This window comes from Streptomyces chartreusis (assembly GCF_008704715.1).
GTDB classification, from domain to species: Bacteria; Actinomycetota; Actinomycetes; order Streptomycetales; family Streptomycetaceae; genus Streptomyces; species Streptomyces chartreusis.
In genome coordinates, this window is the sequence record NZ_CP023689.1 from 1 (window position 1) to 461,373 (window position 461,373).

The window sequence follows — 461,373 nt, forward strand, 5'->3', positions numbered from 1 at the left end:
CGCCCCAACACCACCTAAACAGCGCCCAGAACCCAGCCGCCGGCCCGACACCACACCCTGGATACCCACCCCAACTCCGCCCAGCCATACACAAGCACCCGCGGAACGGGCCGGCATCTGGCGGACAGCCGCGCGCCACCCGGCTCAGACACCGGAACCGCGGATCTGACGCACGAGACGTACACGGGCGCAGCAGCCGCCGCGCATCCCTTGCAGCCCTTCAAGACCAGCCACATTGACCAGCATCGGGTGCCCTGACCTGCGGATGCGGCGCCGCGGCCGGGCAGCTCAACGGCGCGAGTGACCTTCCCCAGGCGGTAGCAGCCGACGACACACCGCACCAGCCACGCCTCACGACCCCCACAACCGAACGGCCCCAGCGATACGCCCCTGAGTGACGCGCTGAGGTGCCGGATGCCAAGGGCGGGCAGGAGTTGAGTCAACGGTCAACCAGCCGTGGGCGCGGGGCTTCACCGGTGGATTCCGCGTCGGTGTCGTCGGTGCCGACCGGGCCGCGGGGAAGCGTCCGGTCCAGCCACTTCGGCAGCCACCAGTTGGTCCGGCCGAGGAGTGTCATGGTCGCCGGTACCAGCACCATGCGTACCACTGTGGCGTCGATGAAGATCGCGGTGGCCAGGCCGAGTCCCAACATTTTGGTGGAGGGGTCGTCGGCGACGGCGAAGGACAGGAAGACCGCCACCATGATGAGGGCGGCCGAGGTGATGATCCGGGCGGTGCGCGAGACGCCCTCGACGATCGCCGTGCCGTTGTCGCCGGTGCGCAGGTACTCCTCGCGTACGCGGGAGAGGAGGAACACCTCGTAGTCCATCGACAGGCCGAACAGGATGGCGAAGAGGAACATCGGGATGAACGACACGATCGGAACCGTCGCTTCCAGCCCGATGAGTGCGCCTCCCCAGCCCCACTGGAAGACCGCGACCATGATGCCGTAGGCCGCGCCGATGCTCAGCAGATTCAGCAGTACCGCCTTGAGCGGTACGAGTATCGAGCGGAAGACCAGCATCAGCAGCAGGAACGACATCGCCAGCACGGTGGCGACGAGCACGGGCAGGCGCCTGCTGGTGCGTTGGCCCACATCGGACAGGCTCGCGGCGGCGCCGCCGACGTGGGCCCTGGCCGGGCCCTGCCCGATCGCCGTGGGCAGCACGTCGGTGCGCAGCCTGGCGATGGTGTCGGCCGTGGCCTTGTCCTGAGGGCTGGTCGTCGGGAACACCACGAGGGTCGCGATGCCGGTGGCCCGATCGATGTGCGTCGGCGCGACGGATGCGATGCCCGGATCCGCCGCGACCGCCCCGACGAGTCGGTCCACCACTCCCCGATCGCCGGAGGGGTCCGCGGCAATGACGAGGGGACCGTTGGTGCCCGGGCCGAATCCCTCGGCGACGAGGTCGTAGGCCCGGCGCTCGGTACGGCTCTGCGGCAGTGAGCCGTCGTCGGGCAGGCCGACGCGCAGGCCGAGCACGGGCAGCGTCGCCGTCAGCAGCAGCCCCGCCGCGCCGAGCGCGTACGGCACCGGGTGCCGGCTGACGTGCCCGATCCAGCGACGCCACCCGGTGGCGCCTGCCGCCGGGTCCCGCCGTCGTGCGAGTCGGCCCGGCTTCCTGGTCTGCAGAGCCCGGCCGATCCGGCCGGCCCGGGCCAGACGCGGGCCCGCCGCACCGAGGAAGGCCGGCAGCAGCGTCACCGACGCGACCACCATGATCAGGACGACGATCGACACGGCAACCCCGCCCACCGTCATGAACGGCACGTTCGCGACCGCCAGGCCGAGGATCGACACGACGACGGTGCCGCCGGCGAAAACCACCGGCCGCCCCGCCGTTGCCACCGCTCGTCCGGCAGCCGCCTGCGGATCGAGCCCGCGCGCGAGGTACTCCCGGTGCCTGGCGAGCACGAACAGCGCGTAGTCGATGCCCACTCCGAGCCCGACCATGCTGCCCAGGACCGGTGCGAAGGTGGGGACCTCAGTCACCCCCGCCAGTACCGTCATCGTGGCGACTCCGATGGTCAGCCCGAAGACCGCCATGCCGATCGGCAGCGCGGCGGCGACGAGCGAACCGAACGCCAGGAACAGGATCGCGGCCGCGGCGAGGAGGCCGATCAGCTCGCTCACGCCGCCGTCGGGGTCGGAGAAGGCGTAGAAGAGGTTCCCGCCCATCTCGATGCGCAGGGGCAGTTCGGCGCGCAGCCGGTCGCCGAGATCGACGAGGGCGTCGAGGTCTTCGGCCGACAGCCGGCTCTGGTCGGGGTACTGCACCCGGATGACCGCGATCCGCCCGTCGGCCGAGACGAGGCCGCCGCGCACGGCGGTGTCCCGGCCTGTGTCGAGTGCCCCCGCCGGGTCGCTCGTGCCGAGCACGTGCGGCAGCCGCTTCACCTCGGCCCGCAGCCGCGTGAGAGCGGTGCGCGCGCCGTCGTCGTCGAAGAACGTCGCTGCGCCGTCGAGGGGGGTGACGACCACTTGGGCGGTCATTCCCTCCTGGCCGGTGCCTGCCCGCTCGATCAGTTCCGCGGCCCGCTGGGAGTCCAGTCCGGGAGCGGTCATCGAGTCCGCGGTACGCCCGCCGAAGGCGACGGCGGCCAGGACGGCGAGCGTGGTGGCGATCAGCCATGCCGCGATCACCCGCCAGGGATGGCGGGCGGCGCCCCTGCCCAGGCGCAACAGGGCTTTCGAAAGCATCGGGTCCTCCAACCACGTCGTCGGCCGTCCTTGTACGGCCGCCGATGCCGAGGCTCGCCGCCACGGCGTTCCGCGGCATCGGCCCGCGGGCCGCGGATCCGTCGGCCTCAGGGCGGAGTGACGACCCGTCCTTTCGGCCGATGCGCGGCACGCCGTGGTCCCTAGGCTGAGAACCGTGCTGCGAGACGACCTGCGAACCCTGTGGACCGAACCCCGGCCGCCCGACGTGCCCGCCCGGGTGCGGCGGGACTGGGCGCTGCTCGCGGCGGGCCTTGCCGGTGTGGCGCTGGAGGCCACCCTGCGCGAGAACGTCGTGTGGCGGCCGGTGGCGGTGGTGTTCGCCGTATGGCTGTGGCTGCTGCCCCTGTGGCGCCGGACCCGCCCGCTGGCGATGGTGACGCTGGCGTTCGGCTCGGTGGTCCTGCTTACGGTGGCCTCGCTCGTCGCCGCGGCGCGCGAGCCCGTCGGCCTCTACACCGGCGCGGTCGTGCTCGTGCTGGTGTACGCGCTGCCCCGGTGGGGATCAGGACGCGAGATCGTGCTGGGCGGCGCGCTGATCCTCGCGACCGGCACGCTGTGCGTCGTCGCGGACGAGACACCGGTCGTCGAGAAGGTCGTGGGCCTCGTCTTCCTGCTGCTGCCCGGCGTGGTCGGGGCTGCCGTGCGGTTCTGGGTGACCGCTCGCGAGCGGCAGTTGGAGCAGGTGCGCTCCCGCGAGCGCGAGCAGCTCGCACGGGAACTGCACGACACGGTGGCCCACCACGTGTCGGCCATGGTGATCATCGCCCAGGCGGGCGGCGTGCTCGCGGGCACCGACCCTTCCGCCGCCGTCAAGGCGCTGGAGGGGGTCGAGGAGGAAGGGGCGCGCACGCTGGAGGAGATGCGCGCCATGGTCGCCGCGCTGCGCGACCGCGGGGTCGGCGCCGAGCTGGCGCCTCCTGCCGGAGTCGCGGATCTGGAGCGCCTGGTGCGCACCCCGGGTGGCCGGCTCAGGGTCGACCTGGGGCTCGACGGCGAACTGGACGCGCTGCCCCCGGCCGTGGACGCGGCCGTCTACCGGATCGTGCAGGAGTCGGTGACCAACGCGCTGCGCCATGCGGTGGACGCGACCGAGCTCGTCGTCCGGGTCGCCGCGGAACGGCACACGGTACGGGTGAGCGTGCGCGACAATGGCCGGCGCACCGGGCGGGGCCGCGACGGATACGGACTTACCGGACTGCGCGAGCGCGCGACCCTGCTCGGCGGCACACTACGAGCCGGCCCGGGTACCGACCGGGGCTGGCACGTCGAAGCCGAACTGCCGGGAGCGAGGAGCGAGAGCCGTGTCCATTCGCGTCCTCGTCGCTGACGACCAGACGATCATCCGCACCGGGTTGCGGATCATGCTGAACGCCCAGCCCGGCATCGAGGTGGTCGGCGAGGCCGCCGACGGGCGGGAAGCGGTACGTCTGGCCCGCGAACTACGCCCCGACGTCTGCCTGTTCGACATCCGCATGCCTGTCCTCGACGGGCTCGAGGCCACCCGGCTGGTCGCCGGTCCGGGCGTCGCCGACCCGCTGGCCGTGGTCGTCATCACTACGTTCGACCTCGACGAGTACGTCTACGGCTCACTGCGTGCCGGCGCCCGCGGATTCCTCCTCAAGGACACGGGACCGGACCTGCTGGCGCAGGCCGTACGGTCGGCGTCCGACGGTGAGGCGCTCATCGCGCCCAGCGTCACCGTCCGTCTGCTCCAGGCATTCGCGGACCTGCCCGCCGGCCGGCCCGTGGCCCAGCCGGTCTCCCCCGTCACCGCCCGCGAGGAGCAGGTGCTCCTGGCCGTCGCTCGCGGGTTGACCAACACCGAGATCGCCGACGCACTGCACATCAGCCTCAGTACGGTGAAGACGCATCTGGCCAGCCTGATGGCCAAACTCGGCGCCCGCAATCGGGTCGAGATCGCGATGTGGGCCTACGAAACGCGCCGTATCCTCCCCGGAACCTGAGCCGGGTACCGGGCGGCCATGTCCCTTGAGTCCCCGCCCGGACATCGGTGCACCGGTCGGCTCATGTCCACGTACCTCACCCGCCCCAAAGCGTGACGTATCAGGCGCGGGAACTGGGGGTGTCTCGGTGGCGCTACCCGGAGCCGGGCCGGAGTGGTCGTGTCGGAAGGGGGTGGCACACGGAGCGCGCGGCGGCGCTCATCGCGGCTGCTGCCCTCTGACGAGCGCGGTGGGCAGTGACGCGTCGAGGATCAGGTCACGCGGCAGCGCCAGTTCGAAGCGCTGCTCAAGAACGGCGAGAGAGGCGCGGTGTGCCGTGTCCCTCTCCTTCTCCTCCGGGATTCCGGCCGCGACGATGTCGGCGCGGACGAGGTCGGCGCCCGGGCCGGTGATCTCCTGCGACCAGGTGCTCATGTACATGTCGAAGCCGCACACGTAACTGTCGTCGTGGAAGTAGGCGAAGGCGGGCGGCGGGACCTTCGGGTTCTGCTTCTCGTAGTACAGCTCGAAGACGTGGGCGCCGTTGCGGGATGTCCCGTCGTGGTACGCGGGCCCGAGGACGGACGGCCAGTGCCCGTAGGCCACCGCGAAGCCCAGGCCGGCGTGGTCGCCGTAGCGGACGACGATGCTGTCGCTGTCACCGCGCTCCGCGTCGAGCTCGTCGATGAGCTCCTCGGCCCGCGGCCCCGTGGTGGCCTCGACCGGTACGGGGCCGCCGCTCGCGGCGAGGCGGGCGGTGAGCTCTTCGCCGGTCAGGCCCCGAGCCAGCTTGATGCAGTAGCCGAGCCAGGAGATGTCCTCGTCGGCAATCCATGTGATCCCGCCGGAACTCACTGCGTGTCTCCGTTCTCCGATGTGGCGCGGCCCGGGGTCGGCCCTGTGACCGGCCCCGGGCCACACCTGTGGTGTGCGTCAGTCCGGTGCTAGCGGATGTCGCACTTGATCGTCGGTTTCGAGGCGTCGCACTTGTCGAAGCCCGGCGTCCTGACGAAATACGCGTCCTGATCGATCAGCCGGAGCTCCTTGGCGAACGTGGGGAAGCGGCTCATCGAGGTGGAGTTGACCCACCCGGACATCGCGGACCGGCCGCACACTTCGGACCACGTCGGCGCTGCAGTGCGCTCGTCATCGTACAGTCGCCAAGTGGCGTCCGACAGCTTGGTCGCGTAGGTCTGCGCACACCTGTCGCCCGAGCTGACCTGGTTCGTTCCGCCCATGTCGGAGGGCATCCCGCCGCTGTTGTAACTCGCCGCGAAGGTGAACTCGTCACAGGACGACTTGTCGCCGGCGGAGATGTCCGTCACCGGTGTGGTGTCCGGGTGGCCGGACTTGGCGGCCCAGCCGTCCGGGCAGATGACCCTGCGGTTGGCGTCGGGGTCGCGGCCGTACTTGTTGCGCTCACCGTGCTCGCCCGTGTCGCCCCTGCGGTCGGGGAGGTAGGTCAGCGGCGCGCCCTTGCGGATCTTCGCCTGGATCAGCCAGGCGTGCGCGGCGGCCGCCGGGGTCTTGGCGGTGTTGAACACGTAGCCGGGCATGTAGTCCCGGAACACGCAGCCCGCCGGGGAGTACACCATGTCGCAGCGCGCATAGACCGGATTGCCGATGAAACCCTGGCTGTTGTCCGTGGGGAAGGTCTCCGGCACCGAGGTGGAGAAGGTCGCGTACGGTGCGAACGCCAGCGCCTGGGAGAGGTCGGAGTCCTTCTTGCCGGACTCGTCCGGCACACCGCCGGACCACTGCACGGTGGCCGTCGCGGTCTCCTCGTGCGGGTCGATGTCGTAGGAGCCGCCCCATATCAGGTTGCCGTCCCAGGCGTAGGAAGGCTTGTCGGCGCACCCGGCGGAGCACTGCGGGGAGATGGTCAGCTTGATCGCCCCGGGCTGCGCGGGGAACGGCAGGTGTCCGGCGGGCATCGGCAGCGGTGTGACACGGGCCCACAGTTTCAGCTCCGTGCCGGTCAGCGCCGTGCTCATGTGGGAGGAGTACAAGAACTCCTGATAGCCCTTCTCGTCCTGGCCCGTCTGATCGGTGACCTGGACGGAGAACTTCCCGTACATGCACGCCTTGTCGCGGGTGAAGACCGACAGGTACGTGCCCTGCGCGGCGCCCACTTCGCAGGAGTCATGCAGCGGCGGGTTCGCGGCCCGCGTGGACTTCAGCTTCGCCCTGGCTGCGCGGGCGGCTTCCAAGTCCGCCTTCGTGGCGGGCTTCCAGGCGATGCACAGCCGGTCACCCCGCGCGGTCGCCTCACAGTGCTGTTCACCCGCGGCGTCCCTGGTCTGCACCGAACCCCAGCCGGGGACCGGCTGCCAGGAGGTGTCGAACGCCGGGTCCGTCGCGTCCCTCTTGGGTGCCGGGAGGGTGATGTCGACCTGCCGGCCCCGGGTCTTGAACGTCGCGTAGGGCGACCAGTCCGTCTCGTAGAGGGAGCCGTCGTAGGCGGAGGTACGGAACGCGTAGGTGGTGGCGGGCTTGAGGTTGCCGTGCGGGACGGTGACCGTGGCCTTCGAGCCCGAGGCCACCATCTTGGACACGATGACGCCGTACTCGGCGGACACGTCGCCCTCGTTGGCCGGGTCAGCGTTCTGGCCCGTGAGCTTCACCTTGGCCTTCGGCTTCCCGGCCGCGTCGACGGTCCACACCTCGAAGGTGAGGTTCGCCTTGTCCCCGTCAGGGTCCGTGACCGAGTTGCGCAGTTGAGCCACGGTGCGGTCGACCTGCCACACGGTGCCGCTCTGCTTCCATGTGGGTCCGGCTTCCGGCTTGCTTCCCGACGCCGGGCGGCCACCGGCTCGGGTGCCCTTCTCCGGCCCGGCGGCCGGACGCGACGACGGAGCGTAGTTTCCGTTCGCAATGGGATCCGGGCTGTCGGCGGCAGACGCCACGCCGGTGCCGAGTAACAGGGCCGCGGTGGTGACGCCGATGGTTATTCGGGACAGGCAGCGATTTCTTTTCCTCGTTCCAGACACGCTGGATCGTCCTTTCAGGCCCGGCCCCGCGAGCTTATAACTGAGCAAGTCCCCCGGGGCGCAGGCTGGTTGGTGGTCTGAGTCGCGCCGGGAACCTTCCTACAGGCCACCGTGTCGCCGCCCCAAGGTCATCAACTGGGGCGTTCGACCCGAAACGTAGGTAGTGGACGTGATGAGGCCGACGTTTGGAGAGGGTTGCAGCGCGAATCCTCCAAACCCTGGGAAGCGGTCGCTGTGGGTGCCCTCCAACTCGCCAGTAGGGAACAGGCGTCAGGGTTGAGGGTGTCGTCTCCGGGCGGTGGCCACCAGCTGCGTCACCTCCGCACCGCTGAGAACGACGTGATCGTGGAGGCCACACCGCCGGATCCCCCCGGCGAGCTGGACTGGCCCAGCACCTGGACCGACCGGGACAGCCGTGACCGCACCCCCAGCGTGCGCAGCCGCGAGCTGTCCGGCGTGGCTACCGAGCTCGGCTACGGCACCACCGGTCTGACCATCGGGCAGCGCTGGTTCGGTCTGAATCACTGCAACCGAGACGGCTGGCCCCCTTCACCCTTGGTGCGCTGCTGAACCAACTGGGAGCGGCAGCCCGCCGCCGGCAGCTTGGCTCGTGGGCGGGGCCGTCGAGGGCAGCGGCCGACGGTTTGCCGGAGGCCACCTTTTCTCAAGGACCACATGTGCTTAAGGACCACATGGCCCACCAACTGCCGGTGGGGTGAAGCGGGTTGCGCTTCGGTCCCCCGCTGCCCAGCCTCGCTCCCGGCCCCGCACTCACCGCACCGCATCGCCCTCGTTCTCTACGACCGAGCTCGTTCAGTCGCACAGTGCGGGATCCCGGAACACGTCGACGAGGGCAGCAACGTCCTCCATGCACCCACACCCACGACCTCCGGCCCACTACCGTTCCATTCGGACTCGCACGGCCTCGATGGACCAGTTGAACGCCGGCACCAGGCTCTCCGGAGCGGGCCAGCCGTTGATCACTGCGAGCAGCTGGAGGTGCCGGTCCCAGCGTGGGTCGCTCACACTCTCCAGCCGGGCCAGCAGCAGGCGGCGCAGCTCGGCGTCGTCGGGGCGGCCGAGCGCGTGTGCACAGTGAGCCGCAAGCGTCGCAACGATCGAATCGGCATGGTGCGAAGCCGGGGTGATGCCCGCCGCCAGGGCGGGGCCGACCCGGTCACGGACGACTGCGCCGAGGTTGCGGCGCGGGCCCGTGGTGTCGCCTTGTGCCTGCTCGGCCGCATGGTCGTCGGCCATTCGCCGCACGCCGGCGCGGAAATCCGGGTCTGCGGCCAGTTCGGCCCACTCCGCCCATGCCCGGATCTGCTCCGCCTCGGGGGTGTCGGGTATCTCGGGGGTCATCGAGCGCCTGATCCCCGCCAACGCGGGGTGGGTGTCGAGACTGCCGAAGGCGGCATCGAGGAAGTCCCCGATCAGACGTCGGCGTTCGTCCTCGGAGAGCTGGGCCAGTTTGTGCATGAGATCCGTCTCTTCAGCAGTGAGCCCCCGCTCGGCCACCGCTGCCAGCACCGCATGCCGCTGACGCAGGACGCGGATCTGCACGGCCAGGGCTTCGGCGTGCGTTGCGGCGACCTCCGGAAGCGAGAGTTCCCGGTTCACGACCCTGCGGATCGTGGGCAGGTCCACCCCCAGGTCTCGCAGGGTCCGCACAAGGTCCAGGCGCGCGACAGCGTGGATGTCGTAGAGGCGGTAGCCGGCCGGGCTGCGGTCCGTCGGCGCCACGATCCCGCGATCGGAGTAGAACCGAATGGTCTTGACCGTCAGGCCGGTCCGCCGGGCCAGTTCGCCGATCGAGTAGAGCGTGTCGCCGTCCATGCCCCCACCTTGCCGTCTCCCCCTACGGGAGACTCAAGCCCATCAACCTGCCGACGGCCGATCGCTCCACAGGCGTTGACAACGCCTCGAGGGAATCCGGGGGTAGCGTGGCCGGCTGCCGTCGTTGCCGACTCCGGGCCACCCCAGGCCCGGGTGCGGCCCCTCCCGCCTCCGCGACGAACGACCGACCTGGCGTACAACCCTTCATGAACCTCAGGTGTCTTCCCGGTTGAGTGCCGCACTGCCCGGCACTCAGAGCTATCGGACCGGTCTGTCTCTGTTTCGGCGTCACGCCGATGAAGTGATCTCGCACCTCTGCCGACCACCCCCACGCACCCCACCGCGGCCGAGCGGCACGCCGTAGGACATCTAGGGACCAAGGAGTTCCTCCTGTGCGTCACATCAGAAGCGCGGTCCTCGCGGCCGCAGCACTCCTCACCTTCGGTGGCGGCGCCGTGTTCGCGGCTCCCGCCGCACAGGCCGCGGTGCCCTTCCCGTCGATCGGCTGGCAGCAGCGCAACTGCGACTACGACGGCAACGGTTTCGACGACGTGCTGACCGGCGCCCCGGGGGCCACGGTGAGCGGCGCCACGGGCGCCGGCTACGTCACCGTCCAGTACAGCTCGTCCAGCGGTCTCAGCACCACCAGGAAGAGCGTGCTGCACCAGAACACCTCGGGTGTCCCGGGCGGTGCCGAGGCCGGCGACGGTTTCGGGCGTGCCGTGGCTTCCGGTGACCTGGACAACGACGGTTACGACGACGCCATCGTCGGCATCCCCGGCGAGGACCTGGCTGGGCTGTCCGACGCGGGCGGCGCCACGATCTTCTGGGGGTCGCCGACCGGGCTGCACGGGTCCGACAGCACCTGGCTGGAGAACACCGCCGCGCCGCGGGCCGGTGCGAACTTCGGCCGGGCGATCGAAGCGGCCCGCTACTTCGCCCCGGACCCGGCGGACCCCAACGCCGACCCGCGTGACTCGATCGCCGTCCTGGAGGACGACGCCCTGCTGTTCTTCGCCGCCCAGCCCGGCGGGGCGGGACAACAGGTCAACATGTCGCAGGGCAGCCTGCGGGCGCGGGACTTCGCGCCGGCGGACAGCGGCTTCGAGTTCCGCAGTCTCAGCCACGGCAACTACAACGAGGACTCCTTCGCCGACCTGGCCGTCTCAGGCGTCACCACCGGCGACCAGCCCGGCATCGGCACGGTGCACGTGCTGCACGGTGCTCCGGACATCAGTGAGCTCGGCGACGGCGGTACCTTCCCCGGCGGCCCGGCGATCGTCTCCGGCGACTGGGACGGCACCGGTCAGGACGACCTCGTCATCGGCGACACCGGCGCGGGCTCACCGCGGGGCGGCGGGATCAGCCTCTACGCGGGCCGCGGCGACCTGTCCGGTCTGGAACCGGAGCCGGTGCAGTACTGGACCCAGGACTCCAGCGGAATCCCCGGCGTCGCCGAGACGGGCGACCAGTGGGGCGCGGAGCTGTCGGCCGGCGACACCGACGGCGACGGCCACCCGGACCTCGCCATCGGCGCACCCGGCGAGGACATCGGCAATGTCTCCAACGCGGGCGCGGTGTGGGTGCTGCGCGGCGACCGGACCGGCTTCACCAACGTCGGCGCGAAGAGTTTCGACCAGCAGCTCGCCGACATCCCCGGCACGGCCGAGACCTCGGACCGCTGGGGCGGCCACGTCCGGCTGATCGACGCAAACAAGGACGGCCGCTTCGGCCTGCTCGCGGCGGCACCGGGCGAGAACACCAACGACGGATTCGTATGGGTCATCCCCGCCTCGCCGTCGGGACTGGTCGCCCAGGGCACCTGGAACTACGGCGGAGCCCGGCTCGGGGCACCCGCGGCCAACGCGCAGTTCGGGGCAGCGATCGACGAGTAACGCCCCCGGCGACGGGCCCCCGGCCAGAGCGTCCGTTTGTACCCCAGCCGGATGTGTCCGACCTCGGCCCGGGCATCCTGGCTTCGGAAACCGCACCCCGGCCGTCAACTCGCCTCCTGATAGGCGCTGTCCAGGGCGGCCAAGGCATCGTCGACGGTCGTCGTAGTGGCGGCGAAGAGACCTCGGATCCGTGCGAAGTGAGTCACAGCGTCCAGCATCTGGGCGAGGACTGCTTCCAACCGGCTCAAGGGCTTCTGCGGCATCGCCACCAGATACGAGAGGACCGCCACCTCATACGAGGCAGCGGTCACACTCGCGCGATGTCTGCTCCGGGCAGGATCCGTTCGAAGACGGGCCTTAGTACCAGGCGGTCTCAGCCAGACGCTGGTTGTCGCAGAAGAGCACCGCCTTGCTCAGCCGGCCGTCGAGGTTGTTGATCACCTTGGTGTAGGCGTAGTCGATCCCCGGGTCGACTGTTTCGAGCACCCACACGGTGCTGGTGTCCGTGAGGCGGTTGCTGTGTGCGGCGCAGCCCTCCGGCGCGTTCTCGATGCGGGCGAACGAGCCGCACCCGGGGCTGTAGAAGTACTTCAGGGTGATGGTGCGCCCTGCGTAGACCGCCGTCTTCGTCGCCCCGCCGGGCACGTTGGGCTGGTAGTAGCTTCCCGAGCAGGAGGTCTGTTCGGGGTAGAGGCCCTCGTTGGGAAGGTTGCCGTAGCTGGCGCTCTCCATGGGAGCCGCCTGAGCCTGTAACGGCGTCATCGCTGCCAGACCGAACGCGAAGGCGACACCGAGCAGCGCACGCCAGCCCTGGCGGCCGGTTTCTCTCTTCCGCTTCAAGATCACGTCCTTCGTCCTCCTCAGGTTGAATCCCGCGACGTCACGCTGGACCGTTCTCCAGGCGCAAGACTAGAAACCCGCAGACAGGAAGGGACCCTGACAAATGTCAGGGTCCCCCAGACCACACCCGACACCTCGCGGACCGAACACTGGCGGGCCGCCAGCTCGTGAGGGTGAGCGTGGCGAGCGGTATGTTCTCGTCCGGGGCGTGTCCCCGGATGAGGCGGTCGGGGATCGTGGCGCAGGTGTCCGCCACGCGGGACGACCAGGAGGAAAAGGCACCGACGCCGCGGACTAGCAGATGCCCATGCGGGGCACCCCGCTACTTCACCAGCTGTACCACCGAACTCGCCTTGCCTACATGCCTGGTCGTCGGGCGCCGAGCGTCGGCGAAGCCAGGCAGGCAGGCAGGCAGGCAGGCAGGCAATCCGTACCAGCACACGGCGAATCACAACATGACACTGCCGACCAGCAGTTCGGCGAGCAGGTTCGGCACGACGACGTGGAGGAGAAGCAGCAGCGTGCCACCGATCGTCGGCGCGAGCAGCACCATCCCGAACACCATCAGCCTGCCCGCGACTCTGACGATGTGGTCCTTCATGCGCTGCCCGGACAGCACCGGTGTATGGAGAGCGGTGCAATCAGCGCAGTCCGGCGAAGAGATCGTTCTCCGGTAGGGCGGCCCCGGTGGCGTCCTGGACGCGCACGAAGGTTTCCATGCCCATCAACTCGCTGAACCTCTCCTTGCCCATCCTGAGGAAGAAGATGTTCTCGCCCTGGCTGGCGTGCGCGGCGAGTGCGTCGAACTTCTGACCGCTGAACTCGGTGGTGTCCACCCACGTGGTGATCTCATCGTCGGGGAGGCCGATCTCGGCCAGCGCGGCGGCCTCGGCGGGATCCGGCTCCGGCATGTCCTCACCGAACTCGCGCATGATCTCACCGAAGCGCTGCATTCCCGAGCGGGGCATCGTGGTCCAGTACACCTTCGGGGTCAGCGCGGTCATCTCCAGCGCCGCCATTGTGATGCGGTGGGCTTGGATGTGGTCGGGGTGGCCGTAGAAGCCGTTCTCGTCGTAGGTGACGACGACATCAGGTCGGTAGTGCCGCATGAGTTCCGCGAGTCGGGCAGCGCCTTCCTCCACAGGGGTCCGCCAGAAGGATCCGGGGGCGTCGTTGCTCGGCCAGCCCATCATCCCGGAGTCGGCGTAGTCCAACATCTCCAGATCGCTGACCTTCAGGACGCCACAGCTCGCCTCGAGTTCCTGACGGCGTATCAGGGCGACCGCCGCCGGATCGTGCCCGGTGGCGCCCGGCTTGACGCCCCCCGGCCCGTCACCGCAACCGCCGTCGGTACACGTCACGAGAACCGTACGGATGCCTTCCGCCGCGTACCTCGCGAGGACCCCTCCGGTTCCGGTGGCCTCGTCGTCGGGGTGGGCGTGTACTGCCATGAGCGTCAAGGGCCGGTCGGTCATGAAAAAGTCCTCCTGCATAAATACGTCTTGGTCCGACTGCGCGGCGGGCGTACCGCTCCTGAGGTCCGGATCCTGGTGGGGCGACGACCTCTCGTCGCCGAGTTCCCCGCCCGGGCGACGCCGGTCTCTCGGTCGATGCAACCGTGCCGGCAGGACGGCTGTTCCCGGCGCGGCCGCATGGCCTTCCAGGTGCCGGCGTTTCAGTGCGAACGAGATAAGGGCGTGACCTGCATTGCCCTGGCGCACTGCGTCTGGCGTGTGGTGCCCAGCCGCACAGTCTCACGGTGGATCCGCCCCGCCATCGCCGCCACAGGGCCCGGCGCCGCACCCCGCCACACGCGTGCGGGAACGGCCGGTCACGTCAGGCTGGACGGGACGATCCCGTAGCGGCGCATCTTGCGGTACATGGTGGCGCGGGAGATCCCGAGGTCCTGCGCGGTCCTCTGGACATTGGAGTTGCGGTCCATCAGCCCGCGCAGGATGGCGTCGCGTTCGAGCGCCTCGATGGTGGTCAGGACCTTGTTCGACGACACGCGGCATTCCGGCGGCAGGTCGTCGGCGTGGATCACCGGGCCCGAGGCGCGCCGTGCCAGCCCCCGGATCACCGACTCCAGTTGCCGGACGTTCTCGGGCCAGGGGCAGCGCTGCAGCATGGTCAGCGCGTCCGTGGAGAACCTGCTGTCTCCGCTCGGCCGGTACTTGCGCAGGAAGAACCGTGCCAGGTGTTCGGTGTCCCCGTAGCGATGGCGCAGCGCCGGTACCTCCCCCGAGGCGCGGCAGACCCGGTCGAGCTCGTCGTCGGCGCTGACCATCGACGGCTGGCTGGTCATGACCACCTGCGCGGTCGCGCTGCCGTCCCTCCGCGCCAGCACGTTCGTCAGCCGCTGCCGCAGTTCGTCGCCCAGCAGGTGCACATCACTCAGCAGGAGAACGTTGGACGGCACACCGAGCAGCTCACCGATGTCGTGCAGCCAGCGCTCGATGACGGCGGGCGCATCCGAGGGCGGTGCTTCCCGCACCTCCAGCCGACGCCCGGCGCCATGGACCCGGTGCAGAGCCTCGACCAGAGTCTTCTTGCCGACGCCGGCCTCGCCCGTGAGATGCAGCCATGTCCCGGCGACGAACGCTGTTTCGCTGTCGGCGACCGCGCGCAGCCAGGGCGGGGACGAGCCCACCAGTCCCAGGCTGGAGCGGGCGGGCGGGGCGGAGACTGCGGGTGTGGGCTGGGCCCGTCCGATCAGCCGGACCCGGAAGACGGCGCCGGCGTCGCTGTCCTCGCGCCGGCAGCGACTGACCCTGAGCTCGGCGACCCGCCCCGAGGGCAGGGCGATGCTGCGGGTCCCCTCCAGCCGGTGGTGTTCGGCGATCTCACGGGCGTGGTCGAGCAGCGCGTACTGATCGGGCCCGGTCACGGCGGCACTGAGCTGATCGTTCATCATCACGACATCACGGTTGAGCGCCAGCACGGGTCCCGGGCGCGCCGAGGAGCACGCCTCCATGTAGTCATGGAAGAGCGCGCGCTCGCGCCGCGAGGTGATCGCCGCGATCTCGGCCTCGATCTGCGCCGCAACCGAGCGGGCGAAGGCCATCAGCATGCCGTCGGAGCCCTGACGGATGGTGGTGAGGTTGAACGCTCCCAGCAAGGTGCTCCGGGTGGGATGCAGGATCGGCACCGCCGCGCAGTGGAACTCCCGCAGCTCCTCGACGTAGTGCTGCCTTCCGGCGATCACCACCGGGCGGCCGCTGGCGAGCGCGGTCCCGATGCCGTTCGTGCCGACGTAGCGCTCGGCGAAGACGTGGCCCGGGGCCAGACGCACGCGGTTGAGGTGCGTCGTCAGACCCTCGTGAGACACCTTCCGCGACAGCACCACGCCGTTGCGGTCCGTGATGATCGTGGAGACCGGGTCGTCGGCGAGCTGCTCGTGCAGCCTGTTGAGGATGGGCAGCGCCGCCCTGGCCAGGGGGCTGTCCAGATTGGGGTTGTCCAGGTAGGGAGCGTCAAGGCTGCCGGACTTCACCTTGTACTCGATCGAGCGTTGCCACGAGGCAACCACCAGTGGCCGGGCGCTCGGGTCGTTGGTGGCCTCCAGGTAGAGCTCTCTGGCTGCTTTCAGTGAGTTCCCGGGTTGGTGTCGGGGCATTTAACTCTCCCGTGCGGCGCGCGTCACATTCCTCGGTGCAGTGATTGGAGCAGCCCGGGGGCATCGCGCCTACGGCGTGTATCACATTGAGACATTCGCGGACGGATTCTGAGACATCGACCTGCGAACGACGGCCTGTGTAATCGGCGCACCCCCCAAACGCCGACTCGCAGGGAGCCGCCTTGAAAGCCGTGCAGGTCATCGAATACGACGAGCCGCCCGTGCTCGTGGATGTGCCGGATCCGCAGATCACCGGCCCGCTGGATGTGATCGTGAAGATCGGGGGCGCCGGAGTCTGCCGGACCGATCTGCACATCCTCGAAGGACAGTGGAAGGAGAAGAGCGGGGTCGCCCTTCCGTACACGATCGGTCACGAGAACGCCGGCTGGGTCGCGGAGGTCGGGGAGGCCGTCACCAACGTCGACGTGGGTGACCCCGTCATCCTGCACCCGCTGGTGACCTGCGGACTGTGCCGCGCCTGCCGGGCCGGAGACGACGTGCACTGCATGAACTCGGCCTTCCCCGGCATCGACGCTGCAGGTGGCTACGCCGAGTACCTCAGGACCAGCGCCCGCTCGGTCGTGCCTCTCGCCCCGTCCCTGGAGCCGGCCTCTGTGGCAGCCCTGGCCGACGCCGGGCTCACCGCATACCACGCCGCCGCCAAGGCTGCCCGGGCACTGTGGCCTGGTGACAAGGCCGTCGTCATCGGCGCCGGCGGACTCGGGCACATCGGAATCCAGGTGCTGCGAGCCCTGTCGCCGGTCGAGATGATCGTCATCGACCGCAGCCCCGAGGCTCTCGCGCTGGCCAAGGAACTCGGCGCCGACCACACGCTCCTCGCGGACGGCAGCGAGGCCGACCGCGTACGGGACCTCACGGCGGGGCACGGGGCGGAGGCCGTTCTTGACTTCGTCGGTGAGGGCGGCGCCGTCGAGACGGGCGTGGCCTGCCTGCGCCGCAACGGCAACTACTACGTCATCGGCTACGGCGGCCACCTCCACGTGCCGACGATCGACGTCATCTCCACGGAGATCAACTTCATCGGCAATCTCGTGGGGTCCTACAACGACCTGTCCGAGCTGATGGTCCTGGCGGCCCACGGCAAGGTCACCCTCCACACCCAGCGCTACCCCCTCGCCTCCTTCCGGCAGGCCCTCGACGACCTGCACGCCGGCGCCGTCCGCGGCCGAGCGATCTTGATTCCCTGACACCGCAGGAGAAGCCCCATGCGCAGCAGACCGTACAAGGGCCTGGTCGCCGTAGCGGCCGCAGCGGCTCTGACCGCCACCGCGTGTACCGCCCAGGACGAGGCACAGCAAAAGCCCAAGGAGAAGACCGCGCTCTTCAAGTCCGGCTCGGACATCAGCTACCAGAAGTACGGCAAGAACTACCCGACGACGAAGGTCAAGGACGTCCCCGGCTCCTGCAGCTACGAGTCGATCAGCCGCAAGGACTACTCGGGGCAGACACTGAAGATCATCAGCCATGCCGTCCCGGTCATCGGTGAGCCGACGCAACTGCATGCCAAGCAGTTCGAGGAGATCACCGGCGGGAAGGTCGAGGTGGTCAACGTCCCCTTCGGCGAGCTGCACCAGAAGATCCTCACGCCCCTTCAGGCGGGCCAGCCGGCGTACGACGTCATGTTCTACCCGTCCCTGTGGATCGGCGACATGGCCCCGTACCTGGCACCGGTCCCGGAGAAGTACCTCAACACCACCGGCATGCAGGACGTCACCGCGGCCTACATGGACGTGGCGACCTGGGACGGCAAGGTCATGCAGTACCCGGTGGACGGCGACCGGCACTACCTCAAGATCCGCGCCGATGTGCTGCAGGACCCCAAGTGGCAGGCACAGTACAAGAAGGCGACGGGCAAGGACCTGAAGGTCCCCACCACCTGGACCGAATACCAGGACATAGCCGAGGCCTTCAGCGGCAAGGACTTCGACGGCGACGGCAAGAAGAACTACGGCAGCGCCGAGGTCACCAAGCGCGATGACCTGACGTTCTCCGCGTTCATCAGCCGGGCGGCGCCCTACGTGAAGAATCCGGACGTCAAGGGCGGTGTCTTCTTCGACGAAGAGACCATGAAGCCGCTCATCAACACGCCCGGCTTCGTCCGCGCCCTGCAAGACATGGTCAAGGCGAAGTCCACCTGGGCACCCGGCGGCTCCAACTTCGGCCTGGGAGACGAGATCTTCTCCTTCGGAGGCGGCCAGACCCTGATGTCCTACTCCTGGGACGACGCCTTCATCCAGGCCCAGCAGCCGGACAGCAAAATCCGCAACACGGTTCAGGCGGCGCCGCTACCGGGCTCCACCGAGGTCTACAACCGCACCACGAAGGCGTGGGACAAGAAGGCGAACCAGGCGGCCTACTTCACCTGGGGATGGACCTCCGCGGTGGCCAAGGCCTCCAGCCACCAGGAGATGGCCTTCGACTACCTGTGCTTCTTCAGCAACGAGGCCAACACCGCTCTCGACCTGACCATCGGACGTTTCGGCGTCAACCCCTACCGCATCTCCCACTTCGCACCCGAGTTCTGGGAGAAGCAGGGCTGGGACAAGGACGTCGCCAAGGCGTACGTGGACACGCTCTCCGGCATGGAGGAGAACCCCAACCGGGTCTTCGACCTGCGTGTCCCCGGCGTCAACCAGTACATGTCCGCGCTGGCCAACGGAGTCGCCGCGGCGCTGGCGGGCCAGGAGTCCCCGCAGCGGGCGCTGGACGGCGTGGCCAGGGAATGGGCCAAGATCACCGACCAGATCGGCAAGGACAAGGTCCAGAGCGCCTATCGCAACGTGGTCGCGCTCGAGGACGAGTCCTGATCCGAACGCAGGGCATCCCGGGTGGCCGGACCGCACCGGCCGGCCATCCGGGGGATCCCGCTTCCTTCCGCAAGGAGACCCATGGACGGCCTGCGCCGGCACAAGAGCATGTTCCTCCTGCCGGGACTGCTCACGCTCTTCCTGATCATCATCTTCCCCCTTCTGTTCACCATCCGCGTCAGCTTCTCCGGCTGGAACGTCAGCAACCCTCAGATGGACTTCATCGGAGGCGCCAACTACACCGCGATGCTGGACGACAGTCGATTCTGGACCTCCATCACCCGGCTGATCCTGCTCGCGGGCGGCACAGTCCTGATCCAGTACCTCATCGGCTTCGGCATGGCCCTCCTGGTCTGGCGCGAGGCACGCGGCCGCAGATTCTGGCGGGTGCTCTTCCTCGTCCCCATGATGACCACCCCCGTGGTGATGGCCGCCATCTGGCAGACGATCTTCCATGAGTCGCTGGGGCCGATGAACGACCTCCTGGGGATGCTGGGCCTGCCGAGGATTCCCTGGCTCACCGAGTCCGGACCGGCCCTGTTCGCGCTGATGACCGTCGAGGTCTGGCAGTGGACCCCCTTCATGTTCCTGTTGCTGCTGGCCGGCCTGCTCAGCCTTCCCAAGGAACCGTTCATGGCCGCCGCGATCGACGGCGCCGGCACCTGGCGCACCTTCTGGAAGGTGACCTTCCCGCTGATGGCACCGGTCTCGGTGGCGGCGGTCATCATCCGGCTGATCGAGGCGTCCAAGCTCTCCGACAGCGTCTACGTCCTGACGTCCGGCGGACCGGGGTCCTCCACCGAGACCCCGGGCTACTACCTCTACATCCAGGGCCTCCGCGATCAGCAGACCGGCTACAGCGGGGCGATGTCCCTGACCTACCTCGTCCTGATGATCGTCACGCTCACGATCGTCGCCGCCCTTCTCACCAGGGCCCTCAAGCTGAAGGGGGATTCATGAGGTCGCGCCTTTATCCCGTGTTCAAGTACACCGTGATCGCCCTGTGGGCGTGCTTCGTCGCGGGACCGTTCTTCTGGGCCATGACGACCAGCTTCAAGAACGCCAACGCCGTCCAGGGCGGTCCCACCTACGTCCCCTGGGCCCAGTACGAGCCCACCCTCACCGGCTGGCGCAACATCTTCGGCGGAGCCGGCGGCGTCGACGTGATCGATCCCTTCATCAACAGTGCCATCGTCACGATCGCCGCGTCCGCCATCAGCCTGGCCCTCGGGTCACTGGCCGCCTACGCGCTCTCCCGGTACCGGTTCAGGCTGGGCTTCATCAAGAACAGCGACATCGTCTTCTTCTTCGTCTCCCAACGGATCATGCCGCCCGTCGTCCTGGTGATCCCCTTCTTCTACCTCCTGCAGTGGGGCGGCCTCCTGGACACCATCCCGGGCCTGGTCATCGTGACGGTCGCGCTCCTTCTACCCATCGCGGTCTGGGTAATGGTGGACTTCTTCAACGGCATCCCCCGCGAGATCGACGAGATGGCGATGCTGGACGGCTGCCCCCCGTTCCAGACCTTCGTACGGGCCATCCTGCCGAACTCCCTGCCAGGGCTGACCGTCGCGGCGATGTTCTGCGCCGTGTTCGGCTGGAACGACTTCTTCTTCGCCTTCCGGCTGACCTTCACCGAGGTCCAGACCCTGCCTCAGGCGGTCGTCGCTCTCAACTCCTCCATTCCACCGTGGTGGACGCTGTCCGCCGCCGCGCTCTTCGGCGTGGCACCGCTGATCCTGCTCGCCCTCTGGGTCGAGCGCCTCCTGTCCAAGGGGAACCTCTCGGGAGCGGTCCGATGAACCTCAGCACCACCGATCTGTGCCTGACCGTCGACGGCGTCGACCACCTCAAGAACGTGACCGCCACCTTCCGGCCGGGACGGCTCCACACCATCATCGGCCGGACGATGGCGGGGAAGACAACGCTGCTGCGAGCCCTGGCCGGCCTGCAAAAGGTGGACTCCGGCTCGCTGACCCGGGCGGGAGCCGACTTCCTGAAGACGCCGGTATGGCGGCGCGACACCGCCATGGTCTACCAGCAGTTCATCAACTACCCGCACCTCAACGTGTACGACAACGTGGCCTTCCCGCTGAAGCGGGCCGGGCTGTCACGGGACGAGGTCAAGCAGCGAGTCCGGCAGAGTCTGGCGAGCGTGGGGCTGGCGGACTTCGAGAAGCGCAAGCCCTCCCAGCTCTCCGGCGGCCAGCAGCAGCGCGTCGCGATGGCTCGCGCGCTGGCCCGTGGCACCGGCATCCTCCTGCTCGACGAGCCGCTGGCGAACCTGGACTACAAGTTGCGTGAACAGCTGCGCGACGAGTTCAAGGCCCTCTTCTCGGACCGGGGCGACGCGATCGTCATTTACACGACCACCGAACCCGCCGAGGCGATGATGCTCGGGGACGTGGTCCTTGTCATGCACGAGGGCCAAATCCTCCAGAGCGGCACCCCGCAGGAGGTCTTCGAACGCCCGGCGACCACCACGGTGGCGTCCATCATCAACGACCCGCCCATGAACATCTTCGCGGGCCGACTCGAGGGCGGCCAGGTCACGGTGGCCGGCTTCCAAGCCACGCACGTCTCCGCGCACCTGGCCGACCTGCCCGACGGCGCCTACCAGTTCGGCCTGCGCGCCACTGACGTCAGCCTGGCTTCCAGCGGTGTCGAAGGCGAGGTCACGTTCGTCGAGATCTCCGGATCCGAGACCTTCGTCCACGTGGTCGTCGGCGAGACCCCCTTCGTCGTACAGATCGAGGGCATCCACGACGTCGCCCTCGGCGACCTGGTCAGGCTCCGGCTCCGTCCCGACCGGCTGTTCGCCTTCGACGAGCGGGGGGCGCTCGTGCAGACACCTTCGTACGATCTCGCTTCAGTGGAAGGCCGTTGATATGGCGCAGTTGGACATCGTCGACGTCGGGCACGCGTACGCGCCGGGTGCCGAGGAGGATCGGTGGGCTCTCAAGCCGCTGAAGCTGACCTTCGAGTCCGGCAAGACCTATGCCCTGGTCGGGCCCTCGGGCTGCGGCAAGACAACCCTGCTGAACATCCTGTCCGGCCTGGTCAGACCATCCCAAGGGCGGGTGCTGTTCGACGGCGTCGACGTCACCGCCCTGCCCACCAAGGCGCGCAACATCGCCCAGGTCTTCCAGTTCCCCGTCATCTACAAGTCGATGACGGTCTACGACAACCTCGCCTTCCCGCTGCAGTGCCGACGCTGGGACAAGGCGAGGACCGACGCCAAGGTCCGCCAGGTTGCCGAGGCCCTGGACCTGCACGACCGGTTGAAGCAGCCCGCTCGCGGGCTCACCGCCGACGACAAGCAGCTGATCTCACTCGGCCGCGGCCTGGTCCGTGACGACGTGGCGGCCGTCCTGATGGACGAGCCGCTCACCGTGATCGACCCGCAGCTGAAGCACTCGCTGCGGCGCAAGATCCGAGAGATCACCGAGCAGTTCCGGCCCACGGTGATCTATGTGACGCACGACCAGTACGAGGCGATGAGCTTCGCGCAGGAACTGCTCGTCATGAAGGACGGCCGCGCCGTCCAGCAAGGCACCCCTGAGCAGTTGTTCGAGGCGCCCTCTTCCACATACGTCGGCTACTTCATCGGCTCACCGGCGATGAACTTCCTGACCGTGGACCGCAACGACGGCCCCTTCGCGCTGGGCGGCAGGCCCCTGTCGGTCGCCTGGGACGTCCCCGGCAATACGACCGAGGTCCAAGTTGGCGTCCGGCCCGAGTACGTCAAGGTCGTCACGGAACCCGGCGCCAACACCTTCCCCGGCCGGCTGCGCCGTATCAGCGACCACGGCGCGCAACGCGTGCTCGAAGTCGAGGTCGGCGGGCAACTCGTCAGGGCCAAGACACCGCGCGAGGAGGGAACTCCGACGGGCGAGGAGGTCCTCGTACACCTCCCCCGCGCCAAGGTCCTTCCCTACGTGGACGGTCAGCTGGTCCTCCGGTCGTGACGACCACTCGGGTGGCCATCCACGATGTCGCCTTCCGAACTCGTACGATCGTGTCGCGGTACGTCCTGGCAGCACGGCCGGAATGCACGCCCGGCCCCACCCGCCCATGGATGAGCCCGCACCGCCCCCGCCGTACGCGACACGACCGCTTCCCCCCTCCGCCCCGCCACGCGGCGGAGGCGCTGCAACCGATATCAGCGAAGGAATCCCATGATCTTCATCACCGCCAAGTTTCGTGTCCGCCCCGAGCACGCCGACCGCTGGCCCGAGATCAGCGCCGAGTTCACCCGGGCGACGCGCGCCGAGCCCGGATGCCTGTGGTTCGACTGGTCGCGCAGCGTGGAGGAGCCCACGGAGTACGTCTTGGTCGAGGCCTTCCGCGACGAAGAGGCTGGGGCCGCGCATGTGCAGTCCGCGCACTTCAAGGCCGCGCAGCAGACGCTGCCGCCTCATCTGGTCAAGACGCCGCGCATCGTTAACATGACCGTTCCGCAGGACGACTGGTCCCTACTTGGAGAAATGGCGGTCCCCGGAGAGGACTAGTTGTCGCTGGCCATGAGTTTGGTGACGCCTCACGCTGACGTTGACCTTCGAGTTGGTTGAAGTTCAATGAGTTTCTTCGAGTTGGCCACCGATCAGGTGACGGCCGCGAAGCGCAACGAGCGAGGCCCCCGGGCTGTTGATCGAGATGTCTGACGTCTCGATCACGTTGCTAGGGGGCCTCGTTGGTCATCTATCTGCGCGAGCACACCACCCTGGCGAAGATCGCTGCCGGGTTCGGGGTCAGCGAGTCCACCGCCCACGCCTACACCAGCGCCGTCATCAACCTGCTTGCCGACCGTGCCCCGGGTCTGCTGAAGGTCCTGCGCGAGGCCGATGCGGGCTTCGTCCTGCTGGACGGCACGCTCGCCGAATGCGACCGGGTCGGGCGACGGACACGCCGACTACTCCCACAAGCACCGCTGGCACGGCGTGAACGTGCAGGTGGTCACCGATCCGGACGGCCGGCTGCTGTGGCTCTCACCCGCGTTGCCGGGACGAACTCACGACCTGACTGCGGCCCGCACCCACCGGATCATCCGCATCTGCGAGCGTCAGGGCGTCCCCGTCCTGGCCGACCTCGCCTACCAGGGCGGCGGCCCTGGGTGACCACGGGCATCAAACCAGGCCCCTGCAGGAACTGAGCCTCATCGAGAAGACTCGGAATCGGGCCTTGGCCGCGGCACGGGCGCCGGTCGAACGCGGCGTCGCGCGCCTGAAGTCCTGGCGGATCTTCCGCAGATCCCGATGCAGCTCAAACCGCATGACGTCAATCGCGAAAGCTGTCCTCACCCTGGAGCGGCAACGCTGAAGAAGCTCATTGATGCTGGTGGTTACTCGTCGGCGCAGGTCCGCCCACGAAGTGGCCCGGCGTGCCGCCCCGTAAGCAGGCGCTGAAGCTGCAACCGCTCAGAGGTTGTCCAGATGGCCGTCGAGTGCTGCCTGCCAGGAGCGTGACGCCGCGGCTTCGGGGTCGATCTCGCGTGCCCAGGCTTTCAGGCTGAGGCGGGCGTCCCATGCTTCGTCGCTTCGGGCGGGGAAATCGCTCTGGAGCAGCAGGCGGTACAGGCCGATGAGGGTCATGAACTGAGGCAGGCTGCCGCCGAGGTGTTCGGTTCCGGCGGCGGAGGGGAGCAGGACGCGGCCGGTGCGGCCGTCCAGGATCACGGGCTGGGTGAGCCAGTGTCCGATGAGGTAGGCGCGCTCAGGAGAGTCGTAGGGTTCGAGGCCGGTCCGGTCGAGGGCGATCGTGGTCAGGAACGCCGGAGCGGTTCCGTCCAGGGCGGGGAAGCCGGTTTCGGCGAGGGTCGCTCGGGCCCGTGGGTCGGTGAGGCCGGCTGGTAGGCCGGTGAGGGCAAGGCGGCGCAGTGCCTGGTCGCCGAACGTGGTGGTGAACCATGCGTCGAGCGCCCGGCCTTGTTCGGCGACGGGAGCGGGCAAGGGCCACAGGGAGGTTGACGGGGGCGAGGGGACGAGGGGCCGTTGCCAGAACCCGGGACCGGCGATCAGGTCCTCGGGGTGCAGGACGTCGAAGGCGTAGATGCCTCTTGAGCCGTACGCTACCCACCGACCCTCGCTTGCCTGCTCCGCTCCGCTGCGTGCGATCAGCAGCCCCGGCCAGTCGGGACCGCCGGCTCCGGGCGAGCCGGCGTATCGACGGCTGTCCAGGGCACTGCCGACCGTCCGCTCCACGTTCCCCTCGTCGGTGATGAACTGGTGGACCACTCTGGGCTCCAGCAACTCCTGACCGTCGGACAACCGCCACACGCGTTCGCGTACCTGGTCGTCGCCCCAGTCATCACGGGGGTCGGGCAGCGCCGCCTCGATTTCCTGCCGACTGAAGACGCCGGCGTACTCACCGGCGACGACGAGCCTCCCCGCGTACGTACCGATGTCGATGCCACGAGTGGGACCGGGCAGCGCGTGCAGGGGGCCCATCACACCGTAGGGACGCCACTTCGACCATACGGTGCGCCAGGCCAGCGGCACGGGAGCGGCGCTTTCGAGCCGGTCGGCCCAGTCACGGCGTCCCCGGTTGACCGCCGCCCAGTGCAGCCAGGCCAGCCACTCGCTCTGGGTGTCGGGAGTGACGCCGTCGCGGTCCAAGTAGTGGGCGTCCGCGGCGACGCCGCCCGGCGGAGGGCCGCCGGGCCAGGCAAGCCTGATCGCTTGCTGGAGCGAGGCGCGATCGGCGTTCGCCACGAGTGCGGGCTGTTCGTCGAGGAGTCGGGGCAGTGTGCCGGAGAGGGCGGCGTGGATGGCGAGCGCGCGGCGGGCGTAGGCCGCAATCCGCACATCGGCCACGCCTTCGGCGGTCGCGGACGCCTCGGAGAGGAGAGCGTCGGTGATGGCCCGTTGCTCCGCGGCGGTCATCGGATCCGCCTTGCGGAGCCGGTGTCGGAGTGCGTCCGAGGCCAGCCGGACGATCGGGGCGCCCGTGTTGTCGACGTCGAGACGCAGTACGTCGGGCAGCTGTCGCACGATGTGGCGCAGGGCGCCCTCGGTGTCCGTATCGCCCAACGCAGTAGCGATGAACTCCCATACGGAGAGCGGGATTTCGCGCAGCTCATTCCAGGCAAGCGCGCGGACCGCGGGATGCTCGGCGAGCAGCGTCGTGGGATCGAGCTCCTCAGGCCGGCCTTCCAGCAGGATCTCGTTGGGGCGATCGGCATCGGCCCGGTCGTCCGGCTCACCGAGCTCCAGGACCGGAAGCACACGACCGCGACCCCGGCTGCTGAACTCCCCGACCAGACGGTCGATGAGACGCGACTCCGTCGACGAGCAAAGGGGCCCCGCCCACTGCACATTGGCGAGAAACACGATCCCGCCCCGGCGCAGCCCCGCCAATGTGTCCCGCAGCGGGTCGCCCAAGGGACGACGGACGGCCTCGAGACGGAAGTACGCCAGGAGCCGGCGCAGTACCTGGTCCGCGGTCAGCCCACGGCAGTCCAGGAAGAACGAGCCGGGAATCTGCCTATGCAGCCCTGCCAGAACAGCCGTCTTCCCCACGCCCGGTGCACCGCGCAGCACGAGCCTCGGCGTATGCCTCGGCGGATCGGCCAACCAACCGACGATCTCGTCGTCCGCCTCTTCGCTAAGCACAGTGCATCACTCCGATCAGACCGACCGATCAGGGTACGTCAGCGCTCGCGGCAAGCTTCACTGAGCGGGATCGCACCGGGCCAACACCCGCACGGAAGACGATCTCCCCCTTTCCGGAATGTTGCTGGAACCCAGGAGGCCCGTCGCGGTGTCCCGATGCACATGAACGATGCACTTCTCGACGCACTGCCTGGCGGAGAACCTCAAGAGCGCCCAGACCCTCGACCGGTTACCCCACGCTGCTGGGGCGCCGACAACGGTCACCGTGGCACCCCTTCACCTCGCCGAAGCTGAGCCCCGTATCCAGTGGAAGGCCGCTGTACGCCTGTTTGCCCCCGATCACACCGGACGGCAGTGGTTGTCTGCACGTCGGACTGGTCGTCGACGCACGCGGGTATCGGGTCGAGTGGCTCATCGTCGCGGGTGACGTTGCGGAGCGGTCCGGAGCGGGCTCTGAGATCTGCAGCGTCCACGTGGTTGTCGAGCACTGCGTCGATCTCCTCCAGTTGCTGCCCCGCGCGGGATGACGGTTTGCAAGTACGCCGTCGAGTTACTGAATGACGTCAATGGATGAGGCACCAGGCCGGCGGACCGCCAGCAGCGCGGCGCCGATGTCCGCCGCCGCTCGCGGATCGGACAGTGAGCGGCCCGTCAGCTCCTCGACGCGGCGCAGTCGGTAGCGGACGGTGTTGGGGTGGACGAAGAGGCTCCGTGCTGCGTCCGTGGCGGAGCCTGCGGCGGCGTACCAGTGCTCCAGGGTGTCGAGGAGACGGGCACGCTCCGCGGCCGGGCTATCGAGCAGTGGCCGGAGGACCACCTCCACGAGGTGCGCCGCCTCGGCCGGGGCGGCGGCGACGACCATGGCCAGCGGGTTGTCGTCGAACCGTGCGACGCCGGGGCCTGCGCCCTGGAGGCCGGCCAGGGCCAGACGGGCGAAGCGTAGAGCCTGGGGGGTGTCTCGCAGCGAGTCGAAGCACGGGCTGACACCTACGCGGGCGCCCGCCCGGCGCAGGATGTTCAGACAGGCGCGCTCCGCCGTCGCCGTGGGCAGGGCGGCCAGACCGATCTGCTGGTCGGGCAGCAGCCGCCAGGCGAAGGGGATCTGGGCCTGGCGCAGTGCCGCTTCCGTTCCCGCCAGCGGCTCCTCGCCGGGGGCGTCGGCCGCCGCGGCGGCGACCAGGTAGGGTCCGCGGTCGGGCAGGCCCAGCTCGCGGGCGGTCTCCCACAGCGTGCGGTCGGCGATTGTGCCGGAGAACAAGGCTTCCACCATTGCCGAGCGGCGTGCCTGACGTCGGGAGGTCAGCTCGGCGGTCGTCTCCCGGTAGGCCGCCGCCACCGCCTCCGCGTATCGGCCGAACAGGGCCCAGATCTCCGCGGACTGGGACACCAGTTGGGCGTCGGTGACCTCGGGACGGTTGCGTGCCTCGGCGAGGATGTCCGTCCACAGGAGCTCGAAGCCGATCCGGTACGCGTGCAGGGTGTCCGCCAGCGGCACTCCCTGCTCGGCGCGCAGTCGTCCGGTCTCCCGGGCCGGGCTCGGGGCCCGCGCACCCGCACGGCCGAGCTGGTCCAGGAGCAGGTCCGCGTTGGCGGTGCACGAGCGACGCAGCGACTCGAAGGGGATCAGCGACTCGTCCTTGTAGGCGTCGACGTCCGAGCGGATGCGCTGCGCCATCCGCTCGCCCAGTTCCGGCAGCCTCGCCTGAAGTGCCGAGACCACACCTGAGAGGTTCATTCTCGCAGCGTAACGCCCCTGTTTTGTCCCCAGGAACAATCCAGGAGGCCGGACGCTGTCCTGGCCCATATAGGCCGTCGCCACGGACATCTGCACGATGTCGTCAGCGTGAACAGCGGATTTCGACGGTGACATTCGTGGAGGCGGTCATGGCCAATCTGGCTCAGTTCCTGGTGGAGACGGCACGGCGGCAGCCGGAACGCCCCGCGCTGCGGCTGGGAGGCCAGGTCACCAGCTACGCGGAACTCGACGAGGGCAGCGCTCGCGCCGCCGCGCTGCTGCGGGCAGAGGGCGTACGACCGGGAGACCGGGTCGCTCTGATGCTGCCCAACGTTCCCGAGTTCGTCGTCCTGTACTACGGCGTGCTGCGCGCCGGAGGGGTCGTCGTACCGATGAATCCGCTGCTGAAGACCCGGGAGACCGAGTACCACCTGCGCGACTCGGGCGCGGAGATGCTCTTCGAGTGGCACCAGGCGCCCGGCGAGGGCGCGCAGGGCGCGGCCGCCGCCGGAGTGCGGCACATGGCTGTCGAGCCCGTCGCCTTCGCGGGCCTGCTGGCGGGTCACGAGCCGCTGTCGGAGGTGAGCGACCCGGACGGCGAGGACGTGGCCGTACTGCTGTACACCTCTGGCACCACCGGCCGGCCGAAGGGCGCCACCCTCACCCACACCGGGCTCCGGCACAACACCGAGGTCAACACGGTGCATGTGCAGCAGATGACGGCGGACGACGTGGTCGTGGGCTGTCTGCCGCTGTTCCACATCTTCGGGCAGATCTGCACGATGAGCGTGACTGTCCGCGCCGGCGCCTCGCTCACCCTGATCCCGCGCTTCGACCCGCAGACCGTGCTGGACGCCGTCGCCCGCGACCGGGCGACGATCTTCGAGGGCGTACCGACCATGTACGCGGCGCTGCTCCAGCACCCGTCCGAGGCGGACGTGTCCACGCTGCGGATGTGCGTGTCCGGCGGAGCCTCGCTGCCGGTGGAGGTCCTGCACGGCTTCGAGAGTCGCTTCGGCTGCGTGGTGCTGGAGGGCTTCGGCATGTCCGAGACGAGTCCGGTGGTCACCTTCAATCACCCCGACCGGCCGCGCAAGGCCGGCTCCATCGGCACCCCGATCAAGGACGTGGAGGTGCGGCTTCTCGACGACAAGGGCCAGGAGGTGGCTCCCGGCGAGATCGGTGAACTGACCGTGCGCGGGCCGAACGTGATGAAGGGGTACTGGAACCGCCCGGAGGAGACTGCGGCCACCATCCCGGACGGCTGGCTGCGCAGCGGCGACCTCGCACGCCAGGACGAAGACGGCTACCTGTACATCGTCGACCGCAAGAAGGACATGATCATCCGCGGCGGCTACAACGTCTACCCGCGCGAGATCGAGGAGGTGCTCCACGAGCACCCGGCCGTCGCACTGGCCGCGGTGGTGGGCGTGGCCGACGCACATCTGGGCGAGGAGATCGCGGCCGCGGTGGTGCTGCGCCCGGGCGCCGCGGCCACGCCCGACGAGCTCCGACTGTTCGTCAAGGAGCGGGTGGCGGCGTACAAGTACCCGCGCGAGGTGTGGCTCGTGGACACCCTGCCGACCGGCCCCAGCGGCAAGATCCTCAAGAGGGAGATCAGCGCGCCGGCGGGGTGAGGTCGACGTGGTCGTCGCAGCCGGGGACCGACGAGTGGCGGCGCCGACGCGTTCTCTGCCTCTCGACGCTTCCCCGGCCGACGACGGACGGTGACACCGGGCACCTGGACAGAGCGGTTACGCCTGTTCGGGTGCTTTCGCCTTTCCCTGGATCGTGAGACTTTGCGAGCGAGTTACAACGGCTAACACAATGAAGTAGCAGAGGATGCCGCCCGCAGCTGCCGAACCAACCAGGTGGTCTTCTGACTGGTGAGGTCGTCGGCGTTGATTGTGCTGGATGCGAGGAGATCCGCCTGCCTCTGCGCTGTACCGTCTTCGGAGACGATCACAGGGTGGGGTGCGATGACCAGTGGTCTCCAGTTCAGCTGGGAATTGAGTGGCAGCGGGTGGGCGACGTGTCTGATCAAGGACAGCTCTTCGGAGCGGAAGGACATCGTCAGCTAATGCATGGACGCTCTTGCCGACTTGCTTCGCGGTGTGGCGGGTCTGTACGGCCCCATACCTGTCCAGCGCTTTTCTTTTGACCTTGAACCGGCTGAAGTGAGGTGGGTGCTGCGAAGCAGGGGTTCGGACGTTGGCCTGGCGATCTACCGCTTCCCTGACATGTCCGCGAGCTTCGATGCGCCTGACCAGGAAGGCACGCTCGTCTGGAGCTCCACGCAGTCGCGAGGCCTTCTTGGTCATGTCGTCATGGAGGCCGCTCAGTCAGTACTGCAGGTTCACGGCGAGGACGGCTATCGGGCGAAGTGGGTTCAGCACTCCTTTCCCATCGCTGTACTGCAAGACCTCCGCCGACTGCACCTCCAGCAGGACAAGTGTGAACTGCAGCATGGTGTTGCCGTCTCATAGGACGCCGGATGCTTCCCAGGGCAGATCTCGATGCCGCGGGCGCGGACGGTCGCGGTAGATGTCGTGGCCGTAGCCCCGGTCGGCGAACAGCGAGTCCGGCTTGCGGCGGGGCCGACCGACCCGGCCGCGGACGGGCGGGATCCAGTCGGCGCACAGGTCTTTCCGCTTCAGCCACCGCCCGGCTCTTCGACGTACGGCACCCGCGCCCGCGCGCATCAGCGCGGAAACACGACCGTGAGCAGGCGGAAGAGCTCGGCGCGCTCTTCGTCGGACAGCTTGTCCAGGCCGGTCTGCGTCTGCTCCATCTGCTGACGGATCGTGTCGATGGCCTTCTGACCCGTCTCGGTGAGGGCGACGTTCTTCACGCGGCGGTCGGTGGCGCTGACCTCTCTGTGGACCAGGTCACGCCTTTCGAGCCGGTCGATGATCCCCGTCATGTTCGACGCGTCACAGGCGAGGGTGGTCGCGAGCGAGCGCATCGAGGCGGGCGCGCGGCGCAGTACAGAGAGGGTCTTCGCCTGACTGGAGGTGAGGCCCAAGTCGGCGGCTGCGGCCGTGAAGTCGGCGTAGTGCGTGCTGACCGAATGAGCGAGCAGCTCCATGAGCTGCTCCTTGGACGGGATGGCTGGCATGCGTTGAGGGTACCGCGTAAAGCTTGAGCACCTCAACTTTTGACATCTACCGGCTTCCCATTGTTTGATGTCCTCAAGCATCGAGTACCTCAATGGTTTGGCACCTCGACCAATCTTCGAATGCTTCGCCCTTCGGGCAACCACAACCTTCCACCGGAAAGAAGACCGTGACGTCCTCCCTCGCCGCCGCGCCGGAACGCCGCACCGGCAGCCTCAGCCTCGTCCTGGTGCTGGGCCTCGCCGCCATGGTCGTGTCGATGATGCAGACCCTGGTCATCCCGATCCTCGGCATCATCCAGAACGACCTCGGCGCCACCACGGCCCAGGTCAGCTGGGTCACCACCGCCACCCTGCTGTCGGCTGCGGTCTTCACGCCGCTGCTGGGCCGCCTCGGCGACCAGCGCGGCACGAAGCCGACGCTGCTCGGCGTGCTGGTGGTGATGGTCGCCGGATCGGTGCTCGCCGCGACCACGAGTTCGATGCTGTGGCTCATCGTGGCCCGCGTGATGCAGGGCGCCGCCACCGCGATCTTCCCGCTCGCGCTGTCCGTGCTGCGCCAGGAGGTCGCTCCCGCACGGCTGCCCGGCGCCATGGCCCTGGTCAGCGGGACCCTCGGGTTCGGCAGCGGCCTAGCCCTGGTGAGCGCCGGCCTGCTCACCACCGGCGCCGCCCCCGACTATCACCAGGTCTTCTGGCTGGCCGCCGCGCTCGCCGTCGTCGCCCTGATCGCGGTCGCGGTCGTCGTCCCCGCGCCGCGCACCAGGACGGGCGGGCGCACCGACTGGCTGGGGGCCGCAGGCCTCGCCCTGCTGCTCGTGCTGATCCTGCTGCCCATCTCGCAGGGGCACACCTGGGGCTGGACCTCGGTCCGCACGCTCGCTCTGTTCGCCGGCGCCGTCGTCACGGCGGCCCTCTGGGTCGTTGTCGAACGCAGGGTCCGCGACCCCCTGGTCGACATGAAGATGTTCGTCCACCGGCCGGTGCTGTTCACCAACATCGCCGGACTGCTCGTCGGATTCGCCATGTTCGCGCAGTTCATAGGCGTCTCCTACCTCGTCCAGACGCCTTCCGAGATCGCCGGTTACGGCTTCGGGGCCTCCGTCCTGCGCGCCTCCGTCGTCTACCTCCTGCCCTCTGCCCTCATCTCGCTGGTCGCCGCGCAGTTCGGAGGCGTGCTGGTACGCCGCATCGGTGCGCGTCTCACCCTGGCCGCCGGTGCCGCCTTCGGCGTCGTCGGATTCGCCTGGCTCACCCTCGCCCACGACACCACCGCGTCGGTGATCCTGGCCGGCATGGTCGTCGGCGTCGCCATCAGCTTCGGCTACGCCGCGATGCCCGCCCTGATCGTCGCCGGTGTTCCCCACCACCAGACCGGCATCGCCAACGGCATCAACTCCATCTCCCGCTCCACCGGCAGTGCGATCGGCAGCGCGGTCGTCACCTCGCTGCTCGCCTCCAAGACGCTCGACAGCCTGCCCGCCGGGGTCCCCGCCCTGCCCGCCGAAAGCCAGTACACCCTGAGCTTCGCCCTCGCCGGTATGGCCTTCGTGCTGGTGATCGCTGTAGCCATGGTCGGCCTTGCGATCCGCCGCAGGTCCCCGTCGTCCGCCATCGGAACGCCCGTCGCGTCGAGCGACGACGAACCCAGGCCCGCCCAGTCGAGCGACGGCGAGACCACTCCCGAGCGCACGGCCGCCACTGCCGCCACTGCCGCCACTGCCGCCACGTCCTGACTACACCACCGGCCCGGCCACGACGCTCCTTCCCTTGGAAGCCGACTGGCTCTCTTCCGGTGCCGAACAGCTTCCCCTCCGATCCGAACAAGACAGGACAGGACTGTGATTGACACCAAGGCAGCCTTCACGCCCGATGACACCTTCACCACCGCCGAAGCCTCCGCGCTGGTCGACCGGCTGCGCGCCACCTTCCGCACCGGCCGCACCAAGCCCCTGGCATGGCGCCGACAGCAGCTGATCCGCCTGCGCGACCTGCTCACCGACAACCGCGCGGCGATAGCCGACGCCCTCTACGCCGACCTGCGCAAGAACCGCGCCGAGGTCGATGCCATGGAGATCGGCACCACGATCGTCGAGATCGACGACTACCTGGAGCACCTGGAGGAGTGGACCGCTCCGCAGCCCGCCCCCGTGACGGTGCCCGGCGTTCCGGGCAGCAGCGCCCGCACCCAGTTCGACCCCCTGGGTCTCGCCCTCGTCATCTCCGCGTGGAACTACCCGATCAATCTGCTGCTGGTGCCCGTCGCGGGCGCGCTCGCCGCCGGAAACGCGGTCGTCATCAAGCCCGCCGAGTACGCCGCCCACACCTCGGCATTGCTGGCCGAGCTGCTGCCCGCGTATCTCGACACCGACGCGACCGCGGTCGTCGAGGGCGGCGCTCCGGAGACCACGGTGCTGCTGGAGCAGCATTTCGACCACATCTTCTACACGGGCAACGGCACCGTCGGCCGCATCGTGATGGCCGCCGCCGCGAGGAACCTCACCCCCGTCGCCCTTGAACTCGGCGGCAAGTCACCGGTGTTCGTGGACCGGGACGCCGACGTCACCACGGTCGCACAGCGCCTGGCGCAGACGAAGTTCGCCAACGCCGGACAGACCTGCGTCGCCCCCGACTACGTCCTGACCGACCCGGACACCGCGGCCGAACTGCAAGCGGCTCTGGCCGTCGCGATCAAGGGGCTGTTCGGCGGGGACCCGCAGAGCTCCGACGCCTACGGGCGGATCGTCAACGAGCGGCACTTCGACCGGCTGTCCGCGCTGCTGGGTTCCGGCCGCACGGTCACCGGCGGGCAGAGCGACCGCGCGGACAAGTACATCGCACCGACCGTGCTGGCCGACGTCCGGCCCGACGAGCCGGTGATGCGGGAGGAGATCTTCGGCCCCATCCTGCCGATCCTGCCCGTCGCGGACCTGGACGAGGCCATCGCGTTCATCAACGACCGCGACAAACCCCTCGCCCTGTACGCCTTCACCGAGAACAACACCACCAAGCGCCGACTCGCCGCCGAGACCTCCTCCGGCGGCCTCAACTTCGGCCTGCCGATGCACCACCTCGCCGTGCCGACGCTTCCCTTCGGCGGCGTCGGCGAGAGCGGCATGGGCAACTACCACGGCCGCTACTCCATCGAGACGTTCAGCCACCGCAAGGCCGTCCTCGACGTGCCGCTGAGCTGAAACCCCATCGAAGAACGCCTTCCCATGCACGAAGTGACGTCGCTACGCCCCCGGTGGCCGACGACCCCGAACTCAACAGCAAGGAGCAGAAACGCGCCGTGCACGACACGCTGTTGGAACAGCTCGGCGCCGGCAAGTACAGGCTGATCACCAGCTACCGCAAGAACGGCACCCCGGTCTCCACCCCGGTGTGGGTGGAACGCGACGGAGACCCTCTGGGCATACGGACCCCGACCGACTCCTGGAAGGTCAAGCGGATCCGGGGCCGCGGCGACATCCTCGTCGGCCCCTGCGACCTGCGCGGCAATCCAACGGGCGACCCGGTCCCGGCCACCGCCGAGGTCACCGGCGCCCGCTACCGCTCACTCATCGCCCCCAAATACGGCATCGTCGACCTCCTCATGATCCTCGACAGATGGCTGCGGGGAGCGAACCGTACGCTGGGCATCCGCGTACGGCTCACTCCGCACCATGGACATGCTGGGGCGTGCAGGAAGGCATCCATGTCAGGTGACGGATACCAGGCAGCGGTGCAGGCTCCGGCGAGGGACCGGATTTCCGCCCCGGCGGGAGGCCCGGTGTCCCTGCTGCGTGCCGCACGGAGGGTCCGTTGCCCTCATCTCTGTCGTATCGGTCCATGAGCCGTCCGCTCCCAGCAGTAGACGCCTGCGAGGAAGAGCCGCTACGCGGTCCGCTCTGGAGTGGAGGGAACCGTCGACGAGTTCGCCCACGGACACGGCATGCGACGCTGCCGATACCGAGGCCCACTCAAATGCCCACATCCAGCACGTCCTGACAGCCATCGCAGTCAGCATCTAGCGCCTCGGCCGGCTGTCGCCGACCGAAGAAGCACCCACGGCCCGTCGGCCTACTGCCTTCCAGGACAACCTCGGCCGGGGCGAGATGACCGAAGCCCTGGCTAGCCCCGGGCACCTGACCTAGGCACCTCCAAGATCCCCAACGGAGCCAAGCTCACGAGTTGGCGCATGATGACGGGTGAGGCGTGTCTTGCCCGGACTACCGGCCCGGTGAGGCATGGTCTTGACCATTGTGGTCTCGTCGCGCCGGCCAGTGGAGAAGGAGCCGAGGGTCTTGGTCGGAGCCCAGCGTTGGAGTCGTTGGCTGGACGCCGTCACCGCGTCGGGATAGCGGCCCCATATCGATGCGCCGCAGTGTGACTGTGTCGGCTGCCGAGGGGGGTGGCGTGGTCCTGCCAACATTGACGGAAGGCAATGTTGGCATGTCGGCTTGCATGGACGGCGCGAGGTCCGGGGCCTGACTCGCCGGCGGCGGCTGTTGCCGCATGCCTGCGAACGGATTGCGCCAGAACTGCGAACGTGGGGTTCGCCAGCTGTAACGCAGCGCCAGGAGTCGCAGCACGAAGGCGAACAGTGAGGCACCAATGGCGGTACCAACGTTCAGCAGCGCCGAGTTATACAGCATCGCCACCGAGGTCGCGCCGACGAACGCAGGCAGTGCGTACAGATCACGGTTCCAGCGGAGCAGCGTCGGCTGTTCGAAAGCGAGAAGATAGGCGAGGACGCCACCACCGACGGCGCTGGCACTGCCGAGCGTAACGGCAGCGGGACTATTGAGGCCGTGGGAGAGCGCCTTGATCGTGCCGGTGACGCTGAAGAGTCCCAGCGCCGCCGCGTCGGAGATGTCGAATGGCTTGCCCTCGTACACCTTTTCGTCATGGCGGAGCCGGTAGCCAAAGTAAACGATCAGCGCAGCGACGCAGGGCGTGAAGAAGTAGCCGAGGTCAGTGAAAGCGACCGGGGTGATCCCGAGCACTAGGTCACGGAAAAGACCGCCGCCAAGGCCCGCCGCCTCACTGAGGATGACCGTCCCGAAGATATCGAAGTCCTTGCGTACCGCGAGGAACGCCCCAGAGAGAGCGAAGGCGAAGATACCTATGAGATCCATCACGTACTGAACAGCACCGCTCAGTTCCTCGATCGGCATAGGCCAGCTCTCCCTGAAGGCTGGTAAGAGTGCGAACCGTTGAAGGCCGCGACGTCTTGAACTGCTCCGGCGAAGACGGCGCGGGTTATCGGCATACGCCCGACCATTATGTTCACGTTGTGGTACCTGCAATGGCTACATTCATTCTGCGCTCTTAGTCGAAGGGTCATCCGGCGGTGACTGCGGCAAGCAAATCGCCGCGCACAGGCCCGGGATAGTGATATCGAGAAGCCCCGGCGCTCAATGCGGCTATCCGCTCTTTGATACTGGGCCTTGCCAACACCTCCGGCCCCGCGAGGAGGCCGCTGATGTCGGCGGCAGCACGCAGGACATCGGGGTCTTTCGCGCGTGCCGCTTCGAGTGCTACGCGCTTCTGCCAGAAAGGATCGTCCGTCGTGTAGCGCCGACCCATCATCTCGTGATCCACCTCGGCCAGACGGTGCCGGTCCCAGTCGTTGAAACCACGCCAGAGTGGCAGCAGGTGACGCTCTGTCGCGGCAGCGAACGTCATCGAAAATGCCGAGGCGTCCCTCGTGTCAACAAGGCGCATTGTGTCCCGGAGCAGTGCAGCATGCCGGAATGCCGTGGTCATGCCAGCACCGAAGAACGGGTTGGTGGAGGCCCATGCGTCTCCCACCGCCACGATCCCGGTGACCACAGGCTCTCCAGCTACGACGAGGCAACGGTGCGCGCTGCGTAGACCACCGGTGGCGATCACATCCGTGACGGGCTTCCCTTCGGCCCAATGTGCTTCGGTGGGGTAGAGCTGTATCGCTCGGTGCCAGGCATCGCGGTTGCTCAGACCCCGGAGCTCCTGATCGCGGTCGGACGTCACGAACGTCACCGACCAGGTTCCGGAGTCACCGGGCAGGACAAGGATGCTGACGCTGTCGTGCTGAAACCCCGCCCATGGCGGCAGTCGGGAGGCCAAGTATTCGGAACGGAAGAACCGCGTGTAGTAGCGGAAACCCGCCTCCGCCCGCTGCTCGTACGGTGCGAGTCCCACATCCCTGAGCATTGCTGCCCCGCTCGCGCCCCGGCCGGAGGCATCAACGACCAATTCGGCGTCGATCTCCTCGCCCCCCTCACAGGCCACCCCTCTGACACGCCGACAATGGCCTGCGCGGGGCTCCTCCGTCTTCAGCCGATTGACCCGGAGGCCACGTCGCACGGTAATTCCGGGGTGCCCCTCCGCCACGGCAAGCAAAGAGGCCTCAAGTACAGGACGCCGTACGGCCACTGTCTCGAACCGGCCGTCATCCTCGCGCGGGCCGTCTATCGCCCCGACATGCCATGCTCCTGCGATGATGTTGTGGCTGACGGCGCCCAGATCGAGCATGCGGTCCACCGACTCGGGAGACTCCTTGGCCAGTAGGCGGAATCCTCCTGGCAATAGGAGGTGCGCCTGTGAAAACTGACGCACGCCGAGGCGCTTCCAACCCGCATACAGGTCGTCTCCCTTGCCCTTGGGGGCGGTGGATCGCGGTCGACGAGGGTGACCTGCCTGCCTTCTGCCGCCAGCAAGATTGCAGTCATCAACCCTGCCGGGCCGCTGCCCAGGATCAATGCGTCAGACACGGCTGCTTTCATCCCTTCTGTGTCCGATGAAGTCTGGCGGTAGAACCACGCCAGAGCTGGATCGGCGCTACTGGGCGCCGAGAGGTACTCACGAGTCCATGCCCACGGTCTTCCAGAACCGCAGCAAGGCAGCGGCACCCTCTTCGGGAGCGCTCAGCATCCACCAGTGACTTTGGGCCGGCAGGCATTCCACATGCGCTCCGAGACGCTCGGCAACCTTCTGGGAGTTGATCTGGTCGTCGTAGGGGTCGCTCAGAGGCTGGATCACTAAGCCAGGGGCTGCTGTTCGAGTCAGGTCCCCACCCCAATGAGCGTATGGGTTGGGCGTCGCGGAGCGGTAAAGGTCCAGGATGCAGCCAGCCATAGTGGCGTCGAATTGTGCACCCATGTCTGAGGCATCCTCAGCGGGAACACCTGCGGCCGTAAGCGCGGCGGTGGCGACGGTCGTATTCCCCCGCATGGTCTGCGCCCACTGTTCTCCTGCCCCTGAGGTCTGCCACAGTTGGGCCTGATCGTGCCAGACATACTCGGGGTGAAGGATGGACGCGACGTCCATCGCCCAGCTGCGCAGCGTCAGAAAGTCCAGCATGGCGACGCGTGCCACAAGAAGTGCGCCCCAGTCGTGCCCAACCAGGTCGACAGGTCCCGAGATGCCCCTCAACTCGCCTGACAGCCAGCGGACGTAGTCATCCATCGTCGCGCCGAACCCGGCTGGCCGGGGCGTCGAAAAGCCTGGCAGGTTCAGGGCGAGAGAATCAACTTTGAGGTGGCGCCGGAGGGGGTCCCAAAGACGCCCGGTCTCGGGTACTCCGTGAACGAAAACAGCGGTCATTATTTCCCCGAAGTATGAATGGTCAGCTTCGATATCTGGCTCTCGTGAGGCTCGTGTGCGCAGCTCATGGGGTGCGCTCCATGACCTCAACTCCTCTGCTGCTCTTTGGGCTCCCCACGGACTGTTCGCTGCCAGGGGTGTGCAAGACCGGCCGTAATATGGCCGGTCGATGTGGACATAGAGGATGTGCTTCTCGAGCCACTTGTGGTCCTTGGGATCTTCACCCCATGACTCAGACGTCCCGTCACTTCCCCTTGTCGTACTCGACTGGATTCCCGCCCACTCAGCTGCCTGCTGGAGAGGCGGCCTCATTGGCCCTCCGACAGTGACCTCTGCAAGGAGATGTCACAAGACCATCAGGGCTGGAATAAAGCCGCCGACTCCCGGAATAAATCGCGCTTCCCTGTCCCAGGCCTGTCGTCTCAGGAACGGCCCAGGACATCTTCAACTCCGCGTCGCACCGGCTCCTGGTCAAGTGACGATCGTGAAGTAGGCGCCACAGCGCGGGGCCACCCGGTGCAGTACGAGAGGCGAGCAGCGCCCGAACCCGGGGGGCGAGACAGCCCTCACACACCTGGCGGTCAGCGCGCTGGCTCGCCTCGGTGAGAGCCTGGTGGGCCGTCACGGACAGCAGTGGCAGCGCCTCGGTCACGGTCGGAGCCGTGGGGTCGGCGAGTATGTCGGCCAGATTCTGCGCCGTCAGCCGCCCGGGCGGGCTTGCTGAGGTGTGGACGGCACGCCGGACGCGGGTCATTGCCCGGTGAGGTGACGCAAGTTGACGAACTTCAAGGCCGTGTGCGGGGAAGGGCGTGGTCGAAACGGCCAGTGCGCTCATCGCTCCCGGCTCGTCGGCGGGCAGCGCAGGCAGGGCGAGCGTGGCCAGGTCGGCGGCGGCCCGCTCTGGCACGACAGCGGATCCACTGCGCACCCCAACGGCGAGTAGCCGACGCTGAACCGCTGGTCGGCACCTTCCTCGCAGCGGCTGCCACTGGCTGGGCGTGAAGTCGTTGTCCCCGGACTACACGTGGATCGCTCTTTGGGGTGCCGCCTCGAGATGAGACGTGCTCTGCAGGGTCGAGATCACGAGCGTTGAGGTTGTGGTCGTCGTGAAGCGAACGACGAGTCGGTTGAGGCGTTCGCGCGCTTGTTGCCTCAGCTTTCGAGCACAGCCGGCCCGCCGGATCGCGAGGCAGTGCAGCGCTTGCTCGCCAGCGATGCGAACACGGTGTTGGTGGCGCGGGTCGACGGTGAAGTAGTCGCGATGCTGACGTTGGTCATGTTTCCCTGGCCCTCCGGTCTGCGAGCTCGCATCGAGGACGTGGACGAGGCCGCGCGGGAATATGGCGTTGGGAGTGCTCTGACCGAGGAGGCTCCGCGCCTCGCGGAGGTGGCAGGTCCTCGGACCGTGGACCTCACGTCGCGTCCGTCGGACATCGCACCGATCTGGAGTTCGGTGAGCCTTTCGATCTTCACGGTTCGGTGTTCTCCGCTCGCACCATCAGGTTCGGAGGATCTGACCCGGGTCCTGGGCCGCCGCATGGGCGTACTCCCAGAAATCGAGGTGTCCGATGGCCAGGTTCACGTGCATCTCATTGACCAGCGCAGGCAGCAGCCGGAACACACAGCCCAGTTCGTCATCGCCCTCGTCCAGTTCCTCATCCCTGGTCGAGACCGCGAGCAGGGCGTACTCACCCCTCATCGAAGCGGCATCGGCGAGGAACACGACCTCCAGACGCGGATCACCCAGCAGAGTGGACACCACCACCTCCTCCGGACTCGCCCCGTCGAAGGCCCGGTCATCCACCACGTGGGTGTCCCTCTCGTACTCGGCGCAGCCCTCGGCGAGCTGGTCGACGACCACCCGCCAGGCTCCATCGTCCGAGAAATCCGTGCGCACAACGAGGGCCTCGGTTTCGAAGTCATGACCCGCTCGGTCGATCAGAGGTCGCATGCGCTCACCGTAGCCTTCGAAACGGCCGCCATTCGGCACACGCGGACGGACTTCCCAGGGCAAGGCAACAACTGTCGTTGACCGAGCAATTTCTGACCGAAGTCACTGGTCGCTGCCGGATAGGTTCACCGACAAGTCACGATGAAAGACGGAGAGTTGGTACGTCACATGCGAAAGATCCGCATTCTCGCCCTGCCGCTCGCGCTGCCGGCCGTGCTCCTGGTCGGCGGACAGGGCTGAGCCTCCACGATGCCGCCGTCGGGCGCCGACATCGGCGGGTCCGCGACTGCGGTGCAGAAAAGGGGTGTGAGTGCCTGGAAGTTCGACGGTGTCACTAGGGCTCTCTCCGACGCGAGGGTCGGCTGGTTCTACACCTGATCCTCCGGCCGGGGCGGGATCAAGGCTCCGGCCGGAGTGGAGTTCGAGCCGATGATGCACGACGCAGGATCGGTGACCGCTGCGGAGCTGCACCGGGCCAGGGAGCAGGGCAGAATCCTGCTCGGCTTCAACGAGCCCGACCGCTCGGACCAGGCACACATGGCTGTGAAGGAGGCACTCGGCCTTTGGCCCCGGCTGGAGTCGACCGGAATGCGGCTCAGCGCTCCAGCGGTCGCGACCGGTGGTGATGTCGCCGGTGGCTGGCTCGACCGGTTCATGAAGGGTGCCACTGCCCGTGACTACAAGGTCGATTTCATCCCCTTGCACTGGTATGGCGCGGACTTTGACGCCACACGCGCGACAGCACAGTTGCGCAGTTACCTCCAGGCCGTGCACCAGCGCCACAAGAAGCCGATCTGGCTCACCGAATACGCGCTCATCGACTTCACGAACGGCACCCCGCGTTATCCGACCAAGGCTCAACAGGCGACTTTTGTAAAGAAGTCGACAGCAATGCTGCAGTGCTCTGTGTCCCCACCCGCACAAAACCTGGGGTCGACTCTGGGTCTCTGGCCCATTGAGCATTTTCAGCGTGACCACCTGTCAGGTGACAGCTCCGGTGCTCTGGCGTCAAGGACTTGCCGGGGAGCCAGTCAGTTGAAAGCGTCGGTCATGCAGTCCGCCCGGCAGTCGGCAGCCTCATAGCGCTGGCGGAGGGCGGCGGCTGCTTCTTCGCGCTTCACGAAGAGGTACCCGTAGTGCTGGCGCGCCACCCTGGTCACGTCTCCGACCGTGACGATGGCCGGTTCGCCGTGTGCGGCCCGTCGACGCGCTCCGACGATTGCCATGTCCGCAGAGCGCAGCAGGTTTCTGGAACGATCCCGGATCGCGGCTGCCTGGGCGCGTTTCGCCGAGAGGGGACGCAGGACACGTCCCCTCCAGATGTAGCCGGCGGCGACAAGGATGAGACCGAGCGCTACGAACAGGAGTCCGCCTGGGGCGTGAGGTCGCATCTATCCAGTCTTCACCACTGGCGTGGTGATCGTCATGCCCGCATCGGCGGCCGATTGTCGGAGCGACTTGGTGTCAGTGAGCCCTTGCGCAACGCCGAGGCTCCCGTGCCGTTGAGGGAGGTGTTCGAAGTCTCAACCCACAGGCACAGGAGCCGCGTTAGCTTCGTATTCTGCCGCACTCGACCTGCCTCACGCCCTGGTCGAGTGGGTCACCATGCTCCTCATCACCCGCGAGGGTGACCGCCGCTGCAAGCTCCCACCGCACCAGCGTGCCCTGGTCGGCCTGGTGTGCCTGCGCCGGCACGACACCCCCGCCCAGCGGGTTCGGTATCTCCGTCGGCACAGCCCACACCTACCACGAGCGCCGTCGTCGACCTGCTCGCCGACCGGGCTCCCGGCCTGCTGCGTGCTGTGCGCGAGACGGACCCGGACTACGTCCTGCTCGACGGCACCCTTGCCGAGTGCGAACGGGTCGGCAACAGCCGGGCCGACTACTCCCACAAGCACCGCCGACACGGGGTGAACGTGCAGGAGGTGACCGGCCCCGGCGGGCGGCTGCTGTGGATCACGCCGACGATGCCCGGCCGCGCACGATCTCACTGCGGCCGCGCCCACCGGATCATCCGGATCTGTGAACGCCAGGGCGTCCCGATCCTCACCGACCGCACCTACATGGGAGTCGGCCCATGGGTGACAACACCCCCCAGACGCCTGCGGGGCCGTGACCTCACCCCGAACCAGCAAACCATCAGCCGAGCGCCGGCCGCGGCACGGGCACCGGTCGAACGCGGCGTCGCACGACTGAAGTCCTGGCGCATCTTCCACAAGTCCCGGTGCAGTCCGAACCGAATGTCTTCAATCTCCGCGGCCGTGCTCACTCTGAAGCGGCAACGCTGAAAGGCCTCTGTGCCACAAAGAAGGCCCTGGTCGAGATGGGCCGCAAGCACGGCCGGGCCGTGCACCTGGTCCAACCCCGCGCACACCACCATGGACTGCGCGCAATGCGGAGCAAGAACCAAACACGCACTCCCTCTTTCCGAACGAACTTATGCCTGCACCGCGTGCGGAGCTGTATCGCCCCGTGATAAGAACTCCGCCCGCGTGATGCTGGTCCGGGCTGGCCACATCCCGACTCGTGTTGATCTTGTGAGCCCAGCCACCTTCTAGCTGTCAGGCGAGGTGAGCCAGGAATGCCCCTTCAGGAGCGGGAGGAGTCAATTCGCTGCTGTCCGGCCACCGATCGAGGTTCGATCGCTGCCGCGCCTCGTGTCGCAAGGGTTGCGATGTCGTCAGCGAATCCGTCCACGTCTTCGGGCCAGCTCTCGGGCGGCTGGAAGATGAGCAGGGCGACGGCGCCGTGCAAGGCGGCTGCGATGGCTCTGGTGAGGGCTGTCGCGTCGCCGCGGAGCGCGCCTGCCTCCACACACTGCTGGACCGTTCCACGCAGGAAGCGGAAACAGGACGAGGCTACTTGCCCGCTGGCGGCGGTGGTGGGGCCGGTCATCACGAGACGGTAGCGGACCGGATGAGCCAGCCCGAACCGCACATAGGCGACCGAACGTTGGTGGAGGGCATTGAGCGGGTCGTGCGAGGCGGCGTCGGCATCGCCCATCCAGTCGCCCAGCTCGCCCCAAACGCGTAGGCACACGGTGTGTAGCAGCTCGAGACGACTACCGAAGTGCAGGTAGACCGCCGGAAGGCTGACCCCCACCGCCTGTGCCACGGCCCGGATGGTGACCGCGTCCTCACCAGCTTTGTCAAGCAGGAGCTCGGCCGCCTCGACAAGTTCGTCGCGCAATCGCGCACCGTCCCCGCGCTGCGCCCGGCGCCGCCGCGGCGCTGCAACGGCGGGAGTGGATGACTCGGAGTCGAGCTGGTCCATCGTCAACACCTGCCCTGCGAGGCGGAAGAGTCGGCCGCCTCGGAGCCGATGCCGCGAGAGGTAGTGGATGTCATCACGTCACTCGTCTCCGTGTTGTGGACCAGGGCCGCCGCATGTAACTTGTCGGCGTTAACTTAACTCTACATACCAAGGGTAGTTGATGACTGTCACCGCTGAGGAGATCTACGCCCTCGCACCGTTCGCGGAAACGCTCGGCGTGCACTTTGTCGCCATCAGTGCGCCGGAGGTTCGCGCCCGGCTCGACTACGCATCGGCTTTGTCCACGTTGGGCGGCGGCCTGCACGGCGGCGCGCTGATGGGACTGGCCGACGTGGCGGCCGCGGTGTGTGCCGCAGTGAACGGGCCAGAGGGCGCCCTGCCTGCGACCATGCAGTCCAACACGCTGTTCCTAAGGCCGGTGCGCGGCGCAGGCGCATTCGCGGTGGCACGGCCCTTGCACGTCGGCCGGAACACGGTCACCGTCGAGGTCGACATCAACGACGAGCAGGACGTCCTGTGTGCCCGCATCACACAGGTCGTCGCGCTCCGTACACCCCCCAGCCGAGCTTGATCACCCAACTGCCTCCGCGATCACTGTGCGTTCTTCACGTCCGACGGATACGGGCGCACCCGATCGGGATGATGGGCCGCGTAGCGGTACACGTGCCGCGAGGCGATCGAACGACACAGCTCTACCTTCTCGCGCCAGAAGCGACGGACTGACCACCGCCGTTCTATATCTAGCGGTACCGAAGTCTCACGACCGATGGCCACCGTGCGGCCCCTGCCTTGTCAGCACCACCAACCATCGTCCGGCCATGACCATGGCACTCGAAGCAGGCGACCGGGCCGGATGGATCGGCCTCTGCTCTGGCCGGAGTTCGGGGTGGGCAACCTAGGGATTTCCCGGAAGTACTGGCACACCGTGGCGCCTTACCTTCGTGAGGAGGCCGTACGCCCGGGGGAAGCGGCGGGGCCCGGCGCCAGGGGGTGATCGCGGTGGGTGGTACCGATGTCGTCGGGGATGTGTCGGAGCTTCTGGTCCGGGTGCTGACCGAAGCCGTGAAGGATCCCGACTCGGCGCCCGTGGTCGAGCTGGTCGATCTCGTCGCGGGGCAGTCCGGCGGCGGGCAGGTGGGCCTCCAGCTCTTTCTGTACGAGGTGACCGAGGACCCCAGTGCACGCAATCGGGGGCCCCGGCAGACGCTGGTCGAGGATCCGGTCACCGGGGCGGTCCACCAGGAGACCCGGCGGGCCGACATGGCGCTCTTGCTGCGGTATCTGCTGATTCCCGTGGGCGGCGGGCCCGCCGCCCAGCAGCATGTGCTCGGCCGGGCCATGCGGGCGCTGTACGACGACGCGATCCTGCGAGCCGCGGGGATGTCGTTCCAGGCGGGCGAGTCGCTGAAACTGCGGCTGGCGCCGCTGACGCTGGACGAGCGCGCCAAGGTGTGGTGGGCGATCTCGCAGCCGTACCGGCTCTCCCTCAACTACGAGGTACGGGTGGTCAATCTGGGCTCCCGCGATGTGTCTGTCACCGCGCCGGTCTCCGAGGCCGCGGTCGGTCTCGGCACCGCTGGGGCCGAGTCGTGACGGCGGACCGCGCGGTGCCGACGGACACCGTACGGGTGACTCCCGGCCCGGTCTGTCTGATGCCGCGGGACACCTTCACCGGACGGCCGCCCGCGCTGCCCGTGACGGCAGTCGTGGAACGGCGGGACGACGACGGTCGGTGGTCGCCGGAGAAGAGCGCGAGAGTGGTCACGACACCGACCGGTGCCCGTCTCATGCCGTCGCTGGCGGTGCCCGCCGGGCGTCCGCCGGGTGGGGAGCACGGCGTGTGCCGGATGCGCGTCCGGCTGGTCTCGCCGTACCTGCTGGATGCCGAGCATCCGGACGGAGTGGAGTTCGACGCTCCGGCGTCCGGAGTGCCGGCGGTGACCCCGGTCCTGCTGCTGCCGCTGCCGGCATATCCGTTCCCGCCCGAGACCCGGCTGCTCGGCGGACGGGTGGTGGCGCGCCGCCCCGTCATGCCCAGATCGGCCGTCGGACCGCCGCCCGGGTCGCCGGTGGTCGGCGCCCTGGTGACCGCCGGGGCCCGGGACGATCCGGGGCACATCCCACCTGTCGGCGAGGCGTGGACAGACTTCGCCGCGACCGCGCGGGACGGCGCGTTCCGACTGCCGCTGCGGGGCCCGGGCAGCCGGGTTGCCGCCGGGGCGGTGGCGGACGCGGACACCGAGTGGTTCACGGTGACGGTGACGGGCCCGCCCGGCCGGGGCGGTCCGCCGGTGACGGTCCATCTGCCGGCCCAGGACATCACCGCGACCGGATTCGTCATCGAAGTGCCGTAGCGACCGGCATCCGTGAAGCCCGACGCACTCACAAGGGACTCCCGCAACAACCGACTCCCATGGCTGCCGAATCGCGCAGCGACTCTGAAGCGACCGACCTCGGTGGGCCGGAGTCCGTGGCGGTCGACATTCCGCAGCAACCGAAATGCCGTAGCGATCGACATCCCGTAGCGGAGGAAGCCGCGATGCCCGAATACCTCAGCCCCGGCGTCTACGTCGAAGAGATCTCCACCGGCCCACGCCCCATCGCGGGGGTGGCCACCAGCATCGCGGGCATGGTCGGGGTGACCGCGCGCGGCCCGGAGTCGGGAAAGCCCCGGCTCGTCACGAGCATGCTGGACTTCCACCGCCTGTTCGGCGGTTTCCTCACCCCGCCGGACAAGGCCGGCACGGACGCCGCCGACGACCGCGGCATCCGCTGGTGGCTGCTGCCGCTCGCGGTGAAGGGCTTTTTCGACAACGGCGGCCAGAAGCTGTTCATCAAGCGGGTCGTGCCCGCGCCGGCGGACGCGCAGGCGGCGGCATGGGCCCTGAAACCGGCCGCCGAGCAGAAACCGGCGCCCGGCGCGACGGACTTCGAGCTGCTCGTCGAGGCCACGCAGCCCGGGGCCGGCGGAAACGACCTGCGGTTCGACGTACGGGCCGTGGAGGCGGGCCGGTTCCCGCTGGTGGTCGCCGATCCGCCGGATCCCGCGCCGGACGCCCCGCCGCCGGACCCCGCCAAGGTGGTCGTCGCGCAGAAGGGCGGGCTCAAGACAGGGGTCTGGGTCGTGCTGATCCGGGCCACCGGAGTCGGCGACCCCACCTTCCACCTGCTGGCCGACGACGGCTCACCGGCCGCACAAGGCGGATTCGAGTTCACCCTCGCTCCTGCCGCGCCGGCGCCTGCGGTCGCCAAGGGGGACACCCTCGTCCAGGTCGACTTCGAGGCCGCCGTGCGCGAGGTGTCCGCCGGGACACCGCCCGTCACGGAGACCTTCCGCGCCGCGAACCTCAAGGCCCTTGCCAAAGAGGTCGTGGACCGCTCGAACTACGTCACGGTGACCACCGGGGCTCCGGCGAGGCTCAAGGCGGCGGTGCCGGCCGCCCTCCCGCCGGCGAAGCTCTTCAAACCCTTCATCGGCCTCACCCTGACCAAGGGCTCCGCCGGGGAGAGCGGACTCACCGCCGCCGACTACGTCGGACTGGACGGCGGCAGCGGCCGACGTACCGGCATCCAGGCGCTGGAGGACATCGACGAGGTGGCGATGTGCGCCGTGCCCGGCGTGTGGAACGGCACGGTGCTGGACGGTCTGATCACGCACTGCACGGCCCTCGGCGACCGTTTCGCGGTGCTCGACGGGCCTCCGAACGCGGACCTGGAAGGCATCCGGGACTTCCGGGCCGCCCTGTCCACCGACCGGGCCGCCCTGTACTACCCGTGGCTGCGCGTGCCCGACCCCGGCGGCGCGGCGGCCCCGGCCGCCGCTCCCCCGTCCGGACACCTCATCGGCGTGTATGCCCGTACCGACGTGGAGCGCGGGGTGCACAAGGCGCCCGCCAACACGGTGCTGCGCGGAGTGATCCCCGGGACGGGCCTGGCGGCCGACATCACCCGGCGCGAGCAGGATCTGCTCAACCCGCGCGGGATCAACGCGCTCCGCGCCTTCCCGAATCTGGGGCAGCGGGTGTGGGGCGCGCGGACGCTGTCGGACGACACCCGCTGGCAGTACGTCAACGTCCGGCGGTTGTTCCTCTTCATCGAGGAGTCGATCGACGAGGGCCTGCAGTGGGTCGTCTTCGAGCCCAACGCCGAACAGCTGTGGGCGTCGGTACGGCAGAGCATCACCGCCTTCCTCACCACGGTGTGGCACAGCGGCGCGCTCGCCGGCACCACCCCGGAGGAGGCGTTCCACGTGGCCTGCGACCGGACCACGATGACCGAGGACGATCTCGCCCAGGGGCGGCTGATCTGCGAGGTCGCCGTGGCCCCGGTCTTCCCCGCCGAGTTCGTGATCGTGCGGATCCAGCAGGCGACCCGTGAATCCCTGACGGCCTGACGCAGGCTCCGACCCAGCACACAAGCAGGAGAAGGCGATGCCACCGATCAAACGTAGCGATCCGTACGGCGCGTACAACTTCCTCGTCCAGGTGACCGGAGTCGCACCGGGCGGCCAGGATGTGCAGGCCTCCTTCACCGAGGTCTCCGGACTCACCGTCGATGTGCAGCCGATCGACTACCGCAACGGCAGCGAGGACATCCGGGTGCGCAAGATCCCGGGGCTGAAGAAGTTCTCGAACCTGACGCTGAAGCGCGGTGTCACCGGCCACGTCGAGTTCTGGAACTGGATCAAGAAGTCGATGAACGGCCAGACCCTGCGCGCGGCCGGGACGATCGTGCTGCTCGACGAGAACCGGCAGGAAGTCATGCGCTGGAACTTCGACCGGGCATGGCCGGTGAAGTACACCGGGCCGTCCCTCGGCGCGACCAAGAACGAGGTCGCCATGGAGACGGTGGAACTCGCCGTCGAAGACCTCCAGATCGACGTCTGACGGGGCCTCCGCCATGACCGAACCGCTACCCGCACCCGTCCCCGCCCAAGGGCCTCCCTCGGGGGTCTCGCCGCTGCCCGGCCTGAGGGCCGTCGCGGTTGCTTCCGCCGAGCCCGGACGTCCGCTGCGCACCGACGTGGCGTGCTTCGCGGGGCGCACCCGGCGCGGGCCGGTGGGGGTCGCCGTGCGCGTCACGGACTGGGCGGGGTTCGCGGCGGTCTTCGGCGACCTGGATCCGCGGCTCGTCCTGCCCGCTTCGGTGCGCGGGTTCTTCAGCAACGGCGGCACGGCCCTGTGGGTGGTGCGCGCGGAGGCCGCAGGAGCCGTCACCGCCGGGGCGGCCTGGCCGGCCGCGGCACCCGGGCCGTTCGCCCCGGCCACGGGCTGCCGGGTCGACGCCGCGTCGCCCGGCGGCTGGGCGGACGGCACCCGGCTGACGATCCGTCACCGCGCGACGGGGCCCGCGGACCGTACCGGGGTGCTGGTCCGGGTGGAGGCGCCCGGGGAGCCGGTCGAGTCGTTCGGCTGGCTGCCCGCCGAACGGTTGCCCGGCGAGATCGCGGCCGCGTCCCGGCTGGTCCGGCTCGTGCCCGACGGCCCGCCGCCAGGGCCGGTGGCCCGCTCCGGCACGAACATGGTCGCGCTCGCCGGTGGCGGGCCCGCGCCCGGCGGCACGGCGCCGAGCGACGGGGAGCGGCTGGCCGAGGCGTACGCCGCCGCGGTACGGACAATGGTGGAGCTGCCGGAACCGGCGCTGCTGGCGCTGCCCGACCTGGACGTTTCGGGGGTCGGCCCCGGACGGCGGGAGGCGCTGGCCGACCTCCTGGTCGAAGGGTGCGCGGACGCGATGGACCGGCTCGCGCTCCTCGATCCGCCGCTCCCTGCTTCCGGCGGACCGGCCGGCGGCCCGGCCGAGGCGCTCGACGCGGTCGTGGACTGGGTGCGGGACCTGCGTGCGCGTCACGACACGGCACGGTCACAGGCGTGCGCGGTGTACTGGCCGCCGCTGCGGGTGCCCGATCCGGTGGCCACCGGACTGCCCGCGCTGCGTACGGTGCCGGCCTCCGGCCATGTGGCCGGCGTCGTGGCGCGGCTGGACCGGGAGCGGGGGGCGTTCGCCACACCGGCCAACGCGTCCCTGGAGGACGTGGTGGACCTGACCCATGTGCTGACGCCCGAGCAGGAGGTGGCGGTGTTCGCCTCGGGCGCCAACCTGCTGCGGTGTCCGCCGGGCCGGGGCCCGTTGGTGTGGGGCGGGCGGACGACGGTACGGCCGGAGAACGCCGAGGGAGTGGGCTCGGGGTGGTTCGTCGCCCACCGCAGACTGGTCCACCAACTGGTGCGGGCCGCCCGCGAGGTGGCCGAGCCGCTGCTGTTCGAGCCGCACTCCCCCGGCCTGCGGCTGCTGCTGGTGCAGGGGCTCACCGAGCTGCTGCTGGGGTTGTACGAGGCCGGCGCTCTCGCCGGGGACCGCCCGGCGCAGGCGTTCCGAGTGCGGTGCGACAACGCTCTCAATCCGCCGGAGCAGGTCGGTGCCGGCGTGCTGGTCTGCCAGGTCGAGGTGGCGCCCGCGGCACCGATGGAGTTCATCACGGTCCGGCTGGTGCTGGGCCGGCGGGACCGGCTGGAGGTGGTGGAGGGATGACCGAACAGGCGCTGGAGTTCTTCACGCAACCACTGCCCAAGTACCGGTTTCTGGTGGTGCTCGGACCGGCTGCCGCCCATCTGCCGCCCGAGCAGACCGCGTTGCTGCCGCTGACCGCGCAGGGCGCGTTCCAGCAGGTGACCGGGCTCGGGGCGCAGCTGGAGGTGACCGCGTACCCGGAGGGCGGGGTGAACGACCGGGTGCGGCAGTTCCCGGTGCGGCACTCGTGGAACCGGATCGTGCTCCACGGGGGCGTGGCCAGGGGCCCTGGGCTGTGGGCCTGGTACCGGGCCGGCCTTGCCAACCCCCTCGGCGCACGGCGCAGCGGGGCGGTACTGCTGCTGGACGCCGCCGGGGTGCCCGGCTCCGTATGGGCGTTCCGAGGCGGCCTGGCGTCGAAGTGGACCGGCCCGGACCTGCATGCGGAGCGCAGTGAAGTGGCGGTCGAGCAACTGGAGATCGCGCACGAGGGCCTGGTCGCCGTCGACCAGGGGCTGGGGCCTTGATGGCCGGGGGTCCGGGCGGGCCGGCGACTGCGGCGCGCGCCCGCGGTGGGGTGGGAACAGGAGAGGGACCATGCTGACGATTCATCACCTTTCCGTCGACTTCGAGGTCGGCGGTGACGACACGGCGGTCTTCGCCCGGCTGTTCTCGGAGCACATCAAGGAGTGGGCGAGGCGGCAGGAGAACGAGCGGGCCCGCAGCCGGCTGCTGGCCGGTGAGGCGGCCATGGCGGGCGAGGACGCCGGGCACGATCCGGCGAGCGGGCATGCGCCGGCGCCGGGCTGCTGCGGTGGTGCCTGATGGCTCCGCCCGCAGCCTCCGCGCCGGCGCTCGGCCCGGTCCTGGACGGGGCCGCGCCGACGCGCGCGACCCTGACCGTACGGCCGCCGCAGGGCAGCCCGCTGCACGCCGCCGGGGAGCCGGAACTGGTGTTCCCGCTGAATCCGACGGAGTACTCCGTGTCGAAGTCGGTGAGCTTCGCCGAGATCGCCGTTCCGGGCCTTGACTCCCCGACGCTCCAGTTCGTCCGCGGCGGGGCGCGGGTGCTGAAGCTCGACGCGCTGGTGGACGCGGCCGAGGAGCCGGTGCCGGCCAGCAGGGATGTGCAGAAACGGTGGCTGGACGCGCTGGAGAGCATGACGCTGCGCCGTTCCGCCACGCACGCGCCGCCGGTGATGGTCTTCCGGTGGGGTGCCAATCCGTCGTTCACGGGGGTGCTGGAGAGCCTGTCGTCCACCTATGTGCTCTTCGACCGCGACGGCACGCCGACCCGGGCGAAGGTGTCGCTGTCCCTCAAGGAGTTCCTGACCGCGGAGGAGCAGCAGTACGCCTCGGCGCTCGGCTCGCCGACCGTCGAGAAGGTGTGGACGGTCCGGCGCGGTGACACCCTCGCCTCGATCGCCGCGGCCGTGTACCGGGACCCGGGGCGCTGGCGGGTGTTGGCGGCGGCGAACGCGCTGGCGGATCCTCGGGCGCTGGTGCCGGGGACGGCGCTGACCGTCCCGGCGCTGATCGGCGGTGCGGGACGGTGACGGTCATCGGCGAGCGGGGCGGGCCGGGTGCGTCGGGCACGACCGCACTGCCGTCCGACACGTACGCCCCCGCCTTCCTGATCACCGTCGAGCGTGCCCCGGGACTCTCCGACCAGTTGCCCGGCTGCCTGCTGGACATTCAGGTCGTCAGGGAGCTCGACAAGTCGGGGACCTTCTCGCTGACGTTGAGCAACTGGCACGAGGAGCGGCGCGAGCTGCGCTTCGACGATCCCGGTCACTTCTCCCCCGGGCAGCTGCTCCAAGTGCGGCTGGGCTACGCGGGCGAGGGTCGCCTTCCGGTGGTGGCGAAGGGTCAGGTCATGACCGTGCAGCCGGACTTCCCTGCCGCCGGGCCGCCGACGGTGCAGATCTCCTGTCAGGACCGCACCGCGCAGATGAAGTCCCGCAAGCCGCGGCCGAACGAGCAGAAGCAGTTCGAGAAGGTCATGGACTGGGAGGTCGCGAAGGTGATCGCCCAGCGTCACGACCTGCCCCTGGTGGCCGAGGAGGAGGGCGTCCAGCACCCGCTCGTGGTGCAGAAGAACCAGGACGACATCGCCTTCCTGCTGGACCGGGCCAAGGGCATCGACCGGGAGGTCTTCGTCGCGCCGGATCCGTCGACCGGCCAGGAGAAGCTGTACTTCGTCCGGCCGGCCGACGGCAGGCCGGGGCCGCGGGCGCGCACGACCAACACCTTCGACCTGTGGTACGCGGGCAGTTACACGCAGGGCCCCGGGCCGGGCCGGGCTCCCGTGCCCAACCTGATCTCCTTCCGCCCCACCCTCACCCTGTCCGGCCAGGTGGCCGCCGTGACGGTGCGGGGCTGGGACCCGGTGCGCAAGCAGGCGATCGTGGGCCGCGCCACCCAGCAGGACCTGCGCGCCGAGCGCGACGCCGGACGGAGCGGCCCCGAGGCGGCGGCCGAGGAGATGGGCGATCGCGAGGAGGTCATCGTGGACCGTCCGGTGAGCAGTCAGCAGGAGGCCAGGGCGCTCGCGGAGAGCGTGCTGCGCGCCAGGTCGTACGCGTTCGTCCGATGCGCGGGCCAGCTGGTGGGCGTACCGGCGCTGGCGCCCGGCGACACCCTGCGGATCGGCGGGGTCGGCGCCAGGTTCGGCGGCACCTACTACACGACGAAGGTGGCGCACTCCTTCAACTCGTCCGGGTTCCTGACCTCGTTCGAGGCCCGGCGTACTTCGGAAGGGCGGTGAGGTGGCGGTGCTCGGAATGCCGGGAACGGCCGTGGACAAGCGGTACTACGGGGTGGCCACCGGGACGGTGGAGCAGGTCGAGGGCGATCCGGAGAAGGAGTGCCGGGTGCGGCTGCGGCTGCCGTGGTTCGACGACTCCACCATCACCGACTGGTGCCGCGTCACCCAGCCGTACGCGGGCCGGGGCTACGGGGTGTGCTTCGTACCGGAGGTGGGCGACGAGGTGCTGATCGCCTTCTTCCAGGGCGACATGCGCTATCCGATCGTCGTCGGCTCGCTCTACAACGGCAAGGACAAGCCGCCGACGCATCGCGAGACCGACCGCGACGAGAAGCTGGTGCGCACGAAGCACGGCCACACCCTGACCCTGGACGACAGCCCGGGGCGGGAGTCGGTACGGCTGGCCTCGGCGGCCGGCCACCGGATCGAACTGGACGACGCCGGCAGGGCGGTGACGGTGCGCACCGCCTCCGGCGGCAAGGTCACGGTCACGGCCGACGGCTCGGTGGAGATCAGCGCCGGCAGCGGGCCGGTCACGGTCAGGGCAGCGTCGGTGACGGTGGACGCGGCGCAGGTGAACCTGGGTACCGGCGCGTCGCTGAGCCCGGTGGTGTGGGAGAAGCTCGGGTCCTGGCTTTCCGCGCATGTGCACCCGTCGGCCGCCGGCCCCACGGGCCCGCCGACGCCGCCGCTGCCCGGGCCCCCGGTCTCCTCGTCCGTCCGGTTGGCGCCGTGAACGGCGGCGCGCCGGGCGGCGCGGACGCCTTCCTGGGGCAGGGCTGGCGGTTCCCGCTGCTGCCGGACGCGGGCGGCCGGATCGGCTACGCGGCCGGGGAGGAGAGCGTGCGGGACTGCCTGCTGGTGCTCGTACGCACGGCGCTGGGCGAGCGCGTGATGCGCCCGGAGCTGGGGACGCGGGCGCCGGAGCTGGTGTTCGCGCCGGGCAGTACGCGGGCCCTGCGGGAACTGGAGGAGTCGGTGCGGGTCGCGATCCGCGACTTCGAGGTGCGGGCCGCCACGGACTTCGTGCGGGCCGAGGCTCAGCCCGGCGAGGAGTGGAAGGTGACGGTGACCGTCGGCTACCGGATCCGGGCGACGGGGCGGCGGGAGACGCTGGTCTTTCCGTACTACCTGGACGGCGGGGCCGGGCTGATGGACGGCGCCGGTGCCTTCGGTGCCGACGTCCCGGGCTCGGGGGGTGCGCCGTGACGCTGCCGCCGCTGAGTCTGGACGACCTGACCTGGCAGGAGTTGACGGACGCCGTTCGGTCCCGGATTCCCGCCGAGTCGGGGGGCCGCTGGACGCTGCACTCGCCGTTGGACCCGGGTGTGACGCTGCTGGAACTCCAGGCGTACGTGCTGGAGCAGCAGGTGTTCCGGCTCGACCAGGTGCCCGACGCGGTCGTGCACGCGGTGCTGCGGCTGCTCGGGGTGCCGGGCCCGGCACCGGCGACGGCCGCCGTGACGGTGCTTCAGGTGGTGCCGAGCCGTCCCGGCGCCCGGCTGCGGGTGCGGGCCGGCGCGTCGTTCAGCCGGGACCCCCGGCCGGGGGCGGACTTCTTCGTGGAACGGGCTCTGGATGTGCTGCCGTTGCGCGTCACGGGCCTGGCGGTCCGGGCCGGGCAGGAGCTGGAGCGGGACCGCACGGCCGACCTCGTGGCCGGCCGGCCGGTGCCGCTGGCCGGGCCGTTCGGCGCCCCGGCGCGGGTGCGGCTACGGCTGTCGGTGGACGGTTCGGGCTTCCCGGACGGCGGGGAGCTGGCGCTGCTGGTCGAGTTGGAGCGGCCGGCGGGGCCGTGGAACGCGGACGGCCCGGCCGGCGACGTTCCCGCCGACGGCTGGTCGGCGAAGGCGGACGCGGAAGCTGCCACGAGGGCGGGACAGGGAGCCGGCGCGGAGGCCGAAGTCCCGGCTCCGACCCGGCTCGTCTGGTCCTACGGGCCCGCGGGCGCCGCCCGTCCGCTGCCGGAAGGCGCGGTGACCGACGGCACCGGTGGGCTGCGGCGCTCCGGGCTGGTCCGGCTCCGCCTGCCGGGAACGGCGGGCGGCACGGAGGCGGAAGTCGTGCTGGACACCCTGTCGGCGACGTTCGGCGCGCCTCCTCGGCTGAGGCGGCTGACCCCGAACGCCGCCATCGCGCACCACGCGCGGCGGGTGGAGCTGACGGAGGACGCGACCGGGGAGACCGTCGCGCTGCTGTCCCGCCGACCCGCGCTGCCGGGCCTGGTCCTGCCGCTGCCGGGCAGGGCCGCGGGGCGGCTGATCGACGTGGAACGGTTCGCCCTGCGCGAGCCGGACGGCGGCGAGCGGGAGTGGTCGGCGGTGCCGGACCTCGCGTTCAGCGGGCCCCGCGATCGGGTGTTCACCGTGGACCGGGCGTTCGGCGTGCTGCGGTTCGGCGACGGCCGCACCGGACGGATCCCCCGGCCCGGCATCCAGGGGACCGGGCCGGTACTGCGGGCCGCGTACCGACTGGGCGGCGGGCCGTCCGGCAACGGCGGGGCCGACCCGGTGCCCGCGGCGACGGGTACGGCGACGGCGCTGTCCGCGTTCGTCTCGCTGGCCGGCCTCGCCGCGAACCTCCCTGACGCCCCGCCCGGGAACTGGGTGTTCACGGGCGCGCCGGGCGACCTCCATCCCGCCGACCCGGGATGCACGGCCCGGGCGCCGGTCCCGGCGGAAGGCGGTGCGGAACCGGAGACCCCGGCCGCCGCCCGCCGCCGGGCGGCCCACGCCCTCGCCGAGGTCACGCGTGCGGTCACCGCGGCCGATCACGAGGAACTCGCGCTCGGCACTCCGGGTGTCGCCCTGGCCCGCGCCCATGCCCTGGTCGGCGCCCGCCCCGGCCATCCGTGCCGCCGGGTGCCCGGAGCGGTGACCGTCCTGGTGCTCCCCCGGGCCCCGCGCGGCGCCGGCGACGCGCAGGCCGAGGACGCGGTGCCGCTGCCGCGGCCGGACCCGGGGACCCTCGCCGCCGTACGCTCGCGGCTGGTGGCGGCCCGCCTGATCGGCGCCACCGTGTACGTCACCGGGCCCCGCTACCGGCCGGTCCGGGTCCGTGTCACCCTCCCCGCGTCGGCCCTCCCTGCACCCTGCGGGCAGGTCACCGCTCAGGGCGCCGCCCGCCGCGCCACTGTCACCGCGGCGCTCCACCGCTTCCTCGACCCGCTCGTCGGCGGTGACGACGCCTCCGGCTGGCCCTTCGGCGGAACGCTGCGCCCATCGGCGCTGCTGCGCGCGGCCGAACGAGCCCTTGCCGCGGCAGGAGACCGCACACCGGTCCTGGGGGTCGGCATCGCCGTCGACGACGCCGCGTACGAGGACTGCGCCGACGTCCCGCTGCGGCCGGGCGAACTGCCCGGTCCCGTCGACATCACCGTCTGCGCCACGAACCGCCCGCCGGGGGAGGCCGCCCGATGAACTCCGAACACGACAAGGACCCCGCCGACCGGGCCGCTCCCGGGGTGGACGAACCCTGGTGGACGCTGTCCGCCGGGCGCGGCCGAGGCGCTGTGCTGGACGCCGACGCGGCGCCGGTGCTGCTCGGCGCCGGGCGCGACGCACTGCTCGCGGCGCTACGGGCACGCGTGCCGGGATTCACGCCGGAGTGGACCGGCACCGGGCCGGACGACGCCGGTGAGGCGCTGCTGCGCCTGTACGCGCTGATGGCCGAGGCGGTGGCGGCGCGCGTCGACCGGCTGCCGCGCAAGCTGCTGACGGAGCATCTGCGCATCGCCGGGATCTCGCCGTTGCCCGCGACGCCGGCGCGTGTGCTGCTGCGGCTGACGGCCACGGCGACGGCCGGCCCAGGTGTCCAGGTGCCTTCCGGGTTCCAGGCGGCGGCCTCGGGGCCGAACGGTACGGAGATCGTCCTGGAGACAGCGGACGACATGTGGGTGTCCCCTGCCGAGCTGACCACCGTGGCCACGGGGCGGCCGGGACAAGGCATCCTGCCGGGCCCCGTCGACGAAGTGACGCCCGGTCAAGGACCGTACGCCGACGGGTTCGCGCCGTTCGGTGCGGACGCCGCGCCCGGGTCGGCGCTGTGGCTGGGGTTCACCGCACCCGAGGCCCCGGCCGGCGGGGTGTCACTGGGGTTCGTCGCCGCGCCGCGGCCCGGCGGTCCCGCCTCCGTGGCGTGGGGCGCCGCCGTTCCGGCCCTGCCGCCGCTGCCCGACCTGCGCTGGTCGGTGCTGGACGGGACGACGTTGCGGCCCGCGGAGGTGGTCTCCGACGGCACCGGCGGGCTCACGGCCACCGGTACCGTGCATCTGGGGCTCGGCGCCGGGGACTGGCGGCCGGGGCGGCCGCCCGGCGGTGCGCATCTGCCCGAAGCCCGTTGGCTGCGGGTACGGATCGCGTCCGGCAGGTACGCCGAACCGCCGCTGCTCGCCGATGTGTGGCCGCACGCGGTGTCGGCCGATGCCGCGTGGACCGTACGGGACGAGGTGCTGACGCCCGCCCCTGAACTCCCCGGGGAGTCGGACGGCGGCGCCGGGGTGCGACTGCGGGTCGCCGAGACGCCGGTCGTGCCGGGTTCGCTCACCGTGACAGTGGCGGACGACGCGTCCGCCCCGCTCTTCCCGCCGACGCCCTCGGCACGCTCGTCCACCGGGTCCGCCGCGCCCGCCGTGTGGCGGGAAGTGCCGGACCTGGCCGACGCCGGTCCCGCCGACCGGGTCTTCACCCTCGATCCGGCGACCGGTGTACTGACCTTCGGCGACGGTGTGCACGGCGTGGCCGTGCCGCCGGGCATCGGGAACGTACGGGCCCTCCGCTACCGCACCGGCGGCGGCCGGGCCGGCGCGGTGCCCGCCGAGACGGCGACGACCCTGCGTACGGCGGTCGCCGGGGTCGCGTCGGTGACCAACCCCCTGCCGGGGACCGGGGGCACCGACGCCGAGGCGTTCGATGCGACCGTCGGGCGCGGCGCGGCGGAGATCCGCACGGCGGGACGCGCGGTCACCCCGGCCGACCACGCGCTGCTGGCGCTGCGTGCGCCAGGGGCCCGGATCGCCCGCGCGCACGCCGTACCCGGGCACCACCCGGACCATCCCGGCACGCGGCTTCCCGGCGTGGTCGGCATCTACCTCGTGCCGCCCGACGAGAACCCGGCGACGCCCGGCGCGCCCGTCCCGGAGGCGGGCGATCTGGCGGCGGTCGCCGCACACCTCGGCGACCGTCTAGCCCCGACCGGTCCGACGGTGGTCACTGCCGCGCCGCGTTATGTGCGGGTGGACGCCCGGGTGATGCTGGTACCGGTCGTCCACGCCGACCGGTCCGCGGTACCGCGCCGCGCCGAGGAGTCGCTGCGGCGGTACCTGCATCCGCTGAACGGCGGTGCGGACGGCGCCGGCTGGCCGTTCGGCGGAGCTCTCACCCACACCGCACTGCTGCGGCACCTGCTCGCCGACGACGACGTGTCGGCTGTGGCGTTGCTGGCCCTGACCGTGGACGGCCTGCCGACGGCGCCCTGCGCCGATGTGCGGCTGCCCGCTCATTCCCTGGTCAGGGCCGGCCGGATCACCGTCTCCGTCCTGGCCCCGGCCGCGCACGCGGTCGGCGCCGGAGCGGGAGGTGCCGCATGACCGCGGCCACCGTCGGCTCGACCCACCTGCTGCTGGACTCCGTCTCCGGCTGGCGGCCAGAGCCGGGCCCTTCGCCGTTCCCCACCCCTGTCGTGGACGGCGACGCCCTGGTCCTCCCGGCAGGCGTCGACGAGGCAGTACTGGTCACCGAGCCGCTGGACAGCGGTGTCTCGCGGTGCCGCTGGCACCGGGTGCGCGTCGACGCCGATGTGCCGGTCGGCGCCGCGCTGGTGGTGCAGGTGACCACGATCGGGGACGACCCTCGTTCGCTGCCCGGCGACGGCGACTGGCAGACCGTGTCGGCCGCCGCCGACGGGCGGGTGGACTTCCTGGTCGACCAGCCTCCGGGGCGGTATCTCGTGGCGCGGCTGCTGCTCGGGCGTTCCGTCGCCGCGTCGGCGGGCCCGTCCGTCCGTCAGACGCGGCTGGACGTCGTACGGGCCACTTCCGCCGAGCTGCTGCCTGCGGTGTACCGGGAGGACCCGACCGCCGACGACTTCACGGAACGGTTCCTCGCGCTGTTCGACTCGGTGGCCGAGTCGCTGGAGCGAGCCGCCGAGCGCTCCCCCGCCCTGCTCGACCCGGACGGCGTTCCCGACGGCGTACTGCCGTGGCTCGCCGGGCTGTTGGGGCTCGACCTGGACTTCGGGGCCGGTCAGGACGCTGGTCGCGGGGCCGCGGTCCCGACATGCGGGGCCGGATCCGGTGCGGCTCCCGAGGGCGTGTCGGGTGCGGTACTGCGCCGCCTGATCGTCGCCGCCCCGCTGCTGCGGCGGCGGCGCGGTACTCCGGCGGGCCTGGCGCTGGCGCTTGAGATCGTGCTCGGCGCGCGCCCGGCCATCGTCGAGCCGTCCGCTCCGCCCTGGGGCGCGCTGGACTCCGACGCCCGGCTGGGCGCGGTGCGGCTGTTCGGGCGCGCCACCGCGCGAGCCCGGCTCGGCGGGACCGCGGTGCGCGGGACCCGGCTGGGCGGCCCGTGCGGCCGGGCGGTCGCGGGCGGCGCGCCGCTGCGGTCGTTCGGCGACCCGGACGACGATCCGGTGACCGGCGTGGCCTTCCGGTTCCGGGTGCTGCTGCCGCCACCCCCGCCCGGCACCCCCGCGAGCCGGCACGGTGCGACCGCGCGGGCCCTGGTGGAACGGCTCGCCCCGGCGCACACCGCGGCCTCGGTGACGGTCGGCGGCGGCGGATTCATCGCCGGCGAGCGGAGCAGGGTGGGCGTCGACACGCTGCTCGTCGGCCCCGACCCGGCGCCGCCCGGCCACTCCGCGCTGGGCTCGGGCACCGTACTGCGGCCGGACCGCTGTGGGCACCGCGGCATCCGGCTCGACGGGAGAGCGGCGACGGGCCTGCGCACGGTGGCCCTCGACGGCCCCGGACATCCCCGCGACAACGACAGCGACAGCGACACGGACAGGGACTGCGAGGAAGGCAGGACACCATGACGGCTCCTACGCGTACTACGGGGCGCGACAGCGCCCCCCTGGGCGGCCGGCGGCGGCTGACGTACTTCCACGGTCAGTTGCTGTCCGCCCAGGACCTCCGTCAGGAACAGACGTACTTCCGGGCGCGGCACCGCCTGCACAATCTCGCACTGCACGGCCACGGCGTGGCGTACGGGCTGTGGACCCGGCCCGTACCGACACCCTCGGGGCACTGCCCGGACCCGGAACGTGCCGCCCCCTGGCTGGAGGTGACCGACGGCCTGGCGCTGGACCGCGTCGGAGACGAGGTGATCGTGGCCCGCGGTGCGCGACCGAGGTTCGACCTGTGGTCGCTGCTGGACGACCACGAGCGGATCCGCGCGGAGGAAGACATCCGACGCGGCGCCGAGGGCGTCACCGTCTATCTGACGATCCATCACTGCGAGGAACCGGTCGACAACGTGCGCGCCGTCCATACCGAGGGCTGTGAGGGCGTCCCGCACCTGGCGTACGCGCACATCAGGGAGGGTTTCGCGCTGCGTGCGACCACCTGTGAGCCGGATCCGGAACCGTGCGACCCGCCGCATCCGGACACGCCGGGTTGCGGCGACGACCGCGGGTACGAGAGTTCCGCGCACTGCGGCGACGGCCGGGTGCTCGGGCCTGGGCTGCTGCTGGCGCGGGTGGAGCGGGTGCGTCCGGACCGCCCCCTGCACTCGCGCCAGGTCCATCCCGAGGTCCGTCGGCCGCTGTCGCGGCGGCCGGCCACCGTCATCACCTCCATCGGCTGGCCGCACGGCGGTCGGCTGACCACCCGTCAGGCCCGGCGGTTGCTGGGCACGGACGGCGTACGCATCCGCTTCTCGCGCCGGGTACGCACCGACACGCTCCGCGACCCGGGCGTCGCCGACCTGTTCCAGATCACCGGCGGACACGGGGTGCACGGCACCGTGCTGCGGCTGGAGACCCGGATCGACGTCGGCGGATCGGGTGCAACGACGGGGACGGTGGAGGGGACGGACGACGGGGGCCACGAGACCACCGACGTGATCACCATCCGGCAGACCGACAGCGAGTACCTCAACGACGGAGACCGGATCCTGCTGGTGCTGCGCACCCCGTTCGTGCTGGACGTGTGCGGCGATCCGGTCGACGGTACCCACGTCGGCGGGCTCGTCCCTCGCCCCGGTGGGCCGATCGCCCACCGGACGGGGCTGTTGCCGCCGGACGGCTCCGGGCCCCGTACGTCCGGGACCGGGCAGGGCGGCGCGGGGGTCTTCGAGAGCTGGATCTTCATCGACAACAAGCGGCCGCGCCCGCCGGACGAAGACGCACGCGACACCGCGGGCAACGACGCGGGCGACGCCGATGACGGCGAGGGCGACGGCTACGACGGCGACACGCCCGGCAGTGACGGGGAAGGACGGACATGAACACGTCGCAGAGCCACACCACCACTCCGGCCACCCGCCGCACCGGCCAGGACCACGACTGCGGTTGCGGTTGCGGCGGAAGCGGCGCGGACGGCACCGCCGGATCACGTCCGGCTCCGAGCGGCTTCCGGGCGGGCGGGCAGGTACGCCCGGTGTTCTTCGCCGGGCAACTGCTGACCGAGGACGACCTGGACCGGCTGATCGGCTGGACGGCGGCCCGGTTCCGCGCGCACAACCGGCTCCGGTACGTCTCCGGCGACGGCCTCGGCGCCGTGCTGTGCGGACTGGCCGTCAGCTGCGGCTGCGACCGGGGCACGGTCCGAATCGGCGTCGGGCACGCAGTCGACGGCTCCGGCAACGACATCCCCGTCAGCTGCCCGGAGACCGTCGACGTCGTCGCCCTGGCCCGGGAGTTCCGCGCGGCCGGCGGCGGCTGCCCCGATCCGTGCCCGCCCGGACCGGAGCGTACGTACGGCCTGTACCTGCGCTACGACGAGGAGTTCACCGAGCCCACGGCCCCCTACGACCCCGGCGACGGCTGCACCCCGGTGACGTGTGTGCCCACCCGGGTCCGGGAGGGACACCGCTTCGCGGTGGGCCTGCTGCCCGACCCGGGTTCCGCACCCGGCGGCGTCTGCGACCTGCTGCGCCGTCGACTGGGCGAGGACCGGGCCATGCTGGAGTCCCTGCGGGACGGCGCCGAACAGCCGCCCTCCGCCGACGACATGCTCGGCTGGCTGCTCCCCAGGCTCGACACCAACGGCGACCTGTGCGACCGCACGATCACGGAGGGCCTGCGGAATCTGCCGCCCCGCTCCGACGGCAACCGTGTACGGGAGAACACGGCCCGGTGGGAGGCGATGTACGCGCTCGTGACCGCCTATCTGCGCGGCGTCCTTCGTTCGCTGCTCGTCGTGGAGTGCCCCTCCGGGTGCGTGCCGGAAGTACTGATCGCGCAAGTGACGCTGGACGGCTGCGACGTCGTACGGGCGGTGCCCGCCGGGCGGCGCGCGGCGCATCTGCCCGATCCGGTGGAGCAGCAGTGGCGCACCCGGCTGGCCGGGCTGTACGCGAACGGCGAGGGCCCGCCCGATCCGCTGGCCTTCCTGCTGGAACTGCTGGATCTGACCGGTTGCCGGCTCGGCCCGGCCGAAGGAGCGTGAGGTCATGCCGGCACCCCTGCGGCCGGAGTTCCACGAGGGCCAGTACCTCGCCGCCGACGATGTGTCGGCGATCGTCCGGTACGGGCGCGACGCGGCAGCCCGCCACCATCGGCACCTGCACACCTGGGGCATCTCCTCGGGCCTCGATGTGTCGCAGCAGCCACGCGAGGACGCGCCCGAGTACCGGAGGATCGTGGTTGCCCCGGGGACCCTCGTCGACCCGTCCGGTCGGGAAATCGTGGTGCCCGCCCCGCTGGCGCTGTCCACCGCCGCACAGGCGGGCGGGATCACCGACCCCGACGACCCGTCGCCGCGCCCGCTGATCCTGATGTGGAACGACGTGCCCTCCGGGGTCTCCCCGTCCTCCGGGGCGTGCGGTGGCCCGGCCGAGGGGGCGGCGCCGCGCGCCGAGGAGGGGTTCGCGCTGCTGGTCGGCGCCCCCGGCGACGAACTCGACCTCGCCGACCAGCAGCCGCCCGCGCCCGACGCCGGTCCCGACCGGCTGGGCGACGGCGGGCGGGGCCGGGTGCTCGTCGGCTTCGTGACCTGGGGCGGCGGAGTCGGCGGCGGCTTCACCGGGGTGCTGGCCGAGGCCAACGGGATCGGCCGCCGGTACGCGGGAGTCCTCGCGGACCGGGTGTCCGCCCGCGGTGGCACCCTCGAACTCGCCGCCGAGCCCCGGCCGGTGGCCGGCCGGGTCGGGGTGCGGATCGGCGGCACCGACGGCAGCCTGGACGTCGGCCGGTTCAGCGCCACCGGGGCCATCTCCCCCAGCCTGCGGGTGCTCTCGGACGGGAGCACCAGCCTGAAGGGGAACGTGACGATCGACGGCGGTCTCACCGTGACCGGCGCCGTGGACAGCCCCCTGGTCAGCGGCAGCGTTCTGGCCCAGTCGGGCAGCGCCACCCACGGTGTGCTGCTGCCGCTGCCGCAGGGGGTGACGCAGGACCAGGTCGCGTCGGGGGACGTGGTGCTGCACATCCAGGTCACCCCTGTGGCGCAGGCCTCGGACGCGCCCGTGCGCGGTGGCGGCTCCGCGTGGAACAGGGGCGGCGCGCTACCGGTGGTGCTGCGCTGTGAGGTGGACGCCGCGCGCAGGCTCGTCTGCCTGATCGCCTGGTACGGCATCTCCGGCCCCGCGGCCGCCGGATTCGGGAGCCCTGTGGTGCTTCCCGGGCGGGCCCGATACCTGGTGCTGGCGGCCGCGGCCCGCGAGCCGTCCTGAGGGGCAATTGCACGCCCCGGTCGCGTCGGCGGGCGGCGCCGACGCGCGAACGTACCGGACGCATGGAGTGCGCAGACAGGGAGAGCAGTGTCATGGCGAACGCCGAGGAAGTTCCGTCGGCCCGGGTCACCGTGGTCCGGCTGCCGCAGACGGGCCATGTGGTTGCGGCCCTCACCCGTGCCGCGCCCGGCGCTGCGCCGAGTGTCCGGGCCCTGGTCGGCGATGCCCTGCGGCTCGCCGTCCCGGGCTTGTCCGGGCAGATCCTGGTACCGGCGGAGCTGCTCACGGCGGAGGAGATCACCGCGCCCGCGGGCGTGTTGGCGGCGCCCTGGCTGTGGTCGGTGGAGGTGACCGAGACCGGCGTGGGAGCCGTCCCGCTGACGGGCGCCCCACCGGCGGCGAACTGGTCGGACGCCGCGGGCGGTTCGCTGAAGGTGACGACCAGTCCCCCTGCCGCCTCGGGCACCGCCGTACTGGCCCTCGTCCACCCGGCCCCTTCGTGGGACCCGGGCGTCGCGCCCAAGGCCGTCCTGACGGGCGCGCCCGACGGCGATGGCGTCGCCTGGCTCGGCACCGGCGAGGTGGCGCCCATCGACCACGCCCTCGTCTTCGTCCAGGGACGCCCGGCGGGTGTGTACGTGCCGAGCGTCGTGCATCTGGCGGCGGGAACGGTGACGTGACGGCATGTCGGACCGATACGACCCGGATGTCGCCGAGGGAGAGCGGTTCATCACCGCGATGGGCGGTTGCACGGTGCTCGACTGCCGGGTGCGGGTCGTCCGGGGCACCGGATGGAGCTGGGGCCCGGACCCGGCGGAACTGGCCCGGGGCGCCGTTGCGTTGCTGCCGCGCGCCGTGCACAGGTACCTCGTCCCGGCGCTGGCCGGCGCGGGCGTACCCGGCCCGCCGTCCTGGCCGGCGGCGTCCGGCGAGGCCGAGGACCCGGCCAGACTGGAGGTGACGGTGCCCGTACGCATCAGGGTCCGCGTGACGCTGCGGGAACTGACGGACGCCGGCCGGACGGCGAGCGACTCCCAGACCGCCGCGGTGCGGTGGCCGGACGACCCGTCCGCCCCGCGACCCGGCGTGCCGACGCCCCGGGCGGGACGGACCTCGGACCCGGAGCCGTACACCGTGCCGGTCGATGCGCTCGCGTCGGCCGGGCCCGGCGAGGAGGCGCGTTCCGGAGCGGCGTCGCGCCATGAACGGGATCGGGTGCTGGTCTCCCTGCTGTCGGAGGCTTGGGACTGCGGGGTGTTCGACGCGGTGCTCGCCCGACTGCCGCGCCCCTCGCTGCTGTTGCTGCTGCGCGCTCTGGAATCGGCGGGAGCGGGCGCCGGACCCGTGCCCGACGCCCTGTGGCCGGTGAGCCGCGACGACGGCCTCGCGGCCGATGGGCCCGTCCACCCGGCGGACGGGCCCGTCGTCACCGCCGATGACCTCACCTCCGCCCTGCTCGCGATGCTCGACGCGGCGGAGTCCGCCGAAGCGCCGGAGTCGGGCACCGCCGACAGCCACCTGGAAGCGGGGGCCGGGCCGGGCGAAGGGTCCCGGCCCGGCGAGGGTCTCCTTCCCGGGCCGCAGGGAGACGCGGCGGCGCCCGGCGGCCCGCCACGGGCCACCGCACAGGGCTGCGCTCCGTACCGTTCCCGGCCCACGCCGCCCGGCGACGACCCGTACACCTGGCACCGGCGCGGTCCAGCCCCGGGGACGGTCACCGAGATCGACTGCGCCCTGCCGTTCCTGCTGCTGCCGGCGCTCGACAGCTGGGGGTATCTGACGGCGCTGTCCGCCGTGCTGGCCGGCGGCGAGGCGCCCGGCCCCGACGGCGCCGCCTTCGCCACGGCGCTCGCGCACAAGGTGCTGCCGCCGCCGGGACGCGGCTGGCTGCGGTCACCGCAGGATGCCCACTCGGCTTCGGTGTTCGCCGGGCTCGTGCCCTCCCCGTGGGGTCCGCCGGCTTCCGCCGGTCGCGCGGAACCGGGGTCCGGGCCGGAAGCCGCTTCGTCGCCGGACGACCTCGAACACCGCCTCGGCTCGCTGCTCGCGCTGCTCGACGTCCGGCTCGGCGTCCAGTCGGCCCGGGGACACGACCCCGGCCGGCCGCTGCTGCTGACCGCCGGCGGCCCCGAACGGTTGCTGCTCCTGGACGTCGACGGCTTGTACCCGGTGTGGGACGCGGCCCGGCCGGAGGAACTGCGGCGGCCGTGGGAACTGGCCGGCCGACCGCTCGTGCTCCTGCCCCGCCTCCCGTCGGACACTGTCGCCCCAGCCGTTGCACCCGGCCTGCTGGTGGCATTGGACGCGTCAGGCATCGGCTACGTCACCGATCTGCCGCCGGCGCGCGGCGAAGCGATGCGTCGGGTGCCCGGCCGCCTGCGCTGCTGGACCAACGCGGGCGCCGGTCCGCGCGCCCCCGAGGTCCCGTCCGACGCACTGATCGGCGGCGCGCGAAGGCTGGCCCACGAGGCCGCGCGCGCCGTCCGGTTCACGGACACCCTGATCTCCCGGCGTCCGTGCGCCCGCCCCGGCCAGGCACCCGCGCTGGACCGTACGGTCACCCTGGCCGCCGCCTCCGCCCTGGCGGACCTCGCCTGGACGCTGTGGGCGGACCAGGAGGCCCCTCACCCGGCGACCGCCCTCGACCGGTTCGCCGACCTCGGGGCGAGGGTGCTGTTCCACGACGGCACCGTGGAGGTCCGGCTGCCGCTGGGCGCCCGGCACGCCGACCTGCACCGCCACCGGCTGCTCGCCGACGTCCCCGCCGTGCCCTGGCTCGGGGAACGCCGCGTCACTTTCACGGGAGGATGAGATGCCGACCCAGGAGCGGGGCGCTGCCCTGACCCGAGGGCCAGTTCCCGCGACGGCCCATCTGACGCTCCGGTACGCGGCGGTGCACCGGGCGCTCCGTGCCGCCGCGGCCCGCCGCGCCGAGCACTCGAAGCTGCTCGCGGACTGCGAGTTGTCCCCGTACTGCGTCACCGACGCGCAGGCCGAGCTGTTGCTCGATCTGACGGACCCTGCCGCCGCGCACGTCCGCGTCCCCGCCCACGACCACGCCCTCGCCCCGGTCGCCGTCTCGGCGGAGGAGGACCTGCGACGCCGGGCGGCCCGCGCCGAAGCCGTGCTCCCGCTCGACGCCCTGTCCCGCGCGGCAGGGTTGGACGCCTTCGAGATCGACGCCCTCCTGCTGTGCCTGGCACCCGTGCTCGCGCCGGAACACGCCCTGCTGTTCGGGTACCTCCTGGACGACCTCGACCAGCGCCGGCCCAACGCCGAGCTCGTCCTGACCGTCCTGGCCCCCTCCCTCGACGGGCGGCTGGCCCGCCTGCCCTGCCTGGGTCCGTACGGACCGCTGCGCCGCTTCGGCCTGCTCGTGCCGGAGGGACAGGGCGGCTCGGACGGCTCGGGCAACGACCTGCTGCGCACCCTGAACGTCCCGCCCGGACTGGCCTCGTATCTGCTGGACGGACGGGGCGACCTCGCGCTGCTCGCCCACGATCCCGGCGAGCTGTCGCCGCCCCGCCCGGCGTTGCTGGGCGGCCCGGCGCTGGCCGCGGCCACCCGGCTCGGAGACCGGCTGCGCGCCCGACGGGACGGTGTGGCCGCCCTCTGGGGGCTGCCGGAGGGCGGCCAGCTCGACGCGGCCTGGGCGGTGGCCGAGGCGGCCGGGCTCACCCTGCGGCGGGCGCCCGATGTGCGGAGCTCTCCCGCGCCGGAGGACGCACGGGCAGAGGCGGCACGGGCATTGGCAACGGCGGGTGCCCTCGGCACCGCGCTGTGGCTTCCAACCGACGCGCTCCACGAGGCCGGCGCGGCCACGACCCAGGTCCTCGCCGACGTACTGGCCAGCGCCCACGTCCCCGTCGTCCTGACCGGCCGAGCTCCGTGGCGGCCACTCGGCCTGCTGGCCGACGGCCGCTACGCGGAGGAGACCGTGCCGGAACCCGACTACCCGCAGCGACGCGCCCTGTGGGCCGCGCTCGGCGGACCCGCCTCTGCCTCTACCTCCGCCGAGGAGGACGCACCGGAGGTGTTCGGCGCGGGCGGGTTCGACGGGCTGGCCGCACGGTTCAGGCTGACACCCGAGCAGATGCGGGCGACGGCCGGCCTCGCCGGGGCCGAGGGCGTGCCGATGGCGAACGCCGTGACCCGAGTCCTCGCCACCATGCCGGCACCGCTCACCGAACAGCGCACTCCCGTACACGGCATGGCGGACCTCGTGCTCCCGGCCGAGCAGGCCCGTCAGGTCGAGGAGATCGCCTCGGCGTTCCGGGCCTGGCCCCGGGTGTCGCAGGAGTGGGGCTTCGGTGGCGGCCACGGCGGGCCCGGCCTGAAGGCCCTGTTCACCGGGGAACCGGGAACGGGCAAGACACTCGCCGCCGAGGTGATCGCCGGCTCGCTCGGAGTGGACCTGCTGCGGGTCGATCTCGCCCGGACCGTGTCCAAATGGGTCGGGGAGACGGAGAAGAACCTGGACAAGGCGTTCCGGCAGGCGGAGGCCGCGCACGCGCTGCTGCTCTTCGATGAGGCCGACTCGCTGTTCGGCAAGCGCGGCACCGTGGACCGGGGCAGCGACCGGTACGCCAACCTCGAAGTCGGCTTTCTGCTCCAACGCCTGGAGCGAAGCCCCGCACTGGTCGTCCTGACCACCAATCTGCACGGCAATCTGGACTCGGCGTTCACTCGCCGCTTCCAGTTCGTCGTACGTTTCTCGCGCCCTGGCGACCGGGAGCGGTACCGCCTCTGGCGGCTGGCGTTCCCGGCGCGTGCGCCACTCGCCCCCGACCTGCGCCTGGACGGCCTGGCCCGGCTCGACCTGACGGGCGCCGCGATCATGGCCGCCGCGCGCACCGCCGCGCTGCTGGCCGCCCGCTCCGGGAGCACCGCCATCGGCCGGGAGCACCTGGTCGAAGCGATCGCACGGCAGTTCCGCCAGGAGTCGAGGCTGCCACGCGCCGGCGAATTGGAACTCGCCCTCGGCCAGGCCGGCGACGCCGCCTCCGCAGGGAGCACGTGGTGAGCCCGGGGCGCGCACGATTCGCCCCCGGCCTGCGAGTGAAGGGCCCGCCCCGACTCGACCCGGCCGGCGCCACGCTGTCGGCCGCGCGGTCTGGGGCCGCCGCCATGGGACGCGGCCGGCAAGTCGAGGCCATCGCCGGGCAGTTCCGACGTCCACTCGACGGGAGACGCGTTGTCATCCCGGCATGTGCCCCCCGCGCCCTACAGCGGTGCGGTTCACGCCGGGCACCGTTCCTGGCGCGCGCGCCGCTCGCCCCCGGCCTGCGCCCGGAGGGACTTGTCCAGCTCGACCTGACGGGCGCGGCGATCATGGCGACCGCCCGGTCCGGGGACACCTGCGCAACGGGGAGCACGTGGTGAGCCCGGCCGCGGTCGGGAAGGCGCCGGTCGCTCCACCGCCTGCCGTGACGGGAGTCGGGGGCAGGTCGTGGCGGCCGGTGCCCGGACGGTCGAAGGCGGTTCGTGGACGGCCACGACCGGCGCCCGTGCCGGCCCCGGTGCCAACCCAACCCGCACGGGGCGACCGGCCGGCGGTGCGGCGTACGGCGGGCAACGCGGCCGCCTCGGCGCTGGCCGCCCGTCCGGGCGCGGCCCCGGCCGCGGGCCCGCCGGCTGTCGGCGGCCCGCTCTCCACGCCGACACGGAAGGCGAACGGCACAGCCACCGCCCTTGCCGCACGGTCCGCGCCAGCCACCGCCCCTGCCGCATCGCCCACGCCGGCGAGCGCCGACTCCCCCGCCGTCGCTTCCCGCACGACGAAGCAGACGCCCGCCGACTCCGCTTCCACCGCCTCCCGTACGCCCAAGCAGACGCCCGTCGTCGGGCCGCCCGCCGCGTCACCCGCGGTGGGCAACGGGGCCGCGGCGGCTGTCGCCGCCCGGGGTCCGGCCGGTTCGCGGCGTCGCGCGGCGGCTGCGCCTGGTCCGCGGCGAATCGCGGTGGACGTCGCGGCGAAGAAGCGCGTCCTGACCCGGCACCCGGCACCCGCCGCCGAAGCGGTCCAGGCCCAGCGGGCCGCCGTCCAGACCGACCGGGAGCGGGCGGGACTGGCCGGGCGGGAGCAGACCGAGGCCATGGCCGAGGCGCCGGTGAAGCAGTTCGACCGGGCCGCGTTCATCGCGAAGTTCGAGGCACGCATCGCGGCCCAGGAGCCGAAGACCGCCGACGCGGCGAAGAAGCTGGCCGACCCCGAGACGCCGGACGCCCTCACCCCGCAGCTCACCGGCGAGGCGCAGTCGGCCGCCGGCTCTGCGGCAAGCGACGTCAAAGCCGCGGCGGCGACCGCCCCCGACCCCGGTCAGGTGCCTCGTCCGCCCACCGCGCCGCTGACCCCCGACCGACCGCCGGCCGCTCCCGCGGCGCCGCGAGCGGCCGACGCCGTTCCGCCGCCGCTGCCCGGCGCGGCGGTGGACCTGTCCGCGGGCGGCGACCGGACCCGCGCCGCGTTGGACGGCGCCGGAATCGGCGACGAGACCCTGCGCAATGCAAACGAGCCTTCGTTCTCCGCCGCCCTGAAGGCGAAACGGACCGCCGAGAAACACACCGACGCCGGGCCCGCCGACGTCCGCGCCCGCGAGGCCGAGATTCGCACCACGGCCCTGCAGCGGGCGGCAGGGGCCGGAAAGGCCGCCATGGCGGGCATGGCCGGCCTGCGCGTGACCGCCGGCGCCGCCGTCCACGGCGGCAAGGAGCAGGCCAGGGACCGTACGCAGGCACGCCGCGCGGAGATCGCCGACCGGCTCTCCGCCGTCTACGAGGAGACCAAGAAGAGCGTCGAGGACACCCTTGCCGGGCTCGACGAGACCGTACGCAAGCTCTTCGAGGAGCGGGCCGCGGCGGCCCGCAAGAGCTTCGTCGAGGCCTGCACGAAGAGCTGGTGGCAGTTCTGGAAGGACGAGCCGAACTGCAAGGCGCACGCTGATGAGTACGCCAGGCAGGTCAGGGCGGCCGTCGACGAGGTCGCAACCGTCGTGGAACGGACCGTCACGGCAGCCCAGCAGCAGGCGACCGACGGCCGCCGACGCATGACCGAGTACGTCAGCGGCCTGGAACCCGAGATGAAGGAGTTCGGCAACCGTACGGCGGCCGGCTTCGCGGAGCGGTTCGACCAACTGGACGCGTCCATCGGCGAGCGCGCAGACGCGGTGGTGGACGTGCTGGCGGAGTGCTATGCCAGCGCGCAGCAGGAGATCGACCAGGCGATGGCCGAGGTCAAGGAGGCGAACAAGAGCCTGTGGGAGCAGGCTCGCGACGCCGTGGTCGGAGTGGTGAAGGTCCTGCTCGACCTGAAGAACCTGCTGGTGAGCGTGGTCCGGCGGGCGGCCGGTGTCGCGGAGCGCATCATTCGCGACCCGATGGGCTTCCTGCGCAATCTCGCCGCCTCCGTCAAGGGCGGGCTGACGCTGTTCGTCACGAAGCTCCCCGGTCATCTCAAGGCAGCGTTGCAGGACTGGCTCTTCGGCAATCTGGCCGCGGCGGGGATCGAACTCCCCGAGAAGTGGGACCTGCGCGGCGTCATCAAGCTGGTCCTCTCGGTGTTCGGCATCAGTTGGTCCTTCATCCGCGGCGAACTGCTCAAGCACATGCCGCCGGCCATGCTGAACACGGTGATCGGCGCGGTGCGCGTGATCGGACTCATCAAGGACAAGGGAATCGGTGCCCTCTGGGAGGAGCTGAAGGAGCAGGCCGCCGAGCTCAAGGACCAGGCCTTCGAGATGATCAAGTCGTTCGTGATCGAGACGGTCGTCAAGGCGGGCGTCACCTGGCTGCTGTCCCTGATCACCCCCGCCGGGGCCCTCGTCAAGGCCGTCATGGCGGTCTACGACTTCCTCACCTTCCTGGTCGAAAAGGCCCGCGCGCTGGCGGAGTTCGTGAACGGCATCCTCGACACCCTGGAGGAGATCTGCGGGGGCGTGTCGCAGAAGGTCGTCGCCAAGATCGACGCCTCCCTCGCCCGCGTCCTGCCGCTGGCCATCGACCTCTTCGCCCGTGTGCTGAAGCTCGGGGCCATCCCCGCCAAGGTCAAGAGCGTCCTGGAGAAGGTCGGCGCCCCGGTGCGCGGCTTCATCGCCCGCCTGATCACCAAGGCGGCGGCCTTCGCCAAGCGGCTCCTCGCGGGCGGCGCGAAGGCGCTGGGCAAGCTCGCGGGCAAGGCCGACCGGCGTACGGAGGACGAGAAGAAGCGCGACGTCAGGGCCGGTGTCGAGGCAGGCGCCGCCGTGGTCGACCGGCTCCACGGGACCTTCGTCGGAGAGCGGCTCATCAAGGGCGTCCTGCTCGCCATCCGCGTCCGCTACGGCCTGAAGTACCTCAAGCCGGTGCTGGACGGCGACCGGTGGACCGTCGAGGGCGGCATCAACCCGACGCACCGCAAGGCGACGCGCAAGAAGCCCCCGCTCAAGGGCGAGAAGGAGGCCACCCCCGACCAGGAGAAGAGCGCCGGCGCGCTGGTCGCGGCGTCGGTGGCCGGCTTCCTCAAGGCGCTGGCCATCTGGAACACCGTCTACCGTGCGGGCAAGGCGGACACCGGCAAGGTGGTCGCGACCAGCACCACGAAGGCGCCCGAGGCGTACTCCGACGCTGCTCTCGAAGCCGACCCGTCTCTCGCCCGCGACCCGGACCACGACATCCCCGGCCGGGACGTCAGGATGCCGGGCCGGGACCCCGGCGAGTCACGGGAGATCGCCGAGCGGATCGAGGCGGAAGCCATCGCCGCGCTGCCCGACGAGTGGACGGTGGCGCCCACCCCGGAGGGCAGGGCAGCACGGATCAAGGCGGGGCGGAAGGTCCACCCCCGCTACCTGGACCCCGCGCTGAGGACCACGCCGAAACTGCGCCGCGAAATGGCTCTCGAAGGCAAGTATATCGCCAGAAGCGGCCTCAAGGAGAAATCCAACATGCCGACCACCGCGCACGCGGAGAAGAAGTACTACGAGCGGCACGGCGGATCGGTGCGGGCCATCGGCGTCGCCGGCATCCCCGCGTGCGAGGACTGCAAGAACTTCTTCATCACCAAGGCGCTGAAGGCGGAAAACCACATCGTCATCACGGGCTTCCGGGAGCGGTTCAAGACCCGTAAGAAAGCGGTGCTGCCTACGAATCAGATGACGCACATCTTCCTGCGCGAGGGAGGCATCGGCAATGTCGCCGACGCCCTGAAGCAGGACAAAAAGGCCAAGGAGAAGGGCAAGAAGTCCGCCCGGTGAACAAGTGACGTGCCTCGGTGCCACTCCTGGTGTCACGCCTGGGCCGGCCGGAAGGACCGGGCTAGTTGGCTGCGCGATCGCACCCCGAGCTTGCGGTAGACGTTGCCCAGGTGGAACTCGACGGTCTTGGGGCTGAGGAAGAGCGCTGCGGCGGCCTCCTTGTTGGTGGCGCCCTCCGCGACCAGGCCGGCGATCCGGCGTTCCTGTTCCGTGAGCCGCTCCCTCGCCGGTTCCCCGGTCGTGCCGCCGCCGCGTCGCGGTTTGCGCATGCCGGTGGCCCGCAGCTCGCTGTGGGCCGCCTTCGACCAGGGCGCGGCGCCCAGGTCGGTGAAGACGGTCAGCGCGCGGGACAGCGACCGGCGGGCTTCCGCGCTGCGTCCCTCGCGGCGCAGCCACTGGCCGTGACAGAGCAGGGTGCGGGCGTGTTCGAAGACGACCCGGCCGCGGGCGTGATTCTCGAACGCCTCCTGGAAGGCGGCCTCGACGGCGCCGTGCCCGAACCGTCCGGTCTCCAGCAGCAGCGCCCGGCAGCGGGCTCCGCGTGCCGCCGCCCAGCTGAGCCCGGAGCGGCGTACTCCGTCTTCGTGGCGGGCCAGTTCGCTTTCGGCCTCGGCGGTGCGCCCGGTGCGCAGGTACGCCTCGATGAGGTTGGCGGCCCACGGTGCCACCGACGGGTGCTCGATCCCGGCGCCGTCGGCCAGGGAGCGAGCCCGTTCGTAGCAGGTCACAGCCTTCTCGTAGCTGCCCCCTCCCATGGCCAGCAGCCCTTCGGTCGCCGCGACCTGGCCGAGTACGAGGTCCAGTCCGTGGTCCCGTGCCACCCGGGTGGCACGGGCCAGGGCGATCCCGCACTCGACGCTTCGGCCCTGGGCGGCCTCCAGACGGCCGAGCAGCACCAGACTCTGGGCGAGCGGGCTCACGGCCCGGGCTCGTCCGGCGCACCCGGCGGCCTCGGTGACGTCCGCCCTCGCGCCGGGCCAGTCGCCGGTCCACATGCGGATCCAGGCGCGACTGCCGAGCGCCGCCGCGCGCAGCGGCGCGTCCGCACGGACCCGGTCCTGGGGCCGGCCGTCGAGCAGGCGGGAGAGCAGGGTGAGGGCCGCCTCGTACTCCTCCAGCCAGCCGAGTACTTCGGCCCTGGCGACGATCGTCACGGCGGAGGCGCCGGCCGGCGGCAGCAACAGCAGTTCGCGGGCCTGGACGCTCTGGCCCCGCAGTGCCAGCACCCGTGCGAGCTGCACGGCGGCCGACTCGGCGAGGTCGCCGCCGCGCGGCCGGGTGAGGCGGTATGCCTGCCAGGCGCTGCCCAGCGCGGCCCGACTGTCCGCGGCGCGGACGGCGCATTCGGCGGCCTCCAGGAGGAGTTCGGCGGCTCGGGACGGCTGGTCGGCGCTGAGGCGTACAGCGGTGGCGCGCAGCAGCCGGTGGGTGGCGAGCGGGCTCACGGCCCTGCCCTGGTGCCGGGCGAGGAGGATCAGCAGCTCGCAGCGGAGTTCCGGGGTATGGGCGAGGGCCAGCGCCCGGTCCAGGAGCGCCGGTACGTGATCGGGGGTGCCGGCTTGCTGCCGGGACGCGGCGGCGAGTCCGAGGAGTCGCGCGGCGTCCTCGTCGTTCGGGGTGAACGACGCGGCGCGCTCGTACAGTTCGGCGCTGTCGCCGGGGTCGACCCCGGCGACAGCGCGCGCGGCTGCTTCCAGTGCGTCGGCCACGGCAGGGCCGGGTCCCGGGGCGACGGCCGCCAGGTGTCGAGCCGCCGCGGGGCCGCTGAGCGTGCAGACGAGTGCTTGGTGGACAACGTGCCGGCGGGCCGCTCCGGCTGCGTGATGGACGACCAGCCGCAGCCGTTCGTCGCGGAACACGACCCGCCCCTGCTGTTCGGCAAGGACGCCGTGTTCCTCGGCGGGGACCAGTGCGTCCGGTGCGTGGCCCAGCCGTTTCAGCGCGCAGGCCAACTCTGCCGCGGGGATCTGCCCCGCCACGGCCGGCACGAGCAGGGCGGCACGGGCCGTCGCGGGCAGCGGATCCAGTTCCGGCAGGAGGCGCAGGCGCAGCCGGTCGGTGGGAACGGGCGGGTCGCCGAGCGGCTGCCGGCCGTCGCACTGGGCGGCGGTGAGGGGGACGGGCAGTTCCGTGAGCGCGAGCGGATTGCCCTCGGCGACGGCGAGCAGGCGTTCGGCGACGTGCCGGCGCAGTGGGTGGGGTGCCGAACTCCGCAGGAGGGTGCGGGCGTCGGTGGGGTCGAGGGGGCCAAGGCGCAGTTCCGGGACGCCGCTCACGGCAGGCCATCCGCGGAAGGTCTCGCTGGTGTGCCTCCGGATCGCGGTGAGGAGCAGCGCGATGGGCTCGCTCGCGATCCGGCGGCCCACGAAGAGCAGGGCGTCCAGGGACGGCGGGTCGAGAAGATGCGCGTCGTCGACGGCAAGCAGGAGGGGGCGACAGGCCGCGGCGACGCCCAGCAGACCGAGCATCGCCGCCGCCGGCGGCTGGTCGGCGCCGTCCGGGCCGAGGCGGCCGGTGGCGAGGAGCCGCTCCAGCGGATCCCGCTGCGCCGCGGGCACGCGCGGCAGCTGGTCCCGTAACGCCTGGACCACCTGATGCAGCCCCGCGCCAGGCAGTCGGCTCTCCGTCACGCTGCCGGTGACGAGGACGGCTCGCGCCACCGCATCCAGGGTGAGGGCCTTGTGGAGCAGGTGCGTACGGCCGATGCCCGGTTCTCCGACGACGAGGACTCCGCCGCCGCGGCCGGCCGCCGTCTCCTGAAGCAGCCGTACCAGCACGGAGATTTCAGCGATTCTCCCCAGCATCCCGCGCGCGTTACCCCAGTGATCCGACGCGGCGCCCCACGTCTCTGAGGACGCTTCCCCCCTGATTGAGTGTGGCACGCAGTTGTTTGCCCCCACACCTATTCCTCTGCGTCCGCCCACGGGGTTCACCCGAATCAGCGAGCCCGGGCAAGCCCTCCCCCTACCTCGGCCGCCCGGCGGCGTCGCTTGTCCGTGAGGGGCAAACCCGATCTCCCAGCTCGGTTCGGTGCCGAACTCGCCCTCGCAGCACGGGAAAAGAACGCCGCATTGGGTAAGTATCGCACTATGGGAGTCTTTATGATCACAGGCGGCGGTTCCGGTATCGGAGCAGCCCTGGCCGCTCATTTCGCCGCGCAGGGGCACGAGTTGTGGCTTCTGGCTCGGGACGAGTCCCGGGCCAGGACGCTCCAGGCCCGCTTCCCCCAGAGCCGGACCCTGGTCGCGGACCTGGCCGCGCCAGGTGCGTTGCGCGGCTCGCTGGAGTCGCGGGTGCTGCCCCAGCGGCTGGACCTCCTCCTGCACGTGGCCGGTGTGGCCGAATCGGGGCGGGTCGTCGACGTAGGAGCTGAGGTCTGGGAGCACACGCTTGCGGTGAACCTGGTTGCTCCGGCGGAGCTCACTCGGCTGATGCTGCCCGCGCTGCGGGAGGCCCGCGGGCAGGTCGTCTTCATGAACTCGGGCGCCGGGCTGCACGCGCCGCCGCGTCTGGGTGCCTACGCGGCGTCCAAGTTCGGCCTGAAGGCGCTGGCCGAGACGTTGCGAGCGGAGGAACACCGGCACGGGATCAGGGTCACGACCGTCTACCCGGGCGAGACCGATACGCCGATGCAGGTCCGGCTGCACGAGCAGTTCGGGCTGCCGTACGAGCCGGCGGCCCATATGAGCCCGGCCTCCGTGGCTGCCGCCGTGGGCACGGCGCTCAGTCTGCCGAGGGACGCGACGGTGAGCGATCTGATGCTGCGCCCGGGTAGCTGACCCGGCCCACGCCGGCGTCGCGTTCATCCGGGCCGTCCGCCGTGCCGCCGGGTCCGTCTCCGTCGGGCCCGGTGGTACCGGTGTTCCAGATGCCCACCAGGTCCGCGTAGAGGGGGATCTCCGCCAGAAGGGTGTCGTGCGTGCCGATCCATGCGCGCTGTCCGTCCAGGAGGAGCACCTTGTCCGCGCGGCGGGCCGGCGCGATCCGGTGGGCGATGGCGACGACGGTGCCGGGCCTGCGCCGGAACGCCTCCTCGACGCGCTGTTCGGCCTCGGCATCGAGGTGCCGCGTCGCCTCGTCGAGGATGACGAGGGTGGCGGAGGAGAGGTGGACCCGGGCGAGAGCGACGAGTTGGCGCTCGCCCGAGGACAGCGCGGAAGGGTCCACCTGGCCGTCGAGGCCGCCCAGCCGTCGTACGACACGGCCCAGTCCGAGTTCCTCCACGGTGCTGTCGATGACGTCGTCCGCAGTGCCGGGAGCGAGCACGCTGAGGTTCTCCCGCAGCGTTCCGGCGAACACGTAGGGGTTCTGCGGGAGAAGGGCCCGGGCACTGCTCAGGTCATCCCGGGCGATCCGGCCGAGGGGCACGCCTCCGAGGAGGATCCGCCCTTGGTCGGGCTGGAGGATGCCGGCCAGGATGTCGGCCGTCGTGGACTTGCCCACGCCGGAGGGGCCGACCACGGCCAGCTGTTCCCCGTGGGTGAGGGTGAGTTCGAGGCCGTCGAGGATGGGGGCCGAGTCCCTGCCGTAGGCGAAAGTGACGCCCGATATGAAGACCGAGCCGTCGGCCGGCTCGAGTGGGTGCGCGGGACTCTCGGGGGTCGCTGGGCTGCGGGCTGCCCCGGCGAGCCGCTGCGCCGCCACGGACAGCCGGAGCCAGGAGGCGCCGACTCCCTGGACGAGCAGCCGGACGGCTGGTTCGAGGGTGGAGAGCACATAAGTGAGCACACCGACCACGTCGCCCGGGGTCATGCCGTGGTCCGTGAGGTATGGCGCGGCGAGGACGACCAGCAGCAGTGGGCTGTGCGCGCCGAGCCCCACGATCAGCCGGCGCACCGCCGCGACGGTGGCCAGTTTCCGGGAAGCCAGCAGATGCGCCCGCACGGCTTCGAGCACCTCTTGTTCTGCTCGGTCATGGGTGCCGGTGGCGACGATGTCGCGCAGTGCGCCCACGGTTGTCACGGCTCGGTGCGCGAGGACCTCTTCGGCCTGGAACGCCGAGTGCTGCCGGCGGAGGGTGGCCGGTGCCAGCACGGCGAACACTCCGAGCGCCAGCAGCAGCGGAACCGCGACGACCGGCATGGCCGCCGGGGCGATGACGGCGGTGCCCACGATGACGGCTCCCGTCGTCAGGACGAACTGCCAGACGAGCATGAGCTGTCCCGCGAGCGCGTCGCGGACCACCTCCACCTGCCGGGTGAGCTGGGCCACGACGACCGCGTCAGCACCGTCGCACCGAGTGCCTGGCACAACCGCCCGCCGCAACGTGCCTCGGACGACGTCGCCGAGGATCCGGTCCCGCAGCGGCTCCACGATCTCGGCAAGTGCGGGGTAGGTCTGCCGGCTTGCCCAGGCTCCGCACAGGGCGCACAGGGCGAACACCGCCAGGTACAGCGCCGCTGTTGCGGGGCGGTGCGCAAGGAAACCCTCGTCGACGGCCAGGGCCAGGGCTTTCCCCGAGACGAGTGCGGGGGCGGCCGACACCAGCGTCCACCAGCCCAGCCGGAACGCCGCGGCACGGCTGCGGTTGAGGCTGCCGCGGACCAGGTGCAGCGCCGAGGCGCCGGCCGTGCGTGGGGGCGAGGCCGGCGGGTTCGGGTCCGGGCATATGTCCGCTTCCCGACTTGAGTCGGCTGAAGGGTCCCGGTCCGGCTGTGAGCGGGGGGCATCGGCAGTGCCGTGGGCCATGGCGTGGCTGTCCTTTCGTCCGTGGTCCGCCGTCCGGTCGTGCGGGCTCAGCCCTCGGTGCCCCCTGACTCCGCGGGATCCCCTGTGCCGGTGAAGATGCGGCGGTAGTCCGGCATGCGCCACAGCTCCCGGTGGGGAGCCAGGGCGCGGATGCGTCCTTCGTCGAGCCACGCGACCGCATCCGCCCGGGCTGCGGTGGACGTCCGGTGGGTCACGATCAGCCGCGTGCGGTCCCCGTGGGAGAGGTCCATCGCGTGCAGGACGCGGGCTTCGGTGGCGGTGTCGAGACTGGATGTGGCGTCGTCGAGGATGAGCAGCCGGCACTCGCGGGCCAGGGCCCGCGCGAGTCCCAGCCGCTGGCGCTGGCCGCCGGACAGAGGCACGTCGGCCAGGGGGGTGTCGTACCCGGCGGGGAGCCGTCGGACGAACAGGTCCGCCTGCGCCGCGCGCGCGGCCTGGCGGGCTTCGGCAGCGGGGACGGGCTGTGCGGCGGCCCTGATGGCGTCGAGAACGGTGGCCCCGGTCAGCGCGGGATCCGCGAAGGCGCACGAGACGGCCGTCCTCAGCTCGACAGGGCGGATCTCGTCCACCGGCACGCCGTCCAGCAGCACGAGGCCCTCCTCCGGGATCAACAGTCCGCCGGCGACCGCGGCGAGTACGGATCTGCCCGACCCCGAACTCCCCACCAGGGCGATGCAGTTCCCGGCGGGCAGGACAAGGTTCAGCCGGTCGAGGACGGCCCGTCCGGACCGCCGTACCGTGACCTCGCGAATCTCCACGCGTCCGGGTCCCGGCGGCAGGCCGCGCTGCCCCTCGGGCGCCCGGGGAGAGCCGAGGATCTCCGACACCCGGGCCTGTCCCGCCCGGGCCCGGGCGAGGTCCAGGAGACTCTGCGCTGCGCCGAAACCGCCGAGCCCGAGCGCGGTGTAGCCGAGCGCGGCGATCAGCTCGCCCGTGCTGAGCGCCCCCGCGGACATCTGGTGTCCGGCGACGGCGAGCACGGCGATCTGGGTGACGGGGGCGAGCAGTCCGGTGGACCAGGCGACGCGGCGCTGGCTGTCCCACAACGCGCGTCCATGCAGGGAGAGTTCGGGCACGGGTCGCAGCACGCGCTCGATCTCTTGCTCGACGGTTCCAGCGGCTGCGATGGTGCGGCTGCCCGCCAGGGCGTCGAGCAGCCGGGCGGCCACATCGGCCTGGGCGCTCTGGTAGCCCGTGCCGCGGCGGACGGTGCGCCGCAGCTGCCGGCGCAGCAGCAGCCAGCCGGCCGGTGCGGTGACGACGAAGGCCGCGGCCAGTAAGGGGGCGAGCAGTCCGAGGGCCACCACGGCCCCGGCCGCCATGGCGAGTTGGGCCACCGCGTAGACCATCGCCTGGCCGGCCAGGCCCGCTTCCGCGGCGCCGGCGGTGAGCCGGGCGATCAGGTCGCCCGTCGCCGGTCGCCGTACGGGATGGGGACCTCCGGCCATGGTGTGCCGCACCAGGGCGGCGCGCAGTCGGGCCGTCGTCTCGGCCGTGGCGCGTGGTCCCGCGTACTGCGCGGCGGCCTCCGCTGCCGTGAGCAGCCCGACGACCGCGGCGAGGGGAACGATCCCCGCGGTGCCGCCGCCCGACAGGGCCCGGTCCACGGCCCGTGCCACGGCGGTGGGCAGGAGCAGCGCGGCCAGTGAGGCGGCGGCCACGGACAGGGCGAGAGCGGTGGGCCACCGCAGTCGGAGTACGGTGGTAATCAGGCTGTGCCGCGGCGGCGTTCTCGTCGCCCGCGCGGTGGCGGAGAAACCGGTGCGTTCGTGAACCCCGCCCCGTAGCGGCTGTTCTTGGCGGTCCTGTCCCATGCGGGGCTCCTGCGGGGAGTTGGGCGGACGGTCCGAGCGGCTGGCACATGAGCGCCGGCCCGGGCTCTATCTCAGCCCGGGCCGGCTCTGTTCACCCCGGAGTCAGGTCACCCTGCCGTCCGGGGGGTGGAGCGCACTGACGCCCCGAGGGTGCCTGCTAGAGGCACAGCAGGGTGCTGACGGTGCTGTTGGTGCAGTTCACCGCGGAGAGGGAGCTGATCACCGACATGTACTCGGTGGTCTCCTCGGGGGTCTCCAGGGCCTGCAGGCTGAGAATGGACATAGTGCACTCCTGTCACTTCGGTTGGTGCTTCTGCTTCCCGGCGGTCGCCGGAAACTTTGGACTGCGAAGGGTGCTTCGCAGAAGGAGCGGCGCAGCGGTTCAGGCCGCGGGAAGGGGCGTGGGCGCCGCGTCCCGGGAGGCGGGCCAGAACGGCAGGGCCGGGGTGCCGGCCAGGACCGAGCCCAGCGCGAGCAGGATGCCGGCGGAACCGGTGGCCAGGTCCATGGACAGCCGCAGGAGCTGCTCCCCGGGGAAGGCCACGTGCCCCTGATGGGGGATGAGATGCCACACCAGGCGTCGGATGTGACGCCGGATCACCGGATCGTGCACCCCTGTGTCCCCTTGCAGCAGGTGCAGCAGCCAGACCAGGCCCGCCCGCCCGTTGAACAGGCCGGGCTGGACGATGAACTCGGGCTCGGCGGCGGCGCGGATGCGGTCCAGGCTCTGCCGCAGTTCCGGATCGGGCCGATGGCTCAGATAGGTGTGGAGGACTGCGGCGATGCCCGCACTGCCGGACTCCAGGTAGGGCAGGACTCTGCTGCCGTCGTCGACCTGGAGGGTGCCGTCGTCGGCCAGGACACAGCGGTCCAGGTCGCGGCGGAGCGCCAGTTCCGCCAAGTCGAGCAGATCGCGGTCGCCGGTGCTGTCGTACAGACGCAGAAAGAGCAGTGCGGATCCGGTGCTGCCGTGCAGCAGTCCGCTGCGTGGGGCCGACGGTGCCCCGCCCTCGCCGGCAGGTGCCCGCAGCCGGTCGGCGAGCCGGTCGGCGGTATCCGCCGCGGCGGTGTGGAGCGTGGAGTCGCCCGTGACCGCGGCGAAGTGCAGCAAGGTCAGTCCCGTGCCGGGCAGTCCCCCGGCCAGGTCGCTGCCCTGCGGGTCCAGCGGGTCCTTCAGGAGATGGTCCAGGAGGTTGTGCGCCTGCCTCCGGCGGCCCAGGCGGTCCAGTGCCAGCGCGACTCCGTGCGATCCGGTGTAGAGGCCGGGGCGGCAGGGTTCACGGGCGACGGCGTCCAGCAGCCACTGGACATGCTCCGGATCGACATCGACGCCCGTGCAGTGCAGGGCCCACAGGACTCCCGCGGCACCGTAGGCGAGCCCGAGTCCGTCATGGGTGAACTGGTTGGGGTCGCCCGGGAAGAGGCGATCGGTGCGCTCCGGAGTCGCACTCGCCGTGATCGCCGCCGCCATCGAGTCGCGCAGGGCGGGCCAGTCGGCGCGATCCCCGCTGAACAGAGCGCCCAGTGTGTCGTGTTCGTGGGGTGGATCCGTGGGTGGCGGGCCCGATAACCCGAAGCGTGCTGCCGCCGCGCCGGCCAGCTGCTGACGTTTGCCCGGGTCCAGGGACGTCAGCTGCATCAGCGGCATGAAGATCCACAGACGCAGCGCGTCGAGGGCGTACCGGTCGATCGCGAAGCCGTGCAGGTCGGCGGGGGCCGCGAAGCCTGCGGCGCCGAGGCCGGGTCTGACGAACGCGTCGACGGGAGAGGCGAGTTCGAAGTCGATGAAGCACACCCGCCCGTCCGGCCGGACGATCAGATTGCGCGGATGGAGGTCTCCGAAGACCACTCCGCGGTCATGGATGGAGCGAAGGCCTTCCTCGATGCTCTCCAGGACCGCCAGCGCCTCCACCCTGTAGCGGTCGATGACCTCCTGGTCCGGATCGGGATGGACCAGGGGATAGCGCCGTCCGAACCACCGGTTGAGCGGCTCGCCCTCCACGTATTCCTGGACCAGGAAGTGGTGTTCCCAGGCCGTGAAGTAGTCGAGCACAGCGGGTACGGCGGACACCCCGTCCAGCCGGTGCAAGATGTCGCGTTCCTTGCCGAGCCGCAGGACCGCGTCGTCCCCGCGCTGGTCAAGACCGGCATGAGGGCGGGCCTCCTTGAGCACCACCTCCCCGCCGCCGTCGGCGGCCCGGGCTATGTAGATGCCCCCTCCGTTGGAGAAGTGCAGGGCCCGTTCCACGGAGTAGCGGAGCTCGGCCGTACCGGATCTGGCCCGGTCGGCCAGCGCCTGAGCGAGCACTCGCGGAACGGGGGCCCAGTCGGGCACCTCGAACACCGCCCGCCGCACGTCCGGCCGCAGCCGGCCCGACGGTTCCCGCAGCGCCAGAACGAGCTCACCGGTCTCCGACCGGCAGAACTGCTCGGTGAACCCGCCGTAGCGCAGGAACAATGGCCCCTCGCGCCAGCGCAGATCGCTCAGGATGTACGGCCCCTGCTGCCCCGCGAGCGCCGCGCCCAGGTCCTCGAGACATCGCTCCAACGCCGGCTCGTCAGCCGGGTACAGCGTCATGAACTTCCCGCTCGAACCTCGCGAGGCGTACTTCGCGTTCTGGGTCTGCACCAGCGCCAGGCTCCGCAGGAACTTGAACGCGACGCCGTTCTCGTAGCAGTAGTCGGCGACCACGGACAGAATGTGCTGCGCATTGTCCATGCACGCGGACACATGGATCTTCCAGCCCTGGTCGGGCAGCTCCACCCCGGCAAGCTGCCGACCCACCCAGACATCTCTCGCGTTGCCGATCCAGCCGGCGGGTAAGGAAGCGCCGGCTGCGTCGAACTCCTCCACCGTGGCCCAGCGCACAGGCGAGTCGTAGAACACCGGATCGGCATACGAAAACGCCTCGTAACGCATGTCCATAAGGCCCCCCATCACGGTGAATCACCATTCCTGTACGGACGCCTTCCACAACGCAGGACCGTTTCACCACCGAAATCGGTGTTACCCTGCCCCGCTTGCGTCCACGAAGTGAAGGTAGCCCACGCCGGACTTCCACATGCAGGGCGCATTCAGCGCTTCTACCGAGCGCCCGAAGCCCGCCTCCTGTTAAATGCGCAACCACTTGCACCCATACACGAGTTCGACCTGATGCCGGCATGAGGACACGCCAGGTCACGCCTCACGGGCACTGCGATGGGACGATCGAATTCAGCGTCTCCCTGCTCACCATTCTCATCGTGGGCGTCGTCAGCAACTTCCGCATCTTCCGCCCGGCATCCCCCAATCCGTCAACCAATGACTTCGGGACTTGGATTCACCGGCGCACGGGCACCCAAAGATGGCAACTGACAGCGCAAATCAGCGGCGTTCCCGTCAGCATTAGCCGCCTTGCACGAATCCCGCTTCGCTCAAATGACCGAACCGATACGCGTCTTGGGAAAGCGGACGTATGTGGCGCAGGGCGCCGGCGGCCAGGGGGACGTGCCCTGTCGGGTGTCCGCGTACTGTGCGAGTTCAGTCGCGGTCGCGTTGGTAGGCAGCGAGAAGGAACAGCCAGATCTCGCTCACAGTCGGGAAACAGGCGACGGCGTGCCGCAGCCGCTTGAGGGGGACTTCGCCTGCGACTGCCACGGTGGCGGAGTGCAGGAGTTCGCTGACTCCGGGGCCCACGAAGGTCACACCGAGCAGAAGGTCCCGGTCGACGTCGACGACGAGACGGGCGTGGCCCGGGTAGTTGTCGGCGTGGAGGTTGGCGCCCTGGGCGGCGTTGAAGTCGAGGTCGACGATCTTGGTGCGGTGCCCGGCGCGTTCGGCCTGCTCCGCGGTCAGTCCCACGGAGGCCGCCTCGGGGTCGGTGAAGAAGACCTGTGGCACGGCGTGCTGGTCGGCGGTCGTGGCGTGGTCGCCCCATGCGTCGTCGTCCAGTGGATGGCCGGCGGCCCGGGCTCCGATGGCGTCCCCGGCGGTCCGTGCCTGGTACTTGCCCTGGTGAGTGAGGAGAGCGCGATGGTTGACGTCGCCGAGGCCGTACAGCCACCCTCCCTCAACGTCCTTGACCAGGCAGGTGGTGTCCACGTCCAGCCACGATCCGGGGGTGAGCCCGACCGTGTCCAGGCCGATGTCGCCGGTGCGCGGGGCACGGCCCGTGGCGAACATGACCTCGTCGACTTCCAGCTCACTACCGTCGTCGAGGGTGAGAGTGACCGGCCCGTTCGGGTCGGCACGGCGCAGTGCGGTCACCCGTACTCCGATCCGCACGTCCGCGCCCGCTTCGGTGAGGCCTTGCGCGACCAGCTCACCGGCGAAGGGTTCCATGCGCGGAATCAGACGTCGGCGGGCGAGCAGGGTGACCCGGGATCCCAGCCCCTGCCAGAGGGTGGCCATCTCGACGCCCACTCCCCCTCCCCCGATCACGGCCAGGCGACCGGGCACGGTGCTGGAGTCGGTGCCGTGCCTGTTCGTCCAGGGCCTGGCCTCCTCGATGCCCGGGAGGTCGGGCAGCACAGGATCGCTGCCGGTCGCGACTGCCACCGCGTGCCGGGCGGTGAGCGTCTGGGATACGCCGTCGTCCCGGGTGACCGTGACGCGGCGGGGACCGTCGATCCGGCCGTGGCCGCGGAAGAGGTCGGCGCCGATGGACTTGACCCACAGGGCCTGTCCGCTGTCGTCCCAGTCGGTGACGTAGCGGTTGCGGCGTGCGAAGACCCGGTCGGTGTCGATGCGCCCGGACACCGCCTCCCGAGCGCCGTCCACGCGGCGGGCGTCGGCGACCGCGATGACCGGCCGCAGGAGCGCCTTGCTGGGGACGCAGGCCCAGTACGAGCATTCGCCGCCGACGAGTTCGTGTTCCACGACGGCTACGGAAAGACCGGCGGCGCGGGCCCGGTCGGCAACGTTCTGGCCGACCGGGCCCGCGCCCAGCACGATCACGTCGTAGGTGGCGGTACCCGGGGTTTGCTGCGGCTCGCTCATGGTGTCCCTCGCCTCACGATCGGTTCTGTCTCGGGCTTGGCCCAAGTCGCCGGACGGCGCTCGCCCCGACCAGGCATGTAACCGCACGGCACCCGCCGCCCACCGCATCCCGCCCATACGGCTCACCAAGAGCGGCCATAAGCGTCGCCTGTGGCCCGCTCACACTCCCTGACCAGCGCATCGGCAATACGGCGTGCACAACCACGTACGGCATGCCCGGCCCTTATGGCCGGCGTCGTATCCGGCTATGGCCGGGCCGGAATCCCCGGAAGGACGGCTCGGCTTGAACGCTCGTCACCTCAGGGACGAGGTGCCGGGGCAGCGAACGCGGCACGACCGCACACCGTCGGCCCCTGACTCTCGATGCGAAGGACGACTCTCATGAGTTCTGTTGATCTGGCCGGACGCGTGGCACTGGTGACCGGCGCGACCAGCGGTATCGGTGCCGCAACCGCCGTACTGTTCGCCGACCGGGGCGCGCATGTACTGGTCGCTGGTCGCGATGGCGTCCGTGGCGAGAACGTGGTCGCAGACATCAGGTCGCGCGGCGGCAAGGCGGACTTCGTCGCGGCCGACCTGCGCAGCGCGGCCCGGGTACGGCAGCTTGCGCGGGAGGCCGCCGAGCTGGGCGGTGGCCGGGTGGACATCCTCGTCAACAACGCGGGCATCTTCCCGTTCGGGCCGACGGACGCGACGGCCGAGGGCGATGTGGACACGGTCTACGACCTGAATGTGAAGGCGCCGTTCTACCTGGTCGCGGAGTTGGCACCGGGCATGGCCGAGCGCGGGAACGGGGCGATCGTGAATGTCACCACCCAGGTCGCCTACTACGGAGCGGCGGGCATGGCTCTGTACGGATCCAGCAAGGCGGCGCTGCACCAGCTCAGCCAGGCTTGGGTCGCCGAGTACGGTCCGCGCGGTGTGCGAGTCAACACCGTCTCCCCCGGCCCTACCCGCACCCGGGGCACCGCCGCCATGGGCAACGCTCTGGAGGCCCTGGCAGCCGAGGCACCGGCGGGCCGCCCCGCCGAGGCGGAAGAGATCGCCGAGGCCATCGCCTACCTCGTCGGCGACTCGGCGAGCTTTGTCCAGGGCGCCCTCCTGGCCGTGGACGGCGGTCGCACCGCCGTCTGACCCACGGCCCGATGCTGTGTCCTCGGCCGGCTCAGCGGTCGGCCGAACGATCGAGCGCGGCGATGAACCGGCCGAGGTCACGTCGGGTGGCATCTGCCGGCCACACTGCCCAAGTGCGCCGCACGAGGGGATGCCCGACCAGCGGCAACCACGTCACCTGGTCGGGCAGCGGCTGCTGCCAGCCGGAAGGGGCGAGGGTGAAGGCCCGCCCGTCCCTGACTCCCGCCAGCTTCACATCGGCGATCAGAGCCTGCCCCTCCGGCGCGTCGGGCCCCAGATCCAGACCGTGTCCGCGCAGGATCGCGGTCAACTCGTCGAACCACACCGGGCTCCCGGATCGCGGGAAGCCCACCCACCGCAGCCCGACGAGGGCGTCGAGCGCTACCCCCTCCGGCCCTGCGAGCTCGGCGGCCTGCTCCGTGGCCAGCAGGACACCCAGGTTCTCGCGTACGACGAGCAGCGCATCGAACTCCGGGCCGACCGGGCGCTCCCGCAGGAACCCGACGTCCAGCTCACCCGCGCGCAGGGCGGCTAGCTGATCCGCGGTGGACAGGTGCCGAGGCTGCACCCGGGTATCGGGGTGAGCCTCCGCCAGTTCCGCCAGCGCCGCGTCGAGAAGCCCGGCCGGCAGCTCCAAAGGGATCCCGATGCGCAACGCGCCGCCGCCAGGGCCGACGTACCGGGCCATCACCCGCAGCGCCTGATCATGCCGGGCAAGCACCGCGCGCGCCTCTGTGAGCAGGGCCGTTCCCGCCTCCGTGGCCCGTACCCCGGTACTGCTGCGCACCAGCAGCTTCACCCCGAGCTGCCGCTCCAGCCCACTGATCGTCTGGGACAGCGCCGGCTGGCTCATGTGCAACCGCCGCGCCGCCGCCGACAGCCCGCCTTCCTCCACCACCGCCACGAACGCCCGCAGCTCCCGCAACTCCATGACCCCATTGTCACCACGCTCGCCGCCCACGCCCCTCTGCCCCGCACATGGTCCAGCCGAAGCGGACGTCTACACACTCAAACCGTGGCGCCGCGTCATCGACCCCGAAGGCCCAGCTGCCGGGGCACGAATCTGCACGCGGCTTCCGAACTCGCCGTACCTCATGCCTGGTCGTCGCGCGCGGAGCGTCGGCGAAGCCAGGCAGGCAATCCGTACCAGCACACGGCGAACCACAACATGACACCGCCGACCAGCAGTTCGGCGAGCAGGCTCGGCACGACGACGTGGAGGAGAAGCAGCAGCGTGCCACCGATCGTCAACGCGAGAAGCACCATCCCGAACACCATCAGCCTGCCCGCGACTCTGACGATGTGGTCTTTCATGCGCTGCCCGGACAGCAGCCGGTGTATGGAGACCGGTGCGATCAACGCTCCGGTCGCGGAGGCCCCGAGTATCACGGTGATCACGTAGACCACGTGATCGAAGGTCTCCAGCCTGTGGAAATGCGCGGTGAACGCCACGCTCAGCAGGAAGCCGAAAAGGATCTGCACGCCCGTCTGCGCGACCCGCGTCTCTTGCAGGATCTCGTTCCATTTGCGATTCAGCCGTTCCCGTTCCGGTTCCTCCGGTTCGGGCGTTCTGTGCTCTCCCGCCGTGCAGCAACGGGGGCAGCCGGTCTGCGGGGCGTCAGACGCCGCCTCGTCGGTCATGCTCATGGCATCCTCTTTCGCAGGGAATACCCGCATGCCCGCCATCGGCGATTTCACGTCCCAAGACGGCACGTTTCATCTGCGCCATGCGCCGCGAGGAGACCACCGCACAGAGACGTCTCCTGCAGAAGATCCACGAGCCCATCAGCTGCGCGACCACGCCACCCTCCTTCTCCCGTACGGGCATCCCACCTGGCCGGCTCCGCCCGAGGAGACGGGCGGGCAAACAGAGGTTTTCTCGTTACTCCACAGCGCGGCCGATGAGTTTGTGGCTCCTGGCCGGTCCAAGCTCGTGGCACCCCAGGAAAGGACACCGCCATGTCGGAACTTCTCGTCGACTTCATCACCTCCCTCGACGGCTACGCGTCGGGAGAGGGCTGGCCCGGGTTCTGGGGCCTCGAGGGCCCGGAGTACCTCGCATGGCTGGGCGAGCAGCCCAAGGCCGCCTATCTGATGGGAGCGAATACCTACCGCCTGATGTCGGGCTTCGCCGCGGGCGAGGTCCCGGCTGGCCAAGACGAGTTCAGGCCCGAAGAAGAGGCGTCCGTCGACGAACTCACACAAGCGACGAAGGTGGTGTTCTCCTCCTCACTCGAGGAGCCGCTGACGTGGGCCAACGCCACGCTCGTGCGCGACGACGCCGTCGAGGCGGTCCGCAAGATGAAGTCGAGTGGTTCGGGGCTCCTCAGCACGATCGGCAGCCTCAGTCTGTGCCGGTCCCTGCTACGAGCCGGACTCGTCGACCGCTTCCGCGTCGTGATGTTCCCGGTGATCACCGGGGCCACGGGCCAGGAACGCATCTACGACGGCTATCCGGACGTCGCCCTCGAAATGATCGAGCACCGCACCTTCGACGGCCGCATTCAGCTGGTCGAGTACAAGCCCCGCGTGCTTGAGCACCCGCCGCTCGGCGTCCCTGAGTGACATCACCCCGTGCGCCGGTCTGGACGGCCGCCAGACCGGCGCCGGTGGTCGCGGAGCAAAACCTAATAAGGGGCGAACGGCCAACGAAAGGAGATCGGCGAGCTCCAGGTAGTCACTGCGGAAGCGCGTCTCGCCATCCACTGCATCCCACAGGGGAATAGTGTCCGCTCGTTCACGTGATCCACCGCTGCCCGACGCCAACGGAACCTCGAAATTGGGCTGGCACCACTTCACCGGCCGGCACAACATCAAGAAGCGCTCCTCCCTGGATGCAGCCTTACGAGACCGGGTGGACCGGTACGACCACCACGGCCACACGGCCACCACCATGCCGGTCGCGGTCAGAAGATCGGCGTCATCACGGCGTACTGCCACAACCAACCGGGGAACAAGTGTCCGGCATGGGCCAAGATGTGAATTCTCCCGGCGCAGGCACCGAGCAGGCAGCCACGGGTCGTCTACTCGATATCGTGCGCTCCTTCGTCACCCCGCACGTGTCGTGGAAGCCTCTGTTCATCGGCGGGATCATCACCGGCGACGACCTCATGCGCCTCTACTTCCGTTCACCTGAGCGGGACCGCACATACGGTGTCGACGTGCTGATCAGCCAGGTGGGCCCCGGCCTGCTCGGCTCACTGGTTTCCCCGGCGTTCCTGGCGAACGAGCATCTGCATCAGCCTTCCGACGATCCACACTGCGATGTGCTCGTGGATCTCACCATCTACTGACGCAAGAGGGAGAGGCCCTCAACCGTTAGCTGGCACAGATGGCCGCGGGTAGCCGCGTGTAGATCATCGCGTCCGAGCAGCGGTCTACGCCAGCCACCCAGCCGGTCCCTCACTCCAGACGCACCTCGCCCGTGCCGTCCTGAACATTCGCAAGGCGTTGGACTGTGGGTGGGTAATGAGGCAGTGGCGAGGCCGAGGGAGGTTTCGTGTATTTCGTCGCGTCGTTTCCAGCGGATGCGTAGGCGTCGGAAGCCGTGCAGCCAGGCGATGGTGCGTTGCGACGAACCAACGGTGGACACCCAGCCCGGAGCCGTGCGGGACGCCGCATCGTGATCACCGGTTGATGCCCTGAGCCCAGATGAACGGCGATATTTGTCGTGGCCGTAGCCCCGGTCGGCCAGCAGCATGTCGGGTCGCATCCTCGGTCGGCCGACCAGGACCTCTACGGATGAGATCTTCGCACGTAGAGATGAGGGATGGGGTCGTGAAGATGCATGGTGAGCGGGAGTGTTGGGAACTGCTGCCTGGGCTCGGTGTTGGGCCGCTGCGGTTCGGGATGAGTCAGGCTGACGTCGCAGAGGCTCTCCAGGCCTCCGGGTCGCTCCAGCGGGTGGATGGCCCATACGCGCAGAAAGACTTCGCCGACGGAGTGAAGGTCTTCTACGACGGGGGCAAGGTGGCATGCGTGGCGCTAGACGCTGTCACGGGCCCGCAGGTTCTCCTGGCTGGCTTCGCCTTGGCAGGTAGTGATCCCGAGGTGGCGTATCCGTACCTCCTCGCCCACGCTGTCCGAGCACGGCAACTGTCTGGCATACACCCCCGATGAGTCCCTGGCCCTGACTGATCTGGGGCTGCTTCTCCGGGTCCAGCAGATCGGAGACGTGCTGCTATCACGCCCAATCTTCGTGATGGAAGACTGGTTGGAGTCCGAGTACTACTGCGCCCGCGGCCACCTGCCGCTCGAAGGAACCCCGGTTGCAGTCCTGAGGCTAACGTGAACGGGTGAATCAGCTCTGGGCGTCGTTGATCGGTGTCGTACTCGGCGGAGGCATGTCTTATCTGGCCCAGTTCACCACCGCCCGCCAGGCAGCCCGAACCGAGGACAAGCGCCAGGCCACTCAACTGGCTGAGGCGCGCCGTGCCGAACGCCTCGACGTGATAAGAGAGTTCATCCAGCTCACGCAGGAAGGCATACGCCTCGCCGAGGACCGTTACGAGGCACCGGACTGGGCCTCCGGCTGCACGCCTGAGTGGCTCACCTCCGCGCGGGCCCTCATCGAACGCCTCTGGATCTGCGAGCGGATGATCCTGGTCCTCGTCGGCCCGGAGCTCCACCAACTCGCCTGGAACTACGCGGGCGCGGTGAACCACGTCTTGTGGGAAGAACTCGGCGGGCCGGAAGCCGCGTGGGACCACGTGCGCGAGCCCATGAACAGCTTCCTCAATGCGGCCCACGGGCAGCTGGGCTGACCCAGCCCCGTGGCCATACCTGCCTCCACCGCTACTTCAGCAGCACCAGCAGCCGCTCGCCCAGGACCGCGGCCTATGCCGGGTTCTGTCCAGTGAGGCGGTGTTCCCGTCGCGGTGTCGAGAACGGCTCGGCGGCTCCGTCCCAGGGGCATGAGCGGCCGCGAAGGGCCGCACGGCAGAGGAGGAAGACCACCATGGACCCCAGGCAGATCGAGCAGGAACTAGCCGACGCACACGAGCTGTTGGACCAGGCGTCCATGGCGCGGCTCGCATACAACGGACTCGACGGGTTGCCGCGTGTGATTCCCATCGGCATCTTCTGGACCGGTGAGGAGATCGTCATGTCCACCGCGGCCACAGCGCCCAAGGTAAAGGCGCTGTCCGCCCGTCCCGACGTCGCTCTGACCATCGACGCCGGCGACAGCCCGGGCTCGGCCAAGACGCTGTCGGTGCGCGGCGTGGTGCACCTGACCATCGTCGACGGGGTCGTGCCGGAATACCTCGCGGCCGCTCGGAAGAGTTTCGACGCCGATTACGCGGCCGAGTTCGAGCGGAACTGCCGGGCCTTGTACGACCAGATGGCGCGTATCGCGCTTAAGCCGCAGTGGGCGCGGTTCTACGACTTCGGTGCCGGCCGTGTGCCGGAGTTCCTCGCCGCACTTGCCAAGAAGTCGAGCTGACCATCTCGCCTTGGTATGGCGCGTGGTCTCGGTCCACACCGCCTCTGCCTCCGGTGTCGATGTCTCCAGCCCTGCAGGTAAGTGGCCCACTGGACGTGGGTGCAATTGGCCCAGATATCTGGGCTGCTTTCCTTCTAATGTCGGAAGCATGATCAAGACAGCACCTGTCGGCCGTGCTGTTTCCGCGGCCATGTGCGGCAGCGGGGCGTACGGGCGCTGGGACTGGTCATGGCGCGCGGCCCGCTTCTACGCGCCGACGCCTGCGCCTCCCAGGCGCGATCCCGCTACGTGCACGTCCCCCGACGCAGAGGAACCCCTCATGCAAGCCATCACCGTCAAAAGCCGTGACGCCGGTGTCAGCGGCCTGACCCTCACCGAACTCCCCCACCCGCACGCCGCCGAGAACGACGTGATCGTGGAGGTCCACGCCGCCGGATTCACCCCCGGTGAGCTGGACTGGCCCAGCACCTGGACCGACCGGGCCGGTCACGACCGTACCCCGTCCGTGCCCGGCCACGAGCTGTCCGGTGTGGTCACCGAGCTCGGCTACGGCACCACCGGCCTGACCATCGGGCAGCGCGTGTTCGGACTGACCGACTGGACCCGCAACGGCACGCTCGCCCAGTACACCGCGGTCGAGGCCCGCAACCTCGCCCCGCTGCCGGCCGACGTCGACCACGTCACGGCCGCCGCATTGCCGATCTCCGGACTCACCGCCTGGCAGGCCCTGTTCGACCACGCCCACCTCACCACCGGCCAGAGCGTGCTCATCCACGGCGCCGCAGGCGGCGTCGGCTCCATCGCCGTACAACTGGCCCGCGAAGCCGGCGCCCGGGTGATCGCCACCGGCCGGGCCGCCGACCGCGACACCGCCCTCGGCCTGGGCGCGGACGCCTTCATCGACCTCCAGGCCGAGAAACTGGAGGGCATCGGCGAGGTCGACGTGGTGTTCGACGTGATCGGCGGCGAGATCCTCGAACGCTCCACCGCACTGGTCCGCCCCGGCGGCACCCTGGTCACCATCGCCGAGCCGGTGACCGTCCAGCCCCACGCCGGACGCGCGATCTTCTTCGTCGTCGAACCCGACCGGGCCCGCCTGACCGACCTCGCCGAGCGGCTGCGGGACGGCCGCGTGAAGCCGATCATCGGCGCCGTCCGCACTCTCGCCGAAGCCGCCTCCGCGTTCACACCGGACAAGCGCACCCCCGGCAAGACAATCATCCGCGTCACAGAAGACTGAGCAGGCAGGGGCCGTTAGGGGCGGCGCAGGATCAGGCAGTGTGCTCTTCATGTGCCGCTCGGTCGGACCGAGCCCGATGGGACAGCCCGGCGATGGCGCCTCGCCCACGCACGAACATGCGCTCCCAAGTGCGAGGGAACAGATCAGGCTTCGAAAGCTCGGTCCTCGTCGTTGCCGGTGGTTGCGGCTTGCGTGCGGTCCGTGCGCAGGGCGCTGGGGGTCAGGCCTAGGTGGCGGCGCATCGTACGGGTGAGGTGGCTCTGATCGGCGAAGCCGCAGGCGTCGGCGATGTCCGCGATTGCGGTGTCGGCCCGGTCAGCAGGTGGCTGGCCACGGGGCCGTGGTCGCCGTAGCCCTCATACGGCAGTCCGACCAGCCCGCTCTCCCGGAACCGGCCGATCAGCTCCTTGGGGAAGACTCCCTCGGCCCAGTGCTCAGCCACCAAGGGCGCGACCTGGTCCCGCATGAACTCCCGCGTCTTGACGAGAACCTTTCGCACCTCAGGCGAAAGGGCGCCTTCGAAGTCGTAGAAATCGGCGGCGTTCTGCGAATCCGTATGCGTAGTCATGGACCCCGTCTTCCACGCTTACGCCGTGTAATGCGTGCGCCGGGAGTGAGTCCTGTCGCCTGGCAAGGCGTGCTGGGTTGCAGCGCGCAGCGAATTCAGGGCCTCAGGTCTCGTCTGGTGGAAGCCGGTCCGGCCGAGCGCTCTTGTCCGCTGACGAAGTCGCCGGAGCGCGCTACATCGACTGAGGCAGGACGACCTGGTCTGTCTTGAGGGCAACATGCGGGTTACTCGCATCGCCACACGCACCCGAACTAGGGCCGCCAAACCAGGGCCACGACTTCGCCGGCCTCGCTCGGAGGGACGCTGGTGTTCTCCGCGCGGACTTTCAGATACGCCTCGATGGCCCGCTCGTTGCGCTGGAGCACGTCGATGCGGCGCTTGATGGCGGTGAGATGACGACGCAGCCCGTCCAGCTCCGTCACGTCGATGTCCGGGCAGGTCAGGTTCTCCCTCTCGTCCTTCTGGGCATCGAGACAGGGCAGGACCTCGCGGATCATGTCCGTCGTCAAGCCGGCTTCCAGCAGTTCGCGGATCTGCAGGACCCGGTCGATGGCGGGCTCGCCGTAGCTGCGGTATCCGTTAGGTGCCCGCCACGGGGTCAGGATGCCGACCTCTTCGTAGTAGCGAAGCAGCCGTGGCGCCACTCCGGTCTTCGCAGCCAGCTCGCCGATCTTCATAGCGTTCTCCCTCGCCAGGTGGTCGCGAGGCCGCCGTTCCGTCGTCCCGAGGGGTACTGGTCCGCCGTAGGTCAACCTTGACATCAGTGTAAAGGTTGAGATCGGGCTTGACGTTCACACTAATGTCAATCTTTAGCTTCGGTTGCGTAGCTGAAAGACAGCTCAGCAGCGCATAAGGAGCTATCACCATGTCCAGCATCCCCACCTTGACCAAGGCTCTGACAGGACGCACGGTGCTCGTGACCGGAGGGTCGCGGGGTATCGGTGCGGAGATCGCCCGTGAATGCGCACGCGAGGGTGCGCACGTCGTGATCACCTACCAGAAGTCGCGCGAGCGGGCCGAGGCCGTTGTCGCCGAGTTGTCCGGCCTTGGGGCGAAGGCGCTCGCCGTGCAGGCGGATCAGGCCGTTCCGCACGAGGCGTCGACCGCTGTGGAGAAGGCCGCCGAATTCTTCGGGGGCCAGATCGACGTACTGGTGAACTCGGCGGGCATCGCCGTCATGGGCACCGTGGACCAGCTGGATCTCGAACTCCAGGCAGGAGTAGAGCGGATGATGGCGACCAACGTGATGGGAACCATCGTCACCACGCACTCCGCATCGCGTTTTCTGACCGACGGCGGGCGCGTCATCCTGGTGGGAAGCACCGTCGCCCACCATGTCCCCGTCCTTGGTGTCGCCGAATACGCGGCGAGCAAGGCCGCGATCAATCAGCTGGGGCGGGGGTGGGCACGCGACTTCGGCTCACGGGGCATCACCGTCAACGTCGTGCAGCCTGGCGCCACCGACACGGACATGAATCCCGCAGACGGACCGAATGCGGCTCCCCAGGCTGCCATGACGGCACTCGGACGCATGGGCACGCCCGGCGACGTCGCGAAGGCGGTCGTGTTTCTCGCCAGTGAGAAGGCCGCCTACATCACCGGCGCGCTGCTGACGGTGGACGGCGGATCCAGTATCTGAACCGGATTCGGTAGTCCGTGACATGCGAGTCTCCGGTGCGTCGACGCCATGTGACGGCACCGGAGGCTCGCGGCCGAAAGGCCGAACCGCCGGAACGCCGGAACGCCTTTCGCGCTCCCGCCCTGCCCTCCCCCCCCGGCCGGGTCTCACTCCGGTGTAAGGAATCCGCGGTGAATTCTCTGCGGGTCGCCGTGGGCCGAACTGGAGAAGTCCTCGTAATCCATGTTCGCGATAGCCAGATTGCCGACCATTTCGGCCACGGCGGTGGGCACAATCCGGAACCGGCTCGTGAACCCGAGCCCGGGGATCTCGTGGTCCTCGTCCCGCATGTCAGGGTCGGTACTCACGGCCAGCAGGGGGTTCTGCTCGCCGTACATCGTGTCCGCATCGGCCAGGAACACGACGTCGTGCAGGTCGGACACGCGGTCGGGCAGCGCGGCCAGGACCTCGTCGGCGTCCGCCCCCGCCCACCCGGCGCCCTCGACCACATGCCACGAGGACTCGGCCCCCTCAGCCCACGGCTGCCGCAAGCCCGCGGCGACCTTCTGCCACGCGCCGTCATCGGAGTAGTCGGTACGGATCACGACCGCGTCCCACTCCGTGACCTGTTCCAGATCGACGGCCGGACGCCGTCCGTGCAAACTCGCCATGCCCATGGATCACGCAGCGGCATAGCCGGCGGTTCCCCTTCAGCCGAATTCAGTTCGCACTGCAGTGCGCAACTTCATATGATCTCGACGCGAGGCGGTGCCGAAGGGGCCGAGTGCCCGCCCAAGGACCTCGGAGAATCCCAATGCGCCGTCCTCTCGTGCTCGTAGTTGCCGCTGCCCTGTTGTGCGCGGGCTGCTCCTCGGCCGACGCCGGAAACCACGACAAGGCCGCGGCCGCCTCACCGTCCTCCACATCGTCATCCGATTCCCTCTCCGCCGTACGAGCGGCCGTCGCGGCTCTGCGCGAGGCCAGCGCCGGGTTCCGCCAGGAGATCGAACTGGAGGGTGAGGACCAGGTCTACGGCCTCACCGTCGCCGGCGGCTTCGACTTCGCCGCGGACAGGGGCCACTTGGCGGTCGACCTGCCCGGCGGCGCGATCGACCACAGCGACCAGGTCTTCGCGGACGGCAAGATCTACATCAGCGGCGTCCAGGGGGTCGGCAAGGATGCCTGGGGGGTGCTGCCCCGGGACAAGGCACAGGCCCACTACCTGCTGCGGGCCCCGCTCAACGACCCGGAGCACGTCCTGCAACAGATCGCCGCCATGCGTGAGATCTCCCGGGAGGGCGAGGAGACCGTCCGTGGGGTGCGCGCCGTGCGCTACCGCGGCATCCTCGACCACCGGACCGTCACTCTGCGCATGGCCCCTGATGTCCGCAAGAAGACGGACCAGGCCCGCGACATCCTGGGCAGCGACCTCCCGGTCTTCGCGGACGCGTGGGTCGACGATCGGGGCCGCTTGCTGCAGACCCGCATGAGCGTCAACCTGTCGGGTGCTCAGGTGACGTTGACCATGGCCCTGTCGGACATCGGCGAGCCGGTCCACGTGACGGTCCCGAAGGCCGCGGACACGATCCCCGTGAACGAGGTCAGCGGCATTCTGAACGGTTGAGCCGGACGGCCGCCTGGAGCCCTGCGGCCAGCCTGCCGGGGCTCGTTCGGAGCTGCCCCGGGGAGGGTGCGTTCCTCTCAGCCGCCGGCTACGGGACACCGAGTTCGAACAAGGCGTAGCCCGCGTACGAGCCGGAAGCCAGGGCCAGGACGCCGAGCAGCATGAACTGGTGGGTGAGGCTGAGGCGGCGCAGGGCGACGGCGAGTGGGAGGAAGAGCGGGAAGGCGGGGAGCAGATAGCGGGAGACGTTGCTGAATATCTGCTGGCTGCCCAGGATGAGGGCGAGGGTCAGGACGGTGTAGACCAGCAGTACTGCTGGGGGACGCAGCCGGATCAGCAAGGGAAGCAACGCGAAGGCCAGCAGGACGACACCGACGCCGATCAGGTCCGCGAATGGCCACGCGAACAGGTAGTCGCGCTGGCCGACCGGGACGGAAGTGAGGACGTCCAGGGTCTGCCGGCCGTAGTCCCATTCGTGGGCCCAGGCACCGGACTGGAGCTTGAAGTAGCCGGTGTAGTCACCCATCCGATGCCCCACCCAGCCCAGGTAGGCCAGCAGACCGATCGGAGCTACGGCCAGCGCAGCCATCGGGCGGAGGACGCCGTCCTGTCGCCGGTAGAGCGTGAGTACGGCCGCTACGGCGACCGCCGCGAACAGGGCTACTGCGGTGGGCCGGTTGAGCCCGGCGGCGCAGGCGAGCAGACCGGCGGTCAGCCAGCGACGGTTGATGACGGCGTGGCAGGTCCAGGCGGCCAGGGCCACGTAGAGGGAGTCGGAGTAGACCGCCCACTCCACGCCGGAACCGGGCCATACGGCCCACAGCCCGGCTGCGGCCAGGCCGGCCCGTCGGCCCGCGAGGTGGTCGGCGATTGCGTAGATGCCGAGGGCGGCGGCGAAGGAGGCGATGACGGAGACGAGCAGGCCGGCGCCGTACAGGCCAAGGCCGGTGGCCTCGGAGGTCAGCCGCATCAGCGCCGGGTAGAGCGGGAAGAACGCCGCCGAGTTCCCTTCGAGAGTGATCAGGCCCGTGGCGCCACGCACCGGGACCAGCTCGGGGTGGTACCCGTGCGCGGCGATCTGCTGGTACCACCATCCATCCCACGAGGCCAGGACGTCCCAGGGATGCTCGCCTCCCCCGAATCGCGGGTTCTTCGTCCGGTACTTTCCCGCGGAGTGCAGCAGGCACATGAAGGAGGTGAAGCCGATCAGCTTCAGCGTGCCGTACATGGCCAGGACGGGGCCAAAGCGTTTCGCCGTGTGCGCCAACTGCCGCCGCCGGTCGGGGCTTTGGCGGGTGGGGTGGTCGTGGAGCCGCGCGTTCCAGCTGCTCGTGTCGGTGGCAGTCGTAGTCATGCGCGGAACACCCATGCGCGGAGGAGGAGAAAGCGCAGCAGCGTCGCGAGCAAGTTGGCGACGAGCAGGGCGATGAGTTCGGTGCTGTGCGCCGCCGACGGGGCCGCGTGGTGCAAGGCGGCGAGTGATCCGCTGGTGAGTATCAGTCCGATCAGAAAGACCATCAGGCCCCTGATCTGATGGCGCAACACCCCGCCACTGCCGCGGAGCCCGAAGGTGAAGCGTCTGTTCGCGGCCGTGTTGGCGACGGCGCACACCAGTAGCGCGATGGCGTTGGCGACCTGGCCTCCCGCCGCCGGGCGCAGCGCCGCGTAGAGCAGCAGGTGTCCGAGGGTGCTCACCGCTCCTACTGCGGCGAAGCGCGCGAGCTGGGTGGTCAGCCCCGGGGGCCCGGCGCTGTCGGTACGCCGTAGTCCGGCGTGCGGCAGGGTGCCGCGCACCAGTGCTCCACCGATCCTCGCGATGCCGCGCAGGTCGGCCAGCGCTGTGGCCAGGAGGTCGACCCGGCTGTCCGGGTCGTCCACCCAGTCGACCGGCACTTCGTGGATGCGCAGGCCGGCACGCTCGGCGATCACCAGGAGTTCGGTGTCGAAGAACCACCCGTTGTCCTGCACCAGGGGCAGCAGTCGCGCGGCTACGTCACGCCGTATCGCCTTGAATCCGCATTGGGCGTCGGAGAAGCCGACGGCGAGGGTGGATCGTAGGAGGGCGTTGTAGCAGCGTGAGGTGATCTCGCGTTTCGGTCCGCGCACCACGCGGGAACCGGGGGCGAGGCGGGTGCCGATGGCTATGTCGGAGTGCCCGGAGATGAGTGGGGCGACGAGCGGTAGCAGGGCGGTCAGTTCTGTCGAGAGGTCGACGTCCACGTATACGAGCACGGGGGCCGGTGAGAGCGACCAGGCGGCGCGCAGGGCGCGGCCGCGGCCCTTCTCGGACAGTCGCAGCCACTCCGCTTCTTGCAGTTCGGCGGCCAGTCGGGCAGCGATCTGCGGGGTCCGGTCGGTGCTGGCGTTGTCGGCGATGGTGATGCGGAACGGGTAGGGAAGGGTCTCGCGCAGATGTGTGTGGAGTCGGCGCACGCTCGGCTCCAGATCCGCCTCCTCGTTGAATACAGGGACGACCACGTCCAGAACCGGCTCCGAGTGGTGGGCTCGTACCGGTACGCGTTGCGGCAGCCCGTTCAAGTCCTCCAGCTCGACCGGATGTCGATTCCTCACAGTTGTCCTTCTTTGTGCTTTGGCGCAGGGCGTGCCTGGGTGCCCGGAGCAGCGGTGTGCTCCGGGGTTACGGCACTTTGGATTAGAGGGTTTGGACTAGGGGGTGCGGTCTACGAGCGGGCTTGTGGCTCCAGAGGGCCCATCACCCGTAGTCCGGGGACATGGTGGACGTGGGTACTGACGTGGCATCCGTCGTCGGATCGCCTTGCGTGTTCTCCGTGCTCGATGGCGGGGGCGACGTCGTCGTCGTGGGCGGCGGCGCAGAGGTCGTGCCCCCCGTCGCCCCTGGGGGGCTACTCGTTCCCTCCGTGCCGGTGGCCGAAGAAGTCGGCGTCGAGGAGGGGGACACTGCCGGCGCTGTCGGGCTCGTCGCAGGCTCGGGGCGGGGACTGCTGGGCTCCACGCTGTGTGGCCTACCGGGCAGCAGGAACAGCGCGACACCGAGGCCGGTGATGGCCAACGCGAAACCGCCGGCCTGCTGCAGGGCCCGGGTGCGACGGCGGGTCCGCACGCCGGCCCGGAGGCGTTCCCGGTGCCGCGGTTCGAAGGGCGCGTGCTCATGGGTGCTGTGCATCAGCTGCGCCAGCTGCCGCTCGAAATGATCCATGGCGTCCTCCTTCACTGCACTGGCTCGATGACGTCGGCCAGGATCTGCCGCAGCCGCGCCACTCCGCGGGCAGCGTGGGCACGAGCCGTGCCCACCGGGCACCCGAGCGTCGCCGCCACCTGCCCCTCGGGCAGGTCCTGGTAGTAGCGCAGCACCACCGCCACTCGCTGCTTCGAGGTCAGCTGGGCGAGGGCTGCCTCCAGTCGCGAACGCTCCGCCACGTCGGACGACACATCGCCGACCGCTGCCGCCTCGGGCAGCTGTTCGACGGGGCGTTCGCCCCACCAGCGCCGCTGGCCGGAGCGTGCCGCCGCACGCACCATCACCTTGCGGACGTACGCCTCGGGCGCTTCCTCTCCGACCCTGGACCAGGCGAACCAGAGCTTGACCAAGGACTCCTGCAACAGGTCCTCCGCCCTATGCCGGTCACCTCCCACGAGCAGACGAGCGAGGTGGAGCAACACCGACCAGCGAGCCGCCACGAACTCGTCGAACTCACCTGCCCGGGCCTGCCCCATCCGCGCTGTCCTTGCTCTCGCCACTTGCCTACACAAGGGAAAAGGCACCGGCAGGCACCTCACGCTGCACTCGAAGCCCGTGATCTGGGCCACACACGCATACGACGACGTGTCGGACGGGCAGGGCCTGGTCAAGACCGCGGCGTTGAGGTGGTCCCCGCGCGAGCAGGGGTGCGTCGTCGGTGACCCGGAGCATGCGTGCCGGTGGGTGTGGCGTGGTCTTCGCGCGGGCGAGTCGAACGGGGACAGCAGCGCGGTAACGTCGTGGCGGTTGCCAACGGTCAGGTGATGGCGAGCGGGGTGCCGCCTAGGCCCTGTCTCCTTGACCGTCCACAGGCTGGGGCGCTTGCGGGTGGTACATGGTGGTGCCGTCAGGATTCCGCCCGAAGGCGGCCTCTAGAACGTCGGGGAGGTCTTCCTCGGAGACCGTGGTGCGCACGTCCGCCAGAACCCGGGGAAAGTCGTCATCGTCGATGACACCCATGTGCTCCTGGCGGAGTTGGTGGATGATCTCGACGAGCTCCGGTCTCAGCCGCATCCAGGCACGGGAGGTGCGGATCTCTTCATCGACCTGGTGCATGAACCAGCGCATGACCTCGTACGGGACGTCAGTATGCCCTGCGTGCGGGTTGAAGCACACCGTGGGTTCCCGTGCCGGATCCTCGTCGGGGACGATTGCGGTCACGAGATTCCGTTGCCCGGCCACCAGATCCAGTTCCAGATACCAGGCGTCGTCGGGTACGGAGTACATCGTGGTGATCGCGTAGTCGCCGTCGGGGTGTCGCAAGGCCATTGCCGCATGCTGTCACGCTGGACTGCTCCTCTTCGTCTGAGGCCGCCTCACGCTCAGCGACCTCAGGACCGAGGGCGACCGGCAGGTGTTGGAGCAGCTGATCGCCTGGGAGCCCGAGGAGTAGCCGGTCAACACCATCGTCCGGTGATTGCTGCAGGTCCCCAATCCTCTCCGAAGGACGGATCCCCCATCGAAGCCGAGCGGCCCCTCCCCGGCCCGGCCATTCGAACGGCCTATGCGGAATCGTGCGGAGTTCGCCCTCTGCCCATGATGGATGGGATCCGACCGGCAAGGCGTGAGGGATGGCGATGCTGCGAGACGACCACGGCCGTGGACTTCGAGCCGTCGTGGCCACATTTGGCTTGGCCGTTTCTGCCGTTTTCCTGACCGCGTGCGGAGACGGGGACACGGACTCCTCGCCTGCACCGACGACCAGTAGCCCGAATACTGCGTCGTTCTCAGGGTTGCCACCGTCCGCGCTGGCTTCCCAGGCGGCTTCCGCGATCGCTTCCGCTCATGCTTCGGCTTCGGCAGCGGCTTCCTCGGCATCTGCGCGCGCATCCGAGTTCGAGGCGTCCGTCGAAGCCGAGGCTGCCCGTGCCAGTGCCGCAGCGGAAAAGGAACTCAAGGATGTCCAGGGGCGCGGCAACGCGGTGTCCGAAGTCGGCATGAAGGGCCTGCCCCGAAGCGAGACAAGCGGTCTGCTCGCCGTCCTGGTCACGATCACCAACAAGACGAGTGACACGGCCTCGTATGCCGTTCAGATCGATTTCGAGGATTCGTCGGGGAAAGTCGTGGAGACGAGATTCGTCGGCGCGGAAGACCTCGATCCGGGCGAGAAAGAGCAACCGATCGCCTTCAGTCGGCAGCCCGCGGACGCCAATCTCACCCCCCGTCTCGCCAAGGCACAGCGCTATTGACGCCATGGGTGATCGACTAAGAAAGGCCCAGCGGGTCGGTGGGGAGACGGTGGGTTCACCCAACCCCGGCGGCGCGCACGCTCAACAGTTGTCAGGCGCGTGCGTGGCGCGCGCTGGTGGCTCCATGTGCGACCGGTCGGTCCTTGCGTTCCGTTCCCGCGACCGGCCCCATGCGCCGCAGCCACCGGCTGGACAGCGCCAACAGGCCGGTGAAGACCGCCAGTAGCAGGACGGACGTCCACATGGGACTGCTGCCTGGGGACGACAACGCCGTCACGATGCTCGACGCCGCCCACAGCAGCACACCCGCGGCGTACAACGCACGCATCCGACGCAGCTGCCGTACGACCGGCCAGGACCCCAGGGACTCGCTCTGTGCAGCCATGGGACGCCGAGTACCCGTTCACTCCCTTTCACACCTGGAAGCAGAGTTCCGCTCGGCAGCCGAGGCGACCCGTGAAGAAGCATGAAAACGCGGCATGGCCTGGGCGTAGGCTTCGGTCGGTAGGGGACATGGGGGGCGGAGTGCATGAAATCTGAAGCTGCAGCGGAGTGGGCGTCATCGCTCGACGCGGTCGTGGTGTACGCGCAGGGTGCGCTCTGCACCCGGGTAGCCACGGGAACCGTCCCGGCGGATGGCCGAGTGCGGGTGACGGGGCTGCCCCGCTCGATGGACGCCGGCTCACTGCGGGCGAAGGTCGTGGGCGATCGCGGCGTACGCGTCACCGAGGTGCGGGTGGAGGTCGAGGCCGAACCGTCCGGCACCGACGCGGTCGACACCCTGCGGCAGGAGATGGAGAGGCTGCGCAACGTGTGTGCCGCGGCGCAGGGGCGGCGTGACCGGCAGGTGAATCTGATCGCGGAGGTGGCGACGCTTCGTCCGGTTCCGCCGGCCCGCAAGCGGGAGGATCCGCCGCGGCGTACGGCTGCCGATGCCTGGCTGCGGCTTGCCGAGTTCGTCGACGACCGGCTTCGAGGGCTCCACTACCGGCTCGTCGAGCTGGAGGAGGAGCTCCGCCGGGTCCAGCACGAGTTCTCGGTTGCCACCGACCGCTGGATGCGTGCTTCCACCGACGTTCCGTCCGAGCGTGTCGCGACCACCGTCGTCGCACTCCTGACGCTCGACGGAATCGGGAGTGGGACCGCGGAAGTGGAGCTTGAGTACGGTGTGCCGGGCGCCGTCTGGGTACCGGCCTATCGCCTGACCCACCGTCAGGGCGACGACAGCGGCACTCTGGTGTTGCGTGCTTCGGTCGCCCAGCGCACCGGCGAGGACTGGAACGGGGTGCGCATCGCCCTCGCCACCGCGGACCTGCGGCGCCGCACCGATCTGCCGAGGCTGCGTTCCATCCGGGTCGGACGTCGGCAGCCCGCCCCCGCGCCCTCCGGCTGGCGCGAGCCCCCCACAGGGCTCTCCGACCTCTTCTCCGGCTACGACGCGGCGGGCCCGCGTCCCGCTCCGGCCGTCATGCCGGTCCCCGTGGGTGCGCCTGCGCCTGGCCCCGTCCCCCCGTTGCCGCCGCCCGCACTTCACGGGTACGGCATGCCCAGCCCGGAGTCGACCGGCGTCGTCAGCGCTCCCCCGGCGGCCTTCGGCGCCGTACCGCCACCGCCGCCGCCCGCGCCGCAGGGGTACGGCATGCCGCCCGCCGCGTTCCCAGAGCCGTCCGGTCCCGCCGCTGCTCCGTCGGCGGTCTTCGACACCGCCGTGCCCCGCCCGGCACCGCCGGCCCGCTCGGGAAGGCCGAGTGCCGGGGCCGGCCGCGTCGCCGGTCCTCCCCCGATTGCCCCGGCTGCCCCTCCTCCCCCGCCGTCAGCGCCGGTTCCGTCCGGTCCGCCACGGCCGAGCGGTGCGGAGCTCGACTACGCCGGGCTCGTACTGTCCGGCGCTGATGAGCCCGGCGGCCGAAGAGGCAAGCTCTTCCCCCGCGCTCCCCACGACCCGGTGGCGGACCAACACCGCCGTCGCGCCGAGGCGGTGGCCGCGCTGCCGTTGCCCGGCCATGCCGTGCGGCCCCGCGAGTCGGCGGGCTCCTTCGATCACCGTTACGACGCCGTCGCCCGCGCCGACATCCCTTCCGACGGAACCTGGCACACCGTCACCGTGACCGAGATTGCCGTCGGGTTGCGCACCGAGTACCTCTGTGTGCCCTCAGTGGAGCAGACGGTCTACGCCACCCTCGTGCTCGCCAACGCCACCGACCAGGCCCTGCTCGCCGGGCCGGTGGAGGTCACCAGCGACGACGACTTCCTGACGACCGCCGCCCTGCCCACGCTCGCCCCCGGCGGCGTCCGCCGGATGGGCTTGGGCCCCGCCGAGGGCATCCGGGTCACCCGCCGCACGAACCTGCGCGAGTCGACCTCGGGGCTGCGCAACAACACCACCGTGCTCGCCCACCAGATCCATGTGGAACTCTCGAACCGGCTCGCCCAGGCCGTCACCGTCGAGGTCCACGAACAGGTTCCCGTCACCTCCGAACCGGACGTGCGGATCGATGAACACGCCGACTGGACGACGCCCGAGCAGGACGGCGGACCCGACCGGCATGCCCCGGGCACCCGAGTCTGGCGAGTGGACCTGCCCGCCGGCGGCAGCGCCTCCCTCGACGGCGGCTACGACATCCGCGTCCCGGCCGCCAAGGCCCTGGTCGGCGGCAACCGCAGGAGCTGACACGATGCCCACGGACACCCAGCCGATCCCCCTGCCCGTCACAGCGGTCACCTGCCTGGAGGACCGCGCCCACATCGAGCGGACCGCCGAACTCGACCTGCGCGCCGGCGTCCAGCGCCTGCGCCTCGGGCCGGTCAGCGCACTCGCGGTCGACCGCACCCTCCACGCGGAACTGTCGGGCGAGCACTCCGCGACCGTCCTCGACGTACGGATCGTCCGCACCTGGACGCCGCGCGGGCCGCTGCCCGCCGACGACGATTCCGCCCTGCGTGCGCGGATCCGCGTCCTGGAAGAGGAACAGATCACCGTCGGCCACTCGCGCGACCGGCTGCGCACCCGACTCGACCTCCTCGGCCGCCTCGCCACCGATCTGCTGCGGGACGTCTCCGAAGGGACGGGTCAAGGCGAGACGGACGAGGCCCGCTGGACCCGCGAGCTGGACCGGGTCGACGCCGAGCGCGATGCGTACGGCGAGCAACTCCGCGCCGAGGAGGCACGGTTGACGGATGTCGCCGGCGAGCTCGTGCAGGCCCGGCAGGCCATCCACCTCGCCGAGGAGCGGCCCGCCGAGCTGATCGGACATGTCGAGCTGACCGTACGGACCGAGGTCGCCGAGCAGGTCCGGCTGCGGCTGACCCATCTCACTTCGTGCGCATTGTGGCGCCCCGCCTACCGGGCCGTACTGGACGGGGACTCGGTGACGTTGGAGACCGACGCGATGGTCTGGCAGCGCACCGGCGAGGACTGGTCGGACGTACGACTCACCCTGTCGACGGCCCGCTCGGCGCTGACCACCGATCCGCCGCGGCTGACCGAGGACCGTCTCACCCTCAAGGACCGCTCCGCCGCGGAGCGCCGCACGGTCGATGTGGAGCTCCGGGAGGAGGAGATCGCGGAGCTGGGTCCGGCCCCGGTGCTCGGCCTGCCCGGGGTCGATGACGGCGGCCAGACACGTGTGCTGCACGCGCCCGCTGCCGTTTCCGTACCTTCGGACGGCCGCGCCCACCGGGTGCCGCTCACCGCGGTCACCACAGTTGCGAGCAGTGAGCACTCTTCCTCGCCCGAACTGTCGCCACTGGTCACGCAGGTTGTGCGGTTCGACAACACCTCCGGCCACGCGCTGCTCACCGGGCCCGTGGACCTGGTGCGCGGCAGCGGCTTCACCGGCCGTGGGACGCTGAGTTTCACCGCGCCGGGCGCCCCGGTCGAGCTGGCCTATGGCAGCGACGACGACTACCGGGTGATCCGGCACACCGAGGAGTCCCGCGACACCGCGACGCTGACGCAGCGCACCGTGATCACCCACACGGTCCGCCTCAATGTGTCGCGCTTCTCGGCGCCGGGCGAGCGTGGTGAGCAGATCGTCACGCTTCGGGAGCGCATTCCCGTATCCGAGGTCTCGGCGGTCGAGGTACGCCTGCGCAAGGATGCCTGCGCACCGGAGCCCGACGAGGTCGACGCCGACGGCATCGCCCGCTGGGACCTCCCCCTGGCGCCCGGCGGACACGGCACCGTCACCCTGGTCTACGAGATCTCCGCGAGCGGCAAGGTCAGCGGCCTGTGAACCGTCACTTGGCGGGGGCGGCCGCCCGAGGCCGCCGCCCCCGCCAGGGCGGTCACATGGCTCCCTCTTCGACCACCTCCGTCTTCATGCTCTCCTCTGGCGAGGCCTTCGCGGGGGCCCATTGGAGGCGGGTCGTGCACAGGGAGACGATGACGGCTGAGGCTGCCACGACGGCCATGCCCCAGGTCAGGTCGGTGGCTTGGGCGATGAAGCCGATCAGCGCGGGGCCGACGAGGAGGCCGGTGGTGCCCGTGGCGGCGACCAGGGAGAGGGCGTCCGGGCCTTCGGCCGCGGCGGCGACGTAGAGGCACGGCGTCACGGCGGCCACGCCCAGTCCCACGCACGCGAAGCCGAGGAGGGCGGGCACGACGCCTCCGGCCAGCAGTGCCAGGGCCAGTCCGATGCCGGCCACGGCACTGCCGACGCGGACGACGAGGGCGTCGCCCCAACGGCTGCGCCAGCCGTCGCCGAAGAGGCGCGCGAGGACCATCACGACCGAGATGACCGCGATGCCGAGCGGCGCGACCTGGGCCGAGGCGCCGGCGACGTCCTTCAGGTAGAGCGCTGACCAGTCGTTCATGGAGCCTTCGACCACCTCGGCGAACACCATGGTGCAGCCGAGCCAGAGCATCACCCGCGTCGGCCTGGCCATCCTGCGGCGGCGCTTGCCCTCCCCCCGCTCGGCCGTCGGCTCGGCCGGCTCCTTCGCGGGGGCGTCGTCGGGGAGCAGGCGCGGGCGCGCGCAGGCGAGGAGCAGCAGGAGTACGGCTGAGGCGGCGGCGAAGTGGGTGACGATGCCGGAGGTCAGCGCGGTCATGCCGGACGACACCAGGGCGGCGAGGAACGAACCGGCGCTGAAGGTGGCGTGCAGCTGCGTCATCGCCGTACGTCCGTGGGCCGCCTCGAGGGCGGCGCCCTGGGCGTTCATCGCCACGTTCAGACAGCCGACCGCAACGCCGTCCGCGCAGAGGATCACCAGTGTCACGGGGTAGTTGGGGGCGACGGACAGCGCCAGGAGGATCGCCACCAGGCCCAGCCCGGAGAGCAGGGCGAGGCGGCGCGCGCCGAGGCGCTTCATCAGGTACGTGACGAGCGGGAAGGAGGCCGCCGCGCCCGCCCCGGTGACCATGAGCAGCAGGCCCACTTCGCCGGCGCTCAGGTCGAGGCGCGTCTTGAGGGCGGGGATACGGGAAATCCAGGTGGCGTACTGGAACCCGAGGAAACAGAACAGCGCCGCGATCGCCAACTGCGTGCGTCTGAAGTCGTCTAGGACACGGGGCACGGGAACCGGGCCACCTCCTTCGAAGGGCTGGTACCGCTGCCGGGCACCGCGATGGACATGTACACGGCGTTGTCGCCGTAGCTCTCCGGGAGCCGGACCCTCGGGTGGGTCCGGTAGCCGTGCGCGGCCCAGAAGGAGGCCATACCGTCGACGGCGACGAGCGAGATGTGCTCGAACCTCGGTCGCGCGGCGGCCGTCAGCCGGGCCAGCAGACCGCCGCCCCAGCCCCTGCCCCGCTGTTCCCGTGCGACGACGATGTCGTGCAGGTGGAGGTTGCGCGAGTCGTGTGCCGGCTCGTCGGAACGGGCCAGCGCCGGGTAGCGGAACATCGGGTACGGCAGCGAGAGCAGGTATCCCGCCACGTGTCCGTCGATGTCGAGCACGAAGCAGGTGTCCGGCGAGGCGCGGCCCTTCGACTCCAGGGCCGCGCGGCCCTCGGTCAGGGAACTGCCCGCGTAGGCCGCCGCCTCCAGGGCGGCTACCCCCGGCCAGTCACCGTCGCGCACAGGACGGATGCGCGCGTCGACGCCTGCCGCTCCCCCGCTCACGCCGCCGCCCCCGCACTCCCGATCCCGTCACGTACCGTCGTGTGCGGAAGCGGTCCGAAGCCGTTGAAGCCTTGTGTCATGTAGCTGGTGGCGTAGGCGCCGGCGGACAGGACCCAGACCGGGTCGCCGGACGCCAGCGCCTTGGGTACGAGGCGGTGCGCGGTCCCGTAGGCGTCGTCGCTGTCGCACGTGGGACCGGCCACGACGGCGGCGACGTACTCCCCGTCCCGGTGGCCCGGGAAGACGAGCCGGTGGCAGAGCTCGTCCATCTCGTAGAGTCCGTTGAACTTTCCGCAGCTCAGGTACAGCCAGTGCACGAGTTCGCCGTCGGGCTGGCGTCGTTCGGTGAGCCGGTAGACGTGCGCACGGATCGCGCCGTGATCGGCGACCAGGTGGCGTCCGGGCTCCATGACGAAGTCGAGGGGCGCGGCATTGAGGTGCCGGAGCTCGTCCATGCCCTCGCGGAGAACGGCGAACATCTTGTCCAGCGGCGGCTCCAGCCGGCGGCCGTGCCGGTCGAGGTAGCCGAGCGCGGGCAGTCCGCCGCCGAGGTTCACGTGGTCGAGCACGATGCCCTGCTCGCGCAACGCCACCATGGTGTCGGCCAGTTGGTCGACGGCCTGGCGCCATGCCTCGTACGTCATCTGCTGCGAGCCGACGTGCACCGAGAGCCCGGCCGGGGTCAGGCCTGCGGCGCGGGCCGCCGTCAGCACGCGGACGGCGTCGTCCTGCGAGCAGCCGAACTTGCGGCTCAGTCCCCACAGGGCGCCGTCGCCGCTGGTGGCGAGGCGGCAGTACACGCGGGCGCCGGGGGCGTGCGCGGCGACGGCCGCCACGTCCTGCACGCTGTCCGTGGCGAAGGTCCGCACGCCGAACCGGTGGGCCTCGGCGATGCTCGCGTCGGACTTCACGGTGTTGCCGTAGTGGATGCGGTCGACGGGTACGCCGAGCCGCAGCGCCTGCTCGATCTCCGCGGGGCTGGCCGCGTCGAAGCCGGCGCCCCGGTCGGCGAGGCAGGTCAACACCTCGTCGACCGGGCACGCCTTCATCGCGAACCGGACGATGACGCCGGGCAGTTCGCGCACCAGGTGGTCGTACTGGTTCCCGACTCCGGCCAGATCGAAGACGACGCAGTCCGACGACGCGGCGGCCAGGGCGGAGGCCAGTCGCGTGCCCAGGTCCACGCTCACGCGTCCGCACTCCCGAGGCCGGTCTCCCGGGCGGCGCGCACCAGCGCGGGCCAGGCGTCGATCAGCAGCGCGAAGTCCTCCGTGTCCCGCCGTGCCTCGTCCAGCAGCTGGTCCCGGCGAGCGTCCATCCGGTCGGCGAACGTGGCGTAGCGGCCGCCCAGTTTGCGGTACGAGGTGCTGACGCGGTCCAGGCGCCAGATGTTCTCCGTGCGGTCCAGAGCGGCGCTGTCGCGGAGGAAGCCGGAGATGACGTCGCCGCGGACGTGCTCGCGCTCGTCCAGCAGTGCGGCACCGGCCGCGCCCATCCGCTCGTAGACGTCGTTGAAGTAGAGCATCGACAGCAGGAACTTCACGAACCGCATCTGGTAGGAGCGAAAGCCCGCGTCGGTGCGCCTAAAGGGCGTGTAGAAGTTCTCGATGTGGCGGTTGTGCAGCACGCCGGGCAGCGCGGCGTCGTGCACGAGGTGGATGAGGAAGTAGTCGCTGCCGATGGTGTCGGTCGCCGGTGGCAGCGGCACTCGCTCGTACACGTCGTGGTCGAAGGCGATATTGCTCATGTCGACCCGCATGGGGTCGACGAGCGTCAGGGTGGAGTGGTCCGCGGTGAAGGGGGTGGTTCCGGCGCCCTTGAAGGACTCCTCGACCAGCTGTTCCTTCTGTTCGTCCGACCAGTCGGTGGGCGCCCACAGGCTGACGACGTCGTGGTAGACGCCCGGGTCGAGCTGCTCGATCTCGGCGATGTCCACGGACGGTTCGCCGATGAAGGAGGCCCCGACCATGGACACCGGACGGTGGTCCTGGCCGGCGGCGAGGACGGTCTCGGTGACGGCGGGCGACGCCTCGGCGGCGGGCTTGCCGAGCGAGGACAGCTCGTGGTGGATGGGGAAGACCTGTTCGCCGTCCAGCACTTGGTAGGTGCAGTCCGAGTCCCTGCGGTGCACGGACCGGCAGCCGAGGGCACTGGCGATCAGGAAGGCGCGGTTGGTGCAGGCGCCGTAGGAGAGTGCGGCCGGCAGCATGAGGCCGAGCAGCCGCTTGGGTACGGCGACGTCGGAGCGCTGGATCGCGCGGCGCAGGAAATCCCGCTGGCGTGCCTCGTCGAGGAGGTGGACGATCACGTTCGGGGTGGCGGGCAGGCCGGCCACGACGCGGGCGTGCTCGGCCCGCGTGGTCTCGTCGCAGGAGTCGAGGATGAGCAGGTGCACTTCGGTGCCGAAGGTGCGGGCGGCGTAGGCGGCCTCCTCGCCGAGGCCCACGATGGCGTCCGTGCACGCCCTGTTGGTGGGCAGGGCCAGGCAGATCGGGTCGGTGCTGGTCTGTCGGTTCACTTGGTGCTCTCTCGTTCGCTCCAGGAGTCGAGTCCCAGGAGTTTCCTGCCGAGGTCGTCGAGCGTGGCGGGGCCGTACCGGAGCGACTCGTGGCGGTCGGCGTCCCCCAGCAGCGTGCCGTTCCAGTCGGGCGTGCTGAGCGTGCGCCACGATTCGACGCGGGAGCGGCGCAGGTCCTCGTGCTCCTCCAGCGCCGGCATCATCGACAGGTACTGCACGGCGCGGACGCCGTGGTCGGAGGTGTTGGGCGCGACTCCGTGTGCCAGGAGTCCGTTGAAGATCAGCAGGTCGCCGGCCTGCAGGTCGGGCCGTACGACGGGGAACTCGGCGCGGTCGATCGCGGGCCTGATCGGGTCCCGGCCGGCCGGCTGCGCGATCCGCCACTCCTCGAACTGCCGGAACAGCTCGGGTGCGCACTGGAATCCGCCGAGTTCGGGCTGGGTGTCGTTGAGGGCCAGGATGCCCTGCACCCGCTGCGGCAGTACGCCCAGCGTGGTGTCGACGTCCCAGTGCAGCTCGATGTCGAAGCCCTCGTCGGTCGGCGCGATGAGGGAACGCGAACGGCTGCCGCGGTTGGGCGGGTTGAGGTTCAGCCGGTCGAGGGTCACCCACAGCTCGTCGCAGTCCCAGACGTCGGCGAAGGCGTCGTAGACGCGCTGTGTCTGCCGGTTGTCCCACATCAGCTGGTGGTGGTACGCCTCGACGAAGCCGTAGACGTGCAGGTCGCGGTCGAGGTCCGAGCGGAACTCGCGTTCCTCGTACCAGGTTTGGGGCCGGTCGGGGTCGAGTCCCTGGAACTCCCAGGCGAACTCGTACAGGCTCTTCGCCTCGCCCGGCGAAATGGCGTTGCGCACCACGACGTATCCGTACGTCTGCCAGAAGGCGAGGTCCTGTTCGGACAGTACGCGCAGCGGCTGCGACTTCTCGATCTCTCTGAGCTGCGTCTGCGCGAGGTAGGTCTCGCCGTCGGCGCTGAAGTAGGGGCGCCGGGTCGGGGCGCGGTACAGGTAGGGGTCGGATGTCGGCATGCGATCACTCCAAGGCTCGAGTCCTCAGTGGCCGAGGGGAACTCCAGGCCGTCACTGATCGAACTGAGGTTCCTTCAAAGTGGACTGGACCAATTCACGGTGTCAATCGCATCCCGGCGAAGTTGCCGCGAACTGCCTGCCAGTTGCCTGTTGCCGACCGCTCCGCAGACTCGGGCCGCTCTGGGCGTGGCAACTCGCGGATACTTCGACGGTTCCGGGGATTGGTCTAGACTTTTCAGTGCGCCAGGGCGGCCCCCAAGGCCACTCCGGCCGCTCCCGGGAGGTCGCGGAACCGCCTCCACTCCGCGACACGCCGTCACCCAGTTGGACTAGACCAAGGGCGGGTTGGGGGCTATAACGAATCACCTGCGAGTGCGCCCGGAAGGCAGGTCATGACCACCGACGTGAGCATCGTCCCCTACGACACCGCTATGCCCGGTGTCGTCGCACGGGTGCCGAAGTACTACCGCGTGAAGCAGCGGGTCCTCGAGATCGCGGAGTCGCTGACGCCGGGTTCACGCATGCCCGCCGAGCGATTACTCGCTGTTCAGCTCGACACTTCGCGCACCACCGTCCGGCTGGCGCTGCAGGAGCTCGTCGGTGAAGGCCGGCTGGACCGGATCCAGGGAAAAGGCACGTTCATTGCACGACCGAAGCTCTACCACGTCCTCCAACTCACCTCCCACACCGAGGACATGCAGGCCCAGGGACTCGAACCCGCCTCGCGCATCCTGGACATGCGCCACATCGAGGCCGACGAGCAGCTGTCGCGTCTGCTCGACATCGATGTCGGGGAGCGGGTGGTGCGTATCGAGCGGCTGCGGCTGGCCGGTGGCGAGCCCATGGCCATCGAGACGACCCACCTCTCCGCACGGCGCTTCCCCGACCTGCGTGAGGCGCTGGCCAGGTACAGATCCCTCTACACGGCCCTCGCCGAGGTGTACGGCGTGCACCTGTCGGAGGCCGAGGAGGGCATCGAGACCAAGCTCGCGACCCCGTACGAGGCCAGGCTGCTCGCGACGGACGTGGGGCTTCCGATGATGCTGCTGTCCCGCCACTCGCACGACACCGAGGGCAGACCGGTGGAGTGGGTCCGCTCCGTTTACCGCGGCTCCCGCTACAAGTTCGTGGTGACCTTGATGCCCATGGCGGACCGTACGTCCGACTGAGTCCCGTCCGGTTCCGACCGTTCCACCTCGTTGCTCGCGCCCCCCACGTTCACGGCGACCCTGCACGCTGCCGCCCCCTGATCGCGCGACCGCCCCGACACGGCCCGCCCCGGTTTGCCGCGGCCGTGACTGCATGCAGCGCTGAGCCTCCAGGCCGGCCCCCACGACCGAGCCCCCGAGGACCAGTCCCGCCCCGCCAACCCTGGGAAAGTCGTGACACGACAGGGTGTTCTCACCAGCCGAACCGAAGCCGTCCCGACAGCGGCAGAGGCCGACCGACCACCAGCCGCCGGCAATCCGGAAGGGGCACACCCCCGGATCCCCGGCCACGCACCGGCTGCCGCACGGACGTCGGCCGAAGCCGCCGGCACGCCGGAGGGCCGCGCCTGGATGCCCAGCCGTTCGCCCGCCGCCACCCCGCGAACGGAGGCCCGCCTCCCGTGAAACAGACATCGTTGCCGACGACACTCGCGGACGCACTGGTCACCGCACGTGAGGCGGCCTGCCTGACCCAGGAGGACCTGGCGGAACGGTCCGGGGTGAGCGTGCGGGCCATCCGCAACCTCGAGACCGGCCACACCTCCCGCCCCCGCAAGCAGTCGCTGCTGCTGATCGCCAAGGCCCTCGGACTGCCTCCGGAGGAGATCGGTCGGCTGATGCGCAGACCGGGCACCGAGAGGCAGCAGCCACCGCCCGGTCTCGTACCCGCCGAACTCCCGGCTGCCCCCCGCCACAACCTCGTCGGCCGGAAGGCGCACGTCGACTCGCTGCGGGCGCACCTGTCCGGCACGGAGCACGGCGACACCGGGCGGCCCGCAGTCGTCGTCGGACCACCCGGTGCGGGCAAGACCGCGCTGGTCCTCGAGGCGGCGCACGGCGTACGCGACCGGTTCCCGGACGGACAGGTCTTCGTGGACCTCCACCCAGGGGTGTCCTCCACTCCGCTGACGCCGGAGGAGATCGTCCCCCGCGTACTGCGCTCCCTCGGTGTCGGGCCGGCGGCGGGCCATCCGGAGGAAGCGGCTGCCCGGCTGCGGGACGCGCTGAGCAGGAGGCGCGTCCTCGTCGTCCTGGACAACGCCGACAGCGAGGCCCAGGTTCGGCCGCTGCTGGTGGACGGCTCGCGCAGCGCCGTACTGGTGGCCGCGCGCCGTGAACTCCCCGCCCTCACCGCCCAGTTCCGCCGGAACATCGGCGTCCTCGGTGACGGGGACGCCCTCCAGGTGCTGGAGGACCTGCTCGGACCCGCGCGCACGGGCGCGGAGCGGTCGGCAGCGTCGCTTGTACTGCGGTTCTGCGGGCGGCTGCCGCTGGCCCTGCACATCGCCGGGCTGTGGCTGTCGGCACGACCGCATCGGTCGCTGCGTGATCTGGCGGACCGGCTGACGAACGAGCAGGACAGGCTCCGCTTCCTGCACATCGGCGATCTGTCGCTGGAGGCCAGCGTGGCGGCCTGCCACAGCTCGCTGCCCGCCCCGGTCAGGGGCGCGTTACAGCGGTTGAGGACGGTGAACGGCGACTTCGACGTCGACGACATGGTGACCCATGTGACCCCGTCGCGAGGACTGGCCGCCGATCTCCTCGACGAGCTCATCGATCGTCAGATGGTGCACGCGGTCGGACCGACCGCCGACGGCCGACTCCTGTACCGACTCCACGACGCGGTGCGCCAGTACGTGGCGTACGGCCCGGTCGGCTCCTGGCACCCGGACCGCGTGACGGGTCAGATCTGGCTCCCGCGGCAGGCTGTGGACAGCGTCAGACGGGAGGCATGAGCCTCCCCGCAGCCATCGCCTTTGGCCACCCGCCGGTGAGTGCGTTGTCGTGCCTTCGACCGGAGTCAAGTCGCCCGGCACTCCGCGGTCCCCGGCCGGGTGGCCGTTTCTCACCGCCGCTTCCGGATGCCGGGCACTTGTCCGGCGCTGCGTGATCGACGCCGCCCACACTTTGTCTCCGCCGTGGAAAAAGTTCCGAGATCTTGTGCGAAAGGGGTTCCGGCTGCGAACCGAGCCCGCTAACTTCCCGGAACTGAAGCAGTCATGAGCTCCGACAGAGCCCACGGGCCTGTGCTTGACGGCGCGACGGCGCGCGCCCGTACTTCCCCCACGCTGGCGGGCCCTTCGGGGCCTGCCGCCACTCCACCTCTCTTGGAGAACTCCGTGCGCACGAGACTGCCCGGACACAGACGTGTCCGCACGTTGCTCACGGCCATGGCATGCGCCATGGCCCTGGCGCTCCCCCTGAGCCCCGCCGTCGCGGCCCCCGCCTCACCCGATCACGAAGCCCGCGCCGCGGCGGCCGAGGACTTCCAACAGGTCACCCTCGCCAAGGGTGTGGCCGAGACCGGCGAACCCATGACCATGACGGTCCTGCCGGACCGCTCCGTGCTGCACACGTCCCGGGACGGCACACTGCGCCGCACCGATGCGGCCGGCACCACCGGCGTGGCGGGCAAACTCGATGTCTACAGCCACGACGAGGAGGGCCTCCAGGGCGTCGCGGCCGACCCCGGCTTCTCCGCCAACCGTTTCGTCTACCTGTACTACGCGCCGAAGTTGAGCACTCCGGGCGGCGATGCCCCCTCCGACGGTGCGGCGTCCGACTTCACCCCCTTCGACGGGGTCAACCGCCTCTCCAGGTTCGTCCTGAAGAGCGACAACACCCTGGACCTGGCCAGCGAGAAGAAGATCCTCGACGTACCCGCCTCGCGCGGCCTGTGCTGCCACGTCGGCGGAGACATCGACTTCGACGCCGCGGGCAACCTGTACCTGTCGACCGGCGACGACACCAACCCCTTCGCCTCGGACGGCTTCACGCCGATCGACGAACGCGCCTCGCGCAACCCGGCGTACGACGCCCAGCGTTCCTCCGGCAACACCAACGACCTGCGCGGCAAGATCCTGCGCATCAAGGTCAACGCCGACGGTTCGTACTCGATCCCGTCCGGGAACCTCTTCCCGTCCGGCACCGCCAGGACCCGGCCGGAGATCTACGCGATGGGGTTCCGCAACCCCTTCCGCATGAGTGTCGACAAGGCCACCGGCATCGTCTACATGGGTGACTACGGCCCCGACTCCGGCACCGCGAGCTCCACTCGCGGCCCTGCGGGACAGGTCGAGTTCAACCGCATCACCAAGGCCGGAAACTTCGGCTGGCCGTACTGCACCGGCAAGAACGACGCCTACGTCGACTTCGACTTCGCGACCGGTGGCTCGGGATCGCGGTTCAACTGCTCGGCGCCGAAGAACACTTCGCCGCGCAACACCGGCCTCACCGACCTGCCCGCCGCCGAGCCCGCCTGGATCCCCTACGACGGCGGCTCAGTACCGGAGTTCGGCAACGGATCCGAGTCCCCCATGGGCGGCCCGGTCTACCGCTACGACGCGGCCTCCACCTCGGACGTGAAGTTCCCGCAGGAGTACGACGGTGACTTCTTCGCCGGCGAGTTCGGCCGCCGCTGGATCAAGCGCATCGAGACCGGCGGCGACGGCACCGTGCAGTCCATCAACGCCTTCCCCTGGAGCGGCACCCAGGTGATGGACATGGCCTTCGGCCCGGACGGCGCCCTCTACGTCCTCGACTACGGCACCGGCTACTTCAGCGGCGACGCCAACTCCGCCCTGTACCGCATCGAGCATGTGACCGGCGGACGCGCGCCGCTTGCCCAGGCGAAGGCGAACGTCACATCCGGCACAACTCCCCTGGCTGTCTCCTTCTCCTCGGCCGGCAGCTCCGACCCCGACGGTGGCACGCTCTCCTACGCATGGACCTTCGGCGACGGCGCCACTTCCACCGCAGCCAACCCGTCCCACACCTACACCGCCAACGGCCAGTACACGGCGACGCTGAAGGTCACCGACCCCACCGGCAAGTCGGCCACCGCCTCCGTGCAGATCACCGTCGGCAACACCGCACCGACGGTGCGGATCGACGCACCCGCCGACGGTCAGATCTACGACTTCGGCGCCGCCATCCCCTTCAAGGTGACGGTGACCGACCCGGAGGACGGCACGATCGACTGCTCCAGGGTGAAGGTCAACTTCATCGTCGGCCACGACAGCCACGGGCACCCGCAGACCTCGGCCACCGGCTGCACCGGCACTCTGCAGACGCTGGCGGACGGCGAGCACGACCCCAACGCCAACATATTCGGCGTCATCGACGCCGAATACACCGACAAGGGCGGTAACGGTCAACCGGCGCTCACCACGCACGACCAGCGCATCATCCAGCCCAGCCACCGGCAGGCCGAGCACTACGGCGACTCGTCCGGCGTCCAGATCGTCGACCACACGCCCGCGCACGGCGGCAAGACGGTCGGCCTGATCGAGAACGGCGACTGGATCTCCTTCAAGCCGTACAACCTCGCCAACGCCCGCTCCTTCACCGCACGGGTCTCCTCGGCGGGAGCCGGCGGCACCATCGAGGTACGCACCGGCTCCCCGACCGGCACCCTGCTCGGCACCGTCACCGCGCCGGTCACCGGCGGCTGGGAGACCTTCCAGGACGTCACGGCATCGCTGAGCAACCAGCCGACCGCCTCGACCCCGCTCTACCTCGTTTTCAAGGGCGGTAGCGGCGCTCTGTTCGACGTGGACGAATTCTCCTTCAGCACGACCACTGGCGGCGGCAGCCGCTCGGGTGCGGTGAAGGGCGTCAACGGCAAGTGCCTCGACATCGACAACGCCGGCACCGCCGACGGGACCAAGATCCAGATCTGGACCTGCAACAACAGCGGCGCACAGCACTGGACCGTCGGCACCGACAACACCCTCAAGGCACTCGGCAAGTGCCTCGACATCTCCGAGGGAGCCAACGCCGACGGCACCAAGGTCCAGCTCTGGACGTGCAACACCACCGGGGCACAGAAGTGGACGGCCCAAGCCGACGGCACCCTCCGCAACCCCCAGTCAGGCAAATGCCTCGACGCCTCCGGCAGCACCTGGAACGACGGAACCCCCGTCCACCTGTGGACCTGCCACACCGGCCCCAACCAGAAATGGACCCTGCCGTAGGAAGGAGGCAACTGCCATGCGTACCCAACTCAAGTCGATCATCGGCCTGTTGGCCGGGGCCGTGCTCTGCCTGGCTCCCCAGGCGGTGGCGCTGCCCAGCACCGCACCGACCGCGCTCACCGCCGCCCGCGAGGCGGCACCGGCCGCCGACCCGGCGTACAAGGTGCTCGTCTTCTCCCGGACGGCGGGCTTCCGCCACTCCTCTATCGATGAGGGCATCACGGCACTGCGTGACCTCGGCGCGGCGAACAACTTCACCGTCGACGCGACCGAGGACCCTCAGACCTTCACCACGGCCAACCTGGCCAAGTACCGGGCCGTCGTCTTCCTTTCGACCACGGGCGACGTCCTCGGCAACACCCAGCAGACGGCCTTCGAGCAGTACCTCGGCTCGGGCGGCGGATACGTCGGCATCCACGCCGCCGCCGACACCGAGTACGACTGGCCCTTCTACGAGGGACTGGCCGGCGCCCTTTTCCAGTCCCACCCCGCCATCCAGCCCGCCACGGTCAAGGTCGAGGACCGGGCGCACGACTCCACCGCGCACCTGGGCCGTACCTGGCAGCGCACCGACGAGTGGTACAACTACCGCACCAACCCCCGCAGCACCGCTCATGTGCTGGCCTCCTTGGACGAGTCCAGCTATTCCGGCGGCACCATGTCCGGTGACCATCCGATCGCCTGGTGCAAGAACTACGCCGGTGGCCGGGCCTTCTACACGGGCGGCGGCCACACGGAGGAGTCCTACGCCGACACCGCCTTCCGTCGGCACCTCCTCGGAGGCGTCCGCTGGGCCGCCGGCCTCACTCAGGCCGACTGCCGTGCGGAGACCGGCTATACGTCGCTGTTCGACGGCACCAGCACGACCGGCTGGAAGCAGGCGGGACCCGGCGGCTTCACCCTGGCCGACGGCACCCTCACCTCCCAGGGCGGACTGGGCATGCTCTGGTACAACGCCCGGGAGTTCACCGGTGACTACTCCCTCAAGCTGGACTGGAAGGCGAGCGGCGACGACAACTCCGGTGTCTTCGTGGGCTTCCCGGCCTCCGACGACCCATGGTCGGCGGTCAACAACGGCTACGAGATCCAGATCGACGCCACCGACTCCGTCGACCGCACCACGGGAGCGGTGTACGGGTTCCAGTCCGCCGACATCGCAGCCCGGGATGCCGCCCTCAATCCGCCGGGCAGCTGGAACACGTACGAGCTCCGGGTCACCGGGGAGCGTCTGGAGATCTTCCTCAACGGCCGGAAGATCAACGACTTCACCAACACCGACCCGGTGCGCAGCCTGAAGCAGGGCCACATCGGCCTTCAGAACCACGGCGACGGGGATGAGGTGGCCTTCCGCAACATCCGGATCAAGCAGACCGGCAGCGAGCCGCCGGGTCCGCGTTCCGGTGAGGTGCGGGGCGTCAACGGCAAGTGTCTGGACGTCGACAACGCGGGCACCGCCGACGGCACCAAGGTCCAGATCTACACCTGCAACACCACCGCCGCGCAACGATGGACGGTCGCCGACGACGGCACGCTCAAGGCGCTCGGCAAGTGCCTCGACGTCTCTGAGGGCGCCAACGCCGACGGCACCAAGATCCAGCTGTGGACCTGCAACAACACCGGCGCCCAGAAGTGGGCGGCCGGGGCCGACGGCACCGTCCGCAACCCCCAGTCAGGCAAATGCCTCGACGCATCCGGCGGCACCTGGAACGACGGGACTCCCGTCCACCTGTGGACCTGCCACACCGGCCCCAACCAGAGGTGGACTCTGCCGTAGCGACCGGCCGTGACCGGCGCTGTTCTCCCGCTCACCTGGTGTGAGCGGGAGAACAGCACTCGGGCCCGGTGGCATTGTGCCGATCAGCGGGCTTCTCAGTGCTCGCAGAGCGAGAACTCCCGCTCGTAGAGCTGCTCGTTGTGTTCGTCGACGAAGAACTTGCGTTCCTGCATGAGTTGCTCGCGGAAGCTCTTGGCCTGTTCAAGCGTCATGGTCGAGGTAGGGGACCAGGGCTGTTGCGGTGGCACGTCGGATGTCGAGACGATCTGTTCCGACGGGTCGACCAGGAAGAACGCGAGAATTTTGCGATACCCCGGGCGGGTGGGGTCGGCCAGGCGGAATGAGCCGACCCGGTGTTGCAGGATGTTCGGGAACGCCAGACAGCGGCCTGCCGGGGTCGACACCGATCCCAGCATTTGGTTCAGGGCGTCTTCGTCCTCCAGGCCGTAGACCTCACGCACACCGTTGTCGTCGCTCTGCTCATAGTCCGGGTCGTCCAGTGCCGCCCTGAAACTCAGCCGGCTTTCGGTGATGTTCTCGCTGTCCCAGTAGTAGATGCCGGTCGAGACGATCCGCTCGTTCAACATCCCCTCCACGTGCCAGGTTCCCCCCTGGTACTCGGGCTTTTCCGGGGTGAGTTGAATGGTCGCGAGTTTGACGATGACCTGGAGCCTGCGGCCGCGCAGGTCGACTCGGGCGGAGGCGTCGGGCGACTCGGGCGGAGTGAAGGCCGGCGCATCCGGGACGACCGGGCTGCGGTTCTCCCACCAGTCGTCCTGCGCCTCTGCCCAAGCACGGACGGCTTCCGCGTACGCCTGCTCATCACCGTAGGACGCTTTGTCGGGATGCTCCGGCTCCGAGTCGTACCACCCGTAGGGATCGGCCTCGATCCTCAGGGGCCGCGGGTGGCGCAGATCGGTGAGCACGTTCTCCAGCAGCGGGCGCAGGCGGGCGAACAGGTCCGGCAGGACGCAGGCCAGGTCGCGATGCTCGTCGGGGTGGACGTTGTTGACGTACGAACGGAAGACGACTTCGCCGTCGTCCGTGACGTCGACGTCAGTGGGCAGCCATTGGAATCTCTCCGAGAATTCGTACCTGGAATAGCGGTCCGTAGGGTTCTGCCAAGCCCGCTCGGGCGCCCCGCTCGCCTCTCGCACCAGGCAGAAGAGTGAGGGATGGACCAGGTCCAGTACCTGGCCGTCGGATCCTGGATGCCAGTCCTGTTCCGCTGCGGGGACCTGCTCCAGAACCCGCACCGCCTCGCGCAGCCGGGATCTGAGCCCGTCGTCGACCAGGGTGTCCGAGTGCCACACCCCGTCGACGGCGGAGACCTCGACCCCGCTGCGTTCGTCTCGCAGTGCGGCGTAATGGGCGAGTTCGGCGAGCACGTACCGGACCTGCGCTTCGCTGAGGCCCTGTTCGACCGCTTCCCGGGTCCATCTGGCGACGATGCCGGCGTCGTTCATCTTGTCGAACCACCCTGGCTTCGCCCGAATGTGGGCGCTGCACTGCATCATCTGAAGTTCCCTCAGCGTTCGGGGGGTCGCGAACGATATGGAACGTGATGCGTGAAAGGGCAGCGGGAAAGCAGGCATGCCAGTCAATTCTCTGGTCCTCGCAGTCGGTGTACGGCAGCGGGAACACTACGTCAGGGGACTGACACCGCTTGTGGCAGATACGTCCGCAGAGCCGTTCACCGGCGCGGGCAGGAGCAGTTCGGGCTCCAGGACGCGGGCGAGAGCCACCCGGGAGCGCACTCCTAGCTGCGGAAGATGTTGCGCAGGTGGTACTCGACAGTGCGGATGCTGATCGACAACTGACGTGCCACTTCACGGTTGGTGGCGCCCAGGGCCACCGTGCGGGCGATGCGCAGTTGCTGCGAGGTGAGCAGCGTCAGCGGGCCCGTCCCGGCTTCGGAGGCGGACACGGCGGTGGGGGCCTCGCCGGCCGCTCTGAGCTCGACGTCCGCCTGCCGGGTTCCTACGTCGGCACCGCATTGGTCGAACCCCATGACGGCACGGCGCAGTTGAGCGCGTGCCTCCACGGGACGGCGTCGGCGCCGCAGCCACATTCCGTACGCGAGGTGGGTCCGGGCGTGTTCGTAGGGACTGTCGACCTTCTCGTGTTGTGCCAGGGCCGCTTTGAAGAGGTCCTCGCTGCGCTCGTGGTCCGCCACCAGGGCTCGGCATCGCAGTACGACTGCCGGGCCCTGCGGATCCGCGCCCAGCGAAGCCCAATGGGCAATATTGCTCGATCAGGTGTTCCACCTCCGCGTCCGCTTCTTCGCCGGCGAGGACTGTGGCCTCTATGTAGCAGGGGACCGCCATCATCCACAGCCCGAAATGGCCCTACCGCGGGCCCGCGTGGACGAGGGGGGCTAGTCGCGCGGCGGCGTGTTCTGGGTTGCCGTGGCCAAGGTCCGCGCGGGCCCGGGCCCACTCTGCGAGCGTTCTCGTCTGGCTGAGTCCGTGAGCGTGGGCGATGTGCAGAGCCGACTCGGCGTGCATGGTGACCACGGCCCGGTCGCCCGCGATCGAAGCGGTCAGCGCAAGGACCGCGGACATGCCGGCCTTCACATTGCGTTGCGATCGCACCTTCCGAAGTTTTCCGTGACAGCAGTCCCGGCTGCCGCAACCAGAGCCTGCGCGACGGTGGCCGCATGGCCGTTGGACGATGGCGACCCCGGCCTGTGCAGGGGGCGGGCGCCGGACCCGCGCCACGTTATCGCGAGCGGTCACGCCCTATCACGCGCCGGTCGACTCCAGCCGCGAGGTGTCCGACGCGGCCTCGACAGGCCCTCCCGAACGCGGCACGTCGACGACTGTCAGGACCTCCCGCGAAACGGCCGCGCGGTCGGCGCAGTAGCGCTGCAACAGCGCATCTGCCGCGACCAGAGCCTCCTCGATGCTACGGGAGGAGGTCATCACACAGAGCGTGTACGTGGCGTCCTCCAGAACGCGGCTCGTACCACCAGTTGGGCGCACGTCGTGATCGATGCGCGCGGAAGCGAACCGGGCCAGCGCAGCGCGCAGCTCTCTCTCAGCCGGAAGGATCATGAGATTCCTCTTTCCCGAAGCGCAGCTCGTACCCCGGCGGGTGCGACCGCGAGGAACAGGCTGCAAGCAGAATTCCCACGCCGCTGCTGACTGCCGAACAACGACGAGCAGACCTCCAAGTGCCCCAAGTCGCCTGGTCTACGCCTGTGCTCGACTGTGATCACCGGTACGTGTCGAAGAGGCGAACGTCGGATACGTGGCATCACCCATTTGCAGACCGTCGGTGTGCACGCGCCGCAGTCGGGGAACAGGTTCGGCCGGGCCGTGCGAGAGGACTACACGTGACAGCGGCGGCGTCAGCGGCGGGCGACCAAGGCCCCGATGGCCGGGAGGACGAGTACCAGCCGGATCCGCGCCGGTGGCGGGCGCTCTGGGTCACTCTGGTGGCGGGCTTCATGAGCCTGCTGGACGTCACGATCGTGGCGGTCGCGCTGCCCACCGTCCAGCACAACCTGCACGCCTCCCCCGCCCAGGTGCAGTGGATCGTGTCCGGCTACACCCTCACCTTCGCCCTCGCACTCGTCACCGCCGGACGGCTGGGCGACGCCCTGGACCGACGCCGCATCTTCCTGATGGCACTGTGCGGTTTCGTCGTCTTCAGCGCCGCCTGTGGTGCCGCTCCCAACATCACCCTGCTGGTCGTGGCCCGCCTCGCCCAGGGACTGGCGGCCGGCTTCATGGCGCCTCAGAACTCGGCGTTCATCCAGCAGTTGTTCCGCGGGGCCGAACGCGGGCGTGCCTTCGGCTACTTCGGCGCGACGGTGGGCATCTCCTCCGCGTCCGGCCCTCTCCTCGGCGGCACGATCCTCGCCCTGGCCGACGGTCAGCAAGGGTGGCGTTGGATCTTCTACGTCAACGTCCCCATCGGCATCTTCGCCGTCCTGCTCGGACGCCGACTGCTGCCCCGGAGCCGGCCGTCCGGAAGGAGGCACGTGGACGTACCCGGCGTGCTGCTTCTCGGACTCGGCGTTCTCGCCCTCATGTATCCGCTGGTCCAGGCGGAGGCCGGCGGGTTGACTCGCCTGTGGTGGATGTTCCCCGTCGGCGCCTCGATCCTCACCGTCTTCGTCCGCTGGCAGTATCGTCTCGTCGCCAGGGGGACCAGACCGTTGCTGGACCCGCGGCTGTTCACCACGGTGCGCGGCTACGCCGTAGGAGCCGGCGTCGGCACGCTGTATTTCATCGGCTTCAGCGGCGTATGGCTCGTCTTCGCCCTCTTCTACCAGAACGGCCTGGCCTTCTCCCCCTTGCGGTCCGGCCTCGCCGTCACTCCGTTCGCCCTCGGCTCGGCGGGCGCCGCCGTGGTCGCAGGCCGACTGGTGGAGCGGTACGGACGCCTGCTCACAGTCTGCGGCCTCGCCGGGGTGATCTGTGGTCTGGGCGGAGCCGCGCTGCTCCTGCGCTTCGCGCCCCTGGGTATCGCTCCGTGGATCGCCGCTCCTGTCCTGTTCCTCGGCGGCATCGGAGGAGGCTTCGTGGTCTCCCCGAACATCACCATGACCCTCCGGGACGTACCCGTGGACATGGCCGGCGCGGCGGGGGGCGCCCTGCAGACGGGACAGCGGCTCGGCGCCGCGGTGGGCACCGCTGCCCTGCCCGGCCTCTTCTACATGGTCCTCGGCAACGGCGACGACTATCAAGGCGCCCTCGTCATCGCACTGGGCACCGCCATCGCCGGGATGGTGACGTCCCTGGCCCTGGCTGTCTTCGACTGGCGACGCGACCGGCGCCTACGCGGGATGCACGGGAAGTGCACGCAGGAGGTCGCCAACAGTCCGATGCACTCCCGGCAGAGCTGACTCCCGGAGCGGGGGCGAAGTCGTGCGCGTGGGCCGCGCAACACCTTCTCTCCGCCAGAGCGAAACCGGGAGGATCTTGTTCACCCGGCCGCGCTTCAGGTTCGCCGGTTCCCGCCGGCTCAGCTGACGACCGAGATCGCGAACGGCGCGAATCCGCGAGCCCGGATGACGTGGGGCACGAACAGGACGGCCGCCTCGGTGGCGCGTGCGGTCTCCACCCCGCCGAGGTCCGTGATCCACTCCTCGCGCCAACCGAGGTCGACGAGCAGCCCTCGAACGATCGCCTTGGCCGCCCGGTCCTCCCCGGAGAGGAAGACGGTGGCCGGCTGGGACAGCGTGGCGGGCGCGGTCATCACCGAGTAGAGCATCGTGTTCAGGGTCTTCACGACGAGCGTGTCGGGCAACGCGCGCTGGAGCTGTTCCGCGAGGCTCGAGCCCTGGTGGAGGAGGTCGACGGGCAACCCGTCCGGTCCGTCGACGGTGGCGTTGGAGACATCGACGAGGATCTTGCCCCGGAGCTCTTCGCGCAGTGCGACGAGCCGCTCCAAAGAGCCCTCGCCCGGGGTGGCGTTGATGATGACGCTCGCCGACCGCGCGGCATCGGCGGCAGCGCCCGGTGAACGGTCCGCCACGGTCACGTCGTGCCCGGCGCGGTTGAGGGCTGCCGCGAGGCCGCCGCCGACTCGGCCGTTGCCCAGAATGCTGATCTTGGTCATGGTGATCCTGTCCTTCATGTGCTGGTGGTGAGGGTCAACGGGAGAGCGTGGCCACGGCCTCGGCGTGGACGCCGGGCGCGGCAGCCAGGAAGCTCCCGCTCTGCGGGGTCCAGTGGCGGCCCTCGGCATCGGAGACGCGCCCTCCCGCCTCCGCGACCAGCAGCGCCCCGGGGAGCAGGTCCGCGCGTGCCCCGGCGAACTGCCAGACGGCGTCGATCCGGCCGGCCGCCAGGTTCAGCAGGTGCAGGGTGGCGGGCACGGAAGTCCGTACCACGAGGGCGTCGAAGAGCATCGCGGTGATCGATGAGCCGACCCGGCGCACCACTTCCTCGGCCTCGTCCGGCCTGGCCTGGCTCGTGGCCACGATGCTCAGGCCGAGGTCCGTGGTGGGGGCCACGCGCAGGGGCCGGCCGTCGAGGTGGGCGCCCCCGCCGGCGAGCGCGGTGTAGGTCTCGCCGGTCAGTGGCAGGTGGACCGCGGTGAGCACGGGCTGGTTGTCCCGTACGAGCGTCGCGGTCACCGCCCAGTCCGGCAGGGCGTGCAGGTGGTTGACGTTCCCTTCGGCCGGGTCCACGACCCACCATTCCCCGGGAGGCAGGGCGCCGCCCTCGAGTTCCTCCTCCACCCAGCGGGCGTTCGGGCGCAGCTCCGTGAGGTGAGGACGGAGGATGCCGAGAGCCACGTCGTCATTGGCCGCTAGCGCACGCATCAGCTCCTCGCGCGTCTCGTAGCGGACCACGTCGCCGTAGCGCTCGATCAGCGCGGAGCCCGCCGCGCGTACGGCGGCCGCGGTCGGCTCGAGCAGTTGGGCGTCGTGGGCCGAGGCCGTGAATGCCGAAGTACCGGCTTCCTGAAGCGATTTGGGCATGGCAGTGCTCCTGTCCGAACAGGGGTGACGTTGTCTGCGGAGGTGGCGGGATCCGAGGTGTTCCGCGCCCGCATCTCGAAGGTAGGAGGGCACGTCATTAACTGCAAGTGCATGTAAAGCACGGCTAGGATGACTCCCATGCAATTGGATCTGAACCTGCTCACCGCGCTGGACGCCCTCCTGGAGGAAGGCAGCGTGGCCGGGGCAGCCGAGCGACTGCATGTCACCGCCCCCGCGATGAGCCGGAGCCTCGGCCGGATCCGGCGTGCCACGGGTGATCAGATCCTGGTGCGCACGGGACGCACGATGACTCCGACGCCGTACGCGATCGCTGTCCGGGAGCAGGTGCACGACCTGGTTCAGCAGGCACGCGGCGTGCTGGCACCTAACCGTGAAATCGACCTCGCGACGCTGGAACGCACCTTCACCCTCCGCTGGCACGATGCGCTGGTCGCGCTCAGCGGCCCTGCGCTGCTCGCCGCCGTGCGCCGACAGGCACCAGGCGTGCGACTGCGCTTCATCGCGGAATCGAGCATCGACACACCTGAGTTGCGCCGCGGCGAGGTCGACCTGGCCGCGGACGCCGATCCGCCCACCGCACCCGAGATCCACGCCGACCGGGTGGCCGATACCCGGCACGTCGTCGTCGTGCGGTGCGACCACCCGCTGACCCGCGACAGGACGCTCACCGCCGCGCGGTATGCCGCCGCCGACCACATCACCGTCTCGCGGCGGGGCCGTCTCGGCAACGTCCTCGACGCCGAACTCGCGCGGCTCGGCCTCACGCGACACGTGGTGGCGAGCGCGCCCACCGAAGCGGCAGCCCTCGCGTTCGTGCGCGACTCCGACCTCCTGGTCACCGCGCCGGAGTCCACTACGCGTTCACCGGCCACTCGGCTCGAACTCGCCCTGCTCCCCCTGCCGTTCGACCTGCCGCCGGCCCCGGTGTACCTGTCCTGGCATCAGCGCTACGACACCGACCCCGCCCACATCTGGCTGCGCGATCTCGCACGCACGGCACTCGCCGACGCGGCGGACGGGCGGGACGGAGCGACGGACGCGAGGGAGGTCGGCACGGTGAGGTCGATGATGTAGAGGGCGATGGCGCTGACGCTGTCTATCCCCGTGCGCTCGGGCTGACCGTCCGGGGTGCCGACGCCCTCGCGTACGGGCAGTCCGCGACCCGCCTTGCTGAGCACCTACGAGTCGGATCAGCCAGACCACGGCGATCGCATCGCGGCGGGAGCCGGCCGGGCGACGGGCCAGGTTGAGTGCGTGATGGGTGCCCACGAAGGCTCGCCCTGGTTGCCATGCCTTGCAGGCCGGACTCAGCGCATGAGGTTCGGGTCACTGCGGAGGATGGGAACGCTGGGCGTCGGTGGTGTAGGCGTCCCAGTCGGCGCGCCCTCCCGCGCCCATCACTCCGAGGTCTACGGCGAGTTCGTCGGAGGTCATTCGGCGCAGCTCTCGGCGGGCCACGCGGGTGACCACGATGGGGAACAAGGGACGCAGGGGCTGGCACCAACGTAGCCAGGGCGGAGCGTAGATGTGGAGGGCTCGGTGGGTGATGCCGACGGTGAGCCATTCGGCCACCTGGTCGGGGCTGTGCACGCGGCGGGCGAACCACGGCTGGTGGGCCCGCAGGGCACGCAGTACCGGGTGCTCGTCCATTCCGCTGATCATGTCGGTGCCCGTCCAGTGGACGTAGGCGATGCCGACGGCGACACCGTCGGGCTCGACCTCACCGCGCAGGGCACGTGCGAAGGATTCCGCACCGGCTTTGGAGGCGCAGTATGCGCTCATCATGGGTGCCGAGCCGAAGGCGGCGGTCGAGGCGATCTGCAAGTAGTAGCCGCGCGTGCGGGACAGCTGAGGCAGGAAGGCGCGGGCGGTGTTGGCCACGCCGATCAGGTTGACGTCGATCACGCGCCGCCAGAGATCGCCATCCGTGTGACGGAACGGGCCGCCTGCCGCCACTCCGGCGTTTGCCACGACGACGGCCGCGTCTCCCAGCCGGCCCGCGACCTGCTCTGCCGCGCGGTCGAGTGCGTCCTGGTCGGTGACGTCAGCCTCGATACAGAGAGTCGAGTTGGGAAGTGAGGCTGCCGCGTCTTGAAGGGACTGCGCCTCGCGGCCGAGCAGGGCGACGCGCATGCCTGCCCCGGACAACCGCCGCGCGAGGGCCTCGCCGATGCCACGGGCGGCCCCGGTGACGACAGCGACCCGCCCCCGTAGTGGCGAGTCGTGGACAGCGTCCTTGTGCATACGGTTCATGCTCTCCACTACTGCGACGTGTCGGCGCATTCTGCGTGTGCCCTCCTGGCACGAGTCCGTCCGGGCTCCTTCGGTCGAAGGCTCACCACCTATTCGCCTGGCGAGCTGCAGACGGATGCATGCGTCGACCGTCTGCCGGCCAGGGGCGCCTCGTGGCCGGCCACACTCCGCCGACACAGCGGAGCTGAGCCGCATCCGAACAACACCTCCGCAAGGAAGTGACTGACAAGACGTCCGCCCGAGTGGGCGGCCTGGAACGCCGCCGTTCGGGCATGGCCGACCACGCGGCGTCCACGCGCAAGTGCCGAAACCACCGGCGCCGAGGACGGGAGCGATCACCATGGCGAAGCAGACGAAGAAGGCAAGGGAGACGAGCGGCCGGGGCAAGGACCGCCGTCTCACCCAGGGTGACGAGGTCGCCTGGAACAGTCACGGCAGCACCACGGAAGGCACGGTCGAGCGGAAGATCACCCGCCGTACCGAGGCCGCAGGTCGTACCGTCGACGCCTCGCCCGAGGACCCGCAGTACGAGGTGCGCAGCGACCGCTCCGGTAGGTCCGCGATCCACAAGCCTTCCGCGCTGCGCAAGAAGTGAGCGGGTGACCGATGCAGACGTTCCTGCCCCACCCCGACTTCCGGCAGACCGCCCTGCTCCTCGACCGGCGCCGACTGGGCAAGCAGCGGGTCGAGGCACTTCAGGTCCTGCGCGGACTGACCGTTCCCGGCTACGGGTGGCGCCGGCACCCGGCGGTACGGATGTGGACGGGGTACGAGGAGGCACTCGTGCGCTACGGCCTGGAGATCTGCCGAGTCTGGCGGGAGCAGGGACACCAGGACAGTTGCGCCGCCTCCCTGGTCGCAGACTTCGCCGCGCACGAGCCGGGCACCGCGGTGCGCGAGCAGCAGGAGTTGGCAGCCGCCGGCGAGCTGCCGCCCTGGCTCGGCGAGGAACCCTTCCACGAGAGCCACCGCTCGGCGCTCGTCCGCAAGGACCACGACGTCTACGCCCCTCTGTTCCCCGGCGTCCCCGACGACCTGCCTTACGTGTGGCCGGCCTCCGACCGCGAAGCACACCGCACGCCCACCGGCACCTGAACGTGCCGGCATGCCCGGAACCCGGCGGACATCGCGCACACTGGGCAACAGCAGAGGGGAGGGCGACCATGCTCACCGCAGTGCGTGACCAGCTGGGCCAGGCCCTGTTCCACCGGGTCGCGGGCCCCGACGGGCCTGCGACACGGGCCCGCATCCACCACACCCCCGGCCCACGCTGGTTCGGACCCGACCGCCCGATCCGCACCGTCCACGGCGACGCCTCCATGTTCATCGGCGGGCTGAGCGCACTGCTGCTGCAGTCCCTGCATCCGCTCGCCATGGCCGCGGTGGCGGGCCACTCCGGCTACCGCGGGGATCCCTGGGGCCGCCTGCAACGCACCAGCACCTACCTGGCCGTGACCACGTTCGGCACCGCCGAGGACGCTCAGCACGCGGTCGACCGCGTCAGGGCCATCCACGAACGGATCCGCGGGACAACCACCGACGGCATCCCCTACCACGCGGCGGATCCGCAGTTGCTCGCCTGGGTCCACGCCGCCGAGACGGACAGCTTCCTGCGCGCCCACGAACGCTACGGGGCTCACCCCCTGGATGCTGCCGGCTACGACGCGTACGTCGCCGACACCGCACGCGTCGCCGATGCGCTGGGGGTGATCGACCCACCGCGAGACCGGCGCGAGCTGACCGAACGCCTCGACGCCTACCGGCCTGAACTACGGGCCACCTCCGAGGCCCGCGCCGCCGCTCGCTTCCTGCTGTTCCAGCCGCCTCTGCCGCTGGCGGTACGGCCGTTCTACGGCGCCCTGGCCGCGAACGCCGTAGCTCTGCTCCCGCCCTGGGCGCGCGGCATGCTCTGGCTGCCCCGCGTCCCCCTCGTCGAGGACATCGCCGTACGCCCCACCGGCCAGGCACTGACCCGGACCATCCGCTGGGCCATGACGCGACCACACCCAGTCCCACCCGACGTGAACGCCGAGGCCCCGGGCCCGAACGACGACCGGTAGTCCCCCGAGCAGGCTGACCTTGTCCGGTGGGCTGCTTCGCGGCCACGGGCTGTTCGCCGCCAGTCATCCAGCGCGGGGTCGAACACGTCCGGCGGGATGTGGAGTTCGTTGGCTCGTGGGCGCCGAACCGAAGGATGAGGGCGGTCAGGTAGGGCGAAAACCGGGCCAGATCCTAAAGCTCGGGAAAGCGTTCCGCGAGTGCGCCGCCATTGAGGCCCAGATTGGCCCTCAATCCATGTGAAGCCCTTGGATGGAACTGTGGTTTGCGAATTTCCGTCGGTTGGGCCCGGCCTGCGCAGATGCGGGATCAGAGCGAGTTTTCCCGTACCAGCGCCGACTGGGCCCAGAACCGACAGTGACTTTCCGGCAGGCTTTAGAAGGCGCTGTTGTTGCAGCCCATGGTCGAGCCCAGGTGCGTCTTCTGCGCACCAGCGTCGCCTTCGCCGTTGAGCGCGCTGCCCAGCAGGCCGTTGAGCAGGCCGACCTGGCCGAGGATGTCGAGGTTCAGGTCGTGGGACTTGCAGTTGCTGCTCTGCAGCACGCTGTAGCTGTTTCCGCCCTTGTCGCCGTGGCCGTCGAGGCCCTGGGCGGTGGCCGTGCCGGCGCTCAGGAGTCCGACGCTGCCGAGGGCGACGACCATGAGGGCAGCCTTGCGAAGCTTGTGCATGTCATCTCCGATGAGAACGAGGCGATCTCTGAGAGATCGGCTTCATACGATCACGAGGATTAAAATAGGAATCCTCGAATATCTCTCAGTGACACACCGAAGGTGCCGCTCTCGGGCAGGCGCTATCAGGCGAACGGCCGGATTTGGTTCCTGCGGAAACTACCTTCCGGCGTTGCCTCTGAATCTCCCCCGAATCAGCCTCGCGGACGGTGCCGAACCACCACCCACGTGCCACGTGCTGTACCGCGGGAAAGGTCGTGGCGAGAAGGGACGCACTCGCATGACGCCATTGACCTACAGCACGCTCGTGCAAGACGGCATCCAGCGGGCCGGCGACCAGCGTTTGCCCAGCGGTGACCCGCTGGTCTCCTCTCCCCTGACCAGCACCCTGATCATGGGGGACGCCACGGCGGTCCTGGTGGACCCACCCCTGACCCAGGAGCAGACACGCAAGGTCGGGGACTGGATCGAGCATTCCGGTAAGCGGCTGGCGCACATCTACATCACACACGGCCACGGCGACCACTGGTTCGGCACCGGCGAGCTGCTGCGGCGCTTCCCCACCGCTCAGGCCTGGGCGTCGCCCGACGCGATCGCGATGATGCACTACCAGGCCACGACCGGCCGCGCCTTGCGATGGGACAAGGACTTTCCCGGCCTCCTCGGTGACACCCCTGTCGTAGCCCGTCCCGTACCCGAGGAGGGTCTGCTCCTGGAGGGCCACGTACTGAAACCCGTGCCCACCGACCACACCGACACCGACCACACCAGCGTGCTGCACGTTCCCGACCTGGGCCTCGTGGTGGCCGGAGACGCCGTCTACAACAACGTCCACCTCTACCTCTCGGAGGGCGCCAACGGTGGCTTCACCGCCTGGCTGCGAGCACTGGACACCGTCGAGGACCTGCGCCCGGTCGCGGTGGTCGCGGGCCATCAGGACCGCAGACGACCCGACACGCCGGACACCATCACGCAGACCCGTGCCTACCTCAACGACGTCGAGCACCTCCTCGCCCAGCGCCCGCCTCCGACGGCCTTCTACGAGGAGATGCTCGCCCGCCATCCGGACCGACTCAACCCGTCGCCGTTGTGGTACGGCGCGCAGACCCTTCTCGGATGAATCGGGACATGGCCCCAGATCGGTTGATCACCGCCGCGAACTGTCGCCCAAAAGCCCACAGCCCATCCAACTCGACCAGCATCACGCTCTCACCTTTCCCGTCAGCCGGGTCGGCCCCGCGTCCAGGCCGACGGCAAGTCCCGTGGCAGTGACATCGAGTGTGGTGGCCTTCAGTCCCAGGGGGTAGTCCACACCGTTCCGGCTTGTCAGCCTGTCCTGGATCCGGTCCACCAGCCGGGGTGGCGCAGGGCTGCCCAGTATCTCGACGTCGGCCAGGCGCAGGGCGACCCGTCCGTCCTGGAGACGGGGCTGGAGGGTGGCCTGCCCGAGCCCGCCCTGGCCGAGGTCGAGGGTCACCGTGTCGGCCTGATCGTCCAGACGTACGGCGGTGACGGGGAGCCCGCCGTCGGACGTGCCGGCCATGCGTTGCAGCGAGGCGGCGGGCACCGTGACGTCGGCGTGGGTGCGGGCGACCGTGCCGGCACGGTCGGCGGTCAGCCGTAGGTCCTCCAGACGGGCATGGACGGAGACGCCGCTGATCCGGCCGAGGGCGGCGTGATCGTTGCTGATGGTCACGGCGTCGATGTGCCGGTCGAACAGAGCGAGCAACGCCGGACCGCCCTCGATGTCGACGGTGGTTCCCTTGCCGAGGGCTCTGTCGGCGACAGCGGTCATACGGCTGTGCAGCAAGGTTCGGGCAACGAGTTCCGTGGTGGTGGCGATGAGCAGGACCACCGCGAGGGCGGTGGAGGAAAGCGCAGCGGCGCGGTGCCGCCTGAACACGGAGCGGATCATCGGCTGTCCCCCGAAGCGGCCTGGGCAGGGAACACCGCGTCCACATCCACGTGCGGCGGCAGGGGGGCGGTCGGCGTCGGGCCTTCGGGATCCAGGTGCGGCAGGAGCCTGTCCAACCACCGAGGCAGCCACCAGTTGGCGCGGCCGAGCAGGTACATGGTGGAGGGGACCAGGATGAGTCTGACGACGGTGGCGTCGATGACGACGCTGACTCCCAGACCGAGGGCGAGCATCTTGATGACCACGTTGCTGGAGAGCAGGAACGCCAGGAAGACGCTGGTCATGATGAGAGCGGCGCAGGTGATGACACGGGCGGTGCCGGCCAGGCCGGTGGCCACGCTGAGGTGGTTGTCCTTCGTGTGGAGCCACGCCTCGCGGATCCGTGAGAGCAGGAAGACCTCGTAGTCCATGGACAGCCCGAAGACGATCGCGAACATCATCATCGGCACGTACGACTCCACCGGTACGGGTTCGTCGACGCCGAACAGGCTGCTTCCCCAGCCCCATTGGAAGACCGCGACGACTACGCCGTACGCAGCGGCGATGGACAGCAGATTGAGCAGGGCCGCCTTGAGGGCGACGAGGAGGCTGCGGAAGACGGTGAGCAGGAGCAGGAAGGACGCCGCGCCGACCACCGTGACGATGACCGGCAGGCGGTCCACGACCACGTCCCGGAAGGCGAGTTGGGCGGCCGTGACGCCGGTGACATAGCCCTGCGCGCCCGAGTCGGAGAGTACGTCGGGGAGCGTCTCGTTCTCCAGACGGTGCATGAGGTCCGAGGTGGCTTCCTCCTGTGGCCCGGTGTCGGGTGTCACGGTGGCGATGAGGAGGGCGCCGTCTTTGCTGGTGACGGGCGTGGTGACGTGGGCGATCCCGGGAGTCGCCGCCAGGGCGTCGTGCAGCGGTCCGGAGAGTGCGACGGGGTCGGTGTGGGTGTCGGCCAGGTTCGCCACGATCGTGAACTGACCGTTGGTGCCGGGTCCGAAGCCGTCGGCGATCAGGTCGTAGGCGCGGCGGTCGGTGTAGTCCGTGGGGTTGGCGCCGCTGTCGACGTGGCCCAGGCGCATGGCGGCGGCGGGGATGGCGAGCACCGCCAGGACCAGGGTGCCGACGGCGAGGAAGAGCCAAGGCCGGCGGCCCACCGTGGCGGCCCAGCGGTGCCAGGTGTCGGCCGTGCCGTTGGGCTCGTCGGCCGGGGGCCGCACCCGCCAGCGGTCGATGCGGCGGCCGATGACGCCCAGGAGGGCCGGGGCCAGGGTGAGGGCGGCAGCGGCGGCGACCAGGACGGTCAGGCCCGCGGCGACGCCGAGTGTGCCGATGAACGTCACGCCGGATGCGTACAGCCCGCCCAGGGCGAGCGCGACCGTGGCCGCCGCGACGATCACCGCGCGGCCGCTGGTGGCCATCGCCCGCCCAGCGGCTTCGGCGGGGTCGTCGACGTCGCGCAGCAGTCGGCGGTGACGGGTGATCAGGAAGAGCGCGTAGTCGATGCCGACGCCCAGGCCCATCATCGTGGCCAGTGTCGGGGCCGCGTTGCCGAAGGTGAAGGTGGCGGCCAGGAGTCCGAGCAGCGCCATGCCCGACAGAAGTCCGACGACGGCCGTCAGCAGCGGCAGCCCGGCGGCGGCAAGGCTGCCGAACCCGGCCAGCAGCACGACGACGGCGGTGGCGAGCCCGATCACCTCGGACAGCCGGTCCTCGGCCTTCGGGCGGGCCAACTGGCCCAGTGGGCCGCCGTATTCGACGTCCACACCGTCGGCTCGCAGGCCATGCACGGCGTCGTCGACACCGTCCAGGTAGGAGGTCTCGAAGCGGGCCGGGTTCTCGATGAAGCGGACCGTCACGATGCCGGTGGTGCCGTCGGCGGAGACCGCGCCGGGTGTGTTCAGCGGATCGGCCACCGAGACCACCTCGGGCAGCTCCTTCAGCTCGGCCACCGCGGTGCCGACGGCGTCCCGGTGCGCGTCGAGGGAACCGGTGTCCGCGTGCAGCACGATCTGGGAGGCCGTGCCGCGCACTTGGTCGGATCCGTGGGCGTCGAGCAGGTCGGCCCCGGTCTGTACGGCGGTTCCGGGAAGGGCGAAGTCGTCGTCGTAGGTGCCGCCCCAGGCTCGGTCGGCGCCGAGGGCCGTCAGCAGGACCAGCAGCCAGGCGGTGATCACCCACCATGGCCGTCGGGCGCACCAGCGGCCGAGCCGGTGCAGTCGGCCGACACCTGCGGGTGCTTCGCGGTGGTGGGGTTCCGGGGATGTTTGCGGTGCGTCGGTCATGCCGTCGTTCCTGGTCGGGCCCACGTCGGACAGGGCGGTGCGGTGAGCGGGACTCATGCGAGGTCGTTCCTGGGCGGGCCCTCGTCGAGCAGGGCGAGGTCGGTGATGCGGTGAGCGGGAGTCATGCGTGGTGGCACTCAGTCCTGCCGCCAGAAGTCGGCGCGCCGCTCCGCCCAACGCTGCACCTGGCGGCCGTACTCGCCGGAGAGCGCCTTGTCGCGGATCTCCGTCCGCTGCTCGGTCCGCTCCTCCCCGCTGAGCCCCCGCAGCTCCTCGATGTCGTCCTGGAGCTGTCCGGGCAGCGCCCGGAAACGCCGCTGTGCCGCCTCGGCCCGCAGCTCCACCCGGGTGCCGTAGCGGCCGTCCAGTGCGTCCTGCCAGATCTTCGCCGCCGCCTCCTGTCGTGGCGCGGGCTCAAGGGTGCGCAGATCGGCGCGGAGTGCCTCGGGCAGGCGGCCGGGCGCTCGGAGATCCTCGGACAAGCGACCGGGCAAGGGCCGCGGATCGTCGGCGACGAGTCGGTCGCCGGCGACGAGGCCGATGGTGTCGGCGTCCGCCAGGCCGACTGCCGAGGCGGTCGGTGCCGTCGAGGGTCCGGACGACGATGTCGTCCACACGAGTCCGGTGACGGCGGCGGCCGTGACGGCCATTGCCGCGGTCACGGCCCGACCGGACACAGCTCTGCGTATGCGGTTCACAAGGTCCTCCCCTTGCTCGATCTCGGGCCTCAGCCTCGCCACCGCATGCGAGCCGGAGGTTCGGCGAATGTTCGGGGCGTGTAAGGGCTGGTGGTGAGGGCGCTCGCGTGGGCCGGAGCTGGCTAGCATCGGGGACTGAGCTGCGAGAAGAGGGCACATGGCGGAGAGCAAGGGGCTCGTTCTGGTCGTGGAGGACGAGCGGAACATCGCCGACCTCCAGCGCCGGTATCTGAGTCGCGAGGGTTTCGGTGTGCATGTCGAGACCACCGGTGACGCCGCCCTGGCCGCCGTCCGCCGCATGCGCCCGGCCGCGATCGTGCTGGACATCGCGCTGCCCGGTATGGACGGCATGGAGGTCTGCCGTCGGTTGCGCGAGGAGGGCGACTGGACTCCCGTGCTGTTCGTGACCGCGCGGGACGAGGTGACCGACCGTGTTCTGGGGCTGGAGTTGGGCGGCGACGACTATCTGACGAAGCCGTTCTCGCCGCAGGAGCTGGTCGCCCGGGTCAAGAGCCTGCTGCGACGCGCCGCCGGCCCGCGGCACGACCCGGTGCGCAGGATCGGACGCCTGGCGCTCGACACCGGCCGCCGTACCCTGCACGTCGACGACCGGGAAGTGGAGCTGACGACCACGGAGTTCAACCTGCTCGCCTTCCTGATGCACCATCCCGGCCAGGTGTTCACGCGCGAGCAACTGCTCGGCCAGGTCTGGGGGTACGCCGGCTACCGCGACACGCGCGTGATGGACGTGTACGTCTCCCAGCTGCGCGCCAAGCTCGGCGACGCCAGCCCTCTGCGCACGGTCCGCGGGGTCGGTTACAGCGTCGCCGACGCCGGCCGATGAGCACCGTGGACGGCCGTGGCTCGCTGACCAGGAGCATCGTCCTGCTCACCAGCGCCGTGGCCGCGGTCGCCGTACTGCTGACCGGACTGTTCGCCTGGCGGACGATCCGCACCAACGCGGAGGCACAGGAACGCGACCAGCTCTCCCGGCAGGCGGAAGTACTCGCCCGCACTCCTCCCCTGGCCTCCTGGATGCTCGACCGGCAGCAGCGCATCGCGGGCCCCGAAGACATCAAGCTCGCCATCGTCCGGCCCTCCGGCGAGATCGACGGTCCGGCGGCCGTCGCCGTCGACGCCGCGAGCCGTGAAGCGCTGCTCACCGGGGACAGCGTGTCCACGACCGCTCGCCTCGACGGCGACGACGTACTGCTGGAGGGAGCGCCGACGCTTGTCGGCGGCGGACTCGTGCTCACCCAGCCGATGGGGGCTGTCGATCAGGCCACGAACCGCATGCGCGGCAGCCTCGTCCTGCCCCTGATCCTGGGCCTGACCGGCGCCGCCCTCGCCGGTGCTCTGCTGGCCCGGCGCCTGGCGCGCCCGCTCGTCACGGCCGCAAGAACCGCGCACCTGCTGTCCGAGGGCGCCCGCGGAGTGACGGTTCCCGCAGAAGGTCCTGCGGAGGTGGCGGAACTGGCCGGTGCGCTCAACACCCTCGACACAGCGCTGACCCATAGCGAGAACCGTCAACGCGACTTCCTGCTCTCCGTCTCCCACGAGATCCGCACCCCGTTGACGACGGCACGCGGATACGCCGAGGCCCTTGCGGACGAAGTGATCACCGGCGAGGAGGTGCCCGAGGCCGGCCGCATCCTGCGCACCGAGATCGAGCGCCTCGAACACTTCGTCGGCGATCTGCTCGCTCTGGCGCGACTGGAGGCGGACGACTTCCGCCTCGACATCGTCGACGTCGACCTCGACGCTCTGGTGGCGGAGACCGCGACCGCCTGGTCGGCCCGCTGCGCCCGGCACGAGGTCGACTTCCGCGTCGAGCGCCCGGAACGCCCTGTGCTGATCACCACCGACGGCTTTCGCGTACGTCAACTCCTCGACGGCCTCGCTGAGAACGCCTTGCGCGTCACGCCGGCCGGACAACCCGTCGTCCTCGCCCTGCGAGCAGACGGTCCCGGAGCCCTGCTGGAGGTCCGTGACGGCGGCCCCGGACTCACTGACGACGACATCGAGGTCGCCTTCGTACGCGGCGCCCTCACGGACCGCTACCGAGGCGTCCGCCCCGTCGGCAGCGGCCTCGGGCTGGCCATCGCCCACCGCTTGGCCGGCCGGCTCGGTGGCACCATCACAGCGCGGGGAGGCGCGCCCGAGGGCGGCGCCTGGTTCACCGTCCGGCTGCCGCCGTACCCCGGCGCTCCTTACACGCCCCTAACAGACTCCTGACGGAGCCGTTGCCGCGCCCAGTCAAGCTCCTGCCCCAAAGCCGTGCGGAGGAGGAGCAAGATGAACTGGCTGTTCGGCAAAGGGCTACGACGTCGTGTCGCCGCCGCCGAGGCACGAAGCATGCCGCAACGCCTACGCCAGGACCTCGACCAGGCCCTGGCCCTGAGGGACGACGCGGACCGGCGAGCGGCCGTCGACCGAGTCGTCCAGGAAATCACCAAAGGCACCTACGGGGCGGCCTTCCAACGGCAGGCGGAGAACGCGGCCATGCGCGGTCGTTCCTCGTCCTGACATCACCCATGGCGCTGCCACCATCCACCCCATTTGCATTCGATGGCTGGGATCGGGCGTCACCCTTCGGTCGCAGCCTGCACGATGGCATGCGCCAGGGCATCGAGGTTCTCTCGGTAGAAACCGAGGCGGATGTGAAACGGCTCCTGCAAGAAGGCGCCGTCGCGAACGAGGAACATGGTGGGCGCCGCAGTCAGCGCACTGTGCACCATGTGGAGTTCCTGCGTGGCGAACCGGAAATCGCGGGACTCCGTGTGCGGTCCGACCAGGCGTTCCAAGACTGCGTCGACCGCATCCCGGCGCGCACCGACCAACAGGGTCAGCGCCGTGTCATCGCAGTCCCGATGACGGAGATAGCTCAGCGCCTCGTACATCGCCGAGACTTGGGAGGGTGCAAGCCGGGCGATAAACGCATCACCGTCGCGGGTCAGCTTCAACCGCGTTCTCAACCTTCTCTCCTTCACGGGTCAATTGCTCTTGAGACCAACCCATGATCCGATACCCGCAGTTGGACCCAGCCTGGAACGTCGCCCTCGATGACCAAGACGAGACGACTCGCCCGCAGCCGCGTGCGGCGTCGCTCTTCCGGGAGCAGCACCGGGCGTTGAAGGCCGATGTCCTCAGCGGTCGATCGACGGCACCCCGTCCAGGCCCGTCTCGCGCATGATGCGGTCCACAGTCTCACGCAGGCTGCTGGTGGCATCGATGACGGTTTCGATCTCGCCCGGCAGCAGGTCCCGCTCGCGGTACCAGTCCCGCAGGTGCTGGTCGGTGACCTGGGCCAGCAGCTCCGGGTCGGGCTTCGTCAAATGCCGCGCGAGGGTTTCCTGCAGCGGGATGTCCAGGTAGTAGCAGCGAGTCGTGCCCTGGTGGTCGCGGACGAGGTCCTCGAGCATCGCGCCGTAGCGGTCGGCGTACAGGATTCCCTCGACGACCGTATGGAATCCGGCGGACAGCGCGTAGCGGGCTGTCATGTCGATCAGTCCGATGTTGGCCGCGCCGGGCCGGTCGCGCTCGCGCAGCACAACGCGGCGTAGGTTGTCCTGGCCGACCAGGGCCAGGTTGCGGCCGACCCGATCCCGCAGCCCACGCGCGATCGACGACTTGCCCGAGGCACTGTTGCCGCGCAGTACGACCAGCCGGGTCTCCGGACTTCCCGCCATCATGCCGACACGTTAACGTCCGCGCGAGGCCGAAACCGTCCAGGACGGCACGGCGTCGCTCGCCGACGCCGTCGGCACTCTCCCGACCCCCGGCAGTTGCCGTGCTCACCTCCACGCCCCTGGGTCGAGACCGGCCAACTCGGTGGCGCGGTGGGGGCGTTCCGCAGCCCGGCAGCCGACCTCCCCAGCCCTCATCATCAAGGGCCGAAGACATAACGGACTTCATCACCCGTCAACTACCGGGCGCGTTCAATCCATTGACACGTGCATTACAGAGGCTTTACGTTCCGGCCATCTGAGAGCGCTCTCAGACTCCCCTCCAGTGAAGACTTGAGGTCCCGCATGCCATCCCCACGCAGACCGGCAGTCATACTGCTTCTGGCCTCCGCGCTCGCCGCCGCAGGCCTGGTCCCGGCCGCCTCACCGGCGGCCGCGGCCACCGTTCCAGTAGGTTCCGGCAGCTACTCCGACACTCGCCCCGCCGGTACGTCGGGCCCCACCAGCAACACCGGAACACCCGTCACACCCAAGCTGACGACCGCCGCCCGGAACCGGCCGGTGCCCACCAACGACTGGTGGTCCTCCCTCGCCTTCCAGCGCTACGGCGACAACCCATGGTCGACCCCCATGTACGGGCACCCCCTCACCTACCAGGCCACGTCCGGCGGTCTCGACGTCGGCTACCCGACCTCACCTGCGATCGTCGGTGACGGCCGGCAGTACGAGTACGCCCACAAGCGCGACCTCACCATCGGACTCACCGGCCTCAACTCCCCCGACACCAAGGCCGACGACTGGTCCGACTGGACGGTCACTCCCCTGTGGTCCGACGGTGCCCGCACCCTGCGCACGACCATCGGGCACGGCTCCCCGTTCGTATACGCGAAGGGTTCCGGCGGCAACGCCCAGATCACCACCGCCGCGGCCCCCACCGTCTTCGCAGACCAGACCAACGTCCTCGGCATCACCGTCGGCGGACACCACTACGCCCTCTTCGCGCCGACCGGCAGCGACTGGAACGTCTCCGGCTCCACCATCACCGCGGGCCTGGGCTCCAAGGACTACTTCTCCGTCGCCGTACTGCCGAACACCGACGCGCTCGCGACCTTCAAGAAGTACGCCTACAGCTTCGTCACCGACTCCAAGGTGGCGTGGAGCTACACCGGTGGCACCGTGAAAGCCACCTACACCCTCACCACGGAGGCCAAGGAAGGCACCGAACGCGGCACACTCCAGGCGCTCTACCGCCACCAGTGGCTGAACACCACCGACGCCCTCACCTCCTACACCTACGTCTCGCCGCGCGGCACCATGAAGGTCCGCGAGTCGACCTCGTTCACCACGACCCAGAAGGCCTCGGCGGTACTGCCCGCCCTGCCGAAGTCGGACGGTGTGGACACCGCCCGGCTACGCGGGTACCTGAACGAGGTCGCCAATGCCTCCGACCCCTTCTCCGGGGCCACGGACACCTACTGGACCGGCAAAGCCCTCGGCCGCCTCGCCCAACTCGTGCCGGTGGCGGAGCAGATCGGTGAGACCGGCATCCGCGACAAGCTCCTCGGCCTGATCAAGGGCAAGCTCCAGGAGTGGTTCACGGCCGGCGGCGCCAACGAGTTCAGCTACGACCAGGACTGGAAGACCCTCACCGGCTACCCCGCGTCCTACGGCAGCGACACCGAACTCAACGACCACCACTTCCACTACAGCTACTACGTCTACGCGGCGGCGATCGTCGCCCAGTACGACCAGGGATGGGCCGCCGACTCCGCGTGGGGCGGCATGGTCAAGACCCTCGTGCGGGACACCGCCAACCCCAGCCGCACCGACGGCTCCTTCCCCTTCCTGCGCGGCTTCGACGTCTACGCGGGCCACAGCTGGGCCTCCGGCCACCAGGGCTTCGCGGCCGGCAACAACCAGGAGTCCTCCTCCGAGTCCACCAACCTCAGCGCGGCCCTCGTCCTGTGGGGCTCCGCCACCGGCGACACCTCGCTGCGTGACCTCGGCACCTACCTGCTGACCACCGAGTCGGAGTCGATAGCCCAGTACTGGTTCGACGCCGACGAGCAGGTCTTCCCCTCCTCGTTCGGACACGACACGGCCGGCATGGTCTGGGGCAGCGGCGCCGCCTACGCCACCTGGTGGACCGCCAACCCCGAGGAGATCCACGGCATCAACGTCCTGCCCGTCACCGGCGGATCACTCCATCTCGGTGGTGAGAAGGCCGCCATACGCCGCAACATCGCGGAGATGGAGCGGGAGAACGGCGGTCCGGCCGTCGAATGGCGCGACATCCTCTGGGAGTTCCAGTCCATGGCCGACCCGGCCACGGCCAAGGCGAAGTGGGACGCTGGCAACGCCGGCTACACCCCGGAACAGGGAGAGTCCAAGGCGCACACCTACCACTGGATCAACACCCTCGACGCGCTCGGCGCCCCGGACGCCACGGTGACCGGCGACATCCCCACCTCCGCCGTCCTCACCAAGGGCACGACCCGCACCTACGTCGCCCACAACTACGGCTCGTCGGCCCGTACCGTCACCTTCTCGGACGGCAAGACCCTTTCCGTACCGGCTCGTTCAACCGCGACCGGCACCGGATCCGGGTCGGACCCCGACCCCGACCCTGACCCCGATCCGCCGACCGGGAACACCTTCCAGCTGCGCAGCGGCGGCGTGCTGACCACGGCGACCGGTGGCACCCTGAGCAGCGACACGATCGCCTCCGCGGGCGGCACCAACCACGACGGCACCCCCTACCAGCCCCTCGTCTACGAGGTCCGCGGAGTCAACGGCACGCTCACCTCGGGTGCCGGCACCACGTTCCGCCTCCAGCTGGACGCCGACACTTCCGTCGGTCTCGGCCAACAGGCCCGTATCAGCTACGACCTCACCGGTGACGGCACCTTCGACCGGACCGAGACGTACAACTACTTCGCCACCGACCCGGTCGCCGGGTGGGAGGAGTACACGCAGACACGCGGCCTCAAGGCGTCCACGGGCACCTTGGGCAACCTCAACGGCGGCACCGTACGCCTCGAGGTCTGGAGCGCCATCGGCAACGGCGCCTCCAAGCTCCAGACGGGCACGGACAAGTCCGTGGTGGTGATCCCCTTCAGCTGATCCGGCGAGAACCGGTGCGGCGTGCAACGGCGCAAGTCCGTTGTCCGCCGCACCGACATGGGTCAGGGCCAGGACGACAGCGTATGGACTGCCAGCAAGAGGCAGACCGTCAGCTGCACCGCTCCGATGACCTGGTGTCCGATCCGCAGCAGGACGACGGCAGTCACGCCCACCGCCAGGGCCAGTGAGCCGAAGCCCAGCACAGGCGCCCAGTCCAGGGGTGGCGCGCTGGTCGCCGTCCGTCCCGCGCCGGCGTCCATCCGGCCCAGTCCCCGGACGGCGAGCACGATGACGACCAACAGCCCGGCCGCCACGTCCGCCACCAGTACGAGAAACAGGAGACAACCTGCTGTGAGGGCACCCTCTCCGCCGGAGGGCTGCTTGTCGGCAAGTTCGGGCATGGCTCAACGATCGCCCGGAACCCACCCATCCGAACGGTCCGTCGCCGACTCGCAACCCAGGCGTCCTTCGGTCTTGATGACAGGCTCGACCGCCGGCTCTCCAGTCGTACTTCAGGAACCGGTCCGCTCAGCGATGAGTCGCTGGTAGTTCGGACACCGAGTGACCTCCTCGTGCTCGCAGTTCAGGCCGCCTTCGATGAGTGCCAGTGAGGCCTGGGCCGCTGCGATTCTCGACCGGAGTTCTTCGGCCGCGGGACGGAGGATCTCCTGCCGGGTGGCGCGGTCGACGGTGGTGGACAGGCTTCCGATGGTGCTGAGGCCGAGGCCGGCCTCCTTGAGGACGAGGATCGTCGCCACACGGGTGAGATCGTCCGGACCGTAGCGTCGGCGCCCGCCGGCATCCCGGCCCGGGTGCAGCAGACCCATCGCCTCCCAGTGCCGCAGCACATGGGTGGCCAGGCCGAACCGTGCCGCGAGGGCGCCGATACTCAACGTGCCGACGCCGTTGTGCTGGCTTGACTTCATGCCGACATTAAGTCGCAGCATGACGTCCATGTCCAAGGAACAGGAAGTGGTGGAAGAGCGCCGCGACACCGAAGACCTGTTGGCCGTCCTCGACGCCGCGGACCGGATCCCGAGTGCCACTCGGCTGCGGGCCCGCTCCTACGAACTGCTGTCCCTCGTGCCGGGCTCGACCGTCGTGGACGTCGGCTGCGGCGCCGGGCGAGCCGTCGCCGAGATGGCCGAGCGAGGGGTCCACGCGGTGGGCGTGGACCCCAGCCCATGGATGCTGGCCGCGGCCCGGGAGCGGTGGCCGGAGGCCGAGTTCCGGGAGGCGGGAGCGGAGGATCTGCCCTTCGCCGACCGAAGTGTGCGCGGCTACCGTGCCGACAAGGTCTTCCACGTGCTTGAGGAGCCGGGGCGGGCGGTGGCGGAGGCACGACGGGTCCTGTGTCCGGGCGGCAGGATCGTTCTGGTCGGCCAGGACTGGGACGCCATCATGATCGACTCGGATGACGCGGCGCTCACCCGCACGATCGTGCACGCCCGCGCCGACCTCCTGGGATCGCCCCGCGCCGGACGTCAGTACCGCAGCCTGCTCCTGGCCGGCGGCTTCGCCGGTGTCACGGTCGAGGTGCACACCAGCGTGTTCACCACGCCAGCCATGCTGTCGTTGGTCGCAAGGCTCGCGGAGTCGGCCTGCGCCGACGGAGCTGTCGACCGTGACCAGGCAGATCAGTGGTTGGCCGAACAGCGCCGACGCGCCGAGGCCGGCCGTTTCCTCGTCGCCATTCCGTTCTTCGTGGCCTCCGCCTCCGCGTGAGGACGCCAACTGCAAGGATCAGCAGAGTAGTTGCAGCACCCCGACTGGCGTTCTGCTCTGGCCATCGATCGCAGGAGGCAGCACATGGCCGACGTGGTGGAAATAGTCTGCTACCCCATCAAGGGATGTGCGGGCACGTCGATGAGCGATGCGCTCCTCACGCCGGCCGGACTCACGCACGACCGCGGTTTCATGGTGATCAGCGAAGACGGGGTCTACCGCACCCAGCGCCGCCATCCGCGCCTCGCCCTGATCCGGCCCACAGTCAGCGCCGACAGCAGTCGGCTCACGCTCGACGCAACCGACGCGACGGGCCGATACGGCACAGTGCACCTCAGCATCACCACGTCCGCACCGCGACGCGATGTCGACCTGTTCGGCGCCACCTTCCAGGGGATCGACCAGGGTGACGAAGCCGCTGCCTGGCTCTCGGAGGTCCTCAGCACCCCCAGCCGCCTGGTCCGCGTACCCCCGGAACACGACCGTGTCGCCGACGGCTTGACTCCCGGCCCCTCCGGCTACGCCGACAGCAGTGCCGTACACCTGCTGTCCCGGTCTTCCCTCGCTCTCCTCAACCGGCGGATGGCCGAACGCGGTTCCCCTCCCCTGCCGATGAACCGCTTCCGCCCGAACATCGTCGTCGACAGCAGCCCCGGGCAGGACCTTGACCGTGACTGCGGCGACTGGGCGGCCGTACCGCACGCCGAGGACCGCGCGCGGCGCATCAGGATCGGCGGCGCCGAACTGGGCTATGCCAAGCTCGCCGTGCGCTGCGCGGTCACCCTGGTCGACCAGGAGGCCGGGGCGCGGCAGGGGCCAGAGCCGCTGCGCACGCTGGCAAGCTACCGGCGCGCGGCGAGCGGAGGTGTGGTGTTCGGCGCGAAGTTCTCCGTGGTGCGGCCGGGCAAGCTGTCCGTCGGCGACGAGGTGGTCGTCCAGGAATGGGGCGTGGCCGAACTGTAAGAAGCCCTACAGCGCCGAGTTCGGCAGCCGGCGGGAGTTGCCTTCATCCGGTGGGGGCCAGAACGGCCAAGGCCATAACCCCCACGCGCCTTCTGCGCGTGCTCACTTGGCGCCCCCCGAGAGCGCTCCGTGCAGAAAGACCTCCACCAGCTCCTGCGGGGTCAGGTCGGGCTCGTCCTCGGACCGTGGCTGGGTGAAGAGCAGGCCGAAGAAGAGGGCCGCGATCTGCTCGGGCGGTCGGCGCAGGGTGGCTTTGTCGGGCTCCAGCAGCTCCGCGAGGGCCGCGCGGATTCGGGCCGTCGACTCCTGGCGGCCCGCGCCGCGCACCGTGCCGGGGTGCTTGCCCCCGCCATGCCCCAGGGAGCCGAGGATCGCGCCCATCCTGGACATGTGCGCCTGGAGCGCCTCGCCCGCTTCCGCGAGCCGGACGGGCAGCGGCTGGGAGATGTCGATCGCGTCGAGTTCGCGGATCGCGTGCTCCGGGGAGAGCGCCTCGGCCACGCAGGCTTGCAGCAGCTCGTCCTTGTCAGCGAAGACCCGGAAGATCGTGCCCTCGCCGATGCCCGCGGCGCGGGCGATCTTCGCTGTCGTCACCGCGGCGCCGTATTCGGCGATCAGCGGGATCGCGGTCTGGATGATCATTTCGCGGCGCTGCTCCGGCGACATGGCGGGGGCGCGGCGGCGGGTGGTCTGGCTTTCCCTGGGTGTCTCCATGACGAAGAGACTACGGAGTGAGCACTCACTCCGTCAATGAGTGAGTGCTCACTCCGAGCCCCTTTCAGGATGCGCCCGCCTCCGGCGGTCCCTACGGTGTGATGCGCAGGGCGTCCACCATCCCCACCGAGGTGCTTCGGTTGACGATGCGGATGGTGTGCGTGCCCTGAGTCAGTCCGGTGCGCTGCCATACCGTTTGCTGCACCTGTCTCGCACCGGACACCCGTAGATCCACGGTCGCCTGGAAGGCGTTGTCGAGATATACGTCGACCGTTCCCATGTCCCCGTTGCGTTCGGACAGGTAGGCAACTCCCGTGCCGGTGAAGGTGTATTGGGCCACGGCGTTCAGCGTCGTGCTGTGATGGGTGTCGTCGTTGTAGTCGCCGTAGCCGCGCCCGCTGGTGGCGTGCCAGTTGCCGTCGTAGGTCAGCTGCGTGTTGTTCACCATGGGGTTGGGGGTGCGGGCCATGCCGAGGGTTGAGGTGGTGCCGCCCAGGGTCTTCTCACCCTCGTTCGCGGACCCGGTGAGTCGTACGGGCGCGTAGGTGGACAGCGGCTTGGCGGTGCGTTCCACCACGTACACCTTTCCGGCAGACGTGGGAAGGTCGAACTCGGCGGCGCTCGTGGTCAGTACGGTGGCACCACCGGCGACGTCACGGACCCTCAGCTGCTGACTCCCCCACGGGTTCACGACCCGCGTGGCGTTGCCGTACAGACTCTTGATGCCGACGTACTTCACCTCGCCGGCCTCACGCTCCGAACTGACCGTGAAGCCGCCCTTGGCGAGCAGGGTGAACCGTCCCACGAAGGAGGAGTCGCTCGGAGCCGCGGGGAAGACACGGATCTTGTCGTTGTAGGACTGGAGCAGCGACTCATTGAGAGCAGCGAGGTGCACTCCGAGGTATTCGAAGACGCCGTTGGTGTTGTCGGTCATCCCGTTGGGATAGGTCTGGTACTTGCGCAGCATCGTCTTCATGCCCTGGTAGGCCTGGTCGCCCAGTCCCAACCGGGCTGCCTGCACGGCGTCGTTGGCCCACACGTTGCCGTACGGGAAGGGGCGTGCGTTGAAGGTGTTCACGGCCTTCTGGTGGTCCGGGAAGCCGATGCCGGTGCGGTCGTAGGGCCAGATGATCTCGGCCGCCACGTTCTCTCCGTTGCGGGTCTGCGCGAGCGGTGGCGTGTGCGGCAGGTAGACGTCCGCGGTGGACGGATAGGTGATCAGGTTGTCCACGATCCGCTGCCACTGCGGGCGCAGTTCGGCGTCCAGGCCGAGTGACTCGGCAGCGCGGATCGTGAGCGGGAACAGGGTGCGTACCGCCGCGAGGTCGGTGATGGCGTTCGGTACGTTCCAGTACGTCTCGTGCGCGTGCGAACTGGCCACGTGGTACTTGCCGGACGCGGAGTCGTAGGACAGCTTCGCGGCGTAGAACTTCACCACGTCCCGCATAAAGGGGTAGGCGGTGTTCCGCAGGTAGGCGGAGTCATTGGTGTACGCGTACTGGAGGTACATGTTGTACGCGGCCTCGGTGCCCGTCGACCAGATGTTGTTGGTGAAGTCGCTGTTGACCGTGCCCCGCGCGTTGCCGTCCCAGCCCATGGTCTCCGGCACCCAGAGCCCGTCGACGTTGTAGCGGGTGCGGGTGTACGACTTCAGCGCCGCCGAGTTGCGGCTGTAGAGGCGGTTGAAGCCGGCCAGCAGGTCGACGTGGTTGGAGGCGAGGAAGGAGTTGTAGACGTCGCGTTGGTTCCAGAACCAGTAGGCGTTGCTCCATTTGGTCTGGTCACGGGTGGCCCGGAAGACGCCGTTGATGAAGTGGAACGGATTGGTCCCGTATCCGCCGGCGGCGATCATGTACGTGCTCAGGTAGTAGACGTTCTCCAGGTAGTCCGCGTCTCCCGACAACCCTGAGTACTGCACGAACGACTTGCCCCAGAAGTCGTGCCACCAGGACCGGAAGTCGTTGAGCGTCGCGCTGTAGCCGCGGCTCTTGGCCGCCGCCAGAGCGCGCTTCGCCTCGGCCACCGAGTCGTGGGAGGGCGCGTTGAGCCTGCTGCTGGCGGTGAACCAAATGGTGTAGCTGCGGGAGGGAGTGATCGAGAGCCGGACGGTTCGGCCGTCGACGACCCGTGCGTTGTACGCCGCGCCCTCGACCGTGGCCGCCAGGGTGTACCCGAAGTTCTGCGGGTCGGACTGGCCGCGGCTGAGTCCGGCGCCCGTGGAGTCGGCGTACGTCGAGACCGTCTTCCAGGTGTCGAGGTTGGGCACGTCACCGCTGTTGCCCAGCTGGGATGTGTCCCACAGGCCCAGGTCGAGGTTGACCGCGGAGACCCCGGAGCGCGAGTCCTCGACGTGCACGCCCATGACCTCGGAGTTCGGCACGCCCATCACCGTCACCGTGCGGTTGGCGTCGTACTTGGTGGTCAGGGTGCCGTCGTAGAGCGACAAGCGTTGCTGGTAGGTGCTGTACCCGCTCTCCAGTGGCGGTGTGGTGGACAGGTTGAGCAGTCCCGCGCCGAACGCGGTCTGCTGCGAGGTGTCCACGCCGGACACCTGCATGGTCAGCCCGTTGGCCTGCCAGGCCATCGCGCCTGTACGGCCGTTGCCGACGGTCAGCCCGTGCAGCGGGTTGGTGGCGGGCCGGTTGTAGACGAGGTCGTGTTTGGACAGGTAGGCGGCGCGATCCACGTTCAGGGCTCCGGTGGCGGAGTCGAACGCGGCGTCCGTCGGTGCCGCCGTGGCCGGAGCCGTGAGGCCTACGGCGGTCGCGGTCATGATGCAGACGGCTGCGAGCGCGGCTCGCACGAGTCTGCGCAGTCTCATCGAATGCCCTCCCTGCTGGTCATGAGGTGACGACCGGTACCGGACAGCGCCGGGGGCTGAACACGACCGATCGACACCGAACTTGATTAACCCGATGACTCGGTCGGACCACTTCGTCAGTGCGCTCGTTTCCCAGTACCGAACGAGGGCACGGAGAGGCAGTCCTCCGATCGGGGAACGGAAAGAACAACCAGAACAAGGCACGCGAGGTTGGTCACTCTCGAAGTGCCTGCGATGAGCGGAGGTACGGCGTGCGGGTACACCAAGATGTCGGCATGGTCATGCCATAGCAAAGTAGACATCGGATGTATTGATCGGTCAACACTCAGCGCAAACATCGGCCGACGAGGCGGACCAGATACTCAACGGCCTACGCAGAGACGTACGACGCTCAGCTGCCGCTCCCCGGCACAAGTTCACGCACGGCCCGGTGCAGAGGGGTCGAAGCACGGCCGAGTACGTGGCCGAGGTCGCCGGTCTGCCGCTCCAGGGCTCCGGACCGTACCTGGTGTTCGAGCCAGCCCTGTATGCCGGCGGTGGGTTCGGATCGTTGCCGGCACCGCACCGGTTTGCCGGACACCTGGGTCAGGACCTCCGCAAGCTCGGGGTAGGTCCACCGGGCCCCTGTGAAGTCGTAGGCACGGTCGAGGTGCCCGTCTTCGGTGAGCACGCGGGCCGCCGCCTCGGCGAGGTCGGCGCGGGAGGCGGTGTTGATCCCTCTGCCATCGGTGCCATCCCACAACTCTCCGCCTGCAATGGCCGTGTTGAGCCCGGCATTGAGGAACGCCTCGCTGTAGAAGGGGTTGCGCAGCAGTGTGTGGCCGAGGCCGCTGTCGCGGAGGGCCTGTTCGGTGACGTGGTGTGCTGCGGTGACGCCGTCTGCCTTCGTGTCGGCATCCAGGAAGCTGGTGTACACGACCGCGCCGACCCCGACCCTGCGGGCCGCGTCCACGGCGGCCTTGTGGTGGCTGGTTCGGCGGATGGGGTCGAGTTCCGGGGAGGAGATCAGCAACAGCCGGTCGGCGCCCTCGAAGGCCGCGGGGAGCGTGCCCGGTACGTCGTAGTCACCCCGCCGGATCTGGACGCCCCGGGCGGCGAAGCCTGGCACGCTCTCGGGGGATCGCACCGCGACGGCGATGTCCTTCGCCGGGATTCGGATCAGCAACTGCTCCACGACCAGCCGTCCGAGTGCTCCCGATGCCGCGGACACGACGATCATCCAAGTCCCCCTCATGCGGGCTTAGTTGTTGAGGCGTCACGGGGTCCGTCGGCCGGACCATGCATGGGTGACGGGCACACCTTGGTCGAATCGCGCTACTGCCGTCAAAGGCATATACGGAACACGAAGTCGCGCGGGCGTTAGCCGCCGACGGTTCGGCCGACGAGTGTCACGACACCCACATCCGAGCAGTGTCTGACCACTTTCACCGGCAGCCAGGTCTGCCGTGCCACGGCCCCGCTGCTCCACGTGGGCCGCGACGCATCGTCCATATGAAGAGTCCGGGACCAGGGCCAATGCCTGCGTGGAGTCGCCGCGTCCGGGCACGAGGAATGACAGGAACGGAACCGGGTGAGAGGCGGATCGGCATGAGCAGCCCGTTGGCGGAGGTGGAGCGCAGGCATGGCCCTGCCGTGCGCCGGCTGAGCACCGAGTCGATCCGCACGTCCCATGTCCGCTGAGGCAAACGCCGCCCCCGTCGGCCGGACACGACCGCACGCGGCCTGGTGGCCGGCGCTGCGGCGCACGCCGGTGTCCTTGTGGAACGACGACGTCTCGGACTACGCGGCGGCGCTGACGTACTACTCGATCCTGGCCGTGCTCCCGGCGCTGCCGGCCACCGTCCTTGTGTTCGGCATGATCAGCCCCGGCACCGCCGAGGAATTCGTCACCCAAGTCACCACATACGCACCGGCCCAGTCCGGTGCCGAGCTGCACGCCGTCCTCGCCCGGGCCCTGAGCAGGGGCGGCGCAGCCTGGTCCCTGATCGCGGTCGGCGCGGCCAGCGCGCTGTGGTCGGCCGCCAGTTATCTGGCCGTGTTCCGCCGCGCCCTGCACAGCATGCACCGCGTCGAGGACCACCGCTCACCCTGGCGCACGGCGCACCGGATTGTGCTCACGGCGCTCGCGCTGGTCGGACTGCTCCTGGTCGGCACGCTGACCTTGCTGCTGAGCGGCCCGCTCGCGCAGGCCGTGAGCCGCCCGCTCGGCGTAGGTGCCACCGCGGCCTGGGCGTGGGGTCTGCTGCGCTGGCCCCTCCTGGTGTGTCTCGTCGCCCTACTGGTCGTGGTGGTCTTCCACACCGGCCCGCCGTCGGCCCGCCGCCGCGCACACAGCCTGCCCGGTGGGGTGCTGGCCGCCGTGCTGTGGCTGGCCGTGTCCGCCGGCTTCTCCCTGTACGCCTCGACGCTCGCCGCCTACAACCGGCTGTACGGCTCACTCGCGGGCGTGGTCGTCTTCCTGGTCTGGCTGTGGCTGTCGAACCTTGCCCTGCTGACGGGGGCACAGTTCGCCGCGGAGCTTGCGAGGTCTCGGGGGCAGAGCACGGGGAAGTCCCCGGTGTCGTAGCAGTTTGCGGCAGCGGGTCGGGAGCATCGTTCGGGGCCGATCAGATGGGCGACGCCGGCCGCCGCTCCTAGCGATGCCGAGAGCGGTGTCGTCACGCTGGGTCCCGGCGGGAGTGCCGGGCCGGCGGAAGCTGCGGTGATCGTGGAGTCTGCGGTGACGGGGTGACAGGGCGAGGCCCTTCGCCGCGCGACCGTCATGGCGCCTGGCGTTCGGCGCGACAACATGATGCTGTGAACAGGAGCCGCGCCGACGCGAGGCCCGCCAACGCCCGGCAGCCCAGACCTGTTGGGTGCCCGACGAATGTGAGGCCCCTTGCCCCGCAGCCCGGTCGGCGCCCGAGCCGCGCGGCCTCGCCCTGGCACGGAGAACGAGGAGGAGCACGATGACCCTTCGCCCTCGGGACGGACGGCTCGACACCATTGTGGTGGGTGCGGGGCTCGCCGGACTCGCGTGCGCTCTGGACCTCTGCCGTGCCGGGCAGCGGGTGGCCCTCCTGGAGGCTTCGGACGGCGTCGGCGGACGCATGAGAACGGATGCGCGGGACGGCTTCCTGCTCGATCGCGGGTTCCAGGTCTTCAACACGGCCTACCCGCAGGTGAAGCGCCGTGTCGATCTTCGAAGTCTGCGGCTGCGTCCCTTCACTCCTGGTTTCGTCGTGCACACTCCGGCCGGGCCGGTACGACTCACCGACCCGACCCGTGACCGGAAGGCCGCGGCGTCGCTCCTGAAGCAGCGCGCCTTGCCACCCCGCGATCTGGCAGCACTGACGGCGATCACGGCCGGGGACACGCTGCTGCCGACGAAGCTGGTCAAGCGCCGGACCGACATGACTGTGGCGGACTCCCTCACGCGAGCGGGGCTGTCGGAGGCCACGGTCCAGGTCCTGTTGAGGCCCTTCCTGTCCGGGGTGTTCCTGGAGGACCGGCTGGAGACGTCGGCCCGCTTCTTTCACCTGGTCTGGCGGAGCATGGTCCGCGGAACCCTGTGCCTTCCGGCCAAGGGGATCGGTGCCGTACCCGCCCAGCTCGCCCGGAGCCTGCCCCCCGGTGTCCTGCGGTTGGAGACGTCCGTGGCGGACGTGACCTCGTCGTCCGTTCTGCTCGCGGACGGGGAGGAACTCCCGGCCCAGGCCGTCGTGGTCGCCACTGACGCGGCCACAGCCGCCCGCCTGTTGCCGGGGCTGCCCGTGCCCGACGGGCGGACGGTCACCACCTACTACCACGCGGCCGACACCAGGCCGCTGACGGAACCGACCCTCCTGGTGGACAGCACCGGCTCGGTACTGAACACGTGCGTCCTCACCGAGGTGTCCAGTTCCTACGCGCCGCCCGGAACCTCGCTGGTCTCGACCTCCGTGCTGTCCGCGGACGAACCGGGCACGCACGATGCCGTGCTGCGGCGACTCGCCGAGATGTACGACGCCGATACGAGCGTCTGGAGCCACGTAGGCACGTGCACCGTCCCGTCGGCGCTGCCCGCCATGCCGCCGCCGTGGCCCCTGAGCCGCCCGACCCGTTTCGGCGCGGGCCGGTACGTGTGCGGTGATCACCGGGCGACCGGGTCGGTGCAGGGCGCGCTGGCCTCGGGGACCCGCGCCGCCAGGGAAGTAAGGGCTGATTCAGCAGGCCGCTGACGCCGCATCAGCCCGCGCTGAAGCTCGCCGCCCTGCATCCGTCTCGCGGCTCCTGTGCCGTACGGCAACGCATTACGGCACCCCTGGCGCACCCAGAACATCCAGGCCATTTCGCACCCCGGGCGCCTCAGCCACATCCACCACCCGCAGATTGCGCGAAGAGCTGCTCACCTCCTCAGCCTTGGAGACGGCCCGGTCAATCAAGCCACTGCTTCAATGGGCAATTTCATCCGAATTACAGCGATGGGAGTGGTTCATTTTTGTCCGCACTGAAATGGAGGCATTAGGACGGGTACTTCGAAGCCTTCAGCAACGCAAGGAGAGAGGAGACACACCATGCGACCGATGGCACGCTGGGCAATGTCAGGAGCTTTGCTCACCGCAGCCGTGGCGGGACCCTTGAGCACTCCCGCCCACAGCGCCCCCGCATCGATGTACGCCCCCTCGGCCCTGGTCCTCACCACGGGCCACGGCGAGCGGGCCGTCACCACGACGCCGGAGCGGGCGGTGACGCTGAACTGTGCGTACATCACTTCGGGGACGCACCCCGACTCGCGGCAGGCCTGTGCGGAAATGGACCGCGTGAACGGGGACCTCGGACGCCTGGCCACCCTCCGCGGAACCGACGCGGGACGGCCCTGCACGAAGGAGTACCGGCCCGTGGTCGTCACCATCCAGGGCGTATGGCGGGGGACGCGAGTGAACTACGAGCACACGTTCGCCAATTCATGCGTCAAGGAAACCCAGGGCGCATCGGCATTCGCCTTCTGAGCATCACAGCTCAGTAGGCCTCCAAATGGAACCTGCGGTCACGCCCGCGTATCAGCGGGCGTGACCGCGGCATTCGGCGGCTGGGACACGGCAGCGCACAGGCGCCCCTCCGACTCAGAGTTCGGCCACGAAGACATGTGCGGCGGCCGACGCGGGGAGTGCAGCGGTCGCCCGGTCGCCGCCGACCGTCACGCCGTCGGGCGACGACGTGACGCTGACCACCGCGCCGGGCCGCACCCCGGCGTGCCGCAGCGCGCCCAGCAGCCGGGAGTCCGCCTGGACCGACTCCCCGATGCGGCGGACGACCGCGCTGACACCGTCCGGCCCGGTCGCCAGATCGCCGAGGCCGACCGCGCTGCCGTGGTCGAACGGATCAGCGGCTCCCTCCTCGTCGAGTTCCGAGAGGCCCGGGATCCGGTTGCCGTACGGCGAGTGGGTCGGGTGCCGCAGCAGTTCCAGGACGCGGCGTTCGGCGGCCTCGCTCATCACGTGCTCCCAGCGGCAGGCTTCGGCGTGGGCCTGCTCCCATTCCAGCCCGAGTACATCGACGAGGAGACACTCCGCGAGCCGGTGCTTGCGCATGACTCGCGTGGCCAGTCGGCGGCCCTCGTCGCTCAGCTCGAGATGACGGTCGCCGGCTACGCGCAGCAGGCCGTTGCGCTCCATTCGGGCAACGGTCTGACTGACCGTCGGGCCGCTCTGATCCAGGCGCTCGGCAATGCGGGCGCGCAGCGGGACCACGCCGTCCTCCTCAAGCTCCAGGAGGGTGCGGAGGTACATCTCCGTGGTGTCGATGAGTCGGGTCATGCCGGTTGTCAGGCGGGTGTTTCGGCGGTGACGGTGAGGACCGCGCGGCCGAGAGTGTGGCCGGCCATGGTGAAGCCGAGGACGGCGGGGGTGGCGTCGGCGGGAACGCCGACGGAGGGGACGTCGAGGGCGTGCACCACGACGAAGTAGCGGTGCGGGCCGTGCCCGGCCGGTGGAGCGGCGCCGATGTAGCGGGACAGGCGGGCGTCGTTGGGCAGTTGGAAGGCGCCTTCCGGCAGGCCCGAGCCCGTGTCGTCGCCGACGCCCTCGGGCAGCGCGGTGACCGTGGCGGGGATGTCGGCGACCGCCCAGTGCCAGAAGCCGGACCCGGTGGGGGCGTCGGGGTCGTAGACGGTGACGGCGTAGCTCTCGGTGCCTTCCGGTGCGCCGCTCCAGGAGAGCTGCGGGGAGATGTCCTTCCCGCCGGGAAGCCCGGAGGCGCGCTGCTCCTGCGGCCAGGCTGCACCGTCGGTGACGGTGGTGCTGGTGACGGTGAACGAGGCTGCCTCGGGGAGGCGGGCGAAGGGGTCGTTGGCGTGTAGCACGTCGTTTCCTCTCGGAGCTGTGCGCTTGGGGGCGCGATGGCGCCGGCGGTGTGGCCCATCGGGCCCTAAGGGCAACGGAAGAGCGCATGTCGGCGCCCAGCCGCGCCATCCGTAAATCGACAGTAACACAGATAATCGATTATCTGCGGGATCGTCTATGCTGCGCACATGGCTAAGGCGCACACCTCGATCCCCGCCGGGAAGCAGATGCTCTCCGAGCAGGTCTACGCACATCTGCGGGACGCGATCCTGCGAGGTGACCACGCTCCAGGCGACCCGCTGAAGCCGCAGGACCTCGCCAAGGAACAAGGCGTGAGTCTGGCCGTCGTACGCGAGGCGCTCGTCCGAGTGGTCGGCGAGGGCCTCGCCGACCGGCTGCCCAACCGTGGCTTCGCCGTCCCGGCCGTCACCGACCGCCGCTGGCAGGAGATCGCGGAGGCCCGCAGAACCGTCGAACCCGTGGTGCTGCGGATGTCCATCGAGCGCGGGGACGTCGACTGGGAGGCGCGCGTGCGTGCCGCCCACCACCGCCTGGCCCGCACTCCCGCGTACCTGCCGGAGGAAGGCGAGTACTACACGAGCGCGTGGTCCGAGGCCCACAGGGTCTTCCACCGCACCCTGCTGGAGGGGTGCGGCAACCCCGTCCTGTTGGAGACCTTCGACCGGATGTGGACCGCGAGCGAGCTGGCACGTCGCTGGTCGGCGCAGCGAACCCCCGGCCGGGACGGGGCCCTTGAGCATCGGCGGCTGGAGGAGGCAGCGCTGGCCCGCGACGCGGACACGGCGGCCGAGGTCCTCATCCAGCACCTCACCCAAACCGCGGACGCACTGGCCGACCCCGCTGCTTCGAGCCCGTGAGCCCTGTTCCCGTCAACACCGACAGACCTCAAGCCCGTCTCGGCGCCATACGGACGAGTCACCTACTTCAGCTCGGCTCCGGGCCGATCCGTGCAAGTTCCACGGAGCGCAGTCGATCACGCAACGCCCGGCCACCAGCGCCGCCCTGCGCGAATCCGCCAAAGGTCCACAGGCATGGCAAACCATCCCGATACAACTTGGTCGGCGGCGCCGAAAGGATCATCCCACCGGCGACGCAGGAGTTCATGGCCCTGCGATCTGGCGTGAAGACCCAGATAGTCGAGGGTGCTTCGCACATGGTGTTCGTCTCCCGGCCAGGCGCGACGGTGGCTCCGTCGGGCCCAGGGACCAAGCCCTCGAATGAGCGTCGCCGGTGATCGGGCGTTGAGCGCGACACCTGCCCGGAGAGGGTGCCGAACGCGAGCTCGGCAACTGCCGGCAGGCCTCTCACCTGGCGACTAGCCGGCCATCGAGGAGGCCAGCGCTTCCTCGACAGCACGCACCGTTGCCGGAGAGATCCTGGATCGGGCGGCGTCGTCGCTGTGCAGTGCTTCGATGATGCGCGCGGTGGCCATATAGATTTCCCCGAGCTGGTCTATGCGCGCATCGCGCGTGCGGTCGCCGCCGATGTCGAGGTCATCGATGACGGTGTTGAGCCGGCGCAGCCACAGGCGGTCCTCTTCCTCGCCGTTGCTGCCCATCGCCTCGAATTGCTTGTATCCGATGACTTCGAACTGGCGCTGGCCCGTCTGGGCGTCACGCAGCACCAGGTCGCCGATCGCGGCCTGCCAGTCACGGTAGATCCATGCCTCGCGGACCGCCAGACATGAAATCGCCCGGTGCCGCGTCTCCTCGACGATGCCGTCGGCGATACGCGGACATTCGATCACGTCTGCCAGCATGTCGGCCACGGTTTGGCATAACCGCAGTTGGTCGTCGTCGGACAACTGGTTGGCGCCAGCCACCTGCGCCTCGTGAAGGAACCTTCTCTGCTCGCGGTCGATCCGGATCCCCGCCTGCGTGACCACCTCGGTCGAGGGGCTCGCACTGATGCTCCACAGGCTCATCAACGAAGCGACCCTCCTCACCTCCACGTGCCCTCCCTCGGCAAATGCCGAAGTGAAAGCATGCAGCGCATCGTCAAGCCGTTTGAGCGTCTTCTTGCTGGCCCCTGGAAGGAAGAACAACTCGCGCCGCAGGGCGCGAATCCAGCCGAGCACGACCGCGAGTCGATAGAGCGTGCTGAGGGCCTTGTAGTGCTCGAACTTGGTGCGATGGACCTGGCCTTGCAGGTAGAAGCCCGCGCCGGATGTATCGAAGACCTCGCGGAGGCGCCAGAAGAGATCCATCGAACTCAGCGCGAGCGGCTCGGTGTACTTCTGGTAAGTGGCCTGGATGCCCTGCTTCTTCTCCTGGCGGGCGCGCTGCCGGAGGAAGAGCTCACCGAGGACGAGGATCAGAGTCGACACGCCGGCGCTGATCAGGCCGGCTTGTAACTGCACGGACACGAAGGAGGGCCTCCTGGCTCAGTGCGAAGGCGTGAAGCCGACCGACTGGTCGAGGTGAAACGCCGAGCCCGGATCCTTCGGGGTCCAACCCCCGCGCAGGGCAACTCGTATAGACGCGGGAATACCTGACGGCAGCACAGGCCCGGCCAAACGGCCCGATGCGATTGCTTGGAACGGCTGATCCGCTGTGACGACGAGCGCCACGCCCCGGGTGTCCGCATGCTCAACGGCGAACGTGCACGACGACCGTCGTGATCCTTTGCGGACCAATGCCATGGCTTCCCCCCAACAGCAGAGATGCTAGCGGTCCCGGCCCCACTGTCCGTCCCAGTTTCCGTCTCATTCAGCGCCGTTCACGGCCGCACGGGCGAGACGGACGCCCGGATCCGGTCCCACGGCCGTACACCCGTAAATGCCGGCGAACGACTCAAGCCGGCTCCAGCTGCCTACGCGTCCTGCCTTGCCGCCGGAACAGTTGCTGCGCGGCGGGCCACCAAGTAGCCCGCACTGCGCGGTCAGGGCACTGCCCGCCCCTACGGTCTGCCGTCGAAGAAGCCGGACTTCAGGTCGCCGACGATGGAGTCGAGTGGATGCCCGCTCACGATGAACGGCCCACTCCAGGAGCCGCTGAGTGCAAGGAGCAGCGCCAGGCTCAGCCCCACCACACTCGCGACGCCAGCGACGAGAAGCGATGTTCGCAGGCTGGTGCGGAAGACCAGTGCGCCGGCGTTCACGACCAGGGCCAATCCGCTGACCACGAGCGTGACGACGTAGAGCACGGGAACGTCGTGCGAGGCAGCCGCGACGCGGGCTCGACGGCTACTGGTGACACCGTCCAGGGAAGCCACCAGCTCTGTGCCTGTCGTGGTTCCCACCTCGGGCCGGGCCGCCTCAGCGCGAACGCTGCGCTCCAGCCGTGCGATCGCGCGTGCGGTTGCCGGGTCGTCACCGGACGCCGCTGCCGCGCCCTCCCATTCCCTGGCACGCGTGGTCTGCAAGTAGTCCAGCAGCGCCGCTTGGATCGGCTCCGACTGGACTCGGGGACTCGTCGACGCCCATGCCAGGCGGGAGGCCGCGGCCGCCTCGTCGCTCACCAATGCCTCCGCGGCGCGCAGGTAGCCGGCCTCGCTGGACAGTGAGAGTGCCGCAAAGATCGCGAAGGCGGCACCGAGTGACGACATCAGGGGCATGGCGATCTGCGCTACCTGGTCCTGTTCGCCGATCGGCACAAGCGCCCGGACACCGACCCGCGCGGCGGCCGTGATCAGTAAGGCGAGCAAGAGCCCGCCCACAACCAGCACCACGGCCGGCAGCGAGGTCAACCCGTTCACCACATCACCTACAGCAGATTCCCGCGAGGGCCCCGCAGCGGCGGCACCTCGGCCCCTGCGACCCGGAGTTCCTCGCCGGCCACTTTCACTGGACGCCTCATGGTCACAGGCGAAGGGCCTCTGCCGTTCCCGACGCCCCGGCACGGCATCCAGCTTCGTGGAACGAACAGCCGAATGCGGCCCAGCACGAGGCTGCACCGACCATGACTACCGCCACTCTGCACATGCCCGCGAAGCGATCACGCATCGCTTGCCCCCTGCCGCCCACGACACCGTGCTCCATCCAGGATCAGGTGCCGTCGCTCTCTCCCCCACGCCCGGCAAGGCCTTAGGCAGTGTCTTGTCGATCACCGGACCGTTGGATGGTCGGGAGGGATGCGTCTGAGATTCTGATGCCGCGTGGACGGTGATCGCGCCGTCCGCTCCGGCGTGCTCTGGCGGGACCTGCCCGAGTGGTTCGGCCCCGGCAGACCGTGCACAGCCGCTTCGCCCGCTGGGCCGCCGAGGGCCGGCACCTCGACCGTCTCCTGGCCGCGGCCCAGAGCACCGCCGCGTTGGACTGGCTGGTCGCCGTCGGCTGCGCCCATCAGCACACCGCCGCCAAAGGGGGCTCGACGAAGGCGGACTCGGACACTTCCGCGGCGGGTTGACCACAAAGATCCACCTCGCCTGCGACGGACGGGGCGGCCCCTGGCATTCCTGGTAACCGCAGGTACCCTCAACGACTGCGGCCAGGCCGAAGCCGTCATATACCGGATCCGCATCGCTGGACGCGGGCCCGGGCGTCCGCGGGTGCGGCCGGCGCGAGTCGTGGCCGACAACCCGCCATCCGGCCCCGCTGACCGAGGCGACCGTCTCAAGGCCGAGCAGGTCGTCGCCGGAGGGTCGATAGCGGACCAGGTCGATGCTCACGTACCGCGTGCACGTCGCGATTCACCGAACGCGCCAACGCCCTGCTGGGGGTCACCTTCGCAGTCACTGACCCGCGCAAAGGAGGCGCACAAAACCTCCCTTAGGGTGACCTGTGGGGAAACAGAGATCGACACAGGTGAGAGATCACCATTGGGGGGACGAGAACGTGGCGCGACTGGTGGGCAGATCGGCGGAGCTCGGACGGCTGGATGCCATCCTCGCGGGCCTGGGTCGTTCCGAGCTGCCGGAGGTCGTCGACATCGTCGGTGAACCCGGCATCGGTAAAAGCAGGTTGCTCGACGAGGTGTGCGCGCGGGCCCGGAGGGCCGGGTTCACCGTACTGCGCGGACGGGCCACCGAATATGAACAGCAGGTTCCCTTTCATCTGTTCACGGACGCGTTCGCCGATGCCGATCCAGGCGCACAGGCCGCTCTCGCCGACCCCGCCTTCGCCGAGGTGCACTCGGCGCTGTACGGCATCCGGCAGGCCCCGGGCGACGGTTCCGTCGAGAGCGCCGCCGCCCGGTTCGGGCTGCATCGTGCGATCGCAGCGTTCCTGACGCAGCTGGGTGAGCACGGTCTGGTGCTGGCCCTGGACGACGTGCACTGGGCGGATCCCGCGTCACGCGAGCTTGTGGACCATCTGATCCGGCACCCCGCGCGCGGACGCGTCCTGCTGGTGGTGGCCCGGCGGGTCCGGCAGACGCCGACATCTCTGACCGCGGCGCTGACGCGCGGCGCGGACAGCGGGACCGTGCTCCACCTCCCCCTGGAGCCGCTCTCCGAGCAGGAGTCCGTCCTCGCGCTGGCTCCCGACATTGCCGAGGACCAGGCCAAGCGGCTGCACGCCGCCAGCGAGGGCAACCCCTTGTATCTGCTGGCGTTGGGGCACGCCCACCGCACCGGGGCGTCTCTGCCTCGCCTCACCCCGGACACCCACGCCGATGCCACGGAGTCCGGGTACGTGGCGGGCCTGCCCGGCGGGCTCGCGGCGCTGCTGCTGGACGAGTTGGGGACGCTCACCGAGTCGCAGCGCCGGCTCGTGGGAGCGGTCGCGGCGCTCGGCGACCACGCCTCGTCCGCCCTGCTGGCCGTGGTGAGCGAGCTGTCCGTCCGGGACGTGGAGCAGGAGACCACAGCCCTGGTGGCACGCGATCTGCTGCGCGCCGGGCCGGGTGGCCGGTGGATGCTGCGCCACCCCCTGGTCCGGGCCCTGGTCTACGAGAGGACCGCGCCGGGGCGGCGTGCCGAATTCCACCGCCGCGCCGCGCGGGAACTCGCCCGCCGCGGCGCTCCCGCCACCGAGCGCGCCCACCACGTCGCACGGTCGTTGACCGACTGGGATCCCCAGGCCGCGGAGGTGCTCACCGAGGCTGCCGCACGGTTCGCGTCGAGCGCGCCGGCCATCGCCGGCCAGCTGCTGGATGTCGTCCTGACCCATATGCCGGACACTCCCGACCGCTTCGCCCAACGCGGCGAACTGGTCCTGGCGCGCGCCCGCGCGCTCGGCGTCAGCGGGAACCTCCGGGAGAGCCGGGACCTGCTGCACTCCCTGATCGAGACCGCCGGAAAGGACCATCCAGAACTGCGGACGCGGGCCGTCGCCCAGTGCGCCGTGATGGAGCGGCACCTCGGCCACTCCCCCGAGGCCACCGCCCTGCTGCGCCGGGAGCTGTCCCGCGATCCCGGCCCGTCCCCCGCCCAGGCGGTCTCCCTGCGCCTGGCCCTCGGCATGTCCGCCCTACTCACCGCGTCCTATCCGCAGGCACGCGCGGACGTCGCGCAGGCCGTCGCCGTCGCCCGCGCCGACGACGATCCCACCGGGGAGGCGGCGGCGCTCGCGCTTGCCGCCCTGGGCGAGGCGTACGAGGGCGAGACGGAGGCGGCTGCCGGGTTCGCCGACTCCGCCGCGGCACTCGCCGACGCGCTGACCGATCCCGGCCTCGCCGGTCTGTGCGAGGCGCTGGTCTGGCTGGCCTGGGCGGAAACCCTGCTGGAGCGCTACGCCGATGCCGAGCGGCACATCACCCGGGGGCTGGGCATCGCCCGCCGCACCGGACAACTCCACGTCCTGCCCCACCTGTTGACGAGCCGGGCGTTCGTCCACCTCACCACCTGCCGTCTGCCGTCCGCGCTGGAGGCCGCCGAGGAGGCGGAGTCCATTGCCCGGGCCGCGGGCAGCGACGACCTTCTGGGCTTCACCCTCGCCATCAAGACGCTGGTGCTGTTGCTGGCCCGACCGCTGGGCGACGGAAGCGCCCTGGCCACCGGTGAGGAGGCCACCGCCGCGGCCGGTCGCAGCAGGGGCTGGTGGTCGTCGCTGGCCTGGTGCATGCTCGGGCACGCGGCCTTCGTCAGCGGTGACCCTCATCGCGCACAGGAGGCCATCACGACGGCAGGCGGCGGCCCCGAACTGCCCCTGCTGCAGCCGTCGATCCGTCCGGGCCAGCTCGACACCCTCGCGGCCGCGGCCCTCACCGCCGGGGACGTCGAGGCGGCCGAGCGCTGGGCCGCACAGGCCACCCACGAGGCCGACCGGCTCGGCCTCGACGGTCAGCGCGCGGCCGCCCTGCGCGCCCAGGCCACACTGGCCGAGCACCACGGCGAGACGGACAAGGCCGTACGGCTCCTCGACGCGGCGGCACAGGAATACGTCCGCTGCGGCCAGACCCTGTGGGAGGCGTATTCCTTGCTGCGGGCGGCGCCCTTGGTGCAGCGCACCGGGCAGGGAGCACGCGCCGCAGCGATGTGGCACCGAGCACACCGCATCGCCGTCGGCGGCGGCGCACGCCTGCTGGTGGACCTCGCCGAACTGATCCGCCCCCAGGTGATGGCGGAGACACCGGAGCTCCCGGCGCAGCTCGCGGAACTGACCGCGCGTGAGCTTGAGGTGGCCGAACTGGTGGCGCAGGGGCTGAGCAACCAGGACATCGCCGCCCGGCTCCACCTCAGCCGACGCACCGTCGAGACCCACCTGTCCTCGATCTACCGCAAGGCGTCGGTGCCGTCCCGCGCCGCCCTGGCCGGACTCATGACTCGCGTCGGACTGGGAGCCGGGTCGTGAGCGATGCCGGTGGGTCAGTTGTGGGCGCTGGTCTCAGCCGTCTGCAGCTGCGGCTGCATCACCTCGGTGTGACGGCAACGTGGGGACCGGCACATCCGTGAAACCACGTACTCCACGCCACCTCCGCACCGAACACCCTGCGACATGGCGAAACCCGTAGTCCATTACGTGTTTCCACTGAGGCCGCCGTCCCCGCCGCCGTCTACGTTCGACCAGTCGGACAACGCTAGCGGTGCAGAGGGGAATGCGTGAGAGGCAACGCCCATGGCGTACGGGGTGGTTGGGTGACGCTCCTGGTGACGGGGAGTCTGCTGGCCGGGTGTTCGGCCCAGGGGGCGGCGGACAGCGGGTCCACGCGGCGGACCGCCTCGCCGCAAGCCACGGCGCCTCCGTCGGGCGGGGCGACCGCCACCCCCGTCTTCACACCCGACGCGTCCCTCGTCCCCAGAACCTCGAAGGACGGACAGAGGCTGGTGGAGTCGGTGGTGTTCGCTCCGGGTGACTGGGGGCGGGACTTTGTCGCCCAGGATCTCGCCGTGAGCCGGCCGGGCACCTGGGCCGTGCTGGACAACGGCTGCCGCTGGGAGCGGGAGAAGGCCCCTCGGGGAGTGCTGGCCAGCCTGTCCCGCTACAGTCTGCTGCCCGCCGCCGGCTCCAAGGGTGCCGTCAAAGTGACCGCCGTGGCCACCGCACACTCCTCCGCCCTCGGCGCCGACGAACAACTGAGCACCACCCTGGAGGAAGTCCTGCGCTGCCCGGAGCAGCACCCCCGGGCCGACTCGCGCATCACGGGCCTGAACTCGCTCGGCACCCCCTTCGGCGCCCGCGAGCAGGAGTACGCCGATGACTCCGTGCTGGAGGCCGGACAGTACGTCGACAAGGACGGTGCCGCACAGCCGTACCGGTGGATGGTCGCCCGGCTGGGCACCGTCGTCGTGGCCGTCTCCGTGACGGGCGCGAAGGGGCACACCGAGCAGGAACTCCAACAACTGGGCGCCGACGCCCTGGGGCAGATGCTGGTGCGCGTCCAGCAGCGGTTGAAGGGGAAGTGATGGAGCCGTTGCGTACTTCCGATCCGTCCAGGCTGGCGGGTCATCGGCTGCTCGGGCGGCTCGGCGCGGGCGGGATGGGTGTGGTCTACCTGGCCCGCTCGGCGGGTGGTTCGCTGGTCGCGCTGAAGGTGATCCAGGCCGAGTACGCCGAGGACGCCGGCTTCCGGGAACGGTTCCGCAGGGAGGCGGAGACCGCCCGCCGGATGACCAGTCCTTGGGTGGCGCCCCTTATCGACGCGGACCCGGATGCGGCGCAGCCCTGGCTGTCCACCGTATTCGTGCCGGGACCTTCGCTCGGTGAGGCCGTCGCGGCCCATGGGCCGTTGCCCGTACGGGGCCTGCGCGTATTGGGGACGCGGCTCGCCCAGGCGTTGGGGGATCTGCACGGCGTCGGCCTCGTGCACCGGGACGTCAAGCCGGGCAATGTGCTGCTGGCGCTCGACGGGCCCCGGCTGATCGATTTCGGTGTGGCCCGCGATCCGCAGGACACCTCGCTCACCTCGACCGGTGTGGTGGTCGGCACCCCCGGCTTCCTGCCACCCGAACAGGCCCAGGGCACTGGGGAGTTGGGTACGCCCGGCGACATCTTCTCGCTCGGTTGTGTGCTGGCCTTCGCGGCCACCGGCCGTCCTCCGTTCGGCACCGGTTCGCTGGACGCGCTGCTGTACCGCACGGTGCACGACGCCCCGGACCTGGAGGGCGTACCTGGGCCGCTCGCCGAGGTGGTGCGCGGCTGCCTGGAGAAGGACCCGCAGCTGCGGCCTACAGCGGAGGCTCTGGCGGAGACGCTCACGGTCACCGCGTCCGAAACGCCACCCGACCCACGGGAGGCACTGCGGGCGGCCCGTCTCACGACCCCGCAGGACACCGACACGCCGGATGCGGTCGCCGACGGCGAGACCGAGCAGGCGGCCGACGGCCAGTTCCCCGCGGACGAAGCCTGGTTGCCCGAGCCGTTGGTCCGGCTGATCGCGGAACGCTCGGCGGCCGGGCTCGCCCTGCCCGCCATCGACGAGACCGAGGTCGACCCCGCGTCCGCCGGCACCGCCCCGCCGGACACCGCGGCCTCGCAGCCGCCGGCCCGTGCCGTCGGCAGACGCCGGTTCCTGCTCCTGACGGCAGGTGCGGCGGTCGTCGCGGCCGGGGGCGGACTGGCGGCGTGGGCGGGGCTCGACCGTGACGGCGGCGGCGAGGACGACGCCACGCCGACGGCCACCGGTCCGGTGTACACCCTCGGCCTGCACGCCGACCTGACAGGTGACCAGAAAGCGGCCGGCAGGGCTCAGGAACGAGGCCTGCGGCTCGCGGTCCACGAGTTCAACTCCCGTGCGGACAAGCCCTTCACGCTCGCCGTGAAAACGGTGGACGACGGTGGCGATCCGGCCCGGGCACCCAAGGCGGCCGAGGAACTCGTCACCGACCGTTCCGTGCTGGCGGTGATCGGTCCCACCACGGACGACACCGCGCTGGCCTCGCTGGCGACGTACGACGCCGCGTCGCTGCCGCTCATCGCGGTGACGCCCGGCGCCACCGTGCTGCAGGTGATGGGCAGCCGGTCCTTCCTCCACGCCCGGGTGACGGACACGCTCCTGCCCCTCTATCTCGACGCGTACCTGCGCGGTACGGCGAAGTCACGCACGGTCGGGATAGTCGACGACCGGGCGGCGGACGCCTACGCCTGGGAGATCAGCAGCACCCTCGCCGATGTCCTGCGCAAGGTCCCGCTGCCGGCCGTGCCCAAGGTGGTCAGCGCGCTGCGCACCGACCTCGGGCCGACCCTGGACGCCCTGCTGGACGGGGGCGCCGACTCGGTGGTCTTCGCCGGTTACCACGACCGGGCCGCGCTGCTGGCCCAGGAACTGCGCCGCCGGGACTTCCCGGGAGCCAAGGCCGCCGCCCAAGGGGTGCTCGACGCCCGGTTCCTGTCCGCCGCGGGGGACGCGGCCGACGGCTGGGTGATCGTGGCCCCGGCCATGGACGCGACCGTGGCGCCTGAGGCGAAGGCGTTCAGGGCCGCCCACCGGGCGCTCTTCGGAGCGGAGCCGGAGCGGTACGCCGTGGAGACGTACGACGTGGCGCAGTTCGCTGTGAAGACGCTCCGGTCGCTGAGCGTGGTGCGCCGCACCCGGCAGACTCTGGCGACGGCACTGCGATCGGGATCGCACAAGGGCATCGCCCGGAACCTCGCATTCTCCAAGGAGACCGGGGCGCTGGTGGCCGACGGCAGCGGGGTCTACTTGTGGAAGGTCGAGGGCGGCAGATTCGCGTACCAGGGCCCGGCGCCGTTCCAGGTGGCCGGCTGATGAGGCCAGGTGCTCGGCTGATGGAGCCGTTGCGCGAAGCCGACCCGGCCAGGATCGCGGGTTACCGGCTGTTCCGACGCCTCGGCGCGGGCGGCATGGGCGTGGTCTACCTGGCCCGCTCCGGTGGGGGTTCGCTCGCCGCGGTGAAGGTCATCCGCGCCGCGTCCGGGAGATCGGGCCGGGCAGCGACGTCTTCTCGCTCGGCTGTCTGCTGGCGTACGCGGTGACGGGCGAGCGCCCGTTCGGGTGGGGCTCGGCGGCCGAGGCGCTGGTGCGTACGGTCCACGACGAGCCCGACCTGGACGCCGTACCGGCGCCGTTGCTGCCGCTGCTGCGGACCTGCCTGGCGAAGGAGCCCGGCGCCCGCCCCACCGTGCCCGAGGTCCGGGCGGCTCTGGACCTCGGGCACGGTGGAGAGGGCGAGGCCGGGGGCTGGTTGCCGGAGTCGCTCACCCGGCTGATCGCACGCCGTTCGGCCGCCGTCCTCGCTCTGCCCGCGGTCGAGGCGACCGAGGTGTCCGGCGCCCCGGCAGGCGCCGACACGATGCCGGGCGGGCAGGAATGGTCGAAGGGCACCACGCGGCGCCGCCTGCTGATGCTGGGCTCGTCCGCCGGGGTCGTGGCGGCGGGCGCCACTGCCACCTGGTGGACCGCGGGTCGCCCCCGCCGCGCGCCGGCACAAGGGGGCGGCACACGGCTTCCGGAGCAGGTGGTCGCCCTGCACGCCGATCTGACGGGAGACCAGAAGACGGCCGGCCTGGCGCAGCAGAACGGTGTCCGGCTCGCCGTCGACCGCTTCAACTCCCGTGCCGACCGCGCCTTCGACCTCGCCCTCCAGGCGCACGACGACGCGGGCAGCATCACCCGGGCACAGCAGATCGCGCTGCAACTGTCGGCCGACGACCGGGTCCGCGCGGTGATCGGGCCGACCACCGACGCCTGCGCCAAGGCCGTCCTTGAGCAGTACCGGAAGGCGCTGCTGCCCATGGTCTGCGTGTCGGTCGGGCTCGACGGAGTGTCCGCCGCGAGGTACCGGACGTACGCGGCCACTCGGCCCCCCGACCGCAACTTGGCGGCACCTCTGGTCGCCCACCTCGTCCGCACCGTCCGAACGCGCAGAACGGTGCTGATCGACGACGCGGCCCAGGGCGACTTCAGCTGGCAGCTCTGCGCGGACGTCGAACAGGCGCTGCGATCCGGACAGCGCACCACGACCCGGCACACTCTCGCTGCCGAGGACGACACGGCCGACGACTTCCGTGCCCTCGCCGAGACGGTGACCGACTGGAAGGCGGACGCAGTGCTGTTCGCCGGAGGATTCGAACGCGCGGCGAAACTGGCGCGAGCGCTGCGCGCCGCCGGCTACTCCGGCGCCCGGTTGGCCACCCAACGCGCCCTCGACACCCGCTTCTTCACCGTGGCCGCGGACGCCGCCGAGGGCTGGGTCTTCGCCACCGCCTTCCTCGATCCGACCCGTGTGACGGCAGCGAAGTCCTTCGTCGCCGACTACCGCCACCGCTTCGGCACCGCCCCGCCCTGGTACTCCGCGGAGGCCTACGACGCGACACTCTTCGTGGCCCGCGCGCTGACGACGCTGCGCGCGTCCCTCACTGAACGGGGACCGCTCGTGGCGCGGCTGCGGGAGACCGACTACCAAGGAATCACCAAGCGGCTGCGCTACACAAGCTCAAGCACCGGCTACACCACGAAGGCGCTGTACCTCTTCCAGGCGTCCGGTGGCCACTTCCGCTTTCTGGGCCAGTTCGAGGACGCCACGACCTGAGCCGCGTCGGATGCCAATCGTGTCACTGCCCCCGCCGTTCTCCCAGGTACCGGGCGCGCCACTGCGGCAGGCAGTCGTGCAGGTACAACGCGAAAGGGACCCACCAGATCAGATCGTTGGTCAGGAGGATGACACCGGAGGCCAAAGGCCACTCGCCGGTGACCGCCAGCCACAGCCACCCGAGCGGTCCGAGGATCTTGCCGGCCAGGCCGACCGCCGCGATGGGGACGCCTTCGGCTGGGCGCAGGGCCACGTCCAGGTAGAGCAGCCCGTACAGGCCGAGCACCATGCCCAGTGTCATGAAGATCTGCGGGTGGTTCTGCGGGGGCATGTCGGCGACCCGGAACAGCCATTGCGGGTCGACGGCCGCGTAGCAGCCCCAGACGACGTTGTAGACGCCGGCCGCGACGAAGACCCGTCGGTGCAGCCGCTCACGGGGAATGGGAGAAGCCTCACGTGATGTGAACACGACCGTATTGTCGGGTGCGGCGGCCAGTAGCATGCCACCGCATGGGGGAATCGAACATCGTTGTGGTCGGGGGCAGCGGCTTCTACGGCCGCTACGTCGTGGCCGATCTGCTGCGCCGACCCGACGTCCGCGTCACCGTCGTCTCCCGCAGCGCGCCTCGTCCCGCTTTCGCGTCCGACCGGGTCCGCTGGGCCGCCGGCGACCGTGACGCCTCCGAGCGACTGGCCGAACTCCTGGGTGACGCGGCCGCCGTCGTGCACTGCGCAGGCCCCTTCCAGGCCCTCGACGGCCCCGGCAGCCACCCGCTCGGGCCGCTGCGGGCGGCGGTATCCGCGGGAGTGCCGTACGTCGACATCGGCGAGGACCGGGCCTTTGTGCGCGCGGCGAGCACGCTGGCCCGCTCGGCGACGGCTCCCGTGCTCACGGGGGCGTCCGTCGTGCCGGGCCTGCAGGCACTGATCGTCCACGACCTCGCACATGGCATGGACCGAGTCGACACGGTGCTGTGCTGCGCCGCCCCCGACACCCGGCGGCACCGCGGCCCGGCGATGTTCGAGGCGATGATGCACGGCGCCGGACTGCCCTTCACCGCTCCTCGCGGGGGCGTGCCCACCATGGTGCACGGCTGGTCCGAACCCGAGTGGACACTGTTCGCCCCACCGGTCGGCAGGCGCCTGGTGCACCAGGTGTACGAGATGGCCGACCTCGACGTCCTGGCCGAACTGTGCGGTGCCGGAACCATCACCTTCAAGGCGGGGACCGAATTCCCCTCCGTCAACCGTGCGTTGGGGCTCTTCGCCGCCCTGCGGGCCCGCACCGGCCGCCCCCGGGCCACCCGGCACTGGACCCCCCTGGTGCGCGCGGTGTCGTGGCTCGTCGGCCGGGTCGGCGACGAGGCAGGCGGCTTCACCGTCACCGTGAGCGGTGAGCGCGGCGGGCGGCCCATCACGCGGCGGCTGGGGATGACGGCCCGGCAGGAGGGCGGGCGCATTCCCTCCCTGCTGGCCGGTATCGCCGTGGACCACCTGCTGTCGGGCCGGCTCCACACCGCAGGCCTCGTCCCGCTCCACTCCTGGCTGGCGCCGCACGAACTGCGTACGGCGCTGCGCGAGCGCGGAATCAGCCTGTGGCGCAGGGACGACTAGGACGAGTGGCGGCCCTGGCAGGAGTGACGAGCCGTCACCGTCCACGCCCACGTGGGTCCACACGACTACGTGTTCCACTACGTGGTTCCCCGGATGCCGGAGCCATGTCGCCGCTGCGATGATCGCTCCTCCAGCGGTACAGGAAAGGCAACGCATGAACCCGGGTCAGCAGATGGAATTCCATGCCTCCTGCGGGCATTTGATCTCGGCTCCGGCCGACCGGGCGGGGCAGGACGCCCGTTGCCCCCACTGTCACCAAGTGGTCCGGGTCCCGCAGAGCGATGTTCCCTATGCCTCGCCCGTGCCCGTGCCCGTGCCGGCCGGTGCCACCGAGCCGATCGGGCTGACCGCCCTCTACGTGACCGCGCTGATCGGCGGCCTCATGGGGGCCGGACTCATCTACATGGTCATGTTCAACGAGTTCTCGGAGTCCGAGCTGGTCACGATCACACCACTGTGGTTCTTCCCGATCGTCTTCGGACTGTACGGCTTCGTCTCGCAGCGGCTCCTGCGCCGTATCGCCTCCGGGCGCGCAGGAACCCTGGGCGAGGCCGCCCGCATCACCATCGACGTGGCAGGACATTGGGCGGCCCTCGTGCTGTTCCCGTTCCTGGTACTGAAGTGGCGCAGCTCCCTGCTCGTATCACTGGCAGCGGCGCTCTTCTGGGCCGTCCTGCTGTGGCTGTTCTTCACGGCCGTCTTCCCCAGCCTCTGAGCCCGGTCACCCGGGACCTCCTCTTCTTCGATCAGCCCGACGGTCCGCTCCTGCCCGAAGGACACCGCCGACGGGATATGTCCACCGTCGCCACACTCAGCAAACGACACGTCCGGGACAACCGGCCCCTTCCTCCGAGATCCGCCGGTGATTGGACAGTCGCCAGGCCCCGTGAGGATGTTCAGCGCTCCGGGGCGCTGTCCCCGGCGAGCGCGAGGAGGTGCGGAAGCATCCCGGCCAGTTCCTCCAGCAGCCTGTCCATGTCCACCACGTCCGGCAGCGGGTGGTGGACGAAGCAGACCCCGTCCTTCGTCACCGAGACCGCCGGTCCGGCAAGCTCGACCAGGCGCTCGGGCAACTCCGAGGCATGGAACCTCTCGGTCGTCCCCGCGTGGTCGTCGCTCATCGGCAGGTACGGCGCATCCTTGTGGAAGCTGAGTCCGAGCTCCGCCGCACTCCAATGCCGCTCCAGACGCATGTTCGGTCCGCTGCCCTGCACGTCGAACACGACGACCAGCCAGTGGGCGTCGACCCTGCTCGTCAGGTTCTCAACGAGCCTGGCGACGGTGACCCGGTGCTCACCGAGCGGGCCGGTCACGGTGGTCCCGTGCTGCGCGCGCAGCAGCCAGGGAAAGTGGATCGCATAACCGGACCACTGCGCCCCGTCCTTGTCGCGCTTGAGCTGCTCCCAGTCAGGACGAGCAGCAAGCGCACGCATCGCCCGGTCCGCCTTGCCGACCCGGCGGGCGGTACGGACCGCGAAGGTCAAGCCGATCAAGGACGGGGCCAAAATGACGGCGAGAAAGATGATCCAGCCCAACACGTGGTCCTTTCGCTCCGGCCAGGGAAACCCGGGGGCCCGTATCTTCGCGTCCCGGGTCACTGCGGGGCATCCAGGAAACTACGTAGAGAACTACCGAATCCGGCGCCATCGTGCCGCGAAGCCTCAGGCCGAGCGCACTCAGCAGCGCCATCAAGGGCTGACCTGTGTTCCCCGCCGACTCGCGCTGAGGGCCCTGCTGCCCGCCCCCCGTCAGCTCGTGAATCGCCACGTCCCGTGCGGCACCCGGTAGATGGCGAACCCGCCGTCCGTACGCAGATGCCGGGCACCGTCAGGTGCCGTCACCTCCTCGCGGCTCGCCGCGGGAACGTGGACCTCCGCGATCGCGCCCACCGGCACCCGCACCTCCATCGAGAAGCCGCTCGCCGTCTGTGACCAGGCGACGCCCGCGGTTCCCCGGACGGTGCGCATGGACGTACGGGCCCAGTCCACGCCGGTCCGGGCGTCGGGTCGTACGGTGAACGTCGCGTAGCCGGCGTCACCGGGCCGCAGGCCTGCCACGTTCTCGTAGAGCCACTGGGCCGCGGTGCCCTGGAAGTAGTGGTCGCGGGAGCGGGAGTCGAGCGGCCACATCTCCCACATGGTGTCCGCCCCGTTGTCGTGCCAGTAGCCCCAACCGGGGTAGGTGCGCTGCGTCGCCACGGCGTGGGCCAGGTCCGGCCTTCCGTGCGCGCACAGCACCCGCAGCAGCACGCTCGTGCCCAGCGCGCCGGTGTTGAGGTGGTTGCCGCGGCGTTCGACGTCCCGCACCAGGCTGGCGAAGACGGAGTCGCGGGCGTTGTCCGGTACGAGGCCGAAGGCGAGCGGAATCGCGTTGGAGGTCTGGCGGTAGTCGGGGTCCTTGGCGGTCCGGTAGTGGCCGTCCGCGCCCAGGAACGCCGCGTTGAGGGCTGTCTTCAGTTGCTCGGCGGCCTTCCGGTAGCGCGTCACCACGTCGTCGGCGCCGAGCACCTCCCCCATCTCGGCGGTGTCCAGCAGCGCCCGGTAGAGGTAGGCGGTAGCGGTCAGCCGGGTGTCCTCCGGGGGATTGCCGCCGTAGCCGGGGGCGAGGTAGTCGCCCAGTGCCGTGACGGCGAGGCCGTCGCGCAACCGGGACAGCTCCCAGTCCAGGTACCGGGTGAGTGTCGTCCAGTGCTCGCGCGCCGCATGCTCGTCGCCGTACACCCGGTAGAACTCCCGGATGAGGAACGGGTACACGGTCGTCCACTCGGGCGAGGGCCCGAGGTCGCCGTAGCCCCAGCCGCCGCTCGGCACGATGACCGGTAGTTGGCCGTCGTCCGTCTGGCTGTCGGCGAGGTCGCCCAGCCATTTGGAGAGCATGCGGTGCATGGCGAACGCGTAGGTCATCACCGGTGTGCCGAGTTGGGCGTCGCCGGTCCAGCCGTTCTTCTCGTACATCGGGGTGTCGGTCGGAATGCCGTGCATGTTGTTCAGCACGGTCCGCCGCATGGCCCGGTCGAGCCATTCGTAGAAGGGCTCCGAGCAGGCGAAGGAGCTGACCTCTTCCAGTGGGGTGTGCACCTGGCGGCCGAGGATCCGCCACGCGTCGTCGGACGTCTCGGGCAGGCCGCTGACCTGGACGTACCGGAAGCCCTTGTAGGAGAAGGCGGGCTCCCAGGTCTCCTCCTCTCGGCCGGCGCAGATGTACTCGTCGCGCTGGAAACGGCCCGGGACGTGTGACGTCTCGGCCGACACGCTTCCGTCGGGCTTCAGCTTCTCCCCGTAGGTGAGTTGGAGGCTGGTGCCCTCGGGGAGGTTGCGCACCGTGATCCGGGCCCAGCCGGCCATCGTGCGGCCCATGTCCACCAGGTGCACCCCGGGAGCGAGCCGGGTGGTCCTCTCGGGGTTGAAGGAGTCGATGACCTCGATTCCGTCGTGAGGTTGCGCGCGCAGGCTTCCCTTCGGAGCGCTCTGTACCGTGGCCGTGCGCCAGGTGGAGTCGTCGAAGCCGGGGCTGGTCCACGGTCCCGGTTCGCGGCGGGCGTCGTATGTCTCGCCTGCGTAGAGGGAGTTGGAGAGTGTGGGCCCCTCGGTGATCCGCCACTCGTCATCGGTGACGAGTGCCGTGCGGGAGCCGTCTGGGTGCTCGATCTCCAGGCGGGCGATGAGGCGCGGTTCGGAGTGCCACGGCGGCCGGTGCCAGTTCCAGACGTTCGGGGTCGTCATGCCGAAGAACCCGCGGCCCAGGCTCACCCCGATGGCGTTGGCGCCGCGGCGCAGGAGTTCCGTGACGTCGTGCACGGTGTACAGCACGGTCTCGTCGTAGTCGGTGAAGCCGGGGTCGAGCACCTGTCGTCCCACGCGTCGGCCGTTGATCCGCGCCTCGTAGTAGGCCAGGCCGCTGATGTAGAGCCTGGCTCGGCTCACCCGGCCCGGTACCTCGAACTCCCTGCGCAGGAGCGGGGACGGCTGCTCCGGCACGGCGACACTCACGCCCGTACCCCAGGGGCCTTGGCCGTACGGGGCGAGCACGACCGCCGGATGCCACGCGGAGTCGTCGAACTCCGGCTCTTGCCAGCCCTGTTGCTCCGTGTCCGTCACTCGCCATCCGGCGTCGCTGAGGAGTTCGTACGTCCGTCCCGTCGACGTCTCCACCCGCAGTCGGACCAGCAGCCCCGCGGGGTTGACCGAGGCGCCGGCACGGTTGGTGGCGCTGACGGCGAGGACGACACCCGCGGCCTCCTTCACCTCACCTGTCACGTCGGCGGTCCGGCCGCTCCTCCAACCGTCCTGCTGTTGCGGAGCCCGCACCGCCTCCCGGCCGTTGAGGTACAGGGTGAAGTCGTCGTCCGCGGTGGCCACCACGGTGGCCTTGAGCACCTCGCCGTCCCCTGGCAGGTCCAGGTGGGACCGGAACCATCTGGTGCCCACAGGGGCGTTCTCCACGCTCGCCCCGGTCGCCCAGATCCACGACGCGCCCGTGAAGTCGAGGGGCTCGGGGTTGTCCACGCCGATCCAACTGGCGCCCCACTCCTCGGGGGACAACGTTGTCTCCCACCAACGGGGCGCACTCCAGGCCGACGCCTTCCCCTGCCCGTCCCACACCTTGACCCGCCAGGTGTACCGAGTGCGGGGCTTCAGCGCCGGGCCGCCGTAGGCCACGCCGACGCTGTTCGCGGACGTCACGTTGCCCGAGTCCCACACCAGCGATCCGGCCCACCCCGCCCCGCCGGCCCTGACCTGTATGCGATAGGCGGTCTGCCGCGCACCATGTCCCGAGGACGCCAACTCCCAGGCGAGTCGGGGGTGAGCCACGTCGGTTCCTAGGACGTTCTCCGCGTGCTCCACGGTCGTGCGCGTGATGCGAAGCCCGCGGGTCCCGTCCGCCTTCGAGGCTTGGGGCCCGAGAGCCGGCACCGCCGATGCGGGCGTCGCGGCCGAGAGGGCGGGAATTCCGGTGCCAACCGTTCCCGCGGTGGCGCGTAGAAAGGTCCTGCGGTCCCATTTTCCGGGCATGTCCACTCCCCTGCTCACTGGGTCGCACTTCGGAATGAAACGATTCAACGAGCCTTCATTCGGATCCTATGAGCGAGCCATGTCCGCCCACAAGACTCCGGAAGCTTCATGGCGATGATCCGGCGGTAGTTCTCGACTTCGAAGGTGCCGACAGGTCGGCCCCCGTGGCCGCTTGGGCCGGCGCAGCCCCCGCCGGACTCCTGCCAGAACCATTGACAACGATGTCAGGAGCGTGATCTAGTCCGCTTCCGTCCAGCCATGTGCCGCTGATTGCGCTGTGAAGGGGCCCACCACGATGACCTGCACAGCGCCTGCCTTCGTCGGCACGTACAGCCGAGCCAACTCCCCCGCTGCGTCCGTCACTTGCCGATCACTTCTCATGCCGTACAGCGCATGACGGGTGAGGAACAGGAGACCGCCTCCATGCACAGACCCCTGCACCGACTACGCAACCGCGCGTCAACCGTGCTTGCCGCACTGCTCGTCGCCGGCGGTGCCCTGAGCCCGGCGCCGGCCGTCGCCCAGGGCACCGAGGCGGCGGCCGGTCAACTCACCTCCCTGGTCAACCCGTTCATCGGCACCCAGAACTTCGGCAACACCTTCCCCGGCGCGAGTGCCCCCTTCGGCATGGTTCAGGTCAGTCCGGACACCGGCGGCCAGGGAGGCTACGACTACCAGCAGGACAAGATCCTCGGGTTCAGCCAGACCCACCTCTCCGGCGTCGGCTGTTCCGTCATGGGCGAGCTGCCGCTGATGCCGACGACCGGAGCCGTCGACAGCGTCGACCCCGATGTCTACCGCTCCGCGTACTCCCACGACGACGAGGACGCCGAACCCGGCTACTACCGCGTCGGGTTGAAGAAGTACGGGATCGACGCCGAGCTGACCGCCACACCCCGCACGGGATGGCAGCGCTACACCTTTCCCTCGACCGACCGCGCCAACGTCCTGTTCAACACGGGCAGGGCCAACCAGAAGGTGTACGGCTCGGAGGTCCACGTCGTCGGCGACCGTACCGTCGAGGGCCGCGTGGAGGCGGGCAACTTCTGCGCGGGCAAGGACCGGCACACCGTCTACTTCACGGCGACGTTCGACAGGCCGTTCGCCTCGCACGGCACCTGGCGCGGAACCACTCCCTCCCCCGGTGAGCGGGACGCGGCCGGCGAGGGCGGCAACGGCGCCTGGCTGACCTTCGACGCCGCCGCCGACCGCGACGTCGTCGTCAAGGTGGGGCTCTCCTACACGGGTGTCGAAGGCGCCCGGCAGAACCTCAAGGCCGAGACGGACGACTCGTACGACTTCGACGCGACTCGCACGGCCCTGCACGAGACCTGGGAACGGCAGCTCGACGCCGTCCGGATCGGCGGCGGGTCGGAGGAGCGGCAACGCGCCTTCTACACGGCGCTCTACCACTCGCAGCTGCACCCGAACCTCGCCGGGGACGTCGACGGCCGCTATGCGGGCTTCGACGGGAAGACGCATCTCGCCACGGGATTCACGCCGTATCAGAACCTGTCGCTGTGGGACACCCACCGGCCGCAGAACCAGTTGCTGCAGATGCTGCAGCCGAAGGTCGCCCGTGATGTCGCCTTGTCGGTCGTCGCGATCGGACGGGACGGTGGCTGGCTGCCTCGTTGGTCGCTCGCCAACAGCGAGACCAACATCATGACCGGCGACCCGGTCACTCCGTTCCTGGTCGAGGCATGGTCCAAGGGCCTGCTCACGGGGTACGAGAAGGAGGCGTACGCGCTCCTGCGGAAGAACGCTCTGAGCACGCCGCCGGACGATTCCCCCTACAACGGCCGTGCGGGGGTGGCCGCGTACAGCGAGCGCGGCTACCTGCCCAGCGGGCTCGAACTGGGGAAGGACTGTGCCGACAAGGGCGGCGACAACGACTGCCGGCACCCCGCCTCGGCAACCCTGGAGTACGCGGCGGCGGACGCGTCGCTGGCCCTGATGGCCAAGGGACTGGGGCACACCGCGGACGCCCGCCTGTTCGCGGCACGCGGCCAGTGGTACCGCAATCTGTGGGATTCCTCCATCAAGCAGTTCCGGCCGCGCACGGTCGACGGCACCTGGCTGACGCCCTACGACCCTGTCGAAGCAGGCCATCAGTTCCATGAGGGCGGCGCCTACCAGTACCAGTGGCTGGTGCCCCAGGACCCGGCCGGGCTCGTCTCGCTGATGGGCGGCAAGCGGGAGACCGAGAAGCGGCTCGACGCCTTCTTCGCCTACGACAAGCTCCTCGCCGACCCCGCCAAGACCGCTCGCGAGGACTGGATCGCGGCACCGTACGACTACTACGGCAAGCCGACCTACAACCCCAACAACGAGCCCGATCTGCACTCCCCGTACATGTACCTGTGGGCCGGCGCACCCGCCAAGACCGCCACCGTGGTCCGTGCCGCGATGACGCTCTTCACGGACGGGCCCGACGGCATGACCGGCAATGACGACCTCGGCACCATGTCCGCCTGGTACGTCTTCTCCTCCCTGGGCCTGTACCCGACGACCAACGGCGGCGACTTCCTCGCCGTCTCCAGTCCGCAGTTCCCCTCGGCGGTCATCCGCATCGGCGACTACGGGAAACAGCAGGGCGGCACGCTCACCGTCAAGGCCCCGGGTACGAGCGACACACAACGCTACGTGCGACAGGCCAAGTTCGGCGGGACGAACCTCAGCGCCACCTGGCTGGACTGGGACGCGGTCGCCAAGGGAGGAAAGCTCTCCTTCGAGATGGCCGACCGGCCGTCGACATGGGGTACGGGCAAGGGCGCCGAACCGCCGTCCGTGAACCGCGCGCCAGCCGATGGGCGCCGCCACCTCGACGCCTCGCTGCGCACGTCTTCCGATGTCCTGCCGACGGCCGACAGGGCTCAGAATGTCCGTCTCCAGATGGACGTGCTGGGCCAGTCCCCCGGCACCCTGCGGGTGGACGTGGCGGCGAAGGCTCCCAGTGGCTGGACCGCGAAGTCGCCCGCGTCCTTGTCGCTCACGTCCGATCGGCTTCCCGTCCAGCGGACGGCAGCGGTCGACGTGAGTGTGCCGGCCAACACCGCGCCGGGTACGTACACCGTGCGGATCACGGCGAGCGCGAAGGGTGTGAAACCCGTGGAACGCCTCGCGACCATCGAGATACGCGCGGCGGCCCGCTGCGCGGAAGGAGTTGGTGAGGTGTGCGCCGTCGATCTCCGCAAGGAGGTGAACCACGACGGTACGGCGACTGTCGCGGCGTCCGACGAGGGCGACTTCGACGGAGGGGGCTGGAGCTTCGACGGTGATCTGCTGCCTGCGGCGGGTCCGGTCGACTGGGGCGGCGTTACGTACGACGCTCCCGACCCGTCCGGGACGGCCCTGAACTTCGTCGAGGCTCGCGGTCAGTCCATGCTGCTCCCGGCCGGGTCGTACGGCGCGCTGCGCCTGGTCGCCGTGGCCCACCACGGTCCGGCGACGACTGCGCTCACCGTCCGCTACACCGACGGCAGCACCGCCGAGGTGCCCGTGACCGTGGGCGACTGGGCGGGATCGACACCGCAGGGCAGCTCGGTGGTGCTGGAGATGCCGCACCGGATCAAGCGCGGGCAGGGTGTGGACGGTCCGCCGGTGCGGCTGTTCGGTGCGTCCGCCGACCTTGATGCCTCGAAGACGGTGCGCTCTGTCGGCCTGCCGAACGATGCCCGAGTGCAGATCTACGCCGTCACTCTCAAGTAGCACGCCGCACGGGACGGCGCTTCGGTGACCTGAAGGGCTACGCCGTCACCCGCAGGTAGCACTCCGCGCGGGACGGCGCTTCAACGACGTGGTGGGCGGGGCTGGGACCGCCAAGTGGCGAACAGCCCCGCCCCCACGCCACTCACGGCGGTCAGGGCCGCTGGCCCGGCCCATACGTACACGGCGGCCGACAGCCCCAGGAGGACGAGCAGCGCGGCCAGTTCGACGATCCGTGTCTCGTGCTTCTCTTCATCGCTCATGCCGACCAGTCCAGCGGCCGGCCCCGCGGCGAGCGAGCGCACCGGAAGGACCCGGCACCGATCGTCCGAAGCCGGAGCGGACCGGAAGGGATCGGAAGGTCTGGGAAGGGACCGGCAGGGTGGGAGCGAGTGGGGCGAATGCCCCGCGAAAGCCGTCGACCTGGTCCTAGCATGGGGCCCGAGCTGCGGCAGGGGGATGTGTGAACGGTGCGTACGAAGACGAACTCGCGGCCTTCGCGGAGCAGTTGAGCGACCTTCACATAGCGGCGGGCCGTCCGAGTCACTCGGAGATCAGCAAACGCGCGGTGTCCGTCACTCTGCCGAAATCCACCGTGAATGACGCGCTGCATGGAAAACGCCTGCCGAAACGCGAGTTCCTGATCGCTCTGGTCCGCGTCCTGGTCGCCTGCGGAGACAACAAGGAAACGGTCCGGATCAGCCACGACGACCCTCGCCTCGCCGATTGGGCCGAGAGGTGGAACCGCCTGGCCCGCCTGGAGAAACAGCGAAGGCAGGTCCAGCAGGAACAGCCGGCGTCGTATTCGCTCCCCGCCAGCCCGAGCATCGAGTACGAACGTCCGCCCCGCGACGCCTCCAGCCACCAGTTGGAGGCCGCGAAGGAGGGGCTCCAGGAGATCCTGGCCGACCTCAAGACGTACGAAGACAGGGCGCGCGACGAGTTCCGCGAACTCCTCGACGAGAAGGCGCAGGTCGAAGCGGAGCTGCGCGAGCTGGAGAGAGAACTCGGACAGCAGCGCGCCGACCACGCCGAACTGAAACGGAAGATCGGAAAGCTGGAGCGGGATCGTCTCCGGCTGGACCGGCAGGTGCGGGAACTGCGTCAGCGGCTCAACGAGATCCCGACCGAAAGGCTGGCCCTGGTCGAGGAGCAGAACGAGATCCTCACCTGGCAGCACAGCAACACATACGAATGGGGCCGCTACGAGACCCTGACCCGGGAGCGGATCGAGGCAGAGATGGAAGCGGTCCGCGGCACCCTGTCGAAGGAGATCACCCGGCTCACCGATGAACTGGCGGACAGTGCACGGAAGCTGGCGGCAGCCGATCTACTCATCCGGGACCTCAAGAACCGCTGAGGCGCGCCGCGGCTTCATTACCCTTCTGGCCTCCGAGAATTTCATGCCGTAAAGCGGACTGGTCGAGCACTTGCCGGGCCCTTCTAACTCACCCTCGGACATGGCGGCGCTTTCCGTTCCGCCACGCTGGTGAAGCGACCGATCGCATGCGGGCAAGTACGGCCGTTGAAGAGCCAGTAGGCGTCAGGCGAGGGCGGCTGCGACCGGGATGCGCTGGGATGGCGCGATTCGCTGCATTCCGTGCAATCCGTCAGGCAGTTGGGGCCGCTATGAGCAACGTAATCGCGTCGGCGTCAAGCGACGGCGCTGGTACCACCGAGCGGTCGAACGGTCGACGCGACGTCGCGCCCGGTGCGGACCAACCCGGGACGGCCGAGGACCGGTTCCGGAGCCTGCTGGAGGCGGCTCCGGACGCGATGGTGATCGTCGATGACACCGGAATCATCAAACTCGTCAACGCCCAGACCGAAGTCCTCTTCGGCTACCGACGCGACGAACTCCTCGAACACCCCGTGGAAATGCTGATTCCCGGAAGGTTCCGCGCCCAGCACGCCGCCCACCGCGACGGGTACGCCGCCACCCGGCAGGTACGCCCCATGGGCGCCGGACACGAACTCCACGGACTGCGCAGGGACGGCAGCGAGTTCCCGGTCGAGATCAGCCTCAGCCCGCTCGAGACTCCCGACGGACTTCTCGTCTCCGCCGCCGTCCGCGACGTCAGCGAACGCAAGGCCGCCGAGGAACGGTTCCGCGGCCTGCTGGAGTCGGCCCCGGACGCGATGGTGATCGTCGACGACACCGGAATCATCAAACTCGTCAACGCCCAGACCGAAGTCCTCTTCGGCTACCGACGCGACGAACTCCTCGAACATCCCGTGGAGTTGCTCATCCCGTACCGCTTCCACGCCCACCACACCCAGCACCGCGAGGGGTACGCCGCCACCCGGCAGGTCCGCCCCATGGGCGCCGGACTCGAACTCCACGGGCTGCGCAAGGACGGCAGCGAGTTCCCCGTCGAGATCAGTCTCAGTCCGCTGGAGACCGCGGACGGTCTCCTCGTCTCCGCCGCGGTCCGCGACGTCAGCGAACGCAAGGCCGCCGAGGCGCGGATCAACGAGCTCGCCGCGCTCGTGGAGTCCTCCCAGGACGCCATCCTCGCCAAGACCCTCGACGGCCGCATCACCTACTGGAACGTCGCCGCCCAGCAGCTGTACGGCTATTCGGCCGAGGAAGCCATCGGCCGGCACGTGTCCATGCTGGCGCCGCCCGAGCGCAAGGACGAGATCACCCTGCTGCTGGAGCGGCTGCGCAAGGGCGAGAAAATAGAGCACTTCGAAACGCTCCGTCTCACCAGTACCGGCGCCGCGCTCGACGTGGACGTCACCCTGTGGCCCACGTACAGCCCCGACCGTAGGGTCATCGGTGCCTGCGCCATCATCCGCGACATCAGCGACCGCAAGCGGGCCGAGGCCGAACTCACCGCCCTGTACGAGCAGCAGAAGCACATCGCCCTCACCCTTCAGCGCAGTCTGATGGGCACCCCGCCCGCCATCCCCGGCCTGGAGGCCGCGAGCCGCTACCGGCCCGCCACCCAGGGGCCGGGCGTGGGCGGCGACTGGTTCGACCTGATCCCGCTCGGCGCCGGCCGGGTGGGCATCCTGATCGGCGACGTCATGGGCCGAGGCCTGGAAGCGGCCTCCGTCATGGGCCAGTTGCGTTCCGCCGCCCATGCTTTGGCCAAGACCGGCATGCAGCCTCGCCAGCTCATGCAGGCTCTGGACGCGGTCGTCGCCGACCTCGATGTCCCCGACCAGCTCGTCACCTGCTGCTACCTGGTCATCGCCCCGGACTCCGGATCCGTGACAGTCTGCTCGGCCGGCCACCTGCCCGCCCTCGTCGCGACTCCTGGCGACGGTGTCCACCGGCTCCTCTCCCCCGTGAACGCGCCTCTCGGTGTCGGCGACATCCTCTACCAGCAAACCGACGCGGCCATCCCGCCCGGAGCCACTCTCGTGCTGTACACCGACGGCCTGGTCGAGACGCCCGGCAGCGACATCGAGGACGAGATCGACAAGCTCAGCACGACCCTCGCCAGCGCCTTCACCCGCACGCGCCGCCTCGAGGCCACCGCCGACCACGTACTCGCCGCCCTGCTGCCGGACCCGGAGGGCCATGACGACGACGTCACCCTGCTCCTGGCCCAGCTCCCCGCCGCGCCGCTGGCCGCAGCCTCCGTGGAGCTGCCGGCCGAGGCCTCCTCGGTACCCGCGGGTCGCTCGTTCGTCGTCGACAACCTCACCGCGTGGGAGTGCGCGTCCGCGGCCGACGACGCGAGGCTGCTGGTCTCCGAGATCCTCACCAACGCGGTCCAGCATGCCGAGGGCCCGCTCGTCCTCCACCTACGCCGCACCACCACCGAACTCGCCATCGAGATCAGCGACCTCAGCCCCCACCTCCCCCAGCCGCGGCTCGCCGCCCAGGACGACGAATCCGGGCGCGGCCTGATCCTCGTAGACGCAGTCGCCGACAGCTGGGGAGTCCGCCCGGACGAACGAGGCAAGACCACCTGGTTCACCCTCCGGTTGTGACCGGCCGGCAGCATCCCCAGGTGGCGGACGGAGACGGTGTGGGCCGGGGGTATCCGTCCCTCGCGCTGCGTGGTCGGTGGCGACGAGGAAGCTCCCACCTGGGCGTGTCGCTGCAGCACCCTGGTTGCGTTGGTGCACCGTCGTTGTCATGACGACGACGGCCCAGGGCCCATCCTCGGCGCTGCCCCGGAGTATGGGGCGGCTTCCCGGTGGCTCCTTCCTGACGGGATCCGAGAATGTCTGTCCGGCGGAGCATTCGGTGCCCCCAGTGACGCTCGCCCTGACACCCGGGAACGGCTGATCCGATGGCCCTCGACCTGGTCGTCATAGGTACGGCCATCACCCTGGGGCCTCTGCACAACAGCGCCTTCATCCTGCTGCTCTCCTCGCGGCACGGCGTTCGCCTGGGCCTGGCGTTCTTGTTGTCGTGGCTGGCCAACCTGATCGTCGTGATTGCCTGTGTGTTGCTGCTGACCGGTGGTGAGCCCCCCGCTCGTCACAGCGCGCCCTCGACTGCGGCGACCGCTGCGAAGCTCACCATCGGCCTGGCGCTGGTGCTGTACAGCGCATACCGCTACCGCCGACCACCGCGCCCGCACAGCCCGCCACGCTGGACCGCCCGGATCGACGACATCTCCACGGTCACGGCAGGCGGCCTGGCATGGGTGTTCCAACCCTGGGCACTGGTCGGCGCCGGCGCCGCGACCGCCGTCGACGCCGACCTCTCCACCCTCGCCGACTGGCTCGCCCTGACCGGCTACTGCCTGCTGGCCACGCTCAGCCTGATCGCCATGGAGCTGTACGTGGTCTGGGCGCCCGCAGTCGCGAACGCCCGCTTGAACGCCCTGCGGACCTGGTTGGAACAGCACCAGGAACAACTGATCGTCACTCTCGCCCTGCTCTTCGGCCTGTGGCTGGCAGCCCGAAGCATCGCCGAACTGGTCGCCTGACTCTGACGGCCCGGTGTCCCCCGACACGCGTCTGCGGTGATGCTGACTCCCGGAGCATCTCCCAAAATCCCCGGCAGCTAGAAGAAGTCAGCCGTTCCGTCCTGGGGAAGGCTCTCAAGAATCGTGCGGAGCCACGGACTGCGAACGGCTCGAAGCCTCACCAGGGTGTGCTGGAACGTTCCCCAATCGGCCCGGAACAGGTAGTTGGGGCGCGGCGCCAGTGGCTCGTCGCGGAGGACGTCGTCGGGCAGCCTTCCCGTCGCGGGAACCGGCAAGTACGGCTGAGCAGAGACCAGCCAAAGCCACACGCCCAGCGGCAGCGGCACCCGGTATGCGGATGTTGCCGTGCCGTCGGGCGCCCAGGTTCGGCCTGTCTGTGGATGGACCGGTACGAGGAGGATGTCGACGCCCGCGTCAGGGGTGGGCCGTCCGGGTCCAGCCAGGACGGCGCGTCGCTTCGCCGGGCCAACGGGCAGCAGGGCGTCGAGCGCTCGTTGGAACACGTCCGCGGTAAGACCCGTGGGGACTGTCACCGGCTGTCCTTCGGAGGCCGCCAGCAGGTGGGCGAGCGCATGGCCGGCCGCCGCCTCCCATTGCGGACTCCACGACCAGTAGTGGCTCGTGCCGAACCGTCCTCCCCACGTGGAAATCGGCTCGAACGGTGGCGTGCTCGCCCCCTGCTCGGTCAGCTCCGTCCAGGAAAGCGGAGGAGGGTGGGCACCTTCCACGCGGACGCGGCGCACCGCGTCTGGGCTGAGCCGCACTGCCCGCCAGAGGGAGCAGTCGTCGATCCTGGTCGCCACCGGCAGGTCGCACGTCTCGCAGGCCATGTTGGGCCCGTCGGCCCCGTCGAGGCCGCAGCAGGCGCCACCGCGCATCTCGGGGATCATCCGGGTTCCGCGGACATCGCCGGGCGCGATGACAAACGCCCCTGGCGCACTGTCGGACAGGGCGTGGACCGGCGCGTAGATGCCGCGGGCCTCCGCCTCGCCCGGTTCGAGCTCGTCCCACATCCGCCACGGCCCTCCCCATGGATCGGGATCCACGGCAAACGTGCCTGACTTCATGAGCACCGGAAGCTGGGCCCCGTCCCCGTACGTCTGACGTGCATGGGCCGGAAGGGCGACTTGAGACAAGGGGACGGTCAGCGCGGCATCACACTCTGCGCAGGCGAAAACGAACAACGGCCCCCTCCACATGAGAAATCAGCTGCATCGTCGCAGCTCGGCGGCGGCCGGCCAACGCGTTTTCCCATCGACCAAATCCTGCCCTACACCCTTGGGGAATTGGCGGATCAGAGGCTCGCCCTCGCTCAACCAATAGGGTGCGCCGAGTGAAGAACGAACCAAGTAACCCCGACGTCTTCCGCCTCATCGTCACCGGAGGAGGCACCGGCGGTCACACGTACCCGGCGCTCACTGCGGTCCGCACGTTGCAGAACCGGCTCGCGGCGGAGGGCAAGGCCCTCGATGTGCTGTGGATCGGCACGGCCGAGGGCTTGGAAGCACGCATTGCGCCGGCCGAGGGAATCGCGTTCGCCACAGTGGCCACGGGCAAGATCCGCCGTTCGAGCAACCCGCTGAAGATGATGTCGGCAGCGAACGTGCGGGATATGGCACGCGTGCCGCTCGGCGTGGCTCAGGCAAGGAAGATCATCTCCCGCTTCGAGCCGGACGTGGTCCTCGCCACGGGCGGCTACGTCGCCGTTCCCGCGGGACTGGCCGCGCGTATGTGCCGGCGTCCGCTGGTCCTGCACGAACAGACCGTGCGCCTCGGCCTCGCCAACCGAAAACTGGCCGGTTCGGCGACCCGGATCGCAGTGTCCTCCGAGTCGACCCTGCCTCTCCTACCGCAGGAGGTACGCGGCGCCGCGGTAGTCACCGGCAACCCGATCCGGCCGGAGGTGCTGACCGGCCAGGCGGACAAGGCGGTGCAGGCTCTGGGGCTTCACGGCTTCGACCGTCGGCTGCCGACGGTCTACGTCACGGGCGGCGCGCAGGGGTCTCAGCAGATCAACGGCGTCGTACGGGATGCCCTGCCCTGGCTGCTGGAGAGGGCGAACGTGATCCACCAGTGCGGTCCGGACAACGCCGGGGAGCTGCGGCAGTACGCGGCGACCCTGCCAGCGGGGTCGGCCGGCCGGTACCACCTCGCCGGGTTCGTGGGCCCGGAGCTGCCCGATGTACTCGCTCTCGCGGACGTCCTCGTGTCCAGGAGTGGGGCCGGAACCCTGGCCGAGCTGACCGCACTGGGCAAACCGGCCGTGTTCATCCCGCTCGCCTCCTCAGCGGGCAACGAACAGGCGCACAACGCACGCCACTTGGAGGAGTCCGGTGCCGCCATCGCTCTCCTGGGCGACGTCACCGGAGACCATCTGCGAGACGCGGTGGGCCCACTCCTCGCCGATCCCGCGCGGCGGGAAGAGATGGCGCGGCGGGCCCGGGCGCACGGGAGGCCGGATGCGGCGGACAGGCTCGTGGACGTGATCCTTTCCGCCGCATCCGGCTGACCAGCCTGCGGCTACAGGGGGTAACAGCCGCACGATCACACTGGTTGCGCAGCGCTCCTGCCGGTGATTGCTACGCCGGGTCGACCCGGAAGACGCTGCCGCCAATGGCGAGCACATACAGTTCGCCGTTGCCGGCCTGGGCGAAGGAGATGACCTCGCCGCCGTTGGCTCCGAGGTCGTTCACGGCGGTCACCTTGCCGTGCTTCATCTGCAGGGAGCGTACGGTGCCGTCGCAGTAGTCACTGAACACGTACTGACCCTTGAGGGACGGGATCGCCTTGCCCCGGTAGACGTAGCCGCCGATCACCGAACATGCGAAGTTGGCGCGGTCGTACTCGTGGACCGGCGGCACATGGTTCGCCGGTTCCGTGCCGCCCCGGAAGGGATGGGTTCCCTCCATCTGGCCCCAGCCGTAGTTCTCGCCGCCCTTGCTGCTCGCCGGCGCCCAGTCGACCTCCTCCCAGTCGTTCTGGCCGACGTCGCCGATGAAGAGGTCACCGGTGCCGGCGTCGAAGGAGAACCGCCATGGGTTGCGCAGCCCGTATGCCCAGATCTCGTCCTTCGCCTTCGGGTCGTTCACGAAGGGGTTGTCCGGCGGGATGGCGTACGGCTTGCCGCCCCTCGGGTCGATCCGCAGGAGCTTGCCGAGCAGTGTGTCGAGGTTCTGGCCGTTGCCGTGCGGGTCTCCGCCCGAGCCGCCGTCCCCGAGTGCGATGTAGAGGTAGCCGTCGGGGCCGATCTTGATGTCGCCGCCGTTGTGGTTCGGGTACGGCTGGGTCTGGGTGATGACCGTACGCCGGGTCTGCGGCTGGATCTTGCCGTTGCGCACGGCGAACTCGTCGACGGTGCTGGTGCCTTCGAGGTTCGTGAACGAGATGTAGAAGTGCGCGAACTTCTTGTCGAACGCGATGCCCAGCAGTCCTCGTTCGCCGTCGGTGGTGGTCTCGGCGGATATGTCGAGGACAGGCTTGCTGAGCCCCTTGCTGTCCAATGTCCTTACGGTGCCCGGGCGTTCGGCGATCCAGAGCTTCCCTCCGGGACCGGCGACGCCTGCCGTCGGGTTCTGTGCCGTGGCCACGTTCTTGAGAGTGACCTTGGACGCCTGACGTGCGGCGGACGGCTCATCGGCTGACGCCGCGGTGAGCGCGAGGGAAGCGATGAGACAGACCGTGCCGATGATCGCCGTGCTTCTGGTGCGAACTCTCACCGTGTTCCTCCTGGAGGCGGTGAATCAGGTCGCGCTGCTGCCGAGGCTCGTCGCGCGGTGCCGCTGGCGCCAACACGCAACCTGGTGCGGGTGGGGGGAGAGAGATCGGTGTGCTGTGGGTCGTCTACGCATGAGGATACTGGGACGCGACGACTTGGTATAGACCAGCTTTCGAGAAGTGCAAGCGCCCGGCGGTGACAACCACTTGCGTTGATCGGAGCCGGCCAAGCCTCCATGGCCGGCGAACGCCCCGCCACCTAAACGCGCTTCGTCGGCCGCCCTCGCTCCCGCACGCCCTCGGCGGATCGAGGTGCCGCCACCGACAGCAGGGCGAATGCCACGGCGAAGCCGAGCATGGTGAACACACCCCTCGGCCAGAAGATGTGGCTGTCGACGAACGACCAGCAGGAGACGAGCAGCACTGCGGCGCCGGGCAACACCCTCACACCGCACCGCCGCCACAGCGCCCTGCAGGTCGCCAGCGAGGCCACGGCCAGTCCGTACGCGCCGGCCCTGCCCAACTCATCGCCGACGACGAACAGTCGGCCGGCCGCCCCATGCACACCATGGTCCACCACGACTCCTGCGGATATGCCCGCCACTGCGTCGAGACCCGAGTAATACGCGGCGAAGCAGAGACATCCGCCCCAGCAGAGCACCGTCAGCACTCCCTCCGCATCCGGGCGCGGCCTGCCCCACAAGGGCACGAGCAGTCCGAGCACAAGGAGCGGGAAGACCGGCAGGAGGGCGATGTGCAGCGCGGCCCAGTGGCCCGCCGTCGTCGCCGTCAGATGTCGCGGGTGCATCAAGCCGGCTCCTGCCAACAGCAGCGGAGCAGCGGTCACCAAGAGCATCACGCGCAAGGTACGGAGGGATCGCATCGGCTCAAGCTAGGCGGCCGCCCAGGGGCGCTCGGCGCCCGTCGGCCACATGTAAGACATCCGTAAGGAGAGACCGACTTCGTCCAGCTCGAACCCACCACTTTCTTACGTAGGCATGACATGACACCCAACGCCCCGCCCTCACACTCACCCCACCCGTAACTCTGAGCACCCCAGGCCGCCGAGACACCTGACGGCCGACCACCTCAGAGGAATCCCATGCGACACAACACTCGCAAGCGGTCGAAGACAACACAGCGCGCCATCGCCGCCACGGCAGGTCTGGCCCTTGGAGCGGGAGCGCTGATCGCGGTCAACGTGTATGCCTCAGCCCACGAGAGCGCGAACGGCAACTCCACGAAACGTGCGACCCAGGGCCCGGCCGATCCGGCAGGCGGGGCCACCACCATCAGCTGCCCTGATGTCGGGGCCAAACTGACCTCGGTCCCCGAGCGGGCCAGGACGCAGGTCGACAGGGAACTCGCGCTGCTCGACAAGCAGGTGTCCGAGGCGTACCAGAAGCTTCGAAGTTCGGCCAAGGCCATCCAGCAGGACCGCAGCTTCGCCAACAACGCGATCATGGCTCCGCTGAAGGACAGGCGCACCGCGACCATCGACCGGATCGCGATCGCCATAGGTCGCTCGGGCACCAGGCCACAGGGCCTCGAAGCCCTCGCCGCATGCACGCTGCGCGCCACCGACGCCCAGCAGGAACAGGGGCCGGGCCAGGAGCAGGGCGACACCGCCGTCCAAGGCAACGGCCCGGTGGCCGCCGACTTCGTGGACATCACCACGGTCCGGCCCAATGTGAAGAGCCCTCGCAAGCAGCGCGGCGCTTCCGCGGGCAGGTTCACCACCCAGTGCGGCGTCAACGAGAACAAGCTCTACAACTCCGACAACATCATCGTCGCCCCCGGCGTCGACAACGGCGCGCACCATACCCACGACTACGTCGGCAATCAGGACAACGACGCGTTCACCACCAACGAGGAGTTCGCCGCCGCCGCGACGAGCTGCCGCAACCAGGGCGACAAGTCGACGTACTACTGGCCGGTTCTCCGTCTGCAGGACGGCAAGCAGGAGTTCGACGCCCAGGAACTCGGCGGCGGCGCCGAGGGCAACACCGGCACGATTCTGACCGCCTCGAAGGTCACCCTGAACTTCGTCGGCAGCCCGCGCGGCAAGGTCGTGGCGATGCCCAAGTTCCTGCGGATCATCACCGGTGACGCCAAGGCATTCACCAACGGCACCGCGAACGCGAATGCCTCCTGGAGCTGCACCGGCTTCGAGAACCGCCAGTTGACGGACAAGTACCCGATCTGCCCGCAGGGCAGCAGCCTGGTCCGTACGTCCAAGTTCCAGAGCTGCTGGGACGGTCGGAGCACCGACAGTGCCAACCATCGCTCGCACGTGGCGTTCGCGGACCCGAGGACCGGTGCCTGCCCGAGCGGAATGAGGGCCATCCCGCAGCTGGTCCAGCGTCTGGTCTACGACGTGGACGCACCCAGCCTCGACGACAACGGGCAGTCCAACCCCTTCTACGCGGTGGACGGTTTCCCCGAGCAGATGCACAAGCCGATCACGGACCACGGCGACTTCATCAACGTCTTCGACGAGCGCCTGATGAACCGCATGGTCCAGTGCATCAACACCGGTCGCGCGTGCCGGTGACCTTCTGGCCGGCCCTGGGCGTCACTGGGACCGGCCGCCCTCCCCCGCCGGCTGAAGGGGCACCGCCGGCACTCCGTGCGTCGACCCGTTAGTGCGGTGCCGGCATCGGATCCAGGGCGTTGGCGATGGAGCAACCGCCCTCTCCTGGCATCCGCTGGATCCGGGACGGCACCCACACCTGGTTGGCGCCGGGGGCCACGCGGGCAAGTAGGCAGTCCTGCGGGTCGAAGCCATTGCCCTTCACCGACAGGAGAACGCCGACCCGGCCGCCGTCCGCCTTGACCTCGGTACGGATTGCCGGATCCAGGTCCAGGGCGGCGAGCGTACGGCGCACCTCGGCCTCGTCGACCCGGCCGCCCTCCGGCACCCGGGGAAGCTTCGCGCGAAGTTCCTCATAGGGCAACTGGGGCGGTTCGGGTGGCGGGGCGAAGGTCAGCGGAGGGCCCTGCGGGCAGTCCGCGTCGCGGGGATCCTCACGCCACTCCGACTTGGGCGACACCCGCACGGCGAAACAGCGCCGCACGGTGACTTCTTGGGGGTCGCTCCATTCGTTGTACGCCGAGCCGGAGGTGCGGACGATCACGTCGATGCCGTCCCCGTCGTGAGTCGAGGTACCCGTCACCCGCATCACCTCCACCCCGTCGATGCCGGAAGCGGAGCGCCCGACTTCCTCCGCCGTGCGCGGACGCTGGCCGTAGAGCACTTCGCCCGCGTGCCTGGCCGCCTCGCGTGCGGCGTCCGTCGCCTCGTCCTCGGAGGACGGCACCACCCCGCAGCTGACGGTGAACAGCAACAGCGGGGCGAGCAGCAGCAGTCGGCGCATAGGTCCACCCTTCCGGCGCCGCGCGGGGCGGGCTACCGCTCGCGTACTCAGACCGGAGTAGGTGATCGTACTCAGCCGCTGCAGCGCTCAGACGCGGGAGCCCACCTCCGTGCGGTACCGACGGCAGGCGTACACCTCGCCGAAGCGGGCCCGGCAGCTTGACCGGCGTAGGACCTGATGCGTCGGTCGGTCAACACCGATGCAGTAGGGCGGCAGCGACGTCGAACGCGGCCTTGCGGCCAGTACGAAGTCGCTGCCGCCCTACTGGGTCGGCATGCTCGCCTGTGCTGCGGATGAGGCAGCCCCGCGTGTCAGATCCGGCCACCGGTCATACGGGTGATCGGACCCAAGGTGCGCCGACCGGAACGCCGACCCGCCGCGTACGACATCGCACTCAGCGCGGTCAGCCCTGCGCCCACGCCCGCGGCGAGGATCTTGCGGTTGGCGATGAGCGTCCAGGTCGACTTGGCGAACGCGGCAGCCTGCCCCGAGGCGGAGACGACTGCCATGCGACCGGCCTCGACGCGCTGGGCTGCCGTATGAGCGACCGAAGTGGTTGCCTTGGCAGTCCGTTCGGCGGCGCCGGCGGCGGCTGATGCCGCGTCACCGGCCTTGTCGGCAGCCTTGTCCGCCGCCTTCGACGCCGGAGCAGTCGCCCGCGACGTGGTGCGACGGGCCTTGGACGCGGCCGCCTTCGCGGATACGGAATCTTGACTGGTGTCGTTGTTCGAAGGGCTCATGGACATCGCGTTGCCACTCCCTTCGGCAGCAAACATGTTCGACCAAGACCACCTACGCCACGGCGTCAAGCGCCGCGCACCGACAGAAGCGTCTATCGGCCACGGCAGCCCGTCGAGTCTGCCCCCTCCTCGAGGTCGGGCGGGGTGGTCCAGAGCAGGCGCGTCCGTTTGGTTGTCGTGTACATTTTAAAGTGAGCTGTCGTCGCGCTCCACGGGGGAAGCGCGTGCCGACGGCCGAGGGAGAATCATGAGCGAGCCCGTCGACCCGAGGTTGGCGTACGCGACCGTGGCAGAGCCCTCTCCGGGGCCCACGCCCGGCCCCACTCCGGCTCCCCCACCGTCCGACCCGGGATCGGACGGCGACGGGGGCCCGAGCCCGGAGCCGTCGCCCTCGCCGAACCCCAGCCCCACCCCGCCGGCGCCGTGGGGTACCGATCCCGACGTCGGCGTGACCTCCTCGTTCCTGCGCAGGCGGGCCGACGACTGCGAGACGGCGTCCGAGGTCATCCGCAAGACGCGGGGCGTGGCCGAGGACGCGAACAGCGACCTGGCCCGTGCGGCCGGCGGGTGGCAGTTCACCAGCAGTCTCGACGAGTTGCAGGGCCGCTGGGAGGCGCTCAACAACGTCGTTGTGCAGCGGCTCGACCAGGCTGCGGCCAACTTCCGCCTCAGCGCGGACGCCTACGACGCCAACGAGACGCGCACCGCCTCACAGTTCTCGTGAGCCTGAGGACCACCGACCGCACCGGAACACGGGGACAGGACATGCCCGGCTTCTACGCACTGCTGCAACTCGACGTCGCCGGACTGGAGACATTCGCCGACGAGTGGGTGACAGTTCACCGAAAGCTCACGGAGGCAAGGACGGGCTTCCATGACGACGTGGTGAAGCCTCTCCATGAGGACCACTGGCGCGGCGAGGGCGGCCGCGCCGCGCAGGACTACTGCGACCGCGTCCAGATGGATATCGACGCGCTGGACAAGGAGGTCAGGGCCCTGCGGAACTTCCTTGACACGGAGGCCGACGGTGCGACGGGCCGCGGCGGCGTGAAGGGCCTCGCGGGCCTGAAGCTGCGCGCCGAGAACCTCCAGCGGGAGGCGCTGACCGAGGGAATGAACATCACGGACTCCGGCACGGTCGAGTGGGAGGTCATGTACGACCCGAACGACCCGGAGACCCCGAAGATGCTCGACGAGCGCAGGAACACCGCCGACTCGCTGCAGACGCGGGTCCGCACTCTGCTCGATGACGCCGCCGAGGACGACGAGTGGCTGGCGAAGAGCCTCAAGGTGATCTTCGGTACGGTCGGCAACTTCGAATCCGAGAACCGCAGGTTCGGCATCGTGGAGCCCACCGCCAAGGACCGCCAGGTCTACAACCAGCTCAACAACGTCGCCGCCTACTTCGCCGTCATGAAGGGCTGGCCGACGGCCGCCGGCCTGGTCCAGCACTATCTCGACGGCAGCGGAAAGCCCGTCGAGGTCGAGCCGCAGCAGATGATGAACGACATTCCGGCCTTCCGGAAGGACGTGGATGGCACGCTGCAGAACGACGTGCGCAAGCGCGGAGACGGGCCGTTCACCACCGAGTGGTCCTCCACCGCCCCCAACCCGGCGGACGGCGACCGCAGCATGGAGTGGTACTACGCGCTCAACCACTTCCAGTACCGCCTCGTCGGGGAGAAGCAGGGAGACGAGATCAAGTACCACGTCGAGGTCCAGAAGCGTTACGACTGGGGCATCCCCAGCGAGCACCGCGCCACGGTGTCCGGCGGCGGTCCCGGTCCGATGGGCATGGACCTGGAACAGGCCGACATCGCCCACCTCCACACCTCCGGCATGGCCCAGGACTTCGACGTGTCCGGCTCGTCCGACGAGATGACGGCCCGCTCGTGAAGGGCCGTCACACTCCAGCCGGACCGCCGCGCCCCAAGCCGGACAGCACCACTCGGGACGACGCGGGCCGCGGTGGCCTCCTCAAGAAGGTGGCCCTGTGGACCGGACTCGCCCTCTGCATCGCCTTCATCGTCTGGGTGGCATGGGGGTTCCTCCAGTTCGACCACGACATCGACAATCCCCGTGAGGGCGGCTTCTCCGGCTGGCAGTGCGATGCCGGCCGCGACTGCGGGTCTTGACGACACCTTTCCCCGTCACTTCGGCGCACCCTCTGAATCGAAGAGCCCGATGGAGGGCTAGCTCGTGCCAGCAGGCGGGTCCGCGTAGATGCCGTGCAGCATTCCTGTGGCTTGGCCGACTTCGATGAGATAGCCGTCCGGGTCGCGCAAGTAGCACCGCAGCTCGGCTCCGCGGTCGATCGGCGGCGTGAGGAATTCGGCCCCCTTCGCGGTCCACTCCCGGTGGGTGGTCTCGATGTCGGCGACGCGGAGGTTGAGGAAGCTGCTGACCGTGCTCGGGTCGGTGGGCGGGCGCAGCGTGACGTCCGGCTTGTCGGGGGTCGGACCACCTCCCGGGTTCATGATGATCCATCCGTTGGCGAGCCTGACGGTGCAGGGGTTCTCCTCAAGCACCACCTCGCCGCCGAGGACGTCGGTGTAGAAGGCGCGAGAACGGGCCACGTCAGCCACCGTCAGAAAGTGAGTGAGCAGCAGTCCGGAATCCGGCGCGGGGAACCCCTCAGCTTGCATGCGAGCCCTCCAGGTACATGGGATCTTTCATTCCATATTGGTGGATGAGCCTCCGCTATCGCCGATCAACACGACCGGGGTAAGCCGGCTCGCGCAGCATCACATCCGGGATTTCAGTACGTCGACCTCGCAGCCCGGCGCGGTCGGGTCGAAGCCGTGCTCGGTCAGCCAGCGGATCGCCAGCAGGCTGCGGAGGGACCACCATGCGCGGATCACGTCGAGGTCGACGTCGGTGCCGTAGCCCGCGACGACGTCGTCGAGGTGCTCCTCGTGTCCGAGTGTCAGCGTGGCGAGGTCGTACAGGGGGTCACCCGGGCCCGCCTCGGACCAGTCGATGATGCCCGAGACCTCGTCGCCGTCGACGAACACGTGGACGATCTGGAGGTCCCCGTGAGTGAAGGCCGGAGTCCACGGCCTGAGTGCGGCCTCGGCGACCTCGCGGTTGCGGGTGACCAGGTCGGCCGGCAGGACGCCGTTCGTCACGAGCAACTCGCACTCGACGTCGAGCTCCGCCATCAGCTCGTCGAGCCCCCGGGCCCGGCCGAGTCGTGGTGGCAACGGCGTGTCGTGCAGCTTGCGGACGGCCGCGCCCACCGCGGCCCACACCGCCGGAGACGCGGTCGACGGCTCACCGAGTCGGCCCAGCACCGTCCCGGGGACCGCGGCGATCGCCAGGACGGGCGGCTTGCGCCACAGGACCTCAGGAGTCGGCACCGGCACCAGGGCCATCGCCTCGACCTCGGCATCGATGCGCGCCTGATCGGCGTCCACCTTCAGGAACACGTCGCCGACGCGCAGGGTCGCGCGCTCGGAATGGGCGACGACGACTTCGACCTCATCCATGGGCGACCAGTGTCCCGGGGACGGTCGTCGATGTCGCCGGGTTTTGTCGCGACGCGTTGCGTGGCCCATCACGTCGCGCTGGTCGGCGGCCTCGTACACAGCAGCGGTGCCGCCAGGTCGAGCCACCAGGCGCGGGGCAACGCCCAACTTGCCTTCGCGTCGGCCCACCCGGCGCATCAATCCCCAGGTCAGCCATCCGCGCCGTACCACTAGCCCACCCGGGTCCTCTGGGCCGCCCGCACGCAACCCCGGCGGTGCGTCCCGCGGCCGTCGACCATCCCATGGGCCATGTTGCTGAAACGTCGAACCGATCAATCGGTCCCGGCCGGACGCGAAGGAGGCCCCGCGGTGGGTGAGCTCTACATCGACGGTGAGTGGACGCAGGCTGCGGGCGGTGCCCGGCGGGAGGTGGTGAATCCCTACGACGCGTCCGTCGTGACCACCGTCGACGAGGCCGACGCCACCGACGTGGACCGTGCCGTACGCGCTGCTCGGCGAGCCTTCGACAAGGGTGACTGGGCGAACGCCCCCACGCGTCACCGGGCCGACCTCCTGCTGCGCGTCCGTGATCTGCTGCTGCGGGACAAGGAGGACATCGCCCGCACCGAGACGCTCGACACCGGAAAGACGCTGACCGAGGGTCGGATCGATGTGGAGGACGTGGCGAACGCCTTCCGGTACTTCGCCGAGCTCGCGGGCAAGGACGGCGGCAGGGTCGTGGACGTGGGCCCGGACGTCCTCAGTCGGGTCGTCTACCAGCCGGTCGGGGTGTGCGCGCTCATCGCCCCCTGGAACTACCCGCTGCTCCAGGCCTCCTGGAAGGTGGCCCCGGCCCTGGCCGCCGGCAACTCCTTCGTCCTCAAACCGAGCGAGATCACTCCGCTCACCACGATCGCCATGATGCGCCTCATCGAGGAGGCCGGTGCGCCACCCGGCGTCGCCAACCTGGTGCTCGGTTCCGGAGCCACCGTAGGGGCCGCCCTCACCAGCCACCCCGAGGTCGACCTGGTGTCCTTCACCGGCGGTCTGTCCACCGGACGGTCCATCATGGCCAGCGCGGCGCAGGGGCCGAGGAACATCGCGCTGGAGCTGGGCGGCAAGAATCCCAACATCGTGTTCGCGGACGCCGACTTCGACGCCGCCGTGGACTACGCGCTGGACGCCGCCTTCCTGCACGCCGGACAGGTCTGCTCGGCCGGTTCGCGTCTGATGGTCGAGGACTCGCTGCACGACCGCTTCGTCGAGGCGTACGCCGACCGCGCGCGGGCGATCCGGCTCGGCAACGGCCTGGAGGACGGCACCGAGAGCGGTCCGCTCAGCTCCGCCGCGCACCGCGAGAAGGTCGAGAGCTACATCGCCGTCGGCCGGGAGGAGGGCGCTCGGCTCGTCACCGGCGGCACCCGCCCCGACGACCCCGCCCTGAGCCGCGGCTTCTTCCTGCTGCCGACGATCTTCGCCGACTGCGACCGATCCATGCGCATCGTCCAGGAGGAAGTCTTCGGGCCTGTGGTGACCGTGGAGCGCTTCCGCACCGAGGACGAGGCGGTCGAGCTGGCCAACGACACGCGCTACGGCCTGGCGGGCGGTGTGTGGACCTCCGACGCGAGCCGTGCCCAGCGCGTCGCGCAGCGGCTGCGGCACGGCACCGTGTGGATCAACGACTTCCATCCTTACCTGCCGCAGGCCGAGTGGGGCGGTTTCGGCCGCTCCGGCGTCGGGCGCGAACTGGGGCCGACAGGGCTTCGCGAGTACCAGGAGGCCAAGCACATCTACCAGAACCTCGCCCCGGCTCGCTCGGGCTGGTTCAAGGGCTGACCTCCGGGCCACTCAGCGCCCGTCCACGACGCGACGACCACGACAGACCGGCAGTGCGCCCCTTTGCGCGACAGCCGACGAAGAAGGGCACCGCATGGCCCCCACCACCCCGCACGGCGCCGAGTCCGCCTACGACTACGTCATCGTCGGCGGCGGCACCGCCGGCTGCGTGCTCGCCGCCCGCCTGAGCGAGGACCCCGACTGCCGCGTCTGCGTCATCGAGGGGGGCCCCAGCGACGTCGGCGACGAACGCATCCTGCGCCTGCGCAACTGGATCAACCTGCTCGGCTCGGAATTCGACTACGGCTACACGACCGTCGAGCAGCCGCGCGGCAACTCCCACATCCTGCACTCACGTGCCCGTGTCCTCGGCGGTTGTTCCTCGCACAACACGTTGATCAGCTTCCTGCCGCTGCCGCAGGACCTCGACGACTGGGTGAGCCGGGGCTGTGCCGGGTGGGACCCGGCGACGATCCTCCCGTACCGGGAGCGGCTGTTGACCGAGATCGTCCCGGTGGCGGAGGCCGACCGCAATCCCATCGCCAAGGACTTCGTCACCGCGGCCGCCCGCGCCCTCGGCGTCCCCGTCGTCGACGACTTCAACGCCGAACCCTTCGCAGACGGCGCCGGTTTCTTCTCGCTGGCCTACCAGCCGGAGGGCAACCTGCGCTCCTCCGCCTCCGTCACCTACCTCCACCCCGTCCTGGACCGGCCCAACCTCACACTCCTGCTGGAGACCTGGGCCCACCGGCTCCTCACCGACGAGTCGGGGCGGACGACCCGTGTCGCCGTGCGCGGCGCCGACGGCGAGCCGGGCACCGTGCGTGCCGAGCGTGAACTCCTGCTGTGCGCCGGAGCCATCGACACCCCGCGCCTGCTGATGCTGTCCGGTATCGGCCCGGCCGACGACCTGCGCGCCCTGGGCATCCCCGTACACGCCGACCTGCCCGGCGTAGGGGAAAACCTGCTGGACCACCCCGAGTCGGTGATCCTCTGGGAGACCGCCGGCCCGTTGCCGCCCAATTCCGCGATGGACTCCGACGCCGGGCTGTTCCTGCGCCGCGACAAGAACCAGCCGCGCCCCGACCTGATGTTCCACTTCTACCAGGTGCCGTTCACCGTCAACACCGAGCGCCTGGGCTACCCCGTGCCGCAGTACGGAGTGTGCATGACGCCGAACGTGCCGCGTGCCCGCTCGACCGGCCGCATGTGGCTGCGCAGCGCCAATCCCGCCGAGCATCCCGCCCTGGACTTCCGGTACTTCACCGACCCGGAGGGCCACGACGAGCGCACCATCGTGGACGGGCTGAGGGTCGCCCGCGAGGTCGCCGCCACCGACCCGTTGCGCGACTGGCTCGTCCGCGAGGTGGCGCCCGGCCCGGACGTCGTCTCCGACGCCGACCTGTCGGAGTACGGCCGCCGTGCGGCGCACACCGTCTACCACCCGGCAGGCACCTGCCGCATGGGCGCCCCGGACGACCCGATGGCCGTCTGCGACCCGGAGTTGAGGGTGCGCGGCGTCGAGGGCCTGCGGATCGTCGACGCGTCGGTGTTCCCGACGATGCCCACCATCAACCCGATGGTGACCGTCCTGCTCGCCGCCGAACGCGCGGCCGATCTGATCGCCAAGGAACAGGGGGCACGGCCATGACCGCTACGCCATCTCCCGCGTCCGGCGTCCCGACCGGGGAGCCCGGCTCGGAGTTCCGCAAGGACATGAGCCCATGGGCCAACTTCGCCCTCGGCTTCACCTACCTCTCCCCGGTGGTGGGCACCTACACCCTCTTCGGCATCGCGATCGCCGACGGCGGACCGCCGATGATCTGGGCGTTCCTGGTCGCCGGCTGCGGCCAGTTCCTCGTCGCGCTGATCTTCGGCGAGGTCGTCGCCCAGTACCCCATCGCGGGCGGCGTCTACCCGTGGGCCCGGCGGCTGTGGGGCAAGCGCTGGGCGTGGATGACCGGCTGGGTGTACATGTGGGCGCTGCTGGTGACCATCACCTCCGTCGCGTACGGCGCCGGCCCCTACATCGCCATCCTCTTCGGCTTCAGAGCCACCGTGCACACCACCGTGCTGTGCACCGCCGTGCTCATCGTCGTCGCCATCCTCGTCAACTACATGGGCACCAAGGCACTGTCGACGGCGGCGCTCATCGGTTTCTCCGGCGAGCTCATCGGCGCCCTCGTCGTCGGCGTCTACCTGCTGTCCACCCACCGCCACCAGGGCCTCGGCGTCATCTTCGACACCTACGGTGTCGAGGGAGACGGCTCCTACCTGCCGGCGTTCCTGGCAGCCGGCATCATCGGCCTCTACCAGTACTACGGCTTCGAGGCGTGCGGCGACACTGCCGAGGAGGTCGCTCACCCGGGCCGGGTCATCCCCCGCGCGATGCGCCGCACCATCTACATCGGCGGCTCGGCGGCCACGTTCACCTGCATGTCGCTGCTGCTGTCGGTCACGGACTTCAACGCGATCATCTCGGGCGAGCAGACCGACCCGGTGGTGGACGTGCTGTTCGACGCGATGGGCGAGGCCGGGGCGCGGACGGTGATGGCCGTGGTGCTGATCTCCTTCCTGTCCTGCACGATCAGCCTCCAGGCCGCGGCCGGGCGGCTCATCTACTCCTACGCCCGTGACGAGATGATCGTCGGGCATCGGCTGCTGCGGCGGTTCGTCCACGCCCGTGCGGTGCCGAGCTGGGCGCTGTTCGTGTCCGCGGCGATCCCGCTGCTCATCGCCTTCGCCTCACTGCTCTCCGAGGACGCCCTCACCAACATCGTGTCGTTCGCCATCCTCGGCATCTACGGCTCGTTCCAGATGGTCGTCCTGGCCGCGCTCCGAGCCCGGCTCAAGGGCTGGCGCCCGGCCGGGGAGTTCACCCTCGGGCGGTGGGGCCTCGCGGTGAACGTCGCCGCGCTGGTCTACGGCATCCTCGCCATCATCAACATCTCCTGGGCCCGGTCCCCGGAGAAGTCCTGGTGGGAGAACTGGATCGTCCTGCTGTGCGGCGGGGTCGTCGTGGGCACCGGCCTGCTCTACATGTTCACCACCCATCACTACGGCCGCGGGGACGCCCCCGCCGGCGACGCTGTACCGGAGAAGCAAGGTCTGCCCGCCGACTGACCTGGGGGCATCAAGGCGTTGGTTCCGCTGTGGCCGCGAGCAGGGCGGTGTCGTCGTCGACGCGGTCGGGGGTGTTCAGCAGTTCCAGGGCTCGTTCGGTGATCCGCTGGGGGTCGGTGCGGGCGGCGGCGGGCAGCGTGGCGCAGATCTGGCGCAGGGCCGCGAGGCAGCCGTCCAGGGACAGGGCCCGGTTCTCCACCAGGCCGTCGGTGTACAGCAGGAGGCTGGTGCCGGGCGGGAACGCCACCTCGTGGTCGACCGGGGTGCTGCCCAGTCCCAGCGGTAGCGCCGGCGGCAGCTCCAGATAGGAGACGTCGGTGGCTATCAGCAGGGGCGGCAGGTGCCCGCTGGCGGCGTAGCGCAGGCGATGACGGTGCGGGTCGTAGACGGCGTAGAGGCAGGTGGCGAAGCGTTCGGTGGCGATCGACTGCAGGTAGGCGTCGAGCCTGGCCAGCACCTCTGCCGGGCCGGCGCCCTCCATCGCGAGGCTGTGCAGGGCGGAGCGGAGCTGGCCCATCACGATGGCAGCGTCCACGTCGTGGCCCATGACGTCGCCGATGGCGAATCCGACCCCGCCGTCGGGCAGTGCGAGCACGTCGTACCAGTCGCCGCCGACCTCGGCGCCGCGGTTGCTGGCCCCGTAGTGGGTGGCCAGGCGTACCCCGGGCACGTGGGGCAGGCTGTGGGGCAGCAGGGCGCGTTGCAGGGTCAGGGCGAGGCGGCGCTCGTTGTGGTACCGGGTGGCGTTGTCGTAGGCCAGGGCCAGGCGGTGGGCGAGGTTCTCCAGATATTTGTGCTCGACCGCGTCGTAGTCGGCCTGCCGGACCAGTACCAGGGCCCCCAGTGTGCGGTCGTGAGCGTGGAGCCGCAGGGCCAGCACGGAAGCGGGTGACGAGTGCGGGCCTGATCGGGTCGGGGCGGTGCCGTTGATCGCTTGGGTGGCGGCGGTGGCCAGGGCCTCCCGGGCGAGAAGGGGGGTGCCTTCGATGTATGCAGGGGGCGACTGGGCCGGAGTGGTTCTCGCGTCGGTGAGGTGGATGCTGATCTGGTCGGCGAAGTCGGGCAGCAGGATCTCGCCGGCGGTCCGGAGGATCTGGTCCGGGTCGAGGGTGGCGGACAGCCGCAGGCCCGCGTCGGCCAGGGAGGCCAGTACGGCGAGCTGGTCGCGGGTCTCGGTCAGGGCCCGTTCGCGCAGCTGCGACAGCTCCAACCCGGTGCGGACGCGCGCCAGCAACTGGCGCGCGGAGAAGGGTTTGGCCAGGTAGTCGTCGGCGCCGGCCTGCCGGCCCTGCACGGATTCCTCCTCACCGGCGCGGGCGGTGAGCAGGACGATGGGCAGGCGGGAGGTGCGCGGGTCGGCGCGCAGCGCCCTGACCAGCTCGAAGCCGTCCATGCGGGGCATCATCACGTCGCTGAGCACCAACTCCACCGGCTCTGCCAGGGCCATCTCCAGGGCAGCCCGGCCGTCGGCGGCGGGCAGCACTTCGTAGTCGGTCTGGAGGAGCTGAGTGAGGTAGGCGCGCATGTCGGCGTTGTCGTCGACGACCAGGAGGCGGGGCCGGTGGGGGCGGTCGGTTTCCTCAGGGCTGGAGTCGTGGGTCGCGGGTGCTTGCAGGGTGTGCGAGGCGGGGTCAGGTGTCAGCCAGCCCAGTGCCTCGTCCACATAGGCCGCGGCGCGGCCCGGTCGGCCGGACTTCCTGGAGGCTTCCCCGGGGGATGCGGTGACGGTCGGGGCCGGGCGGGTCCGGTGGGCGTCGGCGAAAGGGAGGTCCACGGTGACGGTGGTGCCCTGCCCGAGCAGGCTGTCCACGCCGACGATGCCGTCGTGTGCCTCCACCAGGTCCTTCACCAGCACCAGGCCGAGGCCGCTGCCCTCGTGGGAGCGGGAGCGGGCGCCGCGGACCCGGTAGAAGCGCTCGAACAGGCGCGGCAGCTCGCTCGCGGGGATGCCGGTGCCGGTGTCGGTCACGGTCAGCCGGGCCCGGTCCCCGGCCGAAGCCACCTGGACCCGGACGCCGCCGGTGAAGGTGAACTTCAGGGCGTTGCTGAGCAGGTTGAGGACGATCTTTTCCCACATCTCCCGGTCCAGGGAGACCGGGTCGGGCAGCGGCGGGCAGTCCACGTCCAGCGTCAGCCCGGCCGCCTCGAAGGCGGAGCGGAACACCCCGGCCAGCTCGGCCGTGACACCGGCGAGGTCGACCGGCTCAAGGGTCGGGCGTATCTGCCCGGCCCCGGCCTTGGCGACGTCCAGGAGGGTGTTGACCTGCTTCAGCAGGCGCAGGGCACCGCGCTCGGCCAGCTCAAGCTGTTCGCGTCGCTCGGGCCGGGCCTCGTCCGCCAGGGCCTGCTGGAGAGGGCCCAGGAGCAGGGTGAGCGGGGTGCGCAGTTCATGGCTGACGTTGGCGAAGAAGGTGGTCTTGGCTCGGTCCAGCTCGGCCAGTGCTTCCGCCCTCCGGCGCTGCTCGTCATGGGCGAGCGCGGCCGTCAGCGCCCCGGCGACGGCGGCGGCGAGCACCTCCAGGAAGTCCCGGTAGGTCCCAGCCGGCGGGAAGCAGGGATTGACGCCCACGACCAGGACTCCGCCCACCTGCCCCGCACAGTCCAGTGGCAGGGCCAGCACCTCCTCGACGGGGAGCCAGGCGGCGGCGGTGTGCTGCCCGGCCGTGTTGGTGAGTGAGGCGGCGGGCAGCGTGGCAGGGGCACCTTCGGCGGCCACCTGCGCCAGCCGGGCCACGATCTCTGACGCGTCCGCCGTACTCCCCGAGACCTCCCCAGCTCCTGGCTGGAGCCCGGCGGAGGCGGCCAGTCGTAGCTTCCCCGCCTCGGCGGCCAGATACAGGCCCATGAACGGGATCTCCTCGGGATACGAGCCCAGCACTTCCGCTACGACGCGGGCGACCTCGTCGGGAGTGAGCAGCCCGGCGGTGCGGGCGCCGGTCTCGCTCAGCAGGCGCAGCCGGCGCTCGCCCAGTACCCGGCCGGTGGTCTCGGTGATGATCTGGAGCACGCCGCCGGCGGTGCCGTCGTCCAGCAGTACGGGCTGGAAGGAGGAGTCGAAGTAGCACTGCTCCGGGAAGCCGTGGCGCTCCATGATGAGCGGCTCGTCGGGGATCAGCAGGGACTTGCGAGTGTCGACCACATAGTGGAAGTGGGAGCTCACGGGGTGGGCCCAGACCTCGGGGAACACGTCCTTGTAGGGCCTGCCGAGTGCCCAGGGGTGTTTGGCGCCGACGATGGGTGAGGAGCCCAGGTTGTACAGCGTGGCGAACTCGGTGCCCCAGTAGAGGGCCATGCCGTGCTCGGAGGTGAGCATGAGGCGCAGGGTGTCCACCAGGGGTCCCGGCCAGGACTCGGGGGGTCCGAGCGGGGTCGCCGCCCACTCGATCCCGGACAGAAGCTCGCCGAACTCACCGGCCTCGGCGAACATCCGGGCCGCCGCGGTGCGCGGGTCGTCGGGCCGGGTCATCGAGAAATCTTCCTCCTGGCGCCTGGTGATCCGCCTGCGCCCTCCCAAGGCTGCCGACGCTCACTCGCTGCGAGCCTTGCGGGCAGATCGGACGCCGGATCCGATGGTTCTGGCGACACTCCTGCGAGAATTACAACATTAAAGAGGCCTAAAATGCGATTTTCTGGTCACGACTCCGGCCCCGCTCGGCAGAGACCCTGACGGCAGCCCGCTGCGTACCCTGGCGGCATGCGCATGCGCCCCACTCTCACCTGGGCCCCGGCCCAGGACTGGCCGTCGGCCACCACTGATCTTCAGCCGGTCACCGATGCGCTGGACACCGGCGGCGTGCTGGTGCTCAGCGGGGCGGGCATCTCCACGGAGTCGGGTATCCCGGACTACCGAGGCGAGGGCGGGAGCCTGAGCCGGCACACGCCGATGACCTACCAGGAGTTCACCGCCGCCGAGCAGGCCCGACGTCGATACTGGGCGCGCAGCCACCTCGGCTGGCGCACCTTCGGTCGCGCCCTCCCCAATGCCGGGCACCGGGCGGTGGCCGCATTCGGGCAGCACGGTCTGCTCACCGGCGTGATCACTCAGAACGTCGACGGCCTGCACCAGACCGCGGGCAGCGAGAGTGTCGTGGAGCTCCATGGAAGCCTGGAGCGGGTCGTCTGCCTCTCCTGCGACACCTTCAGCCCGCGCCGTGAGCTGGCAGAACGCCTGGAGGAGGCCAACGCGGGTTTCGATCCGGTGGCCGCGGCGATCAACCCGGACGGCGACGCCGACCTCACCGACGAACAGGTCGGAGACTTCCGAGTCCTGCCCTGCGCGCTCTGCGGCGGCATCCTCAAGCCTGACGTGGTGTTCTTCGGTGAGAACGTCCCCCCGCAACGGGTCGAACAGTGCCGGACGCTGGTCCGTGAGGCGACCTCGCTGCTGGTCCTGGGCTCCTCACTGACGGTGATGTCCGGGCTTCGGTTCGTCCGGCTGGCGGTCGAGACCGGCAAACCGGTACTGATCATCAACCGGGACCCGACGCGGGGCGACCGCCACGCCGTCACCCGCGTAGGCCTCCCACTGGGAGCAGCCCTCACCACCGTCGCCGAACGACTCGGCGTGCCGATGGAGGGGTAGGCGGGCGCCCCCGAACCAGGGCGCGGTCGTACGGGGGCGGCCCGAGCCTTGTCGTCCTGTCACCGAGCAAGGCACCACGACGCTATCGCTCAGCGGCGGTTCTCGCGCCCCGTGCTGGATCGGCCGGGTGACCTTCAGCCGAGCTCCTCGGCGAGTCCGACGACGATGTCCTCGGGGCCGCGGACGTAGCAGAGCCGGTACACGTTCTCGTACTGCACGATCTCGCCGACGAGTTCGGCGCCGTGGACCCTCACGCGGGCAACGACGTCGTCGATGTCGTCGACGGCGAACATGACGCGCCGAATACCTAGGGTGTTCGCCGGCGCGTGCTTCGGCTCCGGGGTGATGGCCTTCGGCCGGTGGAACTTCGCCAGCTCCACCCGGCCATTACCGTCCGGGACCCGCAGCATGGCGACGTCCTGCCGGACGTCATCGAGGCCGATCACACGCTCCGCTCCCCGCCAGTCGAGCGGCCCCTTGCCCTCGAGCTCCATGCCGAGTTCGACGAAGAACGCGATGACCGCGTCAAGGTCGTCGACAACGATGAGGACGTTGTCCATCCGCTGGATCGTCATGCCGGCCCTCCTCAGGAACGCACGGCCACGGTAGCCGCCGTTTCCCTGGAGACGTAGCTGACAAGCCGCCTTCGACATCCCCACGGAGGAAGCGGTGGCCGCGCTCCGAAGAGCGGCTAACTCTTAATTTAGTAATTAATATTGACGCGCACCGATGACCGCTGCAAGATCCTGGCAACCACCCCGTAGGCGAGCGGGCGTTGACTGGTCCGAAGAACGACCGCCGTACCTTCCCCTGGGCTGCGGTACCTCAGACTCACGACCGGGACTGTTCGGCACGCCTGATCGGACAGCGAAGGATCCGATGTGAAACGAAGACTCACCGTCCTCCTGGCTCTCCTGGCCGGCTTGCTGGTCGTCCCGACATCCGCCCGGGCCGTCCCCCCGGCCGCCAGTGTCGCCGCCTCCGCGTCGGCGTCTCAGCAAGTGCTGAGCCCGACGCCGTACATGGGCTGGAACACCTACTACGCGCTCGGCGGCGATCCGACCGAGGCGGAGGTCAAGTCGATAGCCGACTTCCTGGTGAGCAGCGGTCTGCGCGACGCCGGCTACCAGTACGTGTGGATCGACGGCAACTGGGCGGCACCGACCCCGCGAAGCTCGGCCGGCGACCTGGTGCCCAACCCCGACCAGTTCCCGAACGGGCTGAAGCCGCTGGTCGACTACATCCACTCCAAGGGCCTCAAGGCGGGCATCTACACCGACGCCGGCCCGTACATCCCGGGCAAGTGCGGGCTCGGCAGCCACGGCTACTACCAGCGCGACGCGAACCAGTTCGCCGCCTGGAAGTTCGACGCGGTCAAGGTGGACTACCTCTGCGGCATCGCCGCGGACCTCGACCCGAAGACCGTCTACACCGAGTTCGCGCAGGCGTTGCGGAACAACGCCAGCGGGCGCCCCATGATCTTCAACCTCTGCAACCCGGTGACCTCGCCGGACTGGGGCAACTACCCGGAGGAGCAGCAGTCGACGTACTCCTGGTCCTACGCGCCGGCGATCGCGCAGTCCTGGCGGACGTACACGGATGTCGGTTTCGTCGGTGAGATCAAGTTCAAGGACGTGCTGCGGAACTACGACGCGAACGCGCGGCACCCCGAGGCCGCCGGGCCGGGGCACTTCAACGACCCGGACTACCTCGGACCCGAACTCGGCATGAACGACGAGGAGTTCCGTACGCAGATGACGCTCTGGTCGGCGGCGGCCGCGCCGCTGGTGATCGGCAGCGACGTCCGCAAGCTCAGCAAGACCTCGCTCGGCATCCTCTCGGACCGCGATGTCCTCGCGATCAACCAGGACTCCGCAGGCGTCCAGGCCGTCCGGGTCGGCCCCGCCGGGACGAAGGAGACCTGGGTGAAGCGGCTGGCCAACGGTGACCGTGCCGTGGTGCTGCTGAACCGCGGCGACAGCCCGGCGACCCTGACCACGAAGGCGTCGTCGGTCGGGCTGTCCGGGGATCGGTTCACCCTGAAGAACGCCTGGACCAACCAGGTCACCGAGAGCGCCGGCACCATCAGTGCCGCCGTCCCGGCCCACGGCGCGGCTCTGTTCCGGGTCAGTCGGGCGACGGGCCGGCCGGGTGTTCCGCACGTCGTCGCCGGCCTTCCGCAGGTGACGAAGGTCGGTGGCGACGCGGTGCCCGCAGGGGTCGCCCCGGTGGTCGCCGGCGGTGACGAGGCCCGGGTCGAGGTCACCGTCCGCAACGACGGTGCGCGGCCGGTCTTTTCGCCGCGGGTCGAACTCGCCGTGCCCACCGGCTGGACAGCCCGTCCGGTCGGTAAGGCGCCGAAGCTGCTGACGCCCGACAGCTCCGCGACCCTGGCCTTCACGGTGACCCTGCCGGCCACGGCAACGCCGGGCAGCAGCACCCTGACCGCCACCACCTCGTACGAGGTGACCGGCAAGGGACGGCTGCGGCAGGAGACGGCCACGCCGCTGGTCGTGGCACCGGCGCCGCCGGACGGCGGCGTCGTCCTGTCGCACCACGACTGGATCAGCGCCACCAGCGGGTGGATGAGCCCGACGGTCGACCGGAGCGTGGGCGGCTGGACGCCGATCAGCATGCTCGGCCAGGAGTACCCGACCGGCCTCGGGGTCGCCTCGCCCTCCACGGTCCGGTACTACCTCGGCGACCGGTGCACCCGGCTGACCACGACCGTCGGCATCGACGACGCGGTACGCAACGTCGGCCCGGAGGGCGGCACTTCCACCTTCCAGGTGATCGGTGACGGCCGGGTGCTGTTCGACAGCGGTGTGCTGGGCCGCGACGACGTCCGGCAGGCCGACATCGACCTGTCCGGCGTCCGGGTGCTCGACCTGGTGGTCGGCGACGGCGGTGACGGCGGCTACAACGACCGCGCCAACTGGGCCGGCCTGAACGCCACCTGCTGATCCGAATCGGCCGCACCCACGTGTGATGTCACACGTGGGTGCGGCCGATTCCGTAATGGCTACAGATCCCTCCCCGGCGACCGAGCGCATCCCCCCGCGCCCTGCTGGTCGCCCGTCAGGGACCCTTCGCCGCCTGACTTCAGGACGGCGTTGTCATGGTCACCCAGACAACGTTGCCACCCGTGAGCTTCGACCGGTCGACACCCCAGCTGCCGGCGATGGCCTGCACGAGTAACAGTCCGCGGCCGCTCTCGTCCTCGGGGCCCGGCTCGCACGTGGGCAGGCTCCGGGCGACGTGGCCATGATCGTGGACCTCCAGCCGCAGACAGGTGGCCGCGACGAGCCCTATGCCGCACAGGATCCGTGCGCTGTGTGTGTGACGTACGGCGTTGGTGACCAGCTCGGACACCAGCAGTACGGCGTCGGCGGCCAGGTCGACGGGCAGCCGCCAGGCGGTCAGGCCCTTGCCCGCGAAGCCTCGGGCGACTCTCACACTGGAGCGATGGGCCGGGAGTTCGAGCCAGCGGGTGCGCTCCGGGTCGGCGACGTCCAGGAGCTGAGGGGGGTGCATCGTGTGGGGGGACACGGTGGTTCGCCTTCCATCGGTGAGCGTGCGCAGTCAGATGACGGGAAGGTGAGCAACGGGCCCGCCGGAAAGGGGTGTTCCGGACCGTGCCCCGAGACTCGGACGCCCTTGGCCAGCCAACTCACATGCGTGCAGCGCCTGTTGGCCCTACAGCGTGGACGTTCGCCAGGGTCGTTCACTCAACTCACTATGCTCCCAGTGGAGTTCATGCTGCAAGCCACTGCCTGATAATTTCAGCGAGCCGGTATCGGTCTGGTGGCATCACCAAGTACCTGTCAGACTGCTGCTGATGACAGTCCTTCAGGAGGTCCGGGTGTGAGTGAGGTCCGTTCGAGCGCGGGCGCCAGTGCACCCACCGTGCTGCGCATGATCCTCGGCCGACGGCTGCTCGACATGCGTGAGGACGCGGGCATGTCACTGGACGACGCGGCGAAGGCGCTGCGTGTGACGCCGTTGACGATCCGCCGTCTGGAGAAGGCGGAGGTCAGCCTCAAGCCTCTCTACGTCGAGAAGCTGCTGCAGACCTACGGGGCCGAGCAGCAGGAGGTCGACGAGTTCGTCGACCTCGCCGAGCAGGCCAACGAACCGGGCTGGTGGCACGCGTACCGCGATGTCGTGCCTTCCTGGTTCAGCGCGTACGTCAGCCTGGAGACCGGCGCCAAGACACTGCGCACCTACGAGCCGCACTACGTCACGGGGTTACTCCAGACCCACGGGTACGCCCGTGCGGTCCTGCAGGGCGGCTTCCCCAATGACGATCCGGAGGACCTGGAGCGCAGGGTGGATCTGCGTCTGCGTCGCCAGAGCCTGCTGGACAAGCCCGACGCCCCCACGCTGTGGGTGGTCATGGAGGAAGCGGTGCTGCACCGGACGGTGGGCGGCGCCCAGGTGATGCGTGAGCAGATCGATCGGCTCCTGGAGGTATCGGAGCTGAGCCATGTGAGCGTGGACATCGTGCCGTTCACCGCGGGCGCCCATGTAGGGGCATGTGCGCCGTTCACGTACTTCCGTTTCGAGGAGCCGGAGCTGCCCGACGTCGTCTACAGCGAGATCCTGTCCGCCTCGATGTACCTGGACCAGCGGTCCGATGTCGTCGCACATCTCGAGGCGCACAACCGGATGTCGCTGCTCACCTCGTCGGCGGACAGCAGGGGCCTCTTGAATCGCATGCGCAAGGAGTATTCATGACCGTCACCGACGAACCGTTCTCCTTCTACAACGGCATGCCCGCCTCGGATCTGGGCGACCAGGGCTGGGAGAGCCCGTGGAGCGGTCCCAACGGGGGCCAGTGCGTCCAGACGAAGCAGCTCGCGGACGGCCGTATCGCGTTGCGGCAGTCGACGGACCCCACCGGCCCCGCGCTGATCTACACCCCGCAGGAGATGGCGGCGTTCGTCGCCGGCGTCAAGAAGGGGATGGCCGATCATCTGACGGCCTGCTGAGCCAGGATCCGAGTGGGAAGGCCGCCGGCAGACCCTGGCCGTGACCCGCCCGGCATGACACGGACACCATTGAAGGGAACAGAATGAGCACCCCCCACGCCGCTCGGGACATCGACACCAGCAGGCCGCACTCCGCTCGGATGTACGACTACTACCTGGGCGGCAAGGACCACTTCGAGATCGACCGGAAGGCGGCCGAGACCGTCGCCGACGCCTATCCCGGCATCTTCGTGTGTGCCCGGGAGAACCGGGCCTTCATGCACCGGGCCACCAGGGTCCTCGCCACCGAGCACGGCATCCGGCAGTGGCTCGACATCGGCACCGGCATTCCCACCGAGCCGAACCTGCACCAGGTCGCGCAGACCGTGGTTCCCGACGCCCGCGTGGTCTACGCCGACAATGACCCCCTCGTCCTCAAGTACGCCGAGCGCCTCATGCGCAGTACGCCCCAGGGGCGCACCACCTACATCGAGGCGGACGTCAACGACCCGCAGGCTCTCGTCAACGCCCCCGAGCTGGCCGAGGTCCTGGACCTGACCAAGCCGGTCGCGCTGTCCCTCAACGCCCTGATGCACTTCGTCACGGACTCCCAGGACCCGTACGGCATCGTCGGCAACCTGCTCGACGTCCTCCCCTCGGGCAGCGCACTGGCCCTGAGCCACTGCACACCGGACTTCGATCCGGAGACCTGGCAGAAGGTCACCGACATCTACAACGGAGCCGGTACGCCGGTGCAGTTCCGTTCCCAGAAGGACGTGGCCCGCTTCTTCGACGGGCTCGACCTGCTGGAGCCCGGCGTCACCGTCGGCCACCGCTGGCGCCCCGAGGCCGCGCCCCAGGGGGCCGCCAGGACGGAGTCCGTGACGGACGCCCAGGTCAGCCTGTGGACCGGGGTGGGCATCAAGCCGTGACGGAGGCCGGGGCTCACGCCCCGGCCGACGAGGTACCGGCAGCGATCCGGCCGACGACGGCTGAGGCCAGGCGCGGGTCCTCAGCCAGCCACGCGATCAGTTGGTCCCGGACGGCCGCCGCGACGGATTCGCGGACCTCGGCATTGCCCAGGAAGTCGCGTGTGGCGCCTTCGAACTCGGGGCGGTCGAGTTTCACCGAGACGACGGCGGTCAGGCCGTCGAACAGCCGGTCCGGTCCGAGATCGGTGTCGGTCTTCGTCAGCAATCGCCGCTCCCGCGCGAAGGCGTTGATCGCTGCCGCCACTCCGTCGCGGAGGCCCACCATGTGCGATCCGCCGCAGCGGGTGGGCATGCTGTTCGCGAAGCCGTGGACGCCACCTGCGAGGGTGTCGCTCCACATCATGGCGACCTCGACACACCCGGCGATCTGCGGGTCCTCGTACTCGAAGCCGAAGACGTCCGTCCCATCGATTGGCCCCGTCCGGGCCGCGATGGCGGCGACGAAGTCCCTGGCACCGCCCGGGAAAACGAACCGTTCCGACCGTGACCCGCTTGACGGGCGCCTGTCGGTCAGGGAGATGGCGAGGCCACGGTTCAGGAAGGCCAGTGTTCTGAAACGCTCGGCCAGCGCGTCGAACGAGCACTGTGCCGTGCCGAAGATGTCGGCGTCGGGCCGGAACGCGATGACGGTTCCGGTTTCCGTCGTGGGCCCCTGGGGCGAGGGCGGGCCGACCGCGGCACCACGGTCGTAGCGCTGTACCCAGCGCACCCCTTCGCGCCGGACCTCTCCCGTCAGATGGCTCGACAGGGCGTTGGTGACGAAGGGTCCCATGCCGAAAAGGCCTACCCCCACGAAGTCGCGGCTGTCGCCCCGCGGTCCGGCGTGCATCCGAGTCAGCAGTTCTTCCAGACTTGGGTCGCCGGTATGCCCGGCGGCCTCGACAGGAATCCCTGGTCCGTCGATGGCGACCCGCACGCTGCCGTCGGATTCCAGCGTGACGTCGACGTGTTCGGCGCGACCGGCCAGGACCTCGTTGACCGCCCAGTCGGACACCTCGAACACGGTGTTGTGCAGACCGGGCTCACGGGTCGAGCCCACGTACATCCCCGGCCGTTTCCGGATGGCCTCCCGCCCCTCCAGCACCTGAATGTGGGCGGCGGTGTACTGGCTCGCGGCGTCACTCATGAGGCCCCCTCCAATGGGTGTCCGGCAGACCCCCAGCTTAGGCCGATGAGCGCAAAACACCAGGTCAGAGCTATCGAGCCGAGGGCATGGACGGCCGAGTGGCGGCCTGCCGGGAGTCGGGCGGTCCGGGGACCGCGAATGCCGGTCGGAGGATGTCGGGGGTCCCGTCAAGCGCGCCCCCGAGCCCATTTCCGGCCGCCTTGAGGGCTCCGATTCAGGCTCAAGAGCCCGACAGCCGCCGTGTCACGACGGTGCTGAGGGTGCGTATGCCGTGCGTCGAGGCCGGGTCGATACCGGTGAGTTCAGCGACCCGGCGCAGGCGGTAGTCCAGGGTGCGCGGGTGGACGTTGAGGGCCGCCGCTGCCGCGCCGCGGTTCATGTCGTGGCGGTAGTAGGCATCGAGCGTGGTCACTAGGTCCGGGCCCGGTTCGAGGTTCCGGGCCACCGTGTGGAGCCAGGCGTCGATGAACGGCACGTCGGCGACCGCGAGTTCGACGAACACGTCCGCCACGGTGTACGGCCGTAATCGGCGGGAGGGCTTCCCCAGCGGGGCCGACTTGCTGATCCGGCGGGCACGTTCGAGGGCGGCAGGGAGTTCGTCGAGGGGTGCGGTGGCGGTGCCGGCAGCGCAAGGGCGGCCGATCGCCTCGGCGAAGTCACCGACGAGGTCCGCTACGGCTTCGGGTGCGGAGGGCAGCCGTAGGGCCTCGTCGGCACAGGGAACGACGGCGATCAGCTCACCGCCCCTCGTGCCGTTCTCCGGGTACCAGACGGCGGGCACCCGGTGTGTCTTCACGAGCGCCTCGATCTCGACGTCGAGATCACGGTCGCCCAGGGGACGGTCCGGTACGCGGATCACCGTGACGGCGCAGAATTCGGGGAGTTGAAGGTCGAGCGCCTCGGCGAGGTCCGCGGCCATGGGGTCGCCGGTGAGCAGTGACCTGGCGAGCAGGGCGACCTGCTCGACGTAGGGCAGACGGCGGCGCAGCACTGTCACGAATCCCTGTCGGTAGGCGACGATTCCGCGGTCGCCCTGCGGGGCGAACCAGGTCATCACCTGCATGAGTTCCTCGACTTCGCCGCCGCGCAGGTTCTCGGCCGCCTCGTGGATGTCGCGCAGCATGAGCGTGGTGTGCAGCTGGAGTACCTGTTGTCGTGAATCCGAGGACATTCCGGCATCGGCCCGTACCTCGCCGATGGCGGCGATGTAGCAGAGGTCGTCGTCGGTCAGTTCGCTGTTGTCCGGAGACAGTTCGATCGTGCGGCGCCGCAGCCACACCGAGTATTCCATCGTCTCGGCCTTGGCCCGGGGCTTCGTTTCCCACGACCGGAACTCCGGAATCTCGCGCAGATACGTCTCGACCTCCCGGCAGGCGTTGGTCGGCGCCTGCCGGGCCAGTTCGGCGAAGAGGCTCCCCATGGGCGGGAGCCTGCCATCGCAGGTGAGCGGGTCGACAGACGAAATCCGGACTCGATTTATCACTTCGCGTGAATCGACACTCTTTGCGCCACCCGAGTATTTGTCATGATGCGCAAAGTTCTCGGATCAAGACGGTGTTGTACCCAGATCCGGTTGTGGAGCTGCGGTGAAGGCGGCTAAATAGGAGTCACCAATGCGCCGAAATTCGCATTCGCAGAGATCCTCATCGCGTGTGCAATTTCCTTCGATGGCATTCGATCGAACGGGAGGGGAACACTGATGAAAGCAGGAATCAGAAAGAGACTCGCGGCGGCGGCCGCGGTCCTGTCCGTCTCCGCGGCACTGCTGGTGAGCGCACCCGGCAACGGTTCGGCAGCCTCCGCCACACCCAGCCTGCGTGCCTTCGGGATCACCGGCGACGGCACCCTGATGGCCACCTTCACCACCGACCGGCCGAACGTGCTCGACTGGGTCAGGGTCGTCACCGGCCTCAGCGGCGACACCAAGCTCCTCGCCCTCGACCACCGCGTCCAGAACGGCCTACTGTACGGCCTCGGCGACAAGGGCGGCATCTACACGATCAAGACGCCGCCGCAGACCTCCGACGTGGTGGTCACCAAGGTCTCCCAGCTCCAAGTCGCTCTGTACGGAACCAACTTCGGCTTCGACTTCAACCCGGCGGCCGACCGGATCCGGGTCGTCAGCGACAACGGGCAGAACCTGCGGCACAACCTCAATGACCACACCACGGTCGAGGACACCACCCTGACCACCCCGCCGCTGACCGGGCCGACGCGGGGCGTCACGGCGTCCGGCTACACGAACAACGACCTCGTCGCGTCGACCGGAACGCTCCTGTACGGCATCGACACGACCACGGACAACCTCGTCCTCCAGGCGCCGGCCAACAACGGCACACTGACGACGGTCGGATCCCTCGGCTTCGACGCTCAGCCCAACGCGGGCCTGGACATCTTCAGCTACCTGACCAACGGCAAGACGACGTCGGTCGCCGCGTTCGCCTCGCTCACCCCGTACGGCGCGAGCAGCCCGACGCTGTACAGCATCAACCTCGTCACCGGTGAACCGACCCCGATTCTCCAATTCCCGCTCAACATCACGTCTTTGGCGATCACCCTCACCGGAAGCTGACCCTCACGGACTCGCGCAGCAGCGGCCCGCCGGACATCCGATGCCCGGCGGGCCGCACGTCGTCGTTCTCCTGAACGGCTTCAGGGCCCGCGGGTGCCGCTCGGCCAGGCCATGGCTCCCCCACGGGGCATTCGATCCCTCCCCGCCGTGCGCTCGGGAAATGAACTGATATGAATGCATCGCGTGCAGTACAGGACCGCGTGCATCACGGCGGTGTAGGTCGCCCGCAGCCACGGTGTACCGCCCCTGCGGTCCGAGCAGCGCCCGGAGAGGTTCATGAGACGTCTGGATCCCACCGATCCGCCGGCCATCGGCGGCTACCCCCTGTTGGCGAGACTGGGCGCCGGCGGCATGGGGCAGGTGTTCCTCTCCCGCACGGCATCGGGTCGTCCACTGGCGCTCAAGACCGTGCGCACCGAGTTCGGCCTGGACCCCGGGTTCGAGCAGCGGTTCGCCCGCGAGATCGCCAGCAGCGACCAGGTGCGCTCGCCGTGGACGGTGTCGGTCGTCGACTTCAGCCCGGCCGGGCAGCGGCCGCAATGGCTGGCCACGGAGTACGTGGCCGCCCCCTCCCTCGCCGACTGGGTGGCGTCCGACGGCCCGCTGCCCGAGGCCGCCGTCCGGGCGCTCGCGGTGGAACTCGCCGAGGGGCTGCGGGACGTGCACCGGGCGGGGCTCGCGCATCGGGACGTGAAGCCGTCCAACGTGCTGCTCGCCCGCCGCCGTCCGCTCCTCATCGACTTCGGAATCGCCCGAGCCGCGGACGACACCCGCCACACGAGCACCGGCGGCGTCATCGGCTCCCCCGGTTACATGGCGCCCGAGCAGGTCACCGGCGGGATATCGGCCGAGCCCGGCGACATCTTCGCGCTGGGCGCGGTCCTGGTGTACGCCGCCACGGGGAGCGGGCCCTTCCTCCACCCGGGTGAGGATCCGTCCGCCGCGCAACTGCTCTATCGCATCGCGCACGAGAAGCCCGTGCTCGACGGCGTTCCGGAGGCACTCGCGCCGCTGCTGGCGGCTTGCCTGGAGAAGTCACCGGAAGCCCGTCCCACCGCGGGGGCGCTGCTGGAGAGGCTTGAGGCGGGGCACGGCATATGGGCCTCGGCGCGGCCGGCGCGTCTGGAGGCGGACATCGCCGTACGGGAAGCCGAGTTGGCGGAGCTGCTGGAGCGCTCGGCGCCGCTCCAGTCTGAGCCACCATCAGCGCCGAGCCCGGCACCGGAGAGTGGGTTCGGGCCGGCGGCCGGATCTGGGCCGGCGGCTGGGTTCGGTCCTCCGACCGCGTACGGCTCGCCGATCGCGTACGGTCCTCCTCCCGCCCTGGCGCCGGGTCCCGTCCCCGGCTCTGTGCCCCTCGCCACGTCCGGGGCCGGTTCCGCGACCGGCTGGCCATCGGCGCGCGTATGGGCTGCCGCCGTGGTCGCGGGCGCCGTGATAGCCGGGGCGGTCGTAGCGGCGCTGGCATGGTCCGACGGCACGAAAGACGAGGCGGACGGGAACGGTCGTACCTCACCGCCCGCCTCGACGTCTCCCTCCCCCACCGCTGCCGGGAATGCCCTGCCCGGGACCTGGGTGGGCACTTGGAAGGGAACCGGCCCCGGGAGCCCCGCCGGCGACGGAATCGTCAACGCGCGCACGTCCAAGGTGACCGTGACCGTCACCCTTCACGCCGCGGACCGGGGCGAGATCGTGGGCAGGCAGGTCAGTCACGTGACCGAGGACGGCACGGGCCGGGACCTCGGGTGCACCGAGACGCTGAGTCTGCGTGAGACACACGGAACTTCCATGGTCTTCGAGGCGGTCTCGAGCGCGCCAACGGACCCTTCCGCAGGCGTGGTGTGCGTACGAGGCAACCTCTACACCTTGGCGAAGACCGGCGCCGACACCTTGACGCTGGGCAACGAGGGCAGCCAGACGAACGGATCGCCCTCCCGGCTGACCCGCTCCTCCTGACATCTGCGCTCAGCCGCAGGTACGTCACAGCCGCCGGATGGCGTGGTGGGTCCCGTCAGGTCTCGCTGCGGACGACGGTCACCGAGCAGTGTGCGTGGTGCAGCAGGGCCTGACTCACCGAGCCCAGGAGCAGCCCGGCGAAGCCGCCGCGCCCCCTGGCTCCGACGACCATGAGCTGGGCACTCCTGCTCGCCTCGATCAGCGTCTCGCGAGGTTCGCCGCTCAGCACCTGCTGTCTGACCACCACGTCCGGATACTTCTCCGCGTGCCCGGCCAGGGCCTGGGCCAGCAGCCGCTCGGCGCTCTCGACACCCGTGCCGGCCGGGGCGTAGTCCGGCAGCCATGCGTGTACGGCAAGAATCTCCGCTTTGCGCAACGCCGCTTCGGCGAAAGCGAACTCCACCGCTCTCTCGCCCTTGGGCGAGCCGTCGACAGCCACTACGACAGGCCCCGCGTCGGCCGACTCCCCGCGAATCACCATCACCGGACATCTGGTGTGGGCGGCCAGTGACACAGCCGTCGAGCCCAGAAGCATCTCGACGACACCGCCGGCTCCCCGTGCACCGACGACGACCAGGTCCGCGGCTCGCGACTCGGCGCCGAGCACGGCCACCGCGCTGCCCGGCACGACCGCCTCGGTGACCTCCGCCTCGGGCGCCACGGCACGGGCGTGATCCGCCGCCTCACGAACCAGATCATCGAGCGGTGCCGGATCCGGATGCGAGTACATCGGCCTGCCCGACCGGCTGAAGGCATGCACCACGCGTAGTCCCGCGCCACGCCACCGTGCCTCCCGGGCGGCCGCCTCCACCGCGGCCTGGCACGACGACGAGCCGTCCACCCCAACGACGACGAGCTTCCCCACCGGACCTCCTCCATCACCGGAACCCAACCCTCACGCCGGTCCCAGCCTCACCCCGGCGACACGTTGCTGCCACTTGGCCATTCCCCCACGTGCTGATCCGCCGCAGGTCAGCCGGTGTATCGCTGTCCGGTCGGTCGCAGCGAGGCGGCCCTGGTCCGGCACCCCGGGCACTGGGACCCACCGCGCGGGCAGCCGTAAATTCGTTTGCCGTTGTCCCCGGTGAACGCTGCACTGTGCCCGGACACCACAAGTCGTGGTGCCGGTACGTCGAGGAGGCAGCAGCGGCAATGGAGATTCGTTCCACGACCGACGAGGACCGTGACGTCTTCGTCGATACGGTCCATGCCGCGTTCGGGCGCTTTGCGGAAACCCCGATCGAGGGCGGTGGGCTGTGGTGGTCGGCGCTCGAGTTCGACCGCTGTCTGCTCGCCCTGGCGGCGGACGGTCGGCCCGTCGGAACCGCTGCCGCGCACTCCTTCGAACTCACCCTGCCCGGTGGGAGGCTCGTTCCGGCCGCCGGGGTGACCGCCGTCGGCGTCCTGCCGTCCCATCGGCGCCAGGGCGTGCTCAGCGCGATGATGCGGCATCAGCTCGCTGAGCTGCGGGCCCGCGGCGAGATCCTGTCCGTGCTGTTGGCCTCCGAGGCTCCGATCTACGGCCGGTTCGGCTACGGACCGGCGACCTACACGGCGCGGCTGACGGTGCCGCGCCACCAGGCCGCCCTCGCCGTCCCCCGGGCTCGCCAGGCGTCCGACGCGGCGGTGAGCGGCTCGGACGACGGCTCGGTCGAGGTGCTGCGGCGCGCCGAGTGCGGCGAGACTCTGGAAGCGGTCTACGACCGGTACCGCCGTGCCCAGCCAGGCGCACTGTCCCGACCGCATCGCTGGTGGGCCCTGCGGGCGGGCCAGCCCCCGATATCGCCGGCGCCGCGCTATGTCGCCGTTCACCGCGACGCCCACGGCGTCCCGGACGGGTACGCCAGCTACTCGATCGGCGAGGGCAACGCCTTGACGGTCGACGAGACCATCGCCGCCGACGACGCCGGCTTCGCGGCCCTGGCACGGTTCGCGCTCGGTCATGACCTGGTCTCCCGGGTCGTGTTCAAGCACGTCCCGGCCGAGCACCCGCTTCGTTGGCAGCTCGCGGACTTCCGCGCCGGCGAGGTGAGCGGCGACACCGACTGGCTCTGGGTGCGGCTGCTGGACGTCCCGCGTGCCCTGACCGCGCGCGGATGGTTCACGGACGGCGAGCTCGTCCTCGACGTCGAGGATCCGTTCCTCGGCGAGCGGAACCGCTACCTGTTGATGGTCCGGGACGGAAAGGCGGACTGCGTCCCGACGGACCGAGAGCCCGACCTGTCCCTCGACATGCGCGACCTGGGCTCGATCTACCTCGGTGGCACCGCCCCGAGCACGCTCGTGCGCGCCGGACACATCCAGGCCCACCGTCCTGACGGCGCCACCCTCGCGGACACCTTCTTCCGCGCCGAGCGGTCCCCACATTGCCTGCACTGGTTCTGACCGCCGCGCTCAGCACCGTGATCACGTGGGCTCGCGGCGGATCGTCTCCGTGAAGGCGTTGTCAGTGGCTTCTGCCAACATGCGCGCATGGCCTCAACTGACGACCTGATGCCCCTCCCTGACGACCAGTCGCGTTCCCATCTTCTTGATCTGGTCGGTGCCATCGAGCCGTGGGACGAGCTGGAGCGCACGCATCTGGACACCGCCACTCGGTGGATCGCCGGCGGAGCCCCGATCTACCGGGTGCGCAAGCCTGATGTTCCGGCCATGCATTTGGTGAGCTACTTCGTCGTCCTCGACGGAACGCACGGCCGGCTGCTGCTCGTCGCCCACCGCAAGGCGGGTCTGTGGCTGCCGGCCGGAGGACACGTCGAGCCCGATGAGGATCCATGGGCCGCCGTGGTCCGCGAATGCCAGGAGGAGCTGGGCATCGAGGCCGTGGCGTCGCCGATCGCCGGTGAGCGCCCCTTCTTCCTCACGGTCACCCGAACCCGGGGGCATGGCACGCACACCGACGTCTCGCTCTGGTACGTCATCGACGCCGACGCCCGCGCCATCACCTCGTACGACCGACGCGAGTTCGATGCAATCCGGTGGATGACCGACGACCAGGTCCTCGACGAGTCGGCCGAGGTGCTCGACCCCCACATGCACCGCTTCACTCACAAGCTGCGGCACGCGCGAGCCAAGGCGCAGTAGGGGTAGCCCGCGTGCCAGGGCGCTCTGGTTGTCCGACCGGTCAACCAGAGCGCCCAAAGGAAGGAGCCGGGGCGGGGTACCGCCCCCACGCCCGATCAGCGGGTGGCGAGGAACTCCAGCGTGTCGATCACCCGGTTCGAGAAGCCCCACTCGTTGTCGTACCACGCGACCACCTTGACGTGGCGGCCGTCGACGCGGGTGAGGGCCGAGTCGAAGATCGACGAGGCGGGATTGCCCACGATGTCGGAGGAGACCAGCGGGTCGTCCGAGTACTCGAGGACACCGGCGAGCGGCCCCTCCGCCGCGGCGCGGTATGCCGCCAGCACGTCGTCGAGCGTCACGTCACGGGCGACGGTCGTGTTGAGTTCGACGATCGAGCCCACCGGCACCGGTACGCGGATCGAGTCGCCGGACAGCTTGCCGTCGAGGTTGGGCAGCACCAGGCCGATCGCCTTGGCGGCGCCGGTCGTGGTCGGCACGATGTTGACGCCGGCGGCCCGGGCGCGACGGGCGTCGCGGTGCGGACCGTCCTGGAGGTTCTGCTCCTGCGTGTAGGCGTGCACCGTCGTCATGAAGCCGTGCTCGATGCCGGCGAGGTCGTCGAGGACCTTGGCCAGCGGCGCGAGGGCGTTGGTGGTGCAGGAGGCGTTCGAGACGATCGTGTGCAGGTCCGCGTCGTAGGCGTCGGTGTTGACCCCGAAGGCGAGCGTGACGTCGGCGCCGTCGGAGGGCGCGCTGACGAGTACCTTCTTCGCGCCCGCGTCGAGGTGGGCGCGGGCGGCCTTCGCCGAGGTGAAGCGGCCCGTGGCTTCGAGGACGATGTCGACGCCGAGTTCGGCCCACGGCAGCTGCGCCGGCTCACGCTCGGCCAGGACCTTGATGCGCCGGCCATCGACGACGAGGGTGTCCCCGTCAACGGTCACCGGGCGCCCGAGGCGGCCTGCCGTGCTGTCGTAGGCGAGCAGCCGGGCGAGCGTGTCGGGCTCCGTGAGGTCGTTTACGGCGACGATCTCCAGGGCGCTGTCGCGTTCGAGCAGTGCGCGCAGCACGTTGCGTCCGATGCGGCCGAATCCGTTGATGGCGATGCGAGTCATGTGTGGTGTCCCTTCCCTTCACCACCAGGTTCGTCCGCGGCGGACGCCGCTGACAGTGGCGACATCGCCATGGTTCAAAAGGATCCCGCCACAGGGGGCCGGAAGGGGTTACTCGCCGCGGGTGAAGGTGCGCCGGTACTCGCTCGGTGTGGTGCCGAGGATGCGCTGGAAGTGCAGGCGCAGGTTCGCGCCGGTGCCGAGCCCGACGTCGGCGGCGATCTGTTCCACGCTGCGCTCCGACCGCTCCAGCAGTTCGCGGGCCAGGTCGATGCGGGCGCGCATCACCCACTGCATCGGCGTGTAGCCGGTCTCATCCACGAAGCGCCGGGAGAACGTGCGCGGCGAGACCCCCGCCTGCCGCGCCAGCGAGTCGAGGGTGAGGGGCTCGCCGAGGCGGTGCAACGCCCACTCGCGGGTGTCGGCGAACCGCTCGCCGAGCGGCTCGGGGACGCTGCGCGGCACGTACTGGGCCTGGCCGCCGCTGCGGTAGGGGGCCGCGACCAGACGCCGGGCCGCGTGGTTGGAGGCGGCCACTCCGAGGTCGCCGCGCAGGATGTGCAGGCACAGGTCGATCCCGGAGGCGGCGCCTGCCGAGGTGAGCACGCTGCCCTCGTCGACGAACAGCACGTTCTCGTCGACCTGGACGAGCGGGTGCCTGGCCACGAGTGCCCGCGTGTAGTGCCAGTGCGTCGTGGCGCGCCTGCCGTCGAGCAGGCCGGTGGCGGCGAGCGCGAAGGCGCCGGTCGAGATGGCGGCGAGCCGCGCGCCCCGGTCGTGTGCTGCGATCAGTGCGTCGATGACGGCCCGCGGCGGGTCGTCACAGTCCGGGTGCCGGTAGCCGGGGACGAAGACGATGTCGGCCCACGCGAGCGCGTCGAGGCCGTGGTCGACGTAGTACGCCAGGCCGTCGCCGCCCGTCACAAGGCCGGGAGCCGCCCCGCACACCCGCACTTCGTACGGCATGCTCGCGCGGGTCGTGAAAACCTGCGCCGGAATTCCGACATCCAAGGGCTTGGCACCATCGAGCACGAGGACGGCGACGCGATGCAGGCGGGAGGCTGACACAGGAAGAGATTACGTGGGGCGTTACTTCGCAACGCCCTCTCACATCTCCGTCATTGCTATTGGTGGGGCGTCGCCTGACCCGCGGCGGGCCCCCGAGCCGTGTGACGTCCCAAGGGACCGCGTCCGCGAGAGCCCGACGAGGCGTCCGGTGCGCTCCAGCTGGCGAGGAGTGCCAGGGTCTGGGCGGAGGGGGAACCGGGCTCGGCCGTGTACAGGCAGAGGGTCTGGTCCGGGTCGGTGGCGAAGGTCAGCGCTTCGTGGTGCAGGGTCAGATCGCCGACCACGGCGTGATGGAACAGCTGGGCTCCGTTGCTGCAGTCGTCGAGACGGTGGCTTGCCCACCACGCGTTGAACTCCGGCACCTTGACGCATGCCTCGCCGATCAGCTCGTTGAGGCGGGCGTCGTCGGGGTGGCGCCCTGATGACAGGCGGAGGTTGGCCACGATGATCTGCGCGATCGACGCCCAGTTTCCGTACAGCTCCTTCGCGGCAGGGGCGAACAGAACGAAGCGGGCGAAGTTGCGCTCCCGAGCCGCCATGGCATCAAAGTCGGTAATGAGAGACCGGGCCAGATAATTCGAGGCCAGTACGTCCAGCCGGTGATTGACGATAAAGGCCGGTGAGACGCTGCCCAATACCTCCAGCATCTGATGCACTTCGGGGCGCACGCGTTGGGGTCGCATGTTCCCCCGCGGAGGATTGGCGCCTCGCGGGCGGGCGATGTGAAAGAGGTAGTCCCGTTCGACCGGGCCCAGACGCAATGCCCGGGCCACGGCATCCAGCACGCTCTCGGAGACCTTGGGATGCCGCCCCTGTTCCAAGCGGGCGTAGTAGTCGGCGCTCACGCCAGCCAGGTGCGCAACTTCCTCGCGGCGCAGACCCGGCACCCGGCGGGCACCACCGTTCGACGCCATACCGACCGACTCGGGAGTCAGGCGGGCACGGTGAGAGCGGAGGAAGTCTCCCAGCTCGGCGTTCTGGTCCATGCCTCCATTGTGTGCCCGCGGCGGCCGCGATCCGGCGATGAGGGTGGCCCAGCTGGACCTAGGTTCCGGTGGGCTCACGCCGTCGCCCCACCGCGTCACTCTGCGTGCCAGGCTCGATGGAACCCGGCCCGAACACGCCGTCCACCCCGACCACAACCAGGTCAAGGACGGTAAGCGGCGCAATGAGGCCGTTGATGCGCGCCGTACTGGCCGCCCCCTGTAAATGATGAGAAACCGGAGAAACGCATGACCACCTCAACGTCGAAGATCGTCTTGGTGACCGGAGCAAGCAGCGGAATCGGTGCGGCCACGGCCAGGGCCCTTGCGGGCACAGGACATCACGTCGTGCTGGGCGCCCGTCGGGTCGACCGCCTCGCCGAGGTCGTCGACCGCATCAAGGCTGCCGGCGGTTCCGCCGAGTACAGCGAGCTCGACGTGACGAGCCTCGACAGCATGAAGGCCTTCGTGAGCACCGCACACGAGCGGCACGGACGGATCGACGTCCTGGTCAACAACGCCGGTGTCATGCCGCTGTCGCCGCTGATCATGGAGCGGACCGAGGAATGGGACCGGATGATCGACGTCAACGTGCGCGGCGTCCTGCACGGAATCGCGGCGGCGCTTCCGCTGATGAAGGCTCAGGGTTCCGGCCACTTCATCAACATCGCCTCCACGCTCGGTCACGAGGTGGTCCCCACGGCCGCCGTGTACAGCGCGACGAAGTACGCCGTGCGCGCCATTTCGGAGGGTATTCGCAAGGAGAACAGCGATATCCGCGTGAGCATTGTGAGCCCGTCGTTCGTGGAGTCGGAATTGATCCAGGGAGGCGACCCCGGCACCATGGCGTGGGTTCAGGGACTGGCCGACAAGCTCGCGCTTCCCACGACCGCCGTCTCGGACGCCATCGTGTACGCCGTGAACCAGCCCGATCACGTGGACGTCAATGAGCTTGTGATCCGCTCAGTCCTCGACGCCGCCGCCTGATAGGAGCAGCAGGGGCAGCAGCTGGTTACGACGTGGCGGTTGCCACCGGTCAGCGTGATGGCAAGCGGGTTGCCTGCTGCATCGGTGATGACGTTGACGGCCTGGAATATGGGGTGCGGTCGGTTGAGCTGGGGTGATAGGCAAACCATGTGACAGAGAGTCTTGAGTTTTCCGCGCTGCTGCAACTGATCGACGAGCGGTCGGCCGCGTTCCGGAGTGCGGTTGCCGCCGCGCCCGGCCTTGACGCGCCGGTGCCGTCCTGCCCCGAGTGGACGCTTTTCGATCTGGTGCAGCACCTCGGTACGGGCCAGCGCTGGTGGGCCGCCATCGTCGCCGGAGGCCCGGCCGAGGCTCCGCCGGCCAAGGATGCCGCGCAGGCGCCGCGTGAGCTCGCGGCGCTGCTGGCCTGGTACGCCGAGTCGAACGAACTGCTGCTGAGCGCGCTGCGCGAGGCCGGCCCGGAGCGCGAGTGCTGGACGTGGTGGAGCGCCGGTGTGTCGCCGGCGAACGCCCGGGGCGTTGCCCGGCGCCGGGTGCACGAGGTGCTGGTGCACACCTACGACGCCCAGCTCGCCGCAGGCGCCGTACAGCCGATGCCGGCGGACGTCGCGATCGACGGCGTGGCCGAGTTCCTCGACACCTGCAACTCCACCCCGGCGGCCTGGCCGCACGAGGCCGCCACCATCCACTACCACGCCACCGAGGGCCGCTCCTGGCTCCTCACGCTGGACGACACCGGAGCCTGGCCCGCACCCCTCACGGCCGACGCCGCACCCGCCTCCGCTTCGGCCACGGGCACAGCCGAGCAGCTGCTCCTCTTCGTCTGGGGCCGCCTCACACTGAGCGACCTCAAGACCGAGGGCGACCAGCAGGTCTTCGAGCAGCTGATCGCCTGGGAGCCCGAGGAGTAGCCAGTCGAAACGACCCGCGGACGGCCTCGATGACGTCCGCATCGGTGAACCTCGCGAACCGCTCCGCATCCGCGCAGCTGACGACCAGTACGGCCGAGCCGACCGCGCGACCCGCCGTATCCCGTTGCAACGTCGGCTCGACGCCTGGTGCGGTAGGCCAGTGGTGCGGCACCTGCTACGCCGACTCGCGCAGCCGGAGTTCCGCCCTGATCACCAGTTCGTCCCGGCTGAGCGGGCTACTCGTGTTCAGCAGCCTCGCCGTCTGTTCCACTGCGAGCGCGCCGAGCCCGCGCGTGTCCAGGGCGACCGTGGACAGCGGCGGCTCGATGAGTGCTCCGAGCCGGAGGCCGTCGAAGCCGATCACCGCGAGGTCGTCAGGGACCTGCCGTCCCATTCGCCTTGCGCCGCGCAGTGCTCCGATGGCGATGATGTCGTTGAACGTGAACACGGCGGTCACTTCGGGGTGCCGGGCGAGAAGGTCCTTCAGCGCGCCCTCTCCGCCCTCGACACTCTGGTCCGCCCGGCTGACGGATCCGGCGTCCAGTCCGCACGCGGACATCGCGCTCACGAACCACTCGTGGCGGATGCTCGGCTCGGACCGGCCCGCGTGATCGAGCATTCCGATGTGCTGGTGGCCCGACTCGACCAGATGCCGGATCGCGGCGTGGACGCCTCCCTCTCCGTCGACCCGGATCGAGCTGAACCGTTCGGTGCGGTGCTCCCGGTCGATGAGCACCACGGGGAGCCCCCGCGTCAGCTTGTCGATCTCGTCCTCGGGCTGGCTCAGGTACCCCACTACGGCGTCCACCTGGGAGGCGATCACCTCGAGCGTGCCCCGCTCCTCCTCGATGCGGTCCCCGGTGTCGTACACGACGACGTGCCAGCCGCGCGCCCGTGCCGCGTCCAACGCGGCCGCGGCCACCTCGGTGAAGAAGGGGTTGAGGAGATCGGGGATCACGAGCCCGACGCTGATCGCGTCCTGGCGGACGAGCCCTCGGGCGAACCGGCTCGGCCGATAACCGAGCTCCAGGGCCGCGTCAAGAACGCGCTGCTTGGTGGCAGCGCCGATCTCGCCCTTGTCGTTGAGCGCACGCGACACGGTCTGCCGGGACACGCCGGCGATCCGCGCCACGTCATCGATCGTCACCCTGCGAGAGCCGGTTTCCGACGACGCCATCAATTACCTCCGTGTAGTGGTCGGGACGGCCTCGGTCGCAGGCGCACCGAGTATGCCGGGGCAGGAGCCACGGTGCGACCCTCGGGCGAGGCGCTCGACGCGGGCGCCCCGTGTGCGAGTCGGGAGCCTTGACACTCGACCGAACCGAAGCGCACACTCCGAATCACTTCACAACACTACTACCGTGAGCGCTCCCGGTACCGCTCTCGTTATCGCTCCCGTGAGCGCTCACGTTACCGCTCACGGTACTGAGTTCCAACCAGGAGACCTCCGCCTGAGGTGTCAACGTCGACCCCGCCTAGCACCCGCAGCTAGTCGTTCTCTGGAACGGACAACATGAGCAACACAGTCATGCGCACCAGCCTCGCAGCCGCCGCAGCTCTCAGTCTCACGCTCCTCGCCAGCTGTTCGTCGCCCGCCGACTCGGACACGGCATCCGCAGGCTCCTGCACCCCCGCGAAGGGCAAGGTGACCCTCCAGTACTGGAACACCGTTCCGGGCATGGACAAGGTTGTCGCCCTGTGGAACAAGAACAACCCGGACATCCAGGTTCAGACGAAGAACATATCCAACGACCAGTACGGCACCCTCGGCAACGCACTGAAGGCGGGGAAGGCCCCTGACCTGGCGCAGGTCGGCTACGACCAACTCCCCAGCCTGCGCACACAGAACGCCTTCGTGGACGCCTCCGCCTGCTCGGCCGCAGGCGCCGCCAAGTCGAAGTTCGTGCCGTGGACCTGGTCGCAGACCAGCTTCGGCGACACCGGCGTGTTCGCCTTCCCGCAGGACACCGGCCCGATGGCGCTCTATGTGCGCAGCGACCTCTTCAAGAAGTACGGCCTTCCGATCCCCAGGACCTGGGACGAGTACGCGGCCGCCGCGAAGAAGCTGCACAAGGCGGACCCGGACATCAGCATCACGTTCTTCGACCCCAACAACGCCGAGTGGTTCAACGGTCTCCTCTGGCAGAACAGCGCCAAGATGTACAGCTACTCCGGAGACAAGTGGCACGTCTCCGTCGCGTCGGACCAGAGCAAGCAGGTCACGGAGTACTGGCAGAAGCTGGTCTCCGACAACCTCGTGCGCACCGATCTGGCCCATGGGTCGACGCAGATGTACGCCGCGTACCAGAAGAACCAGATCGCCAGCTACGTCGGTGCCTCCTGGGGCTACAGCATGTTCCGCGACAACCTGCCCCAGCAGGCCGGCAAATGGTCGATCGTCCCCATGCCGACGTGGAGCGCGGATGGCGCGTCCGGTGACTGGGGCGGATCGACGGTGGCCTTCATGAAGGGCAACAGCCACCTGTACGAGTCCGTCAAGTTCAACACCTGGCTCAACACCGACCCTGAAGCGCTCGCGCTGGAGAACAAGCTGGGCGGCCTCTATCCGGCGGCCAACGCCGGGCTGCAACTCCCTGCGCTGTCAGAAGGCGTCCCCTACTACAACAACGAGAAGATCTTCGACGTCTTCGCGGAGTCGTCCAAGAAGATCGACACCACTTTCGCGTGGGGTCCCACCCAGAAGACCGTGAACCTGGCCCTCCAGGACGCGATGGCCAAGGCCACGGCCGGTGACGGCACGCTCACCGACGCACTCGAGGCCGCTCAGGCCGCCGCGTTGAAGTCGATGAAGGACCAGGCGATCCCGGCCACGGCAGGTAAGTGACCGCAGCATGACCGACATCTCAACCCGCGTGCCCCACGTGATGTCGTCGCCCGGGCGCCGCCGCCGAAGCGGCGGCCCCCGGGCGGGCACCGTCGCCGCGTTCGTGACCCCCTTCTTCCTCCCGTTCCTGCTGTTCTACGTGGTGCCCGTCGGCTACGCGCTCTGGCAGAGCTTCCGCGTGGTGCGCCGCACCGGCGGCCAGTACGGCACCTCGTACACGGCCTTCGGCGGACTCGACCAGTACGCGCAGGTGTTCCAGAACACCGAGTTCTGGTCCAGCATCGGCCGCATCGGGCTATTCGGCATCGTGCAGGTGCCCGTGATGCTGTTCGTCGCGCTGGTCATGGCCCTGCTGCTGGACACTCCACTGCTGCGGGTCAAGGCGTTCTTCCGCATCACCGCGTTCATGCCGTACGCCGTGCCCGGTGTCATCGCAGCCATCATGTGGTCGTACCTGTACTCACCGCAGCTCAGCCCGGTCGTCGATCTGCTGACGAGCGTCGGCTGGCAGCCCGACTTCCTCGGCCCGGGGGCGGTGTTGTGGTCGGCGGCCAACGTCTCCACCTGGCTGTGGACCGGCTACAACATGCTGATCATGTACGCGGCACTCCAGGCGATCCCGCAGGAGCTCTACGAGGCCGCGAAGATCGACGGTGCGAGCCAATGGACCATCGCCTGGCGCATCAAGGTGCCGATCATCGCCCCGTCGATCGTCCTGACCACCGTCTTCTCGATCATCGGCACCCTTCAGCTCTATGCCGAGCCGGCGGTGCTGCGGCAGATCTCCTCGAACATCTCGAGCACGTTCACCCCGAACATGCTCGCGTACGCGGTGGCCTCCGGGAACAACTACCAGCAGGCCGCGGCGATCTCCGTGGTCATCGCCCTCATCACTTTCGTCTTGAGCTTCGGGTTCATGCGACTGACCTCGAAAAGGGCCGGGCTGTGAGCAACCCATCCGTGACCCGTGAAAGCCGCGTCAGCCGGACCGCCGTAACGGCCCTGATGCTGTTGCTGACCGTCTACTTCCTGCTGCCGATCTACTTCCTCATCGTCGCGGCGACAAAGCCGCAAGGGGACCTCGCGTCCACCAACGGGCTGGTCTTCTCCCACTTCAACCTGTTCGACAACATCCGCGTCCTGTTCACCCGCAGCGACGGCATCTTCGGCCGGTGGGCCGTCAACACCGTCATCTACGCGGTCCTGGGCGCGGCCGTGGGAACTTTGGTCTCCGCGCTGTGCGGCTACGCGTTGGCCAAGTTCTCCTTCCGTGGCCGCGAGTTCCTGTTCTCCGTCATCCTCGGCGGCGTCCTCGTGCCCACCACCGCACTCGCCCTGCCGCTCTTCCTGCTGTTCTCGGCGACCGGCATCGTCAACACCTACCTCGCGGTGTTCCTGCCGAGCATCGTCAGCCCGTTCGGTGTCTATCTCGCGCGCATCTTCGCGAACGCCGCCGTCCCACAGGAATTGATCGAATCGGCGCGCCTGGACGGGGCGGGCGAGTTCCGCACGTTCTTCTCCGTGGCGTTCAGGCTGATGACACCGGCCCTGGTCACCATCTTCCTGTTCCAGTTCGTGGCCATCTGGAACAACTTCTTCCTGCCGATGGTGATGCTGCAGAAGGAGTCGCTGTTCCCGATCACGCTCGGCCTGTACCAGTGGAACGGCCAGACCGCCCGAGCCCCGCTCCTGCAGCAGTCCGTGATCACCGGATCGCTGGTGTCCATCGTGCCCGTGATCATCGTGTTCATCCTGCTCCAGCGGTTCTGGCGCACCGGGCTCGCCGCCGGCTCCCTCAAGTGACCGCCGGCCCCGCCCTGCCTGCCCCCCACCCGTCAGCACAGAAGAGTCAGAGGGTCTCTCTCCCCATGCGCAACAACTCCGCCGTCTTCGTGCCCCATTTCCACTGGGACCGCGAGTGGTACGAGCCGTTCCAGGTGTTCCGCCACCGGCTGGTCACCGCTCTGGACACCGTGCTGGAGACGGCCGAAGCCGACCCGGCCTTCCGGTTCACCGTCGACGGGCAGATGGCCGCGATCGAGGACTACCTGGAGATGCGGCCGGAAAACCGTGAGCGCCTCGTCGCTCTCGTCCGCGAAGGCCGGATCGCCATCGGCCCGTGGCTCATCCTCCTCGACGAGTTCCTCTGCTCCGGCGAGACGATCGTGCGCAACCTGCAAATGGGCTGGGCAGCCGCGGCGGAACTGGGCGGCGCGATGTCCATCGGCTATCTCCCGGACATGTTCGGCCACATCGCGCAGATGCCGCAGATCCTGGCGCGTGCCGGGATCGAGCATGCGGCGCTGTGGCGCGGTGTCCCCGGTTCCGTCGACGGCCACGCCTTCCGCTGGCGCGCGCCCGACGGCTCCGAAGTGCGCACCGAGTTCCTCTTCGACGGCTACGACAACGGTCTCGATGTCCTGCTGGTGCCCGACCGGATTCGCCACGCCCTCGGCGAGTACGCCGAGATGACCGCCGAACGATGGGGCGGGGATCCGGTGCTGGCCATGGCCGGCACCGACCACAACGCGCCCGACCCGCAGTTGGCGTCCTGGTTGCGGCACGCATCCAGCACGGAACGCGCCATCACCGTCGCGACGCTCGATGAGTACATCCGCAAGCATGTACGCGATGAGGTGACCGCAGTCGTCACCGGCGAGCTGCGCAGCCATGTGCGCGGCAACATCCTGCCGGGCGTGCTGTCGGTGCGGCTCGGGCTCAAGCAGCGGATGGCCGTGGCCGAGCGCACCATCGACCATGCGGAGCGGATGAACGCGCTGTGGTCCGGTCGCGACGACTCGCCGTTCCTCGCCCTCGCGTGGCACAAGATCATCGAGTCGACCGCGCATGATTCAGTGGTCGGATCGGGCACCGACGAGACCTGCGACCAGGTCGCGGCGCGGCTCGCCGAAGCAGCACAGGCCGCTCGTGCCGTTCGGGACGCGGCCCTCGCCGAGCCCGCGGCCGAAGTGCCGGGCGACGGCTACCTGGTGGCCAATCCCCTGCCCTGGGAGCGAACTGCTCTGGTCGAGGTCGATGTCAGGGTCCCCACGGAGGATTCCGCGCTGGTCTCGACCGCCCCCGACGGATCGTCACATCCCGTACAGCTGATCTCCCAGGCGCCGACCGTCCTCAGCGACGAACGACTTGATGCCTCGCAGCTCGAGCGGGTGCTGCGCCGTATCCACCGCCGCGAGCTGTTCGGCCGCCTGATCGACCATTACGACCTCACCCCCGGCTCACTCGTCTTCCACCTCACCGAGGCCCCCACCGGGCCGTTCGACCTGCTGATCCTGCGCCGCGAGATCGCCGCAGCCGCTGCCGCGCATCCGGGTGAGTGGCGTGTACGGACGCTTGTGGAGGCCAGGGCAACCGCACTGGTCCCTGTACAGGTCCCTGCCGGCGGACTGACCAGTTTCCGGGTCACGGCCGACGACCGGCCCACCGTCCCGGCAACTCCTCCTGCGCCTGCGACGGCCGGGGACGACACGCTGGCCAACGGGCTGGTCAAGGTCGTGGTGGCCGCCGACGGCACCCTGGAATTGACCGGGATGGACGGCACCGTACTGTCCGGGGTCGGCCGCCTCGTCGACGGCGGCGACCGCGGTGACAGCTACAACTACGCTCCCCCGGCCCGGGACGCCCTCGTGTCGGAGCCGATCCAGATCACCGTCCAGGTCATCGAGAGCGGCCCACTGCGGTGCCGGATGCGTGTCACCCGCGTCTACGAGTGGCCCGTCGCGCTCTCCTCCGACCGCGATCAGCGCAACGACCACACCGTCAGGACCCCGGTGGACATGCTGGTGGAAGTACGCGCGGGCGAGCCGTTCGTCCGTCTCTCGACCTCGTTCCTGAACCAGAGCGCCGACCATCGGCTGCGCCTGCACGTGCCGCTCCCCCAGCCTGTGTCCATGTCCGCGTCCGCCGGGCAGTTCGCCGTCACCGAGCGCGGGCTCACCGCCGAGGGCGGTTGGGGCGAGTTCCCGCTCCCGACGTTCCCGGCCGGCTCCTTCGTCTCGGCCGGCCCCGCCACCGTCCTGCTCGACCACACCGGCGAGTACGAACTCGTCGACGACGGCAGCGAACTCGCCATCACCCTGCTACGCGCCATCGGCTCGATCAGCGTCAACATCCACCCTCTGCGCGACGAACCCGCGGCAAGCGAAATTCCCGTTCCGGGGGCGCAGGACCTCGGCATGCGGATCGAGAACCGCTTCGCCATCGTGCCCTCGGCAGCAGGCTGGCAGGGGGCGAACGCGGTCGCCCTGGCCGAGGAGTTCCGCAACGACGTACTCGTCACCCGCGGGACCGCACCCAGCTCCAGCCCGCTGCCGCCCAGCGCCGACGGCCTACAGGTCGACGGCCGCGACGTGCACGTCTCGTCGATCCGCCGCGTCACCGACGACACGCGCACTACCGGAACCGAGGTGCGCTTGGCCGCGATGAGCGACACGGCGTCGGCCGTCCGCGTGACCGGTGCGTTCACCGAGGCCACCACGGTGGACCTGCTCGGCAGGCCGATCTCCGAGCCGGTGCCCGCGCCCGGCACGCTCGAACTCGACCTCGGGCCCTGGGAAATCCGAACCGTCGTGCTCAGGTGACCAACGAAAGTCGTGCTCAGGTGACCAACCGAAATCGGCAGCGCCCGCGCCTGATCCCCCACGCTCTCAAGAAAGTTGTGACCTCTTGACTTCCGAGCTTTCCGCGTTCGTTTCGGACATTGCCCCTGGGCGCGGCGCACTGCGCCCGGCACGCTCGTGGCTGCACTCCGACGCCCCGTCTCTCTCCCTGAACGGGTCCTGGCGCTTTCGTCTGTCCCCCACGGCATCGGTGGCACAGGACTTCGCCGCCGAGGGCTTCGACGACCAGCAGTGGGACAGCATCCCGGTGCCGTCCCACTGGGTGCTCCAGGGTGACGGAGCGTACGGTCGGCCGATCTACACGAATATCCAGTTCCCGTTTCCGATCGACCCTCCCCATGTTCCGGACGAGAATCCCACCGGCGACTACCGCCGCCATTTCCATGTGCCTGCGGAATGGTCGGCGGCCGATCGGATCGTGCTGCGGTTCGACGGGGTCGAATCGCTCTTCAGGGTGTGGGTGAACGGTGAGGAGATCGGCAGCGCCAGCGGCAGCCGACTCGCCCACGAATTCGACGTGACCTCCGCCGTCCGCCCGGGCGACAACGTCGTAGCGGTACGAGTGCACCAGTGGTCCGCGGCCAGCTATGTCGAGGACCAGGACCAGTGGTGGCTCCCCGGCATCTTCCGCGACGTCACCCTCCTCGTCCGGCCGGTCGGAGGCATCGAGGACGTCTGGCTGCGCACCGGTTTCGACGAGGGGCAGGGGCGTCTCGACCCCGAAGTCGTCGCCGACTCGGCGGCATTCCCCCTGACCCTGCACATTCCCGAACTCGGCATCGAGCAGGTGTGGAGTTCCGCAGCCGACGTAAAACCCCTCTCCGTTGGCGGCGTGCAGCCATGGTCGGCCGAGCAGCCCCGCCTGTATGACGCGACGGTGTCTTCGGCCTCCGAACGCATCGCGCTTCGCGTGGGCTTCCGCACGGTCGAGATCCGCGGGGATCAGTTCCTGGTCAACGGCCACCGTGTCGTGTTCCACGGTGTGAACCGCCATGAGGCTCATCCCGAGCGCGGCCGTGTCTTCGACGAGGAACACGCCCGCGAGGACCTGGCTCGCATGAAGCGGTTCAACGTAAACGCGATACGCACCAGCCACTACCCACCGCATCCCCGACTTCTCGACCTCGCCGACGAACTCGGATTCTGGGTCATCCTCGAATGCGACCTGGAGACGCACGGCTTCGACAAGGTCGGCTGGGCCGGCAATCCGAGCGACGACCCCGCCTGGCGCGAGGCCCTTCTTGACCGCATCCAGCGAACCGTCGAACGCGACAAGAACCATCCCAGCATCGTGATCTGGTCGCTCGGCAACGAGGCAGGCACGGGCGGCAACCTCGCAGCCATGTCGGCTTGGGTGCACGCACGCGACGCCGAACGCCCAGTGCACTACGAGGGCGACTACACCGGTGACTACACCGACATCTACTCGCGCATGTACACATCAGTGGCGGAGACCGAGGAGATCGGCGCCGAGGGAGCCCGGACGACCCTGTTCAACTGCACCCCGTCCCAGAGCCTCCGCCAGCGCACCAAGCCGTTCCTGCTGTGCGAGTACGCACACGCCATGGGCAACGGGCCGGGCGCCCTCGACGAGTACGAAGCACTCGTGCACCGGCATCCCCGACTGCACGGCGGCTTCGTATGGGAGTGGCGCGATCACGGCATCCTGGCCGCAACCCCGGACGGGACGCCGTACTACGCCTACGGCGGTGACTTCGCGGAAGTCGTGCACGACGGGAACTTCGTCATGGACGGCATGCTGCTGAGCAACGACGTCCCCACACCCAGCCTCCACGAGTACAAGGCGGTCACCCAGCCGATCCGCTTCACCTTCGACGCCGACAAAGTCGCGATCTCCAATCTGCGGCACTCGGCCGACACGTCCGACCTGCGCTTCCGCTGGCGCGTCGAACACGACGGAACTCCGGTGGCTTCCGGCGACTTGGATGTCCCCGTCGTCACAGCGGGCGGGTCAGGGTGGGCCCGGCTGCCGCACGTCGCGGTGTCGCCCGACGCCGAGACATGGCTCACGATCGACACGGTGCTGGCAGCCGCAACCGCCTGGGCACCCGAGGGCCACCTGGTCGCAACGGCCCAACTCGACTACTCGGTACGCCGTCCCGCCCCCGCTGTCCGGCCGCGGAAGGACTGGCATTCGGGCAACGGAACGCTCACGCTCGGCATCGCGGAGTTCCGCAACGGATCCCTGGCCGGGCTCGCGGGCCGCGCCGTGACGGGCCCACGGCTGGAGCTGTTCCGTGCGCCGACCGACAACGACGAAAGCGCCTCCGACGGCGTCGCGGGCAGCGACGCCAGCATTCCCGAGGTCTCCCATGCCGAGTTGTGGCGGAGCGAGGGACTCGACCGCCTGACCAGCCGCCGTCTGTCGGTGTCACACGCCGCGGATGCCCTGCGCACCCTCGACAAGGTCTCCGCGGCGAACTCCGCAGCGTTCGTCATGGTCGAGTCCGTCTGGTCACTCGAAGAAGGCGAACTGGAACTGCGTGTGGAGATCGAGCCGTCCAGCGGCTGGCGCACCGTGTGGCCGCGGATCGGGATCCGCTTCGACCTGCCCGACGGCAACGCCCCCATCGACGGCGCCGAGTGGTTCGGTCTGGGCCCGCTCGAGTCCTACCCCGACAGTCTGCGCGCGGCACGCACGGGCCGGTTCGCCTCCACCATCGAGGACCTCACGGTCGACTACGCCCGTCCTCAGGAGAGCGGGCACCGCTCCCGACTGCGCCGGCTGACCCTGTCGAGTGGCGACGCCGAGGTACTGCGCCTGGAGGCATTGCCCGACCTGAACGGGCACCTCCCGGGCTACACCTTGAGCCGCCATACGCCCCAACAGATCGCGAAGGCCCGCCACGCCTTCGAGCTTCCCGAATCGACGACGAGTCACTTGACCATCGACGCGGCCCAGCACGGCCTCGGCTCACGCGCCTGCGGACCCGACGTCCAGCCCGAGTTCGCACTCCGCCCACAGGCACGCACGATCAGGCTCCGGTTCGGAGGCTCCGGTCGGTGATACCGGCCTCGTCAGGCGGTCGTCACCGACAGTCCGTCCGGTGCTGAGACGTTCACCGACCCGTCCGCCGTCAATGTGACGTCCAGCCGGTCCCCGGTGACCTGGAGTCCGTTGAGGGTCAGCGGGCCGTAGTTCCGGGCGAACGTGGGGGCCACGGTGAGCGTGCCGGCCGGGACGTCGGCGTCCAGGCCCAGGGCCGCCCGGAGAACGAGGACCGAGGATGCGGCCGCCCATGCCTGGGGCCGGCAGGACGCCGGGTAGGGGGCGGGCGCCGTACCCGCGCCGGTGCCGTGGCCAGCGAAGAGTTCGGGAAGGCGGGCATCGAATGCCGCCGACGCCGCCAGCAGACCGTCCGCCAGGGATGCGGCGGCGTCAGGGAAGCCCGCCCGGACGAGGCCGTGGACGGCGATCGCGGTGTCGTGCGGCCAGATCGAGCCGACGTGGTAGCCGTAGGGGTTGTAGCCCACCGCGTCGCTGCTCAGCGTGCGCAGGCCCTGTCCCGCGTCGAGGTCGGGGCCGGTGAGACGGGCGGCCAGCAACGCGCTCTCCTCCGCGTTGAGCAGCCCGGTGCCGAGCAGGTGGCCGAAGCCGGAGGTGACGGAGTCGACCGGCCTGCCGTCGCCGTCCAGCGCGACCGCCGGGAAGGGGCCCCTCTCATCCCGTACCCAGAAGCGCTCGCGGAAGCGGACGGCGAGCTGGTCCGCCCAGTCCTCCCAGGCGTCCGCGCCCGGCCTCCCGAACGCGCTCAGCAGCGCGGCCCCGGCCCGGGCGGCCTCGTAGGCGTACGCCTGCACCTCGCACAGGGCGATCGGCGCGTGGGCGCGACCGCCGTCGCGGTAGCGGATGGAGTCGTCGGAGTCCTTCCAGCCCTGGTTGGACAGCCCGTGACCGGTCTGGTCGACGTACTTGAGGAAGCCGTCGCCTCCTACGTCCGCCGCATCGCGCATCCACGCCAGCGCCGCCTCGGCGTGCGGCAGCAGCTCCTCCACCTCGACCGGGGCGAGGCCCCAGCGCCAGGCGTCGTGGAGCAGGGTGATCCACAGCGGGGTGGCGTCCACTGTGCCGTAGTACACCGGCGGGAGGGACAGCCGGTCCGCCAGCTGGAGGGTGTCGCGGCGCACCTCGTGGAGGATCTTGCCCGGCTGCTCCTCCGTGGCCGGGTCCGTGACGGCGCCCTGACGGCGGGCCAGCGTACGCAGCGTGCCGGCGGCGAGATCGCTGCCGAGCGGGAGGAGCATGCGGGCGGCCCAGATCGCGTCGCGGCCGAAGAGGGTGAGGAACCAGGGCGCGCCGGCGGCCAGGAACTGGTCCGGCCGGTCGGGTGCGGGCGACTGGCGGTCCGTCAGGCGCAGTCGGTCCAGGTCGGCGAGGGACTGTTGCAGCCACTGGTCGAGGCGGCGGTCCGCGCTGCGCAGGGCCGGGACACGCCAGGGCAGTTGGTCCTGGAGGGGCGCCGGGAACTGGTCGCCGTCCACGTACCCCGCCGTGCAGTTGAGCGTCACGCTCCAGGAGGTGGCGGGCTTGAGGTCGATGTCGTACGACAGCTCGCCCGACGGCACCTGGATTGCATCCGGCGCGGGCTCGGCGGCCAGGCGTACTTCGAAGTCGTCCGCGGACCAGGAGAGGGCGATGGTCTCGCCGGCCGGGACCTCGGGCGGCGCCTCCTCGACCTCCTGCCCCGACTTGACCTGCTCCATGGTGGCGAGGTCCGTGCCGGCTCGCACCGTCAGCCGGAAGCGGACCTGCTCACTGCCCGAGTTGGTGACTTCGAAGACCTCCTCCAGGCGGCCGTCGGCCGTGGCACGGCGGCGGTGCAGGGCAACGGCCGGGTCCGCGGTCACCTCACCGAGCCCGCGCAGGATCGTCCGGAACCCGGCGCGGTCCGCGCCCTGCAGCCCGCCGTGGACCGGCGCCAGGGCGATGCCCTCGGCCATGACGGTCAGTCGGGACAGCGCCCTTCGGTCACCGTGGTAGAAGCCGTCCGCACCTGCGCTGAGCTGCCCGTCCGCACGCGAGATCACGAGACTGGGCGCGTGCAGCGTGACGACCGTGTCATGCAGGAACGGCTGCAGGCCGCCGGTCGCGGAGGGGGAGACCGTGACGGCGCCGTTCGTGTCCTGGGGCTTGACAGTGGAGTCCAAGGGAGTAGAACCTCTCAGCGTTGGATCGTTAAAACGACAGTAAGCCAGTCGTCAGAGCCAGCACAACGCATATTGGAACGCTAAAACGAAGTCCGTATCTCTTCTGCAAGTCGGAGAGTCGCATGCCCCGCTCCAGCAGCAGTTCCTCGGCCAAGGGTGGCCCGGTGACCCTTGCGATGGTCGCCCGCCGGGCCGGGGTCTCGTCGCAAACCGTGTCGAACGCGATCAACTCGCCAGACATGCTGCGACCCGAGACCCTGGAGCGGGTCCGCCGCGTGATCGACGAGATGGGCTACCGGCCCAGCCGCGCGGCACAGACGCTGCGTACCCGCTCCAGCAAGCTGATCGGGTACGGCATCCAGCCCACTCCGGCCAGTTCACCGGTACTGGACCGGTTCCTGCACGCCTTGTCGCAGGCCGCAGACGACGCGGGTTACCGGATCCTGCTGTTCGCCTCCCCGCCCGGCGGTCCGACCCTCGCGGGGTACGAGGAACTCCTCGACCAGCACGAGGTCGACGGCTTCGTCCTCAGCGGCACCGAGCGCGGCGACCCGCGCCAGGCGTGGCTCGCCAGGCGCGGCGTGCCGTTCGTCGGCTTCGGCCGCATGTGGTCGGGACGGCAGATCGGCGACTGGGTCGACGTCGACGGCGCCGCGGGCACGGACGCCGCGGTGGAGCACCTGGTCTCCCTCGGGCATCGCAAGATCGCCTTCCTGGGCTGGGAACGCGGCTCTTCCGGCGCCGGTGACGACCGTGCCGAGGGCTGGCAGCGGGCGATGCACCGGCACGGGCTGGCGACTCGCGGGCGACGCGCGCAGAGCGTGAACGACATCGACGCCGCCCGCACGGCCGTGAAACCGCTCCTGGACGCGGGCGTGACCGCCGTGATCGCAGCCAGCGACATGCTGGCGCTCGGCTGCTATCAGACGCTGCGTGAGCGCGGTGCCTCCCCCGGCCTGGACGTCTCCGTCGTCGGCTTCGACGACTCACCGACGGCCGGGATCCTTTTCCCCGCGCTGGCCTCCGTCGCACAGCCGCTGGAGGAGGTCGGCCGGCAGTGCGTACGGCTGCTCCTGGCGCGCATCGCCACTCGCGACGCGGTGCCGGAGCGCCTGCTGCTGGAGCCGTCGCTGATCGTGCGCGACAGCGTTCGTGCGCCAGGCGGCGGTGACGCGGCAGAGGCCGACTTAGCCAACTAGCAACCGCCCCAGTCCAGTTGCGGCCGCTTCCGCCAAACAGCCGCAATCCTCCCTTGCCGGGCCGAGCGGAAGCCGGTGGCTCTCCCTCGTGCACGACCTCGCCTTCGAGGTCTCGAAGGCCATCTTCTTTACTCCTCCCCCATCCCGGATCCGCGCCCGCGCGCCGACCGGTGGAGCCGCACGCCAGACCCCTACCCTCGGAGGATTTCCATGGTCAACCGTACGGCCGCCGCCGCCCTCGTCACCTGCGCGGCACTGCTGGCCGCCACAGGCTGCTCGTCGGGCTTCGACAGCGGCAAGAAGACAGAGCAGGACTCCAGCACCAAGCAGCATCTGACCGTGCTGATAGCCAGCTCCGGCGACGCGGAGACCAAGGCCGTCAAGGACGCGGCTGCGGCGTACTCGAAGGAGTCCGGGAACTCGGTGACCGTGGACGTCGCCAAGGACATCAACCAGCAGCTTGCCCAGTCCTTCGCCGGGCACAAGCCGCCGGACGCCTTCTACGTCAACTCCGACCAGTTCGCCAACTACGCCAAGGGCGGCTCTCTGCACGCCTACGGCGACCAGGTCGAGGACGTCGACGACTTCTCCGAACAGCTGCGCGCCTCCTTCACGTACGACGGGAAGTTGGTGTGCCTGCCCAAGGACACCTCCACTCTCGCCCTCGCGATCAACACGGACCTCTGGAAGGGCGCCGGGCTGACCGCCAGGGACTATCCGACGACCTGGGCCCAGTTGAAGGCGGTCGCCGCGAAACTGACCTCCGGCAAGGTCACCGGGCTGGTCACCAACGGCGAGTACGCGCGGGTCGGCGTCTTCATGAAGGAGGCAGGCGGCTGGATAACCGACGCCGACCAGACGAAGATGACCGCCGACTCCGCGCAGAACGCCGAAGCGCTCGCGTACGTGCGGTCCCTGCTCAAGTCCGGCTCCATGAAGTACGCCAACCAGGTCGACGCCAACTGGGGCGGCGAGGCCCTCGGCAAGGGCAAGGCCGCGATGACCATCGAGGGCAACTGGCTCACCGGCGGCATGAAGGCCGACTACCCCGACGTGAAGTACACGGTGGTCCCGCTGCCCGCCGGCCCGTCCGGCAAGGGCACGCTCGCCTTCAGTCAGTGCTGGGGCGTGGCCAAGGACAGCGCCCACCAGGCAGCGGCCGTCGACCTGGTCAAGTACCTCACCACCAGCGCGCAGCAGGTGAAGAACGCCGACGCCTTCGGGGTGATGCCCTCGCGCACCAGCGCGCAGGCCGAGTACGCCAAGCAGAATCCTTCCGCCAAGGCGTGGGTCGACGCCAGTGCCTACGCGCAGGGCCCGGTGACCATCGCCGGATTCGACAAGGTTCTCACCCAGTTCAACACCGACCTCGCCGCGCTGAACACCGCCGACCCGAAGAAGATCCTCGCCGACCTCCAGCGCAACGGCGAACAGGCCCTCACGAAGGGCGAATGAGCCGCCATGTCTCCCCGTGACACCAGTCCCACGGTGACCGGCGGCAGCTTCCGGACGGCCGACTCGCCGGGCGCACCTGACGCGCCCGGCGGGCCCGGCCCGGCCGCGGCGCCCCGCACCGGGCCCGCCCCGCGCGTGGGGCGCCGTACCGAAGGAGCCTGGGGCTGGTTGTTCGTCAGCCCCATGGTGATCGTCCTCGGTCTGTTCCTGGTCCTGCCGACCCTGATGGCACTGTGGGTGAGCCTGCTCCACTGGAACGGCCAGTCCAACCCGTTCAGCGGGCAGGCCGAGTTCGTCGGCCTCGACAACTACCAGGCCCTGCTCACCCGGGACGGCCTCGACCGCACCCTCTTCGCGACCTCGCTGCGCAACAACTTCTACTACGTCCTGCTGACCGTGCCGCTGCAGACCGTCCTCGCGCTGGCACTCGCCCTCATCGTCAACCAGCGGATGCTGCGCGGGCGCGGAGCCCTGCGCACCACGTTCTTCTTCCCCTCGGTGACCAGCTCGATCGCGGTCTCCACCATCTTCCTGTTCCTGTTCCAGGGCAGTGGCGCCGTCAACACCCTGCTGTCGTGGATCGGGGTGAAGGGCCCGAACTGGTTCACCGACCCGCGCGGAATCCTCTCCCTCCTGCTCGGCGGACTGGGCGTCGTCCACCCCGACCGCCCTTCGGGGATCCTGGCCGGTCACTCCTTCATGGGGCTGTCCTGGTTCGAGTGGCTGTCCGGGCCGTCCGTCGCCATGTGCACCATCATCGTGCTCAGCGTGTGGACGACCTCCGGCACCTTCATGCTGATCTTCCTCGCCGCTCTCCAGGGCATCCCCCGGGAACTGGAGGAATCGGCCGCCATCGAGGGCGCCAACCGCTCCCAGATGCTGCGCCACGTGACACTGCCCGCCTTGCGCCCCGTCCTCTTCCTGGTGCTCACCCTGGGCCTGATCGGCACATGGCAGGTCTTCGACCAGGTGTACGTCATGAGTCAGGGCGCCCCCGGCAACACCACCCTCACCCCCGCCTTCCTGTCCTACTCGACCGCGTTCGGCGACGCCGACTTCGGGCAGGGCGCGGCCATCGCCTTCCTCCTGCTCGCACTGATCCTCACCATGACCGGCCTGCAGCGATACGCGCTGCGAGAGCGCACCGCCCGCCCCGGGAGGAAGCAATGACCTCCAAGTCCGTGACCGCCAAGTCCCTGCCGTCTGTACGGTCGCGGGGACCGGCCGTGCTCGGCCGTCTCCCGGTGCCGCTGCGGATCCTCGGATACGCCGGGGTGGCCGCGGTCGGGCTGCTGTACCTCATGCCATTCGTGATCCAGCTGGTGACCGGCTTCAAGACCGACCCCGACGCCGCCGCACACCCCCTCGGCCTGATCCCCATCACCCCTACCACCGCCGCCTACCAGCGCCTGTTCGGACTGAGCCAGGCCGGCGACGGGGTGCCCTTCCTGCGCTGGCTGGGCAACTCGGCTTTCATCGCTGTCGTCGTCACCGCCGGACGGGTGCTGTTCGACTCGATGGCCGGCTACGCCCTGGCGCGGCTGCGCTTCCCCGGCCGTGCCCTGCTGTTCGGCTTCATCCTCGCCGTGATGGCGGTACCGGGCATCGCCCTGCTGATCCCGCGCTTCCTGGTCCTCAACACCTTCGGCATCTTCGACACCTACACCGGCATGATCCTGCCGCTGCTGGTGGACGCGGCGGGCATCTTCATCATGAAGCAGTTCTTCGAGTCGATCCCGCGCGAGGTGGAGGAGGCCGCACGCGTCGACGGCGCCGGCGTCTTCCGCATCTTCTGGTCGGTGGTCCTGCCGATGGCCCGTCCCGCCGTGATCACTCTCACGATCCTCTCCTTCCAGGGCTCGTGGAACGAGTTCACCCACTTCCTCGTGGCCACCCAGTCCAGCCAGTACGAAACCCTCACCACCGGCCTCGCCCGGCTCGTGTCCGGTGGCCTCGGCGGCGGCACCCAGTACCCACTGAAACTCGCGGCCGCTCTGCTCTCCACCCTGCCCGTGGCAGTCCTCTTCTTCTGCTTCCAGCGGTACTTCGTGCAGGACGCCAACGCCGGAGCCGTCAAGTAGTAGCGACTACTCGTTGCGGCTTCGAGAACCGTTGTACTGCGCGTCGGTGACGGGCTCGGCCCACTGGGTCTCGGGGGAACCGTCACCGGTGCCTTCCCACATGGCGAGGTGTTCCATGAAGCGGTCGGGGGCGGCACCGTGCCAGTGCTCCTCGCCGGGCGGGCAGCTGACGGTCTCACCGGGGTGGCCTTCGAGGACGGTGCCGTCACGAGTGCCGATCAGGGCGATGCCGGACACCACGTGCAGGGTCTGGCCCACGGCGTGCGCGTGCCAGTGGGTACGGGAGCCGGGAGCGAACCGGACGAGGTTCGCCCGCATTCTGGAGGGTTCCCGGCCGGCGACGATGACGTCCCACCACACATCTCCGGTGAACCACTCTGCCGGTGCCTTGCTGGTGGGCTGGGACTTGATGAATTCCATGGGTCTTCCTGTCGGCTCGTTCGTCGAGATCACGGCTTGAGGAGGGCCTTGATCGCTCGGCGCTCATCCATGGCCTTGTAGCCCTCGGCCACTTGGTCCAGGGGCAGGGTCAGGTCGAAGACCTTGCCGGGGTCGATGCCTCCGGTCAGGACGCGGCCGATCAAGTCGGGCAAGTAGCGGCGCACCGGTGCGGGGCCGCCGCGCAGCCCGACGTGGGAGAAGAAGAGCTCCTGTCCGTCGACTGCGACCTCGTGCGGCACGCCCACGAAGCCGACGTTGCCGCCGGGCCTCGCCGAGTGCAGTGCCTGCCGCATGGCCTGCGCCGTGCCGACGCACTCCAGGACGCTGTCGGCGCCGACGCCGCCTGTGAGGTCCTTGATCCGGGCGACGCCCTCGTCGCCGCGCTCGGTGACGATGTCGGTGGCGCCGAACTCCAGGGCGAGCTTCTGCCGGGACTCGTGGCGCGACATGGCGATGATCCGCTCCGCGCCCAGTTCCTTGGCCGCGAGCACCGCGCACAGGCCGACCGCGCCGTCGCCGACGACGACGGCGGTGGAGCCGGGCTTCACCTCGGCGGCGTCCGCGGCCCACCAGCCGGTGCCCATCACGTCGGAGACCGCCAGCAGCCCGGGCCAGAACTGCTCGTCCGGAACCTCATCGGTGGCGACGAGCGTGCCCTGGGCGTTCGGGATGCGCACGTACTCGGCCTGGCAGGTACTCATGAACTCACGGTTCAGACAGCTGGACTGGAATCCGTTGCGGCAGTTCGCGCAGGTGTTGTCGGAGGTCGCGAAGGATCCGACGACGAACTGGCCCGGCCGTACCGCGGTGACCTCGGATCCGACCTCCTCCACGAAGCCGACGTACTCGTGCCCCATGGGGTGGGCGTGCTCGATCGGTTCCGCGCCGCGGTACGGCCACAGGTCCGAGCCGCACACGCAGGTCACGGCCGTCCGGATGACCGCGTCGGTCGGCTTGAGGATCTTCGTGTCGTCCACGGTCTCGAAACGCACGTCGCCTGGGGCGTGGATCACTGCTCCGCGCATGAAAGGGTTCCTTACGTACTGTGGCGGCCGGTGCACGGATCGTCGTGCCGGTAGCCGCCGAATGGCATAGCGGACTCGGTGTGTGCGACGCGAAGCGCGCCGCGTTACCGGGCCGAGCGCCCTGTCCGCCTTCCGGAGCGGACGCCGAGCGCCACGTCATCCAGGAAACCGCCATGTCTCGCGGTCAGCGAGTCACCGGTGAGAGGTGTACCGGCAGTACATCGCTCCGCCCGCCTGCGGGCCGTACCGTCGAGGTATGGACAACCGTGATGAGGTCCGCGAGTTCCTGACCTCGCGTCGCGCCAGGATCAGCCCCGAGCGGGCCGGGCTGCCCGCGGGCTCGCGCCGCCGTGTACCGGGCCTGCGACGCAGCGAGGTCGCGGCCCTGGCCGACATGAGCGTCGAGTACTACGCCAAACTCGAACGCGGCAATCTCGCCGGTGTCTCGCCCGCAGTCCTGGAGGCCGTTGCCCGGGTGCTGCAGCTGGATGACGCCGAACGCGCCCATCTGCTGAATCTGGCGCAGGCGGCCGACGGCTCCGACGCCCTCACCCGACCGAGGCTGCGGCGCGCCAGGGGCCAGTGGAAGGCCCACCGCAGCCTGCAGTGGACTCTGGACGCCATCACCGCGGGACCGGCCTTCGTGCGCAACGGCCGCTTGGACATCCTCGCGACGAACCAGCTCGCCCGCGCCTTCTACCGCGACATCTACGCGACCCCCGGCAACCAGGCGAATCTGGCTCGGTTCCAGTTCCTCGACCCCGCCTCCCGGCGCTTCTACCCCGACTGGGACCGGTTCGCCGACGTGGCCGTCGCCATCCTGCGTACCGAAGCGGGCCGCAACCCGTACGACAAGGACCTCCATGACCTGGTCGGCGAACTGTCCACCCGCAGCGAGGAGTTCCGCACCCGGTGGGGCGCCCACAACGTCCGCCACCACGGAACGGGAACGAAGCGCTTCCGCCACGAGATCGTCGGGGAGATCACCCTCGCCTTCGAGGGCCTGGAGCTGGCGGCCGAGCCCGGCCTGACCCTGACCATCTACGCCGCCGAGCCCGGCTCGGCGTCCGAAGAGGACCTGCGCCTGCTCGCGTCCTGGGCGGCAACGCATGAGGCCCCGACGCCGGCGCAGCAATCGTGAGTCGGATCCTGGTGACGGGCTCTGCGGACGGGCTTGGGCGGGCCGCGGCGGACGAACTGCTGTCCGCCGGCCATGACGTCGTGGTGCACGCCCGCAACGAGGAGCGCGCGGCCGGTGTCCGGGACCTGGTCGACCGCGGGGCCGACATCGTCCTGGGTGATTTCACGGACCGTGACTCGGTGCGGCGCATCGCCACCGAACTGGGCGATGCTGCGCCCCTGGACGCCGTGATCCACAACGCGGGGGTGTGGAGCGGGCCCGCGGTCATGCCGGTCAACATCATCGCCCCGTACCTGCTCACGTCCCTGCTGCACGGACCGCACCGACTGGTCTACCTGAGCAGCGGCTCGCACTACCAGGGGCGGCCCCTCCTCGACGGCACCGACTGGCGGGGACACAAACCCGGCTCGTACGCCGACAGCAAGCTGTTCGTCACGACGCTCGCGGCGGCGGTGGCGCGCCTGCGACCCGGAACAGTGAGCAATGCCGTGGACCCCGGATGGGTGCCCACCAGGATGGGCGGCCCCGGCGCGCCGGACGACCTGGAACTCGGTCACCGGACACAGACATGGCTCGCCACGAGCGATGCCGCGCAGGCATTGAGCAGCGGCGGCTACTGGTACCACCAACAGCGTCAACAGCCGCACGCCTCCGTGTACGACGAGGAGTTCCAGGACCGCCTCCTGCACACGCTGGGCGAAGAGACGGGCGTCCCCTTCACCGCGCAGTAGCTCCACGACCACGCCGCCGCACGGGTCCCTGAGGTCCCGAGCGGCGGCGCTGTGCTGCGGATGTGTCAGAGGGTCACGGCGTCAGCGTCCAGCGGGCGATGTAGCCCACGTCGATGTTCGCCCGGTCCTGCACGCGCAGTTTCCACGTGCCGTTGAGGGGCTGTGCGGAGGCGTCGATCGTGAAGGTCTGGTCGACGTTGTCGGCGGAGCCGCCGCTGCGGTTGAGGAGGGAGTAGACGGTGCCGTTCGGGCCGACGAGGTCGACGGTCAGGTCACCGCGGTAGGTGTGGACGATGTTGACGTAGACCGAGGTGGTCGCCGAGGCGTTGCCGTCGCGGCCGGTGATGGTCACCGGGGACTCGACGGCGGCCCCGTTGTCGGGGATGTCCACCCGGGTGGAGTTGGCGTAGACGTAGGCGATCTGCCAGCTGAAGGTGTCCGAGACGGTCGCCCCGGTGCTGTCGGTCACCTTGATGGTGACGTCGCTGGTGCCCAGGGTGGTCGGGGTGCCGCTGATCAGGCCGCTCTGGCTGATACTCAGGCCGTCGGGCAGTCCGGTGGCCTCGTAGGTGAGGGAGGCTCCGGTGTTGGTGGTGTACGCGTCCAGCTGGAGGCTGACCTCCTGGTTGACGCCGCTGATCTGGTCGGCGACCGGGGCGAGGTTGACGCCGAGAGCGATGCGGTTGCCGACGTTGATCGCGGCCCAGGAGTCGGCGACGGCCAGGTAGGTCGGGCTGTAGGCACCGAACAGGTCCGCGGCCGCAGACAGGGTGGCGGTGCGGGCACCCGCGTAGTTGGTCGTGGAGGTCATGTACGTCGTCAGCGCGCGGTACCAGATCGCGGCGGCGTTCTGGATGCCGATGCCGGTGACGGACTGACCGTCGTACGTCGGGCTGTCGTAGGACACGCCGTTGACGGTCTTGGCGCCGCTGCCCTCGGAGAGCAGGTAGAAGAAGTGGTTCGCGGGCCCCGAGGAGTAGTGGACGTCGATGCCGCCCAGGGTGGAGCTCCAGTTGTCCCTGGAGGCGCCGTCCTTGGAGGGCTTGTCCATGTAGCGCAGCGGGGTGCCGTTGCCGTTGATGTCGATCTTCTCGCCGACGAGATAGTCCGCGGGGTCGGCGGGCAGGTCCTCGTAGAACTCGACGGCGGCGGCGAAGATGTCGGAGGTGGCCTCGTTGAGCCCGCCGGACTCACCGGAGTACACCAGGCCCGCGGTGGCGGCGGTGACGCCGTGGCTCATCTCGTGGGCGGCCACGTCGAGTGCGGTCAGCGGGTGGGTGTTGCCCGAGCCGTCGCCGTACGTCATGCAGAAGCAGGAGTCCTGCCAGAAGGCGTTGACGTAGTTGTTGCCGTAGTGGGCGCGGCTGTAGGCGGCGACACCGTCGTTGCGGATGCCGTTGCGGCCGTGGGCCTCCTTGTAGTAGTCCCAGGTGGCCGCCGCACCGAAGGCGACGTCGACGCCGGCGGTCTGACGGTTGGACGGCAGGCCGTCGCCCCAGACATCGTTGTCGTCCGTGAACAGGGTCCCGGTGCCCGAGGTGCCCTGGTTGAGGTCGTACGTCTTCTGCCCGGCGCGGTCCGGGTCGACGAGCTGGTACGTCGATCCGGTCAGGGTGGTACCGAGCTGGACCTCGCCGGCGTACTGGCCCGTGCCGGAGCCGGTGTGCACCTTCTCGGCGGCCAGGAGCTGCTTGCCGGTGGCGGCGTCGGTGACGACCTGGAGCTCGCTGGGCGTGCCGTCCTCCTGCGCGCCCTCGACGACGGTCTCCCAGGCCAGCACGGGCTTGCCGGAACCGGCCCACACCACGAGCCGCGGCGCCCGCTCCGTCTCGGAACCCTTGACCTCGGCCTTCCTCGACACGTCAAGTGCCTTGCCGGCGGCCCCGGCAGCCGAGATCTTCGGGCTGAGGGTGGCCGGCGCGAGGTCGGCCTTGTTCGCCTTGGTGACGGTCGTACGGCCGCTCTTGTCGTGGACGACGAGGTCGCCGCCGAGGACGGGCAACCCGGAGTAGGTGCGCTCGTAGCGGGTGTGCGTGGTGCCGTCGGCGTCCTTGATGACGTCCTTGACGACCAGCTTCTCCTTGCCGCCGAGGCCGATCCGCTCCGCCGTGCCGGCCGCCTTGGACTGGGCGGTCTTGATCAGGGCGGTGCGGCGGGCGGGCGTCAGGGACGTCTGGTCGGCGCCGGCCCGAGGTGTGGCGGTGATCTTCGCAGGGCCGCCCGGGTCGGCCGGGGCCGCGGTGGCGAGATTGGGGGCGGCCAGGGCCAGCAGGGCCCCGACTGCGGTGAGGGCGACGGCGGAGGCGCGTCTGCGCCGGATGAGCGTGCGGTGTCGCAGGGACAACGGGTTCTCCTTCAGTACGGCGGTCGGCCCGTGGTGAGGACCGTGGACGAGATGGAGCGGCGGGGTACGCCGGTCCGAAGCGCTGCACGGCATGCGGGTGGAAGGAGGTGGGGGGTGGAGAAAACGTGATGCACCATGTGGTGAACACGTCAAGAAACAGTGAACTTCCGCAGAAGAGTGACACCGCACGCACAGGGTTGTCATGGGAATGCCAAGGTGACGGCTCAAATTGACCATGCAAGTCAGGCAAATTGACCCGGAGAGCGGAGATTTTCGGCCTCAGCCGGACAGGGCGAGTGGGTCGTCGCCGGCGCTGATCCGCGAGCCGAACTGGGCCTCTCCGCAAGGCACTTGAGCCTCGCCCCCTTCCCCGACGCGCTCGTTCCGACGCGGAACCGTTTCACCGGGCGCCCGTGTCCTCCAACTCGGAAGGTGGTTCCAGTCCGCGGAGCCGCCTGTGAAGGGGGATGGCCATGGGGCAAGTACGCGAGGGGGCACGGTTAGGGGCTTGGGCCGTCGTCGGGGTCATCGGCCTGGCGGTGCTGTACGTGATCGGGGCGTTCGCCTTCGGTGGTGCGGGGTGGATCACGGCCCCGTTCCGTGGTGAGGCGGAGAAGCGCGAGAACACGGTCGGGTCGGGCGAGTTCCGTCAGACGACCTACGAGCAGTTCTTCGATCTGTGCGAGGCCGTGCAGAACGCCGAGGGGACGATCCAGGCGCTCCAGGACGAGCGGAAGGGCGCCTCGGAAACTCGAAAGACGCAGATCGACCAGTCGATCACCGCGCTGAAGGCCACGCGGATCGAGTCGGTCAACGAGTACAACTCAAAGGCGCGCCAGGAGCACCGCGCGCCCTTCCGTGACAAGGATCTGCCGTATCGGCTGGATGCCGGTGCCGAGCGGACGACGTGCACCAACTGAACCCCATCTCACCCCGGGAAGAGGGCAGCACCGCATGAAGAAGTTCGCACGCATGGCCCTGGCCACCGTCGTCGCACTCGTCGTGGGCCTGGCCCTCACGTCCTGCACCGACTCCAGCCAGGACAAGGAGAACAAGGCGAAGCAGGAGAACTACGACCACCTCGTGGCCCAGCAGCCGGCGGGCCGCATGGAGTACTCGCCGACCCGAGAAGCGATCAACCAGTGGATCAAGACGTGGGGAAAGCGGGGCAAACTCTCGTACGTCTACATCCAGAACGCCAATGGCGAGTACGGGTACTTCATCATGAAGGGCCTGCCGGTGCCGCGCTGCAAGATGCTCACTCCGACGGAGAAGGTGGAGTCCACCAACAACGGCGTCGCGGTTCTCGCGCAGCCCGGCATGGACGGGACGTACACCTCGGGTTCCACCTGCAACGCCTACTACGGATTCGACGCCACGACGGGTGCGTACATGGAGTTCACGGTCGGCACGAACCAGTCGTTCTTCCTGTTCGACAAGCCGATGACGATGCCGGAGTACGCCAGCGCGAGGCAGTTGGGGCCGACGTCGGTGAAGGACGTCGAGAAGCAGCGTTGATCGGCCTGTCTCAGTCACGCCGGCGGGCGGTGAGGATCGCGACGTCGTCCTCGAACGCACCGTTCGCCAGGCGGGCCAGGGCCGTGTCGAGCATGTCATCGAGGGGGCCGTGCACGGGGAGTGCGGAGATAGCCTCGGGCGCTGCCATCGTCCGAAGGGGAGGGGCAGGACCATGCAAAGGCATGACTGGGTCGAAAGTGCGGGAGAGCTGTTCGAAGCGGCGATGTTCGGCGGGGACGCGTCCGCGCTGGACCAGTCCGATGCCCTGCTGGACGCGGTCGAGGCGCCGCTTTCCATGTCGCGGGGCAAGGTGCTGCATGTCCGTTTCCTGAACGACCGCGAGGAGAACAGCCAGGAACTGGTGCTGTTCGAGCGCGCGGCCGAGTTGTACGAGCGATTGGGGGACGCGTCGGGTGAAGCGGACGCGTTGTTCTGGATCGGCTGCTGGCACCAGGTGGTCAAGGGTGACGGCGTCACCGGCGAACCGTACTTCGAGCGGTCGTACGCTCTGGCGAAGTCCGTGGACGACCGGATGACGATGTCCTATGCCATTCGGCATCTTGGCTTCGCGGACAAGGACGCAGGCCATTTCGATCGGGCCCGCGAGCGATTGACCGAGTCGGTGATGCTGCGCCGGGAGATCGGCTTCAGGCCCGGGGAAGCGGCCGGCCTGGTGGCACTGGCCTACCTCGCGGCCGAAACCGGCGACCCGTCGGCGGCGTTCCGACACCTCGACGAGGCGCAGTCGGTCGCCGAGAGCTGCGGCGCCAAGGCCGTGTCGGGGTGGATCGAGCAGGCCCGGACGCTCATACGACCCTAGGCGCCGGCCGGGGCCCCCATTTTCAGTGCTGCCCAAGTGGAGCGATGTCAGCAAAGGCAGGACTCTCTCCACAATTTGTGGCCACTCTGGAGAGGTGATCGAGACGAGCCGCAGGGACCGCGCCTCCGCCATCAGCCTTTCCAAGGTGCAGGAGCGAGCGCCCGACCTGGTCAGCCTCTACAAGACGGCGGGGACCAGCATCCGTAACCACGGGCTGGAAGGGGTGCGGGCCGCGGTGTACCTCGTACTGGACCGCTCAGGCTCCATGCGGCCCTACTACGCGAACGGCACGATGCAGCACCTCGCGGAGCAGGTACTGACGCTGTCCGCCCACCTCGACGACGACGGCACCGTCCCCGTGGTCTTCTTCTCCACCGACGTGGACGGAACCACCGACCTCAACCTCGGCGGGCACCGCGGCCGCATCAACAAACTGCACGAGAACCTCGGGCACATGGGGCGCACGAACTACCACTGGGCGATGGACGAGGTCATCGACCACTACCTCGACTCCGCGAGCGAGGCGCCCGCCCTGGTGATCTTCCAGACGGACGGAGGGCCCACCAGCAGGCCCGCCGCCGAGCGCTACCTGTGCAAGGCCGCCCGTCTGCCCCTGTTCTGGCAGTTCATCGGCTTCGGCGACCCCGCCGACAACGAGTTCGCGTTCCTGCGCAAGCTCGACACCCTCGCCGTACCCGACCGCCGAGTCGTCGACAACGCCGGCTTCTTCCACGCCGGACGCACGCCAAGGAACGTAAGCGACGGCCTCCTTTTCGATCGGCTGCTCGGGGAGTTTCCGGATTGGCTCGCCGCCGCGCGCAGCGCAGGTGTCGTGTAGCAACGCCCCCAGCCCTCGGGCGACTTACGAACCCTTGTGCGAACCCGGTCCGGCCTGCTGTGTAATCTCGCTTCCCTCATCACAGGGGAGGGATAATGCGAGGTAGAACGGCCAGAGCGGCCTGGATCCTGGCGAGTGGGGCGGCGGCATTGACGCTGCTGTCCGCGACGGGGGCCCACGCGGAGGGCAGAGGGGACATCCGCGTCACCAAGACGGTCGTCAATGGGGGGAACAACGTCATCATCGGCACCTCGGCGCGCGTCAACTATCCGATCGCCATCACGATCCGGGACAACTCCGGTGTGAAGGGGCTGTCGCACGTCAGCGTGTTCAACAAGACGAACGGCTGGGGCTTCAGCGACTGGGTGGACACCCGTTGCGAGAAGAAGAGTTCCACCACGTCGGTGTGCACCGCCTCGATGATGATCGCCCCGGCGTGGCTCCCGGACAGTGTGCCCGGGGACGTGAACAGCACCGCGGGGGTCTGGCAGGTCAACGCGACCGTCAAGGCCAAGGACGGGGACTACTGGATCTCGGACCACATCGCCGAGTTCAAGATGAAGCGCGCTTCCAAGCTCACGACGGACGCCGCACCTGAGCCCGTGGCCAAGGGCGCCACGCTCACCGTCACCGGCAAGCTCTCCCGGGCCAACTGGGAGGACCTGAAGTACCACGGCTACGCCAGGCAGGACGTGAAGCTCCAGTTCAAGAAGGCCGGCGCCGCCAGTTACAGCACGGTCAAGACAGTGAAGACGGGTGACACCGGACAGCTGAGCACCAAGGTCACAGCGACCTCGGCGGGAAGCTGGCGCTGGTACTTCCCCGGCACGACGACGACCGCACGCGTCGTGTCGACCGGAGACGCCGTAGCCCTGAAGTAGCAACAGGTCGGGCGGAGTTCCAAGTCCGGGTCACGACGTACTCCGACGTGACCCGGGCGTCGGGCCCAGCCGGTCCAGTTCGCTGAGGATCGCTTCCCGCAGGGCATCGTGCCGGGGGCCGAGCCTGAACCGCTCGTCGCTCCACCGGTCGGGGGGATACAGCCAGACCGGCTTGCCGACCAGTTCGGCCGGCTCCCACTCGTACCGCGGCCAGACGTGAGCGTGCAGAAAAGGGTCCGTGTTGCCGAGAATCTCCAGGTTGACCCGCCGGAAGCCGGGGTCCAGACGCAGGCAGGCCCGCTCGACGGCCTCCCCCAGTCGGTCCATGTCCGACAGGAACGACAGTCGCTTGCCCCTCGGCAGGTCGGACAGCCGTTGGACGCCGGGATCGTCCACGAGGAGCACCGAATAGCCGGGCAGGAACTGAACGTCGCCGATCACCGCGAAGCCGGACTCAAGTCGCCGCAGCACGGTCGGGTTCTCGCCCCGCAGAGCGGCCCCGATCCGATCCGTCCGCCAGTCGCCGGTCATGAACCGACCCTACCCTTACGTGATCATGAACCGGCCCCGGGATCAGGGCGGCGGTGTCTGTCCCTCGACCTCGCGCCAGAATGCGCGAACCCGTGTGTTGAAATCCTCCGGTGACTCCTGGAAGGGCTGATGGGCCTCCCCCTCGATGATCTCGAAGTGGGCGCCGGGGACGAGGTCGGCCACGACCCGTCCGAGTCGTGGCGGTGTGGTGATGTCCTGTTCGCCGGCCAGGACGAGGGTCGGTGCGGTGATCGCGGGCAGCCGATCCAGCGTGTCGTGCCGCATGAACGAGTCCAGCTGGCGCTGGAAGGCCTCAGTGGACTGCGGGTGGGGGAAGGCGAGCGTCTCGTCGATGAAGCGCCGCACCGTGCCGTCGACGTGCGCGCGCTGCGTGTAGATCCACAGGAAGAACGCCTCCAGCGCGGCACGCTCGTCGGGCGCGGCCGTGACCAGCCAGTGCCAGGCACGGCCCATTGCGGCGAAATAGGCGTCGCCCCGTGCCCACGTACTGGTCAGGACGAGACTGCGCACGGACGCGGGGTGACGGAGCGCCAGCTCCTGCGCGATCGCGCTGCCGCCCGAGAAGCCGGCAATGTGCGCCCTGTCGATTCCCAGCGCCCGGAGCACATCCGCCGCGTCGTCGGCCATCGAAGCCACGGACAAGGGTCCGTCCGGCAACGCAGTGCGCCCAGTTCCTCGGTTGTCGAAGGCGATGACCCGGTACTGGTCCGACAGCCCTGCAAGCTGCGCCTCCCACGCCTCCACGGGATCGCCCAGCCCCGCGACCAGCAGGACATCGGGACCATGCCCCCGACTCTCCGTCCAGATCCTGGTACCGCCGGCTTCGACGTACTCGCCCATGAACACACCTCCCGCGCCATCGTCGCCCTCACCGTCCATCGATCAGCCAGCGCCGCGCCGCACCGATCCCCGACATGGCTGACCGAGCGCGCGACCAGCAGCGGCCACGACTCCCGAGGGGCTGTGTTCACAGCACCGAAGCATTCTGTTGATGGTGCGCCCGGCACCCCGTGTGGTTACCTGAATCCATGACCGTGCTCGTGACCCGCCGCCACGTTGACTACGTGCGTGTCACCACCACGGCTTGTTCCGCCGTGAGCTGACTCCGCCCTCCGGCGTTCGACCGGCCTTGTCCACCGCAACGCGCTGACTGTTCATCGCGGCCCCCTGACTTGGGCGTGGGCTGTGAGTCGGCGGCGCCCGCGGCATCTTCCCCCCCTCCCCGCTCCGCAACCACGCATCGCCGTACCCGCACCCAGGGAGAACCATGAGCCAGCCCATCGACTCCGTCACCGCAGGCCACACCCCCGAGGACGAGCCCGCCGGGCCCGACACCTCTGCGTGGTCCTTCGAGACCAAGCAGGTCCACGCCGGTGCGGCGCCGGATCCGACGACCGGCGCCCGGGCGACGCCGATCTACCAGACGACGTCGTTCGTGTTCCGGGACACCCAGCACGCGGCCGACCTGTTCTCGCTGGCCGAGCCCGGAAACATCTACACCCGGATCCACAACCCCACCCAGGACGTCTTCGAGCAGCGCGTCGCCGCGCTGGAGGGTGGTGTGGCAGCCGTGGCGCTGTCCTCCGGGCAGGCCGCGGAGACGCTGGCGATCCTGACGCTGGCGAGTTCAGGGGACCACATCGTCTCCAGCGCGTCACTGTACGGCGGCACGTACAACCTGTTCCGCCACACGCTGCCGAAGCTCGGCATCGAGGTGTCCTTCGTCGACGATCCCGACGACTTCGAGGCCTGGCGGGCGGCGATCCGGCCGAACACCAAGGCACTGTTCGCGGAGACGCTGGGCAATCCCCGCGGCAACGTGCTGGACGTACGGGCGGTCGCGGACGTCGCCCATGAGGCCGGGGTGCCGCTGATCGTGGACAACACGGTCCCGACTCCCTTCCTGCTACGGCCCATCGAGCACGGCGCGGACATCGTCGTGCACTCGGCGACCAAGTTCCTGGGCGGGCACGGCACCGCCATCGCGGGTGTCGTCGTCGACGGCGGCACCTTCGACTTCGGCGCCCATGCCGAGCGGTTCCCCGACTTCACCGAGCCCGACCCCAGCTACCACGGCCTCCAGTACTGGCCCGCGCTCGGCCCGGGCGCCTTCGCGATCAAGCTCCGGGTCCAGCTGCTGCGCGACCTCGGCCCCGCCCTTTCCCCGCACTCGGCGTTCCTGCTCCTCCAGGGCGTGGAGACGCTCAGCCTGCGCATCGAACGGCACTCAGCGAACGCCCAGGCCCTGGCCGAGTGGCTGGAGCAGCGCGACGAGGTCGCCGCCGTCCATTACCCGGGGCTGGAGTCCAGCCGCTGGTACGAGGCGGGGCGGAGGTTTCTGCCGCGCGGGGCCGGTGCGGTGCTGGCCTTCGAGCTGCGGGACGGCGTCGAGGCGGGCAAGCGGTTCGTGGACGCCGTCGAGCTGTTCAGCCATCTCGCCAACATCGGTGACGTACGCAGCCTCATCATCCACCCGGCGTCCACCACCCACAGCCAGCTGGACGCCGAGCAGCTCGCGGCCACCGGCACCTCCCCCGGCCTGGTGCGTCTGTCGGTCGGCATCGAGAGCCTCGCCGACCTCAAGGCGGACCTGGAGGCCGGGTTCCGGGCGGCGAAGGGCGCGTCCTGAACACCGTACTGACGCCGTCTCAGGTGCCCCTCCCCCCGGCCTCCGGGGCCTGGCGGGAGGGGGACCCGCCCGGGCGACGCCAGTGGTACGTCCGCCAGCATCCGCTGACCCTGGAGGCCGGAGGTGAACTCGGCCGTGTCCGGCTGGCGTTCGAGACGTGGGGGCGCCTCGCGGCGGACCGGCGCAACGCGGTGCTGGTGCTGCACGCCCTCACCGGCGACAGCCATGCGGCGGGCGTCGCCGAGCCCGGTCACCCCACGCCCGGCTGGTGGGACGGGCTCATCGGTCCCGGACGCGCCCTGGACACGGACCGCTTCTTCGTCGTCGCGCCGAACGTGCTCGGCGGCTGTCAGGGCAGTACCGGCCCGTCCTCGCCCGGCCCGTCCGGGAAGCCCTGGGGCGGCGACTTCCCTTTTCTGACTCAGCGTGACCAGGTCGCGGCCGAGGTCGGTCTGGCCGATGCGCTGGGCATCGAGCGCTGGGCCCTCGTGGTGGGCGGGTCGATGGGCGGGATGCGGGCGCTGGAGTGGGCGGTGTCGTACCCGGAACGGGTGGAGGCTCTTCTGCTGCTTGCCACGACCGCCGCGGCGAGTGCCGAGCAGATCGCCTGGGCCGACATCCAGCTGCACGCCATCCGCTCCGATCCGCACTGGCACGGCGGGCACTACCACCACACCGGCTCGGGACCCCATGCCGGTCTCGGCCAGGCCCGGCGGATCGCCCACGTGACGTACCGCAGCGAGCCTGAACTCCACCTCCGCTTCGGCCGTTTGCCTCAGGGCGCGGAGGATCCCTGGCACGGTGGGCGGTACCAGGTCGGCTCCTACCTCGACCATCACTCGGACAAGCTCGTGCGGCGCTTCGACGCGGGCAGCTACGTCGTGCTGTCCGAGGCCATGAACAGCCACGACATCGGCCGAGGGCGTGGAGGTGTAGGTGCGGCGCTAAGCCGGGTGAACGCGAGGACGCTCGTGGCCGCGGTCGACTCCGATCGCCTCTACCCGCCCTCTCAGCAGGCGGAGTTGGCGGCCGGCATCGCCTCCGCAGACGGCCTGCGGGTGATCGAATCTCCTTACGGCCACGACGGGTTCCTCATCGAGACGGAGCAGGTCGGCGCGCTCGTACGCGAACTTATCAGGGCCGGTCCCGCGCTGCGGCTGTCCAAAGAGGCACCCCCGATCCATTTCCTCGACCTACCGACATCGCACCACGCAGGAGCAGACATGACCGTCCAGGACTCCCCCACCGACATCGACGCCTTCGCCGCCGAATGGGAGGCATGGCACCGACAGAAGGACGCCTCCCTCGCCCATGAGCACGGGTTTCTCGCCGTCACCGGTCTGCACTGGCTGGCCGGCGATCCGCAGCGGTTCCCCGACGCGCCCGGCACCTGGTCGACGGGCGACGACGGCGTCACCGTCGAGCTCAGGGAGGGAGAGGAACTCGTCGTCGACGGGGTGCCCGCGCGCGGACGGCACGGCTTCGGTGTCATCCCGGAACGCGGCGGAGTCAACGCCGTATGGGGCGATGCGGTGATCGAGGTCGCCAAGCGCGGCGGGCAGGACGTCATCCGGCCGCGGCACCCCGACCACGCGCTGCGCGCGGACTTCGCCGGGACGCCGGCGTACGCACCGCATCCGCGCTGGGTCGTCGCCGGCCGGTACTTCCCCTTCGCCGAGCCGCGACCGACCACCGTGGGTGCCTCGGTCGAAGGGCTGCAACATGTCTACGACGCGCCTGGGGAGGTCCGTTTCGAGGTCGACGGCCGGGAGCTGAGCCTGACCGCGTTCAACGGGCACGCGCCCGGCAGCCTGCTGGTGCTGTTCACCGACGCGACCTCCGGCGTGACCACGTACGCGGCCAACCGCGCCCTCAACATCGACGCGCCCGGCCCCGACGGCACGGTGGTGCTCGACTTCAACCGCGCCACCAACCTGCCCTGCGCCTACACCGACTTCGCGACCTGCCCGCTGCCGCCCGCCGAGAACCGGCTCCCGGTCGCCGTCGAGGCCGGCGAGAAGATCCCGTACGAGCGGAAGCCCGCCGGGCAGTGAGTGAGGTCGCCGCCACCGGGATCAGCTCGCTCTCGTTCCTGACACCGGGCAACTTCGCGGAGGACGACCCGTATGCGGGTCTGGACGACACGCTGCGGTTGTTCGAGATCGGCGAGCGCCTGGGGTTCGACGGTGCCTGGATACGGCAGCGGCATCTGGAGCGCGGGGTGTCCTCGGCGGCGGTGTTCCTCGCCGCCGCGAGCCAGCGCACCCGGCGCATCGAGCTGGGCACCGCGGTGATCCCGATCGGCTACGAGAATCCGTTCCGGCTCGCCGGGGACCTCGCGCTCGCGGACGCGCTCTCCCGTGGCCGCCTCCAGGTGGGGTTCAGCACCGGAATGCCGCACGCGGATCTGATGGGGCATCTGGTGCACGAGGGCGACTGACGTGCCCTCGACCTGTCGTACGGCCGTATCGCCCGGGTACGCCACCATCTGCTCGGGCACCCCTTGGGCGACGCGGACACCGTCATCCAGACGCCCGCCGGTGCCCAGCGGCCGCGGCTTCAGCCGCACAGCCCCGGCCTGGTCGACCGCACCTGGTACGGGGCCGCCAGTCTGCGGTCTGCGCGCTGGGCCGGCGAACAGGGGCTGAGCATCCTCAGCGGGAACATCGTTGCCGGGGAGGGCACCGACGACTTCGCTTCCGCGCAGCGGGCACTGATCCGCGAGTACCGCGGCCTTGTCGCACCGGAGCGGCCTGCGCGGGTGGCGATCGGCCGGGTGATCGTGCCCTTCGACAGCGCGGACGCGGCGACCCGGCGGCGCTACCGCGCCTACGCGGCGAGCCGTCACGCGCGGACCCTCGCACCGCAGGGCGCCAAGCGCACCCTGTTCGCCCCCGACGTGGTGGGGACGTCCGAGGAGATCCTTGAGCGACTCGGCGCCGACCCCGTCCTCGCGGACGTGGCCGAGTTGCGCCTGGAGCTGCCGTACGAGTTCGATTTCGGCGACTACGAGCAGATCCTCCACGATGTACGCCACTACATCGCGCCGCGTCTCGGCTGGCAGCCGGCGACGGTCGCGGAGGCCGTGGCGAACTGACCGGTGTCCGCCCGGTGCACCGGCGTCCGCCGTCGGTGCACCGGGCGCGGACTCAGCCGGTGGCCAGTTCTCCGAGCAGCTTCCAGGTGCGGTGCCGGTCGGCCTCGGTCCCGAGGTCGGTCGCCGTGAACACCACCTCCGTCGCCCCCGCCTCCCGGTATCGGCGTACTCCCGCGGCGACGGTCTCCTCGTCGCCGATCAGCGCGAGGTCGGCGGCGCGGGTGGCGCCGGAGAGTTCGATGACGCGCTGGTAGGAGGGGAACCGCTCGTAGAACGCGAGCGAATCGGTCGCGGTCCGGCGCACCGCGTCGGCGTCGGCGGTGACCACGCCCGGTACGAAGGCCACGATGCGCGGTGCCGGCCGACCCGCTGCCTCGGCCGCCGCGTTGACCGCCGGGACGATGTGTTCGGCGAGGGCGCGAGGGCCTGCCAGGTAGGGCAGGATGCCGTCCGCGAGTTCGCCGGATACGCGCAGTGCCTGTGGTCCCATGGCGGCGACCAGGACCGGCACAGGCGGTTCGGCGCCCGGCACCGCGGCGGGGAGCGGTGTGCCCGCGCTCAGCAGCTCTCCGCGGAAGTCGGTGCTGCCCGTTTCGAGGAGGGGGCGCAGGGCGATGAGGAATTCACGGAGCAGGCGGATGGGTCGGTCGTACGGGATGCCGAATCCGGCTTCCGTCAACTGCCTGGTCCCGAGGGCGAGTCCGAGGTGATAGCGGCCCGCAGTCGCCGCCTGTGCGGTCTGGGCCTGGCTGGAGACGATGAGTGGATGGCGGCCGAAGACGGGTATCGCCGCGGTGCCGACATGCAGGCCGGGCACCTCGCGACCGACGATCGCGGCCAGCGAGGGCGAGTCGTAGGTGAAGGTCTGGCCGAACCATGCGGATCGCAGTCCGGCCTCATGAGCTTCACGCGCGAGCTGCACGGTGGCGTCGATCCCGTTGTCGAGAGGTAACGCTGCTCCAATGGTCATAGCTGGGGCAACTGGCGTGCCGGCGACCGGCATTCCGAGTGCCGTATGACAAGTTTGTGGCCGCGGCGAGCAGCGGTGGGGCCCGCCGTTCGGAAGCCGAGTGTTCGGTGGAAGGCGATCGACCCCTCGTTGGTGACGGAGGTGATCGCATTGGGCGACCAGACAGGTCGCGCCGAATTCCCTTACCAGCACCGGCTGGTGAAGGCCACGCAGAGGCAGGAGGGCCTGCGCCGAGCTGTCGGTCGGTTCGCTGCGACGCGTTCCAGAAAGTGGACGCGTGTTGGCCCTGAGCTGCGGCTGCTGTAGAAATGGGCCTCATGAATTCCGAGCTCTTGGTGCGACGCCTGGTCATCGACCTGTGCCGACGCCCGGGCTCGTGTTGTTGCTGATCTGACTTCTCCTTTCTGACGCGCCCTGCCGTGCGGTGATCTCACCCGCATCGGGGCGGCGGTTCACGTGTCCTCGCGCAGGGCGCGCTCCCCCTTCTTCGTTCGCCATCACCCTCGCTCGGGGCCCGGCCGTCGTTGTTGGTCGACAGCGGCTGCTCGCATCCCGGCGTCCACGGAGGACCCCTCGTGTCCACAACCCCGCCTGTTTCCAGGGCTCATGACGTCACGTCAGCCGACACGCCCCGTCGATCTCGTACGTCGGCCGGCAGTGCCTGGGTGCGCCTGCGCCATGTCGCACTGCCCGTCGGGTCGCTCCTGCTCTTCCTCGTGCTGTGGCAGCTGCTGGCGGCGAGCGGGACGTGGAGCGAGACGCTGGTTCCGTCGCCCGCGAAGGTGTGGGACGCGTTCGTCGACGTCTCGACCACGCATGACGGCGTACGCGGATACAACGGCACCACGCTCGTCGAGCACCTCGGCATCAGCCTGCGTCGCATCGCGCTCGGCGCGGGTATCGGCATCGCTGCCGGGGTGATCTTCGGGCTGCTCATGGGCACCGTCGGCTGGGTGCGGTCGCTGTTCGAACCCTGGATCACGTTCCTGCGGACGCTGCCGCCGCTGGCGTACTTCTCACTGCTCATCATCTGGCTGGGCATCAACGAGGAACCCAAGGTCACACTGCTGGCCGTGGCCGCGTTCCCGCCGGTGGCGGTGTCGACCACCGCCGCCGTGGCTGCCGTGCCCAAGTCTCTGATCGAGGCTGCCCGTGCCCTCGGCGCCTCCCGGTGGGATGTCGTCCGTGACGTCGTCGTCCCGTCCGCGCTGCCCGAGACACTCACCGGCGTCCGGCTCGCCGTGGGAGTGGCCTACTCCTCCCTCGTCGCCGCCGAGTTGGTGAACGGCCTTCCCGGCATCGGCGGCATGGTCAAGGACGCCGCCAACTACAACAACACCCCCGTGGTCGTCGTCGGCATCATCGCCATCGGCGTCTCCGGCCTGATCATCGACGGCCTGCTGCTGCGGCTGGAGCGCACGGTCGTGCCCTGGCGCGCACGCACATAGCCCCCGCCTCCCTCCGCACCGACACCCCCTTCACACAGAAACGGCTCCCCCATGTCCCGTGACCCCCGAGGTCCCTCCCGACGTCTCCTCCTCGCCGGCGCGCTGGCCGCCGTGTCCGCCGCCGTCACGGGCTGCTCCTCGGACAGCGCGGCGTCCTCGTCCGGCGGCGCCAAGCGCCTGCGGATCGGCTACTTCGCCTTCCCCAGCGGCGACTTGCTGGTGAAGAACAGAAAACTGCTGGAGAAGGCGCTCCCGGACTACGACATCTCCTGGATCAAGTTCGACTCCGGCGCCAGCGTCAACCAGGCCTTCATCGGCAAGTCCCTCGACATCGCCGCGCTCGGCTCCAGCCCGTTCGCCCGCGGGGTGTCCGGCAGCTCGCCCATCCCCTACAAGGTCGCCTGGATCCTCGATGTCGCCGGCCAGAACGAGAGCCTCGTGGCGCGCAAAGCCAGCGGCATCACCGACGTCGCCGGGCTCAAGGGCAAGAAGATAGCCACGCCCTTCGCCTCCACCTCGCACTACAGCCTGCTGGCGGCGCTGGAGGCGGCCGGTCTCACGGCCTCCGACGTCCAGCTCATCGACCTTCAGCCACAGCCGATCCTCGCCGCCTGGCAGCGCGGCGACATCGATGCCGCCTACGTCTGGCTGCCGACCCTCGACGAGCTGCGCACGACCGGCACCCAGCTCACCAGCAGCAAGGAGATCGGCGCGGCGGGCAAGCCGACCCTCGACCTGGCCGTGGTGTCGGACGACCTCATCGCCCGGGATCCCGAGGCGATCGACGCCTGGCGCAAGGCGGAGGCCGAGGCGTTGCGCCTGCTCAAGTCCGATCCGGACGGGGCGGTCAAGGCCGTCGCGGCGGAGCTCAACATCAGTGCGGCGGATGCCGAGGCGCAGCTTTCGCAGGGCGTGTTCCTCACGCCGGAGCAAGTGGTCTCCGCCGACTGGCTGGGCACCGACGACAAGCCGGGCAAGCTGCTCACGTACGTCACGGACACCGGCCGGTTCCTGGCCGAGCAGAAGCAGATCGACGCCGCGCCGTCCCAAGACGTCGTCCGCAAGGCGTTCTACCTCGAAGGGCTGGCCGATGTCGTCACGTGAGATCACGGCGGCCAAGGAGGCCGTGGACGAGGTGGACACCGCCTCCGCCGGCGCAGTCCGTCTGGACCGGGTCACCCACCGGTACGGCCGAGGCGGCGAGGCCTTCACCGCCGTCGGGCCGGTCGACCTGACCGTGCCGTCCGGGGAGTTCCTCGTCCTGGTGGGTGCCTCCGGCTGCGGCAAGAGCACGCTGCTGCGGCTGATCGCCGGCTTCGAGCGGCCGACGCAGGGCTCGGTGCGGGTGTCCGGCACCGAGCCTCGGCCCGGGGACACGGCAGGCGTGGTGTTCCAGACGCCGCGGCTGTTCCCGTGGCGGACCGTGCGGGGCAATCTCGACCTGGCCCTGCGGTACGCGGGCGTCGATCGTGCCCAATGGCCCTCGCGGCGGGCGGAGTTGCTGGCGCGCGTCGGCCTGGAGGGCACCGAGAAGCGGCGTATCTGGGAGATCTCCGGCGGTCAGCAGCAGCGCGTCGCCATCGCCCGTGCTCTCGCCGCCGAGAACCCGCTCATCCTGCTCGACGAACCGTTCGCCGCGCTGGACGCGCTGACCCGGGAACGGCTCCAGGAGGACGTCCGCCTGGTGACCGAGCGGACCGGCCGGACCACGGTGTTCGTGACGCACTCGGCAGAGGAGGCCGTGTTCCTCGGCTCCCGCATCGTGGTGCTGACCAAGAGCCCTGGGACCGTGGCCCTGGATCTGCCGATCACGCTGCCACGCGGCGACATCGAAGCCGAGGAGCTGCGTAATTCCCGCGAGTTCGCCGAGCTGCGCGCGCAGGTCTCCCACGCCGTCAAGTCCGCCGCGGCGGCCTGAGTCCCGGCTCCCAGGATCACGACCTACAGACTGGACACACTCATGAGCATCATCAGCGAGCGGCCGCCCACCACGCCGACACTTCCGGTCGTCGAGCTCGGCCCTCATTTCGGTGCCGAGATCCACGGCATCGACCTCGCCCGCGTCGACGACGACCAGGTCCTGGCGCTGCGCGAGGCACTCGTGGCGTACAAGGTGCTGTTCGTGCGCGGTCAGCACGGACTCGACGACGCGGCGCAGATCGAGTTCGGCAGACGCCTGGGCGAGGTCACCGTCGGGCATCCGGTCCACGACTCCGGTGACGTGGCGCCCGAGGTGTACTCGCTGGACAGCCAGGACAACGGATTCGCCGACGTGTGGCACACCGATGTGACGTTCGTCGAGCGGCCGCCGGCGATCTCCGTCCTGCGGGCCGTGGTGCTGCCGCCCAACGGCGGCGACACCAACTGGGCCGACAGCCAGCTCGCCTACGAGTCGCTGTCGCCGGGCCTGCGGGACTACGTCGACACGCTCACCGCGGTCCACGACGGCTCCCGCGAGTTCGGCTACTACCTCGCCCAGCGCAGGAAGGGCCGCGGCAATCTGTGGGAGGGCGAGGTGGTCACCCACCTGACCCCGGTGGAGCACCCGGTGGTGCGCGTGCACCCCGAGAGCGGTCGCAAGGGCCTGTTCGTGAATCCTGGCTTCACCTCGCACATCGTGGGTGTCTCGGAGCACGAGAGCCGGGGCATCCTCGACATCCTGTACGCCCATCTCACCAAGCCCGAGCACGTCGTACGGCATCGCTGGCAGCCGGGGGACGTCGCCCTGTGGGACAACCGCAGCACCGCCCACTACGCCAACCGCGACTACGGCGACCGGCGTCGCGTGATGCACCGCATCACCCTGAGGGGCGACACTCCGGTCGGCCCGGCCACCACGGCGCCCCGCTGACTGATCCGGGGCCCGGCATCGGCCGTACGCCGGGCCCCGGATCAGTCAGCCCCGTCCAGCCCCTGGCCTGCACTGTCCGGAGGCTCGAATGCGCGGAGCACGCCCGGCGCGATGTCGTCGTCGGCAACGCGCACGCTGATCAGGGCAATGCCGCCGTCGGCGGTCACCAGCCGCGCCTTCTCCAGCGCTGTCGCGAGCTCTCCGCGTGTGGCCGGGCCGGCGGTCCAGCCACCGAGGCTCTCGACGACTCGGCCGACGTGGGACGGCGTCGCGAACCGGGTCAATGAGTCATCGCTGTCGGAGTGGGAGCGTACGAATCTGGGCCATCCGAACCCTCGGTTGTCGAGCATGAGCACGGTGATGCCGCAGTTCTGCTCGGCGGCGGTGGGAAGCGCGGCCAGGCTCATTTCGGCGGCGCCGTCGCCGCAGATGACGACGGTGGGTCGGGAACGGTCGGTCACCGCGGCGCCCAGGGCGGCTCCGAGCCCGAAGCCCACCATGGTCTGCTCGCCGGGCGAGATCACCGTGGACCGGTCGCTGACCGAGACCACCGGGTAGTAGTAGCCCCACATGTCATGCAGACCGTTCTCCGGTACGAGGATCAGGTCGCGCCCGAATGCGTCGATCGTGGCCGTGATGGCGTCGGGGGCCGACAACGCCATGTCTTCGGCACCCGGAGCGGGGCGAGGTTCGTGCTGGACCTGTCCGATCCGCCGGCGCCAGGCACTGTCGGTCGCATCGAGGTCCCGGGCGCCCAGGACGCCGAGCAGGCGTCGCAGCGTCAGCGTCGCATCGCCGAGGAGGTTCACGTCGGCTTCCGCGACCAAGGAGAAGGCCGCTGGGTCGCTGTCCAGCTGGATCAGCCGACCGGTACTTGGGCTGAACCAGCCCATTCGCGCGGTCTCCTCGAGCCGGGAGCCGATGACGAACACCAAGTCCGCGTCGTCGAGCAGTGGTTGAGCCGCGGGACTGGTGTAGAGCCCGATCAGGCCCTGGGCGAGCGGGTGGTTCTCGTCGATCACGCCCCTGCCGGACGCTGTCGTGAACAGTGGTGCGTCGAGTCGTTCCGCCAGGCCCAGCAGTACTTCGCCCGCTCCGGCCGCTTTTGCTCCGCCGCCCGCCACGACCACGGCTCGCTGGGCGTGCCGCAGCAGCCGCGCCGCCTCCTCGACGGCTTCGTCGGAGGCGACGGCACCAAGTCTGCGGACCGAGCCCATGGGCTCAGCCACAGTGAGGTTCGACTCCAGCACCTCGTGTGCGATCTCCAGCACGACCACACCGGGTGCCCCGTTCACGGCCATGTGGAGTGCACGTCGTAACGCCCAGACCAGTTGGTCCGCTTGCTCGACGAGAAAGGACCACCTGGCCAGAGGTGCTGCCATCGCGAGTTGGTCGAGCTGCTGGAAACCGCCACGGCCGAGTTCCGATGCCGGGATCCGGGTGGTGATCACCACGGTGGAGCAGCCCAGTGATGACGCTTCCAGCAGGCCCGTCAGCGCGTTGACGAAGCTCGGTCCTGAGTTCAGGGCCAGCACTGCGGGGCGCCCGGAGACGGCCGTATGCCCGATGGCGGCGCAGGCGCCGACGCGCTGGTCGCGTACGCCGAGTGCCTCCAGGTCGGGATGACGGTCGGCGGCGTCGAGCAAGCCGGGTTCGTCGGAAGGGAGTCCGACGACCAGTCGGCACCCCGCGTCGGCGATGGTCCGGGCGATCAGGTCCCAGGCGGACATCAGCGGCGTACCTCCGCCGACAGCAGTACCGGCCGGGCCGTCCTCGTGCCGCGGTGGCGCACGCTGCTGGCGGATGCGCCGTAGCCGCCGAACGGCCGGTTCCCGTCCTCGATGTCGAAGGTGGTGCATTCGCGCGTCACGACCGATGTGGCCACTCGCTCACGGTCGAGTGCGGGCTCTCCGTACACCGAGACATACATCCCGCGCTCGGACTCGCATGGCGATGCCATCCAGGCCTCTATGTCCGAAGGGCTGCTGTATTCCATGACGGTGACGATCGGTGAGAAGAGCTCGGGTGGATGAAAGTCCGGATTCCACGGAAGCGACACGAGGGTGGGCTGAACGAACCCGTCGGCGTCCACGGCTCCGCCGCTCACCACGTTTTCCCTGTGCCGGTCGATGAATTCGGACGCTCCGGCGACAGCGTCCTGATAGACGAGCGGGGCGACCTGGACTCCTGGTGAATGACGTTCCCCGATGACCACCCGGGTCAGGAGATCTTCGAGCCTCTCGACGACCTCTTTCGTCACCGATTCGTGTACGAAGACGATGTCGGGGCAGAGACAGTCCTGGCCCGAGTTGTACACGCGGGCTTCGACAATGTCCCGGCAGGCTCGTGCCAGTTCTGCTTCCGGTCCGACCACGATCGGATTGGGCCCGGAACCGAGGGCCAGCATGAGCGTGTCGGTGCCGAGCTTCGCCGCGACCGCGTCGGCGTTTCGGGGTTGGCCTGTGAAGACGACCGCGTCCGCCGTCAAGCAGGTGGTCATGAACTCGCGCTGGGACACGGGTGTCAGGTCGAGTCCGCATCCGAGCCCTCTGAGCGCCGGTCCGACGACGGCGTCCAGAGCCATCGCCGTGTCGGTCACTCGGGCGGAGGGCCGCATGCACAGGCGGTCCGCGTAGAGAGAGGGGATGACACCGAAAAGTACGTATGAATAGAGGAGGTTGTTGGACGGGAGGAACGATGCCACCTTGCGTAAAGCGCCGGGCGAATTTCGCTGGATCTCCCATCCGGCACCCGACAGGGCACGTAAGGACCTGAATAACTCGTCCTCGGCGCTCCGCAAGGTGGCAACACCCGTCAGCACCTCCATAAGATCATCACGGGCGTCGAGGAAAATCCTCACCAGCCCGGCCCCGATTTCCCCCCATGATTCGTGACGGTCATCGCCCTTCCGTCGCAGATGACAAGCAGAACCATGACGCACATCGATCACGTCATTCACCCCCACCCCACGAACATCGTCTGCCGGATTTCCCATTCACAGGATGCGGGACTCCGGCACGGCAATAGGAGGATGCCACAGGCCATTCACCGTAAACAGGTGGCCTACGGATGAGCGGGGCCGCCCGTCGAGGGTGGCCCCGCTCCGTGTGGAACCGGTGGGAGTTACTCGATGTTGATCCTGAAGGTGGTCGTCCTGTTGCGGATGTCCTCGGCGTTGCCGCTCATCCGCAGGTTGCGGAAGACGGCCTCACCGACGGCCGGGCCCTGACCGGGCTCGGGCAGTTCGTTGGCCCAGATACCGAACCCGGACTTCGCGTCGAAGGCATCCCCGCTCTTCTTGGAGTTGGTGATGGAGATGTCGGTGAAGATCGTGTCCTTGACCGGGAACTGCGGCTGGCCGCCTACGTAGTTGGTCTGGAACATGACGCCTCCGTAGGTGGAGTCGTCGATGTCGACGTTGTTCACCCTGATTCCCTGGAAGACCTTCGAGGCGGAGAACGCCCAGATGGCCGGGAAGACCTGCGAGCCCCAGAAGTGACCGCCGGTCCGTTCCAGGGACACGTTCTCGATCGTCGTCGGCTCGGTCCCGAAGCCGTTCATCGGGTAGCCGAAGTCCAGCGAGGAGATGGTGATACCGGAGTAGACCAGGGTATCGGCGACCCGGATGTTGCGGAAGGTGTTGTCGTAGCCGCCGTAGACGGCGATTCCGGCCGCACGCCAGGTCAGCGTCGACGTCAGGTTCTCGTAGAGGTTGTTCTTCTCGTCGGCGCCGCCCGCGTCGATCGCCGAGAACAGCGCGAAGCTGTCGTCGCCGGTGGCCCGGGCGTCGTTGTTGACGACATGGTTGTCCGTGGAGCCGTTCGTCATGTTGATTCCGTCGGCGAACATGTCACGGATGCGGGAGTTCTTGATGGTCATGTTGTCGGTGTTGGCGCCCCAGTAGAGGCACACCATGTGCTCGACCCAGATGTCGTCGATGGTGATGTCGGAGACGTTGGAGAAGTCGAAGACCTTGCCCGGGCCGTCGATGCGGGACGTGTAGTTGCCGAAGTAGGTGAAGCCGGCGAATGCCGAGCCCTTGGCACTCGCTTCGGCCCGGAAGCCGACGTCGGTGTTCTCCTGTGAGGCGGGGGCGTGGAAGCGGGTGAACCACGGTCCGGCTCCGACGACCTTGACCGCCTTGCCGTAGACCTGGAACTTGCTGGAGGTCTCATAGTCACCGGCGGGCAGGTAGACGCCGACGAGCTTGCCCGTGGTGTCCATGCGGACCTTGTCGAGGGCGTTCTGCACGTCCTGGTGGGAGAAGCCGGTCGGGACCGCGTAGGCGGCCGGGTCCGGGTTCGGGGCGGCCGTCGCCTGTTCGGTGTTGATGAAGTCGACGGCGTAGGTGGAGGTGTTGGCCGCGTCCTTCTGGAGCCGGATCTTGGAGCCCGCCGGGACGGTCCTGCCGAGCAGCAGGTTCGCCTCGTCGTAGATGTGGCGCGGGGCTCCGGAGCCGGGCGAGTTGCCGGGCGCGGTCTCGTTGCCGTACAGCCAGGCGTACTTGGAGGTGAGGTCGATCGGCTTCAGGAACTGGCCGTCGACGTAGACGTTGAGCGTGGTGTTGGTGCCGTCCGGGATGGAGAAGCGAGTGACCAGGGTGTTGGTCGCCGCGCGGGTCGTCCACTCGACGTACTGGCCGTTCCCGCTCAGCGTCACCGCCTTGCGGCCGCTGGCCTCGCCCGCGATGTCGCCGATGGTGCGGTTCGGGCCGACGACCTTGGCGCCGCCGCCGACGGTGCCGTCCTCGGCCTCGTACATGTCGTACGGCATGTCCGCGCCGCGGCCGACGAACAGGGGCTGCGTGGTGGTGTTGTTGGCGCGCTTGACCGGCAGTTCGTTGGCGTCGTCGGCGATGACCGTCTTGACGGTGTACTTGCCGTTTGCGGCCGTCCATGAGCCGAGGGCGACCGGTGCCGTCGTCTGGCCTGGGGCGATGGCGCCGCTGTGGGAGCCGGTGAGCGTCTTGACGGTGGCGCCCTTCGAGTCCTGGATCGTCAGCGTGACGTCGTGGGCACCGGACGCCGAGGCGACGGTCCCCTGGTTCTTGATCGCGACGGTGAACTTGACCTCGTCACCGGCCGAGGCGCTGGACGGGGTCCAGGAGACCGGGGCGGCGAGCAGGTCGGAGCTGGATACGGGCTTGACGACGAGGGCGTCGGAGCGGGTGTAGGTGTTGTTGGCCTCGTTCTGCTCGATGACCTTGTTGGACGGGTCGACCTCGGCGCCGACCGGGTAACTGCCCGCGTCCCGGCTGCCGATGCTCGCGGTGACCGTCTTCGACTCGCCGGCCGCGAGGGCAGGGACGTCGGCCGTGCCGGCCTTGGTGCCGCCGAGCGTGAAGTTCAGGTCGGTGGCCTTGGACGCCCTGCTGCCGCTGTTGGTGACGGTCGCCGTCAGGCTGATGGTGTCGGACTCGACCGGAGCCGCGGGCGAGTTGGTGATGCCGGTGACCTTGAGGTCCGGGTTGGCTGCCGGGGTGCCGATCACCTGGAGCTCGGCGACCTGCGCGCCCGGGGCGCCGGTGTTGGAGGCGAACTTGAGCTGGATGTCGGCGGCCGCGCCGGAGACCGGGATGGTGACCGTGTTGCCGCTCGCCGGATTGAAGGTGTAGTCCTTGGCCGCGGCCAGGCTGGTGAAGGCCGTCGCGTCCTGGTCACGGCCGAGCACCTGGATGTTCTGCGTGCGCGTGGACCAGGCGGCGTCCGGGTTGAGCTTGACGACGACCTGGCTGAGGTCGGCGTTGGCACCCAGCTTCGTGGTGAGGGTGGCCGGGTAGGCGCCGCCCGCGCTCTCCCAATAGGTGCTGGTCTGACCGTCGTTGGCGTTGGCGGCGACGTAGGTGAAGACGTACGAGGATGCCTCGATGGGCTTGCCCTGGGCGAGGTCGGAGCCGGAACCGGTCGAGCCGGTGCGGGTGACGCTGTTGCTCGCCGCCGACGCGTTGCCGGCCGCGTCCTTCGCCTTCACGTAGTAGGTGACGGTGGCCGTCGCCGACGGGGAGTCGGTGTACGTCGTCACGTCGCCCGCCACGGTCCTGACGAGCTGGTCGTTGGCGTAGACGTCGTACCCGGTGACCTTGACGTTGTCGCTCGACGCCTGCCAGGTCAGCTTCACATCGCTGCCGGACTGCGTGTAGGCGAGGTTGCCGGGTGCCGTCGGTGCCTGCGTGTCGCCGCCCGAACCCTTGCGGGTGACGCTGTTGCTGTTGGCCGACACGTTGCCCGCTGCGTCCTTGGCCCGCACGAAGTACGTGATGTCGCTGCCGGCCGGCTGGGTGTCGGTGTAGGTGAGGACGTTGCCTGCGACGCTGGCCCTCAACTGGCCGTTGGCGTAGATGTCGTAGCCGCTCACGGCCGTGTCGTCGGTGGCCGCGTTCCAGGTCAGTTTGATCTGCCCGGTGCCCGGTTCGGTGTAGCTCAGATTGGACGGGGCGGAGGGCGCCTGCGTGTCTCCGGTCGCGGGTCCGTAGACCTCCAGCTCGGACACCTGCCCGGCGGGCCAGCCGGTGTTCGCGGTGATCAGGACGCGTACATACCGCGTGGTGGTCGCGTCGAAGCTGATGGTCGTGGACTGGTCGTTGGAGCTGTCGAAGGTGTACGCCTTCGACGCGGTCAGGTCGGTGAAGTTCTGGTTGTCGGTCGAGCCCTGGACCTTGAGGGTCTGGCTGCGGCTCGGCCAGCCGCTGGGCAGCCGCAGCGTCACCTGGTTGACCTTGACCGAGGAGCCGAGGTCGACCTGGAGCCACTGCGGGAAGGCGTTGTTCTTGCTCTCCCAGTAGGTGTTGCGGTTGCCGTCACCGGCGTTTGCGGCGCCGTAGACGTCGGCGTGGCCACTCTCGCTGAAGGGTTTGCCCTGGGCGAGGTTGGGGGTGGCGGCGGCGGTCGTACGGACCTGCATCTCGGCCAGTTGGGCGGTGGCGGCGGCCGAGTTGGCGCTGAAGTCGGCCCGTACGTATCGGGCGAGGGTGGCCGGCAGGGAGATCTTCACCGTGTTGCCGTTGCCGGGGCTGAAGACGTACGGCGCCGACGACTTGAGTGTGGCGAACGTCTTGCCGTCGGCGCTGCCCTGGAGTGCCAGCGTCTGCTTGCGGGTCTGCCAGTGCTCGGGGAGCCGAAGTACGACCTGGCGGACTCGCTGGGTGCGGCCGAGGTCGGTCTGCACCCACTGGGCCGACTTCTTCCCGGCCTGCCAGTAGGTGTCGGTGTCGCCGTCGGTGATGTGGGCGGCCTGATGACCGGCGCGGGCGCTGCCCGCCGTGGTCGCGGCGCCGGCGGCGTCCCTGGGGACGTCGGCCGCGTGCGCGCCGACGGCGGGCAGGCCCAGAACCATGACGGCCACGGCGAGCACGGTGGTCGCCGCGCGCCGTCGTGGGGGTCTCGGCTGGTGTCGAGTCATACGGGGTCACTTCCTACGGAGGCTCGCGCGCCGGATGGGGGCGGCGAGGGCGGCTCGTTCCTGACGGAGTGGGGCTGAGCAGGTTGAGCGCGCTCGGGACGGCGCCCGTGGAGCGAGGGGGCGGCGCCGCCCCGGCGGAGGTGCACGGTTCTCGGAACTGACTCACAAGCAGGATTTTGCGTTGATTCATCGAAATATTGCAGAGGCAGGAAGGATGGTCTACAGCTGAGACAACACAAGTTTCACCAGAAGCGCTCACGGTGCGGATGCGGCGGCGATGCCTGTGTCTCGGATGGGCTGCAGGGGTCAACGGGCCGAGCTTGCGCAGGGTTTGCATGGACAGACTTATGCTGGCCTGCGGCTCGGTCGGCGGGTTGCGGAGACTTGCGTCCACTGGACGCAAGCGAACGCAAGCAGCGCAATTTCTTGCGCGCGCGGTCACGGTGAGACTCAGACTCCCGCGGTCATTCCATGGGCGATGAGGCTCTCGGCCGTGTCGGCGATGGTGTCCTCGACAGGGCGAGGGGTCCAGCCGAGGAGGCGCTGCGCCTTGGCGCTGGTGGCGTCGAAGTCCTGGCCGAGTTGGGGCCGTATCGCGCGCAGTTGCGGGCTGACCCGACTGAGGGCGCGTGCGAGCATCAGGGGCAGTTCGCGCGTCGGCGCCTTTGCCGCGCGGTCGCCGAGCCTCTCGTGCAGGATGCGGGCGACCTCGACGCTGCGCAGGCTGGGTCCGGCGGAGGCGAGCCAGCGTTCACCGGCTGCCGCCGGGTCCGTCATGGCACGCAGGTGCAGGTCCGCGACGTCACGGACATCGACCCAACTCGATCCGAACGGCGGGCAGACAGTGACTTCACCGTTGAGCATCCCGCGGATGAGCCGCAACGAGGGCGGGTCGTCGGGTCCCAGGACGGGCCCGATGACACCGACGGGGTGCACGGCGGTGAGTTCGAGTCCGTCGCCCTCGCCCTGGACGAACTGCCAGGCCGCGCGCTCCGCGAGCGTCTTCGACCGCTGGTACGGCGCGATGTCGGCGTCCACGTTCGTCCAGTCCTCTTCCGTGAACGGCGTCGAACGGGGCGGGTGGCCATAGCCGATGGCGCCGAACGCGCTGGTCAGCACGACTCTGCGGACGCGGGCGGCGCGGGCTGCCCGAAGCACCCTCAGGACACCGTCCCGAGCGGCGCTGACCATCGCCTCTTCGCTGCCCGGGGTGTTCCGCAGGGTCGGGGAGGCCACGTGGAGGACGTATTCGCAGCCCGCGACGGCCTCCTCCCACCCGTCGTCGCTCTGCAGATCAGCGCGGACGAACGTCAGCCGCGCGTCGTCGAACCCGGTCGCGGCGTGCAACTGGGCACGAAGGGCGGGCTCCCGCCCCAGGTCGCGGACCGTGGTGCGCACATCGTGCCCGGCCTCCAGCAGCCGCAATACGCACCAGCTGCCGATGAACCCTGATCCTCCGGTGACCAATACCTGTGTCATTGCCTCTCCTCAGCTCGCCAGTGCCATTCCGGGGATGCGCTTGCGGATGGCGTCCAGCTCCGCTTCGTCGGAGACGCCCTGCCAGTCGTATCGCGGTGTGTAGGGGGCCTGGAGATCGCGCACGTCGTCGTCGGTGAGCTCGATGTCCAGGGAGGCGACGGCGTCGTCGATCTGCTGGATCGAGCCGGCCCCGACCAGCGGTGCGGTGACGACCGGCCGGCGTCGCAGCCAGGCGAGCGCGATCTGCGCGCGGCCGGCGCCATGGGCGTCCGCGATCCGTCCGACCGCCTCGATGATCGCGCGGTTGGACGCCTCCTCGGCGGGCGAGTAGAGCGTGTCGGCGTAGGCGCCGTCGGTGGTGGAGCGGCTCGTCGACCTCGTGTCGTCCCAGGCGCGGGCGAGGCGGCCGCGGGCCAGCGGCGACCAGATGAGGGTGCCGACGCTCTCGTCCAGGCAGAGCGGGATCATCTCGCGCTCCTCCTCGCGGGCGAGCAGGTTGTAGTGGTTCTGCATGGTCACGAACCGTGCCCAGCCGTTCTGCTGCTGCAGGTGCAGGGCCTTCGCGAACTCCCATGCGTGCATCGACGAGGCACCGAGGTAGCGCACCTTGCCGGCCTTCACGAGGTCGCTCAGCGCTTCGAGGGTCTCCTCGAGCGGCGTGGCGTGGTCGATGCGGTGCACCTGGTACAGGTCGATGTAGTCGGTCCCGAGCCGGCGCAGGGAGTGGTCGACCTCGGTCATGATGGCCTTCCGCGAGAGCCCCCGGCCGTTCGGCCCCGGGCGCATCGGGTGGCGCAGCTTGGTGGCGATCACCACCTCGTCGCGGTCGGCGAAGTCCTTGAGCGCCCGGCCGAGGATCTCCTCGCTGGACCCGTTCGAGTACATGTTCGCGGTGTCGAAGAAGTTGATCCCCTTCTCCAACGCGTGCCTGATGAGCGGACGCGCCTCTTCCTCGCCCTTCGACCAGACGGGATGCCCGCGATCGGGCTCGCCGTACGTCATCGCGCCGATCGCGATCGGGGACACGTCCATGCCGGTCGTGCCGAGTTTGGTGTACTGCATGATGCTCCTCCGATAGGATGTGGAGACCTCTCCAGATAACGTAGTGGAGAGTTCTCCACTTAGCAAGGTGAGGCTCCAGTGGTCCGTTCAGACGCACGTGAGAACAGGGCACGCATCCTCGCGGCAGCCCGCGAGCAGTTCGCCGAGAACGGCAACACGTCGATGAACCAGATCGCGCAGCGCGCAGGCGTCGGCGCCGGCACTCTGTACCGGAACTTTCCGACGCGCGAGGCGCTGATTCTGGCGATCTACCAGGAAGAGGTCGAGCGCCTGGTCGGAACCGCGCCCGGCCTGCTGGCGGAGATGCCGCCGCTCGAAGCGCTTCGGGACTGGACCACCAGCCTTGTCGAGGCCATGCGGAGAAAGCACGGCCTCGGCGACGCCCTCAGCTCCGGCGCGCATCAGACGATCACCGAGCAGAGCTACGGCCCGGTCATCGCCGCGATCAGCCAACTCCTGGACGCCGGAAAGCAGGACGGCAGCATTCGCGAGGACGCCGACCCCGGCGACTTCCTCCAGCTCACGGGCGCGCTGTGGCGCGCGGCGTCGGGACCCGAGGACCGGTCGCCGCGCATGCTGGCCCTCATCCTCGACGGTCTTCGCGCCCGACCGTAGACGCTCAGTCCAGGCAGAACTCGTTGCCCTCGATGTCCTGCATCACGATGCACGAATCGGTGCCGTCGTACAGCAGGCGCACACGCACCGCGCCGAGCGCGAGGAGCCGCTCGCACTCGGCCTCGAGCGTGGCGAGGCGCTCTTCGCCGACCAGCCCAGTGCCGACCCTGACGTCGAGATGCACCCGGTTCTTGACGACCTTGCCCTCGGGAACGCGCTGGAAGAACAACCGTGGACCCACACCTGAGGGATCACTGCAGGCGAACCACGAACCCCGATCCTCAGGAGACCGGGAGCGGTCGAACTCCTCCCAAGTGGCGAACCCCTTCGGCGGCGGCGATACGACGTACCCCAACACCTCGCACCAGAAGCGAGCGACACGTTCGGGTTCGGCGCAGTCAAAAGTGACCTGGAACTGCTTGATCGTCGACATCGGCGCACCCTAACAGGGGGCTCTGCCGCTCATCTCCCGGTGCTGGTGCGGCACTTGCTCAATCACGGCCATCGGGGCGCTGGAGCAGCGGGCGCAGCGTCTCGATGACGCTCGGATCGTCCACCGTGGACGGGATCGGTTCGTCGTGGCCGTCGGCGATACCGCGCATCGTCTTGCGCAGGATCTTCCCCGAGCGCGTCTTGGGCAGGGCGGCCACGACGGCGACCTCCTTGAGGGAGGCGACGGCACCGATGCGCTCGCGCACGAGCCGGACCAGTTCCGCCTCGACCTCCTTCGGGTCGCGGTCGGTGCCCGCCTTCAGGACGACGAAGCCGCGCGGCACCTGCCCCTTGAGGGCGTCCGCGACGCCGATCACGGCGCATTCGGCGACGTCGGGGTGCGCGGCCAGGGCCTCCTCCATGCTGCCGGTGGACAGCCGGTGTCCGGCGACGTTGATGACGTCGTCGGTGCGGCCCATGACATAGACGTATCCGTCCTCGTCGATGTGCCCGCTGTCGCCGGTGAGGTAGTAGCCGTCGTAGGCGGAGAGGTACGAGGCGACGTAGCGGTCGTCGTCGTTCCAGAGGGTGGGCAGGGAACCGGGTGGCAGGGGGAGCTTCACGACGATCGCGCCGTCGACGCCCGCCTCCACGGGCTGCCCCGCCGGGTCGAGGACGCGGACGTCCCAGCCTGGCAGGGGGCGGGTGGGCGAGCCCGGTTTCACGGGGGCGGCCTCGATGCCGACCGGGTTGGCGACGATCGGCCAGCCCGTCTCGGTCTGCCACCAGTGGTCGATCACCGGGATGTCCAGGAGGGTGGCGGCCCAGTGGTACGTCTCGGGGTCGAGGCGCTCACCGGCGAGGAAGAGATAGCGCAGCCCGGAGAGGTCGTACTCGGCGGTGAGGGTGCCCTTCGGGTCCTCCTTCCTGATGGCGCGGAAGGCCGTGGGCGCCGTGAACATGGTCTTGACGCCGTGCTCGGCGGCGACCCGCCAGTACTGGCCCGCGTCCGGGGTGCCGACCGGCTTGCCCTCGTAGAGCACGGTCGTGGCGCCGGCCAGCAGCGGCCCGTAGACGATGTACGAGTGCCCGACGACCCAGCCGACGTCGGAGCCGGTGAACATCGTCTCGCCCGGGCCGATGTCGTACACCGCACCCATCGACCAGTGCAGAGCCACGGCACAACCGCCGCAGTCGCGGACAACTCCCTTGGGCTTCCCGGTCGTTCCGGACGTGTAGAGGATGTAGAGCGGATCGGTCGCGGCCACCGGCACACAGTCGGCCGGCGACGCGTCGGCGACCAGGTCGGACCAGTCGAGGTCGTCCGGCCCCAACTCGGCCCGTTCCTGCGGCCGTTGCAGGATCACCTGCTTGTACGGCTTGTGCCCGGCGAGTTCGATCGCCCGGTCCAGCAGCGGCTTGTACGGGATGACACGCTTGCCCTCGATGCCGCAGGAGGCGGAGACGACCACCTTGGGGGTGGCGTCGTCGATACGGACCGCGAGTTCGGGCGGCGCGAACCCGCCGAAGACGACCGAGTGGACGGCGCCGATGCGTGCGCAGGCCAGCATCGCGATGGCGGCCTCGGGGACCATCGGCATGTAGATGACCACACGGTCGCCCTGCCCCACACCGAGCCCGGTGAGCGCCCCGGCGAAGGCCGCCACCTCGTCCCGCAGGCCGGCGTAGGTGTAGGTGCGCCGGGTGCCGGTCACCGGTGAGTCGTAGATGAGCGCGGCCTGTTCGCCCCGGCCGGCCTCGACATGCCGGTCCACCGCGTTGAAGCAGACGTTGAGGCGGCCGTCCGGGAACCAGCGGTAAAAGGGCGCGGCCGAGGAGTCCAGGGCACGGGACGGCGCCACCTCCCAGTCGACGCCCTCCGCCGCCCGCAGCCAGAACCTCTCCGGGTCTTCGAGGCTGGTCCGAAAGACGTCCTCGTACATTCCCATCGCGCTCTCCTTGACCCGAGTCGTGGTGGCCCGCCTGCCACCATGTCACACGTTGATCATGTGATCGCCAAGTCATGAGCGACCTTCTTGACCGCGTCACCCGGGGTGCGGGTACGCCCGACAGCCGCCCGGCCTGGTGAGTGCCGATTCTCACGAGCGGTCATTGGGGATCCCGCCGGCTGCGCGGGTCGCGTCCTCGACCTCACACCGGCTCCCTCTTGTCCCGGGCGGCATGCCACCCGTACGCTCACTCTCCGTACCGACCAGCCGGTATGACACGCGGATGAGCCGGTAGGTGACGCCGGCCGCCGGGTGAACGCGTAATGCGACCGTCGAAGGAGCCGCCGGAGATGAGCAGGATCAACCGCCAGGTGCGCCTGGCCGCGCGTCCCGTGGGAGAGCCTCGGCCCACCGACTGGGAGCACGTCGAGGAGCCGGTCGGGCAGCCCGGCGACGGTGAGTTCCTGGTGCAGGTGCTCTGCCTGTCGATCGACCCGGCGATGCGCGGCTGGATGAACGCGGGCAGGTCCTACATCCGCCCGGTGGAGCTGGGCGAGGTGATGCGCGCCGGAGCGGTGGGGCGGGTGATCGAGTCCCGGCACTCCGGGTTCGCGGTCGGCGACCATGTGTCGGGCTCGTTCGGCGTGCAGGAGTACTGCGTTTCGAACGGTCGCGACGTGACCAAGGTCGACCCGGCGGCGGCCCCCTTGCCGACGTATCTCGGCACGCTGGGCATGTCGGGCCTGACGGCGTACTTCGGCCTGATCGACGTCGGGCGCCCCCAGCCCGGCCAGACCGTCGTGGTCTCGGGAGCGGCAGGGGCCGTCGGCAGCATCGTCGGGCAGGTCGCCAAGAACCTTGGCTGCCGTGTCATCGGCATCGCCGGCGGCGAGGCCAAGTGCCGGCTGGTGGTGGACGAGTTCGGGTTCGACGCCGCGATCGACTACCAGAAGGAGGACATCCGCAAGGCGCTGCGCGAGCACGCCCCCGACGGGGTCGACGTGTACTTCGACAACGTCGGCGGCGACATTCTGGACGCCGTACTGCTCCGGCTCGCCCGCGGTGCCCGCATCGTCGTCTGCGGCGCGATCTCCCAGTACAACAGCACACAGCCGCAAGGCCCCGCCAACTACCTGTCGCTGCTGGTGAACCGTGCCTCCATGACGGGCATCGTGGTGTTCGACTACGCCGACCGGTACGGCGAGGGCATCGCGCAACTGGCCAAGTGGCGGGCGGAGGGCCGGCTGACGTCCCTGGAGGACGTCGTGTCCGGGTCGGTCGCGGAGTTCCCCGAAACCCTGATGCGCCTGTTCCGTGGTGACAACCGCGGCAAGTTGGTGCTGAAGATCGCGGACTGAGCGGACCGAAGAGGGGAGGGAGAGATCCGATGAAGGCACTGACCTACCACGGCCGCCATGACATCCGGTACGGCGATGTCCCCGACGCGGCCGTAACCAACCCCACCGACGCGGTGGTGCGGGTGACCTCGGCCGGCATCTGCGGCAGCGACCTGCACATCTACGGCGGCCACCCGTTCAGCCCGGAGCTGGGCTACACACCGGGACATGAATGCGTCGGCGTGGTCGTCGAGACCGGCGGCCAGGTCACCCGCTTCAAGCCCGGCGACCGGGTCCTGGTGCCCGCCTCCGTCGGCTGTGCGCAGTGCCGGTCGTGCGCGGCCGGGTTCACGGCCCGGTGCGAGCGCGCGAAGTCGAGCATGGAGCTCTGCTACGGCGTGAGCCCGCAGCTCCAGGGCAGCCAGGCCCAGGCGCTGGCGGTGCCCTGCGCCGACGTCAATCTGGTGCGACTGCCCGAGAGCATCTCCGACGAGGCCGCCCTCGTCCTGACGGACAACGCGCCCACCGCCTGGTACGGCTGTCGGCGCGCCCGCATCCAGCCCGGCGAGACGGTCCTGGTCGTCGGCCTCGGTCCGGTCGGTCTCATGGCGGCGCAGTCCGCCTTCGCGATGGGCGCCGCGCGGGTGCTGGGCACGGACCTGGTCGCGGAGCGCCGTGCCTTCGCCGCGACCCTGGGTGTCGAGCCTGTCGAGGGCGAGGACGTGCGGGCGGCGATACGGGAGATGACCGGCGGACGCGGGCCGGACGCCGTGGTCGAGGCTGTGGGCTCGGACGCGACCATCGAGCTGGCCCTCAAGGCCGTACGACAGGCCGGCCGGGTGAGTGTCATCGGTGTCAGCCAGAACAAGGCGTTCCCCTTCCACATGGGACTGGCGCAGATCAAGGAACTCGAGTTCGCGATCGGGCTGTGTTCGGTGCATTACGAACTCCCTCCCCTGATCGCCCTCACCCAGGCCGGCAGGATCAAGCCCGAGGCCGTGGTCTCCCACCACTTCGCGCTGTCCGAGGGCCCGGCGGCGTACGAACTGTTCGCGGGGCGGGCCGACGGCGTCCGCAAGATCGTTCTCGATCCGACCCGCTGACGATTCTTCGCGGGCCGCCTCGGTGTTGTCGGGGCGGCCCGTTGCCGTGTCCTGGGGTCAAGCAGCCACACTCCGGGCCCAAGCAGTCGTGCCCTGGTGCCGCGGCAGCCTCATTCGGCCATTCCCCGCCCGTCCGTGGACACCGGACACTCTGAATGGAACGCTCGCTCCAGACCGCGGGCAGTACCCAGATGGCGCCCCGGCCGCGCCGACGCCGTTCCCGTTCCCCGCACGAGCCGCGCACCCGCTCATCAGCACGAAGTCCTCGCAGCCGCAGAGTCCTGGTACGCCCGGAATGCTCGCCGAGAGGGGTTCACCTCATGAAGTCCATGGCCGCCACGGCCGCAACTGCCGTCGTGCTTCTGTCCATTGCGGCGCATCCCGCCGCCCTCGCCGCCGCTCCCCCGGCCTCCGCGCCCGCCCCCACGGAGTTCACCGTCGACACCACGTCCGACGCGATCGACGCCGATGGCTCGGACGGCCGGTGTCTGACCGCTTCGGGCGCGTGCAGTCTGCGTGCCGCGGTGATGGCCGCCAACGCCCGCCCCGGCAGCACGATCACGCTGCCTCCCGGCCACTACCGGCTGACGATCCCGCCCGACCCGCGGCTGATCATCGGCGACAACCCCGACCCCACCACGGGCGACCTCAACGTCGCTGCCCAGACGACGATCAAGGGTGCCGGCGCACGGACCACGGTCATCGACGCCAACCACCTGGACCGCGCCTTCCGCATGCAGGCGGACAGTCGGCTGTCCGATCTGACGATCACCGGTGGAGTGACCAGGCAACGCGAACTGCCCATCACCGACACCGGCGGCGGGGCGATCGCCAACGGACATCACATGACGCTGCGACGGGTCACGGTGACCGGGAATTCCGCCGGCTACGGCGGGGGCATCTTCAACGTCCCCGGCTCCCACCTCGATCTGATCGACAGCACCGTCAGCAGGAATGTCGCGGGCGAGGCCGGCGGCATCCGGTTCGACGACACCGGCACCGTGACCAACTCGACGATCGCGGACAACCGGGTGACGAACCCCGGGGACCGCCCGGGCAGCCTCGCCGGTTACGGCGGGGGCATCGACATCCGCGGGAGGGGACCCGTGGAGATCCTCAACTCGACCATCACCGGGAACCGTTCGAGCGACGGCGGGGGCGGCATCAACTTCGCCCCCGCCTACCTCGACAGCCTGCCCTCACCGATCCCCGACGTCATCGATCTGCCTCTGGGGCGTATGACGCTGCGCAACTCCATCATCGCGGGCAACACGGTCAACGGCGCGCCGGCCGACTGCAAGAAGGCCTTCGCCACCATCGCGTCGCTGAGCAACAACCTGGACAGTGACGGCAGTTGCCGACTCACGGCACCCGGCGATCTGCCCAGCCGCACCCCGCGGATCGGCCCGCTCGCGGACAACGGCGGCCCCACCGACACGGTCGCGCTGCTGCCCGGCAGCCCGGCTCTGGACGCGGCTGACGGCTGCCCGGCCACGGATCAGCGTGGCGTCGCGCGCCCGCAGGGCGCGCCCTGCGACATCGGCGCCTACGAGCACACGTCATGACCCCGGGCCCGTCCCCGAAAGGGATGAGAGCGCCGCGCCCTGCTCTGGCCCGAGCCACAGCCGTCTTCGCGGCCCTACTCCTGACACTGACCGTCCCCCCGGCCTCTGCTCACTCCCGGACCAGCCCCGACTCTCTGGTCGTACGCACGGACCGGGGTCTGGTGCGCGGCACGGCAGCCCGCGACGGCGGGCGAGTCTTCCAGGGCGTCCCGTTCGCCGCCCCACCGACCGGCGAGCTGCGCTGGCGTCCGCCGCGACCCGCCGCACGCTGGTCCGGCACACGGGACGCCACCGCACCGGCCCACCCTTGCCCCCAGTTACCGCTGACGCTGCTCCCCGACGGTGGCCCGGTCCTGCCCGGCGAGTCCAACCGGACCGGCAGCACGGTGGAGGACTGCCTGTACCTCAATGTCCGTACACCCGCCCGCACCAGCGGCCGGCCTCTCCCGGTACTGGTGTGGCTGCACGGCGGTGCCAACGCGTACGGCGCCGGCAGCGACTACGACGGCGCCGCGCTGGCCGCACGAGGCTTGGTCGTGGTGACGGTCAACTACCGCCTCGGAGCGCTGGGGTTCCTGGCGCACCCCGCCCTGTCGGCCGAGAGCGCCGACCGTGCCTCCGGCGACTACGGCCTGATGGACCAGCAGGCCGCGCTGCGGTGGGTACGGCGCAACGTCGGCGCCTTCGGCGGCGACCGGAACCGGGTGACGCTCGGCGGCCAGTCCGCCGGATCGGCGGACACCTGTCTCCACATCGCCTCGCCGACGGCGAGGGGCCTGTTCCACCGGGCGATCCAGCAGAGCGGAGCGTGCGCCGCGGACGGCGGTCTGACACCCCTCACACTCGACGCGGCCGAGCGAAAGGGAAGCGACTTCGCGGCCTCGGTCGGCTGCACCGAGCCGACGATTGCGGCGGCCTGCCTGCGTGCGGTACCCACCACCGAGCTGATCCGCGCCACCGGAACAGGAACCGCCTCCCTGTGGGCCCCGAACACCGGTCCCCACATCCTCCCCCGCACTCCGCGGACGGCGTGGGCCGAGGGACGAGTGAACGCGGTCCCGACGCTGAGCGGCAACACCCATGACGAATACCGCTACTTCACCGCCCTGTACGTGGATCTCCTCGGCGGCGGCCCACTGACTCCCGACTCGTACGCCGCCCTCATCAGGCTCCAGTACGGAGACCGGGCGGCCACGGTCCTGGACGCATACCCGGCCTCGGCGTATCCGTCCCCCAACCTGGCGTACTCCGCTGTCGGCACCGACCAGCGGTTCGCCTGCCCGACACGGGAGGACAGCCGTCTGTACGGCAGCCGAGTGCCTGTCTACGCCTACGAGTTCCACGACGCGCAGGCACCGCCGTTCATCCCGGCACCACACACGCCGCAGGGCGCCTTCCATGCCTCCGAACTGGCCTATCTCTTCCCCACGGACGCGCTGGCGCCCCTGACGCCCGCCCAGCGGCGGCTGTCCGCCACGATGACCGCGTACTGGGCCCGATTCGCGGCCACCGGCAACCCCAACGCACCCGGCACTCCGCCCTGGCCGCGCTACACCGTCACTGGAGACCGCATCCAGGTACTGGCACCGGACCGGGTCGGAACCACCACCGGTTTCGCAGCCGACCACCAGTGCCCGTTCTGGCAGCCCTCCCCATTCCCGGGGTGAGTTGACGTCGGCACTCCGATCCCTCCGCTACCGGGTCGTCATTCCCCGGTCGTGATGTGCCCGGAAGGGGCGTCCTCGCCAGGGACGTCCCCGACGGGAACCCCGTGATGGTCCGCCAGAGCCAGCAGCGCCACACGCAGCGGCCCAGTGTCCAGGACCGTGTCCGGCTCGAACCAGCGGGCCACGGCGGTCCCGCTCGCCATCCTCAGCGTGAAGCGCGCCAACTCGTCCGCCACCTCGGGCCGGTCCCGCAGCCCGAACACGGAGCTGACCGCATCCCGGGTCCATGCCAGCAGCGCGTCGCGGTACTGATGCACCTCGGCTGCCGCGGCCGCACTGGCGTCCTGCTGCACCATGCCCAGCCCCAACAGCAGCTTCACACCTCGCGGATGACGCTGGAACGCGTCCTCGACTTCCCTCAGAAAGGTACCCAGACGCTCCGCGACGTCGGTGCCCGGCACTTCGCTCGACGGCAGGGCCTCCAACAACGCGATCCTTGCACGCTCCAGTACGGCGACGTAGATCCCGTCCTTGCTGCGGAAATGCCAGTAGATGGAACTGGTCGGCAGACCGGACGCGGCGGAGATCATCGAGATCGACGTGGCGGCGTACCCATGGCGCGACATCAACTCACCACCGGTGTCGAGTATCGCGTCCCGCGACCGCGCGCCTCGGTCCATTGCCGGTGCCTCCGTCATAGCGCCGACTTTAGAGGAGCCTTCTACAGAATGGCCTGCTCGATCGCGGATCCGAGGAAGGCGAGGGTCAGTTCTGCTGGTAGTCGCCGCCGACGAGCGACCCGTGCGCCCACACGGAAACCAGCGGCACGACCGGCCGGAGGGCTTCGACGAAGCGCTCGATGAGGCCGAGGTCAGGCGCCGCGTCGTACGCGGGCCGCCTTGCGGGCCTCCGCGAGCTTGGCGGCCTCGCTGGTCTTGCGGGACGAACGGGACGCCCCTCCGCCGGAAGCGCGCTTCGTGTCCTTGGTGCTGCCGAGGCCGCGGAACGGGGTGTTGTGGTTCTTGGGGCGCTGTGCGGTCGGCCCGCCGTCGAGAGGTACGCCGGAGGGGGCCTTGGCGCCGGTGATCCGGGTCAACTCGGCCTCGCCGGAGCGCACTTTGGTGACCTTGGGGGCGACGCCGGCGTCCGTCATGACCTGGCTCGTCTCGCGGCGCTGTCCCGACATGGCGAGTGTCACGACGGTGCCCGAGCGGCCGGCCCGGGCCGTGCGGCCCGCGCGGTGCAGGTAGTCCTTCGGGTCGGTGGCCGGGTCGACGTTGACCACGAGGTCGAGGTCGTCGACGTGCAGGCCCCGTGCGGCGACGTTCGTCGCCACCAGCGCGGTGACCTGCCCGTTCTTGAACTGGGCCAGGGTCTTGGTGCGCTGCGGCTGCGACTTCCCGCTGTGCAGGGCGGCGGCGGGCACGCCGCTGGCCCGCAGATGCCGCGTGAGCTGGTCGACGCCGTGCTTGGTGTCCAGGAACAGCAGGACGCGGCCGTCCCGGGCGGCGATCTCCGTGGTCACGGCGTACCGGTCCGGGCCGTGCACGACGAAGACGTGGTGCTCGATCGTGGAGACCGCGCTGGAGGACGGGTCCACGGAGTGCACGACGGGGTCTCGGAGGTAGTTCTGCACCAGCTGATCGACGTCGCGATCGAGCGTGGCGGAGAACAGCATCCGCTGGCCGTCGGGACGCACCTGGTCCAGGATCTCGGTGACCTGCGGCAGGAACCCCATGTCGCACATCTGATCGGCCTCGTCCAGGACCGTGATGCGCACCCGTCCCAGTCGGCAGCCCTTGCGCTCGATGAGGTCGTGCAACCGACCGGGCGTGGCTACGACGATCTCGGCGCCGTCCCGCAGCGCGGCGGCCTGCCGGCCGATGGACACCCCGCCCACCACGGTCGCGAGCCGCAGCCGCAGTGCCTCGGCGTACGGGGTGAGCGCCTCGCCGACCTGCTGCGCCAGTTCCCTGGTGGGGACCAGGACGAGCGCCAGCGGTTCCTTGGGCTGTGCGCGCCGCCCGGCCGTCCGGGCGAGCATCCCCAGGCCGAAGGCGAGCGTCTTGCCGGAGCCCGTGCGGCCCCGGCCCAGGACGTCCCGTCCCGCGAGCGCGTTCGGCAGCGTCGCCGCCTGGATGGGGAAGGGCACGGTCACGTCGCGCTCGTCGAGCGCCCGCAGGATCTGGGCCGGCAGCCCCAGCTCCGCGAAGGACACCGCCGAAACGGCGCCCGCCGGCTCGGCCACGTCGTCCTGCTGCCCGGCATCGGGACGTGCTGATTCGCTCACAGAGAGCCTTCCTCCGAAGGGACCGTACCGAGGAAGGCGCGGCGGGGACGCGGCCACCGGCCGGGGAGACCGTATGGGCCACCGACACAGCCACGCCGCAAACGGAGAAGGTTAGCACGGGGCATGCTCGCCGAGCCGCCTGGACGTGTACACGCCCGCCCGGACGACGGCCGTCCGCGGCACCGGTCATGGCAACGACCAGAACTGTTCCGTGACGAGGTAGAAGACGACGGCCCAGAAGGCGATCGCCACCGCGACGACACCCAGGCCACGGAGGAGACTCCGCGTCGCCCGTTCCTCCGGCGGTGGCCGCAGCCATCGCCCGAGCAGCGGGTTCACGTAGTAGGGCATGGTCAGGAAGCTCATGATGAAGCTCGACAGCAGATTGCCGACGAGCAGGCCGATCCAGAGCGGCATGTGCAGCGGGAACAGGGCGAGCGTCAGCAGCACGACGGTCGGATACAGGCCGACCCAGACCGCGAGGGAGGTCCTGGTCTCGGAGGGCGGCGGCGCCTCCTCCTTGCCGTTGCCCTCGAAGGCGAACCAACTGCCGAACGAGTTGTCGATCGTGTGCAGCTTGAAGTCGCTGAACTTCTTCCCCTCGGCCAGGACCTTCCGCCGCTCGGACGACGTGAGCCAGGCGTCGAGGTGCTCGGCACTGTCGTAGCGGTACAGCGTGGTCCATTCCTCCTGGAGCCCCTCGATGGGGCGGAAGAGCTCGGTCCCGCGAAACCCCTCGAACCTGCTCTCCTCCTGGACCATCTGGTTCTGCCAGTCGAGGAAGTCGTCGACCTGGTTCGGGTGTACACGGTGGGTGACGACCACGGTGACCAGCGGATCCAGTGACTGGGTGCCGCTGCTGACCACCTGCTGGGTCGCCGGACCGTCGAAGTACTTGGAGCCGACGTCGAGATACGTCTGCCTGGTCCCGCTGTTGATCCACGCCTGCAGATGCGCCACCGAGTCGAACCGGTAGACGACGACCCAGTCGGGTTGCAGCGGTGTCGGCGGGGAGATCTCGGCACCGAGGAAGCCGGGATAGTAGGCGGCCGCGGCGTTGAGGTCCCCCTGCCACGACTCGTAATCCTCTTCCATCCCGGGCAGGACCTTCTGGCCGATGATCGCCGTCGCCGCGGCGGCCAGGTTCTTTTCGGCGTTCATGGTGGCTCAACCTGTCGAAACCGACTGCTCCGCGGGGAGCCGGCCGTAGATGCGTTCCGGAGTCAGCGGCAGCGCCCGGTAGCGGACGCCCGTCGCGTCGTGCACCGCGTTCGCGAGCGCGGGGGCGACCGGGTTGATGCAGCACTCGGCCATCCCTTTCGCCCTCATGGGCCCGACCGAGTCCGCCGAGCCCACCAGGAGGACCTCGGTGCGGGGAATGTCGGCGTAGGTGGGGATGCGGTAGTTCCGGAGGTTCGGGTTGACCACGACGCCGTGGTCGTCGACGTGGAGGTTCTCGGTCAGCGCGAAGCCGATTCCCTGGGCGACCCCGCCCTCCACCTGTCCGCGAACCTGCGCGGGGTTGATGATCACCCCGGCGTCCGCCGCGTGCACGCTGTGGAGGATCCGTATCTCGCCCGTCACCCGGTGCACGGCGACCCGGAACCCCTGTGTGTTGGAGGTGACGCTGCGAGGTGAGCCGTATGCCTTGCGTGCGGCGGTGAAACGGATCCCGCGCGTCCGGGCCAGCGCGACGACTTCGGCGAGCGAGACCCGCCGGTCCCCGCATACGACTCCGTCGTCGTCCAGTGTGCACATCACGACGTGGACGCCCGTGTGCGCCGCGGCGAAGTGCAGGATGCGGTCGCGCACGGCGTTGGCCGCGCGCAGGACCGCGTTGCCCGCCACGAAGAGGCCCGCGCTCGCGAAGGCACCGGTGTCGAATCCCGTGCGGTCGGTGTCGGACTGCACCAGACGGATCCGCGACGGCGTCGTGCCCAGCTGATTGGCCGCGATCTGGACGTGGGCCGTGGAGGTCCCCTCCCCGAATTCGACGGTACCGACGGCCAGTTCGTAGATGAGATCGTCGCCCAGCGTGACCCAGGCCTCGGACAGGTGTTCCGTCGGGGGCGCGGTCTCGTGCAGGGAACTCGCCACGCCGGCTCCGACGAGCCAGTGGGGGCCGGGCGGCGGGCGGGCGGCCGAACGGGCCAGGGCGTCGCCCACCAGGTCGATGCATCCGGCGAGGCCGTCCTCGGTGAAGACCACGTCGTCGGGGCCGTCGTGCAGGGCGACCAGGGGCTCACCCGGCCGCACGACGTTGCGTCGGCGCAGTTCCAGCGGGTCCATGTGGAGGGCGCGGGCCAGTTCGTCCATCGCGGACTCCACGGCGAACGCCGGTTGTGTCATCCCGTAGCCGCGCAGCGCCCCGCTCGGCACGGTGTTCGTGTACACGGAGTACGCGTCGTACTTCTTGTTGGGGCAGCGGTAGAGCATGACCGCGGCTCCGCCCGCGTACACCGTCTCGCCGCCGTGGTTGCCGTAGGCGCCCGTGTTGGACACGTTGCGTACCTGGAGGGCGGTGAGGGTTCCGTCGGCCCTGGCGCCGAGTTTGACCGTCAGGGTCATCGGATGCCTCGGCGAGGCCGTCGTGAACTCCTCCTCGCGGGTGTACTCGAGACAGGCGGGCCGCCCGGTGTCCAGGGTGGCGAGCGCGACCAGGTCCTCCGCGATCACCTCCTGCTTGCCGCCGAATCCGCCGCCGACGCGCTTGCAGAACACCCTCACCCGGTCGGGGCGCAGCGCGAACAGGTACTCCAGTTTGACCTTGGCGATCGACGGCGACTGCGAACTCGTGCGGACGTTCAGCCGGCCGTCCTCCATCCAGGCGATCGCACCGTGGGTCTCGAGATGCGCGTGCTGCACCCTTGGTGAGAAGTACGTCCCTTCCTGGATCGTGTCGGCCGCGGCGAATCCGGCGTCGACGTCGCCGATGTGCGAGTGGAGTTCGAGCAGGATGTTGTGGGCGGGGTCGCGGACGAACGGATCGTCGGAGCCGTGCAGTTGGGGTGCGCCGTCGGCCATCGCCGCCTCGGGGTCGAACACCGCCGGCAGCACCTCGTACTCGACCGCGAGCCGCCGGCAGCCCTCCTCGGCGGCGCCGACCGTGTCGGCCAGGACCGCGGCGACGCGCTGGCCGGCGAAGCGGACCGTGTCGTCGAGGATGTACGTGTCGTCCGGGTCGACGAGGTGGTCGGTGTGGATCGCCGTGGTGAAGCGTCTGCGGGGTACGTCCTGCCAGGTGTAGACCCGGTGCACGCCGGGCACGGCGAGGGCGGCGCTCTTGTCGATCGAGAGGATCCGGGCGTGTGCGTGGGGTGAGTGCAGCACCTTGAGGTGCAGCAGGCCGTCGATATGCGTGTCCATGGTGAATTCGGCGTGCCCCGTCACCACGTCGTGGCCCGCGGGCGCGCCGACGCTCGTCCCGACGGCCTTTCCCGGTGCCGCCGTCTCCACCGCGCCGACGCCCTTCACGGCGTCCTCGATCGCCCGGTATCCGGTGCAGCGGCAGAGGTTTCCCTTCAACGCCCGCGGCAGGTCCGCCTTCTGGTCCTCGCTGAAGGTGGCCGACGTCATGATCATGCCTGCGGTGCAGAAGCCGCACTGGAACCCCGGGGCGTCCTCGAACTGCCGTTGCATGGGATGCGGCGCGCCGGGCCGTCCAAGGCCTTCGATGGTGGTCACCTCGTGGCCGTCCGCGCGGAAGGCGGGGGTGATGCAGCTGTGCACGGGTGTGCCGTCCAGCCACACCGTGCAGGCGCCGCAGTCGCCCGCGTCGCACCCCTTCTTGACGCCGAAGTGGCCGAGTTCGCGCAGGAACGTGCGCAGGCACTGGCCGGGGGCCGGTTCCCTGTCGAAGTCCTTGCCGTTCACGAGGTAGCTCATGGCAGGTCCCCGTCCATGAGTTCGCGGCGGATCTCTTCGGCGAAGTGCCGTGTCAGATGGCGACGGTGCTCGGGGGTTCCGTTGGGATCGGCGTACCAGACGTCCGCCGGCACGGCGTCGATGCTCTCCCGCAGGGCTCGGTCGTCGGGCAGGGCGTCGAAGGCGATGCGGATCGGCCGCATGGTGCCGGCGGTGAGGGTGAGCAACAGGTTCTTCACCCCCGGCCGTTGGGTGCCGACGAGGAACACCGTCGAACGGCCGAGCCGGGTCAGTGTGAAGCGACGGTGCGAGGTGCGTTGGCGCAGCGCACGCTCCGGAACGGTGATGCGCCTGAGGATCTCCCCGGGGGCGAGAACGTTGCGGTGGTCCCCTGTGACGAAGTCGAGGGCGTCGACGAAGCGCACGGAACCGTCGGGAGCCCACAGTTCGTACCGAGCCTCCAGCGCGACCGTCGCCGTGATCATCGGGCCGGCGGGCAGGGACATGCAGATGTTTCCGCCGACGGTCGCCGAGTTCCAGACCTTGAACGAGGACAGGAATGCCTCACAGCTCGCCCGGAAGAGCGGTCCGGCGGTCCAGCGCTGCGGCCACGGGAAGGCGTACAGGTCGCGGATGGTGCAGGTGGCGCCGATCTCCAGGCCCTCGTCCGTCGGGACAAGCGGGTCCCAGCGCAATGCCGTCAGGTCGATCAGCCGCCGCAGGTCCGGCTGCTCGGTGGAGTAGAGCCAGGTTCCGCCCGCGAGCCACGCGTCGCCCTCGTGCCAGTCCCTGCCCGGCCGCTCGGACGGTCGCCGGATGACTTCGGTGATGGTGTTGAGGTCCATGAAGACCGACCTACGGGAGAGCTGGCCTACGGAAGACAACTGTCCCGTGGCACTGCCGGAGTTGCTCTCCCGCCGACCGGGCAGACGATGGCCGCCGTGCCGCACCGCTGAGGACGACGCCTGGCCGTGAGGGAACGGCACGCATACTTTCGTCCCAGTTTATCGCAGCATGGGAAGGACGGCTCGAGGACGAAAGCGGCTGAAAGTAGCCGACGCGCCCCGGACAGTCACTGAGGTTCGGTGCCGGGCACCGTTCGTGCCCGGCACCGAAACCATCCGTGCTCCCCGCAGACATCCTCAACGACCGCGTCCCGTCGTCGCATTGCCGGTTTCCGGCAGTGTTCGTGAGGGATTGGATTCCGGTTGGCAGCTCAGTGCTGCCGCCCGGCCTCACCCGACGCCCCTGTTCGCCGCGCGCACGCCGTTTCCTGGGCTGCCATCACCTCGTCGCCGTGTTCGAAGGCCCAGGCGCCGACGGCGTCGATGGGTGTGAGCAAGGTCCGGCCCAGAGGCGTGAGTTCGTATTCGACCCGTGCGGGTGCGTCGGGGTGGGCGTGCCGGTCGATCAGGCCGTTGAACTGCAGGCGGCGCAACGTTTCGGTGAGGACCTTGGAGCTGATTCCTCCGATCCGCTCCCGTAGTTCGACCGGGCGCCTCGGACCGTCGCGCAGTGCCCAGAGCACCACGGCGTTCCAGGTGTTGGACAGCAGGTCGAAGGCGAGGCGGGCGCGGCAGTCGGCGAGGAAGGGGTCGTTGGTCACGTACCAAATGGTGCCCGCATGCGTCCCTAACGTCTCTGTGAACGGTCGACGCGGACACGGAGAGGGAACGTGCGATGAGGATCGGTGTACTGGGGACGGGCAATATGGCTGATGCGCTGGCCACCCACTGGGTGCGCGCCGGGCATCAAGTGACCATCGGGGGGCGGGACCAACGCAAGGCGGAGCTGCTCGCTGCCCGCATCGGCGGCGGCGCCGGGTCCGGTGGTCTGCGTGCGGCGGCCGAGTCCGGTCAGGACGTGGTGCTGGCCGCGCTGCCTTTCGGGGCGGGGGCCGAGGTGGCTCGGGAGCTGCGTGCCGCCCTGGAGGGCAAGGTGCTGCTCGACTGCTCCAACCCCGTCGGGCCGGGCTTTCGGCTGCTGACGCAGCAAGGCGATTCAGCCGCGCGGCAGCTGGCCGCGGCGGCACCGGGGGCTCACGTGGTGAAGGCCTTCAATCTGTGTCACGAGGATGTGTGGCGGATGCGGCCGCCCGTCTTCGGCGGCCGGCCTCTTGCCGTGCCGGTGTGCGGGGACGACGACACCGCCCTCGCGCGCGTCCGCGAATTGGTGACGGACTTGGGCTGCACACCCGTTGCCGGTGGTGGTCTCGAACGGGCGGGGCTGCTGGAGGCGACGGCCGCGCTGTTCATCTCCCTGTGGGTCGGGCAGGGAGCGGACGTGCAGGCCATCGCGCCTCCCCTGGCGTACGCGACGGGCCCGAGCCAGACGGCAACGGAAGGCGGCACGGGGGTCTGAAAGCAGAGCCCTGGCACGACCCGTCAAGGCTGGATGTCGAGCACCTCCGACACCGGGCGGCGCGGGGTTCCGGGGCCCTTTGGGCCGTATCCGAGTCGCAGCATCATCTGTGGGTGGCCGGTCCCCGTCACCGGGTCCCGCAGTGGCCAGCGCAGGTCGTTCCACTCCAGGGGCTGGCTGACGAAGGAGGCGGCCAGGCCCTGGAGTGTGGCCAGCAGCAGGACGCGCTGCATGGCCTGGCCCGCGCGGAGCCAGTCCTCCGGGCGGTCGTGAGGTGTGCTGAGCAGGGCCAGTTGTGGGTTCCGTTCGAAGTCCGCGGCGTCGCGGTCCGCCACCTGCCGGTGGCCGGCGAAGTCGCGCATGGGCGCCTTGCCGCCGCGCTTGCGCGGTCCGAATGCGTACTGCGGGACTCCCTCGACCGGTGCGTCCGCCGGCGAGGCGGCGATCCGGGTCCACCGTTCCAGGTCCTGCTCGCTGCCGGGGTCGGTGATGTTGCGGGCCTCCGCCTCCTGGATCGTCTCCAGTACGCCCTCCAGGTGCCAGGAGATGGGGAAGGACAGGACGACTCCCTCTTGGCGTGCGGCCTCGGCGAGAGCATCTTGGACGGTTCGCGGGATCTCCGTCTCCTCGAAGGGGGCGCGGCTGCTGTGCCGCTGGTGGATCGCCGGGTACAGCGCGGCGAGGGCGCTGGTGTCGGGGGCGAGGTCGGTGAGTCGTACGGTCGCGAGGAGTTCGCGGTCTGCGGCGTCGGGCAGAAGTCGGGTCTCCGGATGCCGGCCCTCGTACGCCACTGCCACCCGCAGGTTCAGCAGGGCGGCGGCGCAGCCGAGGTGGAGGCTGCGGCCGGCGGGGTCGGAGTGCGGCATGGCCCGCTCGAAGTCGGCGCGCACCTCGAAGGTGTGCCGGCTCCGGTGGTAACGGAACTGCCAGGGCTGGGCGTTGTGCATCGACGGGGCGGCCGTGGCGTCGTGGATCAGCGCCGCGACACGCTCGTCGGATGGTGTTCGGAGGGTCATCACTGCCTCCCCTCAAGAGGGCCCTCGGCACTTCTCAATGCCCCGTGCTTGCCTGGCCATCGGCCGGAGTGATGCGGCGGCCCGTGAGGCGTACGGGGCGGATCGCCACCCACATCTCCCGCTTCCCGCCGGCCCATGGTGCGGTGTGAGCGTGCTGGACGAGTCGGCGTACGGCGGGGGTGTCGGTCACGGCGCTCGCGGGGCCGACCGCCAGGACGCTCCACCCCTGGCTCGAAGCGTCGTCCATGTGGTCGACCTCGAAGGCGGCATCCGTTCCGGCGGCGGCCGCGGCGGCGGAGCCGGGCGCGGTCCGGAAGACGATGTCGTCGTCGACGATCTCGTAGTTGACCGGGATGATCGCCGGGCGTCCGTCGGGGGTCGTCACGGCGATGCGCCCGACGCCGTGCGTCGACAGCAGGGCGCGGCACTCCTCCGGGGTGAGATCCCGCAGGTGGGGATGGAGCAGTGCGTGGCCCTGGCCGGGTGGGGTGTCGACGCCCGCACCGCGCAGCGCGGTGACGGTGGTGCCCAGTGCGTCGGCCAGGCGGATGAGCGTCGCCACGGTCGGGTCCGCCGGGTGTTCCTCCAGGTAGGCCAGGTAGTCCGGGGACATGCGGGCTCGGCGGGCCGCCTCGCCGCGGCTGAGCCCGTGTCGGCGGCGTTCGACTGCGACGCGTCGTCCGACGCCGCCGGGGTTCGGTGCGCCTGCCTGCGGTGCGGCCTCGGGCACGGGCACCGGCTCTGCCTCGCTCGTGTCGATGCCGGGCGGGCCGTGATCGGGGTGGCGGACATGTGCGTCGGGGCCGGGGAAGACGAGCGTCACCTCGTCCGTGTCCGACCAGCACACGTCGTACGGGGGTGTCCCGTCCTCGTGGTGCAGTCCGACTATCTCGCCGTCGCGCCGTGCGGCACCGGTGGCGGGGCTTTCGATGACGAGCTGGTCGCCGAGGTGAGCTCGCATGGTCGTCGCCCTTCCTCGCAGTGGTCCTGCCTCCAACGTGCCGCCCCGGGCCCTCCGCGGCTTGAGTCGATCGGCCCGTGTTGCAGGCCGCCGTATGGGTCGACCGGCCCTTGTTCGTACGCGGGCACCGATTCCACGGCATGCGAAATTGCAAAATTTCGCAACTGCCTAGATGCTGTAGAAGCTGTGCCCGCACAATCCGGTAGCCGCGGGCACAGCATCTGTCTCCGCGCCGAGGTGGGGCGCCGTAGGGGAAGCCGAGGGGTTGTGTCCGTTCCGCTGTACCAGGCCAAGGCCGAGTTCTTCCGGATGCTGGGGCATCCCGTGCGGATCCGGGTGCTGGAGCTGTTGCAGAACGGACCGATGCCCGTGCGGGACCTGCTGCTCGCCATCGACGTGGAGCCGTCGGCCCTGTCGCAGCAGCTGGCGGTGCTGCGCCGGTCGGGGATCGTCACCGCCTCCCGGGAGGGCTCGACGGTCGTCTACGCGCCGGCGGGCGGAGACGTCGCGGATCTGATGCAGGCCGCGCGGCGGATCCTCACCGAGGTGCTCTCCGGGCAGGGCGCCCTGCTGGCCGAGCTGCGGGACGTCGAGGTCGCCGCGCGATGACTTCGCTGATCAGCCGGGCAGGGGCCCGGTTCGGCGCGCTGCTGCCAGCCCGTGCCGATCTGACGGACATGCGGCGCGACCCCCGGCGGGACCTGCTCGCCGGTCTGACCGTGGCGATCGTGGCTCTGCCGCTCGCCCTCGGCTTCGGTGTCTCCTCCGGTCTCGGCGCCGAGGCGGGTCTGGCGACGGCCGTGGTGGCCGGCGCGCTCGCCGCGCTCTTCGGCGGTTCCAACCTCCAGGTGTCGGGGCCGACGGGGGCCATGACCGTCGTTCTGGTGCCGATCGTCGGCGCGTACGGGCCGGCCGGCGTGCTGACCGTCGGGCTGATGGCGGGCGTCATGCTCGTGGTACTGGCCGCGCTGCGGGCGGGGAAGTACATGCAGTACGTTCCCGCTCCCGTGGTGGAGGGCTTCACGCTCGGGATCGCCTGCGTGATCGGACTGCAGCAGGTCCCGAGCGCGCTCGGTGTGCCGAAGCCCGAGGGCGATCGGGTGCTGGTGGTGACCTGGAGGGCCGTCGAGGAGTTCGCGCGGCATCCGAACTGGACGGCGGTCGGCCTCGCGGCCGCGGTGGCGGCGGTCATGCTGGTCGGCGCTCGCCTGCGGCCGACCGTGCCGTTCTCCATCCTCGCCGTGATCGCGGCCACCGTCGTCGCCCGGCTGGCAGGTCTGGACGCGGCCGAGCCGATCGGCGACCTGCCCTCCGGGCTCCCGGCACCCTCGCTCGGCTTCCTGGAACTCGATTCGCCCGGCACTCTGCTCGCCCCGGCCGTCGCCGTGGCGGCGCTCGCGGCCCTGGAGTCGCTGCTGTCCGCGTCGGTGGCGGACGGCATGACGGTCGGCCAGCGGCACGACCCCGATCGCGAACTGTTCGGCCAGGGGCTGGCCAACATCGCGGCCCCGCTGTTCGGTGGAGTCCCGGCGACCGGCGCGATCGCCCGGACCGCGGTCAACGTCCGCACGGGTGCCGGCTCCCGGCTGGCCGCCCTCGTCCACGCCGCGATCCTCGCGGTGATCGTCTTCGCCGCGGCACCTCTGGTGTCGAGGATCCCGCTCGCGGCCCTCGCCGGCGTGCTGCTGGCCACGGCGGTCCGCATGGTCGAGGTCGGCTCGCTCAGGGCGATGGCCGGGGCCACCCGCGCGGATGCGCTGATCCTCGTACTCACCGCGATCGCGACCCTCGCCCTGGACCTCGTGTACGCGGTGATCATCGGGTTGGCCGTGGCGGGGGTGCTCGCCCTGCGTGCCGTGGCCGGGCAGGCCCGCTTCGACCAGGTGCCCCTCGACCGGGGCGATCACAGCGTGGAGGAGCACGCCCTGCTGGCCGAGCACATCGTCGCCTACCGGATCGACGGGCCGCTGTTCTTCGCCGCCGCGCATCGCTTCCTGCTGGAGCTGACCGAGGTGGCCGACGTCCGGGTCGTCATCCTTCGTATGTCCCGGGTGTCGACGATGGACGCCACCGGCGCCCTCGTGGTGAAGGACGCGGTGGAGAAGCTGACGCGGCGCGGCATCCACGTCCTGGCCTCCGGCATCCGTCCCGGGCAGCACCAAGTCCTGGACTCCGTCGGGGCGTTGGACCTGCTGCGGCCCGACGGCCGGGACTACGCCACCACTCCGGAAGCCATCCGGGGCGCTCGCGACCACCTCGAACGGGCCGGAGTCCTGCCCGCGGGTGCCGCCCGCCAGGAGCAGCAGGCAGTTCCGAATCCCGCAGATTCCCCCGAGTTCCGTGAGGAGCCCGCGCCATGAGCCTTCCTCCCGCGGCCCTGCGCATGGCCGAGCTCTCCGGTGCGGAAGCACTGTGGCTGGTGGAGGGCAGCAGCCTCGGGCGGCTGGTGTATCCGCAGCGGGGGCAGTCCGCTATACGGCCGGCCCGCCACGTGTGGGAGTACGGACGTCTCATCGTCAGGGCTCCCCTCCGGGCGGCCGCCCTGCCCGGGACGGTGACCTACCAGGTGGACGAGATCCGCGTCGTGGGCGGCACCGGCTGGACGGTCACCCTGTCCGGCCCCGCCGAGGTGATCGGCGACCCCGACGAGGCGGCCCACTACCGGCGCACCCTGACCGGCTGGACGCACGGCCCGCACGACACCGTTCTGTGCCTGCGTCCCAGGACTGTGAGCGGCTTCCGCCTGCTCCGAGCGGAGGTGTGACAGCCGTGCGACTTGCAGCCCTCCCCCACCGCCACGTCCTCACCCTGCCGAACCAGCCGGCCGCAGTGCGCCTGGCCCGCGAGACGGCCGAGCAGGCCCTGGCGGAATGGGGTATCGGCCCGCGGCATCCGGCCGTGGACCCCGCCCTGCTGATCCTCGGCGAGCTGGTGACCAATAGCGTCCGCCACGCCGCGGCCCGCTCGCCGCAGGTGACGGTGATCTACACGGCCGGCCGGGACTGTCTGGCCTTCGCCGTCCACGACCGCCATCCCCACCAGCCCCCTCTCATCGGCGCGAGCAGCGGCGGACTGGCGACCGTCATGGAGCTCACCCATGAACTGGGCGGCACGGCGGTCGTCCGCGCGGACGCCGACCAGCAGGGCAAGAGCATCTGGATCACCCTGCCCCTCTGACCCCGACGGGGCGCACTCCCAAGGAAGTTCACGGCATGACCATCGACTGGCGCTACACCGACGAGCGGGACCTCGGCATCCTCTCCGTCGCCGGATACCTGGGTCCGCACGCGGTCCATCGCTTCGCCGGCGCGGTCGGCTGGGCCGTCGCCCGCGGCACCGGCGTGATCATCCTCGATCTCGGCGAACTGCGCGGCTGGTCCACCGAGGGCCAAGTGGCGATCAGGGAAGCCGCACGCCGGCTGGCCGGCGCGGGCCGGCGGCTGGAACTGGCCGCCATACCTGCCGACGGCTCCCTGGTCCCGACCGGCAACTGCCCCGACATCCCCGTCCACCCCGACCTCGCCACCGCACTGTCCGCCCACAACCGGCGCCTTTCGTCCCCCGAGGACGACCGACAGGCGTGACCGACCGACGACCGCCCGATCCGCTCACCGACCGAAAGACACGTACGTCATGAACGACAGCCTTCCTCCCTGCCCCCAGTGCTCCGGCACCTACACCTACGAGGTGGGTGCACTTCTGACATGCCCCGAGTGCGGTCATGAGTGGTCACCGTCCGAGGAGTCCGCGAACCCGGTCTCCGGCGGCAGGGTGATCAAGGACTCGGTCGGCAACGTGCTCGCCGACGGTGACACCGTGACCGTGGTCAGGACCCTGAAGGTCAAGGGCAGCCCGACCGGGATCAAGGCGGGCACCAAGGTGCGCAACATCCGCCTGGTCGACGGAGTGGACGGCCACGACATCGACTGCAAGGTCGGCGGGTTCGGCGCCATGCAGCTGAAGTCCGCCGTGGTGAAGAAGGCCTGACCCGGCCCCCGGTCGCTTCGTTCCTCACGGGCAGGTTCGGCGCAGGCCGTGCCACAGGCGAGGATGGACCGCATGTTCTTGATGAGTGCGTGGACGCGATGCACCGGATTCCGGCCGGTGGGGCTGTGCTGTTGTGTCGGGGAGGGGACGACACGATGAGTACGCCGCTGTACCAACTGAAGGCCGAGTTCTTCAAGACACTCGGGCATCCGGCCCGGATCCGGGTCCTGGAGCTGCTGAGCGAGCGCGAGCACGCGGTCGCTGAGATGCTGCCCGAGGTCGGTATCGAACCCGCGCATCTGTCCCAGCAACTGGCCGTGCTGCGACGGGCGAACCTGGTCAAGACCCGCAAGGAGGGCTCGACCGTGTACTACTCGCTGACCAGTCCGAAGGTCGCGGAGCTCCTGCGGGTCGCGCGGACCATCCTGTCCGGTGTGCTGGCCGGACAGGCCGAGCTGCTGGCCGATCTGAAGGCCGCCCAGGACGAGGGGCAACCGCCGTCGTAGCGGCTGCCTCGAACGGCGATCGTCTCCCGCGAGTGCCCGTCTCAGGCGATGCGGGAGACGGCCGCCGTCGCCGCGAACTTCAGCCTCTGCGGGAGGCGCCGTCGGGCCACAGCACTTCCACGTCCACGCCGCTGCTGCGGGCGAAGGCCACGAGGTGGGCGGTCGCGTCCCGGCCGTCGGACGGGGAGCCGTCCCACACCGCCAGCACCCGGGCGCATGACCGCATCAGGTTCTCGTCCGCCCCCACACAGGCGCCACGGTCAGCGGGGTCGTACTCCATCAGCCGCACCTGCTCCGAGAGCAGCAGCAGCTCCCCGGCCGCCCTGCGGTCGCTCGACTCCGGCACGTCGGGCACACCGTTCTTGGTGGGCAGGACGGTCACCAACGCGAGCCCCGCGGCTCGGGCGGCCCTGCCGAAGGCGACGGGCAGTCCCTGCCCGGCCCGCACAAGGCCGGCCTTGCCGGCCAGGGCGAACTCGGCCAGCCGCCGGCGCAACTCCTCCTCCACCATCTTCAGTGTCGGCGCGGTGAGGTCGGGGTGTCCCACGACAGCGATCACTTCACACGGTCCTTTCTCGCCACCTGAAGGAGACAACGTGCTCCCGTACCGCCGTCAGGGAAGCGAAGGCAGTCCGCGAGCAGGTTTGATCATCCCCAAGAGCGAGGGTGGTTCATAGAACCGACAAGGCCGGGGAGGGGGGCCGACAGGCCCTGCCGGACGGCCGTCGACGTACCTGATGAGGTGTTGCCGGCCACGAGACATTCGTCGCCCGCCGTCACCGCGGTGCTTGCGTCCGGCGGAGCTCATCGAGCAGGTCCTGCCGGCCGGCCAGCAGCACGGACAGGATCCTGCGGGCCGCGGCCAGCAGTTCCACGACGTCCCCGCCGGCGAGTTCGTACGTCACGGTCGTGCCGGTACGGGTGGCGGTGACGATGCCGGAGCGACGCAGTACGGCCAGCTGCTGGGACAGGTTCGAGGGCTCGACCTCGATCGCCGCGAGCAGCTCACGCACCGGCTTCGGCCCGTCCTGCAGCAGCTCAAGAACCCGTATGCGCACCGGGTGGCCGAGCATCCGGAAGAAGTCCGCCTTGGCCTCGTACAGCGGCATGGGCATCGGCGATCACCCCTCGAGCATCCCCGTGGCACCAACGTCGAGCCCGTGCCGCTTCGCCAGCCGCACCGCGTCGTCGAGCTCGTCCTGGGCCACGGCGACGGCGTACACGTCCTCGGCCTTCAGGGCCGCCGCCAGATCGGCGTGGGCCGCGCGTACCCGCGCCAGCAGCGCATCGGCGACTTCGCTCATTCCGACCTCCGGATCGTGGACCACCTAGGAAGCACAGCAACTAACCAATTGAAGAACTCTTCAAGAGTAACGGTGGGCAGGTGCCGAGCGGTCCAATCAGCGGGGGTCGGACGGCGTCCGGTCGTCATCCGGCCATCGGTACCAGCACCACCGGGCAGTGGGAGCTGCGCAGCAGGGTGTGCGCGACCGGGCCGAGCTGTGGTCCGAGCCGACTCGTCCTGCGGTGTGCGCCGATGACGACGACCGCCGCTTCGCGGGTGTCGTCGAGCAGGGCCCGGGCCGCTCCCCTGCGGACCGTATGGGTCTCGACGCCGACCTCGGGGTGCTCGTCCCGCAGACGGGCCAGGTCGAAGCGGGGTACGGCGTCCTCGGCCAGGTCGTTCTGGGCGCGTCGGCGCTGGCCAGGACTCGTTCCGGGGATCAGGGAGGGCAGTTCGGGGGTCACGTGGCGGTGGGTCGAGTGCACGACACGCAGCCTGGCACCTCGCCGCTCCGCCTCGCCGAAGGCGTAGGAGGCGGCGTCTGCGTCGGAGTCGTCCTCCAGACCGAGCAGGACGGTGCGCTCGCCGTCGCACGCGTGGTCCCCGCGCACGACGAGCAGGGGGCCGTGCACATGCGCGGCCAGGCGCAGACTCACCGAGCCGGCCAGCAGCGCGGCGACACCGCCGAGGCCGCGTGTGCCGACCACGGTCAGCTCCGAGCCCTCGCTCTCGCGCAGCAGCGCCCGTACGGTGCCGCCCTCCATGGCCTTGACCTCGACGGACAGGTCCGGATGGCGCTCCCTGACGCGTGCGGCGGCCGAGGCGAGGACGGGTTCCGCCTCGTCGCGGTCCGGCACGGCGTGCACGACACGCAGCGCGGCACCACGGCGTGCGGCCTCGTCGGAGGCCCAGTCCAGCGCTCGTACGGCGTTCAGGGAACCGTCGACGCCGACGACCACATGATGGGGAGTCATCTCCCTCTCCCTTCTGCTCCGTGCTCCCGATGCCGCCATACGGCCCCGTCCCTCGCCCTTGCCGCTCATGAGGGGACGTGCAGCCCGTACCGGCTGCGCCCGCCGACGAGTTCACGGCCGGTCACCAGCTCGGGTTCGATGCGGATGAAGACCTCGCTGGGCGACGGCACCCAGGAACGCGGGCCGGTGCGGACCAGTCGCTCGTGCTCGGCCGCGTCGGTGATCACCGTGGCGGAGCCGGTGACGACGACGCTCCAGCCCGAGTGCGCGGCGGCGTCGACCCGGTCGGCCTCGAAGGCGACCACGGAGCCGTCGACCGCGTGGGCCAGTTCGGAGTCGGCGGCGGTGCGCAGCAGCACGGCGCTGTCGTCGTCCAGGCAGAAGTTCACGGGAAGCACCGCGGGCAGGGCCTGACGCGTGTGTACGATCCGGCCGACGGGGACTTCGGCGAGCAGGCGTAGGCACTCCTGTCGTGCGAGTTCGCGGAATCCGTCATTGCGGTACATGAGCCGGCCACTCCTTTCGCCTGTCGCGGCGGTATGCGGTATCCCTCCATCGTTCGCCGTGCAACGACCCACGCCCAGGGCCATCAGGCCCGGTCGCGCCGGACATCAGTCCCTCTTCCTGCCGTGAGCCACCGCGGCCCGACCCGCCTCCAGTCGGGCCGCCGGGATGCGGAACGGCGAGCAGGAGACGTAGTCCAGTCCGGCCCGGTGGAAGAAGTGGATGGAGTCGGGGTCGCCGCCGTGCTCACCGCACACCCCTGTCTCGAGGTGGGGGTTGACCGTGCGTCCCGCCTCCACGGCCAGTTCCACGAGCCTTCCGACGCCCTCCTGGTCGATCGACTCGAACGGGGACACTCCGAAGACTCCCTTCTCCAGATAGAGCGGGAAGAAGGAGGCCTCGGCGTCGTCGCGGGACAGGCCCCAGGTCGTCTGGGTGAGGTCGTTGGTGCCGAAGGAGAAGAAGTCGGCGGCCTCGGCGATGCGTCCGGCGGTGAGGGCGGCGCGGGGCAGTTCGATCATCGTGCCGATCGGGCAGTCGAGGTGTGTGCCGGTCTCCGCCGTGACCTCGGCGAGCACGCGCTCCGCCTCGGCGCGGGCCAGCCGCAGTTCCTCGACCGTGCCGACGAGCGGGATCATGATCTCGGCGTACGGCCGGCCTCCCGCACGCAGGCGGTTCGTGACGGCTTCGGCGACGGCCCGTACCTGCATGGCCATCAGGCCCGGCACGGCAAGACCCAGGCGCACACCGCGCAGGCCGAGCATCGGGTTCTCCTCGTGCATGCGCTCCACGGCACGCAGGACCTGGCGGTCGTGCGGGTCCGGGTGGACCGCTGCGGCCACGCGTACGGCGAGTTCGGTGCGGTCGGGCAGGAACTCGTGCAGCGGCGGGTCCAGCAGCCGGATCGTCACCGGCAGGCCGTCCATCGCCGCCAGCATGCCGATGAAGTCCTCGCGTTGCAGCGGCAGCAGAGCCGCCAGGGCCTCCTCCCGCGCGGCGTCGTCGCGGGCCAGGATCATCGACTCGACAAGCGCCCTGCGTTCGCCGAGGAACATGTGCTCGGTGCGGCACAGGCCGATGCCCTGGGCGCCGAGGGCACGCGCGCGTACCGCGTCCGCGGGGGTGTCGGCGTTCGCCCGCACCTCGAGGCGGCGTACGGAGTCGGCGTGGGCCAGCGCCCCGAGGACGGCTTCGGTGACCGGTCCGGTGCCGGTGCCCGTCTCCAGGGCGCGGCCGACGTCGGAGGCGGTCAGCGGGAGCGCTCCGCGGTGGACGGTGCCCGCGGTGCCGTCGACGGAGACGATGTCGCCCTCGTGCACGACCACGCCCGCTGAAGTGGTGAAGCGGCGGGCGACAGGGTCGACGGTGAGGGCCTCGGCGCCGCACACGCACACCTTGCCCATGCCGCGGGCGACGACCGCCGCGTGGCTGGTCTTGCCGCCGCGGCTGGTGAGCACCGCCTGCGCGGCGATCATGCCGGGCAGGTCGTCCGGGGTGGTCTCCCGGCGGACGAGGACCACGTCATCGCCGGCCGCCGCGCGACGTGCGGCCTCCGTGGAGTCGAAGACGACCGCGCCGACCGCCGCGCCCGGCGAGGCGGGCACGCCGTGGGCGAGGGGCACATCGGCCGGGGTGGTGTCGAAGCGGGGGAACATCAGCCGGGTCAGTTCGGCGCCGTCGACGCGTACCAGGGCCTCGTCCCGGCTGATCGTGCCGTCCGCGCGGAGGTCGTGGGCGATGCGGAAGGCGGCTTCGGCGGTGCGCTTGCCGACGCGGGTCTGGAGGATCCAGAGTTTGCCGCGCTCGACGGTGAACTCGACGTCGCACAGGTCGCGGTAGTGGTCCTCCAGGGTGCGCAGGTGGTCGCCGAGTTCGGCGTAGGTGCGCGGGGCGATGATCGCGAGCTCGCTCAGCGGCAGCGCGTCCCGGACGCCCGCGACGACGTCCTCGCCCTGGGCGTCGGGCAGGTAGTCGCCGTACACGCCGCTCTCGCCGGTGGCGGGATCGCGGGTGAAGGCGACGCCGGTGCCGGAGTCAGGACCGCGGTTGCCGAAGACCATCGCCTGGATGTTGACGGCGGTGCCGAGGTCCTCGGGGATGTGTTCGCGTTGGCGGTAGATGTGGGCGCGTTCGCCGTTCCAGGAGTCGAAGACGGCGCGGATGGCGCGGGCGAGTTGTTCCGCGGGGTCCTGCGGGAAGTCCTCGCCGGTCTCCTCGCGGATGACGTCCTTGAACTCGTCGGTGAGTGCGACGAGTTCACCGGTGTCGAGCTCGTGGTCGCCGACGACCGCCCGTCGCTCCTTGTGGTCGGTGATGGCCTGTTCGAACAGGTCGCCGTCGACGCCCATCACGGTGCGGCCGAACATCTGGATCAGCCTGCGGTAGGAGTCCCAGGCGAAGCGCTCCTGCCCCGAGGCCTTGGCGAGCCCGCCGACCGACATGTCGTTGAGGCCGATGTCGAGGATCGTCTCCATCATGCCCGGCATGGAGAAGCGGGCTCCGGAGCGCACGGAGACCAGCAGGGGGTCGTCGGGCGCCCCGAGCGTACGGCCCATGGCGCGTTCCAGGCCGGCCAGCGAGTGTGCGGCCTCGACGCCGAGCTCGTCCGGTTCCTCGCCCGTTGCCAGGTAGACCTTGCAGGCCTCGGTGGTGACGGTGAAGCCCGGCGGGACGGGCAGGCCGAGCCGGGTCATCTCGGCGAGGCCCGCTCCCTTGCCGCCGAGGAGATCGGCCATGTCACGACTGCCTTCGGCGAATTCGTACACGTACTTGGTGGGCGGGCTCATGCGGTCTGCTCCTCTCACTCGTGAGGGACGACGGCCACGGGGCATCCGACGTGCTGGACGGCGGCGTGGGTGACGGGTCCGGTGCGGGGGCCGGCCGGGCGCTCGGACGTCCGCCGGCCGACGACGAGCAGGCTCGCCCCGGTGGCGGCCCGGACCAGCACGGACCGGGCGCGGCCCTCGGCCACGGTCTCCACCACCTCGACCTCGGGGTATTTGTCCCTCCACACCTTGATAACCGCGTCGAGGAAACCGAGCCATTCGTCGGCCTGCTCGGGGCCGTTCACCAGGCCGATCTCACCCGGTCCGAGCCCCAGGGGCGACGGCTCCTGCCAGGCGTGCACGACGTGCAGCCGGGCGCCGCGCAGCCGGGCCGCCTCGAAGGCGAACTCGATCACCTCGTCGCAGGGGTCGCCGAGGTCGAGGCCCAGGACGACGTCCTGGTAGCCGGTTCGGGTGGAGGGGCTGCCGTCGTCGGCCGGGAGATGCTCGTCCGAGGCCTCCTCCCCCTCGCGGACGAGGACGACCGGCAGCGTGGCCCGTGCGACCACGCCCAGCGCGACCGACCCGACCACGAATCCCGTGAAGCCGCTGAGGCCACGTGACCCGAGCACGAGCAGCTCACCCTGCTCGGCGGCATGCAGAAGGGCGCCGGCCGCGGGTCCCTCGACCTGTTCCGCGTCGACTTCGGCGCCGGGGCACGTACGACGAATACGGTCCTCGGCCTGACGCAGCACACGCCGCTGGGCTGCGGCAGCGGACGGGCCGGCGTCCTTGCGGGGCTGCCGCTGCCAGGCGTGCACGAGACGCAGGGGCCGGTCCCGGCGCGCCGCCTCGCGGGCGGCCCACTCGGCGGCGGCGAGACTCTCGGCGGATCCGTCGACTCCGGCCATGACGGGCGGAAGCATGGCGCGCACCTCCTGTGGTCGGTCTGCTCCTCGGTGCCAGCGTCGTCCTGCGGCTCACCGGCCGATATGGGCCGCCAGGGCTCCGATCCGGGTCCGTCAGGCCCCTGCGTGCGGGCCGGGACGGCGGTGACGCTGGGCTCGCCCGAGCCCCTGGTTCCCCTCTGCGGAAGGCGGAAGGTCATGGAACGAGTGATCATCACCGGCGTCGACCGGTCGGCACACAGCCGCGCCTCGGCCACCGAAGTCGGCGGACCATAGGATCTTGGCTGCTGGGACGACCCCGTTGGGCACATGTGTTCGCCTTCCGGCCGGGCTGCTCAGGCATGATGGTTGAGGTGCCAGTGGCGCCTTTCCGGAGGGAGCGGAAATGGCAGAGGGTCCGGCAGCGGGTCGCAAAGACGTCCCGGCGGCGCCCCAGTTGCGCCTGGACGAACTGCTGGAGGGCCTCCAGGCACAGGTGGCCCAGGTCCGCGCGACCCGGGACCGGGTGCACACGCTCCTGGACGCGGTCCTCGCCATCGGCTCCGATCTCGACCTCGACGTGGTGCTCCGGCGGATCACCGAGTCCGCGGTGGCCCTGGTGGACGCCGAGTACGGCGCCCTGGGAGTGCTCGGCGAGGAAGGGCGCATCAAGCAGTTCATCACCGTCGGCGTGGACGAGGAGACGATCAAGAGGATCGGCCACTACCCCGAGGGCCGGGGCATCCTGGGCCTGCTGATCAGGGAGCCGGAGCCGGTACGCCTCGCCGACCTGGGCACGCACCCCGAATCGGTCGGCTTCCCCGAGGGGCATCCCCCGATGACCACGTTCCTGGGGACACCGGTGCGTGTGCGCGACCGGGTCTTCGGAAACCTGTACCTGACCGACAAGCGGGGTGGGGCGCAGTTCGACGACGAGGACGAGGCGGTGCTGCGGACCCTCGCCGCCGCGGCCGGCGTCGCCATCGACAACGCCCGCCTGTACGAGGACACGCGCCGCAGGGAGCAGTGGCTGGCGGCGAGCAGCGAGCTGACCCGCAGCCTTCTGTCGGGTACCGATCCGAACCGGGTGCTGCATCAGGTGGCCGTCACGGTCCGGGCCCTGGCCGGGGCGGACCTGGTGACGGTGGCGGTGCCGTTGGACAGCGGCGACGAGCTGGTGATCGAGGCCGCCGACGGGGAGGACTCCGAGCAGGTACGCGGGCTGGTGCTGCCGGCCGCCACGCTGGCCGCGAAGGTGTACCACTCGAACGAACGGATCACCAGCGCCGCCCTGTCCCGGGAGCCGCAGGACGGCTGCGGCTCGGCAGGTCAGATCGACCTCGGGCCCGGATTCCTGCTCCCGCTGGGCGGCACCGAGCACGCGCGCGGTGTCCTTCAGGTCGCCAACCTGCCCGGCCGACCGGAGTTCTCCGACGCCACCATGACCCTGATCAGCGGATTCGCCGACCAGGCCGCGCTCGCCCTGGAGATCGCCGAGCACCGGCGCGAGGCCGAGCAGCTGATGGTCCTCTCCGATCGCGACCGTATCGCCCGCGATCTGCACGACCTGGCCATCCAACGGCTGTTCGCCTCCGGGCTGACCTTGAACTCGGTGCTGGGCCGGATCGCCGACCGGCCCGACGCGGCCGAGCGCGTCCAGCGGGTCGTCGACGACCTCGACGACACCATCAAGACCGTACGAGGCACGATCTACGCGCTGCGTGAGCGCGATCGTGACGGGGCGCGGGGCGGGCTGCGGGCCAAGCTGCTGGCGGAGACCGACCAGGCCGCCGAGGCGCTCGGCTTCACCCCCGCCCTGCGGATGACCGGCCTGCTGGACACGGACGTCCCTTCCGAATATGCCGATCACCTCGTGGCCGTTCTGCGCGAGACGCTCTCGAACGCCGCCCGGCACGCACATGCCACCCAGCTGGAGGTCACGGCCGAGACCGACAGCCGCCGGCTCCGGTTGCGGGTCGCTGACAACGGGACGGGCATCGACCCCGCCGTCACCCGGCGCAGCGGCCTCGACAACCTCCGACGCCGCGCGACCGATCTCGGCGGCAGCTTCACCGTCCGGCCGAACGAGCCCAGCGGCACCGTCGCCGAGTGGACGGTGCCGCTGCCGGTGCAGCCGGGGGCCTGAGCCGGGTCACCGGGACAAGGCCCCGCCGACCGCGGCACGCGCGGCCTCGACGGCTTCCCACTCCTCGGTGCCGAGGTTGGCGAGTGCGGCCGGGAAGACGCCGTCCTGTTCCTTGAGGATGTGGTCCCGCAGCAGGGCCATCGCCTCCATCAGGCGATCCGGCCAGGTCGGGTCCGCAGGCGTCGTACCGCCGGCCGCCTCCGCCAGCACCGCCTCGATGCGGCGGTGCTCGGCCTCCAGCGCGGCGATCTGGTCGGGGAAGTCCCCGGCCAGGGCGGGGAACAGGCCGTGCTCCTCGACGTGGGTGTGCGGACCCAGCACCCGCGCGATCTCCTGGGCGACCTCCGCCATCCGCGCCACCCCGTCCTGCTGACGGGCGCGACGGAGATGGCTGATCAGACGGACCACCTCGTCGTGCTCGTGTGTCAGCTCGTCGATCGTCTCCAGGGCCTGGCAGCCGCAGTACTCGCACACAGCTCGTCTCCTTCCTCGCGTTACCGCTCGTCCTTACGCGCCGGTCCGCGCGGTGCGGTGCTCCCTCCGGCGTCCGCTGGGCTGCTTGCGTTCGGCGCCCTCGGTCGCGGCCCGGACTCCGGTGAGGGTGTGGGCCAGCGCGGCGGCGGCCACGATCGCGAGCAGGGCCAGCCCGGCCGCGTACGTCCCGTACCGGCCGTACAGCGAGCCCATCACCAGCGGCGGCAGGAAGCCGCCCAGGCCGCCCGCGGCACCGACCACGCCGGTGACCGAGCCGACCTTGTCGGCCGGGGCCAGCAGCGCCACCAGGGCGAAGGTCGCCCCGCTGCCGGCGCCGAGCGCGGCGGCCATGGCGAGGAACGCGATGGTGCCCACCGGCGCCAGGGCGGGCGTGAACGACTGCACGATCGCCCCGGTCACGACCACGGCCAGTACGGCGGCCAGCACGCGGACCGGGCCCACGCGGTCGGAGAGCCAGCCGCCGACCGGGCGCATCGCCACCGCGAGCAGCACGAACCCGGCCATGCGGTTCGCGGCGTCGGCCTGGGTTAGGCCGTAGCCGGTCTTCAGGTAGGTGGGCAGGTAGACCGAGAAGGCGACGTAGCCGCCGAACGCGACCGCGTACAAGGCGGACGCCTGCCAGGTGATGGGGAGCCGGACGGTGGCGGCCAGGCGGCGGGTGAGCGGCTCGGTCGGCACGGTGCGGCCGGGTGCGTCACGCAGCAGCAGCGCGGCGGTGACGGCGTACACGGCCAGGACGCCGGCCGTGATCAGGAACGGGGTGGACATGCTGTTCGCGTCGACCAGCTTCACCGTGGTCAGGGCGCTGAGGGCGGTGCCGCCCATGCCTGCGCCGAAGACGCCGATGGCGAGACCGCGGCGCTCCGGCGGGAACCAGGCGTTGACCAGCGGCACGCCGACGGCGAACGCGGTGCCGCCGATGCCGAGGAAGAAGCCGCCGACCAGCAGCGCGGCGAGCGAGGAGTGTCCGGCGAGGCCGAGGTAGAGCACCGGCACGATGGTGCCCGCCGAGACGATCGGGAACATGACCCGGCCGCCGAACCGGTCGGTCAGGGCACCGACCGGGATGCGGCCCAGGGAGCCGACCACGACGGGCACCGCGACCAGCAGCGACTGCTCCAACGAGGAAAGGTCGAGGTTGTCCTTGAAGCGCGGCCCGAGGGGGCTGAGCAGCGCCCAGGCCCAGAAGTTCACGGCGAACCCGACCGTGGCCAGGGCCAGCATCCGCCAGGCCTGCCCGGAGACCGGTGCGCCTGACGGCGATCTGCCGTTATGCGACTTCGACTGCTGGACCATGTTGTCCGTCCCCTCCGCTTCGAGGTGGCACTGCGCCACGGGGAGGGTCCGCACGCCGTGGCCCTCGGGGCCGCGGAGCGGCGGAACGCCGTCCCAGAACCACCCTCCGCGTCTGGGCTCACCACGCGCAGGGGCCGTCTGCCCTCTGCCGACGGCCGGACGGTCCCGGGGAGCGGACCCAACCGTCCCTCCTCCCCGTCCCCGGTGCCGCACGGCCGGACCGGTCCGCGCCGATCAAGGGCCGTGATCAGCGGCCCGCACGTCCCGACCGGGTAGGGCCTGTCGGCCCTACCCCGTCACCGCGCCCCCGGGGACCATGGACTGATGTTCCAGAACGACGCCTTTCGCGCACTCGGCCGGCAGGAGTGCCTGCGCCTGCTCGCCGAAGTGCCGGTCGGCCGCGTGGTCTACACCCGGCACGCGCTGCCCGCGGTCCTCCCGATCAACTTCTCCCTGGACACGGACGCCTCCGTGCTGCTGCGCACCTCGCCGGACTCGGACCTCGTGCGCGCCATCGACGGCGTCGTGGTCGCCTTCGAGGCGGACGAGTTCGATGCGGCGACCCGGTCCGGCTGGAGCGTGGTCGTGACCGGAAGGGCGACCGTGGTGACCGATCCCGTCGAACACGAGCGTCTGCTGCACACGGGCCCGACGTCCTGGATGCCGCTGCGGGACGCCGTATTCGTACGGATCGAGTCGGAGATGGCGACCGGACGTGAACTCTCGGACAGGCGAGGTATCACCCGCCCGTAGAGAGCGGCAGGCCCGTAGGGAGCGGCGGGCCGAACCGGTGGTTGGTGCGCTGATGTTCTCAGCCGACGAGCCCGGTCGCCCATACGCCCGTAGATTGGGGAATGCAGGCAGCCGCGCTCGTGGGCCTCTTCTGAGAGCGCGTAATGGCAGCGGACATTGATTTCACCGCGTTCTTCGACGCCACACCAAGCCCGTACCTGGTGCTGGATACGGACCTGGTGATCCGCTACGTCAACCAGGCATACCTGCAGACCACGGGGAGGGCTCGGAACGAGCTGATCGGGTCGTACTTCTTCGACGCGCTGCCGGAAAACCCCCATGCGCCCGACGACACACAGCGCAACCTGTATCGGTCACTGCGCCGGGTGGTGGAGTCCGGGAGACCGGACACCCTGGTGCTGCAGCGATACGACATCCCCGCCCACCAGCATCCGGGAGAGTTCGAAGAGCGCTGGTGGTCCGTGGTCCACACCCCGATTCTCGGGCCCGACGGCACGGTGAAGCGGATCGTGCAGCGGGCCGAGGACGTGACCGGCTTCATCCGCTCGCAGTGGGCAGGCCAGCTCACGGAGGAATTCACCGAGCGGGAGAAGGGCCTGGCGGCCGAGCTGTACGCCCGGGCCCGCGAGCTGCACCACCTCAATGAGGAACTCCGACGGGCCCACGCCCGCGAACGGCAGGTCGCCGTCACGCTGCAAGAAGCCATGCTCTCCGCCCCCGACCTCGACCGCCACACGGACTCGATCGCCGTGCGCTACCAGCCGGCGACCACCTCACTGAACGTCTGCGGTGACTGGTACGACGTCGTGGACCTGCCCCCCGACCGCTACGCCGCGGCGGTCGGAGACGTCGTCGGCCACGGCCTGCATGCCGCGGCCGTCATGGGGATGCTCCGCAGCGCCCTCAGCGCGGCCATCCGCACCACCCCCAGCCCCGCCCAAGCCCTGGAAGTCCTCGGCCTGTACGCCCGCTCCCTGGAGGGCGCCACGGCCGCGACCGCGGTCAAGGTACTCATCGACACCCGCAGCCGAGTGATCATCTACAGCAACGCCGGGCACCCACCGCCCGTCCTGCTCCACCGCGACGGAACCTGCGAACTGCTTGACCAGGCAACCGATCCACCGCTCGGCGCCCGTGTGCACCACGTCCCCCGCCCTCAGGCCGGCCTCCCCTACACCCCCGGGGACACCCTCGTTCTGTACACCGACGGCCTCATCGAGCGCCGCGAAGAAGACATCGACGCCAGCCTGGCCCGCCTGACCACGACCCTGGCCCAAGTCGGCAACTACACCCCCGAACAACTCGCCGACACCCTGCTGAGCCGCCTCGACGTGGCCGACGGCGCCCCTGACGACATCGCCCTCATCGTCATCCGCCTCTAGGCGGGTCCCCTTGCCGCACCTCAGGCCATGAGACGGCCCGTGTGCGAGAGGCGGCGGGCCGCGGCCAGCAGGGCGTGGATCTGCGGACCGACGTGATCGATGTGGCGCACCGGCTTGTTGAAGGGCAGTCGGACGTCCCGGTGGGAGCGGGCGCGTTCCAGGCGCAGGGTCAGGCCGTAGCGGTCGATCCCGACGGGGAGAGCGCGCCTCACACCACTGGCCGGGTACGGGCGGACCAGGCGCAGGAGCAGGGGGACGAGTTCGGGGTGGTCGTCGACGAGGTGCGTCAGCATGCCCGCCTCGCTCGTCGCCAGCGGGTCGAGCTCGGTCGCCTCCAGTTCCTGGAGGGTCACATAGGCGCGTCCGGTGTCGTCCTCCAGCACACACTGCCCGAACTCCATGCAGCTGCTCTCGGTGGACCGCGGGTCGTACGGCGCGGCCAGCAGCCCGGTCAGCGTGACTCGGGCGCGCAGCCGGTCACGTACGGGTGTGGGCGCGATGTCGGTGAGTTCCACCCGGATCGGCACCCGCCCGTCAGGTGGGGAGCCAGGTCCTTCGAACGCCGCGTGCAGATGGACGTGGCCCATGACTCCGGCGCCGTCGAGACGCCGGACTTCGCTGTGCCGCCCGTCGGTCACCACGGTCATCGAGTGGGCGACGGCCAGAATCGAGCGAGCACGCTCGGCGGCTGACGGCGCGGCGGCGCGCAGGCGAATACGGCGCATCCGGATCCTCCCGGAGGTCCAGGTAGTTGACTTAGGTTAGCCTAACCTAAACCCGCACCCGATGGATCACTACGCGCCGACCGCGGCCTCCCAGTGATCGGTACCGCAACAGGGCGGCGACGCGGGCGACCGTGGACTTGGCGCAACCACGGATGTCCTCCGACAGGTACGGCTGCGCAGGGCCGTCGCCCGGCAAGTGCCGGACGGCCGGCTGGAGAAGCGTGGGCCGAAGAGAGCCAGGACGCAGGACACGCACCGGCGCCGCCCCCTCGCTCTCCGGCGGGGTGGGCCCAGGCATGCCTGACGTTGACACCTATCGGCTCGGGACGTTGACTTGCGGGACGGCGCAGGGCCGGGAAGGGCGAGGTCGACCGGGTCGCCGGAAGCCTGCGGCAGGCCGTCGAGAAGGCGAACGGCGTCTTCGGGCGGTGCCCCACCCTCATGGAAGCGGTGCACACGACGATGTACGACCAGACACGCGCCCAGCAGCCCGCGGACCGGCCCTCGGGCCCCGCCGGACGCCGTACCACGGGCCCGGAGCCGCTGCTCCCCTCCGACGAACGGGAGGAAATCGTGCGCTGCCTCGGACATGCCGTCAACATCTTCCCGGACAGCCCGCGCGAGGCTCTGGAAGAGGCAGAGGGCGCGTTCGACGAAGCCACGGCCCAGCTCGCGAACGCCCTTGCCGAGCGACGGCGGGCCCTCCGCGCGGGCTGGGCGGAGCTGGCTCCCGAGACACAGTCCACCGAACTCCGGCTCGCACTGCGGGAGTACCGGGAGCTCACCGGACGACTGCTGCGCGCGTAGGCGCCGGACGGTAAACCGCGCATCAAACAAGAAGACAGTTGTGGTTGCCAAAAGGGTTCCTTTTCCGGCGGGTTGATCATCACGGCGGCGCCGCCGTGTTCGCCCACTACTCGAAACATCGCCGGCCCGGGACCTCCGCGAGTTCGAGGGATGCCACGTCCGGCCGCGAAGTGCGGCCGGACGTGTGACCGGACCGGGCGCCGCGCGCCGTACGCGCTGTGCCTGCCGCTGGCGGGGACGGGGGAGTTGTCCGCCCGGCAGGCACGGAAATGCGGTCGTGCGGATGGGCATCTGCGGTTCGATCGACACCCAGCATGCAGCGGAGCAAGCACGCGGCCACCGGCCGACCGGGTCCCACCACCGGGACCATTGGGCCCTATCGGGACCGGCGAAGTTGGGCCGGAAGGTCGTACGGCAAGGACCGCAGGCCCCAGGTGCGGCCGAGGGCGTGACCCCTAGCTTTCTGGCCATGGAGAACGATCAGAAGGCACCGCGTCGGGCGCCGCGCGCCGGGGAAGACTGGCCGCTGGCCGCCCGCAGGCTCCTCACCCGCGGCGAGGTGTCCGCGGACGGTCGCGCCGTGTTCGGCACGGGCGACCCGCGGTGGGAGGGCTTCTACCGCGACCGGTGGGCCCACGACAAGGTCGTGCGGTCCACGCACGGCGTGAACTGCACGGGCTCGTGCTCGTGGATGGTGTACGTCAAGGACGGCATCATCACCTGGGAGCACCAGGCCACCGACTACCCGTCGATCGGCGCGGACTGCCCCGAGTACGAGCCCCGGGGATGCCCGCGCGGTGCGTCGTTCTCCTGGTACACCTACTCCCCCGGCCGGGTCCGCTACCCGTACGTCCGCGGCACCCTGCTGAAGCTGTGGCGCGAGGCCCGCCGGCGCCTCGGCGACCCGGTGGCGGCCTGGGCCGAGATCACCGGCGACCCGGCGAAGGCCCGCGCCTACAAGCGGGCCCGCGGCAAGGGCGGCCTGGTGCGCGCGGACTGGGACGAGGTGTCCGAGCTGGTCGCCGCCGCCCATGTGCACACCATCAAGGCGTACGGCCCCGACCGCGTCGCCGGTTTCTCCCCGATCCCGGCGATGTCGATGGCGTCGTTCGCGGCGGGCGCCCGCTTCATGTCGCTGATCGGCGGGACGCTGCTGTCGTTCTACGACTGGTACGCCGACCTGCCCGTCGCCTCGCCGCAGGTCTTCGGCGACCAGACGGACGTCCCCGAGGCCGCCGACTGGTGGAACGCGGGCTATCTGATCATGTGGGGTTCGAACATCCCCGTCACCCGCACCCCGGACGCCCACTTCCTCACCGAGACCCGCTACAACGGCACCAAGGTGGTCGCGGTCAGCCCCGACTACGCCGACAACGTCAAGCACGCCGACGAGTGGATGTCCCCGCACCCGGGCACCGACGGCGCGCTGGCGATGGCCATGGGCCATGTGATCCTGCGCGAGTTCCTGGTCGACCGCGAAGTGCCGTACTTCCGGGACTATCTGCGCAAGTTCACCGACGCTCCGTTCCTGGTCGCCCTGCGCGAGAACGACCACGGACTCGTCCCCGACGGGTTCCTGACCGCGGCGGACCTGGGGCGCGACACGGAGCACGCCGAGTCCAAGACGGTGCTCCTCGACGCGGCCACCGGGCAACCGGTCGTGCCGAACGGCTCGCTCGGCTTCCGCTGGGGGGAAGCGGAGCCGGGCCGCTGGAACCTCGATCTGGGCAGCACCGTCCCCGAGTTGAGCCTGCTGGAGAGCGCGGAGGAGACGGTGGCCGTGGCCCTGCCCCGCTTCGACGAGGGCGGCACGGAGGGCGGCTCGGTCATGGTGCGCGGGGTGCCGGTGCGGAGGGTCGCCGGGCGCCTGGTCACCACGGTCTTCGATCTGATGCTGGCGCAATACGGTGTTCGGCGGCCTGGTCTGCCGGGCAACTGGCCGACGTCGTACGAGGACGCGGCCGAGCCGTACACCCCGGCCTGGCAGGAGACGATCACCTCGGTCCCGGCCGAGCAGGCCGCGCGGATCGCGCGGGAGTTCGCCCGCAACGCCGAGCGGACCAAGGGGCGGTCGATGATCGCCCTCGGGGCGGGCACCAACCACTGGTTCCACTCGGACACCATCTACCGCGCGTTCCTGGCCCTGCTCACCATGACCGGCTGCCAGGGCGTCAACGGCGGCGGCTGGGCGCACTACGTCGGCCAGGAGAAGATCCGCCCGGTCACCGGGCTCCAGCACCTCGCCTTCGCCTTCGACTGGCAGCGCCCCACGCGGCACATGGCGGGCACCTCGTACTGGTACCTGAACTCCGACCAGTGGCGCTACGAGGCGTTCGGTCCGGAGGAGCTGGCCTCCCCGCTCGGTGCGGGGCGGTTCGAGGGTAAGGGCTTCGCGGACTGTCTGGCGCAGGCGATACGTCTGGGCTGGACACCCGGCCACCCCGGGTTCAACCGCAACCCGCTCGACCTGACGGACGAGGCGAAGGCGGCGGGCCGGCCGGTCGCCGAGCACATCGTCGACGAACTGAGGTCGGGGCGGCTGAAGTTCGCCGCCGAGGATCCCGACGACCCGGCGAACTTCCCTCGTGTCCTGACCGTGTGGCGGGCGAACCTGCTCGGTTCCTCGGGCAAGGGCAACGAGTACTTCCTGCGGCACCTGCTGGGCACGGACGCGGCGGTCCGCTCCGAGGAGACCCCTCCCGAGGGGCGTCCGAAGGACGTGGTGTGGCGGGAGGAGGCGCCCGAGGGCAAGCTCGATCTGCTGGTCGACGTGGACTTCCGGATGACCTCGACCGGTCTGCTCTCCGACGTGGTCCTGCCGGCCGCGACCTGGTACGAGAAGGACGACCTGTCCAGCACGGACATGCACCCCTTCGTGCACGCCTTCACGCCGGCCATCGCCCCGCCCTGGCAGGCCCGCACGGACTACGACACGTTCCTGACCCTCGCCGACCGGTTCAGCGAGCTCGCCGCCGAGCACCTCGGCACCCGCACCGACGTCCTCGCCGTGCCCCTGCTGCACGACACGCCGGACGAACTCGCCCAGCCGGGCGGTGTCGTACGGGACTGGAGGACCGGTGAGTGCGAGCCGGTGCCCGGCAAGAACATGCCGAAGCTGGTCGTCATCGAGCGGGACTACGGCGCGACCGCGCAGAAGATGCGCGCCGTCGGACCGCTGCTGGACACCCTGGGGACCACCACGAAGGGCGTCACCGTCCACCCGGCCCAGGAGCTGGACGAGCTGCGGCGGCGCTGCGGCACCGTCCGCGACGGCATCGCCGCGGGCCGCCCGTCCCTGGCCACCGCCAACGACATGTGCGAGGCGATCCTGGCACTGTCCGGCACCACCAACGGCCGTCTGGCCATGGAGGGTTTCCGCGAGCTGGAGCGGCAGACCGGCAGCGAGGGCCTGGTGGAGCTGGCGTCCGAGCGGGAGGCGGAGCGGATCACGTTCGCCGACACGCGCACCCAGCCGCGCGCCGTGATGACGTCGTACGAGTGGTCGGGCAGCGAGACGGGTGGCCGCCGCTACTCGCCGTTCGTCATCAACACCGAGCACCTCAAGCCCTGGCACACCCTCACCGGCCGCCAGCACTTCTTCGTCCAGCACGACTGGATGACGGAACTCGGCGAGCAACTTCCCGTCTACCGGCCCCCGTTGAACACGCCCAGGCACTACGGCGACGAGCACCTGCACGAGGACGGCCGGGCGGAGGTCACGGTCCGCTACCTCACCCCGCACTCCAAGTGGTCCATCCACTCGAACTACCAGGACAACAAGTTCATGCTCGATCTGTCCCGCGGCGGCCCGACGATCTGGATGTCGACCGTCGACGCCGAGAAGATCGGCGTGAGGGACAACGAGTGGATCGAGGCGTACAACCGGAACGGCGTCGTCGCCGCCCGCGCGGTGGTCACGCACCGGATGCCCGAGGGCACGGTGTACATGTACCACGCCCAGGACCGCAACGTGAACGTCCCGAGGACCGAGGTCAGCGGCAGGCGCGGCGGCATCCACAACTCGCTGACGAGGCTGCTGCTCAAGCCCACCCATCTCGCGGGCGGCTACGCCCAGTTCACCTACGCCTTCAACTACTACGGCCCGACCGGCAACCAGCGCGACGAGGTCACCGTCATCCGCCGCCGCAGCCAGCAAGTGGAGTACTGAGATGCCCCGTGGCGAAGCCACCATCGGACGCGTGATGGCCCAGATCGCGATGGTGATGAATCTCGACAAGTGCATCGGCTGCCACACCTGCTCGGTCACCTGCAAGCAGACGTGGACCAACCGCACCGGTGTCGAGTACGCCTGGTTCAACAACGTCGAGACCAAGCCCGGCGTCGGCTATCCGCGCCGCTACGAGGACCAGGAGCAGTGGAAGGGCGGCTGGATGCTCGACAGGCGCGGCCGGCTGGTGCTGCGCTCCGGTGGCCGGGTCAAGCGGCTGCTGTCCCTCTTCTCCAACCCCGACCTGCCGGGCATCGAGGACTACTACGAGCCGGTCACCTACGACTACGACAACCTGGTCAGCGCCCCCGCGGGCCCGGACATGCCGGTCGCCCGCCCCCGCTCCGTCCTCACCGGCAGGCCGACCGCCATCACATGGGGCGCCAACTGGGAGGACGGCCTCGGCGGCGCCGCGGAGAACGCGGGCGCCGATCCCAACCTGAGCGGTGCGTGGGCGGAGAAGGTCAGGTTCGAGTTCGAGCAGACCTTCCTCTTCCATCTGCCGCGGCTGTGCGAGCACTGCCTCAACCCGGCCTGTGTGTCGGCGTGTCCGTCGGGTGCGATGTACAAGCGCGTCGAGGACGGCATCGTCCTGGTCGACCAGGACAAGTGCCGCGGCTGGCGGATGTGCGTGACGGCGTGCCCGTACAAGAAGGTGTACGTCAACCACGCCACCGGCAAGGCGGAGAAGTGCACCTTCTGCTTCCCGCGCATCGAGGCCGGACAGCCCACGGTCTGCTCCGAGACCTGTGTGGGCCGGCTGCGCTATCTGGGCCTGCTGCTGTACGACGCCGACCGCGTCGGCGAGGCGGCGGCCACCCCGGACGAGCAGGATCTGCTGGACGCCCAGCGCGGCGTGCTCCTCGACCCGCACGACCCCGAAGTGGCCGCGGCCGCACGGGAGTCGGGCATTCCCGAGGACTGGCTCGCGGCGGCCCGGCGTTCCCCGGTGTACGACCTGGTCTCCCGGTTCAAGGTGGCCCTGCCGCTGCACCCGGAGTACCGCACCCTGCCGATGGTCTGGTACGTGCCGCCGCTCTCCCCCGTCCTGGACGCCGTCGACGCCGCGGGCGGCGACCAGGACGACCCCGACCATGTCTTCGCCGCCGTCACCCGGCTGCGCATCCCGCTGGAGTACCTCGCGGAACTGTTCACGGCCGGGGACACCGAGGTGGTAGCCGGAGTGCTGATGAAGCTGACCGCGCTGCGTTCGTTCATGCGCGAACGCACCCTCGGCGAGGACGGCGACGAGGCCGCGCTGAAGGCCGTGGGGCTCACGGCGCGCGAGGCGGAGGATCTGCACCGGCTGCTCGCCGTCGCCAAGTACGAGGACCGGTACGTCGTCCCCGCCGCCCACAAGGAGGACGCCGCCGCGCTGACCGCGATGGAGAACCGCTGCCCGGTCGAGTCCACCGGTGACCCCACGGACGCCGCAGGCCGTCGGGTGATGCTCGGCCTCCCCACCCTGCGCCGCAACAACGCCGGAGGCCGCTCGTGACCCTGCTGCCCTTCCCCGGCCGTCCGGAGGGACCCTCGTCGATCCCCCCGCTCGTGCGCACCCGTGTCCGCGCGGCGGTACGCCGCCCGGCTCGCCTCACCCGCGAGGAAGCCGGGGCACGCGCCCTGCTGCTGCGGCTCTGCTCTCTGCTGGTGCAGTACCCGGACCTCGAACTCACCGCCGCCCGCCCGGTGCTCGCCGCTTCCGTCGAGGCGCTGCCGGCCTCGCCCGCCGCCGAGCACCTGGCCGCCTTCACCGCCTGGTTCGCCGGCCAGCAACCCGACGCGCTGGAGCGGCACTACGTCGAGACGTTCGACCTGCGCCGCAGGAGCAGCCTCTACCTCACCTACTACCTGCACGGCGACACCCGCCGCCGCGGCATGGCCCTGCTCACCCTCGCCCAGCGGTACCGGGCCGCCGGCTGGGACACCGACGGCAGCGAACTGCCCGACCATCTGCCGGTCGTGCTGGAGTTCGCCGCGCTGGCCGGGCCGGGTGGCGGCGAGGCACCGCTTCGTCAGCACCGGCGCGGGCTGGAGCTGATCCACCGGGCGCTGACCGACGCCGACTCGCCGTACCGGCATGTCCTGGCCGCGCCGCTCACCCTGCTGCCGCCGGCCACCGAGGCCGACCTCGCCGAGGTGGCCCGGCTCGCCGCCGAGGGTCCGCCGAACGAGGAGGTCGGTCTCGATCCCTACGGCACCTACGGGGACGGGGAGTTCGCGCCTCCGGGCACCTTCGTGCCGCCGGTGTCCGCTCCGCCGACCCGAGTTCCGCCCGCCCCTACGAACCGTACGGAAGGCTCTCGATGAACGCCGCGCTCCCCCCTTCGGCCGCCGCCTCGGCGAGCGGTGCGGATCTCCTCCTGTGGGTGGCCGTCCCCTACATCTGCCTCGCCGTGTTCGTGGTGGGGCACGTCTGGCGCTACCGGCAGGACCAGTTCGGCTGGACCTCCCGCACCAGCCAGCTTCTCGAACACCGCTGGCTGCGCTTCGGCAGCCCGCTGTTCCATCTCGGCGCGTTCATGGTGATCGCCGGGCATGTCGTGGGCCTCGCGGTCCCCGACTCGTGGACCGAGGCAGTCGGCATCACCGAGCACGCCTACCACACCACGGCCGTCTGGGCGGGCTCGGTGGCGGGCATCACGATGCTCGCGGGGCTGGGCATGCTGTGCGCCCGGCGCCTGCTGAACCGCAGCATCCGCCTGGGCACCGACCGCAGCGACAAGCTGCTCTTCCCGCTGCTGTCCGCGACCGTCGTGCTGGGCATCACCGCCACCTTCGCCCACAACGTGTTCGGCGCGGGCTACGACTACCGCTCCACCGTCTCCGTGTGGTTCCGCGGCCTGTTCGTCCTCCAGCCCCGGCCGGATGCCGTCGCCGGCGCCCCGCTGCTGTTCCAGCTGCACGCCCTCACCGCCTGCCTGCTCTTCGCGGCGTGGCCGTTCACCCGGCTGGTACATGTCTGGAGCGCCCCGATCGGCTACCTGGTCCGGCCGTATCTGGTCTACCGCCGCCGGGCCACGACGGCCGCGGCCACGCCACCACCGGGCCGGCCCCGGTCGGGGCCCGGCTCCCGCCGAGCCGCCTGAGCCAGGGACTCACGCCGGCGTGGGCGGGAGCCGGCGTACGTCCCGGAATCACCCAGCGCTACCTTTCATCACTTTCCGTGCGCACTGTGTGATCTGCTGATGTAGGCGAAGCAGCCCGGGGTGTTATTGAATGAAGTGTGCGGTCAGGAATCTCGGGACCCTGTCGCCGGGGTTCCGTTACGGCCCCGGCGCTGTGCCGGGGTTGGCGAGCGAGCTGAGAGAGCCGCATGGACTCCACCCCCTCCCCCTCGTCTGCCTCGCCATTCGACATGGTCAGCAGTGCTCTGGGGCAATACATCCCGCGCGGCGCGGCGGCAGCGGCCGCCGACTCTGCCGACACGCAGGGGGACAACGGCGCCCACCAGCACACGCCCCCGAAGCCGACGCCCGGCCGCCAGGAGCAGATCCTCGGCGCGGTCAACCTGGACCGGGATCTGAAAATCACCCGCCGCAATCTCGACCCCGCCGTTTTCGCGGGGGTGGAGGCCGTGATCGGGAGCCCTTTCGTCGATCTTCTGCCTCCCTGGGACGTACCGACGGTCACCAGGCGTCTGCGGCAGGTGCTGGAGACGGGTGAGCCGCACGTCGCCCGGGTGCAGCGCCTGCGGCGCAGTGACGGGTCGGAGCTGGTCGTCTCGATGAGCATCCTGGCGGCCGCGGCGCCGCAGGAGGGCCTTACCGTCACGGTGATCGCCATGGCCAGGCGGCTGCACCTGTATGCCGCCGAGACCGCGATCGGCACGTCGCTGGACATCGGCGAGACCGCACAGTCGCTGGCGGAGTCCCTCCTGGCCTGGGGAGACGTGGCCGCCATCGACCTAGACCTCGCCGTGTGGACGGGCGAGGTGGTCACCGAGCAGCCGCAGCGGCGCATCCGGCTGCGGCGAGCGGCCCTGGTACCGGACCGGGCCTGGCCCGACGGCTACGTGACCCCGGGCGACGATCTTCCCAGCGACGCGAGTCGTCTGCTGTCGCAGGCGATCCGGCGTGACGATGCCGCGCAGGCCATCGTCCTGCCCGACCGGGCGTCGATCGAGCGGGTGCTCGGCAGTGAGCGGCTGATACATTCCCTGGTCCCCAGTGACCGCGCGGCGGGTGTGGCGTACGTACCGCTGGTCCTGAACGGTGCGCCGCCGGTCGTGCTGGGTGTGGCGGAGGTCTGGCGGCGGGCGGGGCGCCCCTTCGACGACAGTGAGCTGCTCGACCTGCAAGAACTGGTGGCCAGGACCTCTCATCACGTGGACCTGGCCCGTCAGCACCAGCGCGAGCACACACAGGTCCTGGCACTGCAGCGCCGGCTGCTGCCGCGGTCCAGCGGCGACACCATCGAGACCGCGAGCATCTACCAGCCCGCCACCCCGGACAGCGCGGGCGTCGGCGGTGACTGGGTGAACAGCTTTCCGCTGCCGGACGGCCGTACGGCACTGGTGGTCGGTGACGTCGTCGGGCACGGTCTGGGAGCCGCGGCGACCATGGGGCAGCTCAGCATGGAGGCCCGCGCGCTGCTGTCCGCCGGGCTGGCGCCGGACGAGGTCCTTGAGCACCTGGACGAGACCGTGTCACTGCTGGACGACGCGGAGTCCGGGCTGGCCGCGGGTTACAGCGCCCTCGGGTCGACCTGCTGCATCGCCGTCTACGACCCGGTCAGCCATCGCGTGACGCTGTCCAGCGCCGGTCACCTTCCCCCGGTGCTGATGCTCCCGGACGGGCTCGGCGGTCCGGTCGCGGCACGGCCCCATCCCGGGCTCGGCGCCGAGTTCGCCCTGCGGGAGCCGTTCGACGTGCATGCCTTCGCCGCACCCCCGGGCTCGCTGCTGGCCCTCTACACCGACGGCCTGGTGGAGGATCCCGCCCTGTCGATCGACGAGGGCATCGGCAGGCTGGCGGACGCCGTGTCCGAGGTGCACCCCTGGGACGCCCTGCCGGATGCGGCGCGGCGCGTGGTCTCCGCGCTGGCGCCCGCGAACAGGCGCGACGACGTGACCCTGCTCCTCGCGCGCATGATCGGCTACCGCAAGGAGGACACCGCGACCTGGCGGCTGCCCGCCCGCGGTGACATCGCGGCCCGGGCCCGCGTACTGGTCTCCGGGCTGCTGGGGCAGTGGTGCACCAGGGAGGACACCCGGGACAGCGTGCTGCTGGTGGTCAGCGAACTGGTCGCCAACGCGGTCCGCTTCGCCCAGGGACCCATCACCCTGCGGATGATCAGGACGGGCAGCGGACTGCTGTGCGAGGTGGGTGACACCGGCAACGGCAGGCCCCGGCTCGGCCGCAACGAGCTGCTCGACGACGCCGGTCGCGGCCTGCACGTCGTGCATGGACTCACCACCCGGTGGGGCGTGCGGTGGACCGACACCGGCAAGGTGGTCTGGGCCTCTATCGCCAAGTGACGCGGCTACGGGTGGGACGGTCGGGGCCCCTTCGTGCGGGGCGCGCGAGCCCGCCCTACAGCCACTGCCCTTCCAGCGCGGTCGCCGTGAGGCCCGGGGCCGCCGCGTACAGGACGGCGCGGCTGCCCGGCTTCTGCCCGGCGTCGTGCGCCCTGCGCATGATGTCGAACACGGCGGCGCCCCCGCGGTTGCCGGTGGTGTAGCTGTCCCGGCTGTAGTCCAGCAGTCCCGAGGGCCAGCCGTCGGGCATCGTCTGCTCCATGTACTCCAGCACCCGCGTCCCGCCGGGGTGCGCGAGCAGTACGTCGGGGTGCCAGGCGTCGGGGTCGTCCTGGTACCGGGCGCCCAGCCAGTCCCACATGGCGGTGACCGTCTCCTGCACGGCGCGCGGCCCGCGCCGGTCCATCACGAAGTGCGTGCCGTCCTCCCGGGTGTCCAGGCGGTGCAGGTCCTGGGTGCCGGGCAGGGTGTGGCTCCAGGAGGCGTCCAGTCGCAGCACCGACTCGGCCCGCCGACGGCCCGTGACGACGGCGGCGACCGCGGTGTCCGCGAACAGCAGCCGGACGATCAAGGACTCGAGGGTGTCGTCCGCGGGCTGGTAGGTGGTGCTCAGCGCTTCCGAGATCACGACCAGGACCACCCGGTCGGGGTCGGCGGCCACGAGATCCGCGGCCAGCGCCAGGGATCGGGTGCCGGCGATGCAGGCCCACTGCGTGGCCGGCAGCAGCATCACGTCGCTGCGCAGCCCGAGCCTGTTGGCCAGGGCGACGTCCAGCCCCGGCAGCGCGGGGGTGGTGGAGTTGCTGGTGATCACGCAGTCGACGTCCGCGGCGTCGAGCCCGGCGATCTGGAGGGCCCCGCGTGCGGCGCGCTCCCCGTAGGACTGCACGGCCTCCCAGGCCGGCGCGGTGCGTTCCTGGACGGTCTGCGGCGCCGGTATCGATTCGAGGGCGGCGATCACACGATCCACGTCCTGCTCGGTGAAACCGTCGCCGGCCAGCGCCTCTCGGGTCGGTCCGACGCCGGCGGCGGGCAGGCCGTTGCCCTTGCCGGGTGCGACGGCGGTCTCCAGCGGCAGCATCCAGCCACGGGTTTCGATGCCGGTGCTCGCGGCGATGCCGTCGATGCGCGGCGCCCATGCCGCGTCGGGGTGCCGGCCGTGCACCTCCGCCACGATCTGGCTGGTCTTCACGGTGTGCTCGCCGTGTATCACGGCAGGCGGGCAGAGGTAAGCGGCCATGGCTTGCACCTTTCTACGGGGAGCGAGGCAGAACGTCACGACCGCTGTGTCATGTATCACTTCGGCACGATGCATCCAAGTCGATGCCTGTGCGCTCTACTTCGGGCTGCTGAGTCCGTTTCGAGCATGGACGCTAAATGGACATTTGCGCTGTGACCTGGGCAACTTGGATCACTTTTGACATGCGTGACACGGCGCACAGTGCCGCATGAAGGCGCGACGTGCTGCCATACCTGCCTGACGCACCGTCAGTCCGTGGCTCAGAGGCGGATGCGAGCCACTCCCGCGTAGATGCCGCCGTCCTCCGGCTCCGTGGCCGGGGTGGAGGTGAACCAGTGCGTCGCCGTCACCAGGCCGGGTGGCACGAGGTCCAGGCCGTCGAAGAAGCGCTCCACTTCTCCGCGGGGGCGGAAGGCGAGCTGGATACCGCCCTTGGCGTACTGGGCGACGACCAGTTCGGCGAGTTCCGGGAACAGGTCGGACGCGGCGTGCGACAGGATCAGATAACTGCCCGGGGGCAGCGTGCCGACCAGGGCACGGACGATGCCGTGGGCGTCCTGTTCGTCGGTGATGAAGTGCATCAGCGCGATGAGCGACAGCGCGATGGGGCGGTCGAAGTCCAGGACGTGCCGGGCATGCCGGACGATCGCTTCCGGGTCGCGCACATCGGCCTGGATGTAGTCGGTCACTCCCCCGGGACGGCTGACCAGCAGCGCCTCGGCGTGCCGCAGGACGATCGGGTCGTTGTCGGCGTAGACCACCTTGGCCGACGGCACTATGTCCTGCACGATCTGATGGAGATTCGGCTCGGTCGGGATTCCGGTCCCTATGTCCAGGAACTGATCGACGCCCTGCGTGGCGAGCCACGCGGCCGCCCGGTGCATGAACTGACGGTTCTGCCGGGCTGCGTCCCTGGCCTCGGGCGGCAGCATCTCACCGACGGCCTCGTCGACCGGGTAGTTGTCCTTGCCGCCGAGCAGCCAGTCGTAGACCCGCGCGGGGTGCGCCTTGCTGGTGTCGACCGGCCGGGACGGCTGTGAGTTGGTCGTCATGGCGGCTCCATCGCGCGGTGGGGAGGTGCGGACCGAGTTCACCATGATCATACTCATGCGGGCCCGTCTTCCTTGTGGGCGGGCCGACTTGACCGGCTCAGCGCGGTCGCCGGCGGTCCTGGATCCGCCCTTTCCGGTCGCCGGACCGCTCAGCGCGACCCGGCTGAGATCTCGTTGATCAGCAAGCCCTGCCGCAGCCATCGCACGAACGCGAAGGCCCAGGTGGCGAAGAGGACGAGCAGCAGGGCGAGCGCGAGGAGCCAGGGGGCGGGGCGGGACCAGCCGACGAGGAGGGCGACGACCGCTGCGATGACGAGCACGGTCTGCACGGACTTGTAGGCGGCGGGGTAGCGGTCGTAGTCCGCCAGGGTGGGCAGCAGCACCACGGTGGTGATCAGCATGACGGCCACGGACCCGCTCATCAGCCAGCTCACGGCGACCGGTGCCCGGTCGTCGGTGGCGTGCTCCACCAGCCCGACCATGCCCGCGCCGGCCGCCGCCACGGCCATGGTCAGCGGCAGGTGCATGAAGATCCAGGTCGCCAGTGAGTGCCCGCTCTCCCGCGGCAGTCGTCGGGACACCAGGTCGGCGTAGTTCCACCAGAAGCCGAAGCCGACGGCGAGCCCGAGCAGGCCCGTGGTCGTGACGAGTGCGCTGCGTTCGGTGTCGGTGAGGCCGTTCACGACACCGATGACGACTTCGCCGAGCACGATGATGATGAACAGTCCGAAGCGCTCGACCATGGTCTCGGTCACGACGTCGTAACTCGGTGTTCTGCGCCAGAAGATGAGGATGACGCACTCCACGCCGCACCATCCGACTACGAACGCCGCCCACACGGCGAGGCGGGCGTCGGCCGACAGCGGTACCGAGGCCGCGATCACGAGGATGCCTACGACCATGACGATCAGATAGCGCCGGGGCGTCTTGCGCAACTCCGGCCGGTCCTGCCGGTACACGGAGTACCACTGGTAGCTCAGCAGGGCCAGCAGCAGTGCGTAGAGCGCTGCCAGGGTGCGGCCGTCGTCGCCGTCGGCGTGGCCGACGTATACGGCCATCAGGGACAGCAGCAGCATCTGAACGAAGATCAGCGAGCGGGTGTGGCCGTCCTCGCGGCCGTGCAGTTCGTAGAAGAGTGTGCCGTTCAGCCAGGCGATCCAGATCAGTCCGAAGACCACCGCGAAGGTCGCCGTGCCCCGCCAGGAGACGTCCTCGGCGAGGGTGTGGGCCGCCTGGCCGATCAGGACGACGTAGACGAGGTCGTAGAAGAGCTCCAGGAAGCTCACGCTGCGACCGGTGTCGACCTCGCCGTGGCGGCGCGGCGGGCGGAAGAGCCAGCGGCGGGTGCCGGTGCCCAACGGGACTGCCTCTGCGCTGACGGGACGGGGCTCGGGGGCACTGTCGGACATATGAGGCTCCTGTGTGGCGCGGCCGAACGTGTGGCGAAGTGATGGTGACGGCTGCTCTCCCGCGGCAGACGCGGGCACGCCGCAGTATGTCGAACAGCTGTCGGTGATTCGGCAAGGCGGAGCAGTGAGGTTCGTGTCCAGGAGCCGACACGAGCCGCTGGTCCCCGGTCGGGTACGTCCGGGGACCAGCGGCTTCTGAGTTCACCGCAGCCAGGGGTTGCGGCTCACGAACGGCAGGCGGGCCCACGCCCGGCCCAACCCCCAGACCGCTCCGGCGCCTACGGCCGCGAGGGCGATCAGGACGACGGCGTAGACGACGTGGTAGTCGGCGAACGGGTTGGTCGACATGCTGGGCGAGCCGTCGGACAGGTGCTTGGCGGGCGGCCACTCGGCGACCCACATAAAAGCCATCATCAACGTGCCCGCGATGGCGGCCAGTCGCAGCCCGATGCCGAGGATCAGCGCCACACCGACGCCCAGCAGGCCGAACATGAACAGCCAGTCCGCCCACGTGGCGCCGGCCCAGTCGTGGAAGGTCGACTCCATCGGCCCCGCCGCGACCCCGCTGAGGAAGCCCTTGGTGGGCGAGCCGCCGTCGATCCAGCCCTTGCCGGACGGGGTGGCGTAGCCGAAGCCGAAGGTCTTGTCGAGGAACGCCCACAGGAAGACGAACCCGGTGAGCAGGCGCAGGGATGCCGGCGCGTAGGCCGCCACCGTGGCGGTCATCGCGACTTCCTGGGCGGTGCCGTCGGCCGAGTCGGCGCGGGTCCTGCGGAACAACGGCAATTGGAACCCCGCGCGCCGGTGAGGATGCTCGTGCACGGCCATGATGTTGTTCCCTTCGCAGCGGATTCCGTTGTTGACGCAATCACTGTCGCGGCTTCGGGCATGGCACGGTCCGATGCCGATGGTCCGCGTCCGTAGGGCTGAACGGCCCCATTCCCGGGCCCTGTTGGGCCGTCGGCGCGGCTGCGGTCACAGGGGTCTTCCGGGCCAGTCGAGCAGGCGGGCGCCGATGACCGCGGTCTGCAGGGTGTATCGGTGCGCGGGGTCGGCGGGGTTCGTGCCGGTGAGGGTGTGGATGCGGTCCAGGCGGTAGGTGAGGGCGCGCACGCTCAGCGCCAGTCGGCGGGCGGTCTCGGCGGCCACGCATCCCGTGTCGAAGTACGTGGTCAGGGTGTCGAGGAGCGGCTGGGCTCCGCCGCGGGCCTGTTCGAGCGGGCTGAGGGTGCTGCGTACGAGGTCGACGAGGGCCTGCCGGTCGCGGGCCAGGACGGGAAAGACCAGCAGGTCGGCGGCGCGCAGGAGCGGGTCGCCGAAGCCCATGCGCTGGGCTACGTCGAGGGCGTTGAGGGCTTCTTCGTAGCTGTGCCCGATCCCTACGGCGCCGGGCCGGGGCCGGCCGATGGCGACCTGGCCGCCCTCGGTGGCGGCGTGCGCCTGCTTGGCGAAGTGGGTCAGGACTTCGCCCTGGTCACCGGGTGCGATGCACACCATTCGGCCGTCCTTGGTGGTGAACAGGATCCGGCGGTTCTCGAACCGGCCGAACAGCGCGTCCTCGACCCGGCGTGGCACGGGGTCGGTCTCGTCGTACTTGGCGGGGCCCTCGGCGACGGCCACGGCGTGGACGCGTGACAGGCGCAGCCCGAACCGTTCGGCCCGTGCGGCGAGGTGGCCGGAGTCGCCTCGTCCATGGAGCAGGTCGTCGATGAACTCGCGTCTGGCCGCCTCCTCCTGGCGTACGACGAGGCGCTGGGCGCGCTCGTATCCGTCGGCGAAGGCGTCCATGGCCTGCTCGATGACGGTCAGGACGCTGTCCGGGTCCGCCATGGCCGGCCGGGCGGCGCGGCCGGCCACGAGGTGCTCGCGGACCAGGACGCGCCATCCGTAACCCGATGCGGCGGCTCGGGCGCCGAGCTCGCGGCGGGAGTCGAGTTCGTCGCGGGTGAGGCGGCGGCCGGTGGGAGCGGCGTCCGCCAGGATCTCGGCGTAGCCGTCGAGGAACTGTCCGGGGTTGTCGTAGGTCGTCACTTGCGGCTCCCGCCTGCGCGCGGCTCGTTCGGGTCTCGGGTCCTGGGGCCGGTGCCGGGTCAGGCGTCCGCGGGTACGGGCTCCGCTCGCTCCGCCTCCACGGGGGCGGCCTGAGTGCGGGCGGTGGACCGGCGGGTGAGACGCCGGGCCAGCGGCTCGGTGTAGCGGGCGGTGAGCGGGCCGACGACGACGAGGATCAGGACGTAGGCGGTGGCGAGGGGGCCGATGCGGGGCTCGACCGCGACGGCGAGTCCGGCGATGACGATGGAGAACTCGCCGCGGGCGACGAGGGTGCCGCCCGCCCGCCAGCGGCCCGCGCCGTGGATCCCGGCACGGCGTGCGGCGTACCAGCCGGTGGCGATCTTCGTGAGGGCGGTGACGACGGCCAGGAGGAGGGCGGGGACGAGGACGGGCGGGATATCGGCGGGGTCGGTGGACAGGCCGAAGAAGACGAAGAAGACGGCGGCGAACAGGTCCCGCAGGGGCATGAGGAGGTTGCCGGCTCCTTCGGCGACCTCGCCGGACAGGGCGATGCCGACGAGGAAGGCGCCGACGGCCGCGGAGACCTGGAGTTCCTGGGCGAGTCCTGCGATGAGGAGGGTGAGGCCGAGGACGACCAGCAGGAGCATCTCCGCGCTGTCGGAGGAGACCGCACGGCTGATCAGCCGGCCGTGGCGCAGGGCGACGTAGAGGACGGCGCCGACCGTGCTCAGGGAGATCAGCAGGGTGACCGTGCCTCCGGCCAGGCCGGCGCCCGCAAGCAGGGCGGTGAGGATCGGCAGATAGACGGCCATGGCGAGGTCTTCGATGACGAGGACGCCGAGCACGACCGGGGTTTCGCGGTTGCCGAGCCTGCGTAGGTCGCCGAGCACCTTGGCGATGACGCCCGAGGAGGAGATCCAGGTGACGCCGGCCAGCGCGACCGCGGCCACCGGGCCCCAGCCCAGGATCAGGGCGGCGAGTGCGCCGGGCACCGCGTTGAGGACGAAGTCGGCCGCGCCGGAGGGGTATTGGGTCTTCAGGTTGGTGACGAGTTCGGAGGCGCTGTACTCCAGGCCGAGCAGAAGCAGCAGCAGGATGACGCCGATCTCGGCGCCGGTGGCGGTGAACTCCTCGCTGGCCTGCAACGGCAGCAGTCCGCCATGGCCGAAGGCGAGTCCGGCCAGCAGGTAGAGGGGTATGGGCGAGAAGCCCATCCGTCCGGCGAGGCGGCCGAGCAGGCCCAGGGCGAGGATGATGGCCCCGAGTTCGATGAGCATGGCGGCGGTGTTGTGCACGGGCGTCTGTCCCTCCGGTGCGGATCGGTGACGGCGTCTGTGCCTTGTCGGCGGCGGGCAGCGAGCAAGCGCTGTCCGTGACGTGCTGAGGCGTGCTGGGGCGGTGGGTGGCGGTACCTGGCGCGGCATCGGGCGGCATGACGGGCGGGCGTACGCCCTCGGCTGGACGGTCATGCGTCGGCCCGGTGGTCGGACACGGCCGGAGGGCACCCGTGGCAGGTGTCCGACCGGGAGTCAGGCGCTGTGAGCGGTGCTGCCCGAATCGGGCACGCTGTCGCGCGCCGTGTTGTCGATGCGCGCGGTCCTGACCGTCGCCGCACGCATACGGCAGCCGGCCGTGACGGGAGGCAGGGCAGGGGTGCGGACAGCTCGGTCCATCTCTACGTCCCCCCGTCCCCTGAGATGCGGAATCGCCACACAGCGAGTCCACAGAATGAGCAGCAAATCGCTCAATAGAGCGAGTGGCTGGGTGTTGGAGTTTAGCGCACGACTAATAACCCATAGCTCGCTTTTGACTACCTGTCAGGAGGAAAGGAATCGATCAGCTCACCGGCCATGCCGGCCAGAACCAGGCCGGTGGCAATGAGGAGTCCGTGGGCCAGGACGAGCCCGGCGCTCACTACCGCCAGGCCGACGGCGAGCAGCAGCCACGCCGGGGTGCGGCGGTACTCGCGGGGGCGGCAGGGCAGCGGAGTGCGGGCGGGGTACAGGGGTGCCGAGCTCCTCGGGGATCTACACCCGCGGCCTGACCAGCGCTCTGAGCTCCCTCGCGGTCGAGTTCACGGGCCCCGCCCTGTCCGTGCGCCGGCACGTCGCGTCCGACCCGCCGTCCCTGGGCGAGAACACCGAGCTCGTCCTCTATCGCGTCGCGCAGGAGAGCCTCACCAACACCGCCCGCCATGCCGGCGCCACCCGCGTCGACCTCACCCTGGAGCACACACCGGATGCCGTGGAGCTGCGCGTGCGCGACAACGGCCGCGGCATCGACGGCACCACCGAGGGTTCCGGCATCCAGGGCATGCGCGAACGCGCCCTGCTCATCGGCGCCTCTCGCACCCTCGGCCCCTCAGCCGACGGCGGCACCCAGGTCCGCCTGACCGTCCCTACGCGCCACCGGCATCTACCCCGGCGCGGTCAACGCCCTCATCCGCAAGATCGCGGACTTCCTCGTCATCAGCCCGAAGACCGTGGAGAGCCACCGCGCCAACCTGCTGCAGAAACTCGGCCTCAAGGACCGCCTGGAACTCACCCGCTACGCGATCCGCGACGGACTGATCGAACCGTGACACCGGCCGGAATGGAAAGGGCGCGAAGATTGCCGGAACACGGCAATGCGTCCCCCGGCCGCCCCGTGTGAACATCCCGTCAGGCGAAGACCGGCGGCAGGCGGGAGGGGGACGGTACGCATGGGGCGAGAAGCAGCGCCGCGGCGCTCTGGCCGAGGCCGGCGCCATCGAAGGGCTCAAGCAGGGTGAGGCCGAGCGGTCCCGGCGTGCGGCGATCGCGGAGGCGGTACGGCTGGAGGGCGAGGCCGAGGCGGCGGCGATCGCGGCGACCGGCGCCGCGGAGGCGGAGGCGATGTGCAAGAAGGCCGACGCGTTCGGGCAGTACGGTGACGCGGCCGTTCTCCAGATGCTCGTCGAGGTGCTGCCGCAGGTCGTCGCCAAGGCGTCCGAACCGCTCAGTGCCATCGACAAGATGACCGTGATCTCGACCGACGGCGCGGGCCGGATCCCCCGGGCCGTGGCCGACAACGTGGCGCAGGGTCTCGAACTCCTCGGCTCCACCACGGGAGTCGACCTGGCGGAGCTCCTCAAGGGCATCACGCGGCGGTCGGACGCCGGGCGTCCCGAGCCCGCCGCGGCGAACGGAAAGGTCGAGATCACCGGCTGAGTCGGGGCCGACTGTCCACCACTTGGCGGATCACGGCACGGGAACCCCGAACAGCCCCTCCTTTCGGCGTGGGAACGCGACGGTGATGTCGAGGCCGCCCGCCGGGCCCTGTTCGGTGACGATCCGGGCCCGGTGGGCGCTGGCGACGGCCGCGACGATCGACAGCCCGAGGCCGTGCCCGTCGTGGCGTGCGGAGCGGTGGCCGAGCCGTTGGAAGGGCTGGTACAGGGACGGGATGGCGTCGCGCGGGACGACCGGGCCGCTGTTCACGACGCGCACCGTGGGCACGCCGCCCTGAAGGTTCGTGGTCACCCGGATCCAGCCGCCGGGGTTGGTGTACCGCTGTGCGTTGCCGACGAGGTTGGTCACCAGCCGCTCCACCAGGCTGCTGTTGCCCTCGGTCGCGGCGGCGTCGAGCGAGACCTCCAGGGTGACGTCCTCGGGCTGGGTGGGCGTGAGGGTGTCGAGGACGTCGGTGACGACCTCGGCAAGGTCCAGCGGCTCGGTCCGGAAGACCCCGCTCTGGCTGCTCGCCAGGGTCAGCAGCGCCTCGATCAGCCGTTCCTGGTCCTCGCCTATGCTCAGGGCCCGCTCGCACACCCCTCGCAGGGCCTTCACGTCCGGGTCCGGTTTGCTGAGCGCGACCTCGATCACCGTGCGTTGCAGGGTCAGCGGGGTGCGCAGTTCGTGCGAGGCGTTGGCGACGAAGCGTCTCTGTGCGTCGAACGCGGCGTCCAGTCGGCCGAGCAGCCCGTCGAAGGTGTCGCCGAGGTTCTTCAGCTCGTCGTCTGCGGGGCCGGGCATCGCGAGGCGCTCGTGCAGATTGTGCGCCGAGATGCGCCGGGCCCGTTCCGTCATCACCCGTACGGGCCGCAGCACCCGCCCGGCCACCAGCCAGCCCAGTCCGCCGGAGACGCCGGTCATGACGCCGAGCGCGATCCCGGAGCGGGTGAGCAGCGTGCGCTGTGCCTCCTGGCGCTGGCGGTCGGCGACGTACGAGATCTGGGCCGTCACCTCCTGCACCGCCGGATTGCGCGAGGCGTTGCCGGTGGTGATCTTGGTGCCTTTGGAGGCGGGGCTCTGCACGACCAGGAGGTAGGTGACGGCGAGCAGGGTGGCGCCCGAGACGAGGAACAGCGTGCCGTAGAGGAGGGTGAGCCGGAGCCGGGCCGACCAGCGGATGCGGAACCGGCCGGCCGGGTCAGATGCGGTAGCCGACATGCGGCACCGTCTCGATCACGGGCGGGTCCCCGAGCTTGCGGCGCAGCCGGCTGATGGTCACCTTCACGGTGTTGGTGAACGGGTCGGTGGCTTCGTCCCAGGCCCGTTCGAGCAGTTCCTCCGCGGACACCACCGCCCCGCGTGCGGCCAGCAGGAGTTCCAGTACGGCCATCTCCTTGGGGGACAGATCCAGTTGGCGTCCGCCGCGCCAGGCGGTGTGCTCGGCGGGCGACAGCGACAGGTCGCCGTGGGTGAGCACCGGGGGCACGGCGGGGTGCGCGCGCCGGGCGAGGGCGCGGATCCGTGCGACCAACTCGGCGAAGGCGAACGGCTTGGTCAGATAGTCGTCGGCGCCCAGGCTCAGTCCGTCGACCCGGTCGGCGATGGTGGAGGAGGCCGTGAGCATGAGGATGCGGGCCCGGCAGCCGTGCTTGATCAGCGCACGGCAGACCTCGTCGCCGTGCATCAGCGGGAGGTCCCGGTCGAGCACGATGACGTGGTAGTCGTACACGGTCGCCTGCTCCAGCGCCTGCCGGCCGTCCAGTGCCAGGTCGATGGCCATGCCTTCCTGCCGCAGACCTGCGGCGATCGTCTCGGCGAGTTCGAGGTGGTCGTCGACAATCAGCACTCTCATGCCGGCCAGGATGCCCTGCGGCCCATAACAGCGGAATAACGCGTGGAGAGGGTCAAAGAGGCAGGCACGACTGTTCCCCGGGTGTAACCGCACCCGGCGTACAACTCCGTTCATGTTCTCCACACAACGACGTGCCCTGATCGGGCGCACACTTCTTCCCGTATCCCTGCTCCTCACAGGCGCGCTGATCAGCGGCTGTTCCGGAGAGTCCAAGGCGGCCTCCGACGGCGGCACGTCCTCGGACTCCTCCGGGTCGGCGAACGGCGCGTTCGACCAGGCTCTGGAATTCGCCGAGTGCATGCGTGCAGAGGGCGTACCCGAATTCCCCGATCCGCAGCAGGCCGACGGCGGTATCCGTATGGACGCGGGTGGCGTCGACACCAATTCCGCCGAGTTCCAGGGCGCCATGGAGGCGTGCCGCGACAAGGCCCCGCAGGCCGAGGGCCAGGCCCAGGGCGGCGAGCCGCTCGATCCGACGAAGGTCGCCGCCTGGGCGGAGTGCATCCGTGAGAACGGCGTGCCGAAGTTCCCGGACCCGGAGATCAACGGCGGTCAGATGGCCCTCGACTTCGCCGGCGCCGGTCTCAGCATGGCCGACCCCGCCTTCCAGAAGGCCCGTTCCGCGTGCCAGGACAAGTGGCCCGGCGGCGGGATGATGATCCAGGGCGGCGGAGGCCGGTGACCACGCAGGAGGAGGCGGAACACCTCCCTGCCGTCGTGGAGCCCGACGGGGCGCCCGCGGTCCCGGACGACGACGCGGAACGGGCACCGGCCGTCGCCGAGGAGGCGGCACAGCCGGCGGCGGCCGAGGACACCGACCGGCCGACTGCCGACCGGCGCAAACGCCGTATCCGCCGTACGGCCGTCCTCGTGGTGATCGCGATCGCCGTGGCCGCCGCCGCGGGGCTCGCCGCCACCGGCGCGTTCAGCGGTGACGACGGGCCCGCGACGGCGGCCGCCCCTGCGGGGCCCGCCGCGACGACCAAGGTCCAGCGGATGACGCTGACGAGCACCGAGACCGTGGACGGCACGCTCGGCCACGGCAAGCCGACCGCCGTCACCAACGGCTCCGCCGCCTCCGCGTCCGGGCAGAGCGGGGGCGGACAGGCCGCTGCCGACAGCGAGTTCATCACGTGGGTGCCCGGCGAGGGCGACACGCTCAAGCGTGGCGACACGGTCTACCGGGTCAACGAGCGCAAGGTGCCCCTGCTGTACGGGTCCGTGCCGCTCTACCGCACGCTGGAGCCGGGCAGCGAGGGCTCCGACGTGCGGATGCTGGAGCGCAACCTCGCCGATCTGGGCTACGACGGCTTCGACGTGGACGACGAGTACACCTCCGGCACGGCCCAGGCGGTCGAGGAGTGGCAGGACGACCTCAACGCCGAGGAGACCGGGACCGTACGCCCCGGGGACGCGGTGGTCGCCTCCGGTGCCCGGCGGGTCGCGGAGCTGAAGACCTCTCCCGGCGCGGTCGCCGGCGGCGAGGTGCTGACCTGGACGGGTACCGAGCGGATCGTCTCCATGGACCTGGACCCGCAGCACGAGGACCTGGTGAAGGAGGGCTCCAAGGCCACGGTCCGGCTGCCGGACGGCAGCAACGTGGTGGGCAAGGTCACCGACATCGGCACGCCGGCCAATGACGCCGCCGCTTCCGGCGGCGGTGCGGGCGGCGACGGCCAGGGCGCCGACGAAGCCACTCTTCCGGTCCAGCTCGAGATCGACGACCAGAAGAAGCTGGGCCGCTATCAGGCCGCGTCGGTCGACGTGATCCTGGAGGCCGACAGCCGTCGGGACGTGCTGGCGGTGCCGGTGAACGCGCTGATGGCGCGGCCGGGCGGCGGCTATGCGCTGGAGGTCCCGAAGGCCGACGGCAGCAGCGACATGGTGCCGGTGGAGCTGGGCATGTTCGCGAGCGGCCTGGTCGAGGTGAAGGGCTCGGGCATCAAAGAGGGCATGAGTGTGGGGGTGCCCAAGTGACGCCTCATGTGGTCGAGTTGACGGGGGTGTCCCAGCGGTACGGGGACGTCGTCGCGCTCGCCGACACGAATCTGGTGATCGGGCGCGGTGAACTGGTCGCGATCGTCGGGCCGTCCGGGTCCGGGAAGTCGACCATGCTCAACATCATGGGCACGCTCAGCCGCCCGACCTCCGGGCACGTCCGGGTCGACGGTCATGCGGTCGAGGAGCTGAGCGACCGTGAACTGTCCGCGCTGCGCGCCGGCACGATCGGGTTCGTGTTCCAGCAGTTCCATCTCACCGCGGGCATACCGGTGCTGGACAGCGTCGCCGACGGGCTGCTCTACAGCGGCACCCCGCGCGCCAAGCGGCGCCGGCTCGCCGAGACGGCACTGCGCCGGGTGGGGCTCGGGCACCGGCTGTACCACGAGCCGCACCAGCTCTCCGGCGGAGAGAAGCAGCGGGTCGCCATCGCCCGCGCGGTGCTGGGCGATCCTCCGCTGCTGCTGGCCGACGAGCCGACCGGCGCGCTCGACTCCCGCTCCGGCGCGACCGTGCTGGAACTGCTGCACGAGCTGAACGAGGCCGGCACCACGGTCGTAGTCATCACGCACGACCGGGATGTCGCCGGCTCCCTGCCGCGCGAGGTGCGGCTCAAGGACGGGCGGATCGAGCACGACTCCGCCGCCGGCCGGATCGAGCGCGACTCCACCGCCGCCCGGGAGCTGGCGGCCACTGCCTCCGGGGCGAAGCGGTGACGGGGTCCGAGGGGCGGGCGGCCGGTGCGCGGCCCCGTCCGGCCCGGATGAGCCCCGCCGACGTGCTGCGGGTGGGCGGGTACGGGCTCCGGGCCCGGCCCATGCGGGTGTTCCTGTCGGCGCTGGGCATCGCCATCGGCATCGCGGCGATGGTGGGCGTGGTGGGCATCTCGACGTCCAGCACCGAGGACCTGGACCGGCGGCTGAGCGCGCTCGGCACCAATCTGCTGTCCGTCACACCGGGGCCGTCGCTCAGCGGTGACGCGTCCCATCTGCCCAGCGAGTCGGTGCAGATGGTGGGCAACATACCGGACGTGGAATCGGTGACCGCGCTCGGCAAGGTCGACGCCAAGGTCTACCGCAACGACCACATACCCGCGGCCGAGACCAGCGGTATCGCCGTCTACGCGGCGAAGACCAACCTGCCCGAGACGACCGGCGCGAAGCTGACCGACGGGCGCTGGCTGAACGCCGCCAACGACCGCTATCCGTCCGTCGTGCTCGGGCCCCGCGCCGCCGAACAGCTCGGGGTGCACCGGGCCGGCTCCGACGTCCAGGTGTGGCTCGGCGACCGCTGGTTCACCGTGATCGGACTGCTCGCGCCCAACGAGCTGACGCCGGAGCTGGACACCCAGGCGCTGGTCGGCTGGCCCTACGCGGAGGAGAAACTCGGCTTCGACGGCTACCCGTCGGTGATCCACGTACGGGCCGTGGAGGAGCGCGTCTCCCAGGTGCAGGGCATCCTCGGGGCGACCACCAACCCGGAGAAGCCCGACGAGGTGGCCGTCTCCCGGCCGTCCGACGCGCTCGCCGCGAAGGAGGCCACGGACGACACCCTCAGCGGACTGCTCCTCGGACTCGGCGCGGTGGCTCTGCTGGTCGGCGGTGTCGGGGTGGCCAACACCATGGTCATCTCCGTGCTGGAGCGCCGATCCGAGATCGGGCTGCGCCGCTCGCTGGGGGCCACCCGGGGCCAGATCCGCAATCAGTTCCTGTGCGAGTCACAGCTGTTGTCCGCGCTCGGCGGCGTCGGCGGGGTATCCCTCGGGATCGCGGTGACCATCGGCTACGCCTCCTACCAGGGCTGGCCGTCGGTCGTGCCGGCCTGGGCCATGGCGGGCGGCGTCGGCTCGACGCTGATCATCGGAGCGCTGGCGGGCTTCTACCCGGCGGTGCGCGCGGCCCGGCTGCCGCCGACGGAGGCACTGGCGACACCCTGACCGACAGCGTCGTACGGCGACGGCCGTCGCGCCCCGATCGCCGGTGCCCCTCGAAAATCCCCCGCAAGGGGCACCGGGCCCGTACCCTCCCCAGCCAGTGGGCCGGGGAGGGTGCCGGTGCGCCACGGCCTTCAGCCTGGAGCCCCGACGAGAGCAGGTCCGGTCTCGTCCCGTACGTCGTCCTCGTGCACCACGTCCCAGCCGGCGGCGGCCAGTTTCTCCGCCAGGGTCTCCGCCTCGGCCGCGGCGAGTTCGAACCGGATGACCAGTGGTCCGTCCCCGCCGTGCGGGGCGACCGGCGCGGCGACGGTGTCCGCGCCGGCGCCGTATCCGGCCGCGGTGTCCAGGAGCCGGGCGAGTTCGCCGGGACGGGCGGTGATGGTGACGTCGACATGGGCGGTGTCGGCGGCGAGCGGGGCGGGCAGCGCCTCCAGCGCTGCGATCCCGCGCTCCAGCAGACCGGTGAGGTTCCGCCGGCTCCGCGCCCGGTTCCGCGGGTCCCGGACCGACAGGTCCTGTACCGCGGTGAGCAGTTCGGTGAGGTCGGTCTGGAGTGCGGTGAGGACTCCGGCGACCTCGGCGGCGTTGGTCTCGATGATGTCGGTCCACAGCCGTGCCTCGCCGCGTGCGATCCGGGTGGCGTCCCGGAAACCCTGGCCGACGAGGAGTGCGCTGACGGGTGACCGGCCGCCGAGGCGTGCTGCGACCAGGCTGGCCATGAGGTGCGGGGCGTGCGAGGTGAGCGCCACGGTCTCGTCGTGGGCCCCGCTCTGCATGACCGTGGGGACGCCGCCGCACAGGCCGATCAGGTCCAGGGCCCGGTCGAAGGCGGGCTTGGAGGTGAGCCGGGAGGGGGTGAGCACCCACACCCGGTCCTGGAAGAGGTCTGGCCGTGCGGCGAGCGGCCCCGAGCGCTCGCGGCCCGCCAGCGGGTGTCCGCCGACGAAGTGCGTGGGGCGCGGGGCGCGGGCCAGTACGTCGCGCTCCGGGCCGGCCTTGACGCTGGCCACGTCCGTGTAGCTGCGCGCGAGGCCCCGTGCCTGCTGTTCCGAGAGCACGTCGGCGACCTTGCTCGGGGGAACGGCGAGCACCGCGAGGTCGACCGGTTCCTCGGGTGGCCCAGCGGTTCCGGCGCCGAGCAGTTCGGCGGTGCGGACCGCGGACGCGCTCGCGTCGAGGAGGTGGACGGTGACGCCGCGCCGGGCGGCGGCGAGCGCCACGGAGGTACCGATCAGTCCGGTGCCGACGACGGCGAGGGAGCGGATCACGACACCGCCCCGGCCGTCGCGTCTGCCGTGCCGGCGCCGGGCAGGCGTGAGGTGACGGCGGCGGCCAGCCGGTCGAGCCCCTCTTCGATCCGCTCCGGGGTCAAGGTGCTGATCGACAGCCGGAGTTGGCGGGACTCGGTGCCCGCGCCGAAGAAGTGATGCATGGGCGTGAACAGCACGCCGTGCTCGCGCGCCGCCTGCTCCAGGAAGGCGTCGTCCACCGTGAACGGCACGGTGACGACGACGAAGAACCCGCCGTCGGGTTCGTTCCAGGTCACCCCGGCGTCGTCCCGGAACCGCTTGGCGAGCCCTTGCAGAACCTGCGTCAGGTTGCTCTGGTACACGGCGGTTTCCCTGGCGTTGGCGGCCACCAGGCTGAAGTCGTTGGCGATCAGCTTGCCGCCGATGACGGCCTGGGCGATCGGCGAGGTGTTCACCGTCAGCATGCTCTTGATCTTCGACAGTTCGTCGGCGAGCAGTCCGCCGCGCACCGGCTGGTCGGCCACCGCGAAGCCGACCCGCGCGCCCGCGACGCCGCTCTTGGCGAAGGAACCGAGGTAGACGACCCGGCCCTCGGTGTCGAGCGACTTCAGCGTCGGCGGGCGTCGGTCCGGGGTGCGGTGGAAGAGCCCGTAGGGGTTGTCCTCCAGCAGGAGCAGGCCCTCCGCCGCGGCGATCTCCAGCAACCGGTGCCGGTCGTCGACGGTCATGCTGACGCCGACGGGGTTGGCGAAGTCGGGCGTGACGTAGCAGGCACGCACACGGTGGCCGGCGTCTCGCGCGGCGTGCAATCGGCGGACCAACTCCCCAAGGTCCAGGCCGTGTTCACCGGACGGCACCGGCAGCACCGGCAGATCGGTGAGCAGGGCGGCGCCGGTGAGGCCGACATAGGTCGGGGCCGGGGCCAGCAGTGCGTCGCGGTCGTCGGCGCGCAGGGTGCGCAGCACCAGGAACAGTGCCTCCTGGAAGCCGACGGTGACCACGACGCCGCGCGGGTCGACGTGGATGTCCTCGTCGACGGCGAGGTTCCGCGCGATCAACTCGGCGATGACGCCCTTGGTGTCGCCGTACTGCAGAAGGGTGCGCGACACCTGCTGTTCCGTCATGTGCCGCTCACTTCGCAGATAGCCCGCGAACACCCTTAGATATTCATGGATCTGGTCCGTGTCGAAGAATCCCTCGTAGGGCCGGCCGGCCGCGAACGATATTGCCTCGGGATAGTTTCCGGCAATATTGTTGAGCAGATTCATCGACTCCATGGAAGCAGCGGCGAGCGAGGCGTGCAGCGGTTCCGAACTCAATTCCGCAAGATTTTTCGGGATCTGCATGGGGGCCAGTATCACGCACTGCGCCAACTGCGACAACGCCTCTTCTTTGACACCCTCGAAACGGCCCTGACCAGTGCCTTCGGGTGCCCGACTTTGACAAGTTCGGTATTCGCCAATCGAGTTGTACGGTTGTGCCGCAAATCCCGATCCTTCTTCGACCCAGGGACCGTCATGAATGATCGAGCGAGCGTGAATCAACCCATCAGTCACTACACGATCGACTACGTCGAGTTGTATGTGAAGGACCTGGAGGTGGCGGCCCGGGTCTGGCAGGACGCATACGGTTTCTCCGTGGCCGGCGAGAGTAATTCCGCCGACCACCACGGCGTCGCGCTCCGGCACGGCGGGATCACCCTTGTCCTGACGACCCCGCTGAGCGATCGTCATCCCGCGTCGGCGTATCTCCCGGCCCACGGCGACGGGGTCGCCGACATCGCGCTGCGCACCCATGACGCGGGTGCCGCGTTCACCGCCGCCGTGGCCGGCGGGGCCCGTGCGTTGCGCAAGCCGGAGCGGCACTCCGGGGACGGGCCGCGCGCGACCGCGCTCATCGGCGGCTTCGGGGACGTCGTCCACACGCTGGTGGAGCGCGAACCCGGTGCGTCCGGTGGCCTCCCGGCGGGGTTCACACCTGTCGCGAACGAAGAGCCGCAGTGGGCCGGCGAGGTGGGGCTGCTGGACATCGACCACTTCGCGGTCTGCCTGCCCGCGGGCGATCTGGAGACGACCGTGCGGTTCTACCGCAACGCCCTCGGCTTCAGCGAGATCTTCGAGGAGCGGATCGTCGTCGGCGCGCAGGCGATGGAGTCGAAGGTGGTGCAGAGCCCGAACGGCGTGGTGACCCTCACCCTCATCGAGCCCGACACCAAGGCCGAGCCCGGGCAGATCGACGACTTCCTCAAGAACCACGACGGGGCCGGCGTCCAGCACATCGCCTTCTCCAGCGACGACGCCGTGCGCTCGGTCCGTGCGCTGCGCGAACGCGACGTCCGCTTCCTGAAGACGCCGGACGCCTACTACGACCTGCTCGACGGCCGCATCGAGCTCGCGACGCACTCCATCGGCACGCTGCGCGAGACACAGCTGCTCGCGGACGAGGACCACGGCGGTCAGCTGTTCCAGATATTCACGGCCTCCACCCACCCCAAGCGCACCCTCTTCTTCGAGATCATCGAGCGGCAGGGCGCGGGCACCTTCGGCAGCGCCAACATCAAGGCGCTGTACGAGGCGGTGGAACTGGAGAAGGCCGGACAGCATGGCCTGCGATGACTCCGGCGGGGGAACGGCGGCGGTCTGGCTCGACATGGACGACGTCGAGCGGGCCGCCGCCGCGGCGCTGCCGCCCGACGTGTGGGACTTCATCGCCGGGGGCAGCGGCCGGGAGCTGTCACTCGCGGCCAACCGGGCGGCGTTCGACGCCGTGTTCGTGCGCCCCCGGATCCTCCGGGACGTGTCCGGGTGTGGCGCGGAGTCGACGCTGCTCGGGCGGGCGGTCCGGATGCCGGTGGCGATCGGGCCGGTGGCGTATCACCGGCTGGTGTGTCCCGAGGGCGAGTTGGCGACCGCGCGGGCCGCGAAGGCGGCGGGGGTGCCCTTCACGCTGGCGACGCTGAGCAGTGTGCCGGTGGAGGAGGTCACGGCGGTCGGCGGCTCGGTGTGGTTCCAGCTGTACTGGCTGCGTGACACCGGCCGGACTCTGGATCTGGTCCACAGGGCGGAGGAGGCGGGCTGTGAGGCGATCGTGCTCACTGTCGACGTGCCGTGGATGGGCCGCCGGCTGCGTGACGTCCGCAACGGATTCGCCCTGCCGGATCACGTCCGCGCGGTCCATCTGGGCGGTGGCGCCTCGACGGCACACCGCGGCGGCGACGGTGCGTCGGCGGTGGCCGTGCACACCGCGGAGACCTTCTCCCGGTCCCTGACCTGGTTGAACGTGGAGCAGTTGCGCGAGTGCACGCGGCTGCCGATCGTGCTCAAGGGCGTGCTGGCTCCCGAGGACGCGCGGCGCGCGGTGGAGCACGGCGTCGACGCCGTGGTGGTCTCCAACCACGGTGGCCGCCAGCTCGACGGCGCGCTGACCGCCGTGGACGCTTTGCCCGCGGTGGTGGAGGCCGTCGGCGGCGCCTGCGAGATCCTCCTGGACGGCGGTGTGCGCAGCGGCACGGACGTCCTCAAGGCCCTCGCCCTCGGTGCGTCGGGCGTGCTGCTGGGCCGCGCCCCGGTCTGGGGCCTCGCGGCCGGCGGCGAGGACGGCGTCCGGCAGGTGCTGGAGCTCCTGGCCGCCGAAGTGACGGACGCGCTGGGGCTGGCGGGATGCGCGGGAGTCGCGGAGGCGCGGGAGCTGGACGCGGTGGTGGCGCGGGGCCGCAGGTAGCGGAAACCGCTGGTGCCCGGCATCGAGAAGATGCCGGGCACCAGTGACGTGACGCGAGGGCCCCTCAGCGAGGTCCTCCCCGCTCCGCCTCCCGCTCATGGACCGAGATAGCGTGTCCCGGGCAACGCCAGACGACCGACCGTACGGCCGCGGCGAGTTCCTCGGCCGGTGCGGAGTTGTCGACGACGCCCATTCCTTCGTCGTCCTGGTCGAACACCTGGGGCGCGAACATCGCGCAGACGCCGCCGCTCACGCACTTGTCGCGGTCGATCCGGATCTCCATGGGTCTGTCGTCTCCCTTCGGTCTGCCGTCTCCATTCCGTCGGTCACCAGGCGACCGGCAGGCGGTGGACTCCGTGGGCGAGCGCGCGGTTGTAGAAGCGCACTTCCTCGGCGGGCACGGCGAGCCGGAGTTCCGGGAAGCGCCGCCACAGGGCCTTGTAGGCGATGCGCAGCTCGGTGCGGGCCAGCGCGGCGCCCAGGCAGTGGTGGACGCCGTGCCCGAACGCGACATGGGCGACCGGCTCACGGGCGAGGTCGAGCCGGTCAGGGCCGTCGGTGAGGGCCGGGTCGCGGTTGGCCATGGTGAGCGAGCAGATGACGGTCTCGCCCGCCTTGATCAGCTGGTCGCCGATCCGCACGTCGTTCACGGCGGTGCGCGGGGTGGGCGCGTTCGCCACCGACATGTAGCGGATCAGCTCGTCGAGGGCGCGGTCGGAGGCGAGCCGGCCGCCGTCCCCCTTGCCCGCACCCGGACCGCCCGTGCCGTCGCGTTCGCCGAGCAGGAGCGGGAGCTGGTCCGGGTTCTCCAGCATCGCGAGGACCCCGAGGCCGATCATGCCCTCGATGTTGTCGATGCCGGCGAGGATCAGCAGCACGCACACGCCGCGCATCTCCTCGTCGGTGAAGTCGTCGCCGTGCTCGCGCACCAGCGCGCCGATGAACCCGTCGTCGGGGTCCTTCCGCTGCCGCGCCACCATGGAGACCAGATAGCGGGAGAACGCGGCGCCGTCCGCCGCCCGCACCTTGCGGCTGCGGGAGAAGTCCAGGTGCCGGTGGCAGTGGCGCAGGAACTCCGGCCGGTCGTCGCGCGGCACACCGATGAGCTCGCACAGCACCTCGCCCGGCACCGGCTGCGCGAACAGCGGCATCAGGTCGGCGCCCGGTCCCGTCGCCTGGACGGTGTCCAGGTGCTCCTCGATGATCGCCGTGATGTCCGGTTCCAGCCGGCGCAGCCGCCGTACGGTGAACTCGGGGGTGAGCATCTGGCGGAGCCGGGTGTGCTCCGGCGGGTCGTAGTCCATCAGATGGCCGACCAGCTCCGGCGGGCGCCAGTTCGGTCCTTCGGCGCCCCACCGGCGGCGGGTGCTGAAGTTGGTGTGGTCGCCCAGGATCCGGCGGACCTCGGTGTAGCCGGTGGCGAGCCAGACCCATTCGTCGGATTCGTTGGGACCGATGACGTACCTGCTCAGGGGCGGCGCGGCACGCAGGTCGTCCGCCGGGTCGAAGCGGGTGCGCCGGGTGTAGAGCAGTTCGGGGTACGCCTGTTGTGCCCGCGGTTGCTGCTGCGGGGCCTGTCGCTGGGCTTGCTGCGGCATGAACGTCGTCCTCCTACCAGGCCACCGGCAGCGCGTCCACGGAGTAGACCCGTGAGGACGGCATCCGGAACCTGATCTCCTCGTGCGGGACGGCGAGCCGCAGTTCCGGGAAGCGCCGCCACAACGCCTGGTAGGCGGTGCGCAGTTGCATCCGGGCCAACGGAGCGCCGAGGCAGTGGTGCACGCCGTGTCCGAACGCCATGTGCGGGGCCGGTTCACGGGTGATGTCGAAGCCGTCCTTGTGATCGTCACCCGGGGTGGCGATCCGGTTCGCCGCGAAGGCGGAGCAGATGACGCGCTCCCCCTTCGGCACGACGTGCCCGCCGAGCGGCACGTCCTCCAGCGCGGTGCGGGGCGAGAGGGTCGGGATGACCGAGACGTGGCGCAGCAGTTCCTCCACCGCGCGATCGATCAGTTCGGGTTTCGCCCGCAACTCGGCGAGCTGGTCCGGGTGTTCGAGGAGGACGAGGGTGCCGAGCCCGAGCATGCTGGCGACGTTCTCGATGCCGGCGGAGGTCAGCGACGCGGCCAGGCCCTCCAGTTCCTCGTCGGTGATCTCGTCGCCGTACTCGCGCACCAGCATGCCGAGCAGATCGTCGCCGGGGTCCCGGCGCTGCCGTGCGGTGAGCTGGTGGAAGTAGGCGCGGTAGGCCCGGCCGGCCGCCATCTGGCGGGCCCGGCCGCGGCCGTCGTCGCGGGTGATGTCGAGGTGCCGGGACAGCTCGGCCCGGTCGTCGCGGGGCACGCCCAGCAGTTCGCAGGCCGTGTGGCCCGGTATCTGCCAGGCGAAGTGCTGCATCAGGTCGGCCGGTGCCCCGGCCTGCTCCATCGCGTCGAGGCACTCCTCGACGACGGCGTCGATGCGCGGCTGGAGCCTGCGCAGGCGCCGCATGGTGAACTCGGGGTTGAGCATCCTGCGCAGCCGGGTGTGCTCCGGCGGGTCGTAGTGCAGGGGGTTGCCGATGTTCTGGAGCCGCCGGGACTGCGCCTCGGTGTCGGCGGGCGGGAGCATGGTGAACCGGTGCTGGTCGCTGAGCACCTCGCGGGACTCGTCGCTGCCGGTGACCAGCCAGCCCACGACCTGGCTGGAGGGCCCGCCGTGCAGTTCCGTCCGCAGCACCGGGCACCGGTTGCGCAGTTCGACCAGCTCGGGGACCGGGTCGAGCCGGTCCCGGCGGTTGTACACGGGGACGTCACGGGACGCCATGTCGGGGCTCGCCTCCCTCAGGCGGTGGTGGCCGGCAGCCAGTACAGGCCGTCCGGGGAGGAGACCAGTCCGCCGGGGAACATGGGCGTCTCGGGTTCCGCGTCCTCGCCGAGCAGCGCCCGCATCTGCACCTGGCCCGCCTCCTGCATGGCGTTGCGCACGACGGAGGAGCTGAACAGGGGCACCGAGCTGCCGTCCTCGTTCGCGGCGAACTTCTCCACGGCCGTGGCGAACTCCTCGGAGTTGTCCGCGAGCCGCTCGCTCAGCGCGTCGGTGTTCATCAGGCCCTGCTCGCCGGAGGAGACACCGCCGATCAGCTCGACGAACGACTGAAGCTCCGGCTCGCTGTTCGCGGTGACCTTCTTGGCCTGCCAGAAGTAGGAGTTCTCGTCGCGGTGCATCTCGTAGAAGGACACGAGGAACTCGTAGAAGACGCCGTACTCCCGCCGGTAGCGGGACTCGAACTCCTTCATCGCGGCGTCCTCGTCGACCTTGCCCTCCAGGACGCTGTTGAGGGAACGGGCGGCGAGCAGCGAGCTGTAGGTGGCCAGGTGGACACCGGAGGAGAAGACCGGGTCGACGAAGCAGGCGGCGTCGCCGACGAGCATCATGCCGGGCCGGGTGAAGGTGGTGTGGTGGTACGAGTAGTCCTTGCGGACCCGGATCTCGCCGTACTGGCCCTCGGTGACGCGGGTCGCGTCGGAGAGGTAGTCGGCGATCATCGGGCACTCGTCGATCAGCGCCCGCAGTGCCTTCTCCGGGTCGCCCTGGATCTTCTCTGCCAACTCCCGCCGTACGACGGCTCCGACGCTGGTCAGGGTGTCGCTGAGCGGGATGTACCAGAACCAGCCGCTCTCGAAGGCCACGCAGAGGATGTTGAAGCGGTTGGGCTCCGGCATCCGCTTGCCGTTCTCGAAGTAGCCGAAGAGGGCGAGGCTGCGGAAGAAGTCGGAGTACTCGCGGGTGCCGCCGACCTTGTTGTGGAGCCGGCTCTTGTTGCCGGAGGCGTCGACGACGTACCGCGCGCGGATCTCCCGCTCGTTGCCGTCGGCGTCGGCGTAGGTGAGGCCGCGGACCCGCTCGCCCTCCTCGATCACCCCGCGCACCGAGCAGCCCTCGCGGACGTCGGCTCCCTGCTTGCGGGCGTTCTTCAGCAGGATGTCGTCGAACTTGGACCGCTCGACCTGGTACGCCACGGACGTCGGGCCCGCCATGCGGGGCGAGACGGAGAAGGCGAACGTCCAGGGCTCGGGCCGGGCGCCCCAGCGGAAGGTGCCGCCGCGCTTGAGCGGGAAGCCCGCCTTCGCGAGGTCGTCCGCGGCGCCGGAGAGCCGGCACACACCGTGAATGGTGGACGGCAGCAGCGATTCACCGATCTGGTAGCGCGGGAAGTTCTCCTTTTCCAGTACGACGACCCGGTGCCCTTGTTTGGCGACGAGCGCGGCAAGGGTGGAACCGGCGGGTCCGCCGCCGACGACGGCCACGTCGAATTCTTCGGTCACTGCTGCCACAGCCAACTCCCTGTCCGTTTCGGTGTTCTCATTGAGCCTGAATTCGTCCGACCGGCTCGTCAACTCGTCCAATTTCCTTTTCCGGACGCTCTTTTCGTCCGATGAGGGTGAGCAGCGGTCCTGTCATGAAGGTGGTGATGAGCGCCATCAGGACGAGCACCGTGAAGAGCCCGGGGCCGATCACTCCCGATTCGAGCGCCACGTTGAGCACGATCAGTTCCGTGAGGCCGCGGGTGTTCACGAGGGCCGCCACCCGTGCCGACTGACGGGGGCCGAGTCCGGTGAACCGGCAGGCCGCGTACGCCGGGCCGAGCTTGCCGAGGACGGCGATGCCCAGGATCAGCGCCAGCAGCACCAGTCCGTCGGCGTCGAGCGTGCCGACGTCGAACTTCAGCCCGGTGGTGACGAAGAACAGCGGCAGGAACACGGCCGCGGTCTGCTCCATCGGCTGGAGCACCTCCGCGTCCGGGACCTCGTTGCGGCGCGGCATGACCAGCCCCGCGAGGAAGCCTCCGAACACCGGGTGCAGCCCCAGCATCGACGTCACCCAGGCACTGCCCAGCGCGAGCCCCAGCGCCAGCGGCACCGGGCTGAGCAGCCGTGACTCGGAGCGCCGCAGCAGACGGTCCAGCAGGGGCCGTACGACGAGGAACATGACCGCGCTGAACAGCACGATCAGCACCAGGGCCTGCAGCCACGAGGGCCCCGAGGAGTGCGCGGTGCCGGCGAACGCGGCGGCCAGCACCAGCCAGGCGGCGACGTCCATGATCCCGGCCGCGGTGGTGGCGACCGCCCCGGTGGACGTCCCCGCCATGCCGCGCTCGCGGACGATCGCCACCAGCACCGGCAGCGCCGTCACCGAGCAGGCCACCGCCATGAACATCACGAACGTCCGCCCGCCCGCGTCGGGTTCGACCGCGGTGAACATCCCGTCGAGCAGGGTCACCGCGCCCGTGCTGAGGCCGGCCGGGACCAGCAGTGCCAGCGCGGCCACCGCCAGTACGGACCGGCCACCGCTGCGCAGTTGCCGGTAGTTGATCTCGTATCCGGCGAGGAACATGAAGATCACGACGGCGACCTGGGAGAGCACCGTCAGGAACGGCAGCACCTCCGGCGGGAAGAGAACCTTCGTCGGATCGCCCGGCAGCCGGCCGAGCAGGGTGGGGCCGAGGGCGATACCCGCCACGATCTGCCCGATCACGGTCGGCTGCCCCAGCCGGCGGGCCAGCGCGCCCAGCAGCCAGGAGGCGACGACGATGAGCGCGACGTCGCCGATGACGACGGCCGTCACCTGTTCGGTGTCCACGCTTCTCCCTTCTTCTCACTGCGTGCGTGCGCGTCGCTCAGGCCGTGGCGGTGTCCTCCATGCGGGCGACGAGGCTCTTGGGCCGCATGTCGGTCCAGTTCTGCTCGACGAATTCCAGGCATTCGGCCCGGCTCGCCTCACCGAAGGCGGTCGTCCAGCCCTGCGGGATCTCCGCGAAAACCGGCCAGAGGGAGTGCTGGCCCTCGTCGTTGACGAGCACCAGGAAAGTGCCGTTCTCGTTGTCGAAAGGGTTGGTCATGGTGTCATTCGCCTTCTTTTCCGGAGTGGTTCGCGGATTCTTCGGTCTGTCGAGGGGCGGTCAGTTTCTCGGTGAGGACACGGCCGACCGGCGGGAGGTTTCCGGGGTGGAGCATCCGGTAGTGGTCGACGGGGATTTCATGGCTCTCGACGGTGCCGCCGGTGAAGTCGTCCCAGCCGGCCCTGGCCTCGGCGGCGGGCAGTTCCTCCGGGCGGTCGTGCGCGGCGATGAACAGCAGTACGTCACCGCCGAAGCGGCGCGGGGTGTGGCCGGGCGCGAACCGGGCCATGTTGCCCAGCACTTCCTGCATCCGCGACAGCACCCGGTCGCCGAGGTTGCCGCGTGCGTCGACGCCGGCGGACACCTCGATCTCCTGCTCCATCAAGGTCGACGCCTGCTCCTCACGGGAGACCCCGCGGTCCCGGGAGATCGACTTCCCGGCGCTGCTGGGGTACGCGTCGAGCAGGGCGAGCAGCGCCACCTCCTCGCCCAGTTCCTCCAGCCGGCAGGCGATCGCCTGCGCGATCATGCCGCCGAAGGACCAGCCGAGCAGGTGATAGGGGCCCACGGGCTGCACCGTGCGGATCTCGTCGGCGTAGTCGGCCGCCATCTCCTCGATGCTGTGCGGGAGTTCCTCCGGTCCGGCGAGCCCGCGCGCCTGCACGCCGTACACCGGGAGGTCGGCCGGCAGATACGGCACGAGCGCCGCGTAGGACCAGCTCAGGCCCATGCTCGGGTGCAGGCAGAAGAGCGGCTTGCGGGTGCCTTCGGGACGCAGCGGCAGCAGCACGCCCAGTTCACTGCCACCTCCCCCGACCGGCCTGGCGGCCCGGGAGACCCGCCGGTCGCGCAACGACAGCACGCCCTCGCCGTCGCGCCTGGCCCGCTTTCCGGTCCGCAGCATGCGACCGCCGGGCCGGTACGGGTCGGCGACGAACCGCTCGGCGGTGAGCGCGGGCCGTCCCGCGTAGCCCCGGGCGAGGGTGCCGCCCGCCACGTACAGCTCCCCCTCGACTCCGCTGGGGACCGGCCGCAGCCGGTCGTCCAGGACATAGGCCGGAGTGTGCGGGAGCGGCCGTCCCACCGGGAGCCCGGCGGCGGGCGCGGGCTCACCGGGACCGAACCGCGCCTCCAGCCAGGTACCGCCGGTCTCGGACGTGGCGTGACCGGCGACCCGGGTGGAGACCGGGGGGATCCGGTGCGGTTCCTCGTCCACGACCAGGATCTCCGGGTACGACAGTGAGTCCGCCGCCTGCTTGGCGAGCAGGGCGCCGGTGGTGACCAGGAGGTCGGCGCCGGGCCGGTCGGCGGAGGGGGTGCCGAAGCGCACGGTGCCGCCGGAACTCAGGGTGGCGAGCAGCGGGGTGATCAGGGACGCGCCCGGCACGCGGGGGTCCAGCAGGGTCACCCCGGACACGGTCGAGGTGAGGGCGCGGTGCGCGGCGCGGGAGGCGAGGGTGCGGTGCTCGATGACCGTGTGGGTGCCGTCCTCGGCCGAGGTGGGGAGCAGCAGGGCCGCGTGGCCGGGGTGCGGGGCGAGGTCTCCACCGGGGATTTCCGTGACGGCATCAACTGCCCTCTCGTCGCCGTCGGTGATCAGCACCGGGATGCCTTCACCCGGCGACCGGGCCCCGGCACCGCTCGCGCTGGTGACCACGGCATCGTGACGGAGTTCCCCGAGTGCCCGGTCCGGTCCGGAGATCAGGCGGAGCGCGGCACCGGACCACAACACCCCGAGAACCGCCCCGACCAGCCCCACGCCCGCGGGCTGGTCCACTGCCACGACGTGCTCGGCGCCGATCCCCCGAACCGTGAGCCGCCGCGCCAACGCCCGCGCCGTCACGTCGAGTTCGGCGTAGGTGAGCGTCCCGGACTCGTCCGTCACGGCGACCGCGTCGGGCGTGGCGGCAATCTGCGCGGCCAGCGCCTCGACGACCGTCGACTCGGGTGGCCCGGCCTCGGACTCGTGGGTCACCCGCCGCTCGGCATCGTCCAGCAGCAGGTCGACGTCCCCGACCCGCAACTCCGGGTCGTCGGCGACTTGCTCCAGGACCCGGACCAGCCGTGCGGCGAAGGCGGCTGCCGTGGTCGGGTCGAACAGGTCAGTGGCGTACCGCAGTTCGCCGGCCAGGCCGTCTGGGGCACCGTCCAGGTCCTCGTTCTCTTCGAGGTGGAGGGACAGGTCGAACTCCATGGCGTCGGTGCCGAGGTCGACGGGGCTGGTGTTCAGTCCGGGCAGCTGCCAGGCGTCCCACGGGTCCTCGCCCTCCTCGTGGACGTCGAGCGCGACCTGGAAGACGGGGTGGCGGTCGGGTGTGGGCGGCAGGTCGAGGGCCTCCAGCAGCCGGGCGAAGGGCACGTCCTGCCTGCGGCGGGCCTCGCGGCCCGCGTCGTGCGCCCTGCCGAGCAGCTCGGTGAAGGTGGAATCGCCGGAGAGGTCGGTGCGCAGGGCGAGGGGGCGTTCGAAGGCGCCGATCAGCCCTTCCAGTTCGACCTCGTCGTCGCTGCGCGGCAGCACGGTGCCGACGGTGACGTCGTCGGTCGCGCCGAGCCTGCCGAGCAGCAGGGCGAGTGCCGTCTGTACCACGGTGAACGCGGAGGCCCCCGACGGCTCGGCCGTCGCGGTGAGCCGGGCGTGCGCCTCGGCTCCGAGGCGGACCGGCACGGATCCGGCCCGGCGGGTGGGCAGCACCGGTCGGTCGCGGTCCGTGGGCAGTTCCAGGCCCTCCGGGGCGTTGTCGAGGGCGCCGCGCCAGTACTGGATCTCGTCCCAGGCGAGGGTCTCGCGGTCCTGCTCGCCGTTCAGCAGCTCCCGCTCCCACAGCGCGTAGTCGGCGAACTGCAGGGGAAGTGGCGCGCGTTCGGGGGCTCGGCCCCTGCGCCGGGCACCGTAGGCCGCGGCGAGGTCGCGCATCAGCACGCCGGTGGACTGCGCGTCCGCGGCGATGCGGTGCACGAGGAGGTGCAGGACGTGGTCGGTGTCGGAGAGGGCGAACAGGGTGTGGTTCCAGGGCACTTCGCGAGTGAGGTCGAAGGTGTGAGCCGTCGCCTGCCGGAGCAGTGCGGGCAGTTCCTCCTCGCGGGCCTCGACGAGCCGCAGTTCGGGCCGCCCGGCTTCCGGTTCCAGCACTCGCTGGTGAGCCGAGCGGCCGGTGCCGGGGAAGGTGGTGCGCAGGATCTCGTGCCGGTCGGCGACGTCGCCGAGCGCAGCCGTCAGCGCGTCCCGGTCCAGGGCGCCGCCCACCCGTAGCGCGAGGGCGTGGTGCGCGGGCGTGCCTTCGCCGTCGAGCCGGTCCAGCAGCCAGGTGCGCAGTTGGCCGGCGGTGAGGGGCAGCGGGTCCGGGCGGTCCTCGATCGGCCGCAGCGCCGGGCGGACCTTGGCGGCGAGCACCCGTGCCACGCCGGCCGGCGTGGGGGCGGAGAACAGCTGCCGGATGGGCAGGTCGACGCCGAGTTCCTCGCGGATCCGGCGGGCGAGGCGCATTCCGAGGCCGGAGTCGCCGCCGAGTTCGAAGAAGTTGTCCTCGGCGCCGACCTCGTCGAGGGCGAGCACCTCGGCGAAGAGCGTGCACATCTGTTGCTCGGTCTCGCTCTCCGGGGCGCGTCCGGCGACCCGCGAGACGAAGTCGGGGGCGGGCAGAGCGTTGCGGTCGACCTTGCCGTTGGCGGTCACCGGCAGGGTGACCATGGCCATCACCATCGCCGGGACCATGTACTCCGGCAGCACCTCGGCGACCTGCTCACGGACGTGGTCGGGGTCCAGATCCGGTCCGTCGGCGACGACGTACCCGATCAGCCGCTTCTCGCCGGGGCCGTCGTCACGGGCGGCGACGACGGCCTGGCGGACGCCGGGCTGTGCGGCGAGCGCGGCCTCCACCTCGCCCGGTTCCACGCGGAAGCCCCGGATCTTGACCTGGGCGTCGGCCCTGCCGACGAAGACCAGTTCGCCCTCGTCGCTCCAGCGCACCAGGTCCCCGGTGCGGTACATCCGCCGCCCGTCCGTGTACGGGTCGGCCACGAACCGCTCGGCGGTCAGCGCGGCCCGCCCGGCGTACCCGTGTGCGACGCCTTCGCCGGCGATGTACAGCTCGCCGGGCACGCCGGCCGGCACCGGTTGCAGGAAGGCGTCCAGGACGTGGACCCGGCGCCCGGCCAGCGGCCGTCCGATCGGCAGCGTGCCGGCGGCGGGCGAGCCGGGCTCGACGAGGTGCCAGGTGGCGCACAGGGTGGTCTCGGTCGGCCCGTAGAGGTGCCGGATCCGCAGTTCCGGGCAGACCCGCCGGACCCGTTCGACGGCCTGCGGAGGTACGACGTCGCCGCCGGTGAGCACCTCGCGCAGTCCTGCGAAGCACTCAGGTTCCTCCTCGGCGAGCACCCGGAAGGTACCCGCGGTCAGGTGCAGGGCGGTCACCCCGGCGGTGACCTCCTCGCGGATCCGCAGGGCGTCGACCACGCCCGGTTCCGCCACCACCACACGGGCCCCGGAGACCAGCGGCACCCAGATCTCGAACAGCGAGGCGTCGAAGGCGTGCGGGGCGTGCAGCAGCACCGCGTCCCGCGCGTGCACGCCCCAGCCCGGGTCCCCGGCGAGCGCGGCGACCGCGCCGTGCGGCACGGCCACGCCCTTGGGCGTCCCGGACGAGCCGGAGGTGTACATCACGTACGCGATGTCGTCCGCGGTGCACGGCACCGGCGACGGTGCCTCCCCCTCGGCCGTCAGGTCGTCGAGCACGAGCGGGGGCACAGGGGTGTCCTCGGGTACGGCACTCCGTGTGGAGCGGGTGCACAGGACGGCGGCCGGTGCGGAGTCCTTGAGTAGGAACGTGATCCGCTCGGCCGGGTTGCTCACGTCGACGGGCACGTACGCGGCGCCCGCCCGCCAGATCGCGAGCAGCGCGGTCAGCAGATCGGCCGACCGCTCCATGAGCACGGCGACCCGGTCACCGCGCCCCACGCCGCGACCGATCAGGTGCCCCGACAACCGGTCGGCGTCGGCGGCGAGTTCAGCGTACGTCAGGTTCCGCTTTCCGTCGACGACGGCGACCGCGTCGGGAGTGCGGGCCGCCTGCTCGGCGAACAGTTCGGGCACGGAACTGCCGGACACAGCCGCCTCGGTGGCGTTCCATTCGCGCAGGACGCGTTCCAGCTCCGGCCCGCCGACCGAGGTGAGCCGACCGACGGGTACCCGCGGGTCGGAGGTGATCTGTTCCAGCACCCGGATCAGCCGGCCGAGTACCGCCTCGGCGGTGCCGCGGTCGAACAGCTCCAGCTGGTGGTCGAGTTTGACGTGCAGTCGGTCCCCGGGGGCGACGACCAGCGTGAACGGGTAGTGGGCGGTGTCGCGGGAGAGCTTCGCCGGGCGCATGGACAGCCCCTCGGAGCCGGGCTTGCCGGGCGCGTGGGGGAAGTTCTCGTAGACGACGAGGGTGTCGAAGACCGCGCCGGGGCCGCCGAGGCGCTGCACCTCGGGCAGTCCGAGATGCTGGTGGGCGATCAGTCCGGCCTGCCGCTCCTGGAGGGCGGTGAGCATCTCGACGGCGGGCTGCCGCCCGTCGAGGGGCACCCGCACCGGAAGGGTGTTGATCAGCAGGCCCACCATGGTCTCGACACCAGGCAGTTCGGCGGGCCGGCCGGAGACGGTGGCGCCGAACACCACGTCGGTGCGCCCGGCGAGCTGCGACAGTACGACCGCCCAGGCGCCCTGCACGACCGTGTTCAGGGTCAGCCCGTGTCCGCGGGCCAGGCTCACCAGGCCCGCAGTCAGCTCCTCGGAGAGGTCGGTGAGCACGAATCCGGAGTCGGGCAGCCGGGTCAGGTCGGCGGGCGCGACCAGCGTGGGGGCGTCGAGACCGGCCAGCTCGGCCCGCCACACGTCCCGCGCCCGGTGCTTGTCCTGCCGGTTCAGCCAGGCCAGATAGTCACGGTAGGAGGCCGTCGGCGGGAGCCCGGAGGCGTCGCCGCCGGCCGCGTACAGGGCGGACAGCTCGCTCATCACGACCGGCATCGACCAGCCGTCCATGAGCACGTGATGGCTGGTGACGACCATCCAGTGCCGGTCCTCGGCGAGCTTGACCAGGGCTATTCGCAGCAGCGGGGCCGCCGCCAGGTCGAACCGCCGGCTCAGTTCCTCGCCGGCCACCCGGTCGGCCGCGGCGGTCGCCTCCTGCGGTGGCAGTCCGCTGACGTCCTCCTCGCGCCACGGCAGAGTCACCTCGCGGGCGATGACCTGCACCATCTGAGCGCCGCTGACGTGGCGGAAGCCGGCGCGCAGCGCCGCGTGCCGGGCCACCAGCGCCTCCCAGGAGGCACGCAGCCGGGTCGCGTCCACCGGCCCGTCGAGGGCGAGCACGGCCTGCACGGTGTAGACGTCGGGGCCGCCGCGGTCGTCCAGGGCGGCGTGGAAGAGCAGGCCCTCCTGGAGCGGGGACAGCGGCCACACGTCTTCGACGAGGGATCGGGGCATCGCGTTACTCCTCACAAAGGCTTGCGGTCATGTGCTGTCACTGGTCGTCTGCGAGTTGGGCCTCCAGCTCCTCGATCTGGCTCTGCGCGAGGTCCAGGAGGGAGAAGTCGGAGGGGGTGTGCCCGCCGGCGGCGGGGTCTTCGGTGTGGGCGGCGAGGCCGCCGAGCAGCTCCTGCCAGGCCCGGCCGAGTTGGTCCAACTCTTCCGTCCGGCCGCGGAGTTCGAGGGTCAGTGCGGGGCCGTTCGGTGTGTCCCGCAGTTCGGCGGTTGCGTGCAACGCGTGGGCCGAGGGCCGGACGGCGGGCCGGGCGAGGGGCTGCCACGGCTCGCCGGTGTCCGGGGCGGCGTGGCCGTGGTAGCCGAACGCAAGCGTGGGAGGGGCGAGGGCGGCGAGCCGGGCCGCGGTCCGGGGATTGAGGTGACGCAGCAGTCCGTATCCCAGTCCGTCGCCCGGCACCGCGCGTACCTGCTCCTTGACCGTCTTCAGCAGTTCTCCGGCCGCCGCGCCACCGGCCCGTGCCGAGCCGAGGCCGAGTCCGGCGAGCTCGACGCGTACGGGGATGTCGTGCGCGAAGCGGCCGACCGTACGGGACGGATCGACGCCGTCGACGGGCCGGCGGCCCGAGATCTCAAGGTCCATCACGGCGGTGGTACCGCCCTCCACCACGGCACCGACGAGGGCGGCGAGGACCACTTCCGACGGTTCGCAGTGGAAGGTCTCCGGGGTGCGGTGGGTGAGCACGGCCGTGATCTCCGGTGTCAACGACCAGGTGGCACGGGCCTCGTTGCCGGCGGCCGGGATCCGTTCCCCGGCCGCCGACTGCGCCGCCCAGCCGTCCAGTTCCCCGACCCGCGCGTCGGCCGTCGCCTGCTCGGCGAGCAGTCGCGCCCAGCGACGGTACGACGTGCTCTCCGGCTCCAGTACGGGTTCCCGGCCGGCCGCCGCGGCCTCGTACGCCGTACGCAGGTCGGACACCAGGATCCGCCACGACTCTTCGTCCACGACCAGCTCGTGGACGACGACCACCAGCCGGCTGTCCGCGCCGGCGTCCGCCCACACCAGCCGGACCAGGACGCCCTCGGCCGGGTCGAGCCGGGACGCGGCGTCGGCCACGGCGCCGTCGAGCGGCGTGCCGGCGTCGACCCGGTCGATCAGCCCGGCCGTGTCCGGTACGCCGGGCTCGCCGACGACCAGCTCCTCGCCGATACGGCAGCGCAGCATCGCGTGCGTGTCGAGCACCGCCCGCAGGGCACGGACCAGGGCCGCCGGGTCCAGGCCGGCCGGGACGGCGAGCTCCACCCACTGGGTGGGCGCGGTCCCGTCGGCCGGCACGGCCCGCATGGCCGGTGTCCACGGCACCTCACCGGTCGCCGCCTCCTCGGCGGCGGCCGCTTCGGCGAGCAGGGCGAGCCGCTCGGGCGTCTTCTCGACGAAGACCTGCCGGGGCGTGAGCACGACGCCCTCGCGCCGGGCCCGCGAGGCGAGCTGCATCGAGGTGATCGAGTCGCCTCCGAGCGCGAAGAACGAGTCGTCGGCGCCCACCCGTTCCAGGCCCAGGACCTCCGCGAAGAGCCGGCACAGCAGTGCCTCGGCAGGGGTACGGGGGTCGCGTCCGCCCGCACGGCCGGCGAAGTCGGGGGCGGGCAGCGCGCGCCGGTCCAGCTTTCCGTTGGGGGTGAGCGGCAGCCGGTCCATCGGCACGAACGCGGTCGGGACCATGTAGGCGGGCAGCCGCCGCTCGACGTGCTCACGGAGTTCTGCCAGCAGTGCGCCGGTGCCACGGCCGGCGGCGGGGTCGTTGGTGACGCCCGTCGGCGGCACCGGGGCGGGTGTGTAGACGTCCACCACGGCCGCGGACTCGGTGAGTCCGGTGCGGACGAGTACGGCGTCCACCTCGTCCGGTGCGGTCGCCGACCAGGTGACGCCGACCCAATAGCCGAGCCGGTCGCCGAGTTCGTACAGCGCCTCGACGTCCGGGCCGGTCACGGTCTCCTCGGCCGGGAGCGGTACTCCTTCGTCGAGGGCGCGGGCCAGCGCGACCTCGTGTGCCACACGGGAGTTGGGTACGCCCGTCAGCCGCAGCCGGTCGGGGTGCGCGGAGGTCAGATGGTGGACCAGCCCGGTGAGGTCGCCTGCCTCGGTCCACGCCAACTGGGGTGCGTCCGCGACGGTCAGGGCGGTCGTGCCTGTCCTTCGCAGCACCACGTCGTAGCGGTGCCGGCTCAGCTCGTTGTGGTGCGAGGCCCGCTTGAGCCGGATGTCGGCGCCCGCGGCGTGGGGCAGTTCTGTGCCGAGTGCGGCGAAGAACTCGGGGTCGACCAGCAGTTCCTTCTCGATGGTGAGGTTCTGCTCCACTGCCCGGCGCAGGGTGAAGACGTCCTGGTCGGCGGTCCGGGCGGCCTCGACGGCGGTCGCGAAGGGCCGCAGCAGACGGTGGTTGCGCACATCGCCGACGAACACCGCGCCACCGGGCACCACGAGCCGCAGCGCCCACTCCAGTACGCCTCGCAGGTAGTCGGCGTTGGGGAAGTACTGCACGACGGAGTTGAGCACGACGGTGTCGAAGTGCCCCTCGGGCAGCCCGTCGGTCTCGTCAGCGGCCTGCACCCGCAGCCGCACCTTCGCGGCCAGCTCCGGATCCCGCTCGACGTGCCGGCGCAGTTCGGCGACCACCGGCGCGGAGAAGTCCGTGCCCCAGTACTCCTCGCACTCCCCGGCGAGCCGGGACAGCAGCAGTCCGGTGCCGACGCCGATCTCAAGGACCCGGCGGGGCCGCAAGGCGCGGATCCGGTCCACGGTCCGCTCCCGCCACTCGCGCATCTCGGCGAGCGGGATGGGCTGTCCGTCGTAACTGCTGTTCCAGCCGGCGAAGTTCTCGCCGAACTCGGCTTCGGTGTGCTCGGCGTGCACGGAGTCGTACAACACCTGCCACTCGCCGACCTGGTCGCGCGCGATCCGCTCGTCGCGGTCGCGGTCGGCGGCGTCGGGCACGACGTATCCGATCAGTCGCCGCTCGCCGGGTGTGTCCTCGCGGGCGACGACCGCCGCCTGCGCGACGCCCGGGTGTTCGGCGAGCACGGCCTCGACCTCGCCCGGCTCTATGCGGTGGCCGCGCACCTTGACCTGCGCGTCCGCCCGCCCGGCGAAGACCAGCAGGCCGTCCTGTGTCCAGCGCGCCAGGTCGCCGGTGCGGTACATCCGCTCGCCGGGCGTGAACGGGTCGGGCACGAACCGGGTGGCGGTCAGGCCGCCCCGGCCCAGATAGCCGCGTGCCAGTCCGGCGCCCGCGACGTACAACTCGCCGGTGACACCGGGCGGGACCGGTCGCAGGAAGGGGTCGAGGACGTACGTGCGCCCGTTGGCGATGGGCCTGCCGATCGGGACGACGTCCGCTCCCGGGGCCAGCGGCGGGCTCATCGACGCGCACACGGTGGTCTCGGTCGGACCGTACGCGTTGATCATCCGGCGGCCGCCGGCCCAGCGGTCGGCGAGCGCGGGCGGGCACGCCTCGCCGGCGACCACCAACGTCCGCAGCCCGTCGGGGAGTTCGTCGGCGGTGGCGAGCGCGCTCGGCGGCACGGTCACGTGGGTGACGTCCCAGTGGCGCAGCGCCTCGGTCAGTGACACCTGCGGGGGCAGGGTCTCGGCGGGCGCGACTATGGCGGCGGCGCCGGACAGCAGCGCCATCAGCAGTTCGGAGACCGCCGCGTCGAAGCCGAGGGAGGCCAGTTGCAGGACGCGGGCGTCCGGTCCGACGGCGAAGCGGTCGATCTGCGCGGCGGCGAGGTTGCCGAGTCCGGCGTGCGGGACCACGACTCCCTTCGGGGCGCCGGTGGAGCCGGAGGTGTAGATGATGTACGCGGCCTGCTCCGGCAGCACCGGCGCCGCGGTGAACGGCTCGGCGGTCAGGGCCGAGTCGTCGAGTTCGTCGAGGACGACGATCCGGCCCGGGTAGTCGGCCGGCACGGCGGCCCGGGTCCGCGCGGTGCACAGGAGCACCGGGGGCGCCGCGTCATCGAGGAGATACGCGATCCGGTCGGCGGGGTGCGCGGGGTCGACGGGGACGAATGTGCCGCCGGCCCGCGAGACTCCGAGCAGGGCCACGACCATCTCCACCGAGCGCTCCACGAGCAGCGCCACCCGGGTCTCGGCGGCCACGCCGAGGTAGCGCAGATGGGTCGCCAGCCGCCCGGACTCCCGTTCCAGCTCTGCGTAGGTCACCTCGCGGCCGGCCCCGATCAAGGCTGTGTTGCCGGGGGTGCGCGCGGCCTGGGCGGCGAACAGTTCCGGAAGGGCTGCCCGCGGCCGGTCGGCCGTGGCGGTGTCGTTCCACTCTCCCAGCACCAGGTCCCGTTCCGCGGCGCCGGTCACGTCCAGCCGCCCGACCCGCGTGGACGGGTCGGCCACCAGTTGCTCCAGGACCCGCACCAGGGCGGCGAGCAGCTCGTCGACCTCCGCGCGCTCGAAGGCGTCGGGCCGGTAGACGAGGTCTCCGCGCACCCGCTCGTCCTCCAGGACCGCGACCAGGGTGAGCGGGTAGTGCCCCGCGTCCTCCGGAGTTCCGGCCGGCCGGATGGACAACGCGTCGGGGTCGCCGGAACCCAGCGGCGGGCGCGGGTAGTTCTCGTAGACGACGAGGGTGTCGAAGGTGGCGGCGGGCCCGGCCAGCCGCTGGATCTCGGTGAGTCCCAGGTGCTGGTGGGACATCAGCGCAACCTGCCGTTCCTGGAGGTCGGTGAGCATCTCCAGCAGCGGCTGCGCGCCGTCGAGCCCGACCCGTACCGGCAGGGTGTTGATGAACAGGCCGATCATGGACTCGACGCCCGGCAGCTCGGTGGGGCGCCCGGCGACCGTGGTGCCGAACACCACGTCGGTACGGCCGGTGAGCCGGGCCAGCAGGATCGCCCATACGCCCTGGAGCAGGGTGTTGAGGGTCAGGCTGTGCCCTCGGCCGAGGGTGACGAGCCTGCGGCCCAGTTCCTCGTCCAGTTCGTACGTCACCCGCTGCGGTTCGGCGGGCGCGGTGACCCGGTCGGCCGGGACCACCAGCGTCGGTTCGTCCACCGGAGCCAGCTCGGTCCGCCAGGCGGCGCGCGCGGCCTCCTTGTCCTGCCGGGCCAGCCACTCCAGGTAGCCGCGGTAGGAGGTGGCGGGCGGCAGGGCACGGGGGTCGCCGCCCGCTTCGTAGAGCCGGGCGACCTCGCTCACCATCACCGGCAGCGACCAGCCGTCGGATGCGATGTGATGGCTGGTGAACGCCAGCCGGTGGCGGCGCTCGGCGATGCGCACCAGCAGCACCCGCAGCAGCGGTGCGTGGGCGATGTCGAAGCGGTGCTCCTGGTCCTCGGCGGCCAGCCGCTCGAACGCCGCGAGCGCCTCGGCCTCGGGCAGGTCGGAGACGTCCTCGGCGCGCCACGGGATCTCGACGTCACGGGCGACGGTCTGCACGAACCGCCCGGACTCCAGCTGCCGGAACCCGGCCCGCAGCGTGGCGTGCCGGGCCACCACCGCCTGCCAGGCGGCTCGCAGCCGTGCCACGTCCAGCGGCCCGGTCAGCTCCAGCCAGCGCTGGCCCTCGTAGACGTCGGGCCCCTGCTCGTCGTACGCCGCGTGGAAGAGCAGCCCTTCCTGGAGCGGCGACAGCGGCCAGACGTCGGCGAGCTCGGGCACCGCCGCGTCGATCTCGGCGACCTCCTGCTGGGTGAGGTCGAGCAGCGGGAAGTCGGACGGGGTGTGGCCGCCGGCGTCCGGGTCGGCGATGTGGCCGGCGAGCCCGTCCAGCATCGCCAGCCAGGCCCGCCCCAGCGCCTCGCCATCAGCTGCGTCCAGCACCTCGCCGGCCCAGCTCAGGCTCAGGGTCAGCTCCGGCCCGTCCGGCGTGTCCCGTACGGCGGCGCCCGCCTCGATCACATGCTTCACCGGCGTGGCGGGGTCGACCGATCCCCCGATACCGGCCGTGGGCTGCCAGGGCTCTACGGCCGTGCCGGTCGGAGCAGTTGACCGGCCCAGGTAGTTGAACCCGACCTGAGGGACCGGGAGTTCGGCCAGAGTCGGCGCGGTCTCCGGGTTGAGGTGCCGCAGCAGTTCAAAGCCCAGCCCGTCACCCGGCAGGCGGCGCGCCTGCTCCTTCACGGCCTTCAGCAGCGCCCCCGCCGCCGGACCACCGGCCAGCGCGTCCGCGAGGTCGACTCCGGCGGTTTCGAGGCGCACGGGCTTGACGCTGGTGAACCAGCCGACCGTGCGAGACAGATCGACACCGTCGAGCGCCTCGCGCCCATGACCCTCGATGTCGAGGAGCACCGCGGCACCGCCCTCCTCTGCGGTCCGCTCCCGCCAGTGCGCGATGCCTCCGGTGAGGGTGGCGAGCAGCACCTCGTGGACGCCGCAGTGGAAGGCGTTGGGGGCGCGGTTGACCAACTCCCGGGCCTGCGCGGGCGGCAGGGTCCAGGTGGAGCGGCGCACGGTCGACGCGGTGTCGCGCGCGGGGTCGAGCGCCCGGATGCCGATCGGGGCGTCGCCCTCGCCCAGCAACTCGGTCCAGGCGGGCACTTCGGCGACGCGGCTCTCCTTGCGCGCCTCGGCGGCCAGCTTCTCGGCCCAGCGCCGGAAGGAGATCCCGGCCCGCGCCGGCTCGGGCTGCCGCCCGGCGGCCGTGTCCTCGCAAGCGGCTCGCAGGTCGCCGAGCAGCACCGGCCAGGACACGGCATCGACGGCCAGGTGGTGCACGGCCAGCACCAGCCGCCCGGTCTCGGGGCCGGCATCGATCCACACGGCCTGTGCCATGACGCCGGCCACGGGGTCGAGCCGGGTGACGGCGTCGCGGGCGGCACGGTCGGCGAGCTCGTCGAGGGTGCCGGGGGTCGCGCCGATCCGGGTGACCAGTCCTGCGGCATCGACGCTGCCGCGCTCGGCCACGAGCAGCCTGGGCTCCGCCCCGGGTTCGACGCGGGCGCGCAGCATGTCGTGCGTGTCGAGTACGGCACCCAGGCCGGCGGCCAGCGTGTCCTCAGCGAGGGCGGCCGGCACCGCGACCACCGCCCACTGGGCGAGGCCCCCGGTCTCCACGGCACGCGGGGCCCGGTCGCGCAGTGCCAGCATCACCGGTGTCCACGGCACCTCGCCGCCGGAGTCCTCCTCGGCGGTCTCAGGACCGGTGTCGTCCGCGAGGCGGGCCACGGCGGCGATGGCGGCGGGCGTTTCGTGCTCGAAGACGTCCTGGGCGCTGAAGGCGATGCCCTTGCGGTTGCCGCGTGCGGCGAGCTGCATCGACATGATGGAGTCGCCGCCCAGCTCGAAGAAGCTGTCCGTCACGCCGACCTGCTCCAGATTGAGGACGTCGGCGAAGAGCTCACACACCAACTTCTCCGCAGCCGTCCGGGGCTCGCGGCTCGCCGTGGCTGTGAACTCCGGTGCGGGCAGGGCCTTGTGGTCGACCTTGCCGTTGACGGTGAGAGGCAGGGCGTCGAGTACGACGAGGGCGGCCGGGACCATGTAGTCGGGCAGGGTCTGTGCGAGTCGGGCACGCAATTCGTCGGGGTCTGCCTGGTGCCCGTCGGAGACGAGGTACCCGACGAGCCGTTTCTCGCCGGGCCGGTCCTCGCGGGCGACCACGACGGCCTGGGCGACAGCAGACTGCGCCGCCAACGCGGCCTCCACCTCGCCGAGTTCGACCCGGAAGCCACGGATCTTCACCTGCGCGTCCGCACGCCCCTCGAAGACGAGCTCGCCGTCCTCCGTCCAACGGGCCAGATCACCCGTCCGGTACATCCGCTCCCCATCGGCGAACGGACAGGCCACGAACCGCTCGGCCGACAGCCCCGCCCGCCTCAGGTACCCACGGGCGAGTCCCGCCCCGGCGATGTACAGCTCGCCCGCCACTCCCGGCGGCACCGGCTGGAGGAAGGCGTCAAGGACATACACCTGACGGTTCGCCAGCGGACTGCCGACCGGCAGCACTCGGTCCGTGCCCTCCCCTGGCTCCAGCAGATGCCAGGTCGCACACAGCGACACCTCGGTCGGCCCGTACAGATGCCGCACCCGCACCTCGGGGCACGCGGCCCGCACCCGCTCGACTGCTTCCAGGGGGACGACGTCTCCACCGGTGAGTACTTCGCGGGCGCCCGTGAAGCACTCGGGTTCTTCGTCCGCCAGCACCCTGAACAGCCCGGCGGTGACGTGCACATGGGTCACCCCTTCCGCAATGTGCTGCCGTACCGCCGCGGCGTCCACCGCCACACCCGGCTCAGCGATGACCACCCGGGCCCCGCTCGCCAACGGCACCCACACCTCGAACAACGAGATGTCGAAAGCATGCGGGGCATGAAACAGCACCGCATCACCGGGACCGACACCCCAACCCGTCTCACCGACCAACGCCGCCACACTCCCGTGCGGCACAGCGACACCCTTCGGCGTCCCCGTCGAACCGGACGTGTACATCACATACGCGAGATCGCCTTCGGCGACCGCAACAGACGGAGCCTCGCCACCGCCCTTCCCGACCGCGTCGATCGTCAGGGCAGGTGCGGAGTCCTCCAGTACAAACGCGACGCGCTCCGCCGGATAGGCACCGTCCACCGGGACATAAGCCGCCCCGGCCTTCCACACCCCCAGCAGAGCCGCGATCAGATCCAACGACCGCTCCAGCCGGACGGCCACCCGATCCCCCCGACCGACCCCGCGCTCGCGCAGGTAGGTCGCAACCCGGTTCGAGTCCGCGTCCAGTTCGCCGTACGACACCTGCCGCTCGCCGTCGACGACAGCCACCGCCTCCGGTGCCTGCGCGACCCGCGCGCGGAACAGCTCCAGCACCGAGGAACCTGGCGTCCGACGGGTCGTGGTGTTCCAGCCCTCCACCACCAGCCCGCGCTCCAGCGGGCCCACGACATCGACCCGGCCGACCGGCGCCGACGGATCGGCGACCAGCTGTTCCAGAACGCGTTCGACCTGCCGGGCCACGTGGAGGGCCTCGTCGCGGTCGAAGAGATCGGGGCGATAGGTGACGTGGACCCGCATCCGGTCGCCGGGCATGATGCCGACGGCCAGCGGATAGCTGGTGCCGGCGCGGGTGCTGACGCGTTCGACTGTGACTTCGTCGTCCGTGGCGGCGAGACTCGACGGGCCACCCGGATAGTTCTCGAACATCAGCATGGTGTCGAACACGGTGCCCGCGCCGCCGAGCGACTGGATCTCGGCCAGGCCGACGTGCTGGTGAGCGAGCAGGGCCGACTGGCGGTCCTGAAGCCGTGCCAGCATCCGCAGGACGCTTTCGGCGCCGTCGAGCCGTACCCGTACCGGCAGCGTGTTGAGGAACATCCCCACCATCGACTCCACGCCGGCCAGCTCCGGCGGGCGTCCCGCAACGGAGATGCCGAAGACGACGTCCGTACGCCGTGCGAGCCGGCTCAGCACCAACGCCCAGGCGCCCTGCGCGAGCGTGTTCAAGGTCAGGCCGTGTTCGCGGGCCACGGAGGTCAGAGCGCGGGTGAGCTCCTCGGAGAGCAGCAGCGAGTCGCCTTCCGTGGCCGCCGGTCCCCGGCCCGCGGTGGCGGGCGCGATGAGCGTCGGCTCGTCGGCACCCGCCAGTTCGGCCCGCCATGCCTCGTGGGCCGTGTCCTTGTCCTGTCGGGCGAGCCAGGCCAGATGGTCGCGGAAGGAGGGCGCCGGGCCGAGGCCGGAGGCATCGCCGTCGGCGGCGTAGATCCGGGACGCCTCGTCGAGGGCGATCGGCGTGGACCAGCCGTCCAGGAGGATGTGGTGGGAGGTCATGACGAGGCGGTGGCGTCGCTCACCCAACCGGATGAGGAGGAGCCGCAGCAGTGGGGCCCGTGTCAGGTCGAAGCGTTCGGCGCGTTCCCGTTCGGCCAGGGCCTCGGCCTCGGCGAGGGCCTCCGGCTCGGGCCGGTCGGACAGGTCGACCTCGCGCCATGGGGGTTCGGCCGCGCCGGTGACGGCCTGGACGGTGCGGCCGTCGGCGAGTTCGTGGAAGCTCACCCGGAGCATGTCGTGCCGGGCGACGAGAGCGTTCCAGGAGCGGTGCAGCCGCTCGGAGTCGAGCGGCCCGGTCAGGTCGAGCACGCGCTGGGTCTCGTAGACGTCGGGGCCCTGGTCGTCGTAGGCCGTGTGGAAGAGCAGGCCTTCCTGGAGCGGGGAGAGCGGCCAGACATCGGTCAGGCCGGCGACCGTGGTCTCCAGTTCCTCCACGTCAGACTGGGTGAGAGCGTTGAGCGGGAAGTCGGACGGGGTGTGGCCGCCGGCCGACGGGTCCGCGAGGTACGTGGCGAGGCCGGTGAGGAGGGCGAGCCAGATGCCGCCGAGCTTCTCCGCGTCGTCGGCGTCGAGGATGTTCCCGGCCCAGTTCAGCGTGAGGGTCAGCTCCGGGCCCTCCGGCGTGTCGCGGACGACGGCGGCGGCCTCGACCGTGTGCAGCAGCGGCGTGTCGGGGGCGATGGAGCCGCCCGGTGCTGACGGCCCGGCGGCCGGTGCGGCGGGGAACCGGCCGAGGTAGTTGAAGCCCACCTGCGGGGAGGGGAGTTGAGCCAGGGCCGATGCCGTGTCGGGGTTGAAGTGACGCAGCAGCCCGTAGCCGAGGCCGTCCCCGGGCACGGCCCGCGACTGCTCCTTCACCGCCTTCAGCAGGGCCCCCGCGGCCGCTCCCCCGGCCGACGCGTCCGTCACGTCGATGTCCGCCGTGTCCAGCCGCACGGGGTGCGCATCGGCGAACCAGCCCACCGTGCGCGACAGGTCCACGTCGGAGGCGAGCGGCTCACGGCCGTGGCCCTCTACATCCACCAGCACCACGCTGTCCGCGCCGGACCGGGAGCGGGCGACCGCGCCCGCCAGCGTGGCGAGCAGCGCCTCGTGGACACCGCAGTGGAAGGCGGCGGAGATACGGCCGATGAGGTCGTGGGCCGGCGCGCCGGACAGGGTCCAGGAGCGGTGCCGGAGGGTGTCGGCGGTGTCGCGGGCGGGGTCCAGCGCCCGTGCGCCGATCAGGGCGTCACCGTCACCGAGCAGCTCGCGCCACCGGTCCAGTTCCGCGATCCGCCTCTCGTCCCGCGCCTCGGATTCCAGCAGCTGAGCCCAGCGCCGGAACGAGGTCCCCACCGGGTCCAGGTCCGCGGCCCGGCCCGCGACGGCCGCCTCCCACGCGACACGCAGGTCCGGCAGCAGAATCCGCCACGACACGCCGTCCACCACCAGGTGGTGCACGACCAGGACCAGCCGCCCCGCCCGCTCGGGCCCGGCGTCCACCCACACCAGCCGCGCCATCACTCCGGCTGCCGGGTCCAGCCCGTCCGGCGCTTTCCGCGCCGCCCGTTCGACGGCTCCGTCCAGGTCCTCGTCGGTTCGGAGTGTTACCCGCTCCACCAGCGCGGCGGCGTCCACGGACCCGCGCTCCGCGACCACGAGCGTCGTCGTGTCGGCGGCCACCCGGGCACGCAGCATGTCGTGCGTGTCGAGCAGGGTCCCGAGGGCGGTGGTCAGAGTCTCCTCGCCGAGCGCCGGTGGGGCCGCCACCACCGCCCATTGCGCGAACCCGGGACGGGCCGCGGCACGGCCCAGGGCGCGCATGACGGGCGTCCAGGGCAGTTCACCTACGGCGTCCTCGGGCGTGGTCGTGGTCCTCGTCGCGGCCGGTCGGGCGGCGTGCGCGAGCCTCTCGGGTGTACGCAGGTCGAAGACCTGGCGCGGCGTCAGGACCAGATCCGCCCGGCCTGCCCTGGCGACGACCTGCATCGAGGTGATCGAGTCGCCGCCCAGGTGGAAGAAGTCGTCCTCGGTGCCGACCCGCTCCAGGCCCAGCACCGCCGCGAAGATCTCGCACAGCGTCCGCTCCGCGTCGGTGCCCGGCTCGCGACCCTTGACCCGGACGGCGAAGTCCGGTGCGGGCAGCGCCCGGTGGTCGACCTTGCCGTTGGCGGTCAACGGCAGCGCGTCGAGCACGATCAGGGCGGCCGGGACCATGTACTCGGGCAGCACCTTCGCCAGGTGCTCGCGCAGCAGCTCGGTGTCCACGTCCTCGCCGTCGGGGACGACGTACCCGATCAGCCGCTTCTCCCCGGGCCGGTCCTCGCGGGCCGTGACCACCGCCTGGCCGACGCCGGCCTCCGCGGCCAGCGCCGCCTCCACCTCACCCAGTTCGACGCGGAATCCACGGACCTTGACCTGGGCGTCCGCCCGGCCCACGAACACCAGCTCGCCGTCCGAGGTCCAGCGCACCAGGTCGCCGGTCCGGTACATCCGCTCCCCGTCCGCGAAGGGACAGGCGACGAACCGCTCGGCCGACAGCCCGGCCCGCTTCAGATACCCACGGGCCAGACCGGCACCGGCGATGTACAGCTCACCCGTCACACCGGGGGCGACGGGATGCAGATAGGCGTCGAGGACGTACACCTGACGGTTCCCCAACGGCCTTCCGACCGACAGCACTTGGGGCGACTGGTCGCCCGGCTCCAGCAGCTGCCAGGTCGCGCACAGCGACACTTCGGTGGGGCCGTACAGATGCCGTACCCGGACGTCGGGGCAAGCCGACCGCACCCGTTGCACGGCCCTCGCTGGCACGACGTCACCGCCGGTGAGCACCTCCCGCACTCCCGTGAAGCACTCCGGCGACTCCTCCGCCAGCACCCGGAACAGCCCGGCGGTGACGTGCACATGCGTCACTCCACCGGCGATGTACTCCCGCACGGCAGCCGCGTCCACCGCCACTGATGGCTCGGCGACCACGACCCGGGCCCCGCTCGCCAGCGGCACCCACACCTCGAACAACGAGATGTCGAAGGCATGCGGGGCATGGAACAGCACCGAGTCATCCGGCCCCACCGCCCAGCCGGGCTCCCCGACCAGCGCCGCGACACTCCCGTGCGGCACGGCGACGCCCTTCGGCGTCCCCGTCGAACCGGACGTGTACATCACGTACGCGATGTCGTCCCCGGCCACGGGAACAGAAAGGGGGTCGCCGTCGAGCACCGAAGCCTCGTCGAGCGGCACCAGCGGGGCCGGCACGCCCTCGGGTACGACGACGCGTGTCCGCTCGGAGTACACCACGGCCGCCGGATCGCAGTCCGTGAGCAGGAACGCGATCCGCTCCGCCGGATATGCGGTGTCCACGGGGACGTACGCGGCCCCGGTCTTCCACACCGCGAGCAGCGCGATCAGGAGGTCAGTCGACCGTTCCAGCACCACGGCGACGCGGTCGCCCGCGCGCACCTCCCGGTCAGCCAGGTGCCGTGCCAACTGGCCCGATCGAGTGTCCAGTTCGGCGTACGTCAGCTGTCGTTCGCCGTCCGAGACCGCGATGGCGTCCGGTGTCCGGGCCACCTGTCGGGCGAAGAGTTCCAGGACGGATTCGGCCGGCCGGTCGGCCGCGGTCGAGTTCCAGTGGTCGATGACCCGGGCTCGCTCGGCCTCGCCTATCGCGTCGACGCGCCCCACCGGCTGCCGCGGGTCGGCCGCGAGTTGCTCCAGGACTCGGACGAGCCGGCCGAAGACGGCCTCGGCGGTCTCACGGTCGAAGAGGTCGGGGCGGTAGTCGAGTTTGAAGAGCATCCGATCCTTGGGGACGGCGACGAGGGTCAGCGGGTAGTGGGCCGTCTCCTGGCCGGCGGCGAAGCGCAGGGTGAAGGCGTCAGGGGCGGCGGGCTCCTCCGGCGGGCGTGGATAGTTCTCGAAGACGACGAGGGTGTCGAAGACCGCGCCCGCGCCGCCGAGCCGCTGGATCTCGGCGAGGCCGAGGTGCTGGTGGGCGATGAGCGCGGACTGGCGGGTCTGGAGCGCCTTGAGCATCTCCACCGACGGCCGCTCGCCGTCGAGTTCGACGCGTACGGGCAGGGTGTTGATGAACATGCCGATCATCGACTCGACGCCCGCGAGCCCGGCGGGGCGGCCGGCGACCGTGGCACCGAAGACCACGTCCGTACGGCCGGTCAGCCGCGCCAGGACCATGGCCCAGGCACCCTGGATCAGCGTGTTGACGGTGAGGCCGTGCTGCCGGGCCAGCCCGGTCAGCTCACCCGTCAGCTTCTCGGGGATATCGGCGATCAGACTCTCGGGCAGGACGGGCTTACGGCCCCGGTCGGCGGTCGCGACCAGCGTGGGCTCCTCGGCACCGAGGAGTTCGCCCCGCCATGCCTCGCGTGCCGTGTCCTTGTCCTGGCGGCCGAGCCAGGCGAGGTAGTCGCGGTAGGAGCTGGGCTCGGGGAGTTTCGCGGCGTCGCCGCCGGCCGCGTAGACGGTGGTCAGATCGTGGAGCAGGACGGGCATCGACCAGCCGTCCATGATGATGTGGTGGCTGGTGACGATGAGCCGGTGCCGGTTCTCGGCCAGCCTGACGAGGAGCAGACGGAGCAGGGGCGGCGCGGCGAGGTTGAAGCGCTGCGCCCGGTCCTCGGCGGCCAGTTCCATGAGCCGTGCCGCCGCCGTCTCCGCGTCCAGCGCCGACAGGTCTTCCATCCGCCACGGGAGTTCCACCTCGCGTGCGATGACCTGCACTGCCTCGCCCGACTTGCGGCGCCGGAAGCCCGCCCGCAGCACCGGGTGCCTGGCCAGCAGCGCCTCCCACGACGTCCGGAGCAGGTCGGCGTCGACGGGGCCGTCCAGGTCCAGGAGCCGCTGCCCCTGGTAGACGTCCGGCCCGTCGCTGACGAAGGCCGCGTGGAACAGCAGTCCCTCCTGCAACGGCGACAGCGGCCAGACGTCCTCGACCTGGGATCGGGTCATCGCGTAACTCCTCACAGACAAGCGCGGGTCGGGCGGGTGACTACGGGTGCTCGTCGGCGAACTCGGCTTCGAGCTCGTCCACTTCGTCCTGGTCGAGGCGGAGGAGAGGGAAGTCGGACGCGGTGTGACCGCCGGCCGACGGGTCCTCGGTGTGCGCGGCCAGGCCGTCCAGCAGCCGTAGCCAGATCCGGCCGAGCTCTTGGACCGAGGCGGCGTCGAGCGGGCCGGAGGGGTGGCTCAACAGGAGGGTGAGTTCGGGGCCTTCGGCGCTGTCGCGGATCACCGCTCCCGCGCCGAGGGCGTGCTTGACGGGCATGTCCGGGTCGTTCGAGCCGCCGAGGGCGGTGAGCCCTGCGGGCTGCCATGCGGCCGCTTCGGTGGCGGGGGCGGGGAATCGGCCGAGATAGTTGAAGCCCACCTGGGGGGTGGGGAGTTGAGCCAGGACCGATGCAGTGTCGGGGTTGAGGTGACGCAGCAACCCGTAGCCGAGGCCGTCACCGGGGATCGCCCGGGACTGCTCCTTCACCGTCTTCAGCAGTGCGCCCGCCGCCGCTCCCCCGGCCGACGCGTCCGCCACGTCGACGCCGGTCAGGTCGATCCGTACCGGGTGGACGCTGGTGAACCAGCCGACCGTTCGGGACAGTTCCGCGCCGGACACCGCCGTACGGCCGTGGCCTTCGACATCCACCAGAACGTCATGGTCTGTACCGGTGCGCCACTCTACGACGGCTGCGGCGAGCGTGGCGAGGAGGACTTCGTGGACACCGCAGTGGAAGACGCCGGGGGTGCGTCCGACGATCACTCGTGCCTGTGGTGCGGCCACGGTCCAGGCATGGCGTTCGAGGGTGCCGGCGGTGTCGCGGGCCGGGTCGAGCGCCCTGCCGCCGATCGGCGCGTCGCCACCGGCGAGCATCGCCCGCCAGCCCTCCAGCTCGGCGACCCGTTCCTCGCGCCGGGCCTCGGACTCCAGCAGCGCGGCCCAGCGCCGGAACGACGTTCCCACCGCGCTCGGTTCGACCGTCTTGCCCATCGCGCCCGGTTCGGCCGCCGTGCCCCGCCCGCGCGGTTCAACCGCCCTGCCCTGCCCGCCCGGTTCGGCCGCCCGTCCCCGCGCGGCCGCCTCGCACGCTGCCCGCAGGTCCGGCAGCAGGATCCGCCACGACACCCCGTCGACGACGAGATGGTGCGCGACGAGGACCAGCCGCCCCACGCAACCGGGACCGGCGTCCACCCAGACCAGCCGCACCAACACTCCGGCCGCCGGGTCGAGCCGCCCCGCAGCCGCCCGGGCGGCCCGCTCGACGGCCCCGTCCAGCTCACCGGGGTCGGTCACCCGGAGCACGGAGACCAGCGAGGACGGATCGACGCCGCCCCGTTCCTCCACCACGAGCCTCGGCCCTTCCACGACCCGGGCACGCAGCATGTCGTGCGTGTCGAGCAGTACGCCGAGCCCTGCGGTGAGCGTCTCCACGTCCAGCACCGGCGGGGCACCGACCACCATCCACTGGGCGAACCCGGGACGGGCGGCGGTGGGTCCGGAGGCCGCGAGGGCGGGCGTCGGCGGAACGGGGCCCGTGGCGATGTCCCGGGCTGCCTCGCCGTCCGCCTCCAGCTGCGCCACTGCGGCGATTCCTGCGGGAGTCTCGTGCTCGAACACGTCCTGCGCGCTGAACACCACACCCCGGCGCGTGCCACGCGCGGCGAGCTGCATCGACATGATGGAGTCGCCGCCCAGTTCGAAGAAGCTGTCGGCGGCCCCGACCCGCTCCCGGCCCAGCACCTCGGCGAACAGTTCGCACAGGAGCTCCTCGGCGGCGGTGCGCGGCTCCCGGCTCGCGGAGGCTGCGAACTCCGGTGCGGGCAGCGCCTTTAGGTCGACCTTGCCGTTTACGGTCAGGGGCAGGGCGTCGAGCACGACGAGGGCGGCCGGGACCATGTACTCCGGCAGCTTGTCGGCCAGCGAAGCGCGTACGGCCTCGGTGTCCGGCTCCCCGCCGCTAGGTACGAGGTATCCGACGAGCCGTTTCTCGCCGGGCCGGTCCTCCCGGGCGATCACGACGGCCTGGGCGACCGCGGGTTGCGCGGCCAACGCGGCTTCGACCTCGCCGAGTTCGACCCGGAAGCCACGGATCTTCACCTGCGCGTCCGCACGGCCCACGAAGACCAGCTCGACGCCAGTGGTCCAGCGCACCAGGTCGCCGGTCCGGTACATCCGCTCCCCGTCCGCGAACGGGCTCGCCACGAACCGCTCGGCCGACAGCCCGGCCCGTCCCAGATAGCCTCGGGCGAGCCCGGCGCCGGCGATGTACAGCTCACCCGTCACGCCGGGTGGCACCGGCTGGAGGAAGGGATCGAGGACGTACACCTGACGGTTGTTGAGCGGCCGTCCGAGCGGCAGCACGTCCCCCTGCTCCTCGCCGGGTTCGAACAGATGCCAGGTCGCGCACAAGGAGACCTCGGTGGGTCCGTAGAGATGCCGGACGCGCACATCGGGGCAGGCCGCGCGGACCCGCTCCACCGCCTCCAGGGGTACGACGTCACCACCGGTGAGGACCTCGTGGACGCCGTCGAAGCAGTCGGGCGCCTCTTCGGCCAGCACCCGGAACAGTCCAGCGGTGACGTGCACATGCGTCACCCCGTCGGCGATGTGCCGCCGAACGGCCGCATCGTCCACGGCCATGGAGCGCTCGGCGACGACGATCCGACCGCCGCTCGCCAGCGGCACCCACACCTCGAACAACGAGATGTCGAAGGCGTGCGGGGCATGGAACAGCACCGCGTCACCGGGGCCGACGCCCCAGCCCGGCTCCCCCACCAGCGCCGCCACGCTCGCGTGCGGCACGGCGACGCCCTTCGGCGTCCCCGTCGAACCGGACGTGTACATCACGTACGCGATGTCGCCCCCGGCCGTCTCCACCGCCTCGGGCTCGCCTTCGGCGGTGAAGGCCGAGGGGTCGTCGATCGTCAGGACGGGCGCGGAGTCCTCCACCATGAACGCGACGCGCTCCGCGGGATAGGCACTGTCCACCGGGACGTAGGCCGCCCCCGCCTTCCACACCCCCAGCAGTGCCCCGATCAGGTCGATCGACCGCTCCAGCCGGACCGCGACACGGTCGCCCCGGCCCACCCCACGGCCCTGCAAGTAGACCGCCACCCGGTTGGAGTCCGCGTCCAGCTCTCCGTACGACACCTGCCGCTCACCGTCGACGACAGCCACCGCCTCCGGCGCCTGCGCCACCCGTGCGCGGAACATCTCCAGTACCGAGGAGCCCGAGGGGACGTCACCGGCGGTGGCGTTCCAGCCCTCCACCACCAGCCCGCGCTCCAGGCGTCCCACCAGTCCGACGCGGCCCACCAGCACGGACGGATCGGAGACCAGCTGCTCCAGCACCCACTCCAGCCGGCCCAGCAGGTCCTGGGCCACGTCGGCGTCGATCGCGTCGGGCCGGTAGGTCACGTGGAGCCGCATGGGGCTGCCCGGCATCACGCCGAGGGTCAGCGCGTAGTGGGTGGCCTGCCGGCCCTCCAGGTGGGTGAAGGCGAGCGCTCCGGGCGCGGGCGCCTCGTCGGGCGGCAGCGGGTAGTTCTCGAACATCAGCATGGCGTCGAACACGGCGCCCGGCCCGCCCACCCGTTGGATCTCGGGCAGGCTGAGGTGCTGGTGGGGCAGGAGCGCGGACTGGCGGGCCTGCAGCTCGGTCAGCAGGCGCAGCAGGGGCCGGTCGGCGTCGAGGCGGACCCGTACCGGCACGCTGTTGATGAACAGGCCCACCATCGACTCGACGCCGGGGAGTTCGGCGGGACGGCCGGCGACGGTCGCGCCGAAGACGACGTCCGTGCGGCCGGTCAGCCGGGCGAGGAGCATCGCCCAGGCGCCCTGCATCACGGTGTTGACGGTCAGGCCGTGGCGGCGGGACAGGGTGGTGAGGGCGTCGGAGAGTTCGTCGGAGAGGGTCAGCCCATGCCTCTCGGGCAGCACCGATGAGTGGTCCGGGCCGGCCGGAGCGACGAGGGTGGGGCCGTCGGCGTCGGCCAGCTCCTCGCGCCACGCATGGCTCGCACTGTCCTTGTCCTGTCGGGACAGCCAGGCGAGGTGGTCGCGGAAGGTGGGTGCCGGGCCGAGTCCCGAGGCATCACCGTCGGCCGCGTAGATCTCGGCGAGTTCGGTGAGCATGACCGGCATCGACCAGCCGTCCAGCAGGATGTGATGGGAGGTCATCACGGTCCAGTGCCGCTCGGGGGACAGCCGGACGAGCAGCAGCCGCAGCAGGGGCGCCTTGGCGAGGTCGAACCGCTCCGCCCGCTCCTCGGCGGCCAGCCGCCGCACCTCGGCGAGCGCTTCCTCCTCGGTCAGGTCCGTGTCCGACAGATCGGCCTCGCGCCAGCGCAGGGCGACCTCGCGCGGTATGAGCTGTACGGTCCGGCCCGACTTGCGGCGGTGGAAGCTGGCGCGCAGGGCGGAGTGCCGGTTCAACAGGGCCCGCCAGGAGGCGCGTAGCCGGCCTGAGTCGATGGGTCCGCTCAGCAGGTCGGTGCGCTGGATCGTGTAGAGGTCGGGCCCCTGCCCGCCGTACTCGGCGTGGAAGAGCAAACCTTCCTGCAACGGAGAGAGGGGCCACACCTCGGCGAGCGCCGAGCCGTGGACCGGGGTTGTGGACGTCACCGGGACAGGCCTCCTTCGAGGTCCGCTGCGATCGCTTCGAGCTGCTCGACCTCGTCCTGGTCCAGGTCCAGCAGGGGGAAGTCGGACGGTGTGTGGCCGCCGACCGCCGGGCTCTCCGAGTGGGCCGCCAGCCCCCGCAGCAGCGCCAGCCAGATACGGCCGAGGGAGTCCGCGGCATCGTCGGCCAGCACCCGCGCCGGGCGGCTGAGGGTGAGGGTCAGTTCGGGGCCGTGGCGGGTGTCGCGGACGACGGCACCGGCCTCCAGGGCGTGCGGCAGGGGCATGCGCGGATCGTCGGAGCTGTACAGGGCCCGCGGAGTCGCCGGCTCCCACGGCACGCTCGCGCCCGCGCGGACGGATCCGCCGGCCCGGGCGTCGAACCGGCCCAGGTAGTTGAATCCGACCTGGGGTAGGGGCAGTTCGGCCAGGACCGGCGCGGTCTCGGCATTGAGGTACCGCAACAGCCCGTACCCCAGCCCGTCACCGGGCACGGCACGGATCTGCTCCTTGACGGACTTCAGCAGCAGCCCCGCGGCCCTCTCGCCGTCCATCACCCCGAAGAGGTCCACGCCACTGACGTCGAGCCGTACGGGGTGGGCGCTGGTGAACCAGCCGACGGTACGGGAGAGATCGGCACCGTCCAACGGCGTACGGCCGTGGCCTTCGACGTTCACCAGGACCGGCGCGTAGGGGTCGTCACGCCAGTGGGCGACGGCTCCCGCCAGCGTGGCGAGCAGGATGTCGTGGACACCGCAGTGGAACTGGGCCGCCGTCCGGCCGACGAGGGTGGCGGTGTCGTTGTTCCGCAGGGTCCAGGACGTGTGGCGTACGGTCGCCGCCGTGTCCCGGGCCGGGTCGAGGGTCGGTATGCCGGGCAGCGGAGTGGCGTCCCTCAACAGAGCTGCCCAGGAGGGCAGTTCGGCGACACGGTGATCGCTGTGCGCCTCCGCGGCCAGCAGATGCGTCCAGCGCCTGTACGAGGTGGGGACCGGGGCGGGACGCGGGGAGTGACCGGCGATCGCGGCCTCGTACGCCTCCCTCAGGTCGGGCAGGAGGATCCGCCACGACACCCCGTCGACGGCGAGGTGGTGCACGGCGAGGACCAGCCGCCCGGCCCGCTCGGGTCCCGCGTCCAGCCATACGGCCCTGATCATCGCCCCGGTCGACGGGTCGAGCCGGGCCACGGCCTCGCGGGCGGCCGCCTCGGTGGCGTCGGCGAGTTCGCCCGGGGTACCGGTCGCGTCCACGCGGGCAAGGAGACCTGCGGTGTCCACGGAGTCCGTGCCGCCGGCGATCAGTCGTGGCCCGGCGTCGTCTTCCGTCACCCGGGCGCGGAGCATGGCGTGGGTCTCGACGAGGGCCGTGAGAACGGTGTCGAGGGCGTCCTTACGGAGCCCGGGTGGCGTGGCGAGGATCGTCCACTGCGCGAAGGCGCCGCCCGTGACCCGCTCGCCCAGGAAGTGGGCGGCGGGCGTCCAGGGCACCTCGCCCGCACCGTCGTCGGCGTCGGATCCGCGATCAGTGGTGCCGACGGGCTCGGCGACGAGGGCGAGCCGCTCGGGGGTCTTCTCGTCGAAGATCTGCCGGGGCGTGACGACCAGTCCGGCCTGCCGGGCCCGGGTGACGAGTTGCAGCGAGGTGATGGAGTCGCCGCCGAGCACGAAGAAGCTGTCGTCGGCGCCGACACGGTCGAGTCCGAGCGTCTCGGCGACGGCGGTGCAGAAGACCTCCTCGGCGGGGGTCCTCGGTGCCCGGCCGACGGCTTCGGAGGCGAAGTCGGGCTGCGGCAGGGCCTCGCGGTCCAGCTTGCCGTTCGGGGTCAGGGGCAGCTCGTCGAGGACCACCACGGCGGCCGGGACCATGTAGTCGGGGAGCGTGCGGGAGGCGTGGGCGCGTACGGCCGAGGGGTCGGGATCGCGCCCGTCGGCAGGCACGACGTAACCGATGAGCCGGGCGTCGTGGATCGCCGCGACCGCCTGCTCGACGTCGGCGTGGTCGGCGAGCGCGGCCTCTACCTCGCCCGGCTCGATCCGGTGCCCGCGCAGCTTGACCTGCTCGTCGGCCCGTCCGAGGAACACCAACTCGCCGCCGTGGGTGTGCCGGACGAGGTCGCCGGTGCGGTACATCCGCCCGCCGCCGGTGCGCGGGTCGGCGACGAACCGGTGGGCGGTGAGCGCCGGCCTACGGAGGTAGCCGCGGGCCAGGCCGGTGCCGGTCACGTACAGCTCGCCCGTCACACCCGGCGGCACCGGCCGCAGGAAGCCGTCCAGGACGTGGACGCCGGCGCGCGCGATCGGGCGGCCGATCGTCAGCGGGCCCGCGTCGTCCAGCGGGGCGGTGACGGTGGAGACGACGGTCGCCTCGGTGACGCCGTACTCGTTGTGAAGGTCGCAGCGGGCCGCCCAACGCCGTCGGGTGTCCGCCGGGAGGGCGTCGCCGCCGCTCACCAGCACGCGCAGCGCGGGCAGTTCTCGGTCCGGGAGGTGGGTGAGCTGGACGGCGGGCATCACGGCGTGGGTGATGCGGTGGTCGGCCAGCAGGTCGCCGAGCTCGTCGCCGGTGGTGTGCCCGCCCGGCGGGGCGAGCACCAGACGGCCCCCCGCGCACAGCGTCGGCCAGATGTCCGCCATCGACACGTCGAAGCTCGGCGATACCAGCTGCACGAGTCGGGTGTCCGTGCCGATGCCGTACCGCTCGATCCGATCGGCGACCAGGTTCCGCAGCCCGCCCCAGGTGACGGCGGCGCCCTTGGGCGTGCCGGTGGAACCGGAGGTGTGGATGACGTACGCGATGTGGTCGGCGTCGGGTGGAGTGAGCGTCCGGTCGTCGTCGAAGTCGCCCTCCGGTCGGTCTTCGTCAAGGGTGAGCACCTGGCCCGTGAACCCCTCCGGCACCATAGGCCGGGTCCGGGTCGTGCAGAGCACCGCAGCGGGTGCGGCGTCGGCGAGCACAAAGGCGATGCGGTCGGCGGGGTGGTCGGGGTCGACGGGAACGTACGCGCCGCCCGCGAGCGCGATGCCGAGCAGGGCGGTGATCAGCTCCACCGAGCGGGGCGCCAGGACGGCCACGCGGGTGTCGGGGCCGATGCCGCGTACGGCGAGGTGGTGGGCGAGGCGCTCGGCGTCACGGGCCAGTTCGGCGTACGTCAGCTCGCGCTCGGCCGCGATGAGGGCGGTGGCCGTGGGAGTTCGTGCAGCCTGGTCGGTGAAGCGGTGGGGTGGGAGCGGGGAGGTGTCCGGGTGTGCTTCAGGGGCGTCCGGCAGCGGGGTGGGATCGGCGGCGACGCCGGGCACGGCCATCCGTCCCACCGGCATCGACGGATCCGTGATCACCTGCTCCAGCACACGCGTCAGGGCGTGCACCAGGCCCTCGGCGTCCGTTTCCGAGAACACGGCGAGGCGATGGGCGAGGCGGACCTGGAGGTGGTCGGCGAGGACGATCCCCAGCGTCAGCGGGTAGTGGGTGCCCTCCACGGTCGAGACATGGTCCGTCCGAAGGCCGTCGTGGGATTCGGCGGAGCCGACCGCCCGAGGGTAGTTCTCGAAGACCAGAACCGAGTCGAAGGCGGACCGGGACCCGGTGAGCTTCTGCAGTTCCGAGAGCCCCACGTGATGGGAGCCGATCAGGGCGGACTGGCGGCCTTGCAGCGCGGTCAGCATGTCCAGCATCCGCTGCTCGCCGTCGAGCGGTACCCGGACGGGCACGGTGTTCATGAACACCCCGACCATGCCCTCGACGCCCGGCAGTTCGGTGGGCCGGGCCGCGACGGGCGCGCCGAACACGATGTCGGTGCTGCCCGTGAGCCGCGAGAGCACCAACGCCCAAGCGCCCTGGAGCAGCGTGTTGACCGTCAGCCCACCGGCTCGGGCGAAGGCGACCAGCCGGGCGGTGAAGTCCCGCGGGAACTCGCGGGTCAGGAATCCGGCGTCGGCCGAGTCCTGCGCCCGTTCCTGGGGATCGACGAGGGTGGGTTCGTCGACGCCGGCCAGCTCGGCCCGCCACGCCGTGAGCGCGGCCTCCTTGTCCTGCCGCGCCAGCCAGGCCAGATGGTCCCTGAAGGACGGTGCCGGCCCGAGCGCGGAGTCGTCGCCGCCGGAGGCGTACAGCGCGGCGACCTCGTTCAGGACGACGGACATGGACCAGCCGTCGAAGAGGATGTGGTGCGTGACGACTATGAGCCGGTGACGCTCGTCGGACATCCGGACGAGGACGAGTCGCAGCAGCGGGGGGCGGGCCGGGTCGAAGCGTTCCGTCTGCTCCCGCGCGGCCGTCTCGGCGAGCCGTGCCGCCGTCTCCTCCGCGCCGAGCCCGGAGAGATCGACCTCCCGCCACGGGATCGCAGCGTCCGCCACGACACCTTGGACCAGCCGTCCCGACGCAAGCCGGTGGAAGCCGGCCCGCAGGGTCGCGTGCCGTGCCGCCACACCGTTCCAGGCCGCCCGCAGTCGGGCGGCATCGAGCCGCCCGCTCAGTTCAAGCGTCCACTGGCCCTCGTAGACATCGGGGCCCTGCTCGTCGTACGCGGCGTGGAAGAGCAGCCCTTCCTGTAGCGGTGTGAGCGGCCAGATCTCGGCGAGGCCGGGAACCAGGGCCTCCAGCTCGGCGGACTCGTCCGCGCTGAGGTCGAGCAGCGGGGCATCGGCCTGCGGTGCCTTCGTGTCAGGGGTGACTTCGAGCTGTGCCACGGTGGCGATGGCGGCTGGCGTTTCGTGCTCGAAGACGTCCTGGGCGCTGAAGGCGATGCCCTTGCGGTTGCCTCGTGCGGCGAGCTGCATCGACATGATGGAGTCGCCACCCAGCTCGAAGAAGCTGTCCGCCACTCCGACGTGTTCGCGGCCCAGGACGTCCGCGAACAGCTCGCAGAGGAGGGTCTCGGCCGGCGTACGGGGTTCACGGCCGGTGGTGGCGGCGAACTCCGGCGCGGGCAGGGCCTTGTGGTCGACCTTGCCGTTGACGGTCAGGGGCAGGGCGTCGAGTACGACGAGGGCGGCCGGGACCATGTAGTCGGGCAGGGTCTGTGCGAGACGCGCGCGTACCTGGCCCTCGTCGAGGTGATCGCCATCGGGGACGAGGTATCCGACGAGCCGTTTCTCGCCGGGCCGGTCCTCACGGGCGACCACGACGGCCTGGGCGACAGCAGACTGCGCCGCCAACGCGGCTTCCACCTCGCCGAGTTCGACGCGGAAGCCACGGATCTTCACCTGCGCGTCCGCGCGGCCGGCGAAGACGAGCTCGCCGTCTTCCGTCCAGCGAGCGAGATCACCGGTCCGGTACATCCGCGCCCCGTCCGCGAACGGGCAGGCCACGAACCGCTCGGCCGACAGCCCCGCCCGCTCCAAGTACCCACGGGCGAGTCCCGCCCCGGCGATGTACAACTCACCCGTCACGCCGGGGGCGACGCGCCGGAGCGAATCGTCGAGTACGTGGACGTGACGGTTGGCGAGCGGGTGGCCGATCGGCAGTACCCGAGCGGTGTCGTCGCCCGGCTCGACGAGGTGCCAAGTGGCGCACAGAGTCGATTCCGTGGGGCCGTACAGGTGCCGGACGCGTACATCAGAGCAGGCGGCGCGGACCCGCTCCACCGCCTCCAGGGGTACGACATCGCCGCCGGTCAGGACCTCGCGGGCGCCGGTGAAGCAGTCGGGCTCCTCCTCCGCCAGCACCCTGAACAGCCCGGCGGTGACGTGCACATGGGTCACACCGGCAGTGATATGCCGCCGTACCGCCGCGGCGTCCACCGCCACACCCGGCTCGGCGATGACCACCCGGGCCCCGCTCACCAGCGGCACCCACACCTCGAACAACGAGATGTCGAAGGCATGCGGGGCATGGAAGAGAACCGCGTCGCCGGGACCGACACCCCAACCGGGATCCCCCACCAGCGCCGCCACACTCCCGTGCGGCACGGCAACACCCTTCGGCGTCCCCGTCGAACCGGACGTGTACATCACATACGCGAGATCATCGCCGTCCAACGCAACTGACGGCGCACCGCCCGCGCCCTCGACGACCTCGTCGATCGTCACTGCAGGTGCGGAATCCTCCAGCACGAACGCGACACGCTCCGCCGGATAGGCACCGTCCACCGGGACATAAGCCGCCCCCGCCTTCCACACGCCCAGCAGCACGCCGATCAGGTCGGCGGAACGTTCCAGCCGTACGGCCACCCGGTCACCCCGGCCGACCTCACGGTCTCGCAGATACGCTGCCACCCGGTCAGACGCCGCGTCCAACTCCCCGTACGACACCTGCCGCCCGCCCTCGACGACAGCCACCGCATCCGGTGCCTCAACCACCCGTGCGCGGAACAACTCCAGCACCGAGACGGGCGCTGCCACCGATGTGCCGTTCATGTCTCCCCCTTCGACGGACGACCGCTCCGCGGGCTGCTGGTGTTGATCAGGGGGAGCCGTCGCCCCGTACCCGTGGGCCCCGCATACCGGGGCCGCCGCCCATGCCAGGGCCGCCCATTCCGCCGCCGGGCATGCCGCCTCCCACGCCGCCGCCGGGGCCCATTCCGCCGCCCATGGCACCGCCGCGCGTCCGGACCCTCGGGCCGGTCGAGCCCTGGGGCGGGGCCGGCTCGCGGTGGCCGTTGCCGCGGGGCGGGGGCAGCGTTTCGGACTTGCTGAACTGGGTGTTGTGGAGGTGGGTGTAGAGGCCTCCGGCGGCGAGGAGTTCGTCGTGGGTGCCCTTTTCGCGGACTCGGCCGTCGTCGATCACGAGGATCTGGTCGGCCTCGCGGACGGTGGAGAGCCGGTGGGCGATCACCAAGGAGGTTCGGTTGCTCAGGGCCGTCTTGAGGGCGCGTTGGACGGCGGCCTCCGACTCGGAATCCAGGTGGGCGGTGGCCTCGTCCAGCACGACGATCGCCGGTGCCTTCAACAGGAGCCGGGCGACGGCCAGTCGCTGCTTCTCGCCGCCGGAGAGCCGGAAGCCGCGGTCTCCGACGACCGTGTCGAGTCCGTCGGGCAGGGAGCGGATCAGGTCGAGGATGCGGGCCTGCTCGCAGGCCTCGATCAGCTCCTCCTCGGTGGCCTCGGGGCGGGCGTACGCGAGGTTCGCACGGATGGTGTCGTGGAAGAGGTACGCGTCCTGGGCGACGACTCCGACGGTGGCGCGCAGGGAGTCGAAGGTGAGGTCGCGTACGTCCGTGCCGTCGATGCGGACGGCTCCCGAGGTCACGTCGTACAGCCGTGACACCAGGTGGGTGATGGTGGTCTTGCCGGCGCCGGAGGGGCCGACGAGCGCGGTGAGCGTGCCGGGGGCGACGCTGAAGTCCAATCCGTGCAGGACCTCCGGCACGGGCTTGCTGCGCTGGTCACCGGAGGCCGAGTGGGTTTCCAGGGAGGCCAGTGAGACCTCCTCGGGGCGGGGGTAGGCGAAGGACACCTGGTCGAAGCGGATCTCGGGGGCCGAGGCGCTGCTGGGTGGGGGAAGCGCGACGGCGTCCGGGTGTTCCTCGATGAGCGGTTTGATGTCGAGCAGTTCGAAGATCCGGTCGAAACTGATCAGCACCGTGACGGCGTTGGCCTGCATGCTGGAGAGCTGGGTGATGGGGCCGAACAGCCGGCCCAGCAGGGTGGCCAGGGCCACCAGGGTGCCGAGTCCGATGACGCCGTCGAGTACTAGTCCGCCGCCGACGCCGTACACCAGGGCGGTGGTGAGCGCGGTGAGCAGGGCCATGAGGATGAAGGCGAGGCGGCTGAAGATGGTGAGGCGGACGCCGACCTCTCGTACGCGCTCCGCTTCGCCTCGGTAGTCGGCCAGTTCCTCGGCCGGGCGGCCGAACAGCTTGGCCAGCATGGCGCCTTGCACATTGAAGCGCTCGTGAATCGTTCCGCTCAGGTTGGCGTGCAGTTCCATCTGCTTCCTGGAATGCGCCTGGAGTCGGCGGCCGATGTAGAGCCAGGGAAAGAAGAACAGCGGCAGCAGCACGAGCGCGATGAGGCTGACGAGCCAGGAGAGATAGAACATCTCGGCAAGCACCAGTACGACGGTGACGGCGCCGGTCGCCGACAGCAGCAGGGTGGTGAGGGCCTGCTGGGCCATGACCACGTCGGTGCTGAGCCGGCTGGAGAGGGCGCCGGTCTGGGTGCGGGTGAAGAACGCGAGGGGCATGCGCTGCACATGGCGGAACGCCTGGACCCGCAGGTCGTAGCTGACTCCCTGGCCGATACGGCCGGACAGGGCGCTCTGCGCGAGTTGGGTGACGGAGCCGGCGAGGGCGAGCGCGGCGACGAGCAGCGCCAGGACGACGACGAGCCGGGCGTCGTCCTTCATGATCCCGCTGTCGACGATCTCCTTGAGAAGGAGGGGAGTCGTGACGATGACGAGGGAGTCGACGAGGGTCACGAGAATGAGGGCGATCGCGATTTTCCGATGGGGCCTGACAAAGGCGAGCACCCGCCGCGATGTTCCCGGCCTGATCTTGGAGGGCTCCGAATCGTCGCCGCCCTTCATCATCACCCCACCGGGGGTCTGAGTGACCAGCATGTCGACGGGGACCTCCTGCTGTAGGGATTCGGGGATGCAGCGGCCGTGAATGTGCGGAGTGACTCTCGAACGCATTCCGGTCTCGCGATCCGGGAGGCGACGATACCTGTCTGAATTCCGGCCAACCACGCGCTGCGGATGGGCATTTGTGCGTGCTGAACGACGGACAGGGAATCGTGAACATGACAGAAATCCGGGAGTGCTGCGCGCGTAGAAGTACCCCGTGTGAATCGCGTGCGCCCGGCCCGCGGAAATACGCGGGACGGGCGGGCGGCATGCCGTTCCGCCGGGCGGCTTCGGTAATGCCGCCCGGCCGGAAGGCTTCCGTTTCCGCGAGAAGGGTCGGTGGCGCCGGTGTCCAACCGTGCGAATCACACAGTTGGACAGGCGGGTGAAGTTACACGGCCGGTTCGGCCGGTGAAGTCACACGGTCGGGCAGGCCGATGAATCGGCCCGAGAAGGCGGTGAATCATCGCCCTGGGCAACGTTCTTCTCGACTCGGGCCGCGACCTCTTCCCAGATATGCGCGCACTCACGCGCCAGATGCGCGACGGTGCCGCTCCAGTACGGCGGGACCGTGTCGACTATTCCCTCCCACTCGGCCGGCGGGAGCATGTGAACGCTGAGCAGCCGCAGCAATTGACGCCCTGTCTCATTGAGACGGAGAGCGGGGTCCGCCTTGAGCCGGTTCACCGCCGAGAGCCCTTCGGTGAAGGCGGGCCCGGCAACCGCGTCATGCCGGTCCTCGCCGTGGCCCGGCTGCGGCACGACCTTCAGGATCTCCTCACGCGGGCGCGGCCGGACGCCCCGTGGCCTCGGGGGGAGCAGCGGCTCCTCCCCTCGACTGAGGCGGTTGCGCACGTCCCGCGCGGTCTCCGGGGAGATGCCGGCGGCCCGGGCGATCTGACGCAGCGAGAGATTCGGGTTCTCGCTGATCAACTGCCCCGCCCGACGGCGCCCCTCGGCGATGTCGACGGGCCGGACCCGGCCGTCCCGTCCGATCCTCGCGAAGTCCTCCGCCGGGTCACCGACCGGCGCCGACCGGCGTACGTCGGCGACCGTGGCCGGGGCGATGCCCGTCACGGAGGCGATCTTCCGGTCCGACCACTGCGGGTGCGTCGCGATGATCCGCACGGCGGCCCGCTTGCGGTCCGGGAGCGACAGCGGCAGCCCGTGCCGCACGTTCGACTCGACGGCGAGCACGAAGGCGTCCGCCTCGGTGCCGTCGTAAAAGGTCACCGCGATGGTGCTGTGACCGCGCAGTTGGGCGGCACGCAGTCGGTGCAGCCCGTCGATCACCCGCATCGAGTCGCGGTGGACGATTATGGGCGGCAATGGAATATCCAATTCCGCGAGTGCCGCCACATGGTCCGGGTTCTCTCCCCCGTTTCTCGGTGAACCTTCCGCCGATAACGCTCGAATGTCAACGTCGACGATCCTGTCATCGGTACTCCCCCGTCGCACCCACATCTCCGTTCGCTCGATCAACGCCTTCCCCACGCGTCGCAACCTCGTGCGACGCATGCCGGCACGCTGATTCGGCCACCACGAGTCGGTCCGTCGCTGCTCGTCACAATTGGCCTGGCGACGTTCGCCGACATCACGCGCTCGTATCGTGGTGATCGGGTCCTCGGTGCCGGCGCTGTACGGCCGCGTCACCACTGCATGGAGGCAGTCAGGTCCCGATTCACTTCGGTTCGTAGACCTGTGGAGTCCGCTCACGCGAGGAGCCGAACTATGACGCGCTCGCTTTTCGAACGAGACTCCAGGCGAACAAGAGTCCTTTTCCCTGGCGCGTTCACTCTAACAGCAGCGCACAGTCCAGAAGCCGGACCTGAGCACGCCTTCCAGCACTTGAGACGGCTCACCAATTCCGCCGATCAGGCGGATGCGGGGCGACGCGCAGCCGGAATGGCGCATTCTCCTATACCTTCCGGCTTTCGCTCGCCCATTCAACCACCGCCCGACCGCTCGGTCGGTCAAGTGCGGAACTCGACACCATAAAGACGACGGCCGTCGCAGTGGGTCTCCGAAGACCCCGGAAGCGGATTTACTCCCCCTCCCGCGGGGCCGCCGATTCCGAACGCGCAACCCGGCAGCCGATCAAATCCGTTTCGGCCCGGGATCCGGGCAGTCCTGACTTCACCGCCGGCGCCCGATGCTCTCACCGCGGGGGTTTCAGCGAAGTAACAGCCGTTCGGCCTGCGCCGTCGCGGCCGCGTCGCACATGGCGGGTTGCAGCGAGGTAACGGCAGTCGTTCCGGCGCGGTAACCATGGACGCGCTCTACTGAGCACGGATCGCGATGACCCCCCACTCCGACCCGGGAGGCTCCATGGGCAACACAACCAGTCTCTGCGCCACATGCGGCGTCGAGTTCGTCCCGACAGCCCGTCGCCGGGGCCGCCCCGACTCACGCTTCTGCACCGCCGCCTGCCGGACGCTGTGGGAGCGGGCCCACAGCACGCGCACCGCCTCCCGGCCGTCCACCGCCGAGCCAGGGCCTGCCGAGCCGGTCGAGACGGTCGAAAGCGACGCAGACCTCCCCGCGCCGCTGCCGCCACTCGGTACCGAGGCCGCGTGCCCCCACTGCGGCCACCAGGTCACGATCGTCAACTTCGTGCTGCCGAGCCTGGATTCGGCCGGGGACGTGGACGCACCGGACGACGACGGTGACGTGCGGAACCACTACTCCACGGGGTGAGCGGCGCGGTTACCCCAGCCCGGCCCTCCTGATGCCCTCAGCTGTCCGCACATGCCTCATCGGGTCGGCGCTCACACGGTTTTGACGATGGTGCCCGCGCCTTCGAGCGCGGCCACCTCTTCGGCGGGGGCGCCGGCGTCGGTGACGAGGGTGTGCAGGAGCGCGGCGGGGCCGACGTAGGCGTAGGCGGTGCGGCCGAGTTTGCCGCCGTCGGTGCCGACGACGGTACGGCGGGCGGAGGCGATGCCCGCCTTCTTCACCGCGGCGTCGTCGAGGTCGTAGGCGGTGAGGCCGTCGGCCGCGCTCAGTCCGCAGCAGCCGATGACGGCGGTGTCGAAGCGCAGGGCGGCCAGGGAGGCGAGCGTGAGGGGGCCGGTGAGGGCACCCTCGGCGGCGCGGGGCTGCCCCCCGGGCACCACCAGCGTGGCCGGGCCGGGTGACTCGCCGAACACGTGGATGGCCTGGAGGGACAGGGGCATCACGGTGACGGGCCGCTCGCGCAGGAGGCGGGCGACCTCCAGGCAGGTGGTTCCGCTGTCCAGCAGGACGCTCTCGCCGTCGGCGATGAGTGCCGAGATCTCGGTCGCGATCCGGCGCTTGGCGTCGACCGCCTCATGGGCGCGCAGCGCGAAAGGCGGTTCCTCACCCCGGAGCAGCAGACTGCGGGCCCCGCCGCGGACGCGTTCGAGAACGCCCTGGGCGGCCAGGGTGTCAAGGTCGCGCCGGATGGTCATCTCCGAGGCGCCGGTCAGCTCCGCGAGCTCCTGGACCGTGGCGCCGCCGGAGTCCCTGACGGCCTTCGCGATCAGTCCGTGCCGGTCTGCGTTGCTCATACCGCGATTGAACACCACCGGAAAACGAACAAGCAAGCTGTTCATTTTCCGAGCTTTCTAACACGACTTATGTTCGTTACGGTGGGCGGCATGGAACGTTCGCTTCGTGCCGCCCGTGTGGCGACCTACGTCTACTTCGTCCTGTGCGGCACCCTCATGGGCGCCTGGGTGGTGCACATCCCCGCGATCGAGGACCGCGTGGGCATCAGCCACGCCACGCTCGGCGGCCTGCTGGTGCTGCTCGGCCTCGGGGCCTTCGCCGGAATGCAGGTGGCCGGCCCCCTGACCGACCGCCTCGGCGCCCGCATCGTGGTCCCCGCCGGCGGCATCCTGTGCGGCGCGTCCCTGGCCCTGCCCGGCCTCGCACAGGAACCGTGGACGCTGGGCGGCGCGCTGCTGGTCTTCGGGTTCTGCAACGGCATCCTGGACGTGAGCATGAACGCCCACGCCGTGCACGTGGAGAAGGCGTACGGCCGGCCCGTCATGTCGGGCTTCCACGCCACGTTCTCGGTCGGCGGTGTCCTCGCCGCGCTCGTCGGGGCGGGCGCCGCGAGCGCCGGCCTGAACCCGCCCGCGAGCATGACCGCCATGGGAGCCGTGGGCATCGTGATCGCTCTGGCCTCGGCACGTGCCCTGCTGCCTGCCGCTCCCGCCGTCGAGGGCCTCGCCTCCGCCTCTGGGGAGGAGCCCGAGGCGTCACACAGCGGCAAGCGCCGCGGCACCACGGGCCGGGTCTGGCTGCTGGCCGTCCTGGCGCTGATGGTCATGCTGTGCGAGGGCGCCGCGAACGACTGGAGCGCCCTGCACCTGAAGGACGTCCTGGGTGCGCCTGCCGGCACGGCGGCCTTCGCGTACGGCACCTTCGCCGCGGCCATGACCCTCGGCCGGCTGCTCGCGGACCGCTTCGTCGCCCGGTTCGGTTCCATGGCGATCCTGCGCTACGGCGCGGCCACGGCCGCGGTCGGCATCACCATCGCGGCCCTCGGCCCGTGGGTATGGGCGGCGTTCACCGGCTGGGCACTGTTCGGCCTGGGTCTGTCGGGCTGTGTCCCACAGCTGTTCAGCGCGGCCGGGCACGCCGACCCGGCGGCCGCCGGCGCCAATGTCTCCCGCGTCGCCGGACTCGGCTACGTCGGCATGCTCGCCGGTCCCGCGGTCATCGGCTGGCTGACCCATCTCGTCGCCCTCAATGAGACCTTCCTGCTCCTGACCCTGCTGTGCGTGACCACCGCTGTGGGCGCCCGGGTCCTGCGCACCGGATCCGGCCACACCAGCGAGAGCGAAATGGCCCGCGTCGGCCAGTGACCGCTTGTGCGGCACGGGCCTGACCCCCGTGCCGCACGAGCCCCTTCCCTCGGTCCACCGGGGCCCTGAGCGGTGCGCCCGCGTGCGCCTCCATGACCGCCTGCCGGAACGATCAGCTGTCGGCTGGCACGTCCCACAGCACGTGCAGGGCGGGCGGCTTGCGGAAGACCAGGCCGTACGGGGCGGTGGGGCGATCGGGGTCGAGGCGCAGGGCGGGGAGGCGTTCGAGGAGGCGCTGAAGGGCGATGCGGGTCTCCAGGCGGGCGAGGTGCGCGGCGATGCAGTAGTGCGGGCCCTGCGCGAAGGCCAGTTGGAGGCGCGCGTTCTCGCGGCGGATGTCGAACCGGTCGGGGTCGGGGAAGAAGGCCGGGTCACGGTTGGCTCCCGCGAGGGAGACGGTGACCAGTTCACCCTGCCCGATCGTGGCGGGGCCGAGCTCCGTGTCGCGCGTGGCGTAACGGTCCACGACCGCAGCACCGGGTTCGAGGCGCAGGGATTCCTCGATCGCGCCGTCGAGGAGGTCGGCGTCGGCTCGGACGAGAGCCAGTTGGACTGGGTCTCGCAGCAGATGCAACAGCGCGTTCGTGATCATCGCCTCGACGGTCTCGATGCCGCCGAACATCAGGACTGCGGCGTTGGAGGCCACTTCGGGCTCGGTCAGCCGTCCGGCGGCGGAGCCGAGGAGCGACGAAGTACCCCGGGAGGCGATGGTGCTCGCAACGGCGGCCCGTAGTTGCGCGTACGCCGCGTCACCGTCAGCGCCCGCCGCCCGTCCCGCAGTTATGTCCGAGACCGACCGCACGATGGCGTCGTACCAGCTCAGCACCGTTTCCGCGGTGGTGCCGACCAGCCCGAGCGCCTCGGTCACGACGGCGACCGCGAGCGGTCCAGCGAAGGCACGTCGCAGATCGGCGGCGCCGGCCGGTTCCAGAGCGGTGATGCGCCGCTCGACCTCCCGCTCGATGAACGAGGCGAAACCGTCGTGCACCGCACGGGGGCGGAAGGGTGCGGCGAAGGGCTCACGGTGACGGGCGTGCCGGTCGCCCTCCAGGGACAGCATGCTCGGCCCGACGACCTGTGCGGTGGAGAACCGGGGGTCGTCGACGGTGAAGGTCGCGGCGTCCCGCATCACGTTCATCGCGAGGTCGCGACGGGTCACCAGCCAGCCGTCGAGCTCGGGCAGCCAGGACACGGGTTCATGCGCGCGCAGTTGTGCCAGCCGCGCATGCGGATCCCGGGTGAGTTCGTCGAGGGTGGTCGCGGCGCCCAGCGGGAAGGAGCGGGCCTTGCTCATCGCACACCTCGGCCATGCACTGGGAAACCGATCATGACCAAGGCTAACAATCCCGCTGATCGCCGATCCGGCAAGTCCCGCACGAGAGGGCCCGGTTACACGACGTTAACGCCCGTGACTCGGTCGTGAGACCACTCCACCCCAACATCGCAATACCTGTCGCTCGATAGGTAACCCTCGTTCGGAGGTGCGGTGATGAACCGATCTGAGCTCACCCCTGCGTCACATCCCGTCGACGGCGTCGCCACGGGCGCCGCTTCCGTCGGCTATCACCAGGAACTGCGTCGTGGGATGGGCGGCTTCGCGTCGTTCGCCGCGGGCTTCTCGTTCGTTTCGATCCTGACCACCGTCTTCCAGCTCTTCGGTCTCGGCTTCGGTCTCGGCGGGGCGGCGTTCTTCTGGACCTGGCCGCTGGTCTTCGCGGGCCAGCTGCTGGTCGCGCTCTGCTTCGCCGAACTGGCCGCGCGCTGGCCCATCTCCGGAGCGGTCTACCAGTGGTCGAGCCGGCTGGCCGGCACCACGGTCGGCTGGTTCACCGGCTGGATCATGATCATCGGGCAGATCCTCACCGTGGCGGCGGCCGCGATCGCCGCGCAGGCGGTACTGCCGGGCATCTGGTCCGGCTTCCAGTTCGTCGGCGGACCGGGCGCCGACCCATCCGTCGCCTCCCCGACCGGCGCGCAGAACGCGGTCCTTCTGGGCTGCGTGCTCCTGGTGATCACCACCATCGTGAACATCCTCGGCATCCGGCAGATGGCGGCCGCCACCAGCATCGGCGTCACGATCGAGATCGTCGGTGTCATCGCCCTGGTCCTGGTGTTGTTCTTCCTGCCCGAGCGGGGCCCGCAGGTGGTCGCCCACAACACCGGCTGGTCCGGGGAAGGCAGTTACCTCGGGGCCTTCCTCGCCTCTTCCCTGATGGCGGCTTACGTCATGGTCGGCTTCGACTCGGCCGGCGAGCTGGCGGAGGAGACGCACAGCCCACGCCGCACCACGCCCCGGACCATCCTGCGGGCGCTGATCATCTCGGGCATCGGCGGTGCGCTGCTGATCCTCTCCGGGTTGTCGGCCGCGCGCAGCCTGACCGACGGCAACCTGGCCGCCGGCGGCCTTTCCTGGGTGCTCACCGACCGGCTCGGCGACGTCCTCGGGCGGCTGCTGCTGTGCTGCGTCGCCGTCGCCGTGTTCGCCTGCACCCTCGCCGTGCAGACCTCCGGCGCACGCATGATCTACTCCATGGCCCGTGAGGGTGCCCTGCCGTTCCACCGCCACCTCGGGAAGGTCTCGACCCGCACCGGCACGCCGATCATCACCTCGATCGTGGTGGGCGTGGGCGCCGCCGTCGCGCTCCTCGTGAACATCCGCCAGTCCGCGATCTTCACCGCACTCTCCAGCCTCTGCATCGCCATGCTCTACCTGGCCTATTTGGGCGTGACCCTGCCCCTGCTGGTCGCCCGGATCCGGCACCGGGGCACCGAGCGACTCCCGGACGGCGTCGACGAGACGGGCCGGCCGCTGTTCTCACTGGGCCGCTGGGGAACCCTCGTCAACACCCTCGCCGTGCTCTTCCAGATCGGCATGGCCGTCAACCTGCTGTGGCCGCGCGCGGAGATCTACGACCTCACCGAGGGCACCTGGTGGCTGCAGTGGAGCGCACTGCTCTTCATCGGGCTCAGCCTCGCCATCGGCGCCGGCTACTTCACCGCCCGCCGGCTGCACCTCCGGATCGAGCTGAGGCACGTCCCGCACACGCACATCGAACCGCCGACCTCCGAGGCCGTCCCCGAGCCCGCCTGACGGCGTACCGGCACCCGGTCAGGCACCACCCGCCGCACACAAGACACCCACGAAGGGACGACGGCGCCCCCATGACGACGACCGACGGGCCGACGGCCGACACTTCACCCGACGCGGCCCCCGCCACCGTCCGCGACCTCCACCTGACCGACAGCGTCCACAGCGCCCGCGACGACGCCCGCGCACAAGGCGGCCGAGCCGGCGACTGGATGCCGTATCTGCCCGCGTCCACCTCCCCGCACTGCCCACCCGGAGTCGACCGAACCTCCCTGGTGTGGGCGGAGACGGTGGCTCCCGGTGGCTACACCCACAAGGTCCTCGCCCGCGGCAGCCGCCTGCGCTTCGACGACCCGACCGGCCACGCCTGCGCCCATCTGCTCTTGTTCAACGCCCTGGAACCGGTGGAGCGGCTCAACGTCGCCGACACCCTGAAGATCCCCTGGCAGGCCTACCTGGGCGTGAACCACCCTCTGCTGTCCGGCGACGGCCGGGTCATGGCCGTCGTCACCGGCGACTCCTCCGGCCGGCACGACGCGTTCTGCGGCACCACCACCGACACCTGGAACCAGCACAAGTACGGGGACTCACGCCCCGAGGGACCGTCCCCTTCCGGACGTGGACTCTTCGTCAAAGCCGCCGCCAAGCACGGTCTGAGCCGTCGCGACCTGCCACCCAGCGTGTCCTTCTTCCAGGGCATACGGGTCGAGCCCGATGGCGCCCTCACCTGGCAGGGCGGCGCGGGACCGGGCACGCACGTCGAACTCGTCGCGGAAATGCCCCTGTTGGTGCTGGTCGCCAACGTCGCGCATCCGCTGAACCCGCGCTCCGAGTACGCCGTCGGGCCCCTGCGCGTACACGCCTGGCGCGGCCTCGCGACCGGTCCCGACGAGGAGCGGTTCACCGCCACGCCCGAACTGCACCGGGCGTACCTCAACACCGTCGACCACTGCGAAGCCCGGGGGTTGTGACATGGCGACCAGCCAGACCGAGGGCTTCGCGCCCGCCGAACCCATCGAGACCGTCGTGAACACCTACCCGACCACCTCGGGCGGCACGATCGCCTCCACCGTCCCGGTCGGTGCCGTGTACGCCGAGGGCTCCGCCCTGGACTGGGGGGCGAGCCTGGTCGAAGGCACGGTCGTCCTGGACGAGAAGGTGGCGCCCAACGCGGCCTGGTCGGCGGTGGTGAAGCAGGGGCACGTCCTGACCATCGTCGACGTCGGCGGCAACCAGTCCGCCGACTGTCTCCTCTACGACGCGGCCGACCCCGAGGAGCGCTACAGCGTCCCCGACACGCTGGCCTGGCAGGGCAACGCCTACGTGCGCACCGGCACCGTCCTGCGCAGCAATGAGGGACGCCCCCTCATGACCGTCGTGGCCAACGAGATCGACCGTCAGGACACCATCGGCGGCGCCTGCGGCAAGGAGTCCAACACCCTGCGCTACGGCCACCATGTGATGTTCCATCACGGCTGCCGGGAGAACTTCCTGGCCGAGGCCTCCCGGCACGGCCTCGGGGTGCGGGACCTCGTCTCCAACCTCAACTGGTTCATGAACGTGCCCGTCGAGGCGGACGGCGCGCTGGGCATCGTCGACGGCATGTCGGCGCCCGGCCGACGGGTCGCGGTGCGCGCCGAGACGGACGTCCTGGTGCTGGTGTCCAACTGCCCGCAGATGAACAACCCGTGCAACGACTTCAACCCGACCCCGCTTCGGATGATCGTCGTGGCCCCCAGCAGCCCCGCGACCTCTCACGACGCCAACTCGCAGAGCCCCTCGGAGGCTGCCGCGTGACCCGTCCCGTCACCGTTCTCGTCGCCAACCGCGGTGAGATAGCCCGCCGCGTCATCCGCACCGCCAAGCGGATGGGACTGGCCACCGTCGCCGTCTTCTCCGACGCCGACCGTGCCGCCCCGCACGTCCGCGAGGCCGACCACGCGGTCCGGCTCGGTCCGGCGCCCGCCCGCGAGTCGTATCTGCGCGGCGACGCGATCGTCGAGGCGGCGCTCGACCATGGCGCCGACATCATCCACCCGGGCTACGGCTTTCTCTCCGAGAACGCCGCCTTCGCCCGCGCCGTCGAGGAGGCCGGCCTGCGTTTCGCGGGCCCCACCGCCGACCAGATCACCGCCTTCGGCGAGAAGCACACCGCCCGCGCCCTGGCCAAGGCGGCCGGGGTGCCGCTGCTGGCCGGGACAGAACTCCTGGCGAGCGCAGAGGAGGCCGTCACCGCGGCCGAGTCGATCGGACTGCCCGTGATGGTCAAGGCCACCGGCGGTGGCGGCGGCATCGGCATGCAGGCCTGCGCCACCGCCGACGAGGTGCGCGAGGCGTTCGCCCGCGTGGCCGCGCTCGCCGAGTCCAACTTCGGATCGGCCGGAGTGTTCCTGGAACGTCTGGTGCGCCCGGCCCGGCACGTCGAGGTACAGGTCTTCGGCGACGGCACCGGCCGGATCGCCGTCATCGGCGACCGCGACTGCTCGCTCCAGCGCCGCAACCAGAAGGTGATCGAGGAGGCCCCGGCTCCGGCCCTGCCCGACGGGATCCGCGCCCTGCTGCACGACTCCTCGCACCGGCTCCTCGCATCGGTCGCCTACCGCGGCGCGGGGACCGTGGAGTTCGTCTACGACCCGGTCCGCGAGGAGGCCGCCTTCCTCGAGGTCAACACGCGGCTCCAGGTCGAACACCCGGTGACCGAGGAGGCGTACGGCGTCGACCTGGTCGAGCTCATGCTCGAACTGGCCCGCGACGGCCGGGTCGACGACTCGGTGTTCGAGCGGGAGTGGACGCCCACCGGACATGCCGTCCAGGCCCGCGTCTACGCCGAGGACCCCGGCAAGGATTCGCTGCCCTCCTCGGGCCTGATCACCCGGGCGCTCTTCCCCGGCCAGGGCGCCGACTCGATGCCCGGTGTCCGGGTCGACGGGTTCGCCGAGACCGGCCTTGAGATCTCGCCGTACTACGACCCCATGCTCGCCAAGGTGATCGCACACGGCGCCACCCGCGACACCGCGTTCGACGTCCTCGGCGAGGCGCTGGGCGCGAGCCGGATCGACGGCATCGTCACCAACCTCGGTCTGCTGCGCTGGCTGACCGTGCACGGTGAGGTGCGCGAGGCCGTGCACAGCACCAGCACGCTCGCCACCACCTTCGACCCCGAGCCGCGCATCGACGTCCTGGTGCCGGGAGCGATGACCACCGTCCAAGACCTCCCCGGCCGGCTCGGCCACTGGCACGTGGGCGTGCCCCCGAGCGGCCCCTTCGACCCCGTCTCCTTCGCCGAGGCCAACCTGGCCGTCGGCAATCCGGCGGAGGCACCCGCACTTGAGGTCACCGCGGGCGGTCTGACCCTGCGCTTCTCCGCCGCGACCGTCGTCGCCGTCACCGGCGCCCCGGTCCCTGTCACCGTCGACGGCACCACGGCACCCCTGTGGGAACCGGTGCCGGTATCGGCCGGCGCCACCTTGGTCCTCGGCACCGCGCAGGGCCCGGGTCTGCGCACATACGTGGCCGTCACGGGCGGCATCGACGTGCCCGAATACCTGGGCAGCGCCTCGACATTCACCCTCGGCGGCTTCGGCGGCCACGGCGGCCGGGCGCTGCTCGCCGGGGACGTACTGCGTCCCGCCGCACACACCGCCCCGACCGGCGGCCCGACCCCGCCCGAGCGCCGTCCCGCGATCACCTCGAACTGGCAGATCGGTGTCACCGAAGGGCCGCACGCAGCACCGGAGTTCTTCACCCGCGAGGACATCGACACCCTTTACGCGACCGACTACAAGGTGCATCACAACTCTGCCCGCACCGGCATCCGCCTGATCGGGCCGAAACCGCGCTGGGCCCGCCAGGACGGCGGCGAGGCCGGACTGCACCCGTCCAACATCCACGACACGCCGTACGCGGTGGGTGCCCTGGACTTCACCGGTGACACGCCGATCATCCTGGGCCCCGACGGGCCGTCCCTCGGCGGGTTCGTGTGCCCCGCGGTGGTCGCCAGCGGCGAACTGTGGAAGCTCGGCCAGCTCCGCCCCGGCGACACCGTCCGGTTCGTGCCGGTCAAGGAGGCCGAGGCGGCCGCCCTCGACGCCCGCCGCGCCGAACCGGCGCTGATCAGCACGGGCGGCGACGGCGACGACGGCATACTGGGCCGTCTGGAAGCCACCGATACCCGCCCCTCGGTCACCTACCGTCGGGACGGCGACGACAACGTCCTCGTCGAGTACGGCCCCATGGCGCTCGACCTCGGCCTGCGGATGCGCGTGCACGCCCTCCAGGAGACCCTGGCCGCGCACGCGCCCGACGGCATCGTCGACGTCACCCCGGGCATCCGGTCGCTCCAGGTCCACACCGACGCCCGCCGCCTCAAGGCCCGCGACCTCACCGCCCTGCTGCGCGAACTGGAGGACGAGGTCCCGCCCACCAACGAGCTGGTGGTCCCCTCCCGCACGGTCCGGCTGCCGCTCAGCTGGGACGACCCGGCCACCCGCCTCGCCATCGAGCGGTACATGGCCGGGGTACGCGACGACGCCCCCTGGTGCCCGTGGAACATCGAGTTCATCCGCCGCGTCAACGGCCTGGAGAGCGCCGACGACGTCTACCGTACGGTCTTCGACGCCTCGTACCTGGTGCTCGGCCTCGGGGACGTCTACCTCGGGGCCCCCGTGGCGACCCCGCTGGACCCGCGGCACCGCCTGGTGACCACCAAGTACAACCCGGCCCGCACCTGGACAGCGGAGAACTCCGTCGGCATCGGCGGTGCCTATCTGTGCGTCTACGGCATGGAGGGCCCCGGCGGCTACCAGTTCGTCGGACGCACCGTGCAGATCTGGAACCGGTTCCGCAGGGGCGGTCTGTTCCAGGAATCCCCGTGGGCCCTGCGCTTCTTCGACCGCATCGAGTGGTACCCGGTCACCGCGAAGGAACTCCTCGAACTGCGCGCCGAGACCGACGCCGGCCGAGGGCCCTGCGACACGCAGGAGGGCACCTTCTCGATCGCCGAGTACAACACCTTCCTGGCCGCGAACGCCGACTCGATCGCCGCGTTCCGGCAGCAGCAGAGCGCCGCGTTCGAGGCCGAGAAGGAACGCTGGCGGGCCGCCGGCGAGTTCGACCGGAACGACGATCCCGAACCTCCGGCCGCCGACGCCGTCGTCGTACCGGACGGCGCGCTCGCGGTCACCGCGCCGTTCACCGCCACCGTCTGGCAGACCGTCGCGGAGCCGGGCACCACCGTCGCCGAGGGCGACCCGATCCTCTCGCTGGAGGCGATGAAAATGGAGTCCAAAGTGAGCGCCCCCGCCGCCGGGACACTCCTGAAGATCTACGTCAAACCCGGTGAGCAGGTCGCCCCGGGCCAGATCCTCGCGGCGGTGCGGGCATGAACGCCATGACACCGGCCGAACGTGTCGAGGCCGCCTACGACCGCATCGAGTCCGCCGACCGGCCCGAGATCTGGATCCACCTCAGGCCCCGCCACGACGTGCTCGCCGAGGCCGCCGGGATCGATCCGGGGCTTCCGCTCGCAGGACTGGTCGCGGCGGTCAAGGACAACATCGACGTGGCCGGACTGCCCACGACCGCAGGCGCGCCGTCGTACGCCTACCGGCCGGACGCCGACGCGCCCGCGGTGGCACGGCTGCGCGCGGCCGGCGCGGTGGTGCTCGGGAAGACCAACCTGGACCAGTTCGCCACCGGCCTCGTCGGCACCCGCAGTCCCCACGGTGCGGTGCGCAACGCATGGGATCCGGCACGCATTTCCGGCGGGTCGTCGTCCGGCTCGGCGGTGGCGGTCGCACTGGGCATCGCCGACATCGCGCTGGGCACCGACACGGCCGGCTCCGGGCGGGTGCCCGCCGCCCTCAACGGCATCGTCGGGGTCAAGCCGACCAAGGGCCTGGTGCCCGTGACCGGGGTGGTCCCCGCCTGCTACACCCTCGACTGTGTGACGGTCTTCGCCCGCGACCTGCGGCTCGCCCGCACCGCCGCGGAGGCCATCGAGGGCCCCGACCCGGCCGACCCGCTCTCGCGCACCGGCACCCGGTTGCCCCCGCCACCTGCCCGCCCCAGGGTCGCCGTCCCTGCCGAGGAGCACCTGCGGGGCATGGCCGACGGCTGGCGCGAAGCCTTCGACACCGCGGTCGCCCGCCTGGCGAGCACCGGAGTGGAGATCGTGGAGGCCGATGTGACTCCACTCCTGGAAGCCGCCCAACTGCTGTACGGCGGCGCGTTCGTGGCCGAGCGGTACGCCGCCGTGGGCGGACACCTCGACAAGCACCGCGATCTGATCGGTACGGACCTCGACCCGACCGTGGCATCCATCGTGCTGGCCGGCCGGGAGAAGACCGCCGCCGACTGGGCCGCGGACACCGCCCGGCTCGCCGCCCTCGGTGCCGCCGCACGTACGGCCCTCGATGGCTGCGCGGCGCTCCTCACCCCGACGACCACCTGGCACCCGACCCTCGACGAGGTGGCGGAAGACCCGGTCGGCGCCAACGCCCGGATGGGCCGCTTCACCAACTTCGCCAACCTGCTGGACCACGCCTCGCTCGCCGTCCCCGCGGGATTCGTGGACGGACTGCCGTTCGGCGTGATGTTCACGGGCCCGGCCTTCTCCGACCGTGCCCTGGCGGTCCTCGCCGAGCGGTTCGCCGATCCGGGCCTCGACCTGTTCGTGGTCGGCGCCCACCTCACCGGGCAGCCCCTCAACGCCCAGCTGGTGCAAGCGGGCGGCACACTCGTGGGCCCGGCCCGCACCGCCGCCGGCTACCGACTGCACGCCCTGGCCACCCAGCCACCCAAGCCGGGCCTGGTCCGAACCACCGAGGGCCGCCCGGACGCGTCGGGCATCGAGGGCGAGATCTGGCGGCTGCCCGCGGCAGGGTTCGGGGTGCTGACCGCCGCGGTCCCCGCGCCGATGGCGATCGGAACCGTCGAACTGGCCGACGGACGGCAGATCAGCGGCTTCCTGGTCGAGCCGTACGCCGTGGAGAACGCACCCGACATCACCCGCTTCGGAGGCTGGAGGGTCTACCTGGCATCGAAGTGACCGGAGGCGGCACCGGTGCTCACCGCCGACACCGGCCGTTGACCGAGGTGGCAGGATGGGATCATGACCAGGACGCGGCCCCGCCAAGGAAGACCCCGGCACACACCGCCGTCCGATCCCAACGCCTCCGGTCGGGAACAGATCCTCGACGCCGCCGGTGCGCTCTTCGTCGAACACGGGATCTCCGCCACCAGCACCCGCATGATCGCCGAGCGGGTCGGCATCAGGCAGGCCTCGTTGTACTACCACTTCGCCACGAAGGACGAGATCCTCGCCGAACTGCTGGCCACCTCGGTCCGGCCGAGCCTTGAGATGGTGGAGCGCATCCAGGCCTTGGTGCCGGAGCGGGCGAGCGCGGCCGCGGCGCTCTACGCGGTGGCCGCGACGGACGTACGCACCCTGTCCCGCACCCCGTACAACATCGGCACGCTCTATCTCCTGCCGGAGGTGCTGACCGAGCGGTTCGACGCATTCCGCGCCGACCGGGGCCGACTCCAGCAGAGCTACGGCGCGCTCGGCGCTTCGGCGGCGGCCGAGGGCGTCACCGGGAGCATTCCGCCCGAGCGGATCGGGGAGCTGCTGATCCAGCTGGTGGAGGTCGTCATCCAGATCCGCCGTACCCGCGATCCCGATCCGGCGGACACGGATGCCATCGCGTCGTCGTCTCTACGGCTGTGCGGGCTGGGCGAGACGGCGATCGCCACGGCAAGGGACGAGGCACGCGCCCTTCTGACCGGCCTGGCGTGACGAACGCGCTGTCGCTCGACGCGCATGCCGGACCCGGCCCGTCCCCACGTCACGCTCGACCGGCAGCCGTGGCGACGAGCTCGTAGGACCGCAGTCGGTCCTTCAACGCGTAGACGGGCATGACGAGCATCAGCTCCTCGGCTCCCGTCGCGTCGACGATGTCCGTGAGGCGCTGGACAACGGCATCGGGCGTGCCGTGGGCCTGATGAGGGAGGAAGCCGGCCAGGGCCTGTCGTTCCTCCTCGGTGAAGGGGTGTTCCGCGGCCTCGGCCGGCGTGGGAAACGGAGTGTCGCTGCGGCCTTGGAGAAGGCCGACCTTGACGACGTTCATCGGTCCGGCGAGCCACTCCACATCCTGCTGAGTCGGGGCGCACACCGTCTCCACGCATACGAGTACACGCGGCCCGGTGCACCAGCGCGAGGGCCGGAAGCGGGCCCGGTACTCATCGATCGCGGCAGCGGTGTTGTCGGGTCGGATGTGGTGGGCGATCGCGACCGGCAGGCCCAGGTCCGCGGCGAGCGCGGCACCGGCGGTGCTGGAGGCGAGCAGCCAGGGTTCGGGCAGGTCGTCGAGCGCGACCTCGTCCACGAGGAACCGCAAGGTGGCCGCCACATCGCCCCGGTACTCGTCGTCGGTGATCGGCCCCGCTCCGCGCCGCAGCGCCCGCGCCGTCGGCTCGTCCAGTGTGCCGGGGCCTCGTCCGATGCCCAGGTCGATCCGCTCCGGGTGCAGCCCGGCGAGCGTGCCGAACTGCTCGGCCAGCATGATCGGACTGTGGTTGGGAGCGAGAACGCCCCCGGAGCCCAACCGGATCGTCGATGTCGACGCGGCGGCGTGGGCGATCAGCACGACCGGCGGGAAGGCGCCGATCGCGGGCGAGTGGTGATGCTCGGCGTACCAGAGTCGCCGGTAGCCCATGGTCTCGACGTGCCGGGCGAACGTGGTCGTGTCACGCAGGGTGTCGGCAGCCCTGCTGCCGGCCTGAACCATCGCGACTTCCAGCACGGAGAGCGGTACAGCCATCATGTGATCATCATGTCGCAACTCCCGGAAGATGGTTGGGATTTCCGACCCGCGTCGAGCGAGGGACACGCCCTACCCCGGTCGGACCCGCACGGGCACAATGAGCGCTGCCCCGCCTCCGCACGTCGTCGCGGACGAAGCCACGGCGGGGGCTCCGGCTCGCCGTCGAATCCCGCACGACACCAGCACCACGGCATGCAAGCCCGGCACGCCCGGTGACCAGTAGGGCGTGCCCGAAGCCGACCGACCGTACTCGGGGAGATTCGGGATGACAGCACGCCGTACGACCAAGGGACGCTCTCAACTCATCGCGTACGTCCTGAGTTTGCTCGGGGTGGCCGCCCTCACGGTGTCCGGCACCAGCGCCACGGCTGCACCCGCCGCCGCGCCCGCGTCCGGCGTCGCTTCAGCCGTCGCCGCACTGGGGATGGACGGGACGGCGTGGACCGTGGACGAACGCAGCGGAAGGCTGCGGGTCCTCGCCGACTCGACGGTCTCGGACACCGAGTTGGCCCAACTCCGGCGCACCGCAGCCCGGTTCAATGGCGGCCTCACTCTCGAACGGCTCGACGGGCGGCTGCGCACGCTCCTTTCGGGCGGCGACGGCATCTACGCCGGCGGCCGGCGCTGCACGGCGGGCGTCAATGTGCAGAGCGGGTCCACGTACTACTTCGTCACCGCCGGACACTGCACCGAGGGACTGCCCACCTGGTACACCGGCGCCGCCCTGGACACGGCCGTCGGCCCCACCACCGGGAGCAGCTTCCCCGGCAACGACTTCGGGGTCGTCCGTTACGCCAACCCGGCCGTGCCGCACCCCGGCACCATCGGGACGGTCGACGCGACGGGGACCGCGTCCGCCTACGTCGGCCAACGGGTCTGCACCCGGGGCGCCACGACCGGGGTCCGCTGCGGCGTGGTCACCGCGCTGAACGCGACCGTGAACTACGGCGGCGGTGACATCGTCAGCGGGCTGATCCAGACCAATATCTGCGCCGAACCCGGCGACAGCGGAGGCCCGCTCTACGCCGGCGACAAGGTCATCGGCATCCTCTCCGGCGGCTCCGGCAACTGCACCACGGGAGGGACCAGCTACTACCAGCCGATCCAGGAAGCGCTGAGCGCATACGGCCTGTCGGTCTACTGACGAGGGCTCATTCGCCGTCGCACTCGGCAAGGCATCTCGAATCGACGAGCCAAAACTGGCACCGTAAACCCTCGTGAAGGTGAACAAAGGCGGACAAACAGAAAACTCGGTGCGCTGGAGGCTCGTGCTGGCCAGCTCCACCATGCTCTTCGTGGAGCTGGCGCTGATCAGATGGGCGGGCGCCAACGTCGTCCATCTCAGCTACTTCTCGAACTTCATCCTGCTGGGGTCGTTCCTCGGCATCGGTATCGGATTCCTGATCCCGGCCGCTCGCGGCCAGTGGCTCAAACGCTGGACACCGATCCCCCTCGCGCTTCTCGTCGTCTTCGTCCGCGCTTACCCGGTGCAGGTGCGTCAGAGCAGCAGCGAGGTCATCTACTTCACGGCCGTGAAGACCACCGGCCTGCCCCAGTGGGTGACGCTGCCCGCGATCTTCCTGCTGACCGCATTGATCATGGCCGGGATCGGCAAGATCACCGCCGATCTCTTCCGTCAGCTCGCCTCGCTCGACGCCTACCGCTACGACCTGCTCGGCAGCATCACCGGCTCGATCTCCTTCGCCGTGCTGTCGTGGCTCCGCGCCCCCTCGGTGGTGTGGGGCGTAATCGCCGCCGTGGCCCTGCTGATCCTCGGCGGACGCCGGAACAGCCTGCTGTACGGCGTCCCCCTCACCGCGATGGTCGCCGCGCTGTTCCTGGAGTCGTCCACCGCCGGTATCTCCTGGTCGCCCTACTACAAGATCCAGCTCGAAGCCTCGCCGACCACCACCCGGACCTACTTCATCTCCGCCAACGGAGTCCCTCACCAGAGCACCGCTCCCCTGCCGGTGCTGCTGCGCGAGAACTCCCCCTATCGGCAGGCGTACGAGCAGACGCCCCGCAACCCGCACAAACGCGTGCTGGTCATCGGGGCCGGCAACGGCAATGACGTCGCCGTCGCGCTGGCGCACGGAGCCCAGCGCGTGGACGCCGTGGAGATCGACCCCCGTCTGCAGGAGATCGGCGCGCGGCTGCACCCCGCGAAGCCGTACGACGACCCCAGAGTGCACGCGTACATCAACGACGGACGGGCATTCCTGGAGCGCACGAACGCCAAGTACGACCTCATCATCCTGGCGCTGCCGGACTCCCTGACCCTCGTGTCGGGCGCGAGCAATCTGCGGCTGGAGAGCTACCTGTTCACCCGGCAGGCGTTCGAGGCGGCTCGCGACCATCTGACGCCCGACGGGGCGTTCGCCATGTACAACTACTACCGCAAGAGCTGGTTGGTCGACCGTTTCGCCGGGGACCTCGACGATCTCTACGGCCACGCCCCCTGCATGACGACGTACAAGCGGAACGCGGCCGTGCTGGTGGCCGGCATGACGCCCGGCGACCAGTCCTGCAAACAGATCTGGCAGCCCAGCGGCCCGGTCCCGGCGGCCGCGACCGATGACCACCCGTTCCCCTATCTGCTGCACCGCACCGTCCCCACGATCTACCTGGGTGCCCTGGGTGCGATCCTGCTGGTGACGCTGCTGTCGGTGCGTCTGGCCGGGGTTCGCATCCGAAGTACGGTCCGCTACACCGACATGTTCCTTCTGGGCGCGGCCTTCATGCTGCTCGAAACGAAGAACGTGATCGGTTTCGCGCTCTACTTCGGTACGACCTGGCTGGTCAACGCCCTCGTCTTCTTCGGCGTTCTGGTCTCCGTCCTCGCCGCGGTCGAGGTCCGGCGCAGATTGCGGCGGGTCAACCTGCTGCTCCTCCAGCTGCTGCTCTTCGGCTCTCTGGCGGTGGCCTGGCTCGTCCCGGTGCAGTCCGTCCTGTCGCTGCCCTTCGCCGCCCGGCTCGCCGCCGCCATCGCGCTGGCCTTCGCGCCCATCTTCTGCGCCAACCTCATCTTCTCCGACCGGCTGGCACTGGCCCCCGACCCGACCTCGGCGTTCGGTGCGAACCTGCTGGGCGCGCTGACCGGAGGCGCGCTCGAGTACCTGGCCCTGGTGACGGGCTATCAGGCGCTGTTGCTGATCGTCGCCATGCTGTACCTGGGGGCGTGCATCGCCATGCACTTCACCGGACGGGGGCCGGACGGAGCGATGACACGGACGCCGAAGGAAACGGTGGCCGTCAAGACCTAGCGCCGGCGGCATTCGCCCTTTGTGGGTCCGCCGTTCGGGCTGTTGCCATCATCCGGCCACGGCCGGTCAGCACTGTGCCTTCCTACGGCGATGTTCATGACCTGGAGGGCAGATGAGCACAGCAGAGCACAGGCACCGGCTGGACAGACGGGCACTCCTGCAGGCCGCGGTGGCGATACCCGCGGCCGGCGCGGTGGTCACGGCGGCCGGTGCCGTTCCGGCGCAGGCCGACTCGATGACCGCAGGCAGTGGTCGGTCCCGGTTCGATGCCGAAAGTCCGCGGTTCGCGCTGGCCGTGCTTCCCGACACCCAGTATCTGTTCGATGCCGACAGCTCCGATCCCGCGCCCCTGCGGGCCACGTTCCGCTACCTCGTCGCCGAGCGGGAGGAGGCGAACGTCGCCTTCATGACACACCTCGGCGATGTCACGGAGCACGGCACCGAGGAGGAGATCTCGCTCGCCGCGGACACCTTCAAGGGCATCCACGGCAAGGTGCCGTACAGCGTCCTGGCCGGGAACCACGACATCCGGTCCTCCACCGACGACCAGCGCGGCGACTCCGCCTACCTCGCGGCGTTCGGCCCGGAGCGCTATGCGTCGATGCCGACCTTCCGCGGCGCCTCGCCCGACGGCTACAACAGCTACCACGTGCTGCGCGCCGCGGACCGCGAATGGCTGGTGCTCGCCCTCGACTGGCGGGTGTCGGACAAGGGGATGCGCTGGGCGCAGGGCGTGCTCGACGCACATCCGACCCTGCCCGCCGTGCTCACCACGCACGACATCGCCTGGTCGGACGACGAGGGCGCGGCGCAGCTGTCGGACAACGGCAAGCGGCTGTGGGACGGCCTCATCCGCGGCAACGACCAGATCTTCCTCGCGCTGGGCGGCCACTACTGGCCGCCTGGGCGCACCGTTCTGACCAACGATGCTGACAACGATGTCCACGTCCACATCACCAACTACCAGGACCGCTACTACGGCGGCGCCGGGATGATCCGCCTCTACGGCTTCGACCTGGTGCGTGGGGTCATCGACGTCGAGACGTTCTCGCCGTGGTTCCTCGCCCGTGACCCCGAGCAGCGTTCGCCGCTGGAGGCCGAGACGATCGAACTGACGGGCCCCACGGACCGGTTCAGCCTCGCCGTCGACTTCGACGAGCGCTTCAAGGGCTTCGCGCCGGTCACCCCGCCGAAGTCGCGCCCGGCGTCGGCCGTGATGCCCCGCGGCACGGTCGCCTACTGGCGCTTCGACGCCTCCGGTACGTCCGCCGCCGGCACCCCGGGTGCTCCCGTGGCCGACGGGGCGCTCGTACGCGACCTCACGGGCAACGGCAACGACCTCACCGTGAGCCGGCTGCACACGAGCGGGCCGGACGCCCTCACCTGGTCCGCCGACCACCACCCGGGCCAGCCGGCGCACGCCAGCCTCCGCTTCGACGGCGGGAAGGGCCCGGATCGCGGCGCCATCCTCACGACGGCCGCGGGCGCTCCGGTCAACAGCACGAAGTTCACCCGGGGTTACACGATCGAGACGCACATCATGCTCCCCGAGCCCTTCGAGGGCGACCACAGCTGGATGGGCATCCTGAGCTGGGAGGGCCGCAACGGCGACGCCGGCAAGACGACCGGCTGGTCCCCGCTGGAGCCCACGTGCAGCCTCAATCTGTCCCCGGAGCGATTCCTCCAGTTCGTCGTCTACCCCTACGCGCAGGACGCCGACCCGACGTCCTGGAGCCACGCCGTGCCGGTCGGCCGCTGGATGCACATCGCCCTCGTCAACGACGGCCGACGGACCGTGATGTACGTCGACGGCTCGAAGATCGCCCGCAACCCGGCGCAGCCGTCGACCGGCATCACCACCCTCGGCAAGCCCTTCGTCATCGGCGCCACCCAGTTCGACGAGAAGTTCGGGCAGGGCTTCTACGGCTGGATCGGCGACACCCGCATCGTGAACCGGGCACTGTCCACGCGCGACTTCCTGACGCCCTTCGCGTAAGAGGCGCGCACGAGTAGGTGACGGCGGAAGCCGTCGGGCGTCGGCCACTACGGGCAGGACTTCCGTGGCCGACGCCCAGCTTTCGTGGCGGGCGGGGACCTATACGGCTTCCGGTGTGCCGTAACGGAACTTGTATCCGGTGAAGTCGGCGATGCGGACGTATCCGAGGCGCTGGTAGAGGGCATTGCTGGTGGGGTTGGTCGGGTCCGTGTACAGGACGACGTCCGTCGCACCGGCGGCCAGCGCGGCCCGGCTCACCTCGACGGTCACGGCCGCCGCGTAGCCGTGGCCACGGAGGTGGGCCGGGGTGTAGACCGGGTCGATACGGATCATGCCGGCGACGATCGAGGTGGCGGCGGCCATGGAGACCGGGATGCCGTCCGGGGTCTCCCAGAATGTGAAGTGCCGGTCGCCGAAGCGCGAGTCGGCCCATGAGCCCGCGTCGATCAAGTCGATGGAAGGCTGCTCGCGGACGTCGACGCAGAACTCGCGGCACCAGCGCACGACTTGCTCATGGTCCTGCGCGCTCGCGCCCCGTCCCCGGCCCTCTGGATGCGGTCGCGGTGGGGTGAGCGTGCCGATTCGGTAGAGGTGGGTCCGCCAGAAGGGGGTCGGCGCTGCGCCCGTGTGCCGCTGCCATGCCTCGGCGAAGGCGGTGGCGGTGTCGTGCTCCGCGATGACACCGGAGGGGCGGTGGCCGAGGCCGGCCAGGTGAGCGGCGAGGGTGCCGGTCTGCTCGGCGGAGAGGGGGGTGATGCTCAGGTATCCGCGGGGAGTGCGGTAGAAGACGGCGTGAGTCTCGCCTCCTGAGTCCAGTCGGCCGAGGACGTTGACTTCGGTCCCGTACGGTTCCGCGCCGCGTGTTCGCAGTTTCTCAAGGTCGGTGAGCGGTGTGTTGTGCACGGCGGGCCTCGAACGCAGGAAGTCCCCGGCTCGGGCGAGGAAGTCGTGGACGTCGTCGGTGAGTTGCCAGTCATCCCGGAGCATGATTCATGATCCCGGACCGGCCCCGGGGCCGGTACATGCCCCTCGTCGTCGTCCACGGCGGCACGGGTTCACCCGGGCTTGGGTGTCGCGGACGGCACGGCCCGCCCCCTGCCGCGCCTCGGGTTATCCCCACCCAGGATGCGCCGGCAACCACCATGGCCTGCGACGACCGTGATCCGTAGCTTCGAGGTATCGGCTGGAAGAGATCGCGAGAGGGCGGACCATGGGGCTGCGCAAGGGCAAGCGGCGGGAGACGGACGACCGGCCGGAGGCACAGGGCACGCCCGGTCTCGCCGTCGAACTGCGCGGCGTCCGTCGGCGGTACGGCCGGGGCGCCGGCGCCGTGCACGCGCTCGCAGGCGTCGACCTCGCGCTCTCGCGCGGCACGTTCACCGCTGTCATGGGTCCCTCCGGCTCCGGCAAGTCCACCTTCCTCCAATGTGCCGCCGGTCTCGACCGTCCGACGGCCGGCTCCGTGCGGCTCGGCGGTACGGAGATCACACGCATGCGCGAGAACCAGCTCACCGAGCTGCGCCGCAGCCGCCTCGGCTTCGTCTTCCAGGCCTTCAACCTGCTGCCGTCCCTCACCGCCGAGCAGAACGTGCTGCTCCCGATGCGCCTCGCCGGGCAGCGCCAGGACCGCCGCCGGGCGGCCGCGGTGCTCGCGCAGGTCGGGCTCGCCGACAAGGCGCGGTCCCGGCCCGGCGAGCTCTCGGGCGGCCAGCAGCAGCGGGTCGCCATCGCGCGTGCCCTGGTCACAAGCCCGGACGTGATCTTCGCGGACGAGCCCACGGGGGCCTTGGACACGGGTACCGCCGCCGAGGTGCTCGGCCTGCTCCGGCAGGCGGTGGACGCGCTGGGGGCGACCGTCGTCATGGTCACCCACGACCCGGTCGCGGCCGCGTGGGCCGACCGAGTGCTGTTCCTCGCGGACGGTGCCTTCGCCGGCGCCCTCGACCGCGGCTCGGCGGAGCAGATCGCGGCCCGGATGGCCGCTCTCACCTCCCGCACGGGCGCCATGGTGGGGGCCGCGGCGTGAGGAGCTTCGTCCCCAACGGCCTCGCCCGCGCGGCCGTGCGCTTCAAACCGGCGTCGTTCGCGGGCACGTTCGTCGCGCTGATGATGTCGGCGCTGATCGTCTCCGCCTGCGGCATCCTCCTGGAGACGGGCGTTCGCGCCTCGGTGCCGCCGGAGCGGTATGCGAAGGCGCCGGTCGTCGCGGCGGCGGACCAGTACGCCCGCTTCGTCACGGGCAGCGGTGACAGCCGGTCCGAGTCGGCCGACCCACTGCCGGACACGGCGCGCTTGGACGCGGCGTTGGCGGAAAGGGCGGCGCGCGTGCACGGCGTCGAGGCGGCGGTGCCGGACTTCACGTTCCCGGTGCGCCAAGGGGACGGCGTGCTGACCGGCCACGGCTGGGGGTCGCACGCCTTCACCGGTGCCGTGCTCACGTCCGGGGTTGCGCCCCGCACGGGCGAGGTCGTGCTCGCAGCGTCCGACGAGCGAGCCGACCTAGGCGACACCGTCACCCTCGAAACCGCAATCGGCCGGGCCGACTTCCGTTTGTCAGGGCTGGCGAAGGCCGGCTCCGGCGACGTGGCCGAGGGCGCCGTCGCATGGTTCGCCGACGCCCGCTCCCCCGCGCTCGCCGGGCATCCCGGAAAGGCCGACGCGATCGCCGTACTGGCCAAGGACGGTACGGACGCCGATGTTCTCGCCGCCGGTGTGAAGAAGGCGCTCGCCGGCTCCGGCGCCGAGGTGCACACCGGCGACGGCCGCGGCGCCGTCGAGGACCGGGGGCTCGGGTACGCCAAGGAGATGCTGACCGGGCTCGGCGGCTCCTTCGGCGGGATCGCCGCGACGGTCGCCGTCTTCACGGCGTCCGGGACGGTCGCGCTGTCCGTCGCCCAGCGTGCTCGCGAGTTCGCGCTGCTGCGTGCCGTCGGCGCCACCCCGCGGCAGATCCGCCGCGCGGTCGCCGCCGAGGCGGTGCTCGTCGCGCCGCTCGCCGGGCTGCTCGGCTGCCTGCCCGGAATCGGGCTCGCGCACTGGTGGTTCGGCCAGCTGAAGGACCGCGGGGCCATCCCGGACGCCGTGGAGCTGCAATTCTCCTGGATCCCGCTCGTCGTCGCGGTCGGCACCGGTCTGCTGACCGCACTCGGGGCCGGCTGGGCGGCGGGGCGTCGCCCGTCGAAGATCAAGCCGGGGCAGGCGCTCGCCGAGGCGTCGGTGGAGCGGCTGCGGCCGGGCGTGATCCGGATCCTGCTGGGCTTGGGCGCCCTGGTCGGCGGTGGGTTCCTGACGGTCGTGGCCGCCCGTTCGGCCGGGGACGATGCCGCCAACGCGGCTCTCGGCGTCGTCATGCTCTTCATGCTCGCCGTCGCGCTGCTCGGCCCGCTGGTGGCGCGGCTGTGCGCGGCACTGTTCGGGCTCGCGCTGAGCGTCGGCGACGCCTCGGCGTCACTGGCCGCCGCCAACTCTCGTACGAACGCTCGCCGGTTGGCCTCCGCGATCACCCCGATCGTGCTGGCCATGGCCTTCGCCTCGACCCTCGTCTTCATGCACACCAGCGAGAGCCATGTCGCCGCGGAGCAGCTACGGGCCGGCGTCACCGCGGACCACGTGGTCACGGACCCCGCCGGGCTGCCGATCGACGCCGCCGCCCGGGCCGCCCGCGCACCCGGCGTCGACGCGGCCGTGGGCCTGCTCGAAACGCAGGTGCTGGTGCCAGTCGGCTCCGGCGGCGACCGATGGCTGCAAGGCTCGTCGACGCAGGGAATCTCGGGCTCCGGCGAGCAGCTCGCAAGGGTGCAGGACCTCGACGTACGCGGCGGCAGCCTGGACCGCGTAGGCAAGGGCCGGATCGCCATCGACAAGACGCTCGCCGCGTCGGCGAAGGTCGGGGTGGGCGACAAGCTGCCCCTCTACCTCCCGGACGGCACCAGGACCGACCACGAGGTCGTGGCCGTTTACGGCCGCGGGCTCGGCCTCGCCGCCGTGACCATGGACCGCGCCTCCCTCGCACCCCACGTCACCTCGCCCTTCGACAGCACACTGCTGATACGGGGCGGAAACGCGAAGGCCCTCGCCTCACTCGGCGAGGTCACCGACGCCTCCGGCTACGCCGTCGAGCAGAACACCGACCGCGAACTCAACGCTTGGGCCAACTACACGATGGCCGCCGTACTCGGCGGCTTCGCGGCCGTCGCCGCCGCCAACACCCTCGTGATGACCGTCCTCGACCGCCGCCGCGAACTCGGCACACTCCGCCTCATCGGCTCCACCCGACGCCAGGTCATGCGCATGCTCCGCTGGGAAGGCCTGCTGGTGGCTCTGGCCGGCATCGCCCTCGGCACGGCCATCGCGGCAGCGACCCTGATTCCGATGATGCGCGGCCTGACGGGCGAGGGGCCGTACGTACCTCCGCTCGTCTACGCAGCCTTTGCCGGGGGCGCGGTGGCCCTGGGCCTGGTGGCGGTGACGCTGCCGGCCAGGGCGGCGTTGCGGCGCTGAGGCAGCGGCTCCGGCCACTCAGCGCGTCACACATGCCGCCCGCAAGCAGTACCGATTCCTTGACGCCTCTACTTCCTGATGATTCCATCATTACTGAAGAAAGATTCAGTGTTGCCTCGCCGAGCAGGGACACCCTGGAGGACTTCGTGATGTCACAGCACGCAACCGCGTACGCCTACACACCGCCCCCGCCCCGTGTCCGCACGGGCCTGGAGGAAGCGGTGGACAGACTGTCGCGCGTGGACCAACTCGTGGCCGAGCTGCCCGAAACACCACCCCGTGCACCGGAAGCAGACGGCGATCAGGAGCGGCTGGGCGAGGTCACTGTCACGCACCGCTTTTTGGACGCCCCCGGCGACGGCGAAACCGTGCGCTGGCACTACGTGGAGGGCGGCCCCCTCGACGCACCTGTCGTCGTGTTCCTCCATGGCGTACCCGACTCGTGGTGGCAGTGGCACTACGCCATCGAGGCCCTCGGCTCCGACTTCCGCTGCCTGGCCATCGACCTGAAGGGCTACGGCCAGTCGGAGAAGGGCACCGGCGACTTCCGCCAGGAGGGAGTCGCCATCCAGCTGGAAGCGCTACTGGACCAGCTTCGGATAGAGAGGTTCAGCCTGGTAACGCACGACAGGGGAACACCGGTCGGCGACCACCTCGTGGCACGCATGGGCAGCCGTGTCATCCGCTACGGCCGGGGGCAGCAGCACCTCTGGCATCTCCACCCCGACCTGCATCCGCAGCAGGACATGTTCACCTCGCCCGAGGCCCCGGCGGTGCTGGCCGATGCCCGCCGCATCGTCGTCACCGCGTACTCCGTGCTCGGCGAACGCGAAGTGAAGGTGTCAGACCTCGTTCGAACCGTTCAGGAGTTCAGCTACGACGGCATCAACACCGCCGTCCCCCGTTACTTCAACTCTTCGTCGTTCCGGCAGGAATGGATCGATCGACGCACCCGGCTCATCTCCCAGTGGAAGTGCCCCGTACTGCTGCTCCAGGGGGCCGACGACCCTCTCCAGCCCCGCGAGTTCTACACCGATCCCGACGTGGTGGCGAAGCTCCCGGAAGGCAGCGATGTGCATCTCTTCGACTCGGGCCACTTCTGGCCCTTCGAAGCCCCTGAAGAAATGGCCGCCGTCCTTCGGGACTTCCTCGGCTGACCTCCGCTCCAATGCCCTGAGAAGGAGGTCGGCCGGCTCTCCGCGGTCGCGGTCGTCGGCCCGGGTGTGCCGGGGCGGTTGCACACCTCGCCCCGGCACCGACCCGCCCCTACTCGTCGCGCAGGCGGGTCGCCAACGACGTCAGTGCCTCGGCCTCCTCCGTGTGGCCCAAAGCCGTCAACAGGTCGATCGCTGCGTCGAGGCGGATCAGGGCAGGAGCGGGGCGTTCCAGGTAGAGGCCCTCCACTGCGCCTGCGAGGCGGACGCACTCGGCCCATTCGCCGGCGTCGTCGTCCTGGTTCGGGTCGCCGAGCAGCGCGAGAGCCTTGTCCAGGGCGATGAGGGCTTCCTCGTACTCGCCGGCGTAGGCCGCCACCCGTCCGTGTTCGTATGCCAGGGCGGTTTCCAGGGAGCGGCCGTGGGTCTCGAACTCGGCGGTGCGCGCCTCGTCGGCGATTCGGCCGGCCTCCGTGAGGAAGGCGCGGGCGCTGTCCAGGCCGTGCGGGCCCTGCTGTTGGGCCTGGAGGCGGGCGAGTTCGCGCAGGCTGTTGCTGAGGTGCTCGTAGCGCGGGGCGCGGGCGTGAGCGGCGAGTGCCTGGTCCGCGGCCTCGCGGGCCCGGTCGAACTCGCCTGACTCGCCAAGGAGTACGGCCGTCTCCGCGGCGATCATCGCGTGGCTTCCCGGGTCGTCGTCCCAGCCCGCCGACTCGGCGGCGAGGGCGACGAACTCCGCCGTGGCGGCCTTGAGGTCCTCCCCCGCGTGCAGCGCGCGGGCACGGGTGAGGCGCAGTTGGGCGACCAGTCGGTCGTCGACTTCGCCAGCGGCCACGTCCGGCTCCGCGAGCAGCGAGTCGAGCAGGGCTATGCAGTCCTCGACGCGGCCCAGGTCGAGGCTGAGCTGAGCCGCGTTGCTGTAGGTGCAGTACGCGTCCGTACGGCTGCCTTGGCGTAGCTCCAGTTCCGCCGAGCGCGTCAGGTGGTGCAGGGCCTCATCGGGGCGGCCGAGGTGCATGACGGCTTCGGCCAGGTCGCCGTGCAGACGGGCGGTGCCCACCGCGTCGGCGGGCCATTCGGCGGCCAGGCGCAGGCCTTCGGCCAGGTCCGCCTGAGCGGCCTGCGCGTCGTGGAGAGCGAGCTGGAGCCGGCCGCGCAGGCCGAGCGTGCGGGGCAGGTGCCAGGCGGGGCCTTCCGACTTCAGCCGGTCCAGGAGTGCGTCGATCTCGGTGACCGCGGCGGGCAGGTCGCCGGAGAGGGCGTGCGTGCTGGTCCGCAGCAGCAGCGCGCCCGACACCTGTACGGCGATGTCGTGCTCGGTGGCGAACGCGAACAGCTTGTCGACCTCGGCCTGAACCGGGGCTGCGTGCTCCTCGCTCCTCGACGTCTGGAGGCGCAGGCCGAGTGCGGTGGCCCGGAGGCGGAGGAGGCGGGCCTCCTGGGACGGAGTGAGGTCGGGGGTCTCCTCGTACAGGCGGACCATGGACGCGTGGGCCGCGGTCAGCGCGGCGGCCTTCGGGTCGGTTGCGTCGACGTCCTCCCCGGCGTTCTCCGAGGGCGCGTCCGTGCTCTGGGTGGCGTTCTCGGCCGGTACGTCGGCGTCCTGCCCGGCGTTCCCGGCCGGTACCTCGGCGCCCTCCGCGGCCTTCCCAGCGGACGCATCCGCCACAGCCTTCTCGGCCACCGCAAGGAGCGCACAGGCCCGAGCCACCGCCGCCTGCCCCGCCTCCCCGGCGTCGTCGTACAGAGCCGCGGCCTCCTCGTGGAGGTCGGCGGCGTCGGTGAACTCGTCCTTGTCGCCCGCCCGGCTCGCCTCCTCGGCCAGCAGGTCGGCACGCAGCCGCACGAGCGGGCCGACGGCCGGGTCGTCGGGGTGGGTGTAGTCGCGGGCGGCGACGAGGGTGCGCAGGCGCGCCCAGCAGGCCTGTGCGTCCGGGTGGCCCTGCTCGTCCAACGCCCGTGCGCGGACGATCAGTTCGGGGAGCGCGTCGGGGACTGCGGCGGCCGTACGGGAGGTCGGCGCGGTCGCCGGGACGGCAGCGGCCGGGGCCACGTCGTCCAGGGCGCGGGCGCGCAGGGTCAGTTCCAGTGTGTCCACGAGCGGGGCGCGGTCGAGGCGGGCCCGGCGGCGGTCGGCGTGGGCCGTGGTTCCGTTGCGGGCGTCGAAGCGGGCGGCGAGGTCGTCGGCGCGACGGCGTACCTCGGCGCGCAGGTCGGCCACCGTCCAGGTGCGGCCGGCGTAACCGGCGGCGGGCAGTTCGCCGTGGCCGAGGCTCTCGACGCGCTGGAGGAGGACCTCCGCTCCGGTGAGGAAGCCGAGCTGATCGAGCGGCGAGTCGACCTCGTCGAACATGATCCGGTTCTCGGCGAGCAGTTCCAGGCCTCGGGCTTCGTTGCCGGTCAGCGCGCAGAACTCCAGGTGCCGGCCGACCTCCTGGGACATGGAGGGGTTGCGGCGGCAGCCGCGGTAGCCGGCGAGGTGCAGTTCCCGGGCCCGGTCGGTGCGGCCGGTGCGCAGCAGGGGCAGCAGCGCGTACGACACGGAGCGGGCCGGCTCCTCCTGGCAGGACTCCTTGCCGGCCAGCACGGGTTCCCACACGCTCAGCGCCCGCTCGTCGTCGCCCTCCATGAGGTGGTACAGGGCGCGTTCGCAGATCTCACAGGCCTCGCAGTCGCTGAGCTGGGTGCGGGTGCGGCTCGCCCACAGCTCGTAGGCGGGGGTGGCGCCCTCGCCCAGGTGGGCGGCGAGCTGGTAGGCCTGCCCGTAGTAGGGCTGGAGGCCGAGGTCCGCCTTCTCGTACCGGTCGCGCATCTCCGTCAGCCACTGGCGCAGTCCGGTCAGCGGTACCTCGGGCAGCTGGCGCAGGGCGTGGCCGACCCACTTGAAACGCCAGAACAGCAGGTGGCGCAGGCGGTCGTCGAACACGTCGGGCTGCTCGTCGAAGAGATTGAGCAGGCGGGCGAAGACGACGGGCGACTTCCGGGGTTCGGAGCCGTAGGTGTACGCCTCCTGGAGTTCGAGGAGGGCGTGGACCAGCGCGCGGGGCTCGTCGAACTGCTCGGCGGCGTCGACGAGTTCCTCGGCTGTGACGGTGCGGGTGCGGCCGTAGGGGCGCCGGTCGTTCTCCTGGAGCGCCTGGTACAGCTCGTCGGTGTTCTGGGGTGCGGTCGGCATCGTCAGCTGTCCTTGCGGAGGGCGTGGGCGAGAAGGTCGAGGAAGGAGCGGTTGATCAGGCTCGACTCGGCGGGCCTGAGGGGACGTCGGGACAGCATCACGGCCTGCCCGTAGAGGGCTTCGGCGCTGGTGCGGGCCAGCTCGGGCTCGTCGATGGCGACGGCGGTGCGGACCAGCGGGTTGAGCTGGTTGAGGATCAGCTGGGCCCGCGGTGCCTCCTGGCGCAGCGCGCCGAGGATGTCGCCCCACAGTCCGCCCTCCTGCTCGCGGGCGAGCCGGGAGCGGGTGCGTTCGTGCCGGGCCTCGCGGCTGTCGACGAGGAGGGCGGGGGCGGACGCGGGCTGGAAGGTGCGCAGGGCGACGTCGCAGTCGAAGACGGCGAGCGCGTCGCGGGCCTGCGCCAGGTAGGGCGCGGCGGCGAGTTCCGTCTCCCGGTCCACGGGGTCGAGGTGGGCGGTGAGGGTCGCCGGGTCGAGGTCGGCGACACTGACCTCCGGCCTGATCTCGGGCATCCGGTGGACCAGTTCACGGTCGTAGGTGTAGCCGCCGTTGACGACTCCGAGTCCGGCGGCCGAGGCGATCGCCGCGACCTGCCGGAACTCCTCCACGCTGGACGTCACGAGCACGGTGCGGTGGGTGCGTGCGAACTCGTCGAGGGTGGTGTGCCCGTCGGTGGTCTCGAACGGCAGCCAGGGCAGCAGCATCCGCAGGATCTCGTCGTCGTGCACCGCGAGCGACTTCACGGCCAGATGGTGGGTCTGGAGGAAGCGGCCGAGCAGGTCCGGGTCGCTGGCGGCGGCACGGGCGATCCACTCGCGCAGCCGCTCGGCGAGGGCGTCGCGGACGGCGGCGAGGGTGGCGTCCTCGTAGAGGGACTCGCGGGACGCCGTCGGGCGCAGGCTCTCCGCGTCGACGACGCAGCGTACGAAGAACGCCCACTCCGGCAGGATCTCCTCGGCCTGCTCGGACAGCAGCATGCCCTTGACGTGCACGCGGTGGCCGTGGCGACGTCCGGCGGGCACCGCTTCGGGCAGCACACACGCGATGCCCTTCAGGCCGACGGCCGGCAGGTCCAGTTCGATGGTGTCGAGCGGGGTGAACCCGAAGACCTCCTCGCCGTACGCCGCCAGCGCACGGGACCTGGCTCCCGGCGTGGGGAAGCTGCGCGCCCAGGGCGCCGGCTCGGGATTGACGGGCGCGGCCGCGCCGCCCGAACCGTCGTCGAAGGTCACCGGGTGGCGCAGCAGCGAGCCGAAGTGCCGGGCCAGCGCGTGCACCTGCTGCGGGCGCGTCCATTCGCCCGCGTCGGACCGCGGGGTCAGGGTGACGGTGGTGCCCGGTCGGGGGCGGTCGGAGGCGGGCAGGGTACGGACGGTGTAGCTGCCGTCGCCGCGTCCGCGCCACTCCACGGCGGGGGCGTCGGGGGTGCGGGCGGAGCGGCTGAGGACGTGGATCTCGTCGGCGACCAGGAAGCAGGACAGCAGGCCGATGCCGAACTGGCCGATGAAGTCGGCGCGTTGCTCGGCGATCCTCCCCCAGCCTCGAATTGGCTCGGCCGGGGGCACCCCCATCGCGCGCTTGCTGCTGCGGCCGATCGTGGCGAGGAACGTGTGCACGTCGGCCTCGGTGAGACCGACGCCGTCGTCCTCGACGCGTACGACCTTGCCGTCGGCGTAGAGGCGGATGCCGAAGTCGCCGTGGGGCTCGACGGCGTGCCGTGCGGTGAGGGCGTCGACCGCGTTCTGCAGGAGTTCGCGCAGGTAGACGCGAGGGCTGGAGTAGAGGTGATGGGAGAGGAGGTCCACCAGGCCGCGGAGGTCGACCTGGAAGGTGCGGTCGGTGGCGGCGTGGTCGGCGGAGGTGTCGCGCAAGGGCATGGGGCAGTCCGGGGTGAAGGGAACGGCAGGGGTGGGCGGTGGTCCGTGGGACCGGCCGAGGGCGGGCGGTGACGGTGTGACCGAGAAACCGACGTGGCCAAGTGGCCGGTGCGGACGGGTGGCTGATGCGGACGGGTGGCCGGGTTGCCGGTGCGGCCGTGTGGCCGGGGGCCGGGTTGCTGGTGCGGCCGGGTGGCCAGGTGGCCGGTGCGGTCAGTGAGGCCGGTGCGACCGGTGCGACCGGTGCAGCCAGTGCGGCCGGGGCGGTCAGAAGGCCTTGCGGAAGCGCGCGTACGCCTTCTCCGGCGCCGCCATGAAGGTCCACGGCCACTCGGTGATCACACCGTTCAGCTCGCGGAAGACATTGGAGGCCTTGCTGCTGCCCGCCAGCGAGAGGGCCATGGCGAAGATGTTGTAGTCGCCCTGCCAGCCCAGGCGGCGCTCGTACGCGTGGTGCAGGATGCTGCGCTCCGCGGCCTCCCTCAACTCGGTCCGGATCCGGGGCTGCTGGAGGCAGTCGCGGTCTTCGGACTCCACCCACTCCTCGATACGTGCCATGGCGACGACACAGCCGAGCCGGTGCCCGTCGGGCGCGGCGGCGAAGGCCTTCTGGGCGAACTCCGTGGCCTGGCCCGGCTCTCCGCCCCAGCGGGGCTGGAGGTGCGACACCCACTCCAGGTGGAGGTCAAGGTTCAGCGGATCACGGCGCAGACCCGCCGCGAGCCGGGCCTCCTGGACGCTGTCGTCGAGAGACATGCCGCGTCCCGAGGTGAGCAGATGGCGCCACGGCGTGACCCAGTCGGGCCGCAGCTCGGCGGCCTCTAGCAGGTGCTCCTCGGCGATGCGCAGCCGCTCGTAGAACGTCTGCCACTGGTCACGGCTGACGTCCACGGCTCGGGCGGACGTACGCGCCTCCCAGCCCCAGGAGACATGGCGCGCGCCCGATATGAGCAGGGCGGTCGCCCGGAGCTCCGTGTCGCCCTTGTCCTCGTCGGCGGCCCGGACGATCCACTCCTCCACACCGTCCACGACGGCCAGTTGCCCGAGGACCGCCTGCTCACGGCCGAGGTCGAAGGGGGCCAGCGCCGCCTTCACCGCCGGCCAGTCACCCGCGTCGGCGGCCTCGACCAACGCGAGCACCCGCGTGTCCCCCAGGGCACGCAGCGCGTACGTCCCGTGCTTCTGCTTGCGTGCGGGAAGGACATGCGGATCCGCCGCCGGTCTCTCCGCGTCCCTACCGAACAGCTTGCCGAACATGCCGCGCCCTCCCCTGGGTCCCGCGTGATCATCTGGGGCAGCATAAACGGCACCACCGACACCGCTTCCACAGGGTTTTCACCCGGGCTCCACGGCATGGGTGCAGTCGCCCCCCGCCTTCCCGGTCACGCCGAGAAGCGACCGCACCCGTCCAGCGCTCGCAGCGCCTCCTCGGCCACCGCACGGGTCTCCGCCTGCGAGGCGCCCGCGGCGAGGGCGGTGAGCCGGGCGCGCAACCGCTGCTCGTCCCGCGGCCGGGTGCCCGTGCTCACCACCCAGTGGGCCAGGCCCTCGGCGGCGTGGTGGCGGACCGTCTCGTCCGGGTCGTCGAGGGCGCGGACGAAGCGGGCGAGGTCGTGTTCGGTGTCCCCGTCGGTGGCGTTGTGCGTGTCGAGGAGCGACAGCGCGGCGGCACGGACGTCGGCCGAGGGGGTCCGGTCCACGATCCGCCGGAGCCCTGGCAGTGCCTCCGCCAGACCGATGAGCGCGTTGTGCGTCTGCCAGACCGTGTCCGGGTCGGCGGCGAGGTGGTCCACCAACGCCCGTGCCACGGAATGGCGTTCCCAGAAGCGCAGCCCATCGGCGACCAGCGTGTCCAGGCCCGTTACCGCACCCGCGCGCACAACACCGTCGGGGTCGTCCAGCAGCGGAAGCAGCAGCCACACGGCGTCCCAACGCCCCGCCTGCCCGATGCCCTTCGCGGCGTCCGCACGCGTACGGCCGAGCAGCGCGCCGTCCGTCACGGCCGTACGCAGCACATGGACGGCCACCCGTGTCCCTACGGCTCCGAGCGCGGCCGCCGCCGACGACCCGGCGGCGGCATCGCCGAGCCATCGGATCGCCGGTCCGGTCACCCGCTCGTCGCCCCGTTCGGCGAGCAGCCGTATCAGCAACTCCGCGACACCGGCGTCCTGTTCGGCCTCCAGCGCCTCGGCCAAGGCGTCCCGGCTCCGTTTGTCCTCCATGTCGGCCAGTCGGCGGGCCACCGTGCTCCGCACCTGAGGCGCTTCGTCTCTCAGGCCCGTCACGAGCGAATCGCGGATGCGCTCGGTCCACTGTTCCGGGAGCAGTTCGAGAGCCAGCACGCGAGCGTCCGCCGTGCCCTGCTCCGCCGTACGGACCAGCTCGGCGCCGACGGCCGGGTCCTTGCGGAAGTCGAACACCAGGCTGCGGGCGCGCCCCCACACGGCCCAGTCCGGGTCCCCCAGAAGCGCCAGGAGCGCGCCGACATCACCGGGCACGCCCAGCGCTCGCAGGCCGTCCAGGGCGTTGATCCGCAGGTGGTGATCGGGGTCCCGCAGCAGACGAGAGAAGGCGTCCACGATCGCCGGCCCGTCGAGCCCGAGCAGGATCGCGGAGCGCGAGGCCCGGCGCCGTACCCAAGGATCCTCGTCGCCCATCAGGCCGGGAAGAACCGCGTGGCCTGCCTCGGCCACCCCGAGGCGGCCCAGTCCCGCGGCCACGCCCTCACGCACCTCGGCCGCCCGGTCATCGGCGAATCCGACGAGCACCCAGGCGTGCTCGTCCCGCCCGATCCGGCCCAGCCCTTTCGCCGCGGCGGCGCGCCGCCAGGTGTCGCCGTCCTCCAACTCCCTTAGGAAGAAGGCGATCTGCTGCTGCGATCCCATGAACACCCCGATGAGTCAGACCAGCGAGCGGGCCGGAGGTTGTACCGGGGCGCGGTCGGTGGGCCGAAGGGGTGGGGTTGCCGCTGTCAGCTCGGCGGGACGGGGAAAAGCATGCAGCTGCTGGTGGCGTGGGCCAGCAGACGGTCGTCGGAATCGAGCAGTTCGGCCTGGGCCAGGGCGGTGCGGCGACCGTGGTTGAGTACGGTGCCGACGGCCCGGACCTTGCCGCTGTCGACGGTGATCGGGCGCAGGAACTTCACGTTCAGGTCGAGCGAGGTGTACCCCATGCCGGCCGGGAGCACGGACTGCACGGCACAGCCGGCGGCCGAGTCCAGGAGCGTGGCGTAGACGCCGCCGTGGACGCTGCCGATGGGGTTGTAGTGCTCCTCCCCCGGCGCCAGGGCGAACACGGCGTGACCGAACTCGACCTGGTCCAGGGTGAAACCCAGGGTCGCGGCGATGGGCGGGGCGGGCAGGCGTCCGCTCAGCACCTTGCGCAGGAAGTCGAGGCCGCTCTCCTGGCCGACGTCGGCCGCGGAAATGCTCGGATCCTGCCACTCGTATGTGCGTGACCTCGTCATACGTCTGTTCCTCCCCGTCTGGCTTCGATAATCGAAGTTAGCCGTGCGGGGAGCTGGCTGTCAATGGCGAAGCCAGCCTACGATGGCGTCATGACCTGGTTGGAGACGAGCACCGAGAACTGCACGGTGCAGCGCACCCTCGATCTGATCGGCGAGAAGTGGTCGCTGCTCGTGCTGCGCGACGCCATGAACGGCGTGCGCCGCTTCGACGACTTCCGCCGGCACGTGGGGCTGTCGGAGGCGGTACTGGCGGACCGGCTGCGCAAACTGGTCGCCGCCGGGGTCCTGGAGACCGTGCCGTACCGCGAGGCGGGCCACCGGACCCGGCACGAGTACCGGCTCACCGGCAAGGGCTGGGAACTGTGGCCGGTGATGATCGCCCTGAAGCAGTGGGGGGACCGGCACACGGCTGACGCCGAGGGGCCGCCGCTGGAGGTCCTCCACCGTGACTGCGGTGCACCCGTGGAGGCTGTCGTCGTCTGCACCGGCGATCACGAGCCTCTCACCCCGCGGCAGGCCTGCACACGGCCTGGTTCCGCGGCACACACCTTGTGACCGGACGACCGCGAGGACTGTTCTCGAGGAGCGGGGCGCTGGCCGGCCGTGTCGGTCGTCCGTCAGGGCTGTCGGTCCGATATCGGTGGCTCGTCGGCGGGGCTTGGCACCTTTCAGGGACAGCCGGCCGGAGCACACCGGTCGGCCCGATCCCGAAGGAGCGACCATGCATACTCCCGTCACGGTCATCGGCGCCGGACTCGGCGGCCTCACCCTGGCCCGCGTCCTGCTCGTCCACGGAATCCCGGCCACGGTCTACGAGGCCGATCCCTCCCCGTCGGCGCGTACGCAGGGTGGAATGCTCGACATCCACGACTACAACGGGCAGCTCGCCGTCGAGGCGGCCGGTCTGATGGACGAGTTCCACGCCATCGTCCTGGAGGGCCGCCAGGCGATGCGGGTCCTCGACCGGGACGGGACCGTCCTGTTCGAAGAAGCCGACGACGGCACGGGCGGACGCCCCGAGGTGATGCGCGGCGAGCTGCGGCAGATGCTGATCGACTCGCTGCCGGCCGGCACGGTCCGGTGGGGGCACAAGGTCACCGGCACGCGCGCCCTGGGCGAGGGTCGTCACGAGGTGACGTTCGCCGACGGCACCACTGTCACCGCCGACCTGCTGGTCGGCGCGGACGGTGCGTGGTCACGGGTGCGGCCGCTGCTGTCCGCCGCCACGCCCGAGTACGCCGGGACATCGGTCGTGGAGACCTACCTCTACGACGCCGACACCCGGCATCCCGCCGCTGCGAAGGCGGTGGGTGGCGGTTCGATGATCGCGCCTTCGCCGGGCAGGCAGTTCTTCGCGCACCGGGAGAGCGGCGACACCCTGCACATCTATGTGGCGCTGGCCGAGCCGCTGGACTGGTTCGCCGCGATCGACTTCACCGATCCCGAATCGGCGACCGCACGGATCGCCGCGGAGTTCGCCGACTGGGCGCCGGAGCTCACCGCGCTGATCACCGACACGGACACCGCGCCGGTCCTGCGCCCGCACTACGCCCTGCCGACCGACCACAGGTGGGACCGGGTGCCCGGGGTCACGCTGCTCGGCGACGCCGCCCACCTCGCCATCCCGAACGGCGAAGGCGCCAACCTCGCCATGCTCGACGGCGCCGAACTCGGCAGGGCCATAGCCGCGCGCCCCGACGACATCGAGGCCGCGCTCACCGAGTACGAGCAGGTCATGTTCCCGCGCAGCGCCGAGATCGCCGCGTCCGAGGACGCCGAGATCCACCGGGTCGACTCGGAGGCCAACACGGCCCAGGGCCTGATCGACATGTTCTTCGAGAAGGGTCAGTGAGCAGCTCGAAGAATCAGGACGGGGATTCCTCCTCGGCCTTCCAGCCCCAAGCGGTGAGCATGCCGCCGGACAGGGCGGCGCACTCGTCGGAGTCCAGGTAGCGGACGCCCGCGTCCACGGCCGCGTCGTCGACCAGACCGGTGGCGAGCATCGCCGCCCTGCTCCGCTTCCAAGTGTCCGCCCAGAACCGGCTGATGGGACTCCCCGGCACCAGAGGCGGCACATGGATCTCGGCGGCGGCGGACTCAAGTCCCGTCCCACGCAACAGATGTGGGTACGACGGCACCCGGGAGACGTCGGTACCGATGGTGGCCCGCAACCCCTCCCACATCGCCCGCATCACGGTGGTGTACGGCGTGACGGGTGTCCGATCGCTGGTCAGATCGACGGCGTCGCTGAGCACCAACACCCCACCGGGAGCGACGAGGTCGGCCAGAGCGGCGATCAGGCTTTCAGGCTCGGGCAGGTGCATGAGCACGAAGCGCGCGTGGACGAGCTGGAACCTGCCGTGGACGGAGTCGGGGGCGGTGATGTCGGCCTGCAGCACGTCGAGCCCGGGCCGCTCGGCGAGGAACCGTACGTCACGGTCCACGGCGAGCACGCTCTCCACCCCGGCCTCGTCCAGCAGCCGGCGGGAGACGGTGCCCGTGCCGGCACCCACGTCGAGGCAACGCCAGCCGGGACCTGCCCCGAGTGCCCGCAGCCTCGCCATCGTGATGTCGTCGTAGGCGAGGGCACCGAAGTCGATCCGCTCGCCCTCGCCGGCCTGTTCGGGACGGAAGACGGCCTCGCCGTAGCGACCGCCGCCCGGCGCGTCCCCGCAGGCGGCGCACATCACCGGGCCGTCCTCGTGACGCGGAAGCTGTGGGCGAGCGGGAGACACCGGTTCAGCGGGTGGTCGAGGAGATTCATGGCCGTACCTCTTCACGCGTGGGGCGATGCCGGGCGGCCCGCCTCACCGATCCTCCACAGGCCGCCGCTCCCACGACCGAGGCGCGCCGCGCCTGAGCCGATCGGCGCAGGCGCGGCGCAGTCGAACAGCGAACGTCGGATCGCTGGAGCGTTCACGCACCTAAGGGTGATAGAGAGCCCGGGCACGCGCCGCGTCGACGGGCTCCCCCTCCCCGAGATCGAGAAAGTGCCGCACCTGCCACGCCTGCGAGCTGCCCGCCTGGCGACTGGTCGTGGTCACCCACGGCGGGTACACACGGAACCCTCGTTTGCCGTCGGAGCCATCGCGGGACATGACTCCACGCCGGCCCAACTCCTCGCGCGGAAAGACGAACTGCCCGAAGTGGCCGCTGTCCCGGCTGCTGATGACGACGAGATCGATCCCGTCTTCGACATCGAAGGGCCGGATCGGGCCTTCTTCGGATCGCTGCCACACGGTGACGAACTGGCCGACCTTGGTCGGAGTCGTCTTGGCCACGCGGAACCTGACCGACAGCCCGTCGAGCGTGAACGCGTGCGCCGCGTACTCGGCACTCTCCGGTTCGGGCACCGGCTGCGAGCAGGCGAAGCCACTCGGGTCGTACACCGATGTCTTCGCCGCGAGCAGGTCTCCATGAAGCCCTGACCAGGACTGATTCGCCACCATCCCCACATCGTGCCATCACGCCCGCCACACCCCTGCCGGGGGTCACGGCCGCCTCGCGGCACGTTCGCAGCGCTCCCTCAGAGCACCGAACCCGGGTTCTCGGGCCGGATGCGTCCGCGCCAGCCGTCGCTGTCGGCGCCGCCGCTCTCGACGTAGTCCTTGAAGCGGCGCAGGTCGCCCTTCACCCGCCGGTCGATCAGGCCCAGTGCGTCGGCGCCCTTCTCGGCCATGCCCGTGGGCTCGACGTCCATCGTGAGCTCGACCCGGGTGTGCATGTCGTCAAGGGGCTCGAAGCGGACCGAGCCGCGCTGCCGGGTGTCGCCGTCGACGGACCGCCAGGTGATCCGGTCGTCCGCGAGCTGGTCGACGATCTCCGTGTCGAACTCGCGCCGCACCCCTCCGATGCTGGTGATCCAGTGGTTGTGCCGGTCGTCCAGCTGCGTGACCTCGTCGACGCCCTCCATGAAGTTCGGGAACTCCTCGAACTGGGTCCACTGGTCGTACGCCTTGCGCAGCGAGACGTGTACGTCGATTGCTTCCTTGACCGTGCTCACGGATCCTCCTCGCTCAGTTCCAGGGCGAGACCGACCGCTCTCGACGGACCGGTCCTCCCCGGCGTGCGGGACCCCGGGTACCCGGGAATGCGATCTGAATCAGTCGGGGAGGAGTCTCCACGGCAGAATGGCACTGCAGTTCGGACAGGGGGCGGAACATGGGCGACGGCGGGCTCGACGATCGGCTCGGCTCGGCGGTTCGGGCAGGGGACGCCGAGGCGGTGCGGGATCTGCTGGACGAGGGCGCCGATCCGAACACGCTGGACGCGGACGGGCTGCCGTTGTTGTGCGTGGCGGTGGCGGCGTATGACGAGCCGGTCGCCGCTGTGCTGGTGGAGGGTGGCTCGGATCCTGATCTGCCGCTGCCGGACGGGACCACCCCGCTGTGGCGAGCCGTCGACGGTGGTTCCGCGGCCGTCTTCTCGGCGGTGCTGGGCAGGGAACCGCGGCTGCGGATTCCGGAGCCAGACCGTGACCGGCTGCTCGCCTTCGCGCGGAGCCGGTACGAGACGGGCGCGGCCGAGGAGCTGCGGCGCAGGACGGGCGCGACAGGTCCGGCCACGACGGTCCGGGTTCAGGACGACGAGTACGACTGGGTCGAGCAGGTTTCGCTCAGCGGCCTAGTCGTACGGGCCGGGCACGGCGCCATCCTGACATCGCTGGAGTGGGCCTTCCGCGTGCTGACCCCGGTCGACGAACTGATCACCCGCGCCGTCGCGCAGCCGGACAGCGAGCATGTGGACTGGTCCACGGTCCGCTGGATCCTCGCCCAGCGGCGCAGCTTCGAGACATGGTCCGACGTGGTGGCCCACCGGCACCGGGCGGACCCGAAGAGTCGCCGGTTCGTGCTGGATTACCTGCGGACACGGGAGTTCATCGAGACCGACCCGCACCACGTCAAGAAGGACAGTGACCTCCTGGCCGGCTGGGCAGTCGAGGAGACCGACGCCGAGATGCTCGCGATGGTCCTCGACATCTACACCGGGCACGACCATCCGGACCAGGAGGCCATCGGCCTTCGCCATGCCGGCCATCCCGACCCGCGTGTACGCCGTGAGGTGCCGTACGCCCTCTGCCCGGAGGGCACTTCCCGCACGCCCGAGGCCCGGGCCGCGCTGCTCGCCCTCATGCGGGACGATCCGGACGGGCTGGTGCGTCTCAGGGCGTGCACGGCGAGCATGCGGGACGACGCGCTCTTCCCGGAGGTCATCCGGGCCCTGCTGCTACTGGCCGAGGACGCGGATCCCGACCTGCGAGGTTCGGCGGCCGTGCAGTTGGCCGCGTCCTCGGACCGTACGCCCGCCGTCGCCGACGCCTTGGTCGCGTTGCTCGGCGAGGACAGTCAACTCGTACGCCTGGAAGCCGCGTACGGTCTCGCCCTCCGGGACGACCCTCGTACCGCCGATGCGATCGAGCGGGTGGGGCCGCTCGGCCCCGGTTTCGAGCACGACCATCGAGCGAGCGGGCTGTGGTGGTGGGAACGGCGGCAGGCGAACCCGGACGGCGAGTGACTGCTCGGCAGCCGTAATTCGGTGGAACGGCGCCACCGGTCGCCATTACCGTGCTGCCGACCCGAGTAGTCCAGGCGAGGACGTGCCGTTGTACACCGTGTGAGACCTCCCGAGAGCTGATCTGTCGCGCGTCGCGCATCTGCGCCGCGCTGATTCTTGCTGCGGACTTCTCACTGAAACCGGTGTACTTCTGTGCTCAACATCTGGGTGGTCATGCCCACCTGCCTTCCGCTCGTCGTCCGGCGCTGCCACGCGTGCGCGTCCGAGCGTTTCCTGGCGAACGGCAAATTCCGCGTCAACGCCAACCACAAGCTCCTGGACGCCTGGCTCCTCGTGCTCTGCACCTCGTGCGGGGACACCGCGAAGCTCACGGTCCTGGAGCGCGTGAAGGTGCGCTCCATACCCTCCGAACTGCTGGACCGGATGCACGACAACGACCCCGGCCTGGCAGCCGAGCTGCTCCAGGATCCGGCCGTGCAGCGTCGCAATCGCATCGCCCTCGACTGGGACGGCGCCTGGCGTCTCGACACCAACGGTTCGGATCACCTGGACCGTGAGGTCATCGACGTCTCGGTCCGCTTCGCGGCGCGGATTCCTGTCCGGCCGGTGCGGCTCATCGCTGAAGGCTGCGGTCTTTCCCGGGCCGAGGTCGAGCGACTGGTCTCGGAAGGGAAGCTCGTTTCGGCGGTCCGGCTGAACGGCAAACTCGCCGGCGACTTCACCTTCACGCTCAAACGCTGAGCCCTTCGAGGACGCACAGGGAAACCCCCCGAGCGGGACGATCTTGGCTGATATACGCTGCGCCTGGTTTGATCGAACAGTTCGGCGAATTCGCCTCGGCGGATTCGCCCTGCCCGGGGGGGCATTCCCATGACTTCGCAGTCCCGCGCGGTGCTCGGCATCGCGCTCACTCCCGTTCTGGCCCTGGCGTCCGCAGCTCCGGTCGCCGCCGGCACCACCACCGCGGCAGCCGCCAGCACTGCGGCGCCCACGGTCGACAAGCGTGCGCCGGGCCTTTGGGGCACCCGCACCCTGCACGCCCCGAACCCCAACCCCGTCTCCGCCTCGGGCGGCCTGAACGCCCTGGTGTCGGCCGGGAACGGCACGCTCGTCTCCATGACCGGCGACGGACTCTCCCGTTCCACCCGGATCCGGCCCGCCGGCAGCACCGGCTGGCTCGCCCCGCAGACCTGGGCGGACGCCGGCGGGTACAACACCGAGTTGGTGGCGCTCGGCGACGGCTCGGTGCGCCTGGCCTGGCGTGCCAAGCGTGCCGACGACCACAACGACTACTGGCTGAAGGTGGCCACCCTCAAGCCCGGCGCGAGCGCCTTCTCCGCGCCCGAGTACGTCGCCGCGGTCCCCGAGAAGGGCTACCACCACCTGGCGGCGGCACCCGACGGCCGAGTGGTGGCCGTGTGGGCGGTCTCCGGTGTCGTGAAGGCCGCCGAGAAGGCCGGCCCGCAGGCCGCGTGGACCGCCCCGTCCGACCTCAACACGCAGCCCCCGTCCGGCAGTCGGAACATCTCCAGCATGGACCTGGCGGTCGCCAAGGACGGCACCTCGTTGCTGGTGTGGCAGTGGCAGTCGAGCAAGGCCGTCGTCGCCCTGGAGAAGGCCCCGGCCGCGACGGCCTGGGCCGCGGTCCCGGGCTTCCCCGTCCCGGGTGCGGACCTGGCACGCCCGAAGGCGTTCGCCAATCCGCAGGGCGGCTTCGACGTGTTCTACGACGACCTCGCGCACCTCATGCACACCCGCCGGGCGGCGGGCGCCACGCAGTGGAGCACCCCGCGTTCCGCCGCCGGCTACGGCAGCACGTCCGGGATGACGACGCCCGTGTACCTCCCCAACGGCGATCTCTTCGTCGCCGGCGAGCCCGGCTACTCGACCGGCTCCTGGTACGCCCTGCGCTCGGCGTCCACCGGGGCCTGGCAGCCGTACACCCAGCCCTTCTCCACGCACAAGAAGGTGCGCGCGGTCCGCGCGGCCGCCACCTCGGGCGGCACGGTCACGGTGACGTGGCGGGAGGGCTACTCGTACGAGGAGTACACGATGGCCGCCGTGTTCAAGGGCGGCACCTGGTCCGCCCCGCGGCGGCTGAGCTCGACGAGCGCCCAGTTCGCGGGGGCGCCGCAGGTGGCCGCCGACGCGCTGGGCCGCCCGGTCGTGCTGTGGGACGAGTACAAGCGGTCCGAGACCGACAGCACCGTCCTGACCGGCGTCTACCAGGCCACCACCGGCAGCCGCGCGCTGCCCAAGTGGCGTGACCACACGGACGACGGCAAGGCCGACGTGTTCGGCAAGGGCAGCAGCGGACTGAAGGTGTACGCGGGTGACGCGACGAAGCTGTCCGCCGGGCAGCGCGCGACCAGCTGGCCGACGGGCACGCTGGTGCTGCCGTTCGGCGACCTCGACGGCGACGGCTGCAATGACGTGTTCGTCCGCCAGACGAGGGGCGAGGCGGACGTCTACCCGACGATGTGCGGCGGACTGCCCGACATCCAGTCGCTCCACGTCAAGGTCTCGTCGGACTGGAGCGCGTACGACGCGGTCCTCTCGCCCGGCGACCTGACGGGCGACGGCCGCGCCGACCTGCTGACCCGGTCCGCGGCGTCCGGGAAGCTGTACCTGTACGCCAACAACGGCTCGGGCGGCTTCAAGGCCCGCACGCTCGCCGGGTCCGGCTACGGCGGCTACAAGAAGCTGATCTCCGCCGGAGACCTCGACGGCGACGGCAAGAACGACGTGCTGGGCATCGACGCGTCGAACGAGCTCTGGCGGTTCAGAGGCACCGGCGCCGGCACCTTCAAGCCACGGTCCCTGGTCTTCAAGGACTGGGGCACGTCCTACAAGGACGTGGTCGGCGGCCTCGACCTGTCCGGGGACGGCCGGGCCGACCTGATCTCACTCGACAAGGACGGCCGCGCCTGGCTGAACCGGGGCAACGGCCAGGGCGGCTTCGCCAACCGCACCCAGGTCGGCAAGGCCACCAACTGGTCGAGCATCCGCATCTCCTGACGGCTCGAAGACCACAGGAGTGGACCGGGCACGGCGGGCGCCGCAGCCAACATGCGGCGCCCGCCCCCGTGTTCACCCGGTGCCGACGGTGTAGACGTCCTTGACCTTCACCTCGGTGACACCGCGCCCCTCCGCGAACACCGCGCGCCAGTCGCCGATGACGTGGAGTTCGTCGGTGCCCATCGCGCGGACGACCATGAGGCCCTCGTCGTAGGCCCGGTGCGCCTTCCACCACAGGTTCGCGAAGGCCTGGGATCGGATGAGGTGCATCCAGTCGGGGCGGTACAGCTCCCGGTTGTAGTTCGACTCCCCCATCGTGGAGACGAACTTCGAGTACATCGCCTTGACGTACTCCAGCGTCACGTCGTCGTTGTCGGCGATCGCACGGTCCCGGGCGTCCTTGAGGGCGATCCGGAACTTCTCCAGCAGGCCCTCGGTCGCCCCCGAGGTCCATGACTCGTGGATCTCCGGCGGGTCGCACAGGCCGTACTTCGGGCCCGAAATACGCAGCAACAGACGCAGCGTCGACTCCGTCACCCACAGCGGGCCCGGCTCGTCGCGGCTGCCGATCGGGTTGGGCAGGTAGGCGTCGTGCTCCCAGTCGGGCGGCGTGATCAGGTGGATGCCCGCGCGACGCCGGTCGTGGTGGTTGCCGGTGGAGTGCTCCAGCTGGCCCAGCGGCAGGTGCGTCTTCAGCGCGCTCAGATACGCCCCGTTGACGTCGAGCGCGGTGATCTCGTGCTTCCCGGCGGGCAGTTCGGACCGGGACCACTTGGGGCGTGCTTCCCAGATCTGGTCTGCGCCGCGGGAGGACTGCTTGCGCAGTACGTCCGGCATCCACGGGTGAGCGACCACGTCGTACCGGCCGCCCATACGGCTGTGGTCGAGCAGTGCCATCGCGTCCGGGATCGCACGCTTGACCAGGGCCTCCGTGGCCGATTCCACGTCGCCGGAGTGCTCGGCGAGCGCGGACGCGACGGCGGTGCCGATCAGATCCGGGGTGTCGGCGGTCTGCAGACGGCGGCCGACGGGGACGACGCGGACGCCTTGCTCCGACTGTGGCTGCGGCTCCGGCTGCGCGGCCTCGGCAGAGCCGCACTCCGCAGGGTCCAAGTGCTGAGGGAACCCCGCGACCTGGTGACGGGCCGGCTCCCCACACAGCACGCACGGCTGGGGCGCGGCCAGCACGTCTACGTCGTCGTCCCCGCTGTCTTCCGCCTGCCCGGCGTCGGCGGGAGCATCGCCCTGGGAGTCGCTCTCGGAGGAGGCCGAGTCCTCGGCCGACGTCTCCTCTGCGGCCTCCGCGGCCAGCTTGCCCCTGGCCCCCTCCAGAAAGTACGCGTACTTCTGCCGCACTTCCCCGCTCGGATCCCGCCCGGACTCCCAGCCCCCGACCGTGGAAGGACTGACCCCCAGTGCCTGCGCGAGCTGGGCACGCGAGAGGTTCAGTTCTTCGCGCAAGGTGCGCCGTTCCTCGGCGGACGGCAGCGGGACTTCCTTCTTGGCGCCGGCGAGCAGCGCGTCGATCGCGCCGAAGTCGGTCATCGCACTCCCCCGTCGACGGTTGCGGGCGGTGCGGTGTTGGCCGGGCGGGCGGAGACGCGGCGACGGTCGGCGGGCAGCGCCTCGGTGGCCCTCGTCGGGCCCGCCAGGAGTTCGAGGACGTCGATGCCGTAGTGCGAGGCGACCGCGTCGCAGTCGACCAGGCTCCAGGCCGCCGTACCGGACTGACGTCGGCTCACCTGGGCCTGGCTCACCCCCAGGGCCGAGGCGAGTTCGGTCTGCGACTCACCGGACGCGTGCAGGAGTGCGGCCACCGCGGACCGTACACGCTCCTCCAGACTCATACTCATTGCGCGGAACCTAGCACAGAGATCACATTGTCCATACGTTTTTCGCATGCTCGCGCGCGAGTCGGAGGAAGACGTGACTCGCCTCGCCCCGCCGTCCGAGAGCCACCCCCGGTCACCGATCGCGATCAAGATTCACCTCTGAGATGGTGAAACCGGAATGTTCCTGGAGGCGAGGCGTCATGGACGATCTCGGTCCGCCGTTCAGGCCGCTCCGCCGACGGGACGGGTACCTGCCGCTGGAGGACCTCGGCCTCATCGGGGACGGTGCGACGGCCGCACTCGTCGGCCTGGACGGTTCCATCCCTTGGCTCTGTCTTCCGCGGTTCGACTCCGAGCCGGTGTTCTGCGGCTTGCTGGACCACGCGCGCGGCGGGCACTTCACCGTCGCGCCGCAGGACGTGACCGAGGCCCGGCAGCGTTACGAGCCGGACACCGGCGTCCTGGTCACCGAGCTGCGCTGTGCCACCGGGCTGGTGCGCGTGACCGACGCGATGGCCGTACGTTCCGGCACCGATCTCACCGACGACGCCCCGGCCGGGCGAGGCGAACTCGTACGGTCGGCCGTCGTCCTTGACGGCCACGTCAGACTGCGTGTGGACCTGGAGCCGCGCGGCGGCGGACAGACACGTGCCCTGTTCAGCGGACTGGAGCTGCGCCCTTCGCGGCGCCCGGACCTGCGCCTGCACCTCCGCGCCAACCGCCCAGTCGCCGGCACGCACAGCGTCCACGACCTGGCACAGGGAGAGCGGCTCGACGTCGTACTGTCCTGGGGCCGCTTCCACCGCCACCACCGGTTCGACGCGGACGCGATGCTGCGGGACACGGTCGACGCCTGGCGACGCTGGATGAAGCACTTCGACTACGCCGGTCCCGAGGAGGAGTTGGTCCGGCGCTCCGCGATCACCTTGAAGCTGTGCGACGACTGGGCCAACGGCGCACTGGTCGCCGCGCCCACCTCGTCCCTGCCGGCGCCGATCGGCGGCATCCGCAACTGGGACTACCGCTACGCCTGGATCCGTGACGCGGCCTTCGCCGTGTTCGCCCTGCGCCGCATCGGCTTCGGCAGCGAGGCGGACGCCTTCCTGGGATGGGTCCTGGACGCCTACGAGCAGGGCCGGGGCCCCCGGATCATGTACACCCTCGACGGCCTCCCGGTGACCGCCGAGGTGGAGGACCACGAGCTGGAGGGGTACCGCCGTTCCGCCCCGGTGCGCTGGGGCAACGGTGCGACCGACCAGCGTCAGCACGACGTGTACGGCGAGATCCTGGACTGCGCCGACCAGTGGCTGCGCACCGGCCGGGAGGTCCAGCCGGCGCTGTGGGACGGGCTGGCTCGGCTGGCCGACGCCGCGGAGCAGGCGTGGCGGCACCCCGACCAGGGGATCTGGGAGGTCCGCAGCGAGGGCCGGGCCTTCACGTACTCGGCCGCGATGTGCCAGGTGGCCCTGGACCGGGCGGCGACCATCGGCGAGCAGCTGGGCCTACCCGGACGGGTCGCGCACTGGCGGACGTCGGCCGACCGGCTGCGCCGGCACATTCTGGAGGAGTCCTGGGACGAGGACGCACAGACCCTGAGCGCCCATCTCGACGGCGGCGGCGCCCTGGACGCCAGCCTCCTGGCGCTCCCGCTGCGTGAGGTCGTTCCTGCGGACCACCCTCGGATGGCGGCGACCTGCGCGGCCGTCGCGGAGCGCCTCTCGGCCGGCGACGGCCTGCTCTACCGCTATCTGCACGAGGAGTCACCCGACGGACTGGCGGGCGACGAGGGCGCCTTCGTGCTGTGCAGCTTCTGGCTGGTCGACAACCTCACCGCCCAGGGGCGGGTAGACGAGGCCGAAGAGCTGTATGCCTCGCTGTGCGCACGGGCCAGTCCGCTCGGCCTGATGTCGGAGCAGATCCACCCGTCCACAGGAGAGTTCATGGGCAACTTTCCCCAGGCGTTCAGTCACATCGGGATCATCGCCAGCGGCGTCAACCTCGCACGAGCGCAAGCGGGGGCACGTCCGGGGGTGGTGGCATCGTGATCAATCATCTCGCCGTCCTCGGCGGGACGGGAGACCTCAGCGCGCGCTTCCTGCTGCCGGCCCTGGCGGCGCTGCGAGCGGCGGGGCATCTCGGCGACGGCTTCCGGCTGACGGCTGCCAGCCGCCAGGACTGGGACAGCGCACGGTTCCGGCAGTGGGCGGCCGGTCAGCTCGACCGCCACGCCGACACCTGTCCGGCGGACGCCCGTCAGTCGATCGTGGATGCCGCCCGCTATCAACGGGCGGACGTCACGGACCCGTCCGACGTCGCGGCGCTCATCGCCCCCGATGAACCCCTCGCCGTCTATCTCGCCCTTCCACCGGCGCTCTTCCCCGCCGTGGTCACCGCCCTGCACCGGGCGAAACTGCCGCCGGGCAGCCGGATCGTGCTGGAGAAGCCCTTCGGTGAGGAGCTGGCCGACGCGGTGGCGCTGAACCGGCTGCTCGCCGACACCCTGCCGGAGGAGTCGGTGTTCCGCGTCGACCACTTCCTGGCGATGACGACCGTCCAGAACGTCCTCGGCAGCAGGCTCGCCAACCGCGTCCTCGAACCCATCTGGAACAGCACCCACATCGCCGAGGTGGAGATCGTCTGGGACGAGACCCTCGCCCTGGAGGGCAGGGCCGGCTACTACGACGGTGTCGGCGCCCTCAAGGACATGCTCCAGAACCACCTGCTGCAACTGCTCTGCCTGGTGGCCATGGAACCGCCGATCACCCTCGGCGAACGCGACCTGCGCGACCGCAAGGTCGATGTGCTGCGGTCGGTCCGCCCGCTGTCCGACGCCGACGTCGTACGCCGTACCCGCCGCGCCCGCTATCTCGCGGGCCGGATCGGCGACCGGGACGTGCCCGCGTACGCCGACGAGGAGGGCGTCGCCCCCGAGCGGCGTACGGAGACCTTCGCCGAGGTCGAGCTGCAACTCGACAGCTGGCGCTGGTCGGGCACGAACTTCCGCCTCCGCACCGGGAAGGCCCTCGCGGCGGACCGCAAGGAAGTCGCCGTGCACTTCCGCGCCGTACCGCACCTGCCCTTCGGCCACGGCGGGGAAGCCCTGCCCAACTCGCTGATCTTCGGCCTGGAACCGGAGGGCCTGACCCTGGACATCACGGGCATCGGATCGAAGACCCACACCTTCGTCCCGCTCGAACTGACGGCACAGATGGATCCGCCCGAACTCCCCGCCTACGGCAGGCTCCTGCTCGACGTCCTGAACGGCGACCCGGCCCTGTCCATCCGCGGTGACGAGGCCGAGGAGGCGTGGCGGGTCTTCGAGCCCGTGCTGTCCGCGTGGTCGAGGGGCGTCGTGCCGCTCGGCGAGTACGCGGCGGGTTCGGACGGGCCGGTGAGCGAGGGGTCGGGAGGGCTGTGGCACGAGGGCGCGGGAACGGACGGGCCGGGCGGTCGTCCGCGGGCCGCTCGGGGACGGGCGCCCACCGCGCGTCCCCGTGGAGCGCCGTGATCTCGCCGCGCGCCCAGCCACGCGGCCCGTGCATCGTGGTGATGGGGGTCTCCGGCACCGGCAAGTCCACGGTGGCGCACTCGCTGGCGCAGCGCCTCGCGATCCCCTTCGCGGAGGCGGACGAGTTCCACTCCCCCGGCAACATCGCCAAGATGTCCGCGGGCATCCCGCTCGACGACTCGGACCGCCGGCCCTGGCTGCAGGCCATCGGCCGGTGGCTCCACGAGCACGCCGTGGGCGGGAGCGGCGGTGTGGTGACGTGCTCGGCGTTGAAGCGGCGCTACCGCGACACGCTCCGGGAGGCCGCACCCAGTGTCTTCTTCCTCCATCTGACGGCGAGTGAGGAAGTGCTGGAGCGACGGATCGGCCATCGCACGGGGCACTTCATGCCGGAGTCCCTCCTCGCGTCGCAGCTGGCGACCCTGGAGCCCCTCGCGCCGGACGAGCGGGGAGCCGTACTGGACACCGGCCCGCCTCCCGACACGGTCGCCGCACGTGCCGTAGCCCTGCTGCCGCGCCCGAACGAGCGGGCTGAGGAGTAGCGACCGCCCCCGGCGCTACTCCGTGCCCTCGCGGAAGACGACGACCGGGCACGCGGCGTGCTGAACGCAGTGCTGGGCGACCGACCCCAGCAGCAGTCCGGCGAATCCGCCGAGTCCGCGGCTGCCGACCACGAGCAAGGACGCCTCGCGGGCAGCATTGAGAAGCACGCTCGCGGGGGTGCCGTGGCGCACGACGGTCCGTACCTCCACCGGCGGCCGGGAGCCCATCGCCTCCTCCACGGCGTCTTCGAGTTCCTGGCGTGCCCGGGCCTCCAGGGCCCCTTCGTCGCTGCTGGACGGCGGCAGCCAGGCGAGCGATCCGTGGAACTGGGGGATGTCCCAGGCCGTCACGGCCTCCACCGCGGCACCGGTCAACTCCGCCTGCCGCACCGCCCAACGCAGGGCCTGCTTGGACGAGTCCGAACCGTCCACTCCTACGACGATGCGGCCCGCGTCTTCCCGCTGGTCACCCACGCCTCCTCCTCACCGCCCATCCCGGCGACGCACTGCCGTCCCGGCCCCACCGCACACGCGCTCGGACTCCAGCCTCGTACCGATGGCCCCGCGCTCGCAGCCCGAGAGGTCCGGACGGGCGTGCTGACCTCTCGGGCGTCAGGCGGACCTTCGCGGTGCCGGAGCTGACCCCTCTTGCAGGCGAAGGCCGTCGAGGATGACGTTCATCAGGGGCCGGGCCGTCGACTCCCACTCGTCCCGGTCCAGTCGGCTGAGGCAGGCGACGAGTACGAGGACGCCGTGGGCGTCGACGTCCGTGCGGAGGGAACCGGCCGCCTGTCCGGCGTCGAGCAGCTCGCCGAGGGCGCCTTCGATGGGGCTGTGGCTGTGGGCGACGAGGTCCTGCCAGGCCGCCGGCTCGAGCGCCGTCAGGACGCCGCGCTTGATCTCGGCGTAGTCGACCACCCGGTCGAGCCAGAGACGCAGGGCCTCCACGGGCTCGTGCTCGTGTTCCTCCAGCAGGGCGGAGGCGGCGGTCACGAGCTCTTCGACGTCACGCCGGTAGACCTCGGCGAGGAGGGCTTCGCGGTTGGGGAAGTTGCGGTAGAGCGTGCCCTGCCCCACTCCGGCCCGCTTGGCGATCTCGTTGAGGTGGACGCGGTCGGACTCGGCGAGGGCTGCCCGGGCGGCCTCCACGATGCGGTTCCGGTTCTCCACCGCGTCCTGACGGCGTGCTGGCGCGCTCATAGGCCTCTCCAGATGTTCTGCCTCCGGCAAGTGGACACGTGTCCGGTAACCTGGAAGGAGCACCGGACACGTGTCCACTTTACTTGGAGGCAGCAGTGCTCTCTCTCAACGGCAAGATCGTCGCCATCACCGGCGCGAGCGGGGGGATCGGTGAGGCCACGGCCCGTCTGCTCGCCCAGCGAGGAGCCTCGGTCGTCCTCGCGGCACGCCGGGGCGAGCGCATCGATGCCATAGCGCAGGACATCCGGGAGGAAGGAGGCCGTGCGGCCACGTGCGTCGTCGACGTCACCGAGGCCGAGGACCTACGGCGCCTGGTCTCCACCACCGTCGAGCGCTACGGCCGCATCGACGTCCTGGTGAACAACGCCGGCATCGCCCCCATCAGCCCTCTCGCAGACCTCGACACCGAAGGCTGGTCGGCAATGATCGACGTCAACCTGCGCGGCATGCTCAACGGCGTCGCCGCCACGCTGCCCGTCTTCCGCGAGCAGGGCAAGGGCCACCTGGTCAGCATCGTCTCCGTGGCCGGGCTGTCCGTGTCCCCTTCCATGGCCGTGTACGCCGCGACCAAGAACGCGGTGCGCACGGTCCACGAGGGTCTGCGCACGGAGTCCACCGACGGGGTGGTGCGTACGACGGCCATCTCGCCGGGGTACATCCGCACGGACCTCGCCGACTCGATGGCAGACCCCGCCCTCCGGCACCGGACCCGCGAGAACATGGACGCGATGGGCATCGCGCCCGAGGCTGTCGCCCGCGCCGTGGCCTTCGCCGTCGAACAGCCCGACGACGTCGAAATCGGCGAGATCAATGTCCGCCCTACAGTCCAGGCGTGACGCGCACTGTCGAGCGCCAAGGGGCTCGATCGCCGATGGCGCCGTGGCTACAGCTCACACCATTCGCTCAGTTCAGCGGGCGCCCCCGTCTGGATGAAGGTGTGCACGAGGGCCCATGCGCGATCGACGTTCAGCGCGAAGCCGCCGCTGAACGCAGCCAGGTCATCCATGACCGGGACCTCGACCACGGCATCCGCCACGACTGTGTCGCCTCCGACAAGCAGGAACGACCTCTCAGCGTCATCGAACAGATGGAGGACTGCTTGATCACCCCGAAAGCTGAGCGTCAGCAGGGGAGACTCACTGCCCGGGAGCCGGAGTTCAAGGTGCCCCTGGCCACGGGAGCGCAGTCGCTTGAAATGATCCGCTAGTTCCCCGGCACTAGAACATCTCTCGACTGCAGAGAACCGTCCCGATTCCAGTGCAGTCGCTGCCCACGTCACGCTCATCCCTACGCCCCCCACGTGCATCTCGCTCCCTGGATTTCCCATCCCTGCCGACGCGGCCACGTCCCGGTGAGTCTCCCAAAGCCATCCCGGCACCAGCCGATCGGCCATCCCCCTGGACGCGAGCCGCTCAGCAAGGCCGGACCGCCCGAGTGATGAGTTTTCGCGATCCCGCCCGTCACACCTACGACGGGACACGACGAGGCGGAAGGATGACGTCATGAGTGCGGACACGCGGCTGGAGGAGCTGGGTGTGAGTGGGCTGGGTGAGGTCGACGAGACGGCGTTCTCGGGGCTGGCGGAGCAGCACCGGCGGGAGCTGCACGTGCACTGCTACCGGATGCTCGGGTCGTTCGAGGACGCCGAGGACACCGTGCAGGAGACGTTCCTCCGCGCCTGGCGGCGGCGGGAGACCTTCGAGGGCCGGTCGACGTTCCGGGCCTGGCTGTACGGCATCGCCACGAACGCCTGCCTGGACCTGCTCGCCAAGCGTCGCCCGGAGCCCGCGACCGGCGGCGAGGTGCTGTGGCTGCAGCCCTACCCGGACCGCCTGCTCGACGAACTGCCCGCAGGCGACGCGGACGAGCCGGAGGCCGTCGCCGTCGCTCGGGAGACGATCGAGCTGGCGTACCTGATCGCCGTCCAGCACCTCGCGCCGCGCCCACGGGCCGTGCTGATCCTGCGTGACGTGCTCGGCTGGCCGGCGAAGTACGTCGCGAAGCTCCTCGGCGACTCCGTCAACTCCGTGAACAGCGCGCTCCAGCGGGCCCGCGCCGGCATGCGGGAGCACCTGCCCGCCGAGCGGCAGGACTGGACCGGCGGCGAACAGGACGCCGGGACGCGCGAGCTGGTACGCCGCTTCACCGACGCCAGCGTTGCCACTGACATCCCGATGCTCGCCTCGATGCTGCGGGACGACGTCCGCTGCTCGATGCCGCCCACGCCGGGCCTGTACGTCGGCCGCGACGCGGTGGTGAACGACTGGGTCCAGAGCGGCTTCGAGGGCATGAAGGGCCTCCGCAGCGTCCCCACCTCGGTGAACCGGCAGCCCGCGATCGCGTTCTACCTCTGGCAGAAGCAGGAGGGCGCGTACCTGCCGCTGACGATCGACGTCCTGCGCATCACCGGCGGGGCGATCAGCGAGATCGTCACGTTCCACGACGACCAGTTCCCGCGGCTCGGGCTGCCGGAGCGGCTCCCGGCGGACGGCACGGAGTAGTCCCGATACGGACCCGACACTCCCACCGCGCGGCAGCGGCCACGGGCCGGTCCGCGCACGCGACGACGCAGCCCATACGCCAATTGCCGAACGACGGAGGAAGACATGAACGGCGGCATGAACGACCCCGGGGTCCTCGCAGCCCCGACATCAGGCCGGACCAGCCACACCCACCCACCCCGCGGACTCGCCGGCACCGGCTTGATTGCCGCGCTCGCGGCCACGGTGGCCACCACCCTCGCCGCGGCCCTTGCTCAAGCCGCCGGCGTCGACTTCCAGATCCCCGATGGTGGCGAGACGATCCCGCTGTCCGGCTTCGCCGTGGTGACCGGCTTCTTCTCGTTCGTAGGGATCGTCATTGCGGCCGCCCTTCTTAGCTGGAGCACTCACCCCGCCAAGCGATTCGTGTGGACGGCAGTGTCACTGACCGCGATCTCGATGGTCCCGCCCCTCCTCTCCGGGGCAGACACCGCGACCATCACCGCCCTCCTCGCGCTGCACCTCGTCCCCGCGACGGTGATGATCCCTACCCTTGCCCGGAGCCTCCGCACCCGGACCGCCTACCTCCGCCGATGAGTTTCGGTTCCGCGAGCGGTCCGAATTCCGAGGCGACTACGAGGAGTGCGGAGTGGACCTGTACAGCGTCATGTGCGTGAGTGACCGGATCAAGGCACTGGAGTGGTTCGAGGTGTTCTTCGGGCGCCCGGCGGACGAGGTCATCGGCGAGGAGTACCTGTGGCGGGTCGGTGAGAACGCATGGGTCGTCATCGACGATCGGGATGTGCGCGCCGAGCGAGTGGGCGGAGCCATGATCACGCTCGGCGTGAACGACCTCGACGTCATCCTCGCCCGACTCTCCGCACACGGGATCGACCACGAACCGGTCGAGACCTACAGCAACGGCGTACGCCACGTAGTCGTACTCGACCCCGACGGAAACAGCCTCTCGCTCGCCGAGGCACCCACCGTGTGAGTGTGCCCGGGCGACCTCAGTATCCGTCGAGGTACCGTGATCCTGCGTGTCGTCGTTGCCGTATGCCAAGCGTTCCAACGGTCCAGTCCCTCAGGTTTATGAGGTTCTCGAATGACGCCGATCCGATTGAGGCACCGTGGCTGACGCCGCCGCTCGTGCGGAGAAACGGGTCGAGGTGGTGCGAGACGACACGGCTGGGCGGCTCGCGCTGGCGGCGGATTTCTATGACGCCGCTTCAGGGCGCTTTCGGCAGTACGGGCATGCCGAGTTGAGTTTTATGCGCTGGTCGGCCGCTCGTGGAGTGCTGGAGCCGGAGTCCTCGGACCGGGCCGGCAGCGCGTGGTGGCGCAGTGTGAATGCGGTGCTGTTGCGGGACAAGATCGAGGCCGGGCTCTTGGCCGACGACGGCTCAGGGGTCCCCAGTAGCCACAGCGTTCAGTGTTGGATCGACTTCATTCGTGAGCCGTCGCCGACCCGTTGGTACCGGGCCCATAACGCCAGCATTGTCGCGGGATATCTGAAGTACGAGGACCTGGCGGAACAGGAACTCAAAGCAGAGCGATTCATGATGAACGTCGCGCTCCTTCGAGTTATCTATACGCATGCGATGTTGGCGGATCCTCGACTCGCGCTGGGCCCGCTGGCCTTCCCCGGTCCCCGGCTGGTGGACCCGCGGCATCGAAGCGTCAAATGGTTCCTCGACCTCGCTCGGTCGTTTCCGAAGAACTACCCGATCGTCGGATCCGTGGAAGAGGTCGTCTTCGCCGAGCATGCCCTCGCCCGCATGCTCGACTACGGGCTCATCGCCCCGCGTCTTCCCGCGCTCTACGAGTTCGCAGCAGCGGAGCTCGAAGAGCCACGGCTGACATCCCTCCTCGACGACGGCGTTCCGGCCTATGTGTGGTCGCACGCGGATCGTGAGGTCTGGTTCATCGGTAATACGGGGCCGCATCTGCGTGCCATCGCCCGGGTCACCGGCGTACGACTGCGCTGGGCTCCCTCCCCGTACCGTCGGCGTTTGCGGAAGGTACGTGACGGGTGAGGTTCCGGCGCGCGCGGAACCTGGGCCGGCAGCGGTGACCTGCGGTGGGCCGGGTGTGTCGGCGCCGGGTCGGGGCATCCGGATTGCCGGGAGGTCTACATGGACACGGGTGCGTGGGCATGGACCGGGCGATTCCGGGCCCGGCAGGCGGCGCGAGGTTCGGTCACCGAAGGAGCGGCACGAGCGGGGCTCGCCGCTCGGGGCGTGATCTATCTGCTCGTCGGCGCGCTGGCGCTGCAGGTCGCCTTCGGCGACACCAGCAAGCAGGCCGACCGGGGCGGAGCCCTGGAGGAACTGGCGCAGAAGCCGTTCGGCGCCGTACTGCTGTGGGCGCTGGGCATCGGGCTCGTCGGCATGGCCCTGTGGCGGCTGTCGGAGGCGCTCTTCGGTTCCGTCGGGAAGGACGGCCGCACCGCGCGCAAGCGCCTGCTCGCGACCGGCCGCTTCGCTTGCTACGTCTTCGTCGCCTACTCCGTGCTGTCGTTCGCCGTGAGCCGGGGCCACGGCGGCGGATCCAGCGACCAGCAGTCCCGGGACGCCACCGCCCGGGCCCTGGAGATACCCGCAGGTCAGTGGCTGGTCGGCGCGGCCGGGGTCGGCGTCGTCGTGGGCGGCATCTGGATCGGCGTATGGGCTGTGCTGCGCAAGTATCACGACGACCTCCAGCTCGGGCGGATGAGCCGACGGACGCGGCGGCTGGTGGATGTCACCGGCGTGGTGGGCGGTGCCGCCCGCGGGCTGGTGTTCGCGGCGATCGGTGCCTTCGCCGTCCGCGCGGCCGTCGACTACTCACCCGATCGGGCGAAGGGCCTCGACGACACTCTGCGTACCTTCGCCGACACCCCGCTCGGCCCGTCGCTGCTGGTCTGCGTCGCAGCCGGGCTGCTGCTGTTCGGTCTGTTCTCCTTCGCCATGGCTCGCTGGCAACACGTCTGAGGATCGTCCAGTGGGGAACACGGGACGGATGAGCGAATACGAGGTTCCGCAAGGCGACGGCCAGCCCGTGGAGGTGTACCTGGACCTCCTGCGTATCCGGATGGACACAGAGGACTACCGGCTCCTGCTCCGAGTGGTGGAACCGGTCCTCAAGGCGATCGACGAGGAACGCCTCTCCACCCTCGACTTCGCGCTCGATTCGGACGCCGACGAGCTGCCGCAGGAGGTCCGTGACGAGGCCGCTCTCGTCATCGCCACCGCTGTGACCGGCCGCCTGGACAACGAAGTGGTCGAGATCGACGTCGATGACACCGGTCCGGTACGGATCGTCACCGACGCGACCACGGCCTCCGACCCCGACCGGCTCGGCGAGATCGCCGAATACATCCGGGAAAGGCACAGGCAGACGGAGGAGCTCCGCGGCATCGCCGAGGTGAGCGGGTTGCCCACGGATTTCTGACCCGCAGGTCCGCGCGGCACAGGGTGCCGGCCCTCAAGAAGCGGCCGACTCCCTGGGCGAGGCGGTGTCGAGGCGGGTCGCTGCCTCCCAGGCGAATCCGTCGGGGTCGGTGAACGCACCGGCCGTGCTGCCCAGGACGACACGGTGCGAACCCGTGCCGTCGGTGGGGACGCCGAGGTCCTTGGCCAGGCCGCGCCGCTTGTAGAGCGCGAGCTTGACGGGGCCGGCCTCGTCGGCCGTGAACTCGGCGTACTTGCCGCCGAAGCTCCTGGCCACGGTCAGGCCCTGGCCCACGTAGTACTGCTTGCTGGCCTTCACGTCCTCGACGCCCAGCAGCAGGACGACCTCGTCGATCTCGCGGGTCGCCGGGCCGCTGTCCTTCTTCGCCGAGGTCGCGACCTTGCAGATCGTCCCGTCGGGTGCCTGTACGACGCCGCCGTAGCCCCAGAGCGACTTCGCGGCGGGCTTCAGTACGGTGGCGCCGGCGTCCACGGCCGCGCCCAGGAAGGCGTCGACGGTGGCCGGTCCGGACACGGTGAGGGCCAGAGTGAAACCACGGAACCCGGTGGAGTGCGCCTCGGACTCCCGCAGACGGATGTGCTGGTCCACTCCGAAGGCGGCGTAGAAGCGGCGAGCGGCCTCGAGGTCGGCGACCTCGATGGTGACGGACGCGAGGGACTTGGTGGATGCGGTGGATGCGTTGTTTTCCATGTCCCTCACGCTAGGCGTGGGCCCCCGACGAGGGCTTCTCGATTCCTGACCGGTCTCGTGGGCTGCGCGTGCGGAAGGGTGGATCCGGGCAGCGGTGGGCACGGTTGAAGAGGCCGGCCCTGTGATCCCCGCAGGTCCGGGGACGGGCATTGACCCGAGCGGAGGTGCACCTGGATGCAGTCGGGAACGGGCAGGCGGCCTGAAGGGCTGTTCGTCGGCCTCTGCACTCTGGATGTCATCCAGCTCGTCGATCATGTCCCCGGTCCCGACGAGAAGCTCACCGCGCGTGAGCAGACGGTTGCCGCCGGCGGCCCCGCGGCGAACGCGGCCGTGACCTTTGCCCACCTGGGTGGCACGGCCAGGCTGCTCACCGCGATCGGCTCCCACCCCCTGGCACTCGCGGTGACGGCCGACCTGGACCGTGCCGGTGTGACCGTGTCGGACCTGGCGGCTCTCACGACCGACCCGCCCGCCGTCTCCTCCATCATGGTCACCGCCTCCACCGGACAGCGCGCCGTCGCCTCGACCAACGCCACCGCACACCGGCTCGCCCCGCCCGACGATCTCGACGCGCTGGTGTCAGCCTGCGACATCGTCCAGTTCGACGGCCACCACATGGAACTGGCCACGGCCACCGCCCGCGCCGCACGTGCCGCCGGCCGCGTCACCGTCCTGGACGCCGGGAGCTGGAAGCCGGGCACGCCGGACCTGCTGCCGTGGATCGACGTAGCGGTCTGCTCCGCCGACTTCCACCCGCCAGGGACCAGCAGCCCCACCGACACCCTGCGCCTTCTCCGGCGGCACGGAGTCCGCTGGACCGCTGTCTCCCAGGGCGGACAGCCCATCGAGTGGGCAGGCCCCGACGGCGGCGGGACGGTCGAGGTGCCCACCGTGCCGGTCGCTGACACGCTCGGCGCCGGGGACATCCTGCACGGGGCGCTGACCCATCACCTCGCCGCCGAGCGAAAGCTCTCCGCGGAGGGCTTCGTACGGTCCCTGCGCGCCGCCGCTCTCGTGGCCTCACGGGCATGCGCCTCGTTCGGCACCCGGGCCTGGATGCTCTGACGCCTCGACCCACCGGAGCCGTACAAGGGCTGCCCGCCACACCACCCACCCTCAGAGTCGCTGTCCCGTTTCCCGCGGTGGACGATGGAGGCGTGCCGCAAGGGGGGCCTGTGGCGGGAGACGCCGGTGGTGGACACGGACGTACTGATCGTGGGAGCTGGACCCGTCGGGCTGACCGCGGCGGCGGAACTGCGGCGGCAAGGGGTCGCCTGCCGTGTCATCGACCGACTTCCCGCCCGGTTGCCGTACGCCAAGGCCGTGGGCGTACAACCGCGGACCCTCGAGATCTGGGACCGGATGGGCATGGTCCGCGCCGCTCTCGAGGTCGCCGTGCCGATGCGCGGGCATCTGCTGTACGACGACGGCGTGGAGCAGGATCGCTTCGAGGTACGGCTGCCGCCCGAGGTGCCGTACGGCTTCGCGGCTCTCCCTCAGTACGAGACGGAGCGGATCATCGAGGAGCAGTTCGCCCGTTTCGGCAGCGGGATCGAGCGGGGCACCGAGCTGGTGGGGTTCACGCAGGACGAGGACGGAGTGGTCAGCCGGATCGTCACGGCGTCCGGTGCCGAGCAGGAGGTACGGTCGCGCTTCCTGATCGGCTGCGACGGGGCGCACAGCACCGTCCGCAAGGGGCTCGGGCTCTCCTTCGAGGGGGGTGCGTTTCCGGAGGAGTACATGCTCGCCGACGTGGCGGTGGACTGGAGCCTCCCCCAGGGCTACGGCATACGCGCCACGCACCACGACGAGGACGGCCGTATCGACGATCTCCTGGTCTGCATCCCGCTGCCCGGGGATCGCCGGTACCGCATGTCGATGCTGGTGCCGCCCGAGCTCTCGGCCAGTGGCGAAGGCGCGTTGCACGACTCGGTCGCCCATGGGCTGGAAGGCGGGCGGGCTCCCGAACTCGGGCACATCCAGGCCGTCCTCGACCGGCTGTCCCCGGAGCCCACCACGGCGTCCGCCATGCGCTGGTCGTCGGTCTTCCGCATCAGTCATCGCCTCGTCGACCGGTACTCCCTCGGCCGGGTCTTCGTCGCCGGCGACGCCGCGCACATCCATCCGCCGACCGGCGCCCAGGGCATGAACACCGGCATCCAGGACGCCTACAACCTCGCCTGGAAACTGGCACTCACGCTGGAGGGCGTCGCCCGTCCCCGGCTGCTCGACAGCTATGACGCCGAGCGTCGCCCGGTCGGCGAGGAGGTGGTGGGACGTACGGTCAAGCACGCCACCCAGGGCATCCGCGCGACGCCGGACGACATGACGACGGTGATGTTGCGCGAAGCCCAGTTGCTGGTCGCCTACCCGAGCAGCCCCTTGGTGGCGTCCGGCGACACGGGATCACCGGGCCCGCGTGCCGGTGAGCGTGCGCCCGACTGTGCCGGTCTCCTCGCGGGCGTGGTCTCGACGCCCCTGCGCCTGTACGACCTCCTGCGCGACCGCGGGCACGTACTGGTCCTGTACGCCGACTCGGCCGACGCGCTCGCCTGGTGCCGGGAGGCCGCCGCCACCGGGCACCGGCTGGCCGGCGACCGCATCACCGCGTTCGTGGTCGGCCGGGACGAGGTCACGACTCAGAGCGTCCGCCAGCCGGCCGACCCTGACGGTCTGCGCCTGCCCGTCTTCCGGGACGGCGCGGCGGAGTTCGCGCGGCTGTACGGCGTCGAGGCTCCGACAGCCTTCCTCATCCGCCCGGACGGCTATCTGGGCGCCCGGCTGTCACCGCTGACCGCTTCGGACGCGGCATCCGCGCTGTCCGACGCCCTCGGGCGCGTCTTCCGCCTGCCCCAGGGCCTCGGAGCGCCAAGAGAGGGCCCCGCCGGGCGCGGCCCGGGGGTGTCACAAGGGCCACCCACTGACCGGGGTTCCAGGTCCGCCGATCGGGTGTCCAGGCCCAGGGACGGTCCATGTCGCGGGCGGCAGGATTCATGTCGTCGGAGAACGGACCGACGACATGAATCCACCAACGGACCTTCGGGGGAACCCCAATGAACGAGACCTTCGCCAGGCGCGTGACGGGACTCGCCGGCATCGGCACGGCGGCCGCGCTGATCATCGAGGTGCCGCTGTACTTCATCTACTCCGGCCCGCCGCCGGACGCCAACGTCCTGGCCAGGCTGCTGATCGCGATCGTCGCGCTGGCGTTCCTGATCGTGTTCGTCACGGCCTTCCGCGAGTTGGTGAAGCGGGTGAACCCGGCCTACGAGTGGGTGGGTTCGATGGCCTTCGCCGGCGGACTGGTCTACACGACGGTCACCCTGGTCTCCAGCGGGCTGGAAGCCGGCGCTGTCATCGCCGCCGACCACTCCATCGACCCGACCATCACCGTCAGCGGGACCTACATCCTCTACGGATCGATCGGACGCCTGCTGCTGGCCCTGTTCCTCGCCTCGGTGGGTTACGCCATCGCCCGCACGAACCTGCTGCCCCGCTGGACCAGCCGCTCCGCCTACGCCCTGGCCGGTCTCAATCTCCTCTTCGTACCGTCCCTGTTCTTCGGCAACACCCCGGCGAACTTCTACGCGGCGAACGGCTGGGGCACCACGGCCCTGATGGGCGCGATCCTCAGCTACTGGCTGCTCGCCCTGGGCATCTCCATCTACCGCAGCAGCACCCGGAGTTCGGTGGCGGCCGAGGCGACGCCGGTGCGGCGCTGACACGACCTCGTACGTCGGACGGGGTGCCCGGCTTCCCGGCCGGGCACCCCATGCGACGTACCCGAGTTCCCCGGGATGCCCTCAGTCGTCGGTCCATCACCGCGTGACGATCACCGCGACCACGAACCACACCGGCGCCGCCACCATCCCCACGCAGGCCAGCACTGTCGCAGCTCGTGGCACGCTCCTCGTGAAGCGCTCGACCAACTGGTACAGCCCGCTGATGACGAGCACCGCCACCGTGACGTGCAGCAGCACCGACAGGCTGACTCCCAGGACCGCGCCGGCGATCCAGAGGTCCTTGCCCCAGAACAGCCGGGCGAGCAGCAGCGGGATCGCGATCGCGGCCGACAGCCCGTTGACGATCTCGACGAACCACGTCCGGTCGCCCATCCACAGCTGTGTCGGGTTGAAGGGGATCCGGATGTCGAAGAGGTCGAGGGTCGCCAGGACGCCGAGTGCCAGGATCACTACGACAGTCAGGGCCGCGACCAGGCGGTAGTACCAGGTGCGGGCCTTCGTCCAGCCCGTTCCCCCGCCGTCGAGCATCGTCACCGTCGTCACGGCCGACCAGACCAGCCACCGCCTCACGAGCGCGGTCCCGGCGTCCGCCATGGCGTCCCGCAGCACTCGGTCGGCCTCCACGCGCCGCACCACGTGGCCCTCGGTCGAGACGTACGTCGGGTCGCCGGGAGGGTGGATCAGTCCGTCGTGCAGCAGCGTTGCCGGCAGATGGTTCCCGGTCTTGGGCACGAGCCAGGTGAAGAAGGCGGGGACAGAGGTCAGGTCGGTGCGGAAGGTGGCGGTCAGCCGGGGCACCAGCAGCTCGCCGAGGTGGCGGTCCCGGTAGGCGATGCGGCGTCGCACCGCGAACTCCTCCTGGCCGCCGAGGACATGCCGGACGAGTTCGATCCGGGGATCCGCGTCGGGGTCGGGCGGAACTTCCGGTTGTCCCGCGGTCGCGTCGACGCCGCCGTCGTAGAACCGGCGCGGCTGCTCGGTGACTGGGTTCTCGGCTACGCCCATGCCCGCCTCCCTCTCGCCAAGGGGTCCTACCCCTTTTGTTCCGGCGAGCGGGTGCCGTTATCCGTCCTCCCGGCGGTCAATCACCCGTGGGAGCGGGCCGGGTCAGGTGAGGTGACGGGCGCTCCAGGCGTTCCGGAGCGCCGGCTCCACGTCCTTCCCGAGGACGCCGTGGGTCCTCCCGCCCGGCAGGGTGGGGAGTTCGGCCCAGTGGGTCACCGTTTCGTCGCTGGTCAGGCCGTACGGCAGGCGGACGACACCGTCGGAGTCGACGAAGCAGTCCCGGTGCTCCGTGCCGTCCTCGCTCCAGTGCTGCGTCGTGAAGACCATCGGCCTCACCAGCCAGAACTCCTCGCCCGTCGGAGGAGGATCGGGTTCGGTGGCGTCTTCTTCCGGATAGCGGCCGGTGATCGCCGCTGCCACCGGCGTGCCGCTCCCGGGCAGCCTCTCGCGTGCGTCCACCCACGTCACCGAGGTGTTCAGACTCGTCATCCCCACCCTCGCTCAGCCGCTCTGCAAGGCGTCTCGTCCGATACGCCGGCATCCGGCAAGACCGCACGGCGCTCTCTGAGGTTGCTTGAGCACGCCCGCAAGGGCAGCGGGTGAGCGGTCAGTGTTCCTGGAGTACGGAGAGGACGTTTCCGGCAGGGTCGGTGAACCAGGCGATCGCCGCGGGGCCGCCGTTGCCGACACGGACGATGCCTTTCTCGTCGTGCTCGAATCCGGGGTAGCGCGTCAGGGACACGCCACGCCGCTGCAACCCGTCCACGGCGGCCTCGATGTCGTCGACCGGGAAGTTGAGGATCGTGAACGTCGCGGGGGTGTGCGTCGGCTTGGGGTAGACGAAGACCTGGGTGCCGCCGCCGAGCCGGAGGGTCAGCATGCGCATCTCCCCCTCACCGGTGTCCTCGACCTGGAGGCCGAGAGTCTCTCCGTAGAACCGGCGGGCCTCGTCGAGATCGTCGACCGAGAAGCCGCTGAAGGCCTGCGACTGTCCGAGCATGCCGTGTGTCTCCTTCACGGGTGGGCCGTCCTATTGCGTCAGGGCACACCACGGGCGCCACGGCCGCGACGCACGCCACGCGGACGGCGTCCGGATGGTGGCGCCTCCTTCACCCTTCCGAACACCCCCGCACGGGCACGCCCGCACCCCTTCTGGCGTCACCTGGGGCGATACGGTCACCTCATGGCTGACGTGCGGTTGACGACCCCCTCCTACCTCGTGCTCGGGATCATCGACAAGCTGGGCGAGGCGAGTGCGTACGACGTGAAGGGGGAGGCGGCGCGCACGGTGGCACCGTTCTGGTCGGTGCCGCACGCCCAGGTGTACGCGCAGTGCGACCGGCTGCTGGAGGCGGGGCTGCTGTCGCAGGTGCGGCAGGAGAGCGGGCGTAACCGGCGAGTGCTGACGCTCACGGACGAGGGGCGTGCCGCTCTTCAGGAGTGGCTCGGGGATCCGGAGTTCGTGCCCGTGGAGGCGAGGGAGCGCGGCATCCTCAAGCTGTGGTTCGGCGGACAGCCGGACGTGCTGGCCCCGGTCCAGGTCGACGAGCATCGGCGCACCCTGCGATCGTACGAGGAACTCGCCGACGAGGTCGGGGGGTTGCTGACCCCCGGGCAGCGCGAGGCGCTGGAGTTCGGCATCCGGTACGAGCGGATGATGGTCGACTTCTGGGCGTGGGTGCGGCAGCGGGAGGACCGCGCGTCCACGGATTCCTGACGATTTCCGACCGCCACGGACCGTTGACCTCGGCATTGAGCCCCTCTACCTTCTCGATAGTCCAATCTGGACTATTGGTTTCGGCCGTGCAGCGGCCATGAGCAGGAGGTCGCCGTGGGCCGTCCGACGAGCAGTACTTGGCGCCGTGGCGCCACGATCGCGGTGACCGTCATGTGTGTCGCGTACGCGCCGGTCGCGATGACCGAGCTGTGGCCGTACGCGAGCCCCGGCGCGCCCGCGTTCGGCGAGTGGCTGATGTCCCGCCTCGTCTCCCCGAGCTATGTCGCGGACGCGCTGGCCACCCGCATCGAGCCGTACCGGCACAGCCTGGTGCCGATGATCGTGCACTCGGTGCTCGGGGGCCTGCTCATGCTCCTGGGGCCCGCGCAGCTGCTGACGGCGGCCCGGCGGCGGACGCGTCTGCACCGGGCGCTCGGTGTGGTGTTCGCGGTGACCGTGTATGCCTCCATGGCGGGCGCCGGCCTGTACCTGGCGCGCACCGCGCCCGCGGACGCCTTCAGCGGGGCGGCGTTCTGGATCGTGCTCGCCACCATCCTGGTGGGCACCGTGATGAGCGTGACCTTCGGCATCCTGTCCGCCGTCGGCGGCTTCCCCGATCTGCACCAGCGCTGGATGCTGCTCTGCTACGGCTTTCTGCTGACCGCTCCCCTGCTGCGCCTGGAGTGGGGCGGTCTGCCGGTGCTGATGCCGGGGCTGTCGATGGCCGAGATCAACCAGGTGGCCATCATGCATCTGGGGTCGGTGGTCGCGTTCGGCGCGCTCATCGCCTCGCGCTCGCTCGACCGGCGCGCGACGGTCGACGGGGTGGCCGGTTCGTGGGCCCCGTTGCCGGTGCTGGCCGCAGCCCACTTGGCCGGCGCCGCCGCGCTGGCCTGGATCGTGTACTCGTACCTGGACTTCGGTGCGGCGGGTCACCGTCTGCTGGCGGGCTATCTGCTGCCGTACGCCGTCACTTACGCCGTCATGGCCGCCGCCGCGAGGCGCGCGGCACGGCAGGGCCGCACCTGGGCCCGCGAGGAATGGCGGCTGCACCTGACAGCGCTGTGCCTGGCACCCGTGCTCTCGGCCGGTGCGACCCCGGTCTTCGAGCGCACTCTCGGCCTGGACCACCACACGGCTCTGGCCGCCGGCCTCGCCATCGGCTGCGGCGTCCTCGCCACCACGGCCACCGCGGTGGTGAGCCTGCGCGTCATGTACGCCCGCGAGCTGCGCAAGCGATCGACCGCGGACTCCTCCGCCGCCGCGTCGCCCTCGCGCATCTCCACGCCCGTCTCGTAGCAGCCCGCCCTCTCGTTGCGACTGCGGAGCCCCGGAACCGTCCGCTGTCCCGTGGCCGTCCGCCGCGGTACGCGGTCGCCGGTCGACGTACGTCCCCAGGTCCCCGCCCGGAAACGGAAACCTCATGACGCAGGCAGCATCCGACGCCCCCGCCCGCGCAGCCGCCGGCGGACGCCCGCTGACGGCAGGAGTGGCCATGCTGGCCACCGCCGTGGCGGTGAACAGCCTTCTTTCTGCTGTGCGCGGGCGCGAGTGGACACTTCCTGCTGAAGCGGTCCGCCGCTCGCCGCGACTGATCCGACGCGGCCGCTACGCGTCCCGGCTGCGGTCCCGGACCTCGGGTCGCGGCTCGAAGCCGGCCGACCTGTAGGTGGCTACGGCGCCGATGTTGGAGCTCGGCGTGCACACGATCGCGCTCGACGACCCCAGCTCCTGGAGCGCGGCCGCCGCGGCGACGGTGATCGCCCTGCCGTGGCCGCGACCGCGATGGTCCCGAGCGACGCCCATCGGCTCCAGCAGGCCGGGTTTGCCCCGCCCGGCCGACCACACCGTCACCGCCGCCACCGCGTCGCCACGGTCGTCGTACGCGACGAGACACCGGGCGTCGGCGTACAGTTCGCCGCTCGCCATCGCGTGCCAGCGCTCGTCCGTGAACGTCGAGCTGTCGAACGACGCCCGCTGTACGGCCGCTCGCACGTGCGCCTGCTCCGGTCCGATCACCTCGATCCGCACGCCCGGGTCCTCCACCGGCTCGGCGAGGTCGCGACGCAGCGGCGTCCACGGTTCGTCGACGTCCCAGCCGTCCTCGGCCAGGAGTTCCTGGACGAGCGCGGCCATGGGGGCCTCGATGTAGGCCTTGCCCTCCCTGAACACACCGTGTTCCGTCCGGGACACGTCCTTGACCAGCTGGCGCGCCAGTTCCTCATCCCGGTGAGCGTCGGGGGCGATCGTCAGTCGGAGCAGGTCGGGGCCGTCCAGCAGCCCGACGGCGAGAATGTTTCCGCCCTGGCTCCAGGTCCGGACCGCCTCGGCCGTCACGCCGGCGCCGAACCGCCAGAACCAGCCAAGGTCCCCCGGATGCAGTTGCATGGGCGCCCCTTCGTACTGCCACTCCCGCAGCACACCCACGGTCCCGCTCAGCCCGTCGACTCCCGGCCTGCCCAACGCGATCGTCATGCCGTCGATGACACACCACCGCGCCGACCGGCCGCACCTGGTTTCCGGCCGGGCCTGCTGGCGGTCGACGCGCGGGTCGCAACATCCGCCGGAGCACAGCCGGACGTACCGACCGGCACGGGCGCTCGGCCCTCAACTGCCGCCCGGGTCGAGGCGCATGCGGATCATCGGCGCGGCGGCCGTCAGGATGGCGCACACCACCAGCAGCACGGGCAGTACGCCGGCCCACTCCCGGGCCTCCCGGAGCAGCAGCATGGAGATTCCCGCCCCCACCATCAGCGCGGTCAGCTGCGCGGGCGCCCAGCGATCCGGGCGGCCCGTTCCCACGCCCCGCACGATGTACGTGGCGAACGTGCCGGTCAGATAGGTGGTCGGTGAGGCGGCCCGCCCGGCCGCCACCATGGCCGCCGACTGGACACCCATCGTCGCGGCGGCACCGAACTGCAAGGCGTCCCGCGCGGTTTGCCCAGGCGTTCCGCCCAGGGCAGCCCAGATCACGGCGCCGGCCGCCAGTAGGACCGCCTCGCCGACCAGACAGAACATCACCGGCGCGGGCCAACACGTTCCCGCGTCCCCGCTCCGGCGGGTGAGTCGGGCGGTCACGGCAGCGCCCAGGGCGAACCCCGTCAGCGCCAGCACCGCCGCGGTCACGCCCGTCGCCTGCCCGCGGCCGATCGCCATCCCGAGCAGGGCGAGATTGCTGGTCATCACCCCGGCGAAGACGTGTTCCAGCGCGGTGAAGGAGATGGCTTCCACCGCTCCGGACGCGGCGACCAGCAGGACAAGGGCGAGGTGCAGGGCCGTCCCTCGTTCCGGATGCTCGTCGGCACGCCCGCCACGCTGGTCACTCACAGTGCCCGAGCATAACTATCCGTACCGGGCGAGTGTCGTCTCTACCCGTGCGTCACTCCCGGCGCGTCCGGGAGGCTCTCGCGCAGCCGCTGGGCCTGCCGGAAGAGGCGGTTGGTGTGGTTCGCGAGGACACCGCCCATCAGCAGCTGCGGGGTGTAGAAGGAGCTCGCCGCGTCGGCCACCTGGCGTGCGGTCAGGTCGATCTGGATGATGCCGGTGCTGCGGATGTCGTCGATCGAGCTGGCCCAGACGACGCGCCGCAGGTTCGCCCACGCCATCGCGCTCATACACATCGAGCAGGGCTCGCCCGTGGTGTAGAGGGTGGCGTCGGCCCAGCCCTGATTGCCCTGCCGCCGCACGTAGTCGTTCATGGCGACCACCTCGCCGTGCAACAGGGGACTGTCCGTCCCGGTGTTGACTCCGCCCGCCAGGATCTCGCCGGTGCGGGTGTGCACGATGACCGCGCCGAAGGGCCACTTGGGGTTCCTGCGGGCCTGCTCGATGGCCAGCCACATGAACCGCTCATGACCGACGCCGCCATGTCGCGCCGTCACGACACTCGCCTCGACGTCCGGGCGGGCATACGCCTGCTGGAGCATGCCGTGAGGGAGGGCGAACGGCACCGCGGCGCCCGTCACCGCAACTCCGCACCTGCCGAGAAACTGACGCCTGCCCGAGTCCATGCGTATCCCCTCACCTGACACTGCCGACTTCGCAAGGTAACTGGATCATCACAGAAGGCGTCCAGGATGCGACACACCACGGAGGCGGAGGGCGTCCGCCTCAGTCGGTGCTCCGTACCGCCGCGAGGCACTGATCGTAGAGGTCGGCCAGGTCGAGCCGGCCGTCGTGCCTGACCCAGAGTTCGCTTGCCGTGTCCACGCAGGCGAAGACCGTGGCGACGATCGCCTTGGCGCGCGGGTCCGAAGCCGGGGCAGGTGAATCCCCGGCGCCGGGGGCGAGCCGCGTCTGGACGACCGGGACGAGTTCGGCCTGCCAACGCAGGCGCTTCTCGATGTAGCGGGCGTGCAGCGAGGGCGTGTCGAAGATGAGGCGGGACAGCTCCAGGACCCGCTCGGGGGTGTGATTGGCGGTCAGGACGACCTCGAATCCGGCGCGCAGGGCATCCCAGGCGGAGACTTCGGCCGGCTGCTGCTCCACGGTCTGCCGCAGCAGTTCACCGAGCGCGTCCTGGTCACCGCAGACCAGATCTTCCTTGGTGCCGAAGTAGCGGAACAGGGAGCGTTGCGAGATCCCCGCCTCCCGCGCGATCTGGGCGATCGTCGTCTGCTCGTAGCCCTGCTCGGTGAACAGGCGGACCGCCGTGTCGAGGATCGCCTCGACGGCCACCTGCCGAGAGCGGTCCCACAAGGTCGTCATGGGCGTCAGGTTACCCCCTCTGGACAGCGACCGCCTACTTGGCATTAACTGCCAGATAGGCATCAACTGAAAGAAGGGCATCCGATGACGGCCGTCGACTACCACGGACAGACCACCCTCATCACCGGCGCCAGTGCCGGCCTCGGCGCCGAGTTCGCGCGCCGGCTCGCCGCTCGCGGCTCCGACCTCGTCCTGGTCGCCCGCCGCAAGGACCGGTTGGAGGAGCTGGCGGCCGAACTGCGGGCGGCCCATCGGGTCCGGGTCCACGTCGTGGAGATGGACCTGGCCACGGAGAACCCCGGGCAGGTGTTGGCCGCGCGGGTGGAACAGCTCGGCCTGCACGTCACCAGCGTGATCAACAACGCCGGGTTCGCCACGTTCGGGCCCTTCCACCAGGCCGACCCTGCACGGCTGCGCAAGGAGATAGCCGTCGATGTGACCGCGGTGGCCGACATCAGCCGCGCGTTCATCGAGCCGCTGCGTACGGCCGGGCGCGGGGTGCTGGTCAACGTGGCGAGCATGGCCGCGTATCAGCCCAACCCGCGTATGGCTGTCTACGGTGCGACGAAGGCGTTCGTCCTGAGCCTCACCGAAGCGCTGTGGGAGGAGTCGCGCGGCTCCGGCCTGCGCGTGCTGGCCCTCTCCCCCGGTGCGACCCGGACCGAGTTCTTCGACGTCGTCGGCACCACGCGGGCCGCCGGGGGAAGTCGCCTCGCCTCACCCGCCGATGTGGTCCGCACCGCCCTGGCCGCCCTGGACCGCAGAAACCCGCCCCCCAGCGTCATCGCGGGACGCCTCAACCGCACGATGGCGTTCCTCGCGAGGCGCCTCGCCGGCCGACGACAGGTGATCCGGGTCATCGGCCGACTTACGGCCGAGGGGGCGTGACGATCGGCGGACACACCCTCGCCCCGGAGGCGGTCAGCATGGCTTGCCTCGCCGTCTGGCCGCACTCCCGCGCCTGATCCACATGCCTTAGCCCCGGCTCGGGCTTAGCGTTCTTGATATGGGCGTTAGGTTTTGCGCCGCATGACCGGGGCCGGTGAGACTCCGACAGGTGTTGCTGATCCGCTCGGTGAGGCCTTGGCTGCGGCTGTGCAGCGCACCGGTGCCAGGTACGGGGGCGTCTACGTACTGGACCCGGCCGAGGAAGTGCTGGGGCTGATCGCGCTGTGCGGCATCCCGGTGGACGCGTTCGCGCCCTGGTGGCGCACCGCGTATGCCGCCCATGGCCCCGCCCAGGACTCGGTGCGCAAGGAGCGCATCGTCTGGGTGAGTTCCCTGGAGGAGCTGGCGCGCTGCTACCCGCGCGTCGCGGCGAGCCTCCCCTATGAGATCGCGTTCGCCATGGTCCCGCTCCGGGGCGTCCGGCACTGCCGGGGCACGATGCTGCTGCTGTGGGCCCCGGACCGCTCTCCCCGTCTCAGCCCTCGTGAGCGCGGACGTATGGCCTCCGCCGCGCGGCGGGTCGCCCGGGTGCTGAACTCGGCTTCCTCCGCACCCGAGATTCCGGACCGTCCTCACTTCGTCCGGCCCCACCACTCGGACACGAGCGCGCAGTCCGCGCACGAGGCGGCCACCCTCGTCGAGCGCCTCCCCGTCGGCACCCTCTCCCTCGATCTCGCGGGGCGGGTCACGTACGTCAATACGGCCGCCGCGAGCCTGCTGGGCAGTCCCCTGGAGCAGCTGCTGGGCACCGAGCCGTGGATGTCGCTGCCGTGGCTCGACAACATCGCGTACATGGACGCGTACCGGATCGCGATGAGCAGTCGTGAGTCTCTCGGTCTGACCGTGCTGCGCCCGCCGGACCAGTGGCTCGACCTGCGGCTCCACACGGACGACACCGGGACCAGCATCCTGGTCACGCCCGACCATTCGTCCAGGCCCATCGGCACGCGGCCGGCCTCCACCGGCGCTCCGCCGGACAGCCGTATCCATCTCCTGATGGGCCTGGCCGCCGCGCTGACGGAGACCGTCGGTGTCCAGGACGTCGTCGATCTGGTCGGCGACCAGATCCTGCCCGCCTTCGGCGCCCACGGCATGATCATGTCCACCGCCGACGCCGGCCGTATCCGGATCATCGGGTACCGCGGCTACGAGCCGGCCGTCATCGACCAGTTCGACGGCATGCCCACGGACGCCGACCTCACGCCCGCCGGGCATGCGCTGGCCACCGGCGCCTCGTCGTTCTTCGCCGACCGCGGCGAGCTGGCGCACCTCTATCCGAGAGCACCGCAGATCAGCGACAAGGAGGCGTGGGCGTTCCTGCCGCTGCTCAGCTCCGGACGCCCCATCGGTTGTCTCCTCATCGCCTACAACCACCCGCACACGTTCCCGGTCGCCGAGCGTTCCATCCTCACGCCGCTCGCCGGTCTCATCGCCCAGGCCCTGGACCGTGCCCGGCTCTACGACGCCAAGCACGGGCTCGCGCTGGCTCTTCAGCAGACCCTTCTGCCCCAGGCGCTGCCCAGCGTCACCGGACTCGAGGTCGCCGCCCGCTACTTCCCGGCCGGGCAGGGCATGAACATCGGCGGCGACTTCTACGACCTCATCCGCCTGACCAACACCACCGCCGCGGCGGTCATCGGAGACGTGCAGGGGCACGACATGATGGCTGCCGCCCTCATGGGCCAGGTCCGGATGGCCGTCCACTCCCACGCCACCGCCGGAGCCGCTCCCGACGAGGTCCTCATCCACACCGAGCGCGACCTCGCCGACCTCAACGCCAGCCGTTTCGTCTCCTGCCTCTACGCCCACCTCGACCTGGCCCGCCAGGAGGTGTCCCTCGCCAGCGCCGGGCACCCTCCCCCGCTGTTGCGGCACGCCGACAACAAGGCCGAGGTCGTCGACATCAGTCCGGGCCCCCCGCTCGGCGTCGGCGCGGGCACCCCCTCGTACCCGGTCACCACGCTGCCCCTGGTCCCGGAGACGCTCCTCGCGCTCTACACCGACGGCCTCGTCGAGGATCCCGGCACCGACATCACCCTGACCATCGCCGACCTAGCCCGCCACCTCGGTGAGTCGGGCGACCTCCCGCTGCACCAGCTCGCGGACAGCCTCGTCCAGCACACCCGCCGCACCAACCAGCCCATCGACGACATCGCCCTGCTCCTGCTCCAGCCCAATCGGCTCGCGGAGTCGTGAGCGTCCATGGCTTCACCGGCGGCGGTCCGGCCCGAGCGCCGCCTGGGTCACGGCAGGATCGAGTCGACGTAGCCGCCGTCCACGCGCAGTGCGCCGCCCGTGGTGGCCGAGGCCTGGGCGGAGCTGACGTAGACCACCATGTTCGCGATCTCCTCCGGTTCGATCAGGCGTTGCACCAGGCTCTGCGGCCGGTACTTGCGCATGAAGGCGCGCTGGGCCTCGTCCCAGGGCAGGCTGCGGTCCACGAGTTCGTAGACGAAGTCCTCCACCCCGCCCGTGTGGGTGGGCCCGGCGATGACCGAGTTCACCGTCACTCCGGTGCCGGCGGCCTGCTTGGCGAAGCCCCGGCTGACCGAGAGGAGTGCCGTCTTGGACATGCCGTAGTGGATCATCTCGGCCGGGGTGACGATCGCCGAGTCGCTGGCGATGTACTGGATCCGGCCCCAGCCCCGCTCGGTCATGCCCGGAAGGTACAGCCGCGTCAGCCGTACGGCGGAGAGCACGTTCACCTCGAAGTAGCGGCGCCACTCCTCGTCGCTGATCTCCAGCGGGTCGGCGGCGCCGAAGATGCCGAGGTTGTTCACGAGGATGTCGACGTCCGGGAGCATCCCGGCGACCTGGTCCGCACCCTCCTGCGTGGTCACGTCCGCGGCCACTGGCACCCACTCGGCGCCCGGTACCCGCTTGGCCAGTTCGGCGACGCTCTGCTCCACCCGCTCGGGACTGCGGCCGTTGACGCCCACACGGGCACCCGCTCGGGCGAGGCCGGCGGCGATCGCCGCGCCGATGCCCTGGGTGGATCCGGTGACCAGCGCGGTGCGCCCCTTCAGATCGATCTGCATGCCTCGCAGCCCCTTTCGCGTGCGGTCGCACGGGTGGATGTGCTTCTTGGGTACCCGGGAGATCAGATGCATACGCGCTCTACATGCATACGCCGCAAACAGCTGCACACGCTCAATGGGCTTGCGCCGCGGAAGGGGCCGGAAGGCTCCGCGTGGACATGCAGGGGGCCGGGCCCGGTGCTGCAATGACTCAGGACGCTGTTCCTCGGACGGCGACGGACACGGGAGGAACGGGGTCGTGCCTGATGCGGGGTCTGCGGCTGCGCCGGCCGCCGGTACACAGCCGGAAGAGGCCGACCGGCTGCGCGAACTGCTGCGGAGCCCGGCCTATCAGAAGGCGCTCGCCTTCTGCGCGCTCATCGGCATCCCGGTCTCCCTGCTCGCGTTCTGGTTCCTGGCCGCCGTGCACGAACTGGAGCACGCACTGTGGTCTGACCTCCCCTCGGCGCTGGGGTGGGACACCCCTCCCTGGTGGTGGCCGTTTCCGCTGCTCGCGATCGCCGGCGTCACCGTCGGCCTCGTGGTCAAGTACCTGCCGGGAGCCGGCGGCCACATTCCGGCCGTCGGTCTGCACTCGCCGGGTCAGGGTGCGTCCGCACTGCCGGGGGTCGTCATCGCGGCTTTCGCAAGCCTGCCGCTCGGCGCCACGCTCGGCCCCGAGGCCCCGCTGATCGCGCTCGGCAGCGGCCTGGCCCTCCTCTTCGCCCAACTGGTGCGCGCCCCGGTGACCCCGCGGAGCACCCCGCTCCTCGCGGCGGCCGGCGCCGCCTCCGCGCTTCCCGCGATCTTCGGCAACCCGCTGATCGGAGCGGTGATCCTCATCGAGGTGGCCGGAGTGGGCGGCCCGCAATTGTTCGCGGTCATGCTTCCGGCGCTGCTGGCCAGCGGGATCGGCTCGCTCGTCTTCACCGGGTTCGGGCGCTGGACCGGTCTGTCGACCGGCAGCCTGTCGCTCGACCTGAATGCGCCGTCGCCCCGGATCGACGCCGGGGACGTGCTCTGGTCCATCCTCATGGCCGTCGTGATCGGGTTCGCCCTGCACCTGATCATGAACACCGGGCGCCTGACCGCGTTGTTCGTCTCGAAGCGGACGATCGCGCGTACGACGGCCTGCGCGCTGGCCGCCGGGGCGTGCGCGGCGGTGTACACACTGATCACCGACCGGTCGCCGGTGGACGTGGCGTCGTCCGGGCAGGGCACGCTGGGCCAGTTGGCCCACGATCCGCACTCCTGGGGCGTGGGTGCGCTGATCGCCGTACTGCTGTTCAAGGCGACGGCGTACTCGCTCTGTCTGGGCAGTCTGCGTGGTGGCCCCATCTTTCCGTCGCTCTTCCTCGGGGCCGCGGCGGGCGTACTCCTCGCGCCGTTGCCCGGGTTGGGCGTGGTGCCAGGGCTGGCGGCGGGCATGGCGGCCGCGTCCGCCGCCGCGCTGCGGCTGCCGGTGAGCAGTGCGGTGCTGGTCGTCCTCGTCATGGGAAGCACCGCGATGACGCCCGTGGTGATGCTGTCGGCCGTGGTGGCTTTCGTGACGGTCCAACTGCTCCCGCCCGGCCCTGCCGTTCCTGTGCCGGGGAAGGCGGCCCCGCCGCCGTCCGACCGTGCGGCCGCCTCCTGACGGGCCCGGCCGGGGGTGCCATGACCCGGTTCCTCGCGCACTCTTGAGGTGGGAAGGAGCGGCTCGATGGAGACTTCGGCAGGCGTGCCGTCGGCGGCGGGGGTCCCGGCACCCTGCCCCGGTTCCCCCCGCACCGGTGTCTGATGAGCGCCGGGGGTACGGGTGCGGAGTCCGGCTCCGACCCGCCGTCGAAGCGGCCCGAAGGCGACCCGCGCCCCCGGACTCCCGCCCTGCTGCGCGCGTCGTGGTGGCGTGACCGTACGCAGCAGTTGACGGCGTGGCTGCATGCCGTCCACGCGCGCCTGGAGAGCCGCTTCCCGGTGATCACGGGACTCGTAGACCGGCTCGTGTCCGTGAACATCTTCGACTCCGCCACCCGCATCGCGGCGCAGTGTTTCCTGACCGCGGTCCCGCTGTTGTTCGTGTTCGGCGCGTACGCGCCGGAGGCGGTGCAGGACCAGGTCGCGACGTCGGTGAGTTCCGTGTTCGGTCTGACGGGAGACTCGAAGGCCCAGGTGGAGCAGGCGTTTGCGCCGGCCAGCGACGACCTGCGCCAGGCGACCGGCCTGGTGGGCGTGCTGATGGTGCTGCTGTCGGCCACCGCGGTGAGCCGCGCGGTGCAGCGGCTGTGCAGACGGGCCTGGGTGCTGTCCCGCACGGAGTCGAAGGTCGCTCCATGGCGGTGGCTGGCGTGGATCGTCCTGTGGCTAGGGGCGCTGATCCTGCAAGGCCTGCTGCACAACGGGTTCGGTCGGGGGGCCGAGCTCGGCGCTCCGGTCATCCTCGTCATCCAGGTGGTCATGTGGTGGTGGACGCAGCATCTGCTGCTGGGCGGTGCCGTCCGCTGGCCGCCCCTCCTGCCGGGTGCCGTCATCACGGCACTCGCGGTCAGTGCCCTGTCCGTGACCGCGCACTTCTACATGCCGCGCGCCCTCAACCGGGCGCTGGCCGGCTACGGTCCCGCGGGTTCGGTCTTCGTCCTGCTGTCCTGGCTGATCGTGGTGTGCGTGGCCGTCGCCGTCGGCCTCAGCGTGGGCGCCGTCCTGTCCCAGGAGCCGTTCCTCAGACGGCGCCTGGGTACGCCGAAGTCACCGCCAGGCGTGCCCGAGGACGGCGCGCGAAAGTCCTGACCGCCTAGCGGCCCGCAGTCACGGCCTTGAGCTCCGCCAGGGACTCGCGCATCGCCCGCGCCAGGGTCCTGTCCTCGGGGTCCGCGGTCCATCTCTCGAAGCCGACCTTGAACACGGCAACTCCGGCCTCGGCGGTCAGACTCGCGGCCGGCTCGCTCACACCGCGGCGGCGCAGGGCGTCGGCGAGCGCGGCCGACAGCGAGGAGAGCTTGATGAGTTCGCGTTCCTGGAGTTCGGCGTTCGCGACGATGACGGCCTGACGCCGCAGGGAGTGCTCGCGGCGATCGACGAACACCGTGCCGACGGCCTCCAGGCCGGCCGCCACCGCGTCGATCGGCGCCGCGGACTCGGGGGCCTCGGCGACGGCGTTCACGAACAGTTCCTGCAACGCCCCGGAGCCGTCGAACAGCACCTCGCGCTTGTCGGCGTAGTGCCGGAAGTAGGTCCGCTCCGTGAGGCCCGCCCGTTTGGCGATCTCCGCCACCGTCGTCTGCTCGTAGCCCCGCTCGCTGTAGAGCTCCAACGCCGCTTTCGCCAGGCGTTCGCGCGCGTTCGGCTCCCATCTACCCATGCGCAGATGCTACGCGATGACAGTCACTGGCATCACGAGACCGACATCGATGGCAGTCACTGACATCAGGTGGTAGCGTCGATGACAGTCACTGACATCAATCGTTGAGGGACATTCCCATGCGCATCTTCGTCACCGGCGCCTCCGGCTGGATCGGCTCCGCCCTCGTTCCCGAACTCATCGACGCGGGTCATCAGGTCCTCGGGCTGGCGCGCTCCACCGCCTCCGCCGAGGCCCTCACCGCCGCCGGAGCCGAGGTGATCCGCGGCACCGTGGACGACCTCGACCTCCTCGGCACGACCGCCGCCGCCTCGGACGGGGTGGTCCACCTCGCCTTCAAGCACGACGTCGCCTTCACCGGCGACTACAAGGGCGCCGCCGAGGCGGACCGCCGCGCCGTCGACACCTTCGGCGACGCGCTGGCCGGCACCGACCGCCCGTTCGTCCTCGCCTCGGGGCTGGCCGGGCTGACGCCGGGGCAGGTGTCGACCGAGCGGGACCTGCCCACGATCGACGGCTCGCCCACCTCTCTGCGCGCGGTCACCTCCACCGCGGCTCTGGCACTCGCCTCACGCGGAGTGCGCTCGTCCGTGGTGCGTCTCGCTCCGACCTGCCACGGCGAGGGGGACAACGGGTTCATGGCGACGCTGGTGGGCATCGCCCGCGCCAAGGGGGTCTCCGGCTACATCGGCGACGGCGCCAACCGCTGGGCGGCCGTCCACCGCCTGGACGCCGCACGACTGTTCCGCCTCGCGGTGGAGAAGGCCCCGGCCGGGGCCGTGCTGCACGGTGCCGCCGAGGAGGGCGTCGCCATCCGTGACGTGGCCGAAGTGATAGGCCGTCACCTCGACGTGCCGGTGACTTCCGTGGCCCCGGAGGCCGCGGCCGAGCACTTCGGCTGGCTGGGCGGCTTCCTCGGTCTCGACGCACCGGCGTCGAGCGCCCTGACCCAGGAGTCGCTGGGCTGGCGCCCGACCCGGCCCGGCCTGCTCGAAGACCTGGCCAAGGGCTACTACTTCAGCGGCTCGGCCGGCGCCGCCTGACCGGCCGGCCACGGCCGCGGTCCACTCGGGTCATCGTCCCCGTAGCGAGCCGGCCGTCTCCCCGGTGCGCTCGCGGAGCAGGATGCGCAGGGTGTTGGGGTGCTCGTAGCCGACCTTGCGGGCGATGACCTCCAAGGGCAGATCCGTGGTGCGCAGCAGGTGGGAGGCCTGCTCGACGCGCAGGTCCTGGACGAAGCGGACGGGTGAGGTGCCGAGCGTGCGGCGCACGGCGCGCTGGAGCGTGCGTTCGCTGACGCCTACGGCCCGTGCCGCGTCGGCGATCGAGATCGGCTGGTCCAGGTGCACCCGCGCCCAGCGCTCGAAGGCCGCCAGCGTCGGATCGCTCTGCGCGAGCGCGGAGGAGATCGTGTACGCGGCCTGCGAGGGGCGTTCGTCGACGACGAGGTAACGCGCGACCAGGTCCGCGAGGGCCGGGCTGCTCATCCTCACGATCGCGAGCGCGAGGTCGACGTGCCCGAACGCCGCCCCGGCCGTGGTCACCCCCTCGGACGTGGTGACCATGCGGCTCTCGTCGACCGTGACCGCGGGGTAGCGCTTACGGAAGTAGGGGGCGAGCCACCAGCTGGTCGTGGCCGTGCGCCCGTCGAGGATCCCCGACTCGGCCAGCAGGAACGTGCCCGTGCAGGCGGACGCGACGGGCGTACGGCGGGCGCGCGTCGCGGCCACCAGCCGTCGTACGGGCTCGGCGTCCGGGCCGGAGACATGTGCGATCAGGGCGTCGGGCCGCCGCTCGGCCAGTGCGGGCACCAGCAGCAGGTCCGCGTCCTTCGCGGTGCCCACGGGGAGCGTCTCGACCAGGTGCCCCGCGCCGGTTCGGATCCGGCGCCGGAAGCCGATCGTGGACACCTGCCAGGCGGGCGGCGGCTTCGGCAGTTCCGCGCGCATCGCGTTCGCCCCGTCCAGGACGTCGAGGAGGGCGGAGAGCCCGGAGTCGAACACACCGTCGTACGCCAGCACAGCCACATCCATGACGGAAACGATATCGGACGCGTCGTTTCCGACACTGGGCGCGGCCGGTGGGGCGGCATAGCTTTTCGGTGTCCGGACGACAGCCGGTGCCCGGTACCGGCACCGCGATCACCACGTTCACCGATGAGCACAGACAGGAGTGCGCCATGACGAAGCTGGGGCTGCTGGCCCGGATCGAGGCCAAGCCGGAGTACGCCGAGAAGGTGGAGGGCCTACTGCGGGACGCTCTGGAGCTGGCGCGGCAGGAGGACCACACCGTCACCTGGTTCGCCTTCCGGCAGGGCGACACCACCTTCGGCGTCTTCGACACCTTCGAGGACGAGGAGGGCCGTCAGGGTCACCTCCAGGGGCGGATCGCCGCGGCGCTGATGGAGGCCGCCGGGACCATGCTCAGTGAGGCGCCGGACATCCGGCCGGTCGACCTGCTGGCGGTCAAGCTTCCCTGATCCAACCGCCGGGCGGCAGCGCGACGACCCGCGCTGCCGCCCGGCACCCTCGCCGCCGAACGGCCCGCACGGGCCGACCGAGAAAGGACAGGCCATGGCACGGCCCGACCACGTACCCGCTGCCAACACGTGCACGGCACCGCCACGAGAGCCGGGCTCGCTCCGCCCGGCGCGGACCGAGGGCACCATGAACGGCATGAGCCGCACCACGGTCGTCAACATGAAGGGGCATCGGGACGACCCCGACTACGCGGACGTCGTCTATGTCGGCCGCGCGATGCACCGCGGTGGCTGGGACCTCGCGGGCTCTCCGCTCGCGAGTCCCTTCCGGCCGGGACGGGACGGCACCCGGGAAGCGGTGGTCGAGAGGTACCGCGCGCATCTGCTGAGCCGTCCCGACCTGCTCGCCCTGCTGCCCGCCCTGCGCGGCCGCAGGCTCGGCTGCTGGTGCGTCCCGCAGGCGTGCCACGCCCAGGTCATCGCCGAACTGGCCGACTCGCTCGGGGCGTAGCGGGGCCACCGGTCCAGCTCTCTCAGGTGTCCCCCGCGAAACGCCTGGCCACGCCCAGCGCTGCCGCCATGATGCTGAGCTGCGGATTCACCTCGGGGCAGCTCGGCAGTACGGATCCGTCGGCGATCAGTACGCCGTGCACGCCCCGCAGACGTCCCTCCGCGTCGGCGGGTGACCGCTCGGAATCCGCCCCGGCGGCGACCGAACCCGTGGGATGGAACGCGGACACATGCAGCTGACGCACCGTCACCGTGTCGAGCAGTGAGTCCAGTTCGTCCATGGTGCGGGCACGCGGAGCGTGCGGGACACCTGTCAGCACCTCCTCGGCGCCCGCCGCGAACAGCAGGCGGCCCATGGCCCGTTGGGCGCGCAGCAGGCGCTCGGCGTCGTGGGGCGCGAGGTCGTAGCGGAGCAGGGTGCGGTCGCGGCCGAGGACACGGCCGGAGGGCCGGTCGGCGATCATCGCGCCGAATGTGGCCAGTTGTTCCGTCCCGTCGATCTCGCGCCGCAGTTCGCGTCCGACGCCCGGCAGGACGAACGAGCTCATGCCCGGGGGCGCGGCGGTGGCTTCGATCAGGATGCCGTCGGCGTGCAGTTCCTCCACTCCTACGCTCTGCAGGACCCCTTGCCAGCCGGTGACCGGGCTGCTGAAGCGGCCGGCGACACTGATGGCGGGGTGGACGCTGAGGTTCCGGCCGATGCCGGGGTGTCCACCGAGGCCCGAGCGACGCAGGAGTTGCGGGGCCTGCAGTGCGCCGGCGGCGACCACGACCAGCGGGCTGAGGATCTCCAGTCGGCTGCCGTCGGGGCGGCTCACGACGACTCCGGCGGCCCGCGCACCGCCCGGCCGGTCGCGGTCGGTGAGGATCCGCAGGACCCGGGCGCCTGTCACGATCGCGGCGCCGGCCGCGCAGGCGTCGGGGAGCACGGACAACTGGACGCTCTGCTTG

Annotated in this window: 357 protein-coding genes and 17 pseudogenes (1 of these 374 only partly in view); 206 read left to right on the forward strand and 168 right to left on the reverse strand. The window is 70.4% G+C overall.

Annotation, left to right across the window (positions count from 1 at the left end; genetic code table 11):
• Positions 1-439: 439 nt before the first annotated feature.
• The gene (locus CP983_RS00005; RefSeq protein ID WP_150497988.1) at positions 440-2,701 is read right to left on the reverse strand and encodes an MMPL family transporter; all 2,262 of its coding nucleotides are present in this window, start codon (positions 2,699-2,701) and stop codon (positions 440-442) included.
• A 175-nt stretch (positions 2,702-2,876) separates the two neighbouring features.
• Between CP983_RS00005 and CP983_RS00010 the strand changes: the two genes are divergently transcribed.
• Together CP983_RS00010 and CP983_RS00015 are read left to right on the forward strand one after the other, a co-directional pair.
• Positions 2,877-4,049 carry a sensor histidine kinase gene (locus tag CP983_RS00010; RefSeq protein ID WP_150497989.1) on the forward strand — a complete coding sequence of 391 codons (1,173 nt, stop codon included), beginning with the start codon at positions 2,877-2,879 and terminating at the stop codon, positions 4,047-4,049.
• A complete protein-coding gene (locus CP983_RS00015) occupies positions 4,024-4,686 on the forward strand; it encodes a response regulator (RefSeq protein ID WP_150497990.1) in 663 nt (220 codons plus the stop codon). The genes CP983_RS00010 and CP983_RS00015 overlap by 26 nt, the downstream gene beginning before the upstream one ends.
• 198 nt (positions 4,687-4,884) lie before the next feature.
• Here the strand turns inward: CP983_RS00015 and CP983_RS00020 are convergent, their stop codons facing one another.
• Together CP983_RS00020 and CP983_RS44535 are read right to left on the reverse strand one after the other, a co-directional pair.
• A complete protein-coding gene (locus tag CP983_RS00020) occupies positions 4,885-5,520 on the reverse strand; it encodes a hypothetical protein (RefSeq protein ID WP_150497991.1) in 636 nt (211 codons plus the stop codon).
• An 89-nt stretch (positions 5,521-5,609) separates the two neighbouring features.
• Positions 5,610-7,412 (reverse strand): hypothetical protein, encoded by a 1,803-nt coding sequence (locus tag CP983_RS44535; protein WP_229914580.1) that lies wholly within the window; start codon positions 7,410-7,412, stop codon positions 5,610-5,612.
• A 519-nt stretch (positions 7,413-7,931) separates the two neighbouring features.
• On the opposite strand from CP983_RS44535, the pseudogene CP983_RS00030 reads away from it, so the two are divergent.
• Positions 7,932-8,195: pseudogene (locus CP983_RS00030) on the forward strand (hypothetical protein); the annotation flags it as partial.
• 357 nt (positions 8,196-8,552) lie between these two features.
• Here the strand turns inward: CP983_RS00030 and CP983_RS00035 are convergent.
• Entirely contained in the window at positions 8,553-9,491 is a 939-nt protein-coding gene (locus CP983_RS00035) for a MerR family transcriptional regulator (protein ID WP_150497992.1), read from the reverse strand.
• A gap of 392 nt (positions 9,492-9,883) precedes the next feature.
• Here CP983_RS00035 and CP983_RS00040 point away from each other — a divergent pair, with 392 nt between their 5' ends.
• The gene (locus tag CP983_RS00040) at positions 9,884-11,386 is read left to right on the forward strand and encodes an FG-GAP repeat protein (protein ID WP_150497993.1); all 1,503 of its coding nucleotides are present in this window, start codon (positions 9,884-9,886) and stop codon (positions 11,384-11,386) included.
• A 104-nt stretch (positions 11,387-11,490) separates the two neighbouring features.
• Here the strand turns inward: CP983_RS00040 and CP983_RS00045 are convergent, their stop codons facing one another.
• The 5 genes and pseudogenes from CP983_RS00045 to CP983_RS00065 form a co-directional block, all read right to left on the reverse strand.
• Complete coding sequence (locus CP983_RS00045; protein WP_150497994.1) at positions 11,491-11,697, reverse strand: hypothetical protein; 207 nt, start codon at positions 11,695-11,697, stop codon at positions 11,491-11,493.
• Positions 11,698-11,743: 46 nt separating this feature from the next.
• Positions 11,744-12,226, reverse strand: coding sequence for a hypothetical protein (locus tag CP983_RS00050; protein ID WP_229914581.1), 483 nt, complete (start codon positions 12,224-12,226; stop codon positions 11,744-11,746).
• A 448-nt stretch (positions 12,227-12,674) separates the two neighbouring features.
• Positions 12,675-12,874 (reverse strand): annotated as a pseudogene (locus CP983_RS00055) (DUF6328 family protein); the annotation flags it as partial.
• Entirely contained in the window at positions 12,868-13,701 is an 834-nt protein-coding gene (locus CP983_RS00060) for a PIG-L family deacetylase (protein ID WP_150497996.1), read from the reverse strand. The gene CP983_RS00060 and the pseudogene CP983_RS00055, both read right to left, overlap by 7 nt.
• Positions 13,702-14,057: 356 nt before the next feature.
• Positions 14,058-15,842: a sigma-54-dependent Fis family transcriptional regulator gene (locus tag CP983_RS00065; protein WP_150497997.1), complete on the reverse strand. Its 1,785-nt coding sequence runs from the start codon at positions 15,840-15,842 to the stop codon at positions 14,058-14,060.
• Between the two features lie 191 nt (positions 15,843-16,033).
• Here CP983_RS00065 and CP983_RS00070 point away from each other — a divergent pair, with 191 nt between their 5' ends.
• The 8 genes and pseudogenes from CP983_RS00070 to CP983_RS00105 all read left to right on the forward strand — a co-directional run.
• A complete protein-coding gene (locus tag CP983_RS00070; RefSeq protein WP_229914582.1) occupies positions 16,034-17,050 on the forward strand; it encodes an NAD(P)-dependent alcohol dehydrogenase in 1,017 nt (338 codons plus the stop codon).
• An 18-nt stretch (positions 17,051-17,068) separates the two neighbouring features.
• A complete protein-coding gene (locus CP983_RS00075) occupies positions 17,069-18,670 on the forward strand; it encodes an extracellular solute-binding protein (RefSeq protein ID WP_150497999.1) in 1,602 nt (533 codons plus the stop codon).
• Positions 18,671-18,751: 81 nt separating this feature from the next.
• On the forward strand, positions 18,752-19,630 hold the full coding sequence (locus tag CP983_RS00080; RefSeq protein WP_150498000.1) for a carbohydrate ABC transporter permease: 879 nt from the start codon (positions 18,752-18,754) through the stop codon (positions 19,628-19,630).
• On the forward strand, positions 19,627-20,472 hold the full coding sequence (locus CP983_RS00085) for a carbohydrate ABC transporter permease (RefSeq protein WP_150498001.1): 846 nt from the start codon (positions 19,627-19,629) through the stop codon (positions 20,470-20,472). Before CP983_RS00080 ends, CP983_RS00085 begins: the two co-directional genes overlap by 4 nt.
• Positions 20,469-21,557, forward strand: a complete 1,089-nt coding sequence (locus CP983_RS00090) for an ABC transporter ATP-binding protein (protein ID WP_150498002.1) — start codon at positions 20,469-20,471, stop codon at positions 21,555-21,557. The genes CP983_RS00085 and CP983_RS00090 overlap by 4 nt, the downstream gene beginning before the upstream one ends.
• 1 nt (position 21,558) lies before the next feature.
• Positions 21,559-22,638, forward strand: a complete 1,080-nt coding sequence (locus tag CP983_RS00095; protein WP_150498003.1) for an ABC transporter ATP-binding protein — start codon at positions 21,559-21,561, stop codon at positions 22,636-22,638.
• 210 nt (positions 22,639-22,848) lie between these two features.
• Complete coding sequence (locus tag CP983_RS00100; protein ID WP_150498004.1) at positions 22,849-23,181, forward strand: putative quinol monooxygenase; 333 nt, start codon at positions 22,849-22,851, stop codon at positions 23,179-23,181.
• Positions 23,182-23,366: 185 nt separating this feature from the next.
• A pseudogene (locus CP983_RS00105) lies at positions 23,367-23,989 on the forward strand (transposase); the annotation flags it as partial.
• 98 nt (positions 23,990-24,087) lie between these two features.
• On the opposite strand, the gene CP983_RS00110 reads toward CP983_RS00105, so the two are convergent.
• Both CP983_RS00110 and CP983_RS00115 read right to left on the reverse strand, forming a co-directional pair.
• Positions 24,088-26,187, reverse strand: a complete 2,100-nt coding sequence (locus CP983_RS00110; RefSeq protein WP_150498005.1) for an SUKH-4 family immunity protein — start codon at positions 26,185-26,187, stop codon at positions 24,088-24,090.
• 643 nt (positions 26,188-26,830) lie between these two features.
• Positions 26,831-28,015 (reverse strand): PucR family transcriptional regulator, encoded by a 1,185-nt coding sequence (locus CP983_RS00115; RefSeq protein ID WP_373309771.1) that lies wholly within the window; start codon positions 28,013-28,015, stop codon positions 26,831-26,833.
• 149 nt (positions 28,016-28,164) lie between these two features.
• On the opposite strand from CP983_RS00115, the gene CP983_RS00120 reads away from it, so the two are divergent.
• Both CP983_RS00120 and CP983_RS00125 read left to right on the forward strand, forming a co-directional pair.
• Positions 28,165-29,652: a long-chain-fatty-acid--CoA ligase gene (locus CP983_RS00120; RefSeq protein ID WP_150498006.1), complete on the forward strand. Its 1,488-nt coding sequence runs from the start codon at positions 28,165-28,167 to the stop codon at positions 29,650-29,652.
• A gap of 447 nt (positions 29,653-30,099) precedes the next feature.
• Entirely contained in the window at positions 30,100-30,501 is a 402-nt protein-coding gene (locus CP983_RS00125; protein ID WP_229914583.1) for a hypothetical protein, read from the forward strand.
• Positions 30,502-30,534: 33 nt separating this feature from the next.
• On the opposite strand, the pseudogene CP983_RS00130 reads toward CP983_RS00125, so the two are convergent.
• Together CP983_RS00130 and CP983_RS00135 are read right to left on the reverse strand one after the other, a co-directional pair.
• Positions 30,535-30,648, reverse strand: a pseudogene (locus tag CP983_RS00130) (IS5/IS1182 family transposase); the annotation flags it as partial.
• Between the two features lie 68 nt (positions 30,649-30,716).
• Positions 30,717-31,133 (reverse strand): MarR family winged helix-turn-helix transcriptional regulator, encoded by a 417-nt coding sequence (locus CP983_RS00135; RefSeq protein WP_229914584.1) that lies wholly within the window; start codon positions 31,131-31,133, stop codon positions 30,717-30,719.
• Between the two features lie 167 nt (positions 31,134-31,300).
• Between CP983_RS00135 and CP983_RS00140 the strand changes: the two genes are divergently transcribed.
• The 3 genes and pseudogenes from CP983_RS00140 to CP983_RS00150 form a co-directional block, all read left to right on the forward strand.
• Positions 31,301-32,866, forward strand: coding sequence for an MFS transporter (locus tag CP983_RS00140; protein ID WP_373309772.1), 1,566 nt, complete (start codon positions 31,301-31,303; stop codon positions 32,864-32,866).
• Between the two features lie 108 nt (positions 32,867-32,974).
• Positions 32,975-34,324 carry an aldehyde dehydrogenase family protein gene (locus CP983_RS00145; RefSeq protein ID WP_150506254.1) on the forward strand — a complete coding sequence of 450 codons (1,350 nt, stop codon included), beginning with the start codon at positions 32,975-32,977 and terminating at the stop codon, positions 34,322-34,324.
• A gap of 98 nt (positions 34,325-34,422) precedes the next feature.
• Positions 34,423-34,785 (forward strand): annotated as a pseudogene (locus CP983_RS00150) (PPOX class F420-dependent oxidoreductase); the annotation flags it as partial.
• 871 nt (positions 34,786-35,656) lie between these two features.
• Here the strand turns inward: CP983_RS00150 and CP983_RS00160 are convergent.
• The 4 genes and pseudogenes from CP983_RS00160 to CP983_RS00175 all read right to left on the reverse strand — a co-directional run.
• Positions 35,657-36,289 (reverse strand): annotated as a pseudogene (locus CP983_RS00160) (trimeric intracellular cation channel family protein); the annotation flags it as partial.
• A 166-nt stretch (positions 36,290-36,455) separates the two neighbouring features.
• Positions 36,456-37,637: an NAD(P)/FAD-dependent oxidoreductase gene (locus CP983_RS00165; RefSeq protein ID WP_150498009.1), complete on the reverse strand. Its 1,182-nt coding sequence runs from the start codon at positions 37,635-37,637 to the stop codon at positions 36,456-36,458.
• Positions 37,565-37,879 (reverse strand): FAD-dependent monooxygenase, encoded by a 315-nt coding sequence (locus CP983_RS45145; protein WP_150498010.1) that lies wholly within the window; start codon positions 37,877-37,879, stop codon positions 37,565-37,567. The genes CP983_RS00165 and CP983_RS45145 overlap by 73 nt, the downstream gene beginning before the upstream one ends.
• Positions 37,880-37,955: 76 nt before the next feature.
• A complete protein-coding gene (locus tag CP983_RS00175) occupies positions 37,956-39,011 on the reverse strand; it encodes an alpha/beta fold hydrolase (RefSeq protein ID WP_150498011.1) in 1,056 nt (351 codons plus the stop codon).
• 767 nt (positions 39,012-39,778) lie between these two features.
• Between CP983_RS00175 and CP983_RS44540 the strand changes: the two are divergent.
• Positions 39,779-40,128 (forward strand): annotated as a pseudogene (locus CP983_RS44540) (GNAT family N-acetyltransferase); the annotation flags it as partial.
• 69 nt (positions 40,129-40,197) lie between these two features.
• Here the strand turns inward: CP983_RS44540 and CP983_RS43700 are convergent.
• On the reverse strand, positions 40,198-40,713 hold the full coding sequence (locus CP983_RS43700; protein WP_167537623.1) for a DUF6924 domain-containing protein: 516 nt from the start codon (positions 40,711-40,713) through the stop codon (positions 40,198-40,200).
• Between the two features lie 351 nt (positions 40,714-41,064).
• Between CP983_RS43700 and CP983_RS00185 the strand changes: the two genes are divergently transcribed.
• The 3 genes and pseudogenes from CP983_RS00185 to CP983_RS00200 form a co-directional block, all read left to right on the forward strand.
• Positions 41,065-41,733, forward strand: a complete 669-nt coding sequence (locus CP983_RS00185) for a glycosyl hydrolase (RefSeq protein ID WP_268256167.1) — start codon at positions 41,065-41,067, stop codon at positions 41,731-41,733.
• A 522-nt stretch (positions 41,734-42,255) separates the two neighbouring features.
• A pseudogene (locus CP983_RS00195) lies at positions 42,256-42,938 on the forward strand (transposase).
• A gap of 11 nt (positions 42,939-42,949) precedes the next feature.
• Positions 42,950-43,196, forward strand: a pseudogene (locus tag CP983_RS00200) (zinc ribbon domain-containing protein); the annotation flags it as partial.
• Between the two features lie 43 nt (positions 43,197-43,239).
• Here the strand turns inward: CP983_RS00200 and CP983_RS00205 are convergent.
• Positions 43,240-43,923 carry a TetR/AcrR family transcriptional regulator gene (locus tag CP983_RS00205; RefSeq protein ID WP_150498012.1) on the reverse strand — a complete coding sequence of 228 codons (684 nt, stop codon included), beginning with the start codon at positions 43,921-43,923 and terminating at the stop codon, positions 43,240-43,242.
• A 160-nt stretch (positions 43,924-44,083) separates the two neighbouring features.
• On the opposite strand from CP983_RS00205, the gene CP983_RS00210 reads away from it, so the two are divergent.
• The 22 genes from CP983_RS00210 to CP983_RS00315 all read left to right on the forward strand — a co-directional run bounded on the left by CP983_RS00210 (position 44,084) and on the right by CP983_RS00315 (position 73,259).
• Positions 44,084-44,494 (forward strand): PaaI family thioesterase, encoded by a 411-nt coding sequence (locus tag CP983_RS00210; protein WP_150498013.1) that lies wholly within the window; start codon positions 44,084-44,086, stop codon positions 44,492-44,494.
• Positions 44,495-44,922: 428 nt separating this feature from the next.
• Complete coding sequence (locus tag CP983_RS00215) at positions 44,923-45,516, forward strand: Pvc16 family protein (protein ID WP_150498014.1); 594 nt, start codon at positions 44,923-44,925, stop codon at positions 45,514-45,516.
• Positions 45,513-46,277, forward strand: coding sequence for a hypothetical protein (locus CP983_RS00220; RefSeq protein ID WP_150498015.1), 765 nt, complete (start codon positions 45,513-45,515; stop codon positions 46,275-46,277). Before CP983_RS00215 ends, CP983_RS00220 begins: the two co-directional genes overlap by 4 nt.
• A gap of 185 nt (positions 46,278-46,462) precedes the next feature.
• On the forward strand, positions 46,463-48,316 hold the full coding sequence (locus tag CP983_RS00225; protein WP_150498016.1) for a phage tail sheath family protein: 1,854 nt from the start codon (positions 46,463-46,465) through the stop codon (positions 48,314-48,316).
• A gap of 37 nt (positions 48,317-48,353) precedes the next feature.
• Positions 48,354-48,809, forward strand: coding sequence for a phage tail protein (locus CP983_RS00230; protein ID WP_150498017.1), 456 nt, complete (start codon positions 48,354-48,356; stop codon positions 48,807-48,809).
• 13 nt (positions 48,810-48,822) lie between these two features.
• Positions 48,823-50,454, forward strand: a complete 1,632-nt coding sequence (locus CP983_RS44545; RefSeq protein ID WP_150498018.1) for a phage tail sheath subtilisin-like domain-containing protein — start codon at positions 48,823-48,825, stop codon at positions 50,452-50,454.
• The gene (locus CP983_RS00240; protein ID WP_125523678.1) at positions 50,451-50,960 is read left to right on the forward strand and encodes a phage tail protein; all 510 of its coding nucleotides are present in this window, start codon (positions 50,451-50,453) and stop codon (positions 50,958-50,960) included. The genes CP983_RS44545 and CP983_RS00240 overlap by 4 nt, the downstream gene beginning before the upstream one ends.
• A 70-nt stretch (positions 50,961-51,030) precedes the next feature.
• Positions 51,031-51,258, forward strand: a complete 228-nt coding sequence (locus CP983_RS00245) for a putative phage tail protein (protein WP_107911038.1) — start codon at positions 51,031-51,033, stop codon at positions 51,256-51,258.
• Positions 51,258-51,989, forward strand: a complete 732-nt coding sequence (locus tag CP983_RS00250; RefSeq protein ID WP_150498019.1) for a CIS tube protein — start codon at positions 51,258-51,260, stop codon at positions 51,987-51,989. Before CP983_RS00245 ends, CP983_RS00250 begins: the two co-directional genes overlap by 1 nt.
• Positions 51,986-53,200, forward strand: a complete 1,215-nt coding sequence (locus tag CP983_RS00255) for a phage late control D family protein (protein ID WP_150498020.1) — start codon at positions 51,986-51,988, stop codon at positions 53,198-53,200. The genes CP983_RS00250 and CP983_RS00255 overlap by 4 nt, the downstream gene beginning before the upstream one ends.
• Before the next feature lies 1 nt (position 53,201).
• A complete protein-coding gene (locus CP983_RS00260) occupies positions 53,202-53,936 on the forward strand; it encodes a phage baseplate assembly protein V (RefSeq protein WP_229914586.1) in 735 nt (244 codons plus the stop codon).
• Positions 53,933-54,409 (forward strand): GPW/gp25 family protein, encoded by a 477-nt coding sequence (locus CP983_RS00265; protein ID WP_150498021.1) that lies wholly within the window; start codon positions 53,933-53,935, stop codon positions 54,407-54,409. The genes CP983_RS00260 and CP983_RS00265 overlap by 4 nt, the downstream gene beginning before the upstream one ends.
• Positions 54,406-56,619, forward strand: coding sequence for a baseplate J/gp47 family protein (locus tag CP983_RS00270; protein WP_150498022.1), 2,214 nt, complete (start codon positions 54,406-54,408; stop codon positions 56,617-56,619). The genes CP983_RS00265 and CP983_RS00270 overlap by 4 nt, the downstream gene beginning before the upstream one ends.
• The gene (locus CP983_RS00275) at positions 56,616-58,787 is read left to right on the forward strand and encodes a putative baseplate assembly protein (RefSeq protein WP_150498023.1); all 2,172 of its coding nucleotides are present in this window, start codon (positions 56,616-56,618) and stop codon (positions 58,785-58,787) included. The genes CP983_RS00270 and CP983_RS00275 overlap by 4 nt, the downstream gene beginning before the upstream one ends.
• Positions 58,784-60,232 (forward strand): hypothetical protein, encoded by a 1,449-nt coding sequence (locus CP983_RS00280; protein ID WP_150498024.1) that lies wholly within the window; start codon positions 58,784-58,786, stop codon positions 60,230-60,232. Before CP983_RS00275 ends, CP983_RS00280 begins: the two co-directional genes overlap by 4 nt.
• Positions 60,229-61,644 (forward strand): hypothetical protein, encoded by a 1,416-nt coding sequence (locus CP983_RS00285; protein WP_150498025.1) that lies wholly within the window; start codon positions 60,229-60,231, stop codon positions 61,642-61,644. Before CP983_RS00280 ends, CP983_RS00285 begins: the two co-directional genes overlap by 4 nt.
• Positions 61,641-62,807 carry a hypothetical protein gene (locus tag CP983_RS00290; RefSeq protein WP_150498026.1) on the forward strand — a complete coding sequence of 389 codons (1,167 nt, stop codon included), beginning with the start codon at positions 61,641-61,643 and terminating at the stop codon, positions 62,805-62,807. Before CP983_RS00285 ends, CP983_RS00290 begins: the two co-directional genes overlap by 4 nt.
• A gap of 4 nt (positions 62,808-62,811) precedes the next feature.
• A complete protein-coding gene (locus CP983_RS43705) occupies positions 62,812-64,032 on the forward strand; it encodes a hypothetical protein (RefSeq protein WP_167537624.1) in 1,221 nt (406 codons plus the stop codon).
• A gap of 92 nt (positions 64,033-64,124) precedes the next feature.
• On the forward strand, positions 64,125-64,712 hold the full coding sequence (locus CP983_RS00300; protein WP_150498027.1) for a hypothetical protein: 588 nt from the start codon (positions 64,125-64,127) through the stop codon (positions 64,710-64,712).
• Between the two features lie 4 nt (positions 64,713-64,716).
• A complete protein-coding gene (locus CP983_RS00305) occupies positions 64,717-66,843 on the forward strand; it encodes a hypothetical protein (RefSeq protein ID WP_150498028.1) in 2,127 nt (708 codons plus the stop codon).
• Position 66,844: 1 nt separating this feature from the next.
• Positions 66,845-69,055, forward strand: coding sequence for an ATP-binding protein (locus CP983_RS00310; protein ID WP_150498029.1), 2,211 nt, complete (start codon positions 66,845-66,847; stop codon positions 69,053-69,055).
• A 496-nt stretch (positions 69,056-69,551) separates the two neighbouring features.
• Entirely contained in the window at positions 69,552-73,259 is a 3,708-nt protein-coding gene (locus CP983_RS00315) for a phage tail protein (RefSeq protein ID WP_150498030.1), read from the forward strand.
• Positions 73,260-73,291: 32 nt separating this feature from the next.
• On the opposite strand, the gene CP983_RS00320 is transcribed toward CP983_RS00315, so the two are convergent.
• Positions 73,292-76,063, reverse strand: coding sequence for a helix-turn-helix transcriptional regulator (locus tag CP983_RS00320; RefSeq protein ID WP_167537625.1), 2,772 nt, complete (start codon positions 76,061-76,063; stop codon positions 73,292-73,294).
• 285 nt (positions 76,064-76,348) lie between these two features.
• Here CP983_RS00320 and CP983_RS00325 point away from each other — a divergent pair, with 285 nt between their 5' ends.
• A complete protein-coding gene (locus CP983_RS00325; protein WP_150498032.1) occupies positions 76,349-77,038 on the forward strand; it encodes an SDR family oxidoreductase in 690 nt (229 codons plus the stop codon).
• Here CP983_RS00325 and CP983_RS00330 read toward each other — a convergent pair.
• From CP983_RS00330 to CP983_RS00350, 5 genes are all read right to left on the reverse strand, one after another.
• Positions 76,983-78,947 (reverse strand): ATP-binding cassette domain-containing protein, encoded by a 1,965-nt coding sequence (locus CP983_RS00330; protein ID WP_150498033.1) that lies wholly within the window; start codon positions 78,945-78,947, stop codon positions 76,983-76,985. The two genes, CP983_RS00325 and CP983_RS00330, sit on opposite strands and share 56 nt — an antisense overlap.
• A gap of 47 nt (positions 78,948-78,994) precedes the next feature.
• On the reverse strand, positions 78,995-80,782 hold the full coding sequence (locus tag CP983_RS00335; RefSeq protein WP_150498034.1) for an ATP-binding cassette domain-containing protein: 1,788 nt from the start codon (positions 80,780-80,782) through the stop codon (positions 78,995-78,997).
• A 157-nt stretch (positions 80,783-80,939) separates the two neighbouring features.
• Positions 80,940-81,065 carry a SapB/AmfS family lanthipeptide gene (locus CP983_RS00340; protein WP_125528864.1) on the reverse strand — a complete coding sequence of 42 codons (126 nt, stop codon included), beginning with the start codon at positions 81,063-81,065 and terminating at the stop codon, positions 80,940-80,942.
• Positions 81,066-81,164: 99 nt separating this feature from the next.
• Complete coding sequence (gene lanKC, locus CP983_RS00345) at positions 81,165-83,708, reverse strand: class III lanthionine synthetase LanKC (protein ID WP_229914587.1); 2,544 nt, start codon at positions 83,706-83,708, stop codon at positions 81,165-81,167.
• 594 nt (positions 83,709-84,302) lie between these two features.
• The gene (locus CP983_RS00350; protein WP_150498035.1) at positions 84,303-85,760 is read right to left on the reverse strand and encodes a dihydrolipoyl dehydrogenase family protein; all 1,458 of its coding nucleotides are present in this window, start codon (positions 85,758-85,760) and stop codon (positions 84,303-84,305) included.
• Positions 85,761-86,141: 381 nt separating this feature from the next.
• Here CP983_RS00350 and CP983_RS00355 point away from each other — a divergent pair, with 381 nt between their 5' ends.
• Positions 86,142-86,894 carry an SDR family NAD(P)-dependent oxidoreductase gene (locus CP983_RS00355; protein ID WP_150498036.1) on the forward strand — a complete coding sequence of 251 codons (753 nt, stop codon included), beginning with the start codon at positions 86,142-86,144 and terminating at the stop codon, positions 86,892-86,894.
• A gap of 31 nt (positions 86,895-86,925) precedes the next feature.
• Here CP983_RS00355 and CP983_RS00360 read toward each other — a convergent pair whose 3' ends face one another.
• Together CP983_RS00360 and CP983_RS00365 are read right to left on the reverse strand one after the other, a co-directional pair.
• A complete protein-coding gene (locus CP983_RS00360) occupies positions 86,926-87,825 on the reverse strand; it encodes a LysR family transcriptional regulator (RefSeq protein ID WP_150498037.1) in 900 nt (299 codons plus the stop codon).
• 161 nt (positions 87,826-87,986) lie between these two features.
• Positions 87,987-88,541 (reverse strand): DUF6328 family protein, encoded by a 555-nt coding sequence (locus tag CP983_RS00365; protein ID WP_373309773.1) that lies wholly within the window; start codon positions 88,539-88,541, stop codon positions 87,987-87,989.
• A 312-nt stretch (positions 88,542-88,853) separates the two neighbouring features.
• On the opposite strand from CP983_RS00365, the gene CP983_RS00370 reads away from it, so the two are divergent.
• The gene (locus CP983_RS00370) at positions 88,854-89,459 is read left to right on the forward strand and encodes a dihydrofolate reductase family protein (RefSeq protein ID WP_150498038.1); all 606 of its coding nucleotides are present in this window, start codon (positions 88,854-88,856) and stop codon (positions 89,457-89,459) included.
• 392 nt (positions 89,460-89,851) lie between these two features.
• Positions 89,852-90,187 (forward strand): hypothetical protein, encoded by a 336-nt coding sequence (locus tag CP983_RS00375; protein WP_150498039.1) that lies wholly within the window; start codon positions 89,852-89,854, stop codon positions 90,185-90,187.
• Positions 90,188-90,334: 147 nt separating this feature from the next.
• On the opposite strand, the pseudogene CP983_RS44550 reads toward CP983_RS00375, so the two are convergent.
• Positions 90,335-90,621, reverse strand: a pseudogene (locus CP983_RS44550) (IS5/IS1182 family transposase); the annotation flags it as partial.
• A 14-nt stretch (positions 90,622-90,635) separates the two neighbouring features.
• Here CP983_RS44550 and CP983_RS00380 point away from each other — a divergent pair.
• From CP983_RS00380 to CP983_RS00395, 4 genes are all read left to right on the forward strand, one after another.
• On the forward strand, positions 90,636-91,013 hold the full coding sequence (locus tag CP983_RS00380; RefSeq protein WP_229914729.1) for a hypothetical protein: 378 nt from the start codon (positions 90,636-90,638) through the stop codon (positions 91,011-91,013).
• Positions 91,014-91,189: 176 nt separating this feature from the next.
• Complete coding sequence (locus CP983_RS00385; protein ID WP_150498040.1) at positions 91,190-91,657, forward strand: hypothetical protein; 468 nt, start codon at positions 91,190-91,192, stop codon at positions 91,655-91,657.
• Between the two features lie 194 nt (positions 91,658-91,851).
• On the forward strand, positions 91,852-92,337 hold the full coding sequence (locus CP983_RS00390; RefSeq protein ID WP_150498041.1) for a pyridoxamine 5'-phosphate oxidase family protein: 486 nt from the start codon (positions 91,852-91,854) through the stop codon (positions 92,335-92,337).
• 319 nt (positions 92,338-92,656) lie between these two features.
• Positions 92,657-93,577, forward strand: a complete 921-nt coding sequence (locus tag CP983_RS00395; protein ID WP_150498042.1) for an NADP-dependent oxidoreductase — start codon at positions 92,657-92,659, stop codon at positions 93,575-93,577.
• Between the two features lie 143 nt (positions 93,578-93,720).
• Here the strand turns inward: CP983_RS00395 and CP983_RS43710 are convergent, their stop codons facing one another.
• From CP983_RS43710 to CP983_RS00405, 3 genes are all read right to left on the reverse strand, one after another.
• Positions 93,721-93,876: an AraC family transcriptional regulator gene (locus tag CP983_RS43710; protein ID WP_167537862.1), complete on the reverse strand. Its 156-nt coding sequence runs from the start codon at positions 93,874-93,876 to the stop codon at positions 93,721-93,723.
• Entirely contained in the window at positions 93,804-94,145 is a 342-nt protein-coding gene (locus CP983_RS00400; protein WP_150498043.1) for an acyl-CoA dehydrogenase family protein, read from the reverse strand. Before CP983_RS00400 ends, CP983_RS43710 begins: the two co-directional genes overlap by 73 nt.
• A gap of 251 nt (positions 94,146-94,396) precedes the next feature.
• Positions 94,397-94,822, reverse strand: coding sequence for a MerR family transcriptional regulator (locus tag CP983_RS00405; protein WP_150498044.1), 426 nt, complete (start codon positions 94,820-94,822; stop codon positions 94,397-94,399).
• Between the two features lie 188 nt (positions 94,823-95,010).
• On the opposite strand from CP983_RS00405, the gene CP983_RS00410 reads away from it, so the two are divergent.
• Positions 95,011-95,784: an SDR family NAD(P)-dependent oxidoreductase gene (locus CP983_RS00410; RefSeq protein WP_150498045.1), complete on the forward strand. Its 774-nt coding sequence runs from the start codon at positions 95,011-95,013 to the stop codon at positions 95,782-95,784.
• A 146-nt stretch (positions 95,785-95,930) separates the two neighbouring features.
• Here the strand turns inward: CP983_RS00410 and CP983_RS00415 are convergent, their stop codons facing one another.
• Positions 95,931-96,368: a DUF6924 domain-containing protein gene (locus CP983_RS00415; RefSeq protein WP_150498046.1), complete on the reverse strand. Its 438-nt coding sequence runs from the start codon at positions 96,366-96,368 to the stop codon at positions 95,931-95,933.
• A gap of 209 nt (positions 96,369-96,577) precedes the next feature.
• On the opposite strand from CP983_RS00415, the gene CP983_RS00420 reads away from it, so the two are divergent.
• A complete protein-coding gene (locus tag CP983_RS00420; RefSeq protein WP_150498047.1) occupies positions 96,578-97,387 on the forward strand; it encodes an SCO4651 family lipoprotein in 810 nt (269 codons plus the stop codon).
• Between the two features lie 88 nt (positions 97,388-97,475).
• Here the strand turns inward: CP983_RS00420 and CP983_RS00425 are convergent, their stop codons facing one another.
• The 4 genes from CP983_RS00425 to CP983_RS00440 all read right to left on the reverse strand — a co-directional run bounded on the left by CP983_RS00425 (position 97,476) and on the right by CP983_RS00440 (position 101,876).
• Entirely contained in the window at positions 97,476-98,741 is a 1,266-nt protein-coding gene (locus CP983_RS00425; RefSeq protein WP_150498048.1) for a glycosyltransferase family 39 protein, read from the reverse strand.
• Positions 98,738-99,925: a bifunctional glycosyltransferase family 2/GtrA family protein gene (locus tag CP983_RS00430; RefSeq protein ID WP_150506263.1), complete on the reverse strand. Its 1,188-nt coding sequence runs from the start codon at positions 99,923-99,925 to the stop codon at positions 98,738-98,740. Before CP983_RS00430 ends, CP983_RS00425 begins: the two co-directional genes overlap by 4 nt.
• A gap of 651 nt (positions 99,926-100,576) precedes the next feature.
• A complete protein-coding gene (locus CP983_RS00435) occupies positions 100,577-101,083 on the reverse strand; it encodes a SigE family RNA polymerase sigma factor (RefSeq protein ID WP_150498049.1) in 507 nt (168 codons plus the stop codon).
• A gap of 307 nt (positions 101,084-101,390) precedes the next feature.
• The gene (locus CP983_RS00440; RefSeq protein ID WP_150498050.1) at positions 101,391-101,876 is read right to left on the reverse strand and encodes a hypothetical protein; all 486 of its coding nucleotides are present in this window, start codon (positions 101,874-101,876) and stop codon (positions 101,391-101,393) included.
• Between the two features lie 308 nt (positions 101,877-102,184).
• Here CP983_RS00440 and CP983_RS00445 point away from each other — a divergent pair, with 308 nt between their 5' ends.
• Positions 102,185-102,796 (forward strand): hypothetical protein, encoded by a 612-nt coding sequence (locus CP983_RS00445; protein ID WP_150506265.1) that lies wholly within the window; start codon positions 102,185-102,187, stop codon positions 102,794-102,796.
• Between the two features lie 91 nt (positions 102,797-102,887).
• Here the strand turns inward: CP983_RS00445 and CP983_RS00450 are convergent, their stop codons facing one another.
• Entirely contained in the window at positions 102,888-103,181 is a 294-nt protein-coding gene (locus CP983_RS00450) for a hypothetical protein (protein WP_150498051.1), read from the reverse strand.
• A 144-nt stretch (positions 103,182-103,325) separates the two neighbouring features.
• On the opposite strand from CP983_RS00450, the gene CP983_RS00455 reads away from it, so the two are divergent.
• Together CP983_RS00455 and CP983_RS00460 are read left to right on the forward strand one after the other, a co-directional pair.
• On the forward strand, positions 103,326-105,467 hold the full coding sequence (locus CP983_RS00455; protein ID WP_150498052.1) for a DUF4139 domain-containing protein: 2,142 nt from the start codon (positions 103,326-103,328) through the stop codon (positions 105,465-105,467).
• 4 nt (positions 105,468-105,471) lie between these two features.
• Positions 105,472-107,031 carry a mucoidy inhibitor MuiA family protein gene (locus CP983_RS00460; protein WP_150498053.1) on the forward strand — a complete coding sequence of 520 codons (1,560 nt, stop codon included), beginning with the start codon at positions 105,472-105,474 and terminating at the stop codon, positions 107,029-107,031.
• 52 nt (positions 107,032-107,083) lie between these two features.
• Here CP983_RS00460 and CP983_RS00465 read toward each other — a convergent pair whose 3' ends face one another.
• From CP983_RS00465 to CP983_RS00485, 5 genes are read right to left on the reverse strand one after another with little or no spacing between them, the layout of a single operon-like run.
• Complete coding sequence (locus CP983_RS00465; RefSeq protein WP_150498054.1) at positions 107,084-108,313, reverse strand: MFS transporter; 1,230 nt, start codon at positions 108,311-108,313, stop codon at positions 107,084-107,086.
• Positions 108,298-108,861, reverse strand: a complete 564-nt coding sequence (locus CP983_RS00470) for a GNAT family N-acetyltransferase (RefSeq protein ID WP_150498055.1) — start codon at positions 108,859-108,861, stop codon at positions 108,298-108,300. The genes CP983_RS00465 and CP983_RS00470 overlap by 16 nt, the downstream gene beginning before the upstream one ends.
• Entirely contained in the window at positions 108,858-110,051 is a 1,194-nt protein-coding gene (locus CP983_RS00475) for a type III PLP-dependent enzyme (RefSeq protein ID WP_150498056.1), read from the reverse strand. The genes CP983_RS00470 and CP983_RS00475 overlap by 4 nt, the downstream gene beginning before the upstream one ends.
• Complete coding sequence (locus CP983_RS00480; protein WP_150498057.1) at positions 110,048-111,379, reverse strand: DUF6271 family protein; 1,332 nt, start codon at positions 111,377-111,379, stop codon at positions 110,048-110,050. Before CP983_RS00480 ends, CP983_RS00475 begins: the two co-directional genes overlap by 4 nt.
• On the reverse strand, positions 111,376-112,407 hold the full coding sequence (locus CP983_RS00485) for a phytanoyl-CoA dioxygenase family protein (RefSeq protein ID WP_150498058.1): 1,032 nt from the start codon (positions 112,405-112,407) through the stop codon (positions 111,376-111,378). Before CP983_RS00485 ends, CP983_RS00480 begins: the two co-directional genes overlap by 4 nt.
• A 392-nt stretch (positions 112,408-112,799) precedes the next feature.
• Here CP983_RS00485 and CP983_RS00490 point away from each other — a divergent pair, with 392 nt between their 5' ends.
• The 4 genes from CP983_RS00490 (at position 112,800) to CP983_RS00505 (ending at position 120,365) form a co-directional block, all read left to right on the forward strand.
• Entirely contained in the window at positions 112,800-113,576 is a 777-nt protein-coding gene (locus CP983_RS00490; RefSeq protein WP_107910959.1) for a GntR family transcriptional regulator, read from the forward strand.
• 440 nt (positions 113,577-114,016) lie between these two features.
• The gene (locus CP983_RS00495; protein ID WP_150498059.1) at positions 114,017-115,351 is read left to right on the forward strand and encodes a helix-turn-helix domain-containing protein; all 1,335 of its coding nucleotides are present in this window, start codon (positions 114,017-114,019) and stop codon (positions 115,349-115,351) included.
• A 447-nt stretch (positions 115,352-115,798) separates the two neighbouring features.
• Entirely contained in the window at positions 115,799-118,591 is a 2,793-nt protein-coding gene (locus tag CP983_RS00500; RefSeq protein WP_229914588.1) for a carbohydrate-binding protein, read from the forward strand.
• A 16-nt stretch (positions 118,592-118,607) separates the two neighbouring features.
• Positions 118,608-120,365 carry a lectin gene (locus CP983_RS00505; RefSeq protein ID WP_150498060.1) on the forward strand — a complete coding sequence of 586 codons (1,758 nt, stop codon included), beginning with the start codon at positions 118,608-118,610 and terminating at the stop codon, positions 120,363-120,365.
• Positions 120,366-120,460: 95 nt separating this feature from the next.
• Here CP983_RS00505 and CP983_RS00510 read toward each other — a convergent pair whose 3' ends face one another.
• The 3 genes and pseudogenes from CP983_RS00510 to CP983_RS00520 form a co-directional block, all read right to left on the reverse strand.
• Complete coding sequence (locus CP983_RS00510) at positions 120,461-121,969, reverse strand: DUF4246 domain-containing protein (RefSeq protein ID WP_150498061.1); 1,509 nt, start codon at positions 121,967-121,969, stop codon at positions 120,461-120,463.
• A gap of 155 nt (positions 121,970-122,124) precedes the next feature.
• The gene (locus CP983_RS00515; RefSeq protein WP_150498062.1) at positions 122,125-122,541 is read right to left on the reverse strand and encodes a helix-turn-helix transcriptional regulator; all 417 of its coding nucleotides are present in this window, start codon (positions 122,539-122,541) and stop codon (positions 122,125-122,127) included.
• A gap of 655 nt (positions 122,542-123,196) precedes the next feature.
• A pseudogene (locus CP983_RS00520) lies at positions 123,197-123,421 on the reverse strand (DUF5133 domain-containing protein); the annotation flags it as partial.
• A gap of 281 nt (positions 123,422-123,702) precedes the next feature.
• On the opposite strand from CP983_RS00520, the gene CP983_RS00525 reads away from it, so the two are divergent.
• The gene (locus tag CP983_RS00525) at positions 123,703-125,220 is read left to right on the forward strand and encodes an MFS transporter (protein WP_150498064.1); all 1,518 of its coding nucleotides are present in this window, start codon (positions 123,703-123,705) and stop codon (positions 125,218-125,220) included.
• 119 nt (positions 125,221-125,339) lie between these two features.
• Here the strand turns inward: CP983_RS00525 and CP983_RS00530 are convergent, their stop codons facing one another.
• Positions 125,340-125,936: an NADPH-dependent F420 reductase gene (locus CP983_RS00530; RefSeq protein WP_150498065.1), complete on the reverse strand. Its 597-nt coding sequence runs from the start codon at positions 125,934-125,936 to the stop codon at positions 125,340-125,342.
• A gap of 34 nt (positions 125,937-125,970) precedes the next feature.
• Positions 125,971-126,804, reverse strand: coding sequence for an inositol monophosphatase family protein (locus CP983_RS00535; RefSeq protein WP_150498066.1), 834 nt, complete (start codon positions 126,802-126,804; stop codon positions 125,971-125,973).
• A 138-nt stretch (positions 126,805-126,942) separates the two neighbouring features.
• Between CP983_RS00535 and CP983_RS00540 the strand changes: the two genes are divergently transcribed.
• On the forward strand, positions 126,943-127,899 hold the full coding sequence (locus CP983_RS00540) for a LysR family transcriptional regulator (protein ID WP_150498067.1): 957 nt from the start codon (positions 126,943-126,945) through the stop codon (positions 127,897-127,899).
• A gap of 252 nt (positions 127,900-128,151) precedes the next feature.
• Here the strand turns inward: CP983_RS00540 and CP983_RS00545 are convergent, their stop codons facing one another.
• Positions 128,152-129,069, reverse strand: a complete 918-nt coding sequence (locus CP983_RS00545) for an SDR family oxidoreductase (RefSeq protein WP_229914589.1) — start codon at positions 129,067-129,069, stop codon at positions 128,152-128,154.
• Between the two features lie 349 nt (positions 129,070-129,418).
• Between CP983_RS00545 and CP983_RS00550 the strand changes: the two genes are divergently transcribed.
• From CP983_RS00550 to CP983_RS00560, 3 genes are all read left to right on the forward strand, one after another.
• Complete coding sequence (locus tag CP983_RS00550) at positions 129,419-129,673, forward strand: hypervirulence associated TUDOR domain-containing protein (protein ID WP_150498069.1); 255 nt, start codon at positions 129,419-129,421, stop codon at positions 129,671-129,673.
• An 11-nt stretch (positions 129,674-129,684) separates the two neighbouring features.
• The gene (locus tag CP983_RS00555; protein ID WP_150498070.1) at positions 129,685-130,173 is read left to right on the forward strand and encodes an MSMEG_6728 family protein; all 489 of its coding nucleotides are present in this window, start codon (positions 129,685-129,687) and stop codon (positions 130,171-130,173) included.
• Between the two features lie 68 nt (positions 130,174-130,241).
• Positions 130,242-131,138, forward strand: a complete 897-nt coding sequence (locus tag CP983_RS00560) for an oxygenase MpaB family protein (RefSeq protein WP_150498071.1) — start codon at positions 130,242-130,244, stop codon at positions 131,136-131,138.
• Positions 131,139-131,511: 373 nt separating this feature from the next.
• Here the strand turns inward: CP983_RS00560 and CP983_RS00565 are convergent, their stop codons facing one another.
• Complete coding sequence (locus CP983_RS00565) at positions 131,512-131,805, reverse strand: hypothetical protein (protein WP_150498072.1); 294 nt, start codon at positions 131,803-131,805, stop codon at positions 131,512-131,514.
• 280 nt (positions 131,806-132,085) lie between these two features.
• Here CP983_RS00565 and CP983_RS00570 point away from each other — a divergent pair, with 280 nt between their 5' ends.
• On the forward strand, positions 132,086-132,925 hold the full coding sequence (locus CP983_RS00570) for an MBL fold metallo-hydrolase (RefSeq protein WP_150498073.1): 840 nt from the start codon (positions 132,086-132,088) through the stop codon (positions 132,923-132,925).
• Positions 132,926-133,006: 81 nt separating this feature from the next.
• On the opposite strand, the gene CP983_RS00575 is transcribed toward CP983_RS00570, so the two are convergent.
• The 3 genes from CP983_RS00575 to CP983_RS00585 form a co-directional block, all read right to left on the reverse strand.
• Complete coding sequence (locus CP983_RS00575; protein WP_150498074.1) at positions 133,007-133,720, reverse strand: LmeA family phospholipid-binding protein; 714 nt, start codon at positions 133,718-133,720, stop codon at positions 133,007-133,009.
• Complete coding sequence (locus CP983_RS00580; protein WP_244364944.1) at positions 133,717-136,047, reverse strand: MMPL family transporter; 2,331 nt, start codon at positions 136,045-136,047, stop codon at positions 133,717-133,719. Before CP983_RS00580 ends, CP983_RS00575 begins: the two co-directional genes overlap by 4 nt.
• A gap of 80 nt (positions 136,048-136,127) precedes the next feature.
• Positions 136,128-136,652 (reverse strand): hypothetical protein, encoded by a 525-nt coding sequence (locus tag CP983_RS00585; RefSeq protein WP_150498075.1) that lies wholly within the window; start codon positions 136,650-136,652, stop codon positions 136,128-136,130.
• Between the two features lie 193 nt (positions 136,653-136,845).
• Here CP983_RS00585 and CP983_RS00590 point away from each other — a divergent pair, with 193 nt between their 5' ends.
• The 3 genes from CP983_RS00590 to CP983_RS00600 are packed head-to-tail and all read left to right on the forward strand — an operon-like array spanning position 136,846 to position 139,214.
• Positions 136,846-137,532, forward strand: coding sequence for a response regulator transcription factor (locus CP983_RS00590; RefSeq protein ID WP_150498076.1), 687 nt, complete (start codon positions 136,846-136,848; stop codon positions 137,530-137,532).
• On the forward strand, positions 137,529-138,923 hold the full coding sequence (locus CP983_RS00595; protein WP_150498077.1) for a sensor histidine kinase: 1,395 nt from the start codon (positions 137,529-137,531) through the stop codon (positions 138,921-138,923). Before CP983_RS00590 ends, CP983_RS00595 begins: the two co-directional genes overlap by 4 nt.
• A gap of 60 nt (positions 138,924-138,983) precedes the next feature.
• A complete protein-coding gene (locus CP983_RS00600) occupies positions 138,984-139,214 on the forward strand; it encodes a hypothetical protein (protein WP_150498078.1) in 231 nt (76 codons plus the stop codon).
• Between the two features lie 59 nt (positions 139,215-139,273).
• On the opposite strand, the gene CP983_RS00605 is transcribed toward CP983_RS00600, so the two are convergent.
• On the reverse strand, positions 139,274-139,651 hold the full coding sequence (locus tag CP983_RS00605; RefSeq protein ID WP_150498079.1) for a hypothetical protein: 378 nt from the start codon (positions 139,649-139,651) through the stop codon (positions 139,274-139,276).
• Positions 139,652-139,834: 183 nt separating this feature from the next.
• Entirely contained in the window at positions 139,835-140,377 is a 543-nt protein-coding gene (locus CP983_RS00610) for an AAA family ATPase (protein WP_150506271.1), read from the reverse strand.
• A 342-nt stretch (positions 140,378-140,719) separates the two neighbouring features.
• Here CP983_RS00610 and CP983_RS00615 point away from each other — a divergent pair, with 342 nt between their 5' ends.
• Positions 140,720-143,497: a glycosyl hydrolase gene (locus tag CP983_RS00615; protein ID WP_150498080.1), complete on the forward strand. Its 2,778-nt coding sequence runs from the start codon at positions 140,720-140,722 to the stop codon at positions 143,495-143,497.
• Between the two features lie 62 nt (positions 143,498-143,559).
• Here the strand turns inward: CP983_RS00615 and CP983_RS00620 are convergent, their stop codons facing one another.
• The gene (locus CP983_RS00620) at positions 143,560-143,898 is read right to left on the reverse strand and encodes an inner-membrane translocator (RefSeq protein WP_150498081.1); all 339 of its coding nucleotides are present in this window, start codon (positions 143,896-143,898) and stop codon (positions 143,560-143,562) included.
• Positions 143,899-144,009: 111 nt separating this feature from the next.
• Positions 144,010-144,444 (reverse strand): MerR family transcriptional regulator, encoded by a 435-nt coding sequence (locus CP983_RS00625; protein ID WP_229914697.1) that lies wholly within the window; start codon positions 144,442-144,444, stop codon positions 144,010-144,012.
• Between the two features lie 7 nt (positions 144,445-144,451).
• Between CP983_RS00625 and CP983_RS00630 the strand changes: the two genes are divergently transcribed.
• Both CP983_RS00630 and CP983_RS00635 read left to right on the forward strand, forming a co-directional pair.
• The gene (locus tag CP983_RS00630) at positions 144,452-145,222 is read left to right on the forward strand and encodes a methyltransferase domain-containing protein (RefSeq protein ID WP_150498082.1); all 771 of its coding nucleotides are present in this window, start codon (positions 144,452-144,454) and stop codon (positions 145,220-145,222) included.
• An 84-nt stretch (positions 145,223-145,306) separates the two neighbouring features.
• Positions 145,307-146,185, forward strand: coding sequence for an MOSC domain-containing protein (locus CP983_RS00635; RefSeq protein ID WP_150498083.1), 879 nt, complete (start codon positions 145,307-145,309; stop codon positions 146,183-146,185).
• A gap of 102 nt (positions 146,186-146,287) precedes the next feature.
• On the opposite strand, the gene CP983_RS00640 is transcribed toward CP983_RS00635, so the two are convergent.
• From CP983_RS00640 to CP983_RS00650, 3 genes are all read right to left on the reverse strand, one after another.
• The gene (locus CP983_RS00640) at positions 146,288-146,827 is read right to left on the reverse strand and encodes a TetR/AcrR family transcriptional regulator (protein WP_373309799.1); all 540 of its coding nucleotides are present in this window, start codon (positions 146,825-146,827) and stop codon (positions 146,288-146,290) included.
• A 163-nt stretch (positions 146,828-146,990) separates the two neighbouring features.
• Positions 146,991-149,720, reverse strand: coding sequence for a glycosyl hydrolase family 95 catalytic domain-containing protein (locus tag CP983_RS00645; RefSeq protein ID WP_189748375.1), 2,730 nt, complete (start codon positions 149,718-149,720; stop codon positions 146,991-146,993).
• Positions 149,721-150,111: 391 nt separating this feature from the next.
• Positions 150,112-150,939 carry an NAD(P)H-binding protein gene (locus CP983_RS00650; protein WP_189748378.1) on the reverse strand — a complete coding sequence of 276 codons (828 nt, stop codon included), beginning with the start codon at positions 150,937-150,939 and terminating at the stop codon, positions 150,112-150,114.
• A 450-nt stretch (positions 150,940-151,389) separates the two neighbouring features.
• On the opposite strand from CP983_RS00650, the gene CP983_RS00660 reads away from it, so the two are divergent.
• From CP983_RS00660 to CP983_RS00670, 3 genes are all read left to right on the forward strand, one after another.
• The gene (locus tag CP983_RS00660) at positions 151,390-152,286 is read left to right on the forward strand and encodes a YihY/virulence factor BrkB family protein (protein ID WP_150498085.1); all 897 of its coding nucleotides are present in this window, start codon (positions 151,390-151,392) and stop codon (positions 152,284-152,286) included.
• Between the two features lie 382 nt (positions 152,287-152,668).
• On the forward strand, positions 152,669-153,919 hold the full coding sequence (locus tag CP983_RS00665; protein WP_150498086.1) for an NAD(P)/FAD-dependent oxidoreductase: 1,251 nt from the start codon (positions 152,669-152,671) through the stop codon (positions 153,917-153,919).
• Between the two features lie 336 nt (positions 153,920-154,255).
• The gene (locus tag CP983_RS00670; protein WP_107910903.1) at positions 154,256-154,690 is read left to right on the forward strand and encodes a subtilase-type protease inhibitor; all 435 of its coding nucleotides are present in this window, start codon (positions 154,256-154,258) and stop codon (positions 154,688-154,690) included.
• Between the two features lie 114 nt (positions 154,691-154,804).
• Here the strand turns inward: CP983_RS00670 and CP983_RS00675 are convergent, their stop codons facing one another.
• A complete protein-coding gene (locus tag CP983_RS00675; protein WP_150498087.1) occupies positions 154,805-155,497 on the reverse strand; it encodes an iron-dependent transcriptional repressor DtxR in 693 nt (230 codons plus the stop codon).
• 8 nt (positions 155,498-155,505) lie between these two features.
• Positions 155,506-156,042, reverse strand: coding sequence for a YbhB/YbcL family Raf kinase inhibitor-like protein (locus CP983_RS00680; RefSeq protein ID WP_150498088.1), 537 nt, complete (start codon positions 156,040-156,042; stop codon positions 155,506-155,508).
• A gap of 168 nt (positions 156,043-156,210) precedes the next feature.
• On the opposite strand from CP983_RS00680, the gene CP983_RS00685 reads away from it, so the two are divergent.
• Together CP983_RS00685 and CP983_RS45150 are read left to right on the forward strand one after the other, a co-directional pair.
• On the forward strand, positions 156,211-156,900 hold the full coding sequence (locus CP983_RS00685; RefSeq protein ID WP_150498089.1) for a GntR family transcriptional regulator: 690 nt from the start codon (positions 156,211-156,213) through the stop codon (positions 156,898-156,900).
• A complete protein-coding gene (locus CP983_RS45150; protein ID WP_373309774.1) occupies positions 156,897-157,277 on the forward strand; it encodes an alpha/beta fold hydrolase in 381 nt (126 codons plus the stop codon). Before CP983_RS00685 ends, CP983_RS45150 begins: the two co-directional genes overlap by 4 nt.
• Positions 157,278-157,358: 81 nt before the next feature.
• Here CP983_RS45150 and CP983_RS00695 read toward each other — a convergent pair whose 3' ends face one another.
• Both CP983_RS00695 and CP983_RS00705 read right to left on the reverse strand, forming a co-directional pair.
• Positions 157,359-158,408, reverse strand: coding sequence for a hypothetical protein (locus CP983_RS00695; protein ID WP_150498090.1), 1,050 nt, complete (start codon positions 158,406-158,408; stop codon positions 157,359-157,361).
• Positions 158,409-158,941: 533 nt separating this feature from the next.
• Positions 158,942-159,739, reverse strand: a complete 798-nt coding sequence (locus CP983_RS00705; protein WP_229914591.1) for a bestrophin-like domain — start codon at positions 159,737-159,739, stop codon at positions 158,942-158,944.
• A 423-nt stretch (positions 159,740-160,162) separates the two neighbouring features.
• Here CP983_RS00705 and CP983_RS44555 point away from each other — a divergent pair.
• The 6 genes and pseudogenes from CP983_RS44555 to CP983_RS00735 all read left to right on the forward strand — a co-directional run.
• Positions 160,163-160,558 (forward strand): annotated as a pseudogene (locus CP983_RS44555) (transposase family protein); the annotation flags it as partial.
• Positions 160,559-160,817: 259 nt separating this feature from the next.
• Positions 160,818-163,715 (forward strand): helix-turn-helix transcriptional regulator, encoded by a 2,898-nt coding sequence (locus tag CP983_RS00715; RefSeq protein ID WP_229914592.1) that lies wholly within the window; start codon positions 160,818-160,820, stop codon positions 163,713-163,715.
• Between the two features lie 248 nt (positions 163,716-163,963).
• On the forward strand, positions 163,964-164,767 hold the full coding sequence (locus CP983_RS00720) for a hypothetical protein (RefSeq protein WP_229914593.1): 804 nt from the start codon (positions 163,964-163,966) through the stop codon (positions 164,765-164,767).
• Positions 164,767-167,070, forward strand: a complete 2,304-nt coding sequence (locus CP983_RS00725) for a bifunctional serine/threonine-protein kinase/ABC transporter substrate-binding protein (RefSeq protein WP_150498092.1) — start codon at positions 164,767-164,769, stop codon at positions 167,068-167,070. Before CP983_RS00720 ends, CP983_RS00725 begins: the two co-directional genes overlap by 1 nt.
• Positions 167,070-167,297, forward strand: coding sequence for a hypothetical protein (locus tag CP983_RS45305; RefSeq protein WP_150498093.1), 228 nt, complete (start codon positions 167,070-167,072; stop codon positions 167,295-167,297). Before CP983_RS00725 ends, CP983_RS45305 begins: the two co-directional genes overlap by 1 nt.
• Positions 167,294-168,853, forward strand: a complete 1,560-nt coding sequence (locus CP983_RS00735) for an ABC transporter substrate-binding protein (RefSeq protein ID WP_150498094.1) — start codon at positions 167,294-167,296, stop codon at positions 168,851-168,853. The genes CP983_RS45305 and CP983_RS00735 overlap by 4 nt, the downstream gene beginning before the upstream one ends.
• Before the next feature lie 22 nt (positions 168,854-168,875).
• Here CP983_RS00735 and CP983_RS00740 read toward each other — a convergent pair whose 3' ends face one another.
• Complete coding sequence (locus tag CP983_RS00740; RefSeq protein ID WP_208852823.1) at positions 168,876-169,322, reverse strand: hypothetical protein; 447 nt, start codon at positions 169,320-169,322, stop codon at positions 168,876-168,878.
• A 41-nt stretch (positions 169,323-169,363) separates the two neighbouring features.
• On the opposite strand from CP983_RS00740, the gene CP983_RS00745 reads away from it, so the two are divergent.
• Complete coding sequence (locus CP983_RS00745; RefSeq protein WP_150498095.1) at positions 169,364-170,467, forward strand: saccharopine dehydrogenase family protein; 1,104 nt, start codon at positions 169,364-169,366, stop codon at positions 170,465-170,467.
• Positions 170,468-170,768: 301 nt separating this feature from the next.
• Positions 170,769-171,182 carry a hypothetical protein gene (locus tag CP983_RS00750; RefSeq protein ID WP_229914594.1) on the forward strand — a complete coding sequence of 138 codons (414 nt, stop codon included), beginning with the start codon at positions 170,769-170,771 and terminating at the stop codon, positions 171,180-171,182.
• A 181-nt stretch (positions 171,183-171,363) separates the two neighbouring features.
• On the opposite strand, the gene CP983_RS43720 is transcribed toward CP983_RS00750, so the two are convergent.
• Together CP983_RS43720 and CP983_RS00760 are read right to left on the reverse strand one after the other, a co-directional pair.
• A complete protein-coding gene (locus tag CP983_RS43720) occupies positions 171,364-171,960 on the reverse strand; it encodes a hypothetical protein (protein ID WP_167537626.1) in 597 nt (198 codons plus the stop codon).
• Between the two features lie 255 nt (positions 171,961-172,215).
• On the reverse strand, positions 172,216-175,479 hold the full coding sequence (locus tag CP983_RS00760; protein WP_150498097.1) for a family 78 glycoside hydrolase catalytic domain: 3,264 nt from the start codon (positions 175,477-175,479) through the stop codon (positions 172,216-172,218).
• Positions 175,480-175,902: 423 nt separating this feature from the next.
• On the opposite strand from CP983_RS00760, the gene CP983_RS00765 reads away from it, so the two are divergent.
• Complete coding sequence (locus CP983_RS00765; protein ID WP_150498098.1) at positions 175,903-179,190, forward strand: GH92 family glycosyl hydrolase; 3,288 nt, start codon at positions 175,903-175,905, stop codon at positions 179,188-179,190.
• An 80-nt stretch (positions 179,191-179,270) separates the two neighbouring features.
• On the opposite strand, the gene CP983_RS00770 is transcribed toward CP983_RS00765, so the two are convergent.
• Entirely contained in the window at positions 179,271-179,450 is a 180-nt protein-coding gene (locus CP983_RS00770; RefSeq protein ID WP_150498099.1) for a hypothetical protein, read from the reverse strand.
• A gap of 200 nt (positions 179,451-179,650) precedes the next feature.
• Between CP983_RS00770 and CP983_RS00775 the strand changes: the two genes are divergently transcribed.
• The 3 genes from CP983_RS00775 (at position 179,651) to CP983_RS00785 (ending at position 184,085) form a co-directional block, all read left to right on the forward strand.
• The gene (locus CP983_RS00775) at positions 179,651-180,547 is read left to right on the forward strand and encodes a hypothetical protein (protein WP_150498100.1); all 897 of its coding nucleotides are present in this window, start codon (positions 179,651-179,653) and stop codon (positions 180,545-180,547) included.
• Positions 180,548-180,816: 269 nt separating this feature from the next.
• Entirely contained in the window at positions 180,817-183,135 is a 2,319-nt protein-coding gene (locus CP983_RS00780) for a SpoIIE family protein phosphatase (protein ID WP_189748385.1), read from the forward strand.
• 305 nt (positions 183,136-183,440) lie between these two features.
• Positions 183,441-184,085, forward strand: coding sequence for a GAP family protein (locus tag CP983_RS00785; RefSeq protein WP_150498101.1), 645 nt, complete (start codon positions 183,441-183,443; stop codon positions 184,083-184,085).
• Positions 184,086-184,162: 77 nt separating this feature from the next.
• Here the strand turns inward: CP983_RS00785 and CP983_RS00790 are convergent, their stop codons facing one another.
• Entirely contained in the window at positions 184,163-185,269 is a 1,107-nt protein-coding gene (locus tag CP983_RS00790; protein WP_150498102.1) for a hypothetical protein, read from the reverse strand.
• Between the two features lie 149 nt (positions 185,270-185,418).
• On the opposite strand from CP983_RS00790, the gene CP983_RS00795 reads away from it, so the two are divergent.
• Positions 185,419-186,594, forward strand: coding sequence for a UDP-N-acetylglucosamine--N-acetylmuramyl-(pentapeptide) pyrophosphoryl-undecaprenol N-acetylglucosamine transferase (locus CP983_RS00795; RefSeq protein ID WP_150498103.1), 1,176 nt, complete (start codon positions 185,419-185,421; stop codon positions 186,592-186,594).
• 70 nt (positions 186,595-186,664) lie between these two features.
• Here the strand turns inward: CP983_RS00795 and CP983_RS00800 are convergent, their stop codons facing one another.
• On the reverse strand, positions 186,665-187,801 hold the full coding sequence (locus CP983_RS00800) for a PQQ-dependent sugar dehydrogenase (RefSeq protein WP_150498104.1): 1,137 nt from the start codon (positions 187,799-187,801) through the stop codon (positions 186,665-186,667).
• A 257-nt stretch (positions 187,802-188,058) separates the two neighbouring features.
• Positions 188,059-188,607 (reverse strand): hypothetical protein, encoded by a 549-nt coding sequence (locus CP983_RS00805; protein ID WP_229914596.1) that lies wholly within the window; start codon positions 188,605-188,607, stop codon positions 188,059-188,061.
• A 294-nt stretch (positions 188,608-188,901) separates the two neighbouring features.
• On the opposite strand from CP983_RS00805, the gene CP983_RS00810 reads away from it, so the two are divergent.
• Positions 188,902-190,353 carry a DUF1996 domain-containing protein gene (locus CP983_RS00810; protein ID WP_150498106.1) on the forward strand — a complete coding sequence of 484 codons (1,452 nt, stop codon included), beginning with the start codon at positions 188,902-188,904 and terminating at the stop codon, positions 190,351-190,353.
• 88 nt (positions 190,354-190,441) lie between these two features.
• Here the strand turns inward: CP983_RS00810 and CP983_RS00815 are convergent, their stop codons facing one another.
• Positions 190,442-191,176, reverse strand: coding sequence for a translation initiation factor IF-2 (locus CP983_RS00815; protein WP_150498107.1), 735 nt, complete (start codon positions 191,174-191,176; stop codon positions 190,442-190,444).
• Positions 191,177-191,487: 311 nt separating this feature from the next.
• Entirely contained in the window at positions 191,488-191,922 is a 435-nt protein-coding gene (locus CP983_RS00820; RefSeq protein WP_189748387.1) for a hypothetical protein, read from the reverse strand.
• 241 nt (positions 191,923-192,163) lie between these two features.
• On the opposite strand from CP983_RS00820, the gene CP983_RS00825 reads away from it, so the two are divergent.
• From CP983_RS00825 to CP983_RS00835, 3 genes are read left to right on the forward strand one after another with little or no spacing between them, the layout of a single operon-like run.
• Positions 192,164-192,640 (forward strand): hypothetical protein, encoded by a 477-nt coding sequence (locus CP983_RS00825; protein ID WP_150498109.1) that lies wholly within the window; start codon positions 192,164-192,166, stop codon positions 192,638-192,640.
• Between the two features lie 41 nt (positions 192,641-192,681).
• Positions 192,682-193,812 (forward strand): hypothetical protein, encoded by a 1,131-nt coding sequence (locus CP983_RS00830; RefSeq protein WP_150498110.1) that lies wholly within the window; start codon positions 192,682-192,684, stop codon positions 193,810-193,812.
• Positions 193,809-194,051, forward strand: a complete 243-nt coding sequence (locus CP983_RS00835) for a hypothetical protein (protein ID WP_150498111.1) — start codon at positions 193,809-193,811, stop codon at positions 194,049-194,051. Before CP983_RS00830 ends, CP983_RS00835 begins: the two co-directional genes overlap by 4 nt.
• Before the next feature lie 57 nt (positions 194,052-194,108).
• Here the strand turns inward: CP983_RS00835 and CP983_RS00840 are convergent, their stop codons facing one another.
• Complete coding sequence (locus CP983_RS00840; RefSeq protein WP_125529670.1) at positions 194,109-194,561, reverse strand: VOC family protein; 453 nt, start codon at positions 194,559-194,561, stop codon at positions 194,109-194,111.
• A gap of 99 nt (positions 194,562-194,660) precedes the next feature.
• The gene (locus CP983_RS00845) at positions 194,661-195,404 is read right to left on the reverse strand and encodes a phosphotransferase family protein (protein WP_150498112.1); all 744 of its coding nucleotides are present in this window, start codon (positions 195,402-195,404) and stop codon (positions 194,661-194,663) included.
• Between the two features lie 348 nt (positions 195,405-195,752).
• Here CP983_RS00845 and CP983_RS00850 point away from each other — a divergent pair, with 348 nt between their 5' ends.
• The 3 genes from CP983_RS00850 (at position 195,753) to CP983_RS00860 (ending at position 200,342) form a co-directional block, all read left to right on the forward strand.
• Positions 195,753-197,219 (forward strand): aldehyde dehydrogenase family protein, encoded by a 1,467-nt coding sequence (locus CP983_RS00850; RefSeq protein ID WP_107910845.1) that lies wholly within the window; start codon positions 195,753-195,755, stop codon positions 197,217-197,219.
• Between the two features lie 94 nt (positions 197,220-197,313).
• Positions 197,314-198,870 (forward strand): GMC family oxidoreductase, encoded by a 1,557-nt coding sequence (locus CP983_RS00855; RefSeq protein ID WP_150498113.1) that lies wholly within the window; start codon positions 197,314-197,316, stop codon positions 198,868-198,870.
• Entirely contained in the window at positions 198,867-200,342 is a 1,476-nt protein-coding gene (locus CP983_RS00860) for an APC family permease (RefSeq protein ID WP_150498114.1), read from the forward strand. Before CP983_RS00855 ends, CP983_RS00860 begins: the two co-directional genes overlap by 4 nt.
• 10 nt (positions 200,343-200,352) lie before the next feature.
• Here CP983_RS00860 and CP983_RS00865 read toward each other — a convergent pair whose 3' ends face one another.
• Positions 200,353-203,808 carry a SpoIIE family protein phosphatase gene (locus CP983_RS00865; protein ID WP_150498115.1) on the reverse strand — a complete coding sequence of 1,152 codons (3,456 nt, stop codon included), beginning with the start codon at positions 203,806-203,808 and terminating at the stop codon, positions 200,353-200,355.
• A 228-nt stretch (positions 203,809-204,036) separates the two neighbouring features.
• Here CP983_RS00865 and CP983_RS00870 point away from each other — a divergent pair, with 228 nt between their 5' ends.
• Positions 204,037-204,924: an NAD-dependent protein deacetylase gene (locus CP983_RS00870; protein ID WP_150498116.1), complete on the forward strand. Its 888-nt coding sequence runs from the start codon at positions 204,037-204,039 to the stop codon at positions 204,922-204,924.
• A gap of 134 nt (positions 204,925-205,058) precedes the next feature.
• On the opposite strand, the gene CP983_RS00875 is transcribed toward CP983_RS00870, so the two are convergent.
• Entirely contained in the window at positions 205,059-205,499 is a 441-nt protein-coding gene (locus tag CP983_RS00875) for a VOC family protein (protein ID WP_150498117.1), read from the reverse strand.
• A gap of 306 nt (positions 205,500-205,805) precedes the next feature.
• On the opposite strand from CP983_RS00875, the gene CP983_RS00880 reads away from it, so the two are divergent.
• Positions 205,806-207,887 carry an NPCBM/NEW2 domain-containing protein gene (locus CP983_RS00880; RefSeq protein ID WP_150498118.1) on the forward strand — a complete coding sequence of 694 codons (2,082 nt, stop codon included), beginning with the start codon at positions 205,806-205,808 and terminating at the stop codon, positions 207,885-207,887.
• 139 nt (positions 207,888-208,026) lie between these two features.
• Here the strand turns inward: CP983_RS00880 and CP983_RS00885 are convergent, their stop codons facing one another.
• On the reverse strand, positions 208,027-208,473 hold the full coding sequence (locus CP983_RS00885; protein ID WP_229914597.1) for an ATP-binding protein: 447 nt from the start codon (positions 208,471-208,473) through the stop codon (positions 208,027-208,029).
• A gap of 315 nt (positions 208,474-208,788) precedes the next feature.
• Between CP983_RS00885 and CP983_RS00890 the strand changes: the two genes are divergently transcribed.
• From CP983_RS00890 to CP983_RS00900, 3 genes are all read left to right on the forward strand, one after another.
• Positions 208,789-209,661, forward strand: coding sequence for a helix-turn-helix domain-containing protein (locus CP983_RS00890; RefSeq protein ID WP_107910831.1), 873 nt, complete (start codon positions 208,789-208,791; stop codon positions 209,659-209,661).
• Positions 209,658-209,915, forward strand: a complete 258-nt coding sequence (locus CP983_RS00895) for a DUF397 domain-containing protein (protein ID WP_107910828.1) — start codon at positions 209,658-209,660, stop codon at positions 209,913-209,915. The genes CP983_RS00890 and CP983_RS00895 overlap by 4 nt, the downstream gene beginning before the upstream one ends.
• A gap of 83 nt (positions 209,916-209,998) precedes the next feature.
• Positions 209,999-210,826 (forward strand): SAM-dependent methyltransferase, encoded by an 828-nt coding sequence (locus tag CP983_RS00900; protein WP_150498119.1) that lies wholly within the window; start codon positions 209,999-210,001, stop codon positions 210,824-210,826.
• Positions 210,827-210,839: 13 nt separating this feature from the next.
• Here CP983_RS00900 and CP983_RS00905 read toward each other — a convergent pair whose 3' ends face one another.
• Both CP983_RS00905 and CP983_RS00910 read right to left on the reverse strand, forming a co-directional pair.
• Positions 210,840-212,012 carry a DNA topoisomerase subunit B gene (locus CP983_RS00905; protein WP_150498120.1) on the reverse strand — a complete coding sequence of 391 codons (1,173 nt, stop codon included), beginning with the start codon at positions 212,010-212,012 and terminating at the stop codon, positions 210,840-210,842.
• Positions 212,013-212,232: 220 nt separating this feature from the next.
• Positions 212,233-213,432: a PucR family transcriptional regulator gene (locus tag CP983_RS00910; RefSeq protein WP_150498121.1), complete on the reverse strand. Its 1,200-nt coding sequence runs from the start codon at positions 213,430-213,432 to the stop codon at positions 212,233-212,235.
• A 279-nt stretch (positions 213,433-213,711) separates the two neighbouring features.
• On the opposite strand from CP983_RS00910, the gene CP983_RS00915 reads away from it, so the two are divergent.
• Both CP983_RS00915 and CP983_RS00920 read left to right on the forward strand, forming a co-directional pair.
• A complete protein-coding gene (locus CP983_RS00915) occupies positions 213,712-214,584 on the forward strand; it encodes a DUF4394 domain-containing protein (protein WP_150498122.1) in 873 nt (290 codons plus the stop codon).
• A gap of 276 nt (positions 214,585-214,860) precedes the next feature.
• Positions 214,861-216,540, forward strand: coding sequence for a serine/threonine-protein kinase (locus CP983_RS00920; RefSeq protein WP_150498123.1), 1,680 nt, complete (start codon positions 214,861-214,863; stop codon positions 216,538-216,540).
• A 55-nt stretch (positions 216,541-216,595) separates the two neighbouring features.
• Here CP983_RS00920 and CP983_RS00925 read toward each other — a convergent pair whose 3' ends face one another.
• A complete protein-coding gene (locus CP983_RS00925) occupies positions 216,596-217,405 on the reverse strand; it encodes a universal stress protein (protein ID WP_150498124.1) in 810 nt (269 codons plus the stop codon).
• Positions 217,406-217,692: 287 nt separating this feature from the next.
• Here CP983_RS00925 and CP983_RS00930 point away from each other — a divergent pair, with 287 nt between their 5' ends.
• Together CP983_RS00930 and CP983_RS00935 are read left to right on the forward strand one after the other, a co-directional pair.
• Positions 217,693-218,925: a GNAT family N-acetyltransferase gene (locus tag CP983_RS00930; RefSeq protein ID WP_150498125.1), complete on the forward strand. Its 1,233-nt coding sequence runs from the start codon at positions 217,693-217,695 to the stop codon at positions 218,923-218,925.
• A gap of 87 nt (positions 218,926-219,012) precedes the next feature.
• Positions 219,013-219,624, forward strand: coding sequence for an NUDIX hydrolase (locus tag CP983_RS00935; protein ID WP_150498126.1), 612 nt, complete (start codon positions 219,013-219,015; stop codon positions 219,622-219,624).
• Between the two features lie 95 nt (positions 219,625-219,719).
• Here the strand turns inward: CP983_RS00935 and gap are convergent, their stop codons facing one another.
• From gap to CP983_RS00950, 3 genes are all read right to left on the reverse strand, one after another.
• Positions 219,720-220,718: a type I glyceraldehyde-3-phosphate dehydrogenase gene (gap, locus tag CP983_RS00940; RefSeq protein WP_150498127.1), complete on the reverse strand. Its 999-nt coding sequence runs from the start codon at positions 220,716-220,718 to the stop codon at positions 219,720-219,722.
• Positions 220,719-220,826: 108 nt separating this feature from the next.
• Positions 220,827-221,783, reverse strand: coding sequence for a GlxA family transcriptional regulator (locus CP983_RS00945; protein WP_150498128.1), 957 nt, complete (start codon positions 221,781-221,783; stop codon positions 220,827-220,829).
• A 56-nt stretch (positions 221,784-221,839) separates the two neighbouring features.
• Positions 221,840-222,769 carry a helix-turn-helix transcriptional regulator gene (locus CP983_RS00950; RefSeq protein ID WP_150498129.1) on the reverse strand — a complete coding sequence of 310 codons (930 nt, stop codon included), beginning with the start codon at positions 222,767-222,769 and terminating at the stop codon, positions 221,840-221,842.
• Between the two features lie 246 nt (positions 222,770-223,015).
• On the opposite strand from CP983_RS00950, the gene CP983_RS00955 reads away from it, so the two are divergent.
• Together CP983_RS00955 and CP983_RS00960 are read left to right on the forward strand one after the other, a co-directional pair.
• Positions 223,016-223,753, forward strand: a complete 738-nt coding sequence (locus CP983_RS00955) for an SDR family oxidoreductase (RefSeq protein ID WP_150498130.1) — start codon at positions 223,016-223,018, stop codon at positions 223,751-223,753.
• 149 nt (positions 223,754-223,902) lie between these two features.
• Positions 223,903-224,664, forward strand: coding sequence for a maleylpyruvate isomerase family mycothiol-dependent enzyme (locus CP983_RS00960; RefSeq protein WP_150498131.1), 762 nt, complete (start codon positions 223,903-223,905; stop codon positions 224,662-224,664).
• Between the two features lie 175 nt (positions 224,665-224,839).
• Here the strand turns inward: CP983_RS00960 and CP983_RS00965 are convergent, their stop codons facing one another.
• Entirely contained in the window at positions 224,840-225,841 is a 1,002-nt protein-coding gene (locus CP983_RS00965) for a LacI family DNA-binding transcriptional regulator (protein ID WP_125526301.1), read from the reverse strand.
• A gap of 336 nt (positions 225,842-226,177) precedes the next feature.
• On the opposite strand from CP983_RS00965, the gene CP983_RS00970 reads away from it, so the two are divergent.
• The 5 genes from CP983_RS00970 to CP983_RS00990 all read left to right on the forward strand — a co-directional run bounded on the left by CP983_RS00970 (position 226,178) and on the right by CP983_RS00990 (position 235,177).
• On the forward strand, positions 226,178-227,509 hold the full coding sequence (locus CP983_RS00970; RefSeq protein ID WP_189748395.1) for an ABC transporter substrate-binding protein: 1,332 nt from the start codon (positions 226,178-226,180) through the stop codon (positions 227,507-227,509).
• A gap of 7 nt (positions 227,510-227,516) precedes the next feature.
• Positions 227,517-228,458, forward strand: a complete 942-nt coding sequence (locus tag CP983_RS00975) for a carbohydrate ABC transporter permease (RefSeq protein WP_150498132.1) — start codon at positions 227,517-227,519, stop codon at positions 228,456-228,458.
• Positions 228,459-228,514: 56 nt separating this feature from the next.
• A complete protein-coding gene (locus CP983_RS00980; protein WP_229914699.1) occupies positions 228,515-229,312 on the forward strand; it encodes a carbohydrate ABC transporter permease in 798 nt (265 codons plus the stop codon).
• A 65-nt stretch (positions 229,313-229,377) separates the two neighbouring features.
• Positions 229,378-232,110: a glycoside hydrolase family 38 N-terminal domain-containing protein gene (locus CP983_RS00985; protein WP_150498134.1), complete on the forward strand. Its 2,733-nt coding sequence runs from the start codon at positions 229,378-229,380 to the stop codon at positions 232,108-232,110.
• Between the two features lie 85 nt (positions 232,111-232,195).
• Positions 232,196-235,177: a glycoside hydrolase family 2 TIM barrel-domain containing protein gene (locus CP983_RS00990; protein WP_150498135.1), complete on the forward strand. Its 2,982-nt coding sequence runs from the start codon at positions 232,196-232,198 to the stop codon at positions 235,175-235,177.
• Between the two features lie 11 nt (positions 235,178-235,188).
• On the opposite strand, the gene CP983_RS00995 is transcribed toward CP983_RS00990, so the two are convergent.
• Positions 235,189-237,318, reverse strand: a complete 2,130-nt coding sequence (locus tag CP983_RS00995; RefSeq protein ID WP_150498136.1) for an amylo-alpha-1,6-glucosidase — start codon at positions 237,316-237,318, stop codon at positions 235,189-235,191.
• A 122-nt stretch (positions 237,319-237,440) separates the two neighbouring features.
• On the opposite strand from CP983_RS00995, the gene CP983_RS01000 reads away from it, so the two are divergent.
• The 4 genes from CP983_RS01000 to CP983_RS01015 all read left to right on the forward strand — a co-directional run bounded on the left by CP983_RS01000 (position 237,441) and on the right by CP983_RS01015 (position 242,053).
• Positions 237,441-238,517: a LacI family DNA-binding transcriptional regulator gene (locus CP983_RS01000; RefSeq protein ID WP_150498137.1), complete on the forward strand. Its 1,077-nt coding sequence runs from the start codon at positions 237,441-237,443 to the stop codon at positions 238,515-238,517.
• Between the two features lie 210 nt (positions 238,518-238,727).
• Positions 238,728-239,972 (forward strand): sugar ABC transporter substrate-binding protein, encoded by a 1,245-nt coding sequence (locus CP983_RS01005; protein WP_107910780.1) that lies wholly within the window; start codon positions 238,728-238,730, stop codon positions 239,970-239,972.
• 6 nt (positions 239,973-239,978) lie between these two features.
• Positions 239,979-241,142, forward strand: coding sequence for a carbohydrate ABC transporter permease (locus CP983_RS01010; protein ID WP_150498138.1), 1,164 nt, complete (start codon positions 239,979-239,981; stop codon positions 241,140-241,142).
• A complete protein-coding gene (locus CP983_RS01015; protein WP_150498139.1) occupies positions 241,139-242,053 on the forward strand; it encodes a carbohydrate ABC transporter permease in 915 nt (304 codons plus the stop codon). The genes CP983_RS01010 and CP983_RS01015 overlap by 4 nt, the downstream gene beginning before the upstream one ends.
• A 6-nt stretch (positions 242,054-242,059) precedes the next feature.
• Here CP983_RS01015 and CP983_RS01020 read toward each other — a convergent pair whose 3' ends face one another.
• The gene (locus CP983_RS01020) at positions 242,060-242,473 is read right to left on the reverse strand and encodes a (R)-mandelonitrile lyase (RefSeq protein WP_150498140.1); all 414 of its coding nucleotides are present in this window, start codon (positions 242,471-242,473) and stop codon (positions 242,060-242,062) included.
• Between the two features lie 29 nt (positions 242,474-242,502).
• Positions 242,503-243,519, reverse strand: coding sequence for a zinc-dependent alcohol dehydrogenase family protein (locus tag CP983_RS01025; RefSeq protein WP_150498141.1), 1,017 nt, complete (start codon positions 243,517-243,519; stop codon positions 242,503-242,505).
• Between the two features lie 256 nt (positions 243,520-243,775).
• Here CP983_RS01025 and CP983_RS01030 point away from each other — a divergent pair, with 256 nt between their 5' ends.
• Both CP983_RS01030 and CP983_RS01035 read left to right on the forward strand, forming a co-directional pair.
• The gene (locus CP983_RS01030) at positions 243,776-244,660 is read left to right on the forward strand and encodes a helix-turn-helix transcriptional regulator (RefSeq protein ID WP_150498142.1); all 885 of its coding nucleotides are present in this window, start codon (positions 243,776-243,778) and stop codon (positions 244,658-244,660) included.
• Positions 244,657-245,391, forward strand: a complete 735-nt coding sequence (locus CP983_RS01035) for an SDR family NAD(P)-dependent oxidoreductase (RefSeq protein WP_150498143.1) — start codon at positions 244,657-244,659, stop codon at positions 245,389-245,391. Before CP983_RS01030 ends, CP983_RS01035 begins: the two co-directional genes overlap by 4 nt.
• Before the next feature lie 73 nt (positions 245,392-245,464).
• Here CP983_RS01035 and CP983_RS01040 read toward each other — a convergent pair whose 3' ends face one another.
• Positions 245,465-247,735, reverse strand: coding sequence for a M4 family metallopeptidase (locus tag CP983_RS01040; protein ID WP_150498144.1), 2,271 nt, complete (start codon positions 247,733-247,735; stop codon positions 245,465-245,467).
• A 467-nt stretch (positions 247,736-248,202) separates the two neighbouring features.
• On the opposite strand from CP983_RS01040, the gene CP983_RS01045 reads away from it, so the two are divergent.
• Together CP983_RS01045 and CP983_RS01050 are read left to right on the forward strand one after the other, a co-directional pair.
• A complete protein-coding gene (locus CP983_RS01045; RefSeq protein WP_150498145.1) occupies positions 248,203-248,655 on the forward strand; it encodes a hypothetical protein in 453 nt (150 codons plus the stop codon).
• Positions 248,656-248,689: 34 nt separating this feature from the next.
• On the forward strand, positions 248,690-249,253 hold the full coding sequence (locus CP983_RS01050; protein ID WP_030947295.1) for a hypothetical protein: 564 nt from the start codon (positions 248,690-248,692) through the stop codon (positions 249,251-249,253).
• A gap of 10 nt (positions 249,254-249,263) precedes the next feature.
• On the opposite strand, the gene CP983_RS43725 is transcribed toward CP983_RS01050, so the two are convergent.
• Positions 249,264-249,401: a hypothetical protein gene (locus tag CP983_RS43725; RefSeq protein ID WP_167537627.1), complete on the reverse strand. Its 138-nt coding sequence runs from the start codon at positions 249,399-249,401 to the stop codon at positions 249,264-249,266.
• Between the two features lie 24 nt (positions 249,402-249,425).
• On the opposite strand from CP983_RS43725, the gene CP983_RS01055 reads away from it, so the two are divergent.
• From CP983_RS01055 to CP983_RS01065, 3 genes are all read left to right on the forward strand, one after another.
• Positions 249,426-250,073 carry a tetratricopeptide repeat protein gene (locus tag CP983_RS01055; RefSeq protein ID WP_150498146.1) on the forward strand — a complete coding sequence of 216 codons (648 nt, stop codon included), beginning with the start codon at positions 249,426-249,428 and terminating at the stop codon, positions 250,071-250,073.
• Positions 250,074-250,167: 94 nt separating this feature from the next.
• Positions 250,168-250,911 (forward strand): vWA domain-containing protein, encoded by a 744-nt coding sequence (locus CP983_RS01060; protein WP_150498147.1) that lies wholly within the window; start codon positions 250,168-250,170, stop codon positions 250,909-250,911.
• Between the two features lie 95 nt (positions 250,912-251,006).
• The gene (locus tag CP983_RS01065) at positions 251,007-251,792 is read left to right on the forward strand and encodes a hypothetical protein (RefSeq protein ID WP_229914598.1); all 786 of its coding nucleotides are present in this window, start codon (positions 251,007-251,009) and stop codon (positions 251,790-251,792) included.
• A 30-nt stretch (positions 251,793-251,822) separates the two neighbouring features.
• On the opposite strand, the gene CP983_RS01070 is transcribed toward CP983_RS01065, so the two are convergent.
• The gene (locus CP983_RS01070; RefSeq protein ID WP_150498148.1) at positions 251,823-252,323 is read right to left on the reverse strand and encodes an HIT family protein; all 501 of its coding nucleotides are present in this window, start codon (positions 252,321-252,323) and stop codon (positions 251,823-251,825) included.
• Between the two features lie 42 nt (positions 252,324-252,365).
• Entirely contained in the window at positions 252,366-253,223 is an 858-nt protein-coding gene (locus CP983_RS01075; protein ID WP_244364946.1) for an alpha/beta fold hydrolase, read from the reverse strand.
• A gap of 388 nt (positions 253,224-253,611) precedes the next feature.
• Between CP983_RS01075 and CP983_RS01080 the strand changes: the two genes are divergently transcribed.
• The 5 genes and pseudogenes from CP983_RS01080 (at position 253,612) to CP983_RS45035 (ending at position 258,070) form a co-directional block, all read left to right on the forward strand.
• Positions 253,612-254,973, forward strand: a complete 1,362-nt coding sequence (locus CP983_RS01080; RefSeq protein ID WP_150498149.1) for a bifunctional o-acetylhomoserine/o-acetylserine sulfhydrylase — start codon at positions 253,612-253,614, stop codon at positions 254,971-254,973.
• Positions 254,970-256,118: pseudogene (gene metX, locus CP983_RS01085) on the forward strand (homoserine O-acetyltransferase MetX); the annotation flags it as partial. The gene CP983_RS01080 and the pseudogene metX, both read left to right, overlap by 4 nt.
• 78 nt (positions 256,119-256,196) lie before the next feature.
• Positions 256,197-257,027 (forward strand): DUF1684 domain-containing protein, encoded by an 831-nt coding sequence (locus CP983_RS43730; RefSeq protein ID WP_167537863.1) that lies wholly within the window; start codon positions 256,197-256,199, stop codon positions 257,025-257,027.
• Positions 257,024-257,413 (forward strand): LLM class flavin-dependent oxidoreductase, encoded by a 390-nt coding sequence (locus CP983_RS45030; RefSeq protein ID WP_308436531.1) that lies wholly within the window; start codon positions 257,024-257,026, stop codon positions 257,411-257,413. The genes CP983_RS43730 and CP983_RS45030 overlap by 4 nt, the downstream gene beginning before the upstream one ends.
• 63 nt (positions 257,414-257,476) lie before the next feature.
• Entirely contained in the window at positions 257,477-258,070 is a 594-nt protein-coding gene (locus CP983_RS45035) for a hypothetical protein (RefSeq protein WP_308436532.1), read from the forward strand.
• A 52-nt stretch (positions 258,071-258,122) separates the two neighbouring features.
• Here the strand turns inward: CP983_RS45035 and CP983_RS01095 are convergent, their stop codons facing one another.
• A complete protein-coding gene (locus tag CP983_RS01095) occupies positions 258,123-259,040 on the reverse strand; it encodes a TIGR03564 family F420-dependent LLM class oxidoreductase (RefSeq protein ID WP_150498150.1) in 918 nt (305 codons plus the stop codon).
• A gap of 575 nt (positions 259,041-259,615) precedes the next feature.
• On the opposite strand from CP983_RS01095, the gene CP983_RS01100 reads away from it, so the two are divergent.
• The 4 genes from CP983_RS01100 to CP983_RS01115 are packed head-to-tail and all read left to right on the forward strand — an operon-like array spanning position 259,616 to position 263,339.
• Complete coding sequence (locus tag CP983_RS01100) at positions 259,616-260,488, forward strand: ABC transporter permease (RefSeq protein ID WP_373309775.1); 873 nt, start codon at positions 259,616-259,618, stop codon at positions 260,486-260,488.
• Between the two features lie 51 nt (positions 260,489-260,539).
• On the forward strand, positions 260,540-261,592 hold the full coding sequence (locus tag CP983_RS01105) for a taurine ABC transporter substrate-binding protein (RefSeq protein ID WP_150498151.1): 1,053 nt from the start codon (positions 260,540-260,542) through the stop codon (positions 261,590-261,592).
• A complete protein-coding gene (locus CP983_RS01110) occupies positions 261,579-262,406 on the forward strand; it encodes an ABC transporter ATP-binding protein (RefSeq protein ID WP_150498152.1) in 828 nt (275 codons plus the stop codon). The genes CP983_RS01105 and CP983_RS01110 overlap by 14 nt, the downstream gene beginning before the upstream one ends.
• A gap of 42 nt (positions 262,407-262,448) precedes the next feature.
• A complete protein-coding gene (locus tag CP983_RS01115) occupies positions 262,449-263,339 on the forward strand; it encodes a TauD/TfdA dioxygenase family protein (protein ID WP_150498153.1) in 891 nt (296 codons plus the stop codon).
• 41 nt (positions 263,340-263,380) lie between these two features.
• On the opposite strand, the gene CP983_RS01120 is transcribed toward CP983_RS01115, so the two are convergent.
• The 5 genes from CP983_RS01120 to CP983_RS01140 form a co-directional block, all read right to left on the reverse strand.
• Positions 263,381-265,069 carry a thiamine pyrophosphate-binding protein gene (locus CP983_RS01120; RefSeq protein WP_150498154.1) on the reverse strand — a complete coding sequence of 563 codons (1,689 nt, stop codon included), beginning with the start codon at positions 265,067-265,069 and terminating at the stop codon, positions 263,381-263,383.
• On the reverse strand, positions 265,069-266,298 hold the full coding sequence (locus CP983_RS01125; protein WP_229914600.1) for an aldehyde dehydrogenase family protein: 1,230 nt from the start codon (positions 266,296-266,298) through the stop codon (positions 265,069-265,071). The genes CP983_RS01120 and CP983_RS01125 overlap by 1 nt, the downstream gene beginning before the upstream one ends.
• Before the next feature lie 164 nt (positions 266,299-266,462).
• Entirely contained in the window at positions 266,463-270,737 is a 4,275-nt protein-coding gene (locus CP983_RS01130) for a discoidin domain-containing protein (RefSeq protein WP_150498156.1), read from the reverse strand.
• A 450-nt stretch (positions 270,738-271,187) separates the two neighbouring features.
• The gene (locus CP983_RS01135) at positions 271,188-272,216 is read right to left on the reverse strand and encodes an NAD-dependent epimerase/dehydratase family protein (protein ID WP_150498157.1); all 1,029 of its coding nucleotides are present in this window, start codon (positions 272,214-272,216) and stop codon (positions 271,188-271,190) included.
• 9 nt (positions 272,217-272,225) lie between these two features.
• Positions 272,226-273,278, reverse strand: coding sequence for an aldo/keto reductase (locus tag CP983_RS01140; protein WP_150498158.1), 1,053 nt, complete (start codon positions 273,276-273,278; stop codon positions 272,226-272,228).
• Positions 273,279-273,356: 78 nt separating this feature from the next.
• Between CP983_RS01140 and CP983_RS01145 the strand changes: the two genes are divergently transcribed.
• Entirely contained in the window at positions 273,357-273,893 is a 537-nt protein-coding gene (locus CP983_RS01145; protein WP_125528321.1) for a TetR/AcrR family transcriptional regulator, read from the forward strand.
• A 4-nt stretch (positions 273,894-273,897) separates the two neighbouring features.
• Here the strand turns inward: CP983_RS01145 and CP983_RS01150 are convergent, their stop codons facing one another.
• Positions 273,898-274,326, reverse strand: a complete 429-nt coding sequence (locus CP983_RS01150) for a VOC family protein (RefSeq protein ID WP_125528320.1) — start codon at positions 274,324-274,326, stop codon at positions 273,898-273,900.
• Positions 274,327-274,384: 58 nt separating this feature from the next.
• Positions 274,385-276,274 (reverse strand): propionyl-CoA synthetase, encoded by a 1,890-nt coding sequence (locus CP983_RS01155; protein ID WP_150498159.1) that lies wholly within the window; start codon positions 276,272-276,274, stop codon positions 274,385-274,387.
• Positions 276,275-276,624: 350 nt separating this feature from the next.
• On the opposite strand from CP983_RS01155, the gene CP983_RS01160 reads away from it, so the two are divergent.
• The 4 genes from CP983_RS01160 (at position 276,625) to CP983_RS01175 (ending at position 281,946) form a co-directional block, all read left to right on the forward strand.
• Complete coding sequence (locus CP983_RS01160; RefSeq protein WP_189748399.1) at positions 276,625-277,632, forward strand: NADP-dependent oxidoreductase; 1,008 nt, start codon at positions 276,625-276,627, stop codon at positions 277,630-277,632.
• 29 nt (positions 277,633-277,661) lie between these two features.
• Positions 277,662-278,714, forward strand: coding sequence for an alcohol dehydrogenase catalytic domain-containing protein (locus CP983_RS01165; protein ID WP_107910736.1), 1,053 nt, complete (start codon positions 277,662-277,664; stop codon positions 278,712-278,714).
• Positions 278,715-279,034: 320 nt separating this feature from the next.
• Entirely contained in the window at positions 279,035-280,279 is a 1,245-nt protein-coding gene (locus CP983_RS01170) for a choice-of-anchor Q domain-containing protein (protein WP_150498160.1), read from the forward strand.
• 161 nt (positions 280,280-280,440) lie between these two features.
• Positions 280,441-281,946 carry a carboxylesterase/lipase family protein gene (locus CP983_RS01175; protein ID WP_229914601.1) on the forward strand — a complete coding sequence of 502 codons (1,506 nt, stop codon included), beginning with the start codon at positions 280,441-280,443 and terminating at the stop codon, positions 281,944-281,946.
• 38 nt (positions 281,947-281,984) lie between these two features.
• Here the strand turns inward: CP983_RS01175 and CP983_RS01180 are convergent, their stop codons facing one another.
• The 6 genes from CP983_RS01180 to CP983_RS01205 all read right to left on the reverse strand — a co-directional run bounded on the left by CP983_RS01180 (position 281,985) and on the right by CP983_RS01205 (position 289,706).
• Positions 281,985-282,644, reverse strand: a complete 660-nt coding sequence (locus tag CP983_RS01180) for a TetR/AcrR family transcriptional regulator (RefSeq protein ID WP_150498162.1) — start codon at positions 282,642-282,644, stop codon at positions 281,985-281,987.
• 173 nt (positions 282,645-282,817) lie between these two features.
• Complete coding sequence (locus CP983_RS01185) at positions 282,818-284,236, reverse strand: DEAD/DEAH box helicase (protein ID WP_150498163.1); 1,419 nt, start codon at positions 284,234-284,236, stop codon at positions 282,818-282,820.
• A gap of 186 nt (positions 284,237-284,422) precedes the next feature.
• Positions 284,423-285,397, reverse strand: a complete 975-nt coding sequence (locus CP983_RS01190; RefSeq protein WP_150498164.1) for an antibiotic biosynthesis monooxygenase — start codon at positions 285,395-285,397, stop codon at positions 284,423-284,425.
• 6 nt (positions 285,398-285,403) lie between these two features.
• Complete coding sequence (locus CP983_RS01195) at positions 285,404-288,121, reverse strand: molybdopterin-dependent oxidoreductase (RefSeq protein WP_150498165.1); 2,718 nt, start codon at positions 288,119-288,121, stop codon at positions 285,404-285,406.
• Complete coding sequence (locus tag CP983_RS01200; protein ID WP_150498166.1) at positions 288,118-288,945, reverse strand: FAD binding domain-containing protein; 828 nt, start codon at positions 288,943-288,945, stop codon at positions 288,118-288,120. The genes CP983_RS01195 and CP983_RS01200 overlap by 4 nt, the downstream gene beginning before the upstream one ends.
• A 371-nt stretch (positions 288,946-289,316) precedes the next feature.
• The gene (locus tag CP983_RS01205; protein WP_150498167.1) at positions 289,317-289,706 is read right to left on the reverse strand and encodes a winged helix-turn-helix transcriptional regulator; all 390 of its coding nucleotides are present in this window, start codon (positions 289,704-289,706) and stop codon (positions 289,317-289,319) included.
• A 74-nt stretch (positions 289,707-289,780) separates the two neighbouring features.
• On the opposite strand from CP983_RS01205, the gene CP983_RS01210 reads away from it, so the two are divergent.
• Positions 289,781-290,461: an NADPH-dependent F420 reductase gene (locus tag CP983_RS01210; protein WP_150498168.1), complete on the forward strand. Its 681-nt coding sequence runs from the start codon at positions 289,781-289,783 to the stop codon at positions 290,459-290,461.
• A gap of 23 nt (positions 290,462-290,484) precedes the next feature.
• On the opposite strand, the gene CP983_RS01215 is transcribed toward CP983_RS01210, so the two are convergent.
• Positions 290,485-291,477, reverse strand: a complete 993-nt coding sequence (locus tag CP983_RS01215) for an Acg family FMN-binding oxidoreductase (RefSeq protein ID WP_229914602.1) — start codon at positions 291,475-291,477, stop codon at positions 290,485-290,487.
• 34 nt (positions 291,478-291,511) lie between these two features.
• On the reverse strand, positions 291,512-292,438 hold the full coding sequence (locus CP983_RS01220) for a pyridoxamine 5'-phosphate oxidase family protein (protein WP_150498169.1): 927 nt from the start codon (positions 292,436-292,438) through the stop codon (positions 291,512-291,514).
• Positions 292,439-292,705: 267 nt separating this feature from the next.
• Between CP983_RS01220 and CP983_RS01225 the strand changes: the two genes are divergently transcribed.
• The 7 genes from CP983_RS01225 (at position 292,706) to CP983_RS01255 (ending at position 296,931) form a co-directional block, all read left to right on the forward strand.
• Positions 292,706-293,047 (forward strand): ArsR/SmtB family transcription factor, encoded by a 342-nt coding sequence (locus CP983_RS01225; RefSeq protein ID WP_125525355.1) that lies wholly within the window; start codon positions 292,706-292,708, stop codon positions 293,045-293,047.
• A complete protein-coding gene (locus tag CP983_RS01230; RefSeq protein WP_150498170.1) occupies positions 293,044-294,798 on the forward strand; it encodes a SulP family inorganic anion transporter in 1,755 nt (584 codons plus the stop codon). The genes CP983_RS01225 and CP983_RS01230 overlap by 4 nt, the downstream gene beginning before the upstream one ends.
• Positions 294,795-295,202: a pyridoxamine 5'-phosphate oxidase family protein gene (locus tag CP983_RS01235; RefSeq protein ID WP_150498171.1), complete on the forward strand. Its 408-nt coding sequence runs from the start codon at positions 294,795-294,797 to the stop codon at positions 295,200-295,202. The genes CP983_RS01230 and CP983_RS01235 overlap by 4 nt, the downstream gene beginning before the upstream one ends.
• Positions 295,203-295,207: 5 nt before the next feature.
• A complete protein-coding gene (locus CP983_RS01240) occupies positions 295,208-295,615 on the forward strand; it encodes an ATP-binding protein (RefSeq protein ID WP_373309776.1) in 408 nt (135 codons plus the stop codon).
• A 35-nt stretch (positions 295,616-295,650) separates the two neighbouring features.
• Positions 295,651-296,022: an STAS domain-containing protein gene (locus CP983_RS01245; protein WP_150498172.1), complete on the forward strand. Its 372-nt coding sequence runs from the start codon at positions 295,651-295,653 to the stop codon at positions 296,020-296,022.
• A gap of 49 nt (positions 296,023-296,071) precedes the next feature.
• Complete coding sequence (locus tag CP983_RS01250; RefSeq protein ID WP_150498173.1) at positions 296,072-296,425, forward strand: zinc ribbon domain-containing protein YjdM; 354 nt, start codon at positions 296,072-296,074, stop codon at positions 296,423-296,425.
• A gap of 155 nt (positions 296,426-296,580) precedes the next feature.
• Positions 296,581-296,931, forward strand: coding sequence for an ArsR/SmtB family transcription factor (locus CP983_RS01255; RefSeq protein WP_107910708.1), 351 nt, complete (start codon positions 296,581-296,583; stop codon positions 296,929-296,931).
• 79 nt (positions 296,932-297,010) lie between these two features.
• Here the strand turns inward: CP983_RS01255 and CP983_RS01260 are convergent, their stop codons facing one another.
• From CP983_RS01260 to CP983_RS01290, 7 genes are all read right to left on the reverse strand, one after another.
• Positions 297,011-297,490, reverse strand: a complete 480-nt coding sequence (locus CP983_RS01260) for a hypothetical protein (RefSeq protein ID WP_189748403.1) — start codon at positions 297,488-297,490, stop codon at positions 297,011-297,013.
• 217 nt (positions 297,491-297,707) lie between these two features.
• Positions 297,708-298,046, reverse strand: coding sequence for an ArsR/SmtB family transcription factor (locus tag CP983_RS01265; protein ID WP_030949969.1), 339 nt, complete (start codon positions 298,044-298,046; stop codon positions 297,708-297,710).
• 6 nt (positions 298,047-298,052) lie between these two features.
• On the reverse strand, positions 298,053-298,235 hold the full coding sequence (locus CP983_RS01270; protein ID WP_030949972.1) for a hypothetical protein: 183 nt from the start codon (positions 298,233-298,235) through the stop codon (positions 298,053-298,055).
• A 124-nt stretch (positions 298,236-298,359) separates the two neighbouring features.
• Entirely contained in the window at positions 298,360-299,190 is an 831-nt protein-coding gene (locus CP983_RS01275) for a universal stress protein (RefSeq protein ID WP_189748406.1), read from the reverse strand.
• 65 nt (positions 299,191-299,255) lie between these two features.
• Positions 299,256-299,696: a pyridoxamine 5'-phosphate oxidase family protein gene (locus CP983_RS01280; RefSeq protein WP_150498174.1), complete on the reverse strand. Its 441-nt coding sequence runs from the start codon at positions 299,694-299,696 to the stop codon at positions 299,256-299,258.
• A gap of 105 nt (positions 299,697-299,801) precedes the next feature.
• A complete protein-coding gene (gene ppdK, locus CP983_RS01285) occupies positions 299,802-302,480 on the reverse strand; it encodes a pyruvate, phosphate dikinase (protein WP_150498175.1) in 2,679 nt (892 codons plus the stop codon).
• Between the two features lie 14 nt (positions 302,481-302,494).
• Positions 302,495-303,385, reverse strand: a complete 891-nt coding sequence (locus CP983_RS01290) for a universal stress protein (protein WP_150498176.1) — start codon at positions 303,383-303,385, stop codon at positions 302,495-302,497.
• 367 nt (positions 303,386-303,752) lie between these two features.
• Here CP983_RS01290 and CP983_RS01295 point away from each other — a divergent pair, with 367 nt between their 5' ends.
• The gene (locus tag CP983_RS01295) at positions 303,753-305,492 is read left to right on the forward strand and encodes a GAF domain-containing sensor histidine kinase (protein WP_167537629.1); all 1,740 of its coding nucleotides are present in this window, start codon (positions 303,753-303,755) and stop codon (positions 305,490-305,492) included.
• 6 nt (positions 305,493-305,498) lie between these two features.
• Here CP983_RS01295 and CP983_RS01300 read toward each other — a convergent pair whose 3' ends face one another.
• Entirely contained in the window at positions 305,499-305,966 is a 468-nt protein-coding gene (locus tag CP983_RS01300) for a hemerythrin domain-containing protein (protein ID WP_150498177.1), read from the reverse strand.
• A 33-nt stretch (positions 305,967-305,999) separates the two neighbouring features.
• On the reverse strand, positions 306,000-307,283 hold the full coding sequence (locus tag CP983_RS01305; RefSeq protein WP_150506305.1) for a nitrate/nitrite transporter: 1,284 nt from the start codon (positions 307,281-307,283) through the stop codon (positions 306,000-306,002).
• Between the two features lie 324 nt (positions 307,284-307,607).
• On the opposite strand from CP983_RS01305, the gene CP983_RS01310 reads away from it, so the two are divergent.
• Together CP983_RS01310 and CP983_RS01315 are read left to right on the forward strand one after the other, a co-directional pair.
• Positions 307,608-308,036 (forward strand): pyridoxamine 5'-phosphate oxidase family protein, encoded by a 429-nt coding sequence (locus CP983_RS01310; protein ID WP_150498178.1) that lies wholly within the window; start codon positions 307,608-307,610, stop codon positions 308,034-308,036.
• A gap of 143 nt (positions 308,037-308,179) precedes the next feature.
• Entirely contained in the window at positions 308,180-309,418 is a 1,239-nt protein-coding gene (locus CP983_RS01315; RefSeq protein WP_150498179.1) for a PP2C family protein-serine/threonine phosphatase, read from the forward strand.
• Positions 309,419-309,438: 20 nt separating this feature from the next.
• Here CP983_RS01315 and CP983_RS01320 read toward each other — a convergent pair whose 3' ends face one another.
• Positions 309,439-310,143, reverse strand: a complete 705-nt coding sequence (locus tag CP983_RS01320; RefSeq protein WP_150498180.1) for a DUF2470 domain-containing protein — start codon at positions 310,141-310,143, stop codon at positions 309,439-309,441.
• Positions 310,144-310,605: 462 nt separating this feature from the next.
• Here CP983_RS01320 and CP983_RS01325 point away from each other — a divergent pair, with 462 nt between their 5' ends.
• From CP983_RS01325 to CP983_RS01350, 6 genes are all read left to right on the forward strand, one after another.
• Positions 310,606-310,950, forward strand: coding sequence for a hypothetical protein (locus CP983_RS01325; protein WP_150506307.1), 345 nt, complete (start codon positions 310,606-310,608; stop codon positions 310,948-310,950).
• A 469-nt stretch (positions 310,951-311,419) separates the two neighbouring features.
• Entirely contained in the window at positions 311,420-315,118 is a 3,699-nt protein-coding gene (locus tag CP983_RS01330) for a nitrate reductase subunit alpha (protein WP_150498181.1), read from the forward strand.
• Between the two features lies 1 nt (position 315,119).
• Complete coding sequence (narH, locus tag CP983_RS01335; protein ID WP_150498182.1) at positions 315,120-316,676, forward strand: nitrate reductase subunit beta; 1,557 nt, start codon at positions 315,120-315,122, stop codon at positions 316,674-316,676.
• On the forward strand, positions 316,673-317,488 hold the full coding sequence (gene narJ, locus CP983_RS01340) for a nitrate reductase molybdenum cofactor assembly chaperone (RefSeq protein ID WP_373309777.1): 816 nt from the start codon (positions 316,673-316,675) through the stop codon (positions 317,486-317,488). Before narH ends, narJ begins: the two co-directional genes overlap by 4 nt.
• Positions 317,485-318,267, forward strand: coding sequence for a respiratory nitrate reductase subunit gamma (gene narI / locus CP983_RS01345; RefSeq protein WP_150498183.1), 783 nt, complete (start codon positions 317,485-317,487; stop codon positions 318,265-318,267). The genes narJ and narI overlap by 4 nt, the downstream gene beginning before the upstream one ends.
• Before the next feature lie 227 nt (positions 318,268-318,494).
• The gene (locus CP983_RS01350) at positions 318,495-320,657 is read left to right on the forward strand and encodes an ATP-binding SpoIIE family protein phosphatase (protein ID WP_150498184.1); all 2,163 of its coding nucleotides are present in this window, start codon (positions 318,495-318,497) and stop codon (positions 320,655-320,657) included.
• Positions 320,658-320,712: 55 nt separating this feature from the next.
• Here CP983_RS01350 and CP983_RS01355 read toward each other — a convergent pair whose 3' ends face one another.
• The 7 genes from CP983_RS01355 to CP983_RS43735 form a co-directional block, all read right to left on the reverse strand.
• Positions 320,713-321,897 carry a beta-ketoacyl-[acyl-carrier-protein] synthase family protein gene (locus tag CP983_RS01355; RefSeq protein ID WP_125525602.1) on the reverse strand — a complete coding sequence of 395 codons (1,185 nt, stop codon included), beginning with the start codon at positions 321,895-321,897 and terminating at the stop codon, positions 320,713-320,715.
• Between the two features lie 260 nt (positions 321,898-322,157).
• Positions 322,158-322,949, reverse strand: a complete 792-nt coding sequence (locus CP983_RS01360) for an SAM-dependent methyltransferase (protein ID WP_150498185.1) — start codon at positions 322,947-322,949, stop codon at positions 322,158-322,160.
• 149 nt (positions 322,950-323,098) lie between these two features.
• Positions 323,099-324,358: a low temperature requirement protein A gene (locus CP983_RS01365; RefSeq protein ID WP_150498186.1), complete on the reverse strand. Its 1,260-nt coding sequence runs from the start codon at positions 324,356-324,358 to the stop codon at positions 323,099-323,101.
• A gap of 201 nt (positions 324,359-324,559) precedes the next feature.
• Positions 324,560-325,186, reverse strand: coding sequence for a DoxX family membrane protein (locus CP983_RS01370; protein ID WP_150498187.1), 627 nt, complete (start codon positions 325,184-325,186; stop codon positions 324,560-324,562).
• Between the two features lie 147 nt (positions 325,187-325,333).
• Positions 325,334-326,389 (reverse strand): PucR family transcriptional regulator, encoded by a 1,056-nt coding sequence (locus CP983_RS01375; protein ID WP_150498188.1) that lies wholly within the window; start codon positions 326,387-326,389, stop codon positions 325,334-325,336.
• A gap of 59 nt (positions 326,390-326,448) precedes the next feature.
• Positions 326,449-327,666, reverse strand: a complete 1,218-nt coding sequence (locus CP983_RS01380; RefSeq protein ID WP_150498189.1) for a cation:proton antiporter — start codon at positions 327,664-327,666, stop codon at positions 326,449-326,451.
• Between the two features lie 234 nt (positions 327,667-327,900).
• Positions 327,901-328,044 carry a hypothetical protein gene (locus CP983_RS43735; protein WP_167537630.1) on the reverse strand — a complete coding sequence of 48 codons (144 nt, stop codon included), beginning with the start codon at positions 328,042-328,044 and terminating at the stop codon, positions 327,901-327,903.
• Positions 328,045-328,465: 421 nt separating this feature from the next.
• On the opposite strand from CP983_RS43735, the pseudogene CP983_RS44560 reads away from it, so the two are divergent.
• The 3 pseudogenes from CP983_RS44560 to CP983_RS01390 all read left to right on the forward strand — a co-directional run.
• Positions 328,466-328,765: pseudogene (locus tag CP983_RS44560) on the forward strand (sensor histidine kinase); the annotation flags it as partial.
• Positions 328,766-328,814: 49 nt separating this feature from the next.
• Positions 328,815-328,952: pseudogene (locus CP983_RS01385) on the forward strand (response regulator transcription factor); the annotation flags it as partial.
• Positions 328,953-329,076: 124 nt separating this feature from the next.
• Positions 329,077-329,559, forward strand: a pseudogene (locus CP983_RS01390) (flotillin domain-containing protein); the annotation flags it as partial.
• A 30-nt stretch (positions 329,560-329,589) separates the two neighbouring features.
• Here CP983_RS01390 and CP983_RS01395 read toward each other — a convergent pair.
• Both CP983_RS01395 and CP983_RS01400 read right to left on the reverse strand, forming a co-directional pair.
• On the reverse strand, positions 329,590-330,780 hold the full coding sequence (locus CP983_RS01395) for a sensor histidine kinase (protein WP_107910675.1): 1,191 nt from the start codon (positions 330,778-330,780) through the stop codon (positions 329,590-329,592).
• Entirely contained in the window at positions 330,761-331,414 is a 654-nt protein-coding gene (locus CP983_RS01400) for a response regulator transcription factor (RefSeq protein ID WP_150498190.1), read from the reverse strand. Before CP983_RS01400 ends, CP983_RS01395 begins: the two co-directional genes overlap by 20 nt.
• A 112-nt stretch (positions 331,415-331,526) precedes the next feature.
• On the opposite strand from CP983_RS01400, the gene CP983_RS01405 reads away from it, so the two are divergent.
• From CP983_RS01405 to CP983_RS01420, 4 genes are read left to right on the forward strand one after another with little or no spacing between them, the layout of a single operon-like run.
• Positions 331,527-332,096, forward strand: coding sequence for a hypothetical protein (locus CP983_RS01405; protein WP_107910673.1), 570 nt, complete (start codon positions 331,527-331,529; stop codon positions 332,094-332,096).
• On the forward strand, positions 332,093-333,391 hold the full coding sequence (locus tag CP983_RS01410; protein ID WP_208852824.1) for a peptidoglycan-binding protein: 1,299 nt from the start codon (positions 332,093-332,095) through the stop codon (positions 333,389-333,391). The genes CP983_RS01405 and CP983_RS01410 overlap by 4 nt, the downstream gene beginning before the upstream one ends.
• Positions 333,388-334,128: an ABC transporter ATP-binding protein gene (locus CP983_RS01415; RefSeq protein WP_150498191.1), complete on the forward strand. Its 741-nt coding sequence runs from the start codon at positions 333,388-333,390 to the stop codon at positions 334,126-334,128. The genes CP983_RS01410 and CP983_RS01415 overlap by 4 nt, the downstream gene beginning before the upstream one ends.
• A gap of 47 nt (positions 334,129-334,175) precedes the next feature.
• Complete coding sequence (locus CP983_RS01420) at positions 334,176-335,348, forward strand: ABC transporter permease (protein WP_150506313.1); 1,173 nt, start codon at positions 334,176-334,178, stop codon at positions 335,346-335,348.
• Between the two features lie 131 nt (positions 335,349-335,479).
• On the opposite strand, the gene CP983_RS01425 is transcribed toward CP983_RS01420, so the two are convergent.
• Both CP983_RS01425 and CP983_RS01430 read right to left on the reverse strand, forming a co-directional pair.
• Positions 335,480-336,616, reverse strand: a complete 1,137-nt coding sequence (locus CP983_RS01425; RefSeq protein ID WP_150498192.1) for a prephenate dehydrogenase — start codon at positions 336,614-336,616, stop codon at positions 335,480-335,482.
• Positions 336,613-337,917, reverse strand: coding sequence for an aminotransferase-like domain-containing protein (locus CP983_RS01430; RefSeq protein WP_308436533.1), 1,305 nt, complete (start codon positions 337,915-337,917; stop codon positions 336,613-336,615). Before CP983_RS01430 ends, CP983_RS01425 begins: the two co-directional genes overlap by 4 nt.
• 216 nt (positions 337,918-338,133) lie before the next feature.
• Between CP983_RS01430 and hppD the strand changes: the two genes are divergently transcribed.
• A complete protein-coding gene (gene hppD / locus CP983_RS01435) occupies positions 338,134-339,213 on the forward strand; it encodes a 4-hydroxyphenylpyruvate dioxygenase (RefSeq protein ID WP_229914603.1) in 1,080 nt (359 codons plus the stop codon).
• The gene (locus CP983_RS01440) at positions 339,200-340,318 is read left to right on the forward strand and encodes an alpha-hydroxy acid oxidase (RefSeq protein ID WP_150498194.1); all 1,119 of its coding nucleotides are present in this window, start codon (positions 339,200-339,202) and stop codon (positions 340,316-340,318) included. Before hppD ends, CP983_RS01440 begins: the two co-directional genes overlap by 14 nt.
• Positions 340,319-340,382: 64 nt before the next feature.
• Here the strand turns inward: CP983_RS01440 and CP983_RS01445 are convergent, their stop codons facing one another.
• The 12 genes and pseudogenes from CP983_RS01445 to CP983_RS01500 form a co-directional block, all read right to left on the reverse strand.
• Positions 340,383-340,601: a ferredoxin gene (locus tag CP983_RS01445; protein WP_125525587.1), complete on the reverse strand. Its 219-nt coding sequence runs from the start codon at positions 340,599-340,601 to the stop codon at positions 340,383-340,385.
• A gap of 43 nt (positions 340,602-340,644) precedes the next feature.
• Positions 340,645-341,916, reverse strand: coding sequence for a cytochrome P450 (locus CP983_RS01450; RefSeq protein ID WP_150498195.1), 1,272 nt, complete (start codon positions 341,914-341,916; stop codon positions 340,645-340,647).
• 13 nt (positions 341,917-341,929) lie between these two features.
• Positions 341,930-343,123, reverse strand: a complete 1,194-nt coding sequence (locus CP983_RS01455) for a cytochrome P450 (protein WP_150498196.1) — start codon at positions 343,121-343,123, stop codon at positions 341,930-341,932.
• Positions 343,124-343,140: 17 nt separating this feature from the next.
• A complete protein-coding gene (locus tag CP983_RS01460) occupies positions 343,141-344,625 on the reverse strand; it encodes a tryptophan 7-halogenase (RefSeq protein ID WP_373309800.1) in 1,485 nt (494 codons plus the stop codon).
• Positions 344,626-344,662: 37 nt separating this feature from the next.
• Positions 344,663-345,940, reverse strand: a complete 1,278-nt coding sequence (locus CP983_RS01465) for a cation:proton antiporter (RefSeq protein WP_150498197.1) — start codon at positions 345,938-345,940, stop codon at positions 344,663-344,665.
• 37 nt (positions 345,941-345,977) lie between these two features.
• Positions 345,978-346,199, reverse strand: a complete 222-nt coding sequence (locus tag CP983_RS01470; RefSeq protein ID WP_150498198.1) for an MbtH family protein — start codon at positions 346,197-346,199, stop codon at positions 345,978-345,980.
• 4 nt (positions 346,200-346,203) lie between these two features.
• Positions 346,204-352,662 (reverse strand): amino acid adenylation domain-containing protein, encoded by a 6,459-nt coding sequence (locus CP983_RS01475; RefSeq protein ID WP_150498199.1) that lies wholly within the window; start codon positions 352,660-352,662, stop codon positions 346,204-346,206.
• 37 nt (positions 352,663-352,699) lie between these two features.
• Positions 352,700-367,384: a non-ribosomal peptide synthetase gene (locus CP983_RS01480; RefSeq protein ID WP_150498200.1), complete on the reverse strand. Its 14,685-nt coding sequence runs from the start codon at positions 367,382-367,384 to the stop codon at positions 352,700-352,702.
• A 40-nt stretch (positions 367,385-367,424) separates the two neighbouring features.
• The gene (locus CP983_RS01485) at positions 367,425-372,047 is read right to left on the reverse strand and encodes a non-ribosomal peptide synthetase (protein WP_150498201.1); all 4,623 of its coding nucleotides are present in this window, start codon (positions 372,045-372,047) and stop codon (positions 367,425-367,427) included.
• Positions 372,044-378,400 (reverse strand): annotated as a pseudogene (locus CP983_RS01490) (non-ribosomal peptide synthetase); the annotation flags it as partial. The gene CP983_RS01485 and the pseudogene CP983_RS01490, both read right to left, overlap by 4 nt.
• 46 nt (positions 378,401-378,446) lie before the next feature.
• Positions 378,447-380,618, reverse strand: a complete 2,172-nt coding sequence (locus CP983_RS01495) for an ABC transporter ATP-binding protein (RefSeq protein ID WP_373309778.1) — start codon at positions 380,616-380,618, stop codon at positions 378,447-378,449.
• A gap of 348 nt (positions 380,619-380,966) precedes the next feature.
• Complete coding sequence (locus CP983_RS01500) at positions 380,967-381,878, reverse strand: ParB/RepB/Spo0J family partition protein (protein WP_229914606.1); 912 nt, start codon at positions 381,876-381,878, stop codon at positions 380,967-380,969.
• Positions 381,879-382,877: 999 nt separating this feature from the next.
• Here CP983_RS01500 and CP983_RS01505 point away from each other — a divergent pair.
• Positions 382,878-383,246 carry a hypothetical protein gene (locus CP983_RS01505; RefSeq protein ID WP_150498203.1) on the forward strand — a complete coding sequence of 123 codons (369 nt, stop codon included), beginning with the start codon at positions 382,878-382,880 and terminating at the stop codon, positions 383,244-383,246.
• A 71-nt stretch (positions 383,247-383,317) separates the two neighbouring features.
• Here CP983_RS01505 and CP983_RS01510 read toward each other — a convergent pair whose 3' ends face one another.
• Positions 383,318-384,079, reverse strand: a complete 762-nt coding sequence (locus CP983_RS01510; protein ID WP_150498204.1) for a DeoR/GlpR family DNA-binding transcription regulator — start codon at positions 384,077-384,079, stop codon at positions 383,318-383,320.
• Between the two features lie 90 nt (positions 384,080-384,169).
• Between CP983_RS01510 and CP983_RS01515 the strand changes: the two genes are divergently transcribed.
• Positions 384,170-385,384 (forward strand): MFS transporter, encoded by a 1,215-nt coding sequence (locus tag CP983_RS01515; RefSeq protein WP_229914607.1) that lies wholly within the window; start codon positions 384,170-384,172, stop codon positions 385,382-385,384.
• Between the two features lie 112 nt (positions 385,385-385,496).
• On the opposite strand, the gene CP983_RS01520 is transcribed toward CP983_RS01515, so the two are convergent.
• On the reverse strand, positions 385,497-386,678 hold the full coding sequence (locus CP983_RS01520; RefSeq protein ID WP_150498206.1) for a cytochrome P450: 1,182 nt from the start codon (positions 386,676-386,678) through the stop codon (positions 385,497-385,499).
• 195 nt (positions 386,679-386,873) lie between these two features.
• Between CP983_RS01520 and CP983_RS01525 the strand changes: the two genes are divergently transcribed.
• From CP983_RS01525 to CP983_RS01550, 6 genes are all read left to right on the forward strand, one after another.
• Positions 386,874-388,475 (forward strand): amino acid permease, encoded by a 1,602-nt coding sequence (locus CP983_RS01525; protein ID WP_150498207.1) that lies wholly within the window; start codon positions 386,874-386,876, stop codon positions 388,473-388,475.
• 71 nt (positions 388,476-388,546) lie between these two features.
• The gene (locus tag CP983_RS01530) at positions 388,547-389,443 is read left to right on the forward strand and encodes an urea amidolyase associated protein UAAP1 (RefSeq protein ID WP_150498208.1); all 897 of its coding nucleotides are present in this window, start codon (positions 388,547-388,549) and stop codon (positions 389,441-389,443) included.
• A 1-nt stretch (position 389,444) separates the two neighbouring features.
• Positions 389,445-390,269 (forward strand): urea amidolyase associated protein UAAP2, encoded by an 825-nt coding sequence (locus CP983_RS01535; RefSeq protein WP_308436534.1) that lies wholly within the window; start codon positions 389,445-389,447, stop codon positions 390,267-390,269.
• A complete protein-coding gene (uca, locus tag CP983_RS01540) occupies positions 390,266-393,856 on the forward strand; it encodes an urea carboxylase (protein ID WP_150498209.1) in 3,591 nt (1,196 codons plus the stop codon). The genes CP983_RS01535 and uca overlap by 4 nt, the downstream gene beginning before the upstream one ends.
• 5 nt (positions 393,857-393,861) lie before the next feature.
• Positions 393,862-395,520, forward strand: a complete 1,659-nt coding sequence (locus tag CP983_RS01545) for an allophanate hydrolase (protein WP_150506318.1) — start codon at positions 393,862-393,864, stop codon at positions 395,518-395,520.
• Positions 395,521-395,583: 63 nt separating this feature from the next.
• A complete protein-coding gene (locus CP983_RS01550) occupies positions 395,584-396,267 on the forward strand; it encodes a TetR/AcrR family transcriptional regulator (protein WP_150498210.1) in 684 nt (227 codons plus the stop codon).
• A 49-nt stretch (positions 396,268-396,316) separates the two neighbouring features.
• Here CP983_RS01550 and CP983_RS01555 read toward each other — a convergent pair whose 3' ends face one another.
• On the reverse strand, positions 396,317-397,294 hold the full coding sequence (locus CP983_RS01555; protein ID WP_150498211.1) for an LLM class flavin-dependent oxidoreductase: 978 nt from the start codon (positions 397,292-397,294) through the stop codon (positions 396,317-396,319).
• Positions 397,295-397,559: 265 nt separating this feature from the next.
• Between CP983_RS01555 and CP983_RS01560 the strand changes: the two genes are divergently transcribed.
• From CP983_RS01560 to CP983_RS01570, 3 genes are all read left to right on the forward strand, one after another.
• The gene (locus CP983_RS01560; RefSeq protein WP_150498212.1) at positions 397,560-398,438 is read left to right on the forward strand and encodes a S1 family peptidase; all 879 of its coding nucleotides are present in this window, start codon (positions 397,560-397,562) and stop codon (positions 398,436-398,438) included.
• Between the two features lie 109 nt (positions 398,439-398,547).
• Complete coding sequence (locus tag CP983_RS01565) at positions 398,548-400,557, forward strand: spermine/spermidine synthase domain-containing protein (RefSeq protein WP_229914608.1); 2,010 nt, start codon at positions 398,548-398,550, stop codon at positions 400,555-400,557.
• Between the two features lie 112 nt (positions 400,558-400,669).
• Positions 400,670-402,553, forward strand: coding sequence for a LamG-like jellyroll fold domain-containing protein (locus CP983_RS01570; protein ID WP_150498213.1), 1,884 nt, complete (start codon positions 400,670-400,672; stop codon positions 402,551-402,553).
• 99 nt (positions 402,554-402,652) lie between these two features.
• Here the strand turns inward: CP983_RS01570 and CP983_RS01575 are convergent, their stop codons facing one another.
• On the reverse strand, positions 402,653-403,540 hold the full coding sequence (locus CP983_RS01575; protein ID WP_150498214.1) for a GNAT family N-acetyltransferase: 888 nt from the start codon (positions 403,538-403,540) through the stop codon (positions 402,653-402,655).
• Positions 403,541-403,763: 223 nt separating this feature from the next.
• Here CP983_RS01575 and CP983_RS01580 point away from each other — a divergent pair, with 223 nt between their 5' ends.
• From CP983_RS01580 to CP983_RS01590, 3 genes are all read left to right on the forward strand, one after another.
• Positions 403,764-404,579 (forward strand): ABC transporter ATP-binding protein, encoded by an 816-nt coding sequence (locus CP983_RS01580; RefSeq protein ID WP_150498215.1) that lies wholly within the window; start codon positions 403,764-403,766, stop codon positions 404,577-404,579.
• Positions 404,576-407,053 carry an ABC transporter permease gene (locus CP983_RS01585; RefSeq protein ID WP_150498216.1) on the forward strand — a complete coding sequence of 826 codons (2,478 nt, stop codon included), beginning with the start codon at positions 404,576-404,578 and terminating at the stop codon, positions 407,051-407,053. The genes CP983_RS01580 and CP983_RS01585 overlap by 4 nt, the downstream gene beginning before the upstream one ends.
• Before the next feature lie 149 nt (positions 407,054-407,202).
• On the forward strand, positions 407,203-408,210 hold the full coding sequence (locus CP983_RS01590; protein WP_167537631.1) for an alpha/beta fold hydrolase: 1,008 nt from the start codon (positions 407,203-407,205) through the stop codon (positions 408,208-408,210).
• Positions 408,211-408,319: 109 nt separating this feature from the next.
• Here CP983_RS01590 and CP983_RS01595 read toward each other — a convergent pair whose 3' ends face one another.
• The 5 genes from CP983_RS01595 to CP983_RS01615 all read right to left on the reverse strand — a co-directional run bounded on the left by CP983_RS01595 (position 408,320) and on the right by CP983_RS01615 (position 416,722).
• Complete coding sequence (locus tag CP983_RS01595) at positions 408,320-411,379, reverse strand: hypothetical protein (protein ID WP_150498218.1); 3,060 nt, start codon at positions 411,377-411,379, stop codon at positions 408,320-408,322.
• A 2-nt stretch (positions 411,380-411,381) separates the two neighbouring features.
• The gene (locus tag CP983_RS01600) at positions 411,382-413,256 is read right to left on the reverse strand and encodes an HSP90 family protein (RefSeq protein WP_150498219.1); all 1,875 of its coding nucleotides are present in this window, start codon (positions 413,254-413,256) and stop codon (positions 411,382-411,384) included.
• Between the two features lie 267 nt (positions 413,257-413,523).
• Positions 413,524-414,513 (reverse strand): hypothetical protein, encoded by a 990-nt coding sequence (locus CP983_RS01605; RefSeq protein WP_150498220.1) that lies wholly within the window; start codon positions 414,511-414,513, stop codon positions 413,524-413,526.
• Positions 414,514-414,638: 125 nt separating this feature from the next.
• On the reverse strand, positions 414,639-416,141 hold the full coding sequence (locus CP983_RS01610) for a HEAT repeat domain-containing protein (protein WP_150498221.1): 1,503 nt from the start codon (positions 416,139-416,141) through the stop codon (positions 414,639-414,641).
• 86 nt (positions 416,142-416,227) lie between these two features.
• A complete protein-coding gene (locus tag CP983_RS01615) occupies positions 416,228-416,722 on the reverse strand; it encodes a PaaI family thioesterase (protein WP_107910600.1) in 495 nt (164 codons plus the stop codon).
• Between the two features lie 90 nt (positions 416,723-416,812).
• Between CP983_RS01615 and CP983_RS01620 the strand changes: the two genes are divergently transcribed.
• Complete coding sequence (locus tag CP983_RS01620; protein WP_150498222.1) at positions 416,813-417,277, forward strand: winged helix-turn-helix transcriptional regulator; 465 nt, start codon at positions 416,813-416,815, stop codon at positions 417,275-417,277.
• Positions 417,278-417,443: 166 nt separating this feature from the next.
• Complete coding sequence (locus CP983_RS01625; protein ID WP_150498223.1) at positions 417,444-418,574, forward strand: FAD-dependent oxidoreductase; 1,131 nt, start codon at positions 417,444-417,446, stop codon at positions 418,572-418,574.
• Between the two features lie 13 nt (positions 418,575-418,587).
• On the opposite strand, the gene CP983_RS01630 is transcribed toward CP983_RS01625, so the two are convergent.
• The 3 genes from CP983_RS01630 to CP983_RS01640 form a co-directional block, all read right to left on the reverse strand.
• Complete coding sequence (locus CP983_RS01630; protein ID WP_150498224.1) at positions 418,588-419,409, reverse strand: class I SAM-dependent methyltransferase; 822 nt, start codon at positions 419,407-419,409, stop codon at positions 418,588-418,590.
• A 237-nt stretch (positions 419,410-419,646) separates the two neighbouring features.
• A complete protein-coding gene (locus tag CP983_RS01635) occupies positions 419,647-420,171 on the reverse strand; it encodes a MepB family protein (protein WP_150498225.1) in 525 nt (174 codons plus the stop codon).
• 77 nt (positions 420,172-420,248) lie between these two features.
• Positions 420,249-420,725, reverse strand: a complete 477-nt coding sequence (locus CP983_RS01640; protein WP_125524168.1) for an SRPBCC family protein — start codon at positions 420,723-420,725, stop codon at positions 420,249-420,251.
• Between the two features lie 158 nt (positions 420,726-420,883).
• On the opposite strand from CP983_RS01640, the gene CP983_RS01645 reads away from it, so the two are divergent.
• From CP983_RS01645 to CP983_RS01655, 3 genes are all read left to right on the forward strand, one after another.
• On the forward strand, positions 420,884-422,236 hold the full coding sequence (locus CP983_RS01645) for a HEAT repeat domain-containing protein (protein WP_150498226.1): 1,353 nt from the start codon (positions 420,884-420,886) through the stop codon (positions 422,234-422,236).
• A 192-nt stretch (positions 422,237-422,428) separates the two neighbouring features.
• Positions 422,429-422,977, forward strand: a complete 549-nt coding sequence (locus CP983_RS01650; RefSeq protein ID WP_150498227.1) for a DUF1062 domain-containing protein — start codon at positions 422,429-422,431, stop codon at positions 422,975-422,977.
• 129 nt (positions 422,978-423,106) lie between these two features.
• A complete protein-coding gene (locus CP983_RS01655; RefSeq protein ID WP_150498228.1) occupies positions 423,107-425,254 on the forward strand; it encodes an FG-GAP repeat domain-containing protein in 2,148 nt (715 codons plus the stop codon).
• A 72-nt stretch (positions 425,255-425,326) separates the two neighbouring features.
• Here the strand turns inward: CP983_RS01655 and CP983_RS01660 are convergent, their stop codons facing one another.
• Positions 425,327-426,799, reverse strand: coding sequence for a helix-turn-helix domain-containing protein (locus CP983_RS01660; RefSeq protein WP_150498229.1), 1,473 nt, complete (start codon positions 426,797-426,799; stop codon positions 425,327-425,329).
• Entirely contained in the window at positions 426,796-427,107 is a 312-nt protein-coding gene (locus CP983_RS01665; protein ID WP_125524173.1) for a helix-turn-helix domain-containing protein, read from the reverse strand. Before CP983_RS01665 ends, CP983_RS01660 begins: the two co-directional genes overlap by 4 nt.
• 179 nt (positions 427,108-427,286) lie before the next feature.
• On the opposite strand from CP983_RS01665, the gene CP983_RS01670 reads away from it, so the two are divergent.
• The 3 genes from CP983_RS01670 to CP983_RS01680 are packed head-to-tail and all read left to right on the forward strand — an operon-like array spanning position 427,287 to position 431,136.
• Entirely contained in the window at positions 427,287-429,131 is a 1,845-nt protein-coding gene (locus CP983_RS01670; protein WP_150498230.1) for a glycoside hydrolase family 15 protein, read from the forward strand.
• Positions 429,128-430,594 (forward strand): glucose-6-phosphate dehydrogenase, encoded by a 1,467-nt coding sequence (locus CP983_RS01675; protein WP_150498231.1) that lies wholly within the window; start codon positions 429,128-429,130, stop codon positions 430,592-430,594. The genes CP983_RS01670 and CP983_RS01675 overlap by 4 nt, the downstream gene beginning before the upstream one ends.
• A 41-nt stretch (positions 430,595-430,635) precedes the next feature.
• Positions 430,636-431,136, forward strand: a complete 501-nt coding sequence (locus CP983_RS01680) for a gluconokinase (RefSeq protein WP_125524216.1) — start codon at positions 430,636-430,638, stop codon at positions 431,134-431,136.
• A 15-nt stretch (positions 431,137-431,151) separates the two neighbouring features.
• On the opposite strand, the gene CP983_RS01685 is transcribed toward CP983_RS01680, so the two are convergent.
• Both CP983_RS01685 and CP983_RS01690 read right to left on the reverse strand, forming a co-directional pair.
• Positions 431,152-431,610: a universal stress protein gene (locus tag CP983_RS01685; RefSeq protein WP_150498232.1), complete on the reverse strand. Its 459-nt coding sequence runs from the start codon at positions 431,608-431,610 to the stop codon at positions 431,152-431,154.
• A 138-nt stretch (positions 431,611-431,748) separates the two neighbouring features.
• Positions 431,749-432,336 carry a TetR/AcrR family transcriptional regulator gene (locus CP983_RS01690; protein WP_150498233.1) on the reverse strand — a complete coding sequence of 196 codons (588 nt, stop codon included), beginning with the start codon at positions 432,334-432,336 and terminating at the stop codon, positions 431,749-431,751.
• A 95-nt stretch (positions 432,337-432,431) separates the two neighbouring features.
• On the opposite strand from CP983_RS01690, the gene CP983_RS01695 reads away from it, so the two are divergent.
• The 8 genes from CP983_RS01695 (at position 432,432) to CP983_RS01730 (ending at position 438,248) form a co-directional block, all read left to right on the forward strand.
• Entirely contained in the window at positions 432,432-433,172 is a 741-nt protein-coding gene (locus CP983_RS01695; RefSeq protein WP_150498234.1) for an SDR family oxidoreductase, read from the forward strand.
• Complete coding sequence (locus CP983_RS45040) at positions 433,169-433,543, forward strand: hypothetical protein (protein ID WP_167537632.1); 375 nt, start codon at positions 433,169-433,171, stop codon at positions 433,541-433,543. The genes CP983_RS01695 and CP983_RS45040 overlap by 4 nt, the downstream gene beginning before the upstream one ends.
• A 295-nt stretch (positions 433,544-433,838) precedes the next feature.
• The gene (locus tag CP983_RS01705; protein WP_150498236.1) at positions 433,839-434,837 is read left to right on the forward strand and encodes an RNA polymerase subunit sigma-70; all 999 of its coding nucleotides are present in this window, start codon (positions 433,839-433,841) and stop codon (positions 434,835-434,837) included.
• Between the two features lie 105 nt (positions 434,838-434,942).
• Positions 434,943-435,413, forward strand: a complete 471-nt coding sequence (locus CP983_RS01710; protein ID WP_208852825.1) for a DUF6069 family protein — start codon at positions 434,943-434,945, stop codon at positions 435,411-435,413.
• A gap of 52 nt (positions 435,414-435,465) precedes the next feature.
• Positions 435,466-435,810 carry a VOC family protein gene (locus CP983_RS01715; protein ID WP_150498237.1) on the forward strand — a complete coding sequence of 115 codons (345 nt, stop codon included), beginning with the start codon at positions 435,466-435,468 and terminating at the stop codon, positions 435,808-435,810.
• Positions 435,811-435,946: 136 nt separating this feature from the next.
• On the forward strand, positions 435,947-436,852 hold the full coding sequence (locus tag CP983_RS01720; protein ID WP_189748412.1) for a hypothetical protein: 906 nt from the start codon (positions 435,947-435,949) through the stop codon (positions 436,850-436,852).
• A 99-nt stretch (positions 436,853-436,951) separates the two neighbouring features.
• Positions 436,952-437,788: a DUF1206 domain-containing protein gene (locus CP983_RS01725; RefSeq protein ID WP_150498238.1), complete on the forward strand. Its 837-nt coding sequence runs from the start codon at positions 436,952-436,954 to the stop codon at positions 437,786-437,788.
• Positions 437,789-437,816: 28 nt separating this feature from the next.
• Positions 437,817-438,248 (forward strand): hypothetical protein, encoded by a 432-nt coding sequence (locus CP983_RS01730; RefSeq protein WP_107910560.1) that lies wholly within the window; start codon positions 437,817-437,819, stop codon positions 438,246-438,248.
• A gap of 33 nt (positions 438,249-438,281) precedes the next feature.
• Here the strand turns inward: CP983_RS01730 and CP983_RS01735 are convergent, their stop codons facing one another.
• Positions 438,282-438,959, reverse strand: coding sequence for a VOC family protein (locus CP983_RS01735; RefSeq protein WP_150498239.1), 678 nt, complete (start codon positions 438,957-438,959; stop codon positions 438,282-438,284).
• A 174-nt stretch (positions 438,960-439,133) separates the two neighbouring features.
• Here CP983_RS01735 and CP983_RS01740 point away from each other — a divergent pair, with 174 nt between their 5' ends.
• The 3 genes from CP983_RS01740 (at position 439,134) to CP983_RS01750 (ending at position 442,681) form a co-directional block, all read left to right on the forward strand.
• Positions 439,134-440,024 carry a PfkB family carbohydrate kinase gene (locus CP983_RS01740; protein ID WP_150498240.1) on the forward strand — a complete coding sequence of 297 codons (891 nt, stop codon included), beginning with the start codon at positions 439,134-439,136 and terminating at the stop codon, positions 440,022-440,024.
• 126 nt (positions 440,025-440,150) lie between these two features.
• A complete protein-coding gene (locus CP983_RS01745) occupies positions 440,151-442,016 on the forward strand; it encodes an FAD-dependent monooxygenase (RefSeq protein WP_229914609.1) in 1,866 nt (621 codons plus the stop codon).
• Positions 442,013-442,681, forward strand: coding sequence for a hypothetical protein (locus CP983_RS01750; protein WP_150498242.1), 669 nt, complete (start codon positions 442,013-442,015; stop codon positions 442,679-442,681). The genes CP983_RS01745 and CP983_RS01750 overlap by 4 nt, the downstream gene beginning before the upstream one ends.
• A 96-nt stretch (positions 442,682-442,777) precedes the next feature.
• Here the strand turns inward: CP983_RS01750 and CP983_RS01755 are convergent, their stop codons facing one another.
• The 3 genes from CP983_RS01755 to CP983_RS01765 all read right to left on the reverse strand — a co-directional run bounded on the left by CP983_RS01755 (position 442,778) and on the right by CP983_RS01765 (position 444,707).
• On the reverse strand, positions 442,778-443,707 hold the full coding sequence (locus CP983_RS01755; RefSeq protein WP_150498243.1) for a DUF1353 domain-containing protein: 930 nt from the start codon (positions 443,705-443,707) through the stop codon (positions 442,778-442,780).
• A 102-nt stretch (positions 443,708-443,809) separates the two neighbouring features.
• Positions 443,810-444,196 (reverse strand): AQJ64_40280 family protein, encoded by a 387-nt coding sequence (locus tag CP983_RS01760; protein ID WP_150498244.1) that lies wholly within the window; start codon positions 444,194-444,196, stop codon positions 443,810-443,812.
• Between the two features lie 118 nt (positions 444,197-444,314).
• Entirely contained in the window at positions 444,315-444,707 is a 393-nt protein-coding gene (locus tag CP983_RS01765) for a VOC family protein (RefSeq protein WP_150498245.1), read from the reverse strand.
• Between the two features lie 183 nt (positions 444,708-444,890).
• Here CP983_RS01765 and CP983_RS01770 point away from each other — a divergent pair, with 183 nt between their 5' ends.
• Both CP983_RS01770 and CP983_RS01775 read left to right on the forward strand, forming a co-directional pair.
• Positions 444,891-445,424, forward strand: coding sequence for a PadR family transcriptional regulator (locus tag CP983_RS01770; protein WP_150498246.1), 534 nt, complete (start codon positions 444,891-444,893; stop codon positions 445,422-445,424).
• Positions 445,425-445,538: 114 nt separating this feature from the next.
• Positions 445,539-446,723, forward strand: coding sequence for a DUF2306 domain-containing protein (locus CP983_RS01775; RefSeq protein ID WP_229914610.1), 1,185 nt, complete (start codon positions 445,539-445,541; stop codon positions 446,721-446,723).
• A 309-nt stretch (positions 446,724-447,032) separates the two neighbouring features.
• On the opposite strand, the gene CP983_RS01780 is transcribed toward CP983_RS01775, so the two are convergent.
• From CP983_RS01780 to CP983_RS01795, 4 genes are all read right to left on the reverse strand, one after another.
• Positions 447,033-447,899, reverse strand: a complete 867-nt coding sequence (locus CP983_RS01780) for a GNAT family N-acetyltransferase (RefSeq protein ID WP_150498247.1) — start codon at positions 447,897-447,899, stop codon at positions 447,033-447,035.
• A 132-nt stretch (positions 447,900-448,031) separates the two neighbouring features.
• A complete protein-coding gene (locus tag CP983_RS01785) occupies positions 448,032-448,751 on the reverse strand; it encodes a YoaK family protein (protein ID WP_107910539.1) in 720 nt (239 codons plus the stop codon).
• A gap of 41 nt (positions 448,752-448,792) precedes the next feature.
• Positions 448,793-449,389 (reverse strand): nucleoside deaminase, encoded by a 597-nt coding sequence (locus CP983_RS01790; protein ID WP_229914611.1) that lies wholly within the window; start codon positions 449,387-449,389, stop codon positions 448,793-448,795.
• A 145-nt stretch (positions 449,390-449,534) separates the two neighbouring features.
• Entirely contained in the window at positions 449,535-450,131 is a 597-nt protein-coding gene (locus CP983_RS01795; protein ID WP_150498249.1) for a TetR/AcrR family transcriptional regulator, read from the reverse strand.
• A gap of 84 nt (positions 450,132-450,215) precedes the next feature.
• On the opposite strand from CP983_RS01795, the gene CP983_RS01800 reads away from it, so the two are divergent.
• Both CP983_RS01800 and CP983_RS01805 read left to right on the forward strand, forming a co-directional pair.
• Positions 450,216-451,019 carry an SDR family NAD(P)-dependent oxidoreductase gene (locus tag CP983_RS01800; protein ID WP_150498250.1) on the forward strand — a complete coding sequence of 268 codons (804 nt, stop codon included), beginning with the start codon at positions 450,216-450,218 and terminating at the stop codon, positions 451,017-451,019.
• Between the two features lie 141 nt (positions 451,020-451,160).
• A complete protein-coding gene (locus tag CP983_RS01805; RefSeq protein ID WP_150498251.1) occupies positions 451,161-453,275 on the forward strand; it encodes a SpoIIE family protein phosphatase in 2,115 nt (704 codons plus the stop codon).
• A 47-nt stretch (positions 453,276-453,322) separates the two neighbouring features.
• Here CP983_RS01805 and CP983_RS01810 read toward each other — a convergent pair whose 3' ends face one another.
• Positions 453,323-454,117 (reverse strand): SDR family NAD(P)-dependent oxidoreductase, encoded by a 795-nt coding sequence (locus CP983_RS01810; protein WP_150498252.1) that lies wholly within the window; start codon positions 454,115-454,117, stop codon positions 453,323-453,325.
• Between the two features lie 238 nt (positions 454,118-454,355).
• Here CP983_RS01810 and CP983_RS01815 point away from each other — a divergent pair, with 238 nt between their 5' ends.
• Positions 454,356-455,732 (forward strand): chloride channel protein, encoded by a 1,377-nt coding sequence (locus tag CP983_RS01815; protein WP_229914612.1) that lies wholly within the window; start codon positions 454,356-454,358, stop codon positions 455,730-455,732.
• A 143-nt stretch (positions 455,733-455,875) separates the two neighbouring features.
• Positions 455,876-456,862 (forward strand): YhjD/YihY/BrkB family envelope integrity protein, encoded by a 987-nt coding sequence (locus tag CP983_RS01820; protein ID WP_150498254.1) that lies wholly within the window; start codon positions 455,876-455,878, stop codon positions 456,860-456,862.
• Positions 456,863-456,866: 4 nt separating this feature from the next.
• Here the strand turns inward: CP983_RS01820 and CP983_RS01825 are convergent, their stop codons facing one another.
• Positions 456,867-457,433: a TetR/AcrR family transcriptional regulator gene (locus CP983_RS01825; protein WP_150498255.1), complete on the reverse strand. Its 567-nt coding sequence runs from the start codon at positions 457,431-457,433 to the stop codon at positions 456,867-456,869.
• A 119-nt stretch (positions 457,434-457,552) separates the two neighbouring features.
• Between CP983_RS01825 and CP983_RS01830 the strand changes: the two genes are divergently transcribed.
• Positions 457,553-458,476: an SDR family oxidoreductase gene (locus CP983_RS01830; protein WP_150498256.1), complete on the forward strand. Its 924-nt coding sequence runs from the start codon at positions 457,553-457,555 to the stop codon at positions 458,474-458,476.
• 30 nt (positions 458,477-458,506) lie between these two features.
• On the opposite strand, the gene CP983_RS01835 is transcribed toward CP983_RS01830, so the two are convergent.
• Positions 458,507-459,466 carry a GlxA family transcriptional regulator gene (locus CP983_RS01835; protein ID WP_107910523.1) on the reverse strand — a complete coding sequence of 320 codons (960 nt, stop codon included), beginning with the start codon at positions 459,464-459,466 and terminating at the stop codon, positions 458,507-458,509.
• Positions 459,467-459,612: 146 nt separating this feature from the next.
• Between CP983_RS01835 and CP983_RS01840 the strand changes: the two genes are divergently transcribed.
• Both CP983_RS01840 and CP983_RS01845 read left to right on the forward strand, forming a co-directional pair.
• Positions 459,613-459,912: a putative quinol monooxygenase gene (locus CP983_RS01840; RefSeq protein ID WP_125524201.1), complete on the forward strand. Its 300-nt coding sequence runs from the start codon at positions 459,613-459,615 to the stop codon at positions 459,910-459,912.
• A gap of 196 nt (positions 459,913-460,108) precedes the next feature.
• Positions 460,109-460,423, forward strand: coding sequence for a DUF4326 domain-containing protein (locus CP983_RS01845; protein ID WP_150498257.1), 315 nt, complete (start codon positions 460,109-460,111; stop codon positions 460,421-460,423).
• A 22-nt stretch (positions 460,424-460,445) separates the two neighbouring features.
• On the opposite strand, the gene CP983_RS01850 is transcribed toward CP983_RS01845, so the two are convergent.
• A protein-coding gene (locus CP983_RS01850; RefSeq protein ID WP_150498258.1) for a GMC family oxidoreductase crosses the window boundary here: on the reverse strand, positions 460,446-461,373 show its 3' portion. Its footprint extends 929 nt past the window's final position; 928 of the gene's 1,857 nt are visible here — the last part of the coding sequence; the start codon falls outside the window, past its right edge — the gene reads right to left on this strand; it ends in the stop codon at positions 460,446-460,448.

Excerpts from the sequence above, each read along its gene's own strand:
- CP983_RS00365 (WP_373309773.1), bottom strand. The coding sequence starts at position 88,541 with ATGAGCATGACCGACGAGGCGGCGTCTGACGCCCCGCAGACCGGCTGC.
- CP983_RS01580 (WP_150498215.1), top strand. The coding sequence starts at position 403,764 with ATGGGGCTGCGCAAGGGCAAGCGGCGGGAGACGGACGACCGGCCGGAG.
- CP983_RS00765 (WP_150498098.1), top strand. The coding sequence starts at position 175,903 with ATGCACAGACCCCTGCACCGACTACGCAACCGCGCGTCAACCGTGCTT.
- CP983_RS00860 (WP_150498114.1), top strand. The coding sequence starts at position 198,867 with ATGACCGCTACGCCATCTCCCGCGTCCGGCGTCCCGACCGGGGAGCCC.
- CP983_RS00630 (WP_150498082.1), top strand. The coding sequence starts at position 144,452 with ATGTCCAAGGAACAGGAAGTGGTGGAAGAGCGCCGCGACACCGAAGAC.
- CP983_RS01455 (WP_150498196.1), bottom strand. The coding sequence starts at position 343,123 with ATGGCGTCCCGTGACGTCCCCGTGTACAACCGCCGGGACCGGCTCGAC.
- CP983_RS00210 (WP_150498013.1), top strand. The coding sequence starts at position 44,084 with ATGACTGTCACCGCTGAGGAGATCTACGCCCTCGCACCGTTCGCGGAA.
- CP983_RS00400 (WP_150498043.1), bottom strand. The coding sequence starts at position 94,145 with ATGACTACGCATACGGATTCGCAGAACGCCGCCGATTTCTACGACTTC.
- CP983_RS00095 (WP_150498003.1), top strand. The coding sequence starts at position 21,559 with ATGGCGCAGTTGGACATCGTCGACGTCGGGCACGCGTACGCGCCGGGT.
- CP983_RS01110 (WP_150498152.1), top strand. The coding sequence starts at position 261,579 with ATGTCGTCACGTGAGATCACGGCGGCCAAGGAGGCCGTGGACGAGGTG.
- CP983_RS01820 (WP_150498254.1), top strand. The coding sequence starts at position 455,876 with ATGAGCGCCGGGGGTACGGGTGCGGAGTCCGGCTCCGACCCGCCGTCG.
- CP983_RS00970 (WP_189748395.1), top strand. The coding sequence starts at position 226,178 with ATGAGCAACACAGTCATGCGCACCAGCCTCGCAGCCGCCGCAGCTCTC.
- CP983_RS00825 (WP_150498109.1), top strand. The coding sequence starts at position 192,164 with ATGAGCGAGCCCGTCGACCCGAGGTTGGCGTACGCGACCGTGGCAGAG.
- CP983_RS00505 (WP_150498060.1), top strand. The coding sequence starts at position 118,608 with ATGCGTACCCAACTCAAGTCGATCATCGGCCTGTTGGCCGGGGCCGTG.
- CP983_RS00665 (WP_150498086.1), top strand. The coding sequence starts at position 152,669 with ATGACCCTTCGCCCTCGGGACGGACGGCTCGACACCATTGTGGTGGGT.
- CP983_RS00455 (WP_150498052.1), top strand. The coding sequence starts at position 103,326 with ATGAAATCTGAAGCTGCAGCGGAGTGGGCGTCATCGCTCGACGCGGTC.
- CP983_RS00785 (WP_150498101.1), top strand. The coding sequence starts at position 183,441 with ATGGCCCTCGACCTGGTCGTCATAGGTACGGCCATCACCCTGGGGCCT.
- CP983_RS00580 (WP_244364944.1), bottom strand. The coding sequence starts at position 136,047 with ATGAGTCCCGCTCACCGCACCGCCCTGTCCGACGTGGGCCCGACCAGG.
- CP983_RS01190 (WP_150498164.1), bottom strand. The coding sequence starts at position 285,397 with ATGAACGCCGAAAAGAACCTGGCCGCCGCGGCGACGGCGATCATCGGC.
- CP983_RS01095 (WP_150498150.1), bottom strand. The coding sequence starts at position 259,040 with ATGACCATTGGAGCAGCGTTACCTCTCGACAACGGGATCGACGCCACC.
- CP983_RS01765 (WP_150498245.1), bottom strand. The coding sequence starts at position 444,707 with ATGCTCGGACAGTCGCAGGCCTTCAGCGGCTTCTCGGTCGACGATCTC.
- CP983_RS01245 (WP_150498172.1), top strand. The coding sequence starts at position 295,651 with ATGACCATCGACTGGCGCTACACCGACGAGCGGGACCTCGGCATCCTC.
- CP983_RS00965 (WP_125526301.1), bottom strand. The coding sequence starts at position 225,841 with ATGGCGTCGTCGGAAACCGGCTCTCGCAGGGTGACGATCGATGACGTG.
- CP983_RS01280 (WP_150498174.1), bottom strand. The coding sequence starts at position 299,696 with ATGTACCGCAATGACGGATTCCGCGAACTCGCACGACAGGAGTGCCTA.
- CP983_RS01000 (WP_150498137.1), top strand. The coding sequence starts at position 237,441 with ATGCCCCGCTCCAGCAGCAGTTCCTCGGCCAAGGGTGGCCCGGTGACC.
- CP983_RS00975 (WP_150498132.1), top strand. The coding sequence starts at position 227,517 with ATGACCGACATCTCAACCCGCGTGCCCCACGTGATGTCGTCGCCCGGG.
- CP983_RS01155 (WP_150498159.1), bottom strand. The coding sequence starts at position 276,274 with ATGGGAATGTACGAGGACGTCTTTCGGACCAGCCTCGAAGACCCGGAG.
- CP983_RS00075 (WP_150497999.1), top strand. The coding sequence starts at position 17,069 with ATGCGCAGCAGACCGTACAAGGGCCTGGTCGCCGTAGCGGCCGCAGCG.
- CP983_RS00830 (WP_150498110.1), top strand. The coding sequence starts at position 192,682 with ATGCCCGGCTTCTACGCACTGCTGCAACTCGACGTCGCCGGACTGGAG.
- CP983_RS01680 (WP_125524216.1), top strand. The coding sequence starts at position 430,636 with ATGGGGGTCTCCGGCACCGGCAAGTCCACGGTGGCGCACTCGCTGGCG.
- CP983_RS00005 (WP_150497988.1), bottom strand. The coding sequence starts at position 2,701 with ATGCTTTCGAAAGCCCTGTTGCGCCTGGGCAGGGGCGCCGCCCGCCAT.
- CP983_RS01420 (WP_150506313.1), top strand. The coding sequence starts at position 334,176 with ATGAGCCCCGCCGACGTGCTGCGGGTGGGCGGGTACGGGCTCCGGGCC.
- CP983_RS01520 (WP_150498206.1), bottom strand. The coding sequence starts at position 386,678 with ATGAGCAAGGCCCGCTCCTTCCCGCTGGGCGCCGCGACCACCCTCGAC.
- CP983_RS00980 (WP_229914699.1), top strand. The coding sequence starts at position 228,515 with ATGCTGTTGCTGACCGTCTACTTCCTGCTGCCGATCTACTTCCTCATC.
- CP983_RS01405 (WP_107910673.1), top strand. The coding sequence starts at position 331,527 with ATGTTCTCCACACAACGACGTGCCCTGATCGGGCGCACACTTCTTCCC.
- CP983_RS00900 (WP_150498119.1), top strand. The coding sequence starts at position 209,999 with ATGAGCACCCCCCACGCCGCTCGGGACATCGACACCAGCAGGCCGCAC.
- CP983_RS01825 (WP_150498255.1), bottom strand. The coding sequence starts at position 457,433 with ATGGGTAGATGGGAGCCGAACGCGCGCGAACGCCTGGCGAAAGCGGCG.
- CP983_RS01215 (WP_229914602.1), bottom strand. The coding sequence starts at position 291,477 with ATGACCCTCCGAACACCATCCGACGAGCGTGTCGCGGCGCTGATCCAC.
- CP983_RS00035 (WP_150497992.1), bottom strand. The coding sequence starts at position 9,491 with ATGGACGGCGACACGCTCTACTCGATCGGCGAACTGGCCCGGCGGACC.
- CP983_RS01055 (WP_150498146.1), top strand. The coding sequence starts at position 249,426 with ATGCAAAGGCATGACTGGGTCGAAAGTGCGGGAGAGCTGTTCGAAGCG.
- CP983_RS01755 (WP_150498243.1), bottom strand. The coding sequence starts at position 443,707 with ATGGGCGTAGCCGAGAACCCAGTCACCGAGCAGCCGCGCCGGTTCTAC.
- CP983_RS00625 (WP_229914697.1), bottom strand. The coding sequence starts at position 144,444 with ATGCTGCGACTTAATGTCGGCATGAAGTCAAGCCAGCACAACGGCGTC.
- narI (WP_150498183.1), top strand. The coding sequence starts at position 317,485 with ATGAACGCCGCGCTCCCCCCTTCGGCCGCCGCCTCGGCGAGCGGTGCG.
- CP983_RS01770 (WP_150498246.1), top strand. The coding sequence starts at position 444,891 with ATGGCTGACGTGCGGTTGACGACCCCCTCCTACCTCGTGCTCGGGATC.
- CP983_RS00100 (WP_150498004.1), top strand. The coding sequence starts at position 22,849 with ATGATCTTCATCACCGCCAAGTTTCGTGTCCGCCCCGAGCACGCCGAC.
- CP983_RS00725 (WP_150498092.1), top strand. The coding sequence starts at position 164,767 with ATGGAGCCGTTGCGTACTTCCGATCCGTCCAGGCTGGCGGGTCATCGG.
- CP983_RS00865 (WP_150498115.1), bottom strand. The coding sequence starts at position 203,808 with ATGACCCGGCCCGACGACCCGCGCACCGCGGCGGCCCGGATGTTCGCC.
- CP983_RS00540 (WP_150498067.1), top strand. The coding sequence starts at position 126,943 with ATGCAATTGGATCTGAACCTGCTCACCGCGCTGGACGCCCTCCTGGAG.
- CP983_RS00445 (WP_150506265.1), top strand. The coding sequence starts at position 102,185 with ATGCTGCGAGACGACCACGGCCGTGGACTTCGAGCCGTCGTGGCCACA.
- CP983_RS00840 (WP_125529670.1), bottom strand. The coding sequence starts at position 194,561 with ATGCAAGCTGAGGGGTTCCCCGCGCCGGATTCCGGACTGCTGCTCACT.
- CP983_RS00405 (WP_150498044.1), bottom strand. The coding sequence starts at position 94,822 with ATGAAGATCGGCGAGCTGGCTGCGAAGACCGGAGTGGCGCCACGGCTG.
- CP983_RS01615 (WP_107910600.1), bottom strand. The coding sequence starts at position 416,722 with ATGACGAGGTCACGCACATACGAGTGGCAGGATCCGAGCATTTCCGCG.
- CP983_RS00985 (WP_150498134.1), top strand. The coding sequence starts at position 229,378 with ATGCGCAACAACTCCGCCGTCTTCGTGCCCCATTTCCACTGGGACCGC.
- CP983_RS00595 (WP_150498077.1), top strand. The coding sequence starts at position 137,529 with ATGAGCACCGTGGACGGCCGTGGCTCGCTGACCAGGAGCATCGTCCTG.
- CP983_RS00435 (WP_150498049.1), bottom strand. The coding sequence starts at position 101,083 with ATGGGGCAGGCCCGGGCAGGTGAGTTCGACGAGTTCGTGGCGGCTCGC.
- CP983_RS01005 (WP_107910780.1), top strand. The coding sequence starts at position 238,728 with ATGGTCAACCGTACGGCCGCCGCCGCCCTCGTCACCTGCGCGGCACTG.
- ppdK (WP_150498175.1), bottom strand. The coding sequence starts at position 302,480 with ATGAGCCCGCCCACCAAGTACGTGTACGAATTCGCCGAAGGCAGTCGT.
- CP983_RS01445 (WP_125525587.1), bottom strand. The coding sequence starts at position 340,601 with ATGGAGATCCGGATCGACCGCGACAAGTGCGTGAGCGGCGGCGTCTGC.
- CP983_RS01705 (WP_150498236.1), top strand. The coding sequence starts at position 433,839 with ATGAGTGCGGACACGCGGCTGGAGGAGCTGGGTGTGAGTGGGCTGGGT.
- CP983_RS00225 (WP_150498016.1), top strand. The coding sequence starts at position 46,463 with ATGCCCGAATACCTCAGCCCCGGCGTCTACGTCGAAGAGATCTCCACC.
- CP983_RS00275 (WP_150498023.1), top strand. The coding sequence starts at position 56,616 with ATGAACTCCGAACACGACAAGGACCCCGCCGACCGGGCCGCTCCCGGG.
- CP983_RS00080 (WP_150498000.1), top strand. The coding sequence starts at position 18,752 with ATGGACGGCCTGCGCCGGCACAAGAGCATGTTCCTCCTGCCGGGACTG.
- CP983_RS00550 (WP_150498069.1), top strand. The coding sequence starts at position 129,419 with ATGGCGAAGCAGACGAAGAAGGCAAGGGAGACGAGCGGCCGGGGCAAG.
- CP983_RS01350 (WP_150498184.1), top strand. The coding sequence starts at position 318,495 with ATGGACTCCACCCCCTCCCCCTCGTCTGCCTCGCCATTCGACATGGTC.
- CP983_RS01835 (WP_107910523.1), bottom strand. The coding sequence starts at position 459,466 with ATGGATGTGGCTGTGCTGGCGTACGACGGTGTGTTCGACTCCGGGCTC.
- CP983_RS01355 (WP_125525602.1), bottom strand. The coding sequence starts at position 321,897 with ATGGCCGCTTACCTCTGCCCGCCTGCCGTGATACACGGCGAGCACACC.
- CP983_RS01195 (WP_150498165.1), bottom strand. The coding sequence starts at position 288,121 with ATGAGCTACCTCGTGAACGGCAAGGACTTCGACAGGGAACCGGCCCCC.
- CP983_RS01620 (WP_150498222.1), top strand. The coding sequence starts at position 416,813 with ATGACCTGGTTGGAGACGAGCACCGAGAACTGCACGGTGCAGCGCACC.
- CP983_RS01730 (WP_107910560.1), top strand. The coding sequence starts at position 437,817 with ATGAGCGAATACGAGGTTCCGCAAGGCGACGGCCAGCCCGTGGAGGTG.
- CP983_RS00855 (WP_150498113.1), top strand. The coding sequence starts at position 197,314 with ATGGCCCCCACCACCCCGCACGGCGCCGAGTCCGCCTACGACTACGTC.
- CP983_RS01525 (WP_150498207.1), top strand. The coding sequence starts at position 386,874 with ATGAACCGATCTGAGCTCACCCCTGCGTCACATCCCGTCGACGGCGTC.
- CP983_RS00600 (WP_150498078.1), top strand. The coding sequence starts at position 138,984 with ATGAACTGGCTGTTCGGCAAAGGGCTACGACGTCGTGTCGCCGCCGCC.
- CP983_RS01440 (WP_150498194.1), top strand. The coding sequence starts at position 339,200 with ATGGCCTGCGATGACTCCGGCGGGGGAACGGCGGCGGTCTGGCTCGAC.
- CP983_RS00325 (WP_150498032.1), top strand. The coding sequence starts at position 76,349 with ATGGGAGTCTTTATGATCACAGGCGGCGGTTCCGGTATCGGAGCAGCC.
- CP983_RS01270 (WP_030949972.1), bottom strand. The coding sequence starts at position 298,235 with ATGAGCGAAGTCGCCGATGCGCTGCTGGCGCGGGTACGCGCGGCCCAC.
- CP983_RS01020 (WP_150498140.1), bottom strand. The coding sequence starts at position 242,473 with ATGGAATTCATCAAGTCCCAGCCCACCAGCAAGGCACCGGCAGAGTGG.
- CP983_RS01735 (WP_150498239.1), bottom strand. The coding sequence starts at position 438,959 with ATGGAAAACAACGCATCCACCGCATCCACCAAGTCCCTCGCGTCCGTC.
- CP983_RS01725 (WP_150498238.1), top strand. The coding sequence starts at position 436,952 with ATGGACACGGGTGCGTGGGCATGGACCGGGCGATTCCGGGCCCGGCAG.
- CP983_RS00300 (WP_150498027.1), top strand. The coding sequence starts at position 64,125 with ATGGCGAACGCCGAGGAAGTTCCGTCGGCCCGGGTCACCGTGGTCCGG.
- CP983_RS01255 (WP_107910708.1), top strand. The coding sequence starts at position 296,581 with ATGAGTACGCCGCTGTACCAACTGAAGGCCGAGTTCTTCAAGACACTC.
- CP983_RS00425 (WP_150498048.1), bottom strand. The coding sequence starts at position 98,741 with ATGACTACGACTGCCACCGACACGAGCAGCTGGAACGCGCGGCTCCAC.
- CP983_RS01625 (WP_150498223.1), top strand. The coding sequence starts at position 417,444 with ATGCATACTCCCGTCACGGTCATCGGCGCCGGACTCGGCGGCCTCACC.
- CP983_RS00380 (WP_229914729.1), top strand. The coding sequence starts at position 90,636 with ATGAGATCTTCGCACGTAGAGATGAGGGATGGGGTCGTGAAGATGCAT.
- CP983_RS00930 (WP_150498125.1), top strand. The coding sequence starts at position 217,693 with ATGGAGATTCGTTCCACGACCGACGAGGACCGTGACGTCTTCGTCGAT.
- CP983_RS01045 (WP_150498145.1), top strand. The coding sequence starts at position 248,203 with ATGGCCATGGGGCAAGTACGCGAGGGGGCACGGTTAGGGGCTTGGGCC.
- CP983_RS01140 (WP_150498158.1), bottom strand. The coding sequence starts at position 273,278 with ATGCAGTACACCAAACTCGGCACGACCGGCATGGACGTGTCCCCGATC.
- CP983_RS01740 (WP_150498240.1), top strand. The coding sequence starts at position 439,134 with ATGCAGTCGGGAACGGGCAGGCGGCCTGAAGGGCTGTTCGTCGGCCTC.
- CP983_RS00305 (WP_150498028.1), top strand. The coding sequence starts at position 64,717 with ATGTCGGACCGATACGACCCGGATGTCGCCGAGGGAGAGCGGTTCATC.
- CP983_RS00575 (WP_150498074.1), bottom strand. The coding sequence starts at position 133,720 with ATGATCCGCTCCGTGTTCAGGCGGCACCGCGCCGCTGCGCTTTCCTCC.
- CP983_RS00645 (WP_189748375.1), bottom strand. The coding sequence starts at position 149,720 with ATGAGACTGCGCAGACTCGTGCGAGCCGCGCTCGCAGCCGTCTGCATC.
- CP983_RS01360 (WP_150498185.1), bottom strand. The coding sequence starts at position 322,949 with ATGACGACCAACTCACAGCCGTCCCGGCCGGTCGACACCAGCAAGGCG.
- CP983_RS00555 (WP_150498070.1), top strand. The coding sequence starts at position 129,685 with ATGCAGACGTTCCTGCCCCACCCCGACTTCCGGCAGACCGCCCTGCTC.
- CP983_RS01130 (WP_150498156.1), bottom strand. The coding sequence starts at position 270,737 with ATGACTCGACACCAGCCGAGACCCCCACGACGGCGCGCGGCGACCACC.
- CP983_RS01395 (WP_107910675.1), bottom strand. The coding sequence starts at position 330,780 with ATGTCGGCTACCGCATCTGACCCGGCCGGCCGGTTCCGCATCCGCTGG.
- CP983_RS00635 (WP_150498083.1), top strand. The coding sequence starts at position 145,307 with ATGGCCGACGTGGTGGAAATAGTCTGCTACCCCATCAAGGGATGTGCG.
- CP983_RS00675 (WP_150498087.1), bottom strand. The coding sequence starts at position 155,497 with ATGACCCGACTCATCGACACCACGGAGATGTACCTCCGCACCCTCCTG.
- CP983_RS00875 (WP_150498117.1), bottom strand. The coding sequence starts at position 205,499 with ATGACGATCCAGCGGATGGACAACGTCCTCATCGTTGTCGACGACCTT.
- CP983_RS01845 (WP_150498257.1), top strand. The coding sequence starts at position 460,109 with ATGAGCCGCACCACGGTCGTCAACATGAAGGGGCATCGGGACGACCCC.
- CP983_RS00115 (WP_373309771.1), bottom strand. The coding sequence starts at position 28,015 with ATGAACCTCTCAGGTGTGGTCTCGGCACTTCAGGCGAGGCTGCCGGAA.
- CP983_RS01590 (WP_167537631.1), top strand. The coding sequence starts at position 407,203 with ATGTCACAGCACGCAACCGCGTACGCCTACACACCGCCCCCGCCCCGT.
- CP983_RS00485 (WP_150498058.1), bottom strand. The coding sequence starts at position 112,407 with ATGCCGACATCCGACCCCTACCTGTACCGCGCCCCGACCCGGCGCCCC.
- CP983_RS01760 (WP_150498244.1), bottom strand. The coding sequence starts at position 444,196 with ATGACGAGTCTGAACACCTCGGTGACGTGGGTGGACGCACGCGAGAGG.
- CP983_RS01545 (WP_150506318.1), top strand. The coding sequence starts at position 393,862 with ATGACACCGGCCGAACGTGTCGAGGCCGCCTACGACCGCATCGAGTCC.
- CP983_RS01320 (WP_150498180.1), bottom strand. The coding sequence starts at position 310,143 with ATGCGCCGTATTCGCCTGCGCGCCGCCGCGCCGTCAGCCGCCGAGCGT.
- CP983_RS00805 (WP_229914596.1), bottom strand. The coding sequence starts at position 188,607 with ATGCACCCGCGACATCTGACGGCGACGACGGCGGGCCACTGGGCCGCG.
- narH (WP_150498182.1), top strand. The coding sequence starts at position 315,120 with ATGCCCCGTGGCGAAGCCACCATCGGACGCGTGATGGCCCAGATCGCG.
- CP983_RS00250 (WP_150498019.1), top strand. The coding sequence starts at position 51,258 with ATGGCTCCGCCCGCAGCCTCCGCGCCGGCGCTCGGCCCGGTCCTGGAC.
- CP983_RS01115 (WP_150498153.1), top strand. The coding sequence starts at position 262,449 with ATGAGCATCATCAGCGAGCGGCCGCCCACCACGCCGACACTTCCGGTC.
- CP983_RS00420 (WP_150498047.1), top strand. The coding sequence starts at position 96,578 with ATGCGCCGTCCTCTCGTGCTCGTAGTTGCCGCTGCCCTGTTGTGCGCG.
- CP983_RS45145 (WP_150498010.1), bottom strand. The coding sequence starts at position 37,879 with ATGAAAGCAGCCGTGTCTGACGCATTGATCCTGGGCAGCGGCCCGGCA.
- CP983_RS00565 (WP_150498072.1), bottom strand. The coding sequence starts at position 131,805 with ATGCACAAGCTTCGCAAGGCTGCCCTCATGGTCGTCGCCCTCGGCAGC.
- CP983_RS00815 (WP_150498107.1), bottom strand. The coding sequence starts at position 191,176 with ATGCGCCGACTGCTGCTGCTCGCCCCGCTGTTGCTGTTCACCGTCAGC.
- CP983_RS00920 (WP_150498123.1), top strand. The coding sequence starts at position 214,861 with ATGAGACGTCTGGATCCCACCGATCCGCCGGCCATCGGCGGCTACCCC.
- CP983_RS00460 (WP_150498053.1), top strand. The coding sequence starts at position 105,472 with ATGCCCACGGACACCCAGCCGATCCCCCTGCCCGTCACAGCGGTCACC.
- CP983_RS00175 (WP_150498011.1), bottom strand. The coding sequence starts at position 39,011 with ATGAGGCCGCCTCTCCAGCAGGCAGCTGAGTGGGCGGGAATCCAGTCG.
- CP983_RS00615 (WP_150498080.1), top strand. The coding sequence starts at position 140,720 with ATGCCATCCCCACGCAGACCGGCAGTCATACTGCTTCTGGCCTCCGCG.
- CP983_RS01070 (WP_150498148.1), bottom strand. The coding sequence starts at position 252,323 with ATGACCGGCGACTGGCGGACGGATCGGATCGGGGCCGCTCTGCGGGGC.
- CP983_RS00135 (WP_229914584.1), bottom strand. The coding sequence starts at position 31,133 with ATGCCAGCCATCCCGTCCAAGGAGCAGCTCATGGAGCTGCTCGCTCAT.
- CP983_RS01665 (WP_125524173.1), bottom strand. The coding sequence starts at position 427,107 with ATGAGTATGAGTCTGGAGGAGCGTGTACGGTCCGCGGTGGCCGCACTC.
- CP983_RS01810 (WP_150498252.1), bottom strand. The coding sequence starts at position 454,117 with ATGCAGATCGATCTGAAGGGGCGCACCGCGCTGGTCACCGGATCCACC.
- CP983_RS01050 (WP_030947295.1), top strand. The coding sequence starts at position 248,690 with ATGAAGAAGTTCGCACGCATGGCCCTGGCCACCGTCGTCGCACTCGTC.
- CP983_RS01230 (WP_150498170.1), top strand. The coding sequence starts at position 293,044 with ATGACTTCGCTGATCAGCCGGGCAGGGGCCCGGTTCGGCGCGCTGCTG.
- CP983_RS01570 (WP_150498213.1), top strand. The coding sequence starts at position 400,670 with ATGAGCACAGCAGAGCACAGGCACCGGCTGGACAGACGGGCACTCCTG.
- CP983_RS01555 (WP_150498211.1), bottom strand. The coding sequence starts at position 397,294 with ATGATGGCTGTACCGCTCTCCGTGCTGGAAGTCGCGATGGTTCAGGCC.
- CP983_RS00395 (WP_150498042.1), top strand. The coding sequence starts at position 92,657 with ATGCAAGCCATCACCGTCAAAAGCCGTGACGCCGGTGTCAGCGGCCTG.
- CP983_RS01150 (WP_125528320.1), bottom strand. The coding sequence starts at position 274,326 with ATGTCGACGATCAAGCAGTTCCAGGTCACTTTTGACTGCGCCGAACCC.
- CP983_RS01710 (WP_208852825.1), top strand. The coding sequence starts at position 434,943 with ATGAACGGCGGCATGAACGACCCCGGGGTCCTCGCAGCCCCGACATCA.
- CP983_RS00955 (WP_150498130.1), top strand. The coding sequence starts at position 223,016 with ATGACCACCTCAACGTCGAAGATCGTCTTGGTGACCGGAGCAAGCAGC.
- CP983_RS01010 (WP_150498138.1), top strand. The coding sequence starts at position 239,979 with ATGTCTCCCCGTGACACCAGTCCCACGGTGACCGGCGGCAGCTTCCGG.
- CP983_RS01600 (WP_150498219.1), bottom strand. The coding sequence starts at position 413,256 with ATGCCCTTGCGCGACACCTCCGCCGACCACGCCGCCACCGACCGCACC.
- CP983_RS01505 (WP_150498203.1), top strand. The coding sequence starts at position 382,878 with ATGGGCAACACAACCAGTCTCTGCGCCACATGCGGCGTCGAGTTCGTC.
- CP983_RS00535 (WP_150498066.1), bottom strand. The coding sequence starts at position 126,804 with ATGCCCAAATCGCTTCAGGAAGCCGGTACTTCGGCATTCACGGCCTCG.
- CP983_RS00935 (WP_150498126.1), top strand. The coding sequence starts at position 219,013 with ATGGCCTCAACTGACGACCTGATGCCCCTCCCTGACGACCAGTCGCGT.
- CP983_RS01310 (WP_150498178.1), top strand. The coding sequence starts at position 307,608 with ATGTTCCAGAACGACGCCTTTCGCGCACTCGGCCGGCAGGAGTGCCTG.
- CP983_RS01290 (WP_150498176.1), bottom strand. The coding sequence starts at position 303,385 with ATGCTTCCGCCCGTCATGGCCGGAGTCGACGGATCCGCCGAGAGTCTC.
- CP983_RS00280 (WP_150498024.1), top strand. The coding sequence starts at position 58,784 with ATGACCGCGGCCACCGTCGGCTCGACCCACCTGCTGCTGGACTCCGTC.
- CP983_RS00660 (WP_150498085.1), top strand. The coding sequence starts at position 151,390 with ATGTCCGCTGAGGCAAACGCCGCCCCCGTCGGCCGGACACGACCGCAC.
- CP983_RS00285 (WP_150498025.1), top strand. The coding sequence starts at position 60,229 with ATGACGGCTCCTACGCGTACTACGGGGCGCGACAGCGCCCCCCTGGGC.
- CP983_RS01610 (WP_150498221.1), bottom strand. The coding sequence starts at position 416,141 with ATGGGATCGCAGCAGCAGATCGCCTTCTTCCTAAGGGAGTTGGAGGAC.
- CP983_RS01325 (WP_150506307.1), top strand. The coding sequence starts at position 310,606 with ATGTACGACCAGACACGCGCCCAGCAGCCCGCGGACCGGCCCTCGGGC.
- CP983_RS00230 (WP_150498017.1), top strand. The coding sequence starts at position 48,354 with ATGCCACCGATCAAACGTAGCGATCCGTACGGCGCGTACAACTTCCTC.
- CP983_RS43730 (WP_167537863.1), top strand. The coding sequence starts at position 256,197 with ATGACCGTCCAGGACTCCCCCACCGACATCGACGCCTTCGCCGCCGAA.
- CP983_RS01080 (WP_150498149.1), top strand. The coding sequence starts at position 253,612 with ATGAGCCAGCCCATCGACTCCGTCACCGCAGGCCACACCCCCGAGGAC.
- CP983_RS00120 (WP_150498006.1), top strand. The coding sequence starts at position 28,165 with ATGGCCAATCTGGCTCAGTTCCTGGTGGAGACGGCACGGCGGCAGCCG.
- CP983_RS00610 (WP_150506271.1), bottom strand. The coding sequence starts at position 140,377 with ATGGCGGGAAGTCCGGAGACCCGGCTGGTCGTACTGCGCGGCAACAGT.
- CP983_RS01635 (WP_150498225.1), bottom strand. The coding sequence starts at position 420,171 with ATGGTGGCGAATCAGTCCTGGTCAGGGCTTCATGGAGACCTGCTCGCG.
- CP983_RS00640 (WP_373309799.1), bottom strand. The coding sequence starts at position 146,827 with ATGATCATCCAGACCGCGATCCCGCTGATCGCCGAATACGGCGCCGCG.
- CP983_RS00570 (WP_150498073.1), top strand. The coding sequence starts at position 132,086 with ATGACGCCATTGACCTACAGCACGCTCGTGCAAGACGGCATCCAGCGG.
- CP983_RS01180 (WP_150498162.1), bottom strand. The coding sequence starts at position 282,644 with ATGACGGAGGCACCGGCAATGGACCGAGGCGCGCGGTCGCGGGACGCG.
- CP983_RS00915 (WP_150498122.1), top strand. The coding sequence starts at position 213,712 with ATGAAAGCAGGAATCAGAAAGAGACTCGCGGCGGCGGCCGCGGTCCTG.
- CP983_RS00290 (WP_150498026.1), top strand. The coding sequence starts at position 61,641 with ATGAACACGTCGCAGAGCCACACCACCACTCCGGCCACCCGCCGCACC.
- CP983_RS00530 (WP_150498065.1), bottom strand. The coding sequence starts at position 125,936 with ATGACCAAGATCAGCATTCTGGGCAACGGCCGAGTCGGCGGCGGCCTC.
- CP983_RS43735 (WP_167537630.1), bottom strand. The coding sequence starts at position 328,044 with ATGGACCGAGCTGTCCGCACCCCTGCCCTGCCTCCCGTCACGGCCGGC.
- CP983_RS44545 (WP_150498018.1), top strand. The coding sequence starts at position 48,823 with ATGACCGAACCGCTACCCGCACCCGTCCCCGCCCAAGGGCCTCCCTCG.
- CP983_RS00810 (WP_150498106.1), top strand. The coding sequence starts at position 188,902 with ATGCGACACAACACTCGCAAGCGGTCGAAGACAACACAGCGCGCCATC.
- CP983_RS00330 (WP_150498033.1), bottom strand. The coding sequence starts at position 78,947 with ATGGCCCACGGCACTGCCGATGCCCCCCGCTCACAGCCGGACCGGGAC.
- CP983_RS00085 (WP_150498001.1), top strand. The coding sequence starts at position 19,627 with ATGAGGTCGCGCCTTTATCCCGTGTTCAAGTACACCGTGATCGCCCTG.
- CP983_RS01595 (WP_150498218.1), bottom strand. The coding sequence starts at position 411,379 with ATGCCGACCGCACCCCAGAACACCGACGAGCTGTACCAGGCGCTCCAG.
- CP983_RS01530 (WP_150498208.1), top strand. The coding sequence starts at position 388,547 with ATGACGACGACCGACGGGCCGACGGCCGACACTTCACCCGACGCGGCC.
- CP983_RS00620 (WP_150498081.1), bottom strand. The coding sequence starts at position 143,898 with ATGCCCGAACTTGCCGACAAGCAGCCCTCCGGCGGAGAGGGTGCCCTC.
- CP983_RS01750 (WP_150498242.1), top strand. The coding sequence starts at position 442,013 with ATGAACGAGACCTTCGCCAGGCGCGTGACGGGACTCGCCGGCATCGGC.
- CP983_RS00895 (WP_107910828.1), top strand. The coding sequence starts at position 209,658 with ATGACCGTCACCGACGAACCGTTCTCCTTCTACAACGGCATGCCCGCC.
- CP983_RS01030 (WP_150498142.1), top strand. The coding sequence starts at position 243,776 with ATGGACAACCGTGATGAGGTCCGCGAGTTCCTGACCTCGCGTCGCGCC.
- CP983_RS00950 (WP_150498129.1), bottom strand. The coding sequence starts at position 222,769 with ATGGACCAGAACGCCGAGCTGGGAGACTTCCTCCGCTCTCACCGTGCC.
- CP983_RS00870 (WP_150498116.1), top strand. The coding sequence starts at position 204,037 with ATGCGCATGCGCCCCACTCTCACCTGGGCCCCGGCCCAGGACTGGCCG.
- CP983_RS00490 (WP_107910959.1), top strand. The coding sequence starts at position 112,800 with ATGACCACCGACGTGAGCATCGTCCCCTACGACACCGCTATGCCCGGT.
- CP983_RS00355 (WP_150498036.1), top strand. The coding sequence starts at position 86,142 with ATGAGTTCTGTTGATCTGGCCGGACGCGTGGCACTGGTGACCGGCGCG.
- CP983_RS01165 (WP_107910736.1), top strand. The coding sequence starts at position 277,662 with ATGAAGGCACTGACCTACCACGGCCGCCATGACATCCGGTACGGCGAT.
- CP983_RS00910 (WP_150498121.1), bottom strand. The coding sequence starts at position 213,432 with ATGGGGAGCCTCTTCGCCGAACTGGCCCGGCAGGCGCCGACCAACGCC.
- CP983_RS00240 (WP_125523678.1), top strand. The coding sequence starts at position 50,451 with ATGACCGAACAGGCGCTGGAGTTCTTCACGCAACCACTGCCCAAGTAC.
- CP983_RS01575 (WP_150498214.1), bottom strand. The coding sequence starts at position 403,540 with ATGCTCCGGGATGACTGGCAACTCACCGACGACGTCCACGACTTCCTC.
- CP983_RS01475 (WP_150498199.1), bottom strand. The coding sequence starts at position 352,662 with ATGCCCCGATCCCTCGTCGAAGACGTGTGGCCGCTGTCCCCGCTCCAG.
- CP983_RS01670 (WP_150498230.1), top strand. The coding sequence starts at position 427,287 with ATGGACGATCTCGGTCCGCCGTTCAGGCCGCTCCGCCGACGGGACGGG.
- CP983_RS00745 (WP_150498095.1), top strand. The coding sequence starts at position 169,364 with ATGGGGGAATCGAACATCGTTGTGGTCGGGGGCAGCGGCTTCTACGGC.
- CP983_RS00450 (WP_150498051.1), bottom strand. The coding sequence starts at position 103,181 with ATGGCTGCACAGAGCGAGTCCCTGGGGTCCTGGCCGGTCGTACGGCAG.
- CP983_RS01550 (WP_150498210.1), top strand. The coding sequence starts at position 395,584 with ATGACCAGGACGCGGCCCCGCCAAGGAAGACCCCGGCACACACCGCCG.
- CP983_RS01515 (WP_229914607.1), top strand. The coding sequence starts at position 384,170 with ATGGAACGTTCGCTTCGTGCCGCCCGTGTGGCGACCTACGTCTACTTC.
- CP983_RS00065 (WP_150497997.1), bottom strand. The coding sequence starts at position 15,842 with ATGCCCCGACACCAACCCGGGAACTCACTGAAAGCAGCCAGAGAGCTC.
- CP983_RS01120 (WP_150498154.1), bottom strand. The coding sequence starts at position 265,069 with ATGTCCGCCTGGGACCTGATCGCCCGGACCATCGCCGACGCGGGGTGC.
- CP983_RS01660 (WP_150498229.1), bottom strand. The coding sequence starts at position 426,799 with ATGACCGACTTCGGCGCGATCGACGCGCTGCTCGCCGGCGCCAAGAAG.
- CP983_RS00770 (WP_150498099.1), bottom strand. The coding sequence starts at position 179,450 with ATGAGCGATGAAGAGAAGCACGAGACACGGATCGTCGAACTGGCCGCG.
- CP983_RS01315 (WP_150498179.1), top strand. The coding sequence starts at position 308,180 with ATGGCAGCGGACATTGATTTCACCGCGTTCTTCGACGCCACACCAAGC.
- CP983_RS00905 (WP_150498120.1), bottom strand. The coding sequence starts at position 212,012 with ATGAGTGACGCCGCGAGCCAGTACACCGCCGCCCACATTCAGGTGCTG.
- CP983_RS00440 (WP_150498050.1), bottom strand. The coding sequence starts at position 101,876 with ATGGCCTTGCGACACCCCGACGGCGACTACGCGATCACCACGATGTAC.
- CP983_RS01510 (WP_150498204.1), bottom strand. The coding sequence starts at position 384,079 with ATGAGCAACGCAGACCGGCACGGACTGATCGCGAAGGCCGTCAGGGAC.
- CP983_RS00360 (WP_150498037.1), bottom strand. The coding sequence starts at position 87,825 with ATGGAGTTGCGGGAGCTGCGGGCGTTCGTGGCGGTGGTGGAGGAAGGC.
- CP983_RS01235 (WP_150498171.1), top strand. The coding sequence starts at position 294,795 with ATGAGCCTTCCTCCCGCGGCCCTGCGCATGGCCGAGCTCTCCGGTGCG.
- CP983_RS01200 (WP_150498166.1), bottom strand. The coding sequence starts at position 288,945 with ATGGACCTCAACACCATCACCGAAGTCATCCGGCGACCGTCCGAGCGG.
- CP983_RS01630 (WP_150498224.1), bottom strand. The coding sequence starts at position 419,409 with ATGTGCGCCGCCTGCGGGGACGCGCCGGGCGGCGGTCGCTACGGCGAG.
- CP983_RS01560 (WP_150498212.1), top strand. The coding sequence starts at position 397,560 with ATGACAGCACGCCGTACGACCAAGGGACGCTCTCAACTCATCGCGTAC.
- CP983_RS01160 (WP_189748399.1), top strand. The coding sequence starts at position 276,625 with ATGAGCAGGATCAACCGCCAGGTGCGCCTGGCCGCGCGTCCCGTGGGA.
- CP983_RS01800 (WP_150498250.1), top strand. The coding sequence starts at position 450,216 with ATGACGGCCGTCGACTACCACGGACAGACCACCCTCATCACCGGCGCC.
- CP983_RS01365 (WP_150498186.1), bottom strand. The coding sequence starts at position 324,358 with ATGTCCGACAGTGCCCCCGAGCCCCGTCCCGTCAGCGCAGAGGCAGTC.
- CP983_RS01535 (WP_308436534.1), top strand. The coding sequence starts at position 389,445 with ATGGCGACCAGCCAGACCGAGGGCTTCGCGCCCGCCGAACCCATCGAG.
- CP983_RS01645 (WP_150498226.1), top strand. The coding sequence starts at position 420,884 with ATGGGCGACGGCGGGCTCGACGATCGGCTCGGCTCGGCGGTTCGGGCA.
- CP983_RS01605 (WP_150498220.1), bottom strand. The coding sequence starts at position 414,513 with ATGTTCGGCAAGCTGTTCGGTAGGGACGCGGAGAGACCGGCGGCGGAT.
- CP983_RS00650 (WP_189748378.1), bottom strand. The coding sequence starts at position 150,939 with ATGATCGTCGTGTCCGCGGCATCGGGAGCACTCGGACGGCTGGTCGTG.
- CP983_RS01480 (WP_150498200.1), bottom strand. The coding sequence starts at position 367,384 with ATGACCCGATCCCAGGTCGAGGACGTCTGGCCGCTGTCGCCGTTGCAG.
- CP983_RS01305 (WP_150506305.1), bottom strand. The coding sequence starts at position 307,283 with ATGGTCCAGCAGTCGAAGTCGCATAACGGCAGATCGCCGTCAGGCGCA.
- lanKC (WP_229914587.1), bottom strand. The coding sequence starts at position 83,708 with ATGGACATGCGTTACGAGGCGTTTTCGTATGCCGATCCGGTGTTCTAC.
- CP983_RS01370 (WP_150498187.1), bottom strand. The coding sequence starts at position 325,186 with ATGGCCGTGCACGAGCATCCTCACCGGCGCGCGGGGTTCCAATTGCCG.
- CP983_RS00500 (WP_229914588.1), top strand. The coding sequence starts at position 115,799 with ATGGCCCTGGCGCTCCCCCTGAGCCCCGCCGTCGCGGCCCCCGCCTCA.
- CP983_RS01400 (WP_150498190.1), bottom strand. The coding sequence starts at position 331,414 with ATGAGAGTGCTGATTGTCGACGACCACCTCGAACTCGCCGAGACGATC.
- CP983_RS00245 (WP_107911038.1), top strand. The coding sequence starts at position 51,031 with ATGCTGACGATTCATCACCTTTCCGTCGACTTCGAGGTCGGCGGTGAC.
- CP983_RS01250 (WP_150498173.1), top strand. The coding sequence starts at position 296,072 with ATGAACGACAGCCTTCCTCCCTGCCCCCAGTGCTCCGGCACCTACACC.
- CP983_RS01105 (WP_150498151.1), top strand. The coding sequence starts at position 260,540 with ATGTCCCGTGACCCCCGAGGTCCCTCCCGACGTCTCCTCCTCGCCGGC.
- CP983_RS01210 (WP_150498168.1), top strand. The coding sequence starts at position 289,781 with ATGAGGATCGGTGTACTGGGGACGGGCAATATGGCTGATGCGCTGGCC.
- CP983_RS00760 (WP_150498097.1), bottom strand. The coding sequence starts at position 175,479 with ATGCCCGGAAAATGGGACCGCAGGACCTTTCTACGCGCCACCGCGGGA.
- CP983_RS01330 (WP_150498181.1), top strand. The coding sequence starts at position 311,420 with ATGGAGAACGATCAGAAGGCACCGCGTCGGGCGCCGCGCGCCGGGGAA.
- CP983_RS01795 (WP_150498249.1), bottom strand. The coding sequence starts at position 450,131 with ATGACGACCTTGTGGGACCGCTCTCGGCAGGTGGCCGTCGAGGCGATC.
- CP983_RS00670 (WP_107910903.1), top strand. The coding sequence starts at position 154,256 with ATGCGACCGATGGCACGCTGGGCAATGTCAGGAGCTTTGCTCACCGCA.
- CP983_RS00320 (WP_167537625.1), bottom strand. The coding sequence starts at position 76,063 with ATGCTGGGGAGAATCGCTGAAATCTCCGTGCTGGTACGGCTGCTTCAG.
- CP983_RS00060 (WP_150497996.1), bottom strand. The coding sequence starts at position 13,701 with ATGACCGACCGGCCCTTGACGCTCATGGCAGTACACGCCCACCCCGAC.
- CP983_RS43705 (WP_167537624.1), top strand. The coding sequence starts at position 62,812 with ATGCCGGCACCCCTGCGGCCGGAGTTCCACGAGGGCCAGTACCTCGCC.
- CP983_RS01170 (WP_150498160.1), top strand. The coding sequence starts at position 279,035 with ATGAAGTCCATGGCCGCCACGGCCGCAACTGCCGTCGTGCTTCTGTCC.
- CP983_RS01065 (WP_229914598.1), top strand. The coding sequence starts at position 251,007 with ATGCGAGGTAGAACGGCCAGAGCGGCCTGGATCCTGGCGAGTGGGGCG.
- CP983_RS01135 (WP_150498157.1), bottom strand. The coding sequence starts at position 272,216 with ATGACACAGGTATTGGTCACCGGAGGATCAGGGTTCATCGGCAGCTGG.
- CP983_RS01655 (WP_150498228.1), top strand. The coding sequence starts at position 423,107 with ATGACTTCGCAGTCCCGCGCGGTGCTCGGCATCGCGCTCACTCCCGTT.
- CP983_RS00335 (WP_150498034.1), bottom strand. The coding sequence starts at position 80,782 with ATGGGACAGGACCGCCAAGAACAGCCGCTACGGGGCGGGGTTCACGAA.
- CP983_RS00780 (WP_189748385.1), top strand. The coding sequence starts at position 180,817 with ATGAGCAACGTAATCGCGTCGGCGTCAAGCGACGGCGCTGGTACCACC.
- CP983_RS45305 (WP_150498093.1), top strand. The coding sequence starts at position 167,070 with ATGAGGCCAGGTGCTCGGCTGATGGAGCCGTTGCGCGAAGCCGACCCG.
- CP983_RS01220 (WP_150498169.1), bottom strand. The coding sequence starts at position 292,438 with ATGCGAGCTCACCTCGGCGACCAGCTCGTCATCGAAAGCCCCGCCACC.
- CP983_RS01840 (WP_125524201.1), top strand. The coding sequence starts at position 459,613 with ATGACGAAGCTGGGGCTGCTGGCCCGGATCGAGGCCAAGCCGGAGTAC.
- CP983_RS43725 (WP_167537627.1), bottom strand. The coding sequence starts at position 249,401 with ATGGCAGCGCCCGAGGCTATCTCCGCACTCCCCGTGCACGGCCCCCTC.
- CP983_RS01690 (WP_150498233.1), bottom strand. The coding sequence starts at position 432,336 with ATGAGCGCGCCAGCACGCCGTCAGGACGCGGTGGAGAACCGGAACCGC.
- CP983_RS00390 (WP_150498041.1), top strand. The coding sequence starts at position 91,852 with ATGGACCCCAGGCAGATCGAGCAGGAACTAGCCGACGCACACGAGCTG.
- CP983_RS00410 (WP_150498045.1), top strand. The coding sequence starts at position 95,011 with ATGTCCAGCATCCCCACCTTGACCAAGGCTCTGACAGGACGCACGGTG.
- CP983_RS00090 (WP_150498002.1), top strand. The coding sequence starts at position 20,469 with ATGAACCTCAGCACCACCGATCTGTGCCTGACCGTCGACGGCGTCGAC.
- CP983_RS01470 (WP_150498198.1), bottom strand. The coding sequence starts at position 346,199 with ATGACCAACCCTTTCGACAACGAGAACGGCACTTTCCTGGTGCTCGTC.
- CP983_RS00845 (WP_150498112.1), bottom strand. The coding sequence starts at position 195,404 with ATGGATGAGGTCGAAGTCGTCGTCGCCCATTCCGAGCGCGCGACCCTG.
- CP983_RS00340 (WP_125528864.1), bottom strand. The coding sequence starts at position 81,065 with ATGTCCATTCTCAGCCTGCAGGCCCTGGAGACCCCCGAGGAGACCACC.
- CP983_RS01495 (WP_373309778.1), bottom strand. The coding sequence starts at position 380,618 with ATGCGTTCGAGAGTCACTCCGCACATTCACGGCCGCTGCATCCCCGAA.
- CP983_RS01805 (WP_150498251.1), top strand. The coding sequence starts at position 451,161 with ATGACCGGGGCCGGTGAGACTCCGACAGGTGTTGCTGATCCGCTCGGT.
- CP983_RS01295 (WP_167537629.1), top strand. The coding sequence starts at position 303,753 with ATGGCAGAGGGTCCGGCAGCGGGTCGCAAAGACGTCCCGGCGGCGCCC.
- CP983_RS00125 (WP_229914583.1), top strand. The coding sequence starts at position 30,100 with ATGGACGCTCTTGCCGACTTGCTTCGCGGTGTGGCGGGTCTGTACGGC.
- CP983_RS00820 (WP_189748387.1), bottom strand. The coding sequence starts at position 191,922 with ATGTCCATGAGCCCTTCGAACAACGACACCAGTCAAGATTCCGTATCC.
- CP983_RS01265 (WP_030949969.1), bottom strand. The coding sequence starts at position 298,046 with ATGCCCATGCCGCTGTACGAGGCCAAGGCGGACTTCTTCCGGATGCTC.
- CP983_RS00590 (WP_150498076.1), top strand. The coding sequence starts at position 136,846 with ATGGCGGAGAGCAAGGGGCTCGTTCTGGTCGTGGAGGACGAGCGGAAC.
- CP983_RS00545 (WP_229914589.1), bottom strand. The coding sequence starts at position 129,069 with ATGCACAAGGACGCTGTCCACGACTCGCCACTACGGGGGCGGGTCGCT.
- CP983_RS01275 (WP_189748406.1), bottom strand. The coding sequence starts at position 299,190 with ATGACTCCCCATCATGTGGTCGTCGGCGTCGACGGTTCCCTGAACGCC.
- gap (WP_150498127.1), bottom strand. The coding sequence starts at position 220,718 with ATGACTCGCATCGCCATCAACGGATTCGGCCGCATCGGACGCAACGTG.
- CP983_RS00310 (WP_150498029.1), top strand. The coding sequence starts at position 66,845 with ATGCCGACCCAGGAGCGGGGCGCTGCCCTGACCCGAGGGCCAGTTCCC.
- CP983_RS00560 (WP_150498071.1), top strand. The coding sequence starts at position 130,242 with ATGCTCACCGCAGTGCGTGACCAGCTGGGCCAGGCCCTGTTCCACCGG.
- CP983_RS00205 (WP_150498012.1), bottom strand. The coding sequence starts at position 43,923 with ATGGACCAGCTCGACTCCGAGTCATCCACTCCCGCCGTTGCAGCGCCG.
- CP983_RS00370 (WP_150498038.1), top strand. The coding sequence starts at position 88,854 with ATGTCGGAACTTCTCGTCGACTTCATCACCTCCCTCGACGGCTACGCG.
- CP983_RS01015 (WP_150498139.1), top strand. The coding sequence starts at position 241,139 with ATGACCTCCAAGTCCGTGACCGCCAAGTCCCTGCCGTCTGTACGGTCG.
- CP983_RS01830 (WP_150498256.1), top strand. The coding sequence starts at position 457,553 with ATGCGCATCTTCGTCACCGGCGCCTCCGGCTGGATCGGCTCCGCCCTC.
- CP983_RS01780 (WP_150498247.1), bottom strand. The coding sequence starts at position 447,899 with ATGACGATCGCGTTGGGCAGGCCGGGAGTCGACGGGCTGAGCGGGACC.
- CP983_RS01025 (WP_150498141.1), bottom strand. The coding sequence starts at position 243,519 with ATGCGCGGAGCAGTGATCCACGCCCCAGGCGACGTGCGTTTCGAGACC.
- CP983_RS00685 (WP_150498089.1), top strand. The coding sequence starts at position 156,211 with ATGGCTAAGGCGCACACCTCGATCCCCGCCGGGAAGCAGATGCTCTCC.
- CP983_RS00350 (WP_150498035.1), bottom strand. The coding sequence starts at position 85,760 with ATGAGCGAGCCGCAGCAAACCCCGGGTACCGCCACCTACGACGTGATC.
- CP983_RS01450 (WP_150498195.1), bottom strand. The coding sequence starts at position 341,916 with ATGCCGCAGCAAGCCCAGCGACAGGCCCCGCAGCAGCAACCGCGGGCA.
- CP983_RS01075 (WP_244364946.1), bottom strand. The coding sequence starts at position 253,223 with ATGGACGGTGAGGGCGACGATGGCGCGGGAGGTGTGTTCATGGGCGAG.